The sequence below is a fragment of the Streptomyces vilmorinianum genome, assembly GCF_005517195.1.
Lineage (GTDB): Bacteria > Actinomycetota > Actinomycetes > Streptomycetales > Streptomycetaceae > Streptomyces > Streptomyces vilmorinianum.
This window is the reverse complement of record NZ_CP040244.1, coordinates 4,231,924-4,686,485: the sequence shown is the minus strand read 5'-3', so window position 1 is coordinate 4,686,485 and position 454,562 is coordinate 4,231,924. Positions and strand designations below refer to the sequence as shown.

Annotated in this window: 412 protein-coding genes, 2 tRNA genes and 16 pseudogenes (2 of these 430 only partly in view); 226 read left to right on the top strand and 204 right to left on the bottom strand. The window is 72.0% G+C overall.

What is annotated here, in order from left to right:
• The 3 genes and pseudogenes from FDM97_RS21940 to FDM97_RS21935 all read left to right on the top strand — a co-directional run.
• Positions 1-455, top strand: the final stretch of a protein-coding gene (locus FDM97_RS21940) for an RNA-guided endonuclease InsQ/TnpB family protein (protein WP_137992209.1). The gene continues 739 nt to the left of window position 1, outside the view; only the last 455 of its 1,194 coding nucleotides appear in the window; its start codon lies off the left edge, out of view; it ends in the stop codon at positions 453-455.
• Between the two features lie 115 nt (positions 456-570).
• Positions 571-705, top strand: a pseudogene (locus FDM97_RS35950) (DUF6745 domain-containing protein); the annotation flags it as partial.
• Positions 706-806: 101 nt separating this feature from the next.
• Positions 807-1,631 (top strand): SIMPL domain-containing protein, encoded by an 825-nt coding sequence (locus tag FDM97_RS21935; RefSeq protein WP_254705716.1) that lies wholly within the window; start codon positions 807-809, stop codon positions 1,629-1,631.
• On the opposite strand, the gene FDM97_RS21930 is transcribed toward FDM97_RS21935, so the two are convergent.
• Complete coding sequence (locus tag FDM97_RS21930) at positions 1,616-2,302, bottom strand: TetR/AcrR family transcriptional regulator (RefSeq protein WP_137992207.1); 687 nt, start codon at positions 2,300-2,302, stop codon at positions 1,616-1,618. The genes FDM97_RS21935 and FDM97_RS21930 overlap by 16 nt on opposite strands.
• 78 nt (positions 2,303-2,380) lie before the next feature.
• Entirely contained in the window at positions 2,381-3,574 is a 1,194-nt protein-coding gene (locus FDM97_RS21925) for a Glu/Leu/Phe/Val dehydrogenase dimerization domain-containing protein (RefSeq protein WP_137992206.1), read from the bottom strand.
• Between the two features lie 119 nt (positions 3,575-3,693).
• On the opposite strand from FDM97_RS21925, the gene FDM97_RS21920 reads away from it, so the two are divergent.
• From FDM97_RS21920 to FDM97_RS21910, 3 genes are all read left to right on the top strand, one after another.
• Positions 3,694-4,893, top strand: a complete 1,200-nt coding sequence (locus FDM97_RS21920; protein ID WP_254705715.1) for an MBL fold metallo-hydrolase — start codon at positions 3,694-3,696, stop codon at positions 4,891-4,893.
• A 405-nt stretch (positions 4,894-5,298) separates the two neighbouring features.
• Positions 5,299-6,390: a class I SAM-dependent methyltransferase gene (locus tag FDM97_RS21915; protein WP_175439201.1), complete on the top strand. Its 1,092-nt coding sequence runs from the start codon at positions 5,299-5,301 to the stop codon at positions 6,388-6,390.
• A gap of 30 nt (positions 6,391-6,420) precedes the next feature.
• Entirely contained in the window at positions 6,421-7,938 is a 1,518-nt protein-coding gene (locus tag FDM97_RS21910; protein WP_137992203.1) for an MFS transporter, read from the top strand.
• A gap of 60 nt (positions 7,939-7,998) precedes the next feature.
• On the opposite strand, the gene FDM97_RS21905 is transcribed toward FDM97_RS21910, so the two are convergent.
• From FDM97_RS21905 to FDM97_RS21900, 3 genes and pseudogenes are all read right to left on the bottom strand, one after another.
• The gene (locus FDM97_RS21905) at positions 7,999-8,691 is read right to left on the bottom strand and encodes a YoaK family protein (protein ID WP_137992202.1); all 693 of its coding nucleotides are present in this window, start codon (positions 8,689-8,691) and stop codon (positions 7,999-8,001) included.
• Between the two features lie 387 nt (positions 8,692-9,078).
• Positions 9,079-9,714, bottom strand: coding sequence for a lysozyme family protein (locus tag FDM97_RS35945; protein ID WP_175438981.1), 636 nt, complete (start codon positions 9,712-9,714; stop codon positions 9,079-9,081).
• 219 nt (positions 9,715-9,933) lie between these two features.
• Positions 9,934-10,113 (bottom strand): annotated as a pseudogene (locus FDM97_RS21900) (helix-turn-helix domain-containing protein); the annotation flags it as partial.
• Positions 10,114-10,741: 628 nt separating this feature from the next.
• Here FDM97_RS21900 and FDM97_RS21890 point away from each other — a divergent pair.
• The gene (locus FDM97_RS21890) at positions 10,742-12,268 is read left to right on the top strand and encodes an RICIN domain-containing protein (protein WP_175439200.1); all 1,527 of its coding nucleotides are present in this window, start codon (positions 10,742-10,744) and stop codon (positions 12,266-12,268) included.
• A gap of 328 nt (positions 12,269-12,596) precedes the next feature.
• Positions 12,597-12,812: pseudogene (locus tag FDM97_RS36565) on the top strand (MBL fold metallo-hydrolase); the annotation flags it as partial.
• A gap of 54 nt (positions 12,813-12,866) precedes the next feature.
• Here FDM97_RS36565 and FDM97_RS21880 read toward each other — a convergent pair.
• Positions 12,867-14,027, bottom strand: a complete 1,161-nt coding sequence (locus FDM97_RS21880) for a phospholipase D-like domain-containing protein (protein WP_137992200.1) — start codon at positions 14,025-14,027, stop codon at positions 12,867-12,869.
• A gap of 116 nt (positions 14,028-14,143) precedes the next feature.
• Entirely contained in the window at positions 14,144-14,770 is a 627-nt protein-coding gene (locus FDM97_RS21875; protein WP_254705714.1) for a TetR/AcrR family transcriptional regulator, read from the bottom strand.
• 69 nt (positions 14,771-14,839) lie between these two features.
• Here FDM97_RS21875 and FDM97_RS21870 point away from each other — a divergent pair, with 69 nt between their 5' ends.
• The 7 genes from FDM97_RS21870 to FDM97_RS21840 all read left to right on the top strand — a co-directional run bounded on the left by FDM97_RS21870 (position 14,840) and on the right by FDM97_RS21840 (position 21,317).
• Positions 14,840-15,883, top strand: coding sequence for a saccharopine dehydrogenase NADP-binding domain-containing protein (locus FDM97_RS21870; protein ID WP_254705713.1), 1,044 nt, complete (start codon positions 14,840-14,842; stop codon positions 15,881-15,883).
• Positions 15,880-17,016 carry a class I SAM-dependent methyltransferase gene (locus FDM97_RS21865; protein WP_137992199.1) on the top strand — a complete coding sequence of 379 codons (1,137 nt, stop codon included), beginning with the start codon at positions 15,880-15,882 and terminating at the stop codon, positions 17,014-17,016. Before FDM97_RS21870 ends, FDM97_RS21865 begins: the two co-directional genes overlap by 4 nt.
• Before the next feature lie 449 nt (positions 17,017-17,465).
• Positions 17,466-19,334, top strand: coding sequence for a sensor histidine kinase (locus FDM97_RS21860; protein WP_137992198.1), 1,869 nt, complete (start codon positions 17,466-17,468; stop codon positions 19,332-19,334).
• Between the two features lie 7 nt (positions 19,335-19,341).
• Positions 19,342-19,776: a roadblock/LC7 domain-containing protein gene (locus FDM97_RS21855; RefSeq protein ID WP_137992197.1), complete on the top strand. Its 435-nt coding sequence runs from the start codon at positions 19,342-19,344 to the stop codon at positions 19,774-19,776.
• On the top strand, positions 19,773-20,150 hold the full coding sequence (locus tag FDM97_RS21850; protein WP_432816234.1) for a DUF742 domain-containing protein: 378 nt from the start codon (positions 19,773-19,775) through the stop codon (positions 20,148-20,150). Before FDM97_RS21855 ends, FDM97_RS21850 begins: the two co-directional genes overlap by 4 nt.
• On the top strand, positions 20,128-20,751 hold the full coding sequence (locus FDM97_RS21845; protein ID WP_137992193.1) for a GTP-binding protein: 624 nt from the start codon (positions 20,128-20,130) through the stop codon (positions 20,749-20,751). Before FDM97_RS21850 ends, FDM97_RS21845 begins: the two co-directional genes overlap by 23 nt.
• A complete protein-coding gene (locus FDM97_RS21840) occupies positions 20,748-21,317 on the top strand; it encodes a GAF domain-containing protein (protein ID WP_137992192.1) in 570 nt (189 codons plus the stop codon). The genes FDM97_RS21845 and FDM97_RS21840 overlap by 4 nt, the downstream gene beginning before the upstream one ends.
• A gap of 155 nt (positions 21,318-21,472) precedes the next feature.
• On the opposite strand, the gene FDM97_RS21835 is transcribed toward FDM97_RS21840, so the two are convergent.
• Positions 21,473-22,672: an acyl-CoA dehydrogenase family protein gene (locus FDM97_RS21835; protein ID WP_137992190.1), complete on the bottom strand. Its 1,200-nt coding sequence runs from the start codon at positions 22,670-22,672 to the stop codon at positions 21,473-21,475.
• 553 nt (positions 22,673-23,225) lie between these two features.
• Here FDM97_RS21835 and FDM97_RS21830 point away from each other — a divergent pair.
• On the top strand, positions 23,226-23,597 hold the full coding sequence (locus tag FDM97_RS21830; RefSeq protein ID WP_137992188.1) for an MmcQ/YjbR family DNA-binding protein: 372 nt from the start codon (positions 23,226-23,228) through the stop codon (positions 23,595-23,597).
• 36 nt (positions 23,598-23,633) lie between these two features.
• Here the strand turns inward: FDM97_RS21830 and FDM97_RS21825 are convergent, their stop codons facing one another.
• Both FDM97_RS21825 and FDM97_RS21820 read right to left on the bottom strand, forming a co-directional pair.
• Positions 23,634-24,533: a transketolase family protein gene (locus FDM97_RS21825; RefSeq protein WP_137992186.1), complete on the bottom strand. Its 900-nt coding sequence runs from the start codon at positions 24,531-24,533 to the stop codon at positions 23,634-23,636.
• 62 nt (positions 24,534-24,595) lie between these two features.
• Positions 24,596-25,327: a thiamine pyrophosphate-dependent enzyme gene (locus tag FDM97_RS21820; protein WP_137992184.1), complete on the bottom strand. Its 732-nt coding sequence runs from the start codon at positions 25,325-25,327 to the stop codon at positions 24,596-24,598.
• 127 nt (positions 25,328-25,454) lie between these two features.
• Here FDM97_RS21820 and FDM97_RS21815 point away from each other — a divergent pair.
• From FDM97_RS21815 to FDM97_RS21780, 8 genes are all read left to right on the top strand, one after another.
• A tRNA-Pro gene (locus FDM97_RS21815) sits at positions 25,455-25,528 on the top strand.
• 320 nt (positions 25,529-25,848) lie between these two features.
• Positions 25,849-27,357: a DUF4246 domain-containing protein gene (locus tag FDM97_RS21810; RefSeq protein ID WP_137992182.1), complete on the top strand. Its 1,509-nt coding sequence runs from the start codon at positions 25,849-25,851 to the stop codon at positions 27,355-27,357.
• 378 nt (positions 27,358-27,735) lie between these two features.
• Positions 27,736-29,265 carry a Re/Si-specific NAD(P)(+) transhydrogenase subunit alpha gene (locus tag FDM97_RS21805; RefSeq protein ID WP_137992180.1) on the top strand — a complete coding sequence of 510 codons (1,530 nt, stop codon included), beginning with the start codon at positions 27,736-27,738 and terminating at the stop codon, positions 29,263-29,265.
• 1 nt (position 29,266) lies between these two features.
• Entirely contained in the window at positions 29,267-30,685 is a 1,419-nt protein-coding gene (pntB, locus tag FDM97_RS21800; protein ID WP_137992179.1) for a Re/Si-specific NAD(P)(+) transhydrogenase subunit beta, read from the top strand.
• Positions 30,686-30,856: 171 nt separating this feature from the next.
• Complete coding sequence (locus FDM97_RS21795; RefSeq protein ID WP_137992177.1) at positions 30,857-31,423, top strand: HutD/Ves family protein; 567 nt, start codon at positions 30,857-30,859, stop codon at positions 31,421-31,423.
• A gap of 157 nt (positions 31,424-31,580) precedes the next feature.
• Positions 31,581-32,678, top strand: coding sequence for a tetratricopeptide repeat protein (locus FDM97_RS21790; protein WP_254705712.1), 1,098 nt, complete (start codon positions 31,581-31,583; stop codon positions 32,676-32,678).
• Between the two features lie 167 nt (positions 32,679-32,845).
• Entirely contained in the window at positions 32,846-34,165 is a 1,320-nt protein-coding gene (locus FDM97_RS21785) for a cytochrome P450 (RefSeq protein ID WP_137992173.1), read from the top strand.
• Between the two features lie 88 nt (positions 34,166-34,253).
• Positions 34,254-36,098 (top strand): ABC transporter ATP-binding protein, encoded by a 1,845-nt coding sequence (locus FDM97_RS21780; protein WP_137992171.1) that lies wholly within the window; start codon positions 34,254-34,256, stop codon positions 36,096-36,098.
• Positions 36,099-37,749: 1,651 nt separating this feature from the next.
• Here FDM97_RS21780 and FDM97_RS21770 read toward each other — a convergent pair.
• From FDM97_RS21770 to FDM97_RS21760, 3 genes are all read right to left on the bottom strand, one after another.
• Complete coding sequence (locus tag FDM97_RS21770) at positions 37,750-38,136, bottom strand: nuclear transport factor 2 family protein (RefSeq protein WP_137992169.1); 387 nt, start codon at positions 38,134-38,136, stop codon at positions 37,750-37,752.
• A gap of 261 nt (positions 38,137-38,397) precedes the next feature.
• Complete coding sequence (locus tag FDM97_RS21765; protein WP_137992167.1) at positions 38,398-39,093, bottom strand: type 1 glutamine amidotransferase domain-containing protein; 696 nt, start codon at positions 39,091-39,093, stop codon at positions 38,398-38,400.
• Positions 39,094-39,232: 139 nt separating this feature from the next.
• Positions 39,233-40,228: a GlxA family transcriptional regulator gene (locus FDM97_RS21760; RefSeq protein ID WP_254705711.1), complete on the bottom strand. Its 996-nt coding sequence runs from the start codon at positions 40,226-40,228 to the stop codon at positions 39,233-39,235.
• A gap of 70 nt (positions 40,229-40,298) precedes the next feature.
• Between FDM97_RS21760 and FDM97_RS21755 the strand changes: the two genes are divergently transcribed.
• Positions 40,299-41,285: an NADP-dependent oxidoreductase gene (locus FDM97_RS21755; protein WP_254705710.1), complete on the top strand. Its 987-nt coding sequence runs from the start codon at positions 40,299-40,301 to the stop codon at positions 41,283-41,285.
• Positions 41,286-41,304: 19 nt separating this feature from the next.
• Here FDM97_RS21755 and FDM97_RS21750 read toward each other — a convergent pair whose 3' ends face one another.
• The 3 genes from FDM97_RS21750 to FDM97_RS21740 all read right to left on the bottom strand — a co-directional run bounded on the left by FDM97_RS21750 (position 41,305) and on the right by FDM97_RS21740 (position 48,686).
• The gene (locus tag FDM97_RS21750; RefSeq protein WP_137992165.1) at positions 41,305-42,366 is read right to left on the bottom strand and encodes a trypsin-like serine peptidase; all 1,062 of its coding nucleotides are present in this window, start codon (positions 42,364-42,366) and stop codon (positions 41,305-41,307) included.
• A gap of 25 nt (positions 42,367-42,391) precedes the next feature.
• On the bottom strand, positions 42,392-47,653 hold the full coding sequence (locus FDM97_RS21745) for a trypsin-like peptidase domain-containing protein (protein WP_137992163.1): 5,262 nt from the start codon (positions 47,651-47,653) through the stop codon (positions 42,392-42,394).
• 136 nt (positions 47,654-47,789) lie between these two features.
• On the bottom strand, positions 47,790-48,686 hold the full coding sequence (locus FDM97_RS21740; protein WP_137992160.1) for a DNA/RNA non-specific endonuclease: 897 nt from the start codon (positions 48,684-48,686) through the stop codon (positions 47,790-47,792).
• Positions 48,687-48,794: 108 nt separating this feature from the next.
• Between FDM97_RS21740 and FDM97_RS21735 the strand changes: the two genes are divergently transcribed.
• On the top strand, positions 48,795-49,610 hold the full coding sequence (locus tag FDM97_RS21735) for a caspase family protein (RefSeq protein ID WP_137992158.1): 816 nt from the start codon (positions 48,795-48,797) through the stop codon (positions 49,608-49,610).
• Between the two features lie 7 nt (positions 49,611-49,617).
• Here FDM97_RS21735 and FDM97_RS21730 read toward each other — a convergent pair whose 3' ends face one another.
• From FDM97_RS21730 to FDM97_RS21695, 7 genes are all read right to left on the bottom strand, one after another.
• Positions 49,618-52,575 carry a helix-turn-helix transcriptional regulator gene (locus tag FDM97_RS21730; protein ID WP_175439198.1) on the bottom strand — a complete coding sequence of 986 codons (2,958 nt, stop codon included), beginning with the start codon at positions 52,573-52,575 and terminating at the stop codon, positions 49,618-49,620.
• A 204-nt stretch (positions 52,576-52,779) separates the two neighbouring features.
• Positions 52,780-54,480 (bottom strand): S8 family peptidase, encoded by a 1,701-nt coding sequence (locus FDM97_RS21725; RefSeq protein WP_137992154.1) that lies wholly within the window; start codon positions 54,478-54,480, stop codon positions 52,780-52,782.
• An 807-nt stretch (positions 54,481-55,287) separates the two neighbouring features.
• Positions 55,288-56,181: a hypothetical protein gene (locus FDM97_RS21715; RefSeq protein WP_137992152.1), complete on the bottom strand. Its 894-nt coding sequence runs from the start codon at positions 56,179-56,181 to the stop codon at positions 55,288-55,290.
• Positions 56,178-57,185 carry an SPFH domain-containing protein gene (locus tag FDM97_RS21710; protein WP_137992150.1) on the bottom strand — a complete coding sequence of 336 codons (1,008 nt, stop codon included), beginning with the start codon at positions 57,183-57,185 and terminating at the stop codon, positions 56,178-56,180. Before FDM97_RS21710 ends, FDM97_RS21715 begins: the two co-directional genes overlap by 4 nt.
• 51 nt (positions 57,186-57,236) lie before the next feature.
• Positions 57,237-57,887 (bottom strand): MerR family transcriptional regulator, encoded by a 651-nt coding sequence (locus FDM97_RS21705; RefSeq protein WP_254705709.1) that lies wholly within the window; start codon positions 57,885-57,887, stop codon positions 57,237-57,239.
• Positions 57,888-58,024: 137 nt separating this feature from the next.
• Complete coding sequence (locus FDM97_RS21700; RefSeq protein ID WP_175439196.1) at positions 58,025-59,002, bottom strand: DMT family transporter; 978 nt, start codon at positions 59,000-59,002, stop codon at positions 58,025-58,027.
• Positions 58,999-59,853, bottom strand: a complete 855-nt coding sequence (locus FDM97_RS21695) for a phosphatase PAP2 family protein (RefSeq protein WP_137992147.1) — start codon at positions 59,851-59,853, stop codon at positions 58,999-59,001. Before FDM97_RS21695 ends, FDM97_RS21700 begins: the two co-directional genes overlap by 4 nt.
• Before the next feature lie 156 nt (positions 59,854-60,009).
• On the opposite strand from FDM97_RS21695, the gene FDM97_RS21690 reads away from it, so the two are divergent.
• The 3 genes from FDM97_RS21690 to FDM97_RS21680 all read left to right on the top strand — a co-directional run bounded on the left by FDM97_RS21690 (position 60,010) and on the right by FDM97_RS21680 (position 62,349).
• Entirely contained in the window at positions 60,010-60,612 is a 603-nt protein-coding gene (locus FDM97_RS21690; protein WP_137992145.1) for a TetR/AcrR family transcriptional regulator, read from the top strand.
• A gap of 29 nt (positions 60,613-60,641) precedes the next feature.
• Positions 60,642-61,016, top strand: coding sequence for a DUF488 domain-containing protein (locus FDM97_RS21685; RefSeq protein ID WP_137992143.1), 375 nt, complete (start codon positions 60,642-60,644; stop codon positions 61,014-61,016).
• A gap of 91 nt (positions 61,017-61,107) precedes the next feature.
• Complete coding sequence (locus FDM97_RS21680) at positions 61,108-62,349, top strand: cytochrome P450 (RefSeq protein ID WP_137992141.1); 1,242 nt, start codon at positions 61,108-61,110, stop codon at positions 62,347-62,349.
• A 15-nt stretch (positions 62,350-62,364) separates the two neighbouring features.
• On the opposite strand, the gene FDM97_RS21675 is transcribed toward FDM97_RS21680, so the two are convergent.
• The gene (locus FDM97_RS21675) at positions 62,365-62,835 is read right to left on the bottom strand and encodes a DUF309 domain-containing protein (protein WP_137992139.1); all 471 of its coding nucleotides are present in this window, start codon (positions 62,833-62,835) and stop codon (positions 62,365-62,367) included.
• A gap of 160 nt (positions 62,836-62,995) precedes the next feature.
• Between FDM97_RS21675 and FDM97_RS21670 the strand changes: the two genes are divergently transcribed.
• Positions 62,996-63,069, top strand: a tRNA-Pro gene (locus FDM97_RS21670).
• 106 nt (positions 63,070-63,175) lie between these two features.
• Here the strand turns inward: FDM97_RS21670 and FDM97_RS21665 are convergent.
• The 3 genes from FDM97_RS21665 to FDM97_RS21655 all read right to left on the bottom strand — a co-directional run bounded on the left by FDM97_RS21665 (position 63,176) and on the right by FDM97_RS21655 (position 67,666).
• A complete protein-coding gene (locus tag FDM97_RS21665; RefSeq protein WP_254705708.1) occupies positions 63,176-65,764 on the bottom strand; it encodes a SpoIIE family protein phosphatase in 2,589 nt (862 codons plus the stop codon).
• Between the two features lie 142 nt (positions 65,765-65,906).
• Positions 65,907-66,770, bottom strand: a complete 864-nt coding sequence (locus FDM97_RS21660) for a haloalkane dehalogenase (RefSeq protein WP_137992135.1) — start codon at positions 66,768-66,770, stop codon at positions 65,907-65,909.
• An 80-nt stretch (positions 66,771-66,850) separates the two neighbouring features.
• On the bottom strand, positions 66,851-67,666 hold the full coding sequence (locus FDM97_RS21655) for an SDR family oxidoreductase (protein ID WP_137992133.1): 816 nt from the start codon (positions 67,664-67,666) through the stop codon (positions 66,851-66,853).
• A gap of 81 nt (positions 67,667-67,747) precedes the next feature.
• Here FDM97_RS21655 and FDM97_RS21650 point away from each other — a divergent pair, with 81 nt between their 5' ends.
• On the top strand, positions 67,748-68,326 hold the full coding sequence (locus FDM97_RS21650) for a TetR/AcrR family transcriptional regulator (protein WP_217510260.1): 579 nt from the start codon (positions 67,748-67,750) through the stop codon (positions 68,324-68,326).
• Between the two features lie 183 nt (positions 68,327-68,509).
• Complete coding sequence (locus FDM97_RS21645; RefSeq protein ID WP_137992131.1) at positions 68,510-69,964, top strand: glycosyltransferase family 39 protein; 1,455 nt, start codon at positions 68,510-68,512, stop codon at positions 69,962-69,964.
• Here the strand turns inward: FDM97_RS21645 and FDM97_RS21640 are convergent.
• Both FDM97_RS21640 and FDM97_RS36560 read right to left on the bottom strand, forming a co-directional pair.
• Positions 69,891-70,397, bottom strand: a complete 507-nt coding sequence (locus FDM97_RS21640) for a methyltransferase family protein (RefSeq protein WP_137992129.1) — start codon at positions 70,395-70,397, stop codon at positions 69,891-69,893. The genes FDM97_RS21645 and FDM97_RS21640 overlap by 74 nt on opposite strands.
• Before the next feature lie 150 nt (positions 70,398-70,547).
• A pseudogene (locus tag FDM97_RS36560) lies at positions 70,548-70,745 on the bottom strand (S8 family peptidase); the annotation flags it as partial.
• Between the two features lie 448 nt (positions 70,746-71,193).
• On the opposite strand from FDM97_RS36560, the gene FDM97_RS21630 reads away from it, so the two are divergent.
• The gene (locus FDM97_RS21630; protein WP_137992127.1) at positions 71,194-73,656 is read left to right on the top strand and encodes a polysaccharide lyase 8 family protein; all 2,463 of its coding nucleotides are present in this window, start codon (positions 71,194-71,196) and stop codon (positions 73,654-73,656) included.
• A gap of 57 nt (positions 73,657-73,713) precedes the next feature.
• On the opposite strand, the gene FDM97_RS21625 is transcribed toward FDM97_RS21630, so the two are convergent.
• Positions 73,714-74,517, bottom strand: a complete 804-nt coding sequence (locus tag FDM97_RS21625) for an endonuclease I family protein (RefSeq protein ID WP_137992125.1) — start codon at positions 74,515-74,517, stop codon at positions 73,714-73,716.
• 260 nt (positions 74,518-74,777) lie between these two features.
• On the opposite strand from FDM97_RS21625, the gene FDM97_RS21620 reads away from it, so the two are divergent.
• The 3 genes from FDM97_RS21620 (at position 74,778) to FDM97_RS21610 (ending at position 76,285) form a co-directional block, all read left to right on the top strand.
• Entirely contained in the window at positions 74,778-75,395 is a 618-nt protein-coding gene (locus tag FDM97_RS21620; RefSeq protein WP_137992123.1) for an MBL fold metallo-hydrolase, read from the top strand.
• 82 nt (positions 75,396-75,477) lie between these two features.
• The gene (locus FDM97_RS21615; protein ID WP_137992121.1) at positions 75,478-76,008 is read left to right on the top strand and encodes a universal stress protein; all 531 of its coding nucleotides are present in this window, start codon (positions 75,478-75,480) and stop codon (positions 76,006-76,008) included.
• 25 nt (positions 76,009-76,033) lie between these two features.
• Positions 76,034-76,285, top strand: coding sequence for a DUF6213 family protein (locus FDM97_RS21610; protein WP_137992119.1), 252 nt, complete (start codon positions 76,034-76,036; stop codon positions 76,283-76,285).
• A gap of 22 nt (positions 76,286-76,307) precedes the next feature.
• Here the strand turns inward: FDM97_RS21610 and FDM97_RS21605 are convergent, their stop codons facing one another.
• The 3 genes from FDM97_RS21605 to FDM97_RS21595 form a co-directional block, all read right to left on the bottom strand.
• Positions 76,308-77,129 carry a VOC family protein gene (locus FDM97_RS21605; RefSeq protein ID WP_137992117.1) on the bottom strand — a complete coding sequence of 274 codons (822 nt, stop codon included), beginning with the start codon at positions 77,127-77,129 and terminating at the stop codon, positions 76,308-76,310.
• A gap of 12 nt (positions 77,130-77,141) precedes the next feature.
• Positions 77,142-77,417, bottom strand: coding sequence for an isoamylase early set domain-containing protein (locus FDM97_RS21600; RefSeq protein ID WP_137992115.1), 276 nt, complete (start codon positions 77,415-77,417; stop codon positions 77,142-77,144).
• A gap of 168 nt (positions 77,418-77,585) precedes the next feature.
• Positions 77,586-78,707 carry an amidinotransferase gene (locus FDM97_RS21595; RefSeq protein ID WP_137992113.1) on the bottom strand — a complete coding sequence of 374 codons (1,122 nt, stop codon included), beginning with the start codon at positions 78,705-78,707 and terminating at the stop codon, positions 77,586-77,588.
• A 63-nt stretch (positions 78,708-78,770) separates the two neighbouring features.
• On the opposite strand from FDM97_RS21595, the gene FDM97_RS36880 reads away from it, so the two are divergent.
• Positions 78,771-78,905 carry a hypothetical protein gene (locus FDM97_RS36880; RefSeq protein WP_284440298.1) on the top strand — a complete coding sequence of 45 codons (135 nt, stop codon included), beginning with the start codon at positions 78,771-78,773 and terminating at the stop codon, positions 78,903-78,905.
• A 58-nt stretch (positions 78,906-78,963) separates the two neighbouring features.
• Positions 78,964-79,461 (top strand): annotated as a pseudogene (locus tag FDM97_RS21590) (alpha/beta hydrolase fold domain-containing protein); the annotation flags it as partial.
• A gap of 60 nt (positions 79,462-79,521) precedes the next feature.
• Here the strand turns inward: FDM97_RS21590 and FDM97_RS21585 are convergent.
• Positions 79,522-80,454, bottom strand: coding sequence for a ketopantoate reductase family protein (locus tag FDM97_RS21585; protein WP_137992111.1), 933 nt, complete (start codon positions 80,452-80,454; stop codon positions 79,522-79,524).
• Positions 80,451-81,014 (bottom strand): winged helix-turn-helix transcriptional regulator, encoded by a 564-nt coding sequence (locus FDM97_RS21580; RefSeq protein WP_137992109.1) that lies wholly within the window; start codon positions 81,012-81,014, stop codon positions 80,451-80,453. The genes FDM97_RS21585 and FDM97_RS21580 overlap by 4 nt, the downstream gene beginning before the upstream one ends.
• A 103-nt stretch (positions 81,015-81,117) precedes the next feature.
• Here FDM97_RS21580 and FDM97_RS21575 point away from each other — a divergent pair, with 103 nt between their 5' ends.
• Positions 81,118-82,359 carry an ROK family protein gene (locus tag FDM97_RS21575; protein ID WP_137992107.1) on the top strand — a complete coding sequence of 414 codons (1,242 nt, stop codon included), beginning with the start codon at positions 81,118-81,120 and terminating at the stop codon, positions 82,357-82,359.
• A 398-nt stretch (positions 82,360-82,757) separates the two neighbouring features.
• Here the strand turns inward: FDM97_RS21575 and FDM97_RS35940 are convergent, their stop codons facing one another.
• Positions 82,758-82,919 carry a hypothetical protein gene (locus tag FDM97_RS35940; RefSeq protein WP_175439195.1) on the bottom strand — a complete coding sequence of 54 codons (162 nt, stop codon included), beginning with the start codon at positions 82,917-82,919 and terminating at the stop codon, positions 82,758-82,760.
• A 93-nt stretch (positions 82,920-83,012) separates the two neighbouring features.
• Here FDM97_RS35940 and FDM97_RS21570 point away from each other — a divergent pair, with 93 nt between their 5' ends.
• From FDM97_RS21570 to FDM97_RS21555, 4 genes are all read left to right on the top strand, one after another.
• Positions 83,013-84,503, top strand: a complete 1,491-nt coding sequence (locus FDM97_RS21570) for an ABC transporter permease (RefSeq protein ID WP_137992105.1) — start codon at positions 83,013-83,015, stop codon at positions 84,501-84,503.
• Between the two features lie 37 nt (positions 84,504-84,540).
• Positions 84,541-85,239, top strand: a complete 699-nt coding sequence (locus tag FDM97_RS21565) for an ABC transporter ATP-binding protein (protein ID WP_137992104.1) — start codon at positions 84,541-84,543, stop codon at positions 85,237-85,239.
• Positions 85,240-85,311: 72 nt separating this feature from the next.
• The gene (locus FDM97_RS21560; RefSeq protein WP_254705707.1) at positions 85,312-86,256 is read left to right on the top strand and encodes an alpha/beta hydrolase; all 945 of its coding nucleotides are present in this window, start codon (positions 85,312-85,314) and stop codon (positions 86,254-86,256) included.
• Positions 86,257-86,340: 84 nt separating this feature from the next.
• Positions 86,341-87,063: a CDP-alcohol phosphatidyltransferase family protein gene (locus FDM97_RS21555; RefSeq protein WP_137992103.1), complete on the top strand. Its 723-nt coding sequence runs from the start codon at positions 86,341-86,343 to the stop codon at positions 87,061-87,063.
• On the opposite strand, the gene FDM97_RS21550 is transcribed toward FDM97_RS21555, so the two are convergent.
• Positions 87,044-87,517: an FAD synthase family protein gene (locus tag FDM97_RS21550; RefSeq protein WP_137992101.1), complete on the bottom strand. Its 474-nt coding sequence runs from the start codon at positions 87,515-87,517 to the stop codon at positions 87,044-87,046. The two genes, FDM97_RS21555 and FDM97_RS21550, sit on opposite strands and share 20 nt — an antisense overlap.
• Before the next feature lie 197 nt (positions 87,518-87,714).
• Between FDM97_RS21550 and FDM97_RS21545 the strand changes: the two genes are divergently transcribed.
• The 3 genes from FDM97_RS21545 to FDM97_RS21535 are packed head-to-tail and all read left to right on the top strand — an operon-like array spanning position 87,715 to position 91,909.
• A complete protein-coding gene (locus tag FDM97_RS21545) occupies positions 87,715-88,920 on the top strand; it encodes a glycosyltransferase family 4 protein (RefSeq protein WP_137994951.1) in 1,206 nt (401 codons plus the stop codon).
• Positions 88,917-90,668, top strand: coding sequence for a tyrosine-protein kinase domain-containing protein (locus FDM97_RS21540; RefSeq protein ID WP_137992099.1), 1,752 nt, complete (start codon positions 88,917-88,919; stop codon positions 90,666-90,668). The genes FDM97_RS21545 and FDM97_RS21540 overlap by 4 nt, the downstream gene beginning before the upstream one ends.
• Complete coding sequence (locus FDM97_RS21535; RefSeq protein ID WP_137992098.1) at positions 90,665-91,909, top strand: MATE family efflux transporter; 1,245 nt, start codon at positions 90,665-90,667, stop codon at positions 91,907-91,909. Before FDM97_RS21540 ends, FDM97_RS21535 begins: the two co-directional genes overlap by 4 nt.
• On the opposite strand, the gene FDM97_RS21530 is transcribed toward FDM97_RS21535, so the two are convergent.
• Positions 91,882-93,387 (bottom strand): hypothetical protein, encoded by a 1,506-nt coding sequence (locus tag FDM97_RS21530; RefSeq protein ID WP_254705706.1) that lies wholly within the window; start codon positions 93,385-93,387, stop codon positions 91,882-91,884. The two genes, FDM97_RS21535 and FDM97_RS21530, sit on opposite strands and share 28 nt — an antisense overlap.
• Before the next feature lie 160 nt (positions 93,388-93,547).
• On the opposite strand from FDM97_RS21530, the gene FDM97_RS21525 reads away from it, so the two are divergent.
• Complete coding sequence (locus FDM97_RS21525; RefSeq protein ID WP_137992096.1) at positions 93,548-94,084, top strand: WcaF family extracellular polysaccharide biosynthesis acetyltransferase; 537 nt, start codon at positions 93,548-93,550, stop codon at positions 94,082-94,084.
• Positions 94,081-95,208, top strand: coding sequence for a glycosyltransferase (locus FDM97_RS21520; RefSeq protein ID WP_137992095.1), 1,128 nt, complete (start codon positions 94,081-94,083; stop codon positions 95,206-95,208). The genes FDM97_RS21525 and FDM97_RS21520 overlap by 4 nt, the downstream gene beginning before the upstream one ends.
• 68 nt (positions 95,209-95,276) lie before the next feature.
• On the opposite strand, the gene FDM97_RS21515 is transcribed toward FDM97_RS21520, so the two are convergent.
• From FDM97_RS21515 to gmd, 3 genes are all read right to left on the bottom strand, one after another.
• Entirely contained in the window at positions 95,277-95,954 is a 678-nt protein-coding gene (locus FDM97_RS21515) for a hypothetical protein (RefSeq protein WP_137992093.1), read from the bottom strand.
• A gap of 79 nt (positions 95,955-96,033) precedes the next feature.
• Complete coding sequence (locus tag FDM97_RS21510) at positions 96,034-98,757, bottom strand: CBM96 family carbohydrate-binding protein (protein WP_137992092.1); 2,724 nt, start codon at positions 98,755-98,757, stop codon at positions 96,034-96,036.
• Positions 98,758-98,955: 198 nt separating this feature from the next.
• Complete coding sequence (gmd, locus tag FDM97_RS21505; RefSeq protein ID WP_137992090.1) at positions 98,956-99,969, bottom strand: GDP-mannose 4,6-dehydratase; 1,014 nt, start codon at positions 99,967-99,969, stop codon at positions 98,956-98,958.
• Between the two features lie 131 nt (positions 99,970-100,100).
• Here gmd and FDM97_RS21500 point away from each other — a divergent pair, with 131 nt between their 5' ends.
• A complete protein-coding gene (locus FDM97_RS21500; RefSeq protein ID WP_137992089.1) occupies positions 100,101-101,066 on the top strand; it encodes a GDP-L-fucose synthase family protein in 966 nt (321 codons plus the stop codon).
• Between the two features lie 19 nt (positions 101,067-101,085).
• Here the strand turns inward: FDM97_RS21500 and FDM97_RS21495 are convergent, their stop codons facing one another.
• Positions 101,086-102,561: a sugar transferase gene (locus FDM97_RS21495; protein WP_137992088.1), complete on the bottom strand. Its 1,476-nt coding sequence runs from the start codon at positions 102,559-102,561 to the stop codon at positions 101,086-101,088.
• Between the two features lie 327 nt (positions 102,562-102,888).
• Here FDM97_RS21495 and FDM97_RS21490 point away from each other — a divergent pair, with 327 nt between their 5' ends.
• From FDM97_RS21490 to FDM97_RS21480, 3 genes are all read left to right on the top strand, one after another.
• Positions 102,889-103,866, top strand: a complete 978-nt coding sequence (locus FDM97_RS21490; protein ID WP_254705704.1) for an LCP family protein — start codon at positions 102,889-102,891, stop codon at positions 103,864-103,866.
• Between the two features lie 116 nt (positions 103,867-103,982).
• Positions 103,983-105,551, top strand: coding sequence for a glycoside hydrolase family 71 protein (locus FDM97_RS21485; RefSeq protein ID WP_254705703.1), 1,569 nt, complete (start codon positions 103,983-103,985; stop codon positions 105,549-105,551).
• 63 nt (positions 105,552-105,614) lie between these two features.
• Entirely contained in the window at positions 105,615-106,100 is a 486-nt protein-coding gene (locus tag FDM97_RS21480; RefSeq protein ID WP_137992087.1) for a hypothetical protein, read from the top strand.
• 60 nt (positions 106,101-106,160) lie between these two features.
• On the opposite strand, the gene FDM97_RS21475 is transcribed toward FDM97_RS21480, so the two are convergent.
• From FDM97_RS21475 to FDM97_RS21465, 3 genes and pseudogenes are all read right to left on the bottom strand, one after another.
• A complete protein-coding gene (locus FDM97_RS21475) occupies positions 106,161-106,583 on the bottom strand; it encodes a DUF350 domain-containing protein (RefSeq protein ID WP_137992086.1) in 423 nt (140 codons plus the stop codon).
• A 114-nt stretch (positions 106,584-106,697) separates the two neighbouring features.
• Positions 106,698-107,303: an HdeD family acid-resistance protein gene (locus FDM97_RS21470; protein WP_137992084.1), complete on the bottom strand. Its 606-nt coding sequence runs from the start codon at positions 107,301-107,303 to the stop codon at positions 106,698-106,700.
• A gap of 17 nt (positions 107,304-107,320) precedes the next feature.
• Positions 107,321-108,690: pseudogene (locus FDM97_RS21465) on the bottom strand (M20/M25/M40 family metallo-hydrolase).
• A gap of 139 nt (positions 108,691-108,829) precedes the next feature.
• On the opposite strand from FDM97_RS21465, the gene FDM97_RS21460 reads away from it, so the two are divergent.
• On the top strand, positions 108,830-109,366 hold the full coding sequence (locus FDM97_RS21460) for a DoxX family membrane protein (protein WP_137992083.1): 537 nt from the start codon (positions 108,830-108,832) through the stop codon (positions 109,364-109,366).
• Positions 109,367-109,418: 52 nt separating this feature from the next.
• Here the strand turns inward: FDM97_RS21460 and FDM97_RS36555 are convergent, their stop codons facing one another.
• Entirely contained in the window at positions 109,419-110,189 is a 771-nt protein-coding gene (locus FDM97_RS36555; RefSeq protein ID WP_137992081.1) for a class I SAM-dependent methyltransferase, read from the bottom strand.
• 43 nt (positions 110,190-110,232) lie between these two features.
• The gene (locus FDM97_RS21450) at positions 110,233-111,420 is read right to left on the bottom strand and encodes a cytochrome P450 family protein (RefSeq protein WP_254705702.1); all 1,188 of its coding nucleotides are present in this window, start codon (positions 111,418-111,420) and stop codon (positions 110,233-110,235) included.
• Positions 111,421-111,671: 251 nt separating this feature from the next.
• Here FDM97_RS21450 and FDM97_RS21445 point away from each other — a divergent pair, with 251 nt between their 5' ends.
• From FDM97_RS21445 to FDM97_RS21415, 7 genes are all read left to right on the top strand, one after another.
• Positions 111,672-112,850: a cytochrome P450 gene (locus FDM97_RS21445; RefSeq protein WP_175439194.1), complete on the top strand. Its 1,179-nt coding sequence runs from the start codon at positions 111,672-111,674 to the stop codon at positions 112,848-112,850.
• 252 nt (positions 112,851-113,102) lie between these two features.
• A complete protein-coding gene (locus FDM97_RS21440) occupies positions 113,103-114,005 on the top strand; it encodes a universal stress protein (RefSeq protein ID WP_137992077.1) in 903 nt (300 codons plus the stop codon).
• Between the two features lie 207 nt (positions 114,006-114,212).
• Positions 114,213-115,106: a universal stress protein gene (locus FDM97_RS21435; RefSeq protein WP_137992075.1), complete on the top strand. Its 894-nt coding sequence runs from the start codon at positions 114,213-114,215 to the stop codon at positions 115,104-115,106.
• Positions 115,107-115,376: 270 nt separating this feature from the next.
• A complete protein-coding gene (locus FDM97_RS21430) occupies positions 115,377-116,600 on the top strand; it encodes an arginine deiminase (RefSeq protein ID WP_137992074.1) in 1,224 nt (407 codons plus the stop codon).
• 74 nt (positions 116,601-116,674) lie between these two features.
• On the top strand, positions 116,675-117,676 hold the full coding sequence (gene argF / locus FDM97_RS21425) for an ornithine carbamoyltransferase (RefSeq protein ID WP_137992073.1): 1,002 nt from the start codon (positions 116,675-116,677) through the stop codon (positions 117,674-117,676).
• A gap of 34 nt (positions 117,677-117,710) precedes the next feature.
• Positions 117,711-118,664, top strand: coding sequence for a carbamate kinase (locus FDM97_RS21420; protein WP_137992071.1), 954 nt, complete (start codon positions 117,711-117,713; stop codon positions 118,662-118,664).
• Positions 118,661-120,208, top strand: coding sequence for a YfcC family protein (locus FDM97_RS21415; protein WP_137992069.1), 1,548 nt, complete (start codon positions 118,661-118,663; stop codon positions 120,206-120,208). Before FDM97_RS21420 ends, FDM97_RS21415 begins: the two co-directional genes overlap by 4 nt.
• A 112-nt stretch (positions 120,209-120,320) precedes the next feature.
• On the opposite strand, the gene FDM97_RS21410 is transcribed toward FDM97_RS21415, so the two are convergent.
• The gene (locus tag FDM97_RS21410; protein WP_254705701.1) at positions 120,321-120,983 is read right to left on the bottom strand and encodes a CBS domain-containing protein; all 663 of its coding nucleotides are present in this window, start codon (positions 120,981-120,983) and stop codon (positions 120,321-120,323) included.
• Positions 120,984-121,263: 280 nt separating this feature from the next.
• Between FDM97_RS21410 and FDM97_RS21405 the strand changes: the two genes are divergently transcribed.
• Positions 121,264-122,949, top strand: coding sequence for a sensor histidine kinase (locus FDM97_RS21405; protein WP_137992067.1), 1,686 nt, complete (start codon positions 121,264-121,266; stop codon positions 122,947-122,949).
• A 22-nt stretch (positions 122,950-122,971) separates the two neighbouring features.
• Here the strand turns inward: FDM97_RS21405 and FDM97_RS35930 are convergent, their stop codons facing one another.
• On the bottom strand, positions 122,972-123,292 hold the full coding sequence (locus FDM97_RS35930) for an STAS domain-containing protein (protein WP_175439193.1): 321 nt from the start codon (positions 123,290-123,292) through the stop codon (positions 122,972-122,974).
• 274 nt (positions 123,293-123,566) lie between these two features.
• On the opposite strand from FDM97_RS35930, the gene FDM97_RS21395 reads away from it, so the two are divergent.
• Positions 123,567-124,334 (top strand): response regulator, encoded by a 768-nt coding sequence (locus FDM97_RS21395; RefSeq protein ID WP_254705700.1) that lies wholly within the window; start codon positions 123,567-123,569, stop codon positions 124,332-124,334.
• 14 nt (positions 124,335-124,348) lie between these two features.
• Here the strand turns inward: FDM97_RS21395 and FDM97_RS21390 are convergent, their stop codons facing one another.
• Positions 124,349-125,689, bottom strand: coding sequence for a radical SAM protein (locus FDM97_RS21390; protein ID WP_137992063.1), 1,341 nt, complete (start codon positions 125,687-125,689; stop codon positions 124,349-124,351).
• 283 nt (positions 125,690-125,972) lie between these two features.
• On the opposite strand from FDM97_RS21390, the gene polX reads away from it, so the two are divergent.
• The 3 genes from polX to FDM97_RS21370 all read left to right on the top strand — a co-directional run bounded on the left by polX (position 125,973) and on the right by FDM97_RS21370 (position 129,910).
• Positions 125,973-127,700: a DNA polymerase/3'-5' exonuclease PolX gene (gene polX, locus FDM97_RS21385; protein WP_137992061.1), complete on the top strand. Its 1,728-nt coding sequence runs from the start codon at positions 125,973-125,975 to the stop codon at positions 127,698-127,700.
• A gap of 327 nt (positions 127,701-128,027) precedes the next feature.
• The gene (locus FDM97_RS21375; RefSeq protein ID WP_137992057.1) at positions 128,028-128,672 is read left to right on the top strand and encodes a dihydrofolate reductase family protein; all 645 of its coding nucleotides are present in this window, start codon (positions 128,028-128,030) and stop codon (positions 128,670-128,672) included.
• 200 nt (positions 128,673-128,872) lie between these two features.
• Positions 128,873-129,910 (top strand): PP2C family protein-serine/threonine phosphatase, encoded by a 1,038-nt coding sequence (locus FDM97_RS21370; RefSeq protein WP_254705699.1) that lies wholly within the window; start codon positions 128,873-128,875, stop codon positions 129,908-129,910.
• Positions 129,911-130,255: 345 nt separating this feature from the next.
• On the opposite strand, the gene FDM97_RS21360 is transcribed toward FDM97_RS21370, so the two are convergent.
• On the bottom strand, positions 130,256-131,959 hold the full coding sequence (locus FDM97_RS21360; RefSeq protein WP_254705698.1) for a serine/threonine-protein kinase: 1,704 nt from the start codon (positions 131,957-131,959) through the stop codon (positions 130,256-130,258).
• A 417-nt stretch (positions 131,960-132,376) separates the two neighbouring features.
• On the opposite strand from FDM97_RS21360, the gene FDM97_RS21355 reads away from it, so the two are divergent.
• The 4 genes from FDM97_RS21355 (at position 132,377) to FDM97_RS21340 (ending at position 135,254) form a co-directional block, all read left to right on the top strand.
• A complete protein-coding gene (locus tag FDM97_RS21355) occupies positions 132,377-132,715 on the top strand; it encodes a hypothetical protein (RefSeq protein WP_254705697.1) in 339 nt (112 codons plus the stop codon).
• A gap of 11 nt (positions 132,716-132,726) precedes the next feature.
• Complete coding sequence (locus tag FDM97_RS21350) at positions 132,727-134,310, top strand: peptidoglycan-binding protein (RefSeq protein ID WP_137992052.1); 1,584 nt, start codon at positions 132,727-132,729, stop codon at positions 134,308-134,310.
• A gap of 121 nt (positions 134,311-134,431) precedes the next feature.
• A complete protein-coding gene (locus FDM97_RS21345; RefSeq protein WP_254705696.1) occupies positions 134,432-134,812 on the top strand; it encodes a protease inhibitor I42 family protein in 381 nt (126 codons plus the stop codon).
• Positions 134,813-134,840: 28 nt separating this feature from the next.
• Positions 134,841-135,254, top strand: coding sequence for a hypothetical protein (locus tag FDM97_RS21340; RefSeq protein ID WP_137992049.1), 414 nt, complete (start codon positions 134,841-134,843; stop codon positions 135,252-135,254).
• A gap of 233 nt (positions 135,255-135,487) precedes the next feature.
• Here FDM97_RS21340 and FDM97_RS36550 read toward each other — a convergent pair whose 3' ends face one another.
• The 3 genes from FDM97_RS36550 to FDM97_RS21330 form a co-directional block, all read right to left on the bottom strand.
• Positions 135,488-135,652 carry a hypothetical protein gene (locus FDM97_RS36550; RefSeq protein ID WP_254706009.1) on the bottom strand — a complete coding sequence of 55 codons (165 nt, stop codon included), beginning with the start codon at positions 135,650-135,652 and terminating at the stop codon, positions 135,488-135,490.
• A gap of 44 nt (positions 135,653-135,696) precedes the next feature.
• Positions 135,697-136,155 (bottom strand): HAD family hydrolase, encoded by a 459-nt coding sequence (locus FDM97_RS21335; protein WP_254705695.1) that lies wholly within the window; start codon positions 136,153-136,155, stop codon positions 135,697-135,699.
• Between the two features lie 63 nt (positions 136,156-136,218).
• A complete protein-coding gene (locus FDM97_RS21330) occupies positions 136,219-136,635 on the bottom strand; it encodes an ATP-binding protein (protein WP_137992047.1) in 417 nt (138 codons plus the stop codon).
• Positions 136,636-136,867: 232 nt separating this feature from the next.
• On the opposite strand from FDM97_RS21330, the pseudogene FDM97_RS21325 reads away from it, so the two are divergent.
• A pseudogene (locus FDM97_RS21325) lies at positions 136,868-137,383 on the top strand (STAS domain-containing protein); the annotation flags it as partial.
• Between the two features lie 54 nt (positions 137,384-137,437).
• On the opposite strand, the gene ehuA reads toward FDM97_RS21325, so the two are convergent.
• The 9 genes from ehuA to FDM97_RS21280 form a co-directional block, all read right to left on the bottom strand.
• Complete coding sequence (gene ehuA / locus FDM97_RS21320) at positions 137,438-138,199, bottom strand: ectoine/hydroxyectoine ABC transporter ATP-binding protein EhuA (protein WP_137994945.1); 762 nt, start codon at positions 138,197-138,199, stop codon at positions 137,438-137,440.
• A gap of 37 nt (positions 138,200-138,236) precedes the next feature.
• Positions 138,237-138,872: an ectoine/hydroxyectoine ABC transporter permease subunit EhuD gene (gene ehuD / locus FDM97_RS21315; RefSeq protein WP_137994944.1), complete on the bottom strand. Its 636-nt coding sequence runs from the start codon at positions 138,870-138,872 to the stop codon at positions 138,237-138,239.
• A complete protein-coding gene (ehuC, locus tag FDM97_RS21310) occupies positions 138,872-139,546 on the bottom strand; it encodes an ectoine/hydroxyectoine ABC transporter permease subunit EhuC (protein WP_137992045.1) in 675 nt (224 codons plus the stop codon). The genes ehuD and ehuC overlap by 1 nt, the downstream gene beginning before the upstream one ends.
• A 12-nt stretch (positions 139,547-139,558) precedes the next feature.
• Positions 139,559-140,473 (bottom strand): ectoine/hydroxyectoine ABC transporter substrate-binding protein EhuB, encoded by a 915-nt coding sequence (gene ehuB / locus FDM97_RS21305; RefSeq protein ID WP_137992043.1) that lies wholly within the window; start codon positions 140,471-140,473, stop codon positions 139,559-139,561.
• Positions 140,474-140,508: 35 nt separating this feature from the next.
• Positions 140,509-141,408, bottom strand: a complete 900-nt coding sequence (gene thpD / locus FDM97_RS21300) for an ectoine hydroxylase (RefSeq protein ID WP_137992042.1) — start codon at positions 141,406-141,408, stop codon at positions 140,509-140,511.
• A 53-nt stretch (positions 141,409-141,461) separates the two neighbouring features.
• Positions 141,462-141,866, bottom strand: coding sequence for an ectoine synthase (locus FDM97_RS21295; protein ID WP_137992040.1), 405 nt, complete (start codon positions 141,864-141,866; stop codon positions 141,462-141,464).
• Positions 141,867-141,894: 28 nt separating this feature from the next.
• A complete protein-coding gene (gene ectB, locus FDM97_RS21290; protein ID WP_137992038.1) occupies positions 141,895-143,163 on the bottom strand; it encodes a diaminobutyrate--2-oxoglutarate transaminase in 1,269 nt (422 codons plus the stop codon).
• A gap of 72 nt (positions 143,164-143,235) precedes the next feature.
• Positions 143,236-143,784: a diaminobutyrate acetyltransferase gene (gene ectA, locus FDM97_RS21285; RefSeq protein ID WP_137992036.1), complete on the bottom strand. Its 549-nt coding sequence runs from the start codon at positions 143,782-143,784 to the stop codon at positions 143,236-143,238.
• A 319-nt stretch (positions 143,785-144,103) separates the two neighbouring features.
• Positions 144,104-144,583: a nitroreductase family deazaflavin-dependent oxidoreductase gene (locus FDM97_RS21280; protein ID WP_137992034.1), complete on the bottom strand. Its 480-nt coding sequence runs from the start codon at positions 144,581-144,583 to the stop codon at positions 144,104-144,106.
• Positions 144,584-144,709: 126 nt separating this feature from the next.
• On the opposite strand from FDM97_RS21280, the gene FDM97_RS21275 reads away from it, so the two are divergent.
• Positions 144,710-145,345, top strand: a complete 636-nt coding sequence (locus tag FDM97_RS21275; protein WP_137992033.1) for a hypothetical protein — start codon at positions 144,710-144,712, stop codon at positions 145,343-145,345.
• On the opposite strand, the gene FDM97_RS21270 is transcribed toward FDM97_RS21275, so the two are convergent.
• Positions 145,303-145,830: a MarR family winged helix-turn-helix transcriptional regulator gene (locus FDM97_RS21270; protein WP_137992031.1), complete on the bottom strand. Its 528-nt coding sequence runs from the start codon at positions 145,828-145,830 to the stop codon at positions 145,303-145,305. The genes FDM97_RS21275 and FDM97_RS21270 overlap by 43 nt on opposite strands.
• A gap of 43 nt (positions 145,831-145,873) precedes the next feature.
• Positions 145,874-146,887 carry a PP2C family protein-serine/threonine phosphatase gene (locus FDM97_RS21265; protein WP_137994943.1) on the bottom strand — a complete coding sequence of 338 codons (1,014 nt, stop codon included), beginning with the start codon at positions 146,885-146,887 and terminating at the stop codon, positions 145,874-145,876.
• 305 nt (positions 146,888-147,192) lie between these two features.
• Here FDM97_RS21265 and FDM97_RS21260 point away from each other — a divergent pair, with 305 nt between their 5' ends.
• Positions 147,193-147,846, top strand: coding sequence for a uracil-DNA glycosylase (locus FDM97_RS21260; protein WP_254705694.1), 654 nt, complete (start codon positions 147,193-147,195; stop codon positions 147,844-147,846).
• Positions 147,847-147,959: 113 nt separating this feature from the next.
• Positions 147,960-148,223 (top strand): hypothetical protein, encoded by a 264-nt coding sequence (locus FDM97_RS21255; protein ID WP_137992028.1) that lies wholly within the window; start codon positions 147,960-147,962, stop codon positions 148,221-148,223.
• Between the two features lie 237 nt (positions 148,224-148,460).
• Here the strand turns inward: FDM97_RS21255 and FDM97_RS36205 are convergent, their stop codons facing one another.
• Positions 148,461-150,602, bottom strand: a complete 2,142-nt coding sequence (locus tag FDM97_RS36205) for an FAD-binding protein (protein ID WP_217510259.1) — start codon at positions 150,600-150,602, stop codon at positions 148,461-148,463.
• 167 nt (positions 150,603-150,769) lie between these two features.
• Here FDM97_RS36205 and FDM97_RS21245 point away from each other — a divergent pair, with 167 nt between their 5' ends.
• Entirely contained in the window at positions 150,770-151,591 is an 822-nt protein-coding gene (locus FDM97_RS21245) for a class I SAM-dependent methyltransferase (RefSeq protein WP_175439192.1), read from the top strand.
• Between the two features lie 166 nt (positions 151,592-151,757).
• On the opposite strand, the gene FDM97_RS21240 is transcribed toward FDM97_RS21245, so the two are convergent.
• Entirely contained in the window at positions 151,758-152,057 is a 300-nt protein-coding gene (locus FDM97_RS21240; RefSeq protein WP_137992022.1) for a hypothetical protein, read from the bottom strand.
• On the opposite strand from FDM97_RS21240, the gene FDM97_RS21235 reads away from it, so the two are divergent.
• Complete coding sequence (locus FDM97_RS21235) at positions 152,056-152,475, top strand: hypothetical protein (RefSeq protein WP_137992020.1); 420 nt, start codon at positions 152,056-152,058, stop codon at positions 152,473-152,475. The genes FDM97_RS21240 and FDM97_RS21235 overlap by 2 nt on opposite strands.
• 12 nt (positions 152,476-152,487) lie before the next feature.
• Here the strand turns inward: FDM97_RS21235 and FDM97_RS21230 are convergent, their stop codons facing one another.
• The 11 genes from FDM97_RS21230 to FDM97_RS21185 all read right to left on the bottom strand — a co-directional run bounded on the left by FDM97_RS21230 (position 152,488) and on the right by FDM97_RS21185 (position 159,270).
• Positions 152,488-152,979: a beta-class carbonic anhydrase gene (locus FDM97_RS21230; protein WP_137992018.1), complete on the bottom strand. Its 492-nt coding sequence runs from the start codon at positions 152,977-152,979 to the stop codon at positions 152,488-152,490.
• Between the two features lie 83 nt (positions 152,980-153,062).
• Positions 153,063-153,332 (bottom strand): SPFH domain-containing protein, encoded by a 270-nt coding sequence (locus tag FDM97_RS21225; protein WP_254705693.1) that lies wholly within the window; start codon positions 153,330-153,332, stop codon positions 153,063-153,065.
• The gene (locus tag FDM97_RS21220) at positions 153,329-154,039 is read right to left on the bottom strand and encodes an NfeD family protein (protein ID WP_137992016.1); all 711 of its coding nucleotides are present in this window, start codon (positions 154,037-154,039) and stop codon (positions 153,329-153,331) included. Before FDM97_RS21220 ends, FDM97_RS21225 begins: the two co-directional genes overlap by 4 nt.
• Positions 154,036-154,653: a Clp protease/crotonase-like domain-containing protein gene (locus FDM97_RS21215; RefSeq protein WP_137992015.1), complete on the bottom strand. Its 618-nt coding sequence runs from the start codon at positions 154,651-154,653 to the stop codon at positions 154,036-154,038. The genes FDM97_RS21220 and FDM97_RS21215 overlap by 4 nt, the downstream gene beginning before the upstream one ends.
• A 45-nt stretch (positions 154,654-154,698) precedes the next feature.
• Positions 154,699-154,908: a DUF2180 family protein gene (locus FDM97_RS21210; protein WP_137994942.1), complete on the bottom strand. Its 210-nt coding sequence runs from the start codon at positions 154,906-154,908 to the stop codon at positions 154,699-154,701.
• A 95-nt stretch (positions 154,909-155,003) separates the two neighbouring features.
• Complete coding sequence (locus tag FDM97_RS21205; protein ID WP_175439191.1) at positions 155,004-156,347, bottom strand: SGNH/GDSL hydrolase family protein; 1,344 nt, start codon at positions 156,345-156,347, stop codon at positions 155,004-155,006.
• 76 nt (positions 156,348-156,423) lie between these two features.
• Complete coding sequence (locus FDM97_RS21200) at positions 156,424-156,879, bottom strand: PRC-barrel domain-containing protein (protein WP_137992011.1); 456 nt, start codon at positions 156,877-156,879, stop codon at positions 156,424-156,426.
• On the bottom strand, positions 156,866-157,438 hold the full coding sequence (locus tag FDM97_RS21195; protein WP_137992009.1) for a PRC-barrel domain-containing protein: 573 nt from the start codon (positions 157,436-157,438) through the stop codon (positions 156,866-156,868). The genes FDM97_RS21200 and FDM97_RS21195 overlap by 14 nt, the downstream gene beginning before the upstream one ends.
• Positions 157,435-157,578 (bottom strand): hypothetical protein, encoded by a 144-nt coding sequence (locus FDM97_RS35915; protein WP_175439189.1) that lies wholly within the window; start codon positions 157,576-157,578, stop codon positions 157,435-157,437. Before FDM97_RS35915 ends, FDM97_RS21195 begins: the two co-directional genes overlap by 4 nt.
• A gap of 367 nt (positions 157,579-157,945) precedes the next feature.
• Complete coding sequence (locus FDM97_RS21190) at positions 157,946-158,644, bottom strand: YhjD/YihY/BrkB family envelope integrity protein (RefSeq protein ID WP_254705692.1); 699 nt, start codon at positions 158,642-158,644, stop codon at positions 157,946-157,948.
• Between the two features lie 158 nt (positions 158,645-158,802).
• Entirely contained in the window at positions 158,803-159,270 is a 468-nt protein-coding gene (locus FDM97_RS21185) for a universal stress protein (RefSeq protein ID WP_137992007.1), read from the bottom strand.
• A gap of 913 nt (positions 159,271-160,183) precedes the next feature.
• Between FDM97_RS21185 and FDM97_RS21175 the strand changes: the two genes are divergently transcribed.
• On the top strand, positions 160,184-160,426 hold the full coding sequence (locus FDM97_RS21175; protein WP_137992005.1) for a hypothetical protein: 243 nt from the start codon (positions 160,184-160,186) through the stop codon (positions 160,424-160,426).
• Between the two features lie 111 nt (positions 160,427-160,537).
• On the opposite strand, the gene FDM97_RS21170 is transcribed toward FDM97_RS21175, so the two are convergent.
• Positions 160,538-160,849, bottom strand: a complete 312-nt coding sequence (locus FDM97_RS21170; RefSeq protein ID WP_137992003.1) for a DUF3040 domain-containing protein — start codon at positions 160,847-160,849, stop codon at positions 160,538-160,540.
• Positions 160,850-161,076: 227 nt separating this feature from the next.
• Between FDM97_RS21170 and FDM97_RS36540 the strand changes: the two are divergent.
• Positions 161,077-161,369, top strand: a pseudogene (locus tag FDM97_RS36540) (universal stress protein); the annotation flags it as partial.
• Positions 161,370-161,646: 277 nt separating this feature from the next.
• On the opposite strand, the gene FDM97_RS21160 reads toward FDM97_RS36540, so the two are convergent.
• The 4 genes from FDM97_RS21160 to FDM97_RS21145 form a co-directional block, all read right to left on the bottom strand.
• Positions 161,647-163,191, bottom strand: a complete 1,545-nt coding sequence (locus FDM97_RS21160) for a helix-turn-helix transcriptional regulator (RefSeq protein ID WP_217510258.1) — start codon at positions 163,189-163,191, stop codon at positions 161,647-161,649.
• 520 nt (positions 163,192-163,711) lie between these two features.
• The gene (locus FDM97_RS21155) at positions 163,712-163,966 is read right to left on the bottom strand and encodes a hypothetical protein (RefSeq protein WP_137992000.1); all 255 of its coding nucleotides are present in this window, start codon (positions 163,964-163,966) and stop codon (positions 163,712-163,714) included.
• A 36-nt stretch (positions 163,967-164,002) separates the two neighbouring features.
• Positions 164,003-164,413 (bottom strand): hypothetical protein, encoded by a 411-nt coding sequence (locus FDM97_RS21150; protein ID WP_137991998.1) that lies wholly within the window; start codon positions 164,411-164,413, stop codon positions 164,003-164,005.
• A 12-nt stretch (positions 164,414-164,425) separates the two neighbouring features.
• Positions 164,426-165,529, bottom strand: coding sequence for a flavin-containing monooxygenase (locus FDM97_RS21145; protein ID WP_137991997.1), 1,104 nt, complete (start codon positions 165,527-165,529; stop codon positions 164,426-164,428).
• A gap of 845 nt (positions 165,530-166,374) precedes the next feature.
• Here FDM97_RS21145 and FDM97_RS21135 point away from each other — a divergent pair.
• Positions 166,375-167,511 carry a hypothetical protein gene (locus tag FDM97_RS21135; protein WP_137991996.1) on the top strand — a complete coding sequence of 379 codons (1,137 nt, stop codon included), beginning with the start codon at positions 166,375-166,377 and terminating at the stop codon, positions 167,509-167,511.
• A 199-nt stretch (positions 167,512-167,710) separates the two neighbouring features.
• Here the strand turns inward: FDM97_RS21135 and FDM97_RS21130 are convergent, their stop codons facing one another.
• Positions 167,711-167,920 carry a YbdD/YjiX family protein gene (locus tag FDM97_RS21130; protein ID WP_137991995.1) on the bottom strand — a complete coding sequence of 70 codons (210 nt, stop codon included), beginning with the start codon at positions 167,918-167,920 and terminating at the stop codon, positions 167,711-167,713.
• A pseudogene (locus FDM97_RS21125) lies at positions 167,917-168,405 on the bottom strand (carbon starvation CstA family protein); the annotation flags it as partial. The pseudogene FDM97_RS21125 and the gene FDM97_RS21130, both read right to left, overlap by 4 nt.
• A 555-nt stretch (positions 168,406-168,960) precedes the next feature.
• Between FDM97_RS21125 and panD the strand changes: the two are divergent.
• From panD to FDM97_RS21105, 4 genes are all read left to right on the top strand, one after another.
• A complete protein-coding gene (panD, locus tag FDM97_RS21120; RefSeq protein ID WP_137991994.1) occupies positions 168,961-169,386 on the top strand; it encodes an aspartate 1-decarboxylase in 426 nt (141 codons plus the stop codon).
• A 25-nt stretch (positions 169,387-169,411) separates the two neighbouring features.
• Positions 169,412-169,756, top strand: a complete 345-nt coding sequence (locus FDM97_RS21115) for a GNAT family N-acetyltransferase (protein ID WP_137991992.1) — start codon at positions 169,412-169,414, stop codon at positions 169,754-169,756.
• Positions 169,753-170,394 carry an arylsulfatase gene (locus FDM97_RS21110; protein ID WP_137991990.1) on the top strand — a complete coding sequence of 214 codons (642 nt, stop codon included), beginning with the start codon at positions 169,753-169,755 and terminating at the stop codon, positions 170,392-170,394. The genes FDM97_RS21115 and FDM97_RS21110 overlap by 4 nt, the downstream gene beginning before the upstream one ends.
• A gap of 376 nt (positions 170,395-170,770) precedes the next feature.
• On the top strand, positions 170,771-171,985 hold the full coding sequence (locus FDM97_RS21105; RefSeq protein ID WP_137991988.1) for a transglycosylase family protein: 1,215 nt from the start codon (positions 170,771-170,773) through the stop codon (positions 171,983-171,985).
• Here FDM97_RS21105 and FDM97_RS21100 read toward each other — a convergent pair.
• Together FDM97_RS21100 and FDM97_RS21095 are read right to left on the bottom strand one after the other, a co-directional pair.
• The gene (locus FDM97_RS21100; protein WP_137991986.1) at positions 171,866-172,861 is read right to left on the bottom strand and encodes a DMT family transporter; all 996 of its coding nucleotides are present in this window, start codon (positions 172,859-172,861) and stop codon (positions 171,866-171,868) included. The genes FDM97_RS21105 and FDM97_RS21100 overlap by 120 nt on opposite strands.
• 117 nt (positions 172,862-172,978) lie before the next feature.
• Entirely contained in the window at positions 172,979-173,641 is a 663-nt protein-coding gene (locus FDM97_RS21095) for a carbonic anhydrase (protein ID WP_137991984.1), read from the bottom strand.
• A gap of 183 nt (positions 173,642-173,824) precedes the next feature.
• Between FDM97_RS21095 and FDM97_RS21090 the strand changes: the two genes are divergently transcribed.
• The 3 genes from FDM97_RS21090 (at position 173,825) to FDM97_RS35910 (ending at position 176,486) form a co-directional block, all read left to right on the top strand.
• A complete protein-coding gene (locus FDM97_RS21090; protein ID WP_137991982.1) occupies positions 173,825-174,541 on the top strand; it encodes a (2Fe-2S)-binding protein in 717 nt (238 codons plus the stop codon).
• A gap of 60 nt (positions 174,542-174,601) precedes the next feature.
• Positions 174,602-176,077: an SDR family NAD(P)-dependent oxidoreductase gene (locus FDM97_RS21085; protein ID WP_137991980.1), complete on the top strand. Its 1,476-nt coding sequence runs from the start codon at positions 174,602-174,604 to the stop codon at positions 176,075-176,077.
• Between the two features lie 235 nt (positions 176,078-176,312).
• Positions 176,313-176,486, top strand: a complete 174-nt coding sequence (locus FDM97_RS35910; RefSeq protein WP_175439186.1) for a hypothetical protein — start codon at positions 176,313-176,315, stop codon at positions 176,484-176,486.
• A 66-nt stretch (positions 176,487-176,552) separates the two neighbouring features.
• On the opposite strand, the gene FDM97_RS21080 is transcribed toward FDM97_RS35910, so the two are convergent.
• The 4 genes from FDM97_RS21080 to FDM97_RS21070 form a co-directional block, all read right to left on the bottom strand.
• The gene (locus FDM97_RS21080; protein ID WP_137991978.1) at positions 176,553-177,977 is read right to left on the bottom strand and encodes a lipase maturation factor family protein; all 1,425 of its coding nucleotides are present in this window, start codon (positions 177,975-177,977) and stop codon (positions 176,553-176,555) included.
• A gap of 43 nt (positions 177,978-178,020) precedes the next feature.
• Positions 178,021-178,185 (bottom strand): hypothetical protein, encoded by a 165-nt coding sequence (locus FDM97_RS35905; protein ID WP_175439185.1) that lies wholly within the window; start codon positions 178,183-178,185, stop codon positions 178,021-178,023.
• Between the two features lie 72 nt (positions 178,186-178,257).
• Positions 178,258-178,812, bottom strand: coding sequence for a DUF1990 family protein (locus tag FDM97_RS21075; protein ID WP_137991977.1), 555 nt, complete (start codon positions 178,810-178,812; stop codon positions 178,258-178,260).
• Entirely contained in the window at positions 178,800-179,705 is a 906-nt protein-coding gene (locus tag FDM97_RS21070; RefSeq protein ID WP_137991975.1) for a YndJ family protein, read from the bottom strand. The genes FDM97_RS21075 and FDM97_RS21070 overlap by 13 nt, the downstream gene beginning before the upstream one ends.
• A 169-nt stretch (positions 179,706-179,874) precedes the next feature.
• On the opposite strand from FDM97_RS21070, the gene FDM97_RS21065 reads away from it, so the two are divergent.
• The 8 genes from FDM97_RS21065 (at position 179,875) to FDM97_RS21030 (ending at position 190,061) form a co-directional block, all read left to right on the top strand.
• On the top strand, positions 179,875-181,119 hold the full coding sequence (locus FDM97_RS21065) for a DUF6777 domain-containing protein (protein ID WP_137991973.1): 1,245 nt from the start codon (positions 179,875-179,877) through the stop codon (positions 181,117-181,119).
• A 51-nt stretch (positions 181,120-181,170) separates the two neighbouring features.
• On the top strand, positions 181,171-183,276 hold the full coding sequence (locus FDM97_RS21060) for a SpoIIE family protein phosphatase (RefSeq protein WP_137991971.1): 2,106 nt from the start codon (positions 181,171-181,173) through the stop codon (positions 183,274-183,276).
• Between the two features lie 90 nt (positions 183,277-183,366).
• A complete protein-coding gene (locus FDM97_RS21055) occupies positions 183,367-184,716 on the top strand; it encodes a wax ester/triacylglycerol synthase family O-acyltransferase (protein WP_137991969.1) in 1,350 nt (449 codons plus the stop codon).
• A gap of 37 nt (positions 184,717-184,753) precedes the next feature.
• The gene (locus FDM97_RS21050) at positions 184,754-185,623 is read left to right on the top strand and encodes an Fpg/Nei family DNA glycosylase (RefSeq protein WP_137991968.1); all 870 of its coding nucleotides are present in this window, start codon (positions 184,754-184,756) and stop codon (positions 185,621-185,623) included.
• 30 nt (positions 185,624-185,653) lie between these two features.
• Positions 185,654-186,391, top strand: coding sequence for a LytR/AlgR family response regulator transcription factor (locus tag FDM97_RS21045; protein ID WP_137991966.1), 738 nt, complete (start codon positions 185,654-185,656; stop codon positions 186,389-186,391).
• A 104-nt stretch (positions 186,392-186,495) separates the two neighbouring features.
• On the top strand, positions 186,496-186,915 hold the full coding sequence (locus tag FDM97_RS21040) for a hypothetical protein (RefSeq protein ID WP_254705691.1): 420 nt from the start codon (positions 186,496-186,498) through the stop codon (positions 186,913-186,915).
• Between the two features lie 15 nt (positions 186,916-186,930).
• Positions 186,931-188,841, top strand: a complete 1,911-nt coding sequence (locus FDM97_RS21035; protein WP_254705690.1) for a sodium/solute symporter — start codon at positions 186,931-186,933, stop codon at positions 188,839-188,841.
• The gene (locus FDM97_RS21030; RefSeq protein ID WP_137991965.1) at positions 188,838-190,061 is read left to right on the top strand and encodes a sensor histidine kinase; all 1,224 of its coding nucleotides are present in this window, start codon (positions 188,838-188,840) and stop codon (positions 190,059-190,061) included. The genes FDM97_RS21035 and FDM97_RS21030 overlap by 4 nt, the downstream gene beginning before the upstream one ends.
• Here FDM97_RS21030 and FDM97_RS21025 read toward each other — a convergent pair.
• The 3 genes from FDM97_RS21025 to FDM97_RS21015 form a co-directional block, all read right to left on the bottom strand.
• On the bottom strand, positions 190,055-190,549 hold the full coding sequence (locus FDM97_RS21025; protein WP_137991963.1) for a hypothetical protein: 495 nt from the start codon (positions 190,547-190,549) through the stop codon (positions 190,055-190,057). The genes FDM97_RS21030 and FDM97_RS21025 overlap by 7 nt on opposite strands.
• A gap of 193 nt (positions 190,550-190,742) precedes the next feature.
• Entirely contained in the window at positions 190,743-191,156 is a 414-nt protein-coding gene (locus FDM97_RS21020; protein WP_137991961.1) for a PaaI family thioesterase, read from the bottom strand.
• Between the two features lie 4 nt (positions 191,157-191,160).
• A complete protein-coding gene (locus FDM97_RS21015) occupies positions 191,161-191,730 on the bottom strand; it encodes a sigma-70 family RNA polymerase sigma factor (RefSeq protein WP_137991959.1) in 570 nt (189 codons plus the stop codon).
• Positions 191,731-191,993: 263 nt separating this feature from the next.
• On the opposite strand from FDM97_RS21015, the gene FDM97_RS21010 reads away from it, so the two are divergent.
• On the top strand, positions 191,994-193,187 hold the full coding sequence (locus FDM97_RS21010) for a CapA family protein (protein ID WP_137991957.1): 1,194 nt from the start codon (positions 191,994-191,996) through the stop codon (positions 193,185-193,187).
• Between the two features lie 89 nt (positions 193,188-193,276).
• On the top strand, positions 193,277-194,155 hold the full coding sequence (locus FDM97_RS21005) for a polysaccharide deacetylase family protein (protein ID WP_137991955.1): 879 nt from the start codon (positions 193,277-193,279) through the stop codon (positions 194,153-194,155).
• Positions 194,156-194,221: 66 nt separating this feature from the next.
• Here FDM97_RS21005 and FDM97_RS21000 read toward each other — a convergent pair whose 3' ends face one another.
• Positions 194,222-194,881, bottom strand: coding sequence for a class F sortase (locus tag FDM97_RS21000; protein WP_137991954.1), 660 nt, complete (start codon positions 194,879-194,881; stop codon positions 194,222-194,224).
• 366 nt (positions 194,882-195,247) lie between these two features.
• Between FDM97_RS21000 and FDM97_RS20995 the strand changes: the two genes are divergently transcribed.
• Complete coding sequence (locus FDM97_RS20995; RefSeq protein ID WP_137991952.1) at positions 195,248-195,733, top strand: hypothetical protein; 486 nt, start codon at positions 195,248-195,250, stop codon at positions 195,731-195,733.
• A 154-nt stretch (positions 195,734-195,887) separates the two neighbouring features.
• On the opposite strand, the gene FDM97_RS20990 is transcribed toward FDM97_RS20995, so the two are convergent.
• From FDM97_RS20990 to FDM97_RS35900, 3 genes are all read right to left on the bottom strand, one after another.
• Complete coding sequence (locus FDM97_RS20990) at positions 195,888-196,448, bottom strand: hypothetical protein (RefSeq protein ID WP_137991951.1); 561 nt, start codon at positions 196,446-196,448, stop codon at positions 195,888-195,890.
• A 168-nt stretch (positions 196,449-196,616) separates the two neighbouring features.
• Positions 196,617-197,381: a bestrophin-like domain gene (locus tag FDM97_RS20985; RefSeq protein WP_137991949.1), complete on the bottom strand. Its 765-nt coding sequence runs from the start codon at positions 197,379-197,381 to the stop codon at positions 196,617-196,619.
• A gap of 15 nt (positions 197,382-197,396) precedes the next feature.
• The gene (locus FDM97_RS35900; RefSeq protein ID WP_175438980.1) at positions 197,397-197,948 is read right to left on the bottom strand and encodes a hypothetical protein; all 552 of its coding nucleotides are present in this window, start codon (positions 197,946-197,948) and stop codon (positions 197,397-197,399) included.
• A gap of 206 nt (positions 197,949-198,154) precedes the next feature.
• Here FDM97_RS35900 and FDM97_RS20970 point away from each other — a divergent pair, with 206 nt between their 5' ends.
• The 3 genes from FDM97_RS20970 to FDM97_RS20960 all read left to right on the top strand — a co-directional run bounded on the left by FDM97_RS20970 (position 198,155) and on the right by FDM97_RS20960 (position 202,374).
• Complete coding sequence (locus FDM97_RS20970) at positions 198,155-199,135, top strand: SCO0930 family lipoprotein (protein WP_137991944.1); 981 nt, start codon at positions 198,155-198,157, stop codon at positions 199,133-199,135.
• Between the two features lie 267 nt (positions 199,136-199,402).
• Positions 199,403-200,215 (top strand): SAM-dependent methyltransferase, encoded by an 813-nt coding sequence (locus FDM97_RS20965; RefSeq protein WP_137991943.1) that lies wholly within the window; start codon positions 199,403-199,405, stop codon positions 200,213-200,215.
• Positions 200,212-202,374 carry a putative bifunctional diguanylate cyclase/phosphodiesterase gene (locus FDM97_RS20960; RefSeq protein WP_137991941.1) on the top strand — a complete coding sequence of 721 codons (2,163 nt, stop codon included), beginning with the start codon at positions 200,212-200,214 and terminating at the stop codon, positions 202,372-202,374. The genes FDM97_RS20965 and FDM97_RS20960 overlap by 4 nt, the downstream gene beginning before the upstream one ends.
• A gap of 428 nt (positions 202,375-202,802) precedes the next feature.
• Here the strand turns inward: FDM97_RS20960 and FDM97_RS20955 are convergent, their stop codons facing one another.
• Entirely contained in the window at positions 202,803-203,708 is a 906-nt protein-coding gene (locus FDM97_RS20955) for a LysR family transcriptional regulator (protein ID WP_137991940.1), read from the bottom strand.
• 72 nt (positions 203,709-203,780) lie between these two features.
• Between FDM97_RS20955 and FDM97_RS20950 the strand changes: the two genes are divergently transcribed.
• The 4 genes from FDM97_RS20950 to FDM97_RS20935 all read left to right on the top strand — a co-directional run bounded on the left by FDM97_RS20950 (position 203,781) and on the right by FDM97_RS20935 (position 209,006).
• Complete coding sequence (locus FDM97_RS20950) at positions 203,781-204,497, top strand: succinate dehydrogenase (RefSeq protein ID WP_137991938.1); 717 nt, start codon at positions 203,781-203,783, stop codon at positions 204,495-204,497.
• Position 204,498: 1 nt separating this feature from the next.
• Complete coding sequence (locus FDM97_RS20945; RefSeq protein ID WP_137991937.1) at positions 204,499-206,442, top strand: fumarate reductase/succinate dehydrogenase flavoprotein subunit; 1,944 nt, start codon at positions 204,499-204,501, stop codon at positions 206,440-206,442.
• A complete protein-coding gene (locus FDM97_RS20940; protein ID WP_137991936.1) occupies positions 206,439-207,188 on the top strand; it encodes a succinate dehydrogenase/fumarate reductase iron-sulfur subunit in 750 nt (249 codons plus the stop codon). The genes FDM97_RS20945 and FDM97_RS20940 overlap by 4 nt, the downstream gene beginning before the upstream one ends.
• A 63-nt stretch (positions 207,189-207,251) precedes the next feature.
• The gene (locus tag FDM97_RS20935; RefSeq protein WP_137991934.1) at positions 207,252-209,006 is read left to right on the top strand and encodes a serine/threonine-protein kinase; all 1,755 of its coding nucleotides are present in this window, start codon (positions 207,252-207,254) and stop codon (positions 209,004-209,006) included.
• Positions 209,007-209,114: 108 nt separating this feature from the next.
• On the opposite strand, the gene FDM97_RS20930 is transcribed toward FDM97_RS20935, so the two are convergent.
• A complete protein-coding gene (locus FDM97_RS20930) occupies positions 209,115-211,457 on the bottom strand; it encodes an ATP-binding cassette domain-containing protein (RefSeq protein ID WP_137991933.1) in 2,343 nt (780 codons plus the stop codon).
• A gap of 9 nt (positions 211,458-211,466) precedes the next feature.
• Positions 211,467-212,486 carry an MsnO8 family LLM class oxidoreductase gene (locus tag FDM97_RS20925; protein ID WP_137991931.1) on the bottom strand — a complete coding sequence of 340 codons (1,020 nt, stop codon included), beginning with the start codon at positions 212,484-212,486 and terminating at the stop codon, positions 211,467-211,469.
• A gap of 47 nt (positions 212,487-212,533) precedes the next feature.
• Between FDM97_RS20925 and FDM97_RS20920 the strand changes: the two genes are divergently transcribed.
• Entirely contained in the window at positions 212,534-213,022 is a 489-nt protein-coding gene (locus FDM97_RS20920; protein ID WP_137991930.1) for a phosphatase domain-containing protein, read from the top strand.
• A gap of 45 nt (positions 213,023-213,067) precedes the next feature.
• Here FDM97_RS20920 and FDM97_RS20915 read toward each other — a convergent pair whose 3' ends face one another.
• Genes FDM97_RS20915 through FDM97_RS20905 form a run of 3 tightly spaced genes read right to left on the bottom strand, consistent with a single transcriptional unit; the run spans position 213,068 to position 214,880 of the window.
• Entirely contained in the window at positions 213,068-213,283 is a 216-nt protein-coding gene (locus FDM97_RS20915; RefSeq protein ID WP_137991929.1) for a dodecin, read from the bottom strand.
• A gap of 33 nt (positions 213,284-213,316) precedes the next feature.
• Entirely contained in the window at positions 213,317-214,081 is a 765-nt protein-coding gene (locus tag FDM97_RS20910; RefSeq protein ID WP_137991927.1) for a GntR family transcriptional regulator, read from the bottom strand.
• A 31-nt stretch (positions 214,082-214,112) separates the two neighbouring features.
• On the bottom strand, positions 214,113-214,880 hold the full coding sequence (locus FDM97_RS20905) for a GntR family transcriptional regulator (protein WP_137991926.1): 768 nt from the start codon (positions 214,878-214,880) through the stop codon (positions 214,113-214,115).
• A gap of 184 nt (positions 214,881-215,064) precedes the next feature.
• On the opposite strand from FDM97_RS20905, the gene FDM97_RS20900 reads away from it, so the two are divergent.
• From FDM97_RS20900 to FDM97_RS20865, 8 genes are all read left to right on the top strand, one after another.
• Positions 215,065-216,330: an extracellular solute-binding protein gene (locus FDM97_RS20900; protein WP_137991924.1), complete on the top strand. Its 1,266-nt coding sequence runs from the start codon at positions 215,065-215,067 to the stop codon at positions 216,328-216,330.
• The gene (locus FDM97_RS20895) at positions 216,327-217,229 is read left to right on the top strand and encodes a carbohydrate ABC transporter permease (RefSeq protein WP_137991923.1); all 903 of its coding nucleotides are present in this window, start codon (positions 216,327-216,329) and stop codon (positions 217,227-217,229) included. The genes FDM97_RS20900 and FDM97_RS20895 overlap by 4 nt, the downstream gene beginning before the upstream one ends.
• Complete coding sequence (locus FDM97_RS20890; protein WP_175439184.1) at positions 217,226-218,071, top strand: carbohydrate ABC transporter permease; 846 nt, start codon at positions 217,226-217,228, stop codon at positions 218,069-218,071. Before FDM97_RS20895 ends, FDM97_RS20890 begins: the two co-directional genes overlap by 4 nt.
• 9 nt (positions 218,072-218,080) lie before the next feature.
• The gene (locus FDM97_RS20885; RefSeq protein ID WP_137991921.1) at positions 218,081-219,586 is read left to right on the top strand and encodes a beta-N-acetylhexosaminidase; all 1,506 of its coding nucleotides are present in this window, start codon (positions 218,081-218,083) and stop codon (positions 219,584-219,586) included.
• Positions 219,583-221,103 (top strand): cellulose binding domain-containing protein, encoded by a 1,521-nt coding sequence (locus FDM97_RS20880; RefSeq protein ID WP_254705689.1) that lies wholly within the window; start codon positions 219,583-219,585, stop codon positions 221,101-221,103. Before FDM97_RS20885 ends, FDM97_RS20880 begins: the two co-directional genes overlap by 4 nt.
• Positions 221,104-221,307: 204 nt before the next feature.
• Positions 221,308-222,558 (top strand): extracellular solute-binding protein, encoded by a 1,251-nt coding sequence (locus FDM97_RS20875; RefSeq protein ID WP_175439415.1) that lies wholly within the window; start codon positions 221,308-221,310, stop codon positions 222,556-222,558.
• Positions 222,559-222,696: 138 nt separating this feature from the next.
• On the top strand, positions 222,697-223,599 hold the full coding sequence (locus FDM97_RS20870) for a GNAT family N-acetyltransferase (protein WP_137991919.1): 903 nt from the start codon (positions 222,697-222,699) through the stop codon (positions 223,597-223,599).
• A complete protein-coding gene (locus tag FDM97_RS20865) occupies positions 223,596-224,474 on the top strand; it encodes a lysophospholipid acyltransferase family protein (RefSeq protein ID WP_137991917.1) in 879 nt (292 codons plus the stop codon). Before FDM97_RS20870 ends, FDM97_RS20865 begins: the two co-directional genes overlap by 4 nt.
• Here the strand turns inward: FDM97_RS20865 and egtD are convergent.
• The 4 genes from egtD to egtA are packed head-to-tail and all read right to left on the bottom strand — an operon-like array spanning position 224,369 to position 228,664.
• Positions 224,369-225,334 (bottom strand): L-histidine N(alpha)-methyltransferase, encoded by a 966-nt coding sequence (egtD, locus tag FDM97_RS20860; protein WP_137991915.1) that lies wholly within the window; start codon positions 225,332-225,334, stop codon positions 224,369-224,371. The genes FDM97_RS20865 and egtD overlap by 106 nt on opposite strands.
• Positions 225,331-226,083, bottom strand: a complete 753-nt coding sequence (gene egtC / locus FDM97_RS20855) for an ergothioneine biosynthesis protein EgtC (RefSeq protein WP_137991913.1) — start codon at positions 226,081-226,083, stop codon at positions 225,331-225,333. Before egtC ends, egtD begins: the two co-directional genes overlap by 4 nt.
• Positions 226,083-227,378: an ergothioneine biosynthesis protein EgtB gene (gene egtB / locus FDM97_RS20850; protein WP_137994938.1), complete on the bottom strand. Its 1,296-nt coding sequence runs from the start codon at positions 227,376-227,378 to the stop codon at positions 226,083-226,085. The genes egtC and egtB overlap by 1 nt, the downstream gene beginning before the upstream one ends.
• Before the next feature lie 14 nt (positions 227,379-227,392).
• Positions 227,393-228,664 carry an ergothioneine biosynthesis glutamate--cysteine ligase EgtA gene (egtA, locus tag FDM97_RS20845; RefSeq protein WP_137991912.1) on the bottom strand — a complete coding sequence of 424 codons (1,272 nt, stop codon included), beginning with the start codon at positions 228,662-228,664 and terminating at the stop codon, positions 227,393-227,395.
• A 133-nt stretch (positions 228,665-228,797) separates the two neighbouring features.
• On the opposite strand from egtA, the pseudogene FDM97_RS20840 reads away from it, so the two are divergent.
• Positions 228,798-229,679, top strand: a pseudogene (locus FDM97_RS20840) (TIGR02452 family protein).
• 112 nt (positions 229,680-229,791) lie between these two features.
• Positions 229,792-229,956, top strand: coding sequence for a hypothetical protein (locus tag FDM97_RS35895; protein ID WP_175439183.1), 165 nt, complete (start codon positions 229,792-229,794; stop codon positions 229,954-229,956).
• A 67-nt stretch (positions 229,957-230,023) separates the two neighbouring features.
• Here FDM97_RS35895 and FDM97_RS20835 read toward each other — a convergent pair.
• The 3 genes and pseudogenes from FDM97_RS20835 to FDM97_RS20825 all read right to left on the bottom strand — a co-directional run.
• A pseudogene (locus tag FDM97_RS20835) lies at positions 230,024-230,683 on the bottom strand (SPFH domain-containing protein); the annotation flags it as partial.
• A gap of 1 nt (position 230,684) precedes the next feature.
• Positions 230,685-231,392 (bottom strand): alpha/beta fold hydrolase, encoded by a 708-nt coding sequence (locus tag FDM97_RS20830; protein WP_137991910.1) that lies wholly within the window; start codon positions 231,390-231,392, stop codon positions 230,685-230,687.
• Positions 231,393-231,409: 17 nt separating this feature from the next.
• Positions 231,410-232,675, bottom strand: a complete 1,266-nt coding sequence (locus FDM97_RS20825) for an MFS transporter (protein ID WP_137991908.1) — start codon at positions 232,673-232,675, stop codon at positions 231,410-231,412.
• 156 nt (positions 232,676-232,831) lie between these two features.
• Between FDM97_RS20825 and FDM97_RS20820 the strand changes: the two genes are divergently transcribed.
• The 3 genes from FDM97_RS20820 (at position 232,832) to FDM97_RS20810 (ending at position 235,558) form a co-directional block, all read left to right on the top strand.
• Positions 232,832-233,854, top strand: coding sequence for a LacI family DNA-binding transcriptional regulator (locus tag FDM97_RS20820; protein ID WP_137991906.1), 1,023 nt, complete (start codon positions 232,832-232,834; stop codon positions 233,852-233,854).
• Positions 233,855-233,887: 33 nt separating this feature from the next.
• Positions 233,888-234,157, top strand: coding sequence for a hypothetical protein (locus tag FDM97_RS20815; protein ID WP_137991905.1), 270 nt, complete (start codon positions 233,888-233,890; stop codon positions 234,155-234,157).
• Between the two features lie 213 nt (positions 234,158-234,370).
• Entirely contained in the window at positions 234,371-235,558 is a 1,188-nt protein-coding gene (locus tag FDM97_RS20810) for a thiolase family protein (RefSeq protein WP_137991903.1), read from the top strand.
• 119 nt (positions 235,559-235,677) lie between these two features.
• Here FDM97_RS20810 and trxA read toward each other — a convergent pair whose 3' ends face one another.
• Positions 235,678-236,043: a thioredoxin gene (gene trxA, locus FDM97_RS20805; protein ID WP_137991901.1), complete on the bottom strand. Its 366-nt coding sequence runs from the start codon at positions 236,041-236,043 to the stop codon at positions 235,678-235,680.
• A gap of 159 nt (positions 236,044-236,202) precedes the next feature.
• Here trxA and FDM97_RS20800 point away from each other — a divergent pair, with 159 nt between their 5' ends.
• The 3 genes from FDM97_RS20800 to FDM97_RS35890 are packed head-to-tail and all read left to right on the top strand — an operon-like array spanning position 236,203 to position 238,513.
• Positions 236,203-237,654: a dihydrolipoyl dehydrogenase family protein gene (locus FDM97_RS20800; protein WP_137991899.1), complete on the top strand. Its 1,452-nt coding sequence runs from the start codon at positions 236,203-236,205 to the stop codon at positions 237,652-237,654.
• Complete coding sequence (locus FDM97_RS20795; RefSeq protein ID WP_137991897.1) at positions 237,651-238,352, top strand: 3'-5' exonuclease family protein; 702 nt, start codon at positions 237,651-237,653, stop codon at positions 238,350-238,352. The genes FDM97_RS20800 and FDM97_RS20795 overlap by 4 nt, the downstream gene beginning before the upstream one ends.
• Positions 238,349-238,513: a hypothetical protein gene (locus FDM97_RS35890; RefSeq protein ID WP_175439182.1), complete on the top strand. Its 165-nt coding sequence runs from the start codon at positions 238,349-238,351 to the stop codon at positions 238,511-238,513. The genes FDM97_RS20795 and FDM97_RS35890 overlap by 4 nt, the downstream gene beginning before the upstream one ends.
• A 166-nt stretch (positions 238,514-238,679) precedes the next feature.
• Here FDM97_RS35890 and FDM97_RS20790 read toward each other — a convergent pair whose 3' ends face one another.
• On the bottom strand, positions 238,680-239,294 hold the full coding sequence (locus tag FDM97_RS20790; protein WP_137991895.1) for a TetR/AcrR family transcriptional regulator: 615 nt from the start codon (positions 239,292-239,294) through the stop codon (positions 238,680-238,682).
• A gap of 156 nt (positions 239,295-239,450) precedes the next feature.
• On the opposite strand from FDM97_RS20790, the gene FDM97_RS20785 reads away from it, so the two are divergent.
• On the top strand, positions 239,451-240,854 hold the full coding sequence (locus FDM97_RS20785; protein WP_137991894.1) for a purine-cytosine permease family protein: 1,404 nt from the start codon (positions 239,451-239,453) through the stop codon (positions 240,852-240,854).
• Between the two features lie 30 nt (positions 240,855-240,884).
• A complete protein-coding gene (locus FDM97_RS20780; protein ID WP_137991892.1) occupies positions 240,885-242,546 on the top strand; it encodes an amidohydrolase in 1,662 nt (553 codons plus the stop codon).
• Between the two features lie 49 nt (positions 242,547-242,595).
• Here FDM97_RS20780 and FDM97_RS20775 read toward each other — a convergent pair whose 3' ends face one another.
• The 3 genes from FDM97_RS20775 to FDM97_RS20765 all read right to left on the bottom strand — a co-directional run bounded on the left by FDM97_RS20775 (position 242,596) and on the right by FDM97_RS20765 (position 244,153).
• Positions 242,596-243,210, bottom strand: coding sequence for a DUF305 domain-containing protein (locus FDM97_RS20775; RefSeq protein WP_137991890.1), 615 nt, complete (start codon positions 243,208-243,210; stop codon positions 242,596-242,598).
• A 98-nt stretch (positions 243,211-243,308) separates the two neighbouring features.
• Positions 243,309-243,701 carry a DUF6153 family protein gene (locus FDM97_RS20770; RefSeq protein ID WP_137991889.1) on the bottom strand — a complete coding sequence of 131 codons (393 nt, stop codon included), beginning with the start codon at positions 243,699-243,701 and terminating at the stop codon, positions 243,309-243,311.
• Between the two features lie 107 nt (positions 243,702-243,808).
• Positions 243,809-244,153, bottom strand: coding sequence for a tetratricopeptide repeat protein (locus tag FDM97_RS20765; protein ID WP_137991887.1), 345 nt, complete (start codon positions 244,151-244,153; stop codon positions 243,809-243,811).
• A gap of 143 nt (positions 244,154-244,296) precedes the next feature.
• Here FDM97_RS20765 and FDM97_RS20760 point away from each other — a divergent pair, with 143 nt between their 5' ends.
• Positions 244,297-245,262 (top strand): pirin family protein, encoded by a 966-nt coding sequence (locus FDM97_RS20760; RefSeq protein ID WP_137991885.1) that lies wholly within the window; start codon positions 244,297-244,299, stop codon positions 245,260-245,262.
• A gap of 472 nt (positions 245,263-245,734) precedes the next feature.
• Here FDM97_RS20760 and FDM97_RS20755 read toward each other — a convergent pair whose 3' ends face one another.
• On the bottom strand, positions 245,735-246,205 hold the full coding sequence (locus FDM97_RS20755; RefSeq protein WP_137991883.1) for a MarR family winged helix-turn-helix transcriptional regulator: 471 nt from the start codon (positions 246,203-246,205) through the stop codon (positions 245,735-245,737).
• 55 nt (positions 246,206-246,260) lie between these two features.
• Between FDM97_RS20755 and FDM97_RS20750 the strand changes: the two genes are divergently transcribed.
• Entirely contained in the window at positions 246,261-246,950 is a 690-nt protein-coding gene (locus FDM97_RS20750; protein ID WP_137991881.1) for a class I SAM-dependent methyltransferase, read from the top strand.
• Entirely contained in the window at positions 246,947-247,369 is a 423-nt protein-coding gene (locus tag FDM97_RS20745) for a spore germination protein GerW family protein (protein WP_137991880.1), read from the top strand. Before FDM97_RS20750 ends, FDM97_RS20745 begins: the two co-directional genes overlap by 4 nt.
• A gap of 144 nt (positions 247,370-247,513) precedes the next feature.
• On the opposite strand, the gene FDM97_RS20740 is transcribed toward FDM97_RS20745, so the two are convergent.
• The 5 genes from FDM97_RS20740 to FDM97_RS20720 all read right to left on the bottom strand — a co-directional run bounded on the left by FDM97_RS20740 (position 247,514) and on the right by FDM97_RS20720 (position 252,805).
• Positions 247,514-249,175, bottom strand: a complete 1,662-nt coding sequence (locus FDM97_RS20740) for a sodium/solute symporter (RefSeq protein WP_137991879.1) — start codon at positions 249,173-249,175, stop codon at positions 247,514-247,516.
• Positions 249,175-249,459 carry a hypothetical protein gene (locus tag FDM97_RS20735; protein ID WP_137991877.1) on the bottom strand — a complete coding sequence of 95 codons (285 nt, stop codon included), beginning with the start codon at positions 249,457-249,459 and terminating at the stop codon, positions 249,175-249,177. Before FDM97_RS20735 ends, FDM97_RS20740 begins: the two co-directional genes overlap by 1 nt.
• Positions 249,460-249,629: 170 nt before the next feature.
• The gene (locus FDM97_RS20730; RefSeq protein WP_137991875.1) at positions 249,630-250,883 is read right to left on the bottom strand and encodes a PucR family transcriptional regulator; all 1,254 of its coding nucleotides are present in this window, start codon (positions 250,881-250,883) and stop codon (positions 249,630-249,632) included.
• Positions 250,884-251,596: 713 nt separating this feature from the next.
• A complete protein-coding gene (locus tag FDM97_RS20725; RefSeq protein ID WP_137991874.1) occupies positions 251,597-252,232 on the bottom strand; it encodes a LysE family translocator in 636 nt (211 codons plus the stop codon).
• A 99-nt stretch (positions 252,233-252,331) separates the two neighbouring features.
• On the bottom strand, positions 252,332-252,805 hold the full coding sequence (locus FDM97_RS20720; RefSeq protein ID WP_175439181.1) for an aminoacyl-tRNA deacylase: 474 nt from the start codon (positions 252,803-252,805) through the stop codon (positions 252,332-252,334).
• Positions 252,806-252,924: 119 nt separating this feature from the next.
• On the opposite strand from FDM97_RS20720, the gene FDM97_RS20715 reads away from it, so the two are divergent.
• A complete protein-coding gene (locus tag FDM97_RS20715; RefSeq protein WP_254705946.1) occupies positions 252,925-254,013 on the top strand; it encodes an ArsR/SmtB family transcription factor in 1,089 nt (362 codons plus the stop codon).
• Positions 254,014-254,106: 93 nt separating this feature from the next.
• Here the strand turns inward: FDM97_RS20715 and FDM97_RS20710 are convergent, their stop codons facing one another.
• The 3 genes from FDM97_RS20710 to FDM97_RS37125 all read right to left on the bottom strand — a co-directional run bounded on the left by FDM97_RS20710 (position 254,107) and on the right by FDM97_RS37125 (position 256,712).
• A complete protein-coding gene (locus FDM97_RS20710) occupies positions 254,107-254,379 on the bottom strand; it encodes a DUF4259 domain-containing protein (protein WP_349775389.1) in 273 nt (90 codons plus the stop codon).
• A 369-nt stretch (positions 254,380-254,748) separates the two neighbouring features.
• A complete protein-coding gene (locus FDM97_RS20705) occupies positions 254,749-255,516 on the bottom strand; it encodes a dienelactone hydrolase family protein (protein ID WP_137991871.1) in 768 nt (255 codons plus the stop codon).
• Between the two features lie 152 nt (positions 255,517-255,668).
• Positions 255,669-256,712, bottom strand: coding sequence for a transposase (locus FDM97_RS37125; protein WP_432816286.1), 1,044 nt, complete (start codon positions 256,710-256,712; stop codon positions 255,669-255,671).
• A 554-nt stretch (positions 256,713-257,266) separates the two neighbouring features.
• On the opposite strand from FDM97_RS37125, the gene FDM97_RS20695 reads away from it, so the two are divergent.
• Together FDM97_RS20695 and FDM97_RS20690 are read left to right on the top strand one after the other, a co-directional pair.
• Entirely contained in the window at positions 257,267-258,475 is a 1,209-nt protein-coding gene (locus tag FDM97_RS20695; protein ID WP_137991869.1) for an NAD(P)/FAD-dependent oxidoreductase, read from the top strand.
• Positions 258,476-258,485: 10 nt separating this feature from the next.
• Positions 258,486-259,439, top strand: coding sequence for a sigma-70 family RNA polymerase sigma factor (locus FDM97_RS20690; RefSeq protein WP_137991867.1), 954 nt, complete (start codon positions 258,486-258,488; stop codon positions 259,437-259,439).
• Between the two features lie 354 nt (positions 259,440-259,793).
• On the opposite strand, the gene FDM97_RS20685 is transcribed toward FDM97_RS20690, so the two are convergent.
• From FDM97_RS20685 to FDM97_RS20655, 7 genes are all read right to left on the bottom strand, one after another.
• Complete coding sequence (locus FDM97_RS20685; RefSeq protein WP_137991866.1) at positions 259,794-260,795, bottom strand: zinc-dependent alcohol dehydrogenase; 1,002 nt, start codon at positions 260,793-260,795, stop codon at positions 259,794-259,796.
• A gap of 1 nt (position 260,796) precedes the next feature.
• Positions 260,797-261,225: a tautomerase family protein gene (locus tag FDM97_RS20680; protein WP_137991865.1), complete on the bottom strand. Its 429-nt coding sequence runs from the start codon at positions 261,223-261,225 to the stop codon at positions 260,797-260,799.
• A 68-nt stretch (positions 261,226-261,293) separates the two neighbouring features.
• Positions 261,294-261,815, bottom strand: coding sequence for an SRPBCC family protein (locus FDM97_RS20675; protein ID WP_137991863.1), 522 nt, complete (start codon positions 261,813-261,815; stop codon positions 261,294-261,296).
• Positions 261,812-262,489 (bottom strand): ABC transporter permease, encoded by a 678-nt coding sequence (locus FDM97_RS20670; protein WP_254705687.1) that lies wholly within the window; start codon positions 262,487-262,489, stop codon positions 261,812-261,814. The genes FDM97_RS20675 and FDM97_RS20670 overlap by 4 nt, the downstream gene beginning before the upstream one ends.
• A gap of 119 nt (positions 262,490-262,608) precedes the next feature.
• A complete protein-coding gene (locus FDM97_RS20665) occupies positions 262,609-263,244 on the bottom strand; it encodes an ABC transporter ATP-binding protein (RefSeq protein WP_175439414.1) in 636 nt (211 codons plus the stop codon).
• Positions 263,245-263,309: 65 nt separating this feature from the next.
• On the bottom strand, positions 263,310-264,320 hold the full coding sequence (locus FDM97_RS20660; protein WP_254705686.1) for a polyprenyl synthetase family protein: 1,011 nt from the start codon (positions 264,318-264,320) through the stop codon (positions 263,310-263,312).
• A 360-nt stretch (positions 264,321-264,680) separates the two neighbouring features.
• Complete coding sequence (locus FDM97_RS20655; protein ID WP_137994937.1) at positions 264,681-265,325, bottom strand: DNA alkylation repair protein; 645 nt, start codon at positions 265,323-265,325, stop codon at positions 264,681-264,683.
• A 519-nt stretch (positions 265,326-265,844) separates the two neighbouring features.
• On the opposite strand from FDM97_RS20655, the gene FDM97_RS20645 reads away from it, so the two are divergent.
• Positions 265,845-266,348: a hypothetical protein gene (locus FDM97_RS20645; RefSeq protein WP_137991857.1), complete on the top strand. Its 504-nt coding sequence runs from the start codon at positions 265,845-265,847 to the stop codon at positions 266,346-266,348.
• A 342-nt stretch (positions 266,349-266,690) separates the two neighbouring features.
• Here the strand turns inward: FDM97_RS20645 and FDM97_RS20635 are convergent, their stop codons facing one another.
• The 9 genes from FDM97_RS20635 to FDM97_RS20595 form a co-directional block, all read right to left on the bottom strand.
• Complete coding sequence (locus FDM97_RS20635; protein WP_137991856.1) at positions 266,691-267,692, bottom strand: Gmad2 immunoglobulin-like domain-containing protein; 1,002 nt, start codon at positions 267,690-267,692, stop codon at positions 266,691-266,693.
• A gap of 106 nt (positions 267,693-267,798) precedes the next feature.
• Positions 267,799-269,142, bottom strand: coding sequence for a vWA domain-containing protein (locus tag FDM97_RS20630; RefSeq protein WP_137991855.1), 1,344 nt, complete (start codon positions 269,140-269,142; stop codon positions 267,799-267,801).
• Positions 269,139-270,413: an AAA family ATPase gene (locus FDM97_RS20625; protein ID WP_137991854.1), complete on the bottom strand. Its 1,275-nt coding sequence runs from the start codon at positions 270,411-270,413 to the stop codon at positions 269,139-269,141. The genes FDM97_RS20630 and FDM97_RS20625 overlap by 4 nt, the downstream gene beginning before the upstream one ends.
• Before the next feature lie 63 nt (positions 270,414-270,476).
• Entirely contained in the window at positions 270,477-271,922 is a 1,446-nt protein-coding gene (locus FDM97_RS20620) for a hypothetical protein (protein ID WP_137991853.1), read from the bottom strand.
• 244 nt (positions 271,923-272,166) lie between these two features.
• Positions 272,167-273,207, bottom strand: a complete 1,041-nt coding sequence (locus FDM97_RS20615) for a S66 family peptidase (RefSeq protein ID WP_137991852.1) — start codon at positions 273,205-273,207, stop codon at positions 272,167-272,169.
• A 59-nt stretch (positions 273,208-273,266) separates the two neighbouring features.
• A complete protein-coding gene (locus FDM97_RS20610) occupies positions 273,267-274,016 on the bottom strand; it encodes an SDR family oxidoreductase (RefSeq protein ID WP_137991851.1) in 750 nt (249 codons plus the stop codon).
• Between the two features lie 118 nt (positions 274,017-274,134).
• The gene (locus tag FDM97_RS20605; RefSeq protein WP_175439180.1) at positions 274,135-275,034 is read right to left on the bottom strand and encodes an RNA polymerase sigma-70 factor; all 900 of its coding nucleotides are present in this window, start codon (positions 275,032-275,034) and stop codon (positions 274,135-274,137) included.
• A gap of 37 nt (positions 275,035-275,071) precedes the next feature.
• Positions 275,072-275,746, bottom strand: a complete 675-nt coding sequence (locus FDM97_RS20600) for a response regulator (protein ID WP_137991850.1) — start codon at positions 275,744-275,746, stop codon at positions 275,072-275,074.
• Positions 275,743-276,864 carry a sensor histidine kinase gene (locus FDM97_RS20595; RefSeq protein ID WP_137991849.1) on the bottom strand — a complete coding sequence of 374 codons (1,122 nt, stop codon included), beginning with the start codon at positions 276,862-276,864 and terminating at the stop codon, positions 275,743-275,745. Before FDM97_RS20595 ends, FDM97_RS20600 begins: the two co-directional genes overlap by 4 nt.
• A 217-nt stretch (positions 276,865-277,081) precedes the next feature.
• Here FDM97_RS20595 and FDM97_RS20590 point away from each other — a divergent pair, with 217 nt between their 5' ends.
• The 4 genes from FDM97_RS20590 (at position 277,082) to FDM97_RS20575 (ending at position 280,924) form a co-directional block, all read left to right on the top strand.
• Positions 277,082-277,522 carry a DUF6223 family protein gene (locus FDM97_RS20590; RefSeq protein WP_137991848.1) on the top strand — a complete coding sequence of 147 codons (441 nt, stop codon included), beginning with the start codon at positions 277,082-277,084 and terminating at the stop codon, positions 277,520-277,522.
• Positions 277,523-277,691: 169 nt separating this feature from the next.
• On the top strand, positions 277,692-278,786 hold the full coding sequence (locus FDM97_RS20585) for a sugar ABC transporter substrate-binding protein (RefSeq protein ID WP_137991847.1): 1,095 nt from the start codon (positions 277,692-277,694) through the stop codon (positions 278,784-278,786).
• Positions 278,787-278,873: 87 nt separating this feature from the next.
• A complete protein-coding gene (locus tag FDM97_RS20580) occupies positions 278,874-279,650 on the top strand; it encodes an ATP-binding cassette domain-containing protein (protein ID WP_137991846.1) in 777 nt (258 codons plus the stop codon).
• Positions 279,650-280,924, top strand: coding sequence for a sugar ABC transporter permease (locus FDM97_RS20575; RefSeq protein WP_137991845.1), 1,275 nt, complete (start codon positions 279,650-279,652; stop codon positions 280,922-280,924). The genes FDM97_RS20580 and FDM97_RS20575 overlap by 1 nt, the downstream gene beginning before the upstream one ends.
• Before the next feature lie 37 nt (positions 280,925-280,961).
• Here the strand turns inward: FDM97_RS20575 and FDM97_RS20570 are convergent, their stop codons facing one another.
• Positions 280,962-281,732 (bottom strand): hypothetical protein, encoded by a 771-nt coding sequence (locus FDM97_RS20570; protein ID WP_137991844.1) that lies wholly within the window; start codon positions 281,730-281,732, stop codon positions 280,962-280,964.
• Positions 281,733-282,383 carry a helix-turn-helix transcriptional regulator gene (locus tag FDM97_RS20565; RefSeq protein WP_137991843.1) on the bottom strand — a complete coding sequence of 217 codons (651 nt, stop codon included), beginning with the start codon at positions 282,381-282,383 and terminating at the stop codon, positions 281,733-281,735. It lies immediately after the preceding gene.
• Positions 282,384-282,458: 75 nt separating this feature from the next.
• Between FDM97_RS20565 and FDM97_RS20560 the strand changes: the two genes are divergently transcribed.
• The gene (locus FDM97_RS20560) at positions 282,459-283,286 is read left to right on the top strand and encodes an alpha/beta fold hydrolase (RefSeq protein ID WP_137991842.1); all 828 of its coding nucleotides are present in this window, start codon (positions 282,459-282,461) and stop codon (positions 283,284-283,286) included.
• Between the two features lie 124 nt (positions 283,287-283,410).
• Entirely contained in the window at positions 283,411-284,334 is a 924-nt protein-coding gene (gene opcA / locus FDM97_RS20555; RefSeq protein ID WP_137991841.1) for a glucose-6-phosphate dehydrogenase assembly protein OpcA, read from the top strand.
• A 42-nt stretch (positions 284,335-284,376) separates the two neighbouring features.
• On the opposite strand, the gene FDM97_RS20550 is transcribed toward opcA, so the two are convergent.
• A complete protein-coding gene (locus FDM97_RS20550; protein WP_432816233.1) occupies positions 284,377-284,856 on the bottom strand; it encodes a protein-tyrosine phosphatase family protein in 480 nt (159 codons plus the stop codon).
• The gene (locus tag FDM97_RS20545; protein WP_137991839.1) at positions 284,853-286,043 is read right to left on the bottom strand and encodes a 4-hydroxybenzoate 3-monooxygenase; all 1,191 of its coding nucleotides are present in this window, start codon (positions 286,041-286,043) and stop codon (positions 284,853-284,855) included. The genes FDM97_RS20550 and FDM97_RS20545 overlap by 4 nt, the downstream gene beginning before the upstream one ends.
• 152 nt (positions 286,044-286,195) lie before the next feature.
• On the opposite strand from FDM97_RS20545, the gene FDM97_RS20540 reads away from it, so the two are divergent.
• The gene (locus FDM97_RS20540; RefSeq protein ID WP_254705685.1) at positions 286,196-288,013 is read left to right on the top strand and encodes an IclR family transcriptional regulator domain-containing protein; all 1,818 of its coding nucleotides are present in this window, start codon (positions 286,196-286,198) and stop codon (positions 288,011-288,013) included.
• Between the two features lie 15 nt (positions 288,014-288,028).
• Here FDM97_RS20540 and FDM97_RS20535 read toward each other — a convergent pair whose 3' ends face one another.
• Positions 288,029-288,490, bottom strand: coding sequence for a MarR family winged helix-turn-helix transcriptional regulator (locus FDM97_RS20535; RefSeq protein WP_137991838.1), 462 nt, complete (start codon positions 288,488-288,490; stop codon positions 288,029-288,031).
• A 158-nt stretch (positions 288,491-288,648) separates the two neighbouring features.
• Here FDM97_RS20535 and FDM97_RS20530 point away from each other — a divergent pair, with 158 nt between their 5' ends.
• Genes FDM97_RS20530 through pcaDC form a run of 6 tightly spaced genes read left to right on the top strand, consistent with a single transcriptional unit; the run spans position 288,649 to position 293,959 of the window.
• Positions 288,649-289,428: a CoA transferase subunit A gene (locus tag FDM97_RS20530; RefSeq protein ID WP_137991837.1), complete on the top strand. Its 780-nt coding sequence runs from the start codon at positions 288,649-288,651 to the stop codon at positions 289,426-289,428.
• A complete protein-coding gene (locus FDM97_RS20525) occupies positions 289,425-290,075 on the top strand; it encodes a CoA transferase subunit B (RefSeq protein WP_137991836.1) in 651 nt (216 codons plus the stop codon). The genes FDM97_RS20530 and FDM97_RS20525 overlap by 4 nt, the downstream gene beginning before the upstream one ends.
• A 25-nt stretch (positions 290,076-290,100) precedes the next feature.
• A complete protein-coding gene (pcaH, locus tag FDM97_RS20520) occupies positions 290,101-290,871 on the top strand; it encodes a protocatechuate 3,4-dioxygenase subunit beta (protein ID WP_137991835.1) in 771 nt (256 codons plus the stop codon).
• Between the two features lie 6 nt (positions 290,872-290,877).
• A complete protein-coding gene (gene pcaG / locus FDM97_RS20515) occupies positions 290,878-291,450 on the top strand; it encodes a protocatechuate 3,4-dioxygenase subunit alpha (RefSeq protein ID WP_137991834.1) in 573 nt (190 codons plus the stop codon).
• Complete coding sequence (gene pcaB / locus FDM97_RS20510) at positions 291,447-292,811, top strand: 3-carboxy-cis,cis-muconate cycloisomerase (protein ID WP_137991833.1); 1,365 nt, start codon at positions 291,447-291,449, stop codon at positions 292,809-292,811. The genes pcaG and pcaB overlap by 4 nt, the downstream gene beginning before the upstream one ends.
• A complete protein-coding gene (gene pcaDC / locus FDM97_RS20505) occupies positions 292,808-293,959 on the top strand; it encodes a bifunctional 3-oxoadipate enol-lactonase/4-carboxymuconolactone decarboxylase PcaDC (RefSeq protein WP_137991832.1) in 1,152 nt (383 codons plus the stop codon). The genes pcaB and pcaDC overlap by 4 nt, the downstream gene beginning before the upstream one ends.
• A gap of 346 nt (positions 293,960-294,305) precedes the next feature.
• On the opposite strand, the gene FDM97_RS20500 is transcribed toward pcaDC, so the two are convergent.
• From FDM97_RS20500 to FDM97_RS20480, 5 genes are read right to left on the bottom strand one after another with little or no spacing between them, the layout of a single operon-like run.
• Positions 294,306-295,640: an MFS transporter gene (locus FDM97_RS20500; RefSeq protein ID WP_137994934.1), complete on the bottom strand. Its 1,335-nt coding sequence runs from the start codon at positions 295,638-295,640 to the stop codon at positions 294,306-294,308.
• Positions 295,553-296,227 carry an ATP-binding cassette domain-containing protein gene (locus FDM97_RS20495; RefSeq protein ID WP_137991831.1) on the bottom strand — a complete coding sequence of 225 codons (675 nt, stop codon included), beginning with the start codon at positions 296,225-296,227 and terminating at the stop codon, positions 295,553-295,555. The genes FDM97_RS20500 and FDM97_RS20495 overlap by 88 nt, the downstream gene beginning before the upstream one ends.
• The gene (locus tag FDM97_RS20490) at positions 296,224-297,165 is read right to left on the bottom strand and encodes an ABC transporter ATP-binding protein (RefSeq protein WP_217510254.1); all 942 of its coding nucleotides are present in this window, start codon (positions 297,163-297,165) and stop codon (positions 296,224-296,226) included. Before FDM97_RS20490 ends, FDM97_RS20495 begins: the two co-directional genes overlap by 4 nt.
• Positions 297,152-298,894, bottom strand: coding sequence for an ABC transporter permease subunit (locus FDM97_RS36185; protein WP_137991829.1), 1,743 nt, complete (start codon positions 298,892-298,894; stop codon positions 297,152-297,154). The genes FDM97_RS20490 and FDM97_RS36185 overlap by 14 nt, the downstream gene beginning before the upstream one ends.
• Complete coding sequence (locus FDM97_RS20480; RefSeq protein ID WP_175439179.1) at positions 298,891-300,396, bottom strand: ABC transporter substrate-binding protein; 1,506 nt, start codon at positions 300,394-300,396, stop codon at positions 298,891-298,893. Before FDM97_RS20480 ends, FDM97_RS36185 begins: the two co-directional genes overlap by 4 nt.
• Before the next feature lie 187 nt (positions 300,397-300,583).
• On the opposite strand from FDM97_RS20480, the gene FDM97_RS20475 reads away from it, so the two are divergent.
• From FDM97_RS20475 to FDM97_RS20450, 6 genes are all read left to right on the top strand, one after another.
• Entirely contained in the window at positions 300,584-301,324 is a 741-nt protein-coding gene (locus FDM97_RS20475; protein ID WP_137991827.1) for an amino acid ABC transporter ATP-binding protein, read from the top strand.
• Positions 301,325-301,368: 44 nt separating this feature from the next.
• A complete protein-coding gene (locus tag FDM97_RS20470) occupies positions 301,369-302,205 on the top strand; it encodes a glutamate ABC transporter substrate-binding protein (protein ID WP_137991826.1) in 837 nt (278 codons plus the stop codon).
• A gap of 11 nt (positions 302,206-302,216) precedes the next feature.
• Positions 302,217-302,882 (top strand): amino acid ABC transporter permease, encoded by a 666-nt coding sequence (locus FDM97_RS20465; RefSeq protein ID WP_137991825.1) that lies wholly within the window; start codon positions 302,217-302,219, stop codon positions 302,880-302,882.
• Positions 302,879-303,793, top strand: coding sequence for an amino acid ABC transporter permease (locus tag FDM97_RS20460; protein WP_137991824.1), 915 nt, complete (start codon positions 302,879-302,881; stop codon positions 303,791-303,793). The genes FDM97_RS20465 and FDM97_RS20460 overlap by 4 nt, the downstream gene beginning before the upstream one ends.
• A 62-nt stretch (positions 303,794-303,855) precedes the next feature.
• Positions 303,856-305,442, top strand: a complete 1,587-nt coding sequence (locus tag FDM97_RS20455) for a molybdopterin-dependent oxidoreductase (protein ID WP_137991823.1) — start codon at positions 303,856-303,858, stop codon at positions 305,440-305,442.
• 100 nt (positions 305,443-305,542) lie between these two features.
• Entirely contained in the window at positions 305,543-305,944 is a 402-nt protein-coding gene (locus FDM97_RS20450; RefSeq protein ID WP_175439178.1) for an STAS domain-containing protein, read from the top strand.
• A 60-nt stretch (positions 305,945-306,004) separates the two neighbouring features.
• Here the strand turns inward: FDM97_RS20450 and FDM97_RS20445 are convergent, their stop codons facing one another.
• The gene (locus FDM97_RS20445) at positions 306,005-308,986 is read right to left on the bottom strand and encodes a carbohydrate binding domain-containing protein (protein WP_137991821.1); all 2,982 of its coding nucleotides are present in this window, start codon (positions 308,984-308,986) and stop codon (positions 306,005-306,007) included.
• Between the two features lie 353 nt (positions 308,987-309,339).
• On the opposite strand from FDM97_RS20445, the gene nadE reads away from it, so the two are divergent.
• From nadE to FDM97_RS20405, 8 genes and pseudogenes are all read left to right on the top strand, one after another.
• The gene (gene nadE, locus FDM97_RS20440; RefSeq protein WP_137991820.1) at positions 309,340-310,170 is read left to right on the top strand and encodes an ammonia-dependent NAD(+) synthetase; all 831 of its coding nucleotides are present in this window, start codon (positions 309,340-309,342) and stop codon (positions 310,168-310,170) included.
• A 113-nt stretch (positions 310,171-310,283) separates the two neighbouring features.
• Complete coding sequence (locus FDM97_RS20435) at positions 310,284-310,670, top strand: VOC family protein (protein WP_137991819.1); 387 nt, start codon at positions 310,284-310,286, stop codon at positions 310,668-310,670.
• A gap of 157 nt (positions 310,671-310,827) precedes the next feature.
• Positions 310,828-311,103: a DUF6381 family protein gene (locus FDM97_RS20430; RefSeq protein ID WP_137991818.1), complete on the top strand. Its 276-nt coding sequence runs from the start codon at positions 310,828-310,830 to the stop codon at positions 311,101-311,103.
• Positions 311,100-312,353, top strand: a complete 1,254-nt coding sequence (locus tag FDM97_RS20425; protein WP_137991817.1) for a cytochrome P450 — start codon at positions 311,100-311,102, stop codon at positions 312,351-312,353. Before FDM97_RS20430 ends, FDM97_RS20425 begins: the two co-directional genes overlap by 4 nt.
• Before the next feature lie 139 nt (positions 312,354-312,492).
• Positions 312,493-313,118, top strand: a pseudogene (locus FDM97_RS20420) (ABC transporter permease).
• A pseudogene (locus tag FDM97_RS20415) lies at positions 313,118-313,369 on the top strand (glycine betaine ABC transporter substrate-binding protein); the annotation flags it as partial. The pseudogenes FDM97_RS20420 and FDM97_RS20415, both read left to right, overlap by 1 nt.
• A 106-nt stretch (positions 313,370-313,475) precedes the next feature.
• Positions 313,476-315,176, top strand: coding sequence for a right-handed parallel beta-helix repeat-containing protein (locus FDM97_RS20410; RefSeq protein ID WP_137991816.1), 1,701 nt, complete (start codon positions 313,476-313,478; stop codon positions 315,174-315,176).
• The gene (locus tag FDM97_RS20405; protein ID WP_137991815.1) at positions 315,173-315,577 is read left to right on the top strand and encodes a hypothetical protein; all 405 of its coding nucleotides are present in this window, start codon (positions 315,173-315,175) and stop codon (positions 315,575-315,577) included. Before FDM97_RS20410 ends, FDM97_RS20405 begins: the two co-directional genes overlap by 4 nt.
• A gap of 31 nt (positions 315,578-315,608) precedes the next feature.
• On the opposite strand, the gene FDM97_RS20400 is transcribed toward FDM97_RS20405, so the two are convergent.
• Positions 315,609-316,598, bottom strand: a complete 990-nt coding sequence (locus tag FDM97_RS20400; RefSeq protein ID WP_137991814.1) for an acetylxylan esterase — start codon at positions 316,596-316,598, stop codon at positions 315,609-315,611.
• A gap of 125 nt (positions 316,599-316,723) precedes the next feature.
• Positions 316,724-317,483: pseudogene (locus FDM97_RS20395) on the bottom strand (ATP-binding cassette domain-containing protein); the annotation flags it as partial.
• Between FDM97_RS20395 and FDM97_RS20390 the strand changes: the two are divergent.
• The 4 genes from FDM97_RS20390 (at position 317,482) to FDM97_RS20375 (ending at position 322,730) form a co-directional block, all read left to right on the top strand.
• The gene (locus FDM97_RS20390; RefSeq protein ID WP_432816232.1) at positions 317,482-319,083 is read left to right on the top strand and encodes a cellulase family glycosylhydrolase; all 1,602 of its coding nucleotides are present in this window, start codon (positions 317,482-317,484) and stop codon (positions 319,081-319,083) included. The pseudogene FDM97_RS20395 and the gene FDM97_RS20390 overlap by 2 nt on opposite strands.
• A 127-nt stretch (positions 319,084-319,210) precedes the next feature.
• Complete coding sequence (locus FDM97_RS20385; RefSeq protein WP_137991812.1) at positions 319,211-320,521, top strand: alpha/beta fold hydrolase; 1,311 nt, start codon at positions 319,211-319,213, stop codon at positions 320,519-320,521.
• 65 nt (positions 320,522-320,586) lie between these two features.
• Positions 320,587-321,759, top strand: a complete 1,173-nt coding sequence (locus FDM97_RS20380) for a GntR family transcriptional regulator (RefSeq protein ID WP_254705683.1) — start codon at positions 320,587-320,589, stop codon at positions 321,757-321,759.
• Between the two features lie 71 nt (positions 321,760-321,830).
• On the top strand, positions 321,831-322,730 hold the full coding sequence (locus FDM97_RS20375; RefSeq protein ID WP_137991811.1) for an SIS domain-containing protein: 900 nt from the start codon (positions 321,831-321,833) through the stop codon (positions 322,728-322,730).
• 32 nt (positions 322,731-322,762) lie between these two features.
• Here FDM97_RS20375 and FDM97_RS20370 read toward each other — a convergent pair whose 3' ends face one another.
• Complete coding sequence (locus FDM97_RS20370; RefSeq protein ID WP_137991810.1) at positions 322,763-325,018, bottom strand: helix-turn-helix transcriptional regulator; 2,256 nt, start codon at positions 325,016-325,018, stop codon at positions 322,763-322,765.
• A gap of 120 nt (positions 325,019-325,138) precedes the next feature.
• Here FDM97_RS20370 and FDM97_RS20365 point away from each other — a divergent pair, with 120 nt between their 5' ends.
• Both FDM97_RS20365 and FDM97_RS20360 read left to right on the top strand, forming a co-directional pair.
• Positions 325,139-325,819, top strand: a complete 681-nt coding sequence (locus tag FDM97_RS20365) for an esterase/lipase family protein (protein ID WP_137991809.1) — start codon at positions 325,139-325,141, stop codon at positions 325,817-325,819.
• A 122-nt stretch (positions 325,820-325,941) separates the two neighbouring features.
• Entirely contained in the window at positions 325,942-326,694 is a 753-nt protein-coding gene (locus FDM97_RS20360) for a PIG-L deacetylase family protein (protein WP_137991808.1), read from the top strand.
• 69 nt (positions 326,695-326,763) lie between these two features.
• On the opposite strand, the gene FDM97_RS20355 is transcribed toward FDM97_RS20360, so the two are convergent.
• Entirely contained in the window at positions 326,764-327,543 is a 780-nt protein-coding gene (locus FDM97_RS20355) for a VOC family protein (RefSeq protein ID WP_137991807.1), read from the bottom strand.
• Positions 327,544-327,718: 175 nt separating this feature from the next.
• On the opposite strand from FDM97_RS20355, the gene FDM97_RS20350 reads away from it, so the two are divergent.
• The 11 genes from FDM97_RS20350 (at position 327,719) to FDM97_RS20300 (ending at position 338,898) form a co-directional block, all read left to right on the top strand.
• Entirely contained in the window at positions 327,719-328,303 is a 585-nt protein-coding gene (locus tag FDM97_RS20350; protein ID WP_137991806.1) for a helix-turn-helix domain-containing protein, read from the top strand.
• A gap of 115 nt (positions 328,304-328,418) precedes the next feature.
• Positions 328,419-329,387, top strand: coding sequence for an NADPH:quinone oxidoreductase family protein (locus FDM97_RS20345; RefSeq protein WP_137991805.1), 969 nt, complete (start codon positions 328,419-328,421; stop codon positions 329,385-329,387).
• A complete protein-coding gene (locus FDM97_RS20340) occupies positions 329,384-330,565 on the top strand; it encodes an acyl-CoA dehydrogenase family protein (protein ID WP_137991804.1) in 1,182 nt (393 codons plus the stop codon). The genes FDM97_RS20345 and FDM97_RS20340 overlap by 4 nt, the downstream gene beginning before the upstream one ends.
• Positions 330,562-331,641: an acyl-CoA dehydrogenase family protein gene (locus FDM97_RS20335; RefSeq protein WP_137991803.1), complete on the top strand. Its 1,080-nt coding sequence runs from the start codon at positions 330,562-330,564 to the stop codon at positions 331,639-331,641. Before FDM97_RS20340 ends, FDM97_RS20335 begins: the two co-directional genes overlap by 4 nt.
• Positions 331,642-331,741: 100 nt before the next feature.
• The gene (locus tag FDM97_RS20330) at positions 331,742-333,340 is read left to right on the top strand and encodes an ABC transporter substrate-binding protein (protein ID WP_137991802.1); all 1,599 of its coding nucleotides are present in this window, start codon (positions 331,742-331,744) and stop codon (positions 333,338-333,340) included.
• On the top strand, positions 333,337-334,329 hold the full coding sequence (locus FDM97_RS20325) for an ABC transporter permease (RefSeq protein WP_137991801.1): 993 nt from the start codon (positions 333,337-333,339) through the stop codon (positions 334,327-334,329). Before FDM97_RS20330 ends, FDM97_RS20325 begins: the two co-directional genes overlap by 4 nt.
• The gene (locus FDM97_RS20320; RefSeq protein WP_137991800.1) at positions 334,322-335,143 is read left to right on the top strand and encodes an ABC transporter permease; all 822 of its coding nucleotides are present in this window, start codon (positions 334,322-334,324) and stop codon (positions 335,141-335,143) included. Before FDM97_RS20325 ends, FDM97_RS20320 begins: the two co-directional genes overlap by 8 nt.
• Before the next feature lie 101 nt (positions 335,144-335,244).
• Positions 335,245-336,150, top strand: a complete 906-nt coding sequence (locus tag FDM97_RS20315; RefSeq protein WP_137994932.1) for an ABC transporter ATP-binding protein — start codon at positions 335,245-335,247, stop codon at positions 336,148-336,150.
• Positions 336,143-336,811 carry an ABC transporter ATP-binding protein gene (locus FDM97_RS20310; RefSeq protein WP_137991799.1) on the top strand — a complete coding sequence of 223 codons (669 nt, stop codon included), beginning with the start codon at positions 336,143-336,145 and terminating at the stop codon, positions 336,809-336,811. Before FDM97_RS20315 ends, FDM97_RS20310 begins: the two co-directional genes overlap by 8 nt.
• A 144-nt stretch (positions 336,812-336,955) precedes the next feature.
• The gene (locus FDM97_RS20305; protein ID WP_137991798.1) at positions 336,956-337,150 is read left to right on the top strand and encodes a hypothetical protein; all 195 of its coding nucleotides are present in this window, start codon (positions 336,956-336,958) and stop codon (positions 337,148-337,150) included.
• Between the two features lie 128 nt (positions 337,151-337,278).
• Positions 337,279-338,898 (top strand): hypothetical protein, encoded by a 1,620-nt coding sequence (locus FDM97_RS20300; protein WP_137991797.1) that lies wholly within the window; start codon positions 337,279-337,281, stop codon positions 338,896-338,898.
• A gap of 86 nt (positions 338,899-338,984) precedes the next feature.
• Here the strand turns inward: FDM97_RS20300 and FDM97_RS20295 are convergent, their stop codons facing one another.
• Entirely contained in the window at positions 338,985-339,785 is an 801-nt protein-coding gene (locus FDM97_RS20295; RefSeq protein WP_137991796.1) for a VOC family protein, read from the bottom strand.
• Positions 339,786-339,926: 141 nt separating this feature from the next.
• A complete protein-coding gene (locus FDM97_RS20290; RefSeq protein ID WP_137991795.1) occupies positions 339,927-340,286 on the bottom strand; it encodes a DUF779 domain-containing protein in 360 nt (119 codons plus the stop codon).
• Between the two features lie 139 nt (positions 340,287-340,425).
• On the opposite strand from FDM97_RS20290, the gene FDM97_RS20285 reads away from it, so the two are divergent.
• Complete coding sequence (locus tag FDM97_RS20285; RefSeq protein WP_137991794.1) at positions 340,426-341,505, top strand: NAD(P)H-dependent amine dehydrogenase family protein; 1,080 nt, start codon at positions 340,426-340,428, stop codon at positions 341,503-341,505.
• Positions 341,502-341,981 carry a carboxymuconolactone decarboxylase family protein gene (locus FDM97_RS20280; protein ID WP_137991793.1) on the top strand — a complete coding sequence of 160 codons (480 nt, stop codon included), beginning with the start codon at positions 341,502-341,504 and terminating at the stop codon, positions 341,979-341,981. Before FDM97_RS20285 ends, FDM97_RS20280 begins: the two co-directional genes overlap by 4 nt.
• A gap of 1 nt (position 341,982) precedes the next feature.
• On the opposite strand, the gene FDM97_RS20275 is transcribed toward FDM97_RS20280, so the two are convergent.
• Positions 341,983-343,560 carry a GMC oxidoreductase gene (locus FDM97_RS20275; protein WP_137991792.1) on the bottom strand — a complete coding sequence of 526 codons (1,578 nt, stop codon included), beginning with the start codon at positions 343,558-343,560 and terminating at the stop codon, positions 341,983-341,985.
• A 171-nt stretch (positions 343,561-343,731) separates the two neighbouring features.
• Between FDM97_RS20275 and FDM97_RS20270 the strand changes: the two genes are divergently transcribed.
• Positions 343,732-344,331: a DUF6197 family protein gene (locus FDM97_RS20270; RefSeq protein WP_175439177.1), complete on the top strand. Its 600-nt coding sequence runs from the start codon at positions 343,732-343,734 to the stop codon at positions 344,329-344,331.
• Between the two features lie 30 nt (positions 344,332-344,361).
• Here FDM97_RS20270 and FDM97_RS20265 read toward each other — a convergent pair whose 3' ends face one another.
• Entirely contained in the window at positions 344,362-345,099 is a 738-nt protein-coding gene (locus FDM97_RS20265) for a VOC family protein (RefSeq protein WP_137991791.1), read from the bottom strand.
• Between the two features lie 250 nt (positions 345,100-345,349).
• On the opposite strand from FDM97_RS20265, the gene FDM97_RS20260 reads away from it, so the two are divergent.
• On the top strand, positions 345,350-346,561 hold the full coding sequence (locus tag FDM97_RS20260) for an aromatic acid exporter family protein (protein ID WP_137991790.1): 1,212 nt from the start codon (positions 345,350-345,352) through the stop codon (positions 346,559-346,561).
• A 33-nt stretch (positions 346,562-346,594) separates the two neighbouring features.
• On the opposite strand, the gene FDM97_RS20255 is transcribed toward FDM97_RS20260, so the two are convergent.
• Positions 346,595-346,786 carry a hypothetical protein gene (locus FDM97_RS20255; protein WP_137991789.1) on the bottom strand — a complete coding sequence of 64 codons (192 nt, stop codon included), beginning with the start codon at positions 346,784-346,786 and terminating at the stop codon, positions 346,595-346,597.
• A 179-nt stretch (positions 346,787-346,965) separates the two neighbouring features.
• Between FDM97_RS20255 and FDM97_RS20250 the strand changes: the two genes are divergently transcribed.
• Positions 346,966-347,244, top strand: coding sequence for a hypothetical protein (locus tag FDM97_RS20250; RefSeq protein ID WP_137991788.1), 279 nt, complete (start codon positions 346,966-346,968; stop codon positions 347,242-347,244).
• Positions 347,245-347,328: 84 nt separating this feature from the next.
• Here FDM97_RS20250 and FDM97_RS20245 read toward each other — a convergent pair whose 3' ends face one another.
• The 3 genes from FDM97_RS20245 to FDM97_RS20235 form a co-directional block, all read right to left on the bottom strand.
• On the bottom strand, positions 347,329-348,996 hold the full coding sequence (locus FDM97_RS20245) for an alpha/beta hydrolase (RefSeq protein WP_137991787.1): 1,668 nt from the start codon (positions 348,994-348,996) through the stop codon (positions 347,329-347,331).
• A gap of 77 nt (positions 348,997-349,073) precedes the next feature.
• Entirely contained in the window at positions 349,074-350,366 is a 1,293-nt protein-coding gene (locus FDM97_RS20240) for a sensor histidine kinase (RefSeq protein WP_254705682.1), read from the bottom strand.
• Positions 350,363-351,028 (bottom strand): response regulator transcription factor, encoded by a 666-nt coding sequence (locus tag FDM97_RS20235; RefSeq protein ID WP_137994929.1) that lies wholly within the window; start codon positions 351,026-351,028, stop codon positions 350,363-350,365. Before FDM97_RS20235 ends, FDM97_RS20240 begins: the two co-directional genes overlap by 4 nt.
• Before the next feature lie 252 nt (positions 351,029-351,280).
• Between FDM97_RS20235 and FDM97_RS20230 the strand changes: the two genes are divergently transcribed.
• Complete coding sequence (locus FDM97_RS20230; protein WP_175439176.1) at positions 351,281-353,101, top strand: S8 family serine peptidase; 1,821 nt, start codon at positions 351,281-351,283, stop codon at positions 353,099-353,101.
• An 87-nt stretch (positions 353,102-353,188) separates the two neighbouring features.
• Here FDM97_RS20230 and FDM97_RS20225 read toward each other — a convergent pair whose 3' ends face one another.
• Positions 353,189-353,419, bottom strand: coding sequence for a hypothetical protein (locus tag FDM97_RS20225; RefSeq protein WP_137991786.1), 231 nt, complete (start codon positions 353,417-353,419; stop codon positions 353,189-353,191).
• 123 nt (positions 353,420-353,542) lie between these two features.
• Here FDM97_RS20225 and FDM97_RS36875 point away from each other — a divergent pair, with 123 nt between their 5' ends.
• On the top strand, positions 353,543-354,586 hold the full coding sequence (locus tag FDM97_RS36875) for a M28 family peptidase (RefSeq protein WP_284440297.1): 1,044 nt from the start codon (positions 353,543-353,545) through the stop codon (positions 354,584-354,586).
• Between the two features lie 106 nt (positions 354,587-354,692).
• A complete protein-coding gene (locus tag FDM97_RS20215; protein ID WP_137991785.1) occupies positions 354,693-354,989 on the top strand; it encodes an antibiotic biosynthesis monooxygenase in 297 nt (98 codons plus the stop codon).
• 18 nt (positions 354,990-355,007) lie between these two features.
• On the opposite strand, the gene FDM97_RS20210 is transcribed toward FDM97_RS20215, so the two are convergent.
• Positions 355,008-355,469, bottom strand: coding sequence for an RrF2 family transcriptional regulator (locus tag FDM97_RS20210; RefSeq protein WP_137991784.1), 462 nt, complete (start codon positions 355,467-355,469; stop codon positions 355,008-355,010).
• 143 nt (positions 355,470-355,612) lie between these two features.
• Between FDM97_RS20210 and FDM97_RS20205 the strand changes: the two genes are divergently transcribed.
• Positions 355,613-358,315 (top strand): FAD/NAD(P)-binding protein, encoded by a 2,703-nt coding sequence (locus FDM97_RS20205; RefSeq protein ID WP_254705944.1) that lies wholly within the window; start codon positions 355,613-355,615, stop codon positions 358,313-358,315.
• A gap of 26 nt (positions 358,316-358,341) precedes the next feature.
• Here FDM97_RS20205 and FDM97_RS36510 read toward each other — a convergent pair.
• Both FDM97_RS36510 and FDM97_RS20195 read right to left on the bottom strand, forming a co-directional pair.
• A pseudogene (locus FDM97_RS36510) lies at positions 358,342-358,620 on the bottom strand (hypothetical protein); the annotation flags it as partial.
• 139 nt (positions 358,621-358,759) lie between these two features.
• Positions 358,760-360,001: a Tm-1-like ATP-binding domain-containing protein gene (locus tag FDM97_RS20195; protein ID WP_137991783.1), complete on the bottom strand. Its 1,242-nt coding sequence runs from the start codon at positions 359,999-360,001 to the stop codon at positions 358,760-358,762.
• Positions 360,002-360,158: 157 nt separating this feature from the next.
• Here FDM97_RS20195 and FDM97_RS20190 point away from each other — a divergent pair, with 157 nt between their 5' ends.
• The 3 genes from FDM97_RS20190 (at position 360,159) to FDM97_RS20180 (ending at position 362,096) form a co-directional block, all read left to right on the top strand.
• A complete protein-coding gene (locus FDM97_RS20190) occupies positions 360,159-360,737 on the top strand; it encodes a Type-2Aa cytolytic delta-endotoxin (protein ID WP_137991782.1) in 579 nt (192 codons plus the stop codon).
• Positions 360,738-360,824: 87 nt separating this feature from the next.
• Positions 360,825-361,445, top strand: a complete 621-nt coding sequence (locus FDM97_RS20185) for an L-threonylcarbamoyladenylate synthase (protein ID WP_137991781.1) — start codon at positions 360,825-360,827, stop codon at positions 361,443-361,445.
• A gap of 6 nt (positions 361,446-361,451) precedes the next feature.
• Positions 361,452-362,096: a DUF4232 domain-containing protein gene (locus tag FDM97_RS20180; RefSeq protein ID WP_137991780.1), complete on the top strand. Its 645-nt coding sequence runs from the start codon at positions 361,452-361,454 to the stop codon at positions 362,094-362,096.
• Positions 362,097-362,183: 87 nt separating this feature from the next.
• Here the strand turns inward: FDM97_RS20180 and FDM97_RS20175 are convergent, their stop codons facing one another.
• Together FDM97_RS20175 and FDM97_RS20170 are read right to left on the bottom strand one after the other, a co-directional pair.
• Complete coding sequence (locus FDM97_RS20175) at positions 362,184-363,842, bottom strand: FAD-dependent oxidoreductase (RefSeq protein ID WP_137991779.1); 1,659 nt, start codon at positions 363,840-363,842, stop codon at positions 362,184-362,186.
• 63 nt (positions 363,843-363,905) lie between these two features.
• Positions 363,906-364,820: an AurF N-oxygenase family protein gene (locus FDM97_RS20170; RefSeq protein ID WP_137991778.1), complete on the bottom strand. Its 915-nt coding sequence runs from the start codon at positions 364,818-364,820 to the stop codon at positions 363,906-363,908.
• 264 nt (positions 364,821-365,084) lie between these two features.
• Here FDM97_RS20170 and FDM97_RS20165 point away from each other — a divergent pair, with 264 nt between their 5' ends.
• The gene (locus FDM97_RS20165; protein ID WP_175439175.1) at positions 365,085-367,865 is read left to right on the top strand and encodes a hypothetical protein; all 2,781 of its coding nucleotides are present in this window, start codon (positions 365,085-365,087) and stop codon (positions 367,863-367,865) included.
• Positions 367,866-367,970: 105 nt separating this feature from the next.
• Here the strand turns inward: FDM97_RS20165 and FDM97_RS20160 are convergent, their stop codons facing one another.
• Positions 367,971-368,327: a zinc ribbon domain-containing protein YjdM gene (locus FDM97_RS20160; RefSeq protein WP_137991776.1), complete on the bottom strand. Its 357-nt coding sequence runs from the start codon at positions 368,325-368,327 to the stop codon at positions 367,971-367,973.
• Between the two features lie 93 nt (positions 368,328-368,420).
• On the opposite strand from FDM97_RS20160, the gene FDM97_RS20155 reads away from it, so the two are divergent.
• Together FDM97_RS20155 and FDM97_RS20150 are read left to right on the top strand one after the other, a co-directional pair.
• Positions 368,421-369,251 (top strand): N-formylglutamate amidohydrolase, encoded by an 831-nt coding sequence (locus FDM97_RS20155; RefSeq protein ID WP_137991775.1) that lies wholly within the window; start codon positions 368,421-368,423, stop codon positions 369,249-369,251.
• Between the two features lie 45 nt (positions 369,252-369,296).
• The gene (locus tag FDM97_RS20150; RefSeq protein WP_137991774.1) at positions 369,297-370,742 is read left to right on the top strand and encodes a glyceraldehyde-3-phosphate dehydrogenase; all 1,446 of its coding nucleotides are present in this window, start codon (positions 369,297-369,299) and stop codon (positions 370,740-370,742) included.
• Positions 370,743-370,826: 84 nt separating this feature from the next.
• Here FDM97_RS20150 and FDM97_RS20145 read toward each other — a convergent pair whose 3' ends face one another.
• The 7 genes from FDM97_RS20145 to FDM97_RS20115 form a co-directional block, all read right to left on the bottom strand.
• Positions 370,827-372,575, bottom strand: coding sequence for a serine/threonine-protein kinase (locus tag FDM97_RS20145; RefSeq protein WP_137991773.1), 1,749 nt, complete (start codon positions 372,573-372,575; stop codon positions 370,827-370,829).
• Positions 372,576-372,659: 84 nt separating this feature from the next.
• The gene (gene mmsB / locus FDM97_RS20140) at positions 372,660-373,901 is read right to left on the bottom strand and encodes a multiple monosaccharide ABC transporter permease (RefSeq protein WP_137991772.1); all 1,242 of its coding nucleotides are present in this window, start codon (positions 373,899-373,901) and stop codon (positions 372,660-372,662) included.
• A 5-nt stretch (positions 373,902-373,906) separates the two neighbouring features.
• Positions 373,907-375,481 carry a multiple monosaccharide ABC transporter ATP-binding protein gene (gene mmsA, locus FDM97_RS20135; protein WP_137994925.1) on the bottom strand — a complete coding sequence of 525 codons (1,575 nt, stop codon included), beginning with the start codon at positions 375,479-375,481 and terminating at the stop codon, positions 373,907-373,909.
• 19 nt (positions 375,482-375,500) lie between these two features.
• Positions 375,501-376,619, bottom strand: a complete 1,119-nt coding sequence (chvE, locus tag FDM97_RS20130) for a multiple monosaccharide ABC transporter substrate-binding protein (protein ID WP_137991771.1) — start codon at positions 376,617-376,619, stop codon at positions 375,501-375,503.
• Positions 376,620-376,624: 5 nt separating this feature from the next.
• Complete coding sequence (locus tag FDM97_RS20125; RefSeq protein WP_137991770.1) at positions 376,625-377,611, bottom strand: hypothetical protein; 987 nt, start codon at positions 377,609-377,611, stop codon at positions 376,625-376,627.
• A 96-nt stretch (positions 377,612-377,707) separates the two neighbouring features.
• Positions 377,708-378,745 carry a zinc-dependent alcohol dehydrogenase gene (locus tag FDM97_RS20120; RefSeq protein ID WP_137991769.1) on the bottom strand — a complete coding sequence of 346 codons (1,038 nt, stop codon included), beginning with the start codon at positions 378,743-378,745 and terminating at the stop codon, positions 377,708-377,710.
• The gene (locus FDM97_RS20115; protein ID WP_137991768.1) at positions 378,742-379,905 is read right to left on the bottom strand and encodes a mandelate racemase/muconate lactonizing enzyme family protein; all 1,164 of its coding nucleotides are present in this window, start codon (positions 379,903-379,905) and stop codon (positions 378,742-378,744) included. The genes FDM97_RS20120 and FDM97_RS20115 overlap by 4 nt, the downstream gene beginning before the upstream one ends.
• 198 nt (positions 379,906-380,103) lie before the next feature.
• Between FDM97_RS20115 and FDM97_RS20110 the strand changes: the two genes are divergently transcribed.
• The 9 genes from FDM97_RS20110 to FDM97_RS20070 all read left to right on the top strand — a co-directional run bounded on the left by FDM97_RS20110 (position 380,104) and on the right by FDM97_RS20070 (position 391,283).
• Positions 380,104-380,874: an IclR family transcriptional regulator gene (locus tag FDM97_RS20110; protein ID WP_137991767.1), complete on the top strand. Its 771-nt coding sequence runs from the start codon at positions 380,104-380,106 to the stop codon at positions 380,872-380,874.
• Positions 380,871-381,713 (top strand): SMP-30/gluconolactonase/LRE family protein, encoded by an 843-nt coding sequence (locus tag FDM97_RS20105; RefSeq protein WP_137991766.1) that lies wholly within the window; start codon positions 380,871-380,873, stop codon positions 381,711-381,713. Before FDM97_RS20110 ends, FDM97_RS20105 begins: the two co-directional genes overlap by 4 nt.
• A 118-nt stretch (positions 381,714-381,831) precedes the next feature.
• Entirely contained in the window at positions 381,832-383,346 is a 1,515-nt protein-coding gene (arfA, locus tag FDM97_RS20100; protein WP_137991765.1) for an arabinosylfuranosidase ArfA, read from the top strand.
• A 176-nt stretch (positions 383,347-383,522) separates the two neighbouring features.
• The gene (locus tag FDM97_RS20095; protein WP_137994924.1) at positions 383,523-384,749 is read left to right on the top strand and encodes an ABC transporter substrate-binding protein; all 1,227 of its coding nucleotides are present in this window, start codon (positions 383,523-383,525) and stop codon (positions 384,747-384,749) included.
• Entirely contained in the window at positions 384,749-385,765 is a 1,017-nt protein-coding gene (locus tag FDM97_RS20090) for a carbohydrate ABC transporter permease (RefSeq protein WP_137991764.1), read from the top strand. Before FDM97_RS20095 ends, FDM97_RS20090 begins: the two co-directional genes overlap by 1 nt.
• Positions 385,762-386,655 (top strand): carbohydrate ABC transporter permease, encoded by an 894-nt coding sequence (locus tag FDM97_RS20085; RefSeq protein WP_137991763.1) that lies wholly within the window; start codon positions 385,762-385,764, stop codon positions 386,653-386,655. Before FDM97_RS20090 ends, FDM97_RS20085 begins: the two co-directional genes overlap by 4 nt.
• 9 nt (positions 386,656-386,664) lie before the next feature.
• Positions 386,665-387,228: a hypothetical protein gene (locus FDM97_RS20080; RefSeq protein ID WP_137991762.1), complete on the top strand. Its 564-nt coding sequence runs from the start codon at positions 386,665-386,667 to the stop codon at positions 387,226-387,228.
• A 255-nt stretch (positions 387,229-387,483) separates the two neighbouring features.
• A complete protein-coding gene (locus FDM97_RS20075) occupies positions 387,484-390,216 on the top strand; it encodes an exo-rhamnogalacturonan lyase family protein (protein WP_137991761.1) in 2,733 nt (910 codons plus the stop codon).
• Between the two features lie 17 nt (positions 390,217-390,233).
• A complete protein-coding gene (locus FDM97_RS20070; RefSeq protein WP_137991760.1) occupies positions 390,234-391,283 on the top strand; it encodes a rhamnogalacturonan acetylesterase in 1,050 nt (349 codons plus the stop codon).
• Positions 391,284-391,329: 46 nt separating this feature from the next.
• Here the strand turns inward: FDM97_RS20070 and FDM97_RS20065 are convergent.
• A pseudogene (locus FDM97_RS20065) lies at positions 391,330-392,448 on the bottom strand (MFS transporter).
• A gap of 11 nt (positions 392,449-392,459) precedes the next feature.
• Positions 392,460-395,486, bottom strand: a complete 3,027-nt coding sequence (locus tag FDM97_RS20060) for a glycoside hydrolase family 2 TIM barrel-domain containing protein (protein ID WP_137991759.1) — start codon at positions 395,484-395,486, stop codon at positions 392,460-392,462.
• Positions 395,487-395,696: 210 nt separating this feature from the next.
• Here FDM97_RS20060 and FDM97_RS37010 point away from each other — a divergent pair, with 210 nt between their 5' ends.
• The 3 genes from FDM97_RS37010 (at position 395,697) to FDM97_RS35880 (ending at position 398,175) form a co-directional block, all read left to right on the top strand.
• Complete coding sequence (locus FDM97_RS37010; protein ID WP_137991758.1) at positions 395,697-396,119, top strand: RNA polymerase sigma factor; 423 nt, start codon at positions 395,697-395,699, stop codon at positions 396,117-396,119.
• An 89-nt stretch (positions 396,120-396,208) separates the two neighbouring features.
• Positions 396,209-397,270 carry an SMP-30/gluconolactonase/LRE family protein gene (locus FDM97_RS20050; protein WP_137991757.1) on the top strand — a complete coding sequence of 354 codons (1,062 nt, stop codon included), beginning with the start codon at positions 396,209-396,211 and terminating at the stop codon, positions 397,268-397,270.
• A gap of 170 nt (positions 397,271-397,440) precedes the next feature.
• Complete coding sequence (locus tag FDM97_RS35880) at positions 397,441-398,175, top strand: translation initiation factor IF-2 (RefSeq protein WP_175439174.1); 735 nt, start codon at positions 397,441-397,443, stop codon at positions 398,173-398,175.
• A gap of 96 nt (positions 398,176-398,271) precedes the next feature.
• On the opposite strand, the gene FDM97_RS20040 is transcribed toward FDM97_RS35880, so the two are convergent.
• Entirely contained in the window at positions 398,272-398,925 is a 654-nt protein-coding gene (locus FDM97_RS20040; protein ID WP_137991756.1) for a DUF1326 domain-containing protein, read from the bottom strand.
• A 333-nt stretch (positions 398,926-399,258) separates the two neighbouring features.
• Here FDM97_RS20040 and FDM97_RS20035 point away from each other — a divergent pair, with 333 nt between their 5' ends.
• On the top strand, positions 399,259-399,879 hold the full coding sequence (locus tag FDM97_RS20035) for a DUF1326 domain-containing protein (RefSeq protein ID WP_137991755.1): 621 nt from the start codon (positions 399,259-399,261) through the stop codon (positions 399,877-399,879).
• Between the two features lie 315 nt (positions 399,880-400,194).
• On the opposite strand, the gene FDM97_RS20030 is transcribed toward FDM97_RS20035, so the two are convergent.
• Positions 400,195-401,052 (bottom strand): DUF2182 domain-containing protein, encoded by an 858-nt coding sequence (locus FDM97_RS20030; protein ID WP_137991754.1) that lies wholly within the window; start codon positions 401,050-401,052, stop codon positions 400,195-400,197.
• A 211-nt stretch (positions 401,053-401,263) separates the two neighbouring features.
• Between FDM97_RS20030 and FDM97_RS20025 the strand changes: the two genes are divergently transcribed.
• Positions 401,264-402,307 carry a M4 family metallopeptidase gene (locus FDM97_RS20025; RefSeq protein WP_137991753.1) on the top strand — a complete coding sequence of 348 codons (1,044 nt, stop codon included), beginning with the start codon at positions 401,264-401,266 and terminating at the stop codon, positions 402,305-402,307.
• A gap of 18 nt (positions 402,308-402,325) precedes the next feature.
• Here the strand turns inward: FDM97_RS20025 and FDM97_RS20020 are convergent, their stop codons facing one another.
• The 4 genes from FDM97_RS20020 to FDM97_RS20005 all read right to left on the bottom strand — a co-directional run bounded on the left by FDM97_RS20020 (position 402,326) and on the right by FDM97_RS20005 (position 408,695).
• The gene (locus FDM97_RS20020) at positions 402,326-405,304 is read right to left on the bottom strand and encodes an NHLP bacteriocin export ABC transporter permease/ATPase subunit (RefSeq protein WP_137991752.1); all 2,979 of its coding nucleotides are present in this window, start codon (positions 405,302-405,304) and stop codon (positions 402,326-402,328) included.
• Position 405,305: 1 nt separating this feature from the next.
• A complete protein-coding gene (locus FDM97_RS20015; RefSeq protein WP_137991751.1) occupies positions 405,306-407,555 on the bottom strand; it encodes an NHLP family bacteriocin export ABC transporter peptidase/permease/ATPase subunit in 2,250 nt (749 codons plus the stop codon).
• Entirely contained in the window at positions 407,540-408,346 is an 807-nt protein-coding gene (locus tag FDM97_RS20010) for an HlyD family efflux transporter periplasmic adaptor subunit (protein ID WP_137991750.1), read from the bottom strand. The genes FDM97_RS20015 and FDM97_RS20010 overlap by 16 nt, the downstream gene beginning before the upstream one ends.
• Before the next feature lie 97 nt (positions 408,347-408,443).
• Positions 408,444-408,695: a hypothetical protein gene (locus FDM97_RS20005; protein ID WP_137991749.1), complete on the bottom strand. Its 252-nt coding sequence runs from the start codon at positions 408,693-408,695 to the stop codon at positions 408,444-408,446.
• Positions 408,696-409,276: 581 nt separating this feature from the next.
• On the opposite strand from FDM97_RS20005, the gene FDM97_RS20000 reads away from it, so the two are divergent.
• Genes FDM97_RS20000 through FDM97_RS19990 form a run of 3 tightly spaced genes read left to right on the top strand, consistent with a single transcriptional unit; the run spans position 409,277 to position 411,887 of the window.
• Positions 409,277-409,558, top strand: coding sequence for a polyprenyl synthetase (locus FDM97_RS20000; protein ID WP_137991748.1), 282 nt, complete (start codon positions 409,277-409,279; stop codon positions 409,556-409,558).
• Positions 409,551-410,663 carry a polyprenyl synthetase family protein gene (locus FDM97_RS19995; RefSeq protein ID WP_137991747.1) on the top strand — a complete coding sequence of 371 codons (1,113 nt, stop codon included), beginning with the start codon at positions 409,551-409,553 and terminating at the stop codon, positions 410,661-410,663. The genes FDM97_RS20000 and FDM97_RS19995 overlap by 8 nt, the downstream gene beginning before the upstream one ends.
• 54 nt (positions 410,664-410,717) lie before the next feature.
• Positions 410,718-411,887, top strand: a complete 1,170-nt coding sequence (locus FDM97_RS19990) for an oxygenase MpaB family protein (RefSeq protein ID WP_137991746.1) — start codon at positions 410,718-410,720, stop codon at positions 411,885-411,887.
• 1 nt (position 411,888) lies between these two features.
• Here the strand turns inward: FDM97_RS19990 and FDM97_RS36500 are convergent, their stop codons facing one another.
• A complete protein-coding gene (locus FDM97_RS36500) occupies positions 411,889-413,793 on the bottom strand; it encodes a glycosyl hydrolase family 8 (RefSeq protein ID WP_254705681.1) in 1,905 nt (634 codons plus the stop codon).
• Positions 413,794-413,928: 135 nt separating this feature from the next.
• A complete protein-coding gene (locus tag FDM97_RS19975; protein WP_137991745.1) occupies positions 413,929-414,768 on the bottom strand; it encodes a dienelactone hydrolase family protein in 840 nt (279 codons plus the stop codon).
• A 373-nt stretch (positions 414,769-415,141) separates the two neighbouring features.
• Between FDM97_RS19975 and FDM97_RS19970 the strand changes: the two genes are divergently transcribed.
• From FDM97_RS19970 to FDM97_RS19955, 4 genes are all read left to right on the top strand, one after another.
• A complete protein-coding gene (locus FDM97_RS19970) occupies positions 415,142-415,345 on the top strand; it encodes a cold-shock protein (protein ID WP_030224351.1) in 204 nt (67 codons plus the stop codon).
• Positions 415,346-415,525: 180 nt separating this feature from the next.
• Positions 415,526-417,004 (top strand): DEAD/DEAH box helicase, encoded by a 1,479-nt coding sequence (locus FDM97_RS19965; protein ID WP_137991744.1) that lies wholly within the window; start codon positions 415,526-415,528, stop codon positions 417,002-417,004.
• 82 nt (positions 417,005-417,086) lie between these two features.
• A complete protein-coding gene (locus FDM97_RS19960; RefSeq protein ID WP_137991743.1) occupies positions 417,087-417,473 on the top strand; it encodes a CBS domain-containing protein in 387 nt (128 codons plus the stop codon).
• 55 nt (positions 417,474-417,528) lie between these two features.
• Positions 417,529-417,855 (top strand): SCO5918 family protein, encoded by a 327-nt coding sequence (locus FDM97_RS19955; protein ID WP_137991742.1) that lies wholly within the window; start codon positions 417,529-417,531, stop codon positions 417,853-417,855.
• A gap of 74 nt (positions 417,856-417,929) precedes the next feature.
• Here the strand turns inward: FDM97_RS19955 and FDM97_RS19950 are convergent, their stop codons facing one another.
• Complete coding sequence (locus FDM97_RS19950) at positions 417,930-418,301, bottom strand: hypothetical protein (protein ID WP_137991741.1); 372 nt, start codon at positions 418,299-418,301, stop codon at positions 417,930-417,932.
• Positions 418,302-418,469: 168 nt separating this feature from the next.
• Between FDM97_RS19950 and FDM97_RS19945 the strand changes: the two genes are divergently transcribed.
• Together FDM97_RS19945 and FDM97_RS19940 are read left to right on the top strand one after the other, a co-directional pair.
• A complete protein-coding gene (locus FDM97_RS19945; protein ID WP_137991740.1) occupies positions 418,470-418,820 on the top strand; it encodes a helix-turn-helix domain-containing protein in 351 nt (116 codons plus the stop codon).
• Positions 418,821-418,988: 168 nt separating this feature from the next.
• Positions 418,989-420,731, top strand: coding sequence for a sigma-70 family RNA polymerase sigma factor (locus FDM97_RS19940; protein ID WP_137991739.1), 1,743 nt, complete (start codon positions 418,989-418,991; stop codon positions 420,729-420,731).
• A 46-nt stretch (positions 420,732-420,777) separates the two neighbouring features.
• On the opposite strand, the gene FDM97_RS19935 is transcribed toward FDM97_RS19940, so the two are convergent.
• The 4 genes from FDM97_RS19935 to FDM97_RS19920 form a co-directional block, all read right to left on the bottom strand.
• Positions 420,778-421,449, bottom strand: coding sequence for a LamG domain-containing protein (locus FDM97_RS19935; RefSeq protein WP_137994923.1), 672 nt, complete (start codon positions 421,447-421,449; stop codon positions 420,778-420,780).
• Positions 421,450-421,629: 180 nt separating this feature from the next.
• The gene (locus FDM97_RS19930) at positions 421,630-423,642 is read right to left on the bottom strand and encodes a helix-turn-helix domain-containing protein (RefSeq protein WP_175439173.1); all 2,013 of its coding nucleotides are present in this window, start codon (positions 423,640-423,642) and stop codon (positions 421,630-421,632) included.
• A gap of 1,568 nt (positions 423,643-425,210) precedes the next feature.
• Complete coding sequence (locus FDM97_RS19925) at positions 425,211-426,131, bottom strand: S1 family peptidase (RefSeq protein WP_137991737.1); 921 nt, start codon at positions 426,129-426,131, stop codon at positions 425,211-425,213.
• A 663-nt stretch (positions 426,132-426,794) separates the two neighbouring features.
• The gene (locus FDM97_RS19920; protein ID WP_137991736.1) at positions 426,795-427,979 is read right to left on the bottom strand and encodes a serine hydrolase domain-containing protein; all 1,185 of its coding nucleotides are present in this window, start codon (positions 427,977-427,979) and stop codon (positions 426,795-426,797) included.
• 197 nt (positions 427,980-428,176) lie between these two features.
• Here FDM97_RS19920 and FDM97_RS19915 point away from each other — a divergent pair, with 197 nt between their 5' ends.
• Together FDM97_RS19915 and FDM97_RS19910 are read left to right on the top strand one after the other, a co-directional pair.
• Entirely contained in the window at positions 428,177-430,042 is a 1,866-nt protein-coding gene (locus FDM97_RS19915) for an HSP90 family protein (protein WP_137991735.1), read from the top strand.
• Complete coding sequence (locus FDM97_RS19910) at positions 430,039-433,029, top strand: tetratricopeptide repeat protein (RefSeq protein WP_137991734.1); 2,991 nt, start codon at positions 430,039-430,041, stop codon at positions 433,027-433,029. The genes FDM97_RS19915 and FDM97_RS19910 overlap by 4 nt, the downstream gene beginning before the upstream one ends.
• A 93-nt stretch (positions 433,030-433,122) precedes the next feature.
• Here the strand turns inward: FDM97_RS19910 and FDM97_RS19905 are convergent, their stop codons facing one another.
• The 5 genes from FDM97_RS19905 to FDM97_RS19885 all read right to left on the bottom strand — a co-directional run bounded on the left by FDM97_RS19905 (position 433,123) and on the right by FDM97_RS19885 (position 436,605).
• Positions 433,123-433,443 (bottom strand): cupin domain-containing protein, encoded by a 321-nt coding sequence (locus tag FDM97_RS19905; protein ID WP_137991733.1) that lies wholly within the window; start codon positions 433,441-433,443, stop codon positions 433,123-433,125.
• Positions 433,444-433,500: 57 nt separating this feature from the next.
• Positions 433,501-434,364: a bis(hydroxyethyl) terephthalate hydrolase gene (gene bdeA / locus FDM97_RS19900; protein WP_137991732.1), complete on the bottom strand. Its 864-nt coding sequence runs from the start codon at positions 434,362-434,364 to the stop codon at positions 433,501-433,503.
• Between the two features lie 141 nt (positions 434,365-434,505).
• Positions 434,506-435,243, bottom strand: a complete 738-nt coding sequence (locus FDM97_RS19895) for a hypothetical protein (RefSeq protein ID WP_137991731.1) — start codon at positions 435,241-435,243, stop codon at positions 434,506-434,508.
• Between the two features lie 133 nt (positions 435,244-435,376).
• Positions 435,377-435,982, bottom strand: coding sequence for a hypothetical protein (locus FDM97_RS19890; RefSeq protein ID WP_137991730.1), 606 nt, complete (start codon positions 435,980-435,982; stop codon positions 435,377-435,379).
• A gap of 212 nt (positions 435,983-436,194) precedes the next feature.
• Positions 436,195-436,605 carry a four-helix bundle copper-binding protein gene (locus FDM97_RS19885; RefSeq protein WP_137991729.1) on the bottom strand — a complete coding sequence of 137 codons (411 nt, stop codon included), beginning with the start codon at positions 436,603-436,605 and terminating at the stop codon, positions 436,195-436,197.
• A gap of 240 nt (positions 436,606-436,845) precedes the next feature.
• On the opposite strand from FDM97_RS19885, the gene FDM97_RS19880 reads away from it, so the two are divergent.
• A complete protein-coding gene (locus tag FDM97_RS19880) occupies positions 436,846-437,523 on the top strand; it encodes a phosphoribosyltransferase (RefSeq protein ID WP_137991728.1) in 678 nt (225 codons plus the stop codon).
• 88 nt (positions 437,524-437,611) lie between these two features.
• On the opposite strand, the gene FDM97_RS19875 is transcribed toward FDM97_RS19880, so the two are convergent.
• Positions 437,612-438,403 (bottom strand): TioE family transcriptional regulator, encoded by a 792-nt coding sequence (locus FDM97_RS19875; protein WP_137991727.1) that lies wholly within the window; start codon positions 438,401-438,403, stop codon positions 437,612-437,614.
• Positions 438,404-438,461: 58 nt separating this feature from the next.
• Between FDM97_RS19875 and FDM97_RS19870 the strand changes: the two genes are divergently transcribed.
• Positions 438,462-439,664 (top strand): erythromycin esterase family protein, encoded by a 1,203-nt coding sequence (locus FDM97_RS19870; RefSeq protein ID WP_137991726.1) that lies wholly within the window; start codon positions 438,462-438,464, stop codon positions 439,662-439,664.
• A gap of 113 nt (positions 439,665-439,777) precedes the next feature.
• Entirely contained in the window at positions 439,778-440,110 is a 333-nt protein-coding gene (locus FDM97_RS19865) for a DUF3140 domain-containing protein (RefSeq protein WP_137991725.1), read from the top strand.
• Positions 440,111-440,167: 57 nt separating this feature from the next.
• On the opposite strand, the gene FDM97_RS19860 is transcribed toward FDM97_RS19865, so the two are convergent.
• The 4 genes from FDM97_RS19860 to FDM97_RS19845 form a co-directional block, all read right to left on the bottom strand.
• The gene (locus FDM97_RS19860; protein ID WP_137991724.1) at positions 440,168-440,635 is read right to left on the bottom strand and encodes a DUF5709 domain-containing protein; all 468 of its coding nucleotides are present in this window, start codon (positions 440,633-440,635) and stop codon (positions 440,168-440,170) included.
• Positions 440,636-440,962: 327 nt separating this feature from the next.
• Complete coding sequence (locus tag FDM97_RS19855; protein ID WP_137991723.1) at positions 440,963-442,603, bottom strand: IclR family transcriptional regulator domain-containing protein; 1,641 nt, start codon at positions 442,601-442,603, stop codon at positions 440,963-440,965.
• Between the two features lie 49 nt (positions 442,604-442,652).
• Positions 442,653-443,273 carry an RNA polymerase sigma factor gene (locus tag FDM97_RS19850; protein ID WP_137991722.1) on the bottom strand — a complete coding sequence of 207 codons (621 nt, stop codon included), beginning with the start codon at positions 443,271-443,273 and terminating at the stop codon, positions 442,653-442,655.
• A complete protein-coding gene (locus tag FDM97_RS19845; protein WP_137991721.1) occupies positions 443,270-443,566 on the bottom strand; it encodes a hypothetical protein in 297 nt (98 codons plus the stop codon). Before FDM97_RS19845 ends, FDM97_RS19850 begins: the two co-directional genes overlap by 4 nt.
• Positions 443,567-443,994: 428 nt before the next feature.
• Between FDM97_RS19845 and FDM97_RS19840 the strand changes: the two genes are divergently transcribed.
• From FDM97_RS19840 to FDM97_RS19830, 3 genes are all read left to right on the top strand, one after another.
• A complete protein-coding gene (locus tag FDM97_RS19840; protein WP_137991720.1) occupies positions 443,995-445,896 on the top strand; it encodes an FHA domain-containing protein in 1,902 nt (633 codons plus the stop codon).
• Between the two features lie 131 nt (positions 445,897-446,027).
• A complete protein-coding gene (locus FDM97_RS19835) occupies positions 446,028-446,396 on the top strand; it encodes a dihydrofolate reductase family protein (protein ID WP_137991719.1) in 369 nt (122 codons plus the stop codon).
• Positions 446,397-446,532: 136 nt separating this feature from the next.
• The gene (locus tag FDM97_RS19830) at positions 446,533-447,006 is read left to right on the top strand and encodes a hypothetical protein (protein WP_175439172.1); all 474 of its coding nucleotides are present in this window, start codon (positions 446,533-446,535) and stop codon (positions 447,004-447,006) included.
• 133 nt (positions 447,007-447,139) lie between these two features.
• On the opposite strand, the gene FDM97_RS19825 is transcribed toward FDM97_RS19830, so the two are convergent.
• Positions 447,140-447,808, bottom strand: a complete 669-nt coding sequence (locus FDM97_RS19825; RefSeq protein WP_137991718.1) for a DUF4097 family beta strand repeat-containing protein — start codon at positions 447,806-447,808, stop codon at positions 447,140-447,142.
• Positions 447,809-448,204: 396 nt separating this feature from the next.
• Here FDM97_RS19825 and FDM97_RS19815 point away from each other — a divergent pair, with 396 nt between their 5' ends.
• From FDM97_RS19815 to FDM97_RS19785, 7 genes are all read left to right on the top strand, one after another.
• On the top strand, positions 448,205-449,008 hold the full coding sequence (locus FDM97_RS19815) for a hypothetical protein (RefSeq protein ID WP_254706008.1): 804 nt from the start codon (positions 448,205-448,207) through the stop codon (positions 449,006-449,008).
• Between the two features lie 720 nt (positions 449,009-449,728).
• The gene (locus FDM97_RS19810) at positions 449,729-450,907 is read left to right on the top strand and encodes an ATP-binding protein (protein WP_137991717.1); all 1,179 of its coding nucleotides are present in this window, start codon (positions 449,729-449,731) and stop codon (positions 450,905-450,907) included.
• Positions 450,904-451,305: a roadblock/LC7 domain-containing protein gene (locus FDM97_RS19805; protein WP_137991716.1), complete on the top strand. Its 402-nt coding sequence runs from the start codon at positions 450,904-450,906 to the stop codon at positions 451,303-451,305. Before FDM97_RS19810 ends, FDM97_RS19805 begins: the two co-directional genes overlap by 4 nt.
• Entirely contained in the window at positions 451,302-451,679 is a 378-nt protein-coding gene (locus tag FDM97_RS19800; protein WP_137991715.1) for a DUF742 domain-containing protein, read from the top strand. The genes FDM97_RS19805 and FDM97_RS19800 overlap by 4 nt, the downstream gene beginning before the upstream one ends.
• Positions 451,654-452,247: a GTP-binding protein gene (locus tag FDM97_RS19795; protein ID WP_137991714.1), complete on the top strand. Its 594-nt coding sequence runs from the start codon at positions 451,654-451,656 to the stop codon at positions 452,245-452,247. Before FDM97_RS19800 ends, FDM97_RS19795 begins: the two co-directional genes overlap by 26 nt.
• Before the next feature lie 8 nt (positions 452,248-452,255).
• On the top strand, positions 452,256-453,608 hold the full coding sequence (locus FDM97_RS19790) for a cytochrome P450 (protein ID WP_137991713.1): 1,353 nt from the start codon (positions 452,256-452,258) through the stop codon (positions 453,606-453,608).
• A 272-nt stretch (positions 453,609-453,880) separates the two neighbouring features.
• Positions 453,881-454,562 carry the 5' portion of a tryptophan dimethylallyltransferase family protein gene (locus tag FDM97_RS19785; RefSeq protein ID WP_254705680.1) on the top strand. Its footprint extends 380 nt past the window's final position, so the window shows 682 of its 1,062 coding nt (coding positions 1-682); its start codon is at positions 453,881-453,883; its stop codon lies beyond the right edge, outside the window.

Genomic DNA, 454,562 nt, shown 5'->3' with positions numbered 1-454,562 from the left:
AAGCGAAGAAGTGGCGGGCGAAGAGCTACGCGAAGATCGCGCGCCAGCGCCAGGACACCGGGCGCAAGTGGGCCAAGAACGTCGTGACCGACCACGACGTCATCGCCGTCGAGGACTTCAGGCCGAAGTTCCTTGCCAGGACGTCGATGGCCCGCAAGGCAGCCGACGCCGCGATCGGCGCCACCAAGAAGGCCCTGACTGAGATGGGCCGCAAGCACGGGCGGGATGTGCGTCTGGTGCATCCCGCGCACACCACTATGGACTGCGCAGCCTGTGGAGCGAGAACCAAGCACGCGCTGCCGCTGTCGGAACGTACCTACACCTGCACCGCGTGCGGAGTCGTCTCCCCAAGAGACAAGAACTCCGCCCGTGTGATGCTCGTCCGGGCAGGTCTCAACCCGGCTGGTGCCGAGGGCGTAGGACCTCCTGGAGCGCTGCTCCAGGAGGCGGCCTGAGCCAGGAATCCCCCTGCTTCCAGCTGGGGGAGGATTCAACCAGAGATAGACCTGGGACCGGGACGGGAGGCCGGTGCGCAGCCGACGGGCGTGCCCCAGGGGGTCCCGGTGGGTGACGACCCCGGAGCCGGACGGCACCTTCCGTACGTACTGGCTGCGCGTGCCACCGGAGATGACGACCGCACGGCAGGGGGTCGCCTGGACCTTCGGGCTCGCGGCGGCGGCGTACGAGCCGCTCGTGCAGACCTGAGCGGGTGACGGGGCAGGAGTGGCGCGCGGGAGCGGGGGCCGGGGGGTGCTGGGATGTGCGCGCCGGGGGCCTCCCGGCAACCATCGTCGAAGGGACCGCCTGTGACGACCAGCCACCTCCCGCCCCACCGCCTCCCGGTCGGACCGTTCCGTGCCGCGGGCGTGCCGTCCGCTGTCCGCCCCCGTCCCGTGCGTCGCGCGGTGACCGCGGGCGCGGTGCTTGCCGCGCTGCTGATCGGTGGCGCGGCGCCGGCGCTGGCCGTGGCCCCCGGCGCGGCGGCGCCCGTGACGGCCGCCCCCGCCACCGATCCGGCGACGATCACCGTGACCGGGAGCGGACGGGCCGCCGGCGCGCCCGACCTCGCGGTGCTCTCGGTGGGTGTGGAGGCGACCCGTAAGACCGCCAAGGAGGCGATGGAGGCCCAGCGCGTCGCCGCCGAAGCGCTGCTCGCAGCGCTGCGGAAGCAGTCCGTCGCGGACCGGGACATCCGTACCGACAGCCTCTCCCTCTCCCCGGTCCACACCTACACCGCCGACGGACAGAGCAAGGTGACGGGCTATCGGGCCGGGCAGAGCTTCTCCGCGAAGATCCGGGACATCGACAAGGCGGGCCAGGTCATCGGGGCCGTGACCGACGCGACCGGGGACGCGGGCCGGATCAACGGCGTCGCCTTCGACATCGCCGACCCGAGCGCGCTGCGGGCCAAGGCCCGCGAGACCGCCCACAAGGACGCACACGACAAGGCCGCCCAGCACGCGCGGCTCAGCGGCCACCGGCTCGGGCGGCTCGTGTCGCTGACCGAGAGCGAGGGCATGCGCCCCGGCCGCCCCGCGCCCGAGATGCCCGCCGACGCTCCGGGGGTTCCCCTGGCCCCCGGCGAGATCGAGGAGCAGGTGACGGTCACGGCCGTCTACGAGCTGCGCTGACCGCTCGCCCGCGGCCGTGCGGCGGACGACGGCCCGGCGGCATCCGGTCCGGTGGCATCCGGTCCGGTGGCGTCCAGGGAGGGCAGGCCGAGCTCGCGGGCCAGTGCGGCGTCGGCCCACTCCAGCATCGCGGCACGCGAGAGCGAGCCGGCGTACGACGTCATCTGCACGGCGAGTCCGTCCAGGAAGGCGGTGAGCCGCCAGGCCGCGGCCGCCGGGTCCGGGCAGGGGAACTCGCCGGCCGCCGCGCCCTCGGCGATCACCTGCGTCAGGGCCGCCTTCCACTGCTGGTCGAGCGCCCCGGCGACCTCACGCAGCGCCGGCTCGCGCAGACAGACCGCCCAGCCCTCGATCCACAGCCGCCAGCCTTTGGCCTGCCCGGTCGGGGCGTACCAGCGGACCGCCGAACGCAGCCGGCGCAGGGCGGTGGTCCGCCGGCCGAGAAGCCGGCGCAGATGCGCGAGGTCGGCCTCGGCGGCGTAGGCGAAGGCCGCCGCGACGAGCTTCTCCTTGGTCGAGAAGTGGTAGAGCACCAACGCGTTGCTGACCCCGAGGGCGGAGGCGACATCGGCGATCCGGACGGCCGACGCTCCCCGTTCCTCGATCTGCTCGACGGCGGCACGCAGCAGTTCCTCCTGCCGCTCCGCCACGCTCAACCGCACTCTCGCCACGTCCGTCACCCTACACAGAACATGACACGGGCATGATCATCTTCTCGGGCGCGACGTCGTGCGACAGCACGTGGCGCATCAGGCCGTGGTGTGTCCGTACCAGCCGTAACGCTCCGCGATCTCCGGCAGCCGCTCCTCCACCAGCGCGTGCGCCGCCGCGCGCGGGGTGGAGCCGTCCTGCTCCGCGCGGTCCAGCATCCGCCCGACCAGCGACCGCATCGCCCGCCGCGTATGGGCGAAGGCCTCGTCCGCGTCCGCCCCGATGTCGCCGAAGAGCGTCCACCACCACCAGGCGTTGGTGCCGGAATTGACGACGACGTCCGGGAGCACCACCACCCCGCGCGCGGCGAGCAGCTCCTCCGCCTCGGGGAGGACCGGCATGTTGGCCGCCTCGACGATCCAGCGCGCCCGGATCAGCCCCTCGGCCCCGGCGTCGATCGCGTACGAGACGGCGGCCGGGACCAGGACCTCCGCGTCGGCCGAGAGCCAGGCCTCGCCGGCCTCCTCCCGGTCCCCGGGCCGCAGCACGGAGCGGTCCACCGTCCCGTACGCGTCACGGGCCGCGAGCAGCGCCTCGACGTCGAGGCCGTCCGGATTGACGATCGTGCCCTTCACGTCGGCGACGGCCACCACGGTGAGCCCGGCCCGGTCCAGGAAGCGCGCGGTGGCGCCGCCCATGGTCCCCAGACCCTGGACCGAGACCCGCGTCCCGGCGTACGGCCGGCCCGCCCGGTCCAGCGCCACGAGGACCGACTCGGCGACCCCGCACCCGCCCACGAGCTCGTCGAGCCCGATGCCGTCCACCTCCACGGCGAAGGCGTCGGCGAGCCGCCGCCGGGCCTCGGTCTCGTCGTCCAGGAGCGGGTAGACGGCCTGGACGGTGGAGACGAGCCCGGCCTCCGAGGCCGCCCGGTCGACCAGGTCCTGCGTCAGCCCGAGATCCTCACCGGTGGTCCAGAAGCGCTCGATGTACGGACGCATCGCCCGCAGGTAGCGGACCAGCACGCCGTACGCCTCGGGGGAGCGCGGGTCGCAGTCGATGCCGCCCTTGGCGCCGCCCAGGGGGACGTACCGACTGCTCGGGTCGTAGTGCAGGGCCTCCTTCATCGTCATGCCCCGCGCGAGCCCGGCGACCTCCTCGGCCGTGCACCCCTCACGCATCCGCAGCCCGCCACTGGCCACCCCGCGCACCAGCCGGTCGACGACCAGATGGCCGCGGCGGCCGGTGACGTGGTCGGTCCAGCCGACGGACAGCAGAGGGGCGGTGCTCATGGGCGTACTCCGGGATGCGGCGGGTGCGTACTGAACGGCGGTTCAGTATCACTCATCGCCCCGGCCGGGAGTGGCGCGGGCCGCTCATAATGGAACGACCCCGACCATCAGGAGGCCCTGTGACCGGCACCGGCTCCGACCATTCACTGCGGGCACGGCTGCGCGCCCTGCGGCCCGAGGCGTTCGGCGCCGACCCGGCGGGGGAGCGCCTGGAGCGCATCCGCCGCTCGCCCCAGTTCGCCGACGGTGTCTTCCAGAACCCCGTGGCGGCCGGGATCAGGCCCTCCGGCTCCGCCACCGAGTTCGCCAAGATCTACTTCCAGAAGGAGGCCCGGGCGCGCAGGGCCCCCACCGGCGCGATCCCGGTCCACCCCACCACCCTGGCCGACCTCGCCAAGCCGCCGGTCTCCGGCCTGCGCCTCACCTGGATGGGGCACTCCAGCGTTCTCGCCGAGATCGACGGCCACCGGGTGCTCTTCGACCCCGTCTGGGGCGACCGCTGCTCGCCCTTCGCCTTCGTCGGGCCGAAGCGGCTGCACCCCGTGCCGCTGCCGCTCGCCGCGCTCGGCCCGGTCGACGTGGTCGTGATCTCCCACGACCACTACGACCACCTCGACCTGCCCACGATCAAGGCGCTGGCCTCCACCGACACCGTCTTCGCGGTGCCGCTCGGTGTCGGCGCCCATCTGGAGCGCTGGGGCGTGCCCGCCAAGCGCCTGCGCGAGCTGGACTGGAACGAGTCCACCGAGATCGGCGAGCTGCGGCTCACCGCGACCCCCGCCCGCCACTTCTGCGGCCGCGGTTTGCGCAACACCCAGCACACCCTCTGGGCGTCCTGGGCCGTCGCCGGCCCCGAGCACCGGATCTACCACAGCGGCGACACCGGATACTTCCCCGGCTTCGAGGACATCGGCGCCGCGCACGGCCCCTTCGACGCGACCATGATCCAGATCGGGGCGTACAGCGAATTCTGGCCCGACATCCACATGACGCCGGCCGAGGGCATGCGGGCCCACCTCGACCTCCAGGGCGGCCGTCCGCACGGCGTCCTGCTGCCGATCCACTGGGGCACGTTCAACCTGGCCCCGCACGCGTGGGCGGAGCCGGGGGAGTGGACGAAGTACGAGGCTGAGGAGGCCGGCCAGGCGGTGGCGCTTCCTCGTCCCGGTGAGCCGTTCGAGCCTGCGGGGAAGCTGCCGTCCCACGCCTGGTGGCGCGGGGTGTCCCATCCGATCGCTCGCCCGTGGCGCCGGTCCCAACCGGCGCAGGCTCCTGCCGAGGCACCCAGGCATGATCTCGACCTCGCGGGTGAGAGGTGACGGTGAGCCGGTCGTCGTTTCGACCACGCATCGTGGATTCCTGTGTAGCCCCCAGTGAGCCGGACGGCGGGGATCGCGCGGGCGCGGGGCCCGAGGCCATGTAACTGGTGATGACCGTCCCGAGTCCCGCGATCTCGACTTCGCGGGCGAGTGGTGACGTCGATCGGGGCGGCTTTGTGCGGATGGGTTGCGGGGGGTCGGTGAGGAGATGCGTACGACGGTTGTCCGCCACTGGAGGCCGATACGGCTTCCGGAACCCCGGCTCTGGGAGATGGACGGCAGGCACGCGTACGGCCAGGGCGAGGGCTTCGCGCAGGTGGTGAGAACCTGCCGTGCGGGTCGCAGGACTGGGGTGGCGGCCTCCCGGGCCCCGGCTATGGTGGTCGGAGGGGGCCGCGACTGCTGGTGAGCGAGGTCTCGATGAGCGGATCGGCCACTCCTCGCAGCGCCGAGGGCGTCATGGGGCAGGGCTACACGCGGCATTCGCGGGTCCAGCGCCGCGCCGGGGACTACGGGATGCCCCTGCTGCACCGGGCTCTGGACGTGGTCGCCCTGCCGGAGGACGGCGCGCCCTTTCAGGTGGCGGACCTCGGTGTGGCAGCCGGGACCAACTCCCTGGACCCCATGCGTGCCGTGGTGGAGGGGATCCGCAGGCGTACCGGCGAGGACACCCCGGTGACGGTCGTCCACACCGACATTCCCGCGAACGACTTCAACACCATGTTCGCGACGATCATGGATTCGCCCGGCTCCTACGCCCACCAGCCGCAGGTCTTCGTCCACGCCGAGGCGCGTTCCTTCTACGAGCCCCTCTTCCCGCCCGCGGAGCTGCACCTGGTCTGGAGCGCGATCGCGGTGCACTGGCTCTCCCGCGTTCCCGACCCCATCCCCGACCACATCTTCTCCTCACGGGCCACCGGTGGCGTACGCCGGGCTCTGAAGGAGCAGTCCCGGTCCGACTGGGAGGCGTTCCTCACCCACCGGGCCCGGGAGCTGCGCTCCGGTGGGCAGCTCGTCGTCCTGGGCGGGGCGGCTGCCGACGATGGTTCCAGCGGGGCCGACGGTCTGATGGACACCGCCGAGGCCGTACTGGCCGACCTGACCCGCGAGGGCCTGATCACGTCGGCCGAGTACGCGAGCATGACGATTCCGACCTGGAACCGGACCAGGGAGGAGTTCCTCGCTCCGCTCCGGGCGGGGCCACTCGCAGAGGTCCTGCGGGTAGAGGAGTACGCCCTCGTGGTGCTGCCCGACATCCTCCTCGGACACCTCCGGGAGACAGGGGACGTCCAGGGCTACGCCGACCAGGTGACGGCGTTCTTCCAGGCGGCGTTCCAGCCCTCCTTGTTCAGCGCGCTGGAACCCGGCCGTGGCGGCAGCGACATCGACGCCCTCGCGGACGCGTTCGCCGCCGGGATGCGGGCCCGCGTCGCCGCCGACCCGGACGCGGTCGAAACCCACTGGCATGTCGTACCCCTGCGCATCGCACGCGTGTGACCGGCCCTGACGCGACAGGTGAGGCGTGACATGACGGAAGCCGCGGCCCGGCCGCCCGGCCCGCGGCGGCGCGGGGCGCTGGCCGTCCTGCTCCTGGCGGCGTTCATGGGCATCCTCGACGTGCTGATCGTCAACGTCGCCGCCCCGTCCATCCAGCGTGACCTGCACGCGAGTTTCGACGACATCCAGGTGGTGATCAGCGGATACGTCCTGGCGTACGCCGTGACGCTGACCACCGGGGCTCGGCTGGGCGACTCGTACGGCCAGAAGCGTGTCTTCCTCCTGGGCGTGCTGGGGTTCACGGCGTTCTCCGCCGGGTGCGCGGCGGCACCATCGGCCGGGGTGCTCATCGCCCTGCGCCTCGGCCAGGGGCTGGCGGCGGCCCTCATGCTGCCGCAGGTGCTGGCGCTGATCCAGGTGATCTTCCCGGAGCGGGAGCGGGCCCGGCCGCTCGCGCTGTACGGGGCGACGCTGGGGCTGGGGGCGGTCCTGGGGCAGATCATCGGCGGAGCCCTGATCCGCCTGGACGTCCTCGCTCTGGGGTGGAGGTCGGTGTTCCTGGTCAACGTGCCGGTCGGGCTCGCCGTGGCGGCATGCGTACCGGCCACGCTCCCGAAGCACAGGCTCGCCGGGCCCCGAGCCCTGGACATCCCGGGCCTGCTGCTGACCGCGGCCGCCATGACGCTGCTGATCTTCCCGCTCATCCGGGGCAGCGCCGACGGCTGGCCCGTCTGGGTCTGGCCGGCCTTCGCGGGGTCGGCCCTGGCCCTGGTCGCGCTGTGGCATGTCGAGCGGCGGCGGGAGAGCGCGGGCGGGGCGCCGCTCGTCCCGCCGTCGCTCTTCCGCAGACCCAGGTTCCGGATCGGGCTGACCATCGCGCTGGTCTTCTACAGCGGCAACTACGGGCTGTTCCTGCTGCTGGCCTACGTGTTCCAGGACGGCCTGCACCTGTCGCCGCTCGCCTCCGGCATCGGGTTCCTGCCACTGGGCGTCGGGTTCGCGGGAGCGTCACTGGCCAGCCGCCGGCTTACCGCGCGGTACGGCAGCCGGGTCCTCCTCGTCGGCGCGGGGACCATGGTGGCCGGATACGTCGCGCTCATCGCGACGCTGCTGCCCGGCCCGGCCTCCTCCGGAGCTCTCGCGGTGCTCACCATGGCGCCCGCGCTGATGGTGTCCGGGGTCGGGCAGGGGATCGTCTCGGCGCCGCTCATCGGGGTCGTCCTGGCCACCGTGCGCCGCAAGGACGCCGGGGCGGGGTCCGGGATGGTCCTGACCACGAACCAGCTCGCCAGTTCCCTCGGGGTCGCCGTGCTCGGCGCGCTCTTCGTCGCCCTGCTCGGCGCAGATCCGCAGGACACGGGGGGACGGCTGGACGAGCGGGACTTCACCGCGGCTCTCATGGGCTGTTCCTGGCTGCTGCTCGCCCTGGCGGTGGCCGTCGGCCTTCTGGCCTGGCGCCTCCCCCGTGGGGACCAGGCCCGCCACCCCACGTCGAGCGGCGCGGAAGGGCCGTCCTACCACCCGTCCCGCCGCCCGGACCGCCGGTGAGCCGCGGGTGAACCGGGGTGGGTCCGGGACGGCAACGGCCGTCGCGGGGGAACGTGCGCTTCACGCGTTCGGTGGCCATCGGGATGCCGGACGGGCCGCGTATCCCCCCATGCCTCCCAGGACACCCGCCGCCGCGACCAGCAGAGCCGTGGTGATGCTCACCCGCAACAGCAGCGTGCCGATGGCCGCGCCGGTCAGCACCGCCACCAGGCCCGCGGCCCGATAGCGCTGGGACGGGTCACCCGCCCCGCCGCCCAGAGCCGAGTGCCGGATCCAGGTGACGAGGGTTCCGGTGACGAGGGTGGTGTTGAGGACGGTCCCGAGCCGCCACATGGTTGCGCTGCGCACCCCCATGGCCAGCGCGGTCGAGGCGATCACCGCGTAGTGCCGCGGAGAAGGCTCTCTCGTGACGGACGGCAGGCCGAGCGCGGCCAGCGCCCCCACCACGAGCAGGGCCGCCGCGATGACGGCCGAGGTGAAGATCCACCGCCGGCGCCTGGCCTGCAACGCCACTCCCAGACGGTTTCCCGCGGCGGCGCCGACCACGAACGCGGCGAGCGCCGTCAACGACCCGAGGGGCGTCAGGTCCTCGCCCCCGGCGAGTGCGAAGCCGAGGAAGAGGATGTTGCCGGTCATGAAGGCCGTGAAGATCTGTCCGAGGCCGAGGAAGGCGACCGCGTCGACGACGCCCGTGACCGCGGTCAGCACGACGAGCACCTTGGGCAGCGGATCGGGATGAGCGGGTACGGACATGGGCACGCCTTCCTGTCCCCGAGGAGAGGGCGGGCGGGCCGGTCCGGGCAGCAACCGGCGACCGTCCCCGCTCCGCCGCCAAACGGGTCCCGCCGCCCATTACAGCCCCAGCCCGGTCACACGGCACGCCGGGGCCGGGAGTGAGCCGGGCTGGGGCTGGGTCGGGCTGGGCTGGGTCGGCCTGGCAGGGACGCAACGCGTCCCTCCGCTCACCGGTCCGCGGCGACGTCGTCACGGGTCGCGCCGTCGATGCCGATCAGTCCGTGCTCGGCGGCCGTGCGGCGGCAGGCGGCGAGCATCTGCTCGCTCGGACCCGCGGCGACCATGTCGAAGCCGCGGGCGGCGGTAGGCGAGATCCTGCGGACGCCGGTTCGCTCCCCTGCGCGCCTACGAAGGGGGCGAAGGCGGGTGGTAGCGCTCCAGGTTGGTGCGGACCCGGTCGAGGTACGGCTGGATGCGCTGGAGCTCGGTGCCCTGTCGTTGCACTCGCCAGGTCGAGATGCGGTAGCCCGCGGCGAGGTTGAGGGCCGGGTCGCCTGGGACGCCTTCGAGTTCGGGGGCTATGGCGCAGAGCATCCTGCCCACGGCGGGGATGGAGTCCTCGGGGCTGAAGGGCGGCGTGGGGATGGTCTTCTGCTGGGTGGGCGGCAGGTAGTAGCGAAGAACGCGTGGTGTCCAGCGGGCGATGCCGTACTCGTCCTTGGCCGGGTCGCTCAGCACGGGGTCGAACCCGCTCTCCGCCTCGAGCATGGCGGCCACCAGGGCGGGCGTGACCTGAGGGATGTCACACATGGTCCCGGCCTCAATGATCAGGTGCCGGTAGCGCTGCGGGATGTCCGTGTCGGTCCGCAACCACCGTCCGTCGTCCTGCAGCCGGACGCCCACCACGGGGTCGGGCACGTCACGCGTCTGGTCTGCTGCCGAGGCGCCCCCGGGTGATACGGAGTCGCCGGACACGAGCGCGCCGAGCGTCATGACGGCCGTCACGAAGGCCGCGGCGAGGCCCTTGAGCCGGCGCGGCACCCACCACTGCGACGCCCTCGAACCGCGTGCCGGGGCCTTGGTGCCGGGCGCCGAATCGGCCGGAGAAGTCGGAGCGGCTGAAGGGGCCGGAGAAGCCGGAGGGGCTGTAGGGGTCGGAGAAGCCGGAGGGGCTGTAGGGGCCGGAGGGGCCTCCATCAGTGGCGGCGGAGGACTCGTAGACAGGTCGTGCGCGTGGATCCGACGCTGCTCCCACTGCGCCGGATCGCCGCCGCAAGCGCTCACGAAAGCCGCCAGTACAGCGGCGCTGGGCAGGCGTTGGCCGGCGGCCGCGGCGGCCAAGGTGGAGGCCGAGTAGTGGGTCCGGGCGGCGAGTCGCCGATAGGGCGGGCTGCCCGCCCGGCGTCTCAGATCGCGTAACTCGTAGGCGAATCGGGCCACGGGGCCCTGCTGCGGGTCCAGCGGCTGTTCCTGGCGTCCCACTTCTGGTTCCTTCCTGTCCTTGGAGTGTCCCGTTCACCGGCGTACGGCGGTCCGCCGATGTGGGAAGTGCCATTGTCCGGGGATTGTCCGGGGTCTGTCCGACGAGGTCACAGGGCCAGGACATGGGGCGTGATCGCGCGTTTGAATGTGCGCGGCGCACGGCGGAAACGGTCCACGGCCACACCCCACCCCGCACCCCCTGAGTCGGCGAAGGAAGGGAGCCACGTGAGCAGACGACCGGGTGCCGGTGTCGATACCCGCCTGCTCCGGGCACGGGCCACCGCCCATGCGAGGGCGAGCCGGAGCATGACCAAGGGCTTCGGCCGCGACACACGTCACCGGGAGTTCCGCGGCCTGCCGCCGCGGCAGGCCGCTGTCACGAGTGGTACGAGGAGCCCGGCGGCCACGAGTTCCGTGTGCCGCGGTTCCGCCGTGACCTCGACGGCATCATCAGCCGGCTCCGCAACGCGTCAAGCCTCGGGCGCGAACAGCACGAGGACTCACAGATCATCCACAGGAAGGCGTCATGCGTCCACACCTCATACGTGCCCTGCGTCTCTTAGCGGCACCGCTCATCGCCCTGCTCATGCTCGCCGCCGGAGCCGTCGTCCCGGCGCAGGCAGCCGAGACGACCGACGGTGACACCTGGACGTTCACCACGGCCAACGGGCGACGTCTCGACGTGCAGAACGGCAACACTCATGCCGGTGTGTTCATCGTCGCCAACAACACCCCCGGCTATCACCAGGAGTGGAAGCTGATCCCGCTCGGCCGCGGCGAGTTCCGGATCGCCAACGCCTTCACCGGCAAGTGCGTGCAGCAGACCTGGCCCCTGTCGCAGCAGGACTGCGGCAAGGCCGAGCAGGAATGGCACTTCCGTCCGGTCACCGGCAAACCGAACACGTTCTCGCTGGTTCGCAGCAACAACGCCGCCTGCCTCGACATCGCTCAGGGCGCCACGTACCCGGACGCCTGGACCCAGGTCTGGAACTGCAACAACAGCACGGCGCAGCAGTGGACCGTCCCGGCGTCGAAGCAGCCGGAGGCGCTCAAACTCGCCACGGAGTTCTACTCACACCTGTGCTCGACCAACACCTCCACCTGTTCCTGGAAGCAGACCTCCGAGGGGGAGCCCAAGGCCCTGCCGCTCGAAAAGGCGTCCTCGGTCTGGTACAACGACACCTCCGAGAAGGTCACCCAGGTCTTCACGACGATCTACCGCAGCGGTTGGTCGCAGAGCTTCTCCGCAGGCGTCTCGACCTCCCTGGGCGTCTCCGTCCCCTTGCAGACCATGATCAGCTCTCAGCTGACGTCGACCACCACCTACCAGGTGGACGAGGCCGAGATCAACGGCGTGCTCGTCACCGTCCCGCCGAAGAACTACGGCTGGGTCGACTTCGCGGCCATCGCCAAGGAAGTCACCGGCGCCTGGACCTTCGACAAGGGCGGCTTCCCCTGGACGACCGAGGGCACCGTCACGGTCCCGGTCGTCAACTCCCCTGCCGGATCGACCATGTACATCGCCCACACCGGAACAACCCCGCCCGGCAGTGACCCGGCCGACACGGAGGCCCAGCCCCAGACGTACGAGAAGGCGGCCACCACGACCCTGAGGATTCCCGACGGCTACCGCGCCGCCGCCGAGAACGACAAGCTCCTGGTGGTCGACGCCGACGGCGTCACCCACGCCACGATCATGCCCGGGATCATGCAGGACGCCACCGGTAAGACCCAGCCGGTCCACCTCCGTGTCGAGGGCACCACGCTGACCCAGACCATCGGCGACGGCAACGGCACGATCACGGGCACCATGACCGCGCCCAGCTTCTCCGTCGGCAAGAAGACCTCATCCACTGCGGCGATGTCCCTCGCCGGCGTCGAGGAGGCGTCCTTCGCCCCGGCCGACCTCGGACGTACCGCCGAAGGGCCGGAACACAAAGCGTGGCACGACTGCATGCGCAAGGAGATGAGCAAGGCGGTTGTCGGCGGGGCTGTCGGCGGTGTCTTCGCCGGTGGTCCGGCCGGTGCCGCTGCCGGACTGCTCGGAGGCGCGTTCAGCGGCTACTTCATCGGCAAGATCCAGTGCGGTCCTGAGCCCGACGTCAGCTCGTAAGCCGCTGGTGTTCCCCGCCTGATACGCCCGTCCACGCGGGCGGTGGGCCCTCGCCGGGCTCCAAGCCCTTCCTGGCGGAAGGGGCCGGCGGGGGCCTCCGTCCCTTCCGGAACATGTCTCCGGATCTTCTTGCCGGTTCTTGACCCTGACGCCCCCGGGAGCCCTGTCTGCCTCGTGGGCTCGCCTTCGGCGACATAGGTGCTCACCGACGTCCGTAACCGGCGGCGACGCCCCCTGCGTGAACCACGGCCCGCGGTCAAGGCCGTGAGGCCTGGTAGAGCGTCATGTCGCCCAAGAACCACACGACTTTACGCCGCTGCCTGGGGCCTGGCCCGACATCCACATGACGCCGGCCGAGGGCATGCGGGCCCACCTCGACCTCCAGGGCGGCCGTCCGCACGGCGTCCTGCTGCCGATCCACCGGGGCACGTTCAACCTGGCCCCGCACGCGTGGGCGGAGCCGGGGGAGTGGACGAAGGACGCCGCGGCGGAGGCCCCAAGGGGTCGGCCGCGACCCCGACGGCTCCCGCGCCCCCCGCGGCCCGCGACGATCTCGACCTCGCCGGCGAGCGGTGACAGAGGGGCGGGGGTCCCGGCGTCAGACCACCGGGGTCGCGTAGCCGAGCAGGCCGGTGAAGTTCTGCGCGTACGCGTCGTGCGGCGCGTTGCCCTCCAGGCGCAGCAGCGCCTCGTCGTTGTCGCGCAGCGACGAGTAGTCCAGGTTGTGGGAGCCGGTGAAGGTCCACTTGGTGTCGGGGTGGCCGGCGTAGTTGCCCTCGACCAGGAGGTACTTCGAGTGGAGGAGGTAGCCGTCGGCGTTGAGCTTCTTCAGCGTGATGTTCGGGTGCCCCTTGAGGGTCACCTCGTCGTTGCTGTTGGCGTACACGATCTGGACCGAGCAGCCCTGGTTCGCCAGGGAGACGAGGGCGGCGGCCACCTCGTCGCGGTGCAGTGCGAAGGCGGCCACGCGCACGACGGACTCGTGCGTGGACGTGCCCACCGTCGTGTTCCCCGTGCACGAGACGTTCCGGAGGATGTCGACGACCACATCGCCGGTCTTCTGGGGGAAGAAGTAGTACTTCTCGGTACCGACCTTGGCGGACGTGAAGTAGTCGGCGGTCTTCTGCTCCGCGACCAGCGCGTTGAAGTACGTCGTGTAGGCCGTGTACAGCTCGGTGTTGCCGACCACGGTGTAGGCGTTGTTCCAGTACTTCGCGACATTGACCGGGGTCTGGTTGGCGGAGGTCTGGATGACCACGTCCTCGGCCACGCCCACGGCTCCGACGCGGGAGAACGTGAAGAACTTGTTGTGGTTGATCGCGTTGGTGCCGCCGGTCGCGATGCAGGCCCCGCCCGTGGCGCAGACATGGACCCATGAGCGCGCTGACTTGTCGGTCCCCAGCGTGCTGATCAGGCTCTGCGCCGCCGTCGAGCCGCTGTACGCCGCGTCGAGGACCACCCGGACGTTCACGTTCCGCTGGTGGGCGGCCACCAGGGCGTTCGTGTAGTCCTGGTCCGTGAGGGCGTACAGCGCCGCGCGGATCAGGCGGCCGCTCTCGGTCCTGCCGATCGCGCCGGTGATGTGGTTCTTGACCGCGTTCTGCTCCTCCACGGTCCCCTTCGGGTTGTTGAACACCGCGCCCGTGGTGAGAGGGGTGGTGTCCTCCGCGACCGCGGTGCCGGCGCCCGGCAGGGCCAGGGCCAGCGCCAGGAGGACGGAAGAGACTATGCGCCAGTGAACTCTGATGATCGGAATCACTCCTCTGATGAACCTCGCCTGAGGGCCGGCTGCGAAGATCAACTGGCCGTCGTGCGCGACAGCGTAGGACAGGTCGGTGAGGCCGTTCAGGGCGGGTGGGCGCAGGGCCGGTCAGATCAGGGCAGGAGCTGTCGTACGAGGTTGTCCGCCGCCCATGTCTCCCAGCGCGAGGGCGTCCAGCCGCGGTCGGTGACCAGGATCCCGTAGGTCTCCGGGCCGAGCACGGTCAGCGCGATGTCGGCGGCCGACGCGGCGTCGTGGCCGTCGCGCAGCGCGCCGCCCGCCTTCGTCACGAGGGCCTCGGCGAAGCGGAGTTGCACGGTGAGCCGCTGGTGCCGGTTGGTCCGCCAGAGCTCGGCCAGCTCGGGGTCGGCGGCGGCCGCCGCGCGGACGACCTCCAGGACGGGGGCGGCGCGCTCGAGGATGCGGCGGGCGCCGGCGGCCTGGCGGGCCAACTGGAGGGCGGGGTCGGGCTCGTCGAGGACCTCCTGCGCCCAGGGGCGGTCGAGGGTGGCGACCGGGTCGGCGTCTCCCGCGACCGTGGTGTCGAGGAGTTCCTTGAGTACGGCGCGCTTGGTGCCGAAGGTGAAGTACACGGTCTGCACGCCCACTTCGGCGGCGCGGGCGATCGACTCGACGGTGGTGCCCGTCCAGCCGTGCTCGGCGAAGAGCCGGGCGGCGGCGTCGAGCATCCGCTGCCGGGTCCGGCGGGTCTTCTCGGCGCGGGTCAGGGGCGCGGCCACGGAGCACACCTCGTTCACTTGCTCATCCAATTTTGACTGTAGTGAGACTACAGTGTTATTCACTGGAGTATGACTACAGTGAAATGGCGGGTGCTGGTCGTCGGCGGATACGGAGCCGTGGGCGGCACCGTGACAGCCACGCTCGGCGCGTGGTTCCCCGGACGGGTGGTCCCCGCGGGGCGGGACGAGGCGCGGGCGCGGCGGCACGGCGGCGTCCGGGTCGACGTCACCGACCCGGACGGGTTCGGACGGGTCCTCGACGGGCTCGGGGACGTGGCCGCGGTGGTGCTGTGCGTCGAGCCACCGGACACCGGCGTCGCACGGGTCTGTCTGGAGCGGGGCGTCCACCTCGTCGACATCGGCGCGACCCGGCGCCTCCTCGACGGTGTGTCGGACCTGGACGCCACAGCCGTCGCCGGCGGCGCCACAGCCGTGCTCAGCGTCGGCGTGGCCCCCGGACTGACGAATCTCCTGGCCCGCCGTGCCCACGAGGCCGTCGGCGGCGCCGAGCGGATCGACCTCACGGTGCTGCTCGGGTCCGGCGAGCGGCACGGCGGCGACGCCGTGCGCTGGACCGTCGAGAACCTGGCCGAACCCGTCACCGGCCGCCCCCTGCGGACCGTGCTCCCCGGGTACGGAACCAGGACCGCCCACCCGTTCCCGTTCTCCGACCAGCACAGCCTGAGCCGCACGCTCGCCGTGCCCGAGGTGACCACCCGGCTCTGCCTGGACTCCCGGCCGCTGACCGCCCTGCTCTTCGCGCTGCGCCGCACCGGACTGCTGCGGACCACGCGCCGGCAGGGGGTACGGCGGCTGGTCACCGGGGCCTTCCGCCGCGTGCACCTGGGCGGCGACGGCTTCGCTGTTCGGGCCGACGCGCGGAGCGGCGACGGCCGCGGCGCGGCGTACGCGATGACCGGGCGCGCGCAGAGCAGGGTCACCGGCCTGGTGGCGGCGTACGTCACCCGGGAACTGCTCACCGGCGATCTGCCCGCCGGGGTCCACCACATCGACCGACTGCCGGCCCTGGCCGGCCTGCCGGAGTTGCTCGTGGCCGAGCACGGCCTCACCCTGACACGCCTCGACGGCCCGACCGGGACGTCCTCGCCGTGACCGGCCGATGGGAGGGCGGCGACTACACGGCCGCGGGCGACGCCTGGGCCCACGCCGCGGACCACGTGACCGCTGCGGCACTGGCCGAACTGGCCGAACTGGGCGAACTGGCCGAACTGGGCGGGCGGGGCGAGCTGGGACGGCCGGCGGTGCCGGGCGGGCTGGGCGGGCTGGGACGGCCGTGTGGGCCAGGCGAGGAGCCGGCGCTGAGCAAGCCGGCGGAACCGAGAACGGCGGTGGAGCCGAGCAATTGGGCAGAGCGAGGCCAGCCGGCGGTGCTGGACACGCCGACGGTGCTCAGCCGGCCAGCAGTGCCGGGCGAGCCGCCGGAGCCGAGAGAGCCGACAGCGCCGGCCGAGCCGGCAGAGCTGACCGAGGCCGCGCCCCGCGGCCTCCCGGCGCGCCACCTCGCCCACGGCCCTCGTGTGCTCGACGTGGCCACCGGATCCGGCCCCGCCGCGTCGGCCGCCGCCCGTGCCGGGTGCCGGGTGGTCGGCCTGGACCTGGAGCCGGGGCTCCTGCGGATCGCCGCCGAGCGGGCGCGGCGCGCGCGGCCGTCGGGGACGGCGGAGTTCGTGGTGGGCGACGCGCTCGCCCTCCCGTTCCCGCGCGGGGCCTTCGACCTGGTGCTGTCCACCTTCGGCGTGATGTTCGCCCCCGACGCTCCCCGGGCCGCCGCCGAACTGGCCCGGGTCTGCCGCCCCGGCGGGCTCGTGGCCGTCGCCTCCTGGACGCCCGCGGGAGCCATGGGCCGGATCGCGCCGACCGTCACCCGGTACCTGCCCCGCCCGCCGGACGGGCCGCCGCCCACCCGCTGGGGTGATCCCGCGCATCTCGGGGCCTGGTTCGAGCCGCTCTCCGTGGACCTGCGAACCGAGGAGCGACGGGTTCGCGTCACCTACCCCTCGGTGGCGCACGCTGTCGCCGTCTTCGAGAACAAGCCGGGCCCGCTGCGCGCCCACCGCGCGGCGCTGGAGGCGGCCGGCTCCTGGGGCCGGGCCCGTACCGCACTGAACGCGCTGTTCACGGCGCACAACCTGGCCGCCGACGGACGCCTCGTCATGGACGTCCCCTACCTGCTGGCCCTCGGGCGCGTGCGCCCGCGCCCCGGGCACGTACCCGCTGGTGGATGACACGGTTCCGGCCATACGGACAGTCACGGCGTCCCCGGCCCACCGACCCGACACGATCGCGAATCCGCCACCCGTGACGCGGCCGACAAGGGCGCGCGGACACACGTCGAGGCGCGCCCGCACACATGCGCACCCCCGGGTGCCGGGCCGCGCCGACGGATTCCGGTCAGAGCCGATTTCCACCGAGGGTGGAGGCGTGCACACGCCTCCACCCTCTTCCGTTCCCGCGCGCCCCAGGGCTCTGTCGAGTTTCGGCCGAGCGTTCTCGGCCTGTCGTGCGAAGGGTGATACCAGACTCGGGCGCTGTACGGGTAAGTTTGCCAACTGCGCACCGCTCATGAACGGTTGACGACTACAGTGTGTGGTTGGTGATCATCGGTAGGCTCATCAGACCCACGTAGTACACCCCCCGTAGTACGCCGATTCCTGGGCACGTACCAAGGACACTCATGTCTCAACTTCGCGCACCCGCCGCGCGGTCCGACCGCCGTGAGGGCGGGCGGCACGGCCGGTCAGGCGCCCGTTCCGCTCCCGGTGCGGGGGCTCCTCCCAACCCCGCGCAGCAGCCCGCGCCGCTCCCGACGGAAGCCCGTATACGCCCCCAACTCCTGCGTACCTCCGTGCTTCCCGCCGTTGCGGTAGCACTCGGCGGCGCCGCCGCCGTCCTCTTCACCATCCGCTCCACCGGCGCCACTCCGACCCCCGGCCTCTGGGCCGCGCTGACGGGCGCGGCGGCCCTCACGGTCGCCTCCGTGACCGCGGCCGCGCTCGGCGCCGACCGGGCGGCCAAGTCCGTACTCGACCGATGCAACGCCCTGCGCCGCTCCAGCGCCCGCGGCCAGAGCGAACTGCGCACGGTCGTCGAGCAGCTGCGCCGCGGCGACGGACCCCCGGCCCGCCCGGTCACCCCGCCCGGCGCCGCCTCCGGCGACGAATTCGACCTGCTGGCCCAAGAGCTGACCCGGTCTCACGAGGCCGCGGTCGCCGCGGTCGTGCAGGCCTCCCGGCTCTCCAGCAGCGTCGGCAACGAGCAGAAGGTCGAGGTCTTCGTCAACCTCGCCCGCCGTCTGCAGTCCCTCGTGCACCGCGAGATCCAGCTCCTGGACGAGCTGGAGAACGAGGTCGAGGACCCCGAGCTGCTCAAGGGGCTTTTCCACGTCGACCACCTGGCGACCCGCATCCGCCGCCACGCGGAGAACCTCGCCGTGCTCGGTGGCGCCATCTCCCGCCGCCAGTGGTCGAATCCGGTCACCATGACCGAGGTTCTGCGCTCCTCCATCGCGGAGGTCGAGCAGTACCCGCGCGTGAAGCTCGTCCCGCCGATCGACGGGACGCTGCGGGGCCATGCCGTGGCCGACGTCATCCACCTGCTGGCCGAACTGGTCGAGAACGCGACGCTGTTCTCCGCCCCGCACACCACGGTGCTCCTGCGCGCCCAGTACGTCACCGCCGGCCTCGCCATCGAGGTCGAGGACCGCGGCCTGGGCATGCCGGCCGCCGAGCAGAACAAGATGAACGCCCTGCTCGCCGACCCCGACCAGGTCAACGTGGCCCACCTGCTCCAGGACGGACGCATCGGACTCTTCGTGGTCTCGGCGCTCGCCCGGCGCCACGGCATCGCCGTACGACTCCAGTCGAACATCTACGGTGGTGTCCAGGCGGTTCTCGTGCTGCCGCAGGGGCTTCTCGGCGCCGACCCCGAGGGCCTCGCGCGCAGCGAGAGCCAGGCGGGGGCCGTGGCCGGCGGCCACGCCGCCCAGATGGCCCAGGGGGCCCAGCCGGTGCCCGCACCCGCGGTCCACGCCGCCCCCGCCGCGCCCCTCTCGACCGGGACGCCGACACCCCCGCCCGTACAGATGCCGGCGCCCCCGCCCGTACAGCCGATGCCCGCACGGACCTCGGACCGAGCGCCGGAGCCCGCGGCCGAACCCCCGCACCGGCCACTGACGTACACCACCTCCGCACCCGCCATGCCGCTCCAGCAGGAGCACCCGGGCGCGCCCTCCCCGGCCGCGCCCGCACCGCGCCGCGACGCCCCCCTCCCCGTACGGGGAGAGAACACCGAGCGTTCCTACCCCGGCAGCGCCGCCCCCCAGGTCCCTCGGGCGGAAGCGCCGAGCCGCCCACTCCTCCCCAAGCGGCGTGCCCAGGAGCACATCGTCCCGCAGCTGCGCGACGAGCCCGTGGCCCGCAGGCCCGAGGAGCACGCTCTCCACGACCCGGGCCTGATGGCCGCGTTCCAGCGCGGCATCGGACTCGCCGAATCCCAGCCGTCCCCCCAAGAACCGCTGCGTCCCAGTGACGCGCACAAGGAGTAGATACACCATGGCGAGCAATGTGCCGATCGGCCATTCCTCGGATCTCGACTGGCTGCTGAGCGGTCTGGTCCAGCGGGTCCCGTACACCCGCAACGCCGTTCTGCTCTCCTCCGACGGCCTGGTCAAATCCGTCCACGGCCTCGACACCGACGCCGCCGACCACATGGCCGCGCTGGCCTCGGGCCTGTACTCGCTCGGCCGCAGCGCGGGCGCGCGGTTCGGCGACGGCGGCGAGGTCCGGCAGGTGGTCGTCGAGCTCGACTCCACCCTGCTGTTCGTCTCCACGGCCGGCTCCGGCACGTGCCTGGCGGTCCTCGCCGGGCGCGAGGCGGACGCCGCCGTCCTCGGATACGAGATGGCGATGCTGGTCAAGAGCGTGCGGCCCTATCTGGTCACCCCTGCCAGGCAGGCCGCGGGCGCCGCGGGCGGCACGGGGCAGTGAACGTGACGTCCTCCCAGGAGGGGCCCTGGCTCGATGACGCGGCAGGCCGGCTGATCCGCCCGTACACCGTGAGCGGCGGCCGGACCCAGCCCACCACCGCGCTGGACCTCCTCTCCATGGTGATGGCGACGGGCACCTCACCGCAGCCGCACATGGGTCCCGAGCACAGCCTCGCCCTCGGGCTGTGCGACGGACCCACCTCGGTGGCGGAGATCGCGGCGCACTTACGGCTCCCGGCCGTCGTCACCAAGGTCCTGCTCTCCGATCTCGTGGACTGCGGGGCGCTCACCGCCCGGGCGCCCCGCTTCCATGCCAACCCAACCGACCGTTCCTTGCTGGAGGCAGTGCTCCATGGCCTACGACAACGGCTCTGAGCGCCACGAGAGTTTCGCGGCCGACCCGTTCCCCACCGCGCTCAAGATCCTCGTGGCGGGCGGCTTCGGCGTGGGCAAGACCACCTTCGTGGGCGCGGTCAGCGAGATCGAGCCGCTGAGCACCGAAGAGCTGCTGACACAGGTCAGCGCGGCCACCGACAGCCTGGAGGGCGTGGAGTCCAAGACCACGACCACGGTCGCGATGGACTTCGGACGCATCACCCTCGACGACCGCAACGTGCTGTATCTGTTCGGCACTCCGGGCCAGGAGCGCTTCTGGTTCATGTGGGACGAGCTCTCCGAGGGCGCCCTCGGAGCGGTCGTCCTCGCCGACACCCGCCGCCTGCAGGACTGCTTCTCCGCGGTCGACTTCTTCGAGCGACGGGGCATCGGATTCGTCGTGGCGGTCAACGAGTTCGACGGCGCGTACCGCTACGAGCCCGACGAGGTGCGGGCCGCGCTCGACCTCAAGCCCGAGGTGCCCGTCGTGCTCTGCGACGCCCGGATCTCCAGCGCCGGCATCCGGACGCTCCTCACCCTCGTCAAGCATCTGCTCACCACCATCCCGGCCGCCGTGCCGAGCTACGGAGCACCGACATGACCTACGACCCGACCGGTCATCTGCTGCTGACCCCCGTCGACCGGGAGGCGCCCGCCCGTGTGCGGCGGCTGCGTGAACTGGGCCTCGGGGAGCGGCCGGAGCCGGCCTTCGACGAGTTCGCCCACCGGCTGGCGGAGGTGACCGGCGCCCCGTACTCGATGGTCAACTTCATCGACGAGAACCGGCAGTTCTTCGCCGGGCTGCACACCCCGGCCGGCACCCACTCGGGCAGCGACCTCGGCGCGGCGGCGGCCGGCGGCAACGTGGGCCGGTTCATGGCCCGTGACCACGGCTACTGCCCGCACGTGGTGGTGCGACGCAAGGCGCTCGTCCTGGAGGACGTCTGCGACTACCCGCGGTTCGCGGGGAACCCGGTCGTGGACGAGATCGGCATCCGCTCCTACATGGGCGCGCCGCTGATCGACCGTACGGGCACGGCGCTGGGCACGATCTGCGTGGTCGACACGGATGTACGGCCGTGGGGCCGGGCCGGTCTGGAGACCATCAAGACGCTCGCGGCGGAGCTGGTGGAGCAGATCCACCGCCGCGAGGAGGGGCTGATCTGACGGATCCGAGCGACCCGTGCTCACGCGGGTGGCGCCCCGGGACGGCTCGACGGCCGGGCCGGGGCGCTTTCTCGTGTCCGCGCTCCGTGCGGGTGACGCGTTCGGTACGGGTGACGCGTACGGTACCGGTGACGCGTATGGTGCGCTTCGTGCGGTCAGGCGTGTACGGGCTCCAGCTTGACCAGGTCCGACAGCCTCTCGGACCAACTGCCCTTGTCCTGGCCGAGCGCGACCTCGGCCAGGCGCAGCAGCTGGATGTCGGACGTACCGGCCGGCGCGAAGATGTGGTGCGCGTCGCGTAAGTAGCGCTCGATGGGGCGGTCCGTGAAGAGGCCGGCGGCCGCGTGGATCTCCATGGCGTTGCGGCCGGAGTCGATCGCGGACTCCACGTTGACCAGCTTCGCGTTCATCAACTCGCTGTCGCAGGACATGCCCTGGTCGAGCAGATGCACCGCGTGGTACGCGGCGAGCCGGGCCGTCATCAGCCTCGACTGCATCTGACCCAGCTTCAGTTTGACGGTGGGCAGGTCGTGCAGCGGCTTGCCGTAACGGATGCGCTCGGAGGTGAACCGGGTCGTCTCGTCCAGGATCGCCTGGTGGATGCCGAGCGAGACGGCGGTGAGGTTGGCCCGCCCGTACAGCACGCTGGAGGAGTACGCGACGGACAGGCCGTCACCCTCGTCGCCGAGCCGGTTGGACGCCGGGACCCGGCAGTTCTCGAAGATGAGCTCGCCGAAGCTGAAACCGTGCAGACCCATGGCCGGCTGCTGGGGACCGGTCCTGAACCCCGGGCGGTCGGATTCGACGAGGAACGCCGTGAGGCCCCGGGATCCGGGGCCGGTCCTGACCACGACGCCGTGCAGATCGCCCACGTGGCTGTTGCCGACGAACACCTTGCTGCCGTTGAGGATGTAGTCGTCCCCGTCGCGGACCGCGCAGGCGGTCATGCCGAGGACATGTCCGCCCGACTCGGGCTCGGTGACCGCGATGGTCGGCAGGCACTCGCCCGCGGCGATGGCAGGGAGCCACGTCTTGCGCTGCTCGTCGCTGCCGAAGTGGACGATCTTGGCCGTGCCGAGCTGGGAGGCCTGGACCATGGCGCCCATCGCACCGCTGACGCGGGAGAGCTCCTCGATGATGATCGTCTTGGCGAGATGTCCCGCGCCCATGCCGCCGTACTCCTGGCTGATAGTCGCGCCCAGCCAGCCCTGTTCGGCGATGAGCCGGGACAGTTCGTGGTGGACCGACCGGGACGCCTCCATCTCGGCTATGCGTGGCCGGACCTCACTCTCCGCGAACTCCCGGACCGTCTCCCTGAGCTGATGATGAAGTCGACTGCTGAAGTAGCCGTCCATACGAGTCCCTCCTCTGCGAACGCCTGCTCGTTCGGTTGTTCGAGCAGATGGTGCATCGGCAGTGGTCCCGTCCCGAAAAGGCCGACACTTCATGGTGTTGATCTTTCCGGGGCGGATCAATATCGCCACGGAGTTTGTCTGAAACCGGAGTGGTTGACGTTTGTAACTGGCCGTGTTTCGTGTGGAGTTGGCCTGTTCGGGCGGGCCACCAGGGCATTCCCCGTGGGCATCTTTCTGCCACATGCCAAGGGCAAACAGCGCGGCGGCATATGGCGGCGAGCAGTGCCAGGTCGTCTCATGCGCCCCCTTCCTGCCGAAGAGACGGCCTGCCGGACGGGTCCCGTGACCGGGGAGGGGGGCGGAGCGGTGGGTCCGGGTGCGCTCGAATCCTGCGGTCGGTGATCCGCGTCCGGCGCGCGGGTGCGCCCGGCGGCACCCGGGCGCGTGACAAAGAGTGACCGGCGTGCGCTCCGGCGCATGCGTCGACGAGGGGCGCCGGAGGCTCCCGTCCCGCCTCGATGTCGCTGTCAGTGGGAGGCCGTACGGTCGGCATATGGCCACTGCCGACGATGTACGCAGAATCGCGCTCTCGCTGCCCGGGGCGGTCGAGAAGCTCGCCTGGGGCATGCCCACCTTCCGGGCGGGCCCCGGCGGGAAGATCTTCGCCTCCCTGGACGACGACGACCAGGCGATGGGGGTGAAATGCCCCAAGGAGGAGCGGGAGGAACTCATCGCGTCCGAGCCCGCCAAGTTCTTCACGCGGGAGGGCCACGACGACGGCTATGCCTGGGTACGCGTCCGGATCGGCGCCCTTGACGACGAGGACGAGCTCCGCGCGATCCTCGCCGACTCGTGGCGCCAGGCGGCTCCCCGCAGACTCCTGGAGCAGTACCCGGAGGTGGGTGCCCCGCCGGAGGAGTCCTGAGGCGGTTCCTGCTCAGCGGTTCAGCGGGTCAGCGCTTCAGCGGTCCAGGAAGGACGTGACGCGCAGCCGGAGGCCGGCCGGGTCGAGGCCGTGGCCGACCAGGTGCTCGTCGATGCTTCCGTACTTGCGCAGCTCGCGGCGGGAGACGCCGAGCCCCAGGACGCGGTGGGGGAGCGTGGCGAGGGCGTCGTTGGCGGCGGCCGTCGAGGTGCCGGCGAGGTAGGGCTCGACGAGGACGACGTCCGGGCGCGCCGCGGAGGCCGCCCGGCGCAGGGTCTCGGCGTCGAAGGGTCGGACCGTGGTGGCGTAGAGCACCGTCACATCGAGTCCCTCGGTGGCGGCGAGGACGTTGTCCAGCATCGGGCCGACCGCGACGACGACCCCCTCGCGGCCTTCACGGAGCGTGGTGAAACCGTTGGGGGCGGCGACGGGGCGCGGTGCGGCGTTGGACTGCAGCGAGAGCCGGACGTAGACGAGATCGTCGCCCGCGACGGCCTGCCGCAGCAGGGCCTCCGCCTCGTCCGGATGGCCGGGGACATGGACCGTCCAGCCGTCGAGGGTGTCGAGCAGGGCCACGTCGCCGGGCGACATATGGGTGAATCCGCCGGCCGGCCAGTCGTACGACGCACCGGCGCTCACCAGGACGCCACCCACCCCCTGATGGCCGAAGTCCAGCTTGAGCTGCTCGAAGGGGCGCTCGACCAGGAAGCTCGCGAAGGTGTGCATGACCGGCCGCATCCCGGTCAGCGCGAGCCCGCCACCCGCGCCGATCAGGAGCTGTTCCCGGATGCCGACATTGATCACGCGGTCCGGATGGCGTCGCTGGGCCTGCTGGAACCCGTCCTTGCTGATCTCGGCGAGGACGAGCGCGAGGCGGGGGTCCTCGTCGAGCAGGCGGCTGGTGGTCGAGATGAAGCGGTCACGCATCGTGTCCATGGCGGGGCTCTCTTCTCTGCGGCTGTCGGGGCTGGCGGGGCTGTCGGGGCTGGCGGGGGTTCTCAGGCGTTCTTGGGCTCGACGCGGGCGACGACTGCGCGCGGGCGGCCGGGGTGCGGGGCGGTGAAGGCGGCGTACAGGGCCTCGTGATCACGCCCGTCGACGGTCTCGGCGGACCAGCCGGCGGCCTCGAACCGCGAGGCGATCCCACCGGGCCATCCGTAGGTGGCGGAGCTGTTGTCGATCACCAGCGTGTGCAGCTGCTCCAGGCCGGCGGGCCCGGCGTAGCCGATGGCCTCGTGATTGCTGCCCTCGTCCAGCTCGGCGTCCCCGATGAGCACCCACACTCGCGGCTCGGTGAGCCCCTGGGCCCGCAACCCGAGCACACTCCCCACGGCGAGCGGCAGCCCGTGCCCCAGCGACCCACTCCCGATCTCGGCCCCCGGCACGAGCGTCCGGTCAGGGTGATGCCCGAGCGGCGAGTCGTACGAGCCGAACCCGGTGAGCAGCTCCTCGGGGAGGAACCCCTTGGCGGCGAGCACGGCGTAGTACGCCATCGGCCCGTGCCCCTTCGACAGCAGGAACCGGTCCCGCCCGACGTCCCCGACGGTCTCGGGCGACACGCGCAGCACCCGGTCGTACAGCACCCACAGGGCATCGAGCGTGGACGTCGCGGCGGGCGAGTGCTTCTCGGCACCGGTCATGAGCCCCATGAGCCGCGAGAGCCGCTCGACACCGGGCCGGGCGTGGGGGTGGTGGTGGATCGGGATGAGGGCGTCCGTCGTGTTCGTCATGCCACACACCGTGCAACCTCAAGCTAGCTTGAGGTCAAGCGCGCCAAAGGGTTCGTGACCACCCGGGGAAGTGCGGTATTGTTCTCATGCGCGTTCGGCCAGGGGAAACCCCAGGTCAGACGGGCACCGGGACGTGGCGCAGCTTGGTAGCGCACTTGACTGGGGGTCAAGGGGTCGCAGGTTCAAATCCTGTCGTCCCGACTGTGCGGAAACGCAGGTCGGAGGCCGTTCTCTCATCCATGAGAGGGCGGCCTTTCGTGTGTCCGGGGGCGTGGTGGTCGCAGGCCCGGGCCGGGACCGGTTCGCCACGTCGGTCCTGGAGACGGCCGTCCTCGCGCTCGCACCTTGGCGCGGCCGGCGACCGCGTCCCCTGCGGCGTCTCTGTCGGGATCATGGACTCCATGCCGGCGCTCCTGGAGCCGTGGACGCATTCTCGCTCGCGGACGGGGACCACCGCTGCGGTGTCAGTCTGCTGGGCTATCCTTCCCGCCACCGCACACCGACTCTAGGGATCACGAGAATTGACCGGCCTGTCTGCTTTCCCGCTGCCCTTTCATGCCTCCCGTTCCATATCGTTCGCAACACCCCGAACGCTGCGGGAACTTCAGATGATGCAGTGCAGCGCGCACATTCGGGCGAAGCCGGGGTGGTTCGACAAGATGAACGATGCCGACATCGTCGCCAGGTGGACGCAGGAAGCGGTCGCCCAGGGCCTCACCGAAGCGCAGGTTCGTTACGTGCTCGCCGAACTCGCGCACTACGCCGCGTTGCGGGACGGAGGAACCGGCATCGAGGTGTCCGCCGTCGACGGGGTGTGGCAGTCGGACACGCTCGTCGACGACAAGCTCAATTCCCGGCTGCGTGAGGCGGTTCGGGTTCTGGAACAGGTCCCCGAAGCAGAACAGGACTGGCATCCCGGATCCGACGGGCAGGTACTGGATCTGGTTCATCCCTCACTGTTCTGCCTGGTGAGAGAGGCGAGCGGCGCGCCCGAGCGGGCTTGGAAGAACCCGACGGACCGCTACTCGACGTACGAGTTCTCGGAGCGGTTCCAGTGGCTGCCCACGGACGTCGACGTCAGTGACGACGGCGATGTCGCCTTCCGTTCGTACGTCAACAACGTCCACCCCGAGACCCATCACGAACTGGCCTCCGTCCTGCCGGACCTGTTCGCGCGCATGCGCCCGCTGCTGGAGAACGTGCTCACCGATCTGCGCCATCCGCGGCCCCCGCGGATCGAGGCCGATCCTTACGGGTGGTACGACTCGGAACCGGAGTATCCGAACAAGTCCTCCTACAGTGATGCCGCGGCCCACGCGGACGCCCTCGAAGCATGGACAGAGGCCCACGAGGACTGGTGGGAGAACCGCCGCCCGGTCATCCCGGACGCCCCCGCCTTCACCCCGCCCGAGTTGCCCGACGCATCCGCCCGAGTCGACGTGCGTGGCCGACGTCTTCAGGTCATCGTCAAGCTCGCCACCGTTCATCTCACCCTGGACAAGCCCGAGTACCCAGGCGGTTCCTGGCATGTCGAGGGGATGTTGAACGAGCGGATCGTCTCGACCGGCATCTACTACTGGGACAGCGAGAACATCACCGAGAGCCGGCTGAGTTTCCGGGCGGCCCTCGATGACCCGCACTACGAACAGAACGACGACAACGGTCTGCGTGAGGTCTACGGCCTGGAGGACGAAGACGCGCTGAACCAGATGCTGGGATCGGCATCGACGCCGGCGGGTCGCTGCCTGGCGTTCCCGAACATCCTGCAACACCGCGTCGGCTCGTTCCGACTCAAGGACCCCACTCGCCCGGGACACCGCAAGATTCTCGCGTTCTTCCTGGTCGACCCGTCGGAAAAGATCGTCTCGACATCCGATGTGCCACCGCAGCAGCCGTGGTCCGACACCTCGACCATGACGCTTGAAGAGGCCAAGAACTACCGCGAACAACTCATGCAGGAACGTAAGTTCTTCGTCGACGAACACAACGAGCAGCTCTACGAACGAGAATTCTCCCTCTGCGAGCACTGAACCTGGGTCGCCTGCGGATCCAGCGGAGCCGGTGCGGCGCCGTCGAGGCCGGCGTACACGGTGCCCATGCCGCCCGAGCCGGGGCGCCCGGGGGACCACACGGTGTGCGCGAGGGCGCACGGCCGCTGAGACGCGAGGTGGCAAGGGCAAGCCACCGTTCGCGGTCGCCCGGCGGGCTTCGGCTTCAAGACGCACGGCGTTATGTGAGGCATGGGAGTCGTGTCCCGCCGAGTGTTGCGTGTACCTCACCGGCGGGTGCTGTTCAAGGAGAGCTCTCGACGGCCAAGCTGAGCGTCGTGCTCCGGATCATTGCGGGTGCACTTCTGATCGTGTGGACAACACGCCGGTGACGGCCAGAGCAGCGAACGGAGAACACCCGTGATTGTCGGAGTCCTCAAGGAAGCGCGGGCAGGTGAGAGTCGCGTCGCGGCCACGCCGGCCACGATCGAACAGATCCGCACACTGGGGTACGACGTGGTCGTCGCCTCGGGTGCGGGGGGCGCGGCCGGGTTCACCGACAGTGCCTACGAGGCCGCCGGCGCGACCGTCGGCGACGCGGCTGCCGCGGACGTGGTGCTGGGGGTCAACGCCCCGACCCCGTCGCAGCTGGACCGGGTGGGCCCGGAGGCGACGGTGATCGCCCTGTTCGCGCCGGCCTTCGACCCGGCGATGGTCGAGGATCTGGGCCGCCGGCCGTTCACGGCGCTGTCGATGGACGCCGTGCCGCGCATCAGCCGGGCGCAGTCGATGGACGTGCTGTCGTCCATGGCGAACATCGCCGGCTACCGGGCCGTCATCGAGGCCGCCCACGAGTTCGGGCGCTTCTTCACCGGCCAGGTGACCGCGGCGGGCAAGGTTCCGCCGGCGAAGGTGCTCGTCGCGGGTGCCGGCGTCGCCGGTCTGGCGGCGATCGGTGCGTCCGGCTCGCTCGGCGCGATCGTACGGGCGACCGACCCGCGACCGGAGGTGGCCGATCAGGTCCGCTCGCTGGGCGGCGAGTACCTGTCGATCGAGTCCCCGGAGGTGGAGGTCTCGAAGACCGGCTACGCCAAGGAGATGGGCGACGACTACAAGGCGCGCGAGGTCGAGCTCTACGCCGCGCAGTGCCGCGAGGTCGACATCGTCATCACCACCGCGCTGATCCCGGGCCGTCCCGCGCCGACGCTGATCACCGCGGAGATGGTGGCGAGCATGAAGCCGGGGTCGGTGATCGTCGACATGGCGGCCGCCAACGGCGGCAACGTCGAGGGCACTGTGAAGGGCGAGATGATCGTCACGGAGAACGGCGTGACGATCATCGGATACACCGATCTGGCGGGCCGGCTGCCGGCCCAGGCCTCGCAGCTGTACGGCACGAACCTGGTGAACCTGCTGAAGCTGATGACGCCGGGCAAGGACGGGTCGCTGATCCTTGACTGGGACGACCCGGTGCAGCGCTCGATCACCGTCGTACGCAAGGGTGAGTCGGCGTGGCCGCCCCCGCCGGTCCAGGTCTCCGCGGCCCCGGCCCCCGCGCCCGCGGCGGCCGCGACGGAGCCGGCGAAGCCGAAGAAGGCGCCGATGACGGCGAAGCGGAAGTTCGGCGGCGTGGCACTCGGCGCGCTGGCGCTGTTCCTCACCGCCGCGTTCGCCCCCGCGGCGCTGCTGCCCCATGTGACGGTCTTCGTGCTCGCGATCGTGATCGGCTACTACGTGATCGGGCACGTGCACCACGCGCTGCACACGCCGCTGATGTCGGTGACGAACGCGATCTCCGGGATCATCGTCGTCGGCGCGCTTCTGCAGATCGGCCACACGAGCACGGCGGTCACGGTGCTCTCGTCCGTCGCGATCCTTCTGGCCAGTATCAACGTCTTCGGCGGCTTCGCGGTGACGCGTCGCATGCTCGCCATGTTCAACCGGAGCTGACATGTCTGCGACCCTCGCCGCACAGGCGGCCTACCTTGTTGCCGCGCTCTTGTTCATCCTTGCGCTGGCAGGACTCTCCAAGCACGAGTCGGCACGACTCGGCAACGCGTTCGGCATGCTCGGCATGGGCGTCGCGCTCGTCGCGACGGTCGTGCTCGCGTTGGACGGCGACGTCAGCGGCGCCGGCCTCGGCCTGATGGCCGTCGCGATGCTGATCGGCGCGCTGATCGGCCTGCAGCGAGCCCGCGGCGTCGAGATGACCGGAATGCCCGAGCTGATCGCGCTGCTGCACTCCTTCGTCGGTCTGGCCGCCGTGCTGGTCAGCTGGAACGGCTTCCTGAACGTCGAGCACGACCCGAACGGCCACGAGGCCAAGGCGCTGGACGCGCTCGGCACGCTGGGCATTCACCACGCCGAGGTGTTCATCGGCCTGTTCATCGGCGCGGTGACCTTCACCGGCTCCGTCGTGGCCTACCTGAAGCTGGCCGCGAAGATCGACTCCAAGCCGTTGGTGCTGCCGGGCAAGAACGCCCTGAACCTCGGCTCGCTGGTCCTGTTCCTCGCCCTGACGGTGTGGTTCGTGATCACGCCGGAGCTGTGGCTGCTGATCACCGTGACGGTCCTGGCGCTGGCCCTCGGCTGGCACCTGGTGGCCTCGATCGGCGGCGGCGACATGCCGGTCGTCGTCTCGATGCTCAACAGCTACTCCGGCTGGGCGGCCGCGGCCTCCGGCTTCCTGCTCGGCAACGATCTGCTGATCATCACCGGTGCGCTCGTCGGCTCCTCGGGTGCCTACCTGTCCTACATCATGTGCAAGGCGATGAACCGCTCGTTCCTCTCCGTGATCGCCGGCGGCTTCGGTATCGAGGCGCCGTCGGGCTCGGACGTCGACTACGGCGAGCACCAGGAGACAACCGCCCAGGGCGCCGCCGAACTCCTGGGCTCGGCCCGGTCCGTGGTCATCACACCCGGGTACGGCATGGCCGTCGCCCAGGCGCAGTACCCGGTCGCGGAGCTCACCTCGAAACTGCGCGCGAAGGGCGTCGACGTACGGTTCGGCATCCACCCCGTCGCGGGCCGCCTGCCCGGCCACATGAACGTGCTCCTCGCCGAGGCCAAGGTGCCGTACGACATCGTGCTCGAAATGGACGAGATCAACGACGACTTCGCCAAGACCGACGTCGTCCTCGTGATCGGCGCCAACGACACGGTCAACCCGGCCGGAGCGGAGGACCCCGGCAGCCCGCTCGCCGGTATGCCGGTGCTCACCGTCTGGGAGGCCGGCAAGGTCATCGTGTTCAAGCGCTCGATGGCCTCCGGATACGCAGGCGTGCAGAACCCGCTGTTCTTCCGGGAGAACACCGCGATGCTCTTCGGCGACGCGAAGACCCGGGTCGAGGACATCGTCGGCGCCCTCTGAGAAGCGCGACGGGTGAGGACCTCCCGGCTCGGCGTGGACGGAGACGACGTCCACGCCGATGCCGGAAGGCCTTCCGAGAGCCGTCCGCGATCGGGGTCATCAGGAAACCGCCCCCTATCGTTGTCCGCGCGGGTGATCCGCACCCGTACCGCACGCAGCTCAGGAGCCCGCATGCACCACTTCGATGTCGAGACCCTGACGGCGGGCCGGTGGCGCAACGGTGGGGGCGCCACGCGGGAGATCGTCTCGTGGCCGGTGGGCGCCGAGGAGTTCCAGTGGCGCGCGAGCGTCGCCGACATCGACCGGGACGGGCCGTTCTCGGCCTTCCCCGGTGTCGACCGGACGTTCACCCTCCTGACGGGCGACGGCGTGCGGCTGACGGCCCCCGGGGCATTCGATCGGACGGCGCGCGCGGGGGAGCCTCTCGGGTTCCCCGGTGACCTGGAGTTGACCGCCGAACTGCGGGGCGGGGCCTGCCGGGTGCTCAACATCATGGTGCGGCGCGACCGCTGGTCGGCCCGGGTGGACCGGACCACCGGACCTGTCGTGCTGCCCAGCGGCCACGCCGGGGTGTTCCACGTGCTGCGCGGCGACTGGCGGACGGGTGCCGAGGAGCGCCCTCTGGCTGAGGGGCAGGGCATGTGGTGGGACGAGAACGACGTTGCGCCGGGCCGAGCGGTCGCACCGCTCTCGCCCGGCGCCGTCGCCCTGTGGGCGGACGTCGCGCCTGTGAGGTGAGTACGGTGGCCGGCAACGGGATCCGCACGGCGATGCCCCCTGCTGCCCACCGGTCCTCGTCAAATCCGGCCGCTGTCCAGGGCAAGGGGCGTAACCAGTCGCCCTAGCGGCTGCCGCCGCTGTAACGGGCCTCGCACATGCGCACCTCATGATCGGAATGCCAACTCGTCCGGCGGCGTCCCACGCGGCTGATCAGCGGGTGTTGCGCGGCGTGCGGTGCCTGCGGACTCACGGGGTCCTGCTCGACAGCGTCGCGCGCGGCACACCCGCGGACGAGCACGAACCGCTCGCCGCCACGGCCGCCGGGCTCCTGGCCGCCGCCCTCCCCGCGGTCCCGGAGCGCGGAGCCATGGACGCCGGGCTCAGCCTCCTCGGACCCCACGTCCTCGCGCTCCTTCGACGCGTACGCGACTGGCCAGGCGTTCTCCAGCAGACCGCGGAGGCCGCGGTGGAGTGTGCGCTTCTCCTGACGACAGCCCAGCACCGGGCGGGCGACTACGCCTCCGCGCTCGCTCTGGGGGTGAAGGCGAGGGAACTGGGCGAACAGCGCCTGGGGAAGGACCACCCCTTGATCCTCAGCCTCAGACAGCGCGTCGGCAAAGCCGTCTACCGGCTCGGGCGCTTCGAGGAGGCGGAAGCGATCGACCGTGAGGCGCTCGCCGACTGCGAGCGTGCGCTCGGGCCCACCGCCCTGGTGACGCTGAATGCGTGCATCGCCCTCTCGCGTCCTCTCTACCAGCTCGGACGGACAGCGGAAGCCGTGTCCCTGATGAGGCGGGCCGTCGTCGGCCGGGCCGCATCGCTGGGCCCGTTCCACCCCTTGACGCTGCTGGCCCGGTCCCACCTCATCGAAGTACTTCCGGGGCCCGAGTCGGACGCCGAGGCCCCGGCCGGACCCGAGCTCGTCACGGACTGCCGCCGAGAACTCGGCCCGCACCATCAGATCACCTTGGCCGTCGAGCTCGATTGCGCCTACGCCCTGTTCTACACAGGCCATCCAGTCGATGCCTTGCCCCGCGCCCGCGAGACGCTCACCCATCACGAGCAGCTCTACGGGGTCGAGTATCCGATCACGTTGGCCGCGCGGCATCTGCTCGCCAGCGTCCTGGCCGCTGTCGGGGAGCAAGCGGAGGCGGTCGCGCAGATGGAGAAGGTGGTGGCGGGGAGGCGGCGGGTGCTCGGCCCCGACCATCGTTGGACCCTGTCGGCCCAGGAGCAGCTCGCAGAGTATCGAGCGGAGGGAACGTCGTTCTGAGGGGGGGAGTAGAGGCGCGGTGAGGGGTTCTCCGAGGTGCGGATCGCCCCTCCGCCTCGCGGTCTTCGGCGCGAAGGCCGCTGTCGCGCACCGCGTCCACTCCCCTACAGTGCGTGATGCCCGCACCGGCCCGTGACGACGTACAGCCGCCGAACAGGAGTGCACCCGTGGCCACTGACGCCCGCCCCGGCTCCCTTCCGAGTCCGTCCCCGGCAGGTCGCCGGGTGCCCGAGCTGGATCCCGCGCTCGTCGGGGAGTGGCAGGCCGGGGGAGGGGAGCTCATCGATCTCTTCGCCGAGGCGCGTGAACGGCTCGGTGGGGTCGCCGCGATTCGGCTCGGTCCGGGGCCGACCGTCCTCGTCACCGATCCCCAGGCCGTGCAGCACGTGCTCGCGCTCCATCCCGACCGGTACGTGAAGCGTTCGCACCGCGCCCGCCTGCTCATCGGTGACGGCGTCCTCGCCGCGACGGGCGAGGCGTGGCAGCGGCAACGGCGGCTTCTGCAGGCCCAGTTCACCGGCCGTGGCATGCGCCGCTACGAGCAGCGGATCGCCGAGGCCGCCCGGACCGCCGCGGCGCGCTGGGACGCGTACGCCCGTACCGGGCAGGTCTTCGACGTCGGCGACGAGATGCGCCGCTTCGCCCTGGACACCATCTGGCGATCCCTGACCGGACACCCTCTCGACCCCGGCACGGAGCGTGAACTGGCCGCCGTGCCCGCCGTGGTGGCCGCGCTGCCCAGCCTCCCCGCCGACGGCGCCGCCCAGGGGGCCGTCGCCGCCGAGTTGGCCGGAATCGACGCCGTGGCGAGCCGCGCCATCACCGCCGCCCGGGAGCTCGGGGCAGGACCCGACGGCCCGGGCCTGCTGCACGTCCTGCTGGAGGCGGCGGGTACGCGCCCCGAGTACACCGACCGGCTGATCCGCGACGAGCTCGTCACCCTGCTCGTCGCCGGTCACGAGACCACCGCCACCACCCTGACCTGGCTCCACCTGCTGTTGGATCGCAACCCGGAGGCGCGGGAGCACGCCCTCGCCGCGGGCGCCGAGGGCTCACCCGAACGGCGGCAGGCCGTCCAGGCGCTCGTCCACGAAACGCTGCGCCTCTACCCGTCCGCCTGGATACTGCCGCGCTGCGCGGCGGAGGACGACGACCTCGCTGGATACGGGATCGACGCCGGGACCGACGTACTGGTCTGCCCCTACCTCACGCACCGGGACCCCGGGCTCTGGGGCGACCCCGAGCGGTTCGACCCGGGGCGCTTCACGACCCCCGGACGACGCCCCAACCACCCCGGGAGCTACCTTCCGTTCGGCATCGGACCCCGGGCCTGCCTCGGCCTGCAGTTCGCCCTCAGGGAGTCGACCGTCCTCCTCGAACACCTGCTGCCCGCCCACACCCCGCGCTTCCGCTCCACCCCGGCCAAGGCCGCGTACAGCATCACCGTCCGCCCCGACGGCCCCACACCCGCGGTGCTGGGCGGCTAGCGAAAACGCTTGGACTGCGCGGGCGCCCTCGCGGGACACTGCCAACCCTGTCCGACTGGTCCGACTGGTCTGACAAGGAAGGGTTGGTATGGGATCGCCTGAATCGCACGAAAGTTCGCCGGGCAGGGGTCCGGTGCTCCTCGCGCTTCGTTACTACGGAAGGGAGTTGGCCCGTCTCCGGTGGCTGACGGCGCCCGCGCTGCTGCTCCCGGCGCTGGGCAACATCGGCATCAACTACATCGCGCCGCTGGTCGTCGCGAAGCTCGTCGGCCGGATCGCGGGGGACGACGGCACCGACACCGGCACCGACACCGGCACTGGCACCGACATCGGCTGGGCGTTGCCGTACGTCCTCGGCTTCGCCGGCGTCCTGCTGCTCGCCGAGGCGTTATGGCGCGTCGGACTGCACTGCCTGAACCGCCTTGACGCCCGCGGCATCGAGCACCTGTACGTGATCGGCATGGACGAACTCTTCGCCAAGGACGCCGCGTTCTTCCACGACAACTTCGCCGGGTCGCTGACCAAGCGGATCCTGAGCTTCGCCTCCCGCTTCGAGGAGTTCGTCGACACGCTGACGTTCTCGGTCATGGGCAACTTCGTTCCGCTGGTGTTCGCTTCGGTGGTGCTGTGGCAGTACGACCCGCTGCTGGTGGTCGGCCTCCTGGTGATGATCGCGATCACCGCGGGGTGCGTGACACCCCTGATCCGCCGCCGTCAGGCGCTCGTCGCCCAGCGCGAGCAGGCCATCGCCCGGGTGTCGGGCCACGTCGCCGACAGCCTGACGAACATGGACACCGTCCGGTCCTTCGCCGCCGAGGAACGCGAGGCCGCCGAACACCGGTCCCGCGTCGCGGAGTCGCGGCGGCTCACGCTGCGCTCGTGGGACTACGGCAATCTGCGCATCGACACGCTCGTCGCTCCGATGTCCGTGCTCACCAACGTCCTGGGCCTGCTGGTCGCCCTCGCGCTCGGCGGGGGAGAGCACGGTGTGGAGGCGGTGGTCGTCGCCTTCACGTACTACGCCAACGCGACGCGGATCATGTTCGAGTTCAACCAGATCTACCGCCGCCTGGAGAGCTCCATGACGGAGGCCGCGCAGTTCACCGAACTGCTTCTCGAGCCGCCGACCGTGCTCGACCCGGCGTCCCCGGAACCGCTGCTGTCCCGAGCGGCCGACGTGCGCTTCGAGCAGGTGACGTTCGCCCACGCGGGCGCGGAGCCGCTCTTCGAGGGACTCGACCTGGCCGTGCCCAGCGGGGCGAAGATCGGTCTCGTCGGCCGGTCAGGCGGGGGCAAGACCACGCTCAGCCGGCTGTTGCTGCGGATGACGGACATCGACGGCGGCCGGATCCTGATCGGGGGGCAGGACATCAGCAGACTGCGCCAGGCCGAACTGCGCAGCCTGATCGCCTACGTGCCGCAGGACCCGGCGATGTTCCACCGCACGCTGCGCGACAACATCGCGTTCGCCCGGCCGGACGCCACAGACGCCGAGATCCGCCGCGCGGCGGAGGCGGCGCACGTCACGGAGTTCGCCGACGCGCTTCCCGACGGCTTCGACACCATGGTGGGCGAGCGCGGGGTGAAGCTGTCCGGCGGCCAGCGCCAGCGGGTCGCTCTCGCCAGGGCCATCCTGCGCGACGCGCCGATCCTGCTGCTCGACGAGGCGACCAGCGCGCTGGACTCCGAGAGCGAGATCCTGGTCCAGGACGCGCTGTGGCGGCTCATGGACGGGCGGACGGCGCTCGTGGTGGCACACCGGCTGAGCACGGTCGCCACCATGGACCAACTCGTCGTCCTCGACCGCGGACGGATCGTCGAGCAGGGCACGCACAAGGAACTGCTTGCCGCGGAAGGCGCCTACGCGCGGCTGTGGCAGCACCAGTCGGGAGGGTTCCTCGACGACACCCCCGCCCGGGCCGACCTGCACTGAACGAGCGACCTCTTCGTCCCGCCCGGTGTCCCCTTCGGAGGTCCCCCCTTCGGAGGTCCGTACGCCCGAGACGTAGGCGCGCAGGCCTGTCCGGTTGCCCAGGTCGGGAAGCGGGTGGGCGGGCCACGCACCGGCGTACGGCGGGGGCTTGGCACCGTGCGCCACCACGATCGCGACCGGGCGGTGGCGGGCCATGGCGGCGAGTTGCGCGGGCGTGATGCTTCCGTCGTGGCCGCCGGGCTGGCGGGAGGCGCAGCCGGCGCGGAACGCGACGCGGATCGCCTCCTCGCCGCTGACCACGCAGGGCGGTCGCACACCCAGGGCGCGCAGCTCCGCGGCGACGCGCCCCAGGTCGGCCGTGTCGCGGCGTACCCGGTCCGCCGTGCTGTCGGCCATCCGGTACTGGATCGCCAGATGCGCGACCAGGGTCACGACGACGAGCCCGACCACGATCCGGCGCCCGCGCGGCCGTGGCCGGCACGCCCGGACCAGGCCGTACGCGACGGGCAGCGCGAGGAGCGCGTAGGCGGGCAGCAGGAAACGCGGGGCCGCGTACCCGACGGTGAACAGATACGGCACGGCCAGTGCCGCACCGGTCACGGTCGCCGTCACCAGCTCCGCGCGGTGGCGCCGGGCGAGGACGGCGGCCCGCACGCCCGCCGCCACGAGCAGCGGCAGCGCGAAGAACCACAGGGCCGCGACGGGGTACCGCCAGGGCACGTCACAGGGGCGGCACAGCAACCGCCCGCCGAGGGCGCGCACATGGTCGTCGACGGAGACGTACCAGCCGATCCGGCCCTGGATCTCGCCGGCCCGCTCCAGCCGGGCGGCGAGACCGCCGTACGACACGTACGCCTCGACGATCCATTCGGCGCACCCGACGGCCAGGCCCGCGGCGAGTGCTATCGGCAACCGCGTCCGGGACCTCGTCACCACGGCCGCGACCACGAGCGGCAGGACGAGCCACACCGCGTCCGTGGGCCGCATCAGCGCGACGAACGCCACCGCGACCGCCATGCCGGCCGGCGCCCAGCGGGCCTCCGGGTCCCGTACGGCCGTGAGGAAGCAGCCGACGGCGGCGAGCGCCCCGTAGGCGACCCAGAGGTTGGGCATCGCCTGCGAGGCGTAGAACATCGTGATCCAAAGGCTCGCGAACAGCCCGCCCGCGACACCGAGAACGGGCGCGGGCAGCAGCCGGCGCCAGGCCCACAGGGCGAGGAACAGTCCGCAGCCGGCCAGCGCGGCCATGTGGACGCGGAGCGCCATGACGGACGTGGTCAGCTCCGTGACGGGGGCGACGAGGTAGGTGATGCCCCGGGCGCGCGGCGCGCTGAAGAACGCCGCCGGTGCCTGTCGGCTCACCTGGCTGACGTACACCGTCTCGTCCCAGCCGAGCCCGAGTCCCGGTGCGATCAGCGCGAGATGGACGAGTGCGAAGCCGGCGGAGACGGCCGCGAGCAACGGCAGCGGGCTGCTCCCGGCGGCCGCCCCGGCCGTCCGGCTCTGCCGGGCCCGGCCCGACGCGCCGGCTCGCGCCTCGCTGACCACGCCTTCGTTCCGCATGGCAGCCAGGCTGCCGGTGGCCGCCGCCGGTCGCCCGCCCCGGCGCGGCACTCGGCCCAACGCGCGCTCCCCACGGGTGAGCGCGCACTCAGAACATGGTGTTGTCGTTCTTCGACGTGGGCGGGACGACCTGGAGGACGTCCCAGTGCTCGACGATCCTGCCGGCGTCGTCGAAACGGAAGATGTCGATCCCGGCGTACTCCTCGGCGGGCCAGAACTGGTGGCAGTGCAGGATCACGTGGTCGCCCTCGGCGAAGGCGCGCTCGACCTCCACCCGCTTGCCCGGGTACTCGGCGGCCATCCGCTCGAAGTAGTCGATGAACGCCTGCTTGCCGTCGCCGACGTGCGGATTGTGCTGGATGTAGGTGTCGCCGACGTACGCCTCCACGGCCTCGGCCGGGCGGCACCGGTTGAACATCAGGTCGTAGAAGGCGGTGGCGGTCGCCTTGTTGCGTTCGAGTGCGGACTCGGTCATGGGGGCACCGTACGGCGTGGCACCGACTCGAGCGCGGCGGCCGGCCGGCGGACGGCCATCCGCTCGGACGGTCGGCCCACCGGCTTCGACGGCCCCCATCAGCCCCATCAGCCCATCAGCCCATCAGTCGACGAAGGAGGCGAGCGCGATTCCCAGCAGCATGGTGGCGACCGGTACGTGCCGCCCAGCCAGTCCTGGGGGTTGACCGGCTCCAGGCCGATCGTGATGCCGGCGGCCTCGCCGAAGTCGATCCCGCACGGGTCAGGCCAGCCTCTTCAGCAGCTCGGCGGCGAGCGGTGCGGAGGAGGAGGGGTTCTGGCCGGAGACGACGTTGCGGTCGACGACCACGTGCGGCGCCCACGGCTCAGCGACCTGGACGTCCACGCCCGCCTCGGCCAGGCGCGTCTCCAGGAGCCACTTCGCCTTGTCGGCGAGGCCGCCCTGGGTCTCCTCGGCGTTGGTGAACGCGGCGACCTTGTAGCCGGCGAAGGCGTTGGCGCCGTCGGACTTCTCGGCGGCGAGCAGCGCTGCCGGGCCGTGGCAGACCACGGCCAGCGGCTTGCCCGACTCCAGGGTGTCGATCAGGATCCGGCCGGAGGCGGCGTCGACCGCCAGGTCCTCCATCGGGCCGTGCCCGCCGGGGTAGAAGACGGCCGCGTAGTCGTCCAGGCGGACGTCCTCAAGGGCGATGGGCCGCTCGAGCTCGCTCATCGAGGCGAGCGCGGCGGCGACCTTGTCGGCGCCCTCCTGACCGCCGTTGAACTCGGGCGCCAGGCTGCCCCGGTCCACGGTCGGGACGACGCCGCCGGGGGTGGCGACGACGATCTCGTGACCGGCGGCCTTGAACGCCTCGTACGGCGCGACGGCCTCCTCGGCCCAGAAGCCGGTGGGGTGCTTGGTGCCGTCGGCCAGCGTCCAGTGGTCGGCACCGGTCATCACGAAAAGGATCTTCGACATGGTCAGTCACTCCAGGGAAGGGAGGGGGTGAGCGCTTGCGGCGATGTCCTCGAAGCTATGCCCGCCGTCGAAAGGTTTCCAATGAGGAAGCCAATGTCCGGCATCGGAATTCCGATGGGACCGGGGGAATAACCGCGGCTCAGTGGTGCGGCGCCGGCTCGCCCCGGAACGTACGCCGGTAGGTGAGCGGCGATACGCCGATCGCGGCATGCAGGTGCTGGCGCAGCGAGGTCCCGGTGGCGAAGCCGACCTGGCCCGCGATGTCGTCCACCGCCAGGTCCGTGGATTCCAGGAGGTGCCGCGCCCGCGACACCCGCTGCTGGATCAGCCAGCGCCCCGGGCTCAGGCCGACCTCCTCGTTGAAGCGCCGGGCGAAGGTGCGCAGGCTCATCCGGGCGTGCGCGGCGAGATCCGTCAGGGTCAGCGGTTCGTGCAGGTTCTCCAGGGCCCACTGGCGGGTGGCCGACGTCCCGTTCGCCGCAGGATCCGGTACGGGCTGCTCGATGTACTGGGCCTGTCCGCCGTCCCGCCACGGCGGTACGACACAGGCCCGCGCCACCCGGTTGGCGACGTCGGTGCCGTGGTCCCTGCGCACCACGTGCAGGCACACGTCCACCCCGGAGGCGGCGCCTGCCGAGGTCAGCACGTCCCCGTCGTCGACGAAGAGGACGTCCGGGTCCAGCGCCACCTGGGGAAACCACGCGCGGAAGACCTGCGCGAGCGCCCAGTGCGTGGTGGCCGGCCGCCCGTCGAGGAGCCCGGCGGCCGCGAGCACGAAGGCCCCGGTGCAGATCGACACGACCCGCGTCCCGGCACGCAGGGACGCGAGCGCCTCGCCGACGCCCGCCGGCACCTCACGGCTGATGCGAGAAATGTCGAACGGCGGCAGGACGACCGTGTCCGCCGTGGTCAGCGCCTCCGGGCCGTTCTCCACGGTGACCGAGAAATCGGAGTTGGTACGCACAGGGCGGCCGTCGACGGAGCAGGTCAGGACCTCGTAGCGGCCGTCCGCAGCCCCGAAGACACGGCTCGGGATGCCGAGTTCGAAGGGGTACACCCCGTCCAGAGCGAGAACGACGACCCGGTGGGCCAACCCGGCACCCGAGGCGTCGGCATCCATGGTGTTGGCGCGCATGGCACGATCCTATCGAAAGATGGCAATCATGCCATGGTACGGAGCCGGGTCCGGCCGCGAACCTGGACGCATGACGAACAACGCCACCATGCGCGCCATCAGCCAGGACACCCACGGAGCCCCCGAGGTGCTCAAGGAGGTGCTGCTCCCCAGGCCCGTCCCGGGACCGAGCCAGATCCTGGTCGCCGTCCGCGCCGCCGGAGTCAACCCGACCGACTGGAAGCACCGCTCCCAGGGCCTCTTCCTCGACCGCCTGCCGCTCGTCCTCGGCTGGGACGTCTCCGGTGTCGTCGAGGCCGTCGGCTTCGGCGTGACCCTCTTCAAGCCCGGCGACGAGGTCTTCGGCATGCTCCCCTACCCGTACGGGGTCGGTTCGCACGCCGAGTACGTGACCGCCCCCGCCCGGGCCTTCGCCCACAAGCCCGCCGGCATCGACCACGTCCAGGCCGGCGCCCTCCCGCTCGCCGCCCTCACCGCGTACCAGGCCCTCGTCGACACCGCCGGGGTCCGCTCCGGGCAGCGGGTCCTCGTCCACGCGGCCGCCGGCGGCGTCGGCCACCTCGCCGTCCAGATCGCCAAGTCCCGCGGCGCGTACGTCATCGGCACCGCGAGCGCGCCCAAGCACGACTTCGTCCGCTCCCTCGGCGCGGACGAGGTCATCGACTACCGCACCACCGACTTCCGCGACGCCGCCCAGGACATCGACATCGTCCTCGACCCGCTCTCCGGCGACACCCGCGCCCACTCCCTCGACGTCCTGCGCCCCGGCGGCACGCTCGTCTCGCTCCTGCCGCCCACCGACCCGGACGAGCCGAAGAAGGCCGCGGAGCGGGGCGTCCGGGTGGAGACCCTTCTCGTCGAGGCCGACCACACGGGTATGAACGCCGTCGCCGAGCTTGCGCGGGCGGGCACCCTGCGGGCCCACATCGAGGCCACGTTCCCCCTGGCCGAGGCCGCCAAGGCCCACGCCCTGGGAGAGACCGAACGCACCACCGGCAAGATCGTCCTGGTCGTCGGGGAGCCCGCGGCGGCCACGACCTCCCGGCACGTCGGCTGATCCGGCAGGAGCCGCTGATTCAGACCCAGTTGACCTCCGCACGGGCCAGCAGCGGGTCGTCGACCAGCTCCCACAGCGGTACCGCGAAGTTGCCCAGACGGTAGCGGCCGCCGAAGTGCAGGCCCAGTACCCGGTGGTCCGTGAGGTCGAAGACCGGGGAGCCGCTGTTGCCGCCGAGGGTGGAGCAGTCGTGCTTCATCACCAGGCCGCCGGGGGCGAACTCCGTCGCCGTGCCCGGCTGGAGACGCTTCACGTTGTAGATGTCCATGAAGATCCGCCGCATCGACTCGGGCTCGTTGCGGCGGCCGTCCCAGGCCGGGTAGCCGATCACGTACACCGGCCGGCCGGGCACGCTCGCGGGCGCGTCGGCCGCCACCGCGAGCGGGGCGGGGAGCGCGCCGCCGTCCGGCGGGGCGACCCGCAGGAGAGCCATGTCGACGTCCGGATGGATGCCGATCACCTCGGTGATCTCGTACGGGGGCGGGGCGGCGGCCGGGGCCGGGGAGACGGGCAGCTCCTCGCCCGGGTCCACGCGCGCGGACATGCCCTGCTGGAAGGACCAGCCTGCGCCCTCGGCGCGGCTGAACTCCACGGCCACGTGCCGGTTGGTCATCACCGTCCGTGGACCCACCAGGAAGGCGGTGCCCACCCAGTCCAGACTCGGGTGCCCGGTCACCTCCACGCGGCCCACGCGCGCGATGGACTCGCGGATCGCCGCCCGGCCGCCGTCCAGGACGGACCAGTCGCCCTCCTGCACGGCGAAGTCCTGCCCCTGCACCAGGATCGCGGGCCTGCCCTCGAGGAGGACGATCGCCTCCACCCCGAAGTACTCGTCCTCGTCGATCTCGTCGGCGCGGTGGGCGGCCAGCTTCTCCAGCCCGGCGACCCCGGCCTCCAGGACCCGGGCCCGTTCCTCCTGCGCGAAGCGGGCGATCTGGCCCGCCGGCGCCGCGTCCGTCGGCAGCTCCTCCACCGACTCGGAGATCTCCGCCTCCAGATGCCCGCGCACCCGTGCGGCGACCTCCCGCAGGTCGTCGAAGACCCGCTCGGGATCGGTCGCGACCGGTGATCCGTACCGCATCTCCCGCCTCCTCCAGCTCAGTTGCTCATGCGGCCCACACATGGTCCTCCGGGACCGGCGTCGCCGACTGCGCCCGCATGATCTCCTCGTACAACTCCGCCCTGTGCTCCCGGAGATGGGCGAGGATCCGGCTCATCTGCGTACCGATGTTCACGAACGCCGTCGTCCTTCCCTGGTAGTTGACCTCCTCGACCCGGCGGGTGCCGCGATGGAGCGCCACCACCGTCCAGTCGTCGGTGAAGACCGGCGAACCGGAGGACCCGCTGCGGGTGTCGGTGAAGTAGCGGACATCGCGCTCGTCCGCCTCGAAGACGAGGTTGTTGCGCAGCGCCACGCGCTTGGGCTGCCCGCCGGGGTGCTGGATGATGTTCACGGCGACCGGTTCGCGACCGGTCAGGAGCAGGGGCGCGGACGCGACCCGGAGCACCGGCCGGGGCGGCAGCCCGGCCGCGAGCCGCATGATCGCGTAGTCGAGCGCCTCGTCCCAGGCGACCAGCGCGTCCGCCGTCACCTCCTCCGTCTCCGCCTCGTCGGCGCCGTAGTCGAAGCGCGAACGGGAGTTGCGCACCTGGAGCTGGAGGTCGTCCTCGGCCACGCTGAGCCGGACCCCGGGCGAGCGCGTACGGGCGTTCACCACATGGTGGTTGGTGATCAGCAGCCCGGGGGCGATGAGCCAGCCGGTGCCCGCGTGCGGATAGGCGGGCTGCAGCGGCCGGCCCGCGTCGTAGGGCGGGACCTTCAGACGGGCCACCGACGCACCGGCCAGGAAGCCGCCGTGCAGGAACTCGAAGGGCACGGTGTCGTCCCGGAAGATGATCTCCTCCTTGGTCTCGGCGGGCATCATCTCGGGCGGGAGGTCCGGTTCCCCGGCGGCGTCGCGCGCCACATCGTCCAGGGCGCGCTGCAGCACGCTGAGCGGGCCCGTCTCCACGGTCTGGGCGATCGCGTTGCGCAGCCAGACCTCCAGCGGCACGGTCCCGTCGATCAGCCGCTCGACCTGGTTCATCGTGGCCAGGTCGGAGTGCATCTGCCGCAGCGGACTGTCCATCGTCGGAAGGCTCGCCCGGAAGCGGGGCGTGGTGCCCGCGAGGAGCAGCGGCCGGACGCTGCTCTCGGCGAGCCCCGCGTCCAGGGCGGCGTCGCGCACCCGTACGAGATCCTCGGGGGTGAGATACGGAACCGTGCGCACCGCCCCCTCGGCCGCATCGGGCGGCCTGTGCGACCACAGCGGCGCACCGTCCCCGCCTTCCCCGCCGGCGCCTTCCCCGCCCGCGGCGATGCGGGCCGCAGGCCCGGGCCCGCGTGCCGGGACGCCCACACCCATCGCGGCGGCCACGCCCTCGACCAGGTCACCGCTGCCGTCGTGGAGCGTGAGGGCATGCCAGGCGAGGCTGTCCAGCGTGCCGCGCCTGCGGGCCTCCCGCAGGGCCTGCTCCACGTCGGCGCGCGCCATCCCGGCGCCGGGAGCGGGCTCCTGCGGCCGTGCTCCGGCCGCCGACTCCAGGATCCGCGTCAGGGGTTCCCGCAGCTGCGGTTCGTCGGCCATGGCCGCGTCGATCCAGCGGGCGAGGGCGTCGATCACCGGCTCGTCGTCGGCCGGGAGCCCCACGAGCCGCAGGGTGTGCTCCAGGAGCTGGGGATCGACCCGGGAGGCCGTGGCCGCCGCGGCGCGTGCCAGGGCGGGCTGCCGGGCCAGCTCCTCGTCCGGCATGCCGCGCAGGGTGCTGGCGAGACGGGCGTCCATCTCGGCGGAGCCCTCGTCCGAGAGCGCCGCGAGGCGCGACCTGGCCACCAGGACGCCCATCGACTCGAGGCCGAGGCCGAGACCGGACGCGACGTCCTCCGCCTCCTGCAGGTCGTGGTCGGCGTCCGCGAGGTCGCCCTCGTCCTGGGCGAGACGGGCGGAGAGCTGGAGCAGTTCGAGCCGGGTCTCGGCGCAGCCCGCCTCCTCTGCCCGGTCCACGGCCTGCTCGGCGCTCGCGCGCGCCTCGGCGACCCGCCCGGACCTGGCCAGCGTCTCCACGAGGAGCCCGTGCAGCCGGCTGCACGGCGTCCACGGCCGGCGCTCGGACAGCCGGTCCGTGGCCGCCTCCACGTACCCCTGGGTGAGCAGGTCCTCGACCTCGCGGGCGGCGATCCGCTCCCAGTCCTCCTGGTCGGCCTCCGCCATGATCCGGTCCGGTACGTGCCCGCCGGTCCTCCCAAGGAGGAAGGCCGCCGAGCGGGCCGGCATGTCCCGGTCGGACCCGGTCAGGTACCCGCCGACGCCGGGCTCCCAACGCTCCTCCACCGTACGGGGGTTCTCGCCGAGCCGCAGTCGGTGGTAGATCTCCTCGGCGCGTGCCCGGGGGCCCTCGCGGGCCGCGTAGTGCTCCACCGCCCGATGGTCGACGGCGCGCATCAGGTCGGTGCGCGCGGTGTCCGACAGGCGCAGCATGATCGAGCGCAGATCCGCCCGGTGCCGTACGGCCTGGGGACCGGCCGACTCCATCAGATCGAGCCGCGAGACCAGCCGGCCGAAGAGCGAACGGGCCTGCTCGGGCGAGTCGACGGACAGCCCGGCCGGTCCGGCGAGGACGTCCTGGATCAGCTCCGGGGTGATGGCCCGCAGGGCCAGGCCCGCCTGCACCAGCGCGCGGACGTCGTCGTCGGCGATGTGCTTGAGGATGCGGTCGTACAGCGTGCCCTGGATGAGCATCTGGTCGACCTGGTGGTGGAAGTAGCGCCGGCGCGACGGCAGGCTGTCCAGCACCTCGCCGAGCGGCTTGGATCCGGCGCCCAGGAGCACGGTGGTGCGTGCCGCCAGCTTCAGGCTGAGCGGATGGCCGCCGACCCGGTCGACGAGGTCCCGGGCGACGGCCTCGTCGTCGACCCCGCAGGACATCAGGAGGTCCACGGCGGCCTGTTCGTCGAGATCGCCGAGTTCCATGGAGCGGGGCGCGAGCACCTTGGCGGGGTGGTCGATGGGAGCCCGTCCGGAGACGACGTAGCGCAGCCGGGGATAGGCGGCGCGCAGCGCCGTCCAGATCGCCCACATCCGGGCGATGGCCGGCGAACCGCGGTACTGGGCCTTCTCGAAGGAGTCCAGGGCGATCACCAGCGGCGGGTCCATCTCCCCGGCAGGGGTGCGCACGGCCTCGGCGACCAGGCCGGCGGCCTTCTGCGCGAGCTCCTGCTCGCGGGCGCTGGCCCGGGCGTGGAACCCGGCGGAGTAGTCGCGGCCGAGCGTCGCGCGGGTGGCGGAGAGCGCGTACAGCTCGTCGAGCCGGTCGCGTTCGCCCCGCTGGGACGCGGCGGTCTCCTCGCACTCGTCGGCGAGGGCGTCGAACGCGGCGCGCCGGTCCGGGTACTGGATGCCGAGCTGCCGGGCGGCCTCGGCGATCACGGTGGCCGGTTCGTGGATGGAGAGCGTCGGCCGTTCGAAGTCGATGTAGGCGAAGGGGAATCCGGTGGGGGAGTCCTGGAGGCTCTCGACGAGGAACGCGGCGAGCAGGGTGCTCTTGCCGACGCCGCCCACTCCGTGGATGAGGACGGGCGGTTCGGCCGGCTCGGCGGGTAGGTCGATGTAGGCGCGCAGGGAGTCGAGTTCGCGCTGCCGCCCGTGGACGGTCCCCTGGATCAGCCGTTCCATCGGCTGGAGCAGCCGGGCCCGCTCCAGACGGTGCTGGATGCCGTCGATGTCGGGCAGTCCCGAGACGCCGGGGACGCGGCTCAGCCACAGCACGGCCTGGAGGGTGTCCGAGAGCCCCTGGACGTCCTGCGGCCGGGTGTCGGGAGGGACACCGGACAGCAGGGCGAGGGCGGTGCGCTCGGTGCCGGGCCCCTCGGGGACGAGGTCGATGTTGGCTTCCAGGGCGCTCCGGGCCGCCTCGGGTCCGGCGAGCGAGGCCAGTGTCCGCTCACGGACCTCCGGCGTGAGGGCCCAGGTCCTGGCGGGGTGCGCGGCCGGCGCCGTACAGTCGTCGACGAGTGCCAGGGCGGCCTGGCCGGTGGGGTGCTCCTCGCCGGGCAGCCGCAGCCGGGCGGGATCGAACTCGTCGAGGAGGCAGGCCGCTTCGCGGTAGGCGCGGCGCAGCTCGGGGAGTGCGGGCGGCGCCGTACCGGCCGTCGCCCGCCCGGTCAGGTGCAGGACCTCCGTGAGGTCGCCGCCGGGGGCGAGGGAGCGGTACAGCCGTACCGTCTCCTCCACGGCGGTGCACACCCGGCGCATGTGACTGTCCGTCGAACCGGGGGTGTCGACCGCGCGCACGACCTCGGCGACGGCCACGTCCACCAGCTCGGCGATCCTCGCCTCGTCCGGTGCGGAGCACTCCTGGGTGAAGAACTCCCGGAAGAACTCCCGCAGATCGTTCTCGCTCGCTGCTCGTGCGGTGTCGCGGCACTCGTTCTTGCGGATGTCGTACGGGAGTTGGCGCATCGTGGGGGAGTAGCCGAGCAGGACGAGCCGGGGCACGGCGTCCTTGCGTACCGGCGTGTGCTCGTAGACGGCGAGCGCGAGCTTGCCGATGCAGTCCCAGACGTCCGTGTTCGGATCGAGCTTGTCGCACTCGTCGAGCACCAGCCAGAAGCGTTCCTCGGCGGCGGTCGCCCGGCTGACGATCCGGTGCACGGCGTCGTCGATCGACGGCAGTGGATCGTTCAACTGTGTGGGATTCAACGGCAACCGGTCGGCACCCGGACCGCCCACGAAATCGGCGAGACGCTCCACCAGGCGCGCGGCGGTGGTGGTGCGCGAGAGCGTCACCCGTACCGGACGGAAACCGCAGTGCTGCCCGAGATGGCGGATGAGGCGGTACGAGTACGAGCGCCCGCTGTCGGGCTCGCCGTCCACCACCAGCACCGTCTGCTCCGGATCGGCGACGAAGCCGCGGAGCTTCTCGCGCAGCCCGGCCCGGTCGATGAACGCCTCGGTGCCGTTCGTGAGAAGCAGCGTGCGGAACGGGTCCTGGGAGGAGCGCAGCACCTCCTCGTCCTCCCGCAGCCGCGTCAGCAGGATCCTCGCCTGGGCGGTCCGCTCGAACGAGGAGGTGGGCGCCTCGTCCGCGCCCATGAGCACCTCGGGTCCGGCCAGGACGTCGAGCAGTCTGCGCTGGTGGGCGATGTCCCTGCGGGCCGCCCGCACCACGAGCCGCGCGTTCTCGTCGCGGTCCGGAGTGAGGACGAGGTCCTCCACGAAGTCCGGGGAGAACCCGGTGTCCCGCAGGCGCGTGTGGGGATCGGGGGTGTCGAGAAGGTAGTCCCGCACCCAGCCGGTGACGAGTCCCCATTCCGTTTCGGTGAGCGGCATACCGCACCTGCCCGAGCGGTTATCGCGCAGCGTCAGACGTGCTGACTGATACCTGTCATGGTTTCACCGGCCGGGGGTGGTGGCAAACGGGCACACGGCCGGACCGCCGGCCGCCGGGGCCGGGCTCGCGGCCGGTTCAGGTGTACATGGCGATGTCGTCGTACGACTCCAGGCGCCGCCAGCGGTCCTCCGGGGCCCGCGTCGGCGGCATCAGGTCGACGTCGGGCAGCGGACCGAACTCCAGCTCGGTCAGCTCCGCCACGTCCGAGACTGGCACCTGGTACGTCCGGAACGGGCCGAGCGGCGGCGGCGCGCCCGCCTTCGCCCCGGCGAGCGCCCGCTCGGCGTCCCGCGTCAGGTCGGGGCTCTGATCGAGGACGTACGCGGTCGAGGCCAGCGCCCCGTCCTGCATGAACGCCGCCACCTTCCAGAACCGCAGCGGCACCTGGACACCCCGGTAGGGCGGGTCCGAGTCGTGCAGGACCGGCCCTGTGAGCACGGTCAGCTTCCGGTCGAACTCGGCCGCGTGGTCCAGGAGATAGTTCTCCAGGCCCTGCCAGAGCTGCTTGCCCTGGTTGAACACGTCCGCCTGCGGGGCGGCGTTCGTGTAGTGGAACGTGTCCGTGTTGGCCAGGGCCGCCACGGCCGGGGCGCCCCACACCGGATCGAGCCGGCGCACCAGATGGCCCCGATCCAGGCTGTTGTTCCGGTAGATGTCGTTGCCGGCCTGCTGATCCGCGGGCAGCCGCGGGTCGAACTCCCAGACGTCGTCCCGGGGGACGTCCTCGGCCAGCTGCTCCCCCTCGATGCAGACCGCGGTCGCGGCGGCGAGCCGCCGGTCCGGCCGGAAGACCACGGTGAAGTGGGTGTAGGGCAGGATCACCGTCGCCACCGAGGTGCGGACGGGCAGCGGCAGCGGCACGAGAGGCCCCAGGAAGGCCTCGTCGTAGCCGGTGCGGTCGGCGAGAGAGTCACGGCGGGGTCCGCCGGCGCGCGGGTGCGGCGGAGAAGACGGGGGATCGGTGTGTTCCATACGATGTAAGTACCGCGCATGAAGGGCCGCGCTCGGCACCGGGCCGCAGGCCACTCGAACAGCCGCTCCCCGGAGCCTCCCTCCCCTCTCTGTCCAAGGAGGCACCCCATGCCCGCCGGACTCTCCCTCCACCTCGGACTCAACAAAGTCGACCCCGACCGCTACGAGGGCTGGGACGGCGCCCTCGTGGCCTGCGAGAACGATGCCCACGACATGGCCCGGCTCGCCCGCGCCAAGGGCTTCTCCGACACCGTCCTGCTGACCCCCGACTGCACCGTCGACAACGTCACCGCGGCGCTGCGCCAGGCGGCCGGCAAACTGGAACCCGGCGACATCCTGCTCTTCACCTACTCGGGTCACGGCGGACAGGTCCCCGACGTCACCGGGCCCGACGACGAGCCGGACGAACTCGACGAGACTCTCGTGCTGTACGACCGCCAGTTCCTCGACGACGAGCTGTACCAGGAGTTCCGGGGCTTCGCCGACGGCGTCCGGATCTTCGCCCTGCTCGACTGCTGCCACAGCGGCAGCGGCATCGAGCTCCCGGGGGCACCCCTGCCCGAGACCGGGATACGGCTCATGCCCGTACCGAAACAGCAGCAGATCTACGAGCGGGACCAGGGCTTCTTCGAGGAGCTGCAGCGCTCCCTCAAGAAGGCGGCCCCTCCCGACGGCGAGGTGCGGGGGCCCGCGGCGATCCTCATCTCGGCCTGCCAGGACAACCAGGTCGCCAACGACGGCCCGGTCAACGGAGCCTTCACCGGGGCGCTGCTCGAGGTCTGGGAGGAAGGCGCCTTCCGCGGCGGCTACCGGACCTTCCACCGCGCGATCCAGAGCCGGCTGCCCGCCACGCAGAGCCCGAATCTCTACACGACCGGAAGTCCGGCTCCCGCGTTCCTGCGCCAGAAGCCCTTCACCGTATGACCCGCGCTCAGCCTCGCAGAGCGGTGGCCAGCTGCGCCCGCGAGCGGACGTCCAGCTTCTGGTAGATCCGGGTGAGACGCGCCTCGACCGTCTTCACGCTCAGATAGAGCTTGGCCGCGGCCTCCTGATTGCTGGCGCCCTGCCCCACCAGATGGGCCAGACGAAGCTCCGCGTCCGTGAGCGAGGAGAGCGCGGGCAGGGAGTCCTCCCCGGCCGGGGTCTCGCTCGTCAGGGCCAGCCACGGGGCCGCGCCCGCCCGCTCGAACACCGCTGCCGCCGCCTGCAGAGCGCTCTGCGCCGCCGACCGGCGACGGCGCCGCCGCTCCACCCGGGCCAGCGAGATGAGCGCCCGGCCGTGCTCCAGCGGCAGTCCGGCCTCGTCGAACCGCTCGGCGGTCCGGGTGAGCAGCTCCGCCGCCTCGTCCGTCTTCCCACCCGCGGCCAGACACAGGGCGTACGCCCGGTCGCAGCCGAGGAGCACGGTCGCCCGGCCCAGCCGTTCCGCGACCGGACGCACCTCGGCGAGCAGATCGGCCGCCTCCCGCGCCGCGTCGTTGGCGAGCAGGGCCTCGGCAAGCTCCTCGTGCCAGCGCAGCATCGAGGGGTCGACGGTGGACTGGGCGCGCTCGTTGACCTGCACCCGGCGCAGGGTCTCCAGGGCCGAGGCGACGTCCCCGTTGATCAGCTGGACGCGGCCCAGGGCGTAGAGGCTGCGGGAGAGGAAGACCCGGTCGCCCTCCTCCTCCGACGCCTGGACGCTGCGCCGGGCGTAGCTCGCCGCGCGCCCGAAGCCGCCGCCGGCCGTCTCCGCGAGCGCCAGCGTGTACCAGGCGGGACCGGGGGAGAGCCCCGCCTCCAGGGTCAGCGCGAGCGACTGCCCCGCGTGCACGAGGGCCGCCGGGCAGGCGCCGATCCGGGACTCGATCGCCGCGAGCGTCGAGAACAGCTCGATGGTGTCCTCGACAGAGCCCCGCCGCTGCACCAGCGGCAGCAGGGCGTTCAGCTGGTCGCGGGCGTCGGCGAGACGGTCGTCGAAGAGCGCGTGACGGATCGTCAGGATCTGCGCCGCGTTGCGGATCCCGAGCGGACGCTCGGCCATCTCCAGGCCGCGCGCCTGGGCCAGGACCGACTCCGCGTCCGGGTCCCCCAGGGCCCGGTCCATCCGCGCCTGTACGGTCAGGGCCTGGGCCGCCGTCCGGGGATCGCCCATCGAGGCGGCCAGCGCGGCGGATTCGACGGCCGCGGCCCGCGAGCGCAGCGGATCGCCGTCCGCGAGCACGTACTTGACGGCCAGTCGGAGCAGCACGCCCGACCGCAGCGCGGTGTCGCCCTCGGAGTCCTCCATGGCGTGTACGTACATCTCGTCGAGCCCGGTCAGTCCCTGGCCCGCGGTGTCGAGGACCGCGAGCCGGGCCCGCACCCGGTCGGACGGAGCCGCGTCCCGGGCCAGCAGATCGGTGGCCGCCCGCATCGCGAGGTCGGCGCGGGCGGCGCGGGCGGCCTCCTCGGCCGCGTCCACGAGCCGCACGATCCGGTGCGTGGCGTGCTGCACGGGCGTCGACTCGGCGGCGAGCAGCGCCAGTTCGGCGGCGAGCGCGCTGTTGCCGCGGCGCCGCGCCAGATCGGCGGCCTCGGCGACCTCGGCGGCGAGGGCCTCGTCGGGGATGTCGGTGGCCAGCGCCCGGTGCCGTACCGCCTCGACGGAGTCGTCCACGACCCCGGCGAGCGCGGCGTGCCCCGCGCTGCGCTCGGCCCAGCAGGCGTCGTGGACCAGGGTGGAGGGGAGCAGCCCCGCGGTGAAGGCGACCGTGCCGTCCTCGGCGAGCGAGACCAGGCCGGCGCGCTCGGCCGCCGCCAGGTCCGCCTCCGCGTTGGGCCGCCCCGCCCGGCGGACCAGCGCCGCCGTGGGGCGCAGGGCGAGGGCGGCGAGGAGCAGCGTCTCGCGGACGTCGGGTGGCGCCGCGCAGAGGAGCTGGCGGGCCAGGTCGCGGGCGCGCCCGGACAGGGTGAGCGCCTCTGCGTGGTGGACGGGGGTGCGCGCGTCGGCCAGCGAGCGGCCGACCGCGAGCGCGAGCCGGGGGTTGCCGCCGCTCGCCTTGTGGATACGGCCGGCCATCCGGGACGGCAGCCGGTGGTGGATGAGGAGTTCGGCGATCTCGTCGGCCTGCAGCGGAGGGACGAGCAGGATGTCGGCCTCCGACGGCACCCACAGGCGCGTGTCGTGGCCGTCCTCGGCGCCGTACGCCTCGGGGGTCTCGACCGCGACGACCCGCAGCGCCGGCGGGGCGAGGTGCAGGGCGAAGCGCAGCAGGTCGGCGCTGTCCGCGTCGATGTGCTGCATCCCGTCGACGACGAGCAGCGCGGGGCCGCGCGCGGTGAGGGCGCGCAGGATCTGGGCGAGGCCGAGGCGCAGGGCGATCGGGTCCCAGCCGCCGTCGTGCAGGGGCGCCTCGCGGCAGAGCATGGCGACGGCGGTCCGCTGGGGTCCGGGCAGCCCGTCGAAGACCCCGGACGCGGTGACCGAGCCGACCACCGTACGGAAGCCGCCGGGATCCCCGGCATGACCCGCGGGGTCGCCGTCCGAGGAGAGTTCGGCGCGGGGCGTGGGGATGCTCTGCGGTGCGGGACCGCCTCGGTGGCCGGGCGTCTCGGGCTCGGCCGGGCCGGGCGGGAGGAGGGTGCCCGGGGCGTTCGCGCCGGGCCAGGTCACCGTGGCCGCCACGGAGGCGACGAGCGCGGCCGCCGCCGCGCCCGGTATGTCCCGGTCGGCCGGCAGCGTCGCGAGCCACAGGACGGTCTCGCCGCGGGACTCCGCCCGGGCCGCCTCCGCCAGGGCCACTTCGGTCTTGCCGACGCCCGCCGGACCGGTGAGCAGGGCACGTCCACGGGTGTGCAGCACGCGCTCCAGACGGGCGAGCAGTTCCTCCCGGCCCACCGGCGCAAGGTGGTGAGGCGCTGTCGTCACGTATCCACCACCCTCCGGCACTCGGGCCCTGCCCGTGAGCCCCGTGGGGCAGAGAATACGGAGCGTACCGGCGCAGTCCAGGCCTCTTGTCCGGCATACGGACAACACGATTCGGTCACCACGCCAGGACGCGCTCGTGGTGTAGACCACGAGCGCGCCGCTGACCAGCAATGATGCTGTTGTGGGGGGTGGTTCAGGTGGGGCTCAGAAGGTCAGGCTCCACGAGTCGATGTAGCCGGTGTCACCCGAGTACACATCGCGGACCTGGAGCTTCCAGGTGCCGTTGGCCGCCTCGCTCGACGCGTCGACCGTGTACGTGGTCAGGACGTTGTCGGCGCTGTCGGAGGAGTTGGAGGCCTTCAGGTTGCGCACCGTGCCGTCGGGGGCGATCAGGTCGATGACCAGGTCCCCGCGCCAGGTGTGCTTGATGTCCACGCCGACCTTGAGGGCGGCGGGGGCGTTGCCGGCGAGGCCGGTGACGGCGATCGAGGACGACACGGTGGTGTGGTCGGAGATCGTCACGTTCGTCGCGTTGGTGAAGACCGTGCCGGTCGGCGGCGTGGTGGTGCCGGTGACGGCGTCCACGGTCTTCGCGGTGTCGGCGATGCCGGCGCCGCAGCCGCCGGTGCAGGTGCCGGGCAGCGGGCGGGCGTTGGCCTTGATCGCGGACTCGATCTCGGCCGGCGTGAGGGTGCTCTTGGCCGACTTCAGCAGGGCGGCCAGGCCGGCGATGTGCGGCGCGGCCATCGAGGTGCCCTGGTAGGGCTCGTAGTTCTCGGTCGACTGGGTCGTCGCGCCCGAGTTCAGCGTGGAGTAGATGCCGTTCTCGGGGGTGGTCACCGTGCCGGGCGTGTCGGTGCCGCGGCGGGTCTCGCCGCCCGGAGCCGCCACGTCCACGAGGGAGCCGTAGTTCGAGTAGAACGACCGGTTGCCCTCGCGGCTGGTCGACGCCACGGTGATGACGTTCGAGCAGTTCGCGGGCGTGAAGCCGGACGTGTTGGCGTTGCTGTTGCCCGCGGCGACGACGACGGTGGTACCGCGCGAGACGGCGCCGTTGATCGCGTTCTGGTAGACGCTCGGGCAGGTGGAGCTGGCGCCGCCCAGGCTCAGGTTGATGACCTTGGCCGGGGTCGGGTTGGCCGGGACGCCCGGCACGTTGCCGCCGGAGGCCCAGGTGATGGCGTCGGCGATGTCCGAGGAGGAACCGCCGCACTTGCCGAGGACACGCACGGGCTGGATCTTCGCGTTGTACGCGATGCCCGCGATGCCCTTGGTGTTGTTGGTGACCGCGCCGATGGTGCCGGCCACGTGGGTGCCGTGCCAGGAGGAGTCGGACGCGCGGGAGCCGGTGCCGCACTCACCGTCGGTGGCGTTCCAGTCGCCCTCGTCCTTGGCGTCCGCGTCACGGCCGTTGCCGTCGCGGGCGTCGGCGGAGGAGGAGATGAAGTCGTAGCCGGAGACGACGTTGGACGCCAGATCCGAGTGGGCCGCGTAGCCGGTGTCGATCACGGCGACGGTGACACCGGAGCCGGTCGTCTTGTCCCAGGCGGGCGGAACGTTCATGCCGCCGGTGGCCTCGAAGAGGTCCCACTGCTTGGCGTAGTCCGTGTCGTTCGGGGTGACCGCCATCGCGTACGCGCGGATGTCGGGCTCCACGGAGGCGACCGAGGGGTCGGCGCGGAAGGCGTCCATGACCTCGGTGACGTCCTGCTTCGTGGCGCTGTCGCCCAGGTCGACCAGCGCGGCACCGCTCGCGAGGCGACGCTCGAAGGAGAGGCTCTCGCCGGTCTCGGCGCCCTTGGCGGCCGCGTCGCTCTTCGCGGCGGCGTTGGAACCGGCCTCGGCGGCCTGGGACTTGTAGGTGACGATGACCTTCTCGACCGGGGCGCTGGGCAGCGCGGTCATCGCCTGGGAAGCCGGAGCCGGCTTCGGGGTGGCAGCGGCCGGGGCGGCGGCGAACGCCCCGGAGGTGGTGGCAGCGGCGCCGATGATCGCGGCGCTCGCAACCACGACGGATATGACTCTCCGCCTGGAACTGTTCAAGGTGTTCCCTTTCAAGCACGACGTAGGTGCGGAGCAGTGGCGGCGGCGCGGGAGCCTCGGGGCGAAGTGGGGTCGCGGTCCGTTGCTCCCTGGGCTTGGGGGGCCCGTGCGCCGCCACCGGCGCGACGGCCCGGGTCAAGGCCGTCCCCGGCGGACACCACCCACCTCTCCTCATGCACCTGACAGGGCCTGAGCTCCTGTGGGGGGCGTGGATCGGGGGATGGGATCTGCCGGTGCGGCAGACAGTAGGGAACCAGCAGGTGAACCCGATACGGGGAAAACCCTTGTCGCCCCCCGAGGGCGGCGAGGGAGGGGTGGGGGGAGGGGCCCCGGCCACCCCGCTGCCGCGACTCAGGTACAGACCATAACCCGGCCCTTCGCGCCGCCGTCGCCGGGGTCCGCACCATCGCCCGGCCGTGCGGCGTGGGCGGGCCCGGGCGCTTCGGCGCCCCCTTCCGGCGTGCCCGGACCGCCGCCCCGGCCGCCGCCCCGACAGCCCCCGACCGCCGCCCCGACCGCCGCACCGACAGCCCCCGGCCGCCGCCCCGACCGCCGCACCGACAGCCCCCGGCCGCCGCCCCGGCCGCCGCGCCGACAGCCCCCGGCCGCCCCGCCGGCAGCCGTGCCGAGACAGCCCCGCCGGCCGCCCCCGCCGTCCCCCCGGCGGCCTCACCCCACCAGGCGGAGCGCCGTCGCCGAGACCCCCACCCGTACCGTCTGGCCCCACGTCAGTTCCAGCGCGTCCGACTCCATCCCGTCGCCGAAGGCGACCAGGCGGTCCGACTCGACCGTGAGGCGCAGGGACTCCCCGGGGCCCAGGACGCCCTCCACGCGCGTGGTCCCCGTGGTCGGCGACGGCCAGGCCTCGCGGACGAACCAGGCGAGGCGGGGGTCCGTCGGGGCGGGCAGCCGCAGGGCGCTGGACCGCTGCTGCCAGAGCGAGCGGAGCCAGCCCGTCGCGCCCGTACCGGTGCCGACCAGGACGCCGGAGGAGGCCTGCGCTTCGGACGCCGCCTGCGCGCCCGGGAGCCCGAGGGTGTAGCGCGCGGTCTGGTGTCCGGGTGGGCCCAGGTAGATCTCGTTGAGGGCGAGAAGCCGCTGCGCGTCGTCGGTGACCGCCTCCACCATCGTGAGCTCGTCCGCCCCGGTCCGCTCCGCCGACGCCAGCAACGCCCGCGCGTCCGCCACCCGGTGCCGTACGAGCACCCCCGGGTTCCGCCCGGGATCGGTGTCGATACCGACGACGGGCTGCCCTGCGAGGTACTTCGCCGCGTTGGCCACCAGACCGTCCTGCCCGACCACCACGACCACGTCCTCGGGGCCGAACAGGAAGCGGTCCAGATCGGCGCGCTCCACCCTCGCCTGCCGCCACTGCAGGGGCACCGCGGCCGCCACCTCCGCCAGCGCCTGCCGGCCGCGCTCGTGCCGGAGCCGTACCTCCTCGATGCTCCGGCCCCTGCTGGACAGGAAGAACGCGGCCTGGCCGTGCGTCCCGTGGCGGGCGAGCAACTCCTCGTACTCCGTGGTGCGGTGGACGAGCACCGCCCGGGGCGCCAGGCTCATGACGCCGTCCCGCCGCCGCCCAGCTTCGCGAGGAGACCGGTCAGGACGTCGGGGGAGATCGTGAGGCTCTCGATCCGCGGCAGGTTCTCCGCCGCCCGGGTCGCCGCCAGTGCGTGCAGCGTCGCCGGGTCGACCTCCCCGTGCACCCGCAGCCAGGCCGCCTGCGCCGCCGCCCTCGCCTCGCCGACCTCGCGCGCCGCCTCCGCCTCGGCCCGGGCGAGCCGGACCGTGCGCAGCGCCTCGGCCTCCGCCCGTACGGAGTCGGCCGCGGCGCTCTCCTCCGCCTCGCGCCGCGCGTTGGTGCCGCGCTGGTCGACGAGCCGCTCCTCCTGCCGGGCCAGCTCGATCTTGCTGGCGAGCTCGTTCTCGGCGATGGCCCGCTCGCGTTCGACGGCCACGGCCCGCCGCTCGTACGTGGCCCGGTCCGCCTCCTGCTGGATCTGCTCTCGGGCCGGGGTGCGCAGCGCCCGCTCGACCTCCGGCTCCGGACGGATCGCCACCACGCGGACCGCCACCACCTCGATACCGGTGGCCGGCAGCCGGGGCTCGGCCCCGAGTCCCTCCGCGATCCGGTCCCGTACGGCGGCCACGCCGTCGACGAGGGCCTCGGCGAGAGGGGTGCGCGCCAGGACGTCGAGCGCGTGCTGCTGCGCGGTCTCGGTCAGGAGCGTGGCGATCTGCTCCAGCGGCGCACCCCGCCACGCGCCCGTGTCCGGGTCGATCGAGAAGTCGAGCCGGGTGGCCGCGGCCTCCGGCTCGCCGATCCGGTACGTGACGGTGGACTGCACGCTCACGTCCTGGAAGTCGGCGGTCCTGGCGTGGAACGCCATCGCCAGTTCCCGGTCGTTCACCGGCACTTCGGAGAGCGCGGCGGACAGCGAGCGGAACCAGAAACTGAGCCCCGTCCCGTCGTGGACGAGGCGTCCGCGACGGTGGTGGCGGATGTGCGCGGTGGGCGCGGACCGCAGATGGCGCCAGCCGGCGCGGCGGGTGATGTCGGCCATGGGAACTCCCCCTTGTCGTCATGTTGACGATAGGGTGCGTTCCGCTTTTCGTCAAGATGACGAAATCGGGCGTCCGGTCGGCGGGTGCAGGCGCGCCGAGACGTCCTCGTGCGCCAGGCGCCGCAGCGCCAGCAGGATCGGCTCGTAGAGCATCGTGTACGCGACGGTCGCCTCGATCGCCTCCTCCAGGACCGGATGATCCTCGATCACCGCGTACTCCTCCGCCGCGATCGGACGCATCGCGAGGGCGTACCGCCGGATGTGGTCGACGCCGCCGTGGTATCCCAGCGACCGCAGGGTCACGACGGCTCTGGTCAGCGCGGCGAGCGCGGGTGCCTCGTCGCACACCTGCCAGCCGAGCTCGGACAGCAGGCCGCGCAGCTCCGTGAAGACCTCGTCCCACAGCGGCCGCGCCGGATCGGCGTCCTGTGGCGGGGTGATCCGCGGCCCCAGCATGTACTGGGCGATGCCCAGGCGTTCGTGGCGGCCGAAGGCGGGGTCGTCGGCCACCGCGAGGACGTCCCGGGCCTGCTGGACCGTCATCCCGCCGACCGTCAGCAGCGCCCGGATCAGCCGCAGTCTGCGCAGATGGTCCTCGCCGTACTCGGACTGCCGGGCGGTGACGGGGGTTCCGGGCGCCAGGAGCCCCTCGCGCAGGTAGTACTTCACCGTGGCCACGGACACGCCGCTGCGGTCGCTCAACTCGGAGAGGCGCAAAGGTGTTTCACCGTTCCCATCATCTCGACACGGTTATCGAGGAGTTCTACTCCGCGGCACCCGAGGATAGTTCGGCTATCCAGTGACGCGGGACCGCCCGCCGTCGGGGGAGTGAGGCGCCGTCATCCGGCGAGCGGCGCGGGGGCGGGCGCGGGGGACGCCTCGGCGTCGGTACGGGGCTGGGGCAGCGGCCCCCCGGAGGCGGCGACCGGGGACGGGGCCAGGGCGGCCGTCCCGCTGCCCCTCGACAGCAGCACGACACCGCGCGCCGCCACCACCGAGGCGGCGGCCGCGATCAGCCAGCCCCACACCCCCGCGCGGAAGGTCTCCCCGAGCAGCGCCACGCCGATCACCGCGGCGGCGGCCGGGTTGGAGAGGTTCACCACGGCCAGCGGCGCCGCCAGCCCGCTCCGGTAGGCGGCCTGCGACAGAAGGAGGCCGCCCACGGCGAAGGCGGAGATCAGCACCGCGATCAGGGCCGTCTGCCACCAGGCCGGCGTCCCGCCCGGCAGTTCGCGCGCGAGCGCGGCGGTCAGCGTCTGGGTCAGCGCGGAGGCGACACCCGAGGCGACCCCGGAGGCCGTCGCGTGCCCGAGCCCCCGGGCCCGCCCAGGGGCCCGCCCGGGGGCCCTGTGGCGCCGGCCCGAGGCGAGGGCCGCGATGAGCAGCGCCGTCGCCGCCGCGACGATCAGGGCCTCGCGCAGGCTGAGCGCGTCGCCGGGTGCCGCGGGGCCGGTGACCGAGACGAGCCCGACGAGGCCCGCCAGCGTCCACAGCGCGCCGCGCCACTCCGCCCCGGTCACCCGGCGCCGTGCGGAGAACGCCCCGAGCGGCAGCGCGGCCACCAAGGTGAGCGCGCCCAGCGGCTGAACGAGCGTCAGCGGGCCGTAGTGCAGTGCGGCCACATGGGCGAGTGCGCCGGCGGCGTTCAGCCCGACCGCCCACCACCACTGGCCGCGGGCGAGCAGCGCCCGCAGCGCGCCGCGTCCCCCGTCGGACGCGGAGGCGAGCCTGGACTGGGCGACCGCGGCCAGGGCGTACCCGGCGGCCGAGACCAGGGAGAGGAGCACGGCGAGCACGGTGCCGTCGAGGTCGGTCATCGCGGGGCTCCCGCCGGGCGGGGAGAGGCGGCGCGCGGGCGGGGCCCGGGGGCGGCGGGTCCGGTGCCCGGAGCTCGTACGGCCGCGAGCGCGAGAGCGAGCAGAGCCGCCGCGGCCAGGGCGTCGAACCAGTAGTGGTTGGCCGTGCCGACGATCACCAGAAGGGTCAGCGCGGGGTGGAGCAGCCACAGCCATCGCAGGCGGCCGCGGGTGGCGGCGATCAGGCCGATCGCGACCATCAGCGCCCAGCCGAAGTGCAGGGACGGCATCGCGGCGAACTGGTTCGCCATCGAGTCCGTCTCGGGGCTCGCGCCGTACACGGACGGTCCGTAGATCCGTGCGGTGTCGACGAGTCCGGTCGCGGCGAGCATCCGGGGCGGGGCCAGCGGCATCAGCAGATGCAGGGCGAGCGCGGCGGCGGTGAGAAGCGCGAGAACCCGGCGCGACCAGAGGTAGTGGGCCGGGCGGCGCCGGTAGAGCCAGGCGAGGAAGGCGAGCGTGGCCGGGAAGTGCACGGCCGCGTAGTAGGTGTTGGCGGCCCGGACGAGCGGCTCGCCGTGCAGCAGGAGCGCCTGGATCGAGCCCTCGCCGGGCAGACGCACGGCCCGTTCCGCCTCCCATATCCGGTCGGCGTTGTGGAAGGCTCGCAGTTCATGGCCGTTCGCGAGGAGCCGGCCGAGCTTGTAGACGAGGAACAGCGCGGTGACGAGCAGCAGCTCGCGCACCAGGGACGGTCTCGGGGTGCCGGTCGGCTCCGCGGTGCCGGCCGGCACCGCGGTCTGCCCGGGGGTAGCCGTCGGCCCCGGTCCTGCGGGACGTGTCCCCCGTATCCCGCGTATCCCGGCAGCCATGGCGCGGCCCCTTTTTTCCGTCAAATCGGCAGCAAACGGGGGAAGCCTAGATCCGAATTCATCGAGACGCAAGCGTCTCGATACGTTTGCGTCTCGATTGCGCGGCCCCTACTCTCGTAGGTGCAGAGAGCTGTCCGGGAAGACCGGGAGGAATCGATGTCCACGCAGGCGGCGACCGCCGCGGCCCGCCGCGGCAAGATCACCCCCGAGCGGGAGGCCGAGCTGTACGAGGCCGTCATCTGCCTGCTCCGGGAAGGCGGCTACGACGCGGTCACCATGGAGGGCGTCGCGGCCCGCACCAAGTGCGGCAAGGCCACCCTCTACCGGCAGTGGGGGACGAAACCGCGGCTCGTCACCGCCGCCCTCGCCAAGCAGCGCTGCCCGTTCTTCACCGGCATCGACACCGGCTCGCTCGCCGGCGACCTCCGCGAGGCCGCCCACCGGGCCGCGACCCGCCGCGACCGGGACGCCGAGCTGATGGAGGCCGTCAGCCAGGCGTACGTCCAGCACCCCGACCTGCGCGCGGCGCTGCGCGAGACCGTCATCAGCCCCGAGGCCGCCGCGATCGACGACATGCTGCGGCGGGCGGTCGAGCGCGGCGAGATCGACGCGGACAACCCGGCGATCGGCTTCGTCGCCCCCTGCTTCCTCGGCATGCTCCGCATCGAGCGGCTCTTCGAGGAGCGGTTCGCGGACGCGTCGACGATGCGCGTCTTCGTCGACGCCGTACTCCTGCCGGCGCTGCGCGTCGAGGTGTGACCGCCCGGTCCCTCCGGCACCCTGGAGACATGCCCGCCACCACCCCCGACGTGCGCGTCCGCCGGATCTACGAAGCCCCGGAACCCGACGACGGCGTACGTGTCCTCGTCGACCGCCTCTGGCCGCGCGGCCTCGCCAAGACCGACGCCCGCATCGACGAATGGCCCAAGGCGCTCACGCCCTCCACCGAACTGCGGCGCTGGTACCACGGCCCGGAGGGCGAGTACGAGGAGTTCTGCCGGCGGTACGAGGACGAGCTCGCCGAACCGGCCGCCGCCGAGGCCCTCGACCGGCTGCGGGCCCTCGCCGCGCAGGGCACCGTCACCCTCCTCACGGCCGCCAAGGACCCGTCCGTCAGCCACACCTCGGTCCTCGTCCGCGCGCTGAACGCCTCCCGGGCATAGCCAGTACCACGTCGCGCCGGTCACCATGGCCGGACCGCACCGAGCTCCGCACCTGCCCGAGTTCCGCACCTTCCCGCCACGGAGGCGCCGCGTGGACCCGAAGACGCACGAGCTTCTCGAAGCGCTGCAACAAGACCCGTACCCCCTCTACGCACGTGCGCGACAGACAGCGGGACTGACCTTCGTCCCCGAACTCGACGCCTGGCTGATCGCCCGGGACGCCGACGTCCGCGAGGTGCTGCTGCGGCCCGCGGACTTCTCCTCCGCCCAGGCTCTGCGGCCCGATGTCGTCCCCCCGGCAGCCGTCTTCGGCGTCCTCGCGCGCGGCTTCGGCAACCGGCCCACCGTCGTCTCCACCGACGGCGGCGCCCACCGCCGCCACCGCGCCCCGATCAACAGCGGCCTCTCCGCCGCGCGCGTCGCCGCCCTCACCCCGTACGCCGCCGAGGTCGCCACCGCCCTCGTCGACGGCTTCGCGGCCGACGGCCACACCGAGCTGATGTCCTCCTACGCCGGCAGGCTGCCCGGCGCCGTCATCGGCCGGCTCATCGGACTGGCGCCCGAGGACGTGCCCGCCGCGGTGCACGGAGGACACCGCGCCGAGCAACTCCTCTTCCGCCCGATGCCGCAGGACGAACAGATCGCGGCCGCCGAGGACGTGGTCGCCCTCCAGCACCTCCTCGACCGGTACGCCCGGGACCGGCGCGCCCACCCGCGCGACGACCTCTGCTCGGCGATGGTCGCCGCCCTGGCCCCGGACACCGGCCTCGGCCCCGGCACCCGCGAGCTCACCTCGGACCAGCGCCACGAACTCGTCTCCAGCCTGCAGAACTTCCTCATCGCCGGACACCTCACCACCACCGCGCTGATCGGCACCGCGCTGCTCCACCTGCTGCGCCACCGCGACCAGTGGGAACTGCTCTGCGCCCGCCCCGACCTCATACCCGGGGCGGTGGAGGAAGCCGCCCGCTACGACACGGCCGTCCAGGGATTCCGCCGTACGACCACCCGGCCCGTCGTCCTGGCCGGCACCGAACTGCCCGCCGGTGCCACCGTCTTCGTCGCGTACGGCTCCGCCAACCGTGACGAGGCACGCCACCAGGACGCCGACGTCTTCGACATCACCCGGCCCCCGACCCCCACCCGCCACGTCAGCTTCGGCCACGGCGCGCACGGCTGCCCGGGCTCCCAGCTGGCCCGCACCCAACTCCGGCTCACCCTGGAGCTGTTCACACGACGCTTCCCCGACCTGCGGCTGGCGAAGGACCGGGAGGTGGTGATGCGGCCGACCCTGATCCACCGCTCGCCCCTGGAGCTCCCCCTCACCTGGTGACCGGCCGGCGCCGCGTCACTCCCGGAGCAGACGCGGCGCCTCGGCCGACGCGTCCGTCACACCGTCCGCGCGGGCCGCCAACGCCCGGGCCCACCGGACGAGTCCGCCGACATCGATGCCGTACGAATCGGGCTGCCCCGAGATCCGCGCGGCGCCGCGCAGCAACAGCCGCGCCCCACCGGCCGCGTTGCCCCGGGCGGCATGCGTCAGCCCCACCGCCAGCTGGGCGAGCCCCTGCCACAGATCCCGCTCCCCGGCCGGGCCGGTCTTCCACGCGTCCTCGAAGACCTCGTGCGCATGGAACGGCATCCCCGCGTCCAGCAGCCGCTGCGCCTCACGGAGCGTCTGCGCGGGTGTCCGCACCACCCCTTCGGGCTGCCGCGGCACCCCCTCGGCCCCGTGCGGCAGCGGCCGCCCGAGCCCGTCCCGGGGCCGCGCGCTGCGCGCCCGCCCCTCCTCGTCCCGGTCCCTCGGCGCCCTGTCCACGCCTCCATTCTCCCCGCCCCGGGGAGACACCCCCGGATCCCCACGCCCGACCAGGCGATCGGCGGACGCGACGGCGGGCCCCGTGCGTCCGTGCGCCTCCCGGAGTGAGGTAATGTTCTCCTGCACGCCGACACCGGGGAAACACCGGTGAGACGGGCACCGGGACGTGGCGCAGCTTGGTAGCGCACTTGACTGGGGGTCAAGGGGTCGCAGGTTCAAATCCTGTCGTCCCGACTTTTCGAAGTCGCAGGTCAGGGGCCGTTTCAGAGAAATCTGAAACGGCCCCTTGATCGTTTTCGGGGATCGGCGGGGGACCAACTCCGAGGTGAAGAACTGTGGGCTAGGAGAGGGCACTGTCGGCGGCGGGAAGGACCTGTTCGGCCCAGATGACCTTGCCTTCCGGTGTGTACCGGGTTCCCCAGTGCTCGCTGAGCTGCGCCACCAGGAACAGTCCGCGGCCTCCCTCGTCCATGGTGGCGGCGTACCGAAGGTGCGGGGCGGTACTGCTGCCGTCCCACACCTCGCAGGTCAGAGTGCGATCGCGCAACAGACGAACCCGAACCGGCGCGGCGCCGTACCGTATGGCGTTGGTGATGAGCTCGCTGAGGATCAGTTCCGTGGTGAAGGCGAGTTCCTGCAGGCCCCACTCCTCGAGTTGCTCGGCCGCGAGGCTGCGCATGGCGCCGACCTCGCTCGGGTCGAACGGTACGTCCCACTGTGCGACCCGGCCGGGGCCCAGCGTCCGTGTCCGGGCGATGAGCAGCGCGATGTCGTCGGCCGGCCGGCTGGGGAGCAGGGCGTCGAGTACGGCCCGGCGGCTGGCGTGCGGATCCCGGTCGGGGTGGCTCAGCGCCGTGCGCAGCTTTTCCACGCCCACCGCGATGTCCCGGCTCCGCTCCTCGACCAGTCCGTCGGTGTACAGGACGAGCTGACTGCCTTCCGCCAGGTGCAGTTCCATGGCCTCGAACGGCATGCCTCCCAGCCCCAGCGGGGGGCCGGCCGGCAGTTCCGAGATCGTCGTCGCGCCGTCCGGGGCGACCACAAGCGGTGGCATGTGTCCTGCCCGCGCCATGGTGCAGTTCTGGGAGACCGGGTCGTAGATGGCGTACAGGCAGGTCGCGCCCAGGACGCCTTCGTTCGGGGCAGCGCTGTCACCTTCCTGGTCCATGCGCTGGACGAGGTTGTCGAGCCGGGCGAGGAGTTCGTCGGGCGGCAGGTCCAGGGAGGAGAAGTTGTGCACGGCCGTGCGCAGCCGCCCCATGGTGGCCGCGGCGTGCAGGCCGTGCCCGACGACGTCTCCGACGACGAGCCCGACGCGGCTGCCCGGCAGCGGGATCACGTCGAACCAGTCCCCGCCCACTCCGGACTGGGCGGGCTGGTAGAAGTGCGCGACGTCCACGGCGCTCTGCTCGGGCAGATCCTGCGGCAGCAGGCTGCGCTGGAGCGTCACGGCGAGATTGTGCTCGCGGGTGTAGCGGCGGGCGTTGTCCATGGTGACCGCGGCGCGGCTGACAAGCTCCTCGGCCATGGACAGGTCGTCCTCGTCGAACGGTTCGGGCTTCTGCGACCGCCAGAAGTTGACCACCCCGAGCACGACGCCCCTGGCCTTGAGCGGAGCCGCGATGAGCGAGTGGATCCCGTAGCCGACGATCGCCGATGTCCGCGGCGCGTCCTGGGCGTGCCAGCCCGGCGCGTCATGGAGATCGGGCACGAGTTCGGCTGTTCCCGTGCCGTATCCGCGGGCCTGCGGCGTGGACGGCAGGAACTCGATCAGTGTGCCGAGCGGGTACAGCGGGTGATCGGTGCGGATGCCGCTGACCGCCGTGCGCCGCATGTCGGCGCCCGGGCCGGGCTCGTCGCCCTTCAGTACCGCGTCGGCCAAGTCGACCGTGACGAAGTCCGCGAACTGGGGAACGGCGACGTCGGCCAGTTCCTCCGCGGTGCGCACCACGTCGAGGGTGGTGCCGATGTCACCCCCGGCGTCGTAGAGCAGCTTGAGCCGCCTGCGGGCCGTCTCCGCCCGGCTGCTCAGGAGCTGCAGCTCGGTGGAGTCGCGGATGGTGACCGCCGAGCCCTGCGGGCCTCCCTGGGGGCGCAGGGGCCGCTGATTGACCACGAGCAGCCGGTTCCCGGCCTCCAGCACCTCGTCGGTGGCCACCCGGCCGGACAGCAGCAGTTCCGCCATGCGGCGATCCATACCGACTTTGTCGACGGGGCGTCCGTCGGCGTCGTCCGGCAGGCTGAGCAGCCGTTTGGCCTCGTCGTTCGCCAGGAGCAGCCGTCCGTCGCCGTCGGTGATCAGCACCCCTTCGCGGACGGCGTGGAGCACCGCGTCGTGGTGCTCGTACATGCGGGTCATCTCCTGCGTGCCGAGCCCGTGGGTCTGGCGGCGCAGTCTTCGGCTGATCAGCGCCGTGCCGACAGTGGCAAGAGCCAGACCGACGGCGATGGCCCAGAGGATGACCGGAAGCTGGCGGTCGGCGATGCCGGTCACGCTCTCCACCGTCAGACCTGCCGAGACCAGGGCGACGACCTCGCCCTCGGGCGAGGTGACCGGCACGACCGCCTGGATCTCCTTGCCGAGCGGCCCCTGCACACTCTCGGTGTGCACCCGGCCGGCGAGCGAGGGCTCGATCGTGCCGACGAACCGCTCGCCGATGCGGTCGGGCTGGGGGTGGCTGTAGCGGATGCCTCGGGTGTCCATCACCACGATGAAGTCCACCCCCGCGGCCTTGCGCGTCTTCTCGGCGAGGGGTTGCAGGACCGCGGACGGGTCCGGCGACCTCAGTGCTTCCCGCAGGCCCAGGGAGTTCGCGAAGGTCTCCGCCACGGAAACCGACCGGTTGCGCGCTTCACGGTCGATGTCGTACCGCGACTGCAGCACCAGGGCCAGCAGAGCCCCGGCGGCGAGCAGCACCACGATCGCCACCTGAAGGACGAAGACCTGTCCGGCGACGCTTCCGAATCTTCTGCCTAGGTTCGACCGCACCGGTACGCCGGGCACGAGAATCGGGACGGGGTCACAATGCCAGTTGTAGCACTTCCTCGCGGCCAGGGCCCCCGGCGGGGTGTCAGCGGAGTTCGTGCCGGTCCGCCCAGTCGGCGATGGCCCTGGCGAGTGCGAGGGGCTGGTCCTCCGGGGTGTGATGCCCGGCGACCACGTCGTTGTGTTCGATCTCGAGGCCGGCGATGTTCTCCGCGCACCAGTCGATGATCGCCTGACCCATCATGACACCGGGGCCGGGCGCGAAGGTGACGAGCAGTTTGGGCACGTCGTCGCTGGCCGACAGCCACCTGTCGTAGGCGTGGATCCTGGCCACGACATCGGTGGGTTCGCCTCCCAACGGCATCGATCGCGGCCACTGCAGCAGAGGGCGGCGGCTTTCCCTGGTGAGGTAGGGGCGCCGGTAGACATCCAGGTCGGCCGGGTCGAGCGGGGTGGCGACGGTGCCGGGCAGCGCCTGCTCGATGAAGGCGTTGTCGTCCAGGAGCATGGCCTCGCCGACCTGGGGTGTCCTGATCGCCCGGAACAGCGTGCGGCCGCCCTCGGGGAACTCCTCCCAGGTCATCGGTTTGACGATGGTCTCGGTGAACGCGATGCCGCGCACGCGTCCGGGATGCCGGGCGGCCCAGTCGAAGGCGAGGGCGCCACCCCAGTCGTGTCCGACCAGCACCACGTCTTCGAGGCCGAGCACGTCGAACCAGGCGTCCAGATAGCGGGCGTGGTCGGCGAACGTGTAGGCGATGTCGGGTTTACCCGACTCGCCCATGCCGATCAGGTCCGGGGCCAGGAGCCGGCCCGGTTCGCCGACGGCAGGGAGGACGTTCCGCCACAGGTGGGAGGAGGTGGGGTTGCCGTGCAGGAAGACCATCGGCGCACCGGCGCCGCGCTCCTGGTGGAACATGGTGGAGTCGAGTACAGGCCGAACGGGCACGGCAACTGCTCCTGTCGGGTGTTGAGGTTCATCAGGCGGCCCACCGGGCGGGACGGTGGCGTGGTCAGGCGAGGCGGAGTTCACCGGAAGGCGGGGGCGGTGCGTGCGGCCCAGTCCGCGAAGGTGCGCGGCGTCCGGCCCAGGACGCGCTCGACGGCGGGGCTGGTCTCCTGTTCGGCCGGAAGCGGCCGGCCGAGGATGGCGAGGGTGCCCTCCACCACCGGTTCGGGCATGAACGCCAGCATCTGCGCGCGCGCCTCGGCGCGGGTCTGCTCGATGAAGCGCACGGGCGTCCCCAGGGCGTCGCCGATCGCCTCGGCCCGCTCGCGCGGGGTGACCGGAGCGGGGCCGGTGAGGTCGTACGTGCTGCCCGCGTGGCCGCCCTCGCGCAGGACCATGGCCGCGACCTCGGCGACGTCCGCCGGGTCGACCGTGGGAAGCCCGACGTCGCCGAACGGCGCGGCGGCCGTTCGGTGCGCACGGATCGACTCGGCCCACGCGAAGGCGTTCGAGTTCAGCCCCCCGGAGCGCAGGATCGTCCAGTCGAGGCCCGAGCGGCGCACGGCGTCCTCGAACGCCGCGGGATGGCGGTAGACCTCCGGCCGCGTTCCGGCGCCCTGGGAGGAGAGCAGGACGACGCGCCGTACTCCACCCGCCCTGGCCTCGTCGAGGATGCCCTGCGGGTCCTCGCCGGCCACGAGCAGGAACAGCGCATCGGCCCCGTCGAGAGCGGTGCGCAGACTCCCCGGATCGGCGAGGTCGGCCCGCACGTGCCGTACAGCGTCGGGCCATTGCGCCGGGCGCCGGGAGACGGCGGTCACCTGTTCACCGGCCCCGACGAGAATCCGCACCAGCTCCTGGCCGACGTTCCCCGTCGCACCCGTCACGACAATCATGTGGACCCCCACGAGTTAGTTAGTTGACTGACTGAGAAGGGAGCCTAGTCGACGACCTGCCGCGCGTCTACAGTCAGTCAGGTGACTCACTCAAAAACGTCCCGGCGATCATCGGGCAAGCGGGAACGGCTGGCGGCCGCCGCGGCCAAGGTGCTGCACGAGCAGGGCGTCGAACAGACCACGCTCGCCGACATCGCCCGAGCGGCCGACGTCCCGGTCGGCAACGTCTACTACTACTTCAAGACCAAGAACGAGCTGGTCGAAGCGGCGATCGACGCGCACGCGCAGAGCCTGCGGGGCATGCTCGGCGCTCTCGACGCGCTCCCCACCCCCCAGGACAGGCTGAAGGCGCTCCTGAACGGCTGGGTCGAGCAGCGCGAGCTGACCGCCCGGTACGGCTGCCCGACCGGAAGCCTCGCCTCGGAGCTCGACAAGCGGGCCGACGGCCTCGACGAGGCCGTCGCCAAGGTCATCCAGGACCTCATCGACTGGGCCACGGCGCAGTTCCGGGCGATGGGACGCGAGGACTGCCGCGAACTCGCGGTCGCCCTGATCGCCGCGTACCAAGGGATCTCGCTGCTCACCAACACCTTCCGCGAACCCGAGCTCATGACCGCCGAAGGGCGCCGCCTGGAACGCTGGATCGACTCGCTCGCCTGACGTACCGGCGGCTGGTTCGGCGTGTTCTCGGTCGGTCACGATCCACGATTCCCGAGGTAGGCCCTTGACGCGTGGGCGGCAAACCCGAGGTTTGACTTGGGTGTTGGGGAGCTTGATGATCACTGCTGGGTCGACCCGCCCCTACGCACAGACCACCACCATCCGAGGGCCGGAACAGCGTTCATGACATCCCCGACAGCAGCCCCCCGCCGCCGCGTTCCCGTGGGGCTGATTCCTCTGGTGTGGACTCTCGTCCTCGGCTCGTGGGGGTTGTCCCGGCAGGACAGTGTGTGGCGGGACGAGGCAGCGACCTGGCAGGTGGCCCGACGGTCCACCGCCGACATCATGTGCATGCTGGAGCAGGTCGATGTCGTGCACGGGCTCTACTACCTGCTGATGCATGGGCTGTTCGAATGCTTCGGGCCCAGTACCACGGTCTTGCGGCTGCCCTCCGTGCTGGCCATGGCGGTGGCGGCGGCCTGTGTGGCGGTCATCGGTCAGCGGCTGGCCGGAACCTGGGTGGGCCTGGGGGGAGGGCTGGCGTTCGGGCTGCTTCCCGCCGTGCAGTTCTACCTCCAGGAGGGACGCCCGTACGCACTGGTCGCGGCCGGGGCCGCGATCTCGACACTGCTGCTCGTGACCGTCCTCCAGGGGCGCGGCCGGGCGATGTGCTGGGTGGCGTACAGCGGCACCGTCCTCGTGTGCGGGCTGCTGAACTGGCTCTCGCTGATGATTCTGCCGGCGCACATGGCGACCCTGGTGTGGGCGCGGGCCGGGCGCGGGGTGTGGGTACGCTGGGCGGCGGCCTCGGCAGCCGCCACGGTGTGTGTGCTGCCGTTGATCCTGTTCAGCCGGAGCCAGTCCGACCAGGTGTCCTGGATACCGCCGCTGACCTGGCACATGATGATCGGCCCCGCGATCCTGCTCGCGATCGGCGGGCTCGGAGCCCTGCTGGACCGGCCCCGGGTGGGCCGACTGTCGGTGGCGGCCGTCGGGCTGCCGCTTCTGGCGGTGCCGCAGATCGGACTGATCGGCCTCTCCCTGATCCAGCCGCTGTTCCTGGACCGGTACATACTGTTCAGCCTGCTGGGTCTGGCGCTGCTGGTCGGTGCGATCCTCGGCGCGGCGGTACAGGCGGCCGCGCCGCGGTTCCCGAGGGCGTCGATGTGGATTCTCCCCGTGGTGGTCGCCGTGGCGGTGGTGGCACTCCTGCCGCAGTCGCTGGCCAAGAGGTCCCCGGTGAGCCGGGTGGACGACGTCCTGGCGATAGCGGCGGAGGTGCGGCAGGTGGCGCAGGACGGGGACGCGGTGATCTACATACCGGCGGCGCGGCGGGACACCGGTTTGGTGTCACCCGACGCCTTCGCCGGTCTGCACGACATCGCGCTGGCACAGAGCCCTGAGGAGTCCGGAACGCTCAAGGGCGTGGAGGCGAGCCCTGATCGGATCCGGGCCGCGATGCTGAGCCGGCGGCGGATCCTCCTGGTGACGGACGCACGGCAGGTGGCGAAGCCGGTGGCGGCGGAGCGGGACAAGGTGAAGACCTCTGTCCTGAAGGAGTACTTCACTCCGGTGTCGGACGAGCAGGTCCGTGGTCGGAGGGTGACGGTGTACGAGCGTCTCGCGCCGGCTCGGTGACGGGCGCACGCGCGAGCCGCGGCAGATAGCGCGGCACCCTCTCCCGGTAACGCCGGAACTCCTCGCCGAAGGCGCCCGTCAGCACGCGTTCCTCGCGCAGCACCTCCCCGTGCATCCATGACCCGACCGGAACGAGCGCCGCGACGGCCCAGCCGGAACCGCCGGCGAGTGCCGCGCCGAGGTGGAGCAGGGCCCAGCCCGCGTACATGGGGTTCCGGCTGACGGCGTACGGCCCGAGGACCACCAGCTGCGCGGGGCGGGCGAGGTCGACCTGCCGCGCGGCACGCACCGACCGGGCGATGAGGTGACCGCCCGCTCCGATCAGAGGCATGCCCAGAAGGACGTGCGCGGATCGCGGTCCCGGCAGGACCCACGGGTGTCGCCGGTGCAGCAGCACGGCGACGGCCAGGCCCAGGAGATGTGCCTCGGGCACCGGCACATTACTCATCCGCCACGACGGCCCCCGGGCCCCTGCGGCGTTCTCGGCGGCCATGACCCGTCCCTCCTGACCGGCCCCTCCTGAGCCGTCCCTCCTGCCCGTCCTGTTCCCATCGTGTCGCTCCGACCGCGCTGCTCGCACGTCGGAGGTGCCCGAGATGGTGCTGGTGGCCGTGTCGCTGGTGTTCCAGCCCGCGGTGATCGACACGCCGGGGGAAGAGGTCGAGCACGGAGCCGTAGTTCGACCAGCTCGCCTCGGCGTCCGTGCTGCTCGTGGCGCCGACCCGCGGGCAGCGGCGGCGGTGATCGCGGCGGCCACCCTCGCGGGCGACGAGGAGGAGGCGCCGCCGCCTCCTCATGTAGGCGGCGCGCCTTGGGTGGGGCGGCGCGCGGCTGTGGGGGGTGCGTGTGGTGGCCACACACACGGCCGGGAACGGTGTGTTCCGCTCCCGGCAGATTCAGAACACTGGCAGCTCTACGGGCGTAGATCAAGGGAGTTGAGGCGCTGTCATGTATCCGTCATAGAGCGGCAATCGAACTCCTGTCGAACCCACAGGAAGTGACGGGAAACGGGTGGTCGGGTGGCCGGGAAGCAGCCCCCGGCGCGGGTTCGCGATGCATGCCACCGCGTCGACCCGGCGCGGACGAGGTCGCGGAGGGACTCGCTCCGATGTCGGCCGCACGGGCCGGAACTCCCGGTTCCCAGGGGGTAGTAATCGCTTTCTGTCCCCGGCATGCTGTCGGCCACCGCGCCGACCCCCGGGCGCTCATCCTCCGGAGGTTCCTCCCCCATGCACTCCTCCGTTCCCGTCCCCGTTCCCGTCCCCGCCTCCCTGCTGTCCCGCCGAGGTCTGCTGCGCGCGGCCCTGGGCGTCGCGGCTGTCGCGCCGCTCGCGCCACCGGTCGCCGCGGCACCCGCGTACGCGGCCGTGGCCGCCGACGCGTACGACACGCTGCGCCTGACGTGGCGGGACCTCCTCCTCGGCACGAACGTCGTCCCGACCGCCGAGCCCTTCGCCTCGAAGCTCGCCGCGCTCGGCGCCGCCGCCCGCGATCTGCGCGCCGCCATGGCTCCCGCGACCGGCTCCCTCTGGCCGGACCTGCCCTACGCGGACCCCGAGCCGGACACGGACGCCGAGTCGTACACGTACTCCGGCAACCTCAACACCAGTTACCACCGCCTGCGCACCCTCGCCGAGGCGTACTCCCAGCCCGGCACGGGCCTCACCGGCGACGCGGCCCTGCGCGCCGAGATCCTCGCCGGCCTCGACCACCTCCACGACCAGGCGTACAACGCGAGCCAGGCCCGCTACGGCAACTGGTACAGCTGGCAGATCGGCATCCCGCAGGCGCTGCTCGACATCGACGTCCTCCTCTACGACTTCCTCGGCGCCGCCCGGATCGCCGAACACTGCGCCGCCGTCGACCACTTCGTCCCCGACAGCGCCGTCGCGAACTACACCGGCACCTCCACCGGGGCCAACCGGGTCGACCTGTGCCGGGTCCTCGCCCTGCGCGGTGTCATCGGCAGGTCCTCCCCGAAACTCTCTCTCGCACGGGACGCGCTCTCACCGGTCTTCCCGTACGTCACCACCGGCGACGGGCTCCACGCCGACGGGAGCTTCATCCAGCACACGTACGTCCCCTACGCGGGGTCGTACGGCGCCGTCATGCTCGGCGGTCTCTCGATGCTGTTCGCCCTGCTCAAGGGCTCTGCGTGGGAGGTCACCGACAGCGGCCGGCAGGTCGTGTTCGACTCCGTCGAGAAGGCGTACGCGCCCTTCCTCTTCAACGGCCTGGCCATGGACGCCGTCTCGGGGCGGGCGATCAGCCGCGGCGTGCAGAGGACGGACACCAGGGGCGTCCGCCAGGACGACCATCTGCGGGGCCACGCGATCATCGCGTGCGTCGCGCTGCTCGCGCGGAGCGCGTCGAGCGCGGAGAAGGCCCGCTGGGACGGGATGGTCAAGGGCTGGATCGCCCGCGACTACTACAGCCCGCTGCTCACGAGCCCCGCGCTCGGCGTCTCCGCGCTCGCGCGCCTCAAGACCGTCGCCGACGGGACGGCGGCGGCGAGCCCCGAGCCGACCGGACACCGGCTCTTCCCCGGCATGGACCGGTCCGTGCACCGCCGCGCCGGCTGGGCGGCCGCGCTCTCCATGGCGTCGAACCGGATCACGTACTACGAGAACGGCAACGGCGAGAACCTGCGCGCCTGGCACAGCGGCTCCGGCATGCTCTACTGGTGGGGGGACGACTTCGCCAACGGCCAGTACAGCGACCACTTCTGGCCGACCGTCGACCCCTACCGACTGCCCGGCACCACCGCCTCCCGCAAGCCGCTCGCCGACGGCGAAGGCGGCGTCTGGGGCGCGGCCCGGCCCGACGTGCGCTGGGTCGGCGGGACCACCGACGGGACGTACGCGGCCGTGGGGCAGTACCTCAAGGGCCTGTCGTCCACGCTCCTGGCGAAGAAGTCCTGGTTCTTCCTGGACGACGCGGTCGTCTGCCTGGGCGCCGGGATCCACGGCCGCGACGGCGCCGGCGTCGAGTCGGTCGTGGAGAACCGCAACCTCGGCCAGTCCGGCGTGCACGCCTTCACCGTCGACGGCGCGGCCCAGCCGACCGCACTCGGCTGGAGCGCCACCCTCACCGGCGCCCGTTGGGCGCATCTCGCCGGACACGCCGGCTACGTCTTCCCCGGCGGCGCCTCGTCCCTGAAGGCCCTGCGGCAGGCCCGCACGGGCGCCTGGTCGGACATCAACAAGGGCGCCGTGACCGATCCGGTGACGCGCCGGTACCTCACGCTCTGGTTCGACCACGGCACGGATCCGACCTGGGCGGCGTACTCCTACATCCTGATGCCGGGGGCCGACCAGGCGCAGACGGCGGCCCGCGCCGCCGACACGGGCTGGCTCACCGTCCTCGCCAACACCAACGAACAACAAGGCGTACGGGTCCCGGCGCTGGGCTTCACCGGGATCAACTTCTGGTTCGGCGGCACGGTCGGCGACGTCACGGCCGGGGCCCCCGCGTCCGTGCTGATCCGGGAGTCCGGCACCACCGCCACGGTCTGCGTCTCCGGCCCCCTGCGCGACGGGGCGACGATCGACCTCACGTGGCACCGGCCCGTCTCGGCCGTGCTGTCCAAGGACGCGACGGTCCAGGTGCTGGCCACCGGCTCCACGCTCCAGCTGCGGATCGCTCCGGGGACACTCGCCGGCACGCACAAGGCGGTGGTCGGGCTCGCCTGACCTGCGGGGCCGAACTCCCCGCACCCGGCGGGGAGTTCGGCGCACGTCACAGCCGGTCTACCAGATCGCCTCGATCCACTCCGGGTGGTCGATGAACGGATTGCGGTTGCCCTGGTACGTGTTGTAGATGACGTCGTTGCGTCGTTCCTCGAAGGCGCTCGGCGGGTCCTGCTCGTTCCACTGCTTCAGGACCGAGAGACGGCCGTGGTAGGGGACGCTGCCGTTGGAGACCGAGTCGTTGGGCTCAAGGTCGGCCCAGGCGTCGTCGCCCTCGTAGCGGACGGCCATGTAGAGGATCATGCGGGCCACGTCGCCCTTGTCCGCGTCGCGCGGCTCGAAGGAGTTGGTGTCCGTGTAGCTGCCGGGCGCGCCGCTGACCGCGCTGCCGCCGTTGTCGAAGTCCTTGTTGCCGCGGATGCTGTTGACCTGGACGTCCGCGGGGCGCAGATGGTGCAGATCGGTGCCGGGTCCGGCCGAGGTGCCGAAGCTGCCGTGGGACTGGGCCCAGACGTGCTCGCGGTTCCAGTCGCCCACGTCGCCGCCGCTGAGTGCCTTGCTGCGCGAGGTGCCGCTGTACAGCAGGATCACGTTGCCGCTGTTGTTCGGGTCCTGGTCGGTGACCTTCAGCGCGTTCCAGACCGCGTCGTACGAGATCTTGCTCTGGCCGCTGATGATGGTGTGGAGCGAGGACTTGAGGCTCGTGCCGGTCTTGCCGATCGCGTTCTTGTAGTACGTGCTGTCGTAGGCCGTGGTCGTCGCGCTCGCCGGAGTCGCGGCGACCGTCGGAAGGGTGAGGCCGATGAGGACGGCGGATATGGCTGCCGCCAGCGCCTTCCATCTGCCTGTCTGCACAGCGGACATGGGGGGTGCCCTTTCCCGGGGACGGACGCGCCGGAACGCGGCATCCGGCTCAAGGACGCCGCGTTCTACGCGTGTTGAGTTCTCGCAAGCGGGAGAGTGGCATGGGGAAGGGGCCCGCTGTGTAACCGGGAGAAGGCTTTTCTGTGACGTTCTCGCATACGACGTAACCCCACTCCGTCGCGCGGGTGGCCGGCCCCCGCGGCGCCGCGTAGGGCCGCGTCCGCCGGGCACCCGCGGGGTGGTGAACGGAGGTGAGCCCGATGGCGTGGCGGCTGCGGCTGACGCTGCTCGGGGTGGGGGCGATGAACTCGCCCCGCTTCGCACCGGCGGGCCTGCTGGTCGCCCACCGCGGCCGGCGGGTGGCGCTCGACGCCGGCCCCGGAGCGGATCCGCCGCGGCGGCTGGACGCCTGGCTGGTCACCGACGAGCACGCCGAGCTCCGTTCGGCCCTGCGGCGGATGGCCGCGGAGCGGGACGTCGAGCCCCGGATGGGTGAGGTGAGGCTGGGCGACCTGCGCATCGGCGCCTTCGAGGTGGTGCACACCTCTCATCCGACCTGCGGGTACCGGATCGAAGCCGGCGGGAGGGTGGCGGTGTGGGCCCCGGAGTTCTGGGAGTTCCCGTCGTGGGCGGGCGGCGCCGACGTGATGTTCGCGGAGGCGGCGGGCTGGGACCGGCGGATCAGGTTCCGGGGCGGGGTCGGCGGCCACGCGTACGTCCTGGAGGTCGGGCGCGAGGCGCTCCTGCACCGGGTACGGCGTCTGGTGTACGCGCACATCGGCCGCCCGTGCCTGCGGGCGATGGACGCGGGGCTGCGGCCCGAGTGGGGTGAGTGGGGCCGCGAGGGCCGGACGTACACGCTGAGCTGCACCGAGTGACGGCGGGGCTCGGCGCATAGTGCCGGCGGGCAGGGGTAGCCGGGCATTGAAGAACGCTCCCACAGCGGGAGGAGCTCCGGTCATGAACGTCAACGACGAGACTCCCCGCGTGGTCGTGGGCGTCGACGGCTCCCCGGACTCGTACGACGCCTTGCGGTGGGCGGTGCGGCACGCGCGGCTCATCGGCGGGACGGTGGACGTCGTGGCCGCCTACGACGTGCCGGGAGCGGTGGGACGATCCGCTCCGCCGGTGTCCGCCGCCTTCGACGAGGAGCAGGCCCGGCAGGCCCTGTCGGACGAGATCCGGACCGTGCTCGTGCGGGCCGGTGAGGTTCCGCTGGTGGAACACGTGGTGCGGGGCAACCCGGCCAAGGTGCTGATCGGAGCGTCGGCGGGGGCCGAGATGCTGGTCGTGGGCAGCCGGGGCCGGGGCGGCTTCGCCAGCCTGCTCCTGGGCTCCGTCAGCCAGCAGTGCGCCCTGCACGCGTCCTGCCCCGTCGTCATCGTCCGTCCGGACGTCATGGAAGCGATGGAGGCCACGGAGGCCACGGAGGCCACGGAGGCCACAAGGGCCACGGAAGCCACGAAAACCACGGAGCACGGCCCGTCGTAGTCCGTTCCGCGGAGGTCGGTTCACGATGAACGCGTCGATACCCCTCGTCTCCCTCGCGGGCGGTCCCCTGCTCATCCCGGCCGACCGGGTCACGGGTCTTCTGCGGCGACTCGCCGCCGGATGGCTGGCGTCGACGGACGCGGGCGAGACGGACCTCGACCCCGGGACCGTGCTGGCCCTGGCCGGAGTGCTGAGCGATGTGGCCGATCAGATCGACGCCGAGTGCATCGCCTTCCTCCCCGTACGGGGTGAGGGAGGCGGCACGTCGCCCCCCTGAGGCCGCAGGCCGCGCTGAGGCGTCAGGGGACGACCGGCCACCCGACGGCCGGCAACTCGTCGAGGGCGAACAGACCGCCCTCCGGATCCCGCGCCACCACCTGGACGTCGTCCGTGACGATGCCGCCGCCGTGCTCGACGACCGCGGCCCTGGCGGCCTCCAGGTCGGGGACCTTGAAGTGGACCAGCCAGCGGGGCCGTGACTGCGGGGCGGGGGACCCGCTGTCGACCGGGCCGCTGTTCAGCCGTGCCACCGCCTGGCCCTCGTGCCGCAGAACGACCTGATCCTCCTCGTACGAGACCTCGCAGCAGCCGGGGCTCCCGTCGTCAGCCCACTTGAGCACCTTGCCGTAGAAGAACGCGGCGTCGAACGCGTTCCTGGTCTGCAGCTCGAGCCACGCGGGCGCCTCACCCTCACCGATGTGCCAGGTGGACAGGACGCGACCCTCCCAGACCCCGAAAGCGGCGCCCTCGAGGTCGGTGGCGAGCGCCGCGCGGCCGGTGGGCGGATACGCGACAGGGCCGACGCCCACGGTGCCGCCGTGGGCGCGAATGCGCGCCACGGCGGCGTCCGCGTCGTCGACGGCGAAGTACACCGTCCACGCCACGGGTACGGCGAACTCGCCGGCCACGGCGTCGATCCCCGCGACGGGCACGCCGTCCAGCTCGGCGACGGAGAACCCCCGCCCGAGGCTGCTGGTCGTGAAGGTCCAGCCGAGCACAGCGCGGTAGAACTCCTGTGCGGCGTGGAGGTCACGCGCCATCAGACTCAGCCAGCACGGCGCGCCGAAGACCTCCGCGGCCATCCGGACCACGTCAGGGCCCTCCCTTTCGCTGCGTGCCATGGCGTCGGGGTCTCAGGTGTTCACCCTGCTGTTGGGGCCGTCCTGGCCGTCGGCGGACTCGTCGTTGAACCAGTAGTCGCCGGCCGCCAGATAGCGGAAGGAGTGGCTGCTCTTGCGGGGCAGCGTGACGGTGACGGCCCGCATGGCGTCCTGCCGGGCGCGGAGGGGGTGGGCGTAGGGGTCCCAGCCGTTGAAGTCACCCACGACACTGACCGGCCCGGGAGGGGTGTCGGCGGGGAGCACGAAGGTGATCTCGGTCCGGGTCTTGCGCTGCTTGCGTTCGAGCACGGGAGTGTCTCCTGTCGGAGCCGGAAGAGTGGGGAGCCGCGCACCATCCTGCTCCCGCGCCCTCCCTGCCCGCACGTCAACACGGCCGTTCGGTCACACGGCCGGACACCACCGGGTCGACGTGCTGCGGCAGATGGCTGAACCTCCGCCTCACGCTCAGGGGGCCGATCAGTCGACATACGATTCCAGCGTGCCCCGACGCCGGATGTCGAGGGTCGCGCAGTGGAACGAGCCGCCGAACGGCGCGTAGTGCAGAAGGTCGCAGGGGATCGGCTCGAATCCCCAGCGTTCGAGCGCGCGCAGGGTGTCGGTGTGGTGCCGCTCGGCGATGACCCGGGTCTCGTCGACCATGAGGACGTTCATGTTGAGCCATTTGCCGCACATCGAGGTGATCCTGAGCAGGTGCTCGTCGATCGGGTTGGGCTCGGGGGCGATCAGGATGTCCCACGAGCTCAGGACGTCGGGCAGGCGGTCGACGTCGATGTATTCCGGGTTGACCAGTGCCTTGCCGGGCGCGAGCACGAGGAACGTCGTATCGATGTGCATGGGCGTACGGCAGCGGCTCTCGATCTCGTGGATGCGATAGCCCGGTCCGAGATGGCGGCGCAGCCACGCGATGCCCATGCGGTTGGTGACATTTCCCCGCGTGACGAAAAGGTCGCGTCCCGCGCGCATGAAATCCGCCGCGTCGAACACCGGCTCGAACTCGGTGAGGATGTACCGCATGGGCTCGCCGACTTCGGGTATCCGGAAATCCGCGTCGAAAAGCGCGTCGGTGAGCTGCGGCTTCGGCGCCGATGTCCAGCGCGCGCCCCGTAGGAAATAGTCCTTCAGGATCTCGCGATAGGAATGGGTCTCGAAATATCGGCACGGCCACGCCATCGGTGTCTCGATGATCTCGTCGCCGACCACGAGCATGCTGTCGCGTGGGCAGGCGTTGCAGAAACCGCGCGACGACCAGTGCGGGGTGGCGAAACGACGCCTGTGGTCGACCGCGTCGGGACGCCTGACCGTGATGTCCAGGGACTCCAGCAGAGCGATGAACTGATCGAGCTCCTCCTGCGCGCGCTCGACCAGCCTGCGCGGATATCTGAATCCGCCGGCAACCCCCTGCATCCGGGCGGCCCAGGGCGGCATGTTGCAGGCCACGACCGGATGATCGCCGGGGATCGTCGCACCTTCGAGGCGCCCGACGATGATCTCCTCCAGCGGGTCCCAGTCATTGTGTGAATTCACCGGCGACAGGGGAGGTTCGGCGGCGTTCGCGGGGGTGTCCGACGGCACCGCCATACGCGTGGTCCACCCTTCGATCCCAGACGTCAGTCACTCGTCATCATGACCATATTACTGAAAGTGATCGCACAAGGGGCGGTGGAGTCCCTCGGGCATTCGATCGGTCACCGGGCCGTACCGCTGAAGCTGAGCGGTGAGCCCGTGACGTTCACGCCCTGGCTCTGCAAACCGTCGATGGATCTGGTCGCATGGTGAACACCGGCGGTGAGGCCGTCTCGCTGCCCGGGGCACGTACGAGGAGAGGCGGTCCGTGATGTCGGACGACCAGAGCAGGAACCGGCCCGTGCTGGAGCCGGCCGCGGCGGAGCTCGCCGCGGCGACGGCCGGGCCGCCGTTCCTGTACGAGATGCCGGTGAACGACGGCCGCAAGGCCGTGGACGAGCTCCAGTCCGGCGCGGTCGCGAAGCCGGAGGTCGACGAGGAGTGGGTGACCGTCGAGGGCGGCCCGACCGGCAGCGTCCGGGCGCGGATCGTCCGCCCGGCGGGACACGAGGGCGGCCCCCTGCCCGTCCTCGTCTACCTCCACGGCGCCGGCTGGGTGTTCGGCAACGCCCACACCCACGACCGTCTGGTGCGCGAGCTGGCCGTCGGTGCCCGCGCGGCCGTCGTCTTCCCCGAGTACGACCTGTCGCCCGAGGCCCGCTACCCGGTGGCGATCGAGCAGAACTACCTGGTGGCCCAGTGGATCGGGCGCGAGGGCGCCGCGCACGGCCTCGACCCGGCCCGTGTCGCCGTGGGCGTGGACGCACTCCGCAAGGCCCTCCACGGCGTCTGACGCGGCGTCATCCGCACCCCGACGGCCGCGGCGGCGCTAACCGCGGGCGGCGGCCAGGACCCGCTCCTGGTGCACGCGCAGGTGGAGGGTCGCCAGATCGAGGAGGGGGGTCGGCACCTCCAGGGCGCGGGCCCGGGCCACCAGATCGCCGAAGAGGTGCTCGACCTCGGTCGGGCGTCCGGCCACCAGGTCCCGGTACAGGGACGGGACCATCGAAGAACCGGTGGCGGTCACGATGTCCAGCGTCGTCGTCCGCTCGGACTCCGGTACGGGACGGCCCGCCGCGGCCGACACCGCCGCCGCCTCCGCCAGAACGGCAGGGCCCAGGTCCGCGCCGCCCGGTACGGCGTTGACCTCTCCGACCGTCCCGCGCATCAGGCTGGTCACCGCGCCGAAGGTGGTGATGAAGACCCACTTGTGCCACATCGAGGTCAGCACGTCCTCGGGCACCAGGGCGTCGATGCCGGCCTCGCTCAACACCGCCCGGATCTTCTCCACTCGGGGCGAGCGCGACCCGTCCTGCTCGCCGATCGTGAGGTGGGCGATCGGCGCGAGGCGGACGATGTCCCCTTCGTCGCCGAGGGTGGTGACCACCTTGGCGACTCCGCCGAGGACGGACCCGGAGCCGAAGCGGGCGTTGAGGGCGTCCATGTGGGCGAGCCCGTTGAGCAGCGGCACGATCGCCGTGTCCGGCCCGACGGCCGGGCCTATGTCCTCGATCGCCTGCTCGAGCGCGGTGGCCTTCACCGAGAGGAGGACGAGGTCGTACGGAGTGGTCAGCGCGTCGGCCGTGAGCAGCCGGGGCTCCAGGGACCACTCCTCGCCCCGGCCGGTGACGCGCAGACCGCGCTCGCGCAGCACCTCGGCGCGCCGCGGACGGACCAGGAAGGTGACGTCCTGTCCGGAACGGGCCAGGAGGGCTCCGAAATAGCCTCCTGTGGCTCCGGCGCCGACGACCAGGATCTTCATGAGTGTGGACCTCTCGTGGAGCGTGCTGTACGCGATGGGGTGAGCAAGGGCTGGAGCAGGCGGTGCGGGCGGGCGAGGGCCGCCGTCACCGGGTCGGCGTCCTCGGCCACGGGAGCGAGCCCGGGGCCGGGGGTCACCAGGATGTCGCCGACCGGGACCGGGGCGCCGCAGCCGGTGCAGCGGCCGTCCCCGGCGATCGGGGCGTCGTCCGTGGCGTGGCGGAACACACGGCGTGGGCCGCCGCCCGCCGCGTAGAACTCCTCGCCCCAGGAGGTGAGCGCCCGGACGGCGGGCCAGAGGGCGACGCCCTTGGGGGTCAGCCCGTAGACCTCGCGGCGTCCGGTGTCGGGGAGGCGTTCGAGGACACCGGCCTGGGTGAGGGTGCTGAGCCGGTCGGTGAGGACGGCCCGGGGGAGGCCCAGATGGACGGCGAACTCGCCGAAGCGGCGCACCCCGTAGAAAGCGTCGCGCACGATCAGCAGGGTCCAGCGCTCGCCGATGATCTCCATCGAGCGGGCGAGGGCGCAGGTCTGACCGCTGTAGTCGCGCGGAAGGGGCATGGCGCAGAGAGTAGCGGAAAGAGTTCGGTGGTTGAACTGTTTTCGTGATGGGGGGCGCAGCCGAGGGGAGCGGGCAGATCAGGGGGATTAGGCTCGGCCCACGATGACGAAGACTCCGCGGACCGGGGGTGCGCACCCGGTGGAACCCAAGGCCGACAAGGCGAGCGTGCGGCGGCACAACCTCAGCCTCGTCCTGCGGACCGTCCACGAGGCCGGCGAGACGACCCGGGCGTCGGTCGCCGCGCACGTCGGACTGACCCGCGCCGCCGTCTCCTCGCTGGTCGAACAGCTCCTGGACCAGGGCTTCCTGGTCGAGTCGGGCAAGACCTTCAGCGGGCAGGCGGGACGGCCCGGAACGGTCCTGAAGGCCGCCGACACCGGCCCGGCCGGGATCGGCGTCGAGATCAACGTCGACTACGTGTCCGTGTGCGTCGTGGACCTCGCGGGAACCGACCGCGTCCGGGTCACCGAGCCCCTCGACAACCGCGCGGCCGCCGCCGAGGTCCTGGGGCGCGCGGCCCGGATCGCGGCGAGCGTGCTCGGACGCGCGGCGGAACGGGACCTGCGCGCGGCGGGCGTACGGCTCGCCCTGCCCGGTCTGGTCTCGGCCGGGACCGTCCACCAGGCCCCGAACCTCGGCTGGAACCGGGTCGAGGCCGACCGGCTCTTCGCCGCCGCGCTCACCGCGCTGCGCCCCGGCCGGTCCGAGCTGCCGGTCGCCTCGGACAACGAGGCGAACGTCGCGGCGCTGGCGGAGCTGTGGTTCGGCGCCCTGGGCGACGTACGCAGCTTCCTCCACCTCACGGGCGAGATCGGCGTCGGTGGCGCGATCGTGGTCAACGGTGAACTGCTGCGCGGCGCGCACGGCTTCGCCGGCGAGATCGGCCACATGGCCGTGGACGCGAACGGGCCGCTGTGCCGCTGCGGCTCGCGCGGCTGCCTGGAGCAGTACGCGGGCCAGTCGGCGCTGCTGCGCGCGGCGGGCCTGGAGGAGGGGGTGACGGGCCCGGGCGGCGTCGAGGAGCTGGCCCGCCGCGTGGAGGCGGGTGAGCCGCGGGCGGTGGCCGCCGTCGAGGAGGCCGGGCGGATGCTCGGGTACGCGCTCTCCGGCGCGGTGAACCTGCTCGATCCCGAGGTGGTCGTCCTCGGCGGGATCTACCCCCGTCTGATGCCCCGGCTGGGCCCGGCCGTCGACGCCGAACTCGCCCGCCGCGTGGTCTCCGGCCTCTGGACCCTCTCCGCCAACCGCCTGCGCGCGGCCTCCACCTCGACGGACGCGGCCCGCGGCGCGGCAGCCGTCGTCATCCGCCAGGTCCTGACGGACCCCCTCGCGTACGCCTCCTGAGCCCCCACCGGCAGGCGCCCGAGCCACCGCCCCCGACTTGCGGCCACCGACCGGCCGCGCCGAGCGACCGGCTGCCGAGCCGGCCGCGCTTGGCCCCACTGAGTCAGCAGTGCCGACCGGCTGTGCCCTGCCACCTCGCCGAGCGACCGGCTGCCGCTTGCAGTCGCCGAGCCGGCTGAGCCTGGCCGCTGCCGAGTCAGCAGCGCCGAGTCAGCAGTGCCGACCGGCTGTGCCCTGCCACCCCGCCGAGCGACCGGCTGCCGCTTGCAGCCGCCGAGCGGCTGCGCCTGGCCCGAGTCAGCAGCGCCGCGCCGGCCCCGCCCTGCCGGCGCCGCCGAGCGTCGGCGACCGACCCGCGGTGCGGTTGCCGAGCAGGCCGTTGCCTTGGCGCCGTCAAGTCAGCCGCCGAGTCGCCACCGCTTGGAGCCGCCGCGCCTGGCCGTCGTCCGCGTCAGCAGCCCCCAGCGCGGCCGCGCCTGGCCGCCGTCGCGAGCCGCGGCCATCGAGCCCGCGCCCGCGGTGCCGTCGCCGAGCCAGGAACACCGCCTCTGCGCCCCCACCCCAGACGCTCCGTCACCCGGCCTCCCGGACTCTCATCCCACTCTCACGTGGGCCTTATCCGGCCATCACCACGCGCGCCTAACTTCGCGCCCATGTTCTTCACCTACCTCCGGCGCGAGCTGCGCCGTCGCAGAAAGGCGGCGCTCGTCGTCGCCTCCGGGCTCGCGCTCGGGATCGCGCTGGTCATCGTCGTCAACTCCGTGGCCTCCGGCATGAAGCAGGCACAGACGCAGGTCCTCGAGTCCCTCTACGGCCTCGGCACCGATCTCACCGTCACCAAGGCCCGTGAGGAACCCAAGGCGGGCGAGCAGGCACAGCGGCCCCGGTTCGAGTTCGACGCCAAGGGGGACGGTGAGGAGCAGAGCAGCGACCGACTGATGGTCCAGGGCTTCCAGACCCTGCCCGCGTCCACCGTCACCACCGTCGCCGAGCAGGACGGCGTCGCCCAGGCCGTCGGCGGCCTCAGCCTCACCAACCTCAAGATCGACGGCGAGTTCAAGCGCGGCGAGATCCAGCGCGGCCAGGCCGCGCCCGCCCAGCCCGGTGGCCCGGGTGGCGGCTCCGGTTCCGGTTCCGGCTCCGGCAAGAGTGACACCGTCACCGGCGGTGGCGCCGCGTTCGACGTCAACTCCTTCACGCTCTACGGCACCGACGTCACCGCCCCCGACCTCGGCCCCCTCACGACCTCGGCCATCACCCAGGGCCGCACCTTCACGACCTCCGAGACCGACGCCAAGGTCGTCGTCGTGGACAGCGCCTACGCCAAGCAGGAGGGCCTCGCCGTCGGCAAGACCCTCACGGTCAAGGGCGTGACGTTCGAGATCATCGGCATCGCCACCGCCGACAGCGGGCAGCCCGCCGCGCAGGTCTATCTCCCGCTGAAGCAGGCGCAGACCCTGTCCGACTCCAAGGACAAGATCACCACCGTCTATGTGAAGGCCGCCGACTCGACCAGGATCGAGAGCGTCAAGAGCGCCATCCAGAAGAACGTCGCCGGCACCACGGTCACCACCTCCGCCGATCTCGCCGAGACCGTCTCCGGCTCGCTCGACACGGCCGCCAACCTCGCCACCAACGTGGGCAAGTGGCTCTCGTACGCCGTCCTCGTCGCGGCCGTCCTCGTCGCCGGGCTGCTCACCTCCTCCGCGGTCAGCCGCCGCGTGCGCGAGTTCGGCACGCTCAAGGCGCTGGGCTGGAAGAGCGGCCGGGTCACCCGGCAGGTCATGGGCGAGGCACTCGTCAACGGCGTGATCGGCGGCGCGCTCGGCATCGCCGTGGGCCTCGGCGGCGCCTACCTCGTGACCGCCATCAGCCCCACCCTCACCGCCGAACTCGGCGCCGGCGCCCTGACGGGCGGCGGCCCCGGCGGCGGCCGGATGCTCGGGGGACCCGGCCTGGCCTCCGTCCGCACGGGCGGCGCCGGCGGCAACTCCCTGGACATCGCCCTGACCGCGCCCGTGAGCGTGACCACCGTCGGCCTCGCCGTGGTCCTCGCCCTCGGCGGCGGGCTCGTCGCCGGTGGCTTCGGCGCCTGGCGCGCCTCGCGCCTGCGCCCGGCGGACGCGCTGCGCCGCGTCGAGTAACCCGAACCCCTTCCCGTACCACAGGAGTTGCACCCCCATGTACGAACTCACCGGCGTCACCAAGCAGTACCGCAGGGGCCAGGAGAGAGTCGACGCGCTCGCCGGGATCGACCTCACCCTCAGCCAGGGCGACCGTCTGGTCATCCAAGGCCCCACCGGCGGCGGCAAGTCCACGCTGCTGCAGATGCTCGGCGGCCTGGACCGGCCCACCTCGGGCAGCGTCATGCTCGACGGCGTCGACCTGGCGAAACTCTCGGAGAGCAGGCTGACGACCGTACGCAGCCAGAACATCGGCTTCGTCTTCCAGAGCTTCAACCTCATCCCCACGCTCACCGCCCAGGAGAACGTGGAGACCGCGCTCGTGCCGCTCGGCGTGAAGGCCGCCGAGCGCCGTTCGCGCGCCGCCGAGGCGCTGGAGTCCGTCGGCCTCGGCGAGCGGCGCGGGCACCTGCCCTCGGAGCTCTCCGGCGGCCAGCAGCAGCGCGTCGCGATCGCGCGCGCCCTGGTGAAGCGGCCCAAGGTACTCCTCGCCGACGAGCCGACCGGCAACCTCGACGAGTCGATGCGCGACGAGATCGTGGAGTTGCTCGAAGGCCTGTGGAAGGAGCATGGGCTGACCTTCGTGATGGTCACCCACGACAGCGCCATCGCCCGCCGCGCCCCGCGCCTGGCGACCATCCGCAAGGGCCGGATCACCCTCAAGGAGAACCGTCACGCCGACCCGGTGGACGCGTAGACCCCCCGGGGGCGGCCCCGCCATGGCCGCCCCCGGTGAGACCCGGATCACCACCCCCTCCGCTGTTCGGCAATGCCGACCGTCGTTACGGTGGCGGCCGATGCCCTCGGGTCGGGACCGCGGGCCCGGCCGCAGGAGTCGACGATGTTCACCTTCACCTCGCAGGACGGTGTCGAGATCCACGTCCACGAGTGGCTTCCCGCGGGGCAGCCCCGCGGTGTCGTCCAGATCTCCCACGGCATGGGGGAGCACGCCGCCCGCTACGCCCCGCTCGCCGAACACCTCGCCGGACTCGGTTTCGCCGTGTACGCGGGCGACCACCGGGGTCACGGCCTGTCCATGCACGCGGGCCCCGGTCACCTCGGCGACAACGGCTGGAACCTGCTCGTCGAGGACCTCGCCACGCTCACCCGGACCGCTCGCGAACGCCACCCCGGCGCGCCGGTGATCCTGTTCGGGCACAGCATGGGCTCGTTCGCCGCCCAGCAGTTCCTCCTCGACCACGCCGAACTCGTCGACGGCGTCGCCCTCTCCGGCACCACCGCCGTCGACCAGCTGGTCGTCGCACTTCTGGAGGCCGCCCAGCGGGCCCAGGAGTCGGGCATCGAGGACGCGGGTGTCTTCGACGCCTTCAACGCCGCCTTCGAGCCGGTCCGCACCGAGGCCGACTGGCTCAGCCGCGACGAGAAGCAGGTCGACGCCTATCTCGCCGACCCGCTCTGCGGATTCGCCGCCGACGACCGGGGGATGACGGACATGGGCGCCGCGGCCGCGAGGCTCGCCGCCCCCGAGGGCATCCCGGCGACGCTCCCGCTCTACGTCCTCGTCGGCGACCGCGACCCGCTCAACGCCGGACTCACCCTCTCCGACCTGCTGGTCTCCCGCTACCGCGCGGCCGGCCTCACCGACGTCACATACCGCACCTACGACGGCGCCCGGCACGAGGTGCTCAACGAGACGAACAGGGACGAGGTCGTGGCCGAACTCACCGCCTGGATCGAGCGCGTGGCCGGCTGAGTCACCCCAGACCCCCCGCTACTGCCATGATGTGCGCATCACGTACAGATGTACGGCGTCCGGCATCATGACCCGGGGGGGTTCGTGGGAACGATCGCGACCGCGCTGAACGAGCTGAGGTCCGCCCAGAAGTCCGCGAAGGGAGTCTCGCTCTACTCCCGCTTCGTCAACCGCCCCGTGGGGCGCTACCTCGCGGCCGGCTCGTACGCCGCCGGGCTGACACCCAATCAAGTAACAGTGATCAGCGCGGCGTTCAGCTTCGCCGCCGTCGCGGGGGCGGCCCTCGGAACGCCGTCCTGGACGCTCGGTCTGCTGATCTGGCTCGGACTCGCCGTCGGCTTCGCCTTCGACTCCGCCGACGGTCAGCTCGCCCGCCTGCGCGGCGGCGGCAGCCCGGCGGGGGAGTGGCTCGACCACGTCGTGGACTGCGCGAAGATCACCGCCCTGCACATCGCCGTCCTGATCGCCTTCTACCGGCACCCGGGGCACTTCGGCACGGCCACGGACGGCTGGCTCCTCGTCCCCCTCGGATTCCAGCTCGCCGCCGTCGTCACCTTCTTCGGCGGGCTCCTCACCGAGAAGCTCAAGCCCCGACCGGCCCCTGGCACCCCGGCCCCCACGCCCTCCACCCTGCGCGCGGTGGCCCTGCTCCCCGTCGACCACGGTGTCTTCTGCCTGGTCTTCCTGCTGTACGGCGGCGGCTCCGCGTTCCGCTGGGCCTACAGCGCGCTCGGCGCCGCGAGCGCGCTGTTCCTCCTGGCCTTCCTCACCAAGTGGTTCCGCGAACTCAGCGCAGTCCGTCGCTGACCCCGGACCTCGGCTCGGCCTCCTGTGTCAGGAGGTCGAGCGCACGCCGGAGTTGGGTACTGGAGGTGTGCACGGTGTACGGGAAGTAGACGATCTCGACCCCTACCCCCGCGAAGTCCCGCTCCAGCCGGTCCCCCTTGGGCGTCCCCCGCCAGTCGTCCCCCTTGAACAGCACGTCGAACCGGACCTGCTTCCAGGTCTCCAGCTTGTCCGGCACGGTCTCCACGAAGGCCGCGTCGACGTACTTCACGTTGCGCACGATCTCCAGCCGCTCGACCAGCGGAATCACCGGGAGGCGGCCCTTGGCGAGCTCCGCCATCTCGTCGGAGACCACACCCGCCACCAGGTAGTCGCACTGACTGCGGGCGTGCCGAAGGATGTTGAGATGCCCGATGTGAAAGAGGTCGTAGGCTCCCGGCGCATAGCCGACCCGGTACGGCCTTCCTGCGGTCATGAGTTGAAACCCCCCAGGTGCGTTCGCGCTCCCCAGCGCGAAGGAGTTTCCGACGATAGCGTGCACGTTCCGTTGAGAAGGGGTGAACGACTAGGGTGAGGGCGGGGTCACGTACGGGGGAGAGGGACGGTCGCGTGGGAGAAGTGGCGGCAGGGGACGGCGGCAACGGTACGGCGGTCATACGGCGGCGCCTGCTGATGGTGTCCACCAACTACGCGCCGGAACACGCCGGAATAGGCCCCTACGCGACCCAGATCGCCGAACACTGGGCGGCGCGCGGCCACGAGACCCATGTCCTCGCCGGCATGCCGCACTACCCCTCCTGGTCCCTCGACCCGGCCTACGCGAAGGTCTGGCGCCGCACCGAGGAGCGCGCCGGAGTCGTCGTGCACCGCAGACGCCACACCGTGCCGCCCCGCCAAACCGCCCTCAAGCGCGCCGCGTTCGAGGCGAGCGTGCTCGCCCACGGCCTCGTCGCACCGCCCTCCATGGCCCGGCCCCACGCCGTCCTCGCCCAGATGCCCAGCCTCGCCGGCGGCATCATCGGCGCCCGCCTCGCCGCCCGTTGGAGCGTTCCCTACGTCCCCGTCGTCCAGGACCTGATGGGCGCCGCGGCCGCGCAGAGCGGCATCCGCGGCGGGGACCGCGCCGCCGCGCTCGCCGCCCGCGCAGAGACGTACGCCCTGCGCAGAGCCGCGCTCGTCGGCGTCATCCACGAGACCTTCGTCGACAAGGTCGCCGCCATGGGCGTCGACCGCGGCCGCATCCGGCTCGTCCCCAACTGGTCCCACGTACCGAGCCCTTCGGCGCCCCGCGCCGAGACCCGCGCGCGGCTCGGCTGGGGCGAGGGCGAGACCGTCGTCCTGCACTCGGGGAACATGGGACTCAAGCAGGGACTCGAGGTCCTGGTCGAGGCGGCCCGGCGCGACCCCAAGATCCGGATCGTGCTCCTCGGCGACGGCAACCAGCGCGCACATCTACGGGAGTTGGGGACGGGTATCCCCAACCTGGACTTCATGGAGCCCGTCGGCGACGACGAGTTCCCCGACACCCTCGCCGCGGCGGACGTCCTCGCCGTCACCCAGCGGGCCTCGGTCCTCGACATGAGCGTGCCGTCCAAGCTGACCTCGTACTTCGCCGCCGGCCGCCCGGTCGTCGCCTCCGTCGCCGCCGAGGGCGGCACCGCCCTCGAAGTGCGGCGCTCGGGCGCCGGCGTCCTCGTACCGCCGGAAGACCCCGACGCGCTGCTCACCGAGATCCGTAGACTCGGCGACGATCCGGCGGCCGCCGACGCGCTCGGCGCCCAGGGGCCCCGGCACGTCGAGGCCCATCTGACCCGGGCGGCCGGACTCGCCCGGATCGACGCACTGATCGACGAGGCTCTGGGGGGTCCGAGCACGTGACACACACGCACGTCTCCGCGGTGGAGGACGACGAACCGGAGCTGCTGCGCGACCAGTTCCGCCAGCTCCTGCGCTACCGCGTGATCATCGGCGCCGGCATCGGGATCGGCCTGCTCGGCGGCGTCTGGTTCGGGATGTCCAACGCGGACACGTACGTCGCCACCAGCCAGGTCGTCCTGCGCGCCCCCGTCAACGACCCCTTCAACCCCAGCATTTCGCAGGACAAGACGCTCAACATGGGCTCCGAGCGGCAGACCGCGCTCAGCACCAGCGTCGCCGAGCAGGCCGCCAGGAAGCTCGGCTGGACCGGCACCGTCGGCAAGCTCCAGAAGGACCTCCAGGTCACCAACCCGCCCCAGAGCCAGGTCCTCCAGTTCACCTACACCGCCGACTCGCCCCAGGCCGCCGCCGACCGGGCCAACGCGGTCACCCAGGCCTACCTCGACCTGCGCAGGAAGCAGTGGACCGACGTACGGGCCACCATGCTGGAAGGCCAGCAGAAGCAGCTCGACGAGGTCGCGAGGAAGCACGACCAGAAGACCAAGGAAGTCGACCGGATGCCCGACGGGGCGGCCCGCGACGCCGAGTACGGCGTCAAGACCAACCTGCTCAACCGCATCAACGAACTCGACGCCCGGATCAGCCAGCTCAAGTCCCTCGACATGTCGGCCGGCACCGTCATCCGCACCGCCACCGCCCCCGGCTACTCCGACGGCCCCGGGCTCCCCATGAGCCTCGGCCTCGGCGCCCTCGTCGGCGTGGCCCTCGGCCTGCTCGCCGCCTGGGTCCGGCTCGTCTTCGACCCCGCGCCGCGCTCCTCCGGCGACGTCGCCCGCGCCGTGCGCGCCCCCGTCCTCGGCACCCTGCCGCGCGGCGCCACCGACGTCCTGCTCGCCGACGACCACACCGACGCCCGCGTCGCCGAGGAGTACCGCTCGGTCGCCTTCCGGCTCGCCTACGACCAGCGGTTCGCCGACCGCAGGCGGCTTCTCGTCGTCGCCCCGCGCGGCTCCAACGAGGCGGCCGTGGCCGTCGCCTCCCACCTGGCCGCCTCCTTCGCCGAGACCGGCAAGGACGTGCTGCTCATCGAGGCGGACCTGCGCACCCCCACGCTCGCCGGGCGGCTGCGCGCCCACGCGGCGGCCGCGCCCCGGTGGAGCAGCCCGGTGGAGGCGGACGAGAACGGCTGGCCCAGCAGGCGCCAACTCTCCGTCGACGCGGGTGAGTCGGGATCCTTCGGCCTGGTGCCGGGCGAGCGGGTGCGCAACGTCGCACGCGCCCTGACCGCGCCCAGGGTCTCCCGCCTCATCGCCGAGGCCGACTCGCCCAACGCCACCGTCGTCGTCCTCGCCCCGCCCGTCCTCAACTACGCGGACGCGCTCGCCCTCGTCGACCGCGTCGACGGCGTCCTCGTGGTCTGCGACCCGCGCAGCGTCCACCGTACGGACCTCCAGCGCATCCGCGAACTCATCGCGGGCGCGGGCGGAACGGTCCTCGGTGCCGTCGTGCACACCCCGGGCCGGCGCCGCCGCGCCGTCAAGCAGCCGGGAGGCCGCCGAGGGTCCGGCGGCCGGGGTCGCCACGAGCCGCCCGGGCCCCCCGCGTCGCCCGCCGCGCCCTCCGGGAGCGAGGAGTTCGCCGCCGAGCCCGAGGAGATCACCCTCGGCGACGGCTCCGACACCGTCGCCCTGCGCTCGCTGCGCGCCGAGGACCTGCGGACCGGCGACATCCGCGCGGGCGACCGTTGAGACGTGCCGCCGCGGTCGCCGCCTCGGTCCTGGACCAGGCGGCGTCCAGCCTCACCAACATCGCCGTCCTGGTGATCGCCGCGAGGACGTCCAGCGCGGACGGCTTCGCCGCCTTCTCCATGGTGTACATCGTCTTCACCGTGCTCCTCGGCCTGAGCGCCGCGTACGTCGGGCAGAGCGTCGTCCTGGAGAAGGGCGAGGAGCACGAGGTCGGCGCGGCCGCCCGGTCCGCCGTCACCTTCACCGCCGCCGCCTCGGCGGCCGCCGGGGTGCTGCTGCTCGCCGCCGGCGCCGTCATCGGCGGTGCCGCCGGACTCGCGGTGCTCGCCCTCGGCGCCGTCCTCCCGGTCGTCCTCGTCCAGGACGGCCTGCGCTACGCCTTCTCCGCGCTGCGGCAGCCCCACCGGGCGCTCGCCGCCGACCTGCTCCGGCTCGCCGGCGCCGTGCCGGCGCTGCTGCTCCAGCCGCACGGCAGCTCACCGGCCCGGCTCGTCCTCGTGTGGGGCCTGTCGGCGCTGCCCGCCGCCCTCCTCGGGCTCGCCCTGCTGTACCCGTTCGTGCGCAACCGGCCGGGCACCCCTCGCCGCTATCTGCGCAAGGGCCACCTCGGCCGGCGCTTCGCCGTCGAGTTCGCCGTCGGCAACGCCTCCAGCCAGCTCGCCGTCCTCGCGCTCGGCCTCCTCGCGAGCCCCCTCGTCGTCGGCGCGCTGCGCGGCGCGACCACCCTCTTCGGCCCGCTCAACACACTCCTCACCTCGGTCAACGCGTTCGGCCCGCCGCTGCTCGGCAGGGCCGGCTCCCGCCGCGCCACCGTACGGGCCGCCGCCCTGCTCGCCGCCGTCCTCGCCCTCGTCGCGCTCGGCTGGGCCGCTGTCCTGTACGCCCTGCCGGACCACGTGGGCCGCCAACTCCTGGGCGCCACCTGGCAGTCCGCCGCCGAGCTGCTGCCCGCCACCGGCAGCCAGTACGCGGTGATGGCGGCGGGCACCTGCGCCCTGGTCACCCTGCGCGTCCTCAGGCCGCGCGCCACGCTCTCCGTGCAGGTGGTCTTCTCGCTGCTCTCGGTCGCCCTCATGCTCGGTGGCGGTTATCTCCTCGGTGGCGCCGTCGGCGTCGCCTGGGGCCTGGCCGCCGGCTCCGCGCTGAAGGCCGTCGCCGCCTGGACCCGTGTGGCCCGCACCCGCCCCCAGCCCACCACGCCGAGGCAGGACGGTCAGCGCAGCACCGCGCCCTCGTCCTGACGCCAGGTGGTGACCAGGGCGATGCAGATCAGCGCGATCGCGACCCGGCCCGAGGCCTGGAGCAGCGGGCCGCGCAGCAGGATGAAGGAGTAGCCCGCCACCAGCGGCACCACCAGCGAGATCAGACTGCCCGGCGGCGCCCTGCGGGTGCCCCGGCGGGCGAATCTGCCGTCGACCCGCGCGGCCGCGTAGCCCATCCCCATCATTCCGGCGCCCATGCCCACGGCCCCGAAGTCGATCCAGAGCTCGGCCCAGACCGGCGAGGAGAGGTTGGTGTTCACCGTCCCCATCCACTGGCCGACCATCACCCCCGTGTCGCGCGGCTTGCCCGGCCACACCGAACGGGGCACCGCGAAGAGCACGGACCCGGCCAGCTGACGGCCGTAGCGGTGCCGGCTGCCCGAGTTCACGAGCGTGATGGTGTTGGCGAACATGCCGACCTGGTCGTAGTCCTTGAGCGCCAGCGGCTCCAGGACCGACGTCGTCTCGACCGGGCGGTAGTTCTTCTCGTCGTACCGGAAGCGGTCGGAGAACGGGAAGACGATCAACGCCATCACCACCCCCAGACTCAGCGCCGACCGGTACATCGCGGCGCTCACCGGGAACACCGTGAACAGCAGCGAGAACATCACCGTGAGGAACCAGTACCGGGGGTTCGATATCGGGTTGTTCACCACGCAGTTGAGCAGCACGAGCCCCAGGAAGACGGCGATCACGATGGGGCGGCGCCGGGCCCGTCGCGAGGTCACCAGCCAGCGGCTGTACACCAGCAGCGCGAAGAGCGCCGGGACCGTGCCGAAGCCGCGCAGGAACGCCTGCCCGGCCTGCGAGTCGGCCTGCGAGACGCCCGCCTCCTCGATCCCGGCGATGATCTCCTGACGGCTGGAGAAGAACACCGCGGGACCGCCGAGCTTGACCACGAACAGACCGCTGCACGCGAAGGCGAGCAGCACCAGCAGGTACAGCCTCCGCCGGTGCACCAGCGCCGGGCGCTCCTCGCCTCGCCCGGAGCCCCCCGGACGGCCGCGGGCCAGCAGCGACCCCAGGTCGAACGCGGCGCAGCCGACCAGGACCAGGGCCACCGCCGTCGTCAGATCGGAGCGCGGCCCCACGACCGGCGTCGGCACCCGGCCGAGGACGGCCTGGGCGAGCGGCGCCACCCCCATCGCCATGTAGACGAAGAGCCAGAACGAGCCCTGGAGCAGCTTGCGCCGGCTGGTCAGGATCATGGCCGAAAGCCGCGCCCCGGCGTACATGGTCAGCGCGATCTGGAGGTAGTACGCGGCGTCGTGCACGCCCGCGCCCGGCTGGATCGCCACGAGCAGCGGCAGGAACACCGTGAAGCCGAGCACCAGCGGGATCGACAGGGCCCGCGAGAGCAGGGTGCGCGGGGACACCGCGGGCGCGAGGAGCAGCGGTGCGGGCGCGGTGGGATCCGGGCGCGGTGGCGCCGCCGTATCCCGTACATCGGTCGTCATCGCGCCCCCTGGAAGACTGGAGTCCCGGGCGTCCCCAGCCGTCGAAGTCCCCACCCCGGAACATCACTTCGCGGCAGTCTACCGACGCCCCCCTGTCACCTCGTGTCAACCGTTAGTCTGAACGCCAGGCGCCTGGGGAGGCGCCGGTGGGGGTGAACTCATGCGGAATCTCCCGGCCTTCACGCTGGCCGGTTACGACAAGGGCCGCGGCAGGCTCGTGCAGGCGCTCTGGTTCGCGGTGATGAACACGCTCTTCATGGCGTGGTTCTGCCCGGCCCGGCTGCGGGTCGCCCTGCTGCGGGCCTTCGGCGCGACCATAGGCGAGGGCGTGCTCATACGGCACCGGGTCAGGATCCTGTGGCCGTGGAAGCTGACCGTCGGCGACCACACCTGGATCGGCGAGGGCGCCTGGCTGCTCAATCTGGAGCCCGTCACCCTCGGCGCCCATGTCTGCGTCTCCCAGGAGGCGCTGCTGTGCACCGGCGGTCACGACCACCGGGCCGCCGACTTCCGCTACCGCAACGCCCCGATCACCGTCGAGGACGGCGCCTGGGTCGCGGCCCGCGCCACCGTCCTCGCCGGTGTCACCGTCGGCCGCCACGCGGTCGTCGCCGCCGGTACGACGCTCCACAAGGACCTGCCCGAGCTCACCCTGCACACGGCCGAGGGCCGCCGGCCCGTCCCGGTGCCGGCATGAGCGGCCTCAGGATCCTGCACGCGGTGACGCTGCACAGCCCCACGCACGCCTTCGGCGGACCGGTCAGGGTGGCCGTCAACCTCTCCCGCGGACTGGCCGGGCGAGGCCATCAGGTGCGGCTGACCGCCCTCGGCGACGGCTTCGAGGGCGGCTCCCTGCCCACCGAGGTGGACGGCGTGCCCGCCCGGCTCTATCGGGCCCGTTCGATCCTCCCGCTCGGCTTCAGCGGCATCACCTCGCCCGCGCTGCTCGCGGGCGCGTCCGCGCTGGTCAGGGACGCCGACATCGTCCATGTCCATCTCGCCCGCGACCTGGTGACCCTGCCCGTCGCCCTGGCCGCCCTGCGCGCCGGCCGCCCGCTCGTGCTCCAGACGCACGGCATGGTCGACCCGAGCGAGAAGCTGCTGGCCAAGGTCCTGGACGCGGTCGCGGTCCGGCGCGTGCTGCGGGGCGCCTCCGCCGTGCTGTATCTGACGGGGCGCGAGCGCAAGGACCTGGACGCGGTCGTCGGCGGTCCGCTCACCCAGGCCGTACGGCTGGTCAACGGCGTACCCGCGCAGGAGCCGCGCCCGGCCCCGGCCGGCCCGCCCCGGATCCTGTACGCGGCGCGGCTGCAGGCCCGTAAGCGTCCCACGGACTTCGTCGCGGCCGTCCCGGAGATCCTGCGCCACCATCCCGACGCCACGTTCGTGCTGGCCGGGCCCGACGAGGGAGAGCGGGCCGCGGTCGACGCGCTCGTCGCCGAGCTGGGGGTCGGCGACAGGGTGAGCCGCCCGGGGCCGCTGTCGTCCGAGCGGATGCTCCAGGAGCTGCGCCGGGCGCATGTCTACGTCCTGCCGTCGGTCGACGAACCGTTCCCCATGTCCGTCCTGGAGTCGCTCTCGGTCGGCACCCCGGCCGTCGTCACCACCTCCAACGGCCTCGCCCACGACATCGAGGAGGCCGGCGCGGGACGGGTGATCACGGAAGCCGCGGGGATCGCCCCGGCCGTGCGCGCGCTCCTGGAGCCGGGCGCGAACGACACCGCGTCGGTGGCGGCCCGGAAGCTCGCGGCGGAGGCCTTCTCGATGGAGACGGTCCTGGACACCCTGCTCGGGGTCTACGAGCGGGCGGCGGGGGTCTGACCGGTCCGACACGACGGAGCCCGGCGCGGTCGGACGACCGCACCGGGCTCCGTCGTGTCGCGCGGGTGCTACGCGGGCAGCCAGGCGTAGCAGGCGCTGGAGGTGAACTCCCGTGCTCCCGCCGGGATCTTCGCCACGACGGGCCCTTCGGACCCGGTCGCGGGTCCGGACGCGAGGATCTTGCCGTCCTCGCCGACGGCCCGCCAGGCGCAGGCGGGGTTCGTGGTCAGCGCGCGGTAGCTCCCGGCCTTCGGCTCCTTGACCGTGCCGTCGGGGAACCCCGTGCTCGCCGTCACGAGCAGCGGCTTCTGCGCCGGGCAGAGATGGGTCACGACCGCCTCGGCGTCCGCGATGTCTCCGGCGACGATCGCCCCGACGGCCGCGTCCCTGTCCCGCTTGGCGGTGCGCTCCAGCCGCTGGCAGGACTCCTGGCCGGTCTGGAGCACGGCCGCCGGGTCCGTGTTCTGCGGCACCCGGCCGCTCAGATACTCCTTCTCCTTCTGCGTGAACGAGCCGGTGACAGGCTGGAGTTCGGAGTCCGGCACGACCGGCCCCCGGGATGCGGAGGGGGTGGGGCCGGCCGGCTCCGCCTCGGCCTGCCGGTCGGGCACGGCCGCCGACCGCGTGGGTGTGGCGGCCTTCGGCGGCGCGTCGGCGCCGTCCGAGGAGCATGCGGAGAGGGTGAGCAGCAGCGCGGCGAGCGCGGCCGCCGCCGCTGCGGGGCGCCGGTGAAGAGGACGACGCATGAGGGAACTCCCGTGGTACGTCGGATGCGGGGCCCGGCAGGCCGGGCCCCGCATCCGGTGATGGAAGGCTCGGCGACCGTTACGGGGCGCCGAAGGTGAGCACCAGCTGCGGAGTACCCTCCGCGGCCGTCGCCTCGGACGACCAGAGCCACAGCGGGTCGGTCCCGGTGCTGGTCAGCGCCAGGCTGTACGAGCCGCCGAGCGCCGCCGAGATCGCCGGGGTGTCCAGCGCCGCCGAGTAGACGGCAGAGCCGTCCGTGGCGCCGCTCAGCGTCCCGATCGGTTCGGAGCCGAGCGCCGGACGGTTGGTGTACGTCAGCCCGTCCTCGGTCCACGCGCCGGTGACCGGGACGATCGACTGGGAGTCGACCGAGCCCGCGCCGGTCATGGTGCTCGTCTTCACCGCGAGCCGGGCGCTCTTGAGGACCGTGCCGGCCGGGGCGGCCGGCAGCGTGAACCGCAGGTACGACTCGTACGCGGACGTGCCGCGGACGGCCAGCGAGCTGGACGCGCCGTAATTGGTGCCCGGCGCACCCGCGTTGGCGTACGTGTCCTCCGTCGCGGTGACGGTGGTGACCGAGTCGGCCGGTGCGGAGGCCAGGCTGTAGTGCTGGGCGACCTGCGTGCCGGTGAGCGCCGACGGGTAGACGGCGGCCTCGTCCAGCTGACCGGCGAAGAAGTTACTCGTCGGACGCAGCGGCCAGCCGGAGAGGTTGTCCGCTCCGACATGCCAGAAGCCGGCGTACTGCTGGTTGGTGGTGACGGAGTTGGAGCCGACCAGCTTGCCGTCGACGTACAGCCGCATGCCCTCCGGGCCCTGGGTGCCGACCGCGTGGTGCCAGGCGCCGTTGTTGTACGAGCCGAGCGAGGTCAGCGTCCGGGTGGAGCCGGTGTACACGCCGAACACCACGTTGCCGGTGTTCGTCATGTACAGGTGCTTGTCGTAGTTGCCGCTGTTGCGGGTCGTGTTGCTTCCGAAGCCGATCAGCTTGCCGCCGCGGGTCGTGGTCGTCTTGAACCACGTCTCGATGGTGAAGGCGCCGGTGACGGTCTGACGGCGGTCGCTGTGGATCTGCTCGTTCGTGCCGTTGAGCGCGACGGCCGTGGACGAGCCGCTGACCGCGCCCGGGGTCTGGCGCAGCGTGGGCGCGTTGATGTACAGACCGCTGTTGTCGCCGCCGTCGGAGGAGTCGGCCGCGTACGGCGTGGTCGACTCGTCGAAGCGCCAGTACAGCCCGGCGCCGTCGGCGATCACCCGGGAGGCGTACGGCTCGGGCGAGGTCGGCACGGTCACCGTCGAGGTCGCGGACAGAGCGCTGGTGTTGCCGTCCGCGTCACTCGCCGTCACCCGGTAGCTGTAGGTCTGGCCCGGGGTCACGTTGGTGTCCTTGAAGGAGACCTGGGGGCGCGACCAGTGCAGCGAGTCGCCCTGGACGGTCGCGACCGGAGTGGCGGCGCCGTTGCGGTAGACCTTGTACGTCAGCTTCGAGTCGTCCAGGTCGAGGCTGGAACGCCAGCGGACCTGCACCGCGTCCGGGCCGACGGCAGCGGCGCTCGCCACGGGCACGGTCGGCGCGCCGGTGTCGGGGCCGGAGGCGAAGCGCGTCAGTCCCTGGGCCGGGGCCCCGTTGGTGGTGGTGAACTCGCCGCCCACCCACAGGTACTTGGTCGTCCCCGTGCCCGAGATGGCGAAGGCGCGCGGTCCGATGCCCTCGCCGATACCGTCGTTGGTGTCCGGGAACCAGCCGAGCTTGCCGACGGACGTCGTCGGCTGGGCGAGCAGGTGGTAGCGGCGCCCGTCGGGGAACTCGCCGACGCTGGAGCAGTCGTGGGCGTGCGAGGCGCTGTAGAGCACGCCCTCGTAGGAACGCACGGCCTGGGTGGCGCCCAGGCAGGTGTCCCGCCAGCGCTGCTCGAAGTCGGAGAGGTTCAGGGCGATGCGGCCGTCGAAGACGCCGCCGCCCGTGCCCTCGTTGCCGGTGTAGAAGCCCGTGGCGTCCGTCTCGATGTCCTTGACGACGGAGTTCTGCGGGATCCAGCCGTTGGGGTACGCCTTGGTCACGGCGCCGGTCGTGGCGTTGACCACGGCGAGCGCGTGCGAGTTGGCCCCGTTGACGGTGAAGAAGTCGCCGCCGAGCAGGACGTGCTGTCCGTCCGGGGTGACCTCGATGGCCCGGCCCGGCTCGTCCGCGTTGGCGGTGAACGGCAGCAGGGCGCCGGCGGTGGTGACGGCGGCGAACCGCTGACGGGTCTGCCCCTCGACGGTCCCGAAGTCGCCGGCCGCGTAGATGGTGGTGTCGGTGACGGCGAGCGCCCGCACGGTGGCGGGGAAGCTCGGGGTGAAGCCCGCCTTCGGCGTGCAGGTGGCGATGTCGATGGCGGCGAGGCTGGAGACCGGGGTGCCGTTGACGGCACCGAAGTAACCTCCCGCGTACAGCGTCTTCTTGTCCGGCGAGACCACGAGGGCTCGCACGGTCGCGGTGCCGCTGCCGACGGTGAAGGAGAGGGTGCAGCTGGTGGGCGCGCCGGTGGCCGCGTCCATCGCCGCGAAGTTGACGGCGGCCTTCGCCAGTCCGGCGCCGCCCTCCGGCGGCCGGAGCTCGGAGAAGGTGCCGCCCACGAACACGGTGTCGTTCGCCTCGGCCAGAGCCCAGACGACACCGTTGGTCTGCCAGGTCGGCAGATCGTCCGCGGTGAAGGCCACCGGCGGCGTCAGCGCCGCGGCCGACGGGGCCAGAGAGCCTCCCGCTCCGGCCGCGACGGTCAGGACGAGGGCAGCGGTCAGCCCCCAGGATCTACGCATGTTCCCCCCAGGCGTAATAGCCCAGTCAATGTGGCGTGAAGTGGTGCAACTGCCATGTGATGAATGCGAACTGTACGACGAAGTGACAAGCGGAGAAGCTCACTTGACCAATCCGGTATCTTCCGCGACCCCGGCGGCTCCCGGGGCTCGGCCGTCCCGGTGGCTCTCCGGGACGGCCTGGTCGTGAGAAGGCGCAGCTCAGCGGTCGATGCGGACCGTCGCCCCCGCCAACTGCTCCTCGACGAGCCGGACATCGGCGTCGACCATGATCCGCGCCAGCTCGTCCACCTGAACCGAGGGCTTCCAGCCAAGCAGCTCCTGGGCCTTGCTCGCGTCGCCGATGAGGGCGTCGACCTCGCTTGGGCGCTCGTACTTGGGGTCGTAGCGCACGTGCTCCGCCCAGTCGAGCCCCGCGTGGGCGAAGGAGGTCTCCACGAACTGCCGTACCGTCGCCGGGACTCCGGTCGCCACCACGTAGTCGGTCGGCTCGTCCTGCTGGAGCATCCGCCACATCGCGTCGACGTACTCGGGGGCGTATCCCCAGTCCCGTACGGCGTCGAGGTTGCCCAGGTACAGCCGGTCCTGCAGCCCGGCCTTGATGCGGGCGACGGCCCGGGTCACCTTGCGCGTCACGAAGGTCTCTCCACGGCGCGGCGACTCGTGGTTGAACAGGATCCCGTTGACGGCGAACATCCCGTACGCCTCACGGTAGTTGACCGTGGTCCAGTAGGCGAAGACCTTGGCGGCGCCGTACGGGCTGCGCGGGTGGAACGGGGTCCGCTCGTTCTGCGGCGGCGGGGTCGCGCCGAACATCTCGGAGGACGAGGCCTGGTAGATCCGGGTGTCGATGCCGCTGGCCCGGATCGCCTCCAGGAGCCGCAGCGCGCCGAGGCCCGTCACGTCGCCGGTGTACAGCGGGGCGTCGAAGGAGACCCGCACATGGGACTGCGCGCCGAGGTTGTACACCTCGTCGGGGCGGATGTCGCGGAGCAGGTTCACCAGCGCCACCCCGTCCGAGAGGTCCGCGTGGTGCAGCACGAACGAGCGGTTCGCCTGCTGCGGATCCTGGTAGATGTGGTCGATCCGCTCCGTGTTGAAGCTGGACGAGCGGCGGACGAGCCCATGGACCGTGTAGCCCTTGGACATCAGCAGTTCGGCCAGGTACGAGCCGTCCTGCCCGGTGACGCCGGTGATGAGTGCGGTCTTGCTCATGCGTGGTGCCCCTCCCCGACGGACCGGCCCCCAGCCGACCCGTATCGTGCGGATATTCCGTAACCTGCTTGTTCGCGCCGATCCAGGAGAGAAATCCGGATCTGGCGTGCTGTGCGCACCGATGGCCTGGCATGATCCGGGCCATGACTCCATCGACGATCGAACCGTCGTATCTGCCCGAGCGGGCCCGGATATTCGTCGCGGGCCACCGCGGCCTCGTCGGCTCCGCGATCGCCCGCCGGCTGACCGCGGACGGGCACGAAGTGATCACCCGGACCCGCGCGGAGCTCGATCTGCGCGACGCGGCACGGACCGCCGCGTTCCTCGCCGAGACGCGCCCGGACGCCGTGGTGCTCGCCGCCGCCAAGGTCGGCGGGATCATGGCGAACAGCACCTACCCCGTGCAGTTCCTGGAGGAGAACCTCCGGATCCAGCTCTCCGTCGTCGCCGGCGCGCACGCCGCCGGGGTCGAGCGGCTGCTCTTTCTCGGATCGTCCTGCATCTACCCGCGGCTCGCCCCCCAGCCCATCACCGAGGACGCGCTCCTCACGGGCCCCCTGGAGCCCACCAACGAGGCCTACGCGCTCGCCAAGATCGCCGGAATCGTCCAGGTCCAGGCGTACCGGAAGCAGTACGGCGCCGCGTACATCTCCGCGATGCCGACCAATCTCTACGGCCCCGGCGACAACTTCGACCTGGAGACCTCGCACGTCCTGCCGGCGCTGATCCGCCGCTTCCACGAGGCCCGCGAGGAAGGGCGGGAGGAGATCGTGCTCTGGGGCTCCGGCAGCCCGCGCCGGGAGTTCCTGCACGTCGACGACCTGGCCGCCGCCTGCGCCGTACTGCTGCGCGGCTACGACGGCGACGAGCCCGTCAACATCGGCTGCGGCGAGGACCTCACCATCCGCGAACTCGCCGAGACCATCGCGCAGGTGACGGGCTTTCAGGGCAGGATCGCCTGGGACACCGGCAAGCCCGACGGCACCCCGCGCAAGCTGCTCGACGTGTCCCGGCTCACCGGCCTCGGCTGGAAGCCCGCCGTCGCGCTGCCGGACGGCATCGCCGCCACCTACGCCTGGTGGCGGGAACAGAACTGACCTCATACGCCCCGGCCCGTCAGTACGCTCCGCGACCGTCGACGACGGCGCGGAACGTACGGGCCATGACATCGACATCGCTGGTGAACGACCAGTTGTCGACATAGTGCAGATCGAGCTCCACCGTCTCGTCCCACGACAGGTCCGAGCGCCCGCTGATCTGCCACAGACCCGTCATCCCGGGCCGTACGGAGAGCCTGCGCAGCTCCACGTCCCCGTACCGTGCCACCTCCTCCGGCAGCGGCGGGCGGGGCCCGACCAGGGACATCGACCCGAGCAGCACGTTGATCAGCTGAGGCAGCTCGTCCAGTGAGGTGCGGCGCAGCAGCCGCCCCACCCGGGTCACCCGCGGATCGCGGCGCATCTTGAACATCAGCCCGTCGTGCTCGTTGGCCTGCGCCAGCTCCGCCTTGCGGGCGTCGGCGTCCAGGAACATCGTGCGGAACTTCCACATCACGAACGGGACCCGGCCCTGGCCGACGCGGACCTGCCGGTAGAACACGGGCCCCGGAGAGGTGAGCCGTACCGCCGCGCCGATCGCGAGGAACAGCGGCGAGAGGGCGAGCAGGCCGAGCGCCGCCCCCGCCCGGTCCATCAGGGACTTCAGGCCTTGCTGGACCCCGCTGCGCACCGGCGGCGCGACCCGGAGCAGGGCCATACCGGCCGCCGACGTCGTCTCCAGACGCTTGACGGAGAACTCCACCAGGCCTGGGGCCAGGGCGAGTTCGGTACCCGCGTCGTGCAGCCCCCAGGAGAGCCGGCGCAGCCGCTCGCCCGCCATGCGGGGGCACGCCGCGACGAGGACGACATCCGCCTCCAGCTCGCGGGCGGCGGCGAGGACGAGCACGGCGTCCCCGTCCGCGGCCTCGGGCATCGGCGTCCCGAGCCGCGCGGCCACCGGTGCGCCGGTGCGGACCGGACCGTCGCCGATCGCCACGACGCCGACCACCACGTACGGATGCTCGGTGCGTCCGGCGAGATGCTCGGCGACGTCGCCGGCGGCCACCGGCTCGCCCAGGACGAGGACCCGGGTGACCACCTGGGCCTCCTTGCGCGCCGCCACGAGGTGATGCCACGTCAGTTTCGAGCAGGACAGGGTGAGTACGGGCGCCGGTGCGAGCGCGGCGAGACAGAGCAGCGCGGGGTGGTGCAGATCGGCGGCGGCGCGCAGCACGGCGAGCAGACCGAGAAGGATCAGCCAGTCGTGCAGCACGGGCAGACTGCCCCGCGACTCGCCGAGTTGGCGCCGCGCGTACCGCCGCCGCAGCGCCCGTACGCCCGCCCAGGACAGGGCGGCGACGACGGCGCCGGCGTAGGCGTACGGCTGCCGCTCGACGCGGAGGATCAGCGCCGTGGGCAACCCGGCACCGAGGACGTCGACGGTCAGCGCGACGGCCAGGTACCAGCGTGCCTTGGCACGAGGATGCGGAAGTACGGTCGGTGAACCGGTCTGTCCACCGGCGGAGTTGGTCTCAGTTGTGCGGGCATGCCACATGAACCCCCCAGGCACGTGTCGACGTTCGCCACCACGTTCGTCGATCCCCCTGATCGACGAACAAGCGTCGCAACGCCGGAACAGTACGACAAACACCCGCACGCCCGCTGCAGTTCACGCGAACGACCTCAGAAGGTGATGGCGTATTCATCTCGTGACATCGGGGCCGGTGTGGACACGGCCGATCGCATGATACGTCTGTTCAAAGGGAGTTCACGCACGTGAGGGCATCGTGGAAGGGGTGTGAGCGTGTCGGAGGGGGATGTGACGACGGTGGAGGAGGAAGCTCCCGCTGTGGCGCAAAGCACAGCGCCGCGCAGACGTCGAGTGAGCGCGAAACGGGTCCTGTTGGGGGCGCTCGCGCTGCTCGGCATCGGGATCCTGATGGCCGGCGGCGCCGGCTGGTGGGCGGTCGAGCACTACACCGGCAACGTGGAGCGCATCCCGGGCGCCTTCCCCACCAACGTCCCGCCCGAGCAGCAACCCGCGCCGTCCAAGGGCGGCCGGACCTTCCTCCTCGTCGGTGTCGACAGCCGCTCCGACCTGCCCACCACCGGCCGTGACGCCAAGGCGCCGTCATGGACGTACGGAGCCCAGCGCAGCGACACGATGATGCTGGTCCACCTGCCGGCCGACCACTCCAACGCCTATGTCGTCTCGCTGCCCCGCGACTCCTGGGTCGACGTCCCCGGGCACGGCAGGGCCAAGCTCAACGCCGCCTTCTCCTGGGGCGGTCCGCCGCTGCTCATCGACACCGTCCAGCGGCTGACCGACGTCCGCGTGGACCATCTCGCCGTCATCGACTGGGAGGGGTTCAAGAAGCTCACCGACGCCGTCGGCGGAGTCGACCTCCGGGTCGACGGCACGGTCCGGCACATGAACGGCACGCAGGCGCTCGTCTACGTCCGCGAGAGGAAGAACCTGGCCCGCGGCGACTTCGACCGCACCCACCGCCAGCAGAACTTCCTGCGCGCCGTCCTGACCAAGACGATGACCACCCGCAACCTCACCAACCCGCTCCGGGCAACCGAACTGCTCGACACGCTCACCGCCAGCGTCAGCGTCGACGACCGGCTCAGCGACTCCGACCTGCGCGAACTCCTCTGGGACAACAGGTCGGTACGCCCCGGGCAGATGGTGTTCATGAACGCGCCCGTCGCCCGGACCGACATGATCAAGGGCCAGTCCGTCGTCCTCCTCGACCAGAAGGAATCCGACGGGCTGTGGGCCGCGATGCGGAACGACACCCTGGCCGACTACGTCGCAAGTCACCGCACCGACCGCCTCGGAAGCGGTACCCGCTAGGCCCCCGCCACCCGTCCGCCACGCGGCCGACGGTGGTTGTTCCACCGTCCCCGATCGGTTGTACTACTGCCAGCCCGCGACCCCGCGGCAGCCCCGACCGATCGTAAGGACGCCCCATGGCGGACATGCCCTCAGCGCGGTCCCGCCCGCCGCACCGCCGGACGGCCCGGCCCCGGCCCCACCGGGCGCCGGGGCGCCGCCGGATGGTCCCGGGACTCGCGCTGGGGGTACTGCTGCTGGTGGCCCTGGCCGGCATCGGCTCGGCGGGCGTGCTCCGCGCGGACGCCCCCGCAGAGCCGGCCGGGGAGCGGCCCAAGGCGTACAGCACCGCGCTCCCCTTCGACCTGCCGCCGACCGCTGAACTGCGGCGCTCCGGCAAGCTGGTCTTCGCCCACTACTTCACCCCGTACCCGCTCTCCCTGGACAACGAGCCCGCCGAGCGGGACTACTACACCCGCAACTACCTCACCCCGCACGGCGAGAAGGGCAAGCACCGCGCCTACGGAGGCCTGCTGCGCGACCGCCCGCTGCCCGTCGCGCCCGAGGCCGGGAACTGGCAACTGGCCCATCTGCGCCAGGAGATCCGCACCGCACGCGACGCCGGACTCGACGGCTTCACCCTCGACCTGCTGTCCGCCGGCGGACGCAACTGGGACCGCGCCGAACTGCTCCTGCGGGCCGCCCACGAGGAGGACCCCGGCTTCCGGATCCAGCTCATGCCCGACATGACCGCGCTGACCGCCACCACCCCGGCCGAACTCGCCGACTCGCTCGCGCGACTGGCCCGTCACCCCGCGGCCCACCGGCTGCCCGACGGCCGGCTCGTCGTCTCCCCGTTCAAGGCCGAGGAGAAGGAGCCCGACTGGTGGCGGGAGATGATGCGGGACCTGGAGACCCGGCACGGCATCCGTACCGCCCTTGTCCCTCTCTTCCTCGACTTCACGGCGGAGCGGGAGCGGTACGCGGCGATCAGCCACGGCTTCTCCGAGTGGGGCGCGCGCAGCCCCGGACGCCAGGACGGAGCCGCGGCCGACGCCCAGCGGGCCCACCGCCTCGGCAAGATCTGGATGCAGCCGGTCTCCGTCCAGGACGCCCGCCCCAACCAGGGCGTGTACGACGAGGCCGGCAACACCGAGACCCTGCGGGCGAGCTGGGGAGCCGCCCTCGAATCCGGCGCGGACTGGGTCCAGCTCACCACCTGGAACGACTACTCCGAAGGCACCCACTTCGCGCCCTCGCTGCACAACGGCTACGCCTACCTGGACCTCACCTCGTACTACCTGACCCGGTTCAAGACCGGCGACTGGCCCAGGATCGTGCGGGACACGGTCTATCTGACCTCGCGCGTCCAGTTCGTCGACGACACCCCATCGGCCCGGCTCCAGCCGCAGCTGATAGAGCCCCGCAGCGGCACCGCCACACCCCGGGACACCGTGGAGGTGCTCTCCTTCCTCACCGCCCCCGCGCAGGTACGCACCGACACCGGAGGCACCGCGGGCGGCCATCGCGCGCCGACCGGCGTGCACGCCGAACTCCTCCCGCTGCGCCCCGGACACAGCTCGGCGACCGTCGTGCGGGACGGGAAGACCACGACGACTGTCACCAGCCGGTATCCGGTACGCCGCGCGGTCGACAAGCAGGACCTGCAGTACTACGCGGTGACGAGCGGCCGCGGCCAGCGCTGAGAGGACACCGGGGCGTCCGCGCACGAGGGGCGGTTGTCAGTGGCCGGTCCTACGGTGTGGGGCATGACGACGAGCGGCGGGACCTTCGAGGCGGCGACGGGGGACGGGCCGCCCCTGCCGGCGGGGGACGCGGAGCAGCGGTCCCGGGAGGTACGGGCCGCCTTCGAAGGGCTGCTCCAGATCCGGCGGCTGACCAACAGCCAGGGCGGCGGTCCGCGGGGCGCGCCCGCGGAGTGGGAGCGAAGACAGCCGGTCCGGGCGGTGGCCCTGGCCCTGGAGGCGGCCGGGAGGGCCCCCTCGGCGGTGGACGTCTCGGGGGCCCGTACGGCGACCGGCTACCGGGTCACGGCCGGCGAGCGACCGGGCACCGCCGTCGTGGAGTGGGTGGGGCCGCCCGGCGGCGGAGCGGCCCAGGAGGAGGAGTCCGCCCTCGGCGCGTGCGTCCCGGTCCTGGAGCGGCTCGGCTGGGAGGCGCTGCTGTACCGGGGGCCGCGCCGCAGGCGGTTCCTGGAGGTCGAGCCGATCGGCGTCGGGCCGACCGGCCGTTGACCGGGCGGCTCAGGAGAGGGAGGTGCTCAGGAGAGGGAGCGGCTCGGGAGAGGGAGCGGCTCAGGCGATGGAGGCGGCGACGATCGCGGAGACCGCGATGTTGCAGGAGGCCGTCACCCAGACCGCGGGGTGCGGCTCGGGGTCGACCAGTATGGAGCCCAGCTTGCCCGGCGTGACCAGGTCGACCACGAGGAACGCCACGGCCATCATCACCAGGCCGAGCAGACCGAACGTGGCCGTGGACGCGAGGCCCTTGCCGAAGTCGTCGTACGTCGTCCAGATCGAGGTGAAGACGATTCCGCCGATGCCGAGCAGGGCGGAGCTGACCAGGAGCGCGGCGTTGCGGTTGCGCTGCTCCCAGATCAGCCGGCCCAGCTTCCCCGGTGTCAGCACGTCGACCAGGACGATGCCGAGGATCAGCAGGACCACGCCGAGGGCGCCGTAGGCGGAGGCCCGGCCGAGGCCGTTGACGATGTCGCTCATGGGGTGCCGGCTCCGAGGAGGAAGTGATCGTGAATGATCGCGGTCAAGGACCGGCAAAATGTAGCGCATCGGCCGAGGGCCCCGGCCAGGCCGGGGCCCTCGAAGCGGGCTCGCTCAGGCGCCCGGCGGCAGGTTCTTCGCCCGCGCGCGCACCCGGATCGCGGTCACGATCTCGACGACGCCCACGACCAGCAGCCAGATGCCGCCGAGCACGGTGAGAACCGCAGCCGATTCGAGCGGCGACACGATCAGGACCACACCCGCGAGCGCGCTGACGATCCCGAGGAAGATCTGCCAGCCGCGGGCCGGCGTCTCCGGGTCGGAGACCGCCGCCACGCTCTGCGTGATCCCGCGGAAGAGCCAGCCGATACCGATCCACAGCGCCAGCAGCAGAATCGACTGCGTCTCGCCCCGGAAGCAGAACAGACCCAGCAGGATCGACACGGCGCCGCTGATGAACGCCATCACCCGCAGCGAGGTCGTGGCATGCGTACCGAAGGCGGCCACCAGCTGCATCACACCGCTGAACAGCAGATACAGACCGAACAGCACACCGGCGACGAACAAGGAGGCGCCGGGCCAGACAAGCACCAGGACACCCAGGACCAGGGAGGCGAGGCCGGCGACCAGCAACGCCTGCCAGGCGCTGCTCGCCAGCAGGCCGAGAGGCCCGGGAGGGACATCCCGGTCGCCGGACGGCCGTTCATGCGTCTGCGTCATGGAAAACTCCAGTCGAATCAGAGCGAGGTGGCGTACGTACGGAGGAAGAGCGCTTCCGCCAGCGCCATGTGCTCGATCTCGGACGGATCCACGCTCTCGTCGGGGGCGTGGATGAGACAGCCCGGCTCCTCCACGCCGATCAGGGCGATCTCCGCCTCCGGGAACTGACCCGCCAGCACACTGCAGAGCGGGATCGAACCGCCCTGTCCCGACTGGACCATGTCCTTCCCGTACGCCTGGCGCATCGCCGCGCCCAGCGCCCGGTATGCCGGTCCGTCGGTACGGGCCCGGAACGGCCGGCCGACGCTCTCGGCCTCCACCTCGACCCGGGCGCCCCAGGGCGCTGCCGATTCCAGATGGTCCGTGAGCGCGCGCAGCGCTTCGTCGGCGTCCACGCCCGGCGGGACGCGCAGGCTGACCCGGGCACGCACCGTGGCCTGGACGGCCGCGGACGAACCCACCACGGGCGGGCAGTCGATGCCGAGCACCGTGACGGCCGGCCGGGCCCACAGCTCGTCCGCCACCGAGCCCGTACCCAGGAGCGAGACCCCGTCGAGGGCGCCGGCGTCGGCGCGGAACCGCTCGACCGGGTAGGCCACCCCGTCCCAGATCCCGTCGCCCGCCAGGCCCTTGATCGTCGTGTGCCCTGCTCGTCGCGGAGGCTGTCGAGGATCCGTACGAGCGCGGCCAGCGCGTCGGGGGCGGGACCGCCGAACATGCCGGAGTGCACCTCGCCCTTGAGCGTGGAGACGGTGACGACGACGTCGGTCAGTCCACGCAGCGAGGTCGTCGCGGTGGGCAGGCCCAGCGTGAAGTTGCCGGTGTCGCAGATCAACAGGCAGTCGGCGGCGAAGAGTTCGGGACGCCGGGGCACCAACTGCTCGAGACCGCCGGTGCCCTGCTCCTCCGAGCCCTCGGCGACGAACTTCAGGGAGACCGGGAAACCGCGCCCGTCGGCGCCGCCGCCCAGGGCGCGCAGCGCGGTGAGATGCATGGCGATGTTGCCCTTGCAGTCCGCGGTGCCCCGCCCGTACCAGCGCCCGTCGCGCTCGGTCAGTTCGAAGGGCGGGGTCGTCCAGGCGGCGTCGTCGAGCGGGGGCTGGACGTCGTAGTGGCAGTAGAGCAGCACGGTGGGGGAGCCCTCGGGGCCGGGTGCGTGGCCGACGACCGCGTCGGTGCCGTCCGGGGTGGTCACGCGCCGCATGTCCTTCAGGCCCGCCTCCGTGAAGGCGCGGACCAGGAAGTCGGCGGCCTTGCCGCACTCCTCGGGCGGGAACTGACGGGGGTCGGCGACCGAGCGCATCGCCACGAGCTCGGTCAGATCCTCCTTGGCCCGCGGCATCAGGGCCCGGACCTTCTCCCGGAGCGCGGCGGTCTCGGCGGACATGCGTACCTACCTCCTTGCGGCCAACCCCCGAGCGGCGAAGCCCTCCCACTCAAGCAGCACCGGACAAACGCCGCAAAACATGACCCGTACGGAGTATCAACGCGCGGGCCCCGGCCCGTACGGCGGCGACAGTGGACGCATGACCACTCTGAACCGACGCGACCTCGGGCTCCTCGTCCTCCGGGTCGGCACCGGCGCCGTCCTCGCCGCACACGGCACGCAGAAGCTCTTCGGCTGGTTCGGGGGCGGCGGCCTGGAGGGCACCACGCACGCCATGGAGGCGATGGGCTTCTCGCCGCCCCGCGAGAGCGCGATCGCCGCGGGGCTCGGCGAGGCCGGCGGCGGTGCCCTGCTCGCCCTGGGCCTGGCCACCCCGGCGGCCGGCGCCGCCGCGGCCGGAGCCATGGCGGGCGCGGTCGCGGTCCACCTGCCGGCCGGCTTCTTCGCCCAGTCCGGCGGCTACGAGTACCCGGCCTTCCTCGGCTTCACGGCGGCGGCCATCGGCGTCGCGGGCGCAGGCCGCTACTCCCTCGACCACGCCTCCGGCCACGTGCTCGACCGGCCCTGGGTCGTCGCCACCGCCTTCATCGGGAGCGCCCTCGCCGCGGCGGCCGTGGTCGGCCGCCGAGCCCAGGCCCAGGACGGCGAGCCCGAGCCGATCGAGAGCGAGGACTAGCGGCCCGCCGACCGCTGCTCGCCACGTGTCGCCCGGCGCCTGTGACGCCCGGTCAGCCGGTACGGGTGAAGATCATCACGAAGTCGGCCATGGTCCGCACCCGCGGGACCTCGGGATCGGGCAGAGCCCGCAGGCGCTCGCAGGCCCGCTCCAGCAGAGGGGCGTCCTCCGCGCCGACCGGCCAGGCGCCCGTGAACAGGCCGCCGGAGGACAGCGAGCGCGCCATGTCCCGAGGCGACACCTCGAAGGTCGTGGGGCGCTCGCTCGCGGTGCCCTCGTAGACCAGCCCCCGCTCCGCGGCGACCGGCGCCAGCGTCTCCGGGCCGTCCTGCCGGGTCCCCTCGGGATCCAGCTGGTCCTCCAGCTCGTTGACGATGCGCCCGATGTCGTCCGTGGGGCGCCCGCCCCGGGCCGGAATCACCAGGTAGCGGCCACCGGGGCGCAGGACCCGGGCGGCCTCGCCGAAGACGGCCCGGCGGTCGGGCCCGGCGTGCAGCAGCCAGGTGGACACCGCCTGCGTCACCGACGCGGTGCGCACCGGGAGTCGGCCGGCGTCCCCCACCGCGACCCGGTTCCCCAGCCGTGCCCTGGCCCGGGCGAGCATCCCGGGCGAGAGATCGATGCCGACCACCCGATGGCCCCGTGCCGTGAGCTCGGCGGCCACGATGCCGGTGCCGACACCGATGTCGAGGACGGGCCGCGCGGGGTCGAGCAGCGGCGCCAGCTGTTCGGCGAACCCGGCCGCGCGGGCCGTGCCGCCGCGCGACTCGTCGTACACGGGGGCGATCTCGTCGAACTGCGCGGTGCTGAAGGGCGATGCCATGGTCAGGTCCTCTCCGTCGCTTCCGGTCGCCGCATCGCCGCCGCTACTCCTGCGGCGCGAACGTCACCGGCAGGGTGGCCATTCCGCGCAGGATGCCCTCCCGCCGGGTCAGGACCTCGTCAGGGGCGGCGAGCCGCAGGTCGGGGAAACGGCGCAGGAGGGTGCCGATGGCCGTCCGGGCCTCGGCGCGGGCCAGCGGGGCGCCCAGGCAGAAGTGCACGCCGTGGCCGAAAGCGAGCTGCTGGGGCATCTCGCGACGGGCGACGTCGAGGATGTCGGGCCGGTCGTAGCGCGCCGGATCGCGGTTCGCGGCCGCCAGTCCGATGATGATCATCTCGCCCGCCGGGATGGTGACCCCGGCGATCTCGAAGTCCTCGACGGTGAAGCGGGCGACGCCGCGGCTGACCGGCCCCTCGTACCGCAGCAGCTCCTCGATCGCGCCGGGGAGCAGCGAGGGGTCGGCCCGCAGGGCGGCGAACTGGTCGGGATGGCGCAGCAGGGCGTGGACACCGTTGGCGATGAGGCTTGCGGTCGTCTCGTGCCCGGCGAGCGTGAGCAGGATCGCCATGGCGGTCAGCTCGCGGTCGCTGACGCGCTCCTCGGCCTGCGCCGCGCACAGCGCGCTGAGCAGGTCGCCTTGCGGCTCCGCCCTCCGAGCGGCGATCAACGACTCGAAGAACTCGGTGAGTTCGGCGCGCGCCCGGGCGCCCTTCGCGAGCCGTTCCGGGGTGTTGGGCGGCATGATGAGCCCGACCGCCAGCCGGGCGAAGTCCGGCTGCCCCTCGGCCGGGATCCCGATGAGCTCGCTGAGTACGGCCATGGGCAGCGGCAGGGCGAACTCCGCGACCAGGTCGGCCGATCCGCGCGGGGCGATCGCGTCGAGGAAGGCGTCGGTGTGCGCCTGGATACGGGGCGCCAGCTCGTCCACGCGGCGGGCGGTGAAGGCCTTGGACACCAGGTTGCGCAACCGGGTGTGGTCCTCGCCGTCGGCCACGAGCATGCTGGCCATCAGGACGTTCGTGCGCTCCTGGTGCGCCATCTCCTCGGCGAGCCCGTTGACCCGGACGGGACTGGAGCTGAGCCTCGGGTCGGTGAGCGCGGACACCGCCTCGTCGTAGCCGGTGACCATCCAGACTTCAAGGGTGGGATTCAGTCGTACCCGCTGGACGACTCCGTGTTCCCGAATGCGCTCGAAAAGCGGGTAGGGATCGGGCTGTTGAGCGACATTCACCGGAACATCGTGAACGACTGTCTGACCTTGATCGGACATCCGCAACTCCCCGAAGCAAGAGGAAAGATCTCGGGCAAGTAGTCATACCAGCCACCCAAGTTGCGTGGTAGCGTCTCCGGCGATCAGTTCGGAGATGTACCCGTGAAACGCCTCGCCCACAGGCGATTCGGCGCTCTCACACCGCTCTACCGGAAGCATTTGCGGCCTCAACCAGGCCTTTCTGCGCAAGGGGAGACGTTTTCGTGGATCACGTGGACCATGCGGATCAAGCGGTCGCCACCGACCCGATCCTGGATCTGGCAGGGCCGTCGATCCTGCCGAATCCGTATCCCGCGTATGCCCGGATGCGTGAGAACACCCCCGTCTTCTGGCACGAGATCCTCGGCTCCTGGGTTCTGACCCGTCACGCCGACTGCCTCGCCGTCCTCACCGACAGCGCGCGCTTCGCCTCGGACTGGCGCCGCGCGGGTGAGGACATCCCGGCCCCGCTGCTCAGCGTCCAGACGCTCGACCCGCCCGAACACACCGCCATCCGCCACCTGTTGCTCGACGGCTTCCGGGCCCAGGACCGGCAGGCGCTGTACGACGGGATGGAGCACCAGGCCCGGCAGCTGCTCGACGAGCTGGCCCGACGTCCGTCCTTCGACCTCGTCGGCGAACTGGCCGAACCCCTCGCGCTCCGGTTCATCACCGCGTTCCTCGGCGTCCCGGCCCCCGACCAGGCCTGGTTCGCGCCGGTGTCCCGCACCGTCGTCGACGGCATGGACGCCGGTCTGTGGCCGGAGAAGCACGAGCCGGCCGTCACCGCACGGGCCGAACTCGCCGCGTACGCGGGCGGCTGGCTCGCGGACCCGCCGAAGGAAGGCCTCATCGCCTACGTCGCCGAACACGCGGAGGCGAGCGGCGTGGATCCGACGGTCCTGCGCAACAGCCTGCGTACCGTTCTCCACGCGGGCTACGAATCCGCCTCCCGCCTCCTCGGCAACGCGGCCGCGGCGCTGCTGACCTCCCCCGGAGGCCTGACCGCCTTCCGCGCCGCGCCCGTGTCGCCCGCCGTCGACGAACTGATCCGGTACGACGCACCCGTGCAGGCCGACGCCCGGGTCTGCGTCACCGACACCGAACTGGCGGGCGTCACCATCCGGGCGGGCGACCCGGTCACGCTGCTCCTCGGCGCGGCCAACCACGACCCGCTCCGCTTCGCCCACCCCACCGAGCTGCGACTGGACCGCGCCCCGAACCCCCACCTGGGCTTCGGCCGCGGTGCCCACGCCTGCCTGGGCGCGTCCATGGCGATCCGGCTGACCGGATCGGTCCTCGGACTCCTGGCCACGGACCACCCCGGCACCCGGGCGGTCGCGGAACCGGAACACCGGCGCAATCTCACCTTGCGCGGTCTCGACCGCTTCGAGGTGATGCTGCGCCCATGACAGCGGGGGAGGAGGAACCGTCATGAAGTACTGGCACTGAACCTGAGAGAGCGCGGTGCCCCGCCCACCGGCGGGGGCACCGCGCTCACCTTTTCCGGGAGTCGGTGAAAGATGAGCCCATGTGCCGATGAGCCGATGCGCGGACGGGGCAAGGACGTTCGGCCCTCCGTGGTGACCCGCTGGACCCGGGACGCGGCTCCGCCGGCGGCGGGAGGGTGGCAGCACGCACCGGATCCCTCGGAGGAGACACCCATGTCACGCACCGTCGTCGTCGGATTGGACGGCTCCGCGGAGTCGCTGGCCGCCACCGAGTGGGCCGCCCGTGAGGCACGGCTGCGCGGGCTGCCGCTGAAGCTCGTGCACGCGCTGGAGGACTGGTCGCCCGCATACGCCTACGTCCCGCCGGTGGGAGGGGTCGTCGCGCCGACGGCGTACGCCCCCAGGTACTGGGCCGAGCGCATTCCCCGCGAGGTGTCCGAGCGACTCTGCGACCGCCACCCCGACCTGGAGATCCGTACCGAGGAGGTGAACGGCCGGCCCATCGAGGTCCTGGAGGCCGCCGCGAAGGACGCCGAGGTGCTGGTCCTCGGCTCCCAGGGCCTGAGCGTTCTGGCCGGTTTCGTCATCGGGTCGGTGTCGATGTCCGTGCTCGCCCACGCGGAGCGGCCGGTCGTCCTCGTACGGGCGGGGGAGCAGGCCGGCGACGAGTACGTGCGACCGGGGGTGTATCGCGATGTGGTGCTCGGCCTGGACCTCGCCCGGCCGTGCGACGAGGTGATCGAGTACGCCTTCGATGCCGCGCAGGCGCGCGGGGCCGGCCTGCGCGTCGTCCACGGCTGGAGCCTGCCGCCCGTCCTCGGCTACGACCCGGCCGCGATCGACCCGGGCCACGCCGCCGAGCTGGAGACGCGGGAATCGGCCGCGCTCAGCGCGGCCCTGCGACCCTGGCGGGACAGGTTCCCCGGCGTCCGCGTCGAGGAGCAGTGCGTCGTGGGCAGGGCGGCCGACCATCTCGCCGAAGCCTCGGCCGACGCGTCCCTGCTGGTCATCGGACGCCGGATCCGCCGCGCCGCGTTCGGCGCCCACATCGGGCCCGTCGCCCACGCCGTGCTGCACCACACCACGGCGCCTGTGGCGGTCGTACCGCACCCCTGACCCGTCGACGATCGACGCCGCGTCCAAGGCCGCCCCCGCCGGGGGCGGCTTTCGCGTGTACGCGGGCATCGGCAGTGGCGTCACCCGTTCTCGCGGCGACACGTGGGCCCGTCGGGCCGCCCGCGAGGACCTGTGGCCCCTCTCGATTCCGGGCGGCGCCCGCCACGGTGAAGGCACCACGTTGTCACCGGACCAGGAGGTCAGCAGATGTCCCGCCCCGTCACCGTCGGTCTCGACGGATCCCGAGAGAGCATCGCAGCCGTCGACTGGGCGGCCCGCGAGGCGATCGCACGCGGCCTGCCCCTGCGACTGGTCCATGTGTGGGACCTGAACCCGGACGTCCACGCACCGCTCATCGGCCCTGACACACGGCGCCATTGGGCCGAGCGCACTCCGCGCAAGGCCGCCGAACACGTGCACGGGAACCACCCAGGTCTCCTGGTGGAGACGGTCCAGAAGTGCGGGGATCCCGCCACGGTTCTCTGCGAGGCGGCCGAGGAGTCCGAGCTGCTGGTTCTCGGGTCCCGGGGACTGAGCGGTGTCGCCGGTTTCGTCGTCGGGTCCGTGTCCCTGGCCGTCGTCGCGCGTACGCCTCACCCGGTCGTCCTCGTCCGCGCCCAGGAGCGGCCGGTCCGGGCCGGTGGGGGCCCCGCCGGGTCCGGAGACGTCGTGCTCGGAGACGTCGTGCTCGGGGTCGACATCTCCCGCCCGTGCGATGAGCTCCTGGAATTCGCCTTCGCTCATGCCGACCGGCACCGAGCCACCCTGCGCGTGGTGCACAGCTGGCACTTCCCGGCGGCCTTCGGCCACGACGCCGCCGCGGCGGCTGTCGCGCTCCGGGGCGAGCTGGCGGCCGTGAAGGAGAGCATGCTGACGGACGTCCTCGCGCCGTGGCGGCGGAAGTTCCCCGACGTGCGGGTCGCCGTGGACTGCCGCCTCGGCCGTCCGGCCTCCGACGTGCTGGAGGCGGCGCGCGGCGCCCGACTCGTCGTGGTCGGCCGCCGTCGTCGTACGTCCTCGATCGGGGTGCACACCGGCCCGGTGACGCATTCCGTCCTCCACCACAGCGCCGCCCCCGTCGCCGTCGTACCGCACGACTGAGCAACCCGCCTGCCCCGTACAGCGGTTGCCGAAGCTCGAAGCTCGAAGCTCGAAGCTCGAAGGCCGAAGCTCGAAGGCCGAAGTCGAAGGTCCAAGGCCGAAGGTCCCGGTCGGTCCCGCCGACCGGGCCACGGAGGCCGGGCCCGTACCGCCTCTCCTCGGGGACCGTTGCCGTCCGATTCCCCAGGCGCCGGGTGACAGGCTCGATTCATCGCCGAGGCGTACGAGCCCGGCGGCCCTCCCCCTCTTCTCCTGATGCCGAGGACAACCATGCCCTTCCACGTCGACTCCGAGACCGGCCGGCTCAAGCAGGTCATCCTGCACCGCCCCGATCTGGAGCTGAAGCGCCTGACGCCCACGAACAAGGACGAGTTGCTCTTCGACGACGTGCTCTGGGTCAAACGGGCCCGGGAGGAGCACGACGCCTTCGCCGACACCCTGCGCGACCGCGGCGTCCGTGTGCACCTCTTCTCCGACCTGCTCACCGAGACCCTGGAGCGGCCCGCCGCCCGGACGCTCGTCCAGGACCGGGTCTTCGACGACCGGGAGTACGGCCCGCTCGCGACCGACCGGATGCGCGCGCTCTTCGACTCGCTCGCACCGGCCGAGCTCGCAGGCTGCCTCATCGGCGGTGTCACGAAAGGGGAGTTGAGCGCACGCATGGGCCCGGTGTCGAGCGTCCGGCTGCACGCCATGGCGCCCGACGACTTCGTCCTGGCCCCGCTGCCCAACCACCTGTTCACCCGTGACACCTCGTGCTGGGTGTACGACGGCGTGAGCGTCAACCCGATGAAGAAGCGGGCACGGCGCCGCGAGACGGTCCACTTCGAGGTGATCTACCGGCACCATCCCCTCTTCGAGAAGGGGGAGTTCCAGCGGTGGACGGACGGCGAGGCCGCCTATCCGTCGACCATCGAGGGCGGCGACGTGCTCGTCATCGGCAACGGCGCGGTGCTGATCGGGATGAGCGAGCGCACCACCCCGCAGGCCGTGGAGAGCCTGGCCCTGCGCATGTTCGCCGCCGGCTCCGCGCGACGCGTCGTGGCGCTCGACATGCCCAAGAGCCGTAGCTTCATGCACCTGGACACCGTCATGACGATGCTCAGCGGCGACACCTTCACCCGGTACGCCGGGCTGGGCATGCTGCCGTCCTCCACCATCGAACCCGGGCCCGGCGGCCACGGCCTGAAGATCACCGATCACGCGCCCGAGTTCATGGACCAGGCCATCGCCGACGCCCTCGGCCTCGATTCCATCCGTGTCCTCACGCCCACCCAGGACGTCCGCTCCGCGGAACGCGAGCAGTGGGACGACGGCTGCAACGTCCTGGCCGTGGAGCCCGGCGTCGTCGTGGCGTACGAGCGCAACGTCACCACCAACACGCATCTGCGCAGGAGCGGTGTCGAGGTCATCACGATCCGCGGCAGCGAACTCGGCCGTGGCCGCGGCGGTCCGCGGTGCATGACCTGCCCGATCGAGCGCGAAGCGGCCTGACACACCGTCGACCACGCCCCACCCCCCCATATCCGTACCCATGCGTCCGCAGAGAGCCAAGGAGTCGAGCCGACATGGCCGTCGACCTGCGTCACCGTTCGTTCCTCAAGGAAGTCGACCTCACCCCGGACGAGTTCCGTCACCTTCTCGAACTCTCCGCGCGGCTGAAGAGCGCCCGATACGCGGGCACCGAGGAACCGCGCCTGCGCGGCAAGAACATCGCCGTCGTCTTCGAGAAGACGTCCACCCGCACGCGCTGCGCCTTCGAGGTGGCCGCCCACCAGGAGGGCGCGCACGTGACCTACCTGGAACCCTCCAGCTCCCAGCTCGGCCACAAGGAGTCCGTCAAGGACACGGCCAGGGTCCTGGGGCGCTACTACGACGGCATCGAGTACCGCGGCAGCGATCAGCGCCTGGTGGAGCAACTCGCCCGGTACGCGGGCGTGCCCGTGTGGAACGGGCTGACCGACCAGTGGCACCCCACCCAGTCGCTCGCGGACATGCTCACCATGGCGGAGCACACCGACAAACCACTCGCCCAGGTGTCGTTCGCCTACCTCGGAGACGCCCGCAACAACGTCGCCCACTCCCTCCTCGTCAGCGCCGCGATGCTCGGCATGGACGTGCGCATGGTCGGCCCCCGCGCCCTGCACAGCGCCCCCGAGGTCGTCGCCGCGGCCCGTACCGCGGCCGAGTCCCGCGGGGCACGGATCACCCTCACCGAGGACATCGCCGAGGGCGTGGCGGGCGTCGACTTCGTCTACACCGACGTATGGCTGTCCATGGGCGAGCCCCCGGAGCTGTGGGACGAGCGCATCGCCCTGCTGAAGCCGTACCAGGTGACCACGGACGTCCTCAGGGCGACCGGGAACCCGCGGGTGAAGTTCCTGCACTGCCTGCCGGCCTTCCACGACAGCGACACCACCGTCGGCGCGCAGATCGCCGCCCGGACCGGCATGACCGCGATGGAGGTCACGGACGAGGTCTTCGAATCGGCCCACTCCGTCGTCTTCGACCAGGCGGAGAACCGGCTGCACACCATCAAGGCCGTCCTGGTCGCCACCCTCGCCGACTGACACCGTCTCCGAACCTCCGAAGAAGGGCACCCCCATGCGTGTCGTCGTCGCACTGGGCGGCAACGCTCTCCTCCGCCGCGAGGAACGGCCGGACGCCGCCGTACAACTGGCCAACGTCCAGGCGGCGGTGGCGGCCCTGGCCCCCCTCGCCCGCCACCACGAGCTGGTGATCACCCACGGCAACGGCCCCCAGGTCGGCGTCCTCGCCCTGCAGAGCGCCGCCGACCACTCCCTGAGCCGCCCGTACCCCTTCGACGTCCTCGGCGCGGAGACCCAGGGAATGATCGGCTACTGGCTGCTGCAATCCCTGCAGAACGCGCTGCCGGACCGCCAGGTCTGCGCCCTGCTCAACCAGACGCTCGTCTCCGCCGCCGACCCCGCCTTCGCCGACCCCGAGAAGTTCGTCGGCCCCGTCTACGAACGGGCCGAGGCCGAACGGCTGGCCGCCGCACGAGGCTGGACCGTCAAGCAGGACGGCGCGCACTGGCGGCGCGTCGTTCCCTCTCCCCGCCCCGAACGCGTCGTGGAGACCCGCCTGATCCGCCTCCTGCTCGACTCCGGCGCCGTGGCCGTCTGCGCGGGCGGGGGAGGCGTACCCGTCGTCCGCGATGAGCGGGGACGGCTCACCGGCGTCGAGGCCGTGGTCGACAAGGACCTCACGGCCGCCCTGCTGGCCGGGGCCCTCGACGCCGACGCGCTCCTGCTGCTCACCGACGTACGCCACGTCGAACTGGGCCACGGCACGCCCGACGCACAGCCCGTCGGCCGGACGAGCCCGGCCCGGCTGCGGGCGTACGACTTCCCCGCCGGATCGATGGGCCCGAAGGTCGACGCCGTCTGCCGCTTCGTCGAACTGACCGGTGGCATGGCGGCCATCGGCGCCCTCGACGACGCACCCGCGATTCTCGACGGCGCCGCCGGCACCGTCGTCACACCCGACGGCCGCTTCCGTGACGGCGGCCCCGACACACCCCGGGACCCGAGATGACCACCCACAGCGCCGACAGACTCTCCCCGGCGTCGCCGGGACCGGAGGGGCGGGACGGTAACGGCCCGCACCGCGCCCCCTCCGCGAAGCGCCGCTTCACCTTCCCCTCGGCCTTCTCCGTACTGATAGCGGTCACCGTCGCGGTGTGGGCCCTGACCTTCGTCATCCCCGCCGGACGGTACGACACCGAGAACGGCAGCCCGGTTCCCGGCACCTACCACCCGGTGGAGGTGACGACCGGCTTCTGGGAGCGGCTGAAGGACCTGTTCCTCGCGCCGGTCAACGGCCTGTACGGAGTCACCGACCCCGAGAGCGCCCTCACCGCACCCGGTGGCAGCGGTGAATTCGCCGGAGCCGCCGGGGTGTTCCTCTTCATCCTGGCCGTCGGCGCCTTCATCACCGTCACCCTGCGCACGGGTGCCCTGACCCTCGGCGTGGCCCGCCTGGCCCACCGCCTGCAGGGCCACAGGACGCTGCTCCTTGTCGTGCTCGTGACGCTGTTCTCCGTCGGCGGCACCACCTACGGCATGGCGGAGGAGACCCTCGGCTTCTACGGGCTGATGATCCCGCTCATGCTCAAGCTGGGGTACGACCGTATGGTCGCCGCGACCGTGATCCTGGTCGGCGCCGGTGTCGGCACGCTCGCGTCCACGGTCAACCCCTTCGCGACCGGCGTCGCCTCGGACAGCGCGGGCATCGGCACCGGCGACGGCATCGGTCTCCGCCTGGCCATGTGGGTCTGCCTGACGGCCCTGGCGGCGGCCTATGTGGTGCGCTACGCCCGGCGGATCCACGCGGACCCCACCCGGTCACTGGCTCCGGTGGCCGAGGAGGACGCGCTGCGGGTGAGCGAGGACGAGGAGCCGGCCGGACTCACCGGCCGTCAGCGCTTCGTGCTCTGGACCTTCGCGGGCACGTTCCTCTTCATGATCTTCGCCGTCGTGCCGTGGACCGACCTGGGGATCTCCTTCCTGCCCACGCTGGGCTGGTACTTCCCCGAACTCGCCGCCCTGTTCATCGTCGCGGCGATCGCCGTCGGACTGATCAGCGGGCTGGGGGAGAAGGGGACGGCGGCCGCGATCACCAGCGGGGCGGGGGACTTCATCGGCGCCGCGATGATCGTCATGCTGGCCCGGGGAGTCACCGTCATCATGAACAACGCCGCCGTGACCGACACCATCCTCTCCAGCCTGCACAGCGTGGTCTCCGGCGCCTCCTCCGGCGTCTTCGCCGGCCTGGTGTTCCTGGTCAACATCCCGCTCGCCTTCTTCGTACCGTCCTCCTCGGGACACGCGGCCCTGGCCATGCCCATCCTGGCGCCGCTCGCGGACTTCGCCGGAGTCGGCCGGGCCCTCGTGGTCACCGCCTACCAGTCGGCCTCGGGCTGGGTGAACCTGATCACCCCGACCTCCGCCGTCGTCATGGGCGGCCTGGCACTGGCGAAGGTCCCCTACGACCGGTACCTGAGGTTCATGGCTCCGCTGATGGGGGCACTGCTGGTGATCATCGTCGGCTTCGTGGCCCTGGGGGCGGCCCTGTACTGACATACGCCGGTGGCCGGTGACCGACACCTCGGTCACCGGCCACCGGCGCGTTCACCTCCCGCGCGTCTGCTTCCCGCGCGTTCACCTCCCGCGCGTTCACCTCCCCGCGCGTTCACGGCAGGCGGTTCACCACGCCCACCACTCCGTCCACCCGCCAGGCGGCCCTGATCAGCGTGGTCGCGTCCACGTCGGGCCCGGGGGACCCCTCCAGGGAGACGACCCCTTCCCGTACGCGGACCTGGACGCCCGGGCCGGCGGACGGCGTCGGCAGGGCCGAGGCCACGGCGAGCACGTCCGCCCGGATCTCGTCGTCCGTCCGCAGGAAGACGCGCAGCAGGTCGCGACGGGTGACGATGCCGATGAGACGGTCCTCCTCGTCGACCACCGGCAGCCGGTCGATGTGGCGGCGCTCCATGATGCGGGCGGCGTCCACGACACGCTGCTCCGGGTGCACGGTCACCGCCGGCGTGGACATCAGCCCGGCCGCCGTCGTCACGGAGGCTCCGGCGGCCGGACGGGCGCGCACGCGAACCCTCCGCCGCAGCGCCTCCAGCAGCCCGGCCGCCCCGCCATGTGTCCGCCGGCCCAGCGCCGCCTGCCGGCGGGTGAGGTCGGTCTGGGAGACCACGCCCATCACCTTGTCGTCGTCGTCCACCACCGGCAGGCCGCTGATCCGGTGGGACGCGAGCAGCCGGGTCACCTCCTTGAAGGAGGTACGCGGGCCGGTCCGGACGACCTCGGCCGTCATCACCTCACCCACGGTGCGAGTCCTCACCACGGTTCTCATCTCCAGCCGGTCGTGCGGTGTCGTGCGGTGTCGTGCGGTGTCGTGCAGTGTCGTGCGGGAAGTCAGGCGGCGGGCATCGCCGGTCCATGCACCCCAGCGTGCCGTCGGCGGCGACGATGCGGCAGATCCGTTCAGGGTCCATGTCACGGGCTGTTCGACCCTGCCGTACGGCCCCCCGCCCGGCCGGTAGTCTGTGGCCCCGTACAACGGACGGGTGACCAGAGAAGGGCCGGTGGGCGTGGAAGAGCCGTTGCCGCGGATGCCTCACATGCGGCTCGACGAGCTTCTGGACGAGCTGCAGGCCCGTATCGACGCGGCCCGTGGCACGCGGGACCGGGTGCACAGCCTCCTCGAGGCCGTGATGTCGGTGGGCAGCGAACTGGACCTCGCGCAGGTCCTGCGGCGCATCATGGAGGCCGCGGCCCTGCTGGTCGACGCCGAGTACGCCGCGCTGGGCGTCATCGGACCGGACGGACGGACGCTGTCGCAGTTCCTCACCGTCGGGCTGACGGAGAAGGAGATCGCCGAGATCGGGCCTCTGCCGGCCGGGCACGGACTGCTGGGCCAGCTGATCCGCGATCCCGAACCGCTGCGCCTCTCCGATCTGGGCGCCCATCCGTCGTCGTACGGCTTCCCCGCACATCATCCGCCGATGCGCACCTTCCTCGGCGTGCCGATCCGGGTGCGCGACGAGGTCTTCGGCAACCTCTACCTCACCGACAAGCGGGGTGGCCACGACTTCGACGCCGAGGACGAGTCGGTGATCTCCACCCTCTCCGTCGCCGCGGGCGTGGCCATCGACAACGCCCGGCTGTACGAGGCGTCGCGCCGCCAGCAGCGGTGGCTGCAGGCGAACACGGAGATCACCAACGGCCTGCTCTCCGGCACACCCCGGCTGGAGGTCCTTGAGCTGATCGCCCGCCGCGCCCGGGAGATATCCGACGCGCGGCTCGCGGACGTGTCCGTGCCCGTCGACGGCGGCGCGAGCCTGGTCATCGAGCTGACCATCGGTGCGGACGACCCGCGCCCCGGCCTGGTGCTGCCGGCCGACGGCACGCTGTCGGGTGCCGCCTACCGGGCCGGCGAGCCGGTGAGCACGACGGATCTGGCCGAGGACGACCGCTACCGGGCGGGGCCGCCGCGCTTCGAGGGCCTGGGCCCGGCCGTCGCCGTACCGCTCGGCACCGCGGCCGAGGACACCCGAGGCGTCCTGTTGCTGGCCCGCGAGGCGGGAGCGCCGGTCTTCACCGACGAGGAACTGCAGCCGCTGCTCGCCTTCGCCGGACAGGCGGCGCTCGCCCTGGAACTGGCCGAGCGGCGCAGCGACGCCGAGCAGCTCGCCCTCCTTGAGGACCGCGACCGCATCGCCCGCGACCTGCACGACCTGGCCATCCAGCGACTGTTCGCCACCGGCATGACCCTGCAGAGCGCCGCCCGCCTCGTCGAGCACGCAGGCGCCGCGGAACGCGTCCAGCGCGCCGTGGGCGACCTGGACGAGACCATCAAGATCATCCGCTCCACGATCTTCGGACTGCGGGCCCGGGAGGACGAGACCGGGCCGAGCCTGCGGGCACGCGTCGCCCGCGCCGTCGGCGAGGCCGGTACGACGCTGGGCTTCCCGCCACGCCTGAGCATGGAAGGCCTGCTGGACACGGACGTACCCGAGGCGGTGGCCGACCATGTCATGGCGGTCCTCGCCGAGACGCTGAGCAACGCCGCCCGGCACTCCCACGCCACGCGGGTGGAGGTGACCCTCCAGGCCACGGCCGACGAGGCGATCCTCACCGTCGCGGACAACGGCAGGGGCATCCCGTCCGGCGGCAGGCGCAGCGGGCTGCGCAACCTCGCCGAACGCGCGGTCAGCGTGGGAGGCGAGCTGGACATCCACACGCCCGCCGAGGGCGGCAGCCGGCTCGTCTGGCGGGCGCCGCTGAACCCCGGCTCGCGAGCGTGACCACGGGGCGTCCGCCCGTCGGTCAGGCGAAGGAGCAGGGGATCGTGTCGTCCACGCGGAGAACACGGAGCATCTTGGCGCAGAGCCGCGGGACAAGGCACAGCCGCAGCCGCCCGCCCTTCGCCGCGCAGCGCTGATGGACGCGCAGGAACAGGGCGACCCCGGAGCTGTCGCAGAACGTGACGCCCGACAGGTCGAGGCGCACCTCGGGCGCCCTGCCCGTGGCCAGGCGGGACAGCACCGGCTCGATCCGTCCGACGGTGGCGATGTCGAGCTCACCGGACAGGGCGATGGTGATGCTGCTGTCGTCCAGCGCTGTCGCGGTCAGAGCGATCGGACTCATGAACGGGGGCACCTCTCCCTCGGGCCGGCCGGGCCGGGCCGGGCCAGGTCGGTCGGGCCGGGCTCGGCTTCTGCCGGAGAGTCCATCAAGCGACCGGCGGCGGACGACAGGTCCACCCAGGCCCCGCGGCCGGGACCGATGGTCCCTCCGCCGCCCGGTCCCGAGGCACCAGGGACGATGAGGGCCGTTCGGCCCTGGCCGTTCGACCCGCGCGACGACATCATGCAGAGGATCCGCGCCGGCGGACGGACCCTCAGCGGACACGGAGTGTGTGATGACGTACAGCAGTGGCGCCTCCCAGGAGAAGACCCCCATCAGGGTGTTCCTCCTCGACGACCACGAGGTGGTGCGCCGTGGCGTGCACGACCTGCTGGATGCCGAGCCCGACCTGACGGTGGTCGGCGACGCGGCCACCGCCGAGCAGGCCTTGGTACGGGCGCCGGCACTGCGCCCTGACGTCGCGGTCCTGGACGTACGTCTGCCGGACGGGGACGGCGTGAGCGTCTGCCGCGAGCTGCGCTCCCGGATGCCCGATCTGGCCTGCCTGATGCTCACCTCCTTCGACGACGAGGAGGCGCTGCTGGACGCGATCATGGCCGGGGCCTCCGGCTATGTCCTCAAGCAGATCACCGGCACCGACCTCGTCCACGCCGTACGGACCGTGGCGTCCGGCCAGTCCATGCTCGACCCCGGCGCCACGGCCCGTGTCATGGCGCGCCTGCGCGGCGGAGCCCCGCAGGACGAACAGCCGGACGGGCTGCCCGCGCTCACCGACCGGGAACGGGAGATCCTGGCGCTCGTGGGGGAGGGGCTGACCAACCGGGAGATCGGCAGGCGGCTCTACCTCGCGGAGAAGACGGTCAAGAACAACATCTCCCGGCTGCTCGCCAAGCTCGGTGTGGAACGGCGGGTGCAGGCCGCCGTCATCGCCACCCAGGCACTGGCACCCCGAGGCGGCCAGTCGGGCCCGTCTGGCCAGTCGGGCCCGACGGGCCAGGCCGTCCCGGGCTCGTCGCCGTACGAGGCCCGCTCGCGTCGCTAGGCGGGCTCGGGTCGCTAGGCGGGCTCGCCCTGCTCTTCGAGTCCTTCCAGGCTGTCCATGAAGGAGCTGACGGAGAACACGGCCCGGCCCGGACCGGCCGGGCCGTAGCCGGGCGGGGAGCTCAGCCCGTACTCCTCGAGCGTCGCGCGGTACGTCTCCAGCAGACGGATGTGGTACTCGAGCGGTGCGCCCAGGGGGTTGGCCTTGCCGAGGGGCGTCGTCGGCTCCGGGCACCAGGTGGTGAACCGGGGGACGACGCCGTTCGACATGAAGAACCGCAGGCCCTCGGCGGTCGACTCGATCGCCTCGCTCACCTTGGTGAAGCCGAACGGCTCGGCCATCTCGATGCCCGCCACGAAGTTGGGGATCACGTTCCGGGGCCCGAACACCTCGGCGGAGTCCAGGATCCTGCGGTGCCATTCGTCGCGGCCGACGTAGCGTTCCTTGCCGGGGCAGTGGAGCTGGAACAGCCTGCGGTCCCACACCTCGAAGTTGGGGTGGTAGATCCGGATGCCGTAGTCGTGGAAGCGCTGCACGGCGTCACGGGGCAGCGCCTGGGCGACGACCTTTCCGGTCCAGCGGCCCGGGAAGCGCTCCTCGATGGCCTTCGCGTAGTGGCCGTAGAAGTCGGCCTCGTCGCGACCGGCGACCTGCGAGGTGATCGAGCCGCCGGTGAGGGTGTAGGCCCGGGAGGTCCCCGCCGTGTCGTAGCGGTCGATGATCTCCAGGGCCTCCAGCACCTCCTCGACCGGCTTCACCCCGGTGTACGGACGGCCCGCCGCCTTGTGCTGGCGCCAGTTGTGGTTGATGTCGCAGAACTGGCACTCCTCCTTGGCGCCGAAGTACTGGCACACCCGAAAGACCGTCAGATAGATGAGATAGCCCCACTGGATGGTCGGTGCCACCTCCATCACCGACTTGCCGTTCGACAGCGTGTGCCGGTAGTACTCCGGCATCGGAGGCAGGCCGACGTCCGCGATCCGCACGCCGTCCAGATACAGCCCGAGCGCGCCGTCCTCGCCGGCCCGCACCGTGTACGGGGAGTCGGGGTTGACCCGTACTGACACGACGGTGCGCCGCAGTTCGTAGGGGCCACCGGTCAGCACGATCTCCTCCGGCGGCCGGTTGAGCGCGGCGGCGCCGAGTTCCGGCAGCGTGCGATGGTCGAAGGAGAAGATGAAGTACGACTTCGGCTTGACGTCGCCGGAGGCCCCGTCGGCGGTGCCGCTGAGCGCGGACTCGTCGAAGGCGATGCCGCCCCGCAGCAGGTCTTCCTTGATCACGGCTTCCCGGGGCACGTGCGGAAAGCGCCCCATCAGGTCCTCGATCAGCGCGGTACGGCTCTGGCTCTCCATGTGATCTCCTCTTCGGATGGGTGGACGTCGGCCCGGGCGGTGTCGAGTTCGGCGCCGGGCGCGGACACGTGCCGGTGACGGAGGCGATCACCCCCCGCCCGTCGCATGCTCCAACGCCGCCTGCTCCCTGGGTACGTCCATGAAGGACACGCTATCTGCTTGATCAAGCAGAAACGTCCCCGGGAGGGAGCACGGGCGGCAGGGGGTCCCAGCCGGTGGTGCCGGGCCCGCGACCAAGGCGCCCGGCGTGCCTGTCCGGGGCTCGCGGGGGCACCCTGGAGGCATGGCCCGAGCCAACGACGAGGTCGAGGCGCTCCTCCAGGAGTACGCCGACATCATCGCGATCCGGGGCGGGGAGGCCTTCAAGGCGCGTGCCTACGAGAAGGCCGCACGCGCCGTCGCGGGCTACCCGCAGGACGTCTCGACACTGGACGCGAAGGGGCTGATCGAGATTCCGAACGTCGGCAGGTCCGTCGCCGACAAGATCTCGGAGTACCTGCGGACCGGCCGCATGTCCGTCGTCGACGAGGCCCGGACGTCCGTGCCGGCCGGAGTGCGCGAGCTGATCGCGATTCCGGGGCTCGGGCCCCGCAAGGCCATGGTCGTCTACGAGGAGCTCGGCATCACCACCGTCGACCAGCTGATCGACGCCATCCACCAGGAACGTCTGCGCGACCTGAAGGGCTTCGGGGAGCGGACCGAGGAGAACATCCTGCACGGCATCTCCGTCCTGCAGAAGGCCGGCGAGGGCCGGATCCTCGTCAGCGCCGCCATGGACATCGCCGAGCAGCTCGTCGCGGAGCTGTCGGACATCCGCGGCTGCGTCCGGTGCACGTACGCGGGGTCCCTGCGCCGCATGAAGGAGACCATCGGCGACATCGACATCCTGGTGGCGGCGCGCCGGTCGGCCCCGTTCATGGACGCCCTCGCCGCCCTCCCGCACACGGCCGAGGTCATCGCGCACGGGGAGAAGAAGACCTCCGTACGGACCGTCACGGGCCTCCAGGTGGACCTCCGGGTCCTGCCCCCGGCCTCCTGGGGCGCGGGACTGCAGTACTTCACCGGCTCCAAGGCGCACAACATCCGCACGCGCGAACTCGCGGTGCGCCAAGGCCTCAAGCTGTCCGAGTACGGGCTCTTCGACGCCGAGAGCGGCGAGAGCATCACGTCCGAGACGGAGGAAGCGATCTACGAGAGGCTCGGACTGCCCTGGATCCCGCCGACCCTGCGCGAGGACCGGGGCGAGATCGCGGCCGGGCTGCGCGGCGAACTCCCCGAGCTCCTGACGGAGAAGGACATCCGCGGCGATCTGCACACCCACACCGACCTCACCGACGGGCTGGCCCCGCTGGAGGACATGATCGCCACCGCTGCCGCCCGCGGATACGCCTATTACGCCGTGACCGACCACGCCCCGAACCTGTACATGCAGCGCATGACCGATGAGAAGATCCTCGCCCAGCGCGAGCGGGTACGCGCACTCGACGGCGCGCACCACAGGATGCGGCTGCTGCACGGCACGGAACTCAACATCGGCCCGGACGGCTCCCTGGACTGGCCCGACGAGTTCCTCGCGGACTTCGACATCTGCGTGGCCTCGGTCCACTCCCACTTCAACCAGAGCAGGCGGGAACTCACCCGCCGTCTCATCCGCGCCTGCGAGAACCCGTACGTCGCCGTCATCGGCCATCCCACGACCCGCCGGATCGGCAAACGCCCGGGCATCGACGCCGACTTCGACGCGGTCTTCGAGGCCTGCGCGCGGGCGGGCACCGCGCTGGAGATCAACGCGCATCCCGAGCGGCTCGACCTGCGCGACGAGGACATCCTGCGCGCGAAACGGCACGGCGTGAAGTTCGCCGTGAACTCCGACGCACACGCCACCACGCATCTGCCGTACATGCGCTACGGGGTGGCCACGGCTCAGCGCGGCTGGCTGACCGACGACGACGTCATCAACACGTGGCCGCTGACGAAACTGCGCCGCTTCCTGGCCAAGAGGGGCGCCTGACGGAGCCGGAGGAAGGGGTTCGAGGCGCCGGAACACGGCCCGCAGGTCAAGGGCCGTGCCCGCCCGACGGCTCGCCCGAGGCATGGGCTCGTTCGTCAAGCGCTGCGCCTGCGCCCAGCCGACTCGTTGCCCACACGCGTACGCCTGGCCGACGGGCCGGGACGGGCAGCCAACCCAACCGTTCTCGTGGGGCCCGCAGGGTAGTGGGACGGCGGCGGTGCGTGACGGATGTCCCGGAAGGAAGCCGGTTCCGGCGCGGCGATGAGTCTGCGGGCACCCGCAGGTCTATCTCTTGACGGAGACAAACCGACTCATCGGGAGTGAGCCATGGGCCTCATCCACATCGAGCTGTTCGCGACCCTCGACCTCGTCGGGCAGGCGCCCGGCGGCCCCGACGAGGACCCGGTGGGGTTCCCGTTCGGCGGCTGGCAGGCGCCCCTGCTTGACGAGGTCGCCGGGGCGCAGATCGGTGCCGCGTACGAGGGCACGGACGCCCTCCTGCTCGGCCGGCGGACGTACGACATCTTCGCCGCCTACTGGCCTCACCAGGAGGGTGGCGAGGACAACGAGATCGCCACGCTCTTCAACAGCGTCCCGAAGTACGTGGCCTCTCGCGGCACGCCCGACCTCTCGTGGGCCGGGTCCACGCAGCTCGGCCCGGACCTCGCCGACGCGGTGCGTGAGATCCGTGAGCGGCACGAGAACGTGAAGGTCGTCGGGAGCCTGAACCTCGTGCAGACCCTCCTGCGCGAGAAGCTCTTCGACCGTCTCGATCTCTGGGTGCACCCGATCGTGCTCGGCGTCGGGAAGAAAGTGTTCGACGATGGCGCGGTGCCCACCAACGTCACGCTCCTCGCACCCCCGGCAGCCAGCCCGAAGGGCACCGTGTACCTGCGCTACGGGCTCGCCGGCGGCACTCCCGCGACGGGCGACATGAGCAAACCCGATCGCGGTGTCGGAAGCGACGACTGAGCCCCCCGTGCCTTGTGGGTGCGTGCCGCTGGGGAACGGGCACCGCGATACCAGCCGCTTCTGCTGCCTGCCCTGGTGGGAGGGGCGGGCAGCCGACTCTGTTCGTCAGCGCGCTATGCCCGCATTGCGCAGATATTGTGGGACGTGTGATCGAGTCTGGACGGCCGCGGCTTCGTAGGCGCCCCGGCCCGGGAAGACTTGTGCGGCTGTCGCCGGTCATCCTGACCGTCGTCATCGCCAGCCTGGCATACAGCACTCCGCCGGAAATGGCCTTCAGCCGCCTCCTGCCCGCGGCGCCGGCCCTGGCCGCCGCCATGTGGCCGGTCCTCCCCACCGTCCTGCTCGGGACAGTCTGCCTCTTTCTGATGATCGGCCTCAGCCTCGTCTTCCCCGATCTGGGAACGTGGTGGACGGCCGCGGGGATCATCGCGGTCACCGTGGCCGCCGCGTACGGAAGCCATCTCCGGCTCCAGCGGGAGCGCACCCTCTTTCAGGTACGCCTCGTCGCCGACGCGGCGCAACAGGTGGTGCTGAGCCCCATGCCACGCCGCATCGGCAGCATCGAGATCGAGTCGCTCTATCTCGCGGCCGCGGCGGAGGCCCGCATCGGCGGGGACTTCTACGAGGTGGTCGACACGCCATACGGGGTCAGGCTGCTCATCGGAGACGTGCGGGGCAAGGGCCTGCCGGCAGTGGGGGCGGCCGCGGCGATCGTCAACGCGTTCCGGGAGGCGGCCTACGGCGAGCCCGACATGGTCGACGTCGCACGCAGGCTGGACGCCAGCAGCGCCCGTTACAACGCCGCCTTTCCCCCCGAGGGGCCGATGGAGCGCTTCGCCACCGCCCTTCTCGCCGAGATCCCGCCCGAGGGCAGACGTATCGACATCCTCAACTGCGGACACCCCCCGCCGCTGCTCCTGAACGGCGGGAAACTCCGTGTCCTCGAGACGGCCACGCCATCGCCACTGCTCAGCCTCGCGGAGCTGATCGGCGAGCAGTACAACGTCGACACCTTCGACTTCGCCCCCGGCGACCTGCTGCTCCTCTATACCGACGGAATCGCCGAGGCCCGCGCCCGCGACGGCGAGTTCTTCCCGCTGGCAGCCTGGATGCGTCGACAGCCCCCGACACCGCCCCGCGAACTGCTCACGGCCCTTCACCGCGATCTCCTCCGCTACAGCAGAGGACGCCTTGACGACGACATCGCCGCCCTCGCCGTACGCCTGTGCGAGCCCTGAGGCACGGAGCCCCGGTGAGCGGCCCGCCTTGGGCTGCGCCCGGAGGGAACGGTTGATCATCAGCGGCAGCCTCCGCAGCACCATCTTGTCCGACTGCCGCGCGGACGATGCTCCTGTGAGCGCCGGACCAACCCGCTCACCTGTCGGTTCCCGCGTTCGGCGACCCGGTCCGCCGAGAGTCGGCTCGCGGCAGAGGGGAACCCTCACCGGAACGCAGCCAAGCGGCCGTATCCAGCACATCGCGGCGGAACTGGGGGACGAAAGCCACGTTGTCGTCGCAGGTCAGCCACTCCCCAGCGGCCCACAGGTCCACTCGGCGCAGCTGGTCCAGCTCGCCGCCGTGCTCTACTTGGAGATCTTCCAGAGGGTCAGCGTGGTGACGTAGTCGGGCATGTCACTGGACAGACCCTCCTTCGTGTCCGGCAGGACATCGGTGATCCGCAGCATCGCCAGGTTGTTGTCGCTGGTGACGGTGCACAGCACCATGCCCTTGGCCAGGGTTTGTCCCTGGTTCAGGTCGTCGGCGGGGATCGAGGCCGGCAGCGTGTCGGTGTCCACGCCTGTTCTGCATTCCTCGGGCGTGGTGCCGGTGCCCCTGCCCAGAGGGGTGAGGAAGCGCAGGTCGGCGTCGCCCCAGTCCTGGTAGGTGAGTTCCATGCCGTCGTTCTGGCCGATTTCTCCGTCGGGGAACATTTTCGGCGCGTCCAGGTCCACGTGTGTGCCGGTGTTGAAGGCCGGTGCGCGCAGGGTCAGGGGCTTGTCCTTGAAGACGAGCGTGTACGCGGTCTGCTGCGGAGTGGGAGAGGGAGAGGGCGAGGAGGCCGGGGCGGAGGTCGCGGTGTGCTTGTCGTCCGCCCGGGTGTCGCCCGCGCGGCCCTTTTCGCCGTCAGGGCTCACGATCACCCAAGTCACGACTGCAGCGAGCGTCACGGCGACCGCACCGGCAGCGGCGAGCAGCGCGGGGCGGGTGCGCTTGGCGGGCGCGGGAGAGGGGGTGGCCGTCGGGGACGGCGTATGAGCCGGGCCGGGCCGCGGCGGGGCCGACACGGTGGGCTGTCCGGCCAGGTGCGCACTGGCGTCCGGCTGGGTGGGCGTGGCCGTAGGAGTCGGCTGGGGCGCCGGTTCCGGGGGACGCGCCGCAGTCGCCTCCCTGCGCGCGATCCGCTCCATGAGCGGCGCCGGCAGCCAGCCGTCGAACGCGCGCAGCGGCCGCCCCGCCGCCCGCTCGCACAGCTCCGCGAGCTCGTCCGTCGTGATGCGGGCCGCCGGATCGGCTGTGAGGCAGCGTTCAAGGAGCGTCCGCAGTGGCGCCGGGTAGCCGCTCAGATCCGGCGGCATCCGCTCCGTGTTGGCGATGCGGACGCCGAGGGCGGTCGCGCCGCCCTCGCCGTACGGATGCCGTCCGGTCGCCGCGACCGCCGCGATCAGGCCGAGCGAGAACACATCGGTGGCCGCGGTGACGGGCTCGCCCAGCGCATGTTCGGGCGACATGTACTGCGGTGTGCCGATGACTCCACCGCTGCGGGTGAGCTGCGTGGCGTCGGCCGCCTGTGCGATGCCGAAGTCGATGACGTACGGCCCGGTCGAACCGAGCAGGATGTTGGCGGGCTTCAGGTCGCGGTGGACCACGTCCGCCGCGTGGATGGAGCCGAGAGCCCGGGCCGTGCAGCCGGCCAGCTGGAAGACGGCGGGCAGGGGCAGCGGCCCGTACGTGGTGAGTGCGTCGGCGAGCGAGAGGCCGGGCACGAACGCCGAGGCGATCCAGGGAAGCGCGCCGGCGGTGTCGTGGTCGACGACCGGTACGAGGTGGTAGCCCTGCACCCGGCGGGCGGCCCGCACCTCCTGCTCGAAGCGGCGCCGGAAGTCCGGGTCCTGGCCGTACTCGCGGCGGACCACCTTGAACGCGACGGGCTGCCCGCCTCGCGTGTGCGAGAGGTACACGGTGCCCATTCCGCCCTCGCCTAGCCGGGCGAGTAGCCGGTAGCCGGCTGTCTCGCGCGGATCGAGGGGGTCGAGCGGGGCCAGTATGTCGTCGATGCCGTTCGTCACGGCAGCCCAGCCTACGTCACGTGACGAAGTGTCAAAGCGGCGCTATTTCCGAGGTTCGGGCAGGTCGAGCACCCGGCGACGCTCCCGAGCAGGCCGGTGATCGTTACGGGTGGTTCGTGATTGTGCCGACCTGAGCTGTGGTGTCGCCGATGGCGAGGCCGAGTGCGACGGGCTCCGGCGTCAGCCCGTACGCGCCGCACGCCTACGGCGAGTTGCAGGCGATCGCCGGGGTCCGGGAATGCGCGCCCAGGCGTGCGCGCCCAGACGTGCCGTGGGGGTGTGATGTGGAGGAGGTGTGTGGCTCGGACGGCGGCTGATCGTCCGTATGTACGCTGCGTGTTAGCCTGCCCGCGGTCAAGATCGAATGCGCACGGGGGAGTCACGGTGGGGCCGGATGGCTACCAGATCAAGTCAGGTTTGACCGGCCAGGCTCGGCAACTCGACGACGCCGGCACGGACATGGACGGCGTCAGCTCGGCCGTCAAGGCTCGCACGAGTTACTCGTACCGCGATGTCGGCGGCGATGACGCCGCGTCGGCGCTGAACGCGTTCGTCAAGGCCTGGGAGGCGGAGGCCAAGACACTGGCGTCGGCGTTGCACGAGCTCGGTGGCAAGGTGCAGTTGGCCAAGAAGACCTACCGCGGCACCGACGGCCTGGTGCGGACGTCCATGGACAGCGTCCCCGCCGGCGGCACGAGCGGCCTGACCGACACATCGACGCAGGGCGGACGCACCTCGGCCCTGGCGAGCTACTGAGGAGTGGGCCGATGTCGTTCTTCTCCTCTCCCCTCGACTCCCCTTCCTTCCGTCTCGACTGGCTCGCCGCGCTGTCCAAGAAGATGCTCGGTGCCGGGAGCAAGAACGAGCTCCTCGACCTGATCGACAACGCCCTCTCGGTGCCCGAACCGGGCGGCGACCAGGGCATGCTGCAGAGCCTGGCAAGGCTCTACCGCGGCCAGGTCGACCCGGTCGGCGGCGTCTTCGACCAGGTCGACCGGGTGGGCCGCAAGGGTCTTCCGGAGGTGTGGGTCGGCGACACGAGCGTCCGCGCCTCCGACGCGGTGAACGCCGCCGGGCGGTCCGCGAACCAGATGAGGGAGGCGTTCCAGGAATGCGCGTCGGTGCTCCTGACGCTGTCCGACGCGATCGGCGCAGCGCAGCGCAAGGACGAGCAGGGCCGCGGACAGTTGCTGGAGCAGAAGAAGATGCTCGGCGGCAAGGACGGCTTCTTCGACGACCTGCACGAGAACGACGAGGAGGAGTGGGACCGTAAGAACGCCGCCCACTTCGGTTCCTACGCGGTCGACCTGATGCACGACGCCGTCTCGGACGCGCAGGAGGCCACTCGCGTCGCGGCCCGCGACCTGAACAAGTGGGCCGCCGAGGCGCGGGCCGGGAAGATGGAGACGAGCGAACTCACCGCCGTCGACAAGCTGATGCTCGCCGACACCGGCGTCGCGGGCGCCGACGCCGAACTGAACGAGATCCTCACCGCCGGCGACCTGGCGCGCGCGTCGACGCGTATGGACATGCTGAGCCTCGACGACGAGACGGCCATGGAGCGGATGCTGGCGAGGTCGGACAACCCGCAGGAGCGGGCCTACCTGATGAAGGCCCTGGCCGCCGGCCACAGCGTCGCCGAGATCGAGAAGTTCCAGGACAAGATCCACGGCAAGGATCCCGACTGGCTGCGGCGGCACCTCAGTCCGGTGGTCACCGCCGCGGACAGCATGAACGACGAGGGCCTGGCGCCGGACGGCTCGAACAACAACACGGACTACATGACGTTCAACGGCCAGCGGTGGGTCCAGGGCGGCGACGGCTCCGAGGGCACCTGTGTGGCCTCGTCCACCGTCACGTCCCGCGCCATGGTCGATCCCCTGTACGCGCTCGAACTCACCGGCGGCCCCGACGGGCAGCAGGACGACCCCAACGCCTTCAAGCAGCGCCTGGTGGCCGAACAGCACCGGCTGCACACCGAAGGCGAAGGCGGCAAGAACTGGACGGGCATGGGGCCCGAGGGGCAGGAGCGGATCAACGACACGGCCGTCGGCACGGCCACCGGCACGGACTACCAGCGTCAGGACCTGAACAGCGCCGCCGACCGCAGGGCGGTCCTCACCGAAGTCGAGAGGTCGGTGGCGCAGGGGCGGCCGGTGCCGGTCGACGTCTCGGGCAAGGAGGGCGCCCACGCCATGACCATCATCGCCCAGGAGGGGGACATGCTTCAGGTGTACAACCCCTGGGGATCGACCACCTGGGTCAGCGAGGACGACTTCATCAACGGCCGCATGGGCAAGGCTTCCAACAATGATCTCCCCAACGCGTACAGCGTCTATCTTCCGCGGTAGCAGGGGCGGTGCCGCGATCGCGGCGGCCGCCCTCCTCGCTCTCGCCACCGGCTGCGGCTCGGGCACCGAGGAACCGGGCGGTGGCTCCCCGAGCACCGCGAGCCGTACGAAGAGCCACCCGGTGAGTGACACCAGCATCACTGCCGAGCCGGGCGAGCGCTTCACGCTCACCGTCGACCAGAACGTCTCCACCCGCGAGTACTGGTACCTGGTCGACCCCGAGCCCGACAGCTCCGTGCTGGTCAGCCGCGGCCGGGACTACGCATCGGACTCCGGCGACGAGCCGGTGGACGGTGCCGGTGGCCGGCTCACCTTCACCTTCGAGGCCATGGGCAAGGGGACCACGCGGTTCACGCTGCTGCACTGCACTTTCGCCACCTGCCAGGGCAACAACTCCACCCTGCCCCCCACGACGACCGGGCCCTCCGTCACCCCGACCACAGGGGCGGCCACCCCCTCCCAGGCCCCCGAGCGCATCACCTACACCGTCACCGTCAACTGAGCTGAGACGAGATATCCGAGGCCCCACCATGAACGACGACTCCCCCTATCCGCCGGACCGCACGGACGACGAGCTGGCCGAGCTCGACATCACCGTCCTTCTGCGTTATGGCCTCGCCGCCGAGCCCGGCAGCCGGCGCACCGCCCTGTTCGGCGACGGCGCCGCGGCAGCGGCCGTCATCCTCGACCGCCTCGGCACCGAGCCGCGCTCCGTCGCCTTCCTCGCCGACACCGTGCGCGCCGGCGGACTCGCCCGAGCCGCGGAGCTGCCCGAGCCCCTGCCCCGCCGGGAGGCGGCCGTCCTCGTACGGGAGTGGCTGCGGGCCGGCACCGAACTCGCGGGCGGGACCGCCGCCGACGACACCGCGGCCACGTGGCTGCGCGCCGTCGCGACCATCATCGAACTGAAGCAGCTGACTCGGGCGCGGAGCCGGAGTACGTGATCTGAGCAGCCGATCCGAGCACGTGAGATAGGCCCCGTACCACTGGAGTCCGTCCATGACATGCTCGACCAGGGCTTCGTGCTCCTGCGTGTCCACGGGCAGAGTCTCGAGCTCGCTCGTGGTGATCCGGTCGGATGCCAGAGTCGCGAACGAGCCTTTACCGACCAGTGCCCACGCGGGCTGTCCGTCGATGTCGGCCCGCGCCAGACCGTGGACGTGGCGAGAGGGCGTGGTCACAACAGACTCCCTTCGAGGAAGGGGCCCAGGGACAGGAGCCTCAGCAGGTTCTTCGGGGACTCGGCGATCACAGGGGAGGGGGAACCCGGGCAGCCGTAGCCCCAGCCCGCATGGACGTACGGAACTCCGGCGCGGCGGGCGGCTTCCTGGTCGACCGCCATGTCGCCCACGTACACGGCGTCAGCGGGGTCGACACACAGGTCGATCAGGGAGAGGAGAATCGGGTCCGGCGAGGGCTTGCCACGCCCACCACCGCTCGGCGTACGCACCGTGGAGAACGGGCATCCGAGGCGGGCCAAGAGGGGGCGGCCCGGTCAAGGGGCTTGGACGTGACGATGCCGAGGAGCCAGCCGGCGGTAACGAAGGCGTGAAGGACCTCCTCGATGCCGTCGAACTCGCGCGCACGGTGGGCCGCTGCGATCGACGCCTCGTCGTACGTACGGTGAAGCCGCTCGGACTCGGCGAACCCGAGCCGTTCCATGATGTCGGCGAACGGCCGGCCGAGGTGGCGCTCGTACTCCTCGAACGGTACGTCGAGACCGTGCTCGTTCAGGACTTGCTGCCATGCGCGCTCCATGACCGGGCGGGTGTCGAGGAGTACGCCGTCGAGGTCGAGCAGCAGCGCCTTCAGGGGTAAGGGCGAGGGCGGGAGCAGGGTGGGCATGAGGTATTTCCGGTGGAGTGGATCAGGGGGCGATGGAGCTCTCGGGGCGCTTCACGAAGGCGATCACCCGCTTGCCGCTACCGTCCCGCTTGGGACAGGCGGTCCAGGCGTCAGCCACGGCGGATACGAGGAACAGGCCGCGTCCGCCAGTCGAGAAGGGGGAGGCGACCCGCGGGACGGGGGCTCGGGGGAGTTGTCCTCCACTTCGATCCCCACGATGTCCGCCTGGAAGGCGAGCGTCAGCGTGATCTCGTCAACGTTCCTGTCCGCCGCACTCGGCCAGTCGTCCGGTTCGGCAGGCCGGCGACCGTGCTGCTCGGCGTTCGTCGTGAGCTCGCTGACGATCAGCACGGTTTCGTCCAGGAGGTCTTCGACTCCCCAGGCGATCAAGGCCGCGCGGGTGAACGAGCGGGCGCGACTCGGCGCCAGCTCGTCGGCGGGCAGTGTGAGACTCGTCCGATGCTCGGGGGCGTCGATCACGCTGCCCAGGTTTCCGATTCGTTCCATGATCGCCTTCTCGCAGGTCGTACCTCAGCCCCTGAGGGAAGCGTCCGGTTGTTGCGTCGCAGCGCGCGAACCGGCCGCCCGCTTCTCCGCAATGAGCGAATGAGGGCCTCGGCATGCGTCGTTCGGATACGGTGTGATCAGCTCGTACCGACGATGAAAACGGCCAGGCGGCCTCGCCGGGAGACTTCGCATGGGGCCCGGTGCGCTGGCCGCCCTGGTGGCCGTCATGATCATGGTGTCGTTCGCGACCTTCGACTGGCACTCCATCGCTCCCAAGACAATCAAGCGCATGCCGGCCGGCGAGATCGCCGTCATGGTCATCACCGTCGCGGCCGTCGTGGCGACCCACAACCTGGCCATCGGCGCCGTCGTCGGCTCGATCACCGCCATGATCATCTTTGCCAAGCGGGTCGCCCACCTCGCCGAGGTCACCGCGGTCGTCGACCCAGACGGCACCACGGTCGTCTACCGGGTCACCGGCGAGCTGTTCTTCGCCTCCTCCAACGACCTCGTCGGCCAGTTCGACTACGCAGGTGACCCGAAGAACGTCGTCATCGACCTCAGCGCCGCCCACATCTGGGACGCCTCATCCGTCGCCTCCCTCGACGCCATCGAGAACAAGTACGCCCAGCGCGGCAAGACCGTCGAGATCACCGGCCTCAACACCCCCAGCGCCCGGCTCCACGGCAAGCTCAGCGGCGAACTGACAGCCGGACACTGACGACGGAGCCACACCGGCCCGCCTCGTCGACAAGCCAGACCTTCGCCGAATCCGTCAGCGGACCGTCCGCAGGAACGCCTGCGTGCGCTCGTGCTCGGGTTCGTCGAGGAGCTGCTCCGGACGGCCGGACTCCAGGACGCGCCCGTGGTCGAACATCATGATCCGGTCGGAGACGTCCCGCGCGAAGCCCATCTCGTGGGTCACGCACAGCATGGTGATGTCGGTGGTGCGGGCCACCTCGCGCAGGACGTCGAGCACTTCTGCCACGAGCTCCGGGTCGAGCGCGGACGTCACCTCGTCCAGGAGCAGGATCTCCGGGCGCATCGCGAGCGCGCGGGCGATGGCGACGCGCTGTTGCTGGCCGCCGGAGAGCCGCGTGGGGTGGGCGTCATGCTTGTCGGCGAGGCCTACGAGATCCAGCAGCTCTCGGGCGCGGCGAGCGGCCACGTCCTTGTCCAGGCCGAGGACGTGGACCGGCGCCTCCGTCACATTGGCCAGGACGGTCAAGTGGGGGAACAGGTTGAACTGCTGGAACACCATGCCGATGCGTCTGCGACGCGGGGCGAGGTAGCGCTCGCTCGCCGGGACCAGCTGCCCGCCGGGACCGGCCGGCATGTGGGAGAACGGCTTTCCGTCCACGTGGATGACGCCGTCGGTGACGCGCTCCAGGGTCATGAGCAGGCGGAGGATCGTGGTCTTTCCCGAGCCGCTCGGACCGATCAGCGTCACACGCTCACCGGGGGCGACGGTCAGATCGAGGCCGTCGAGGACGGTGTGATCGCCGAAGCGCTTCGTCACCTGGTCGAAGCGGATCATCTCGGGTGCATTGCTGGGGTCGGCGACCGGCCGGCTGTCAGTGGGCAAGGCGTGCCTCCAGGCGTCGTACCAGAGCGGATGTCGGCCAGCTCGCGATCAGGAAGACGGCGGCGGCGAGGGTGAAGGACTCCAGATAGGCGAAGTGGGTGCTGCCGAAGGTGCTCGCCTCGTGGACCATCTCGTGCACGGTGATGACCGACAGGAACGGGGTCTCCTTGAACATGGAGATCGCGTAGTTCCCCAGTGCGGGCAGGACGTTGCGTACCGCCTGAGGAAGGACCACCGCCCGCCAGACCCGGCGGTGGGGAAGAGAAAGGGCCGTGCACGCCTCCCACTGGCCCTTCGGCACGGCGTCGATGCCCGCGCGGTAGACCTCCGAGAGATACGTCGCGTAGTGCAGACCAAGGACCGCTATGCCGAGCGGCAGCGCGTCCAGACCGGAGATCAGAACCCATGCGGCGAAGAGCTGCACCATGACCGGGGTGGAGCGCACGAAGTGCGCCAGGAAGCTCACCGGGAGGGCGATCCACCGGGTGCCCGCGCGCTGGAGCAGCGCGATGACGAGCCCCGCCAGCACCGCGACGGCGAAGCCGAGGAGCGTGGCGAGGAGTGTGACGCCGAAGCCCTTGAGGACGACAGGCAGGGCGGCGCGAGCCGCTTCCATGTCCCACATCACGCATCGCCCCCCTGGCCGAGCCGTTCCTTCGCGGTGCGCTCCAGGGCGTTCATCCCGGCGCCCAGGAGGGCGGCCACGCCGAAGTAGAGCAGGAGCAGCAGCAGATAGGCGGCGGCCGTGCCACCGGTCGCCGACCGCAGCTGGTCGATCTGGAAGGTGAGATCGGCGACGGTCACCAGGGAGAGCAGCGGGGTGGCCTTGAGCAGCTGGATGAGCAGGTTCTTGAAGGGCGGGATCATCAGGACGTACGCCTGCGGCAGCACGACCCGCCGCAGGCGCAGCCCCGGCCCCATGCCGAGCGCGATCGCCGCCTCGCTCTGGGCACGGGGCACCGCGTTCACCGCGCCCCGCACGACCTCCGCTCCGTACGCGCCGTAGTTGAGCCCGAAGGCGAGCACCCCGCACGCCATCGGTTCCAGGCGGAAGCCGAGCATCGGCAGCGCGAAGAAGAGCCAGAAGAGCTGTACGTAAAGCGAGGTCCCGCGCAGGAACTCGACCGTGACTCGCGTGGCGCCCCGGACCGGCAGCCGCGACGACCGGGAAGCCAGGCCCAGAGCGAAGGCGAGGACGAGAGCGAGGGCGGCGCCCAGCACGGTGGCCTCCAGGGTGACAAGGAGGCCTTCGCCGACGTCGGGCAGCGCCCGGCCGAGTTCGGGGAGGAAGTCAGCCATGCCCGGGTCCCGTCACGCCGTGCACAGGTCGGCCGTGCGCAGGGTGCGTGGCGGCACCTCGCGTGCGGTGAAGCCGTACTTCCCGACGAGCCGCACATAGCGGGCCGGATCGGCGGTGATCTTGGCCAGCTCCTGGTTGAAGGCGTCTCGGAGGCTGGTGGCTCCCGGCCGGAAGACGGCGCCTCCGGGGCTGTGCTGTTCGACTCCGTTCACGACGGGCACGAACGGTTCGAGTACCTCAACGGCCGCGCCCTTGTTGGTTCGGGCGAGCCAGCGCAGGGAGATGCCGGTGAGGGCGAAGGCGTCGACGCGGCCGGCGAGCAGGGCGTCCAGTCCGTCCTGTTGCTTCGCCAGCGCTTTCACCGAACCGTCCGGTACACCGGCCGCCTTGGCGTACGACGTCTCCACGGCGGCGGTGAGCACGCCGACGGTGGCGCCCTTGGCCGCGCAGGACTTCAGGTCGGTCAGCCCGTTCGGATTTCCCTTCGGCACCATGAGAGCGGTGGGGGAGACGAACTCGGGCTCGGAGAAGATCACCTTGGCGCAGCGCTCGGGGGTGATCGCCATACCGGCGCTGACCACGTCGAACCGTCCGGCGAGCAGCCCCGGGATCAGAGCGCCGAACTCGGTCAGTGTGGGCCGCAGTTCGGGGATGCCGAGCGCGGTGAGGATCTCGCGGTGGAGAGTCGGGGCCTCGCCGGTGAGTTCGCCGCCGTCCTGGAAGCCGTACGGTGCCTCGCCGGCGAAGCCGACCCGGACGTGGCCCTGCTCGCGCAGCTTCGCCAGCAGGTCGGCGTCGCCGGTCGGGGCGCCGCTGCCGGCCTCCGTACGGCTGCACGCGGTGAGGAGCCCCGGAGCGGCGATTCCCGCGCCCAGGAGCGCGCCGCCGGTGAGGAAGAGGCGTCTCCGGGTGAGTGAGGGGGTCATGTCGTCCCTTCTCCAGCGCGGGCGGGGGTGAGATGTCAGCCGATCGGGGTGATGTCGCGTGCTGCGATGAAGGACGGGCGTCGGACGGGCGCCGCGAAGGGCAGCTCGGGCGCGTTCGCGACGCTGTTGAAGACGAGGAAGACGTTGCTGCGTGGGTACGGGGTGATGTTGTCGCCCGATCCGTGCAGGGCGTTGCAGTCGAACCAGACCGCGGACCCGGCCTCGCCGGTGAAGTGCTCGATGCCGCAGGCCTCCGCGAAGGCGGTGAGCGCCTTGTGCGAGGGGGTACCGGCGTCCTGCATCTGGAGCGATTTCTTGTAGTTGTCCTTGGGGGTCGCGCCGGCGCAGCCGAGGAAGGTGCGGTGCGAGCCCGGCATGATCATGAGGCTGCCGTTGGTGGTGTAGTTCGGGGTCAGCGCGATCGACACGGACACGGTGCGCATCTGCGGCAGGCCGTCCTCGGCGTGCCAGGTCTCGAAGTCGGAGTGCCAGTAGAAGCCGCTGGCGCCGAAACCGGGCTTGACGTTGATCCGGGACTGGTGGATGTAGACGTCGGAGCCGAGGATCTGCCGGGCGCGGTCCACGAGGCGGGGGTCGGCGGCGAGCCGCGCGAACACCTCACTGACCTTGTGGACCTCGAAGACGGAGCGGATCTCCCGGGAGCGCGGCTCCACGATCGCCCGCTCGTCTTCGCGCAGTGCCGGATCGGTGACGAGCCGGTCCAGCTCGGCCCGGAGTTCGGTCACCTCGTCGGGGGTGACGAGTGCGTCGACCGCGAGGAAGCCCTTGCGCTCGTAGTCCTCCAGTTCTCGGGGCCAGAACGGGCCCGGCGTGCCGGGTACCGACCAGACGACGGGGTCTTTGCGGTCGACGAGGGCTTCCTCGACGCCGCGCGTGGGGTAGCTGTCGAGGGGGCGGGCGGGTGCGGAGGCCATGGAACTCTGCCTTTCCTGCTTTACCTGTGCGTACGGCGGGCTGTCGTCGGGTCTCAGGCGGGGTCCGGCTCGGTGAGCAGGGGGTAGACGCCGTTCTCGTCGTGGTCCTCGCGGCCGGTGACGGGCGGGTTGAAGACGCACAGGCAGCGGAACTCCTGCTTGACCTGGAGCGTGTGGCGCTCGTTCCCGTCGAGGAGATACATCGTTCCGGGTGTGATGGTGTAGGTCGCGCCGGTCTCGTTGTCGGTGAGCTCGGCCTCGCCGGTGGTGCAGACGACGGCCTCGACGTGGTTCGAGTACCACATCGCCGTCTCGGTCCCGGCGTAGAGGACGGTCTCGTGGAGCGAGAAGCCGACGCGCTCGCGGGCGAGGACGATGCGCCTGCTCTCCCAGGTGCCGGAGGCGGCCTTCACGTGCCGCTCGGTGTTCTCCAGCTCGGCGAAGCTGCGGACGATCACGAGTTGACGGCCCTTCCGTTGAGGGTCTTCAGGCGGTGTGGCGGATGGCGCGGCCGAGGATGCCGAGTCCCTCGTCCAGTTCGTCGTCGGTGACGGTCAGCGGCGGCAGGAGTTTGACCACCTCGCTCCGGGGTCCCGAGGTCTCGACGAGGAGGCCGAGCTCGAACGCCCGCCGGCACACGGCCTCGGCCCGGCCGTCCTGCGCGAACTCAAGACCCCACACGAGGCCCCGCCCGCGGAAGGACATGCCCAGCCGCTCGTGGCCGGAGGCCAGTTCGCGCAGGGCCGCCTCGACGCGCTCCGCGCGCTGGAGGGTCCGGTCGCGCAGGGTGGAGTCGCGCCAGTACGTGTCGAGGGCGGCGGTCGCGGTGACGAAGGCGGGGTTGTTGCCGCGGAAGGTGCCGTTGTGCTCGCCGGGTTCCCACAGGTCCAGCTCCGGGCGGAACAGGGTGAGGGCCATGGGCAGGCCGTAGCCGCTGATGGACTTCGACAGGGTGACGATGTCCGGGGTGATGCCCGCCTCCTCGAAGGAGAAGAAGTCGCCGGTCCGCCCGCAGCCCATCTGGATGTCGTCGACGATCAGGAGCATGTCCCGGCGGCGGCACAGGTCGGCGAGGCCGCACAGCCATTCGGCGCGGGCGACGTTCACGCCGCCCTCGCCCTGGACCGTCTCCACGATGACAGCGGCCGGGTGGTCGAGGCCTGAACCGGAGTCCTCCAGAAGGCGCTCGAACCAGAGGAAGTCGGGTACCCGCCCGCCGAGATAGTGGTCGTAGGGCATCTGGGTGGTGTGCGTCAACGGAACACCGGCCCCGGCGCGCTTGACGGCGTTGCCGGTCAGGGCGAGGGAGCCCAGAGACATGCCGTGGAACGCGTTGGTGAAGGAGACCACCGTCTTGCGGCCGGTCACCTTGCGGGCGAGCTTCAGGGCCGCCTCGACGGCGTTGGTGCCCGTCGGGCCCGGGAACATCACCTTGTAGGGGAGGGCTCGGGGTTCGAGGACGGTCGAGCGGAACGTCTCCAGGAAGTCCCGCTTCGCGGTGGTCGACATGTCGAGCCCGTGGGTGACGCCGTCGGCTCCGAGGTAGTCGAGGAGCGGGCGTTTGAGGACCGGGTTGTTGTGGCCGTAGTTGAGCGACCCGGCGCCGGCGAAGAAGTCGAGGAAGGGGCGGCCGTGCTCGTCGTACAGCCGGCTGCCGGTGGCCCGTGCGAAGACGGTGGGCCAGGCGCGGCAGTAACTCCGGACTTCGGACTCGACGGTCTCGAAGACGGTGGGAACGGTGCCGATGATGGTCACGTCGTACTCCGGTGAGGGGTGCGGGTGCAGGCGCCGACGGCGGTGGTCGGACCGGTCGGCGGCGGCCTTGGATCAGGCGGCCAGAGGACCGATGCGGTACAGCACTTCGGCCTGATGTCCCGGCGGGGGAAAGTCGGCAGGGGCGAAGAGGACCTCGCGCGCCAGGGCGGCTCCGTGCCGAGCCGCGTAGGAGCGGAAGAGCCGCTCGGAAGGTTCGTTGTCCGGAGTGATCGTCGTCTCGATCCGGTCGAGTCCGCTCGTCTCGGCGACCCTGGCCGAGAGAGCGTCGAGAAGGGCGGCTCCGAGGCCGAGTCCGCGGTGGGCGGCGTCGACGGCGACCTGCCAGACGAAGAGAGTGCCGGGCTCGTCGGGGCGCAGATAGCCCGTGACGAACGCGACGGGCCGCCCCTCGGAATCCCGGGCCACCACGGAGGTGTCGGCGAAGTCCCGGCACCACAGCAGATAGCTGTAGGGCGAGTTGAGGTCCAGCGCGCCGGAGTCCCGCGCGATACGCCAGAGGTGTGGCCCGTCCGCCGCGGTGGGGCGGTCGATGCGGCACCCCGCGACGTGCGAGTGTGCCGTGGCCGGTGCTCGGCCCGGCTCCGTATGAGCGATGGTCATGGGCGCCGAAGCTACCGAGCGCGGGGGCGAACTTCCTGGCCTCGCGGACTTCCGGAAGGCAAGGTCACGTGTTATGGGAACGAGCTCGATGGGCGTGACGAGGCCTGCGCAGCCCTGTGAATGGGCAGGGCTAATCGGGAGATCAGGGGATGAATGCATCGTTCATAACGACGCTGTAACACCATTGCCCTGTGCCAAGGTCGCGTCATGAGCGTTATTGGATCGTCGGTCTTGTGGAGGTTTGAGGTGGGCGAGGTGGGCAAGGAGTAGAGCCCTCGGCCGATTCTTCACCGCAGGAGCCCCCGCGGGGTGAGGTGCGTCAGTGGTCGGTGGCTTCCAGTCGGACGAAGGGGATGTGCTCGCCCGCGGCGCGGAAGGCGGAGGCGGAGCCGTCGACCGCGAAGCCCATGAAGCGGCACAACGCCCGTGCGGCGCGGGGGTGTCGACGGGCGTAGTCGACCATGAGCCGGCCGCCCTCCGCCGGTGTGAGGAATCGTGCGGTGACCGCGTGGTACCGGCGGCCGGCCTGGACTGTCGCCGCGGGAGTGCTGTGGAGGTTCCGGTACCACTGGGCATCCGGGCCGAAGCCGCTCGCGACGATCCAGCCGTCGCGATCGCGGGCGACCACTTCCAGCACCACCTCGCGTGGCCGTCCGGAGGCCCGGCCCGTGTGGATGAGCAGAAGAAGCCGCCCTCCGAAGAGAGGTCCCCAACCTCCTCGGAAGAGGTGGATCGGAAGTCGGGCGAGGTGGCGTCGCCAGCCCGATGGAGGGCGTGGGCGTCGGATCGCGGGCGGCATGGGGTCACTCCTGGCGCAATGGCGGGCGTACCTGGCGGCCTCGGTTCGATAACGGATGGTGACGGCGGGTTACGTGCCGAGGGTGAACCATTGCATAGTCTAAATGTGAGGGTGAGGCAACGCCTGGTGGACAGGCTCCTGGGAGCCGCGTCCTACCAGGGCAGCCCGCCGCTCTGGCTGGTCAGCGAGGGACTCGTGGTCGCCGTCGTGGGAACGGCGCTGGTCGTGGGGGCCGGTGGCTTGGTCGTCCTCGGGGGCCTGTCGCCCATTCGCTCCACGGCTCTGATCGCGGTCGCCGTGGCCGCTGTCGTGCTCTACCTCCTGATCACCCGTGCGGGCCACGCACTGGTCGCGGGGATCGCGATCCTCGGAGCGGTGCTGGCGCCGGCGGTCTCGCGACTGGCGGCGGAGCTGGTGCTCTGCGGAGCGGGACGCACACAGGACGTGGTCGTCACGGCGGTGGCGTACGAGCCCGCGGTGAATCCGGCGTACGCGTGCACCGTCCGGCTGCAGGACGGTGCTCCCGTGCAGCCGAGACTACGGAGAGGATGCGGCCCCTCGGTCGTCCCAGGCGACCTGATCGCCATGGTGTACGACCCGGCCGGCCGGGTCGCTCCACGTGGTCTCGCCGGGCCCGGCACGCTGGTGCGAGCGGCCGCCGAGGCCGTGTTCCTGGTCCTGGTCTTCGCGACGGTCTGCTTCCTCGCCGTTGTACGGTCCTACCGCGTACCCTCCACGGGATCGGCCCAGCCCAGGGGATGAGGGCCGAGGGCGCTCGCGTCGAGGGCCGGCTCGCTGCCGGCGGCGGTGAAGGCGTCGAGCGCCTCCACGAGGGCCTGCCGCTGGGCGGGTTCGAGGCGCCGCAGGACAGCCGTCACCTCCTGCCGACGGCGGGACGTCACGTCCTCGACCACGCGCTCACCCTCACTGGTGAGGCTCAGCGAGGTCTCCCGGCGGTTGTCGGGGTTGATGCGCCGGTTCACCAGGCCGGAGGCGATCAGGCGGTCCACCATCCGCATGGCGGTCGACGGTTGCACGCCGAGCTGGTCCGCCAGCGCCACCAGCTTCGACGGGCCACGCGTGGACAGCACGACCAGCATCCGGAACTGGGGCAGGGTGATGGTGTCCTCGACCGTCGCGAGCGACCGGGCCGAGATCGCGACAAGTAGCCGCGACGCCGTCAGTACGGCGCGTGTGACGGCCTCGATGTCGTCCGTGTCCGGTTCCGCTTCCTCGTGCTCTCGCATACGAACCTTTGTACCGCCTACCGGATCCACCGGTGGCACCGGCTCAGCTCGGCTCCGCGTGCGCGTGGTAGCGCAGCAGCAGCATGGCGGCGTCGTCTCCGAGCGGTCCACCGGCGTGGGCGATGATGTCGCCGTGGAGGGCGTCGAGAGCGCCTTCGGGGCTGTCCGCCTTCAGCAGGTGCAGCCGGGAGGAGAGGGGATAAAACACGCCCCGGCGGTCCCGGGCTTCGGTCACACCGTCCGTGTACAGCAGGAGCTGGTCGCCCGGGCGGAACTCCGCGTCGAGGATCTCGGGGCTTCCGGTCCCGTGGAGGCCCAGACCGAGCGGCAGCGCCCGCTTCTCGGGCGCCAGGAACCGAGCGGTTCCATCGGCCTGGACGAGCAAGGGCGAGGGGTGACCGTAGTTCAGGAGCGCCACCGTGCGGTCCTGCCGTATCTCGGCGATCACCGCGGTGACGAACCGCTCACCGCCCAGCGTCCGGTTCATGGCCCGCTCCAGTCGGGCACTCACGCCCGTGAGTTCGGGCTCGTCATGGGCGGCCTCCCGGAAGGCACCGAGCACGTCGGCCGCCGTCTCCACCGCGTCGAGGCCCTTGCCCTGGACGTCGCCGACGATCACACGCACCCCGCCCGGCGAGGTGACGACCTCGTAGAGGTCCCCGCCGATACGCGCCTCGGCGACCGCGGCCGTGTACGAGACGGCGGCGCTGAGTTCTCCGGCGGTCCGCGGTACGGGGCGCAGCAGAACGCGCTGCGCCACCTCGGCGATCGAGCGGACGCTCGCCAGCTCCGCCTCCCTGCGTCGACGCATCACGGCGGCGACGAGACCGGCCGCGGTGACCCCTGCGACCGAGACCAGCGCCGTCGTCCCCCGCCTTCCCGGAAACAGGCCGTCGTACCAGCCCAGCGCCAGACAGAGTGTGAGGGCCACCGCCCCGATCGCGGCGGTGCGGTGCGGCCCGCCCGTGAGGCCTGCGAACGCCGGCCCGAGCGCCACCAGCGGCAGCAGACCCACGGTGGGGCCGGCCGTTATGTCGGCGACAGCGGTGACCATCATCACGGCATAGGGGAGGAGCGACAGGGCGCGCGCTTCTGTCGGCTGTTCGTTGGACAAGGTTCTCCCCGGTGGGTCCGGAAGCGGTGATGCGCTGCCCGTCACCGACCGTGCGGCGGGCTGTCGACGCACCCGACGACCTTTAGTCTATGCAACGATCCTGTGGGGGCGGGCCGATCCCGAAGCAGACGTCGGCCGGGACGCCTCAGGAGGAGGACGGCCGGCGCCGTGGTGGCGTCGGTTCCGGCCCTTGGACAGCAGGGCCAGGCGGGGCGCCAGTCGATGTGGGAGGAAACATGGCGAGACGAATGCGCGAAGAGGCCTTTCGGGCAGAGCAGGAACAGGGGCGCTATGCCCCCCATGTCCGACCGATCAACGAGATGGTCGACGCGTTGCGCGATCAGGACGGGCGTGGCTGGATGCCGCATGTCGCGCCCTGGCACGGGGGAGCGGAGGCTCGTGTCCTGTCCATCCTGCGAGACCCGGGCCCCAAGACGCAGGAGGGAGCCGGCTCCGGATTCCTGTGCGTCGAGAACGACGACCCGACAGCGGAACTGCAGGCCGAGCTGTTCGAAGAGGCGGGGATAGCGCCGCGCGACGTCACTCCATGGAATGCCTATCCCTGGTACATCAACCGCTCCCCGAAGGCTGCTGAGCTTCAGTTGGGCGCCACGGTCCTGAAGCAGCTGCTGGGGTTGATGCCCAAGGCAGATGTCGTGCTCCTCCAGGGCAACGAGGCCCAGGACGTGTGGCGCCGCCTGCTCAAGGCGCACCCCGAAGCTGTCCGTGGGCGGACCCTGGAGGTGGTCAGTACCTACCACCCGGGGCGCCAGGCTCTCTTCGTCCGAGACCCGGAGGAACGCGCCCGCCGCGCCCAGCACAGAATCGACTCCTGGCGGAAGGTCGGCTCTGTTCTCCACGGGGCGGAAGGGCGGCTGCGGACCTCGTCGGTGCCGAAGTAGCCCGACTGCCCCCAAGGTCCTGGATCATCCAGGACCTTGGGGTCCGCCCGTCCGCGGGCGTGCGCGACGCCGGACGCCTACCGCCGGCCGTACAGGTGTCTACGATGTGTCCGGTGAAACACTCCCGTCCCGCCCGAATACTGCTGGCCTGTTGCGTCGTCGCCCTTGCCTCGTTCGGCTGGTACGGCACCCAGACCGTTCGTCCTCCCGACTGTAAGGTCGCCGTTTCCGCATTTACTGACGCCGACGGTCGGCCCCTTCCCGTGAACGGGGAGGAAGTGACCTGGGACGAATTGAGCGAGCGCGCCTATCGGGACATGGTGGCCTCGGGGCGCTGCGAGCCGCCAACCACCCGCTGGCACCACTGGCTCGGTTGACGGACCAAGGCGTCCTGGGGGCGTGAATGGCGCGTTCGGACCGGCTCACATCTGGCGCTCCGTCGGGCGGGTGAACAGGGCGCGCGACGGCTTCCGTGGCTCCCCGGCCCGTACGGCCCTGCGGATATGTACTGGTCCGAGTGGCCGGAGCGAGAGGGGACGCCCAGGCCTCGCCCGTCGAATGCCGAGGATCCCACACCCCCGAGGCTCCGGCTCGCTCGGTGCGAGCAGATGGGATCAGTCCGGCCGGAACACTCGGTCCGGGTCGTGCCGGTGCCGCACCCGTTCGAGGCGGGCGGTGGTCTCCGCGTCGAACGCCTCGGCTCGTCGGTGGTGGTCGTCGTGGTCGAGGAAGTTCACATAGACGCCGTCCCGGTAGGGATCGAGGGCGGCCACGAAGTCCCTGGCCCAGGCACACTCGGCCGGGCCGATGGGCTGGTGGGGCAGCCAGACCGCGTTGACGTTGAGTTCGTGGGGCACGTCGCGCCGGGAGAAGGCGGCGGCGGTGGGGTCCTGGTCGGCGATCGCGCCGCCGAGGTGGAACAGGAGCGCGTAGCTGCGAGGCGACTGAGCCCAGGCGGCCCGCTCGACCAGCGTGTCGATCACGGGGTCGCTGAGCTCGCGCAGGCCGGTCGACTTCCAGTAGTAGTGCCAGCCTGCCGGCACGCCGGTGTCGAACATGGTCTGCAGGCCGGTGTAGGGGCGCCACTTGACGAGGTCCAGGAGCGGAATGCCCATCGTGCGGAGCGGGGCCAGGAGCCGTTCCGCGGCTGTGGGCCCGGCGAGGGCCAGCATGGCGATCATGCAGACCGGGCGCCCGTGGGTCTCGACGGGCAGGAACGGAGCGGCGGGGGCTCGGCGCAGCACTACGAGGGTGGCCAGCTCCGGCGGCGCTGTGGCGATGAGATCGCGGTAGCTGCGCAGGACGGCGGTGGCCTGGTCGAGGGGCCACAGGACCGGCCCGGCGAGGATTTCGGGGCCCACCGGGTGGAGTCGGTAGGTGAAGGACGTAGCCACCCCCAGGCCGCCTCCGCCTCCCCTGAGGGCCCACAGAAGCTCCGGGTTCTCGTCGGAGGCGGGGCCGACGGTCAGCTGTCCGCCGTCCGCCGTGACGAGGTGGGCGCCGGTGAGCTGGTCGGCGGTCAGGCCGTGGCGGCGCATGAGCCAGCCCAGGCCGCCGCCGAGGGTGAGTCCGGCGATTCCGGTGTGGGAGACGAGTCCACCGGTCGTGGCGAGACCGAACGCCTGGGTGGCGGCGTCGAGTTCACCCCACACCGTGCCGGCACCGACGGTGGCGGTGCGCTGCGCCGGGTCGATGGTCAGGGCCTTCATGGGGCCGACGTCGATGACCAGGCCGTCGTCGCACATGGACGTGCCCGCCACGCTGTGGCCGCCGCTCCGTACGGCCAGGGTCAGGCCGCGCTCGCGCGCGTACCGGATCGCGGCGGCGACGTCCCGTGGTGACAGGCAGCGGGCGATGTAGCGGGGCTTGCGGTCGACCGCTGCGTTCCACACCGCCCGTACGTCGTCGTAGTCGGCGTCCCTCGGTGTGACGAGCCTGCCGGCGAATCCGGGGATTCCCGACCGTCCGGGGCGTGTCCGGCCCGTACGCCAGGGAGCGGCGCGGTACGAGGGCTCGGCGGGCCGTACGGCCTCCGGTGGCAGTGGGGCCGTACCGCCGGGGGCTCTGTCGTGCTCGGTGCGGCGGCGGGCCTGTGTCTCGGGGTACGAGTTCCAGGTCGGCAGGGCCCGGCACAGGGCGCGGGGGCCTTCGACGCGTACGGCACCCGACTTCAGGGCCGTCCGCCATTCCACGAGTCCGAGGTGCCAGCGGGCGAAGACCAGCGGGTCGTCGACCGTCACCACGACGTCGTCGCCGAAGCCGGGGTCGGACCCGCACAGCTCACCCTGGCCGTGTTCCAGCAGGAGCCAGATCCGGGCCTGTCGGGCGTGGGAGCCGAACTCGAAGCGCACAACGACCCGGTTCGGGGGCAGGAGGTCGCGGCGTAGAGACGTCTGGCACCAGGACCACACCACGAGGTCCGGATCGGCGTCCTCGGCCGTGACGTCCATCCAGCGCTGGGCCCAGTCGCCCAGGGCCTGGAGCACCGGCCACAGCTCGCGGCCAGCGGGTGTAGGCAGGTAGAACGAGCCGTGGCCGTCCGGCTTCGGCCGCACCGCGACGACCCCGGCGTGTTCGAGTTCGCGCAGCCGTCGGGTCAGCAGGGCGCGGGAGAGCCCCGGGGCGCCCGTTGCGATCTCGTTGAAGGTGCGGCATCCCAGCAGGACATTGCGCAGGATGATCGGCGTCCACCGCTCGGCGATGATCCCGGAGCCTCGGGCGATGGGACAGTACTGGCCGTAGTTCCGCACAGTCACGAGTCTCCGCCCGCCCGCTCCGGTCGGCCAGTGCAGTTTGTGAACCGCCCCCGGCCGGCGGGAGACGATCGGGTTCAGAAGGCGTCCTGGCGTGGGCTCTCCGCCGGGCCGACGCTCGGAGCATGTCCTTCCGGACAGGTCGTGCACTCGTGAGAGGAGTGAGGGACATGACCACCACCGAGACACGGGCCGCGTGGGCGAAGGCGGCCACGGCGGAGAACTACGAGACGCTGCTCGTCCCCTTGCTGTTCGAACCCTGGGCTGAGGGCCTGGTCGACCTGGTCGACCCGCGGCCGGGTGAGCGGGTGCTCGACCTGGCCTGCGGCACCGGCGTCGTGGCCAAGAAGGCCGCGGCCCGGGTCGGCCCGGACGGCACGGTCACCGGCGTCGACATCAACGCGGACATGCTCGCCATCGCCCGGAGCGGCGCACCCGCGGACGCGGCACCGGTGATCACCTGGAAGCAGGCGGACGCCCTGGACACGGGCCTGGCCGACAGCGCCTTCGACATCGCGTTCTGTCAGCAGGGACTGCAGTTCTTCGGTGACCGGCTCACCGCGCTGCGAGAGCTCCACCGCGTCCTCGTCCCCGACGGACGCGTCGCGCTCAGCGTCTGGTGCGACCGCCGGTCCCCCGGCTTCCACCCGTTCGAGTCCGCCTTCCGTAACGTCCTCCCCGCTCCGGGTGAGGCCGTGCGGTTCCTTCAGGCGATCTTCGACCTGGCCGACGCGGACGAGCTCGACCACCTGCTCACCACGGCGGGATTCCAGGACGTCACCGTCACACGCACCACCCGCACGGTCCGCTGCGCCTCGGCACGAGCTTGGGTGGAGACGTTCCTCGGCGCCGCGCCCCTCCCGGAGATCGCGCCGGCCGACCGGGACCGGATCGCTTCGGAGGTCTCCCAGGAACTGTCCCCCTGCGTCGCCAACGGACTCGCCTTCTCCGTGTCCGCGAACGTCGCGTTCGCCCGACGGCCGGCCGAGTAGGCCGGGGCCTCGCCTGCCGCCACGGTGGAGCCGGTCGCGACACGCCTGGGGTGCGCGGTCGCGACCGGCTGCCGACCGTCCGCAAAGCGTTACGTCCCCTCGGCTTCCCCGTGTCCTCCCGTCGCTACGTTTGGCCGGCGAACGCATCGACCATCACCAGGGGGCATCACATGCGCGGTACCCGCGCAGTCATCGTCGGCACGGTGGGCGCCGCGCTCCTGGCGGCGGCCGGCACCGGCTGTGGGCCCGGATCCGGTACGCCCGGCAAGCCGACGACCTCCAGGACCTCGGCCCCGATGCCTGTCTCCGCCGCTCCGGCCGCCACCGACCGGCCCTCGGCGAGCCCTCCGCCCACCCCCACATCCACGCCCACACCCAGGGTGAGCGTCACCACCCGACCCGCATCGCGCACCGCGCCGCCGTCGAAGACCGCGAGCAGGCCGCCGGCGCCGACGTACCTTGCCATGCACGTGGCCGCGCCGGGCGGTCGGCTCACCCTGAAGGCCGGTGGCGCCGCACAGGAATTCACCGTCACCCTCCGCAACGGCAACACCAGCGCCTATCGGCACCTGCTGCTCGCCTTCCAGATGGAGGCCATGCCAGGCGGCACGGCCGACCCCGCGTACGTCCTGGAGCGCTGGGACGGCTCGACCGGGACATGGCGCGCCGCGACGCTCCGCATCGCCAACGACGCGTACCCACACACGCTTTACACGGGCGGCACCCCGCTCCCCAAGAACGGGGTTTCCACCCACCGCTACCGCGTCCGCGCCCCTACCGGCGCCCCGCCCGGCCCCAATCCGATCCTGATCAGCCTCATCGACACGGACACGGACACCCGCGTCCGCCACACCTCGCTGCCCCAGACCACTCTTTCCCAGTAGGCGCCGCGGCCGTTACCTGACTTCGCGCAACCTGCCCGTGTGGACGTCATAGACAAAGCCGCGGACGGCGTCCTTGTGGACGAGGAGCGGGCTCTCCCGTACGCGGGCCATGGAGCGTCGCACCTGTTCTTCCAGGTCGCTGAAAGCATGGAACGCGAACGGCACCTCAACCCCCGTCTCGCTCTCCACCTGCCGCTTCAGCTCGTCATCCTGGAACGTGAGCATTCCGCACTCGGTGTTGTGGACAAGCATGACCTCTCGCGTTCCCCCGATGCGCTGGGAGATGACGAGCGACCGGATCGTGTCCTCCGTGACCACCCCACCTGCGTTGCGAATGACGTGTGCGTCCCCCTCGTCGAGGCCGAGCATCTTGTAGATGTCAAGCCGAGAATCCATGCAGGCGATGACGGCCAGGCGCCTTTTCGGTGGCCGCGGAGGGTGGCGGTCCGTGTACGCCGCCGCGAAGGCGGCGTTCATTTCGAGCACGTCGTCGATGGCGCTCATCGGTCCTCCTCCAGATCTCGTCACGAGCTTGGCCGACTGTGCGGCCGTGGAGTCGGCGATCGGCCTCCAGCGGGTCCGGCCGGTCAGCGGCCGACAGCTACTCGTACGCGTCGTTGTCTTTGGTGATGACGTCCTGGGGAGGGGATGTCCATCGTGACCGTGCGGAGCGACACCCGGAAGATCCGGTCCACGATCGGGATGATGAGAAAGAGGCCCGGACCTTTCGCTCCGATGAGCCGGCCCAGACGGAAGATCACCCCGCGCTCGTACTGGGGCACGATCTTGATGGCCGCCATCGCCAGCAGGACGACGACGACCGCCGCGGCGATGAGTCCGATGGTTCCGGCGTTCATGACTCCTCCTCCGGGAGAGGCTCGACGATGAGGACCAGTCCGTCCTGTCCCGTGACCCGGACCCGCCCGCCTTCGGCGAGGGGGCTGCCGGAGGCGGACCGCACCGACCACCAGGCGCCGTCGAGGAAGACCTGACCGGTATCGGCGGACGCACGGCGCACCCTGGTCTCGGCGTCCACAAGCGTCTGCAGCCCGGTCGCGACCGGTGCCCTGCGCGCCCGCCAGGCGAGCCGTCCGGCCAGCACGGTGGCGCCGCCGACGACCAGCGCCGTCGGCCACAGGGCGAGGGGGTCCACGGCCAGCTCGCCGCGGAACAGGAGCACGCCGGCCATGACCAGGGCGGCCGTACCGCCGGCGGCGAACACACGGACGCCCGGAGTGAACAGCTCGGCGAGGAAGAGGACGGCGGCCAGCAGGAGCAGCAGCAGCCCGCCGGCCTGGAACGGCAGCACGCTCAGCGCGACGAACCCCAGAACGAGCAGGATGACCCCGGCGGTGCCGGCCAGCCCCATGCCCGGCGTCGCGAACTCGTAGACCACCGCGAGCGTGCCCAGGGACAGGAACAGGAACGCCAGCTCTGGGCTGGCCAGGGTCTGGCGGAGCTCGCCGAATGCCGAGCTCGTGGGAGACGGTCTCGGCCCCGGCCGTTCGCAGGACGACCTGTCGGTCGCCGTCCAGGGTGACGGTGCGGCCGTCGATCGCGTCAAAGAGCGCCCCCCCGGTCCGGCGCGACCACGTCCACCACGCCGATGCGCAGGGCCTCACGGTCGGTGATCGAGATGCCGTCGCGGACCATGCGCTCGGCGAATCCGGTGTCGCGACCGCGTTGCTCCGCGATGGACACGGCGAACGCCGCGGCGTCGTTGACGGCCTTGTCACCGGCCTCCTCGCCCTCCGCGTTCACTGGAGTGCCGGCACCGATGTGCGTTCCGGGAGCCATGGCGGCGACATGTGCGGCCATCGTGATGTACGCCCCCGCGGAGGCCGCGCGAGCGCCGGCGGGCGTGACGTAGACGACGACGGGCACGTCGGCGCCGAGGAAGTCGCGGACGATGTGCCGCGTGGACTCCAGGAGCCCGCCTGGGGTATCCAGCTCCACGAGGAAAGCCGCCCTGCCGTCGCCTTCCGCCTCTCGGAGCCCGTCCGCGAGGTGTTCGGCGATCACCGGTGTGATCGCCCCGTCTACCCGTGCCACGAGCACCGAAGGCCGCTCGGCCCCGACCGCGGCACCTGATCCCCATCCGGGCAGCAGCGCCAGCGCGGCCATCAGGACCAGGAGCGCTATCCGTGCGAGAAGTCCTCCGAAAAGTCCGCAGCGCACCCGTCTCCTCTCTCCGCCAGCGGTCCGACCCTGCTGGCCGTCGGGTCACGTACTGTGCTCCGCCCGGTCGCACACCGGGCACAGAGCGGTTCGGGCCGGCACGCGTCCGGTGGTCGTGCCGAGGCCGGACTCGTGGTGCACTTCGCGTGGTGCGAACCTCACGTGGTCCACGCACAGGCCCGCGCCGCAGTCACAGCACACCGCCACGGCGGGCATGGCCTTGCCGTTCCCCGCCCGGCACTCGAAGCACTCCATCAGTGCCTCCACGCGGTTTCACTCCGGCGCCTCCGCTCGGCTTCCGCGTCTATCCGGCGCGTACCCACGACGGTGAGGGCTATCCGCTCAGGGGGTTACCGCGTGCTGGCCAGGGCGGGCGGCGGCTCAAGGAGGGCGCGCTGCACGGCGAGGGCGATCGCCAGCTGTCCGGTCGCCGTGGGGTGGAGCGGGGCCTGCTCTGCGGGTCCCCGCACGTACGGGTGGCTGGTACACAGACCGTGCCCGGCGAAGTCGGGCCGGGCCGTGGGGAAGCCGGCGGCTTCAGCGCCTTCCCGCAGGACGGCGTTCAGATCCGCGAGGTACGAGCGGAGCACGCGCGCCTTGTCCGGAGTGATGCCTTCCTTGCTGAGGCAGTCCGCCTGCTCGCCGAAGGGGTCGTAGTACTCGGTGACGACGACGCGCGGGGGACCGGGGAGGGCGGCGAGGTGGCGCAGCAGCTCTCGGTAGTCCAGGGAGAAGCGGGCGAGCTGTGCGTCGAAGAACGTGTCCGTGGCGCGGTCCCCGCACCGTGGCTGTGTCGTGCACAGCCGCGTGAGTGCGGCCCATCGGACGTCGTTGGCGCCGATGCTGACGGTGATCGCCGATGCTTCGGGGGCTCGCCGCAGCTCGGACAGCTGCGGCGGGACCGTCATTCCGCCGACGGTACGGGTTCCCAGGAGACCGTCCTTGATCGTCGCTCCGGCACAGGCGAGGCTGAGCACCCGGCGGCCGTGCAGTCGCTCCAGGTACTCGGAGAACGCGTCCGAGCTGCGTCGGCAGGCGCGGTCCTCGGCCGTGGCGTCGTCCAGGGGCCGGTTCCCGGCCCCGGCGGCCGTCGAGTCGCCGAGGACGACGAGGCGGACGTCCTGGGCGACCGGCCCTTCGGGTGGCGGCAGACGGGCCGGGGGAGCGCGGCCGACCAGGTCCTCCAGCGAGTCGACCGAGCGCAGCACCTTCGGCGTGTCGTTGGCGAGCACCAGGTAGCCGGTCGCGCTGAGACCGCTCACCAGGACCAGCCCCGTACAGGCGAGTGCGACGGCCGACCTGACAGGCAGGCGCTTGAGCACGGCGACGGCCACCAGGATCACGAGCGCGACGCCGGCGGCGATGACCGACTGCCACAGGGCGTACCGGAACCAGCCCTCCGCGAGCCGGCGCCCCACCTCGGCGAGGGAGCCGTCCGGTTCCCGCACGAGCTCGTCCAGCTCGCGTCCGAACCTGATCTCGGTCAGCGCCAGACGGGGCCGCAGCGGACCGTGGAAGGTCACGGCGGTGGGAATGTCCCGGCCGAACAGGGCGAGCGTCCCCGGCCCGGTCCAGTCGGCCCACGGCCCCGTGACCGAGAGCCGGACACTCTGCCCACCGACGGAGACCTGTTGCGGTGGGGTGAGGCGTACCGCGAGCCACACGGAGAAGACCGACACCACGATCAGAGCCACGGCACGAGCCGAGACCGACCTCCACCGGGCGCGGCGCTCCGGCTCCCGCCCAAGTCCGGTTGCCGCGGGCGCGGGGTCAGCCCGCCGGGTTCGCGTCGTCCACCGCATCGCCGGTGATCACGGCCGCGAAGTCCCCCACCCCGACCAGCCGTGCCCCGTCGAACACGTCACCGGCTGTCAGCAGCGTGAGAAGACTCCCGTTCGCGGGATCGAACTCGACGTCACGCACCTCCCCGAGCCGGTCGCCCCGGTCCGTCATCAGGGACTTCCCCCGCGCGTCGCCCGGAGCCGCCTCCGCGTCACCGCCGGAGACGCGCTCGTCGGCGTCGGGTGTACGGCGGACCATCACCGCGTCGGGTCCGCACGCCTGCACGGCGCCCCACGGCACAGTGGTCAGATGGGCACCCGTGCGGATCCGGAGCGCCTGCACGCGGGCGGGCGACGGACTCAGCAGGAGCCCGGTCACCTTCCCCAGCGTCTCACCGGTGCTCACGAGGACGACCTGACGACCGGCCAGGTCACTGCTCAGCATCGCCCGTACCCTCCTCCGGCCGAACCCCCGTGGCCTTCCGAAACTCCGCCAGATCAGCGGCCGGGGAACGCAGAGCGGCCGTGGGCACCAGCACGTTCTCTGCCGAGACCACGACCGGGGCGGAGACCGGCACAAGGACGGTGCCCTTCTCACCGTGGCGGTCGAGCTTCACCTCGTATCCGACCAGCCTCGCGTCGTCGGCCGTCACGTCGAGCACGACATCGGTCACCTTGCCCACGTCCTCGCCTTCCTGCGTGAGGACGCGTGTTCCCAGCATGTTTGGGCCGCCCCTGGTGCCGGACGCCATGTCGGCCCCTTCGCGCAGCGCGTTCCGATCGGCGACCATCACGGCGTCCCGGCCGAGGGCGTGGACGGCGCTCCACGGAATCGCCTCCTTCAGGGGCCCGGACAGCACGCCCCGCCCGCTGAGCGTGAAGGCCCGGACCCGGCCGGTTCCCGGGTCGACGACCACGTCCTTGACCTGGGCGATCGCATCCCCGTGCAGCGTCAGGACCGGACGGCCCACGACATCTCCCGCTCGGATGAGAAAGGCGTTCATCGTTCATCGCCGTCCCGGGGCAGGTGATGTTCATCGGCGATCACCCCACCGCGCCGGCGCCTGGCCTGGGTCACAAGTGCCGACACGCCGATCACGATCAGTATGACGACGGCCATCACCAGCCACGTCCACCACTCCATCGGACACCCCTTCCCTGTCCGCCGACGGATCCCTTTACACCGGCGGCCGCGCTGCTCGCTACGCGGAACCGACCACAGCGCCCAACGCCGCAGATCGCGCCGGTGACGCGGGACCGCAGGACGGCGAACTGCCTGACTCCCCAACCGTGAGCGAAGTCGTCCGCTGGGTACACGGCGACTACCCCTTCCTTCGGCGGTGACACAGTGGGCTCAATGTCGAGCCGGTCCGCGCCGGAAGCGACTCGCCCGGCGGGGCCGGGAGCCTGACCACTCATGGACGACCCTTCCCGTGAAGGCGCCGCCGTAAAGAACGAGGCCCACGCCGACGAGCCAGGACTGGACGATCATCACCGTGCCGATGGAGCCGTTACGCGGTGGCCTGGGAGACGATCAGGGGCGAGAAGACCAGCTGGGCGAAGAGGCGCAGGCCCACAGGACCCAACGTGGTCGCGACCGCGCCCGGCAGAAGCGCTCTCCACCGAAGCCTGCGGCCGAGGAGGATCTTCTGCGATGTCCAGGTGAACAGGAAGGTGACGAGAAGCGCGGCCGACGTGCCGAGTGGTGAGGCAGCCGTGTCCGCGCGGCGCAGAGGAGTGTTGGTGAGCAGGAGGAGATAGCCGATCAGCAGGGCGAGCCACAGGGTGTAGCGCGCGAGATCCCTCAGCCGCCCGCGCCAAGAACCCCTGCTGCGGCCCCGCCTCACCGCCCACATGGCCTCGTATCTCTGCCGGACGTGCGCTGCGAACGTCAGGCCGAAGACGCAGAGAGCAGCCAGACCGAAGGCCGTGACGTCTCGAAGTACGCGACGGGGCCGGGCGAACAGCTCCAGAATCTCCCGCTCGGCCGGTTCCGAGGCGCTCAGGGCTCTCGCGAGCCACCGCCCGAACTCGGCTGCCCGAGCCGGGTCGGCCGCGGCGATGACCATCATCAGTGGTACGAAAGCGAGGAAGCCCAGGGCGGCGAAGACCATGGAGCGACTCGTCAGCTCCAGGCCGCCGCTCATCCCGGCCGCACGCGAGAGGGATTCCAGGAGCCGACGTCCCAGACGCAGGACCGGCGATGCCACTGCTTGATCTCCGTTGGAGCGCATGGCACTCGACTACCACGCCCTGGTCTTCGGTTGTCGTTCCGACGCCCCTGGTCAGGCCCTGCTCCGATCCTCCACGCGTCCAGAGGCCGATCGGCGTGGCACGACGCTCATCGTGTGCAGCCCGGCCCACACCGCTACGTGGCCGCCGCTTCGGTGGTGTCTTCCGGCGCACGCAGGATGACGACGGGGCAGGAAGCGTGCAGAGCGCATTGCTGACTCACCGACCCCAGCAGTAGCCGGGCGAAGCCACCCCGGCCTCGGTTCCCCACCACCAACAGCTCGGCGCCCTCCGACGCGGCGATCAGCGCCTGAGCGGCGTTTCCCCGGACCAGGTGTTCCTCCACCGGTACGTCCTGAGGCATGCCGAGGGCCGTAATGATCTCCCTGTTCAGGGTGCGCCGTGCCTGTTCGGCGTCAAGGGTGGCGTCCACAGCGGGGGCCGACCACCCGGTCGCCCCTGCGACGTCGTAGGCCGCGACCGCCTCGACCTGCGCTCCGGCCATGCGCGCGTAGTCCACCGACCACCGCAGCGCCGCATAGGACGCGGGGGATCCGTCGATGCCCACGACGACCCTCTTACGAGGCGCCGCTTCGGCCTGCATATCAGGTCACCTCTTCACAAGGACCGGCGACGCCGGCCGAGGAGTCGATTCGCCTGAGCGCCTACCCATGATGCCGCGCTGTATCCGGGCGAGACGTGCTGCCTGGTGCCTGGACGACGATCCGGCGAGTTCGCGGCGGGCATGCGGTGCGGTGGTGTCCCGCATGGCGATGCACACGCGCAGCCGAACAGCGGCACGGGGTGAGTCAAGACGCCTCACAGGCGAAGACCCGGCGGCCGGGCTGACCCCCACTCCCTGGACGCCCGTGCGGCGTGCATCGATGCCTGCCTCGCCTGTGCGCAGGCGTGCACGACGTGCGCGGACGCGTGCCTCGCCGAAGAGGCGGTGAAGGACCTCGTCGACTGTGTGCTCAGGTAGCTCGACTGTGCCGATATCTGCGCGGCCCACCGCCGCCGTGCTCTCGCGCCGGGCGGGGAGCGGTGATGGGGTCGTGCGAGACGCGCTGCGAGTATGCGCCGACAGCTGTGCTGCATGCGCCGACATGTGCGCCATCCATGCACGCGATTACGGTCACTGCCTCGTCTGCGCCGAAGTGTGCCGGGAGTGCCAGAACGCCCGCAGAGACCTGCTGGAGGAGGCGGTCTGACCCCGAGGGAGAGTGGGCGGCGACCCCGCCCGGCGTGGCAGTTCTTCCCGTGAACGATTGCTCTGTGCAAAGATTGCGGGGACGTCGCGCGGTGACCGGGCTGGCCAGGTCGTGCGCCGATGCGATCCTGCGGCCCCCGCCCCGGGCACGCGCAAGGACGGGGCGGCTTCGCGCGACGTCGCCCCGATCAATGTGTGCCGCCCGCTGCTGCGGCCGGAGTGGGCTGGACCTTCCAGCCGCAGGCGATCGGCTTGAAGTGCCGAGGATGCCCCCTGCCCTGGAGTGCTCGTCACGGCGTTCCCTTTGATGCTCGTCGCCCTCTTCGGGCTCGCCTTCCTGTTGTTCGAGGTCTCACTGTGCGTACGGGTGCGGCGTCTCGCTCATCTGCCCGTGTGGCGGCGGGCGCTGCCCACATCGATCCTGTGCTTCGCGCTCGCGGCGAGCGCGGGGCGTGCCTGGGATGTCACCGCTCCCGCCGAGGCCCTCGCCTATCCGCTGAACGTGGCTACCGCTCTGCTCGGCCTGTTCGAGCTGGATCGCCACCGGTAGCGTGCCCGTTCGAGCGAGACGGAGCCGTCGACGCGAGCGACCGGGAGAGCGTGATCTCACCCGGTCGGTCGCACTCGTGATGCTGTTCATCGTCCCCCGGACGGCCCTCGATTACGGCGTTCGGTACAGGGTGGCGGCCACCGAGAGCGCCGCTGGATGGACGCCGGGCTCCTCGTCTCGCGGGGAGGACGAGGTGTTGAGGAGGCCGGTGATCAGCAGTGCCAGGAGCGCGATGACGCCCAGCACGAAGGCCATCACCACGCGTCGGTCACGGCGTTCCGTCGGCTTGCTCGGGCGCCTGGCCGGCTGCTCGGGAAACTGCTGGTTGAGCGTGGCCATCGTGGCGGCGAGCGCGGGATCGTCCCGGGTCAGGGCACGCTCGATCGCCGCCAGGTCGCTCCGGTCGTCCGAAGGGTGGCTCATGGTGACCCTCCACTGCTGCGGCGGGCTTCCTGTAAGGAATGTGCCCGCCGCAGCCCGTCGGCATGTCGGCAACAGACGCTCAGCTCAACAGTCCGTGGAGCGCGGCCTACGAGCCCTGCGAGACGTCCACTTCGGCATCCCCGCCCTCGGACTGGACCTCTCCATGGGGCGCTGGACCGCAGACGGTCTTCTCGCGGTCTTCCTTGTTGCCTGCATCATCGCTGTCGGGGCCGGGGGACGGCTCCACGCTGGGCCGAGGACTGGTGGCCGAGGCGGTGGCACGAGCCAGGGCGACGGCACCGGACGTGGAGGTCACCCAAGCTGTCGTGACCGGCCGGCCGCTGACGGTGCTGGAGAAGGAGTCGCGCGGAGCGGACCTCTTGGTGATCGGGGCGCGTGGCATGGGCGGGATCGTCGGACTCCTGGTGGGCTCCACGGCGGTTCACCTCGCGGCGCAATGGCAGATGCCCGGTGCTGGTCGTACGGGAAGGGGCTGACGCTGTTCGTGCCGACCCGCCGGCAGGGCTACCTGGACGAGGCGCTGCAGCCAAGGGGTATTCGACCGCGTCCGGCACCACTGGGAGCTGTGCACGCTGCTCGCGCAGCGCGACGGCCTGCGCAGCGGGGATGTACCCGTACCGGGCTCGCGCTGTTACGACACTCCGGCCTCCTACCTGTTCATGACTGTCCAGTGGGAGACGCACCGTGCGGAGTTCTGCCGCCTGGTCGGCAGGAGTCCCGACTCCTCCGAGGTCCCGCTGGGGATGGACGAACTACCGCTCAGAACGAAGGGCGGCTCAGACCAGGTGATGCTCGTAGGCGAATGCCGCGGCCGCGGTTCGGGAGCCGACATCGAGCTTGGCGAAGATGTTGGACAGGTGCCGGGCCACGGTTTTCTCCGAGAGCACCAGGGCCTCGGCGATCTCCGGGTTGCTTTTGCCTGCCGCCACCAGCCGTAGCACCTCGACCTCCCGGGGGCTCAGCCCGCCGGGAGCCTTCTCCTCGCCCAACAGCGCCGCGACCTCCTGCTCCGCCGGCTTCGCACCCATCTCCGCGAACGCCCTCCGGGCCGCGCTCAGGTCGGCCACGGCCGACTCCTCGTCACCCAGCAGCCGAAGCGCCCGCCCGACGAGAACCCGGGAGCGGGCCACCTCGTACACCGCGGAGAGCTGCGCCCAGGTTTCGGCCGCCTGCCGCGCGCAGACGAGCCCGCGGTCCGCCTCGGACCGGGCCAGGGCGACGGTCGCAGCGGCGTACTGCCCCGATGCCCGCAGCGCCGAGCACCCGAACGAGCTCCCGATCTGCCCCAGCTCCTCGGCAAGGGGTGCTGCCGTGTCTACCTCGCCGGTGGCCACCAGCACCTCGACCGCCGCCGGGAGCATCTGCGACCGGTGGACGGGATCGTGTACCTCGGCCACCATGCGGTGGATCGCGGCCGACGCCGCATCCTGTCGGCCGTGCTCCAGCCACAGCAGTGCCCGGCCGGGCTGGGCCGAATGGCCGAACTCGGCGGCCTCCGCGAAGGCGGCCTCCGCAGCGTCGTGGTCGCCGCGAAGCCGGAGGGTCTCGCCCCGCTCGTAGTGGGCTTGACCGACCGCCAGGTCCCCGCCGGCCGCGGCGTACCGCCCGACCGCGCGCTCGAGTTCCCTGACGGCGTCGCGGTAGGCGCCGTGCAGTCGCATCAGCTGGCCGCGGTGGACCGCACACTGACCGGTGAACGCGACCAGGCCGGGCTGGCCGTCGCACCAGGTGGTCAGCGCGTGAGTCCACTCGCTCATCCGGCCGAAGTCGGAGATCTGCTGGCAGGCTTCGACCGACGAGCAGTAGATCACCCCGGAGAAGATGGGTGAGACCTCCCCGGCCAGGACCGAGACCATCGCCTCGTCGAGGAGGCTCAGCCCGTCGGCGACCTGGCCCGCGAAGATCTTCATCCGACCCTCCATGTGGAGGCCGATAGCTGTCAGATCGGGGTCGTCGAACCGTCGGCCGCACTCGGTGATCTTTGGCACGGCAACGAAGGCTTCGGCGAACTCTCCCTTGATGATGTGCCTCATGGTTGCCCGCTCGAGCAGATAGCCTCGCTCCACCACATCCCCGCCGTGGTCGTCGAGCAGCCGCTCGGCGCGGGCCAGCCAGCCACTGCCTACGGCGACCTCGCCGCCCTGCCACAGGACTACGGTCAGCCAGTACGCCGCGCGCACCGCGCCGAGGGTATCGTCCGTGTCACGGTAGGCCTGGAACGCCCGTTGCAGTGCCTGGACGCAGTCGTTGCGGTGGCCCAGGAGGTGCGCGGTGACCGCCAGCGCCATGAAGTCGTCGGCCCGAAGCTCGGTCTTGTCCAAGTCGGAGAGAGCGCGGTACGCCGCCACCCACTCCTTGCGCTCGTACTCCTCGCGGGCTCGGCGTAGATCGTCGACCATGCTCATCGCGCACCACCTCGATTCGAGGCTAGTGGTCGATGCTCATGATCCGCAGCATTTCCTCGCCCGGGCGCCATGATGCTTCCGAAGCAGAGGACGACGACGGCCAGCGTGTACGCCGAGAGCGATCTCACAGCCGACGGCCACCGGCAAAGCCGGTCCCAGCCACCCGAGCCGCGCGGGTGCGATACCACGGTGCCGTCCGCAGGCGAGTAGCAGCACGCAGAACCCGAAGCCGCGAAGTAGAGGCTCTGGATCCAGCCGAGACTGCCGGCGCCCAAGGCACTGACGGGTGCGTGAAGCCAGTCGTCGTCGGAGCCCAGGATGTTCTGTCCGACGGATCTGGCGGTGAAGACGAGCGGACCGGCGATTCTGCCGATCCGCTTGATTCCTCCGGCCCCTCGCACAGCGGTGCGCGTCCATGGCGCTCACGAGACGTGTGTCAACGGATTGGGGCGCCCGGCCGCCCAACCCCGATCGCGACCGCCAACGGCAGCAGAGCCAGCAGTGCCGCGGCCGACTGTACGTAGAACTGCACCACACCGACCGGCACCAGCCGGCCGAGCCCGAACACGACCAGCGCGCCGCCGATCACGGCGGTGGCCACCAGGCCGAACGTCGCGGTCCGGGTGGACGCGGCCGCGAACAGAACCGTGCCCACCGTGAACAGCGGCGAGCCGACCAGGCGGACCGGCACGGCCCACGCACCAGGGCGTCCTGGGCCGCCACCAGATCAGCCGGTCTCGTGTGCCGCAATGACGGAGAACTCCATCCCGGGCAGCGTCGCGTACATGGTGCTGCCGATCACCACGAACCCGAGCCCGACCGCGCTGAGCCACCCATCACCCCGCTCGCGGAGGAATCCGCGCACGGCGACAAACGCGAGCGCGACCGCGGCGGACGCGACGACCGCGGCAAGGTGGGAGAGCCCCCACCGGGTGATGTCGGCCGCCGCCGCTTCGGCCGCGCCGGCCCTGTCGGGCAGTCTCCTCGGAGCAGCGGATGCCACAGCAGCATGCCCAGCAGCACCGGTGCGGCAGCGACGACGAGCGCGCGGGCTGTCTACGCCGGACCCGACGTGGCGGCGCCGGTCACCACCGAGGGGTTCCCGAATCTCGTCGACATCGCAGAGCTCCTTGATCATCGTGGTTGCGGCTCAAGCCGCGACCGCGGGTTGCCTCGCCCGGGTGTGGGCGGCGATCTTGTCGGCGACGTATGCCGCGTCCCGGCCGACGCCATTGATCTCACCCGAGGCGAACGCGTACTGGAACGCCAGGCCGCAGAAGTAGAGGCCCGGCACGGACTCGACCACGCCGCGGTACTCCACAGGCCATCCGTCCTCGATCGGCAGCGGGAGATCGATCCAGTCGTAGACCTGCCGGAACCCGGTGGCCCAGACGATGCTCGCGACGTCGAAGGTGCGGCCGTCCTCGAGGCGCGGTAGCCCGTCGGCGACGCCCACGACGTGCTCGGTGATCCATTCCACGTCGCGCACGTCCAGATGGTGGCGCTTGATCCGCAGCTGCGGGGCGCCGTGGTGGCGAAGCTTCTGCATCACCTTGCGTCCCATCGGTGTGCGCCGGGTGAGCACGTGATTGAAGGCGAACTCGATGAACGGGAATGCCGCGTGGAACCGCCGCGAGCCCCATTCGAGAGGGACGTTCCCGCGGTCGGGTCCGACGAGCGTGGTGGGATGGGCAGCAGCCAGGTCGTAGGCGATGTCCAACCCACTGTGCGAGGCACCGACGACCAGCGCCGGTCCGTCGGGCAGCTGGGAGGGCCGCCGGTACTCGCTGGAGTGGAGCTGCTGGATCCGGGGGGTGATGTCGGCGGCGAAGGCCGGGATGTGCGGCATACGGCCGAAGGTGCCGGTCGCCAGTACGACGTTGTCGCAGGTGACGTTGTCGGCTCCGAGGATCGCGGTGAATCCTCCGCCATCGAGGGCCGCGAGCCGATCGACCCGGGTCTGCATCCGTACCGGCAGGCCGTTGGTGACGGCGTACAGCTCGAGGTACTCGGCGAACTCGTCCTTGGTCGCAAACTCCCACGGGTCGCCGGGGAACGGCATCCCGTCCAAGCCGTTGGCCCGGGAGGGCGTGAAGAGCCTGAGGCTGTCGTAGTGGCAGCGCCAGTTGTCACCAATCCGCTCGCGCTCGTCGACGATCAGGAACTCCCGACCGAGCTGCTGGAGGTGGTAGCCGACCGACAAGCCAGCCTGGCCGGCGCCGATGATCAGGGTTTCGATGTGTTGGGCGGTCATGGCTCGTTCTCCTTGGTTCCAGGAACTCACGAGTGATCCCGGCGACCAGGTCGGCGTGGCGGCGCCCCGGCGCGTGTCCGCTCGGCACCGGGTGAAAGTCCGGGTCGGGATCGGCATCGCGGCGCACCGGCCGGAGTCGGGGCTTCTCATGACGCCTACGCTAGAAACCTGACGGCCCAGTGCGCGTCGGCCGCGATACCCATTCCCTCCTCGGCCCGATGGGTTAATCGACGCACGACCCGCCACCGGTCACGGACGCAGGACCCGCCCGACGGCGGCGCGGCCGCCGCCCGCAACTCCGAGGCGCACGAAGCTGGGGGTCTGCGGCCCGGACGGCATGGCGGGCCGGCTCGGCCTGGACCGCTCTACCGGTGCGGCGTTGTTTTCTCGGCGAGAGCTACTGGAACCCCGGCTACGGGCGACCGCCGTGGCGACGGGTGCCGGTCGGGCGCTCGACTGGGCTCAGGTCGACGTCGGCCGCCCGGCTCGCTCGCTGAAGCGGGGCTGGGGGATACCGGTGCCGGCCGCCCGGGTGAGGAGCGGCCCGGCGATGGCGAGGAGGAAGACGTACGCGGTGACCAGCGGACCGAGCCTGTCGTGTGTGGTGCCGACCAGGCCGACGAAGACGAGGGAGAATTCGCCGCGTGCTACGTGTGCTTCGCCGGGCGGAGAGGTCTTTGGCGGTGCGCCAGAGGGACACGGTTCCGTCCTGCGATGGCTGCTGCGCCACGGGCCCTGGACGACCGGGGCCGCTTGGCGCCCCGACCTTTCGTAACACCGCCAAGGATGTCAGCGGGTCCGCGTACGGTTTGGCGCACGCGGCCCCGCAGCATGAGGAGAACTACGTGACCGCCCCCACCATTACCGAGCCCGGGACGGACAACAGCCCTGCCTCCGGGCCCACTCCGGACACGGCCTTACCGACCTCGCTGCGGTCACGCCTCGCCCGCCCCTGGAGGTGGTGGCGCCGATGTCTGCAAGTGTCGGATGACAAGGTGATAGCCGAACTGCGCTCAGCCTTGGAGGACCTCGGCATCGACCGTCCCATCTCCGCCGGCGTCGAGAGCGCACTCCGCCGCTACAACCGGCACACCGGGTTCTGGTTCACGATGCGCGGCGTCGTGGCGATCGTCTGGGTGTGGTTCTGGGCTTCATGGATCCTCGGGATGGCGACAGTCGCCATACAGGGAATGATCACCAAGGGGCCGGACAAGGCGGACATCGTGATCGCCAAGCTCACCGACTTCTACGGGCACACGGAGCCGGTCGTGTTCTGGCTGTACATCACCGGTGGGGTGACGGTCTTCGGCATCGTGAGCACGGCGTTGGCCGTGATCCCGGCGATGATCGGTGCCTCGAAGCTGTTCACTGGCAGCCCGCTGGCCCACCGTCACATCGCGCCCAGTGGAGACCGGGCACCTGTTCAGGTGTACACGCCGGTCTACCAGATCGCCGAGCTCATCAAACGCTGCGCCGAAGCGGCCACAGCCACCGGAGAGCAGAAGATCTACAAGACAGGCGACATCCCCGCCCAGGCGAACCCGGCCCTCAAAAGCATCCGCCGGGCCTACTACATGCGCGGCACAGTGCCACTTCTGACCATGCGCTGGGGTCACCTACAGAAGCACGCCCGCAAGGTCGTAGCGAGAATCCACGAACTGGAACACGGCCTCTACAGCAACCCCGATGCCACACTCCGGGAGTTGGCAGGTAAGTGGCTGACGATCGCCGAGCGATACGCCGAGGGGCGAGTCGGCGCGCTGCTCGACGACGACCTGTCCGAGGTCGAGCCGGCCTGGTCATTGGTTCGCGATCGGCTCCGGGATGTCCTGGCGGTGGTGCTGACCGTCGGCGCCGTGTTCTTCACGGCGTCGCTCGACTTGCCGCAGGCGATCGAGGGCTACGTCATCTCGGCCACGGCGGTGGGCGTGCTGCTCCTGGTGTATGGCTCCGGAGCCATCGTGGACCTGCGGCGTCGATAGCAGAGGAGTGCGGTCACCGTTCGCGCAATCATGTAGCCCCGGCCCCGTTGGGGGCCGGGGCTACGCCGGCTCCTGCATCTTCACCAGGGCTTCTCGACCATGATCCGCGCGCTGCGTGCCCCGGCTGCTGGATTCATGCGTGGCTTTCCGCTCACGTCGGCATGTCCCAAGCGAGGCGCACCGGCGGCCTCGATGCTCGTCAGCAGCAGCGGCTCTGTGGGTGCTCCTCGCGGTGGGCCGACCGGTGTCGTTCGTACGCGCGCCGGGTCGGGACCGGTTCGCCGGGATGCTCGTCCGCGTACCGCCGGCAGTAGCGCTCGTAGTCTGCGGTGCCCGAGATCTCGCTCAGGTACCAGCGGATGCCGCGCAGCAGCCGGTCACAGGCCCCTGAGATACCTCCCGGCTTCATCCGCGACCGGTCGGCCCGATGCCCGCGCCGACCAGGGCCTCTGAACGGTCCGCCGGGACGAGGATGGTGGACTCGACGTGCGGAGTCTCGGTCGTCGGGAGCGGGCCCCGGGACCGTACGGCCCGGACGCAGATCACGGCGGCGTGGCCGATCACGAGCGTGACCAGGATCAGGAAGACGACCATGATCACGCCGTCCACGGTCGAGTTGAGCACGACCGTCTCCATGTCGTCGAGCGACTTGGCGGGGGCGAGGACCTTCCCGGCGTTGAGCGCGTCGGCGTACAGCTCGCGCTGTGCGGAGAAGCCGATCTTCGGGTTGCTGTCGAAGATCTTCTGCCAGCCGGCGGTGAAGGTGACGGCCACGTCCCAGACGAGCGGGATGCCCGTGACCCATGCCCAGCGCAGCTTGCCGACCTTGATGAGCAGCGTGGTGGCCACGGTGAGGGCGATGGCAGCGAGGAGCTGGTCGGCGATGCCGAACAGCTCCCACCGCTTCTGGTTGAGTACGGCGCTTCCGCAGGTCGTCATCATCGAGTGCCAGTCCTCGGCCGGCGGCCTGTCACTTGGCGTGATGCCGTGGAACGTGGAGCAGGTGCAGGGACTCTTGCATCGCCACCGAGCCCGGTAGCTCGCCCCTGGTCGTACGGGAAACGGTCGGCCGTCGCGACCGATGCGACTCGGTGATCATTTGCGGGACAGCCCTTAGGTGGCCGCGCCGCTTCGCGGGTTCCCGTGATGGCGGGGGCCCTCACGGATGTATGGATGGGGGGGCGTCGCCGATCCATCGGGGTGACGGTGATCACGGAGGCTCGTGGGCGGGAGCTGCGTAGGCTTGTGAAGTCGTCGTGGTCGGTCCTGAGGGGCGGGTGAAGCCCTCCGGCACTGTCTGACGATGCATCAGGAAAGTCGGCAAGTGGTCAGCATGAGTCCTGAAAAACCCGGGGAATGCTGCCCGAACATGCGACTCGTTGTAGGGTGGCGAAACAGCCCTTGACCTGCAAAAACGCAGGCAGGGAGCCTATGTCCAGGAGTACCTCGATGATACGTACAATGTTCAAGTCCAAGATCCACCGTGCCACCGTGACCCAGGCCGACCTGCACTACGTCGGCTCCGTCACCGTCGACGCCGAGCTCATGGAGGCGGCCGATCTGCTGCCCGGGGAGCTCGTGCACATCGTCGACATCGACAACGGGGCCCGGCTCGAGACCTACGTCATCGAGGGTGAGCGCGGGTCCGGGGTGATCGGGATCAACGGGGCCGCCGCGCATCTGGTGCACCCCGGTGACCTGGTGATTCTCATCAGTTACGCCCAGGTCGAGGACGCCGAGGCGCGCGCGCTCGTGCCGCGTGTGGTGCATGTGGACGCGGACAACCGGATCGTCGAGCTCGGGGCCGACGCCTCCGCGCCGGTGCCCGGGAGTGACACCCTGCGCAGCCCGCACGCCGTAGCCGCACACGCCTGATCCGACCGAGGGAGACGCACCGCGCATGGCCGATCTGGAGATCCGTGACGACCGGGACAAGGGGCGCCTCGAGGCGTTGGAGGACGGCGTCCATGTCGGGGTGATCGTCTACTTCGTCCTCGATGCCGAGCCCCACGCCCTGGTCGCGGTGCACACCGTCGTCGAGGAGGGCAACGAGGGCAAGGGCATCGCCGGATCGCTCGTGCGCGAGTTCTACACCATCGCCGCCCGCGAAGGCGTGCCCGTCGTGCCGCTCTGCCCGTACGCTGCCAAGTGGGCCGAGAAGCACCCCGACGAGGCCCCCGTGCCCCCGGACGACGTGGTCCGGGCCGCCAAGCGCCAGCTGAAGGCGACCCCGGAACTCAGGTGAGCCTCGCGCTGCTGCACACCTCCGCGGTCCATGTGCCCGTCTTCGACGGGCTGCGCGACCGGGACCACCCCGGGCTCGCCCTGCGGCACCTCGTCGCCGAGGACCTGCTCGTACGCGCCCGGGCCGAGGGGCCGGAGGCTGTGGCCGGTGCCGTACGTGACGCCCTCGCCGAGGCCGTCGCGGGCGGCGCCGGTGTCGTGCTCTGCACCTGCTCGACCCTCGGCGGCGTCGCCGAGCGGAGCGCCGCGGCGGTGGGCGTGCGCGTGCTGCGGGTGGACCGGCCGATGGCCGCCGAGGCGGTCCGTGCCGAGCGGATCGTGGTGGTCGCGGCGGTCGAGTCCACCCTGGAGCCCACGCTCGACCTGCTCCGGGAGGAGTCGGGCGACCGGACCCCGGCACTCACGACCCTGCTGGTGGACGGCGCCTGGGACCGCTTCCTGGCAGGCGACCGGGACGGTTATCTGGACGCGGTGGCGGCGGCCCTGGACGGTGTCGACCCGACCGGCGGGGGAGTGATCGTCCTGGCCCAGGCGTCCATGGCGGACGCCGCCGAGCGGACCACCACCCCGCTGCCCGTCCTCTCCAGCCCCCGCCTCGGCCTCGCCGCCGCTGCCGCCGCGGTGCGCCGACACGAATGAATGGCCCCGGCGGGCGCGGGCACACGCTCCGGGAGAGCCTGGAGCCGTACGGCCCCGTCGACCGAGAGGTCCGTCATGACGCACCCGCCCCCCTACCCGGTGCCGCCCTCGCCGACCCCGCCGCCGGTCCCGCCGCCGAGCCCGGTGCCCGAGCCCGAGCCGCCTCCCGTCCCGCCGCCGAACCCGGTTCCGGAGCCGCCCGGACCCGTCCCCGTACCGGAACCCGAGCCTCAGCCGCAGCCAGGGCCCGCGGGGCGCTGAATCGTAGGTGACACAAGGGACTTGGGCTTTCGCCCGAGCCCTTGTCACGGCCTGTGACCTTCCCTTACCTTGGGCGACTGCTGATGCGTTCAGCAGACGCGTTCAAGGGGGGGCCATGGCCTTACGCGGTCGACACCGCCGTTACCAGCCGAGCCGGATCAACCGTGCCTCGCTGACCGTCACGGCGAGCGGCGCCGGAATGGCGCTGCCGCTGATCGGCGCCGGGACGGCCCACGCGGCCTCCCTCGACGTCTGGGAGAAGGTCGCCGCCTGCGAGTCCTCCTCCAACTGGCGCATCAACACCGGCAACGGCTACTTCGGCGGTCTGCAGTTCAGCCAGTCGACCTGGGAGCAGTACGGCGGCACGCACTACGCGCCGCGCGCCGACCTCGCCTCCAAGGACCAGCAGATAGCGATCGCGGAGAAGGTCCTCAAGGGACAGGGGCCGGAAGCCTGGCCGACCTGCTCGACGCGGGCGGGACTCGGCCAGGAGAAGACGGCCGTCACGCCCGCCTCCGTACCCCGGCAGCGGCCCCCGTCGGCCACTCCGCCCGCGGCGAAGCCCCCGGCCGTGACGCCGACCACCGTGCCGACGGTCCGCGAGATGTACACGGTTTCCCCGGGAGACTCGCTCTCCCGCATCGCCCGCGAGGAACGGGTGAAGGGAGGCTGGCAGCGGCTGTACGAGGCGAATCGCGCCGTCGTCGGCAGCGACCCCGACCTGATCCATCCGGGCCAGAAGCTGACCCTCCGCATCGCCGCCCCCGCCAAACCGCCGGCGACCAAGCCCCCGGCTACGAAGGCGCCGGCTACGAAGCCCCCGGCTACGAAGGCGCCGGCCACGAAGGCGCCCGCCACCAAAGCCCCGGCCACCAAAGCCCCCGCCACCAAAGCCCCCGCCACCAAAGCCCCGGCCCCCCGGGCCGATGGCTTCAGCGCCCCCGTCTCCGCCTCCATCGGTACCCGCTACCGCGTGTCCGGCTCCTCCTGGGCCAGCGGCTACCACACCGGCGTCGACTTCCCCGTCCCCACCGGGACTTCCGTGAAGGCCGTGGCCACCGGCCGCGTCGTCTCCGCCGGCTGGGGCGGCGCGTACGGCTACGAGGTCGTCATCCGTCACGACGACGGCCGCTACAGCCAGTACGCGCACCTCTCCGCGCTGCACGTCCGCGAGGGCCAGCGGGTCAACAGCGGGCAGCGCATCGCCCGTTCAGGATCGACCGGCAACAGCTCGGGACCGCATCTCCACTTCGAGGTGCGGACGGGTCCCGGGTACGGCTCCGACATCGATCCCCTCGCCTACCTGCGCTCGGGCGGCGTCTCTCTGTGAGGCCGGGGCCGGTGCCGGCCGGCCCTCTGACACCGACACCGAGTCCGCCGGGGTCGACAGGCGGTCCGTCGTGAGCTGGATCAGCCCGCCCGCCGCCACCGCGCCGCAGATCAGCGCGGCGACGGTGCCGGCCGCGCCGTAGCGGAAGGTCTCCCCGAACAGCGTCAGACCCACCGCCGCGGCGACCACCGGGTTGACGACCGTGACCGTGGCCAGCGGGGCCGCGAGGCCCGCGCCCCGGTAGGAGGCCTGGGAGAGCAGCAGCCCGGTCACCGCGAGCGCCGAGAGGATCAGCAGGCTGGTCCACTGGGCGAGCGGGGCGCTCGGCGCCCACTCCACCGCCACGGTCTTGGTGAAGACCGAGGCGATACCGAACGACACACCCGCCGCGGCCGCCAGGGCGATGCTGCGCAGCACCGGCCGGCCCACCAGCTGCGCGACGGTGAAAAGCCCGCCCACCAGGGCAAACGTCCCGGCGGCGAGCAGCCAGCGCTCGGTCCCCGCCAGGGACTGGGCCTCGGCGCCGCCCGTGAGGCTGAGCAACCCGGCGAGACCGACCGTGGCCATGACCGCGCCCCGCCAGGCCGTGTGTCCGGCCTTGCGGCCGACGAAGAGCGCCGCCATGGGCAGGGCGAAGACGATCGTCAGGGCGCCGAGCGGCTGGACCACACTCAGCGGACCGTAGGCGAGCGCGGCGACGTGGAGTGCCGCACCGAGACCGTTGAGCAGGACGGACCCCCACCAGGCCGGGCTGCGCAACGGTGCGTAGGTGGCGCCGCGGAACGTGGCGGCGACCCGCTCCTGCACGATCGCCGCGGACGCGTAGGCGACCGCCGAGACCAGTGACAGGAGCACGGACAGCAGGAGGGGGCTCATACATACAACGATCTCTCTTCCGAGCGTTCACGTCGTCGTACCTGGGAACGCATTCGGACGTACTGCCGTCGCAGTACGGGACCGTGCCGTACGCCTGGAGATGTACACCCGCGCAGGTCAGGAGGGGTGGAAAGCGACCTTTCCGGTATCCAGGTCGAAGCGGGCACCGACGATCCGGGCCCGGTCGAACGCCTCATCCTGAGCCAGTCGCCGCCGGATCCGGGCCACATTGGCCCGCACGGTGTTCTCCACCCAGTCGCCGGGCAGGTCGCGGGTCGCGCGCGCGGCCGGGGCGATCTCCTCCACGACCCGGGCGAGATGTCCCTCGACCGGCTTGCCCGTCCGTACGTACTCCACGGCGGCCGTCGCCGCCCCGCACCGCTCGTGCCCGAGGACGAGGACCAGCGGGACGCCCAGCTCCTCGACGCCGAACTGGATCGAGCCGAGCACCGCCTCGTCGAGGGCCTGCCCGGCCGACCTTATGGCCAGCAGATCGCCGAGCCCCTGGTCGAAGACGAGCTCCGGCGGCACCCGTGAGTCGACGCAGCCGAGGACCAGCGCGAAGGGGTGCTGGGAGACGGCGACGGCCGCGCGCCGGGCGGCGTCCTCGTGCGGATGGCGCTGCCGCAGGGCCGCGAACCGGGCGTTTCCGGAGCGGAGTTCGGCCAGCGCCCGTTCGGCGGTCGGCGGTCGGTCCGTGCGGACACGTCCGGTGGGAGCCGCCGCCCGCGCCGAGGGCACGCCCGCCGTCAGAGCCGCCGCGGCGCTCAGGGCAAGCATCGTGCGCCGCCCGGGAGTTGCGGCCGAGGGGAAGGGTGAGGAAAGGGGCATGCGTCCGAGCGTTACGGTGATCCGGGGTCACCGGCCATGACTTGGTGCGGTCATGACTCGATCATGACCGGGGATGACCCGAACTTTCCGACGCCCATACCGGGCGAGCGACCGTGCCAGGAGGCAGTGGCGGTGGATCTGGACGAGTGCCGGTCCGTGGGCGGGTTCTTCGCGCTGCGGACGAGCGCACCGGAGGCGGCCGGCGGCGCGCATCGGGAGCTCGCGCGCCTGTACGCGGGGGAGACGGGCCCCCTGACCGCCCGCGTCGACCGGGTCGGAGCCCGCCTCCGCGCCCCCGAGCGGCGGGTCGCCGCCTCGATCGCCCACCTCGGGCTCGCCGCCCGGCTCTGGTCGACCGCCCTCGGCCCGGCCGCCCTGTACGGCCGGTTCCCGGACCTCGACCCGGCGGACCTGTACTGGGACGGCGCCCTGACCTCGCCCGACGACCTGTGGTGGGCCGGCACGGCCACCCGCCCCGCCACCGTGTCCGCGCTCGACGAAGCCGTCCGGGCCGCCCACCTCGTCCCGCTGCACGAGGCCTTCCGCCGCGACGGACGGATCTCCCCCCGGCTGCTGTGGGGGAACGCCGGTTCGGCCCTCGCCGGGGCGCTGCGGGAGCTCACCCGCTGGGCCCGCGCGCAGGACCGCCCCGAGGTCGCGGAACGCGCCGCCGAGCTCGTCTCCGGGCTCTTCGCCCACCCCGACCTGGCCCGCACCGTCCAGGGCCCCGCCCTGCGGCGCACCAGCTGCTGCCTGTACTACCGCTGTCCCGGCGGCGGCCTGTGCGGCGACTGTGTGTTCGACCACGCACCCGCCACGGGTTTGGAGACACGGCCCCCAGCTCCGTAAAGTTGCGGTTTTGGAACACGGGCGCGCGAGCGTATGAGCGATCGAGGAACGGCAGAGGCCATGACGGTGACCGAAGAATTCCAGGAGTACGGGCCGGGTATCGACCCCGAGCGCCTGGCCGTCTGCCTGAGCGTGCTCGACGAACTCGACAAGCTGGAGGTCGACCACCCGGACGCGATCGCCGTCCGGCGCGCCACCGCCGGGATCTACCGCACGGTGAAGCAGCGCCGCCGCCAGGAGCGCCGGGCCGCGAAGACCGCGCACGACAAGGCGGTCACCGAGGCCACCGCCACCGGCTCCGCGCAGCGGATCGACGACGAGACCGAGGGCATCCTGCCCTCCTCCGCCACCGAGGCCGGCCGGATCGCCGGGATACTCCAGCGCCCGCGCTCCTGCTACACGTGCAAGACGCGGTACATCGAGGTCGACTACTTCTACCACCAGCTCTGCCAGGAGTGCGCGGCCCTGAACCGGGCCAAGCGCGACGCCCGCACGGACCTCACCGGCAAGCGCGCGCTGCTCACCGGCGGCCGGGCCAAGATCGGCATGTACATCGCGCTGCGGCTGCTGCGCGACGGCGCCCACACCACGATCACGACCCGCTTCCCCAAGGACGCCATCCGCCGCTTCAAGGCGATGGAGGACTCGGCGGACTGGATGCACCGCCTCGAGGTCGTCGGCATCGACCTGCGCGACCCGGCCCAGGCCGTGGCCCTCGCCGAACAGATCGGCGAGGCCGGACCGCTGGACATCCTCATCAACAACGCGACGCAGACCGTGCGCCGCCTGCCCTCCGCCTACGCCGCGCTGGTCGAGGGCGAGAGCGCCCCGCTGCCGGCCGGGGAGCTGCCCGCCCATCACGTCATCGGCGCCTTCAACTCCGGCGCGGTCGACGGACTCGCCGCGCTGCCCGTCGGCGTGAGCGGGCTCGACGCGCAGAAGGTCGCCGACCTTGCCCTCGTCGCGGGCAACGCCAGCATCGCCCGGCACCTGGACGGCACCGCCATCGACGCGGGCGGCCTCGTGCCGGACGTCGTCGAGACCAACACGTGGGTGCAGACCATCGAGCAGATCTCCCCCGTGGAGCTGCTCGAGACCCAGCTGTGCAACTACACGGCGCCGTTCATCCTGATCAGCGCCCTGCGGCCGGTGATGGCCGAGGCCGCCAAGAAGGCGTCCAGCGGTCGCTCGTACATCGTCAACGTCTCGGCGATGGAGGGTGTCTTCGGCCGCGGCTACAAGGGCGCGGGGCACCCGAACACCAACGCCGCGAAGGCCGCGATGAACATGGTGACGCGGACCAGCGCCCAGGAGATGTTCCAGACCGACGGCATCCTCATGACCTCGGTCGACACCGGCTGGATCACCGACGAGCGTCCGCACTTCGACAAGCTGCGTCTCGCCGAGGAGGGCTTCCACGCCCCGCTGGACCTGGTCGACGGCGCGGCCCGCGTCTACGACCCGGTCGTGCGTGGCGAGGCTGGCGAGGACCTGTACGGCTGCTTCCTCAAGGACTACGCGCCGGGCAACTGGTAGATCGCACATTCGGACGACTTTCACCCGATCGCGTCACACTTCTGAGCCCCATAGAGCGCTGGGGCGCTCATTTGGTTAGTCTGATGTCCACGGTCGGCCACCGGGGTTTCACCAAACCCTCACGGCCGGCCCGGGGACTGGCCTGCCACCAAGGCCGCGGTCCCGCCCGAAGAACGGCGCCACCGCGACCGAACGGCCATGTCCTCATAGGTACGCGACCCAAAGGGAGTGCGCGGTGACACCAGAACTGACGAAGCAGGAACAGCGATCGGCGGCCGAACAACCGGAGCGGCCCCACCGCTCCGGTGAGCTGGGCAGCCTCGAGGTGTGGGCCCGCTCGGCCCCCATCCGGCTGGCAGGCTACGAGGACGACCTCGCGGAGCCGCACATCCTTCCCGGTATCGACTGACCGAGTCACGACTGTCGCTTCGCCCTGTGCCCCCGGACGCACCGCGTCCGGGGGCACAGGGCTGTCTCAGCGCCGCCGCACCGACGGACCGAGCCCGACCGGCGGCAGGTACTCCCGGACCAGCGCGCGGTGCCACCACGCCCCGGTCTCGCGCAGCTCGCGCCAGCTCGTGTACCGGTAGCGGTAGAGGCGGGCCCGGACGAGGGCCGGCGGCGCGTCGGGGAAGGGGTTGTGGCGCAGCAGCCGCAGGGTGTCCCGGTCGCCTTCGAGCAGCCGCTCGACGAACTGCCCGAACCAGTCGTGGGCGTAGGCGGGGGAGAGCGCCGCGAACCACATCAGCCAGTCGAGCCGCAGATGGTACGGGGCGAACTGGCGGGGCAGCCGGCGCGGATCGCCGGGTTTGCCCTTGAAGCCGTACTCCTTCCACACGCTGCCCGCGTGCGGCACCGGGTCGTCGGTGCCCTCGATGACGATCTCGTCCCTGATCCGGCCCACCGAGCCGAAGGCGCCGTACGTGTTGACCAGGTGCAACGGATCGTACGAACGGTTCATCGCCTGCCGCCGGGAAAGCAGATTGCGCGCGGGGCGGTAGCTGAGGGCCAGGACCAGCGCGGTGACGGCGACGACCACGACCACGTACCAGAGCGGCGGATCCGGCTGCGGGTGCTCGCCCACGAGCAGCGAGCCGTCCATGGCGGAGAGCGCGAGGACGATGGTCAGCCAGTTCAGCCAGGCGAAGTTCCCGGAGAGCACCAGCCACAGCTGGGTCGCCACCATCAGACAGGCGGCCACCGTCGCCACCGGCTGCGGGGTGAAGAGCAGCACCGGGACCAGCAGCTGGACGACATGGTTGGCGCCCACCTCGACCCGGTGCAGCGGGCGCGGCAGATGGTGGAAGAACCAGCTGAGCGGGCCGGGCATCGGCTGGGTCTCGTGGTGGTAGTACAGGCAGGTCAGATCCCGCCAGCAGCGGTCACCGCGGATCTTGATGAGCCCCGCGCCGAACTCGACCCGGAAGAGCAGCCAGCGCAGCAGCCACAGGACGAGGACGGGTGGCGCCGTGTCGTCGTTGCCGAGGAAGACCGCGAGGAAGCCGGTCTCCAGGAGCAGTGACTCCCAGCCGAAGGAGTACCAGGTCTGGCCGACGTTGACGATGGAGAGGTACAGCGCCCAGAGCACCGCCCACAGCAGCATCGAGACGGGGAGCGGCACCGCGTCGCCCGCGCCCGCGACCAGGGCCGCCGCCAGGGCCGCGCCGCTCCAGGCGACCGTGGCGAAGAGGCGGTCCGAGTAGCGCCAGTGGAAGAGGCTGGGGGTCTGACGCGGCTCCACCCGGCGCAGATACTCCGGTACGGGGAGCATGCCGCGTTCGCCGATGAGGGCCCGGAACTGGAGAGCGGCCGAGAGGAACGCCACGAGATAGAGCCCCGCGAGCCCCCGCTGGAAGACGATCCGGCTCAGCCAGTAGTCGGGTGCGGTGAACCACTCCATCTCTTCCAGTATCGGCCCGGGAGGTCAGGCTCGGCTCGGTGGCTCAGCGCTTCTCCTCCTCGTCGGCGACGCGCTGACCCTCGGCCTGGGACGGTGTGGTGCGCGTGGTCGGGGGGTGCCGGTGGTCCCGCTGCAGCGCGTCCATGTCCTCTTCGAGCCGTTCTCCCTCGGCCTGCGAGGGAGTGCTGTATTCGTCGTACTGGCTCACGGCCGCCTCCTGGGTCGGTGCATACGCCCTGTAGTCGGTGCGTATGCCTACAAAAGGAGCGTACGCCGGGTGTCACCCGGCCACGACGCGTTGGAGCGTCCGGCCGAGCCGTCGTGCGTAGGCGTGCTGGAGGACGGGGACGAGCGGTCCCGCGAGGCGGGTGTACCAGGCGGCGGGGCGGCTGAAGGCGGTGACCGTGAACCAGACCGAGCCGTCGGGGTGCAGGTCGACGACGAAGGACTCCTCGCCGCACTCGGGGTGTCCGGTGCGGGTGCCGTACGCGAATCCGGTGCGGTCCTTCTCGTACGCCGTCCAGATCACCTCGCAGGGCGCGGTGAACCGGACCGGACCGACGCCCAGCGAGACCTCGACGTAAGCCCCTGGCTCGGCGCGGGTGGCCTCGCCGCGGACCCGGGCGCCCGAGGAGCGGTGCATCCGCCAGGTGGTGACGGCGGCCCCCGCGGTCTCGAAGGCGTCCCGGCCGTGCCCGATGCGGACCGTGTGGTGGAGGTGGTGGTAGCCGGCCGGGAGACGGTCCTGCCCGGTGGCGCCGACCTCCCGATAGTTCAGGGGCGCGGGGGCGGCGGGGTTCGCGGGGGTGGCGAGGTCGCGGATCAGACGGGCCATGATGCGGTCTCCTTGAGCGGGGCGGTGGAAGGGGCGGTCGCCCGAAGGCGGCGCCAGGCGAGCAGCGAGCAGAGGGCGAAACCGAGGGCGTTGCCGAGGCCGTGGGTCGCGGCCATCCAGGCGAGGTCGGGGTGGGGCAGGCCGGTGGCCTCGCCGAGCGCCCAGCTCAGGGCGAGCAGCATGGTCGCCACGAGCACCACGGACGAGACGGCGAGGAGGCCGCGGGTGACCGGGTCGGGGGCGCCCGTCCTCAGCTCCCGCCAGGTCGGCAGGGCGACGGCCCACATCCCGGCGGTGAGGACGAGTGCCCCGGCGAGCTCGGCCCAGTCGTCGACGAAGTAGCCGATCAGGACGAGCAGGGTGCCGAGCGGGACGCTGAGCGCGGCGAAACGCGTGGCGGCTCCCTCGGTCGTACGGCTGACCAGCCCCGCCACCAGCGCGGCGGCGAAGCCGGCGAAGTGGAAGTGGGGCACGGTCAGGGCCAGGATGTCGAGGTCGAAGCCGAGGAGTTCGTGTCCGGCGCGTTCGGCGACCAGCGCCAGGCCCGCCACGGAGGGGGTCGCGAGCGCGGTGAGCACGGCGACCTCCGGCGGCGCGAGCGAGCGAAGCGAGATGGGGGCACCCCCGGCCGAAGGTTGGGGGAGGGTCGCGGCGAGCCGGGCCGGGGCGCAGAGCGCGAGCGCGAAGGTGGCCAGCGCGTAGACGGCGGCGAGCGTGGCGGCGAGGGCGGAGCGCGGGAGCCAGAGCGCGACGGCGCCGGGCAGGGCGAGCAGCGGCCATGCGCGGCGCAGGAGCCGGAGGGCGGGCTGCGGGGGGCCGTCGATCAGTCCCAGGCCCATCGGGACGACGACGAACATGCCGAGCATCACGATGAGACCGACCAGTACAGACATGCCACCCACCCCTGATTGAACGTGTTCAACTCGCAGGAGTGAGCGTAGAGCCTTCCTTGAACGTGTTCAAGTCCGTCGTCCGGTCGGCCGTACTCCGCTTGCGCGCGGCCCCGCGGTGCGACAGACATGGAAGGAATGTCTCGGGGTGGAAAGAGGCGGGAGATCCCACGTGCGCGCATCCATACGCCGGTCATCACGGCCCCACGTCACGGCGCTCGCCGCGCTGGCCGCGGCGCTGTTCCTCGCGGGCTGCTCCTCCGACGGCGAGGTGAGCGGCGGCGGCCGGACGACCGCCGCCGGCCAGGAGGTCTTCCTCCAGCCGATCGCCGCCCAGGGCCCCGACCCCTTCACCGCCTCCACGGCCAGGGCCACCACCCCGCCCGCACCGAGCACCGCCCCGCCGGCCACCCCGACACCCAGCGCCACGGCGCAGACCATCCGCGAGGTCACCGGCTCCACCCCCGGCCTCTACGGCGGCACCCACTCCGTCGCCAGCTGCGACGTCGAGCAGCAGGTCGCCTTCCTCGCCGGGGACCAGGCCAAGGCCCGCGCCTTCGCGGAGGCCGCCGGCATCCCCGAGTCCAACATCGCGGGCTGGCTGCACGGCCTCACCCCGGTCGTCCTGCGCACCGACACCCGCGTCACCAACCACGGCTACCGCGACGGAAGCGCCACCGCGTTCCAGTCCGTCCTCCAGGCCGGTACGGCGGTGCTCGTCGACCAGTACGGCGCGCCCCGCGTCCGCTGCGCCTGCGGAAACCCGCTGCGCTCGCCCGTCGAGGTCCAGGGGGCCGTGCACACGGGGCGGCCCTGGAGCGGCTACCACCCCGACCGCGTCGTGATCATCAGACCGACCACGACGGTCGTCACCAGCCTGGTCATCGTGAACATCGTCAACAACACCTGGATCGAGCGGCAGACCGGCACCGACGGCGAACGCGACACCCGCCCGGTCGTGATCCCGCCCTGCGACCCCGCAGCGTGCGACCTGACCGGCTCGCCGACCCCCGTGCCGTCCCCCTCCGTCACCGACGGCTCGCCCCGGCCCGACCGCGGCGACTCCGTGAGCCCCGACGGCTCCACCACGCCCGGCGACACCACCTCTCCGGACGGCTCCACCTCGCCCGGTGACGGCACCTCGCCCGAGTTCGGCTCTCCGCCGCCGTCCACGACCGACTGCCCCTCGCTGCCGCCGACGCCCCCGTCGTCGCCGCCCGAGAGCCTGACCGGCACCCCCGACCCGACGTCCCCGAGCCCGTCGGTCCCGCCCGGCTGCCCGACCCCGACCTGGACCGATCCGGTCGCTCCGCCGACCCCGGAGCCGCCGGTCGAGCCCGCGCCGGAACCGCCCTCCTTCGAGGACCTGTTCCCCAGTGACACCGGAGCTGAGCAGCCGGAGACCTTCGAGGGCTGACGCGTGATCTCCGCCGTGCGCGCGGCCTGGCCTGCGCCTAGCGTGGGCCCCATGAACGCGGGCAGAGGGGGTGCCGAGGCGGCGGAGCCCTGCCGCTGCGGATCAGGGACCGGGGGTGTGGCGTGCTGCTTCCTCCGGGACTACGGCCCCGCGTTTCGGATGGGCAGCTTCGACTGGGACCTGATCACCGGCTCGATGACCATGGACGAGGGCGCCCTGCAGGTCTTCGACATGAGCCCCGACGAGTACGACGGCAACCCGAGCACCCTCTCCTCCCGCGTGATGCCCGACGAGGGCCGGCGTCTCGACACGATGGTCACCCACGCGCTCAAGGACGGCAGCGATCACTACGGGGCGTACTTCCGCGTCCGGCTGCGCCACGGCGCCCCGCGCTGGACGCACACCGAGGGCCTCATCCAGCGCGACGAGACCGGCCGCCCCCGCCGTATCGTCGGCATCGTCCGGGACGCCTCGGAGGAGGTGACCGAGCACGCGGCCCGGCTCGGCCTGGACGAGGGGCGGCGCAAACGCACCAGCGTCGTCGAGGGAACCACCGCCGCCCTGGCCCACGCCCGGACCGTGCAGGACGTCATCGAGCTGCTCAACGACTCGCACGGCCTCGAGTACTTCGGCGCCACCAGCCTGGTCGTGGGGCTCCTGGAGTCCGGCCGGATCCATCTCGTCGCGGAGGGGCCCGAGGGCGCCTTCGTGCCCGGCACGCGCTTCACCCGGGTGGACGAGCCGTACCCGATGAGCGAGGTGATCCGGACCCTGCGCCCCCGGTTCATCGACTCGCCGCAGGACTTCGCCGACTCGTACCCGATCCTGTGGCCCCACATCAGCGGACTCGGCATCACCTCCGCCGCCTATCTGCCGCTCATCGCCCAGGCCCGGCCGATCGGAGCGCTCGGCCTGCTCTACAGCGACAAGACCGGCTTCAGCGCCGACGAGCGCAATCTGCTCGTGGCGCTCGGCAGCAGCATCGCGCAGAGCCTCCAGCGCGCCATGCTCTACGAGCAGGAGCACGACCTGGCCGAGGGGCTCCAGCAGGCGATGCTGCCGCGCCGCATCCCCGACGTGTCCGGCGCCCAGATAGCGGTCCGCTACCGCTCGGCCCGCCTCGGCCGGGACATCGGCGGCGACTGGTACGACATCATCCCGCTGCCCGGCGGCCGGGTCGGCGCCGTCATCGGGGACGTACAGGGGCACGACACCCACGCGGCGGCCGTCATGGGACAGCTGCGCATCGTGCTGCGGGCCTACGCGGCCGAGGGGCACACCCCGGCGACCGTGATGGCCCGGGCCTCCGTCTTCCTCCATGAACTGGACACCGACCGCTTCGCCACCTGCACCTACGTCGAGGCGGACCTCGCGACCGGCGTCGTGCAGGTGGTGCGCGCCGGACACGTCGACCCGCTGCTCCAGGACACCGACGGGAGCTGCCGCCGGCTGCCGGTGGAGGGCGGGCTGCCGCTCGGCCTCTCGGCCGAGTTCGGCCGCCTCGACTATCCCGCGACCACGCTGGAGCTGTCCCCCGGCCAGACCCTGCTCCTGTACACCGACGGCCTGGTGGAGACGCCCGGCTCGGACCTCGACGAGGGGCTGCGCTGGCTCTCCTCGCTGGTACGCCGCGGGCCGCGCGACCTCCAGCAGCTCGCCGACCACCTCTGCGAGGTCGTGGACGAGCGGGGCGGCGACGACGACGTGGCGATCCTGCTGCTGCGCCGGCAGGGTGCGTACTTCCCGCAGTCCGGCGGCCGGCTCCAGCAGCACGTGGCGCAGAGCGACCCGGAGGCGCTCAGCTCGGCCCGTCACATGATCCGGGCCGCGGTCCGGGCCTGGGGCGCCGGGGAGCGCTCGGACGAGATCGAGCTCGTCGCCGACGAACTGATCACCAACGCGCTGATGCACACCGACGGCGGGGCGATCGTGACGCTGCGGATGCTGGCGGGACCGGAGCGGCGGCTGCGGGTGGAGGTGGAGGACCGCTCCAGCGCGCTGCCGCGACGCAGGGAGGCGGGGGAGTCCGGCGTCTCGGGCCGGGGCCTGCTGCTCGTGGACCGGCTCTCGGACGTGTGGGGCGTCGAGTCGCGCGGCAGCGGCAAGTGCGTCTGGTGCGAATTTATTGTTAACCCTGCGTACATCGATCGTACTTGACCGTAACCGACCGTACGCGGTTGACTTCGATGCCTGTCCCCCCACTTTCGGCCGTCCGCGTCCCGCCACCCTCCAGAACATGGGGATCTCTTGAGCAGTGAGCTTCTGGCACCTCTCGATCTGGCCTTCTGGCACCTCGAATCCACCGCCCACCCCCTGCACCTGGGCGCACTCGCCCACTTCGGCCCCCTCCCCGCCGACGGCGATCCGTCCGCCGTCCTCGACCTGCTCGCGAGCCGTGCCGCCGCGATCCCCCGGCTGCGCATGCGGGTCCGTGACGTCCTGCTCCCCGTCGGGGGCGCCGCCTGGTCCACGGACAAGCACTTCGACGTACGACGGCACGTACGGGAGATCGCCCTGCCGGGCGCCGACTTCGCCGCCGAGACCGCCCTGCTCGCCGGCGAGCTGATGGAGCGCCCCGTCGAACGCGGTCTGCCGCCCTGGGAGATGTACCTGCTCACCGGCGCCCCCGACGGCTCCTTCGCCGTCCTCGTCAAACTCCACCACGCCCTCGCCGACGGCATGCGGGCCGTCGCCATCGGCGCCGGGATCTTCGACGAGATCGCCGCCGCCACCCGCAGGACCGGCCGGGGCAGGACCCGCCCCGTACCCCCGCGCTCCTGGCTCCCCGGACCGGGCCGCCTCTTCGGCGCCGCCCGGGACCGCATCGGGGACCTCGGCCGGGCCGTCGAGGTCGGCGCCTCCGTCGTCCGCGCCAGCCGGCTCGACGGGCGCGCCACGGCCGCCCTCGCCGCCGACTCCAGCGGGACGCGCCGCGTCGCCACCGCCGTCCTGGACATCGAACGCGTCCACCGGGTGCGGCGCGCCTCGGGCGGCACCGCCAACGACGTCCTGCTCGCCGTGGTCGCCGGAGCGCTGCGCCGCTGGCTCGCCGAACGCGGCGAACCGCTCCCCGGCGCCGACCCGCGCGCCCTGGTGCCCGTCTCGAGGCGGCGGCCCGGCTCCCCGGCCGGCTCCGGCAACAGCCTCTCCGCCTACCTCCTCGCCCTCCCCGTCACCGAGCCCGACCCCGCCACCCGGCTCGCCTCCGTACGACGGGCCATGGACCGCAACAAGGCCGACGGGCCGCTGCGGGGCGCCGGAGCCGTCGCCGTCCTCGCCGACCAACTGCCGCCGCTCGCCCACCGCTTCGGCGCCCCGCTGGCCTCCGGGGCCGCTCGGCTGCTCTTCGACGTGCTGGTCACCAACGTGCCGCTGCCGCGCTCGGCCCTCTCCCTCGGCGGGGCCCCGCTGCGCGCGCTCTTCCCGATGGCCCCGCTCGCCCGCGGCCAGTCGCTCGCCGTCGCCATGTCGCCGTACGGCGGACAGGTCCACATCGGCCTGGTCGCCGACGGCAAGGCGGTCCCCGACCTCGACGCGCTGGCCGCCGCGCTCGCCGACGAACTCGACCTGCTCGACCACCTCGACGGCGGCCGCTGAGCGCGCGGCGCGCGGGCCGTTGCGGCAGGGTGGAGCCATGCCCGAACTGCCCGAGGTGGAAGCGCTGCGAGAGTTCCTCGACGAGCATCTGGTGGGCAAGGAGATCGCCCGCGTGCTGCCCGTCGCGATCAGCGTGCTCAAGACGTACGACCCGCCCCTGAGCGCCGTCGAGGGCGCCACCGTCACCGCGGTCGCCCGGCACGGCAAGTTCCTGGACCTCACCACCGAGGGCGAGGCGGGCGAGCTCCACCTCCTCGTCCACCTGGCACGCGCGGGCTGGCTCCAGTGGAAGGACCCCCTCCCCTCGGGGCCGCCGCGCCCCGGTAAGGGGCCGCTCGCCCTGCGGACCGCGCTCACCGGCGGCGACGGCTTCGACCTCACCGAGGCCGGCACCACCAAACGCCTCGCCGTCCACCTCGTCCGCGACCCGCGGGACGTGCCCGGCGTCGCCCGCCTCGGCCCCGACCCGCTCGCGGACGACTTCGACCTCGCCGCCTTCACCGCGCTGCTCACCGGCGAACGGCGCCAGATCAAGGGCGCCCTGCGGGACCAGAGCCTGATCGCGGGCATCGGCAACGCGTACAGCGACGAGATCCTGCACGCGGCGAGGATGTCCCCCTTCAAACCGACCCAGAACCTGACCGAGGAGGAGACCACAGGCCTCTACGAGGCGATGCGCACCACCCTGAGCGAGGCCGTCGAGCGCTCCCACGGAGTGGCCGCCGGCAGACTCAAGGCCGAGAAGAAGAGCGGCCTGCGCGTCCACGGCCGGACCGGCGAGCCCTGTCCCGTCTGCGCAGACACCATCCGGGAGGTCTCCTTCAGTGACTCCTCCCTCCAGTACTGCCCCACCTGCCAGACCGGCAAGCCGCTCGCCGACCGCCGCCTGTCGAAGCTCCTGAAATAGCGCCACCACGCCTCTCGTAGACTCCGCCGCATGCTGCGCGTACTGGCCGTCGACGACGAAGAGCCGGCCCTCGGGGAACTGCTCTACCTCCTGCGCGCCGATCCACGGGTCCGCAGCGCCGAGGGCGCCACGGACGCGACCGGGGCACTGCGCAGGATCGGCCGCGCCCTGGAGGCGGGCCCCGACGGGGACGAGACCATCGACGTCGTCTTCCTCGACATCCACATGGCCGGACTCACCGGCCTCGACCTCGCCCGGCTGCTCGCCGGCTTCGCCCGCCCGCCGCTGATCGTCTTCGTCACCGCCCACGAGGGCTTCGCCGTGCAGGCCTTCGACCTCAAGGCCGTGGACTACGTCCTGAAGCCGGTACGCCGTGAACGGCTCGCCGAGGCGGTCCGCCGCGTCCGCGAGCTGGTGCACGCCCCGGTCCCGGAGCCCGAACACATACCGGTCGAACTCGGCGGGGTGACCCGGTTCGTGGCCGTCGACGACATCGCCTACGTCGAGGCCCAGGGCGACTACGCGCGCCTGCACACCGACGAGGGCAGCCACCTCGTCCGTATCCCCCTGTCCACGCTGGAGGAGCGGTGGGCCGCCCGCGGCTTCGTCCGGATCCACCGCAGCCACCTCGTGGCGCTCGGCCGCATCGACGAACTCCGGCTCGACGGGGGCGCCACCTCCGTCCGCGTCGGCAGCACCGAGCTGGCCGTCAGCCGCCGCCACGCCCGCCAGCTGAGGGACCTGCTCATGCGCCGCGCGGGCGGCTGACCGTCCGGTCCGGAAGGCGGGCGGATCCTGGGCCGGCGCCTCTACCCCACGTCAGTGCCGCTGCGTAGACTCCGTTGCCTCCCCAGCCCCTGCGAGGTCGACAGATGACGGAGCGGACACCGCCGTCCGAGCAGCCACCGCCGCGCCGGCCCCGGCGCGAGACCGTCACGCACGCCTCCGCCCTCCGCGCCGGCGCCGCGGGCGTGCCCGCGCAGCCCTCGCGCGGCCGTCCTCCCGGCCATCCGCCAGCCCGCTCCGAGATCAGCGAGCAGACCACCCTCGGCCACACCTACGTCCGCTCCCTGATGCGGAGCCAGCTGCGCGCCGCCCTCACCGCCCTCGGCGCACTCGCCCTCCTCGTCGGCCCGCTGCCCCTGCTGCTCGCGCTCCCCGCACCCGAGGCCGTCGTCTGGGCCGCGCTCGGCGTCGGCGTGTACCCGGTCATCTGGGCCGTCGCCCACTGGTACGTACGCCGCGCCGAGCGCAACGAACGCGACTTCACCGGCCTCGTCGAGGGCCGCTGACCGCGGGCGCCGGACATGAACCACACCTACGCGGTGGCCGCCGTCACCGCCGTCGTCCTCGCGACCGTCCTCATCGGCGCCCTCGGCCTGCGGATATCCCGTACGACCTCCGACTTCTACGTCGCCTCCCGCACCGTCCGGCCCGGACTCAACGCCGCCGCCATCAGCGGCGAGTACCTCTCCGCCGCCTCCTTCCTCGGCATCGCGGGACTCGTCCTCGTCCAGGGCCCGGACATGCTCTGGTACCCCGTCGGCTACACCGCCGGCTATCTGGTCCTGCTGGTCCTGGTCGCCGCCCCGCTGCGCCGCTCGGGGGCGTACACCCTCTCCGACTTCGCCGAGGCCCGGCTCGAATCGCCGCCCGCCCGCCGGCTCGCCAGCCTCTTCGTCGTCGGCATCGGCTGGCTCTACCTGCTCCCGCAGCTCCAGGGCGCCGGGCTCACCCTGGAGATCCTCACCGGCGCGCCGGACTGGGTCGGCGGACTGCTCGTCGCCCTGGTCGTCACCGGCATCGTCGCCGCGGGTGGCATGCGCAGCATCACCTTCGTGCAGGCCTTCCAGTACTGGCTCAAGCTCACGGCCCTGCTCGTCCCCGCCCTGTTCCTGACCGCGGCCTGGTTCGGCGACGACGCGCCCCGTGTCCGCTTCGACGCCCCCGCGGTCTTCCGCGAGCACACCACCGTCCGGGTCGCCGACACCGTACGGATCGAGCTCGACGCCCCGCTCACGCTCACCGTCACCGGCCGCGTCGACGACGCCGCGCACGAGCGGGGGACCGTCACCCTCGACGCCGGCGCCCACGGCGTCGAGGCCGGCACCGAACTCGCCTTCCCCGAGGGCGCGCCCGTCCCCGCGCGGGCCTCCACCGGAGCCGACCCCCTCGGCTGGTCCCAGCCGCTGGCCGGCGGGCGCGACGGCCACCAGCTGTACGCCACGTACGGGCTGATCCTCGCCACCTTCCTCGGGACCATGGGGCTGCCCCACGTCGCCGTCCGCTTCTACACGAGCCCCCACGGCCGCGCGGCGCGCCGCACGACCCTCGTCGTCCTCGGGCTCATCGGTGCCTTCTACCTGCTGCCGCCGCTGTACGGGGCGCTCGGCCGGATCTACGCCCCCGAACTGGCGCTCACCGGAGCCGCCGACGCCGCCGTGCTCGTCCTGCCGGAACGGATGCTCGGCGGCGTGCTCGGCGATCTGCTGGGCGCGCTGCTGGCCGGCGGGGCGTTCGCCGCCTTCCTCTCGACCGCCTCGGGGCTGACGATGGCGGTCGCCGGCGTCCTCACCCAGGACGTCCTGCCGTCCCGCGGCGTACGGCACTTCCGGCTCGCGACCCTGCTGGCCACCGCCGTCCCGCTGACCGCGGGGATCTTCGCCTCGAAGGTGCCCGTCGCGGACGCCGTCGGCCTCGCCTTCGCGGTCTCGGCCTCCTCCTTCTGCCCGCTGCTCGTCCTCGGCATCTGGTGGCGGCGGCTCACCCCGCCCGGCGCCATGGCCGGACTGCTCCTCGGCGGCGGCTGCGCGCTCACGGCGGTCATGGCGACCCGGGCCGGACTGCCCGAGGCGGGCTGGCCGCACACGCTCATGGCCTGGCCGGCGGTCTGGTCGGTGCCGCTGGGCTTCCTGACGATGATCCTGGTCTCCCTGGCGACCCCGCGCCGCATCCCCGCCGGGACCCCGGCGCTGCTCGCCCGGCTGCACCTCCCGGAGGAGTTCACCGGCCGCCCGGACCCGTCGGCGGGACCCCGGCGCGACACGGGGACGGAACACGGTCCCGAGGGCGCACGCCACGTCGAGACCGGACAGGCGCCCGGGGCCGGACATGCGTCCGGGGCCGGAGGGGGCGGGCCGGAGCCAGGGGCCGGGCAGCGTGCCGCGACCGAACGTCGGCCCCGGGCCGGGCATCCCCGCAAGGAGGCGGAACGATGACTGCCATGGCCTTCGCCGCGGCGGCGGCCGCCGGGGTCGTGCTGCTCGCCGTCGGCTTCGTCCTGGGCCGGATCGCCGCCCGCCGCGGGCCCCGGGCCGCCGATCTCGACCTCGGCACCCCCGTCGAGCGGGCCACCTTCCTCACCCTGCACACCGCCTCGCTCGCCGCGCCCCCGCTCCGCGCGGGCCTCACCGAGGACACCGCCCGCAAGGCCGCCCGGCGACTGCGCCCGCTGCTCGGGACCGAGGCGCTCTGCCTCACCGACCGCTCCGCCGTCCTCGCCTGGGACGGTCCGGGCGAGGGCCACCACCGCGAGCACGTCATGGAGCAGGTCGCCGGCATCCTCGACTCGGGGCGCAGCCTCTCGGCGCACACCGGCTGCGCGGATGTCGCCTGCCCGCTGCGCTGGACCGTGATCGCCCCGCTCACCGGCGAGGACGGTGTGCTCGGTGCGCTCGTCGCCTACGGCTCGCGGGAGTCGGCGGTCCTGGTGCGGGCCGCGACCGAGGTCGCCCGCTGGGTCTCCGTCCAGCTCGAACTGGCCGAGTTGGACCGCTCGCGGACCAAGGTCGTGGAGGCGGAGATCCGCGCCCTGCGCGCCCAGATCTCCCCGCACTTCATCTTCAACTCCCTCGCCGCCATCGCCTCGTTCGTCCGCACCGACCCCGAACGGGCGCGGGAGCTGCTGCTCGAGTTCGCCGACTTCACCCGCTACTCCTTCCGCCGCCACGGGGAGTTCGCCCAGCTCGCCGACGAACTGCGCTCCATCGAGCAGTATCTGGCCCTCGCCGGGGCCCGGTTCGGCGACCGTCTCAAGGTCACCCTCCAGATCGCGCCCGAGGTGCTGCCGGTGACCCTTCCCTTCCTCTGTCTCCAGCCGCTGGTGGAGAACGCCGTGAAGCACGGTCTCGAGGACAGCGTGAACGTCTGCCGGGTCACGATCGCGGCCCGTGACGCGGGCGCGGAGGCCGTGGTCGTGATCGAGGACGACGGGGTGGGCATGGACCCGGCGGTCCTGCGCGCGATCCTGCTCGGGGAGCGGCCCACCGGCTCCGGGATCGGCCTGTCCAACGTCGACGAGCGGCTGCGCCAGGTGTACGGGCCGGAGCACGGCCTCGTCATCGAGACCGGGGTCGGTGCGGGGATGAAGGTCACGCTACGGATCCCCAAGTACCGCCCCGGGGTGCACCGTACGGTCCTGCGGCCTCCCGATCAGTAGAGGTGCAGGGCCAGATGGCCCAGGGGCAGCCCCAACTTCCACGCGGGCAGCCACACTTGCTCCGACTCGTCGACATGGGGTCCGATCCCGGCCGAGGGCAGCCCGCCCAGATCCGCCGCACGCACCTGCGTCGCCTCCAGGAGACGCCAGGTCTCGCGGGCCATCGCGAGGTCGGGGCTCTCCCCGTCCGAGCGGCTCCGCGCGTCGAGCCGCTCGCGGACCCACCGAGGCCAGGGCTGGTCGTAGGCGGTACGGGACAGCCACTCGTCGAGACGGCCCGCGGTCCGCGCCCCCGAGGAGGCGTCCGCGCCCTCGCACAGATGGATGGTGAGCGCGAGCGTCTGCCGGCCGGCCCGGTACTCCAGGGTGCCGGGCGCGACCAGGCAGCCCGCGCGCAGCAGATCGTCGGCTATGAACTCGGCACACAGCCACGCCATCGGGACGGCGAGCCCGCCCCCGCTGGTGCCGTTCGTACTCTCGGGCAGCAACGCTCCCACCTTCTCCCGGACATGTCGGTCGGCGATCCCGACCACGAGCCTCCACCGAGGAAGACGCGCGTGGGTCGCACTTTGCTCAACTCGCCCGTGTGGTTTCGGATACGTTTCTCCGCCGGATCGGTGCCGGTGGGAGAGGTGAGGACACGGGAGACGTCCGGGACGGGTGTGGTGGAGAGGGAGCTCCTCAGCCGAGCAGCGCGTAGACCGCCGTCGCGTGGGCGGCCGTCTCCTCGGTGCCCTCGGCCGTCATCGTGATGTCCGCGAACGCCATCCGCTTGCCCGCCTTCGTGAGCCGCGCCCGCACCAGGACGTCCGTACCGAGCACCGCCCGCTGGAAGCTGATGGACTGCTGCACCGTCGTCATCGGCACGAAGCCGCCGCGGGCCGCCGCGACGGCGATCACGCTCGCCGTGTCGGCGGCGGCCATCAGGGCCTGACCCGAGAGCCCGCCGCCCTCGCGGGCGAGCCGTTCGGACCAGGGGAGGCGCAGGACCGCCTCCTGCCCGTCGAGCGAGACCACCGAGAGCCCCAGATCCAGCACCCAGGGGGCGAAGTTGTCGGCGAGTACCTTTTCCGCGGCGGCGAGAGTCAGCGTCACGCGGTCATTGTGCGGCCGCGGCCCGGGAGCGGGCAACGCCGCGTCGCCCGGGCCGGTAGCCCGGCAGGCGGTGCCCGAGCTGCCGCAGCGCGTAGTGCGAGCGGGACTTGACGGTCCCGGCCGGGATGCCGAGGTCGGCGGCGGCCTCGTTGACGGTCAGGCCGTGGAAGTAGAGCCGGACCAGGACCGCGCGGTGCTCCGGGCTCAGGCCCCGGACGGCCGCCCGCACATCGAGCGCGGCGACCGCGGTCTCCGTGGTGTCGGCCGGGTCCGGGGTGGCGGCGAGCATCCCGTCGCCGATCTCGGTGGGCCGGGCGAGCCGGGAGCGCCGGGCGTCGATGGCCAGGCGCCGGGCCACCGTGAACAGCCAGGGGCGCATCGACTCGTAGGGGCCGTCGAACGCCTCCGGGTGGAGCCAGGCCCGTACCAGCGTCTCCTGCGCCAGGTCCTCCGCGCGCTGCCGGTCGCCGGAGGTCAGTCCGAGCAGAAAGCCGAGGAGGGCCTTGCCGTGGTCGCGCTGCAGCTCCGCGAGGGCCCGCTCGTCCGTCGTCGCCGTCGTCGTCGCCGTTGTCATGCTCCACACCTCTCCGGTCGGCTCGTCGTTCCGTGGCGTATACGAACGCATGCGGGCGACGAGGGACAGGGAACGAACACCTGTCTGCGACGAGCGGTCGCACCGAGCGGCGAGTGGTGCGGTGAGCGGTCAGACGGAGGCTCTTCGTCCGTTTAGGCAGGGTTTATGGATCTGCGCGGCTTTGACCCTTGACTGCGGCTTATATGCCCTGTGAATTCATCGGGACAGATGTTCATCCCATGAATCACACGCGGAGCCGGCAGATGACCTCACGTACGCGACAGGGGGCGGTGGCCCTCGCCGCCGCCCTGCTCACGGCGGCGACCGGCTGTGCCGGCGGCGCCGGTGCCCCCGAAACGCCACCCGCACGACAGGACCCGGGGAGCCCCGCGGCCCCCACGGCCGCCGGCGGAGCCTCCGCCCGGACCGGCTTCACCCTGGTCGCCTCCGGCGACGTCCTGCCGCACGCCTCGATCATCCGCCAGGCCTCCGCGGACGCGGGCGGCCAGGGCCACGACTTCCGGCCGATGCTCGCCGGAGTCAAGAACGTCGTCTCCGGAGCCGATCTGGCGATCTGCCACATGGAGACCGTCTACGGACGTGACGGCGGGCCCTACACCGGCTACCCCACCTTCAAGTCCCCGCCCGAGGTCGCCATCGCCCTCAAGGAGACCGGTTACGACTCCTGCTCCACCGCCTCCAACCACACCCTGGACGACGGCGCCGCCGGCCTCGGCCGCACCCTCGACGCCCTCGACAAGGCGGGCGTCCGGCACGCCGGCTCGGCCCGCACCGCCGAGGAGGCCGCCCGCCCCACACTCCTGAAGGCGGGCGACGCGACCGTCGCCCAGCTCGCGTACACCTACGACACCAACGGCATCCCGCTGCCCGAGGGGCAGCCGTGGGCGGTCGACCTGATCGACGAGCGGAAGATCATCGCCGACGCGCGGGCCGCCCGGAAGGCCGGCGCCGACGTGGTCGTGGTCAGCGTCCACTGGGGAACCGAGTGGCAGACCGCCCCCGACAACCGCCAGCTCACGCTCGGCCGATCGCTCACCGCCTCGCAGACCGACGGCCGGCCCGACATCGACCTGATCCTCGGCACCCACGCCCATGTCCCGCAGGCGTACGAGAAGGTCAACGGCACCTGGATCATCTACGGCATGGGCGACCAGATCGCCGGCGACATGATCAACCACGCGGGCTCCTTCGACCCCCGCGGCAACCAGGGCACCCTCGGGCGCTTCACCTTCGCCCCGCCCACGGCGCCCGGTGCGCGCTGGGAGGTCACCAAGGCCGAGTTCGTCCCGCAGTGGTTTGACACCGGCCGGGGCCGGGTGGTCAACCTCAACGCGGCCGCCAAGGAGGGCGGCGGCAACACCGCCGTACGCGACACCATCCGCCAGGTCGTCCTCGAACGGGGCGCGGCAAAGGACGGTCTCGTGATGGGGGAGTAGCACGCGGCCTGTCGGCTCAACGGGTGTTTTCGGGCGGGCGGCCGGTGTCGGTGAACGGCGCCGGCCTTCCGCCATGCGAGCCATTGGTCATGAAAACGGATCAGATGCCCAACGGGCGGCGAGCGGTGCTGCGGCTCGCCGCCGCCCTGGGGGCCACCGCCACCGTCGGGGTCTTCGCCTCGGACCGCCTCGGCACACCCCAGGGCGCCGCACCCGCGCCCCCGCCCACGCCCGCCCCCACGCCCGCCGCCGGCACCGGCAGCGGGCCGGCGGCGGGCCCCCATGCGAGCGCCCGGCTCAAGCCCTCCTCGTACCGCCTCCAGCCGATGACGGCCTACGCGCCCCCCGCCTTCCGCCGGGCGGTCCCACCGGTCCGGCAGCGGCCGTTCCTGAAGATGTCCGGCGTCGGCCGCTCGATGGTGCTCACCTTCGACGACGGGCCCGACCCCCGCTACACGCCGGAGATCCTCGCCACCCTGCGCCGCTACGGCTGCCGGGCGATGTTCTTCGTCTGCGGCGAGATGGCGGCCGAGCACCAGGACCTGGTACGGGAGATGGCCGCGGACGGACATGTCGTCGGCAACCACTCCTGGTCCCATCCGCTCATCCCCAAGCTGCGGCCTTCCCGCATCCGGGACGAGCTGGGCTCCACCAGCGATCTCGTCGAGGGGATCCTCGGCTCGGCCCCTCTCTGGTACCGCGCCCCCTTCGGGGCCTGGAACCGGCACTCCTTCGAGATCGGCGCCGAGCTGGGGATGGAGCCGCTCGCCTGGACCGTCGACACCCTCGACTGGAAGGAACCGGGTACCGGGAGCATCGTGCGCCGGGTCCTGGACGGGGCGGCGCCCGGCGTCGTCGTGCTCTCGCACGACGCGGGCGGCAACCGCTCCCAGAGCGTGGCCGCGCTGCGGCGCTATCTGCCCGAACTCCTCGACGCCGGCTACAGCATCACCGTCCCGCGCCGCTGAGCGGGTGGACGACGAAGGCCCCCCGCGCCAAGAGGCGCGGGGGGCCTGGTCCGCGGTGCGTACCGGTCAGCGCGAGCCGACCAGACGGGCGTAGACGACGACGTTGCCGTCGTAGCCGGTCCCCCGTGAGTAGCCGCCACCGCAGGTGATGACCCGGAGTTCGGGCATCCCGGTGTCGGAGTAGACCTGCACCCCGGGGAAGTCGTTCTTCGAGTACACCTCGACGCCGTAGATCTCGAAGACGGCCACCCGGCCGTCGTACCTCTCCACCTCGATGTGCTGGCCCTTCTCCAGCGAGCCGAGGCCGTAGAAGACCGCCGGACCCGTCGCGTTGTCGACATGGCCGACGATGACGGACGTGCCGCGCTGCCCGGGCGCGATGCCGTTCTGGTACCAGCCGGCCAGGTTGGAGTCCTGCGGCGGCGGCGCCGCGATCCAGCCGTCCTGGTCCAGGCCGACGTCCATGATGGGGGCCGCGACCCTGATGGCCGGGATCTTCACCCGGGAGGCCGGGGCGTACGGCAGAGGCTCCAGGCCTTCGGTGGCGGTGGGCGGGGCCGCGATCGGGCGGGTGTCGGGAGCCGCGGCGGCCGCGGGTTGCGGCGGGCCGAGCTCGACGTCGACCCCGTTGCGCATCATCGCCAGGCCGGACAGCATGACGAGAGCGAGCACGCCCCACGGTTGGCGTCTCCTCGGCTCAAGGACGCTGAAGTCCTTGGGGCTCATGGTTCTCCCTTCGTGGCGTCGTCAGAACGGTAAGGGGGACAGGGCGAACCGGCGATCAGGGCAGGGCGAACGGGTGGCCCGGTACCGGACGGGCACGAGTGAAGTGCTCGGCACTGTGGTACCCGACGGGCGGGCGGGTGACGGGGACGATGACCCATCCGAGTATTCGTCCGACAATCGTCCTGACGGTCTGTGACCTGCGGATCCGTCAGATCTGCGGGTTTTCCCCCGGCGTGTCGCCTCACCGAGGTGGACCAGTGCCGACATGCGCGGTTCCTCGCTGTTTGTGAGGGTTCGTCATGGAAGGCGTACTCGTCGAACTTCCCGGAGCACCGCTTTGGGGCGTCTTCCTCTGGAGGTTCAACCATGCGTGCTGCACGCACTCTGGCGGTGACCGCCACCGCGCTCGCGGCGGTCGGGCTCGCGGCCCCCCTCGCCGCCGCCACCAACGGGCCCAGCGATGTCACGATCAACCCCTCGGCCGTCCACCAGGGATCGACCATCACCATCACCGTCAGGGGCTGCGGCCACGGCGGCAAGGTGACGTCCAACGCCTTCCCGACGACCAACCTCTCGGTGAACTCCAACGGGATCTCCAGCGCGATCGGCCGGGTCTACAACCACGCCACGCCCGGGACCTACAACCTCGCCGTCAAGTGCAGCGACAACGCGAACGTGGCGACCCGCCAGTTCACCGTCCTCGAGGCGAAGGGTGCCATGGGCGGTATCGGCGGCTCGCTCGCCCCCAGCTCCACGGAGATGGCCCTCGGCGGTTCGCTCGTCGCCGCGGCCGCGCTCGGCGGCGGTCTGTTCATCGCCCGCCGGCGCCGTCTGGGCAGCGGAAGCGTCTGACCGGTCGAACCTCCCGGTCGGCCGTACACGCCCGTCGCCCCCGAATCCTGTTGCTCAGGACTCGGGGGCGACGGGCGTGTACGGCGTGGGGCCGGCGGGGCGCCGGGCTTCGTGGCCGGGTGGCGGGCCTCCGGGGGAGACACCGTCCCCGCCGTCAGTGGCGACGGCCGCGGTCGAGGTTCGACCGGCGCCGCACGAAGAAGAAGGTTCCGGCGGCCGCGGCGACGACCAGGCCGGCACCGGCCGCGAGCGTCCCCGTCTCGATCCCGTCGACGGAGCCGCCGACACCGCCCTGCACACCGCGCGGGGTGGTGAGGACGGTGGAGCTGATGGTCGGGGTCGGGGTGGTACCGCTGATGGTCAGGTTGACGGTGTCCGTGATCCCGCCGGTGCAGTTGAACGTGACCGTGTAGACGGCACCTCGCTTGGCGTCCCAGTCCACCGTGGCGGTGGCCGAGGACCCGGGGGCGATGGTCACCGTGTCGAAGATGCCGGCCGACGCGGTCGCCGTGCTGCTGCAGCCGGGGGCGCTGAGTGTCACCCGTCCGCCCGGTGCGACGAGGGACGGCGAGACGACGAAGTCGCCCGGCGCCTTCGCTCCGGCCGCCTTCGGGTTCGGTGCGGGTGCGCCGTCCGCCGCGGCGGCGACGGGGGCGGCCAGGGCGAGGGCGGCCGCCCCCACCAGGACAGTGGACGCGGCACGTATCGCGCGCATGGTGAATCCTCCGGGTCCCCGAGGGGCAGCTGCGGAAGCGGTTTCCGCGGAGGGCAGGGCATACCCCTCGATGCCCGAAACGCTAGGAGCCCTCTATCACAGCCGCGATCCCAGTCGGGCGAATGGGGCACGCATGTCCCCCGAGCGGCCTACACCACGGCCCCTCGCTCACTCGGTGAGCTGCGGGAACAGATCGGTGAACGGCGTGGCCGTCGCCGACATCCCTCGCCCGAACGGCGCGTCGAAGTCCCAGATCAGGAAGAGCAGGAAGGCGATGAGCGCGCTGAACAGACCGGCGAGCAGCAGTTCACGGCCCGTGCGCCGGATCTGCAGGGTGAAGATCAGGCCGACGGTCACCAGCGCTCCGGTGATCAGACCGAACCACACCACCCCGGGCATGGTCTCCCCGGCGTTCTGGCCGCGGGCGCCCCGGGCGTCGTCGACCAGCGCCACCTGGTCCACCAGCGGCTGATACGCCTGCCCCTCGTGGTCGGTGGCCGGCTGGTAGTCGGTCACACTCCGGCGCAGCTGCTCCAGGAGCCGGGTGCCCTCCTCGCTGAGCTCGCCCTGCTCGGCCATGTGACGCCACTCCTCGTCGACGACGTACGAGACGTACGCCTCCACGTCGGAGCGGATCCGGGTACGGACGTCGGCCGGGTAGACCTCCACCCGGGCCGAGATCTCGTGCAGCGCCTGGGCCTCCTGGCGCACGGTCTCCTGGGCCGCGCCACGGGCCTCCCAGACACCGGCGATGGCCAGACCGAGGACGATCGCGTAGATCACGCCGATCATCATCGTCATGTACTCCATGACGTCGGGTGTCTCGGTGGGGTCGTCGTCATCCGGGATCCTCCGGTGGTTGATGACGACGATGGTGAGGACGACGGCGCAGGCCGCGGCCATCGCGAGGGTGAGTACAAGCCATTCGGACATGGATTCCTCCGGGGCTCAGCGGGAACGGGGACGCAGGATCGCGGTCGCCAGCACCGCGGGAGCGACGATCAGCAGGGTCATGGACACGAGCGAGGAGGCGCCCTCGGGCTCGGGCCGCGAGGCGCGGCGGTAGGCGGGCAGGGCGACGGGCGGCGCGGCCGGCGGCCGGGCGCGCAGCGACGGCGTGGCGGGCGCGGGGGGCGTGGGGGACGGCGGTGGGGGAGAGGGCACCTCGGGCGCCGGGGTGGGCGCGGGCGCGGGCGCGGCCGGCGGTGCCGGCTTCGGTGGGTCCGCCTTCGGCGGGGGTGGCGGGTCCGCGCGCTCGGGAGGGGGAGACGGTGGCGGCGTCGGCGTCGGCGTGGGCGTGGGCGACGGCCGCGGCGGGGGAGGAGTCGGCGTGGGCGAGCACGCGCCCGGCCCGATGACCGCGACCGAGGTGTGCGAGCCGCCGGGCCCGGTCGTGGCGTAGGCGCAGGCATCGGCGGCGGCGGGCGCCGGAGCGGCCAACAGCCACAGCAGCGCCGCGGCCGTCAGAGGCCGCGCGAGGAACGATCCGTACAGAGACACGCCGAAGATCATGATCACAGTCCCCGCCCGGCAGGCCCGGAATGGCGCGGATTCCCCGGATGGAGGGGATCTGCAAGGGCGTGGCTTGACGTTTCTCCGGAAATTTCTTCGCCGCCCTTTGAGCGCGGCGCGCCACCGCTCCGTATCCAATGCCGGGAACGGCGTCCAAAGCCACTCCAACAAGCGATGAAGCAACGGGAGTTGACATGAAGACCTGGGGGAACGCGGCACGCGCGCTCACCGCGGCGGCCGTCCTGGCGCTGACGACGGCGTGCGGTCAGGAGCAGGGGGAGTCGACGCTGGGCGGTCAGCCCGCCGGAGCGGTGAACCCGGCCGGCGCACCCGCCGACAGCGGCTACGGCTCCAGTGGATACGCCTCCGGGGGCTACGGGTCCGGCAGCGGTGAAGAGGCCGAACCCGCAGGACAGTTGGCGGTGTCGGACACCAAGCAGCTCGGCAAGGTGGTCACCGACAGCGAGGGTTTCACGCTCTACCGCTTCGACAAGGACTCGTCCTCCCCGCCCCGGGCCACCTGCGAGGGCGACTGCGCCAAGGCGTGGCCCGTGGTGAGCGCCGACGGCGCCAAGGCCCCGGCCGGCGTGGACGCCTCACTGCTCGGCGAGGTCACCCGTGCCGACGGCAGCAAGCAGCTGACCCTCGGCGGCTGGCCGATGTACCGGTATGCCAAGGACACCAAGCCGGGCGACCTCAACGGCCAGGGAGTGGGCGGCACCTGGTTCGCCGCCGCTCCGGACGGAAAGAAGGCGGCACCGGGTGCCGGTGAGGAGGAGAGCGAAAACGGCGGAGAGGATTCCGGTACGGACGCCGCCGGGCTCTCGGTCCGCAAGGACCCCAAGCTCGGTGAGATCGTGGTGGATTCGCGAGGAATGACGGTTTACCGCTTCAAGAAGGATTCCGCCTGGCCCATGAAGACCGCCTGTACCGGGGCCTGTCTGGAGAAGTGGCCGGTTGTCGCCCCTGTCGACAAGAATGACACCGACGGCATCAACCTGAAGGGCTTCGTCACCTTCAACCGGCCCGACGGCATCAAGCAGCAGACGATGGACTGCTGGCCCCTCTACACCTTCGCGGGCGACAGCGAGCCCGGAGACACCAACGGCCAAGGTGTGGGCGGTACCTGGTACGCCGTGTCCCCCGAAGGAAAGCTGGTCGGAGCGCCCAAGTAGGTCCCCCGCGCCGCGCTTCCGGCCGGCCGGCCCGCCGTCGCACCTCGCGTGACGGCGGGCCGGCGCACGTCCGGATGCACGTGAATGTGCACGGGCCGAAGGCGTGAACTCTGCGCTCGTACTGCACGTGCCAATGGCGTGTGACCAAGAACGGACCGCGAATTTCCGTTTCTGCTCGCTCTCCCGGCGGGCGATCAGTAGCCTCGGCTCGAACAGCGGCCGCGAACGCATGGCCGTATCCCCCGTGGCGACTTGTTGGAGACTTTGATGGAGCGTCCCGCCTGGGCTCCGCCCGGTATCGATATCTCGGTCCCGAGCGTGTCCCGTATGTACGACTTCTATCTGGGCGGCTCGCACAATTTCGAGGTGGACCGGGAAGCGGCCCGGAAGGCCATGGAGTTCATGCCGGGACTCCCCAAGATCATGCAGGCGAACCGCGCCTTCATGCGCCGCGCCGTACGTTTCGCCGTGGACAACGGCGTCACGCAGTTCCTCGACATCGGCTCCGGCATACCGACGTTCGGCAATGTCCACGAGGTCGCCCAGGCCGCCTCCCCGGAAGCGCGCGTGGTGTACGTCGACCACGACCCGGTCGCCGTCGCGCACAGCCGCGCCGTCCTGGAGGGCAACGACCGCGTCGCCGTCGTCGCGGCCGACCTGCGCAAGCCGCAGGAGATCCTCGGCAGCCCCGAGGTCGGCCAACTCCTCGACCTGGACAAGCCGGTGGCGCTGCTGCTGGTCGCCGTCCTGCACTTCCTGGAGGACGAGGACGAACCGCGGCGGGCCGTCGCCGACCTCCTCGACGCCCTCGCGCCCGGCAGTCTCGTCGTACTGACCCACGCCTCCTACGAAGGCATCCCGCTGACGCAGGAACAGGCCGCGGGCACCGTCGGGGTCTACCGGAACATCCGCAACCCTCTCGTCATGCGCTCGCACGCCGAGATCGCCCGCTTCTTCGAGGGGTGCGCACTGATCGAGCCCGGGCTGGTGTCCATGCCCGACTGGCGGCCCGACAGTCCCGCCGAGGAGGAGGATCCATTCGCCTTCTCGGGCTTCGCAGGGGTGGGGCGCAAGGCGTGAACGTGCCGTCGCAGCCGTCCGGTTCCGGCGCGGAACCGGACGGCCTCGAGGACAGACTCAGGCGGTTCGTGACCATCTGGAGCCGGGCCATCTTCCCGGTCACGGCCACCTCGCTGACCCGCGCCGAGTTCGAGCAGCACCTGCTGCCGCTCGCCCGCGAGCTGCGTACCGCGCTGCACGACCGGCCCTTCGACACGGCCCCCGCGTTTCGCACCGGAGTCGCGCTCGTGGGCGTCCACTGCACGGACCCGGACGCGCTCAGCCGCACCCTCGGGGTCATCGACTCGTACCTGGTGCTCTACTGCGGCGAGGAGGACGGCAACTCCACCGAGGAGCTGCGGGCCCGCTGCGCCCGGCTCCAGCACGCCATGGCCGCCGGCTTCGCCCAGGCCCTGCGCGAGCGGACCCTCGCCGAGCAGGAGGCCATCGCCCGTTCCGCGCTCAGCGCCCGCAGCGCCGCCGAAGTCGCCCTGCACGCCACCGAGAGCCGCTTCCGGGCGGTCTTCGACGGAGCGGCGATCGGGATCGGCATCGCCGACCTCGAAGGGAACGTCCTGGAGGTCAACGAGACCCTCACCCGGATGTTCGGCGGCCTGGAGCACCAGGTCCTCAGCCGCAACGTCAGCGAATGGGCCCACCCCGAGGACGGCCCGCACGTCTGGAAGCTCTACGAGGAACTCGTCCGCGGCGAGCGCGAGCACTACCGCGTCGAGAAGCCGTACTTCCGCGGCGACGGCACGGTCCTGTGGACGAACCTCACCGTCTCGCTGCTGCGCGACGCCGAGGGCTTCCCCCAGTACCAGCTGGCACTGATGGAGGACACCACCGAGCGGCGCCTGCTCAACCTGCGGCTGCGGTACGAGGCGACCCATGACGCGCTCACCGGCCTGCCCAACCGCACCCTCTTCTTCGAGCGCCTGGAGAAGGCGCTCGCCCCGGCCGACAGCCGCTTCGGGCTCTGCTACCTCGACCTCGACGGCTTCAAGGCCATCAACGACAGCCTCGGCCACTCGGCCGGCGACCGGCTGCTCGTCGAGGTCGCCGACCGGCTCCAGTCCTGCGCCACCGCCCCGGGCGAGATGGTGGCCCGGCTCGGCGGCGACGAGTTCGTCGCCCTGACCACCGGCCCGCACACCGAGCGGGACGTCGCCGAGCTGGCGAACCGCATCCTCGCCGCTCTCGCCGCCCCCATCCGGCTCGACGGCCGTGAACTGACCGTGCGGGGCAGCGTCGGCGTCGTCGAGGGACCGGCGGGGGAGCGCACCCCGGCCGAGGTGCTGCGCAGCGCCGACATCACCATGTACCGGGCCAAGGCCGCGGGCGGCAACCGCTTCGAGTTCGCCGACGCGGAGGCCGACGCCCGCGCGATCACCCGCCACGGGCTGACCACGGCGCTGCCGGCGGCCCTGGAACGCGGCGAGTTCTTCATCGAGTACCAGCCGCTGGTGCATCTGGGCGACGGCAGCGTGCACGGCGCCGAGGCGCTCGTACGGTGGTGCCATCCGCAGCACGGAGTGCTCGGGCCCGACCGCTTCATCCCGCTCGCCGAGAACACCGGCCTGATCGTGCCGCTCGGCCGCTGGGTCCTCCAGGAGGCCGTACGCCAGGCCCGCTTCTGGCAGACCCGGCACTCCGACGGCGGCCCGCTGCGCATCAACGTCAACCTCTCGCCGACGCAGCTGCACCACCCGCGCCTGGTCGCGGACACCGTCGACGTCCTGGAGCGCTCGGGCCTCGAACCGGGCGCGCTGTGCCTGGAGGTCACCGAGTCCGCGCTGATAGGCGCGGACGACGACCTGCTGAAGCCGCTGCGGCAACTGGCCGAGATGGGCGTGGACATCGCGCTGGACGACTTCGGCACGGGCTACTCGAACCTGGCCAACCTGCGCCGGCTGCCGGTGAGCGTCCTCAAGCTGGACCGTTCCTTCACCCAGGGCATGCAGCAGCACCCGGCGGACCCGGTCGACCTCAAGATCGTGGAGGGGATCGTCTCGCTGGCGCACAGCCTGTCGCTGGCGGTGACGGTCGAGGGGGTGGAGACGGGGGCGCAGGCGCAGCAGCTCCGGGACCTGGGCTGCGACACGGCCCAGGGCTGGTACTACGCCCGCCCGGGCGCCCCGGACCGCATCCACTCCTTGCTCCTCGCGGACGCGGTGTAACGACGCGGGGGCGGCACCGATCGCGGACCTCGGCCCCACCGGGCCGGCGCCCACCCGCGCCCCCACGCCGTTGTGACCTTCCTTCCGCTGGGCCGGTGCCGCCCCTACGCCCGCCACCTCCGTTGTGGGCATTCGTTCCGCTGGGGCGGTGCCCGCCCCTACGCCCGCCACCTCCGTTGTGGGCATTCGTTCCGCTGCGGCGGTGCCCGCCCCTACCCGGCCACCCACGCCCGTTGTGGGCAATTGTTCCTCCCCCAGACTCCGTCCGGGGGGACCCCCAGGCGGAACGGGTGGGCACAACGGACGGCGCCCTTGCCGGGCCCAGGCTCCCCGTGCCTGGGGTGCCCACGGGTGCGGCGCCGTCGTGGGTTGTGCCCACCCGTTCCGCCCTGCGGAACGCCTGCCCACAACCGGCGGACGACGCCCTGTCAGGGCTCGGCGTGGGGTCCCGGGCGGGAGGACATCAGGAGGCGTTGGAGTTCGCGGGCCGCCCGGGGCGGAGCCACGTCGCTGCGGTGCGCCAGCGCGATCGTGCGCCGCAGGCCCGGGCGCGCGAGGGCCGTCACCCGCAGGTCGCGACCCGCCCGGGCCGCCACCATGGCCGGGACCACGGCCACCCCCAGACCCGCCCGTACGAAACCGAGGACCGCGTCCATCTCGCCGCCCTCCACCGTGAACTGCGGCTCGAAGCCCTCCGTCCGGCACGCCGCCACGGTCAGCTCCCGCAGGTCGTAGCCGTGCCGGAACATCACCAGCGGCTGCTCGCGCAGATCCGCGATCCGCACCGGCCGCCCGGGCGCCGGCGCCGACGCCGCCGCACTCGACACCACCACCAGGTCCTCGCGCAGCAGCTCCACCGTCGTCAGCGCCGGTGACGGCGTCGGCAGCGGCAGCACCACCAGCGCCAGATCGAGCGCGCCGCGCGCCAGCTCCCGTACGAGATCGTGCGAGCCGCCCTCCTCGATGAGCAGCCGGATCCCCGGGTGCAGATCGTGGAAGGCGCGCAGCACGTCCGGCAGGAGCCCCGTGCACAGGCTCGGTGTCGCGCCCAGCCGCACCCGCCCGCGCCGCAGCTGCACCAGCTCCTGCACCTCCTGCCGGGCGGTGTCCGTGTCGGCGAGGATCCGCCGGGCCAGCGGCAGCAGCGTCTCGCCCGCGTCGGTCAGCGCGATGTTCCCCCGAGCCCGGCTGAACAGCTCCGCCCCCAGCTCCGTCTCCAGGGCCTTGATCTGCTGCGAGAGCGAGGGCTGCGACACGTGCACCCGCTCCGCGGCGCGCGTGAAGTGCCGGGTCTCGGCCACGGCCACGAAGTACAGAAGCTGCTGGAACTGCATAGGCTCAGCCTATCGACATGAGCCGGACCATGTCTTGGACCTCTCGGGCCCTTCGCCCCTAGCGTCGACGGCATGGCTCTGGCAACGACGAAGACGGACCGACAACCGTCCCCGACCCGATCACCCGGCTTCTGGTCATCGACCATCGGCAAGAAGACCGTCATGGCCGTCAGCGGCCTGATCATGCTCGGCTATCTGCTCGCCCACGTCATGGGCAACCTGAAGGTCTTCCTCGGCCCCGAGGAGTTCAACGCCTACGGCCACTGGCTGCGCACCATGGGCGCCCCCGTCCTGCACCACTCCTGGGCCCTCTGGCTCGTCCGGATCGTGCTGCTCGCCGCCGTGGTCGCCCACGCCGTCTCCGCGTACCAGCTCAGCCGGCGCGACCTCAAGGCGCGCCCCACCGCGTACGTCCACCGCCGCAAGCGGTCCTCCTACGCCACCCGCACCATGCGCTGGGGCGGCGTCATCCTCGCCCTCTTCATCGTCTGGCACGTCCTCGACCTGACCACCGGCACCGTCCACCCCGGCGGCTTCCAGGAGGGCCACCCGTACCAGAACGTCGTGGACACCTTCTCCACCTGGTACGGCAACGTCATCTACATCGTCGCCATGCTCGCCGTCGGGCTGCACGTCCGCCACGGCTTCTGGAGCGCCGCCCAGACCCTCGGCGTCGGCAACGCCCGCCGCGAGCGGCTCCTCAAGACCCTCGCGAACGGCATCGCGCTCGCCCTGACCGTGGGCTTCGTCTCCGTACCCGTCGCCGTCATGACCGGAGTGGTGAGCTGACATGAGCTTCCTCGACTACACGACCGGCGCGCCGATCGCCGATGCCAAAGCCCCCGCCGGCCCCGTCGCCGAACGCTGGGACACCCGCCGCTTCCAGGCCAAGCTGGTCAACCCCGCCAACCGGCGCAAGCACACGGTCATCGTCGTCGGCACCGGACTCGCCGGCGGCTCCGCCGGCGCGACCCTCGCCGAACAGGGCTACCACGTCGTCCAGTTCTGCTACCAGGACTCCCCGCGCCGCGCCCACTCCATCGCCGCACAGGGCGGCATCAACGCCGCCAAGAACTACCGCAACGACGGCGACTCCATCCACCGCCTCTTCTACGACACCGTCAAGGGCGGCGACTTCCGGGCCCGCGAGTCCAACGTCCACCGCCTGGCCCAGATCTCGGTCGAGATCATCGACCAGTGCGTCGCCCAGGGCGTGCCCTTCGCCCGCGAGTACGGCGGCCTGCTCGACACCCGCTCCTTCGGCGGCGTCCAGGTCTCCCGTACCTTCTACGCCCGTGGCCAGACGGGCCAGCAGCTCCTCCTCGGGGCGTACCAGGCGCTGTCCCGCCAGATCGCGGCCGGCAACGTCGAACTGCACGCCCGGACCGAGATGCTGGACCTGATCGTCGTCGACGGGCGGGCGCGCGGCATCGTCGCCCGCGATCTGGTCACCGGCGCGATCTCCACCCACTACGCGGACGCGGTGGTCCTGGCCAGCGGCGGCTACGGCAACGTCTTCTACCTGTCGACGAACGCCATGAACTCCAACGCCACCGCCGTGTGGCGCGCCCACCGGCGCGGCGCGTACTTCGCCAACCCCTGCTTCACCCAGATCCACCCCACCTGCATCCCGCGCACCGGCGACCACCAGTCCAAGCTCACGCTGATGAGCGAGTCGCTGCGCAACGACGGCCGCATCTGGGTCCCCAAGGCGAAGGGCGACACCCGCCCCGCCGCCGAGATCCCCGAGGACGAGCGCGACTACTACCTGGAGCGGATCTACCCCTCCTTCGGCAACCTCGTCCCGCGCGACATCGCCTCCCGCGCCGCCAAGAACGTGTGCGACGAGGGCCGGGGTGTCGGACCCGGCGGCCAGGGCGTCTACCTCGACTTCGCCGACGCCATCCGGCGCATGGGCCGCGGGGCCGTCGAGGAGAAGTACGGCAACCTCTTCGACATGTACGAGCGGATCACCGCCGAGAACCCGTACGAGGTGCCGATGCGGATCTACCCCGCCGTGCACTACACGATGGGCGGACTCTGGGTCGACTACGACCTCCAGACCACCGTCCCCGGTCTCTTCGCCATCGGCGAGTCCAACTTCTCCGACCACGGCGCCAACCGCCTCGGCGCCTCCGCGCTGATGCAGGGCCTCGCCGACGGCTACTTCGTCCTGCCCTCCACGATCAACGACTACCTCGCCCGCAACCCGCTCGCGCAGGCGGTCACCGACGACCACCCGGCGGTACGGGAGGTCCTCGCCGAGACCGAGGACCGGCTCAACCTCCTGCTCTCGGTGGACGGCGACCGGACACCCGACTCCTTCCACCGCGAACTGGGCGAACTGATGTGGGAGTTCTGCGGCATGGCCCGCACGGACGAGGGCCTGCGCAAGGCGCTGAGGCGCATCCCCCGGATCCGCGAGGAGTTCTGGCGCCGCATCAAGGTGCCGGGGACGGGAGAGGAGTTCAACCAGTCCCTGGAGAAGGCCAACCGGATCGTCGACTACCTGGAGCTCGCCGAGCTGATGTGCCTCGACGCGCTGCACCGGGCCGAGTCCTGCGGCGGCCACTTCCGCGAGGAGTCCCAGACACCGGACGGCGAGGCCGCGCGGCGCGACGAGGAGTTCTCGTACGCCGCGGCCTGGGAGTTCCATGCGGGCGACGCGCCCGTCCTGCACAAGGAAGACCTCGTCTTCGAGTACGTCCACCCCACCCAGCGGAGCTACGCATGAAGCTCACCCTGCGCGTCTGGCGCCAGAAGAACGCCGACGCCCCCGGAGCCATGTCCACCTACGACGTGGACGGCATCTCCTCGGACATGTCCTTCCTGGAGATGCTCGACACGCTCAACGAGGAGCTCATCCTGCGCGGTGAGGACCCCGTCGCCTTCGACCACGACTGCCGCGAGGGCATCTGCGGCGCGTGCAGCCTGGTCATCAACGGCGACGCCCACGGCCCGGAGCGCACCACCACGTGCCAGCTCCACATGCGGTCCTTCCGCGACGGCGACACCATCGACATCGAGCCCTGGCGCGCCGCCGCCTTCCCCGTCGTCAAGGACCTGGTCGTCGACCGCTCCGCCTTCGACCGCATCATCCAGGCCGGCGGCTACATCAGCGCACCCACGGGAGCGGCCCCCGAGGCCCACGCGACCTCCGTTCCCAAGGCCGACGCCGACTTCGCCTTCGAGCACGCCGAATGCATCGGCTGCGGCGCGTGCGTGGCGGCCTGCCCGAACGGCTCGGCGATGCTCTTCACCTCGGCGAAGATCAACCACCTGAACGTCCTGCCGCAGGGCGCTCCGGAGCGCGAGACCCGTGTCCTGGACATGGTCGGCCGGATGGACGCGGAGGGATTCGGCGGCTGCACCCTCACCGGGGAGTGCGCGACGGCCTGCCCGAAGGGCATTGCGCTGCCGTCGATCGCGGCGATGAACAAGGAGTGGCTGCGGGCGACGCGGAAGGCGTCGCGCCGCTAGGCCCCCCCTCTATACTCCCTTGTGCTCCACCGGCAGGCCGCACAGGGGAGACACGGGGGAACGATGGCCGAGGCATACTCGACGACGGCGTTGGCTCTGGACGTCCTTGCGGTGGTGGGATCGGCGCTGGCGCTGCGCGCGGCGACACTGCCCTTGCTGACACGGGCTCAGCGGGCCGTACGGCGACAGGCGTTGGCGGACCCGGCCACGCCGCCCCGGACCGTTCCGGGTGCGGTCGTGGGGGAGCTGACCCTGGGAGTGGCCGGCGGCATCGTCCTGTGGGTTCTGATGCGCGCCGATGTCATCCACGGGTTCCACTTGCGGCGCCCGGTCGTTCTCGTGACCGGGCGATGGCTGTCGGACGACTACGGGTACGCCCTCGGCGTGGCGTGGTTCCTGTACGTCGTCATCGTCGTCCTGGTGTCCGTGGTCTGGCCGGTCCTGTGGGCCCGGACCCAGCGCACCCTGCTGACCACCGGTGTGCCCGGGGACTCGTGGACCTCGTCCCCCGCGGGGCGCCGGCGACTGGGGGGCCTTGTGGCCCTCCGCATCGCGCTGGGACTCCTTCTCCCGGTGGGTCTGGCCCTGGCGGCCGTCGCGTGCCAGGCCGTCGCGTACGGGGTGAGCCGGAGGTACCGGTACGGGGCCGGGGTCTCCGACTCCGGCGTCCCGAACTCCGGCGTCCCGGACTCCGGTGTCCCGGCCACCGGTATCCCGGACACGGGCGTTCCGGGCAGCGGCGTTCGGGCCCCCGTCGGGCAGACTCCCGTCGGGCAGGCCCTCGCCGACGCGCCCACGGCGGGGCCGGGGCCCGCCGGGCCCGCCGGGCCCGCCGGGCCCGCGCGGCCCGTCGCGTACGTACCGACGCAGTCCGACGCGAGCGCGAGCGCCGGCGCCCTGCCGCACATCGCCCACCAGCGACTCCGCCCGGGCGAGCCGCCGAGGATCGGCGACTACCGGCTGCTCGGCCGCATCGGAGCCGGAGGGATGGGCACGGTCTACCTCGCGCGGCGCGAGGGGGCGGCGACCCAGGTCGCGCTGAAGACCATCAACCCCGAACTCCTCGACAACGACGAACTGTTGCGCCGCTTCCAGCGCGAGGCCGAGGTGCTGTCCATGGTGTCCGGCGCCTACACGGCCCGCGTCCTCGACTCCGGTGTCGACGCCGGACGGCCGTACCTGGCCATGGAGTTGCTCGACGGCCGTCCCCTCGACGTCCATCTGCGGGAGCAGGGGCCGATCCGCACCCCCGAGGCGCTGCGGGCGCTGGCACTCGCGCTGGCCGTGGCACTGTCCGGGGTGCACCGGCTCGGCCTGGTCCACCGCGACCTCAAGCCCGCCAACATCATGCTGACCACGGCCGGGCCGCGCCTGCTCGACTTCGGCATCGCGGACCTCGTCGACGGCACCCGGCTCACCCGCACCGGCGCCGGGCCCGGAACCCTGACGTACATGGCGCCGGAGCAGTTCGGCGAGGAACGTGTCGGCCCGGCCGCCGACGTGTGGGCGTGGGCCTGCTGCGTGGTCTGCGCGGCACACGGCACCAGCCCTTTCGCGGCGACCAGTACGGGCGCGGTGATCCGCCGGATCGTGGACGGCGGTCCCGACCCCGCCGCGCTGGCGGCGGTGCACACCCTGGACCCGGAGCTCTCGGCCGCCGTCGCCCGGGCACTGACCGCCGACCCGGCCGCCCGCCCGGCGGACGGCGCGGCCCTGGTGGACGTGCTGACGACACACGGGAGTGCGCACCACGAGCCGACGCCGATGGACGCCGTCCGCGAGGAGATCACCCTGGGCTGGCGCACCCTGGCCCTCTGAGAACGACCGCCGACCGCGCCCACCGGTTCGAGTGCTTCGTACGACAGGCGCTGCTCTCCCGCCTCGGGGTGCACCGGGCGTTCCATGAGCAGCTGTGGACAGGGGTGTTCACGCGTCGAGCCGGGCCGCGAGATACGGCGCGGTCCGGCTCGACGCGGCCCGCGCCACCTCGGCCGGTGGGCCCTCGGCCACGATCCGGCCGCCCTCGTCGCCACCGCCCGGGCCGAGGTCGAGCACCCAGTCCGCCGTGGCGACCACGTCCATGTCGTGCTCGACGACGATCACCGAGTGGCCGGCCTCGACCAGGCCGTGGAGCTGGCGCATCAGGACCTCCACGTCGGCCGGATGCAGGCCGGTCGTCGGCTCGTCCAGGACGTAGAGCGTGTGCCCGCGGCGCAGCCGCTGGAGCTCGGAGGCGAGCTTGATGCGCTGGGCCTCGCCGCCGGAGAGTTCGGTCGCGGGCTGGCCGAGCCGGAGATAGCCGAGACCGACATCGAGCAGGGCGCGCAGGCTGCGCGCGGCGGCCGGGGTGTCGGCGAAGAACGCGGCGGCCGACTCCACCGTCAGGTCGAGCACCTCCGCGATGGTGAGCCCGCGCAGCCGTACCTCCAGGGTCCGCGGGTTGTAGCGGGCGCCGTGGCAGTCCGGGCAGGGCGCGTACGTGCTCGGCAGGAAGAGCAGCTCGACCGAGACGAAACCCTCGCCCTGGCAGGTCTCGCACCGGCCGCCGGGCACGTTGAACGAGAACCGCCCGGCCTTGTACCCGCGCGCCCGGGCCTCCTCGGTGGCTGTGAAGAGCTTGCGTACCACGTCGAACAGTCCCGTGTACGTGGCGAGGTTGGAGCGGGGAGTCCGGCCGATCGGCTTCTGATCGACCGTCACCAGGCGTTCCACGCCCGCCAGTTCCTCGGACAGTTCGCCCACCAGTGTCGACTTGCCCGAACCCGAGACCCCGGTGACCGCCGTCAGGACGCCGATCGGGAAGGCGGCTTCGAGATCCTTGAGGTTGTGCCGGGTGATCGGCCCCGTCCGCAGCCAGCCCGCGGGCTCGCGCACCGCCCGCGCGGGCTCCGGGGCACGGTCGAAGAGGAAGCGGCGCGTCGCCGACTCCTCCACCCCCGCCAGCTCATGGGGAGGCCCGCTGTACAGAACCCGGCCGCCGTGCACACCGGCCCGGGGGCCGACGTCGACGATCCAGTCGGCGCGGCGCACCACGTCGAGGTGGTGCTCGACCACGAACACCGAGTTCCCGGCCGCCTTGAGCCGCTCCAGGACCACCAGGAGCGCCTCGGTGTCGGCCGGGTGCAGACCCGCGGACGGCTCGTCGAGGACGTACACGACACCGAAGAGACCGGAGCGCAACTGGGTCGCGAGACGCAGCCGTTGCAGCTCGCCGTTGGACAGGGACGGTGTGGTGCGGTCCAGGCTCAGATAGCCCAGTCCCAGCTCGGTCACCGTCGCGATCCGGACGAGCAGGTCCTCGGTCAGGACCCGCGCCGTCTGCGAACCGTCGTGCGCCGCGAGGAGCCCCGCCAGTGCCGTCAGCGGCAGACCGGCCAGCTCGGCGATCGTCCGGCCCGCGAACGTCACCGCGAGCGCCTCGGGGCGCAGCCTGCTGCCCCCGCACACCGGGCACGGAGCGCTGGTCAGGAAGCGCTCCGCCTTCGCCCGCAGCGTCGCGCTCTTGGAGTCGGAGAACGTGTGCATCACATAGCGCCGTGCGCTCATGTACGTGCCCTGGTACGGGCGTTGGATGCGCCCCGCCTCCCGTACCGGATGGACCGTGACGACCGGCTGCTCGTCCGTGAAGAGAATCCACTCCCGGTCCTTCGCGTCCAGCTCCCGCCACGGCCGGTCGACGTCGTAGCCGAGCGTGTCGAGCACATCGCGGAGGTTCTTGCCCTGCCAGGCACCCGGCCAGGCGGCGATCGCCCCGTCCCGGATCGACAACTCCGGGTCGGGGACCAGCAGTTCCTCACCGGTCTCGTGGACCATGCCCAGACCGTGGCACGCGGGACAGGCCCCGGCGGCGGTGTTCGGCGAGAACGCGTCGGAATCCAGCCGCTCGGCCCCCGCCGGATAGGTGCCGGCACGCGAGAACAGCATGCGCAGCGAGTTGGACAGGGTCGTCACCGTACCGACCGAGGAGCGGGCGTTCGGCGACGAGCGACGCTGTTCCAGGGAGACGGCCGGCGGCAGACCCGTGATCTCGCCGACCTTCGGCGCGCCCACCTGGTGGATCAGCCGTCGTGCGTACGGCGCGACCGACTCGAAGTAGCGGCGCTGGGCCTCCGCGTAGATCGTCCCGAAGGCGAGCGAGGACTTCCCGGAGCCGGACACCCCGGTGAAGACGGCGATCGCGTCGCGCGGGATGTCGACGTCGACGCCGGCGAGGTTGTGCTCGCGGGCGCCGCGGACGCGGACGTACGGATCGTGTGGCGTGTCGGGCATTCCTCGATTCTAGGTGTTTGCCCTGGTCAGGCCCGCGACACGGGCAAGCCTGCGGTACGAGTCGAGCAGCGCCCCGCGCTCGTACGTACTGGTCGTCACCAGCACCTCCTGCGCCCCGCTCTCCTTGACCACCCGCTCCAGCGCGTCACCGACCTGCTCCTCCGTGCCGTACACGTGCCCCTTCAGCCCCGACTCGAAGAAGTCGCGCTGCTTCGGCGTCATCGCGAGCTCCTCGATCCGCTCGGCGGGCATCAGCGGCGGGAAGACGCCCTGGGTACGCGAGTACGCGAGCGACCACGCCTCCGGAACCAGCAGCCGCCGCGCCTCCTCCTCGGTCCCGGCGACCGCGACCGCGCCCGCGATCACGACGTACGGCTCCCCGGACCACGGGGAGGGACGGAAGGCGGACCGGTAGGCGTCGATCGCGCGCAGTATCCGCTCCCGCCCGCGCAGATCACCGATGACGAGCGGCAGCCCGGCCTCGGCGGCGATCGACGCGCCCTCACCGGTGGCGAGGACGTACGGAGGGACCCGCAGGCCCTCGGCGGGGCGGGCGTGCACCTGGGGGTGGGCGGTCTGCGTGCCCGTGAACCAGCCGAGCAGCTCGGCGAGCTCCTCGGCGAACCTGTCGGCGTCGTCCTTGTCCCGCCCGAGCGCCCGGCGTATGCCGTCCGTGAAGCCGACCGAGCGGCCGAGACCCATGTCGATCCGGCCGGGGAACAGCGACTCCAGGACACCGAACTGTTCGGCGACGACCATCGGCTGGTGGTTGGGGAGCATCACGCCACCGGTGCCGACCCGGATGGCGGAGGTGGCACCGGCGACGGCGGCGGCCAGCACCGCCGGCGCGGAGCCGGCCACGCCGGGCACGCTGTGGTGCTCCGAGACCCAGAACCGGTGATAGCCGAGCGCCTCCACCTCCCGCGCGAGCGCCACGGTGTCGCGCAGCGCCACGGAGCCGTCCTCGCCCTCCCGGGTCCGGGAGCGGTCGAGGACGGAGAAGCGGATGCCGTCGAGAGAAGAGGTCACGCAGGGTTCAACGCCCGGGCGCGGCGAGGATTCCCTACGCTGTCCGGGTGACGCGAAACAGCAGGCCCGTGGCCGTCTTCGACCTCGACAACACCCTCTCCGGCACCGACCACCGTCAGCACTTCCTCCAGCGCCGTCCGCGGGACTGGGACGCCTTCTTCGCCGCCGCGCCCCACGACCCGCCGCTCGCCCGGGGCGTCGCCCTGTGCCAGGAGGCCGCAGAGGAGTGCGAGGTCGTCTACCTCACCGGGCGCCCCGAACGCTGCCGCAGGGACACCGTCGCGTGGCTCGCCGCGCAGGGGCTGCCGGAAGGCCGGATCCACATGCGGCGGGGCAGCGACTTTCGTCCCGCGCGTCACACCAAGCTGGAGGTCCTGCGCCGGCTCGGCCGCGACCGCGAGATCCGGATGCTGGTCGACGACGACGAGCTGGTCTGCGACGCGGCCGAGGCGGCCGGCTTCGCGGTCGTACGGGCCCGGTGGGCGGCCGCGTCCGAGGAACTGCGCGACGCCCAGGGGAAGGGGGGCCGGACCTGACCTGTCGGCCCCGGACCTGACCTGTCAGTGCCGGGCCGACGCGTGTCAGGCGCCGTCCTCCAGGCGGAAGCCGACCTTCAGGCCGACCTGGAAGTGGCCGATCCCCCCGTCGACGAGGTGGCCGCGCACCTGCGTCACCTCGAACCAGTCGAGGCCGCGGAGCTTCTGCGAGGCCCGTTCGATGCCGTTGCGAATGGCCTGGTCCACGCTCTCCGTGGAGGTGCCGACGATCTCGGTGACGCGGTAGGTGTGGTTCGACATGAGGGCCGAACTCCTCTCGGTGGGGGTGAGGGCCTACTCCACCGTGCCCCACCACGCCCCCGTCCGCGACACGTCGGGCGCCGGGTGGTCGGCGGCGCCGTCGGCGAGGGCGAGCCGCGAGACGATCCGGTAGCGGTCGCCGCGGTACAGCGACCGGACGTACTCCACCGGCCGCCCTCCCGTGTCCGACGTGACCCGGTCGAAGAGCAGGGCGGGGGAGAGCACGGGGACGTCGAGCAGCGCGGCCTCCTCCTCGCTCAGGACCGTCGGCTCGATCGACTGGACCGCGTGGGCCGTCCTGATGCGACACTTCTCGCGCAGATGGGCGTAGAAGCCGCCCTCCATGTCGGCGGGGGTCAGGCCGGGGACCAGTTCGGCGGGGACGTGCAGATGCTCCAGGGCGATCGGAGCCCCGTCGACCTGCCGCAGCCGCGCCACGTACACCAGCTCCGCCGCGGGTGAGACCCTCAGCTTCCGGCCGATCCGGGCGCCCGCCCGTACGGTACGGAACTCCAGCACCGTGCTCGTCCAGCTGCCGTGGCTCCGGGGCGCGCCCGCCGCGTGGTCCTCGGCGACGAGCTCCTGGGTGATCTTGGCCGGTGCGACGAACATGCCGCGTCCGTGTTCCCGTACCAGGACGCCCGTCGCGACGAGTTCGTCGACGGCGGCGCGCAGGGTGGGGCGGGAGACGCCGAGCGTGGCGCACAGGGTGCGCTCGGAGGGGATGGCGTCCCCGGGGCGGCGCCCGTCGACCACGGCCAGCAGATGCTCCCGTACCCGCTCGCGCTTGAGCTCCATCGCGTGCCCTCCCCGGCCTGTCGTCCGGCGGTCAGTATGCATCCCCGGCCGTCGAGGAGGTCACGACGCCGTCGCGGGTGAAGTCGAGCCGGGAGACGATCCGGTAGCGGTCGCCCCGGTACACGGAGTGGACGTACTCCACCGGCCGGCCCGAGGTGTCCAGGGTGAGGCGTTCGATCAGCAGGGCGGGGGACAGGACCGGGACGTCCAGGAGGGCGGCCTCCGCCTCGCTCACGACGGTGGGCTCGATCGACTGCGTCGCCTCCCGGACGTGGATGCGGTGGTGGTCCCTGAGATGGTCGTAGAGGTCGCCGGCTTCCAGCTCCTGCGCGGTGAGCGCGGCGGGGACCAGGTCCGCCGGGATGTGCAGGTGCTCGATCGCCATGGGGGAGCCGTCGACCAGGCGGAGGCGGGCGATGTAGAGGAGCTCGGCGGCGGGGGAGAGGCGGAGCTTGCGGCCGATGCGCGCACCGGCCCGGAGCGTGGCGGACTCCAGGACCGTGCCGGACCAGCTGCCGGAGGCGCGCGGAACGGTGAACGCCCCGTTGTCCGGGGCGAGTTGCTGGGTGATCTTGGCCGGTGCGACGAACATGCCGCGTCCGTGTTCCCGTACCAGGGCGCCCGTCGCGACGAGTTCGTCGACGGCGGCGCGCAGGGTGGGGCGGGAGACGCCGAGCGTGGCGCACAGGGTGCGCTCGGAGGGGATGGCGTCCCCGGGGCGGCCCGCGTCGATCAGGCCCAGCAGATGTTCCCGTACGCGCTCTCTCTTCAGCACCCCGCCCGAGGGGCCGTCCTTCATGCGTTCTCCCTGACTGGTCAACTGGTAAGGCTCATCCTAACCAGACTTCCTGACCGTCGCATGGCCGCCGAGTGAGTGAACAGCGCATATTTTTCAAGGGGTTGACGGCCTCATTGGTCCATGCCACCTTCTGGTCACGCATCTGACCACTTGACCAATTGGTCAACTATTCTTCGAGGTGCCCGTGAACATCCGCTCCCTCGCCGGCCCTGTCGCCCTCGTGGCGACGCTGGCCCTCTGCGCCACCGCCACCGCCTGCGGCGCGACCGACGACCCCGCGACCGCCGGAGGAACAGGGAAGGTCACCGTCTGGATCATGAAGGACAGCGTCACCGACGCGTTCCTCACCCGCTTCCGCACCGACTTCGAGGCCACCCACCAGGGCATCACCCTCGACATCCAGATCCAGGAGTGGGACGGCATCGGCGAGAAGATCACCGCGGCCCTGGCCGGCAACGACGCCCCCGATGTCATCGAGGTCGGCAACACCCAGGTCGCGCAGTACGCGGCGAGCGGCGGCGTCCGCGACCTCAGCGCCAAGGTCGCCGAGCTGAACGGGGCCGACTGGCTGCCCGGACTCGCCGAGCCGGGGAAGGTCGACGGCAAGCAGTACGGCATCCCCTGGTACGCCGCCAACCGTGTCGTCATCTACCACAAGGACCTCTTCGCCCAGGCCGGCATCAGCGCCCCGCCCAAGACCGGCGCCGAGTGGCTCACCGTCACCGCCAAGCTCAACAAGGGCAAGACGCAGGGCATTTACCTCCCCGGGCAGAACTGGTACACGCTCTCGGGCTTCGTCTGGGAGGAAGGCGGCGACCTCGCCGTACGGGACGCCAAGGCGTGGAAGGGCGCGCTCGACACCCCGCAGGCCCTCGCGGGCATGGACTTCTACCGGCAGCTCCAGGCCCTCGGCAGGGGCCCCAAGGACTCCGACGAGGCCAAGCCGCCACAGGCCGACGTCTTCGCCAAGGGCGACGTCGCCCAGATCATCGCCGTACCCGGCGGCGCGAAGATCGTCGAACAGGCCAATCCGGCGCTCAAGGGCAAGCTCGGCTTCTTCCCGATCCCCGGCAGGACGGCGGACAAGCCCGGCGCGGTCTTCACCGGCGGCTCCGACCTCATCGTCCCCGAAGCCTCCGCCCACCCCGACGCCGCCTACGAGGTCGTCAAGGCGCTCGCCGGCGAGAAGTGGCAGACGGAGATGGCCAGGACCATGAGCTACGTCCCCAACCGCACCTCGCTCGCCCATGTGATCCGGGACGACGAGGGCACGGCGGCCATGGCCGCCGGCGCCGCACAGGGCCGCGCGACGCCCAACTCCCCCCAGTGGGCGGCCGTGGAGGCCACCAACCCGATCAAGCAGTACATGACCGCAGTGCTCACCGGCACCGACCCGGCGCAGGCGGCCAAGGCCGCGTCGGAGAGCATCACCAAGACCCTCGGCTCGTGAGCGGGCCGCGTCGCGGGGCCACCCTCAGGCCCTACCTCCTCGTCGCCCCGACCGTCCTCGGCGGCGCCCTGCTCCTCGGGTACCCCCTCGTCCGCAACCTGCTGATCTCCTTCCAGCACTACGGAATGGCCGAACTCATCCGGGGCGGAGCCTCCTTCGTCGGACTCCGGAACTACCGAACGGTCCTGACCGACCCGGAGTTCTGGGAGGTCGTCCGGCGCACCTTCTGGTGGACCCTCGTCAACGTCGTCCTGATCATGGTGATCGGCACGCTCGTCGCGCTGATGATGCGACGGCTCGGCCGGGGGATGCGGATCCTCGTGACGAGCGGGCTCGTCCTCGCCTGGGCGAGCCCCGTCATCGCCACCACCACCGTCTTCCAGTGGCTCTTCGCCTCCCGCCTCGGCATCGTCAACTGGGTCCTCGTACGCCTCGGGTTCACGTCCTTCGAGGGGTACTCCTGGCTCGCCGACGGCACGGCCGCCTTCACCGTCCTCGTCCTGCTCGTGGTGTGGCAGTCGGTCCCCTTCGCCGCCATCACCCTGCACTCCGCCCTGCTGACCGTCCCCGAGGAGCTGTACGAGTCGGCCCGCCTGGACGGAGCCGGGGCCTGGCGGATCTTCCAGTCGATCACCCTGCCGCTGGTGCGGCCGATCTTCGGTCTGGTTCTGTGCCTCGAAGTCATCTGGGTCTTCCGCTGCTTCGCCCAGATCTGGGCCGTCACCCGCGGCGGCCCCGGCGAGGCGACGACCACCCTGCCGGTCTACGCGTACCGGGTCGCCCAGTCGCTGCACCGCTACGACCTCGGCTCGGCCGTCTCGACGCTGACCGTCCTCATCCTCGTCGCCGTGCTGATCGCCTACTTCCGCCAGATGTTCCGGCAGGAGGCCGACCGGTGAATCCCCGCGCCCTGCGCCGGCTCAGAGTCCGACTCCCCTTGAACGCCGCCGCCCTGACGGTCTTCGTCCTCTGCGTCTTCCCGGTGTACTGGATGGTCTCCACGGCCTTCAAGCCCACCCCCGACATCCAGTCCGAGACCCCCGTCCTGCTGCCGACCTCCCTCACCCTGGAGCACTTCGCGCATGCCGTCGAGGCGGACGGATTCTGGCTCTTCTGGCGCAACAGCCTGATCGTCACGGCCGGTTGCGTCCTGCTCGCCCTCGTCGTGGCACTCGGCGCCGCCTTCGCCGTCGCCCGGATGCGCTGGCGCGGCCGGCGTGCCTTCGTCCTCATGGTGTTCATCGCACAAGTGGCGCCGTGGGAGGCGCTGTTGATCCCGATGTACGTCATCGCCCGGGACGCCGGCCTGCTCGACCGGCTGGTCACCCTGACCCTGATCTACTTCATGATCACCCTGCCGTTCACCATCGTCACCCTGCGCTCCTTCCTCGCCGCCGTCCCCGCCGAGCTCGAAGAGGCCGCCCAGGTCGACGGCTGCACCCGCGTCGAGGCCTTCCGCCGGGTGACCCTTCCGCTGCTCGCCCCCGGGCTGCTGGCCACCTCGCTCTTCGGCTTCATCACCGCCTGGAACGAGTACGCCTTCGCCAACATGCTCATCATCAAGAACCAGGACGACCGGACCCTGCCCGTCTGGCTCTCCTCCTTCTCCAACGTCTTCGGCACCGACTGGGGCGCCACCATGGCCGCGTCCACGCTCTTCGCCCTGCCCGTCCTCGCCCTCTTCCTGGTCCTGCAGGGCCGGGTCGCCGCCGGAATGACCGGCGGAGCCGTGAAGGGATAGCGCCCCGCCATGCCCGTGCCGCCCCAGCTCGTCCCGCACCCCACCCAACTCACGCTCCTTCCGGGAAGGTTCACCTTCGACGCCGCCACCGCACTCACGATCGCCCCCGGCGCCGAAGGCGCCGCGGAACTGCTGCGCACCCTGCTACGGCCCGCCACCGGCCTCCGGCTGCCCTCCCGCTCCGACGGCCCCGTCGTCCTCGCCCTCGACCCCGCCCTCACCGGTCTCGGCGACGAGGGGTACGGCCTCACCGTCGGCCCCGAGGGGGTCCTGCTGCGCGCCGCCCGGCCCCGGGGTCTGCTCGCCGGAGTCCAGACGCTCCGTCAACTCCTGCCCGTGCAGGCACTTCACGACGAGCCCGTCCGCGGCGTCGAGTGGTCCGTGCCCTGCGTACAGATCACCGACGTGCCCCGGTTCTCCTGGCGCGGAGCCATGCTCGACGTCGCCCGGCACTTCCGGCCCGTCTCCTTCCTCCGGAGGTACGTCGACCTCCTCGCCCTCCACAAACTCAACGTCCTCCATCTCCACCTCACCGACGACCAGGGCTGGCGCATGCCGGTCGCCGCCCGTCCCCGCCTCACCGAGATCGGCGGCCTCCCGCACGGCGGCGCCTACACCCGCTCCGAACTCGCCGGTCTGGTACGGCACGCGGCCGAGCGGGGGATCACCGTCGTGCCCGAGATCGAGATGCCCGGCCACGCCAGGGCAGTCCTGGCCGCCTACCCCGAACTCGGCAACCGGCCGGACCGCGCCCTGGGCGTCTGGGACCGCTGGGGCGTGTGCGACACCGTCCTCGGCGTCCACGACGAGGTCCTCGACTTCTGCCGCGAGGTCCTCGACGAGGTCCTCGACGTCTTCCCCTCGCCCCACGTCCACATCGGCGGCGAGGAGTGCCCGACCGCCGAGTGGCACGCCTCGCCCGTCGCCCGCCGCCGCGTCGCGGAGCAGGGACTCGACGGCCCGGACGCCCTGCACGGCTGGTTCATGGAACAGGTCGGGCGCCACCTCCTCGACGCCGGCCGCCGGCCGCTCGGCTGGACCGAGACCGGCGCCGACCTCCCCCCGTACTTCACGGTCATGCCCTGGCGGGACACCGCCCACGGGCGCACCGCCGCCCGCCGCGGCCACCAGGTCGTCATGGCCCCCCACCGCTCCACCTATCTCGACTACCCCCAGTCGGCGAGCCCCCACGAGCCGCCCGGCCAGCCGGGCGCCGTCGTCGACCTGCGAGCCGTCCACGGCACCGACCCCGCGCCGGCCCACTGGAGCCCGGCGGAGACCGCGCGGGTCCTCGGCACCCAGGCCCAACTGTGGACCGAGTACGTCCCCACCGCCGCGCACGCCGAGTACCTGGCCTTCCCCCGGCTCTGCGCCCTGGCCGAGACCGCCTGGACCGGGCGCAGGGACTGGGCCGGCTTCCAGGCCCGGCTGCGCCACCACCGGACCCGGCTCGACACCCTCCGGGTGCCGCGCCGCCTTTCCCCCACCTCCGTCCAAGGAGAGGAATCCCCATGAGTGACCGACCGACGCGTGTCCAGCCGACGAGCGCCCGACCGGCGGGTGCCCGACCGGCGGGTACCCGACCGGCGAGCGCCCGACCGGCGAGTGCCCGACCGATCGGCGCCGGCCTGCGGATACGCGCCGCGCTCGCCGTCGCCGCCGTGACCGGCCTCGGCGCCACCGCGCTGACCGCCCTCCCGGCCGCCGCGGCCGGCGAGGCCGTCACCGTCCAGTACCGGCAGAGCGCCACCGGGAGCGACCAGGTGGAGCCCTGGTTCAAGGTGGTCAACACCGGTGCGTCGAGCGTCCCGTTGAGCCAGGTGAAGCTGCGGTACTACTTCAAGGCCGACGCGGGAGCCTCGTACACCTACGCCTGTTCCTGGGCCGTGAAGGGCTGCGCCAACCTCACCGGCACCTTCGGTACGCTCGCCACCCCCACCGCGACCGCCGACCGCTATCTGGAGGTCGGCTTCACCGCCGGCGCGGGCAGTCTGGCGCCCGGCGCCGACACGGGCGACATGCAGCTGCGCTTCCACCGCTCGAACTGGCAGCCCCTGAACCAGAACGACGACTACTCCTTCGGGCCGACCCAGACGGCGTACGCGAACTGGAGCAAGGTCACCGCCACCGTCGGCGGCGTCCAGGTCTGGGGCACGGCGCCCGCAGGCAACGAGCCCACCCCCACCCCGACCCCCACGGACCCGACGACGCCGCCGCCTTCGGGGGCCGCGCTCTTCGACGACTTCGACTACACCGGCCACACCGACCCGGCGATCGCCGCCCACGGCTGGAGCGTGCGCTCCAACTCCGGCGGACCGGGCGTGCCCGGCGCCGTCTGGGCGCCCGAGAACGTCACCTTCGCCAAGGAGGGATCCAATTCGATCATGAACCTCAGGACCTCGACCGCCGGCACCGCCGAGTCCACCCGGCAGACCGAGATCCTCACCCGCTCCACGAAGTTCAGGAACGGCACCTACGCGGCCCGGGTCCACTTCTCCGACGCGCCGCTCTCCGGACCGGACGGCGACCACCTCGTCCAGACGTTCTTCACCATCAACGACCTCAAGGCGCCGATGGCGGACGACTACGCCGAGTACGACTTCGAGTACCTGCCCAACGGCGGCTGGGGCGAGCCCGCCAACATCCTCTACACCACCTCGTGGGAGACCTACCGGCCCGATCCCTGGGAGGCCGTCAACCAGCACTCCGAGGTCCGGGCGAGCTACGCGGGCTGGCACGACCTCGTCCTGACCATCGACGACAGCACGATCGTCTACTACGTCGACGGCCAGGAGTTCGGCCGGCACGACGCCCGCTATCTCCCCGAGCGCCCGATGTCCATCAACTTCAACCAGTGGCTGATCGACCTCGCCGGCCAGAGCTCCACCACCGCGCGCGCCTACGACCAGAAGGTCGACTACGTCCTGCACGTGAAGGACCAGGTGCTGACCCCGGCCCAGGTGGCCGCCAAGATCGCGACGTACCGCACGGCGGGCACGGCCTTCGAGGACTCCGTACCGGCCGTCCCGTAGCACCGGCCCCCGCCCCTACCGGGAGTAACGGGCGGGCGTGCACGGCACGCCTGCCCGGAACCGGATCGGCCGGGGCTTGACCAAGCGATTGGTCCAGACCAGAATCCAGGCCACATGTCCCGCGCGAACACGCCGTTCGGTCCCCCCACGACGGGTCAGCTCCCCATGCCGCACTCCATTCATGGAACGCAGAAGGTGACCTACGTGAAGAACCGCCATCTCGTCTGCCCCCTGGCCGCCGCAACCGCCCTCGCGCTCGCCGGCTGCGGCCTTCTCCCCGGCGGTGCCGACCGGCATCGCACGGTCGACATCTGGCTGATGCGCGACAGTGTCAGCGAGGACTTCCTCCAGCGTTTCACCACCGCGTACGAGGCCAAGCACCAGGGCATCGAACTGGAGTTCACCTTCCAGGAGTGGACCGGGATCGGCAAGAAGGTCACCGAGGCGATCCAGGGGGAGGGCGGCCCCGATGTCATCGAGGTCGGCAACACCCAGGTCGCCCAGTACGCGGACACCGACAAGCTCTACGACCTGACCCTGGAGTCCGTGCGCGACCTCGGCAGTGAGGACTGGCTGCCCGGCCTCGCCGAGCCCGGCCGCATCGGGGGATCCCAGTACGGCATCCCCTGGTACGCCGCCAACCGCATCGTGATCTACCACAAGGACCTCTTCGAGCAGGCCGGCCTCACCAAGCCGCCCGCCACCCGGGCCCAGTGGCTCGACGACACCGAGAAGCTCAACCGCAGCGGCTCCCAGGGCATCTACCTCGCGGGACAGGACTGGTACACCCTCGCGGGATTCATCTGGGACGAGGGCGGCGAGCTCGCCGAGGAGAGGGGCGGCGAGTGGACCGGCGCCCTGGACAGCCCCGCCGCCCTGCGCGGCATGGACTTCTACAAGGACCTGCAGTCCCTCGGCTCCGGCCCGAAGGACGCCGACGAGCAGACCCCGCCCCAGGCCGAGGTCTTCGCCGAGGGGGACGTCGCCCAGATCATCGCCGCCCCCAGCGCCGTCGCCGCCATCACCAAGGCCAACCCGGGGCTGAAGGACAAGCTCGGCTTCTTCCCCATACCCGGCAAGAAGGCCGGACAGCCCTGCGCCGTCTTCACCGGCGGCTCCGACCTGATCGTCCCGGAGAACGCCCCCGAGCGGTCGGCGGCCATCGACGTCGTCAAGGCCCTGGCCGGCGAGGAGTGGCAGACGGAACTCGCCCGCGCCATGAACTACGTCCCCAACAAGAGCTCCCTCGCCTCCGTCGTCGAGGGGCAGGAGGCGACCGCCGTCATGGCCGTCGGCGCGGCGCGCGGCAAGGCGACCCCCAACTCGCCGCAGTGGGCCGACGTCGAGGCGGCCAATCCGATCAAGCCGTACATGACCGCCGTCCTCCAGGGCGAGGACCCGAAGACGGCCGCCGAGGCCGCATCGGGACAGATCACCCAAGCCCTCGCCGAATAGCATTCAGCGTCCGCACACCCGCGATCCCCCGAACAGTCATGTCGAATCCAGCCGGTCACGGAAGAAGTAAGGAGCCGGACCACCGCACACGCGGCCCGGCCCTCACCGTCCCCCTTCCGTACGCCGGAGGAGCCCGACATGCCCGCACCGTCGCCCGCGGCCGCCGTCGCACCCGCGCTCGCACCCGCCGTCCCCGTCCCCGCCGGTGTGTCCCTCGCGGCCGCCCCGCTCACCGGAGTTCCGGCCCAGCCGCAGCCGCGGCCGGAGCCGGAGCCGGGGCCCCGGACCGCAGGACCGTCCACCGAGGAGGAACCCCGCTACGTCGTCTGTCTCGCCCGCACCCAGGAGGACGTCCGCGCCGCGCAGCGGCTGCGTCACCAGGTCTTCGCGGGCGAGATGGGGGCCCGGCTCGACGGACCCGAGCCGGGCCTCGACACCGACGCCTTCGACGCGTACTGCGACCACCTGCTGGTACGCGAGGAGGCCACCGGCGAGGTCGTCGGCACCTACCGCGTGCTGCCGCCCGACCGTGCCCGGATCGCCGGACGCCTCTACTCCGAGAGCGAGTTCGACCTCGGCCGGCTCGCACCCATCCGTGACGACCTCGTCGAGGTCGGCCGCTCCTGCGTCCATCCCGCCCACCGCAACGGCGCCGTCATCGCCCTGATCTGGGCCGGGCTCGCCCGCTACATGACCCGCACCGGCCACAACTGGCTCGCCGGCTGCTGCTCGATCCCGCTCGCCGACGGGGGCACGCTCGCCGCCGCCACCTGGGACACCGTCAAGGCCAAGAACCTCGCCCCCGAGGAGTACTGGGTCACCCCGCACAAGCTCTGGACCCCCGACGGCATCACCCGTCCCGAGGGCCGCGTCGAACTCCCGCCGCTGCTCCGCGGCTATCTGCGGCTCGGCGCCTGGGTCTGCGGAGCGCCCGCCCACGACGTGGACTTCGGGGTCGCCGACCTCTACGTCCTGCTGTCGCTGCGCAACACCAACCCCCGCTATCTGCGCCACTTCCTCGCCCTCGCCCCGGCACAGTGACCGCCGCCGGCCCCGCCTCGCCCTGGCTGCCCACCTCGCCGTGCGCTCCCGATCCCTGCGCGCGGCACACCGGTCCGGCCGCCGGGCCCGTCCTGGCCGCGGCCCGGCTGGCCGCGGGCCTCGCCGCCGTCCTCACCGGGGTGCTGCTCGCGCCCCTGACGGCGGCGCTGCCGGGCACCGCACGGCGGGCCCTCGTCCGCGGCTGGTGCCGGACGGTCCTCCGGGCCTTCGGTGTCCGCATCACAGTGACGGGAGCCTCCGCCCCCGCCGAGGGGCCCCTGCTGGTCGTCGCCAACCACATCTCCTGGCTGGACATCCCGCTCATCGCCGCCGTCCTGCCCGGCCGGATGCTCGCCAAGCGAGAGGTCCGGGCCTGGCCGGTGCTCGGACCCCTCGCGGCGCGGGGCGGCACCCTCTTCATCGACCGCGACCGGCTGCGGGCCCTGCCCGACACCGTCCGGGCGATGGCCCGGGCCCTCGCGGGCGGCGGCCGGGTGATCGTCTTCCCGGAGGGCTCCACCTGGTGCGGCCGCCGCGGGGGCGCCTTCCGGCCCGCCGCCTTCCAGGCCGCGCTCGACGCCTCAGCCGCCGTCCAGCCGGTACGGCTGGTGTACCGGCCCGCCGGGCCCGCGGCCTTCGTGGGCGATGATCCGCTCGCCGCCTCGCTCTGGCGGATCGTGACGGCCCGCGAGATCACCGCGGAGATCCGGATACTGGATCCGATATCCATCGTCCAGTATCCGGACCGCCGCGCCCTTGCCCTGGCGGCTCAGCGCGCCGTCGCCAGCGACAGCGCGAACCGCCCCTCCGTATCCGTCCACCAGCGGGTCAGCTCAAGACCGGCCTCCGCCAGCTCCTTGCGCACACCCGCCTGACGGAACTTCGCCGACACCTCCGTCCGTACCTCCTCGCCCGCCTCGAAGGGCACCACGAGATCCAGCTCGGGGATCTTCACCGTGAGCGCCTGACGCGCCCGCAGCCGCATCTCGATCCACTCCCGCTCCCGGTCCCAGATCGCCACATGGTCGAAGTCGTCCGGCTGCACGTCCGCGTCCAGCTCACGCGCGATCACGGCCAGCACGTTCTTGTTGAACGCGGCCGTCACCCCGGCCGCGTCGTCATAGGCGGCGACCAGCGTCGCCTCGTCCTTCACCAGGTCCGTGCCGAGCAGCAGCGCGTCGCCCGGCGCCAGCATCGCCCGCACCGAACGCAGGAACACCCCGCGCTCGGCGGGCAGCAGGTTGCCGATGGTGCCCCCGAGGAACGCCACCAGGCGCGGCCCCGGCGTACCGGGCAGCGCGAGGCCCCGGGTGAAGTCGGCGACCAGGGCGTGGATGTGGAGCCCGGGCCGCTCCGCGAGCAGCGTCTCGGCCGCACCCCTCAGCGCCGACTCGCTCACGTCCACCGGCACATAGCTGTCCAGGCCGGGCAGCAGCGCGTCGATCAGGAACCGGGTCTTCTCCGAGGAGCCGGAGCCCAGCTCGACCAGCGTGCGCGCCCCCGTCGCCGCCGCGATGTCGGGCGCCCGGGCGATCAGGATCTCCCGCTCGGCGCGGGTCGGGTAGTACTCGGGGAGCCGGGTGATCTCCTCGAACAGTTCGCTGCCGCGCGCGTCGTAGAACCACTTCGGCGGCAGCTCCTTGGGCATGCGGGTCAGACCGTGGAGCACATCGGCGCGCAGATCGGCGCCGGTGGCGTCCTCGGGAAGGGTGCGGGTCAGCTGGAACGGACTCACGGGGAGGGCTCCTTGAGCGGGGTGAGGGTGACATCGGTGCGGGTGGCGGACAGCAGGGTGCGGTCCGGCACCTCGCGCCAGAGTGGATCGTCGTCGTACGGTTCCGAGGCCACGACCGTGCGGTCGGGACGCCCGAGGTACCAGAGGGAGTTCCCCCAGCTCGTGGCGGTGATCTCCGTCCCGTCGGTGAGCAGCAGGTTGAGCCGGGAGTCCGGGTCGGCCTCGGCGACCTCCCGTACGGTGTCGGCGAGCGCCGGCCCCGGCGCGTCACCGGCCCGCAGCCGGTGCAGCACGAGGCCCCACACCAGCGCCGAGTCCGTGCGGGCCTGCAGGGAGACCAGCTCGGCGGCGGACAGCGACCCGGCCAGGCCGGTCAGCGAGTCGGGATAGCCCGCGACCGCCCCGTTGTGGCTGAACAGCCACGGCCCGGCCGCGAACGGGGCCGCCGCGGCCTCCCCGTCCGCGCCCGGCCGGGTGGCGCCACGGACCGCCGCGAGGAGAGCCCCGGTGCGCACGACCCGGGCGAGGTCGGCCAGGGTGAGGTCGCCCCAGATGGGCGCGGCCCGGCGGTAGCGCGCCGGCACCGGATCGCCGTCCGCGTACCAGCCGACGCCGAAGCCGTCCGCGTTCACCACCCCGCTGACCTGGCTGCGCGGCTGCCACGCCTGCCGCTCCAGCGAGTGCGGCGGCCGCAGCAGCAGCTCCCCGAGCGTCACCGGCTCACCGACGAAGGCGAGATGGCGGCACATCAGGAGAGCTCCGCGTCCCGTGCGGTCCGGAAACCGGAGAAGATCTGCCGGCGCACCGGCAGGTCCCAGTTGCGGAACGTGCCCCGGCAGGCCACCGCGTCGACCGCGAAGGACCCGCCGCGCAGCACCTTGTGCGCGGGCCCGAAGAACACCTCCGAGTACTCCTTGTACGGGAAGGCCGTGAACCCCGGATACGGCAGGAAGTCGCTGGACGTCCACTCCCACACATCCCCGATCAACTGCCGTACCCCGAGCGGCGAAGCGCCCTCCGGGTAGCTTCCGGCCGGGGCCGGCCGCAGATGTCGCTGGCCGAGATTGGCGTGCACGGGCGCGGGGTCGGCGTCACCCCAGGGGTAGCGGCGCGAACGTCCGGTCGCCGGATCGTGCCGGGCCGCCTTCTCCCACTCCGTCTCCGTGGGGAGCCTGCGCCCGGCCCAGCGGGCGTAGGCGTCCGCCTCGTACCAGCTGACGTGCACCACCGGCTCGTCCTCGGGCACCGGCTCCGTGACGCCGAAGCGGCGACGCAGCCACTGGCCGCCCGAGCGGCGCCAGAACAGCGGCGCGCCGATGTCGTGCTGCCGGATCCGCGCCCAGCCCTCCGCCTGCCACCAGCGTTCGTCCGTGTAGCCGCCGTCCGCGACGAACGCCATGTACGCGCCGTTGGTGACGGGGACGGTGTCGATGAAGAACGCCGGCACGACCCGGGTGTGCGCCGGACGCTCGTTGTCCAGCGCCCACGCCTCGTCGGACGTTCCCATGGTGAACGGGCCACCAGGGACCAGGACTTCGGTCGGAAGGCGGCCGGTCTCCGTCGCCGGCGGCGGGGGAGCGCTCAGCGCGGCCGGCCCCTTGCGCAGCTGATGGGTGATCAGCATGGTCTCGTCGTGCTGCTGTTCGTGCTGGGCGATCATCCCGAAGGCGAACGCGGCCTCGACCAGCGGGCGGCCCTCCAGCGGCGTCCGCTCCAGGACGTCCAGGACCCGGCCGCGTACGTCGGACGCGTAGGCGCGGGCCTCGGCCGGCGGCAGCAGGGGCAGGGCGGGGCGGGTGGCGCGGGGGTGCTCGAAGGCGTCGTAGATCGAGTCGATCTCCGGGCGCAGGGCGTCCCGTCCGGCGACGGCCCGCCACAGCCACTGCTCCTCCTGGTTGCCGATGTGCGCCAGGTCCCACACCAGCGGGGACATCAAGGGAGAGTGCTGAGCGGTGAGTTCGTCGTCCTCGACGCAGGAGGTGAGCAGCGCGGTGCGCTCGCGCGCGGTGGTGAGCGCGTCGAGCGCCCGCCGGCGCAGAGCCATGGGATCGGTCACCGTCACGACGCCACCTCCTGGAATTCGTCGGCGAGTTCGTCGGCGGGACAGCGGCCGGGCACGACATGGCGTTCGTGGAAGGCGGCCACCGCCTGCCGGACCGCGGGGCTCGCCCCGATCCGGGGGAGCGCCTCGAGGGCGGCCGGGAACGCCACCAGGGCGGCGGCGTGCAGATCGGGGTCCGTGAGCCCGTCCCTGGCCGCGGCCAGCCAGAGCGGATTGCGCGGCGGCGCCTGGAAACCGGCCCGCTCGCCCAGCGGTTTCACGGCCCGGTAGACCGTCTCGGCGGCCTCCGGATCCTCGAAGAGCGCCGTGGTCACGGCCACCGGCACGATCCAGCCGTCCGGGCCGGACTGAGCGTCGATCATCCGCAGCTCCAGATGCCCGCGCGGCCGCACCGGCGGGAAGAGTGTGGTCAGGTGGTAGTGCAGATCGTCCTCGCGGGCCGGGCGGGGGTGCCCGGTGCGCAGCCACTCCCGGAAGGTCAGCCCCTCCGGCACGGCCCACGGCGTCTCCTCGCCGCGTACGCACATCACCGGTGTGTCAAGGACGTGCGCGGCCCAGGCCGCACGGGGCTCGCCGTCCGGCGCGGGGGCGAGCGCCCGTGCCGGGTCGAGATCGGTCCACAGCGCCTGCCGGGTCGAGCGCCAGCCGGTCAGACGGCCGCCGTGGACGGGGGAGTTGGCGAAGGCCGCCACCAGTACGGCGCCCAGCAGATGGGCCAGTTGCCAGCGGCGGTGGTAGCCGAGCGGCCCCGGCTCCTCGTGACCGGCGTCGAGGCAGATCTGCACGGATGCCGAGTCGCACATCATGGCTCGGCCGGCGGGGCCCGAACGGTCGAGAACGGTCTCCATCGCGTCGTACCGGGGCTCGTGCAGAAGCCGGTCGCGCGGCGCGTTCCAGGGGTCGACCCCGTAGCCGCTGAGGGAGAGTCCGAGAGGGGCGAGCGCCTCGCGCACCGCGCGGAGATCGGCCGCGAGGGTGTCGACGCAGCTCATGAGCGAGAGGGCGGGCGGCGAGCTGAGCTCCAGCTGTCCGCCGGGTTCGAAGGTCAGTGCCGAGGCCAGCGGCAGCGACCGTACGGTGTCGACGGCCGAGGCCAGGCGGTCGGCCGGGACGGGAAGCCGCGGGTCACGCAGCTCGTGGACGAGCCATTCCACCTCCGCCCCGACCGTGCGGGGCGGGCCCGTCTTGAAGCAGATACATCGCAGCAGGTCCTCGGCTTCGTCCTCGGTGAGGGCCGGACCGCTCCGCGATATGCCGCTCGACGACATGTCGGATCCTCCTGTCCTGGAAGGCGCTGATTCCACCTAAAGCCACCTCCGACGGGCGTGCAAGAGCGCCCCTCCGGCCCCACGGTGAATATCCCGTTGCCCCGGGGGATCGGATTCGATCAAGCTTGCGGGCATGAGTGCACGACTGCGGGGGATCGCGAAGCAGACCGAGGAGATCGTCGAAGCGGGCCGTTACCGGGCCCCCGACGGCCGGACGGTCTCCATCGAGGCGGAGCTCACCGCCGCGGTGGCCGGAACCCGGCTCTACGGCCCCGAACCCGTCCCCGTCACGCCGGACACCGGCCGCACCACCACCATCGAGGTCACCGACGAGAGCAGCCTCGTCGCCGCCCGCCGGCTGACCAGGTCCGACCCGGCCCCCGTGGCCGTCCTCAACTTCGCGTCCGCCCGCAACCCCGGCGGTGGCTACCTGAACGGCGCGCAGGCCCAGGAAGAGGCCGTCTGCCGGGCCTCCGCCCTGTACACCGCGCTGCTGCGCGCCCCCGAGTACTACGCGCACCACCGGGCTGGGGGCACCTCCCAGGCGAAGCCCTGGGGGAGAGACGCCTTCTACTCGGACCGGGTGATTCTCTCTCCCCCATAGCCTTCGGCATGGGAGGTACCCCCAGGCGTCCCGGTCTTCCGTGACGACCGGGGCGGGCTCCTCGGCGAGCCGTTCACGGTCGGCTTCCTCACCTCGCCCGCCCCGAACGCGGGCGTGATCCGCCGGCGGACCCCGCATCTCGCCGACCGGATCCCCGCCGTCCTCGCCGGGCGCGCCGAGCGGGTCCTGGAGACGGCCGTGGCGGGCGGCTACCGCCGGCTCGTCCTCGGCGCCTGGGGCTGCGGCGTCTTCCAGAACGACCCGGCCGAGGTCGCGGGCGCCTTCCGGGCGCTGCTCACCGGCGAGGGTCGGTTCGCCGGCCACTTCGACGAGATCGTCTTCGCCATCCTCGACCGTACGGCGGGGGCCACGACCCTGCGTGCCTTCCAGCGGGTCCTCGCGGGCGCCTGACACGCGCCTGACGGCCCCAGGGCACGGCCACTCCCTGACATGCGGTGTTCGTACCCGCGTGCGAGGCTGAAAACGGCCCAGTGTCCGAGTTCCGGCGGCAGGAGGCACGATCGTGGGCAAGAAACAGACCCGGGTGAACCGTGGTGCCCGTACGGGCGGTCATGAACACAGGACCGAGGCGACGGCCAAGGAACAGACGCCGGCCGTGCGCGAGACCCCGCGGCCGATCATCGAGCAGGTCTCCCACAAGAAGGAGCGGAAGTTCGGCCACAACTGACCTTCCGCACACGCCACGACCGGGGCCCGACGCCATCACGGCGCCGGGCCCGGCCTGTCGCGGTACGGGGAGCGGGCGCCACTGCGCCGTTCACCCCGAGCGGCGCGCCGGCCGGCGCGCCCGGATGCATCGTCGCGAGCATCTGACGGGCCAGGCCGAGACCCGTCCCGCCCATGGTCAGCGCTTTGGCGAACCTCTCCGCCATGCCGTCGGCGCCGTTCAGCAGGACCATCTGGTCCACGTTGCCGAAGGCCGACGCACCCGCCTGGACGATCTCCGGCCACTTCTCGGCCGGCTGCTGAGCGACCACGGCCTCCTGGTTCCCGGCGAGCGCCGCCGCCCGGGCCTTGATCGACTCGGCCTCGGCAAGGCCCTTGGCCCGGGTCGCCTCGGCGACGGCGAGCCCCCGCGCCTGCCGGGCCGCCGCCTCCGCCTCACCGGTCGACCGGGTCGCCGTCGCCTGCGCGGCGCTCGCCGGCTCGGTCTCCTTGACCTCCGCCTGCGCGATCCGCGCGTCGCGCTGGCCGGCCGCCGCATGCGGCGCGGCCAGATGCTTGATGTACCCGGTCGGGTCCTCGATCTCATGGATCTGCAGCGAGTCGACGATCAGACCGAGCTTCTCCATCTCGGTGCCACAGGCCGAACGGGCCTGCCCGGTCAGCTTCTCCCGGTCCCGGATCACGTCGTCGACCGTCAACCCGCCCACGATGGCGCGCAGATGACCGGCGTCAGATCCAGCCCTGCAGGGCGGTCATGAACCCGTCGAAGTCGTCCCGGTGGATCGTGTGCCCCGCGCCGGCGACCGTACGGAGTTCGAAGCCGCGTTCCTCGAGCATCCGCGCCCGCTCCGGAGCCACCAGCATGCTCGGGTCGGCGAGCATCAGCAGCGAGGGCACCACCGCGCGGGCCGGCCACAGGTCCTTGCCCGTGAACGGCAGCAGGCCGTGTGCCGACCGCTCGTCCCACCGGCGTACGGAGTCGACCTCGATGTCCAGGTCCTCGTCCTCCCATCGCGGGTTGAACTGCCGTATGTGGTCCCGGGTCAGCGACTTGGCCTGGGTGAACAGCTCCGGCTGGTAGCCGCCCGGGCCCGAGGGCAGATGCCAGGCCGGGTCCACGTACACGGCCCGGCGCGGGGCGAGCCGCTCCACCGCGGTGGCCAGGGTCAGTCCGCCGAGAGAGTGGCCGATCGCCAACTCGGCCCCGGCGGGCAGGGTTTCGACCAGATCGTCGGCGTAGTCCTGAGGCGTGTACCCCGAAGGGGCCGCGGCCCGGCCGCTGGCGCCGTGGCCGCGCAGATCCACGGCCACCACCCGGTAGCCGCGCTCCGCGAGCACCGGTCCGACCCGCCGCCAGGTGCGGTGGTCGGCCATGATGCCGTGGATCAGGAGTGCGACTCGCTCGCCTTCTCCCCAGGTGGTGGTGTGCAGCTGCACGACAGTGCCTCTCTACGTCAGCGAACGGTACGGATCGGGCGCACCGCGACGGCCCCGAGGACCGACAGTACGGCCGCGACCAGGAACAGGGCCGTGTATCCGCCACTCAGCGAGACGATGAGCGAGGCGACGAACGGGGCGACGATCTGCGGTCCCGCGTTGGCGATGTTGAGCACACCCATGTCGCGCGCCGCGTCCTCGGCCTTCGGCAGCACCATGGTGACCAGCGCCGTGTCCACGGCCATGTAGCAGCCGAAACCCAGGCCGTTGACGACCGAGAAGGCGAGCATTGCGGCCCAGCTCGTCGAGACGGCCGGGATGACGAGCGCGACGGCGGCGAGCGCGGCGGAGGCGCCGACGAAGAGCTTGCGACGGTCGTAGCGGTCGGAGAGCCAGCCGCCCAGCACGGTGGAGACCATCATGGCGACCGCGTTGAGGGGCATCAGGAGCGCCACCGCCTCCTCGGCGGTGAGCCCGGCCGGCAGGTCGGTGTGGTCCTTGAGGATGTACAGCTGGAAGCCGGCGACGGCGAAGTAGCCGAGGATCAGCAGCGCGCGGCCGATGAACGCCCAGCGGAAGTCGTGGTCGTTCAGGGCGCTGCCGAAGGCGGCGATCTGCCGCTTGACCGGCAGCGGCGCCTTGGCGGGCATCCGCTGCTCGCGGGCGCAGGCGGTGAACAGGACGGCGGCGGCCGCCACGATCACGCCGAAGACCAGGTAGCCGGTGCGGTAGTCCTCCGCGAACGCCGCGCCGATCAGCGCGCCAATGGTGGAGCCGATGGGCAGGCCGAGCCCGACGGCGGCCGAGGCCTTGCCGCGCGAGGCCAGGGGCACCCGGTCGGGCACGACCGAGGTGAGGGCGGCCTGGTAGACGTTCATGACGGCCTGGCCCAGACACCAGGCGATCATCACCAGCAGGATCGTGTGCACGCTGCCGAGCAGGAACATCACGGGTATCGCGAGCAGACCGCCCGCCAGGATCCAGGGGTTGCGGCGCCCCGAACGGTCCGAGAGGGCCCCGGCGACGGGGTTGAAGACGGTGGCGAAGATGGCGGATACACCGGAAACCAGCCCGAAGTTGGCCACCTTGTTCGCGGGGTCGATGGACTCGATCTGCAGGGCGAGGAGCATGCCGGGGACGCCGACGTACAGCGCGTACATCGCCGTGTTCCCGGTGAGGAGCAGGGGCAGCAGCCCGCGCGTGGGCCGGGGAGCCGAGGGGGAGACGGCGTCGGTCGTGCCGGTGCCGGTGCTAGTGCCGGAGCCGGGGGAGGAAAGGGCCACGTTGCCCTCCTGGTGAGAGCGCCCGAAACGGGGGCGAGGGGCGGAAGCGAGCGGTATGGTTACTCGTGTCAGTGACACGCGTCAGCACTGTGTAGCACCCCATTCCGGCCATCCGCCAGACCCAGGGCCGGATCGGTCTGGAAAGATGCCGGAGCGATGAGCCAGTCACCCAAGCAGCCAGCCGAACGTCCCGTCCCGACCAGTGCCGACGTCGCGCGGCTCGCGGGCGTGTCCAGGGCCACCGTCTCGTACGTGCTGAACAACACGGCAGCTGTACGGATCAGTGAGCCGACCCGTCAGCGGGTGCGGGAGGCGGCCGAGGAGCTGGGGTACGTACCGCACGCCGCGGCCCGCAGTCTGCGCGCCGGCCACAGCCGCATGGTTCTGCTGCCCACCGCGCACGTGCCGATCGGACCCCTCTACAGCCGGTTCTTCAACGAGCTGCAGTGGGCCCTGCGCCGCCTCGACTACACCGTGGTGCAGTACGGCAGCCTCGGCCTGGACGGGGACGAGGCCGCGCGCGCCTGGGCCGAGCTCCGCCCGGTCGCGGTGGTCTCCCTCGGCGAGGTGCGGCTGACGCCGAACGGCGTGGAGATCCTCAAGCGCTCCGGGGCGAAGGCCGTCATCACCGTCGGTCCGCAGCGGGTCGCCGGGACGCACGCCCTGGTCATGGACCAGGGGCGGGTGGGCCGCGTCGCCGCCGAGCACCTGGTCGAGCGGGGCCGGCGCAGGATCGGCGTCGTGGTCCCCGAGGAGCCGGGCCTGGAGATGTTCTCCGGTCCCCGGCTCGCGGGCGCCCGGCAGGCGGTGGCGGGGACCGGCGCCACGGTCGTACCCCTGCCGCTGCGGTACGAGGAGGAGTCGGCGAACGAACTCGCCGGACGCTGGCGCGAGCTGGGCCTCGACGCGGTCTTCGCCTACAACGACGAGTACGCCATGCTGCTGATGCGCGCCCTCCAGGACGCCGGGATCTCGGTGCCCGCGGAGACGGCGATCGTCGGTGCGGACGATCTGCTTCTCGGGCGGCTGCTGCGTCCGCGGCTGACCACGGTCCAGATCGACATGGTGATCGGCAGGCATCTGGCGGAGCTGGTCGACAGCGCGGTACGGGACCCCGAGGGCACCCCGGAGGCGAAGGAGCTGATGGCGTCCCGCGTCGTCCCGCGCGAGTCCAGCTGAGCGCCCGGCGGCGATGCGGCTTAGCGTCGAGGCATGGGCACAGTTCCGAAGCGTTTCGAGATCCTGCTCGTACCCGAGCACGTGGAGGACCGGGGCGATGCCTCCGTGGAGGACAGCGCGGTCCGGTCGGCGGTGGTCGAGGCCACCGGCCGGCAGGGCTCCTCGGGCTATCCGCGCTACGAGGGGCACGGCATGGCCGCCGACATCGACCCCGAGACCCGCACGGTCGAGGCGCTGCTCGTCGACGGCCGTGAGCTCGACTACGGGCTGACGGCACTGATCCGGCACCCGAAAGGTTCCTGACAGGCGTCCACGGGGTCCACCGGCGTCCCCGAGGCCGACCGGCGCCCCTGAGGCCTACCGGCGTCCCCCGAGGCCTACCGGTTGCATCCACCACGCACCATGCTCGCGGGCCGTTGACAGGAGGCCCCGGCGGGCGGAGACTCGGCGCGCACATCAATGAAGGAAAATTCACCAGGCGAACAGTCGTATCGCAGGTCACGTGGGAGAGAACCGATGAGCATCCGCGACGTCTACATCGTCGACGCCGTCCGCACGCCGATCGGCAAGTTCGGGGGCGCCCTCTCCTCCGTACGGCCCGACGACCTCGCCGCCCACGTGGTCAAGGCCCTCGTCGACCGCGCGCCCGCGCTCGACCCCGCCCGGATCGACGACGTCTACTTCGGCGACGCCAACGGCGCGGGCGAGGACAACCGCGACGTGGCCCGCATGGCCGTCCTGCTCGCGGGCCTCCCCACCTCCGTCCCCGGTGTCACGGTCAACCGTCTGTGCGGCTCCGGTCTGGAGGCGGTCATCCAGGCCGCCCGCGCCATCGCGCTCGGCGACGCCTCCGTGGCGATCGCGGGCGGTGTCGAATCCATGTCCCGCGCCCCCTGGGTCCTGCAGAAGCCCGAACGCGCCTTCCCCGCCGGCCATCAGCAGCTGCACTCCACGACGCTGGGGTGGCGCATGACCAACCCGAGGATGCCCGCCGAGTGGACGGTCTCGCTCGGCGAGGGCGCGGAGCTCATCGCCGACAAGCACGCCCTCACCCGCGAGCAGCAGGACGCCTTCGCCCTGGCCAGCCACCAGAAGGCGGCGGAGGCATGGGCCAAGGGGCTGTACGACGGGGAGGTCGTGCCCTACGGGGGCGTGGACCTCGCCCGTGACGAGTGCATCCGGGACGCCACCTCGATGGAGGCCCTCGGGCGGCTGAAGCCTTCCTTCCGGCCCGACGGCGGTACGGTCACCGCCGGCAACGCCTCGCCGCTGAACGACGGGGCCGCGGCCCTGCTCCTGGTCGACGAGGAGGGCCTGCGGGAGACCGGCCGCGAGCCGCTGGCCCGTATCCGCGCCTCCGCCGTCAGCGGCATCGAGCCGCAGCTCTTCGGGCTCGGCCCGGTCGAGGCTGTCCGGCGCGCGCTGGAGAAGGCGGGACGCTCCTTCGCCGACCTGACGACGTTCGAGCTGAACGAGGCCTTCGCCGCCCAGTCGCTCGGCTGCCTCGCCGAGTGGCCGGAACTCGACCCCGAGATCGTCAATCCGCGGGGCGGCGCCATCGCCATGGGTCACCCGCTGGGCGCCTCCGGCGCGCGGCTCGCCGGCTCGGTGGCCCACCAGCTCGCCGCGGCGGGCTCGGGCACGGGTCTCGCGGCCCTGTGCATCGGCGTCGGCCAAGGCCTGGCGCTCGTCCTGGAGCGCTGAGTTCGGGGGGCAACTCCGGGGCTTCGACCTGTGAAGGGGCGGTACGGGATCTCCCGTACCGCCCCTTGCCTCACCACTCACCGCTCACCACTCACCGCTCACCGCTCACCGCTCACGCGTCACTGCTGCTTCGCGGCCTCGATGGACTTGCGCACCTCGTCCATGTCGAGCTTGCGCGCCTGTCCGATCACGTCCTCCAGAGCGGCCTCCGGAAGCGCCCCGGGCTGGGCGAACACGGCCACGTTGTCGCGCACGATCATCAGCGTCGGGATCGAGCGGATCTCGAACGCGGCGGCCAGTTCCTGCTGCGCCTCGGTGTCGACCTTGGCGAAGACCAGGTCCTCGTGACGCTCGGAGGCCGCCTCGAAGACGGGCGCGAACTGACGGCACGGGCCGCACCAGGAAGCCCAGAAGTCGATCAGAACGAAGTCGTTGTCACTCACGATCTGGTCGAAGTTGTCCTTGGTGAGCTCGACAGTGCTCATGCTTCCTACCTCTCCGGGCCCCGGGTCTCCTGGGCTTCGTCCTCACGGTCCCCTGGGGACTCGCCCCGCACAACGGCGTATCGAGCCGCGCTATTCCGAGCGTGCACACCTGTCGCGGTCCTGTGGCCCGGCGGCGCACCTGCCACCAGACTGGGGCCCATGACGCGAGCGGTGGAGCACGAGTACGACGTGGTGGTCCTGGGAGCGGGACCGGTCGGCGAGAACGTGGTGGACCGGGCCCGGGCGGCCGGACTGAGCGTGGCGGCGGTGGAGAGCGAACTGGTCGGCGGCGAGTGCTCGTACTGGGCCTGCATGCCCAGCAAGGCGCTGCTGCGCCCGGCCATCGCCCGCTCCGACGCCCGCAAGGTGCCGGGTCTGCGCCACCTCGTCCAAGGGCCGCTGGACGCGTCGGCGGTCCTCGCCCACCGCGACTACAACGTCTCCGACTGGAAGGACGACGGCGCCGTCGACTGGCTCGCCTCCACCGGCGCCCGCCTCTACCGGGGCCACGGCCGACTGAGCGGCCCCCGCAAGGTCGCCGTCGAGAGTCCCGAGGGCGAACACCACCTCCTCACCGCCCGCCACGCCGTCGCCGTCTGCACCGGAAGCCGCGCGGCGCTGCCCGACCTGCCCGGCCTGACCGGGGCCAGGCCGTGGACCAGCCGCGAGGCCACCAGCTCCCACCACGTCCCGGACCGGCTGATCGTGGTCGGCGGGGGAGTGGTGGCCGCGGAGATGGCGACCGCCTGGCAGGCGCTCGGCTCGCGCGTGACGGTCCTGGTACGGGGCAAGGGGCTGCTGCCCCGCATGGAGCCGTTCGTCGGCGAACACGTCGCCGTCGCGCTCTCCGAGGGCGGCGCGGACGTCCGTACCGGCGTGACCGTCGCAGCGGTGGTACGCGACGGGGGGACGGGACCTGTCACCGTGGTCCTGGAGGGCGGCGACCGGGTGGAGGGCGACGAGGTCCTCTTCGCGACCGGCCGCACCCCGCGCACCGAGGACATCGGCCTGGAGACCGTCGGTCTCGACCCCGGCTCGTGGCTGCCCGTGGACGACAGCCTCCGGGTCACCGGCAGCGACTGGCTGTACGCCGTCGGGGACGTCAACCACCGCGCCTTGATGACCCATCAGGGCAAGTACCAGGCCCGGATCGCCGGGGCGGCGATCGCCGCCCGTGCGGCCGGTGTCGCCCTCCTGGAGACGGACCGCTGGGGCGCGCACGCGGCCACCGCCGACCATGCCGCCGTGACCCAGGTCGTGTTCACCGACCCCGAGGCGGCGTCGGTCGGTCTCTCGCTCGCCGAGGCCGAGCGGGCCGGGCACCGCGTCCGTGCCGTCGATCTGGACCTCACCTCCGTGGCCGGTGCCGGGCTGTACGCCGACGGCTACCGCGGCCACGCGCGCATGGTCGTCGACCTGGACCGCGAGATCGTCCTGGGCGTCACCTTCGTCGGCCCGGGCATCGGCGAACTGCTCCACTCCGCGACCATCGCCGTCGCGGGAGAGGTCCCCGTCGAACGGCTCTGGCACGCCGTCCCGGCGTATCCGACGCTGAGCGAGGCCTGGTTGAGGCTCCTGGAGGCGTACCGGGACGGTGCGGAGAGGTCATGACCCCCGGGGCCCCCGACCTCACCAACGAGTACGACGGTCCCTGCGCCGTGTGCGGGGCCGTCGTACCGGCCGGGACGGGGGCGCTCCGGCACGGTCCGACCGGCGGCTGGGAGGTCTTCCACCGGGACCACGTGCGGGAGCCCGCGCCGCCGGCCCGCCAGGACCTGCCGGGCTGGCACCGGCGCCGCCTCATGGCGCTGGACATCGCGACCACCGGGAACCGGGCGGCCGTGGATCGTATCCTCGCCGCCGCGGTGCGGGTCAGTGACGGCACGACGTACGACTGGATCATGGATCCTGGATCCAATCTCCTTTCGCTGGCACCGGGCAAGAGTCACGGCGTCACGATCGCGCGTGCCCGCGCCGAGGGCGCCCCCGCTCCCCGGGCCCTCGACGAGCTGGCGACCGTCGTCGCCGACCACCTGGCGTCCCGCGAGGTCCTGGTCGTCTGGTTCGCCCCGCACGTCCTGGCCACGCTCCACGCCGAACTCCTGCGCCACGGCGTGCCTCCGCTGACCGGCCGCCTGCCTCATGGCGTGGCGCGGTCTGCGACCCGCTCGTCCTGGACCGCCACGCCGACCGCTACCGCCCGGGCCGCCGCTCCCTCGAAGCGGTCACCGCGTGGTACGGCGTCCCGCACGCGCGGCCGGGTGACGCGGCGTCCGACGCCGAGGCCACGCTCGCCCTGGCCCAGGTGATCGCCGCCTCGTACCCACCGATCGCCCGCCTCTCCCGCCCGGCGCTCCACACCGAGCAGATCCGCTGGAACGCCGACCAGTCCCGGCGCCGTGGCGATGCCCTGGACTGGCCGTTCACCGTGGTCGAACCACGGCCGTGGGAGGCCCCGCGGGCCGGCTGACGCGCCGGGCGGGTGACCGCCGGCGGCCTGACCTGCCCACCGGCGGCCTGACCTGCCCACCGGCGGCGGACCTGCCGGCCCGCTGCCCCGCCGGCGTATTGACCGGCCGGCCTGCTGACCCGTCGCGTCCCACCCTGGCTTCACGCCCGGCCTTCACGCCCGGACCTCACGCCCTCGGGACGAGCCGCTCCGCCGCCGCGCGCGCCGCGTCGAGCGCCGGGCGGGGGTCGCGTCCCTGCTCCTGGCCGAGGACGACCCGGGTGCTCAACCCGTCGAGCAGCGCGAGGAGTTCGGAGGCCCGCGCGGTCACCTCCGCGGCGACCATCGGCGCGAAGCGAGCCTGGGCGACCCCCTTGGTGAGCAGCGCCTCCAGGTCCTCCTGCCAGCCGCGGTCCAGCTCCCGCTGCGCCTCGCGCAGGGCGTCGTTCGCCGGGGTGCGGGCCCACAGTTCGATCCAGAGCATCCAGCGCGGGTCACGCGGCCCGCGCGGCAGGTAGAGCCGCAGGAACAGGTCCAGCTTGCGTTCCGCGGTCAGTCGCCGGGCGAGCAGCGCCCGGCGTTCCTCGGCGAGCGCCGCCTCGCTCCAGCGCAGCGCGGCGAGCAGCAGCAGATCCTTGCTGCCGAAGTAGTACAGGATGTGGCCGCCGCTCGTGCCCAGACGCTCGGCCAGCGCCGACATGGTCAGCGCGGCGAGGCCGTCCTCGGCGATGGCCGCCATCGCCTCCTCGAGCATCCGCTCCTGGGCGATGTGCCCGTCGCGCCGCCGTGCTGCCCCTGCCACCCGCTCCGCCTCCGTCTGCCGGCGTCCGTCTGCCCCGACCCGATGGTCACGACTTTAACCGCAGGTCTCCGGGGGTCTTGACGCGCCGGTCCCCCGTCCCACATCTTGAATGCCGTTCTAAGTTCTAGAACGACATTCAAAGTCTGGGGAGCGCGCATGCTGCAAGAGGAGAGAGCGGCGGACGTCGGCCGCGACGAGGTCTTCCAGGTCGAGGGACACGGCATCGACCCCATCCCGGACGCCGAACGGCACGGCAGCGCCAAGGACTTGTTCTGGCTCTGGTTCGGCTCCAACCTCACCTTCACCTACGTGATCAACGGCACCCTCGCCGTCGCCTTCGGCCTCTCCTTCTGGCAGGCCACCGCCGTCGTCGTCATCGGCGGCCTCGCCTTCTTCGTCATCAGCGCCGCCGGACTCAGCGGCGTCCGCACCGGCACCGCCACCCTCGTCATCTCCCGCGCCGCCTTCGGCGTGCGCGGCAACTGGCCCGCCGGACTGCTCAACTGGGTCGTCAGCATCGGCTACACCATCGTCAACACGGTCGTCGGCACCCTCGCCCTCGAAGCCTTCTTCGCCGACCTCGGCTGGGACGGCGGCCACACCACGCGCGCACTCGCCCTGCTCGTCACCCTCGCGATGACCTTCGCCGTCGCGCTGTGGGGCCACGCCACCGTCCAGTTCGCCGAACGCTGGATGGCCTACGCCCTGGCCCTCGGCTTCGCCGCGCTGCTCGTCTTCGTACTCCCCGGTGCCGACACGTCCGCCCCGGCCGCAGGGCCCGGCGCCTCCGGCTGGAGCCTCGCCTTCGTCGTCATGCTCGCGGGCCCCTTCTCGTACGTTCCGATGCCCGCCGACTACACCCGATACCTGCCGCGCACGACCTCCTTCAAGGCCCTCACCTGGAGCGGCGCGCTCGGCGGCTTCCTCTCCTCCGTCGCCCTCGGCGTCGCGGGCGTCGCCGCCGCGACCCAGGCCGACATGACGGACGCGGTCGCGGGCACCGAAGGACTGCTCCCCGGCTGGTTCCAGCCGCTCTTCCTCGCCCTCGTCCTCGGCGGCTCGGTCACCAACTCGATCATCACGCTCTACTCCTCCAGCCTGAACCTCCAGGTCCTCGGCATCCCCTGGAGCCGCGCCCGCGCCATCGTGATCAGCGCCGCCGTCACCGCCCTCGGTTCCCTCGGCGCCCTCTTCCTCACCGACTTCACCACCTCGCTGCTCTCCTTCCTCTCCCTCCTGATCATCGTCTTCGCGCCCTGGGGCGGCGTCTTCCTCGCCGACATGGTGCTGCGCCGCTGCACCTACGACTCCGAAGCGCTGCACGCGGGGCAGCGCGGCGCCTACTGGTACCGCTCCGGCGCGCACCCCGCCGGCGTCACCGCCCTGCTCGCCGGCATGCTCTTCGCCGCCCTGACCTGCGACTCCGAACTCTGGACCGGCCCGCTCGTCGCCCCGCTCGGCGGCGCCGACCTCACCCTCCTCGGCTCCGTCGTCTCGGCACTCGTCTACGTCCTCCTCGCCCGCCGCAGCGTCACGCCCGTGGGTCCGTCACACCCGTAGCGCCCCTGTCAGAACCTGGAGTTCGCCCGCATGAACAGCACCACCCCCGCCGATCTGGTCCTCACCCGGGCCCGTATCCACACCGTCGATCCCGACCTGCCCGAGGCCGAGGCGCTCGCCGTACGCGACGGGCGGATCGTCTGGCTCGGCGCGGCCGCCGACGCGGCCGCCTGGGTCGGACCCGGTACGACGGTCCTCGACGCGGGGGGCCGACTCGCCCTGCCAGGATTCATCGACGCCCACAACCACGTACGCCTCGGTTCGGACGAGGCCTGCGTCCAACTCGCCGGCGCCCGCTCGCTCGACGCGATCCACGAGCGGATCCGCGGCTGGCACGCCGCACACCCGGACGCCGAGTGGATCGAGGCCGAGGCCTTCGACTACTCGGCGATCCCCGGCGGTCGCATGCCCACGGCCGCCGACCTCGACCCGGCCACCGGCGACACGCCCGCCCTCGTCCTCAGCTACGACGTGCACACCGCCTGGCTCAACACCGCCGCCCTGCGTAGGCTCGGCGTCCACCGCGGCCGCACCGACCTCCCGTTCGGCACGGCCGTCACCGACCCCGCCACCGGCGAACCCACCGGATTCGTCAAGGACTTCGCCGTCAAGGGCCTCTCCCGCGCGGGGCATCGCGCGCTGCGGGAGCTCGGCGTGCCGTGGGCCTCGCCGGACCGCCAGTACGGCAGGCTCACCAAGAGCCTCGACGACGCCATCGGCTACGGCATCACCACGGTCGTCGAACCCCAGAACTCCCTCGACGACCTCGCGCTCTTCGAGCGCGCCCGCGCCGAGGGCCGCCTCCGCTCGCGGATCGTCGCCGCACTCTTCCACCCGCGCGGCACCACGGACGTCGAGCTCGACGCATTCTCCGCCGCGGGCCGGAGGTTCGCCGACGACCGGCTGCGCGTCGGCCCCCTCAAGCTGTACATCGACGATGTCGTCGAGCCGCGCACCGCCGCGCTCCTCGAGCCGTACGCCGGCTGCGGCCGTCACCGCGGCGACACGTTCTACCCGCCCGAGGAGTTCGCCGGGCTGCTCACCGCGCTCGACGCGCGCGGCTTCCAGTGCTTCGTCCACGCCACCGGCGACCGGGGCATCCGTACGGTCCTCGACGCGGTCGCCCGCGCCCGCGCCGCCAACGGGCCGCGCGACGCCCGCCATCAGATCGTCCACGTCGAGTGCCTGGACCCGGCCGACACGCCGCGCTTCGCCGAACTCGGCGTCGTCGCCTGCATGCAGCCGCGCCACGCCGCACCCGACATCGCGGGCCCCGGCCAGGACTGGGCCGAGAACATCGGCCCCGAACGCTGGCACAAGGCCTGGCCCCTGCGCAGTCTGCACGCCGCCGGAGCCGTCCTCGCCCTCTCCAGCGACTGGAACGTGGCCGAGATGGACCCCATGGCCGGGATCTACACCGCCGTCACCCGCCGCCCGCTGAACGGCGGCGGCGATCCCTGGACGCCCGAGGAGACGATCGATGTCGCCACCGCCGTCGAGGGCTACACCATGGGTTCGGCGTACGCCAACTTCCTCGAGAAGGACCGGGGTTCGCTGACCGTCGGCAAGCTCGCCGACTTCGTCGTCCTCTCCCGGGACATCCTCCGCGTCGATCCGGAGGAGATCGTGGGCACGGTGGCCGAGACCGTCGTCGTGGGCGGCGAGGTGGTCCGTACCCGATCGCGCGCCTGAGGCGGGCGGCGGCCCTCCCGGGTGAGGGAGGGCCGCCCCTCGGCATCGGTCAGAGCCGGTCGAGGATCTTCCGCAGCTGGTCGATCTCGGCGGTCTGCGTCCGCACCACGTCGTCGGCGAGCTGCTTGGCCGCCTCGTTGCGGCCGTCCTTCTGCTCGGCCTGGGCCATCTGGACCGCGCCGTCGTGGTGGGCGATCATCAGCTCCGCGAACTTCTTGTCGAAGGCCTTGCCCTTGGCGGCCGCCAGGTCCTTCATGTCCTGCTCGGACATCATCCCGGCCATGTCGTGACCGCCGTGACCGGCGGACTCGGGCTTGCCCCAGCCCGAGAGCCAGGACTTCATCTTCTGGATCTCGGGGTCCTGGGCCTTCTCGATGTCCACGACGATCTTCTTGATGTCGGCGTCCTCGGCCCGCCCGTCGGCGAGCTTCGCCATCTCCAGGGCCTGCTGGTGGTGGGGGATCATCGCCTGGGCGAAGGCCACGTCCGCGTCGTTGAACGCGCCGGCGGAGGGAGCGGCGGAGGCGGTGGACTGCCCGGGCTTCGTCCCGCCCGCGGCGTCGGCGTCGGTGTCGGAGCCGCAGGCGGAGAGCAGGAGAGCCGCGGCGGCGATGACGCCGGCCAGGGCGAGCTTGCGGGGGGTGGGGTTCGTGAAGGCACGCATGTGTGTCACACCTCGTGTGCTGTCGGTACCGTCGATACGGAATGGGCTGAACGGTCGCTTCTGCGGGCAGCGCAAGGCGCCCGCGGTGGCGATTCGGCCTAGATCCGCAGGACGGACAGCTGAGCGAGGTCGGGAGGTCTGCGCGGCGGGGCGTTCGGGCCGAGCGCGGGTGTGAGCCGGCCGAGGAGCCGGACCAGCCAGTCGGGGCGGCTGCCGAACGCCGCGAGGGCGAGCCGGGCGAGCACCCAGACGCCGAGGACGGCCACGCAGAGCGTGGTCATGTCCATACCCGTGCCCGAGTCGTGCGAGGACGAGACGGGCGCCTCGTGCTCGGCGTGGTGCGCGGGGGCGGCGGCAGCGGAGGCATGCGTCATGCCGTCCGCCGTGGCGCCGGACGAGCTCTCCGGGTGGCCCACCGCGTGCATCACGAAGACGCCGAGCGCGAGCACCACGACGAGCAGCAGGTGCGCGAGGGCACCTCCCGCTCTCATGCTGCTGCGTTCCACTCGTCCCGTACGCACGGCTCGATCCTCCCGCGACGACCTTACCGAACGACTCCGGGCGGAGGTGTCCCGACCCGTCGTGGATCTTCCGGGGCCTATGCCGGGGTGTCGCCGCTCATCGCGGCGGCGAGCCGCAGATGCGGGGCGGCCTCGGCGGCCCGGCCCTGCCGCTCCAGGGTGCGTCCCAGCATCAGCTGGGCGTAGTGCTCCACCGGGTCTCGTTCGAGGACGGCGCGCAGCTCGGTCTCGGCGCGGGAGAGCTGGGCGGAGTGGTAGTAGGCGCGGGCGAGCAGCAGGCGCTGGGCGGTCTGCTCGGGGTGCTCGGCGACCAGGCCGCGCAGGATGCGGGCGGCCGTCAGGTACTCCTTCGCCTCGAAGAACAGCTGGGCGCGGTCCCAGCGCTCGCCGGCCGTTCCGAACTCGTAGTACGTGTCGTTCACTTGGTCTCCCTCGCCGCGTCCTTACGCTGCCGCCCATGGAGGGCGGCACCTCCGTCAACACCGCAGTATGGTTGAACATTCCACTAATGTTTCCGCGTGGACACACCCCCACCCCGCCCATCGACAGGAATAGGTTGAGCGGCATGAGCAATCTTGATCGTCGGGCCTCCCTCACCGTCTGTGGCGGCCGCGGCTTCGTCGTCGCCGAGCCGGTGCGGGAGCTCCTCAGCCCCCGCCACGTCCAGCTCGGCGAGTCGACCGAGGTCCGCCGCCTGCTCCCGAACCTCGGTCGACGCATGGTGGGCGCGCGGGCCTTCGTCGATCACTACGGCCCCGACGACATCGCGGACGAGCCCGGCATGCAGGTCCCACCCCACCCGCACATGGGGCTGCAGACGGTCAGCTGGCTCCACGAGGGCGAGGTCCTGCACCGCGACAGCACGGGCAGCCTCGAGACGATCCGCCCCCGCGAGCTGGGCCTGATGACCTCGGGGCGGGCGATCTCCCACTCCGAGGAGAGCCCCAAATCCCACGCCCGCTTCCTCCACGGCGCGCAGCTCTGGGTGGCGCTCCCGGACGCCCACCGCCACGTCGAACCGCACTTCCAGCACCACGCGACCCTCCCGCAGGTCACCGCCCCCGGACTCACGGCCACGGTGATCCTCGGCGAACTCGACGGCGCGGTCTCCCCCGGCACCACCTACAGCCCCCTGATCGGCGCCGACCTGGCCCTCACGGCCGGCACGGAGACGAACCTCCCCCTGGAGCCGGACTTCGAGTACGCGGTCCTGTCGATGTCGGGCGAGGCCCACGTCGACGGCGTCCCCGTCCTCCCGGGCTCGATGCTCTACCTCGGCTGCGGCCGCACGGAACTTCCCCTGCGCGCGATCTCGGACGCGGGCCTGATGCTCCTGGGTGGCGAGCCGTTCGAGGAGGAGATCGTCATGTTCTGGAACTGGATCGGACGGTCCCAGCAGGACATCGAGGAAGCGCGCGAGGCATGGATGACCGGCACCAGGTTCGGCGAGGTCAAGGGCTACGACGGCGCTCCGCTTCCGGCCCCGCAGCTGCCCGCGACTCCGCTGAAGCCGCGCGGGAGGGTGCGCTGACTGTTCCGGCTGCCGTCAGAGCGAGGCGTGACTCCGGGTGGCCGCTCGCAGTCGCGTCGACGCGGGCGGCGACTCTCGGGTTCGACCATCTGTGATCAGCTCCAGCGGGACGGATGCTGACTCGATGCCGACTTTGGTGACGGTTCGTCAGTTCTTCTCGGCGTGCCCCGAGGCCATGGGTGTGCCCGCCGGTCAGCGCCTCGAACGGCACGCAGCTCAGCGCGTACAGGTCGTTGGTCGGCCCGGTCGGGTGCCCGAGAGCATGCCCGGGGCTGTGTAGGTCGGTGGACCCGTGGCCGGCGACGGTGGCGATGCCGAAGCCCGCCACCTTCAGTCGCCCGTCCTTGAGGTCCCTGCGCACGACTCCGGCGGCGGGTATGGCGGCCAACGCAAAGGCCGCCTGCCGGAACGGCCGGCCGTCATCGGCCTGTCCGGACTCGGGGTGATCATGACGACGGCCTCGATGACGCTCCTATCGTGCGGTGGGGGCGATTCGTGCGGTGGGGGCGATGGCGTGCAGCCTCTCGATCACCGTCTCCATCCGTGCCGTGAAAGCGCGCAGCTGCTCCTCGGGGACGTCGCCGAACAGGTCGGCTGCCAGTTCGTCGCGCCCGCCGCGCAAGGCCGCCGTGACCGTACGCCCCTGCTCGGTGAGCGACACCAGCGTCGCGCGCCGGTCCGTGGGGTGGGCCTCGCGGAGCACCAGGCCGTCCGCCTGCAGGGCGTCGAGGAGGCCGGTGACATTGCGGGGCGTCACGCCCAACCGCCCGGCCAGCGCACGCTGCGTCATCGGCCCGCCGTGGAACAGGGCCCACAGCAGACCCGCGCGCGCCGTGGTCAGTCCGCGCTCGGTGACCCCGCGCTGCATCATCGCGCCGAGCACCTCGGCCAGCTCGAAGAGCCGGTCCAGCGAGACACTGGCGGAAGCGGACTGCTCCGGCATATCGTGAAGTGACTTCACTATGTAGCACCTCCGCAAACCATGGTAGTGCCCTGTGATGCTGCCACCGAGGGAGACGGTCGCCGTGACCCAGCGGATCAAGCAACGCCCGGTCTTCGCCCGCTTCTACGCGAACCTCGCCGGTCCAGCCCTCCAGAAGGCGGGCATAACCGAGCATCGCAAGCGCCTGCTCGCCGGCCTGTCCGGCGAGATCCTCGAGATCGGGGCGGGCAACGGACTGAACTTCCCGCACTATCCGGCCGAGGTGAAGCGCCTGGTGGCCGTCGAGCCGGAACCGCGGCTGCGTGCCCTGGCACAGGAGCATGCCCGCGTCGCCCGAGTCCCCGTGGAGATGGTGGCCGGCCGCGCCGAGGATCTTGCCTTCCCCGACGGCTCGTTCGACGGGGCCGTGGCGTGCCTGACGCTGTGCTCGGTGGGCGACCCCCACGCGGCCCTGGCCGAGCTCCACCGGGTCCTGAGACCGGGCGGCGAACTGCGGTTCTTCGAGCACGTCCAGGCCGTGACGCCCGCGATGCGCCGAGTCCAGCGCGTCATGGATGCCACCTTCTGGCCGCCGCTGATGGGCGGATGCCACACCGGACGCGACACTCAGGCGGCCCTCACCGACGCCGGATTCACCCTGACAACTGTGAACCGGTTCGACTTCCCCGAAACCCGTATCCCCTTGCCGGCATCCACCCACATCCTCGGCACAGCCGTCCGCCCGAGAACCGGAGGGACCCCATGACCGACAGCCAGAACGAGACCCGGCCCACCGAGCTCGAAGACCTGACCCCGGCCCACGCATCCGTCACCCTGCTCGAACGCCTGGCTGACAAGCTCGGCGGCCGCGCCTCGGTGAGCGCCGTCTACGGCGAACCCATCACCGCGAACGGCGTCACCGTCATCCCGGTCGCCCGCATCGGCTTCGGTTTCGGCGGCGGCGCCGGCCGTGAAGCCGCCACCTCGAAAACCGGAGAGGGCGGCGGAGGTGGAGGAGGAGCCGGAGCCCAGCCCCTCGGCTTCATCGAGATCAGGAACGGCACCGCCACGTACAAGCCCATCCGAGACCCATGGGTGGACGTCGTCCTCCCGCTCACCGTGCTCCTCGCAGGCATCGCCGCCCCTCGGCTCGCACGACGCCTGGCCAAGCGCCGCGCTCAGTGACCGCGCTCACGTGAACCGGTGACAGTGCGGCGTGCGCGGCACAGGCCCACACAGCGGTGACCGCCGCCTGGAGAGCCGCGACCGACCGTCTCGGGTGATCTCCTCGCTCGGGCGGGGGCCGCGGAGAGGGCCGGTTTCCTTCCGCTAGAACGCCTCCTCCTGCGTACGTTCACCAGGACCAGGACCAGGACCAGGACCAGACCCCGGACCCGGGCGCTCACTCGGGGGAGTGGCGCGTCGCCATGCGCCGGTACTGCCCAGTCGGCCCAGGAGGAAGGAGACAGGTATCGACACGAGGACGACCGTCTGGAGCGGGAACCAGTCGACGTGCCAATCGGGGAAGAGCGCCAAGGGGTTACCGGAGAAGACCGGGCCGGACATCTGCAGCCCGACGGCGCAGCCCAGACCTCCGTACAACGTCCAGAGCAGGCCGGTCCGGGTGTAGCCCTTCCAGAAGAGGGAGTACACCAGCGCCGGAAGGAGGGAGGAGGCGGCCACCGCCAGGGAGAGCGCCGTCAGGAACTGGACGTTCCACCCCTGGACCCAGACCGCCAGGGCGATGCTCAGTACGCCCACACCGACGGACGCCAGGCGGGCGGCGGCCACTTCCCGGCCCTCGGTGGTGCGCCCGCGGCGCAGTACGTGGGTGTACAGGTCGTGGGCGATCGTCCCCGCTGCCGCCAGGGTGACGCTCGCGACGACGGCCAGCGTGGTGAGAAAGACGCCGGAGGCGACCAGGACGACGAGCAGCGCCCCACCGGCATCGGCGTCCGAACCCCCCGCCAGTTCGGCGGCGAGCATCACCAGCGCGCTGTTTCCGCCCGGATCGGCGGCCAGGATCGCCGGTGCGCCGATCAACGCGGAGGCCGCGAAGCCCATGAGAGCCGTGGTGAAGCAGAACGCGCCGACGATCGTGATGGTGTGGCGCACGGTACGGCGGGCGGTGGCGGCGTCGGGAGCCGTGCCGAGTTGCAGGGCGACGTGGGGCAGGCAGGCCACGCCGAGGACGATGGTGATCATGAGACCGATGAAGTCCAGGGTGCCCGCCGGCTCGGCGCCTCCGCCGAAGCGGAGGCCGGGGCGCAGGTAGTCGGCGGGACGACCGCTTCCCTGTTCGGCCGCGGTGATCAGGGAGTCGGTGCTCCAGTGGAAACGGTGCAGCAGCACAGCGGACACGCCCAGGGCCACACAGAGCAGCACCACCGTCTTGATCACCTGGATCACGACCGTACCGCGCATGCCGCCGAACGCCGTGGTGCAGACGACGAGACCGCCGATCATCACGACGGCCGTCTTCTCGATGCCCGGACCGGAGAGCCCCAACAGCGCCGCGGTGGTCACTCCCGCACCGGAGAGCTGCACGACCAGATAGGGGACGCAGACGCAGAGGGTGACGACGGCGACCGCGATCCTCACCGCGCGCCCCGGGGTCCGCAGGCCGAACGTGTCGCCCAGGGTGTAGCCGGCGCGCTCGCGCAGGGGGACGGCGAGCAGAAGCAGTACACCGAGGGAGAGCACGGTACAGAGCGCGATGAACAGGCCGTCGTACCCGAAGACGGCGACACTTCCCGTGGTGCCGAGCACCGTGGCCGAGGAGAGGTAGACGCCGGAGAGGACGAGGGCCCCTCGCAGGGGCCGCAGTGCGCGGCCCGCCGTGTAGAAGTCGTTGACGCGGTCCCTCGGTGGGCCGCTGAGGACGCACAGGAACAGGACGGGGACGATGAACGCCACGAAGCAGGCGAGGATCAGTGCCTGGGTGTCCGGGGCCAGGGTGCCGGGCGCGGCGAGCGGGATCTCGGGTCTCATCAGTACGCCCCGTCCTCGTGCGCGGTGTGGCGGCCGCCGGTCCGGGACTCGTCCGCGTGGCGGTCGTAGCGCGCCGCAGTCCACACCAGCAGCACGGCCTGGAGGAGGAGTGCCGGCAGGCCGATGCCGGTTTCGCCCAGGACAGGGGCGGCCATGAAGTCGGCGGCGGAGCAGACGAGCAGCAGATGCACGGCGAAGGCCGCTCCGTTGACCACGGCGAAGGACAGGCCTGGACGACGAGGCCGGGAGTGATGAGGGGAGCGAGGGACGTGCGGGTAGGTCATAGCGGTCTCTCCTGGCGGGCCTGGGTGCGGGTGGATCGCCTCTGAACGAGGCTCACCTGAGCACCCGGCCCCGCGGCTCGTCCATGCGCTTCGCCCGCACCGGTGCTTGTTCCCAATGCACGACAGGTGTGACTGTGCCGAGGCCCAGGGGAGAGGAGGGCGAAGGAGGGTCAGGCCGGTGGGCGACGGCGCGGTTCGTCGTCGGCGGGGCTTGCTGCCGCGGCCGGCCCCAGCAGGCGGTGGGCGTCGAGCGCGAGAGTGAGGTGCACGAGGTCGCGGGGGCGGGAGAGCGCGAGGCCGGTGATCTGCTCGACGCGGCGCAGGCGGTTCAGCACGGTGTTGCGATGGCAGAACATGTGCCGAGCCGCCTGGACGGTGGAGCCACCGCATTCGATCCAGACGCCGATGGTGTCGAACAGCAGGTCGCGGTCGGCGGGTTCCAGGTCGTACAAGGGCTGCAGCACCTGGCGGACGAGTTCGTTGGACAGGTCGGGCCGCGAGACCAGGAGTCCGTCGGGCAGGCGGGAGTCGAGCCGGGCGACCTCCCCGTCGCCGCGGCAGGTACGAAGAGCGAGTCCGGCCATGTCGCGCGCGCGGGCCAGACTCTCCAGTCCGGGGACCACCGGGCTGATCCCGATGCGGAGCCCCGGGCCGGCGACGAGGCCGGAGGCGAACGCGTCCAGCGGGCGGTCGCCCAAGTGGGCGACGAACACGGCCCGTTGACCCCAGGCATGCCGCAGGAGGCGTATGCCCCTCAGCTCCGGAGCGGCCCGGGGCACGCGGCCGTACGGTGGTGTCGCCTCCGCGACCGCCACCGCGTACCGTCCGCCGAGCGGCAGTTCGAGGATGTCGGCCGCGCTCCGCGTGAACTCGGGTTCGTGACGCGTCTCCAGCAGGGCGGCGAGGACCAGACGGACGCGTTCGGCGTGCCGGCCGGCCACCCCCTCGATGACCTGCCGGTAGGCGTCGGCGACCAGGACGGCGTCGCGGTCGTTGCTCTTCCACACCAGCTCGGCGACGTGTACCAGCCGGTGCATGTCGCCCAGGCCCTCCCGCTCCACCACGCCGACCATCCCGCTCCAGACTTCGGATCCGGCGACACGGAAGGCGTGCAGGACCTCGTCGAGGGGGCGGCCCTGTTCCGCGCGCCGCATGCCCAGCTCTCTGGTGAACCGCTCGACGTCCACGATCCTGCTCGGATCCACCCCGGTCTCCAATGCGTGGCGGATGCCGGTTCCCACGGTCTCGCGCACGTCGGGCGGCGCGAGCACCGGGTCGGCGTAGTACGGCACCTCGACGCGGATCGTCTCCAGGACGGCGTCCGTGAAAGCCGTGCCGTACCCGAGAAGCCGCCGGCAGGCGCGGTCGAAGAGCTCGACGGAGGACGGGTCCGTGACGCTGCCGAGGGCGGAACTACGGTGCATGGACGCTCCTGATGGACGGGGTGCGAGAACACCACGCGAGGTGCCGAAGCGAGGCGCCGGCGTGCGGTGCCGGCGCGCGGTGCCGACGTGCGGTGCCGACGCGAGGCGCCGACGTGAGCTGCGCGGAGCGCGGGGAGTCCTTCACCGGGCCGGTCGCCGTGGGCGAAAGCCGGCAGCGTCCTTCCCGGCGAGCATCATGCTAAGCGGTCGGTCAGGAAGTGGTGAGGTCTCAGCCGGATCGTGATGTTTCCGTATGCGCGGACCCGCGGTGGCGGTACGGAGCCGCCGGCGACGCTCATCCTGAGCGCGGGCCGGCGCTTCCTGCGGGTGCCGGAAGGCCCAACGCCTACCAGCCGCCTGCAGCAGATCAGTGCACGTCCGAGCCTGAGGAACGCTTGGGTGACGTCGTTGCGGTTACGGCCGGTCACGGCGGCAGCGAGCGGGATACCGGCTGCGTCGGTGATCAGATGGTGCTTGCTGCCCGTTCCGCCCCGGTCGACAGGGCGTCGTCCCGTCCTGAGTCCCCCTTGAACGCCCGGACATGGGAGCAGTCCACCGCGGTACGGGAGAAGTCGAGTGCGGCAGCCGGGGCCGTACTCCGTCCTCGGTCCACTCGGCAAGGCGCCGCCGGGCCATCCTGCGGTGATGGCTGGAATCGAACAGAGCGCGATGACAGACAGCACCCTGCGGCGGTGCAGCGTCGCTGGAGGAGGTCAGTGGCGGGTGGTGGCGACGGTGATGCCGAGGCCGATGAGTGCGACTCCGCCCGCGCCGCCGATCATCGAGAGGCGGCGGTCCGAGCCGGCGAGCCAGGTGCGGGCGGCGGAGGCGCCCAGGCCCCACAGGGTGTCGCAGAGTAGGCCGATCACGGCCGGGACGAGGCCGAGGACCATCATCTGAAGTGGGATGTGGCCGGCGTCGTGGTTCACGAACTGGGGCAGGACCGCGGCGAAGAAGACGAGGCCCTTCGGGTTGGTGACGCCGACGAGGAGTCCGTCCAGGATCGTGCGCAGGTCGCCGCGCTTTCCGTCCGCCGTGATCGTCATGTCCGCGCGCAGGCGGTCGCGGTGGCGAAACGCGCGTACGCCGAGGTGGATCAGGTAGGCGGCTCCGGCCAGTTTCACCGCTGTGAGGGCCGTGGCCGAGTCCTGAACCAGAGCGCCCAGGCCCAGGGCTACGGCCAGCACGAGGGCGTAGCAGCCCAGAAGGTTGCCCAGGACGGTGGCGAGGGCTGTGCGGCGGCCGTGGGCGAGAGCGCGGCCGACCACGAACAGGACGCTGGGGCCGGGGATGGCGATCACGACGAGTGACATCGCCGCGAAGGCCAGAAGGTTCGGGGTGGACACCATGTGCCGGTTGCTTCCTTGGTCGTGCGAGGTGCCGGTTCGGCACGGTGCTTGTGCTCGTGCTCGTGTTGGTGCTGAGTCGGGCCGTACTGCTGTCCGGGGCTATCGGTGCAGGAGCGTGACGTGGGCGCGGGGGAGTCGGGCCAGGACCTCAGGGTGTACCTGGAGGGTGCGGTCGGCGGATCCGGCGCCGCAGTAGACAGGCTGGTCGGATTCGACCACCGCCGTGTCGATCAGGGACGGCACTCCGGGGCGGTGGCTGATCGGCGGGATGCCTCCGGGGGCCAGGCCCTCCTGACCGAGAATGTCGGGGCCGGCGACGCGCAGCCGGGAACGGCTGGTGCCGGCGGCAATGGCGAGGCGCGTGTAGTCGACGCGATCGTTCGCGCGCAGGGCCACCAGCAGGAGCGGGATCTCGGGGGTGGTGAAGGCGAGCGTTTTCACCGCCTGCTCCCAGGGGAAGGGCAGGGCCTGGCGTTCGGCGACGGTGTGCGCGGGGGCGTGCTCGTGGATGGTGTACGCGCTGCCGTCCGCGTCGAGCGCTGCCTGCCACGGAGGCGCCTCGCGGCCGCTCACGCGGGGGATTCGCGACGTGTGGTCGGTGTCCATAGGGGCCTCCAGGGGTGCTCCCAGGAGCCTGATCGACCCGGCATGATCCGATCAACTGATTGTGAAATCCTGCAATCGTGATCACGATGCGCTTCACCGAGACGGCTGCCGAGGACCTCGCGTTCTCCGTCTCCCCGCTGCTCGAAGCGGTCCACTCCTGGCACGCCTTGACCGACCCGGGACACCATGCCCTGCACGTGCCCTGGGTACGGCGCTGCCGCCGGCTCCCCACGGGCCTGCGCCGGCAGATGCGGGAGCTCGGCTTCGTGGTGGCCGACTACATCCCGGCCTTCTTCGAACGCCGGGCGGACGATCACGACGCGGACTTCGGCGACCAGCTGTCGGCGGTACGCGCGCTCCCGGCGGAGCAGCTGGCCGCCGAGCTCGCCCAGACCCTCGTCGACACCACCCGCTACGACGGTCACAACCTGGTCGAGGACGCCACCGTCCGAGATGCCGCCCTCGCCGAGCTACGGCGGTCCGATCTCGGCCGAGCCGCACGACTGGCCGACGTCCTCACCGACCCCCTGCCGGTCGTGGAGGGCGCGCTCACCGCGCTGGAGGACTACTGGAGCGCCGCATTCGCCGAGGAATGGGAACGCGTCGAACCCACCCTCTACGAGGCGATCGCCGGTGCGGGACAGCGCATCACCCACCAGGGCGTCCTTCCCATGCTTCGCACCCTGGTACCGCAGATCCGCATCGACCCGGCACGGCGGACCCTGCGCCTGGACCGCCCGCACGACCACGACATCGCCGTCACCCCCACCCGCCCGCTCACGTTCACCGCCAGCCACTACGTGTGGCCCCACGTTCGCGTCACCTGCGACGCCCCCTGGCCCCTGCGGATCACCTATCCGGCACTGCCGCTCGCCCCCGCCTCCGCCCCACGTCCCGCGAGCCAGGAGGAACTCCTGGCCGCACTACGGGCCTTGGCGGCCACACCACGCCTGCAGATCGTCGCCTGCCTCGCCCGCCAGCGCCGCAGCACCCAGGAACTCGCCACGCTCCTCGGGCTGTCGCAATCCGTGATCTCCCGCCACCTCCAGCAGATGACCCAGGCGGGACTGACAACCACACGACGCGACGGCTACTACGTTCTCTACTCCCTCGCCCCGACCCGCCTCGACCAGATCGCCGCAGCCATCACCGACCTCGCCACACCTCACGACTGACGCTGCCATGACGCGCCTCCCGAAGTCGAAGTCATGAACGGGCGCTGTCCGATCTGTGGTTCTGGCTCAGCTTTCGCGCCGAGTGACGCTCCGTTATGGCTGGACATCGAAGAGAGCGATGGAGGGTGGGGACGGGGCAAGCACGGCGCGAAGGCGGGTGAGTATGGACCGCCACTGCTTCCAGTCCTCCGGGTCGACCCAGTCTGAGGCCGGCCCGTTCTCGTCGCTGGCGATGCGGGCGAGGGCTTCGTCGGCGAGTGCCCGAAGGTCGGAAGGGAACACGGGCATAGGTTTTTCCGGACCGTAGGACATGTCGACGGGTTCGCCTCCCGGACATTGCGCCGCGAGGAGTGCAGCGGCGGCCACCGCCTCTTCCAGTGTCGTTGTCGAAGGGACCGGTATCCCAGGTGCCCATGCTGATCTCCCCTGCGTAAGGTCGCCCGGATCCTCGCATCAGGGACTCACAACATGACTAGGGGTCCAGCCGAGACACGCGCCAGAGGGGCAATGAGTTGATCTTGATGTGACTTCGCGCGTGGTCAGCACAATGAAGCCGCAGTAAATGCGTGTACCTCGCCCTGGCGGCCGGAAGGGACCACCGCAGGTCGCGACGATCACGGCAGGGGCTCTGCCGCGGTAAATCCGGCATTTACTGCGGTAGTTGTGAATACGTCTCCGCGATCGAGCATCCGCCCGAATGCGTTTCTGCTGTGCGGACTTGAGGGGAGTGGACTGTCAGTGCCCGGCGCCGGCATGCTTACCTGGGTCACGCCCCAGATCCTCCGTCATGGGCAGGCACTCGGCGAGCAGGTCGACGACGTCGCGCCAGGCTCGCTGCGCGTGCTGTGGGTGGTAGCCGACACCGGGGACCACGGGGTGGCCGACCGGCGGGTGGTGGAAGGCGTGCAAGGCGCCGCCATAGACCGCGAGGCGCCAGTCGACGCCCGCGGCCTGCATTTCAGCGGTGAACGCGTCCCGTTGCGCGGGCGGCATGATCGGGTCTTCCGACCCGACCCCGGCCCACACCGGGCAGCGAATGCGCGCTGCCTCGCCCGGTCGGCCCGTGGTAGTTGCGTTGACTGTCCCGATCGCGCGCAGGTTGACGCCGCCGCGCCCGAGTTCCAGCGCGATGGCGCCCCCGGTGCCGTAGCCGATGGCGGCGATCCGGTCGGGGTCGGTCCGCGGTTCGGTGCGCACCACATCGAGCGCCGCATGGCCGATGCCCCGCATCCGGTCGGGATCAGCGAGCAGCGGCAGGCAACGGGCCAGCATCTCCTCGGGGTCGCCCAAATAGCGCCCGCCATGAAGGTCGAAGGCCAGCGCTACATATCCCAGTTCGGCGAGAGCATCGGCCCTGCGGCGCTCGACGTCGCTGAGCCCCATGCCCTCTGGTCCGAGCAGCACCGCGGGCCGGCGGTCGACACCGGCCGGGAGCGCGAGGTGCCCGGTCATCGTCAAACCGTCGGCCGGATACTCGACCGTGCGCGTCGTAATCGTCGTCATGAGACTGGACTGTAGTGACCATCGAGCCCGGTCCGGCCGGTGTTCTGCCGCTGGCAGAACAGTGCGGGTATGCCTCTGAAATACGGGGGCCGGGCTCAGGGCTTCAAGATCATCCCGTTGCCCCTCTGGTGCGTATCTCGGTCACACCCCGACTACGGGGCGAGCAGGACCCGTTTGCGCAGGAGGTCGAAGCCTGCGCGGCCGAACATCTGGCGCTTGAGCATCTTGATCCGGTTGCCGTGGCCTTCGACGACGCCGGAGCTCCAGGGCAGGGTGAGTCCGGCGATGACCGCGTCGCGGTCTCGGTCGATGCCGGCCGCGAGAGTGTGGAGGCTGGGCAGGTCGTCCTGGCGGACGGCGTCGAGCCACTGCGGCAGCCGTTCGCCCTGGCGCTCGGTGAGCATGTGGGCGAAGGACCGGACATGACCGGTCAGGGCATCGAGTTCGGGACAGTTGGCAAGGACGGCCTTGAGCCGGAGCTGTTCGATCTCGGTCAGCGTCTCGGGTCGGCTGAGGATCCATCTCGTCACCACGCGGGGTGCCGGCGGTTGCGCGGCGACCGGCCGTGGCGAGGTGCGCTTTTCTCGCAGGCAGGCGCTGACCCGGCCGTAGCTGCCTCGATAGCCCAGGGGAACGATCTCTTCCCAGAGCTTCCAGGCGTTGGTGCACCCCTCGTCCCAGAGTTCGTCCAGGTAGGGCTTGTACTCGTCGAGGACGGAGGTCCGGTTGTGCTGCCACTGACCGCGAAAGAGGTCTTCCGGCTTCGCAGCGTCGGCGAGACTCTTGACGGTGCGGTGGGTCATCCGGAGCTGACGCCCGACGGAGCGGCGGCTATGGCCGGCTTCCGGCAGCGCGTGGACCGTGGCGTGCCGGGCTCGGACGCGATTGGCGAACCGCTCGCTCCGCCATGGCGAGCCCGCCTTCTCCTCGGGCGGCGCCGGTGGTTCGGCCTTCGCCTCGCGATCGGTGGACCAGGACGCGAAGGCACTGGCGGTGGCGGGCGACAGCCCGCTCAGCGGCTCCCCCGAGGTTGTGCCACAAGTGCCAGCGGTCGGCGACCTGCGTCGCCTGGGGTGCCCCGGCAGTGGCGCCTTCCGCGAAGAACGGCGCGCGGTCCCGGCAGACGACCTCGATCTCTGGCCGCTGGGCGAGCCAGGCGGCCAGGCTCGATGCTTCTCGATCAGGCAGGAGATCAATCGGCCGGCGGGTCTCGACGTCCACCAGGACAGTGCGTTGCGGCGGCCCTTGCGGGTGGCGTACTCATCGACGCCAACCACCCGAGGCGTCGGCACCTCCGGCTCGGGCCGCGCCTCGACCAGGCGCAAGACCGTACTCCGGCTGATGGACATGCCGAGCACGGCAGCCAGGCGGGCGCCGGCTCGACCAGCCAGCGCGAGGCCGACTGCGCTCAGGATGGAACGCAGTCGCTCGGTGCGTTGGCCATGCCTGCGGGTAAGGCCGGATATCTGCTCCACGAACGTCTGACATGGGCACTTGGTGTTCCCGCACCGGAACCGTCCGGACCGGCAGCTGGAGTACGACGCTTCGTCCGGCGCTCGGGACATCAGCGAGAAACCACAGCTAGGAGCCGTGAACCCGGGTCGAGAAGACTCCGCATCCCGGGCAGGCGGCGCCGGCCGTGGTGCACTGCGCGTCAGCCTGTGACCCATGTCACATCCAGTTCCTGTCAGCAATCGGGGCGCTGTCTCGCTCAACCCACCGGGAGCAAGCGAACCGACAGGAGGAACACATGAAGCACCGCATCGTCGTCCTCGGCGCCGGCTACGCCGGGGCCTACGTGGCCGGGAACCTGGCCCGCCGGCTGTCCCCGGCGGACACCGAGATCACCGTGGTCAACGCTGAGCCGGACTTCGTCGAGCGGCTGCGGCTGCACCAGCTCGCGGCCGGCCATGAGGTCGAGGCTCTGAAGCTCGCCGACGTCTTCGCGGGCACGGGGATACGGCTGCGCCTGGCCCGTGTCACCGCCGTCGACCCCGAGCACCAGGTCGTCGCCGTGGCCGACGCCGACGGCGGCGGCGAGCTCGGCTACGACACGCTTCTCTACGCGCTCGGCAGCCACGTCGCCGACCGTGGCGTCCCCGGCGTGGCCGAGCACGCCTTCGACGTCACCGGCCGCCCCTCGGCGCTGCGCCTGCGCGAGCGCCTGGACAGCCTGGGCAGGCGGGACGAAGGCGGGAGTGTGCTCGTCGTCGGCGACGGGTTGACCGGCATCGAGACCGCCACCGAGATCGCCGAAACCCGGCCCGGCCTGTCGGTGACGCTGGTCGCCCGCGGCGAGCTGGGCGACCGGCTCTCGGCCGGAGCCCGCAGCCACCTGCGCGAGGCCTGCGACCGGCTGGGCATCACCGTCCTGGAGCACACCAGCGTCGAAGCCGTCGAAGCGACGCGGGTGCTGTGCGCCGACGGCACCGCCCTGGCGTCCGACGCAACCGTGTGGACAGCCGGGTTCGCGGTCAACCCCATCGCCGCCGCCAGCGGTCTTGAGGTCACCCAGAACGGTCAGATCGTCGTCGATCGCACCATGCGGTCGGTCTCGCACCCGAACGTCTACGCCGCCGGCGACAGCGCCCACGCCATCGGCGACAACGGCCGACCGCTGCCGATGTCCTGCGCTTCGGCCGGCTACACCGGCCGGCAGGCCATGGAGGCGATCGTGGGACGCCTGACCGGCCGCAAGATTGCGAACATCAAGCTGGTCTACCCGGGCAACCACATCAGCCTCGGGCGGCGGGACGGGATCCTGCAGATGGTCGACGACGAAGCGCAGGCAAAGCCGAAGTATGTGGGCGGCCGGAAGGCCGCGCGGATCAAGGCGGGCATCGTCAGGATCTCGCTGTGGGCCACCTCGCACCCGACCTTCGGCATGCCCAAGCGCAAGCGCCGCCTCGCCGCGCCGGATGCGTCCGCCGAGAAGGCGGCGCGCGTAGTCGCCTACTAGGGTAATCCGCGTGGACAGCACCGCCGTTGATCGCTTCGACACCAGTCGGTTCGAGGCCAGCCGGAACCGGCTGGCCTCGCTGGCGTACCGACTCCTTGGCTCCGCCGCCGACGCCGAAGACGCCGTGCAGGATGCGTTCCTGCACTGGCAGGCCGCCGACCGGCAGCGGATCAAGGTGCCGGAAGCATGGCTGACCAAGGTCGTCACCAACCTGTGCCTCGACCGGCTCCGCTCGGCGCACGCCCGCCGCGAACGTACCGCCGGCGCCTGGCTACCCGAACCGCTCCTCGACGGCGACCCGATGCTCGGCCCGGCCGACACCTTCGAGCAGCGCGAGTCGGTCTCGCTGGCCGTGCTGACTCTCATGGAGCGCCTGTCACCCCTCGAGCGGGCCGTCTACGTCCTGCGCGAGGCGTTCTCCTACGGCCACGCCGAGATCGCCGAGATCCTCGACATCACCGAGTCCGCAAGCCAGCAGCACCTCCACCGGGCCCGGCGCCGCGTCACCGCCGCGCGCCGCGGCGGCGGCGAAGTCGACGCGGCATCCGCCCGCAGGATCGTCGAGGAATTCCTCGCCGCCGCCTCCTCGGGCCGCACCGAACGGCTGGTGGCGCTGCTCACCGACGACGCGATCGCGATCTCCGACGGCGCCGGCCTGACCAAGGCGCTGCTGCGGTACGACACTCCGCAGCGCATCGCCGCCATCGCACGGGCCGGCTTCAAGCCCACACCCGCGAAACGGCGACTCGCCGGCGGCACGCCCGCCGTCCACTACGCGCTCGTCAATGGGGCCCCCGCCATTCTCTTCGTACCCGGCGACCAGGTCGTCGGCGCGGTCACGTTCGACATCACCAACGGCAAGATCACAACCGTGCGCGGCATCGCCGCCCCGACCCGCCTCGTCCGCCTCGCCGAAGCCTGGCGGCAGCACGAACCGGGCACGCCGCTCATCGCCGAGTGGTGACCCGACGCCGACCGCGGCCAGGCGCGGCGCCCGCGCTGCGAGACCCGCTCCCGGGCTTCGGACGCCACCAGCCGCATGCGGACGGCGCGCAGCGGCTCGCTGCCGCCACGCGCTGAGAGCCCCCTGCCGGTCACGCGGCTTCTTGACGCCGCGCCCTGGAAAAACACCGATGTCGTCGACCGGCTCACGCAGCGCGACGACATGACCGTGACCGTGACCCTGTTCAACCCGGCCTGTGCCTCCACCAGTTGGTGGGCGGAATGGATGCCGTACAGCGTGAGCGCGCGCAGGCGGATCACGTCGGCGAGTCCTTCCGGGTCGCGACGAGGATCGGTCGGATCTGCGTTCATCGGCTCAGTCGAGGGTGCGTACGAAGACGGGCTTGAGGTGGTTCTCCGGGAGTGCGTCGGGCAGTTGTTCCCAGTCGAGGACGTGGGAAACGACGCGTTCGGGCGCGACCTTTCCCGTGAGGGCGAGGTCGAGGGCGTCGGGGATGTGTGCGCGGACGTTGTCGCGGGCGATGCGCAGGGTGACGCCGGTGAGGTACATGTCGAGCAGCGGCAGCTCGCCGGGCCGGAAGTGGTTGCCCGCTGATTCGCAGATGCCCTCGGGGGCGAGGGAGCGTACGGCGAGGGCGAGCTGGTCGACGCGGCCGGTGGCCTCGACGGCGAGATCGAAGCCGTGCCGTATCGGTTCGAGGGTCTCGGCGGTGCGGGCGCCGTAGCTTTCGGCGAGGGCCCGGTGCTCGGGATCGGGATCGACGTACAGGACATCCGAGGCGCCCAGCGCGCGGGCGATGTCGCACACGTACAGGCCGATGCTGCCGCGGGCGACGACCAGCACCCGTGCTCCGGGGCGGGTCTTGAGGTGCGGGGCTACCAGGCGCCAGGACAGGGACCAGTTGTCGCTCGCCGAGGCCATCGCGACGCGGTCGAGGCCGGCGGGCAGCGGCACCAGCATGGCGTCCGCGTACGGGACGCGGACGAGGTCGGAGAAGAGTCCGCCCCAGTTGCCGCCGATCGGTGCGCCGTACATGGCCATGTGCGGCACGGAGCCGCAGCGGGCGGTCAGCCCGGCGCGGCAATGGTCGCAGGCGCCGCAGTTGATCGACCAGGGGACGACGGCCAGGTCGCCGGGGGATACGGCTGTCACCGCGTCGCCGGCGTCGACGACCCGGGCCACGCACTCGTGGCCGAGGGCGAACGGGGGGTCGATGAAGCCGTGTCCGGCCAGGATCATGGAGTCCACGTCGCAGGAGGTGGCCGCGATGGGTGCCACGATCGCCTCGCCGGCCGACCGGACTCCGGGGTCGGGCGCCTCGCGCCACTCGACGGTGCGTCTCGCGACATAGGTCAGCTCACGCGTCGGCCTGTCCCTTCGCGAGGGCCACCAGGTTGGCGTGGCGGATCAGGGAGCCGCCGGCGCCCCAGGTGTCATCGGGCTGCTCGTGGACCAGCACCCACACACGCGGCGCCTCGGTCGGGGACAGCCCGGCGGCCGCGAGCACGGTCTTGGTGGCGTCCTCGACAAGGCCGGTCCTGCGGCGCTCGGACAGCGCACCATTGGGAACGGTCACCTCCACGAGAAAGCGGGGCGCGTCGTCCTCCGCGGTCACCTGGGCGCCCTCGGGTAGCTCGGTCAGGTAACTCCACGCCTGGGCGCGAAAGAAGGCGGTGTCCGGCGCGCCCTCCCAGCGCAGCAGCACCCGGGCAAGGTCACGCTGAACGGTCGCGCGTCGCTCATCGGTGAGGACACCGGCCTGGACGGTCAGCCTGATCATCGGCATGGCAACTCCTCCATCTCGCGACACCGCCGCGTTATGACAGTCGTTATGGCCGCGCGTCCCGCAGGGCGCTACCGCTCGGGCCGCCTTCTACTGGTCGGTGACGCCGCGCGAATCCACATCCACATCCACATCCCCGTCGGACCCACGTGCCTGGCACCGGCCACCACACCGTGCTGTCCCGATCGCATGGCCATGGCGTGGTTGAGGTGGAAGAACGGGCGCGCCAGTGGCATCCAGCGTCGCAACGCGGCCTTCCTGACGCTGACATGCTCGGTGAAGGAGGCCACGCAGCCGTGCCCACCGTCGTCTCCCACGCGCCATCGCACGTTGCCCGCGATGTCCCCTTCGAGTTCCGCCTCCAGGACACGCTCGACCGGATTCTGGACGAGCGGTCTCAGTCGTACCGTCAGCTCGTAGGGCAGCATCGACCTGATGACGATCTCGCACTCCTGCCCGCCGGTCGCCTTCACGGAACGGAAGGCCGGCCACCATGCGGGATAGTGCTCGATGTCGGCAAGCTTCGCGTACATCGTGTCGGGCGGGAGCGGTGCCCTCCAGAGTCCGGCGAAGCGCATCTCGTGGCGGCTCACGTCAGCCTCCTTGCCGGCTGTGTACTCCGGGGCAGTCGGAGGTGGTTGCGGGTGCGAGCGAAGAAGGCGGCGGTTCCGAGTCCCCACATGAGGAGGAACCAGAGTGGGCCGAGCAGGAGGTGTCCGTACGGGGTGTCCGCGGAGGTGAATCCTGCGGCAACGCTGACCTGTGTCGGACCGTAGCCGGGGAGCAGTTGGAGACCGTCCTTGTCGGCTCCCGTGTTGCTCATGGGGTTCTGCAGCATGGTGTCGAGCAGGCTGGCCATGATGATGACGAACAGCCCCGCCAACTCGTTGCGCAGAAAGGCACCGAGGAGGACGCCGATACCGCCATAAGCGACCGCGGCGGTGAACAGCCCGAGTGCGAGGAGTCCTGGCCGGACGGGATCCCAGTACCAGCACATGACGGCCGTGGCGTAACCCGCGATGAGGGCGGAGGCGACCGTCATGGCGATGACTTTGCTCAGGAGCAGAAAGGTGCGGGGATAGCCGGCGAGCGCGAGCCTGCGGTCGAAGGCGAGGGACTTGAAGGTCGTGATGAACATCATGAAGCCGACGATGAGCGTCACTGTGTTGACGGCCCCGGACACCATCGTCAGATGGTTTCCGTTGACGATGACGGTGTGTCCCGTCGCGCGCAGCAGGAACCGCGCCGGCGCCGGGGTGACGAACAAGTGCTCAAGCGTCAGCCAGAGAGGGATGTACACGACGATCAGCACTAGGGCGAGACGGTTGCGAGCGTGCTCCAGGAGAGCGAACGAGGCGCCTGTGCGGAGCCCTCTCGGAGTCCGGCTCAACGGTTCGTTCCTCGCGTCGTCAGCGCGTACTTCACGTCGGGCTCCGAAGGCGCTGCCACACCGTGGCGCAAACGGTGGACGACGTCGAGCCGCTGCGTGTCCCAGGCCAGGTGCGACACGACGAGGACGCAGCGTCCCCGGTCGCGGAGCCGGGCCGCGACGTCCCAGAAGCGGAGGTACGTCTCCCAGTCGAAACCCTGGTACGGCTCGTCCAGCAACAGCACGTCCGGGTCGTGCATGAGCGACAGAGTGAGATTGAGCTTCTGCCGTGTGCCGCCGCTGAGGGCGTCCACGCGAGTGTGCCGGTACTCGGCGAAGCCGAGTTCTTCCAGCAGTTCCTCGGCTCGGTCGGGCCCCTCCAGGTCGTAGGCGGTCTGGAACCAGCTCAGATGCTGGTCGACGGTGAGAGAGTCGTTGAGGACGGTTTCCTGCGGGCAGTACCCCAGGGAGCCGCCGTGCTCGACATGGCCGGAGTCGGCGGCGATCTGGCCACACAGGATGCGCAGCAGCGTGCTCTTGCCGGAGCCGTTCTCGCCCACGACGCCTGCCAGTGTGCCCGGCTCCAGGCTGAAGGAGACGCCTTGGAGTACGCGACGTGACCGGTAGGACTTGTGGAGGTCGTGCACGCGCAGAGCGTGCGGAGTTCGGGGCACGGCGAGTGTTTCCTCCTGCGTGACGATCGGCGGCGAGGCGGCTGTCAGCTGCGGCGGCGGGACAGGTCGGTGATGAAGTGCCGCCACTGTTCCCGTACGTCGGCAGGGATGGGCGCTTCGGCGAGGGCCGCCAGTGCCGACGCCACGTGGCGGACTGCCGCCTCCTCGGAACGCCGCCTGCTGTCTGTCTCCTCCAGCAGCCGCATGGCTTCGGGGACGTCCCCCGGAGCCAGGGGACCGGAGCCCAGGAGGGTCTCGAGCCGCTGGCCGGCGGCGGTGCCCGAGCCGACCGCGAGCAGGAGGGGCAGGGTCTTCTTGCCACGCATCAGGTCCGCTCCGACGGGCTTCCCGGTGACCGTGCTCTCGCCCCACAGGCCGAGGATGTCGTCGAGGATCTGGAAGGCCACCCCCAATTCGCTCCCCGCGGAGTGGAGTGCCCGCACCACGGGGGCCGGCGCGCCGGCCAGCACGGCGCCCAGAGCCGCCGCACAGCCGAACAGAGCGCCGGTCTTGCCGCGCGCCATGTGTACGAACCGGTTCGGCGAGACCTGGCTCACGGACTGCCCTTCGAGCGAAAGGTCCTCCGCCTGTCCCTCCACCATCTTCTCCACGGCCACGATGAGAGCGCTGGTGGCCGCGGCGGCCCCGGGCGCCTGCGCGTGGTGGATCCCGGCGACCGCATGCACCACGAGGGCGTCACCGGCGAGCACCGCCGGGCCCGTACCGAACGCGGCCCAGGCGGCAGGCCGACCGCGACGCTCGGCGTCACCGTCCATGACGTCGTCGTGCAGCAGGGAGAGCTGGTGCACGAGCTCGACGGCCGTTCCGGCAATGGTGGCGTACCGCTCCGGCGCTCCGACGGAACGGACCGAGAGCACCGCCAGCGCCGCGCGTACGCGCTTGCCGGCTCGCTGCAAGGGAACTGCGGAGTCGTCTACGTCCCAACCCATGTGGTGGCGACACACCTGGGCCACGGACGGATGAAGCCGTGCCACGATCCGGCGCAGCTCGGGCTCGACGAGCGCCATCCCCCGCTGGAGGATGTCCTGACTCACCGGAGGCCGCCCAGGCAGGTCATGCGAGATGCTGCTGTGCAGCAGAACGTGTGTCATCACTACCTCGTCCCGCGCCTTGGACCGCAGCTCGAATGGGTTGTTTTCGGTCTGTGCCCATCGCATAACGACACCGCTGATCGTGAGTTACGGCAGCGGGTCCGAGCGGATTCGGCGGCCGGCGTTCTCGGTGACGTGGAGCTTCCGAAGGATCAGGTCCTTGACGCGTGCCGCGTCGGCTTGGCCGCGGGTCGCCCTGGAACGCTCCGTTCTTCCAGGTCTTGTTGGGACCGGCTCCGTCGCTCGAGGTCTGCTCGTCCTGGTTCTGAGGGAGTAGCGGCGCGAGCGTGGGCGGGAGCCTTCCTACGTGTCGTGCTGTCGGCGCACCATCTCGGTGATCCAGATGGGCGCGAACGGAGACGTGCAGCCCGGGGAGGTCGGGTAGTCCTTGAGTACCTGAAGGCGCTCACCGATGTCGATTGCGCGGGTGCGGTACTCGGCGTGCTCGATCCCGATCTGAGCCAGGCAGTGGTTCATCGCCCACTGCAGGCGATCCGGGGCGTCCTTCATCTCCGCCTCGATGACGTCGAGCAGCCCTGCGAGGTCGAGGCCCTCGGGCTTCTTCTTCACGCGCTCGGTGGTGAGCGCCCAGCCTGCACTTGCGACGACTGGATCCGGATCGGCGAACCAGGCCAGGCGCAGCTCGTCGGAGTGCGGGTTCTTCTTCACCACGTAGTTCACGAGCCAGTCGTGCACCTTGGGTGTGCGGGTCTCGCGCACCATGACGTCCAGCTCGTCACGCTCGAACGCCTTCGGGCGGCAGATCAGGATCGCCAGCAGTCTTGCCGCGGTGTCATCCGTCTCCCAGAGCCGGGTGGCGAGTTCCTGCTGCGTCTTCAGCCGCTTCGCGAGCGCGCGCAGCTTGCCGAGGTTCACACCGTGATCGTCACCGTGTTTCTCGTTCACCTCGCGTGCCTTCGGATCCTCCAGCTCGGCCAGCTCGGCCATCACCTCGGCCAACGCCGTCTCGGCCACCTCAGTCTCCTGTCCGTCACGTGCGAGATTCAGCCTACGACGGGCGGCGTCCTTCCATGAGATCTCGTGATTCATCTGGCCAGTGAGGGCCGCCGGCGTCCACTGGCCGTTCTGAATGGCCCCAGGACAGTGGGGTGACGCTCCGCAGTTGATCACCGTCTTGGACCGCATCCGAGTTCCGCGTCCAGCCGGTGACCGTCAGCGGACGAGCCCGGACCATGTGTGGGGCGGCACGGCATCACCTCATCGGGACGCCCGGCGCGGGTCCTTCCACGCGACCGGGACGGTGGAAGAGCTCGCCGAGCGGTGCGCGCCGGAGGGAGCAATCCGCGCGTTCGCCACGACCGCTGCGTCCTGGTCCGCGGCGCCACGGAACGGGGGAAGGCCCCCACATGCCGCCGGGCAGCACCCGGCCGAGCAGCACCGCCACAGTGGGCTGACACCCCTGAAACCTCTGGACTGCTGGTCAGAGCACCTGTCAGGCTCCGCCTCGTGGAGATACTCGATGTCCTGACCGACGTGGCGAAGACGGGCCGACTAGGTCCGGTGTTCAGTGGAGCCGACTGGAGCGATGTGACCGCAGCCCTCGGCGAACCGTGGGACATCGGAACGATGAGCCGGAAAGGGACGTGGCCTCGGCTCTTCGCCTACGGAGACCTTGAGCTGAGTGTCTGCCGCTGTCGCAAGGTCTCTCTCATCTGCATACAGACCTGGCGCGACATCGTGGAACTCCCTCAGCCGGTCGTCGGGGGGACGGGCATCTTCCCCTCAAGGCTCACGTACGCGGACGTGGTTTCCGCCCTGGACAAGGCCGGCTGTCCCTGGCAGCCGTACCCTCCGCTGACCTTCGGCGACCAGTGCTCGCTCGTGGCGACCCCGTCGGGAGCCAACTTCACCTTCGAGATCCCGCAGGGCGGAGAACCCGTGCTGAACGTCGCGGGCCTGCCAGGCGACGGGCACGACTGCTCGGCACAGACCGCAGGTCGAGATCACTGAGGAAGGCAGCGGAGATGTACTGCCCCAGCTGGGCCGGACCCTGGGACTGCGGCAGCGACACCCGCGAAGGTCTCCGTGGTCGTCCGCGCTTGGGAACGCCGGTTCGGTGCTCGTGTCGTCGCGGTTGAAGGAGGAAGACGCACTCCTGCTCGCGGCCGAGCGCTTCGCCTTCTGCCCGGACGACGTCTGGCAAAGGAGTTGACCGTACACAGTGGCCGCGCGTACGCCGGACGGATTCCTGGTGCTCACCACTGGCACTTCTGGTGGGACGGATCCATCCCCGCCTCGGACGACCTTCAGACCCTTCTCGCGCCCGAGTCGGGGATGCTTGCGTCGCAGCCGTCAGCGGTTCACGGTCAGCGGGATGGTGTCGGAGATCACGGGGCGGCCATCTTTCGGGGAGTCCCAGTACGCCGTCAGCAGGCCGGGGCCCGAGCGGGTGGCGGTGTACGGGATCGTCACGTCGAACGTGCCGCGGGTGCCGGAGCCGGAGGTGGCCGTGGCGTGGATGTTGGCCACCGTCGTGCCGGACGTGTCGGTGATCTTCAGGCGGAGGGTGGCCTCGAAGGTGTTCGCGCTGCCCCACACCCGGACCGGGGTGGGGATGGTGTCGCCGATCAGGGGCGACTCCACCAGGACGTCCGGGGCCAGATCCTCGAAGTCCGCCCGGCCGACGGGCTTGTTGAGGGCGATGCCCTCGCCGCCGAGGCTGGTCACCGGTTTGCCGTCGAGGGCGAACCGCACCTTGTCGATGGACGGGGACCGCGTGGCGGTGAAGACGACCTGCGCGATCCTGGCCCGCATGGACAGGGTGCCGCCGCCGTCGTCGTACCGGCCGGAGAGGTCGACGGTCGCGATGCCGTCGCGGACGGCGACGGAGTTGAGCGTCGTGCCGACGGGGATCGCCGTCGTACGACCATGGCCGCGTTCGTACGCGCTGGGGCCGGCGAGCAGGGCGCGCAGGGCTCCGGCGGCGGTCGCGGGCGCGGTCACGGTACGGGGTGCGGGGGAGACCTGTTCGCCGTGGAGGAAGTAGACGGCGGTCCGCACCTGCTTCGGCGAGGGCCGGGGCGGAGGAGTGGGTGTCGGCTGGGGTGTCGAAGGCGTCGAAGGCGTCGAAGGCGTCGTCGGTGCCGGGACCGGCGGCTTCGTGGGCTCGGTCGTGCCGGGGGTGGGGGCGGGGGTGGTCGGGGAGGGCGTCGGTGTGCCGTCCGTAGCCCTGCCTCCGCCCCCGTCGCCGTTTCCGCACGCGGTCAGCGTGAGCGGGAGGATCAGCACGGCGGCGAGCGTGGTGGAACGTATCCACCGGAATCCTGTGCGGGTCGTGCGGCGCGCTTCGCTCATGGCAACCTCGCACGGTCACAGAGTTAAAGATGCCTTCTAGAAACATATTCTGGACCTGGCCAGGGTGAAAGGCACGCCGAGACGACCTCTCACCGGCGAAGGGACGTCATCGCACAGCGGCGGCGGATCCGATGGCCACCACGCGTGCCCACTCGGGCGGTGCGTCGGGGACGTACTCGGGATCGTGCTCCCGCCACGACCGGCCCACGTGCGGGCGGGGGAACAGACCCACCACTGTCCGGCACGGCGGTGGTGTGTCCGGCCAGGGCGTCTGGCCGTCGGTCAGGACCACGACGACATCCGGGCGGGGCCGGGTGCGCAGCGCCGTGGCGAAGCCCGTACGCAGGTCCGTACCGCCGCCGCCCACCAGCGGAATGCCCTCCGCGCGGCACAGCGGGTGCACGACCTCGGCGGAGGCGTCGCACGGCAGCACGGTGATCAGGTCGCGACGGCCGCCCACGGCGCGGGAGATCGCGGCAACCTCCAGGAGCGCGCTGCCCAGTTCGGTGTCACTGACCGAGCCGGACGTGTCGATGACCACGGAGACCCGGGGCGGCCTGCGCCGCAGGCTCGGCAGAACGGCACCGGGCACCCCGGCCGAGCGCCGCGACGGGCGGCCGTACGTGTAGTCCTCGCCCGCGCCGGAGCCGGTGGTCGCCGAGCGGACCGCCGCTCCCAGCAACTCCCGCCACGGCTGGGGCGGGTGGAACGCCTCCCGCGCCCACCGCTGCCAGCCCTTCGGGGCGGTCCCCGGGCGGCCGGTGATGCCCTGCGCCACCCGGAACCGCACCGCGTCCCGTTCCTGTGCGCTCAGCCCGTGCGCGCCGTCCGGCCCCAGGTCCCACTCCCGTTCCAGCCCGTCGGCGCCGCTGCCGCAGTCCAGCCAGGCAACGCTCTGCGTGCGCGGCCCGAGCCGGAACTGGCGCAGGTAGTCCTCCATGAGCTCCCCTTCGGGGAGCCCCAGAGACTCCGGATCGACGGCACCGTCGGGACGGACCAGCCCGTCACCGAACACGTCGTCGTTGATCTCGCAGTCCGCGGCGATGTTGATCCGCAGCCGCTCCCCGGCGCCGGTCAGCCCGCGCTCCCGCGCGACCCGGTCGCCGCGCCCGTGATGGTCGCGCAGCAGGTGCGACACCTCGTGCACCCACACCCCGGCCAGTTCCTCCACCGGCGTCCGGTCCACGAACGCCGGCGAGACGTAGCACCGCCAGTGCCGGTCGACGGCCATGGTCGGGACCCGCCGTGACTCCACGGTGTGCAGGGCGAACAGAGCCGTCGCCAGATAGGGCCGGGCCCGGGCGGCCTGCAGCCGGGCGGCGAAGAGCTTGTCGCGGTCCAGGCCCAGGCCCAGGCCCAGGCCCAGGCCCAGGGGTGGTGGGGTCTTCGCGGGTTGTGGTGCGCCCGCGGTCCGCAGTGTGGTTCCGGCCTGCCGTGTGTCCGCTGTCATCGGGCCGCCTTCGCCGCGCCCGCGCCCGCGCCCGCGCCCGCGCCCGCGCCCGCGCCCGCGTCCGCGACAGCGGCCGCACGGGCCGCCGCGTGGTCCGCTCGCCGGGACAGCTTCACCGCTCCGGCGAGCCGTTCGATCGACGCCGGTACGTCCCAGTCCTCCTGGCGGAGCGAGGCAAGGGTGGTCGCGGGGACGACCACCAGGTCCGGCGCACCGGTCTCCAGCGCGTGGACCAGGAGCTTCCACGCCGCGTCCCAGCGGGACTTCTCCGGGCGGTTGCGGACCGCCGCCACCACGCCGTCGAGCACGGCCTGGCGCAGATCCCCCCGCTCGGGCAGGACGGCACCCGCCGGGTCGGCGAGCAGCATCTCGGGATCCGGGAGGTCCATCCGGTCGAGGCTTGCCAGCAGCTCCAGTCCCGGACCGTCGCCCACCGTGCCCCTGACGAGCGCGGACAGCACCTCGCGGGAGGAGCCCGCGGCGGTGGCGAAGGCGATCAGGTGCAGCGTCATCTCCCAGCTCCGCGGTGAGGGCCAGGGGCCGCCTCGGCGTGTCTCGCTGCCGGGCATCCGGTGTACGAGCCCGGGGCGGGCGGAGAGGAGCCCGCACACCGCACGGCGGGCGAAGTCCACGGCCTCCGGCAGCCGCTCCGGAGCGAGCCTCGGCAGAGTCGCCCGGGGCCACGTCCCGCCGAGGCCGCGGACCACGACCTCGTGGTCGTGGGTCCACTGAAGATGAACGAACCGGTTGGCCAGGGGCGGACTCAGCTCCCAGCCGTCCGCCGCCGAGGACCGTGGATTGGCCGCCGCCACGATCCGTACCTCGGGCGGGAGTCGAAGGGCGCCGATCCGTCGCTCGAGGACGAGCCGGAGCAGGGCGGCCTGAACCGCCGGCGGGGCCGTAGACAGTTCGTCCAGGAACAGCAGCCCTCGGCCGGCCCGTACGAGTCGCACCGCCCAGTCCGGCGGTGCCATCGGGACACCGTGCTCGGCGGGGTCGTCTCCGACGATCGGCAGACCCGAGAAGTCGGACGGCTCGTGGACGCTCGCGATGACGGTGGTCAGGGGAAGGTCCAGGGCCTCGGCGAGCTGCGTGAGGGCCGCGGTCTTGCCGATCCCCGGCTCACCCCAGAGGAGTACGGGAAGGTCGGCGGCCACGGCCAGTGTCAGGGCCTCCAATTGGGTGTCGGGGCGGGGTTCGGTGGTGGTGTCGCGCAGCAGGGCGAGAAGCTCGCCGGCGACGTCGAGCTGGGCATCGGGGTATGCGGGCATGGTGATCACCTGTGTGTTCGTGGTCGAGCGGAGTGGGCCGGGGGGGTGGGGGGAGGGCGCGGGTCAGTCGTCCCTCGCGTGGCGCGGGTGCGAGCGGTGGGCGCGGGGACGGGGCCCGCCCGGGTGGATGCGGTCGGGGCCCGGGCCGACGAGGCCCGCCCTGAACAGTCCGTACGTGATCCGGCGCTGCGCGGCCGCCCGCAGTGCGTCCCGTAGAGCACCGCCGCGCATGGTCGCGTCGGGGCCCAGCAGGTCCTCGACGACGGCCAGCGCGCCGGCGGTGTCGCCATGGTGGAGGCGTTCACGGACGCCGGTGAGACAGTCCGGTTGACGGTGTGCCATGTCGATGGCCCGCAGGCAGGGGAGTGGGGTCCCGGTCAGGGCGGCCAGCAGCTCCTCGCGGTGGATCTCGGCCGGATCGTGGTCCAGGGCGGCCAGCACCCCGTCGACGAAGCCGATCCTGTGGAGGTCTCCCCGGCATTCGACGAGGCGTGTTCCCCCTGCCCGGTCCGGAGCATGGTCGGGAGCCCCGTCCCGCGTCCCGTCCACCGCCCGGTCGGGACCGGCCGGTGCGTGATCCGATACGAGCGCCGAGGCGACCAGCGGGTGCAGTCGGTCGACCTCGATCGAGCCGGTGCGGAGCAGCTCCAGGTCGGGCAGCACCCACGTCGCCGCGTCGGGCAGGACGGGTAGCGCGGAGTCGCTGCCGTCCGTGGGCGTCGCGGCGATCCGCAGGACGGGCGGCAGGCCGAGGCCGTCGCTGTCCGCGACCAGGTCCAGGAGCAGCCGCTGCCGCGCCCCGAGTCGTACGGCGAAGGTTCGGGCGGGCCTCCCCTCGGCGTGGAGCAGGATCTCCGCCTCGGCCGCCCACCGGTCGACGTCGCAGTGACGGTCCCGCGGCACCATCGCCGGCGGTTCCGGGTCCGACCCAGGCCGGTCGTCGCCGGTCGGCGGCCGGTCGGCCCCGGAGCGTATCCGCAACTCGTCGGTCCTGCGTGCGTCCCACAGGTGGCGGTGCAGGTCGAGCCGGAACCGCCGGTTAGGGCGGGGGTGCGGATGGCGTCGGGCGTCGGCCCCGGAGCGGGATCCGTCCCACAGCGCGAGGCTGATCCGCTGGCCGGCGTCCGCCCACGCCGGCGCGGTCCGGGCCACGAGGTGCAGCGGGTGTGGGGCGTGGTGCCCCTCGACCTCGTATCGCGCCAGAGGGATCGTCAGGCCCGGGCGCAGCAGGCCATGAGGAGCGATCCTCGGCATGTGCCAGCGCAGCAGGTCAGGAGCCAGATGGCGGAGGTCGGCCCGGATGCGGGCCGCGAGTTCGCGGCCGTGGGTGCGCGCCACCGGCCGGAGACGGAGATCGACATCCACGCCTGCGGCGGCGCACGCCCCTGCCCAGTCCCCGGCACGCCGGCGGACGGTCGCAGTCTCGATCATGGAGGCCGGCACGGCGAACTCTCGCACGCGCAGCCAGAAGGAAAGGCGGGAATCCTCGTTCGCGGTCCAAGGGAGCATCAGCACTCACCTTGCGCGGACGGGACCCCCAATCTGATAGCTGAGTGAATCGTCATCGAGGGGAGCGTATCGACGTTGGCCTCGACCTGCCACGGGTTTTCGACCCGCCACGGTTTTCGGCGGGAGCGCCACGGCCATCCGCTCGACCGCCCGGGCCTTCCCGACCCGTTCTCCGCCGTCCTGATCCGGCTCCCTCGCGCGGAGGCCCCCCGCTCGTGAGCGTCCGCAGATGCGCGGTGTGCGGTCAGTCCAGTGTCTGGACCAGCTCGTTGCGGGTCGAGGAGCGGACGACGCGGCCCCGGGCCCCGTTGACGAGGGGGAGATACGGCGGGACATGGCCGCACTCCATGTCGGCGATGATCGGTACGCCGAGGCTTCCCAGCGCGTCGAGGACCGCCTCGTGCTGGGTGAGCGAGTCCCTGTCGGGCGCCGAAGTGCGACCGACGAGGATCGCGTTGGCGTGGTCGAAGAACCCCGCCAGCCTCATGCCGTGCAGGGTGCGGCAGATGGTGAAGGCGTCGTGCTCCGCCGCCTCGACGTACACGAGCAGCCCCTCGGGAGCGTGCGCCCGGGCGAACGCCGAGACGTCGCCGTAGGGCGTTCCCGCCGCGTTGGACAGCGTCTCGATGCAGCCGCCGATGAGCCGCCCCTCGACCTCCACGTCTCCGTCACCGTCTCCGTCGCCGTCGAGCCGGGTCCATGAGCCGGTGGCGTTGAGCGTGTACTCCCGCACCTCCGGGAACGTGCGGTAGTCGTCCCAGCCGTCGGAGCGGTGACGGCCCGGCGGGGTCTGGACGAACCGGCTCCCTTCGGGCAGGGCGGCGATGTCCAGCCACGACAGCAGCCCCTCGGGGACCCGATAGGGGGTGTCCATCATGTTGGAGCCGTGCAGTGTCGCCATACCGGTCAGGAGTGTCAGCGGGGTGAGGACGGTCGACATGTCCGAGTACCCCACCAGCCAGGTGGGTTCGGCCTGACGGATCCGCTCCCAGTCGAGCAGGGGCAGCAGGTCGATGGCCGTCTCCCCACCCCACGGCGGCACGACCGCCCTGATGGAGGGGTCGGTCAGCATCTCCGTCAACTCGCTCGCGCGCTCCGCGGCGGGGGCACTGACGTGTCCGGTGCCGTCCATGCAACGACCGACGACGACCTCGTAACCGCGTTCCTCCACCGAGCGGATCGCGACGTCCAGGCGTGCGCGCAGCTCCTTTCCGATACCACTGGAAGGAGAGGTGACGGCTATGCGGTCACCAGGAAGCAGAGGGCGGGGGTAGCGAATCGGCATGCCGGGATTCTGCCGGTAGTCGTCCCCGGCCCGCGCCCCCGGCAGGCCAGGGGCGGGCGTCAGTCGCGCGCGGGGAACCGCTTCGCCAGGAACTGTTCGAACGTGCCCTTGCCCACGGCCCGTTCCGGCGGCGTCAGATGCCCACCGGCCCGGAACGCGCGGTACGTCCTGCCCGCCAGGCGCACGTTCAGGAGGGGGCGGTGTCGTCCGACCGCGCGGAGATAGGCCCGGGCCAGTTCCGGGAACGTACGGACCTCGGGGCCGCCCATGTCCGGCACCCGCCCCGCGGGCGCCCCCGCGGCGAGCTCGGCCAGTCGGGCGGCGACCTCCGTCACCTCGATCGGCTGGTCGGCGACTCCCGCGGGAAGCAGCATGACGGGCAACTTCGCCGAGCCCTCCAGGACCTGCAGCACCAGGTCGTGGAACTGCGTCGTGCGCAGCACGGTCCAGCCGAGACCCGACTCCCGGATCATCCCCTCCACGGCGAGCTTGGTCCGGTAGTACCCGAGCGGCACCCGGTCGACGCCGACGATCGAGACGTACACCAGATGCCGCACCCCGGCCCGGCGAGCGGCCTCGATCAGATGCCGTGCCGCCTGCTCGTCGCCGCCGCGTGGCGAGCTCGCGCAGTGCACGACCGTGTCCACGCCCGCGACGGCGGCGGCCAGCCCCGTGCCCTCGCGCAGGTCCACGGCGTAGGGCCGGGAGTGCCGGCTCAGCACGCGTACCTCGTGCCCGTCCGCGCGCAGCCGCTCGGCGACGGGCCGGCCGAGCGTTCCGGTGCCGCCGGTCACCAGGATCGTGGTCATGGCAGATGTCGTCCCTTCGATGGGAGGACGCTCCCCGCTGGAGCGCCCGTCAACCATGAAGAACCGACGAGCGCCCGCGGATGTGACAGCCCGCCCGCGAGCCCCGGTCGCCCCTGGGTCATACCCCTGGGGTCATGGCGGCGAACTGCCGGCTCGCGAAGCGGAGCTTGTCCGGGTTCATCACCGCCCGTGCCTGGGAGATGAGGCCACCCTGGAACTCGAAGGTGGCGACGCTGGTGATCTGCTCCGCCGTGTGCGCGATCAGCGCCGGCGCCCCGTTGACCTCCGCGAGCGTGAGGGTCCATGCGCCCGGGGACCGCTGCGCGCTGCCCACCAGGAAGCGCATGACCTTCTCCCGGCCGATGATGGGGCGCCGCGCCGCCGTGACCCTGCCGCCGCCGTCGCTCCACCACGTGATGTCCTGGGCGAGCAGCTTCTCCAGCCCGGCCAGGTCGCCCTCGCGCGCCGCCGTGACGAAGGACTCGACGAGTTCGTGCCGGCGCTCGACCGTCGGCGCGAAGCGGGCCTCGGGCGTCGCCACCCGCTGGACGGCCCTGCGGTACAGCTGGCGGCAGTTGGCCTCGCTGAGTTCGACGACCCCGGCGATGTCGCGATGGCTGTAGCCGAACGCCTCGCGCAGCACGTACACCGCACGCTCCGTCGGTGTGAGCCGCTCCAGCAGCACCAGCAGCGCCGTCGACACGGCGTCGCACTGCTCGGCGGACTCCATGGGGCCGAGCGAACCGTCGTGCGTGAAGACCGGTTCCGGCAGCCACGGCCCGGCGTACCGCTCGCGCTGCGCACGGGCCGAGGTGAGCCGGTTGACGCAGAGGTTGGTGACGACCTTGGCGAGCCAGGCCCACGGGTGCTCGATCGCCGCACGGTCGGCGCCGCTCCAGCGCAGATAGGCGTCCTGCACCGCGTCCTCCGCCTCCTCCGCGGAACCGAGCAACCGGTAGGCCAGGCGGAACATCCTGGGGCGGTGGGCCGTGAACTCCTCGGCGGTCCCTGACATCATGCGCCCAGCCTGCCAGAGGCGCGCGGGTGCGCGGACGTCAGGACCCGCGCGGGACGACCAGGCCGGACTCGTAGGCGAGCACGACGAGTTGGGCGCGGTCGCGGGCGTGGAGCTTGGTCATGGCCCGGTTGATGTGGGTCTTCGCGGTCATCGGGCTGATCACCATGCGGTCGGCGATCTCGTCGTTGGACAGGCCCTGCGCGACCAGGGCCACGGCCTCGCGTTCGCGGGCGGTCAGTTCTTCCAGCCCCGTGCCGGTGCGGGTGCCGGTGCCGGTGTCGAGCGGCTGGGTGACGTACCGGTCGATCAGCTTGCGGGTGATCGACGGTGCGAGCAGGGCGTCTCCGCGCGCGGCGACGCGCACGGAGTGGAGGAAGTCCTCCGGCTGGATGTCCTTGACGAGGAATCCGGCCGCGCCGGCGCGCAGCGCGTTGAAGACGTATTCGTCGAGGCCGTAGTTGGTCAGGATGACGACGTGCACCCCGGCCAGGGCCGGGTCCGCGGCGATGCGCCGGGTCGCCTCGATGCCGTCGACGACCGGCATCTGGATGTCGATGAGCGCGATGTCGGGCAGGTGTTCCCTGGCCAGGAGCAGGCCCTCAAGTCCGTCGCCGGCCTCGGCCACCACCTCGATGTCGTCCTCGATGTCGAGGAGCGCGCGGAATCCGCTGCGCAGGAGCGGCTGGTCGTCGACCAGCAGGACGCGGATCATGACGTCGTCCGGTCGACGGGAAGTTCGGCCTGTACGGAGAAGCCGCCCTCGCCGCGCGGTGCGGCCCGCAGGCGACCGCCGAGCGCGGTGACCCGTTCGCGCATCCCCAGCAGTCCGACGCCGGGCGCCGGCACGGTCTCCGGTGTGGCCGTGCCGTCGTCGTCGACCCGGATGACCAGGGCGTCGGGACGGTAGTCGATCCGTACCGACGCCGTCGCGGCGGCGGCGTGCCGGGCGACGTTGGTCAGCGACTCCTGGACGATCCGGTAGGCGGTCCGCTCCACCGCGGCCGGCACGTCATGGGGGTCGCCCTCGATCGTCAGCTTCGCGTCCAGGCCCGTCGTCCGCGCCCGTTCCACCAGGTCCGGGACGTGGCCGAGCCCGTGCGGCGGGTTCTTGTCGTCGTCGCGCAGCGCCTCCAGGGTCGCCCGCAGTTCCCGGGCCGCCTCACGGCCGGCCTCCCTGATCGCCAGCAGGGACTCCGGCACCTGTTCCCCTCGCTTGTGGGCCAGGTGGACGGCGACCTCGGCCTGCACCTTGATGACGGAGATCTGGTGGGTGAGCGAATCGTGCAGCTCCCGCGCGATGTGCAGCCGCTCCTCGTCGGCCCGGCGTCGCGCGGTCTCCTCGCGGGTGCGCTCGGCCTCGTCCGCCCGGCGCTCGGCCTGGCGCAGCGCTTCACCCGCCGCACCGGCGGCGATCAGCCAGGCCAGCTGGAGGACGTCCCGGGTGTGCGTGAACGCCTCACCCACGGACAGGTCCTGGGGAGAGACCAGGAGCGCGAGCGGAAGCGCGACCAGCATGATCACCGAAGCGACCACCGTGACGGCGCGGTGCCCCGCCCGTACCGAGGCGTACACCGCGAACAGGTACGCGACGGCCGGCACGTCGATCCCGAGGGCTTGGTAACCCAGTGCGCACAGCCCGGTCACGGCCAGCACGACGAGCGGCGCCCGGCGGCGCGCGGCCAGCGCGAGACCCCCGGCTGTCAGCAACACGTAGCCCAGCGGGTCGAGATGCGTGGGGGAGTGGTCGCCGGACAGCCCGGTGACCAACAGGAACGCCGCCACTCCGGCGGCGATCAGCCAGTTCCCGGCATCGAATCGTCCCCTGTTCATGCGTGCACCCTAGCCGGACGCCGGCGCCGGGTAGTCCTGTGTACGGATGCCCTGCCGCCTACCGCGGACGCGGTACCTGCGCGGCTTCTGCCGCGTCGGCGGCAGCGCGAAGTGTCCGCGCTCGGGGGACGACCGGCGGTGGGGCCGCGGGACATGCTCGAACAGCGCCCGGTCGTAGAGGGAGGGCGTCCCGCCGTAGGAAGAGAAGGAGCACCTCATGTCCGTCCGTCGCCTGCTCGCCGCCGCCACAGCCGCTCTGCTCGGAGGCTTCCTGCTTGCCGCACCGGCGGCCGCGCACGTCGCGGTCCAGCCGGTCGCCGCCAGTGTCACCACCATGAGCGCCGGGCGGCTCGGGGCCAGCACAGCCGCGCTGGTGGGCCTGGTCGGCCTGGTCATCGGTGGACTGGCCCTGGCCCGGCCCGCCGGTCGTTTCGGCACCGACACCGGAGGACTCGGGGTCGCCGTCGCCCTGGGGGCGGGGCTGATCAGCATGGCCCTCGGCGCAGTGGTCGTGGCCACCTCCGACGGTGGCCTCGGCACCGGCAACGGGCTGGGCGGGGCGGTCGTGGCCCTGGTGGTGGGCCTGGCCGCCGTGGTCCTCGGCGGCCTGGCCCGCAACCGCTCCCGCAACCGCTCCCGCTCCCGCCGCGCCGGCTGAGCCGAGCCGCGTGAACGTCACCGCGTGAACGTCGACGGCGCGGGTGGGCGTGGTCCATCCGCTTGCCGGTCCACGGGTTGCCGCTAATGTCGTATTAGGGCCATATGTGCACCCTCGTCTCCCGCGCTCTCCCGGTGAAGGGGAGGGGGGCGTACGAAAGGAGCCTCCCATGACCCGCACATGGCGTGGCGCGGTAGCGCTGGCCGGAGCCGCGGCTCTGTCCCTCGGGGCGCTGGCGACCGGCTGTACGGACGACGACTCGGGGACGGGTACCACGGGGCAGGGCGATGTGAAGATCGGTCTGCTGCTGCCCGAGAGCAAGACCACGCGGTACGAGAAGTTCGACCGGCCGTACATCGAGCAGAAGATCAAGGAGCTGGCACCCGACGCGCAGATCGACTACTACAACGCGGCCGAGAGTGCCACCACCCAGCAACAGCAGGTCAACACCGCCCTCGCCAAGGGCGATCGGGTCCTCATCCTGGACGCCGTGGACGCCAAGTCCATCCAGTCCTCCGTGCAGAAGGCCAACGCCGCGGGCGTCAAGGTCGTGGCGTACGACCGCCTCGCGCAGGGCCCCGTCGACGCGTACGTCTCGTACGACAACCGCAAGGTCGGCGAGTTGCAGGGCGAGGCCCTCCTCGCGGCGCTCGGCGACAAGGCCGGGACGGGCCAGATCGTGATGCACAACGGCTCGCCGACCGACCCGAACGCGGCCGAGTTCAAGGCCGGAGCCCACTCCGTCCTCGACGGCAAGGTGAAGATCGGCAAGGAGTACGACACCCCGAACTGGGACCCGAACAACGCCAACCAGCAGATGGCGGGCGCGATCAGCGCTCTGGGCGCGAACAACATCGTCGGTGTCTACTCGGCCAACGACGGCCTGGCCGCCGGCATCGCCACCGCCCTCAAGGCGGCCGGTATCAACGTGCCGTTGACGGGCCAGGACGCACAGCTCGACGCGATCCAGCGGATCCTCCTCGGCACCCAGACCATCACGGTCGAGAAGCCGTACAAGCCGGAGGCCGACGCCGCCGCCACGATGGCCGTGAACCTGGCCCAGGGCAAGGAGATCCCCGAGTCCCTGACGCCCACCACCGTCACCAGCGGCAGCGGCGAGAAGGTGCCGGCGAGCCTGCTGACCCCGGTCGTGGTGCACAAGGACAACATCAAGGACACGGTCGTCAAGGACGGTCTGTACACCGTCCAGGAGATCTGCACGCCCACGTATGCCGCGGCCTGCGAGGAGGCCGGTCTCGAGTAGCCGCGAGCGTTTCATGCCGGTGGGGGTGAAGCGGCCCGTACGGCGGGAGCGGCCCGTACGGCGGGCGAGCGGAGGAGGCGGTTGAAGTTGCCGGAAGCACCTGTGCTCACACTGCGGGGAGTCTCCAAACGGTTCGGCGCCGTCCAGGCGCTGTCGGACTTCGATCTGGAGGTCCATGCCGGCGAGGTCGTCGCGCTCGTCGGTGACAACGGCGCCGGAAAGTCCACCGCCGTCAAGGCGATCGCCGGGGTGAACCCGCCCGACGAGGGCGTCATCGCGTGGGAGGGCCGCCCGGTCACCATCAACCGGCCCCACGACGCGCAGAACCTCGGCATCGCCACCGTCTACCAGGACCTGGCGCTCTGCGACAACCTCGACGTCGTCGGCAACCTCTTCCTCGGCCGCGAGCTGCGCCGGTTCGGCGTGCTCGACGAGGTCCGCATGGAGCAGCGCTCACGCGAACTGCTCAACACCCTGTCCATCCGCATCCCCACCGTCCGCATCCCCGTCGCCTCCCTCTCCGGCGGCCAGCGCCAGACGGTGGCGATCGCCCGTTCCCTGATCGGCGAACCGAAGGTCGTCATCCTGGACGAGCCGACCGCCGCCCTGGGCGTGGAGCAGACCGCCGAGGTCCTCGACCTGGTGGAGCGGCTCCGCGACCACGGCCTCGGGACCATCCTGATCAGCCACAACATGGTGGACGTGATGGCGGTCGCGGACCGGATCGCGGTGCTGCGCCTGGGCCGTAACAACGGCTTCTTCGAAAAGCGCTCCACCACCACCGAGGAGATCATCTCCGCCATCACAGGCGCGACCGAGAGCGCCGTCACGCGCCGCGAGGCCCGTAAGCGGGAGGAGGGGTGATGAACCGCGACAAAGGCCCCGACGACTCCACCCAGGAACCGGCACCCGATGCCGTACCCGCCGTCGACACCCGTCTGCTCGTCCGCGAGGAGGGCCTGAAGGGGTACCTCGGAGAGTTCCGGCGCAAGCTGCGCAGCGGTGAGCTGGGATCGCTTCCCGTCGTCATCGCCGTGATCATCATCTGGACGGTGTTCGGCAGCCTGGACAGCGCGTTCCTCTCCGCCCAGAACCTCTCCGACCTGAGCCAGCAGATCGTCGGCACCGGCATGATCGCCGTCGGTATCGTCTTCGTCCTGCTGCTCGGCGAGATCGACCTCTCCGTCGGTTCCGTCAGCGGCCTGTGCGCCGCCATCTTCGCCGTACTCAACGTCCTGAACGGCATGAACGAGTGGCTGGCGCTGCTGATCGCCATCGCGGGCGGAGCCGCCGTCGGCCTCATCCAGGGCTTCTTCTTCGCGAAAGTCGGCGTGCCGGCGTTCGTCGTCACCCTGGCCGGCAATCTGGCCTGGAACGGCCTGATGCTGCAGGTGCTCGGCACCAGCGGCACGGTCAACATCCCCAGCGAGAGCATCGTCTCCGAGCTCTACTCGACCATCTTCCACAGCTCCGCCGCCGCCTACGTGACCGCGGCCGTCGGGGTCGGGCTCTTCCTGGCGGCCTCGCTCCTGGACGCCAGGCGCCGCCAGGCGGCCAGGGTGCCGTTCCGCCCGGTCGCCGAGATCGTGCTCCGTACGGTCGTCATCGCCGCGATCGCCTTCGCGGCCGCGTACATCCTCAACCAGTACCAGGGTCTTCCGCTGGCGCTGCTGATCTTCCTGATCGTGCTGGTGCTCCTGGACTTCGTGCTGCGCCGCACCTCCTACGGGCGGCAGATCTTCGCCGTCGGCGGCAACATCGAGGGCGCGCGCCGGGCGGGCATCAGCGTGCCGTTCGTCCGGATGAGCGTCTTCTCGATCGCCGGGACCATGGCCGCGGTCGGCGGTATCTTCCTGGCCGGTCAGATCCAGTCCGCGAGCCAGACCTCGGGCGGCGGCAACCTCCTGATGAACGTCATCGCCGCGGCCGTCATCGGTGGCACGAGCCTGTTCGGCGGGCGCGGCTCGGTCTGGTCCGCCCTGCTCGGCGCCCTGGTGATCGGGTCGATCCAGTCCGGGATGAACATCATGGGCGTCAGCAACGCCGTCCAGTTCATGATCACCGGAGCGGTCCTGCTCGCCGCCGTGGTCATCGACTCGCTGTCCCGCAGGAGCCAGAAGGCCGCGGGACGCGCCTGAGCTTCGGTTGCCGTGCGGGCGGGCCGGGCGGCCCGCCTCAGGCCCGGGAGATCTCCGGTTCCAGGGACACCGCCACGAGCCGGTCGCTGGGGGTGGCCGGGTTCCGTCCCGTCACCGCGGCGCGGTGGGCGCGGATCGCGGGGTCGGAGAGCGTGAGGGTGACCACCGGGCAGTTCGCGGCGTCGTTGGTGTCCGCGGGGAAGCACCGGCCCACGTCGAACAGGGCGTAGCCGGGGCAGAGGGCGTCGGCCGGGAGTTCCACCTCCAGGCGGAGTTCCTCGCCGGGATCGACACGGAAGCTCCCGGACGCCGGGGTCTTCACCGGCTCCGCCGGATGGCCGTCGTGCACGACCGTCGCCGTGAGCCCGCGGGCGGAGGCCCGGCGACCCTCGCCGTGCGGGCCGTGGATGTCGAGGGTGACCCGGCCCTGGGCGACCGGCGCGTCGAGCAGCAGCGCCCGGTCCTCGGCGCCGACCGTCGCGTGGACGGTGAAGCGGGGCCGGCCGGGCGCCTTCGATCCCGGGTCGTAGGCGCCCCAGCCACGGAGCACCAGCCGTGGGTCCAGGCCCCGTTCGCCCTCTCCCAGGGCCGCCGGCCGGGGCCCGTCGTCCACCCCGCACTTCGAGAGCCGGGCCGTGCCGCCGCCGGGGAGGGGGGCGTCGGGCAACGGGGTGGCGGGGCGCGGGGGAGGGGCGAAGGCGCTGTCACCGGAGGGGGCGGCGGGGAACGACAGCAGCGCCACCAGGGCCAGGAAGGCGACGACGGTTACGGCGAGGATCAGCCAGGAGCGCGGCGACAGCCGGAACATTCAGGCCTCGCCCCGCAGCCGGTCGCACTGGAGCCGGTGGGCGAGGGCGCGGCGCACCGAGGCCGAGCCGGAGCCCTGGGGCGAGCCCTCGGCCGGCGCCGGTCCGGTGACCTTCGGAGGGTCGTCGAGGCCACGGCTGATCTCGTCGTACGCGGCCCGATAGGCGGCGGGCAGCTGTGCCTGGTGGTGCGTCAGGTCCTCCTCGACGAGCCGCCGGAGCTCGTCGACGGTCCGCGGCGTGAAGCGCTTCCTCCCCCGGGCGGCGGCGTTGACGAAGCGGGTGCAGCGGGCGGTCTCGTAGCAGGACTCCGCGATCTCCTCGGCGAGGCCCCAGAGGCGACCCTCGAGCCATGGGGTGTCGTACTGAGCGAGGGCGAGCCGCATCGGAGGTTCCGGATCGTCCGTCCCGCGCTCCGTCCGGTACTTCGTCACCTGCTTGGACACGGCGGGCTGACTCATGTCGGTGAGCCGGGCGATCTTCTCCTGCGTCCAGCCGTAGCCCGCGAACACCTTGATCATCTCGGCGCGCAGCTTCCGCATCTCCTCGCCCGCGCGGATGACGTCGTTCATGGTGGCGAGCATCCGCCGCGCCTGGTCCTCGGTGAGCCTCTCGGGTGTCCGATGCCGATGCATGTTCTCCTCGCCTGCCATGACTCGGTTATACACCCGAGCGGCGTCGTCATAACCTGGTTGTAAAACCTGGTTATGGCTGGCAGGATCCCTCCCATGCCCTACTTCTCCGCCTACGACGGAACCCGGCTCGCCTACCGCACGGACGGAGACGGCGACCCCCTCGTCTGCCTCCCGGGAGGTCCCGCCGACTCGCGCTATCTCGGCGACCTCGGCGGGCTCTCCGCCCATCGCCGCCTCATCGTTACGGACCTGCGCGGGACCGGTCGGTCCGCGATTCCCGAGGACGTCACCTCCTACCGCTGCGACCGCCTCGTCGACGACGTCGAGGCTCTGCGCGCCCACCTCGGGCTGACCCGCATGGACCTGCTCGGCCACTCCGGCGGCGCGAACATCGCGGTGCGGTACGCGGCCCGGTACCCAGGAAACGTCGGCAGGCTCGCTCTGATCACCCCCGGTCCCGCGGCCGTCGGCATCACGGTCGCCGCGCGGATGCGGCGCGAGGCGGCGCGGCTGCGGAGCGACGAGCCCTGGTTCCCGGCGGCGTTCGACGCCCTGTCGGCGATCACCGAGGGCACCGGCAGCGACTGGGAGGCCATCGCCCCCTTCCTCTGGGGCCGGTGGGACGCCGCCGCCCGGCGGCACCACGCGGAGAGCCGGCCCGGCAACGCCGAGGCCGTCGCCGGCTTCGGCGCCGAGGGGGCCTTCGACCCGGAGGCCACCCGCGCGGCCCTCGCCGCCTTCGGCGCCCCCGTCCTGCTCCTCGCCGGCGAGTTCGACCTCAACACCCCGCCGGAGGCGGCGGCCGAGTTCGCCGGGCTCTTCCCCGACGCCTCCTTCGTCGTGCAGCCGGGCGCCGGCCACTACCCGTGGGTCGACGACCCCGACGGGTTCGTGGCGACGGCGGCCGCCTTCCTGCGCTGAGCGCGTAAGGTACGCCCTCGGCGCGTCGTTCGCCGGGCCGAGCGCCTCGTGGTGGAAGATCCTCGACGCATCGAGCGCTTACCGGTGCAGCGATCGCACGCGACGGAAGGAACGGGCGCCGGCCATGAAGATCGATCTCACGGACACCACCTCCAGCAAGATCAACAAGGCGATCGTCGGGGGCCGCCGCGCCATCGGCACACCCGCCGTCGGCATGGTGCTCACCCTCGTCGTCGTCACCGACGAGGAGAACGCCTACGACGCGCTCAAGGCGGCCAACGACGCGTCCCGCGAACACCCTTCCCGCACGCTCGCCGTCATCAAGCGCCACGCCCGCTCACCCCGCGAGCGCCACGAAGCCCGCCTCGACGCCGAGATCCGCATGGGCGGCGACGCCGGCGCGGGCGAGACCATCCTGCTGAGGCTGCACGGAGAGCTCGGCGCCCGCGCCGACTCCGTCGTCCTGCCGCTGCTGCTCCCGGACGCACCCGTCGTCGTCTGGTGGCCGGTCGACGCCCCCGACGTGCCGTCCACGGACCCGCTCGGCGCGCTCGCCCAGCGCCGGATCACCGACATGTACGCCGTCGAGGAGCCCCTCGCCGCGCTCGCCGCCCGCGCCGCCTCGTACGCCCCCGGTGACACGGACCTGGCCTGGACCCGGCTCACGCCCTGGCGCTCGATGCTCGCCGCGGCGCTGGACCAGGCCCGTACGACGGTCGTCTCGGCCGCGGTGGAGAGCGAGCCCGACAACCCCAGCGCCGAACTGCTCGCCCGCTGGTTCGAGGACCGGCTGCGGGTCCCGGTCGAGCGGGTCGTCAGCGACGGGCCGGTCGTCACGGCCGTGCGCCTGGGCACCCCGGACGGCGAGATCCGCATCGACCGGCCCGAGGGACCCGTCGGCATGCTGTCGATCCCCGGCCAGCCCAGCCGGGTCATCGCGCTGAAGGTCCGCACGACCGCCGAGCTCATCGCCGAGGAACTGCGCAGGCTCGACCCCGACGAGGTGTACGCCTCCGCCCTGCGGACCCAGGCACCGGCGGCTCCGTGACGGCCGGAACGCCGGCGTGCCGCGCCGCGTGCCCCGCGCCGGTCAGGCGGTGAACCGCCGCACGTACCGCTTCTGCCAGGGCGTTTCGACGGCGCGAGGGTGATAGTTCCGGCGGACGAACTCCACGGCCCGGTCGGCCGGCACGCCGTCCAGGACGGCGAGACAGGCCAGGGCCGTACCGGTCCGGCCGACACCGCCGCCACAGGCGATCTCGACCCGCCCGTCGGCGGCGCGGGCCCAGGCCTCACCGAGCAGGGACCGGGCCTGCGCCGGGCTGCTCGGCAGCCGGAAGTCGGGCCAGCGCAGCCACCGCGCATCCCAGGGCACCTCGGGCGGCCGCGCGCCCAGCAGGTACAGGGCGTAGTGGGGCGTCGGTCCCGGGGGCAGGGGGCGGCGCAGTCCGCGCCCGCGGACCAGGCGCCCGGACGGCAGGCACAGGACCCCGGGGTCGGTCGCCTTCCAGAGATCGCTCACGGATCCACCGTAACGGGCCCCGTTCGTTCCCCCTCCCCGTTCGTTCATCCTCGCGGTTCGAGCGGCAACCCGACGTAGTTCTGCGCCAGTTCGGCCGCGGCGTGCGGCGAGGTGGCGATCCGGTCGAGCTGGGAGAGCTGGAGTCGGGTGTCGAACGGCGACTGCCCGGGGTCGCTGTGCAGCGTCGTCGTCATGGCGTACGAGAAGTGCTCGGCGCGCCAGACCCGGCGCAGGCAGGTGTCGGAGTAGGCGTCGAGCAGCTCCGTGGAGCCCGTGGCGGACCGGTGGGCGAGCGCGCGCGCCAGGACGATCACATCGGCGGCGGCGAGGTTGAGGCCCTTGGCGCCGGTCGGAGGGACGATGTGCGCCGCGTCCCCGGCCAGCATGAGCCGCCCGTACCGCATCGGCTCGGTCACCGAACTGCGCATCGGCAGCACCGACTTCTGTGTGATCGGGCCACGCTCGAGCCGCCATCGCGGCTCGGCGCCGAGCGCGAGGCGGGCGTCGAGCTCGTCCCAGATCCGGGCGTCGGACCAGTCGGCCGGATCGGTGCCGTTCGGGACCTGCAGGTAGAGCCGGCTCACGGCCGGCGAGCGCATGCTGGCCAGCGCGAAGCCGCGCTCGGAGTGGGCGTAGATCAACTCCTCGTACACGGGCGGGGCTTCGGCGAGGATGCCGAGCCAGGAGTACGGATACGTGCGCTCGTACGTCGTCCGCTCGCCCTCCGGGACGGCGGTGCGCGCCACTCCGTGGAATCCGTCGCAGCCGACCACGTAATCACAGGTCAGGGTCTGCTCGCGGCCCTCGTGGGCGTAGCGGATCACCGGGCGGTCGGTGTCGACGCCCTCCACCGCACGCACCTCGGCGCCGAACAACAGCGGTCCGCCGTCCGCGAGCTGAAGGGCGATCAGGTCCTTGACCACCTCGGTCTGCGCGTAGACCCAGACCCGGCGGCCGTCGGTCAGCGAGGGGAAGTCGACCCGGTGGGCACGCCCGTCGAAGCGCAGCTCGATGCCGTCGTGGGGGAGCCCCTCGGTCTCCAGACGGGCCCCGGCTCCGGCGGCGCGCAAGGCGTCGACGGTGGCCTGTTCGAGGATTCCGGCGCGCTGGCGCTGTTCGACATAGGCGCGGTCACGGGACTCCAGGACCACGCTATCGACGCCGGCGTTGTGCAGCAGGCGGGCGAGCAGCAGGCCGGAGGGGCCGCCGCCGATGATCCCGACGGTGGTGTGCATGAGTCTCCTGTTCGTATAGTGAAGAAAACTTCACCGAAGAGTGGGCAGAGTCTGCGCCCGCGACCGTCGGCTGTCAACGCCCCGCCCGGACGCACCCGCCCCCTCCCTCGTCCTTCCTCTACGGTGTCCCCAAGATCCGCCAGGGAGAGTCCATGCCACCGACCGAAACCGCGACGGCGCGGGGCACCGGCGCGCCGCGCGAGGTGCCACAGGAAGCCGTCGCCCCGCTGATGCGCGGCCTCCTGGTGCTGCGCAGGCTGACCGACGCCGACGGAGCCCTCAGCCTCAGCGAGCTGGAGCGCACCACCGGTCTGGCCCGCTCCACCGTCGACCGGGTGACCGGCACGCTCGCGCGCATGGGATACGTACGCCTCGACGGCCGTGACGTCTTCCTCGCCCCCCGTCTGATGGAACTGGGCAACGCCTATCTGGCCGCGCTCCGGCTCCCCGGCCTGCTCGGCCGCCAGGCCGACGCGCTCGCCGACGCCCTCGACGAGTCGGTCTCCCTCGCCGTCGCCGACGGCGGCGGCATCCGCTTCGTCCATCAGGCCACCCGCCGGCGTGCCATGTCCCTCAGCTTCCGCATCGGTGACCTGCTGCCCGCCGAACGTACCGCGCCGGGCGCGCTGTTCGCCGCCGACTGGACCGGCGCGGAGTGGGAACGCTGGCGCGCCCGCCGGGCCGCCGACCCGCGGAGCGCCGGCTTCCCCGCCGTACCACCCGGCCTCGGCCCGGACGACGAGGAGTTCGCCGCCCGCGCCGCACAGGCGGGCGAGCGCGGCTGGGCGCTGGACGACCAGCTCATCGAGCCCGGCCTGGTCGCCCTCGCCCTTCCCGTACGGAACGCCGAAGGCGCCGTGGCCTGCGTGGCGAGCGTGGTGAGCCACACCAGCCGCCACACGGCCGACTCCCTGCGCGAGGCGATGCTGCCGCGGCTGGGAGCCGCCGTGGAGGCCTGGGAGGAGCTGCTGAGGCAGGACACCATGGAGACGGCGGCAGCGACGACGGCGAAGGCGACGGCGAAGGTGACGTCGACGGCGACGGCGACGGTATCGGACGACACGCGGCGCGAGCAGCGGACCGAGGCCGAGGCCGAAACCGAGGGCGAGACCGGGAGCGAGAGCGGGAGCGGGAGCGAGCCGAGCCCGGGCCTCGCCGACTGGACCCATGCCTCGAAGCAGGAACTCGGCCGTGGTTTCGTCGAGTCCCTCGCCCGTGGACTCACGGTCCTCACCGCCTTCGGCGAGAACCGGGCCGCGCTTCCCCTGTCGGCGGTCGCCGATGCCACCGGACTCGCGCGGGCCACCGCCCGACGCGCGCTGATCACCCTGGAACACCTCGGCTACGTCGGCGCCGAGGGCAGGCTCTTCCGGCTCACCCCCAAGGTCCTCGCGCTCGGCTTCCCCCACCTCTCCCGGATGTCGCTGCCGCAGATCGCGGCGCCGCACCTGGCCGAACTGTCGCGGAGCGTGCACGACTCGGCCTCCCTCGCGGTGCTCGCCGGCGAGGACATCCGCTACACGGCGCGCGTCGCCACCCGCCGGATCATGAGCGTCCACATCACCGTCGGGACCCGCTTCCCCGCCCACGCGACCTCCATGGGCCGGGTGATGCTCGCCGGCCTTCCCCCCGAGGCGCGCGCCGCGTGGCTTGCGGGCATCGAGCCGCAGGCCCTCACCCCGCACACCGTCACCTCGCGCGCGGAGCTCGCCGCACTCCTGGAACAGGTGCGCGAGCAGGGGTACGCGCTCGTCGACGAGGAGCTGGAGCAGGGACTGCGGTCGATCGCCGTGCCGGTACGCGACCGGGCGGGCGCGGTCGTGGCGGCCGTCAACGTGGCCATGCACAGCAGCCGCCGCAGCGTCGAGGAGTGCGTCGGCGAGGTCCTGCCGGAGCTGCGCGCCACCGTCTCGCGGATCGAGGAGGACCTGCGCACGGCCGGCCGGTTCGCCCGCGTACCCGAGGTCTGAGGCCCGGGTCCGGTCTCAGGCGGAGGCGAGGGGCTCCGCCGGGGTGCGGAGCTGCTCCGCCGCGTCCGACACCCGCAGCAGCAGGCTCATGAACTGTGCCTGCTCCTCTGCGGAGAGCGGGGCGAGGAAGACCTGGTTCATCCGCGCCGTCCGTACGGTCAGCTTGCGGTGCGTCCGTTCCCCCTCCCCGGTCAGCCGCAGCAGGAAGCGGCGGCCGTCCTTCGGGTCGCGCACCTTGTCGAGCAGGCCGCGCCGGGTGAGCCGGCTGACGACCTCGGCGATGGTGGAGCGGTCGAGACCCACGCGCTCGCCCACGGTCCGCTGGTCGAGGCCGGGCTCGGCCATGAGCGCGTTGAGGACGCCGAACTGCGGGGACGTGATCTCCTCCGAGACCATCGTGGTCCACAACAGGTGGTGCGCCTGCTGGAGCCGCCGGGCCAGGTGCCCGGGATGGGTGGTCAGATCCACCGCGGCCATCGTGTGCCTCCCGTGTCCCGCAGATTTCGTCGGTGTACGGAACGATACGCGCCCGCGCTGCGTCGCCCCGGACGGGTATTGACGGTGACTGTGGCGGGTGCCAGCATGACGACGTTGCCAGGATGCTCAGTGCACTGACTAAATCGGAGGCTTCTCGTATGGACAAGGTGGTCGCCACCGCCGCCGAGGCGGTGGCCGACGTCGGGGACGGGGCCTCGCTCGCCGTCGGTGGCTTCGGTCTCAGCGGTGTGCCGAACGTGCTGATCGGCGCGGTGTACGGGCGTGGTGTCGGCGGCCTGAGCGTCGTGTCGAACAACTGCGGCGCGATGGACTCCGGTCTCGCGACACTCCTGTCGGCGGGGCGGATCGCCCGGGTCACCGGCTCGTACATCGGCGCGAACAAGGAGTTCGCGCGGCAGTACCTGGCCGGCGAGCTGGAGGTCGAGCTGATCCCGCAGGGCACGCTCGCCGAGCGGCTGCGGGCCGGCGGCTGCGGCATCCCCGCCTTCTACACCCCGGCCGGCGTCGGCACCCAGGTCGCCGACGGCGGACTGCCCTGGCGCTACGACGGCGAGGGCGGCATCGCACTCGCCTCGCCGCCGAAGGAGGTACGGGAGTTCGGCGGCGTCGACCACGTCCTGGAGCACGGCATCCGCACCGACTTCGCCCTCGTCCGCGCCGCCCGGGGCGACCGCCACGGAAACCTGGTCTTCAACAAGGCGGCCCGGAACTTCAACCCCCTCGCCGCGATGGCGGGGAAGGTGACGATCGCCGAGGTCGAGGAACTGGTCGAACCGGGCGAGCTCGACCCCGACGCGGTCCATCTGCCCGGGATCTTCGTCCAGCGCGTCGTGGCCCTCACCCCCGAGCAGGCCGCGGACAAGGGAATCGAACGGCGCACGATTTCCGCGCCTCCGGCACGAGGGACCACACGATGAGCTGGACCCGTGAGCAGATGGCCGCCCGCGCCGCGCGCGAGCTGAAGGACGGTCAGTACGTCAACCTGGGCATCGGCCTGCCGACCCTCATCCCCAACCACCTCCCCGAGGGCGTCGAGGTGATCCTGGAGTCGGAGAACGGCATCCTCGGCACCGGCCCGTACCCGACCGAGGACGAGGTCGACGCCGACCTCGTCAACGCGGGCAAGGAGACCGTCACGGTCCTGCCCGGCGCCTCCTTCTTCGACTCCGCGCTCTCCTTCGGCATGATCCGGGGCGGCCACATCGACGTCGCCGTGCTCGGCGCCATGCAGGTCTCGGCCCGCGGCGACCTCGCCAACTGGGCCGTACCGGGCAAGCTGATCACCGGCATCGGCGGCGCGATGGACCTCGTCCACGGCGCCCGCAGCGTCATCGTCGTGATGACCCACACCGCCAAGGACGGCACCCCGAAGATCGTCGAGGAGTGCACGCTCCCGCTGACCGGCCGGGGCTGCGTCGACCGCGTCATCACCGACCTCGGCGTCCTCGACGTCACCGACGACGGACTCGTCCTCACCGAGACCGCACCCGGCGTCGACGCCGCGGACGTCCTCGCCAGGACGGCCGCGAAGGTCCGCCTCCCTCTCGACCTCCCCGCCCGCTGACCCGACCCAGACCCCGGGAACCCTCATGGCCCTCACCCAGTCGGACATCGACACCGAGATCGACGACCTCCAGACCGCGTACGACAAGGAGCTGGCCGCCGGCGCGTCGGCCCGCAGCCACCCGGCCCGGGACTACGCCCCGTACCGCAGCTCCCTGCTCCGCCACCCCCACCAGCCGCTCGTCGCCGTGAACGGCGGCGACCCCGAGACGGTGGAGCTCTCCGGCCCCGTCTTCGGACCCACGGACATCACCGACATCGACAACGACCTCACCCGGCAGCACCCGGGCGAGCCCCTCGGCGAGCGGATCACCGTCTCCGGGCGGCTGCTCGACCGGGCGGGCCGGCCCGTGCGCGGCCAGCTCGTCGAGCTGTGGCAGGCCAACGCGTCGGGCCGGTACGCCCATCTGCGCGATCAGCACCCGGCCCCGCTCGACCCGAACTTCACCGGCGTCGGCCGCACCCTCACCGACGACGAGGGCCGCTACACCTTCACCACCATCAAGCCGGGCGCCTATCCGTGGCGCAACCACACCAACGCCTGGCGCCCCGCCCACCTCCACTTCTCCCTCTTCGGCACGGCGTTCGCCCAACGCCTTGTGACGCAGATGTACTTCCCGAACGACCCGCTGTTCGCCTACGACCCGATCCTGCGCTCGGTCACCGACAGGGCCGCCCGCGAACGGCTCGTCGCCACCTACCGCCACGAGCTGTCGCAGCCCGAGTTCTCCCTCGGCTACGAGTGGGACATCGTCCTCGACGGTCCCTCCGCCACCTGGATCGAAGAAGGACGCTGACCCGAGATGAGCCAGACGCCTCTCCCCACCCCGTCCCACACCGTCGGCCCGTTCTACGGCTACGCCCTGCCCTTCCCCGAAGGGGAGCGGATAGCCCCGAAGGGGCATCCCGGGCAGATCGTCCTGCACGGGCGCGTGTACGACGGCGAGGGCGCCCCCGTCCCCGACGCGATCCTCGAGTTCTGGCAGGCGGCCCCCGACGGCTCCCTCACGGGCGCGCCCGGGTCGATGCGCCGGGACCCCGTGACGGGCGGCCATCTCGGCCGCAACGGCACCGATTTCACCGGGTTCGGCCGGGTCGCCACGGACGCCGACGGCCACTACGCCCTCCACACGCTGCCGCCGGGCAACGCGGGGCTGCCGTACATCAGTGTCTGCGTCTTCGCCCGCGGCCTGCTGCACCACCTCTTCACCCGGGCGTATCTGCGCGACGGCTCCGACGCGCTGCTCGACTCGCTCCCGGCCGCGCGCCGGGCCACGCTGGTGGCCCGGCCCGACGAGAACGCCGCGCCCCGCACGTACCGCTTCGACATCCGCCTTCAGGGCGAGGACGAGACGGTCTTCCTGGAGTTCACGTGACACCGCACGAGTCGCCCCGCCCCACCGACGCCGGCCTGCTCGCCCCCGGGCCGGCCGGCTCCCCGGCCGAGGCTGCGACCGGGGACACCGCGTTCCTGCGGGCGCTGCTCGACGCGGAGGCGGCGCTCACCCGCGCCCAGGCGGCCGTCGGCCAGGCGCCGGCGGAGGCGGCCGAAGCCGTCACGGCCGCCGCCGACGCCGCCCGCTTCGACGTGCGCGATCTGGCCCTGCGCGCCCGCGCCGGCGGCAACCCCGTCATCCCGCTGGTCGCCGACCTCACGGCCGCCGTGCCGGGGGAGTGGCGGGCGTACGTCCACCGCGGCGCGACCAGCCAGGACATCATGGACACCGCGGCGATGCTGGTCGCCCGCCGCACGCTGGACCTCGTCCTGGGCGACCTCGACCGTACGGAAAGGGCGCTCGCCGCGCTGGCCGCCGCCCACCGGGACACGGCCATGCCCGGCCGGACCCTCACCCAGCACGCCGTCCCCACCACCTTCGGCCTCAAGGTGGCGGGCTGGCGCTCGCTGGTCCTCGACGCCCGGGACCGGATCCTGGCCGTACGGGACTCCCTGCCCGCCCAACTCGGCGGCGCGGCGGGGACCTTGGCCGCCTTCGAGGCGTACGGGAACGGTGCCGGCGCCGGATCCGGGGGCGCTGCCGAGCGGCTCGTCCCGGCGTACGCGCGGGAGACCGGACTCGCGGTACCGCTCCTGCCCTGGCACACCTTGCGCACCCCGATCGCCGACCTCGCGGGCGCCCTCGCCTTCACCGCCGGAGCCCTCGGCAAGACCGCCGTCGACGTCCTCACCCTCTCCCGTACCGAGATCGCGGAGGTGGCGGAGGGAACGGGCGGCGGCTCCTCGGCCATGCCGCACAAGGCGAACCCCGTGCGTGCCACGCTCGTCGCCGCGGCCGCCCGCCGGGCCCCGCACCTCGCGGCCACCCTGTACGCCGCGATGGCCGCAGAGGACGAGCGCCCGGCCGGCGCCTGGCACGCCGAGTGGGAGCCGCTGCGCGACCTGCTCCGCCTGGTCGGCGGCGCCGCGCGTGACACCGCCGAACTGGCCGGAGGACTGCGCGTCCACGCGGACGTCATGCGCGCACACCTCGACCTCACCGGCGGCTCGATCGTCTCCGAGCGGCTCGCCGCCGGCCTCTCCCCCCTGGTGGGGCGGGCCCGCGCCAGGGAGCTCCTCACGGAACTCGCCGGGCGCGCCCGCACCGAGGGCGTCGCGCTGGCCGAACTGCTCGGCGAGATACCCGAGTCCAAGGGCCTCGACCTCGCCGAGCTCACCGACCCCACCCGCTGCACCGGCTCCGCCGGAGCCCTGACCGACCGTGCCCTGGAGCGACCGTGACGACCGCCACCCCACAGCAGCCGTACGCAGGACTGCACCATCGCGCCGAGGGGCCGGCCACCGCGCCCGTCCTGCTCCTCGGCCCCTCGCTGGGCACGTCCACCGCCCTGTGGGACGCGATCGCACCCGAACTGTCGGCCACCCATCGGGTCGTCCGCTGGGACCTGCCCGGCCACGGCGGCTCCCCGGCCTCGCTCATCGGCCCCGGAGCGAGCGTGGGCGACCTGGCCGGTCTCGTACTCGACCTCGCCGACGCGCTCGGCGCCGACCGCTTCTCGTACGCGGGGGTCTCCCTCGGCGGCGCGGTCGGTCTCCACCTCGCCGCCCATCACCCCGACCGGGTGGAGCGGCTCGCGGTCCTCTGCTCCTCCGCCCACTTCGGTGGCTCCGCGTCGTGGGAGGAGCGCGCCGAGACCGTCCGGCGCGAAGGTCTCGCCGCGCTGGCGGAGACCGCCGACTCCCGCTGGTTCACGCCCGGCTTCACCGTCCAGGGGCTGATCGACGACCACCGCGAGGCCGACCCGGAGGCGTACGCCGCGTGCTGCGACGCGCTCGCCGCCTTCGATCTGCGGGACCGGCTCCCGTCGATCACCGCACCCACGCTCCTCGTCGCGGGCCGCGAGGACCCGGCGACCCCGCCCGCCCATCTGCGGGAGATCGCGGACGCGGTGCCCGGCGCCGCGCTCACCGAGATCCCCGGGGCCTCCCATCTGGCGCCGGCCGAACAGCCCGAGGCCGTGCTGGCCGCGCTGCGCGGCCACTTCACGGACGGCGGCGCGAAGCGGGGCATGGAGGTGCGCCGCCAGGTGCTCGGCGACGCGCACGTGGACCGGGCGCAGGCGCGCCAGAGCGAGTTCACCGCCCGGTTCCAGGATTTCATCACCCGCTACGCCTGGGGCGAGATCTGGACCGACCCCACCCTGTCGCGGCGCGAGCGGAGCCTGGTGACCCTCACGGCCCTGGTGGCCCGCGGCCACCTCGACGAGCTGGCGATGCATGTGCGCGCCGCACGGCGGGGCGGTCTCGGCCCGGAGGAGATCGGTGCCGTCCTGCTGCAGGCGGCGGTCTACTGCGGTGTCCCGGCCGCCAACGCGGCCTTCGCCGTGGCCCAGCGCACCCTCGCGGAGGAAGACGCGCCGGGGAGCTGAACAGGCGCGCCCGGGGTCTCCTGGGCGCCCTGCCGTCTTTCAGCGCGCGAGGCGCCGGTCCACCGCCTCGCGCGCCTCGGCGCGCCAGCCCTCCGAGACCCGGTCGGCCTCGTCGGCGCCGGCCACGCCGAGCGCCCCGTCGCCGGACAGTCCGCACCGAGGAGCCGCATGGCCGCCGCCGTCCCCCCGTCCACCCGTCCACCCAGCCCGTCAAACGCACCCGGGACGCGGCCCGGACGAGGGCCGAGATCCTCGACGTGGAGCATCTGGACCCGGTGTCCGCGATCCGCCGGCCGGCCGAGCTCACCTTCGACCACCACGAGGCGTACCCCGACTTCATCCGTGGTCATCGCCTATCTGACCTCGACGGACTGACGGACTGACGGACTGACGGACCGCCGGACCGGAGACCACCGCGCGGGACGAGCAGCAGACCCAGGAGCGGCACCGCGCCCAGGACCAGCCAGGGAACCGGGCCCTCGTACTCCAGCAGGGCCCCGGCGGGCGCGGCGGCCGCGAGGACGACCAGGCCGGACAGCGAGGAGAGCGCGCCCGTGAACAGGCCGAGCCGCTCGGCGTCGACGAGATCCGGGAGGAACGCCCGGGCAGCCGGGACCACCAGCATCTGGCCGAGGGTGAGCAGCACCGTGAAGCAGAGCGCCGGCCACAGACCGCCCAGCGGGAGCAGGGCGCCGGTCGCCGCGAACGCGCCGGCGATCAGGACGAGGCCGCCGCGGACCATGCCGGGCATGCTCAGGCGCGCCGCCGCCCAGCGCTCCAGCGGCACCTGGCCGGCGACGACCAGCGCGGAGGAGAGCGCGAAGAGCCAGCCGAGCGCCCGCTGGGAGCCGGTCGCGCGCTCCAGCTCGGCCGGCAGCGCGAGATAGAGCTGGTTGTACGCGAGCAGGTAGGTCGAGTACGCGAGCGCCAGGCCGAGGAAGGGGCGGCTGCGCAGCAGAGGGCGCCACGCGGTCGCCGTCCGGGGGCGTCGCGCGGCGGGCTCCGCCGGCGCCGGTGGCGGCATGAGGCGCCAGTGGCCGGCGAGGACGACGGCGAAGACCGCGGCCCCCGCCAGGCATGCCGCGCGGAAGTGCCCTCCGGAGGCGCCGTCCCCCGTGCCGTACAGCAGCAGAGCGCCCAGGACCGGTCCGAGCAGCGCGCCCGCCTGCCCGCCCGCCGAGAACAGGGCGAGCGTCCGCGTGCGGGCCGGGCCCCCGGCGCTCTCGATGAGTACGGCCTCGCGCGCCATCTCGGTCTCCACGGCGGGCGAGAACAGGGCCGCCGCGAAGCCGACCAGGACCACCGCCCCGATCACCGACCAGGTGGACGTGGCGAACGCGAGCCAGACGAATCCCGTCACGCGCAGCGCGCAACCGGCGAGCACGACCGGCCGGGCACCGTGACGGTCCGTCAGGGCGCCGCCGACGACGAACATGCCCTGCTGGCTGAAGGTGCGCAGCCCCAGGATCAGCCCGACCAGCCAGCCGCCCAGACCGAGGGCGCCGCCCAGATGGTCCGCGAGGTAGGGAAGTACGGCGAAGAAGCCGATGTTGAAGGCGAACTGACTGACGATCAGCAGCCGGGCGAGCGGGGTCACGTGGTGATCTTTCCATCGCGCATGGTGAGGACCCGGTCGCTCAGGTGCCGGACCGCCGCCATGTCGTGGGAGATGAACAGGCAGCCGAGGCCGAGCCGGTCCTGGAGGTCGAGGAGCAGGTTGAGGATCCCGGCCCGCAGCGACGGGTCCAGGGCCGAGACCGGTTCGTCGAGCACGAGCAGTTCGGGGTCGCTCGCCAGCGCGCGGGCGATCCCCGCGCGCTGGCACTGTCCGCCGGACAGTTCGTGGGGGAGCCGCTCCCCGAGGGCCGCGTCCAGGCCGACCAGGTCCAGGAGTTCGGCGACGCGCTCGGGACCGGCGGGCCGCGACCAGCGTCCCTGGACGCGGAGCGGCTCGGCGATCTGATCGCGGATCCGCCTGCGCGGGCTGAGAGAGCCGTACGGGTCCTGGAACACGGGCTGCAGGCGCGGCCGGATCGCGCGCAGCCGCCGCTCGCTCAGCGCGGTCAGGTCGAGGCCGTCGAACCGGACCACACCGCTGTGCGGCCGGCGCAGCTGCAGCACGGCGCCGGCGGTGGACGACTTCCCGCAGCCGGACGGTCCGACCAGACCGACCGTCTCACCGGCGTCCACGTGGAAGGAGGCGCCGTCGACGGCGATGGCCGCGCCGTACCGCACGACCAGGTCGCGGACTTCGAGCAGCGGGCTCATACGAACTCCAGGGCGGCGTGGTGGCACGCGACCGCACGCCCGTCGAGGGGCCGCGGCTCGGGCCGTTCGGTGTGGCAGGGGTCGGTGGCCCGCGCGCAGCGGGGTGCGAAGGCGCAGCCCGCCGGCAGCTCGCCGGGCGCCGGCGGCCGGCCGGGAAGCGCGGGCAGCCGGGTCCGCGGGACGCCGTCGGCGGTGGGGAGGGAGGCCAGCAGGCCCGCGGTGTACGGAGCCAGCGGCCGGTCGAGGACCCGGTCCACCGGCCCGTACTCGGCGAGGCTCCCCGCGTACATGACGGCCATGCGGTCGGCGTGTGCCCGTACGACGTCGAGCGCGTGGGTGACCAGGACGAGCGAGGCGCCCCGCGCCGAGCACCGCTCGCGCAGCAGGCCCAGGATCCTCTCCTGCGTCCCGGGGTCCAGGGCGGTGGTCGGCTCGTCGGCGACGACCAGCTCCGGCCCGTTGACCAACGCCATCGCGAGCACGGCGCGTTGCCGCATGCCGCCCGAGAACTCATGGGGGAACGCACGGGACTTGGCCGAGGGTATGCCGACCTCCTCCAGGGCCGCCGCGGCCCGCTGTCGCGCGTCCCTCCTGCTCAGTCTCCGTACCGAGCGGAGGGCGAGGGCGAGTTGATCGCCCACGGGATGGACGGGGGAGAGCGCGGACAGCGCGTCCTGGGGAACGAGCGCGATACGGCGGCCCCAGTCGGCGGGCGTGACCGGGGAGCCCCCCAGGAGCACGCTGCCCGAGACCGTCGCGCCGCGCGGCACCATGCCGAGCAGAGCGCGGGCGGTCAGGGACTTGCCCGCCCCCGACTCGCCCACCAGGGCCAGGACTTCACCGGTGCGGACCTCGAAGGAGAGGCCGTGGACCACCTCCACGCCGGCGAAGGCGACGCGGAGCCCGCGGACCGAGAGCAGGGGATCAGACTGCGGCACGGGTCGCCTTCCTTCGTCGATGGCCCGGCAGGGATACGGAACGGATGGTGCGGCGCGTCGTCGCCGAGGAGAGGGAGACCGCGAGCGCGGCGAGCAGCGCCAGCGCGACCGCCGGGGCGAGGGCGGCCACCGGTGCCCGCTCGACGTAGTCGGCGGACTCGTCGAGCAGCAGGCCCCACTCGGGGGACGGCGGCTGGGCGCCGAGACCGAGAAAGCCGAGCGAGGCGAGGGCGAGCGCGACGCCGGGCAGCCGCAGGACGGCGTGCCGGGCGACCGGCGCCGCCACCGACGGCAGGACGTGCCGGCCGAGGATCCACAGCGGGCTCGCGCCCATCGCCCGCTGGGCCATGAGGAAGCCGGAGGCCCGTATCTCCTGGGTGAGCGCGGCGGCATGGGCGGCGAGCGGCGGCCAGGAGACCAGCGTGACGGCGAGAGCCGCGGCGCCGGTGCCGGGACCCGTCGCGGCGGCGACGAGGATGCCGGCGACGACGGGCGGTACGGCGTTCGCGATGTCGGCGAGCCCGGCGGCCAGGTTCGGCAGGAAACCGAGCGCGAGGGCGAGCAGGTACCCGAGCAGGCAGACCGCCGCGGCCGTGCCGACCGTCGAGGCCGCGCCGTGCCCGAGCCGCGCGAGCACGTCCCGGCCGAGCGCGTCGGTGCCGAGCGGATGCGCCGCCGAGGGCGCGGCGAGACGGGCGGCGGTGTCGATCACGTACGGCTCGCGCAGCAGCCCCCACCCGATCACGGCGACGAGCACCGCGCCGAGCACGGCCGGAACGGCCGGGGGGACCCGGACGGGACGGGCGGCGGGCAGCGTGAGCCCCGCGTCGCGCAGCGCGGGGCCGAGGAGCCGACGGCGTACGGCGGCCGCGACCGCGCCCGTCAGGAGCCCGAGCGCGAGCAGGGCGAGGACCGTCCCCTGGAGCAGCGGCAGATCCTGGGACTTGGCCGCGCCCAGGGCCGTCCGGCCGAGTCCGGGGATCGCGAAGACCGTCTCGACGGCGACCGCGCCACCGGTCAGACCGACCGCCACCATCCCGAACTGCGGTACCAGGGGCGGGAGGACGCGGCGTACGGCGGCCGCGGCGAGCGGCGCCCTGGCGACGCCCGCCCCGCGCCACAGCTCCACCCAGCGCTCGTCGAGCACGGACGGGAGGGCGTCGGCGACCAGCCGGCCGAGCAGCGCGCCCGCCGGGATGCCGAGGGCGAGGGCGGGGAGGACGAGGTGTTCGGGTCCGGCCCAGCCGGAGGTGGGGAACCAGCCGAGCCACACGCCGGCCACGATCAGCAGACCCAGCGAGAGCAGGAACTCCGGCACGGCGGCGAGGACCGCGGCCAGGGCTCCCGAGCCGCCCCGTCCCCGCACGAGGACGGGTGCGGCGAGCGCGGCGCCGACGAGGAGCGCCACGCTCAGCGCGGCGCCCATCAGCGCCAGCGAGACCTGGAGGCCGGCCGTCACCGACGGCAGCACCTCCGTGCCGGACACCCAGGAGACGCCGAGCTCGCCGCGGAGCAGGCCGCCCGCCCACCGGCCGAGCAGACTCAGCGGGCCCGCGTCGAGGCCGAGGTCCGCCCGGATGGCGGCCAGGGCCTCGGGCGTCGGCTCCTGTTCGGCCGACCGCGCCCGCAGGAGACTGAGCGCGGGGTCCTTCCCCGACATCCACGGCAGCAGCCCGGCCACGGTCAGGACGGCGACCAGGCCGGCCGCCCGTGCGAGGGTCGCCCTCACGTGACGTGGGTGTCGAGGGTGACGAGCTCACGCTCCCGGGGATCGTGGGCGGCGCCGCGCACGTTCGCCGCGTCGCCCTGGATCACGCGCTCGTGCAGCATGGGCACGGCGGCGTCGGTGGCGAGCACCGCGGCCTCCGCGTTCATGACGGCCCGGCGCCGGGCGTCGCCCGTCCCGGTCCGCGACGCGGCGGTCAGCGCCCGGTCGACGGCGGGGTCGGCGAGCTGGGAGATGTTGAAGGAGCCCTCGCCCGCGAAGTCGCTGTACAGGTACGCGGCCGGGTCCCCGGAGTCGAGGACGGTGGCCCGGGACAGGATGAAGGCGTCGAACTTCCCGGCCAGGGCGTCCGCTTCGATGTTGGCGTACTCGCGGACGTCGAGGGTGACGGTGAAGCCGGCCGCCCGGAGCTGCTGCTGGAGGACCTGCGCGACCTCCGGCAGCTCGGCCCGGTCCGTGAAGGTGCCGATGGTGATCCGGGCGCCCTTGGGGGCACCGGCCGCGGCGTGCGGGACGGTCCCGCGCATCGTGGCGGCCCAGGGCAGCGCGGGGCCGAGCAGGCCACGGGCGACGTCGGCCCTGCCCTCGTACACGCCCTTGACGATCTGCCCGGCGTCGATCGCCTCGCGTGCCGCCGCGCGCAGCACCGGGTCCTTGAACGGCCCGGACCCGGTGTTGAGGTACAGCGTGTTGGTGCGCGGCATCGGCACCTCGGTGATCAGCTTCGGGTCCAGCAGCGCCGCCTGGGAGACCGGCACCGCCTCGACGATGTCCGCCTCGCCGCTGCGCAGGGCTGCCGCCCGGGCGGTGCCGTCGGGCACGAACTTCACGTCGATCCCGGAGGCCTTGGCCCTGCCGCCCCAGTAGCCGTCGTAGCGGTTCAGGGTGGCGGAGGCGGTGCCGTTCACCGTGACGAGCTCGAAGGGGCCGGTGCCGGCGCCGACCGGGCTGACGGTCTTCCCGCGATACGCCTTGGCGGCCAGGATCGACAGCTGCGGCGAGCTGAGGCGCTGCGGTACGAGGGGGTCGACCGCGGCCGTGGTGACGGTGACCGTGCGCGGGCCGGCGGCCCGGACGGTGAGGTCGACGCCGTCGAGGATGCGCGGCTTGGGGGAGGCGCCGGCGGCGACGGTCAGCGACTTCACGACGGAGTCCGCGGTCAGGGCCGTGCCGTCGTGGAAGGTGACGCCCTCGCGGAGCGTGAACGTCCAGGTCCGGTCGGACTGCTTCCACGCGGTGGCCAGGGCGGGAGTGGCGTTGCCGTCCCGGTCGAGCCGGACGAGCGTCTCGGCGGTGGACCAGCGCGAGAGCTTGAAGGCGTCGTCCGACAGCGGAGAGAGTCCGGAGCGCGGCGGCTGCATCATCGCGAGCCGCAGCCGGCCGTCGCCGGAGGCGTCCGCCGAGGTGCCGGAGTCGGCGAAGCAGCCGGTGAGCAGGGATGCGGCGGTGGTGACGGCGAGGCCGGTCAGCAGGGCGCGGCGGGGTATGAGGGGGATTTCGGGCATGCGCAAGGGAGGGGCCCCAACGGGAAGGTTGAAGGATGGACGAGGCACCGACCCTAGCATTATGACAATCGTTTTCATTCACACCCCTCGTGTACCCCGCGTGCACGCTCCGGCGTGCGGCGGATCGGCCGAGGGCGGAGCATGAACGTGGGGAGGATGACCGCGCGGCGATCCAGGAGGCGCTGACATGCCCGACGAGCTCGTCGTACTCAAGAACGTCGACAAACACTTCGGTGCGCTCCATGTGCTCCAGGCCATCAACCTGACGGTCGACCGGGGCGAGGTCGTCGTGGTCATCGGCCCGTCCGGCGGCGGTAAGTCCACGCTCTGCCGGGCCATCAACCGGCTGGAGACCATCGACTCCGGCGAGATCTTCATCGACGGCAAGCCGCTGCCCGCCGAGGGCCGCGAGCTCGCCGCGCTGCGCGCCGACGTCGGCATGGTCTTCCAGTCCTTCAACCTCTTCGCGCACAAGACCGTGCTCGAGAACGTCACCCTCGGCCAGATCAAGGTCCGCAAGAAGGACAAGAAGGCCGCCGAGCAGCGGGCCCGCCAACTGCTCGACCGCGTGGGGGTGGCGAACCAGGCGGACAAGTACCCCGCCCAGCTCTCCGGCGGCCAGCAGCAGCGCGTCGCGATCGCCCGGGCGCTGGCCATGGAGCCGAAGGTGATGCTCTTCGACGAGCCGACCTCCGCGCTCGACCCCGAGATGATCAATGAGGTCCTGGAGGTGATGCAGCAGCTCGCCCGGGACGGAATGACCATGGTCGTCGTCACCCACGAGATGGGCTTCGCCCGTTCGGCCGCCAACCGTGTGGTGTTCATGGCGGACGGCAGGATCGTGGAAGAGACGACACCCGACCAGTTCTTCAGCAACCCGCGCACCGACCGCGCAAAGGACTTCCTGTCGAAGATCCTGCACCACTGACCCGCGGCCGAGCCGCGCCCAGCAGCCCCCAGGGGTGACATCACATGAACCCGCGCAAGCTCACCAAGGCCGGGGTGGCCGCGGCCGCCGCGCTGGCACTCTCCTTCTCCGTGGCCGGCTGCGGCGACGACAACGGAGGTGGCGGCGGCGACCAGAAGATCACCGTCGGCATCAAGTACGACCAGCCCGGCCTCGGGCTGCAGACCCCGGACGGCACGTACACCGGCTTCGACGTCGACGTGGCGACCTACGTGGCCAAGCAGCTCGGTTACGATCCCGGCGACATCGAATGGAAGGAGGCCAAGAGCGCCGACCGCGAGACGCTGCTGCAGCGCGGTGACGTCGACTTCATCGCGGCGACGTACTCGATCAACGACCAGCGCGCGGAGAAGGTCGACTTCGCCGGTCCGTACCTCCTGGCCCACCAGGACGTGCTGATCCGCGCGGACGACAACAGCATCACCAAGCCCGAGGACCTCAACAACAAGAAGCTCTGCTCGGTCACCGGCTCGACGTCCGCGCAGAACGTCAAGGCGCGCATCGCCCCCGATGCCCAACTCCAGGAGTACGGCGGTTACTCGGAGTGCCTGACGGGCCTGGAGAACGGGGTCATCGACGCCGTCACCACCGATGACTCGATCCTCGCGGGCTACGCCTCGCAGCCCGAGTTCGAGGGCAAGTTCAAGCTCGGTGGTTTCGAGATGAGCAACGAGAACTACGGCATCGGCGTCCAGAAGGGCAGCGAACTCAAGGAGCAGATCAACGACGCCCTGGAGAAGATGGTCGCCGAAGGCGCCTGGGACGAGGCGGTGAAGAAGAACTTCGGGCCCGCCGAGTACCAGAACGAGCCCGCCCCGGAGATCGGTGTCATCGTCAAGTAGGGCAGGCCTAGGTGTTCGACTTCCTCGAAGGGTACGACATCCTGGGGGCCTTCTGGGTGACGGTGCAGCTCACCGTCTACTCGGCGATCGGCTCCCTGATCTGGGGGACGCTGCTGGCGGCCATGCGCGTCAGCCCCGTCCCCCTGATGCGGGGCTTCGGCACCGCCTACGTCAACATCGTCCGCAACATCCCCCTGACCGTCATCATCGTCTTCACCTCGCTCGGTCTGTTCCAGACCCTCGGGGTGAACATGGGCGCCGATGACTTCACCACCATCAACTTCCGGCTCGCCGTCCTCGGCCTGATCGCCTACACGTCCGCCTTCGTCTGCGAGGCGGTGCGGTCGGGCATCAACACCGTGCCCCTCGGGCAGGTGGAGGCGGCCCGCGCCATCGGGCTCAGCTTCCCGCAGGTGCTGCGCCTGATCGTGCTGCCGCAGGCATTCCGCTCGGTCGTGGGACCGCTGGCCAACGTGCTGATCGCGCTGACCAAGAACACCACCGTGGCCGCCGCGATCGGCGTCGCCGAAGCCGCCCTGCTGATGCGGGAGATGATCGAGAACGAGGCCCAGCTCATCCTCATCTCGGCGATCTTCGCGTTCGGTTTCATCTGCCTCACCCTTCCCACCGGGCTCTTCCTCGGCTGGCTGAGCAAGAAGGTGGCGGTGCGTCGATGAAGGCCCAACCCACCGTCCTCTACGACGTCCCGGGCCGGCGCGCCCGGCGGCGCAACGTCCTCTACACCGTCCTCTTCCTCGTCGCTCTGGCCCTGCTCATCTGGTGGGTCCTGCAGAGCCTCGCGGACAAGAACCAGCTCGAGGCGGACAAGTGGGAACCGTTCTTCACGGACTCCCGCAGCTGGTCCACGTACCTTCTCCCCGGCCTGAAGAACACGGTGATCGCCGCGGCGCTCGCCATGGTCATCGCGCTGCCCCTCGGCGCGCTCTTCGGCATCGCCCGGCTCTCCGACCACACGTGGGTGCGCGGCGCGGCCGGCACGGTCGTGGAGTTCTTCCGCGCCATCCCCGTCCTGATCCTGATGCTCTTCGCCAACGCCGCCTACGCCGAGTTCACCGACATCAGCCCGGCGAGCCGCCCCATGTACGCGGTCGTCACCGGCCTCGTCCTCTACAACGCCTCGGTCCTCGCCGAGGTCGTCCGGGCCGGCATCCTCTCCCTGCCCAGCGGCCAGACCGACGCGGCCAAGGCGATCGGCATGCGCAAGGGCCAGACGATGAGTTACGTCCTGCTGCCCCAGTCGGTCACCGCGATGCTCCCGGCGCTCGTCAGCCAGCTCGTCGTCATCGTCAAGGACACCGCGCTCGGCGGCGCGATGCTCGGCTTCTCCGAACTCCTCGCGTCCGTCCGCCCGATGAGCGCGAACTACGGCGCGAACACCATCGCCAGCTTCACCATCGTCGCCGTCATCTTCGTCATCCTGAACTTCGCCCTCACCACGTTCGCCGGCTGGCTGGAACGCCGGCTGCGGCGCGCCAAGAAGTCGACCGGCGCGGTCGTCGGTGCCGACGCGGTCGAGGAGCTGGCGAGGCCTGGCGAGCACATGGAGCCGGGCGAGGGCGAGAAATGACGGTTGTCTTACAGGGCGGTGTGTCCCGGTCCTTTCCCCCCGGCCCGCGGGCACGATGAGGCATGGCCACCTCCCAGCCCCCGCGTGAGCCCACGCGTACAGACCGCCTCCTGGCCGCGCTCGGCGGAATCCTCGCCGGGTACGTCTCCCTCGCCGTCGCCGAGCTCGTCGCGGCGCTGGTCCGCCCCGAGGCGCGTCCCGTCACGGCGGTCGGGGGCGCCCTCGTCGACCGGACCCCGGCCGCCGTCGAACAGTGGGCGATCCGGACGTTCGGGGAGAGCGACAAGGCCGTCCTCCAGCTGGGCATCCTCGTCGTGCTCGGCGTCCTGGCCGGACTCGTCGGCCTGCTGGCGCTCCGCCACCGTACGGCCGGGGTGTCTGCGGTGCTGCTCTTCGGTGTCGTCGGCGCGCTGGCCGCCGTGAGCCGGCCGGACTCCGAGTCCCTCGCCGACGCCCTGCCCTCGCTGATCGGCGCGGTGGCGGGTGCGGTACTCCTGTACGTACTCATCGGCCGGCTGCTCGCCCCGCGCCCGCTCGCCGGGGAACAGGCGGCCGCCGCCGCGGGCCGCCGCGGCTTCCTCCTGGTCGCCGCCTCCTCCGTCGTCGCCGCGACGGGCGCGGCGGCCCTCGGCAGGGCCACCGGCGGCACCCGCCAGGAGGGCGCCGTGGCCTCGCGGCGCGCGCTGCGGCTGCCCCGCCCCGCCTCGCCGGCGCCGGCCGTCCCGCCCGGTGCCCAGCTGCCCGTGCCCGGCATCAGCCCCTTCCTCACCCCGAACCGGGACTTCTACCGGGTCGACACCGCGCTCGTCGTTCCCCGGGTCGACGCCGACCGCTGGCACCTGCGCGTCCACGGCCTAGGCGTGACCCGGGAACTCCGCCTCGACCTCGCGGACCTGACGGGCCGTGAAGCGGTCGAGCGGGACATCACCCTGGCCTGCGTCTCCAACGAGGTCGGCGGGCCGTACGTCGGCAACGCGCGCTGGCTCGGGGTCCGGCTGGCGGACGTTCTGCGGGAGGCGGGTGTACGACCGCCGTCCGAGGGCGGCCCGGCCGACCAGATCGTGGCCCGCTCCGTCGACGGGATGACGATCGGCACCCCCGTCGAGGACGTGATGGACGGCCGTGACGCGCTCCTCGCGTTCGGCATGAACGGCGAGCCGCTCCCCTTCGACCACGGCTTCCCCGTCCGGATGATCGTGCCGGGGCTGTACGGCTACGTCTCCGCCTGCAAGTGGATCGAGGAGATCGAACTCACCACCTTCGACGCCTACGACGCCTACTGGGTGCCGCGCGGCTGGGCCCGCGAGGCACCCGTCAAGACCCAGTCCCGCATCGACACCCCGCGCTCCTCCGTCCGCCCGCAGGACGGCACCGTCATGGTCGCCGGCGTCGCCTGGGCCCAGCACCGGGGCATCGCGGGCGTCCAGGTGCGGGTCGACGACGGTCCCTGGCGGGACGCGCGGCTCGGGGCCGAGGACACCCGGGACACCTGGCGCCAGTGGGTGTACGCCTGGGAGGCCGCTCCGGGCCGCCACACCCTCACCGTCCGGGCCACGGACGGCGCGGGGGAGACCCAGACCGAGCGCCGCACCGACACCATGCCCGACGGGGCGAGCGGGTGGCACTCGGTCGTCGTGACCGTCGAGTGACGCCTCCGGTGTCCCCCGGAAGTGGATCACTGCTGCCCGGTGGGGTGACCGGGCGGCGTGCCGCGTTCACCGGAGCGGCCCGGAGGGCCTTGATGGGTGCGTGAGTACCGCGAGCACCGCACCGATACTGGCCGAGCTGCCCCAGCCCCATCCCCTCGTGCGTGACCAGGGCGCGGACGGCGCGCCCTGCTCCATAGTCGTCCACTCCTGCACGCACATCGGCGCCACGACCCTCCTCGTCCGGCTGACGGGGGAGGTCGACCACTACAGCGCCGCGCCGCTGCGGGCCATACTCGCCTCCGCCGCCGCGGACGGCTGCACCGACCTCGTCCTTGACGCCTCCCGCGTCACGTTCTGCGACTCCGGCCTGCTCGCCGTCCTGGACCAGTGGTCCCGGCTCGGCCGCCGCTACCGCATCGACGCCCCCACGGAGGTCGTCCTGAGGCTGCTGCGGGTCGCCGCGGGCACCCTGCGGACACCTCTCCGGGGCAGAAGGGCCTAGCGAGGCGGGCCGCGGCGCCGATCGCCGCGGCCCGCCCGTCCCCCGACGCGCCGGGGTCCGCTACTTCAGGTACGGCCCCGGGACGCCGATCCGGCCGGGCCCGTTCAGGACGTACACCCGCAGGTTGCCCTTGCCGGGAGCCGCGACGTTCAGCGTGCCGTCGGTGACGACCCGCTGCTCGCCGGTGACGGCGTCGGTGTAGGTGCCGTTCGGGATGCCGGTGAAGCCGGCCCCGTGGGTGACGGTGACCAGCGCGAAGCTGTCCGTCGTGCCGCTCGTCCAGCGGCGCTTGTACGCCATCGCCCCGCTGATGCCCTCGGTGGAGTACTGGCCCGTCTGCAGGGCCGGGATCGCCCGGCGGATCTGGTTGAGCCGCTGGACGTGCCGGGCCAGCGGCTGGGCGAGGGTCTGGGCGACGGCACCGGTCGCCGACTCGACCATGGAGAAGCCGGAGGCCTTCACGTCCCCGGCGAGATGGTCGCCGAAGTAGGCGCGGCCGGTGGTCGACAGCGGGCAGCTGGGCCCGCAGTCGATCTTCCTGCCCTTCTGGAACTCGATCTCGGAGCCGTAGTACAGCGTCGGGATGCCGCGGAAGGTCCACATCAGCGACATGTTCTCGGCCCAGGCGTCCGTGCCGCCGGCGTAGCGTTCGCTGCTCTTGTTGGGCCCGTAGTCGTGACTGTCGACGTAGACGACGTTGTAGGTGGCGTCGTTGTAACTGTCGTCGGAGTCCCTGCCGTTGCCGAAGGCGTTGAGCGCGTCACCGAAGTTCATGTGCATGCGCATGTCGATGACGTGCATCCCGGAGAACCTGCTGTGGTCCGGCGTGTGGTAGCTGTTTCCGTTCAGGAAGGCGTTGTTCGACGTCGGCTGGCCGGACGGGCCGAGCTGCTGCTCGTAGTCGTACATCTCCAGCGCGGCCGTGGCGTCGTCGAGCGCGTACTCCTTGCGCTCCTTCCATGTGTAGAACTGGGCGGAGTGGTTGACCGAGCCGCGGTTCCACTTGTCGTTGACGAAGGCGGCGACCTCGCCGAAGACGAAGAAGTTCTTCGCGGCCTCGGCCCCGAACCTCTGGGTGACGCGCTCCTGGATGGCGGGCAGGAAGCGCCGGTTCCAGGTGGTGCGCGGGATGTGGACGGCGGTGTCGACGCGGAAGCCGTCGACGCCCATGTCGATGTACTTGTCGTAGGCGCCGATCAGATGGTTCTGCACGGCCGCGGACTCGGTGTCGAAGTCGGCGAGGTCCTCGTGCAGCCAGCAGGAACGGGAGTCCTCGCCCTCCCAGTTGCCGATCCAGCACTGGTGGTAGAGCGACTTCGGGAACATGCCGGACGTCGGGTTCGGCCACTGGCAGTTGTAGATCCGGTAGCCCTCAGGGGAGGTGTACTGCGTCGGGGTGCCCCAGTTGACGCAGGTGTTGCCGGTCGGCTCGGCCGTCGACCACAGGTCGCCGTTGTAGTACGACTTCCCGGACTTCGGCTCGACGGTCAGTCCGTCGTACTCGAAGGAGGAGTTCGGCTCGTCGTAGTACCAGCTCCACTGGCTGTCGCGGACGCCGAACACCTTCGGGGTGAACAGGCCCTTGGCGCCCCAGCGGGAGGAGTGGTTGTAGACGACGTCCTGGTAGATCTTCATGCCCTTGGCGTGGGCCGCGTTGATCAGGTCCTGGTACGAGGCGCCCGCGGACTCCAGACGGGCGTCCACCTTGTAGAAGTCGTAGCCGTGGTACCCGTGGTAGTCGTAGTCGGACCGGTTGAGCACCACCGGGGTGATCCACACGGCGGAGAAGCCGAGGCCCTTGATGTAGTCGAGCTTGTTCACCAGGCCCTTGAAGTCACCCCGGAACATGGGGTCGCCGGCGGCCGCGTTCCCGGACTTCGTGTGCTGGCTGCCACCGCGGTTGTTGGCCGTGTCGCCGTCGTGGAAGCGCGCGGTCAGGACGAAGTAGATCGGGTCCTCGCGCGGGTCGGTGCCGAGCGGGCGGCCCGGGTCGGGGGCGGGCGGCGCGGTGCCGGTGGTGGCCTGCGCGGCGGCGGAGGCAGCCGAGGTGTTGCCGGCCGCGTCGACGGCCTTGACCGTGTAGCTGTAGGCGGTCCGCTCCGCCAGGCCGGTGTCGGAGAAGACGGTGGAGGCGACGTCGACGACGACGGTGCCGGCGGTGCCTCCGGTACGGGTCACCTGATACCGCGTCACCCCCTTGTCGTCGGTGGACGGTTCCCAGGTCAGCACGATCGAGGTGCCGTCCGCGCTCGCGGTGACCCCGGTGGGCACGCTGGGTGCCTGGGTGTCGGGGACCTCGGCGGCACAGGGGTTCGCGGCGTTGCCCGTGACGACCTTGTCCTTGACCGTGGTCGTGCCGGCGGGCAGCGCGTAGTTCGCGCCGTTGTTGTTGTCCCAGACGCCGTTGCCGTTGTTGAAGACGGCGCTCATGGTGGTGGCGGCGCCCAGGTCGACCGTCCGCTTCCACCAGCCGGTGCAGGCCGCCTCCATGCCGACGCCCGGGACGGTGGTCCAGGCTCCGCCGGCCGGCGCGTAGTGCAGGTTGGCGGTGGTCCAGCCGAGGGCGGCGGTGGAGTAGTAGACGGTGGCCTGGTTGCCGGGCTCGGTGGGCGTGGCGACGCAGGGGTCGGAATGGGCGACCACACCGTCCTTGACGGTGATGGTGCCGGTGCCCAGGGCGTAGTTCCCGCCGCCGTTGTTGTCCCAGGTGCCCGTGCCGTTGTTGAACGTGGCCTGGAGTCCCTCGGCGGAGCCAAGGACGACGGTCTTCTTCACCCAGTCCGTACAGGCCGCCTCCATCGCCACACCGGGGACGGTGGTCCAGGCTCCGCCGTCGGGCGCGTAGTGGAGGTTGTAGGCCGACCAGTTCTTCGTCTTCGTGTAGTAGAAGACGGTCGCGGTGTTCTCGGCGGCCGCGACGGGCGCCGTGTTCTCGGCGGCCGGCTCGGCCGGTGGTGCGGCGGAGAGCAGCCCGAGCAGGCAGGCGGCGGCCGCGACCGTCGCCGGGGCGCGTCCGAACCGCCGGAAGGGAGTGCGTCGCATGCGTCTCTTCTCCGGAGCAGGGCCGCGGCGGGGAGGCCGCGGCGGTCGATGAACCCGCTCGCCCCGAAGCGCCTCGGACCGGGAACGGGAGAGCTGCCACACGGTGCTGAAAGATCGGTCGGCAACTTGCTGCAAGCACTTGCGGGCCGAAAGTTACCCGTGCATGACAGAGACGTAAAGAGTTCGGACGCGATCCGCTCCGAGCGCGTGAGCCCGCCCGCCCGCGAGGGCCTGTGCGCCACCGCGGGCGCGAGCCGCATAGAGTCGACCCCGGCTCGGGGCCCCGCCCCTCCCCGGCGTACCGGGACCCGCGCCCGCATCCGTACCGCCGAATCACCCCCGAGGAGCACTCCGTGACCGACCCGGCGTCCACCGCCCTGCAGCAGCAGATCGCCCGGGAACTCGAGGTTTCCCCGACGTTCGACCCGCTCGTCGAGATCGAGCGCCGGGTGGCCTTCCTCACCGAGCGCCTCACCTCGACCGGGCTGCGCGGCCTGGTCCTCGGGATCAGCGGCGGTGTGGACTCCACGACCACGGGCCGGCTCTGCCAGCTCGCCGTGGAGCGGGCCCGGGCCGCGGGGCACGACGCCACCTTCTACGCCATGCGGCTGCCGTACGGCGTCCAGGCCGACGAGAAGGACGCCCAGCTCGCTCTCGGATTCATCGCCGCCGACCGGGTCCTGACGGTGGACGTCAGGCCGGCGAGCGACGCCGCCCTGGAGGCCTGCCAGACCGGTGGAACGGCCTTCAGGGACGCCCACCACCAGGACTTCGTGCACGGCAACATCAAGGCCCGGCAGCGGATGATCGCGCAGTACGCCGTCGCGGGCGCCCACGACGGCCTCGTCGTCGGCACCGACCACGCGGCGGAGGCGGTCTCCGGCTTCTTCACCAAGCACGGCGACGGCGCGGCCGACGTCGTCCCCCTCACGGGTCTGACCAAGCGCCGGGTACGGGCCGTCGCCGAGGCCCTCGGGGCCCCCGCCGAGCTGGTCTGGAAGACCCCGACGGCCGACCTGGAGACCCTCGACCCGGGCAAGCCCGACGAGGACGCGCTCGGCGTGACGTACGACGACATCGACGACTTCCTGGAGGGCAAGCCGGTCGGCGAGCCCGCCTTCGCCTCGATCGTCCGCCGCTACGAGCTCACCGAGCACAAGCGCAAGCTGCCGATCGCGCCCTGAGGGTGACGTGCGGCGACCATCCGGACGCGAGCCCGTGTGGCCCGCGTCCGGACGGTGGTGCGCTGGGTGTGCCCTCGGAAATCCCGAACGGCACACGTGAAGGAGACAACGGCATGTTCGGACAGTCGAAGGCGTTCAGCGGCTTCTCGGTCGACGACCTCGACAAGGCCCGCCGGTTCTACGGCGAGACCCTCGGCCTCCAGGTGGAGGAGAGCGGGGAGGGCGACATGAGGATGCTCACCCTCAAGCTGGGCACCGGTGCCGGCGTCTTCGTCTACCCCAAGGACAACCACACGCCCGCGAGCTTCACGATCCTGAACTTCCCCGTGGACGACATCGACGCGGCCGTCGACGAGCTGGCGAAGCGCGGCGTGAGCCTGGAGCGCTATCCGGAGTTCGAGGCCGACGCCAAGGGTGTCGTCCGCGGCACCGAGGGTCCGACGGCGATCGCCTGGTTCACGGACCCGGCGGGCAACGTCCTGTCCGTCCTCCAGGACTGAGCGGTACGCCGGGAGGCCCGGCCCCCCTCGGGGGACCGGGCCTCCCGGCCCCGCCGGCACGCGGTCGCGCGGTGGCGTCCGGCTTCCGCGGTCCCGGCGTCGGGGGGCGGGTTTTCCCGCGTGCGGCGGGGGAAGCCGCTGGCCGAGGAGGTGCGTCGTGACCGGAAGCCGGGACAGCGGACGCCAGGACGGCGGACCGGAGAGCAGGGGGCGCGAGAGCGAGGGCGCCCACGCCCACGCCCAGTACCAGCGGGACAAGGCGGAACATCTTCTGCAGCGGGCGCGGCAGAGCACCGACCCCGACGAGGCGGCGCGCCTGCGGGAGCAGGGGGAACAGCTCAAGGAGCGCAGCGAGCGGGCCCTGCGCGAGGAACACGAGCCACGGCCCGACGACCTCCACGAGCGCTACCCCGGCCCGGAGGCAGCACCATGACGCCCGACCACACCGCCGCCCTGCTCCTCAAGGGCTACGCCTGGCTCCCCGACCTGCGCCGCCGCAGCGACGGCGCGCTCGTGCGGACCCGCGTCCTGGGCCGCCCGGCGTTCGTCCTGCGCGGCCCCGGAGCCGTCGCCTTCTTCTACGACGAACGGCACGTGCGGCGCCACGGAGCCCTGCCCGGCCCCGTCCTCGACACCCTCTTCGGCCGCGGCGCCGTCCACACCCTCGACGGCGCGCCGCACCGGGCGCGCAAGGCGCTGTTCGTGGCCGAGCTGAAAGCGCCCGCCGCCGTCGCCGACCTGGTCGACCGGGTCAGGGCCGAGTGGCGGCGCGCCTTCGCCCCGCCGCACGGCCGCGAGGTGGTCCTCTTCGACGAGGCCGCGCTCGTCCTGGCGCGGGCGGTCTGCGCCTGGAGCGGCCTCGCACTGACGCAGAAGCAGACCGTGCGCATGGCCCACGACTGTGTCGCGATGGTCGACGGCTTCGCCACCCCCGGCCCCCGCCATCTGCGCGCCCGGCGCGCCCGCGCCCGCCAGGAGAAGGTGCTCGCCCGGCTCGTCGAGGAGGCCCGCGCCGGAGCGGCCCACGCCCCCGGCACCCCGTTCGACGCGGTCGTGCGCCACCACGACGCCGACGGCGAGACGCTGGACGCTCGCACGGCCGCCGTGGAGCTCCTCAACATCGTGCGGCCCACCGTCGCCATCGCCTGGTACGTGGTCTTCGCCGCCCACGCCATGGACCGCTGGCCCGGGCAGCGGCAGCTGCTGCGCGAGGACGTCGGCACGTACCTGGAGCCGTACTCGGAGACGTACGCCGGGAGCTACGCCGAGCCCTTCGCGCACGAGGTCCGCCGCTTCTACCCCTTCGTGCCGTTCATCGGGGGCCTCGCCGCCGCGGACCTGAGGCGGGACGGCCGGGACATCCCCGCCGGCACCCTCCTGCTGCTCGACGTCTACGGCCAGAACCACGACCCCGAGCTGTGGCACGACCCCTACCGCTTCGACCCGGAGCGGTTCCTGCGCCGCCCGCCACTGCCCGACGAGCTGATCCCGCAGGGCGGCGGCGACGCCAAGAACGGCCACCGCTGCCCCGGCGAAGACATCACCGTCGCGGTCCTCGCCGCCCTGGCCACCGAACTGGCCCGGCTGGAGTACACGGTTCCGGCGCAGGACCTGAAGATCTCCCTCCGCCGCATCCCGACCCGTCCCCGCAGCGGCTTCCGCTTCGTCCCCCACCCGGAGTGAGACGCCCCGGCGACCGCACGGCGATGGCCCCGGCGACCGCACGGCGACCGCCCCGGCGACCGCACGGCGATCGCCCGGGCGGCGGCCCGATCGGCCCGGCCCGGCGTGCGCGGGGCCGGCCCGCCGCCTGAAATGGGGGATGACCGCGCCTCCCGACGACTGCCTCGCGCGTAACGAGTGGATCTGCGGCGCCTGTCTGTCCTCCCGGAGCGAGATCCTCGGCGACGCCGTCCTGCAGCACGTGCAGCTGACCGCCGTCTCCGTCGCCTCGGGCTGCTGCTCGCCGTCCCCCTCGCCGTCAACCTCGCCAACATCGGCCGCGCCGTGCCCACCTTCGCCGTCCTCGTCCTGTTGCTGCTCAGCCCCGTCGGAGCGTACGGACAGTGGCCGACGATCATCGCGCTCGTCCTGTTCGCCGTACCGCCGCTGCTCACCAACGCCTACGTCGGCATGCGCGGCGTCGACGCGGATGTGGTGCGGGCGGCGCGGGGGATGGGGATGACCGGCCGGCAGATGCTGGCCCGGGTCGAGGTGCCGCTCGCGCTGCCGCTGATCCTCACGGGCGTGCGGATCGCCGCCGTGCAGCTCGTCGCGACCGCGACGGTCGCCGCGCTCGCCGGCGGGGGAGGACTCGGCCGGATCATCACCGCCGGGTTCAACCTCGCCTCCACCCCGCAGGTCGTCGCGGGAGCCGTCCTGGTCGCCCTGCTCGCGCTCGTCGTCGAGGGCGTCTTCGAGGGGGCGCAGCGTCTCGCGCCGGCCTGACCGACGCGACGCTCGACGACTTCGGCCTCGTCCTGCTCGCCGACGACAAGCACCTCCAGAACGCCGACTTCATCGTCCCGGTCGTCAACCGCTCGCGGGCCGGGAGCGAGGGTGTGACGATCGCCCTCGGCCGTCTCAACACGGTCCTGACCACGGCCGATCTGGCGACCATGAACGAGCAGGTGGACAGCTGGCGCCGCCTCCCGGAGGACGTCGCGAGGAACTACCTCCGGGCCAGGAAGCTGATCCCGGCGTACTGGAACCGGCCGCCGACGGGTTGTCCCCGTGATCGACCGTCCTCCAACTGCCTTGGGTACTATCGGTTGTTCCTGGTGGTCGGCGTGAGGGAAGGCGGGCATGGTCGCGAGGTATCTCGTCTCGCCGCACGGCCGTCGCCGCGCCTACCCCGACATCTCGTCCGCGCTGCGCGCGGCGGCCGGCCGGGGCCGGGCGGCCTTGATCGAGATCGCGCCCGGCCGCTACGAGGAGGAGCTCACCGTCCACGGCGAGGTCCAGCTGGCCGCGGTCGACGGCCCGGGCTCCGTGGTCGTCAGCCGGCCGCGCGGAGCCGTCCTGGACGCCTCCGGCGCGGTGAGCGTCCACGGCCTCGTGCTGATCGGCCGTGACGCCGACATCGTCGGCTGCCACGCGGGAACCCTCACGCTGGAGCAGGTGGAGATCCGGGCGGACAACGGCGTCAGCGTGCACGCGCGGCCGAACACGTCCGTGACGTTACGGGACAGCGTGATCGTGCACGGCCGGACGCTGTTCGCCGGGGCGGCGGGGCTCGTCGAACGGTGCCGGTTCGCCGACGCCGCCGACAACGCGGTCGCCGTGATCGAGGGGGCCCGCGTCTCGGTCCGCGACAGCTGGATCGGCGGCAGCCGGATCCACGGCGTGCGCGTCAGCAACGCGTGGGCCCAGGTGACCGGGTGCGAGCTGACCGGCACCGGACAGGCGGCCGTCATGGCGGACGCACAGGCGGAACTCACGGTCGCCGGCTGCGTGATCACCGCCGTGCACGGAGAGGGGATCGCGTACATCGAGCAGTCCCGGGGCTCCGTGGACGACACGCGTGTCACCGACGCGCAGCACGGGATCGCCGTGACGAGCGGCGCCGATCCGGTGGTGCGTGACTCCGTGTTCAGCGAGTGCCGCGACACGGGCCTCATCATCCGGACGTCGGGCCGTGGCAGGTTCGAGAACTGCGAGATCCCCGGCGCGGGCAACGTCGCGGTGGTCTCCACCGAAGGCGGCGTTCCTGAGGTCGACGGCTGCCGCATCTCGGGAGGCAACGTCGGCATCGCCGTCACCGAAGGTGCCCGAGGCCGCTTCACCCGGATCCGGATCGAGGATCTGACCAGCACCGCGCTGCGGGTCTGGGACGGATCCAGAGCCGCGTTCGAGCACGTCCGCGTGGACCGCTGCCCGTCCGGCCTGGAGACGCGCGGCAACGGCGGCACCACGGCCGACCTCGCCGACACGGCGTTCCACGACCTCTCCATGGCTGCGGTGACCGCCCTGGGCGAGTCCAGGGTGACGCTCACCGGCGTGACGGCGGAGCGCGCGGTGATGGGCTTCTGCGCCGGCGACGACGCCCAACTCTTCGTGCGCGGCTGTGACGTCAGCACGATGAGCACGGGCGGGGCCATCGGATTCGGCAGGGCGAGGGTCGTCGCGAGGGACCTCACCGTGACCGGTTCGGACGGCATCGGACTGTGCGGCAAGGACACCGCCTACCTGGACGTCGCGAACAGCACGTTCGCCGACTGCGCGCTCGCGGGTGCGGTCTTCCAGGAGGAGTGCGGCGGCCGCCTGGTGGACTGTTCCGTGAGCGGAACGCAGGGTCAGGCTGTTCAGCACAACGGCCGCGTCGACCTGGTCGCGCTGCGCACCACGCTGGCGGTCGTCCGGACAGCCGATCACCCGGCCGAGCCCGCGCCGACGATCATCCACACCGGCCCGGTCATCCACGGCGACGTCCACAACTCCCAGATCGCCTGGGGCAACGAGAACGTCACCCAGCAGCAGACCAACGAGGACGGTTCCCACACATGAACGACCCGCAGAACGTCCACCACCACGACGGGCCGGTGTTCAACGGCGACGTCCACAACTCCCAGATCGCCTGGGGCAACGAGCAGGTCACCCAGAACCAGCAGAACACCAGCGCCGTCGCCCCCGGCCACCAGGCGCTCGCCGAGCTGGTCACCGACCTGCTCCGGCAGCTGCCCCAGGCGGGCCTCGCCGACCGGGAGCGCGAGGACGCCGAGTCCGCCGCCAGGGAGGTCCTGACGGAGATCACCCGGCCGGAACCCGAGGAGGGCAGGCTCCGCCGCGCTCTCGGCATGCTCAAGGGAGCGCTGGCCCCGGTCGCCACCGGTGTCGCGGCCGGTACGGCGGTGGGGGCGCAGGAGTGGGCCCGGACGGCGATCGAGGGACTGACCCGCCTCGTCTGACGGCGGGCCGCCTCCACGTCCTGCGGCGAGATCAACCGCGGCCGGTTGTTCCGTCCCGCAACTTCCCCGGAATCCACCGTAGTTGGGCGGCCTGCTGGAACGCGGCGCCGCCCTCGTGGTCGTTGAAGTCGTAGACCTCGATGCCCTTCTCCTCGTGGGCGTACGCGTTGAAGGCCGCGAACACCGTCGACGGCGGGCACGTCAGGTCCTCCAGGCCGGTCGAGAAGAGCGCCGGGGCCGTGGCGCGGGCCGCGAAATGGACGCCGTCGAAGTAGGCGAGGGTCCGCCGCACCTGCTCGGTCCGGCCCCGGTGGGTCTTCAGATAGCTCCCGATCTCCCGGTACGGCTGCCGGTCCGTGATCGTCGTCGCGCGCGGGAAGTCGCACAGGAACGGCACGTCCGGTGCCACGGCCACCAGTCCCCGTACGAGCCCCGCGACCGCCAGCGTGATGCCGCCGCCCTGGCTCACCCCGGTCACCGCCGTGCGCGCCGCGTCCACCAGCGGATGCGAGCGGGCCGCCTCCACGGCGCGTACCGCGTCGGTGAACAGACGGCGGTAGTAGTACGCGTACGGGTCCTCGACGCCCCGGGTCATGAAGCCCGGGTACGAGGGAGCGCTGCCCACGGGGTCGGGGGTGTCGCCGGTCGCCCAGCCGCTGCCCTGGCCCCGGGTGTCCATCACGAAGTGCGCGAACCCGGCCGAGGCCCAGAGCAGATGGGAGTGGGGCAGGCCGCGCCCGCCTCCGTACCCGAGGAACTCCACGACCACCGGCAGCGGTTCGCGCGTCCCGGCCGGAAGGACGAACCAGCCCTTGACGGGGTGGCCGCCGAATCCGGCGAAGGTCACGTCGTACACCTCGACCGTCGCGAGTCCGGTCTCCACCGGGTCGAAGCGCGCGCCGAGTTCATGGTCCCGTGCCTCGTCGAGGGTCTTGGTCCAGAACGCGTCGAAGTCCTCCGGCTCCTCGGACACGCTGCGGTACGTGCGGAGTTGGTCGAGCGGAAGATCGAACCGGGACATGAACACCGCCTTTCCGTGAGAGGCCGCGTCCGGCCTCCTCGGCCGGTCGCTCCGGCCAAGATCACGGTACGGGGCAACGTGCCCTGTTCATAGGCGTGAACGAGAATCAGCGTGGCGGATTCTCGCGCGTCCGCGATCGAGTCGAACTCGACCTCGTCCCGCGCCACCCCCCCCGCGCGTCCGCGTCGACCGAGCGGCGCAGCGCCTCATGCGGCTTCGCCGGGGTGAGGACGCCGAGGAACCGGCTTCCGTCCAGGGCGGCCACCCAGCCGTGCAGATCCCCGTCACCGCCGAGCACCACGGCCCAGCGGCCCCCGTCGGCACGCAGCCGGGCGGCGGCAGCGGCGGCCGGCTCGTCCAGGCGGGCGACCGGCGGCTGTTCCAGGTCGTCCGGTTCGATCGTGGTGACCGAGAGGCGCTTGAGACCCCGGTCGGCGCCGACGAACTGGGCGACGTGCGGCGTGGCGGGTGTGCCGAGCACGGGGGCCGGCATGTCGAACTGCTCGATGCGGCCCTGGCCGTAGACGCCGATCTGGTCGCCCATCCGGACCGCCTCCTCGATGTCATGGGTCACCAGGAGGACCGTCTTGCGGACCTGCGACTGGAGCTTGAGGAACTCGTTCGCAGGTGCTCGCGGACGACCGGGTCGACGGCGCCGAAGGGTTCGTCCAGGAGCAGTACGGGCGGATCGGCGGCCAGGGCGCGGGCGACGCCGACGCGCTGGCGCTGGCCGCCGGAGAGCTGTGCGGGGTAGCGGTCGCCGTAGACGGCCGGGTCGAGGTCGACCAAGGTGACCAGTTCGCCCTCGGGGACGTCGAAGGAGAGGCCGTCGACGGCCGTGGTGCCGTCCGCGTACACCTTGCCGACCTGCTCGAACCGGATCATGGATCCACGCGGGGAGCCGCCTCGGCACCCCGCACGGGGGCCGGGACCGTACGGGGCGCCTTGTCATGACCCTTGCGAGCCGCTCCACCGTGCTGCTATCTATCCGTTAGGAAACTTTCCTTCCAATCCATCGTTCCGGGAGACCCCCATGACATCGGCACGATCGGTACGACTCTGGCTGCGCTCCCTCGGCGGCGCGGGCACCGCCACGGCAGCCCTGCTCCTCGGCCTCACCGCCGCCCCACCGGCCGCGGTCGCCGCCCCCGTCACCCACGAGGCGGAGACGGCCACCGTCTCCCAGGGCGCCGTCGAGTCCAACCACACCGGCTTCACCGGCTCCGGGTTCGTCAACTACGCCAACGTCAGCGGCAGTTACGTCCAGTGGAACGTCAACGCCGCCCAGGCAGGCACCGCCACCCTCACCCTGCGCTACGCCAACGGCACCACCACCAACCGCCCCATGAACATCACCGTCAACGGGGCCGTGGCCGCCTCCGGCAAGGCCTTCCCCGGCACCGGCGCCTGGACCAGCTGGGCCACCACCACCCTCACCGCCCCGCTCAAGGCGGGCGCCAACACCATCCGCGCCACCGCCACCACCGTGAACGGCGGCCCGAACGTCGACCACCTCAAGGTCGACACCGCCGCCGTCGTCGTCGACACCCCTGCCGCGATCAACGGACAGCTGAAGGTCTGCGGCACCAAGCTCTGCAACCGGTACGGCAAGCCCGTCCAGCTGCGCGGCATGTCCAGCCACGGCACCCAGTGGTACAGCCAGTGCCTCACCGGCGGTTCCCTCGACGCCCTCGCCAAGGACTGGAACGCCGACGTCCTGCGCGTCTCCACGTACGTCCAGGAGGGCGGGTACGAGACCGACCCGCGCAAGTACACCGACCTGGCCCACTCGCTCATCGACCAGGCCACCGCGCGCGGCATGTACGTGATCGTCGACTGGCACATGCTCGACCCGGGCGACCCGCACGCCAACCTCACCCGCGCCAAGACCTTCTTCACCGAGATCGCCCAGCGCCACGGTGCGAAGACCAACCTGCTCTACGAGATCGCCAACGAGCCCAGCGGCGTCTCCTGGTCCCGGATCAAGAGCTACGCCGAGGAGCTCATCCCCGTCATCCGCGCCAAGGACGCCGAGACCCCGATCCTCGTCGGCACGCGCGCGTGGTCCTCGCTCGGCGTCTCCGAAGGGGCCGACGAGTCCGAGGTCGTCGCCAACCCGGTGAACGCCGCCAACATCATGTACACCTTCCACTTCTACGCGTACTCGCACCGCGACGCATACCTGAACACCCTGTCCCGCGCCGCTGACAAGCTGCCCGTCTTCGTCACCGAGTTCGGCACCCAGAACTACGCCGGCGAGGGCGCCAACGACTTCGCGATGACCCAGCGCTTCCTCGACCTGATGGCCGCCAAGAAGATCAGCTGGGTCAACTGGAACTTCTCCGACGACAACCGCAGCGGCGCCGTCTTCACCGTCGGCACCTGCGGCAACAACGGACCGTGGGCCGGGACGAGCTCGCTGAAGCCCGCCGGCGTCTGGATCCGCGACCGGATCAGGACGGCCGACGACTTCCCGACGTCCTGACCCGACGTCCTGACCGGGCCTACTGACCGGGCCTCCTGACCAGGCCTCCTGAACCCACCTCGATGCGCCCCCGCCCCGCGCCCTGTGATCCACTGGTCGGGCGGGGGCACATCGAACAGGAGCAGCATTGACCAGCTACCGCCAGCCCGGCCTCGTCCTCACCGACCGCCGCTTCACCGTCCCGCTCGACCACGCTGCCCCCGAAGGCGAACGGATCGAGGTCTACGGCCGCGAGGTCGTCGCGAGCGACAAGGCCGGAGCGGACCTGCCGTGGCTGGTGTACCTGGAGGGCGGGCCCGGCTTCGGGGCCCGCCGCTTCATCGGCCGGCAGGCCTGGCTCGGCCGGGCCGTCCAGGAGTACCGCGTCCTCCTCCTCGACCAGCGCGGCACGGGCCACTCCACCCCCGCCAACCGCCAGACCCTGCCCCTGCGCGGCACCCCACGGCAGCAGGCCGACTACCTCGCCCACTTCCGCGCCGACTCGATCGTCAAGGACTGCGAGCTGATCCGGAAGCGCCTCACCGGAGGCGCCCCCTGGACCGTCCTCGGCCAGAGCTTCGGCGGCTTCTGCGCCACCCACTACCTCTCCACCGCCCCCGAGGGCCTGAGGGCCGTCCTGATCACCGGCGGGCTGCCCTCCCTGCACGCCACCGCCGACGAGGTCTACCGGGCCGCCTACCCCCGCATCCGGCGCAAGGTCGAGGCCCACTACGCCCGTTACCCGCAGGACGTCGAACGCGCCCGCCGGATCGCCGCCCACCTCGCCGAACGACCGGCCACCCTGCCGTCCGGCGCGCTGCTCACGCCGCAGGCCTTCCAGTCCCTCGGCATCCTGCTCGGCGGCGGCGAGGGGACCCACCAGCTCCACCTCCTCCTGGAGGAAGCCTTCGTCCTCACGCCCGCCGGGCCCGCACTCTCGGACGCCTTCCTGGAGAACGTCCAGGCCGTCCTCTCGTACGCCGGACACCCGCTGTACGCCGTGCTCCACGAGGCGATCTACGCGCAGGGGCAGGCGCAAGGGCACGGGCCCACCGCCTGGGCCGCCGAACGCGTCCGCGCCGAGTTCCCCCGCTTCGACGCCGACAAGACCCTGGCCGGCGACGAACCGCTCCTGTTCACCGGCGAGACCGTCCACCCCTGGCACTTCGAGACCGACCCGGCCCTGCGCCCGCTGCGCGAGACCGCCCAGCTGCTCGCCGAGCGGACCGACTGGGCCCCGCTGTACGACGCCGGGCGCCTCGCCGCCAACGCCGTACCGGTCGCCGCCGCCGTCTACCACGACGACATGTACGTGGACACGGCCCACTCGCTGGAGACGGCCCGTGCGATCCGGGGCCTGCGGACCTGGGTGACCGACGAGTTCGAGCACGACGGCGTACGGGCGAGCGGCCCGCGCGTCCTGGACCGGCTGCTCGCCCTCGCCCGGGGTGAGATCTGATCGTCCGACGATAGGATTCGCGGCGCGATCGGCCGGCGATCGGATGAGTCCGCAGGGGGGCCTGGGTGGCGCAGAGCGAGGTTCCGGCGTCCGGACGCGAGCTGAAGTTCCGTACCCTCATGGCCGAACTGCGGCGCGGCATCCTCGACGGCACCTGGCCGCCCGGCTCCAAGCTCCCCACCGAGCGGGCCCTGGCCACCGAGACCGGACTCTCGGTGACCACGGTCCGCCGGGCGTACGAGGACCTCGTCGCCCTCGGCCTCGTCGAACGCCGGCAGGGTGCGGGCACCTTCGCCGCACACCGCCCCGCCGACGACGGGCCCGCCGGCGCCGACCGCCGGGTCGTCGGCGTCCTCGTCCCCGACACCGCCTTCTACTACCCCCGTGTTCTCCAGGGCATCGAGCGGGAGCTCGCCGCGGCCGGCGCACGGCTCGTCCTCGCCTGCTCGCACTACGACCCCGAGGAGGAGGACGCCGCCGTCCGGCGGCTGCTCTCCTCCGGCGTCCACGGGCTGCTGCTCGTCCCCACCCTGCACACCGCCACCGATCCGGGCCGGCGCGCCGACGAACTCCTGGCGCTGCCGGTCCCCGCCGTCCTCGTCGAGCGCCGGCTCGCCGCGCACGGCCCCGGCGACCCCACCGAACACGTCTGCACCGACCACGAGGGCGGCGCCTACGACGCCGTACGCCATCTGCGGGACCTGGGGCACGAGCGGCTCGGCCTCCTCGTCCGCGCCGACGCGCCCACCACCGCGCCCATCGAGTCCGGCTTCGCCCGGGCCGTCGCCGACCTCGGCCTGCGCGAGCCGCTCCGCGTACGGGACGGGCGGCGGGGCTGGAACCCCGAGCGGGCCGACCGCGCCGTCGCCGACCTGCGCGCGGCCGGGGTCACCGCCGTTCTCTGCTTCGGCGACCGCGAGGCGGCGCTCGTCCTCGCCGCCGCCCGCCGCGCCGGGCTGCGCGTACCGGAGGATCTCGCGCTGATCAGCTACGACAACGAGTTCGCGGACGTCGCCGAGATCCCGCTGACCGCGGTCTCGCCGCCCAAGTTCCAGGTCGGCAGGCTCGCCGCGCAGATCCTGCTGCGCCGGCTCACCGACGGCGACGCCTCCCCGCTGCACCAGGTGCAGCTGCGGCCGCGGCTGGTCGTCCGGGCCTCGTGCGGCGCGGCGCCGGCGCGGACCGCGCGGGGGACCGCACGGGGGACCGCGCGCAAAAGTCCAAGCAGTGCGTCCTGATTGCGTATGGTGCGCTGCCGACCCAGGGGATAGAACTCGGTCCGGACCACCCATGAGGAGAGGACCCGGACATGACCACCCACGTCAGCGCCGAGATCGCCGGCCAGCCGGACTGCTGGCGGCGGGCCGCCGAGGCAGCCTCCGACCACGCCGACCTGTTGCCCCGGCGCGGTGAGCGGATCGCGGTCGTCGGCTGCGGCACGTCGTACTTCATCGCCCGTGCCTACGCCGCCCTGCGCGAGTCCCTCGGCGAGGGGGAGACCGACGCCTTCCCCGCCTCCGACGAGACGCCGCTCGGCCGCGGCTACGACCGGATCGTCGCCCTCACCCGCTCCGGTGCGACGACGGAGGTGGCCACCCTGCTCGCCCGCGCCGCCGGCCGCATCCCGACGCTCGTCCTGACCGGGGCCCCGGACAGCCGCGCCGCGCGGCACGCGGACCGGGTGATCGGCCTCGGCTTCGCCGACGAACGCTCCGTGGTCCAGACCCGGTTCGCCACGACGGCCCTCCAACTGCTGCGCGCGGGGCTCGGGGTGGACCTGACCCCCTCGATCGTCGACGCCGAACTGGCCCTGTACGAACCGCTGCCGGCGGCCTGGGAGCAGCGCACCCAGTTCACCTTCCTGGGCACCGGCTGGACCGTCGGACTCGCCGACGAGGCCGCGCACAAGCTCCGCGGTGTGGCCCGCGCCTGGGCGGAGTCGTACGCGGCGATGGAGTACCGCCACGGTCCGATCATCATCAGCGACCCCTCCAGTCTCGTGTGCTGCCTGGGACCGGCGCCGGCCGGACTCCGGGACGAAGTGGAGGCCACCGGGGCGCTGTTCGACGCCGACGCCATCGATCCGCTGGCCGCCCTGGTGCGCGCCCAGCGACTCGCGGTCACGCTCGCGGCCCGCCGCGGATTCAACCCGGACCGCCCCCGCCACGCGTCGCGCTCGGTGATCCTCTCCGGAGCGGTCCCGGTCTAGCCGCGGAAGCGTGTCAGACGTCGACCAGCGTGTCAGACGTCGACCAGGCGGGCCAGCTCCACCCGGGAGCAGATGCCGAGACGCGCGTAGATACCGCGCAGATGGTGGTCCACCGTACGAGGGCTGAGCACCAGGCGGGCGGCGATCTCGCGGTTGGTGGCGCCGTCGGCGACCATCTTGGCGATCAGTGCTTGCTGGGCGGTGAGATTCTGGATCCCCGGAACGCCGGCCGGGGTCTCCCCGGAGGTGTCCGCCGGCCCGGCGACGGGGCAGCCCATCGCCCGTAGCTCGGCGGCCGCCTGACGGGCGCTCGGCTGCGCGCCGAACTGTTCGAACGCCTGGTGGGCGGCGCGCAAGCGGTCGCGCGCCTCCGGGCGACGGCGCATCCTGCGCAGCGCGATGCCGTACAGCAGCTCCGTGCGGCCGCGTTCGAGGTGACGGCCGTCCGCGTCATGCAGGTCCAGGGCCTCGCGATAGTGGTCGAGGGCCTGTTCGCCCGAGCAGAGCAGCGCGCGGCACCGGGCGGCGAGGGCGAGATGCCCGGGGCTCGCGACCGTCGCCGCCCACTGCTCGTACCCGGAGAGGGCCGCGGCGGCCGCGGCCTTGTCCCCGGTACGGACGGCGGCCTCCACGTAGTGCGGCGTGGTGATGCGCCGGATGGCGGGGTGGCCGTGGCCCGGCCCCAGGCGAGCGAGCGCGCGCAGTCGGGAGACCGCCTCCGCGGGCCGGCCCATGGTGAGGTCGAGATAGGCCAGCGCCCACAGGCTCAGGGCGGTGGCCAGACCGATCCCGTGCTCCGCCGCATGGCTCTGCGCGCTCCGGGCATGGGCCAGGCAGGCGCCGGTATCGCCCCGGACCGCGGCCAACAGGGCCATGCCCGCCCGCACATGGCAGGCGATGTTGTCCTGCCCCGTCTCCTGGGCGAGACGCAGCGCGTGGACCGCGGTGGTGGTCGCGGCGTCGAGCCGCCCGGACCAGGCCTCGGCGTAGGCGCGGAACTCCAGGGCCTGCGGCAGCGCGGACAGCGCCCCCTGGGCCCGGGCGGCCGCCTCGGCCTGGTGGGACGCGGCGAGGGCGTGATCGTCGTCGCCGAGGTAGAGGGCCGCCATGGTGGCGTGCACCAGCGCCGTGGGGTCGTCGCTCTGCCGGGCCAGCATCACGGCCTCGCGCAGCCGGACCACGGCCTCGGCGTATCCGCCGCGGGCGGACGCGGCGACCCCGGCCAGGCCGGCCAGGAGCGCCCGGTCGGCCGGCGCGGACGGTGGCGGGTGCCGGCCGGAGAGAGCCGCCGCGAGGCGGGCCGCCTGCTGGCAGCGTCGCAGATCGCCCGTGTAGTGCCCGACTTCGGCGGCATGCGCGAGCGCGTACGTGGCGAACGCCGGGGCGAGTGGGGCGGCGGCATAGGAGGTGGCGGCACCAGAGGCGGCGGCACCAGAGGCGGCGGCGCCAGGGACGGCCACGGCTGAGGCGGCCGCGTCCGCCAGGTCGTCGTACGCGGCGGGAGCGTGCCCGCACCGCAGAGCGACGATTCCACGGAGCAGCGATATCCGCGGGTCGCGGCCCGCGGCGGCCGGTGCGATGCTCTGCGCGGCGGCCAGGAGCCTGCGGGCATGGTCGGACCGGCCGCCGCGCCAGGCGTGCAGGGCGGCGGAGGCAAGGTCGGCCAGGCGCCCCGCGGAGTCGGGGGAGAGCAGCGCGGCACGCTCGGCCCGATGGGCCGCGAGGCGGTGATCGGCGACGGGCGTCGCGGCGAGATCCCTCGCGAGCCGCCGGCTCGGGCCCAGCGAGGCGCACGCGCGGTGCCAGTTCCAGGGGAGCCGCTCGGTCCTCGCGTCCAGAACGCGCGCCAGCAACTGGTGGGAGGCACGGCGCTCTTCGGGCCGTGCACTGTCGTACACGACCGCCCGCAGCAGGGGATCGCAGAACTCGATTCCCGCGGCGGTGGACCACAGGAGGCCGGCGTCCTGGGCCGGCGTCAGGTCCGCCGTGTCGTATCCGGCTGCCGCGACGGCGCGCAGAAAGGCCCTGCTCTCCACCGGGTGCTGATCCGCGGCGGCGAGCAGCAGCAGGCGGCGGCCGGCCGCGGACAGCGGGGCCAGGCACGCACGGTAGGCCTCGACCGACGGCAGCCGGCGGCAGAGGGGATCCGGGAGCGGGTCGACACCGGCGCGTTCGCGGGGAGTGAGGGCGGCGGTGAGTTCCGCCGCGGCACGGGCGTGGCCGTGGACGGCCAGCATCGCGCGGACGGCGACGCCTTCGACCGGTGGTACGGGAGCTTCGCCACCCATCAGCATGTCTGTCTACGCTAATTGGAAGTTACTGGAGTGTAAAGACTGGCGATTCCGCCGATGGCGGGGAGGTTGCGCCGACCTCACGCTCGGACCCCCCTACAAGAGTGAGGAACTCCGATGCGTCGACTCGCCCGTGCTCTGTCCGCGGCCGCGACCGCCTGTGCCGCGGTGGCCGCTGTGCTGCTGCCGTCGGCTCCGGCCCAGGCCGTGGTGCCCGATCCGGTGCTCTTCGTCCACGGCTACAAGGGCGGTGCGTGGAACTTCGATCTCATGGTCTCCGACTTCAAGGACTCGGGCTGGCCCGCCGACCGGCTGTACGCGATGTCCTACAACCCGCTCCAGTCGAACCAGACGATGGCGGCGCAGATCCGCGACCAGGTCAACGCCCTTCGCGCGCGCACCGGCGCCGCCAAGGTCGACGTGGTGACGCATTCGATGGGCGGCCTGGGCTCGCGTTGGTACCTGAAGTTCCTCGGCGGTACCTCCTCCGTGGACGACTGGGTGTCCCTGGGCGGCCCCAACCACGGCACCAACGCGGCCCAGGTCTGCGACTGGGCGGTGGCGTCGTGCAAGGAGATGGCCGTGGGCAGTTCCTTCCTGACCCAGCTGAACGCGGGTGACGAGACGCCGGGCGCGGTGAACTACGGAACGTTCTGGTCGTCGTGCGACGAGCTGATCAACCCCGATACCAGCACGGTGCTCTCGGGTGCGACGAACACCAACGTGGGCTGTGTGGAGCACGCCTGGCTGCTGGTCAGCGAGAACGTCTCCCAGCTGACGCGGAACTTCGTGAGATGAGGCCGCGGGAGGCGGCGGCCGCGTGGGCCTGCCGCCTCCCGCGTACGCCGGTGACCCACGCCGATCCACCGCAGAGCCGCCGCAGAGCCGCCGGAGAGCCGACCGGACCGTATTCTGCGCCCATGATCGATACGAGCATCACACCACTCGAAGAGATGCCCGGTGACTGGCAGCGCGCGCTCGCGATCGTCGCCCACCCCGACGACCTCGAGTACGGCTGTGCCGCCGCCATCGCCGGCTGGACGGACGCGGGCAAGGAGGTCGTCTACGCCCTCGCCACCCGTGGCGAGGCGGGCATCGACTCCCTCGACCCGGACACCTGCGCCGCCGTGCGCGAGCGGGAGCAGCGGGCGAGCGCGGAGGTCGTGGGGGTGTCGACGGTGGAGTTCATGGACCACCGGGACGGCGTGATCGAGTACGGACTCGGTCTGCGCCGCGACATCGCGGCGGCCGTCCGCCGCCACCGCCCCGAACTGCTCATCACCCTCAACCACCGGGACACCTGGGGCCCGGCGGTCGGCGGGTTCTGGAACACCCCGGACCATCGCGCGGTCGGCCGCGCCACCCTCGACGCGGCGGGCGACGCGGGCAACCGCTGGATCTTCCCCGAGCTGACCGAGCAGGGCCTCGAGCCCTGGAACGGTGTCCGCTGGGTCGCGGTCGCCGGATCGTCCACCCCGACGCACGCGGTGGACGCCACCCCCGGCGTCGAACGCTCGGTGCGGTCCCTCCTCGCCCACAGGGCCTACATCGAGGCCCTCACGGACGAGGATCCGGAGGAGTACGTCCGTACCTTCCTCGCCGGGAACAACCAGCGCTTCGCCGAGCGCTTCGGCGGCCGTCCGACCGTCGCCTTCGAGCTGTTCCCGCGCTGAGCCGCCACGGTCGTGACCGGCCGGGGCGGCCGACCGGCCACCCCAGTCGGTGACGACCGTGGCCGGGCCCTACTCCTGCGGGGCGGGCTTGAGCACGGCGAACGGGGCCCCGAAGGGGTCCGTGAGCCAGGCGATCCGGCCCACGTCGGGGATGTCCGCCGCCGGCATGAGCACCGAACCGCCGTTCCCCTGCGCCCTGGCCACGAGGTCGTCCGCGTCCGCGACGGCGAAGTACGGAATCCAGCGCGCGTGGTCCCCACCTTCCTGGAGCTCGGCGATCCCGCCGAAGGAGGCGTCCTCCTGGTCGCCCTCGGCGGTGGACAGCACCCGGTAGGTCATGCCCGGCGCCTCCATCTCCTGCGAGCGCCAGCCGAACAGCTTCCCGTAGAAGTCGAGGGCGGCCTGCGGGTCGGGGACATGCAGCTCGGCCCAGACGAGGGCGTTGTTCTCGGAGGCCTTCTCCACGCCCTTCATCGAGCCGGGCTGCCATACGGCGAACTCGGCGCCCGCCGGGTCGGTGAGCTGGGCCAGCCGCCCGGCGTCCATGGCGTCGAAGGGCTCGGCGCGGACCGTCCCGCCGTTCTGCTCGGTGGCCTTCGCCGTCGCATCGGCGTCGGGGGTCTGGAAGTACACCATCCAGGCGGAGCTCGCCCCCTCCTCGGTCAGCGGTCCGAGGCCGGCGACCCTCTTGCCGTCCAGCGTGAAAAAGCCGAAGCCGCCCGCGTCAGGGCCCGCCGACCGGAAGTCCCAGCCGAAGACGGCGGTGTAGAACGCGGCGGCCGCCGCCGTGTCGGGGCTGCCCAGGTCGAGCCAGTTGGGGGAGCCCTTGGAGAAGTCCGTACCGAGCATGTGGTGAGCCCTGCCTTTCCGCTTCTGGAGGTCGTCCGGCCACCCTCGCCGATCCTCGCCGTTCGGCCCCGCCCTCGCAGCCGCAGACGCCCGGGTTCATCCGCGTGGACCACCGGAAGGCTCGCGCCGCGCATGCGGGCTTGACAAATATTCTTGCTGTTTCTGCAATGGGTACATGACCGAGGACGAACGCATCGACGCCGTGCTGGACGAAGTCGGCCCGAGGCTGCGCCGCATCCGGCGCGAGCGCGGGGCCACCCTGGGCGATCTCTCCGCCTCCACCGGCATCTCCGTGAGCACGCTCTCCCGCCTGGAGTCCGGGCAGCGCCGGCCCAGCCTGGAGCTGCTGCTTCCCATCGCCCGCGCCCACCAGGTCCCGCTCGACGAGCTCGTCGGCGCGCCGCCGGTCGGCGACCCGCGCGTCCGCGCCAAGCCGATCGTGCGCCACGGCCGCACGATGTTCCCGCTGACCCGCCAGCCGGGCGGCCTCCAGGCGTACAAGGTGGTGCAGGAGAAGCCGCACGAGCATCCGGATCCGCGGGTGCACGAGGGGTACGAATGGCTCTACGTCCTGTCCGGGAAGCTGCGGCTCGTCCTCGGGGAGCACGATGTCGTCCTCGGGGCGGGGGAGGCGGCCGAGTTCGACACGCGCGTCCCGCACTGGTTCGGGCCGACCCCCGACGGGCCGGTGGAGTTCCTGAGCCTCTTCGGGCCGCAGGGTGAGCGGATGCATGTACGGGCCCGCCCGAAGAAGTCCTGAGCGGGAAGAAGTCCTGAGCGGAAGAAGTCCTGAGCGTATGGTTCCACCCGGCACAAGCGACCGCTTAGTATGCGACGGACCGCGCAGTACGGACGACGGCTGGTGGAGGACCGCGATGCAGGCATGGCGAGTGCACGAGAACGGCGAGCCGGGCGAGGTGATGCAGCGCGACGAGGTGGACACGCCCACGCCCGGTGAGGGGCAGCTCCTCCTCAAGGTGCGCGCCGCCGACATCAACTTCCCCGACGCCCTGCTCTGCCGGGGGCAGTACCAGGTGCGGCCCCCGCTGCCCTTCACCCCCGGCGTGGAGATCTGCGGCGAGACCGAGGACGGGCGCCGGGTCATCGCCACCCCCACCCTCCCGTACGGCGGTCTCGCCGAGTACGCGGTGGCGGACGGGGCGGCGGTGCTCCCCGCGCCCGAGGCCCTGGACGACGCCGAGGCCGCGGCGCTCCACATCGGCTACCAGACCGGATACTTCGGCCTGCACCGCCGAGCCGCCCTGAAGGAGGGCGAGACCCTGCTCGTCCACGCCGCCGCGGGCGGCGTCGGCTCCGCCGCCGTCCAGCTCGGCAAGGCGGCCGGCGCCACCGTCATCGGTGTCGTCGGCGGCGCGGAGAAGGCGGCGGTCGCCCGCGCGCTCGGCTGCGACGTCGTCGTCGACCGGCGCTCCGAGGACGTCATCGCCGCCGTCAAGGAGGCCACCGGCGGCCGTGGTGCCGACGTGATCTACGACCCCGTCGGGGGCGAGGCCTACGCCCAGTCCGCCAAGGTCGTGGCCTTCGAGGGCCGGATCGTGATCGTCGGCTTCGCGAGCGGGGCCATCCCCTCGCCCGCCCTCAACCACGCCCTCGTCAAGAACTACTCGATCGTCGGACTGCATTGGGGCCTCTACAACCTCAAGGACCCGGCCGCGATCCTGCGCTGCCACGAGACGCTCACCGAGTACGCCGCCAAGGGGCTCATCAAGCCGCTGGTCAGCGAGCGGGTGCCGTTCGCCGGCGCGGCGGACGCCGTGCAGCGCGTCTCCGAGGGCGTCACCACCGGCCGTCTCGTCGTCCTCCCGGAAGGAGCCCGCGCATGACGGACGCCGCCGAACTGCGCACCCGTACACAGCGGTTGCTCGCCGAGCACCCGCCCGCCACCACCGCGCGCGAGGACTTCCTCCGGGCCCGCTTCGACGCCGGGCTCGCCTGGGTCCACTACCCCGTCGGCCTCGGCGGACTCGACGCCCCGCGCTCCCTCCAAGCCGTCGTCGACACCGAACTGACGGCCGCCGGCGCCCCCGACAACGACCCGCGCCGGATCGGCATCGGCCTCGGCATGGCCGCGCCGACCCTGCTCGCGTACGGCTCCGAGGAGGTGAAGCAGCGCTTCCTCAAGCCGCTCTGGGTGGGCGAGGAGGTGTGGTGCCAGCTCTTCAGCGAGCCCGGGGCCGGCTCCGACCTCGCCGCACTCGGCACCCGCGCCGTACGCGAGGGCGACACGTGGGTGGTGAACGGCCAGAAGGTGTGGACCTCCAGCGCGCACGTCGCCCGCTGGGCCATCCTCATCGCCCGCACCGACCCCGATCTGCCCAAGCACCGCGGCATCACCTACTTCATCTGCGACATGACCGACCCGGGCGTCGAGGTACGGCCGCTGCGCCAGATCACCGGCGAGGCCGAGTTCAACGAGGTCTTCCTGACCGACGTCCGTATCCCCGACGCCCACCGGCTCGGCGAGATCGGCGACGGCTGGCGGGTCGCCCAGACCACCCTCATGAACGAGCGGGTCTCCATCGGCGGCGCCCGCATCCCCCGCGAGGGCGGCATGATCGGCCGGGTCGCGACCACCTGGCGCGAGCGCCCCGAGCTGCGCACCCACGACCTGCACAGGCGGCTGCTCGACCTGTGGGTGGATGCCGAGGTGGCCCGGCTCACGGGCGAGCGGCTGCGCCAGCAGCTCGTCGCCGGACAGCCCGGCCCCGAAGGCAGCGCCATGAAGCTGGGCTTCGCCCGCCTCAACCAGGCCATCAGCGGACTGGAGGTCGAACTCCTCGGTGAGGAAGGTCTGTTGTACGGGGACTGGACGATGCGCCGCCCCGAGCTCGTCGACTTCACCGGCCGCGACGCCGGGTACCGCTATCTGCGCTCCAAGGGCAACTCGATCGAGGGCGGTACGACCGAGGTCCTGCTCAACATCGTCGCCGAGCGCGTCCTCGGCCTGCCCGCCGAGCCCCGCAACGACAAGGACGTCGCCTGGAAGGACCTCGCGCGATGACGGATCTGCTCTACTCCGAGACCGAGGACGACCTGCGGGCGGCGGTCCGCTCCCTGCTCGCCGACCGGGCCGACCCGCAGACCCTGCTCGGCCGGATCGAGACCCCCGCCCCGTACGTCCCCGGCCTCTGGAAGGCGCTCGGCGGCGAGATCGGCGCGGCCGGACTGCTCGTACCCGAGAAGCTCGGCGGCCAGGGCGCGAGCCACCGCGAGGCGGCCGTGGTCCTGGAGGAGCTGGGTCGCGCGGTGACCCCGGCGCCCTACCTCACCAGCGCGGTGATCGCGACCGAGACGCTGCTCGCGCTCGACACGGAGAGCGGGCCCGTCGCCGAACTGCTCGCCGGTCTCGCGGCCGGCCGCACGGTGGCGGTGCTCGCCCTGCCCCTGTCCGCGGACCCCGACGCCGAGTCGCCCGCCACCGGCACCGTGACCGGTGTCGCCGACGCCGTCGCCGCCGACGTCTTCCTCGTGCCGCGCGCCGACGGCCTCTACGCGGTCCCGGCCGCCGAAGCCACGGTCGCGCCGCAGACCCCGCTCGATCTGACCCGGCCGCTCGCGGCGGTGACCACGGACGGTACGGGCGGCACCCGCCTCGCGGACTCCGCGGCCGCCGCCCGCACGGCGATCGGGCGCGGACTCCTCGCGGGAGCCGGGTTGCTCGCCTCCGAACAGCTCGGGCTCGCCGAGTGGTGCCTGGAGGAGACGGTCCGTCACACGCGTAGCCGGTATCAGTTCAACCGGCCCGTCGGCTCCTTCCAGGCGCTCAAGCACCGGATGGCGCAGCTCTGGCTGGAGGTCGTGAACGCCCGCGCGGCGGCCCGTGCCGCCGCCGACGCGCTGGCCACCGGGGACCCCGAGGCCCGGCTGACCGTGGCCGTGGCCCAGGCGTACTGCTCGAAGGTCGCCGTCCACGCGGCCGAGGAGTGCGTCCAGCTGCACGGCGGCATCGGCATGACCTGGGAGCACCCCGCGCATCTGGCACTGAAGCGGGCCAAGTCCGACCAGATCGCCCTGGGTTCGGCGGGGCGGCACCAGGACGCGATCGCCGCTCTGGTCGGCCTCTCGGCGCCCGCCTGACGTCAGGCGTAAGGGGCCCAGGTGCCCACACCTCCGTACATGCTGTTTAATTGCGAGCTGTTCGCAATAGCAGTTGATCTTCAAGAGGGGTGTGGGCACGATGACCGCCCGATCCATACGCGGCGCGGCCGCCGCGACGCTGGCCGGGGCCCTGGCCCTCACCGCGGCGGCCTGCTCGAACCCGGGCGGGACCGCCGCGGGCGCCGGCGAACGCAAGGATTCCGCGGTCGTCGGCATCGCCTACGAGCCCGAGACCCTCAGCCCCCTCCTCGGCTACGGCAAGGACGGCAACTCCAAGATCTTCGACGGACTGCTCGCCTTCGACGCCGGCATGAAGCTGCGCCCCGCCCTCGCCGTCGAGCTGCCGCGCGTGAGCCCCGACGGGCTGACCTACACGTACAGGCTCCGCAAGGGCGTGACGTTCAGCGACGGACATCCCTTCACGGCCAAGGACGTCGTCTTCACGTACCAGACGGTGCTCGACCCGAAGACCAACAACCCTTCCCGCACCGAACTCGACGCCCTCAAGAGCGTCGAGGCGGTCGGCGACGACACCGTCGTCTTCCGCCTCAAGTACCCCTACGCGCCCTTCGCCGAGCGCACCGTCCTCGCCATCGCCCCCCAACACATCGCGGCGAAGCAGGACGTCAACAGTGGCCCCTTCACCAGCAAGCCCATCGGCACCGGCCCGTACGTCCTCACCTCCTGGTCCAAGGGCGAGAAGCTCAGCTTCGAGGCCAACCCCCGCTACTGGGACGGGGCCCCGCAGGTGAAGAAGCTCACCATGGCGATCATCAAGGACGACGACGTCCGCGCCACCCGGCTGCGCGCCGGCGACCTCGACGGCGCGATCCTGCCGCCCGACCTCGCCGCCGGTTTCGCGAAGGACACCGCGAGGAAGACGTACGCGGCGAAGACGTACGACTACCGGACCGTCACCCTCCCCACCCACCACCCGGTCACCGGGGACATCGCCGTCCGCCGCGCGCTCGACGTCGCCGTCGACCGGCAGGCCATGGTCGACAAGCTCCTCGAAGGCGCCGGAAAGCCCGCCTACGGCCCCGTCCCCACCGACAGCGAGTGGTTCGCCAAGGGCACCGAGCGCCGCCACGACCTCGACGCCGCCCAGCAGATCCTCGACGAGGCCGGCTGGAAGCCCGGTCCCGACGGTGTCCGGGTGAGGAACGGCGTACGCGCCGCGTTCCCGCTCTGGTACCTCTCCGGCGACAAGCTCCGCCAGGACCACGCCCTCGCCTACGCCTCCGACGCCAAGAAGGCCGGCATCGAGATCACGACCCAGAGCGGCACCTGGGAGATCATCGAGCCCCGGATGAAGACCGACGCCGTCCTCGCCGGTGGCGGAACGCCCGGCGACCCCGACTTCGACCAGTACCTCCTCCTGAAGTCCACCCTCGGCGGCGACGGCTTCAACAACATGGCCTGGTACGACAACAAGACCGTCGACAAGGCCCTGGAGGACGGCCGCCGGACCGACGACACCGTCAGGCGCCGGGCCGCCTACGACATCGTCCAGCGCGAGCTGGTGAAGAACCCCGGCTACACCTTCCTCACCCACATCGACCACCTGTACGTGGTGAACGACCGCTGGGAAGGCCTGTCCACCCAGACCGAGCCGCACGACCACGGCCTGGCCTCCGGCCCCTGGTGGAACGTCGAGACCTGGAAGCCCAAGCGGTGAGCCGGCGCCTCCCCTGGGGGGCCATGGCACGGATGACGGGACGGCGGGCCCTGTTCGCCGTCCCCGTCCTCCTCGCCGTCACCGTCGCGGTCTTCGCCGTCGCCGCGGCCTCCCCCTTCGACCCCGTCACGGCGTACGCCGGCACCGCCGGCCTCACCGCCTCGCAGGAGAACCTCGACCAGCTCCGCGACAACCTCGGCGTCGACCGCCCCCTCGTCACCCGCTGGTGGGAGTGGCTCACCTCCGCCCTCCACGGCGAGCTCGGCGACTCCAGCGTCATGCGCCGGCCGGTCGCCGACGTCATCGCCGAGCGGATCGGCTGGTCCGCGCTCCTCGCAGGCGCCGCGTTCCTCCTCGCCGTCGCGCTCGGCACGGGCCTCGGCGTCCTCGCCGGACGCCGCCGCGGCGGCCTCCTCGACCGGGCCGTCAGCTCCGCCGCGTACACCCTGGAAGCCGCCCCCGCCTTCTGGCTCGGACTGCTCGCCATCTGGTTCTTCGCCCTGAAGCTCGGCGCGCTGCCCGCCGGCGGACTCACCGACACCGCCGACGACACCGTCACGGCCGACCAGGTCGCCGGCCACCTCGTGCTGCCCGCCCTGGTCCTCGGCCTCTCGCAACTGCCCTGGTTCCTCCTGTACGTCAGACAGGGCGTCGGCGACGCCCTGGAGGAGGACCCCGTGCGCGGGGCACGCGCGCGTGGCCTGCGCGAGAGGACCGTGCTGCTCGGCCACGCCCTGCGCTCGGGAATGCTCCCCATGCTCACCCTCGTCGGCTCCCGCGTCCCCGAACTCATCACCGGGGCCCTGCTCGTGGAGACCGTGTTCAGCTGGCCCGGCATCGCCGCCGCGACCGTCCAGGCCGCCACCTCCGTGGACTTCCCGCTGCTCGCCGCGCTCACCGTGCTCGCCACCGCCGCCGTACTCCTCGGCAACCTCCTCTCCGACTTGCTGTACGGGCTGGCCGAGCCCCGGGTGGGCTTCGATGGCTGAGCTCCGCCTCCGGGTCTCCGCGGTGATCGTCGGCGCGGTCGTCCTCGCCGTCCTGCTCGTACCCCCGCTCGTCCCGCTCGACGAACAGGCCGTCGACCTGTCGCTGAAACTCCTCCCGCCGTCCTGGGACCACCCCTTCGGGACCGACGACGTCGGCCGCGACCTGCTCCTGCGCTGCGTGTACGGGCTGCGGATCTCACTCCTCGTCGGTCTGGTCGCGGCGCTCGTCGCCACCGTCATCGGCACCGCCGTGGGCGCCGCGGCCGCCTCCCTGGGCGGCTGGACCGACCGGCTCGTGATGCGGATCGTCGACGCCATCGCCTCCGTACCGCACCTGCTGCTCGGCATCTTCATCGTGGCCATGTTCCGGCCCGGGGTATGGCCGGTCATCGTGTCCGTCGCGCTCACCCACTGGCTCTCCACCGCCCGGATCGTCCGCTCCGAGGTGCTCTCGCTGCGCTCACGCCCCTTCGTCGACGCCGCGATCTCCGGCGGCGCCTCGCGGTGGCGGGTGACCGTACGCCATCTGCTGCCCGCCGTCCTGCCGCAGGCCGGACTCGCCGCCGTCCTGATGGTGCCGCACGCCGTGTGGCACGAGTCCGCGCTCTCCTTCCTCGGCCTCGGCCTGCCCGGCCATCAGGCCAGTCTCGGCAACCTCGTCCAGTCCGCGCGCTCCTCGCTGCTCGCCGGCCACTGGTGGCCGACCCTCTTCCCCGGCCTGCTCCTCATCGTGCCCCCGCTGGCGATCGCCGGTCTCGCCGGCGTCTGGCGCGACCGGCTCAACCCGCGCCGCCGATCGGAGCTGATGCTGTGAACACCCCGGACTCCCGCGTCGCACGCGCCCTGAAGGCCGTCACCGCCGAACGCGCCGGCGAGGCCGTCCTCAGCGTGCGCGGACTCACCGTCCGCTTCCGGATGCGCGGCGGACGGCAGGTCGCCGCCGTGAGCGACGCCGATCTCGACCTGTCGGCGGGGGAGTGCCTCGCCCTCGTCGGGGAGAGCGGCTGCGGCAAGTCCGTCCTCGCCTCCGCGCTCCTCGGACTCCTGCCGGGCAACGCCGAGGCCACCGGCACGGCGCTGCTCGGGGGCGCCCGCGGCATCGACCTGCTCGCCGCCGACGAGCGGACCCTGGCCCGTACGGTACGGGGGCGGCGCGCCGGCCTCGTACCGCAGAGCCCGGCCGCCCACCTCAGCCCGGTCCGCACCGTCCGCGCCCAGCTGGAGGAGACGGTCCGCGAACTGACGGGCGTGCCCCGGCGGGAGCGGCGCGCGGCGGCCGAAGCGGCCGCCGCGCGGGCCGCGTTCCCCGCCGGCCACCTCGACCGCCATCCGCACGAACTCTCCGGCGGCCTCGCCCAGCGCGCGGCGACCGCCCTCGCCCTCGTCGGCGACGCCCCGCTCCTCCTCGCGGACGAACCGACCACGGGCCTCGACCGCGACCTGGTCGAGCGGACCGTCGACGAACTGCGCCGCCACACCGACGAGGGCCGGGCCCTGCTCCTGATCACCCACGACCTGGCCGCGGCGGAACGCATCGCCGACCGGGTGGCGGTGATGTACGCGGGCCGGATCGTCGAGACCAGCGCGGCCCAGCGCTTCTTCGGCGAGCCGGGTCCCCGCCACCCGTACGCCCGCGGCCTGTTGAACGCCCTACCCGACCGCGCGTTCACCCCCATCCCCGGCATGCCTCCCGAGCTGACCGCCCTGCCGCCCGGCTGCGCCTTCGCACCCCGCTGCGCACGGGCGACGGAGGCCTGCGGCGCGCTTCCCGAGCCGCTCGCCGGGGTCGCCTGCCACCACCCGGAGGGCCCGCGTGCTTGACCTTGACGCCGTCACCGCCGGCTACGACCGCCGAGCCCCCGTCTTCAGCGGCGCCTCGCTCACGGTCGCGCCCGGCGAATCGGTCGGCCTCCTCGGGCCCAGCGGCTGCGGCAAGTCCACGCTCGCCCGGGTCGCCGCCCTGCTCCACCGGCCCGACGCGGGGCGCGTCACGATCGACGGGGAGGAGGTACGGGGCTGGCGCCACCGCGCGCCGCGCACGCTGCGGACCACCGTCGGCGTGGTGTTCCAGCAGCCCCGGATGTCGGCCGACCCGAGGCTGCGCCTGCGCGATCTGATCGCCGAACCGCTGCGCGCCACCGGCCGCCGCACGGAGGTCCCCGAACGGCTCGCCGCCCTCGCCCCGACCGTCGGACTCACCGACGACCTGCTCGCGCGCCGCCCCCACGAGGTCAGCGACGGCCAGCTCCAACGCGCCTGCCTGGCACGGGCCTTGGTGCTGCGCCCCCGCTGGCTGGTCTGCGACGAGATGACGGCCATGCTCGACGCCTCGACCACCGCCGCGCTGGTCGCTGCCGTGGAGCGCCACCGCGCGGAGACGGGGGCGGGCCTGCTCGCCGTCGGCCACGACCGCGTGCTCCTGGAGCGCTGGTGCGACCGCACGGTCGACTGGTCGGACTGCGTGGCCCAGGCCGGCTCCTAGGGGCGCTCCCGAGACCCGGGGGCGGGTCCGCCGGCGAATGTCACCCGTTCGGCAGGCATGCCGTACGGCCGGACGGCGCCGCCACTGCGCCACACTGGCCGCCGAACGCCGCGATTCCGGCGCGGCGCAAGGAGGGTGTGGGCGATGGCCGTGTCCGTTTCTGTCGTACTGCTGCTGCTCGTCCTGGCGGTGATCTTCCTCCGCAGTGGAGGCCTGAAGTTCTCCCACGCACTGGTCTGCGCTCTGCTCGGCTTCTTCCTCGCGGGCACGAGCATGGCGCCGACCATCCAGAACGGGGTCGCCGCCACCGCCAACGTGGTCAGCAGCCTCAAGCCCTGACGCCGTCGGGCGTCACGTTTCAGGATCACGAACTGCCCATGAATCAAGGGCAGTTGCATGTACATCTCACGGACTCGGGCTTAACGTCAGCCGCCGGCGCGACCGCCGTACGCACCCGAGGAGCCGCGATGACCACCCCCCGAGGCACCCCCCGAGGCACCCTCCGAGGCACCCCCCGAGGACGGGTCCGCGTGCTCGCCCCGATCGCCGCGGTGAGCGCGACCGCCCTGGCGTTCGCCACACCCTTCGCCCTCGCCGACGAGATACCCCTGGCCCCCGGCCACCGGCTCGTCGACCACTACGACGGCGCTCCCGCCACCGCCCGGCCCGTACCGGGCCAGGGGCCCGCCCAGCACCCGTACCTCGCCCCCAACGGGCGCAGCGGGATGCACGCCGACGGCGCGGGTAGCGGAACCCACCCCTTCCCCGGGCCGCTCGGGCGCGATCCGCGGGTCTCCAGCGAGAAGACGGCCGCTCTCGGCGGCGAGTGCGCCACCGTCACCTTCGACGCGGCGGGCCGGATCCTCACCGTGTGCGGGACGCTCGAAGGGTTCCTGCTCAAGCTGATGGACCCCCGTACCCTGGACACGCTCGCCGAGCGCCGGCTGCCGCAGCGCTCCTCGACCGTCGAGGCGATCACCCGGCTCGACTTCGAGAAGATCTTCAAGGACACCTCCGGCGGCGCCTACTTCTACCTGGACCACCGGGACCGGGTCGTACTCGCCGACTCCCGCCAGCACATCCTCCGTATCGCACACCGTCAGAAGACGGACGGCGACTGGGAGTTCGTCGTCGAGGACGACTGGGACCTGACCTCGCTCGTGCCGCACGACTGCGTCGGCTGGACCAACCTCTTCCCGAGCGGCGTCTGCGATCCCGTCACCTCCGTGATGCCCGACTGGGACGGTCGCATCTGGTGGGTCACCCGGCTCGGCCGGGTCGGCACGCTCGACCCCAAGACGGGCGCGCCGCGCTCGGTCCGGCTGGACGGCGAGGAGATCCAGAACTCCTTCTCGGTCGCCGAGGACGGCGTCTCCATCGTCTCCGACCACGCGCTCTACAGCTTCCGCGCTGACGCCGACGGCACCCCGAGGATCGTGTGGCGCCAGACCTACGACCGGGGGAGCGGCACCAAACCCGGCTCGGTGAACCAGGGTTCGGGCACCACCCCCGACCTCTTCGGCGCCGGTGCGACGTACGTGGCCATCACCGACAACGCCGACGACCGGATGAACGTCCTCGTGTACCGGCGCGGTGACGGCGTCCCCGACGCCGAACGCCTCGTCTGCAAGGTCCCGGTCTTCGGGTCCGGGGCCTCCACCACCGACAACTCCCTGATCAGCTGGGGCGACAGCCTCGTCGTGGAGAACAACTACGGCTACGAGAACCCGACCTCGCTGACCTTCGGACGCAGCGTGGTCGGCGGCGTGACGCGGATCGACGTCCGCCCCGACGGCAGCGGCTGCGACACCGTCTGGGAGAGCGACGTCCGCTCGCCCTCCACCGTCCCCAAGCTCTCCACCGCCAACGGCCTGCTCTACTTCTACGAGAAGGAGCCCCACCGCCTCGGCATCGACGCCTGGTACCTCACGGCGGTCGACTTCCGCACCGGGCGGCGCGCGTGGAAGCGGTTCACCGGCACCGGCCCGGCCTACGACAACAACTGGGCCCCGATCACCCTCGGCCCCGACGGCACCGCGTACGTCGGCGTGTTCAACGGGATCGTCGCCGTCCGCGACGGCGGCTGAGAACGCGACGGCGGCTGAACGCGACGGCGGCTGAACGCGACGGCGCCCGGGGCCGCGCGGGCCCCGGGCGCCGGTGTGTGTCAGGCTCAGATCATCTCGGGCACTTCGCCCTCGGTGGTCTTGAGGTCGATCACGGCGAAGGCCGCGCCCTGCGGGTCGACGATCGCCGCGAACCGCCCGAAGGGGCTGCCCATCGGCCCGAAGACCTTCTGTCCGCCGAGCTTCTCCGCCTTCTCGACGGCCTGGTCGCAGTTGTCGACGGCGAAGTAGATCTGGATGTACGACGGGATCTCGGCCGGGAAGTCCTCCGGCGTCATCGTCATCCGGCCGAGGACCGGCATCTCGCCACCCAGGTCGAAGACCTTGTAGTCGATGTGCTCGTCCTTCATCTTCTTGGAGTTGTAGCCGAAGACCGAGGCGAAGAAGTCGTCCGACTTCCCCGGCTCCCGGGTGAAGACCTCGGCCCACGCGAAGCTGCCGGTCTCGCCCTCCAGCTCGAAGCCCTCGTGGGCGCCCGGCTGCCAGACGCCGAAGAGGACGCCCGTCGGGTCCTGCGCCAGGCACATGGAGCCGAAGTCGCCGACGGCCATCGGCTCCATGATCAGGGTGCCGCCGCTGTTCTTGATCTTCTCGGCCGTGGCGGCGACGTCCGGCGACGAGAAGTACAGACACCAGGCCGACTGCGGTGGTGCGTCCTGCCCCGGCATGGGCGGGACGACGGCCGCGACCGCCTTGCCGTCGCGGTAGGCCTGGGTGTAGTTGCCGAATTCCGAGGAGGCTTCGCCGAAGGTCCAGCCCAGCACCTCGCCGTAGAAGCTCTTGGCGCCCTCGACGTCGGTGAACATCGCGTCGGTCCAGACCGGTGTGCCTTCAGGTCGTGCGGCCATGACGGTGACTCTCTTCCGATCGATGGTGGTTCTCGATGGTGGGTTGCCGAGACCCACGCTAGCCAGCACGGGCGCGCCGCGCTCGGTGACGGAGCGTGTTCACCCGGATCGCCGCACGGTGGCGGCGGGGCGGGCGAACGGCTAGGAGCCGACCAGGCGGGAACGGATGAGGAAGCGGACCCCCTCCGGGGCCTCCAGCGAGAAGCCGCTGCCGCGCCCCGGCACCACGTCCACGATGAGCCGGGTGTGGCTCCACACCTCGAACTGGGACGCCGACATCCAGAACGGGACCGGCTCCGCGACGCCGGCGACCTCCAGGGACGCGAGCAGTACGTCCGATCCGCCGGTGCGGAACTCCCCGTCCGGGTAGCACATGGGCGCGCTGCCGTCGCAGCAGCCGCCCGACTGGTGGAACATCAGCGGCCCGTGCAGCTCCCGCAGCCGCCGCACCAGCTCGGCGGCGGCGGGGGTCAGCTCCACGCGCGCCTCGGCTCGGTCCATCGGTCCGCCCCTTTCCTCGCGGTCGGCGTACCCAGCCAACTCCGTGCGAGGTTGCGAGAGGGTTGCGGCCGCCATGTCGCGGTCATCCGGTCCGTGCACGACCCTGGAAACTGACGGATCGTCAGGTTAGTCTCCGCGCATGATTCCGACCGTCGTCTGGGGAACGGGAAATGTCGGCCGCGCGGCCGTGCGGGCCGTCGACGCCCATCCGGCCCTCGCACTCGCCGCCGTGCTCGTCCACGACCCCGGCAAGGTGGGCCGCGACGCGGGTGAGCTCGCGGGACTCGGCCGGGCGCTGGGGGTCGCGGCGACCGACGACGTCGACGCCGTGCTCGCCGCCCGTCCCCGCGCCGTCGTGTACGCGGCGTCCGGCGACATCCGGCCCGACGAGGCGCTCGCCGACGTCGTCAGGGCGGTCCGCGGCGGTGCGGTCGTCGTGACCCCCGCGCTGTATCCGCTCTACGACCAGCGGAACGCCCCGCCGGAGTTCCGGGACCCGGTGCTCGCCGCCGTCGAGGAGGGCGGCGGATCGCTCTTCGTCTCCGGCGTGGACCCCGGGTGGGGCAACGATGTGCTGCCGCTGCTGATCAGCGGCCTGGGCACCACCGTCGACGCGATCCGCTGCCAGGAGATCTTCGACTACTCGACGTACGAGCAGGAGGACTCGGTCCGCCATCTCGTCGGCATGGGGCACCCGATGGAGTACGAGCCGCTGATGCTCGCCCCGTCGGTGCCGACCATGGTGTGGGGCGGTCAGATACGGCTCATGGCCAGGGCCCTCGGCGTCGAGCTCGACGAGATCCGCGAGACCTTGGAACGGCGCGCGCTCGACGCCACCGTGACCACCCGGACCATGGGCGTGTTCGAGGCCGGCACCCAGGGCGCCGTGCGCTTCGAGGTGCAGGGCATCGTCGGGGGCGAACCCCGGATCGTCGTCGAGCACGTCACCCGTATCCACCCCTCCTGCGCCCCCGACTGGCCGACACCGCCCGACGGCGCGGGCGCGCACCGGGTGATCGTCGAGGGCCGCCCGCACATCGAGGTCACGGTCGAGGCGACCGACGAGGGCGAGAACCGCTCCGCGGGCGGGAACGCCACGGCCGTCGGCCGGCTCGTCAACGCCGTCGACTGGCTCGTGGACGCCGCGCCGGGCCTCTACGACGCCCTCGACATCCCCCTGCGCCCGGCAGTCGGCAAACTGGGAAGGAAGCAGCCATGAGGATCGACGTCCCCGAGGGCAGGCACCCGATCGAGTACGTATGGGGCGAGATCGTCCCCGAGATCGGGACGGCCGCCTCGAACTTCTCCCTCTCCGTCTACGCCCACACCACCCTGGGGCTGCGCGAGTTCGAGGCCGCGCGGCTGCGCATCGCCCGGATCAACGGCTGCACGTTCTGTCTGGACTGGCGCACCGAGCGCGACGGCGTGACGGTCGAGGAGGGCTTCGCGGACGCGGTGACCCAGTGGCGCACCACCGATGCCTTCGACGACCGTACGCGGCTGGCCGCGGAGTACGCCGAGCGGTACGCCCTGGATCATCACGGTCTCGACGAGGAGTTCTGGTCTCGTATGACCGCGCACTACAGCCAGCCCGAGATCGTGGAGCTCAGCATGTCCATCGGCTCCTGGCTGGCCTTCGGCCGGCTCAATCATGTGCTCGGCCTCGACAGCGTGTGTGTGCTGCCCACGGGGTGACTCAGAGGTCGGTGGCGATGATCTTCTCGATGTTGCGTTCGGCGAGGGCGGTGATGGTGACGAACGGGTTGACGCTGGTGTTGCCGGGGATCAGGGCGCCGTCGATGACGTAGAGGCCGGGGTGGCCGTGGAGGCGGCCGTAGTTGTCGGTGGCCCGGCCCAGGACCGCGCCGCCGAGCGGGTGGTACGTGAGGTGGTCGCCCCAGATCTTGTACGCGCCGAAGAGGTCCGTGCGGTAGATCGTCCCCTCCTTCGCGTTGATCCTGTCGAAGATCGTCTTGGCGGCGTCGATGGACGGCTGCTTCCAGGCGGTCTGCCAGTTCAGCTCGACCCGGCCCGCCGCCGGGTTCCAGGAGAACTCGGCACGGTGCGGGTTCTTGGTGATCGACAGATAGAACGAGGCGTACGTCTCGATCCCGGTCGGCAGCGGCGCCACCTCGGCGAACGCGCCGCCCGCGGCCCAGTTGTCGATGCCGGCCGTGGGCATCGAGGCCTGGAGCTTTCCGGTCGCGTCCCACATGTGGTTCGCGCGGCCGCACATGACGTTGCCGTTGTCCCCCCAGCCCTTGCCGATCTCGCCGTTGAGGCCGGGCAGCGCGCCGGTGGCCTTCAGCATGGTGAGCAGCTTGCTCGTGCCGACGCTGCCGGCCGCGAAGAACACCCGGTCCGCGAGGAGGGTCTTGGTGGCCGTGGTGTTCCCGGCGGTGTCGAGCTGGTCGACGAGGACCGTGTAGCCGCCGCCGGCGGCGGGGGAGACCGAGGTGACCTTGTGCAGCGGGGAGACGGTGACCCGGCCGGTCGCGCGCGCCTGCGCGAGATAGGTCTTCTGCAGCGTCTTCTTGCCGTGGTTGTTGCCGTAGAGGACCTCGCCGGCCAGCGCCGACGTGGGGACGGCGCCGGCCGCCTCCTGCTTCATGTACTCCCAGTCGTACACGTTGGGCACGAAGACGAACGGGAAGCCGGAGCGCTCGGCGTGCTTACGGCCGACCCGGGCGTACTGGTAGCAGGCGGCGCTCTCCCACCAGGCGGGGTCGACGTGGTTCACGCCGAGCTCGGCGTTGGCGCGGGGGTAGTAGACCCCGTACATCTCGTCGGCGTCCACGGACGGCAGGATCGCGCCGAAGTTCTCCCGGCGTGGGGTGACCGCCATGCCGCCGTTGACCAGCGAGCCGCCTCCGACGCCCCGGCCCTGGTAGACGGTGATGCCGCCGAACTCCTCGGCGTCCAGGATCCCGGTGTGGCGGGGGACGTCCTTGTCGAGCGGGAAGCCGAGGAACTGGCTCAGCGGCTGCTTGGTTCGGGTGCGCAGCCAGAAGGAGCGGTAGTCGGGGCTGGTCGTGTTGGCGAAGATCTTTCCGTCGGCGCCGGGGGTGTCCCAGGCCATGCCCATCTCGACCATGTGGACGTCGACGCCCGCCAAGGCGAGCCGCAGCGCGGCGACGGAGCCGCCGTAACCGGTGCCGATGACCAAGGCGGGGATGCGGGTCTGAGCGGTCGAGGCGAACGCGTCGCCGGGGAGAGCGAGAGCGCCGAGAAGAGAACCTGTTCCCGTGATGAATCCACGGCGTGAGACAGCCATGTGAGTCCCTCACTGTCGGTGGAATGGGAACGAGTTCTACTGCCGCCCGCATGGGAAGTCACGGCATACCGATTGGTAACTTTTGACTGGATCGCGCACGAATGACTCAAGGATGAATGCCGCAAAGCCGACATTCTGATGAGTGAGAGATCCGCCGAGCCCGGAGCGCGCATGCCCCTGCCGACCACCGCCCCCGACGAGCTCGACCGCGCCGCGGCCCAGCTCTACGACACCGCCGCATGGCAGGAGATCGTCCGCCACTGGGACGCGCCCTCGGAGCGGCCCGCGCCCGCCCCCGATGACTGGCGCCGACTGCTCTCCGTCCCCGTCGACCAGCTCGTCGCCACCGCCCTCGCCGGCCTCACCGCGCCCTCGCCCGCCGAGCGCCCGCTCCCCGGCCGGCTCGGCGCGATCCTGCCCGACCGGCTGCACACCTGGCGCCGCATCGGCCAGGCCGACGTGCGCCCCTCCACCCACCTCGCCCACGCCCGCCATGTCCTCGTCGAGTGGGGCTGGCAGAACCGGGCGTACCGCCTCCGCGACGCCCGGGGCGCCCGCTGCCTGTGCGGCGCCCTGCTCACCGCGCACCGCCTCGGCTACGGCAGCGCCGACACCATGAACCGCTCCGCCGCCTGGATCGTCACCGAACTGCGCGCCCAGGGCTGGACCGGCCTGATCGGCCCCTGGAACCGCGCGCCGGGACGTACCGCGGAGCAGGCCCTGGGGCTCATCGACGCGACGATCCGCCGCGCCGCGCACGCGGGAGAGTGAACGCGCCCTCCCGGGCGCTCCCGCGCGGCGTCACTCCGTGTCCTCCACGCTGTCCGACACCGTGAAGAGCCCGCCGTCCGGATCGCGCAGCGTGACACAGCGTCCGTTGCCCGAGGGGCGGACCGGCGAGGTGGTCGTACCGCCCAGCCGGGTGGCCATCTCGATCGCGTCGTCGACATCGGGGACACGGAAGTGCACATGCCAGCGCGGCCGGATCTGGGGGTCGGGGGCCGCCTCCACGGCGCCCCCGAAGAGCCGCGCGACCGTGACGCCGGCGTGGCTCAGCACGACACGATCGTCCTCGTAGGCGACCTGGCAGCAGTCGGGCCGCTCGCCGGCCCAGTCCAGGACCTCGGCGTAGAAGATCGCCGCGTCGAAGGCGTCACGGGTCCGCAGCTCCAGCCAGGCCGGGGCGCCGCCCTTGCCGACGCTCCAGTCGGGGATGACCTCGCCCTCCCAGATGCCGAACACGGCACCGTCGCGGTCGGAGCAGAGCGCGGCCCGGCCCGTCCCGAACCGCAGCGGCCCCACGGCCACCGTGGCGCTGCGCTCACGGATGCGCGCCGCCGCCAGATCCGCGTCGTCGACGGCGAAGTACGGAGTCCAGGCGACGGCCACCGAGAGACGGGGCGCGAGCGCACCGATACCGGCGACCGGGGCCCCCTCGCTCAGAGCGACGGAGAACTCCTCACCGAGCCGGGTGGAGCGGAACTCCCAGCCGAAGACACCACCGTAGAAGGTCTCGGCGGCGCGCAGATCGCGGGCCATGAGACTGACCCAACACGGGGCGCCGTACACCGCATGGCTCGAGGTCGACACAGCCTTCATCCATCCGTCGTGGACGTGATCGTTCTCCATCCCACCGTACCCCCGGGGAGATCGCCATTCCGGCGGGCCGTCCCGGTACAGCGTGCGAAGAGACCACCCGTGCGAAAACCTGGGAGAGGGACCGGGGGAGAAGGGCAGGTGGCGAGGGCGGGGAGGTCGTGGCGACGCGAGCGGAAGGACCGTGGAATCCATGGTGACGGGCGTGCGCGGTGCGCTACGACGACCGGTGGCCGAGCTGCTCGAACGGCGCCGGGACCCGGCCGTCGTCCACACCCTGCGGTCCACCGCCGCGGCGGTGATCTCCTACGTCGTCGCGCTCCAGCTGAGCAACGAACCGGCCCCCCTGACGGCCCCGCTCACGGCGCTTCTCGTCGTCCAGGTCACCCTCTACTCCACGCTCACCACCGGAATCCGCCGGGTCAACTCCGTGGTCGTCGGCGTCGTCATCGCGATCGCGTTCAGCGCGCTGGTCGGCCTGTCCTGGTGGAGCCTCGGCCTGGTCATCCTGGCGTCGCTGGTGGTGGGCCGGTTCGCGCGCGTCGAGGAGTTCGTGCCCGAGGTCGCGATCAGCGCGATGCTCGTCCTCGGCGTCACCCAGGTCACCGACACCGCCTGGGACCGGGTCGTGGAGACCCTGATCGGGGCGACCGTGGGCCTGCTGTTCAACGTGCTGCTCGTCCCGCCGGTCTGGGTGGGATCGGCCGGGGAGTCCATCGAGGACCTGTCACGGCGCATGCGGCAGCTCTTCCTGCGCCTCGGCGAGGAACTCACCAGCCCCATCCCCGTCGAACACGCCGCCGCGCGCCTGCACGAGGCGCGCCGGCTCGACAACGACGTGGCCGACGTCGACGCGGCGCTGCGCCAGGCCGAGGACAGCCTGCGCCTCAACCCGCGGGTCAAGGAAGGGCTCCTGCACCGCATCGTGCTCCGCACCGGCCTGGACACACTGGAGATCTGCGCCGTCGTGCTGCGCGTCCTCGCCCGCACGCTCACCGACCTCGCCAAGGAACGGGAGGAGGAGGAACTCTTCCCGAAGGACGTGGCGATCGCGCTCGAGGATCTCCTGGCGCGCGTCGCCGACACGCTCGTGAGCTTCGCGATCCTCGTCACCGCCCGCATCAGCGCGGACGCCGACCGCGCGGAGGAACGCCTCGCCGGCGAACTCCTCGCGGCCCGCGCCGTCCGTGACCACGTGGCCGACCTGCTGCTCCTGATGGTGCGGCGCGATCCCCGGCAGTGGCAGCTGTACGGGGCGCTGCTCGCGGAGATCGACCGGATCCTCGACGAGCTGGATCTCGACCACCGCGGCCGTCGCCTGATGGAGGAACTCGACCGCCACTCGCGTGAACGGACCGAGCGGCGGCCGAGGTTGACGGCGATGCGAGACCGGCTGGGCGTGTGACGGGACGGAGGGGGGCGGGCTGGGGTCCTGCTGTCATCGCCGGTCGTTCATCAGCTCCTGGAACGAACTCATACAAGGCGTGCAGTGACGGTCGGTCCTCTCACGCTCTTCGAGGTGCTCCTCGTGGAGGGACTGCCCACAGAGGGCGGTCGCGGTACCCATGGCGGCAACGTGCCAGACGAAGACCCCGTCGCGGGGTGCTATGCCGACGTGCATTTCGTACATGGTCGTCTCCATGCTCGGCGGACGCTTGCCTCTCCAGTGCACCGGACGCGGGGGTGGTTGTACGCCGGAGGGCGGCTGTTCGGGTGACGCGGCCCGCGCCGCCGACCAGGCTGCCCCGGTGCCGGATGGCTACGCTGTACGTGGGGGCGTGGACGGCGACACCGGTCGGAGGCGACCCCATGAGACGACGCCACCATTTCCACATCGACCACGCGGGGCACTCCGTCAGCGCCACCGTCCAGACCGGCCGCACCGTGGTGGTGGAGGTCCTCGTCGACGGCAAGGAGACGGGCCACGCCACGACCGGCGCCGACCGCCCGGTGACCGTGCACACCGAGCTGCCGACCGATCCCCCCACGGAGGCGACGGTCCGGGTGGCGCCCGGCCCCGGAATCCCCCGCTGCGTTCTCGAAGTGCCGGGCGCCGAGCCGCAGGTCATGTCCCCCCGGCTCTACTGACGTACGGCGACGGGTGACGTGCGGCGACGGTGATGTGCGGCGACGGGTGACGGCTGACGGGCGGCGGCGGGCGGACCCGGCGGGTCAGCAGGTGGCGCCGGGGCGGACCGGCTTCAGGGCGACGAGGTAGTCGTCGACGGCGTTCGTCACGCAGGCGTTGGCGCGGCCGTACGCGGTGTGGCCCACGCCCTCGTACGTCAGCAGCATGCCGCCGGGGAACTGCGCCGCGAGGCTCTCCGCCTCCTCGTACGGGGTGGAGGGGTCGCCGGTCGTGCCCACCACCAGGACCGGCGGGACGCCCTCGGCCCGGACGCGGTGCGGCCGCTGCGTACCGGCCGGCCAGTCCTTGCAGGCCAGCGCGTCGATGACACTCGCGGCGCCGTACACGCCCGCGGCCTTCTCGGCGGGGGCGAGCGCGTCCCAGTACGGCTCGGCGCTCCGGGGGTGCGGGGTGTCCAGGCAGGTGACGGCGAGGAGAGCCGCGTCCTCGTTGTCCGCCGGGACCTCCCCACCCGCCGGGCCCTCCCCGCCCGGCGCGTCGGTCGGGGCTTCGGCCGGGGCGTCGCCGTTCTCACCTTCCCCGCCCTTCTCGCCGTCGTCCTCGCCGTCGTCGGAGGACCCGCCCCCGTCCGCCAGCGCGGCGAGCTTCGTACCGTCGCCGCCGTCCGCCGCGGCCAGCGCCTCCGAGAGGCCCTTCCACTGGTCCTCGGGCGTGTACATCGCCATGGACACCACGTCGAGGAGCACCCGCGCGTCGACCCCGATCTCCGACCCGTCGACCGGGAGCGGGGCGCGCGACGTCCGCGCGTACAGCCCGTCGATCAGCGCGCGTATCTCCTCCGGGGTCGTACCGGGGCATCCGCCGGCGCCCACGATCTCGGCGCAGTGCGTGGCGTAGTCGTCGACGGCCCGGCGGAAGCCCACGGCCTGGCTCTCGGCGCGCCCGCGCCAGTCCAGGGCCGGGTCCATCGCACCGTCGAGGACGAGCGCGCGGACCCGCCGCGGGAACTGCTCGGCGTACGACGTGCCCAGACTCGTCCCGTACGACCAGCCCAGGTAGGTGAGCCGGGACTCGCCGAGCGCGGCCCGGAGGACGTCCAGGTCACGGGCCGCGTTCTCGGTCCCGACGTGCCGCAGGATGTCTCCGCTGCGCTCCACGCACTCGGCCGCGGCGGACCGGGCGTCGGCGAGGGCGTCGGCCCGCTCGGCCTCGGTACGGGGGCGCAGCGGACGCTCGGCCGCCGCGGCGGCCTCCTGCTCCCCGTCCGGGGCTTCCTCCTCCTCGCCGCAGGTCAGGGCCGGAGTGCTCTCTCCGACGCCCCGCGGGTCGAAGGAGACGATGTCGAACCGCTCGCGGACCGGGGCGCCGAAGGAGTCCGCGGCGCCCTCCTTGAGGAACGCCACGCCGGCCGCGCCCGGACCGCCGGGGTTGTAGACGAGCGAGCCGATACGCCGGGCCGGATCGGCGGTCACCGCCTTCGCCACCGGCAGGACGAACGTCCGACCGTTCTCCGGGTGGGCGTAGTCCATGGGGACCGTCAGGCGCGCGCACCGGAACTCGCCGCACGCGGTCCACGCGAGCTTCTGCGTGTAGAACGACCGCAGATCGGGGCGCGTGGCGGGGTCGACGGGGGCGGCGGCCCGGCCGGGGTTCTTCGCCGCCGGCTCCGCCGTGCAGGCGGACAGGCTCGCGGCGCCGAGCACGGCGAGGGTCAGGGCGAGGGCGGGGTGACGACGGACAGCGCGCTTCAACGGAATGCTCCTGGGAGGCCTGGGTGCGGTGCGCCCCAGCATCGCCTGGCGATGCTGAGGTTTTCCTGAAGGAGCGTTCAGGCCTCGGTGGGCAGGCGCAGGACGAAGCGCGCGCCCCCGCGTTCACCCGGCCCCGCCGAGAGGCTCCCGCCGTGCGCGTGGGCGACCCAGGAGGCGATGGACAGGCCGAGACCGGTCGACCCCGACCCGCTGCGGAACCGCTCGAACAAGGAATCCGCCACCCCCGGAGGCAGCCCCGGACCGGCGTCCTCGACCGTCACCGTGCCCCCGCGCCCGACCTCGATCCGGACATCGGCCGGCACATCGGGGGCGTGGCCGTGGACGAGCGCGTTGCCCAGGAGGTTCGCCACGGCGCGCCGCACGAGATCGGGATCGGCCACGACGACCGTCTCCTCGGCCCGTACCGTCACCCGGTGCCCCTCCGCCGGGGTGTCCTCGACCACCGCCTCCACCAGCTGGTCCAGCCGCAGCGGCTCCCGCGCGAGCGTCTGCACCCCGGTCATCAGCCGGGCCCGGGTCAGCAGCCCGTCGACGAGGCCGCCCATGCCGTCCGCGAGCCGCATCGTCCGGCGCAGCACCTCGCCGCTGTCGGTGTCGCCGCGCAGAGCGGTCTCGGCGAGCATGCGCAGCGAGGCGACCGGGGTGCGCAGATCGTGGGCGGCGTCGGCGAGGAACGCCTCCTGCTGACCAAGCGCCGTCAGCGCCGGGCGGATCGCCCGCCCGGACAGCACATGGCCGACCGCCGCCGACAGCAGCACCAGGACCGCGCAGCCCGCCGTGAGCAGCCAGGTCGTACGACGGTGATCGGCAACGGCGGCGGAGGTCTCGTACAGGGTGACGACGGCACCGTCCCGGCCCTCGTCGCCCTCCGCGTCGGGCGCGAAGAACGGCTCGGCGAAGAGCCGGACGGGCCGGCCGTCCGCCGCGTGCCGGTCGACCGCGACGACGTCCTCCGTGCGTACGGCCGTCTCGGCCGCCGCCCGTACGTCGGCGGGTCGGGCCGCCAGACAGGGCCGGCCCGGGGCGTAGTCGACGGCCGGCCCCGTGGACCGGTCCCGCGGCACGGAGAGGACGGTCAGCTGAGGGCAGCCGGTGTCCATGGTCGCGACGAGGTCGGTGGTGTCGAGCCGGTCGTTCTCGTCGTACGTGAGCAGGCTGATCGCCTGCGTGGTGTCCAGGTTCATGGCCTGGTCGAGCTGCTCACGCCACCGCGCGTCGTCGCTGCGCACGGCGAGGACGGCCATCGAGACGAGCCCCACGGCACTGGTCAGGGCGAACAGCGCGGTGATCCGTCTGCGCAGCCGCCGGACCCGCCCGGTGGGCGTCAGCGCCTGAGCGCGCCTTCTCACTCCGAGTCCCCGGGAACGAGGCGGTAGCCGACCCCGCGCACCGTACGGATGAGCGGCGGATCGCCGAGCTTGCGGCGGAGCTGGGAGACCAGTACCTCAAGGACGTTGGACTGCGGCTCCGCCATCTCGTCCCAGCAGCTCTCGACCAGCTCGGCCCGCGACACGGCCCGGTCGCCGCGCGCCGCCAGGACCTCCAGGACGGCGAACTCCCGCCGGGTGAGCGTGAGAAGGACGCCCGCGCGACGGACCTGGCGCCGGGCGGTGTCGATCTCCAGGTCGGCGACCCGGTGGACGGGCGGCCGGACGACGGCGGCGCGGCGGCACAGACTCCCCACGCGGGCGACCAGCTCCGGCACGGCGAACGGCTTGACCAGGTAGTCGTCGCCGCCGCTGGCGAAGCCCCCGACCCGGTCGGCGACCGTGTCCCGGGCGGTGAGGAAGAGGACCGGCACGGCCCCGCCCCCGCGCCGCAACTCCGCGACGTACGCGGCGGCGTCACCGGAAGGGAGCATCCGGTCGAAGACCACGCAGTCGTAGGCCGTGACGAAGAGCGCCTCGTCCGCCTGCGGGAGATCCGCGACCTCGTCGACCGCGAACCCGGCGGCCCGCAACGCGGCGGCCACCCCGAAACGCAGATCCCCGTCGTCCTCGACCAGCAGCACCCGCACGGCGCTCACGATATCCGCCCGGCCCGCGCTCCCCGACGACGGCCGGCCGTCGTCGGAACGAAACGGTCCATCCCGGCGGAAGACGGCACCGATCGCCGGCCCGTCAGGTCAACACTCTGTAACGTCAACGGGCTTGTCGGACAGAACACTTCCTTCCGCACCACATCGTCTGGGATCTTGCGTCCACCCCACACATCACACGGCCCGGCGGGCGCCACCCGCGCCACCGGGCCATCGGAGGACGCATTGTTTTCCCACATATCCAGCCGTCTGAGACTCTCGGCCGTCGCTGCCGCAACCCTCGGATCGGCCCTCGCGCTCGCCGCGCCCGTCGGAGCCGCCCACGCCGCGCCGACGACCATCCCCGAGCCCTCCTCCGCCTCGGCGGCCACGACGGCGACGACCACGGCCTCCGCTCCGGCCCCGGCGGCATGGGCCGCGGGCACCCGGGCGTATCTGGTGATCACCGCTCCCGGTGACACGACGGCCGTGCGCACCGCCGTCGCCAACAACGGCGGTTCGGTCTTCGCCTCCTACGACGCCATCGGCGTGATCGTGGCCCACTCGACGTCGGCGAACTTCGCCTCGACGATGCGCGCGGTCAGCGGAGTCCAGCAGGTCGGCGCCACGCGCACCTCCGACATCCCCGCGGACGCCTACAACCCGGCGCTCCCCGCGAACCCCGCGCAGTCGGCGACGACGCTGAACGAGTCCAACCGCTGGGACATGACCCAGATCAAGGCCGACAAGGCCTGGGCCGTCACCACCGGTTCCGCCACGGTCAAGGTCGGCATCCTGGACACGGGCGTCGACGACCAGCACCAGGACATCGCGCCCAACTTCAACGCGGCCGACTCGGTCTCCTGCGCGTACGGCAAGGCGGACACCCGCGCCGGCGCCTGGCGTGACGTCGGCACCCACGGCACGCACGTGGCCGGCACCGTCGCCGCGGCCAAGAACGGCAAGGGCGTCATCGGCGTCGCGCCGGGCGTGAAGATCTCCTCGGTCCGCATCGCCGAACCGACCAGCAGCCTCTTCTTCGCCGAGAACACCATCTGCGGCTTCATGTGGGCCGGCGACCACGGCTTCAAGGTCACCAACAACAGCTATTACACGGACCCGTGGCAGTTCAACTGCCCGGACAACGTGGACCAGGCCGCCATCATCGAGGGCGTCAACCGCGCCCAGGCGTACGCCGAGGGCAAGGGCTCGCTCCAGATCGCCGCGGCCGGCAACTCCAACTACGACCTTGCGAACAAGACGACCGACAGCGAGAGCCCCAACGACTCCACGCCGGTCACCCGCACCATCACCAACGCCTGCATCGACATCCCGACCGAGCTCCCGGGCGTCGTGACGGTCGCCGCCATGGGCAACGGCAACGTCAAGGCCTCGTACTCCAACTTCGGCAACGGCGTCATCGACATCGCGGCCCCGGGCGGTGACGGCACCTCCGGCGTGTACTCGACGCTGCCCGGCGGCAAGTACGGCAGCAAGAGCGGTACGTCGATGGCCTCCCCGCACGTCGCGGGCGTCGCCGCGCTCCTCGCGAGCGTCAACCCGACGTACACCCCGGCCGACATCCGCGCCGCCCTGGCGAGCCAGGCGAACGACACGGCCTGCCCCTCCGACAGCCGCTGCACGGGCACCACGGTCAAGAACGGCTTCTTCGGCGAGGGCCAGACCGACGCGCTGAAGGCGGTCGGCGGCTCGACCCCGCCGCCCGGCGCGTACTTCGAGAACCTCACCGACGTCGCGATCTCCGACAACACCACGGTCGAGAGCCCCATCACGGTCAGCGGCGTGAGCGGCAACGCGCCGGCCACCCTCAAGGTGGGTGTCGACATCAAGCACACCTACATCGGTGACCTGAAGGTCGACCTGGTGGCCCCGGACGGCACCGTCTACACCCTGCACAACCGCAGCGGCGGCAGCGCGGACAACATCCTCCAGACCTACACCGTCAACGCCTCCTCCGAGGTCGCGAACGGCACCTGGAAGCTCCGCGTGAACGACAACGCGAACGCCGACACCGGCCGGATCGACGCCTGGAACCTGACCTTCTAGGTCCCTGGCACGACCGCGGGGCGGGGCCGGAGCATCCATCGCTCCGGCCCCGTTCCCGTTCTCCTTCCCGCTCCCGTTCCCGGGGGCTCAGCCGCGAGGGCGGCCCTTGCCCGTGCGCCGGGGCCGGCCCGGCTCCGGCGCGCTCGTCTCCGTACCGGGGTAGAGGTGATCGACCTCGGGCCGCAGGTCGAGTATGTCGAGGAACTCCGCGAGCTCGGCCCGGTCGGTCGTCCGGCTCGCGAGGGTCCGCCGGGCGGCACGACGGCGATCATCCGGACCCGCCTCCTGCGAACCGTCGTTCTCCTCTGTGAGGTCCATGACGCCGATCCGACCACACCCCGGCGCACCCCGCATCACCCGCGCCGCGCGACGGGAACAGGCGGACGCCGCCGCCCTGCGGCACCATCGAAGACGGACGCCCGTCTGCGAGAGGACCCCGCCGTGGACCCCGCCATGGGCCTCGGCCCCGACGTGCCCGCGCTCGCCCGGGAACTGACCCGGCGGGCCGATCCGCTGCGCCTGCGGCGCGACGTGGAGTTCCTCGCCGACCGCCCCCGCACCAGGAGAGGCGCGCCCGAGGCCATGCTGCGGGCCGAGACCCATGTGACGCGGGAGCTCGCCGCCGCGGGCTGGTGGACCGAGCGGCAGCCCTTCGAGGTGCGATGGCGCCCCGGCTGCACCGACCGCCCCGGCGTCCCCCTGTCGCCCCTCAGGGTCCGCCTGCACCGGCGGCTCGCCGGAACGAACCTGCTGGCAGGGCTGCCCGGAGCGGACGGTCGCCCCACCGTCCTCGTCGGGGCCCACCTGGACACCGTCGAAGGAAGCCCCGGCGCCGACGACAACGCCTCCGGGATCGCCGCCCTGCTGGAGATCGCGCGGCTTCTCGGCGGGCTGCCACGGCCGCCCGCGGTCGCCCTCATGTGCTTCGACATGGAGGAACTGGGCTTCATCGGCGCCCGGGTCGCCGCCCGCGCACTGCGCCGCGAGCGCAGGGTCACCGGCATGATCTGTTTGGAGTCGGTCGGCTGCTTCACGACCGAGCCGGGGACCCAGCTGCTGCCCCCGGGGTTCGGCGCGGTCTTCCCCGGCGTGGCCGCCGCGGTGCGCGCCGACGGGCTGCGCGGCGACTTCACCCTCGTGGTCCACCGGCGCTCGTCGGACGCCGCCGCCCTCCTCTGGGGGCGGGCGGCCGGGGCGGCCGAGCCTCCGATGCCCGCCGTCACCCTGTGCGACCCGCGCCCGGACGGCCCGCTGGGGGCCCTCGCCGGCCTCGCCGTACCGCCGGTCAACCACCTCGGCCGCAGCGACCACGCCGCCTTCTGGAACGCCGGGATCCCGGCCGTCATGCTCACCGCTACGGCGAACTTCCGGAACCCGCGCTACCACCGGCCGACCGACATCCCGGACACCCTCGACTACCGGCGCCTGACGGCCGTCGCCGTCGCCACCGCCGTCACCGCCGCGCTCTGGCGGCCCGCCTCGTGACCTCTCGTGACCCCCCGTGGCGGCCTCGGAGGCGGAAACGGCACCACGGACCTACCGTGGTCGAAGAGCGCGATCACAACCGATCCCCGTCTTCGAGGAGGCTGCGATGGAACAGCGCTTTGTGTGGGTGACCACGCGCCGCATCAAGCCGGGCTCCCTGGAGGAGTTCGAGAGGGCATGGCGCCCCGGGTTCGCTCCGGACGGACTGCTTCAGGCGTTCGCCTACTGGTCCGAGGACGGACAGGAGATCACCGGAGTCTCGCTCTGGAACTCGCAGGAGGCGTGCGACGCCTGGCGGTCCTCCGACGCGGAGCGAGAGCGGCGCGAGGTCATGGCCCCGTACGTCGTGGAGGAGAGCGAAGGCTTCTACCGGGGCGGCGAACTCACGCTTCCCGCACGCTGACCGCGTGGCGCCGCGGCGCTACGGATAGGTTCGTGCGTCGTCCGTGTACTCCCGCGCCCGGTCCCGTACGAGCGCGGGCAGGTTCCCCGACGCCAGGTCCGCGAGGGTCGTGCCCTCCAGGACCTGGCGCAGGCTCGCCCGCACGGCCCGCCACACATCCGGCATGGGCGCGGCCGCGCCCTGGTACTCCAGACCCGTCAGCTTCAGGTCACGCACGCTGACGAGCGGCCCGTCCATCGCCCGGATCACATCGGCGAGGGTGATGTCCGCGGGCGGCCGGGTGAGGATGTAGCCACCCTCCGGGCCCCGCACGCTCCGCACCAGCCGCGCCTGACGCAACTCGCTGAGGACGACGAAGAGGAAGCGGACGGGGATGTCCTGGCGGCCGGCGATGTCCTCCGCCTTCAAGGGCCCGTCGGGGGAGCAGGCCAGCTCCGCCATGGCCCGGACCGCGTAGTCCGTTCTTGCTGAGATCCTCACCGCCTCAATGTCTCACGGCTGGCGCGAAACCGACCCGACCCCCGCGACCGGGACAGGGCGGCCTTGTCATTCCACATTGTTCATCGACATAGTGAACAACGTTGTGCAGCGCCCGCCTTGGCCCGGAGGTGTCCGTGGTGTCCGTGGTACCCGCCCAGTCCGCTCGTCCCCGACCGACCGTGGCGATCGTCGGAGCGGGCGCCGCCGGAGCGCTCGTCGCCGTCCAGCTGTGCGAGACGGCCGCGCGGCGGCGCACCCCCCTCGACCTGGTCCTGATCGACCCCGCGGCGGAGGCCGGGCGCGGTACGGCGTACGCCACCGAGGTCCCCGAGCACCGGCTCAACGTGCCGGTCGGCGGGATGAGCTGCTACCCGGACGACGCCGGTCACTTCCAGCGCTGGCTCTGCCGCCACGGCGAACCCACCGTCACCGCGGCGGACTTCGCCTCCCGCCACCGCTTCGGCTCGTACCTCGCCGACACCCTCGGCCGCGCCATCATCACGGCACACGGCACGGTCGCCGTACGCCGCCTGCGCACGAGGGCGACCGGCTGTACGGAGACGGCCGACGCACGGCTCGAACTCCGGCTCGCCGACGGCGGAACCGTGACGGCCGACAGCGTCGTCCTGGCCACCGGACCCGCCGCAGGCACCGCCGGCTGGGCCACGGCGGAGCTGCGCGGCTCCGACCGGTTCATCGGCCGGCCCTGGGCGCCCGGCGCGCTCGACGCGGTGGGGGAGAGCGACGACGTCCTGCTCGTCGGCACCGGGCTCACCGCCATCGACCTCGCGCTCGTCCTCGACCGGCCCGGCCGCACGGTGCACGCCCTCTCGCGCAGCGGCCTGTTGCCCCAGCCCCACGCCGTCGCCCCGCTGCCTCCCGTACCCCCGCCGCCGGGGCTCACGGCCCTGCCCCTGCACCGGCTCCGTACGGCACTGCGACGGCACCTCACCGCCTCGCTGCGCGACCACGGCGACTGGCGGCCCGCCCTCGACGGGCTGCGGCCCGCGATCGTGGCGCTCTGGCAGGGCCTCACCGACGAGGAACGGGCCGAGTTCCTCGACCGCGACGCCACCCGCTGGAACGTCCACCGGCACCGGATGGCACCGGCCACCGCCGAGAGCATCGCCCGCGCCCGCGCCGCCCGCCGGCTGCGGATCCAGGCCGGCCGGATCGCCTCCGCCGCGCCACTGGACGACGGCCGGCTCGCCGTATCGCTCGGCGACGGCCGGGAACTGACGGTGGGCTGGGTCGTGGACTGCACCGGCCCCGGGCTCCGCATGGGCGCCGACGACCCCCTGTGGGCCGGGCTGCTCGCCGACGGCCTCGCGGCGCCCGGACCGCTGGGGATCGGCGTCGCCACAGACGAGGGCCGGCTGCGCGACGCCCGGGGAGGCAACCACCGGCCGCTGTTCACGCTCGGCGCGCCCCGGCGCGGCGAGCTGTGGGAGACCACCGCGATCCCCGAGATCAGGGCGCAGGCCAGGGACATCGCCGAGGCCGTGCTCGCCCCGCTCACCCCCGCCCCCCGGGCCACGCGCCGCCGGCCCACCGACCAGTTCGGGCTGCCGCTTTCGACCCACGCCGCCGCGGCGGCCTCCTTCCGCACCGGACTCGCCCGGGTCGTCACCGTACGGGCGAAGGCCGCAGAGTCCTTCGCGCGGGCCACCGAACTCGACCCCGGCTTCGCCCTCGGGCACGCCGCGCTCGCCCTGCTCGGGCACGAGGCGGGCGCGGACGTCGACGTGAACCGCGCACTCGCCGACGCCCGGCGCAGCGCGGCGGAACGCGGCGACGAGCGGGAACGCTCGTTCGTCGACGTCGTCGACCGCCGGATCCAGGCACACGACGGCGCCGGGGGAGAGGACGGCGACCGGGCGCTCGTCGACCACCTCGACCGCTTCCCCGCCGATGCCTTCGCCCTCAGCATCGCGGTGCCCACGATCGCGTTCTCCGGCGTCGGCGACCTCGACGGCACGCTCGCGCAGCGGCTGGTGGAGCGCACGGCGCCCGCCTACGAGGGACACTGGTTCCACACCTCGCTCCTCGCCTTCCTCCGCCAGGAGCAGGGCCGCATCGACGAGGCGGGCGCCCTCGCCCGGGTGGCCCTGGCCGCCGAACCCGCCTCCGGGCACGCCGTGCACGCCCTCGCCCACGTCCACTACGAGTCCGGCGACCACCGGGCGGGCCGCGACTGGCTCGACGGCTGGATCGGGGGTCAGGGCCGGGGCGCCGTCCACCGCGCGCACTTCTCCTGGCACGTGGCGCTGCACGAACTCGCCCTCGACGACTCCGACGCGGTACGCCGCCGCTGGTTCGCCCAGCTCGCCCCGAGCCAGGTCAACGGCGTACGGGCGCTCGTCGACTCCGGATCGCTCCTGTGGCGGGCCCGGATGTCGCGGAACTGGACGGGCCGCGTCCCCGCCGACGGCGTCCTCGACGCGGTCGCCGGCGATCTGGTCGAGCGCCCCGCGACCGCGTTCACCGCCCTGCACAGCGCCGTCGCCCTCACCGCCGCGGGCGATCTGCCCGCACTCCGCCGGCTGCGCACCCACGCCAGCGGCGCCGACGCCGTACAGCGGGAGGTCATCGTCCCGCTCTGCCGCGCCCTTGAGGCCGTCCTGGAGGAGCAGTGGACCACCGCGGTGGACGGACTGCGCGGCCTGCTGCCGACCCTGCGCCGCGTGGGCGGCAGCGCCGCGCAGCGCGAAGTCGTCGAGGAGACACTGCTGTACGCCCTGCTGGAGGCGGGCCACAGCGACGCGGCCCGCCACCTTCTGGAAGAGCGCCTGGACCGCCGCGCCTCCCCGCTCGACCGCCGCCGCCTGGCCGACCTGCGCGGGTGAGCACCGGGCTGGGCCGTGCTTGAGAGGTCGGTGACCTGGCTGGTCGGCCGTCCGGGGAAGGCGCGGGCGGCCATCCAGATGGTGAGGTCACGGGCGATGTCGCTGACGCTGGTCGCCGTGGTGACCTCGTGCTCGTTGCGGGTGGTGTGGCGTCGGACGACCTCGTAGCCGCCCTCGTCCAGGACGGCCACCGAGGCGAACCAGAGGGGGTCGTCCTCGTCGGGCTGAATGACGACGAAGGTGTTGTCGGAGTCGTTGAGTTCGCTGATCAGCATGAACAGCGCGTCCTCGGACGGGTCGTCCACGCGGTCGCCGTTCTCGCTGTCGGCGCCGTGGCGCGGCGGTGTCATCGAGGGCACCAACCAGGCGACCCTCCTCCAGGAGGTCGACTGATCCGACCGAGGCCGGCCCCGGCCCGGCCATGATCCGCCGGACAGGCCCTGGCTAGGCGCCCCCTCCCTCGATCAGGCGGTGCAGCAGATCCGCGGCCGCGCGGCCGAACGACGGGTCGTTGAGGTGCGTGTCGATCTCGACGACCTCGACGGCGCTGCCCCTCAGCCCGTCCCGGACCGCGCTGAACAGAGCCTCGTCCACGGCCGGATCGTGGTACGGGCCGCCCGGCGCCCCCAGGGTGGAGAGCCCGCGCAGCGGCAGGCACACCGCCGCCGGGCCGGTGGCGGTCCGCAGTTTCGCCGCGACCCGCGTCCCGAGTTCGGCGCACTCCCCGGCCGTCGTCCGCACGACCGTGATGGACGGGTTGTGCACCCGTACGTCGCGCGTCCGCATGTGCGCCGGGACCGTGTCGGGCGGGCCGAACTTCACCAGGTCCAGCGCGCCCGGGCTCACCACCTGCGGAACCCCCGCGCGCCCGGCGGCGAGCAGTCGGTCGGGACCCGCCGTCAGGATGCCGCCGCAGAGATCGTCGGCGAGCTCACAGAGCGTCAGGTCCAGGACGCCCGCGAACGTCCGCTGCTCCGCCAGCGATTCGAGGGTCCGGCCCCCGGACCCGCTCGCGTGGAAGACCAGCACCTCGTAGTCGTGCTCGGTCAGCCGCTCGCGGGCCGCGTCGACGCCGGGGGTCGTCACGCCCGCCATGCTCGCCGCGATCATCGGCCTGTCGCCCCCGAGGTGGCCGGCCGGCCGCGCCGCCGCGGCGGCGAAACCCCGCGCCATACCGGCGACGGCGGCGACGGCGTTCGCCAGGATCGGGGCCGACAGCCGGTTGACCCCGGCGATGTCGACCACGCTGTACATCATCGTGATGTCCGAGGAGCCGACGTAGCGCGCGACATCGCCCGAGGCCATCGAGGACACCATCACCTTCGGCACCCCGAGCGGCAGCGCCCGCATCGCGCGGGTCGCGATCGACGTACCGCCGCTGCCGCCGAGGGCGAGCACCCCGTGGAGCCTGCCCTCCGCGTGCAGCCGCCGCACGATCTCGGCCGCGCCGCGCGCCATGGCCGTGACGGCGGCGCCGCGGTCCGACTCGTCCCGTAACCGCGTCAGTTCCGTCCCGGCCGCCCGGGCCACCGCGTCGCGCGGGACGTCGGCGGGTATCCGCGCGGTACCGATCACCCCCGTGTCGACCACGAGGACCTCGACCCCGTGGCGCAGCAGCCGCTCGCGCAGCCATCCGTACTCGAGCCCCTTGGTGTCCAGCGTGCCCACCAGCACAACGATCGCCATCCCCGTACTGTCAGCGAAAGTCGGCAGAGCGACAAGACCGTGGCTGCCGGCCGCCAGACGACGCCGCCGCCGTCCGTACGGCGGGACGCCGTCGCCGCGCGCGGGCCGGCTCGGCATACTGACCCCTCTTGATCACCCTGACACCGCAGGAGGAGTCATGACCGCCAGTTTCAAGACCGTCATCGAGGTGGGCCCGGACCATCTCGACCAGGCCCGGGCCGTGGACCGGCTGTTCCAGGAGGCGATCGCCCCGGCGACCGTCAACTTCGACTTCGACAACATCCGGCAGGCCGCCGCCGCCATCCCCGACAGCGACATCGTGAAGATGGTCCGCGGCTGGGGCCTCCAGGAGCACGCCCCCGTCATGGTCATGGTGCTCTCCCTCAAGGAGGCCGTCCGCCAGGCCCTTCCGGGCGAGCTCGCCGACGCCTCCTTCTGGGACACCATCGAGCAGGAGCTCGCCCGCGCGTTCACGGGCCTCGCCGCACAGGAGGGCGAGCCCGGGCTCTCGTACCACGAGGAGGCCACCGACCGCACGAGCTACTACCGCGACCTGTTCTTCGCCCTGCAGGACGAGGAGACCGGCGGGTACCTGTACGCGATCGCCTTCTGTATCGATGTGACGGTCGGTCTGGAGAAGGAGAAGGTGGGCGCCCTGGAGCTCTCGGACGTCGCCCCGTACACGATCCGGCTCAACGCGATCGTCGTGCGCCAGGAGCTCGGCCTCGCCGCCTGAGGCCCCCGCGCCCCCGCCCGAACGTGCGGTGACCCCGCACCGGCCCGCCGTCCCGGGCCGGACCCGCCGGGAACCTAGACTGCCCGCATGGCGAAGTACTTCGACGTACACCCCGAGAACCCCCAGCGGCGCACCATCAGCAGTGTGGCCGACAGCATCCGCTCCGGCGCGCTCGTCGCGTACCCCACGGATTCCTGCTACGCGCTGGGCTGCCGGCTCGGCAGCCGTGACGGCATCGGCCGGATCCGCTCCATCCGCGACCTGGACGACCGCCACCACTTCACCCTGGTGTGCCAGAACTTCGCGCAGCTCGGTCAGTTCGTGCACGTCGACAACGACGTGTTCCGCGCGATCAAGGCGGCGACGCCCGGCAGTTACACCTTCATCCTGCCCGCGACGAAGGAGGTGCCGCGTCAGCTGCTGCACCCGAAGAAGAAGACGGTCGGCGTCCGGATCCCCGACCACGTCGTCGCCCAGGCCCTCGTCGAGGAACTCGGCGAGCCCCTCCTGTCCAGCACGCTGCTCCTGCCCGGCGAGGACGAGCCGATGACCCAGGGCTGGGAGATCAAGGAGCGCCTCGACCACGCGGTGGACGCCGTGGTCGACTCGGGCGACTGCGGTACGGAGCCGACGACGGTCATCGACTTCTCGAGCGGCGAGCCGGAGGTCGTACGCCGCGGGGCGGGCGACACCACACGGTTCGAGTGACCGCGCATGACGGCCATACCCACGAGACTCGCCCTGAGCTTGGCGGCGGCCGCCGTTCTCACCACCGGGTGCGGCCTCGGCGCCGAACTCGACCGAGAGGCCGATCCGGCCCGGACCGGAGCGGGCGCGCGGCCGAAGCCGTCGGTGACCGCTGCCCCGGCCGAGCCGCCCATCACCGGTCCGCGTCCCGGCGCGTCGCCCGCCCCCACGGGCCCGCAGGGCTGCCCGTCCACGGGCGTCCGGGTGACGACCGGCATGGTGAACGCCGCCATGGGGCTGCGTTCCATGCCCGTGACCCTCACCAACTGCGGTGTCCGCGAGCAGCGGTTGAACGGCTACCCCGATGTGCGGGTACGCGACGTGAACCGCGCGCGCATGGACGTCACCGTGCTCAAGGGGCCGGAGCCGATCACCCGGCTCGACGACCCGGGACCGCACCCCGTGACGCTGAAGCCCGGGGAGTCCGCGCGCAGTGTGTTCGTCTGGCGCTACTCCGCCGTCGACGCCGCGAGCCTGCGGGGGAGTGGCGTGTACGTGGAGATCGGCCCGGCCGCCGGGGCGGAGCGCCAGACGGTGGAGCCGGAGGGCGGCCTGGACATCGGTGAGACCGGGCTGCTCGGCACCACGGCGTGGCAGAAGGTCGTCGACTGAGCCGAGCGCCGCCCGGTTCGGCGTGTCCGGCTCGGCGCGTCCTGCTCACTTCCTCCTGCTCACTTCCTCCTGCTCACCTCGTCCTGCTCACCTCGTCCGTCGCAGGCGACCGCCCTTCGCCGCCGCGACCAGTTCGGGCACGGTGCCGAGCTTGACCCGTGGCCGGCCCGCCGCGCGCCCGCGCGCCACCTCGGCCCGGTCGATGGCGGCCAGTCCCCGGGCGTCGACGACCTGCCCGCCGCGCCTGCGCGTCAGGCGCCGAAAGGCCTGGAGGGTGCGGGTCGGCGCGGGCAGGGCGCCGGCGACGGCGTCGGCCAGGAGCGTGCCGATCGTCTCGGCGGCGCAGGTCCGGTTGGCCCCGATGCCGCCCGAGGGGCCGCGCTTGATCCAGCCGACCACGTACGTTCCCGGCATCCCGGCGACGCGGCCGCGCTCGTGCGGCACGGTGCCGGTCGTCGGGTCGAAGGGCAGCCCGGGCACCGGCACACCGCGGTAGCCGATCGCCCGCACGATCAGGCCGGCCGGCACCTCCGACTCCCGTTGACCGTCCGTCACGCGCGCGCCCCGCACACGGCCGTCGTCCCCGAGCAGCGCCACGGGCGCGGAGTGGAACCGGAGCACGATGCGACGAGCGGACGAAGCCGTCGGCGTACGCGACCAGTCCACGGTCTCGCGCGTCACTCCCCGCAGTAGCGCCGCCTTGTCGCAGGGCTCCGCGGCGTCGATCGCCGCGCCGGTCCGCGGATCGTGGTCGTCGACGACCAGCTCCACGCCGGGCAGGTGGGTGAGCGCGAGCAGTTCGGACGCGGTGTACGCGGCGTGCTCGGGGCCGCGCCGCCCGAGCACGACCACCTCGCGCACCCGCGAGGCGCGCAGCGCCGCGAGCGCGTGGTCGGCGATGTCGGTGCCGGCGAGCGTCCGCGGATCCATCACGAGGATGCGGGCGACATCGAGGGCGACGTTGCCGTTGCCGACCACGACGACACGCTCGGCGGACAGGTCGACCGTGTCCGGCGCGACCTCGGGGTGGGCGTTGTACCAGGACACGAACGCGGTCGCCGGGACACAGCCCGCCAGGTCCTCGCCCGGGATCCCGAGCCGGCGGTCGGCGGAGGCCCCCACGGCGTAGACGACCGCGTCGTGGTGCGCGGCGAGCTCCTCCGCGGTGACGTCCTTGCCGATCTCGACGCCCAGGTGCATCCGTACCCGCGGATGGCGGTGGAAGCGGGAGAAGGTGTCGCCCACCTTCTTCGTCGCCGGGTGGTCGGGCGCCACGCCGTAGCGGACCAGACCGCCGGCCACGGGCAGCCGGTCCACCAGGGTGACCTCGGCGTCGGTGTGCAGGAGCAGATCCTCGGCCGCGTACATCCCGGCCGGGCCGGTGCCGACGACCGCGACCCGGAGCGGCGCGAAGTCGGACGGCAGGCTGCGCTCGAAGGCCGGCGCGCCCCAGGCGTGGAAGTTCGGTCCGGGGGTTACGGGTTCGGGCTCCCGGTCCGCGAAGTACGCCGCGTTGATGTCCGCGTACGGCCGCTGCTCCGTGGAGAGGCTGTCCACCGGGAAGATCGCGTCGACCGGGCAGGCGTCGGCGCAGGCGCCGCAGTCGATGCAGGCCTTCGGGTCGATGTGGAGCATCTCCGTGCTGCCGAAGGCACGCTCCTGCGGCGTCGGATGGATGCAGTTGACGGGGCACACGGCGACGCAGGTGGCGTCGCTGCAGCACGTCTGGGTGATGGCGTAGGTCATGTCGTCGGCTCAGCTCGGCTCGATGGGTCGGCTCGGTGGGTCGGCTCGGTCGGTCGGCTCGGGTCAGATCAGGTGGGCGCGCTTGTAGAAGAAGAGCGCGGGCCTGGTGAGGAGCCCGGCCGAGGCCAGGAACTCCATGAGGCCCGAGCAGCTCGAGCGCATCAGCGAGCGATGGTGCTCGTTGGCCTTCGCCTCGGTGACCGCGCGCCGCGTGTCGAGGCCGGCGTACGCGTAGACGTTCCGGTTCACCATGCTGGTGACGATGACGTACGAGGCGACCGCGATCACGAACGCGTTGAGGTGCCGGCGCAGCGGGCCCGCGTGCCGCAGCCGCTTGCGGGTCTCGTCGCGGGCGAACTTCATGTGCCGCGACTCCTCCACGACATGGATGTTGTTGATGGTCCGGACGAAGGGCGCCACCTGCTCGTCGCGCATCCAGTCCCGCTGCATGACGTCGAGGACCTCCTCGGCGACCAGGATCGCGGCGTAGGCGGCCTCGCCGAAGGCGAGGGTCTTGAAGACCCGGCCGAGCTCCATCACCGCCCGGCGCGGCCGGTAGGCCGGGGCGCCCAGCTTCGCCGCGCCGCGCGCGAACATGACGGAGTGCCGGCACTCGTCGGCGATCTCGGTGAGCGCCCACTGGAAGCGCGGGTCGGTGGGGTCCTTGGTGTACATGTCGCGCAGCACCATCTGCTGCAGGATCATCTCGAACCAGATGCCCGTACTGGCCACCGAGGCGGCCTCCTGCCGCGTCAGCTCCTTCTGCTGCGCGTCGTTCAACTCGCGCCAGTACGCCGTGCCGTAGAGCGTGCTCCACTCGGGGCTCGCGCCGTGGAAGTCCTTGTCCAGAGGGGTGTCCCAGTCCACCTCGGCGACCGGGTCGTACGACAGCTGCGCGGCCGAGTCGAGCAGTCGCCGGGCGACCTCCTGCTCGGCGTGCCGGTCCTGGGTCTCCGGCCGGACGGTGCTGCGTGCCATGGTGCGGCTCCTTGAATCGAGACGTCGAGTGCCACCCACGCTTGTTAGACGCGGCGTCTAGCAAGCTGTTAGACGGAACGTATAACAAGAGGGCTGTGGCGGCCTAGACCCGTGGCCGAAATCCACCCCGTCTCTCCACACCCGCCCCCTCTCCCTCCGCCCCATGAGGCAACCCCTGACGCCGAGTTGCCCTCTCCGAGCAGTGAGAGAGGCACCAGGGACACCCGAGGTGCCGCGACGACACCGAGGATGAGGAAGACCGTTTTGATACGTGTCACACGCGTGGTGACCACGGCCGCGGCGTTACTCGCGCTGGCCACGGCGGCGCCGGGACCGGCGTACGCGCAGCCGGACCCCGGCCCCCTGGCGGAGGCGCCGCGGACCGCGGACGCCGAACGCCTCCCGGAGGGCTGGCGGTTCACCGGCTCGGGCTCCGGCAGGGAGCTGGTCTGGACGTCCCCCGCCCCCCTGCCCATGGGAGACGCCCGCGTCGAGTTCTACGCCGGGAACCGGCTGCTCGGACGCCCGACCGCCGCCCCCGACGGGCAGGCGTACCGGCTGAAGGCCGACGGCGTACGGATCGGTTCGCCGGAGCGGCTGCGGGTGATGGTCGGCGGTCGCCGGCTGGACGCGGGCGCGCCGGACCCGGCCCCCGGGGCCCGGCTCCTCGCCCCGTCGGCGCCACGGGAAGCCCCGCTCCCCGTCAACCCGGTCGATCCCGGAGTGCCCGGCGGGTACCGCACCGTCAGCGGCGAATACGACCTGAAATCGGTGAAGTTGCCCGGATATCCGGCCCCGGTGGAGATGCGCGCCACGGTCGTGGGACCTGCCGACGCCCCGGGCAGACGGCCGCTCGCGCTGTTCCTGCACGGCCGTCACGGCACGTGCTACGGCTCAGGGGAGGAGGTGACCGGCGCCTGGCCCTGCGAGGCCGGTACGCGGCCGATCCCGAGCCACCAGGGCTATCTGCGCGCCCAGCGGCTCCTGGCCTCCCAGGGGTACGTGACGGTCTCCGTCTCCGCCAACGGCATCAACGGGCAGGACCACCTCGCGGAGGACGGCGGCGCGCAGGCCCGCTCGTCCCTGGTACGGCACCACCTCGCCCGCTGGGCGGACTGGGCCAAGAACCGCTCCGGCGCACCGGCCGCCGTCCGCGCCACGGCGCCCGCCGACCTGTCGCGCGTGCTCCTCGTCGGCCACTCCCGGGGCGGCGAAGGCGTCAACCGGGCGGCGCTCGACAGCCTCTACCGGCCACCCGCCGACCAGGACGGACACCGGGGCCCGGTCCGCTGGAACATTCGCGGCAACGTCCTGATCGGCCCCACCGTCTTCGGCCAGAACCCGGTCCCGGACGTGCCCTCGATGACGCTCCTGCCCGGCTGCGACGGCGACGTGTCCGACCTGCAGGGCCAGATCTACGTCGACGGCACGCGCGGTGTCAGCCGCGGCTCCGCGCTGCACAGCGCGGTGTACATGGTCGGCGCCAACCACAACTTCTTCAACAGCGAGTGGACTCCGGGGCAGGCGCAGGCGCCGGCCTTCGACGACTTCTCGTCCGAGGACGGTACGGACCCGGTGTGCTCGCCCGGCACCGCGACCCGGCTCACCGCCCCGCAGCAGCAGACCGCGGGCGCCTCGTACATCGCCGCCGCGGCCCGGCTGTTCGTCGCCGGGGACGACCGGGTACGCCCGCTCCTGGACGGCACCGGCCGTCGCGCGCCCTCGGCCGGACCCGCGCGCGTGCTCACCCACGCCGTCGGCGCCCACCGGACCTCGGCCTTCCTGCCGGATTCCTCGGTCACGGTGACCGGCGGCCGCCTGTGCGCCCAGGTCGACCCCGACCCCGCCCGTGCCTGTCTGCCGCCCGACACGAGCGGCCGGTCGCCGCACTTCGCCTCCTGGGAGGCCTCGCCCGAGCCGGGCCGCGACGCGGTCGCGCTGACGTGGGCGCGCCCGGGTGGGACGGTGGCCGTACGTCCCGCGCGTCCCGTCTCCCTGGCGGGCGACGAGGCCCTCGCGCTGCGGGTGATCGTCCCGCCGAACAGCACCGGCACGCAGCTGGACGTCGCTCTCGTCGACACCGCGGGCCGGCGCGCGCACCTCGGCCGGACGCGCGTCGAGGGGGTGCCCGGCAGCGAACGGACCGCCGCACACTGGGGCCGGGAGATCCGCGTACCTCTGTCCGCCGCCCGGTCCGGCTTCGACCTGAAAAGGGTCGCGACCCTCGAGCTGACCCCGCGCAGCGGCTCGGGGCAGGCATGGCTGATGGACGGCTGGGGCTGGCGCCCCGGCACACCGGCCGTGCGCCCGGCCGCGCTGCCCCGCGTCGACATCGGCCGGCTGACCGTCGAGGAGGGAGACGCCGGGGCCCGCACCTACCGTGTGCCCGTCCGCGTCTCCGGCCAGGGCAGCGGCCAGGTCCGGGTGTTCGTCGCCGATCCGGGCACGGACGAGATCACGTACCGGACCGTCACGGTCCGTCCGGGCAGCCGGGACATCGACGTGCCGGTCGTGGTGCGCGGCAACACCCGCTACGGCTACGACGTCTCGCACGAGGTGTTCGTCAAGGCGGTCCGCGGCGCGGTCGTCGGCTCCCACCACGGCGGGGTGACCGCGCGGAACGACGACGCGATGCCCACGGTCACGGTGACCCCGGTCGCCGACGACGTCACCGAGGGCAAGGCGCTGACCTGGCGGGTGACGCTGTCGACGGCCGCCGACGCCGAGATCGGCGGCGCGCTCGCCCTCCTGCCGGTCACCGGCGGCGCCGAGCTGTCCACGGCGGACGTCGAGCGGAGCTGGCTGGAGGAGAACTTCGGCCACGCCCCCGATCCGGCCCTGCCGCTGTCCCGGATCTCGGAAGAGCCGTCTCTCTGGGTGCACGTGCCCGCCGGAGAGACGGGCATCGAGGTGACCGTGCCCACCGTCACGGACACGCTGCGCGAACCGGCGGAGTCCCTGCGCGCCCGCTTGATCACCTACGACGAGGCCTGGGAGCCACGACCGGGCCCGGAGTTCACGGGAACGGTGCGGGACGCCGCGTAGCGAGTGAGCCGCGTCACGCGGAAAGGCCGTCGCCCCCTCGCGCGCGAGCAGTGCTGTGCGCGAGGGGGCGACGGCCTTCGGGTGTCTACCGCCGGGGTGGGCCGGTCAGGCCTTCTTGACCACGCTGGACTTCAGCTGCATCGGACCGAATCCCTCGATCCTGCAGTCGATGTCGTGGCCGTCCACGCCGTCCACCAGGCGAATGTTGCGCACCTTGGTGCCCGCCTTGATCCCGCTCGGGCTGCCCTTGACCTTGAGGGTCTTGACGACCGTGACCGTGTCGCCGTCGGCGAGCACGTTGCCGACCGAGTCCTTGATCACCTTCTCGCCGGTGCCGCCCGCGGCGGCGTCGGCGGCGCCGGGGGACCACTCGTGGCCGCATTCGGGGCAGACGAGGAGCGCACCCATCTCATAGGTGTACGCGCTGGAGCACTGGGGGCACGGAGGCAGGTTCTCGGTCACACGGCCATTCTATTTCAGCCGGTGTCCACCCCGCCCCACCTGGGTTGATCGCGAGCGAGGACGCCGGGGCGGCCGCTGCGCGAGGATGGGCCGATGATCGACGCATCGCTCTCCTTCGAGCTCCTCGCCGGGGACCCGGACTCCCCGGTCCTCCTTCACGTACCGCACTCCTCGCGCACGCTGCCCGCGGCGGTGCGCGAGGGCATCGTGCTCGGGGACGAGGAGCTCGCACGTGAGCTGGACCACATCACCGACTCGCACACGGCGGAGATCGCCGACGCGGCGGCGCGGATCGCCGGCGCGCGGCCGTGGAGGTTCGTCAACCGGCTCTCCCGGCTGGTCGTCGACCCCGAGCGCTTCCCCGACGAACGGGAGGAGATGCGCGCGGTCGGGATGGGCGCGGTGTACACGCGGACGACGCACCGCGCCGAGCTGCGGCCGGCGGGATGCGACGACCGGCCCCTCCTGGACCGGTACTTCACGCCCTACGCCCGGGCCATGACCACCGCCGTCGCCGACCGCCTGGCGGCGGTGGGCCGCGCCGTGGTCATCGACGTGCACTCGTACCCGACCGCGCCCCTGCCCTACGAACTCCACGGCGAAGGACCGCGCCCGCCGATCTGTCTGGGGACGGACGCGTTCCACACGCCGCCCGCCCTGCTGGAGGCGGCGCGGGAGGCGTTCTCCGGGTTCGGCGGGGTCGGGACGGACAGCCCCTTCGCCGGTACGTACGTGCCGCTGGACCACTACGGCCGGGACCGGCGCGTCAGCGCGCTGATGGTCGAGATCCGCCGTGACCTCTACATGCGGGAGCCCGGCGGCCCCGCCGGACCCGGCCTCGAAGCCCTCGCCGAGGCCTTGGCGCGGCTGGTCGACGCGGTCCGTGACCGCACTCACGTGGCACCCCTTGATGGAGCGAACTGAGGTGGGGTTAGCATATGAGCGCCGCCTAGCTCGAAAGATAATCCTGTGACTGTCAATGACGACTCGTTCACCAACTGGAAGAACCGCGAAGAGATCGCGGAGTCGATGATCCCGATCATCGGGAAGCTGCACCGGGAGCAGGACGTGACCGTCCTCCTCCACAGCCGTTCCTTGGTGAACAAGTCGGTGGTCAGCATTCTGAAGACTCACCGATTCGCCCGGCAGATCGCGGGTGAGGAGCTCTCGGTCACCGAGACGATGCCGTTCCTGCAGGCCCTCACCACGCTCGATCTCGGCCCTTCGCAGATCGACATCGGCATGCTCGCCGCGACGTACAGGACCGACGACCGCGGTCTGTCGGTCGAGGCGTTCACCGCCGAGGCCGTCGCCGGCGCCACGGGCGCCAACAAGATCGAGCGCCGTGACGGCCGCGACGTCGTCCTCTACGGCTTCGGTCGCATCGGCCGGCTCGTCGCCCGCCTGCTCATCGAGAAGGCCGGCTCCGGCAACGGTCTGCGGCTGCGCGCCATCGTCGTCCGCCAGGGCGGGGACCAGGACATCGTGAAGCGCGCCTCGCTGCTGCGCCGCGACTCCATCCACGGGCAGTTCCAGGGCACGATCACCGTCGACGAGACGACCAACACGATCATCGCCAACGGCAACGCGATCAAGGTGATCTACGCCAACGACCCGTCCGAGGTCGACTACACGGCGTACGGCATCAAGGACGCCATCCTGATCGACAACACCGGCAAGTGGCGTGACCGCGAGGGCCTGTCGAAGCACCTGCGCCCCGGCATCGACAAGGTCGTCCTGACCGCCCCCGGCAAGGGCGACGTGCCCAACATCGTGCACGGCGTCAACCACGACACGATCAAGCCGGACGAGCAGGTCCTGTCCTGCGCCTCCTGCACCACCAACGCGATCGTCCCGCCGCTGAAGGCCATGGACGACGAGTTCGGTGTCCTGCGCGGTCACGTGGAGACCGTCCACTCGTTCACCAACGACCAGAACCTGCTGGACAACTACCACAAGGCCGACCGCCGCGGCCGCTCCGCGCCGCTCAACATGGTCATCACCGAGACCGGTGCCGCGTCCGCCGTCGCCAAGGCGCTGCCCGACCTCAAGGCCCCGATCACCGGCAGCTCGATCCGCGTGCCGGTGCCGGACGTCTCGATCGCGATCCTGAGCCTGCGCCTGGGCCGCGAGACCACCCGCGAGGAGGTCCTCGAGTACCTCCGCGACGTCTCGCTGCACTCGCCGCTGAAGCGCCAGATCGACTTCACCACGGCCCCCGACGCCGTCTCCATGGACTTCGTCGGCTCGCGCCACGCCTCGATCGTCGACGCCGGCGCGACCAAGGTCGACGGCGACAACGCGATCCTGTACCTGTGGTACGACAACGAGTTCGGCTACTCGTGCCAGGTCATCCGCGTGGTCCAGCACGTCTCCGGGGTGGAGTACCCGACCTACCCGGCCCCGCTGGTCTGATCCCGGCTGATCCCGGCCGAAAGTCCGCTCCGGCGCCCCTCCACAGAGGGCACCGGAGCGGACTTTCGCGCGTTTCGGGGTGGCTCAGCCGTTCGAGGAGGAGCCGGCGGCGTCACGCCAGACGGTCAGGTCCAGCGTCAGGTAGGTGCTGGGGGAGTCCTCGGCGGAGAAGCCCCGGACGGTGACCAGCCCGATGTGCCCCGTGCCCGTGGTGACACAGACCTGACGGCCCTTCGACAGCTTGTCCACATAGACCTCCTGGGTGTAGCGGGTGTCCGCCCGGCAGGCGGCGAGCGACCCCTCCTGTCCCGCGTCGAGCAGGACGAGGCTCCCGCCGCTGCTCTCCGCGTCGAGATAGCCGCCGGTGTCGTACGAGAGCTCGTACCCGCCGTCCTCGCCGTCCTGGGGCCGGACGTCGTCGTCCCCGAGCGTCAGGTGGTACCCGGCGGTGAGGTCGATCCCCTTGTACGCGGCCGGCTTCGGCTGGGGCCTGGCGCTCGGCGTCGCGCTGGGCCGCGCGGACCCGGTGCCCTTCTGGTCGCCCTGCGGCGCGCCGCCGCCCTGCGTCTGCCGCCCCTGGTCCTTGTCCTTGTCCTTGAGCAGGACGTACGCCGTCGCACCCCCGGCGACACCGAAGACGAGCGCGGCGGCGAGGGCGATGAGCACACCGCGCTTGCCCGCGCTCGCCGACGGCCGGGGCGCGGGCCCCGGGGGCACGGGCGCGCCATAGGGGTACGGCCGCGCGTGGACCGGGGTCGCGGGCGCGGTGGGGAAGAGGCCGGGTGCCGGCACCGGCACCGGCACCGGCACCGGCGTCGGGGTGGCCGGTGCCGTCGGGGAGTACGCCGCGGAGGGGATGGCCGGCGCCGTGGGGGAGTACCCCGGGGGCGGCGGGGTCCGGTCGGGGGCCGGGGCTGCCGTACGTACGGTGATGTCGGCGGCCACCGTGCTCGGCAGCCAGTCCTCGGGGCGGCGCAGCACCGTCTCCGCGTTCGCGGACTGGCACAGGGCGATGACCTCGGCGACCGACGGCCTGGCCTCGGGGTCCTTCGCGAGCGTGCGGGTGACCAGCTCCGCCAGCCGCTCGGGGACCCGGCTGAGATCCGGCTCCTCATGGACGATCCGGTAGAGCACGCCGTGCGAGGTCCCCTCGCCGAACGCCGGCGTGCCCGTCGCCGCGTACGCGGCCACCTGCCCCAGGGCGAAGATGTCGGTGGCCGGGGTCACCCGGCGCCCCGCGGCCTGCTCGGGGGCCATGAACGACGGCGTACCGATGGCGACGCCGCTGCCCGTGAGGGAGGTCGCGTCGGCGGCGTAGGCGATGCCGAAGTCGATGACGCGGGGCCCGTCGGCGGCGAGCAGGACGTTGGACGGCTTGAGGTCACGGTGCACGATGCCCGCGCCATGGATGACCTGCAGGGCCTCGGCCATGCCGGCGATCAGCAGCAGGACCGTCTCGACCGGCAGCGCGCCATGGGCCACGACGGCGTCGGCGAGCGAGGGCCCGGGCACGTACGCCGTCGCCAGCCAGGGCCGCGGGCCGTCGGTGTCCGCGTCGATGACCGGCGCCGTGAACAGCCCCTGCACGCGCTGCGCCGACTGCACCTCCTGCGCGAACCGGCGCCGGAACTCCGGGTCGTCGCCGAACTCGGGGCGGATCACCTTGATGGCGACGGCCCGCCCACCGGGCGTGTACGACAGATACACCTTGCCCATGCCGCCCGCGCCGAGCTTCGCGGCCAGCCGGTAGCCGGCGACGGTGGTCGGATCGTCCCCGGCCAGTGGCTGGAAGATCTGCGAGGCCCCGCCCCGGTCCGGCTGCTGACCACTCATCAACTCATGTCTCCCACGCGCAGAACGCCGATGTCGACCGGCACCCTATCGAGCCGGGACGCCGCCGGTCCCGGCCGTCGCGGGCTACGAACCGACCTTGCGCTTGTTCCACACGTCGAAGCCGACCGCCGCGAGCAGCACCATGCCCTTGATGACCTGCTGCCAGTCGGTGCCGATCCCGACGAGGTTCATGCCGTTGTTGAGCACACCGAGCACCAGACCGCCGATGATGGCGCCCAGGACCGTGCCGACGCCGCCGCTCATCGACGCTCCGCCGATGAACGAGGCGGCGATCGCCTCCAGTTCGAAGTTGATGCCGGCCTTGGGCGAGGCCGCGTTGAACCGGGCGGCGAAGACCAGTCCGGCCAGCGCGGCGAGCATGCCCATGTTGAGGAAGACCAGGAAGGTGACCTTCTTGTCCTTCACGCCGGACAGCTTGGCCGCGGGCAGGTTCCCCCCGATCGCGTACACATGACGTCCCACGATCGCGTTGCGCATGACGTAGCCGAAGCCGACGAGCAGCGCGGCGAGGATCAGCAGCACCACCGGCGCGCCCTTGTAGCTGGCCAGCAGCAGGGTGAAGACCAGGACCGTGGCGATCAGCGCGCCCAGCTTGAGCGCGAAGAGCCCGGCCGGCGGCACCTCGAGAGCGAACTCCCGCTGGCGCCGGCGGTCGCGCACCTCCTGCCACACGACGAAGACCATCAGCGCCAGGCCCAGGAGGAGCGTCAGATTGTGGTAGTTGGTCCGCGGCCCGACCTCCGGGAGGAAGCCGTTGGAGACCGTCTGCAGCCCGTCGGGGAACGGCCCGATCGTCTGGCCCTTGAGGAAGATCTCGGTGAGACCGCGGAAGAGGAGCATGCCCGCGAGGGTCACGATGAACGACGGTATGCCGAGATACGCGATGAAGAAGCCCTGCATCGCGCCCGCCGCCGCGCCCAGCAGGAGGACGAGGACCACGGCCAGCGGCCACGCCATCCGGTGTTCGACCATCAGCACCGCCGCCAGCGCGCCGATGAACGCGGTGAGCGAGCCGACCGACAGGTCGATGTGGCCCGAGATGATGACGATCATCATGCCGATGGCCAGGATCAGGATGTAGCTGTTCTGCAGGACCAGGTTGGAGACATTGCGCGGCAGCAGCAGATCGCCGCCCGTCCATACCGCGAACAGGGCCACGATCAGGCCGAGCGCGATCAGCATGCCGTACTGCCGCATGTTGCCGCGCAGTCCGTCGAGGATCAGCCGGCCGACGCCGGGGCCGGAGCCCGCGGGGTCACCGGGCGAGGGGTCGGCCTTCGGCCCGGCCGTGAGATCGGTGCTCATGGGTGCTACCTCTTGTTCCTGTCCTTCGGGGACACCGGGGAGACGGTGTCCTTGGTCATGTGCCGCATCAGCAGCTCCTGCGTCGCCTCGGCGCGGGGCACTTCACCGGTGAGCCGGCCCGCGGCCATGGTGTAGATGCGGTCGCACATGCCGAGCAGCTCGGGGAGTTCCGAGGAGATGAAGAGGACCGCCTTGCCCTCGGCGGCCAGCCGGTCGACGACCGTGTAGATCTCGTACTTGGCACCCACGTCGATCCCGCGGGTCGGCTCGTCCAGGATGAGGACATCGGGACCCGCGAAGATCCACTTGCTGAGCACGACCTTCTGCTGGTTGCCGCCCGAGAGCTTGCCCACCGGCTCGAAGACGGTCGGCGCCTTGATGTTCATGGTCCGGCGGAAGCCCTCCGAGACCCGGCGCTCCTCGTGCTCGTCGACGATGCCGCGCCGGGCGACCTTGGGCAGGGCGCTCAGCGAGACATTGCGGTTGATGGTGTCGATCAGATGGAGCCCGTAGTGCTTGCGGTCCTCGGTGACGTACGCGATGCCGTGCCCGACCGCCTCGGGGACCGTACGCGTACGGATCTCCACGCCGTCCTTGAGGACCGTGCCGCCCCCGTACCGGCCGTAGCTGCGCCCGAAGACGCTCATGGCCAGCTCGGTGCGGCCCGCGCCCATCAGGCCCGCGATGCCGACGATCTCCCCGCGCCGCACGGACAACGACACGCCGTCGACGACCTTGCGGTGCTGGTCGATCGGGTGGTGCACGGTCCAGTCCCGGATCTCCAGGGCCGGTGCCGCGCCCCTCTCCGGTGTGTGCGGGGTGCGCTCGGGGAAGCGGTGGTCGAGATCGCGGCCCACCATGCCGCGGATGATCCGATCCTCGGTGGTCTCCGGGGCCTTCACATCGAGGGTCTCGATGGACCGGCCGTCCCGGATGATCGTCACCGAGTCCGCGATCCGCGCGATCTCGTTGAGCTTGTGCGAGATGATGATCGAGGTGATGCCCTGATCCCTCAACTCCTCGATCAGGCCCAGGAGTTTGCCACTGTCCTCGTCGTTGAGCGCGGCCGTCGGCTCGTCGAGGATCAGCAGCTTCACCTCCTTGGCGAGCGCCTTGGCGATCTCCACCAGCTGCTGCTTGCCGACGCCGATGTCGGCGACCCGGGTCTGCGGATGCTCGTTCAGGCCCACCCGTCGCAGCAGCGCCGCCGCGTGCTCCAGTGTCCTGTCCCAGCTGATCATTCCCCGGGTGGCGTGCTCGTTGCCGAGGAAGATGTTCTCCGCGATGGAGAGGTAGGGCACCAGGGCGAGCTCCTGGTGGATGATCACGATGCCGCGCTTCTCGCTCGCCCCGATGTCCTTGAACCGGCACGGCTCGCCCTGGAAGAGGATCTCGCCCTCGTAACTGCCGTGCGGATGAACGCCACTGAGGACCTTCATCAGCGTCGACTTGCCGGCGCCGTTCTCCCCGCAGATGGCGTGGACCTCGCCCGCACGGACGGTGAGGGAGACGTCCGACAGCGCCTTGACGCCGGGAAAGGTCTTGATGATCGAACGCATTTCCAGGACGGGTCCCGCCATGGTCGTGCCTGCCAATCTGCTAGTTGAGGTCGCTGGCCTTGATGTAGCCGGAATCCACCAGCACGCTCTGGTAGTTGCTCTTGTCGACGCTCACCGGGTCCAGGAGATAGGCCGGCACGACCTTCTTCTCGTTGTCGTACGTCTCGGTGTCGTTGACCTCGGGCTTCTTGCCGTCGAGCAGCGCGTTGACCATCTGCGCGGCGACCTTGGCCAGTTCGCGGGTGTCCTTGTAGACGGTCTGGGTCTGCTCGCCCGCGATGATCGACTTGACCGAGGCGACCTCGGCGTCCTGCCCCGTGACCAGGGGGAGCGGCTTGCTCGCGCTGCCGTAGTCGTCGGACTTCAGCGCCGACAGGATGCCGATGGAGATGCCGTCGTACGGCGAGAGGACGGCGTCCACGCGGTCCTTGGCGTACGACGAGGTGAGCAGGTCGTCCATGCGCTTCTGGGCGGTGCCGCCGTCCCAGCGCAGGGTGGTGACCTGGTTGAGCGCGGTCTGGCCGGACTTCACGACCAGCTGCTTCTTGTCGATGTACGGCTGCAGGACGTTCATGGCGCCCTGGAAGAAGTAGCGGGTGTTGTTGTCGTCGTTCGAGCCGGCGAACAGCTCGATGTTGAACGGCCCCTTCTTGCTGCCGTCCTTCAGACCCAGCTTCTCGACGAGGTAGCCGCCCTGGAGCTCGCCGACCTTCTCGTTGTCGAAGGAGGCGTAGTAGTCGACGTGGGGCGAGCCGAGGATCAGCCGGTCGTAGGAAATCACGGGGATCTTGGCGTCCGCCGCCTGCTTCAGCACATTGGCGAGCGCCCGGCCGTCGATGGCCGCGACCACCAGCGCGTCCACCCCCTGGGTGATCATGTTCTCGATCTGCGAGACCTGCTGGTCCGGGTCGTCCTCGCCGTACTGCAGCGAGGTCTTGTAGCCGTACTTCTCCAGGCTGGCGACCATGTTCTTGCCGTCGGCGATCCAGCGTTCGGAGGACTTGGTGGGCATGGCGATGCCCACCGTCAGGTCCCCGGCGTTCTTCTCCTCCTTGCCGCCGCCCGCGCCGCTCTGGCCGCAGGCGGTGAGGGCGAGGGCGAGGAAGGTCGCGAGCGCGGTGGTGGTGGCGGTCGTGGTGGCGGCTCTGCGGATGCGCATGGTGATCAGTCCTTGTCGGTGGGGTGGATGCGGTCCGGGAAGCGGTTCAGGGGGCCGGGCAGCCGGGAGCCGAGCGGCGACATGCCGCCGTCCGCGCCGTGCCGGGCCAGCAGGTCCAGGGCGAGCCGGCCGCGGCGCACCCGCTCGCGCGCGGTCGCCAGGACGGTCTCGCGCAGATGCAGGCCGGAGGGGTAGATCGACGGCGCCTTCGCCAGGCCGAACTTCAGATACAGCGGGGCGCCGCGACGGATCAGCTCGGCGACCTCGTACATCCGGACGTAGCCGCCGAGGTCGTCGGGTGCCTCGATGTACATGTCCATCGGCGCGGCGCTGACCCGGCGGATCTCGGTGAGATGGGCGAGCGTCAGATCGCTCGGCACGTTCACCGAGTCGGCGCCGAGGCGTTCATGGACGGCGTACGCGGCCGGGTTGACCGGACCGATCAGCGCCGAGACCTTGAGGGTGGTGTCCGCCGGGAGGATGCCCTGGCAGCGCGCCCGGTGGAGCGTCCACAGCACGCCCTCGTCCGCGACCAGCAGGCAGCGCACGCCCAGTTCCGTGGCGCGTACGGCGTCCTCGACGCAGCCGGCGACCGCGTCGTGGCCGCGGGCGCGCAGACCTCCGCCGCGCGAGTCGGTGCGGACCGAGCCGCCGATGTCCCAGGTGCCGCGCGGGCCGGTGAACAGACAGACCTCGATGGAGCGTTCGGCCGCCGCCTCCACCATCTCGGTGATCTCGGCGTCCGTCAGCATCCAGACACCGCTGCCCTGGCTGATCCGGTGGACGGGCACGTCGAGCCGGACGGACTCCTTCAGGACGGCGTGGAGCGCCTCCGGGCCCTCCACGGAAGGGACCTCGGTACGCCAGGTGCCGCCGTCCGGGAAGGAGTGCGGCGAGGTGTCGGCGGAGGAGGGCGCGGGGGTGCCGAGGCCGAGGGCGGCGAGCGCCTGTTCCCCGGGGCGTCGGGGAGGGGGAGAGGGAGCGTCGGTCACGGGCAGTCCTTCGTGTTCGATATTTCGGACAAGGTTCGAGTCGTGGAGTGCGCGCCGGTACGGGGCCGGTCAGGCGGCTCCGTACCGGCGCGCGGATCAGGGCCGCAGCAGCACCTTGCCGACCTTCGGGTCACCGGATCCCACCAGCTCGATCGCCCGGGGGAACTCGGTGAGCGCCAGCTCGTGGGTGACCAGCGGCGCGAGGTCGAGCAGGCCCGCGGCGAAGGCCCGTACGGCATGGGACCAGGCGGCGGGCGGCGCGCCGAAGACGGTGTGCAGGGTCAGGCGATCGGTGACGAGGGACGCCGGATCCAGGCCGAGCGCCCCGGGGGCGGGGATCCCGGTCAGCACGACCCTGCCGCCGCGCCGGGCGAAGCTCGTGGCGGCGCGGGCGGAGCCGGCCGCCCCCGCGGCCTCGAGGACCAGATCGCACCCCTGGGCGCAGCCGGAGCCGGCGAGATCCTCCGGACCGGTCACCGCGGTCGCCCCGAACTCCCGTGCCAGCGCGGCCCGTTCCGGGCGGGGCTCGACCACGTAGAGCTCGGCGGGCGACGAGGCGGCCAGCAGCTGGACGGCGATCAGACCCAGCGTCCCGGCGCCGATCACGGCGACACGCTCACCCGGCCGCGGCGCCCCCACGAGCGTCGCGGCCGCCACGCAGGCGGCCGGCTCGAGGAGAGCCGCGGCCGTCAGATCGACGTCGTCCGGCAGCGGGTGCAGCAGCCGGGCCGGCAGGGTCAGGGTCGGAGCCATCGCGCCCGGCAGCGTGAACCCGGTCTCGTCGTACCCCGCCGTGCACAGCGTGGTCTCCCCGGCGTGGCACCGGTCGCACACCTGGCAGTTGCGGAACCCCTCGCCGACCACCTTCCTGCCCACGAGCTCCGGCGGCACCCCGGTGCCGACCGCGGCGACGGTCCCCGACCACTCGTGGCCGGGGGTGAGGGGATAGCGCACGTACCCCTCGGGCCGGTTGCCCTGGTACACCTCGCGGTCGCTGCCGCAGATGCCGCTCGCGTGGACGCGGACCAGGGCCTCACCGGGACCGGGTGGGGCCGGCTCGTGGGGGGCGAGCCGGTGCCGCCCGGGAGCGTCGAGGACGACCGCGTACCCCGTACCGTCCGGCGCGCCGCTCACCTGTCGCCGCCCTTCGCCGGGGCACGCTGCTCCCAGCCGTCCGCCCACAGGTCGAAATGGGCCTGCTGCTGCGGGAACTCGGCCGCCGCCTCCGCGTCGAACTCGACGCCCAGACCCGGCGCGTGCGAGAGGTGGAAGAAGCCGTCCACCACCTGGGGGGCGCCCTTCACCACCTGCTTGATGTCGGCGTCCGCGAAGTCGTTGAAGTGCTCCAGGATCTTGAAGTTCGGGGCGGTGAAGCCCACTTGGAGCGAGGCGGCGGTGAGCACCGGGCCGCCCACGTTGTGCGGGGCGACCAGCATGTAGTGGGTCTCCGCGGTCGCCGCCAGCTTGCGCGTCTCCCAGATGCCGCCGAGATGACCCACGTCCGGCTGGATGATGTCGGCGGCCTGGCTCTCGAACAGCTCGCGGAACTCGATCCGGTCATGGATCCGTTCACCCGTCGCGACCGGGATGTCCACCTTCGCGGCGACCTTCTCCAGCGCCTTCAGGTTCTCCGGCGGGACCGGCTCCTCCAGCCAGGCGGGCCGGAACGGCGCGAGCTCCCTGGCCAGCCGGATCGCCGTGGCCGGCGAGAACCGGCCGTGCATCTCCAGCATCAGCTCGGCCTCCGGCCCGATGGCGTCCCGTACCGCCTCGATCAGCGAGACCGCGTACAGGGTGTCCTGGTGCGACAGCTCGAACTGTCCGGTGCCGAACGGGTCGATCTTCAGCGCCTGATAGCCGCGCTCCATCACCGCGCGGGCGGCCTCGTGGTACGCCTCCGGGGTCCGCTCGGTGGTGTACCAGCCGTTGGCGTACGCCTTGACCTTGTCGGTCACCTTGCCGCCGAGCAGCTGCCAGACCGGCACCCCGAGCGCCTTGCCCTTGATGTCCCAGCAGGCCATCTCCACCACCGCGATGCCCGACATCACGATCTCGCCGGCCCGCCCGTAGTCGCCGTACTTCATGCGGCGGACGAGATCCTCCACCGCGAACGGGTCCGATCCGGCGATGTGGTTGACCTCGGCCTCGCGGAGATAGCCGAGCAGCGCGTCGGTGTGGCCGAGCATGCGGGTCTCGCCGACACCGGTCAGTCCCTCGTCGGTGTGGACGAGCACATAGGTGAGATTGCGCCAGGGAGTTCCGACGACATGAGTGCTGATTCCCGTGATGCGCACGGCGCTTGCCCCTCGATCTCGTTCGATATTTCGTCACACGTTCGAAATGTAGGCGTGACCGTAAGGGCTGCTCGGGAGCGTGTCAACGGATCGCGCGACCATTGCCGTGCGGAACGGCGTGCGGTTAGCCTGTGTTCGCCATGCCGGTCGCCGGCCGGAATCTCGAACACGCTGAGACAAGAGGGTGGGTGAACGGCGATGGGACGCCTCGTTCCCGCGGTGACCAGGGCCATGGACATACTGGAGCTGTTCCTGTCGGGCGAGGAGGCGCTCTCCGCGCCGGACGTCGTCCGCAGGCTCCGGCTTCCGCGCACCACCGTCCACGAGCTGCTCACCACACTGGCCGCCCGCAACTACCTCGTGGCGATCCCCGAACAGCCCGGCCGCTACCGCCTGGGCGTCCGCACGTACCAGCTCGGCAGCCGGTACGCGGAACAGCTCGACCTCGCCGCCGAGGGCCGCGAGGTGGCCCGCGAGGTCGCCGAGACCTGCGACGAGACCGTCCATGTCGCCCTCCTCGAGGACACCGACGTCATCTACGTCGCCAAGGTGGACTCCACGCACGCCGTCCGCATGGTCTCGGCCGCCGGCCGCCGGCTCCCCGCGCACTGCACCGCCGTCGGCAAGATGCTGCTCGCCTCGCTGCCGCCCGGCGAGCTCGACAGCCGTATCGACGGGTGCGAACTCGTCGCGATGACCCCCAACAGCATCACCGATCCCGACGCGCTGCGCGAGGCCCTCGCCGCGATCCGCGAGCGGGGGATCGCGACCGAACACCAGGAGTCCAACCCGGACGTGAGCTGCGTCGCCGCACCCGTGTACGGCAGTGCCGGACGCGTCGTCGCCGCCCTGTCCGTCTCCGTCCCCGTGATCCGGTGGAGCGAGGAGCGGGAGAGCGAGCTCACCGAGCTGGCCGCGAAGGGCGCCGCCGACCTCTCCGTACGGCTCGGCCACCGAGGCACCCGATGAGGATCGAGGTCGCCGTCCGCGAACAGGCCGACCTGGGCGAGGGACCCACCTGGGACCCGGCCGCCGGGCGGCTGATCTGGGTGGACATCCTCGGCTCGCGCGTGCACACCTACAGCCCGTCGAGCGGGCGGCGCACCGTCATGGCCACCGAACAGCACGTCGGCGCGGCGAAGCCGCGGGCGGGCGGCGGTCTCGTGGTCAACCTCAGGGACGGCATCGGCCGGTACGCCGAGGACGGGACGTTCTCCTGGCTGCTGCGCGACCCCGTGCCGGGCCGCCGGGGCAACGACGCGGCCGTCGCCCCCGACGGGGCGCTGTGGGCGGGCACCATGCGCTACGACGAGGCGCCCGGCGGCGGGAACCTCGTCCGCCTCGCCCCCGACGGGACCGCCGTCGAGGTCCTCCCCGAGGTGACGGTCAGCAACGGCATCGGCTGGAGCCCGGACGGCTCCCTGCTCTACTACATCGACAGCCCCACCCGCCGCATCGACGTCTGCCCCGCCGACGCCGAACTCTCCACCCACCGGCGCCCCTTCGTCACCCTCGAGCCGGCCGCCGGCTTCCCCGACGGGCTCACGGTCGACGCCGACGGCTGCGTCTGGGTCGCCCTCTGGGACGGCGCCCAGATCCGCCGCTACACCCCGCGCGGCGAACTGGACCGCACCCTCACCCTCCCCGTACGGCGCCCCACCGCCTGCGCCTTCGGCGGCCCCGGCCTCCGCGACCTCTACATCACCACGGCCCGCACCGGCCTGACGCGCCCCCACCCGCTCTCCGGCTCCCTGCTGGTGCTGCCGGACGCGGGCCAGGGCCTGCCGGGCACCCCCTTCGGAGGCTAGGGGGCGTCCGCCGGGCTCCGCCGGTGAGAAGGCCCGGCGGGGCGTGCGCGCCCGCCGGAAGGGACGCGGTGCCTCGGGCCCCGATCGCCCCACGCCCCACTCCACCGAGAGGAACACCATGCCCCGTTCCGCCCGTTCCGCCCGCTTCACCCTTCATCCCGACTTCTCCGTCGGCCCGGTCGACCCCCGTCTGTTCGGGTCCTTCGTCGAGCACCTCGGCCGGTGCGTCTACACCGGGATCCACGAGCCCGGCCACCCCGCCGCCGACGAGGACGGGCTGCGCACCGACGTCCTGGAGCTCGTCCGTGAGCTGGGCGTCACCGCCGTGCGCTACCCCGGCGGCAACTACGTCTCCGGCCACCGCTGGGAGGACGGCGTCGGCCCCGTCGACGAGCGGCCCCGCCGTCTCGACCTCGCCTGGCGGTCCACCGAGACCAACCGCTTCGGGCTCTCCGAGTTCATGGCCTTCCTGAGGAAGCTCGGCCCGCAGGCGCAGCCGATGATGGCACTCAACCTCGGCACCCGCGGGGTGGCCGAGGCGATGGAACTCCTGGAGTACGCCAACCATCCCGCCGGCACCGAACTCGCCGAGCGCCGGATCGCCCACGGGGACAAGGACCCTTTCGGCATCGGCCTGTGGTGCCTCGGCAACGAGATGGACGGCACCTGGCAGATCGGCCACAAGACGGCCGAGGAGTACGGCCGCCTGGCCGGCGAGACCGCCCGCGCCATGCGGCTGATCGACCCCGGCCTGGAACTCGTCGTCTGCGGCAGCTCGAACCGGGCGATGGAGACCTTCGCCGCGTGGGAGGCCACGGTCCTCGCGGAGACGTACGACGCCGTCGACCACATCTCCCTGCACGCCTACTACGAGGAGACCGACGACGACCGGGACTCCTTCCTCGCCTCGGCCGTCGACATGGAGGCGTTCATCGAGGCCGTCGTGGCCACCTGCGACCATGTCGGCGCCCGGCTGAAGACCAGCAAGAAGATCACCCTCTCCTTCGACGAGTGGAACGTCTGGTACCAGCGCCGACCCCACCCGCACCCGGTCGAGGACTGGCAGGAGGCCCCACGGCTCCTGGAGGACGTCTACACCGTCACCGACGCCGTCGTGTTCGGCTCGCTCCTCATCGCCCTGCTGCGCCACGCCGACCGGGTCAAGGTGGCCTGCCTGGCCCAGCTCGTCAACGTCATCGCCCCGATCATGACCGAACCCGGCGGCCCGGCCTGGCGGCAGACGACCTTCTTCCCGTTCGCCCAGGCCTCCCGGTACGGACGCGGCGAGGTCCTGGACGTGCGGGTGGACGCGCCGGCGTACGAGACGCGCAGGTTCGGGGAGGTGCCCCTGCTGCACGCGACGGCCGTACGGGGCGAGGACGGCGCGGTGACCGTGTTCGCCGTGAACCGCGGTCGGAGCGAGGCCCTGCCGCTCGACGTGACCCTGCACGGCCTCGGCCTGAGCCGGGTCGTCGAGCACAGCGCGCTCGCCGACGCGGACCCCGAGGCCCGCAACACTCTCGCGGAACCCGAGCGGGTCACCCCGCACGCCGTGGACGGCACCACGCTCAGGGACGGCTCCCTGCACGCCGTCCTGGAGCCGCTGTCCTGGAACGTCATCCGTCTCGCCTGACCCGCCAGTTGAAACGCTTCGAAAGATCTGTCTGAAGCGTTGACTCGCTGTACCAGGGTCCTTACCTTGTCTCAGCAAGCGCTTTCCTAAAACGTTTCAATCGCGCGGGAGGACGAACTGTGCGTACTCAAGGCACCGTCGACCGACGAGGGCTGCTGAAGTTCGCGGGCGGCTCGATGGCGGCTCTCGGTCTGACCGCGGCGGGATGTGGCGGCGGGGGCGGTTCCGGCGACGGGACCGTCACCATCCGATACGCCTGGTGGGGGTCCGACGACCGCGCCAAGCGGATCAACCAAACGATCGCGCTCTTCGAGAAGAAGTACCCGAAGATCAAGGTCAAGACGGACTTCCAGCCGTACCCGGACTTCTGGAAGAAGTTCAACACCCAGGCCTCGGGCGGCAATCCGCCGGACGTCTTCCAGAACGCGATCGGCTTCCTGCGCAAGTACGACGCCAAGAACGTGCTCCTCGACCTCAGCGAGCAGGTCAAGGCGGGCCACCTCAGCACCGCGAACTTCCGCGCGGGCCTGGAGAAGTTCGGCGAGGTCGACGGCAAGCTGCTCGGCATACCCGTGGGCAGCAACTCCATGGCCCTGGTCATCGACAAGAACGTCTTCACCCGGGCGGGCGTCAAGCCCGAACAGGGCTGGACCTGGGACGACTTCGACGCGGCGATGAAGAAGATCCGCGACAAGGCGGGCCGGGCCGGCGACAGCGGCATGTACGGCGTGATGTACCTCTACGACCTGTACCTGCGCCAGCACGGCAAGGCCTTCTTCACCGAGAAGGGTCTGGGCTTCACAGAGGCCGACCTGACCGAGTGGTGGACCAAGGCGAAGCGGGGCAGCGAGTCCGGCGTCGTCGCCGACACCAAGAAGGTCGTCCAGGCCAAGCCCAAGTCCGCGGTCACCGCCGAGCTCGCGGCCGGCGAGTTCACCTGGGACAACTTCACCAACCGCTACACCGCCGAGGGCAAGAGCGAGTACGGTCTCGCGCCGATCCCCACCACCGACGGCAAGAGGACCGGCCAGTACCTCGGCTCCCTGATGCTCAGCGCCTCCAGGCGCACCAAGCACCCCAAGGAGGTCGCCCAGTTCATCGACTTCATGGTCCACGACCCCGAGGTCGCCAGGATCATGGGCTTCGACCGGGGCGTCCCCGCGACCGTCGAGCAGTACGAGGCGTTCGTGCCCTCCGACCCGGTCGCCAAGGAGATCGCGGCGTACGAGCAGTCGCTCGTCGACACGGGCGTCCTCGAACCCATCACCCCGCACCCGGCGGGCGCCGACATCTGCGAGTCGGCCTTCCTGCGCCTCGCCGAGGAACTGGGCCTGGGCACACGGTCGGTGGACGACGCGGTCAAGCAGTTCTTCACCGAGTCGAAGACGGCTCTCGGCAGCTGATGGGAACGACCGTGACCCACGCGCCCGCCACGGGAGTGAGCGGCCCCGTCGCCCAGGGCTCCGGGCCGCCACCGCCCGCACCGGCCCCCTCTCCGCGTCCCGCCGCCGGCAGGCGGCGGGACCGCCGGGAGAACCTGGCCGGCTATCTCTTCATGTCGCCCTGGATCACGGGGTTCCTGCTGCTGACCGCGGGCCCGATGACCGCCTCCCTGTACTTCGCGTTCACCGACTACAACCTCTTCGACGCCCCGAAGTGGATCGGCTTCGGGAACTTCACGGAGATGTTCGGCGACCCCCGCTGGCGCCACTCCGTCTCCGTGACCCTGTGGTACGTCGCCATCGGTACGCCGCTCAAGCTGGCCCTCGCCCTCGGCGTGGCGCTGCTGCTCGCCCAGAGCAGGCGCGGGCAGGGCTTCTACCGGGCCGCGTTCTACGCTCCCTCGCTGATCGGCGCGAGCGTGTCCGTGGCCATCGTCTGGAAGGCGATCTTCTCCGACGGAGCGGTCGTGGACCGGGCCCAGAGCACGCTGTTCGGCCTGGACGTCGGTGGCTGGATCGGCGATCCCCAGTGGATCCTGTACGCCCTGGTGGCGCTGACCGTCTGGCAGTTCGGCGCCCCCATGGTGATCTTCCTGGCCGGCCTCAAGCAGGTTCCGCAGGAGCTGTACGAGGCGGCGGAGGTCGACGGGGCCGGGCCGTGGCGGCGGTTCCGGAGCATCACGCTCCCGATGATCTCGCCGGTGCTCTTCTTCAACGTCCTGCTCGAGACCATCCACTCCTTCCAGATCTTCGCGTCGGCGTACATCGTCGGCGGGGGAGCGGGCGGCAACGCCTGCGGCCCGGCGGACGGTTCGCTCGTCTACACCTGTTATCTCTACGTCCAGGGCTTCGAGAACAGCCGGATGGGCCTGGCCTCGGCCATGGCGTGGATGCTCCTCCTCGCCGTCGCGCTGGTCACGGCGGCGCTGTTCTGGTCCCAGAAGCGCTGGGTGCACTATGAGGAGGCGGCCCGATGAAGACGCTGAGCACAGTGCCCACGGTGCCCACCCGGGCGGCGGTGTCCGGCGCCCGGCGTCGCGGCGCGGGTTCGCTCGCCTGGCACCTCGGCTCCCTCGCCGTCCTCGCGGTGGTGCTCTATCCCGTGGTGTGGCTGCTCGGGGCCTCGTTCAAGGAGGGCGACGAGATCGTCGGCAGCCTGGAGCTGCTGCCCACCGATCCCATCGCCAGGAACTACACCGGCCTTGCCGACGGCATCGCCGACATCCCGATCTCCACCTTCTTCCTCAACTCCACCTTCCTCGCGGTCGGTTCGGTGGTCGGCGTGCTGCTGTCCTCCTCGTTGACGGCGTACGCCTTCGCGCGCATCCGGTTCGCGGGACGCAATGTGCTGTTCGCGCTGATGATCGGCACGCTGCTCCTGCCGTACCACGTGCTGCTGATCCCGCAGTACGTGCTGTTCCAGAAGATGGAGCTCATCGACACCTACACGCCGCTGCTCCTGGGCAAGTACCTGGCCGTCGACGCCTTCTTCGTCTTCCTGATGGTCCAGTTCATGCGGAACCTGCCCAGGGAGCTGGACGAGGCGGCCCGGCTGGACGGCTGCGGTCACCTGCGGATCTACTGGTCGATCATGCTGCCGCTGTGCCGGCCGGCCCTCATCACCAGTGCGATCTTCACGTTCATCAACACCTGGAACGACTTCATGGGCCCGCTGATCTACATCAACACGCCCGAGAAGTACACGGTGGCCCTGGGACTGAAGATGTTCGTCGACCAGGAGGGGCTGGCCGACTACGGCGGCATGATCGCGATGTCGCTGGTCGCGCTGCTGCCGGTGCTCGTCTTCTTCCTCGCCTTCCAGCGGTATCTGATCGACGGCATGGCCACGTCCGGCCTGAAGGGCTGAGGAGGCGCGATGAAGCCGCACGTCCGTGCGCGGTTCGGGGTGTTCGCCGAGTGCCTGCTGGTCGGGGTGTGGATCGCCGTCGCCTCCGTGCCGGTGGTCACCCTGCCCGCGGCGCTGGCCGCGGGGGCGGCGCATCTGCGTCGCTGGACCGGAGAAGTGGAGGGCGGGTGGCGGGAGTTCGCCGCCGATCTCCGCTCGGCCGCCCGTCGGGGCTGGCTGGTGGGGCTCGCGGGCCTGGCGGCCCTCGCCCTGCTGTGGACCGATCTCGCGATCGTACGGGCGGGGCTGCCGGGCGGCCGGTTCGCCGGCACGGTCGGGGTCCTCGCGGCGCTCGCCCTGACCGTGACCGTCCTGCGCGCGTGTACGGCCTGGTGCCCGGGCGCCTCCTGGCGCGTGCTCCTGAAGGCCGCCGCCCGCCGCACCCTCGGCGACCCCGCGGGCTCCCTCCTCGTCGTCTGCGGCCTCGCCGTGATCGCCGTCTCCGCCTGGTTCGCCGCACCCCTGGCCGCCCCGGCCCTGGGCATGCTCGTGGCGGCCACCCTGGCGGCCGAGCGCCGCGTCCTGACCCGCTGACCCCGAGGCCCCCTGGCCCCCTGACCCCCCGGCCCCCTGACCCCCCCCGGCCCTCCGCCCCCTGACCCCCCCGGCCCTCCGCCCCCTGATCCCCGCTCCCTCGCCCCGTCCGTCGCGCCTGGGGCGAGGGGGCGGGCCCACCCCGGTCGCGCGCGGGAGGGGAGCGCGCGCCGGGGCCGGGGTCCTGCCCCCGCCGCGCCGTCCTGCCGGACGGCCCGACCGCACTCTGTCATGAGCATGAAAGGTATATGCGCCATGTCCTCGATCCCCCGAAGGTCCCTGCTCAAGGCCGCCGCCGTCGCGGGCGCGGCCGCCCAGTTCAGCTGGGCGCTCGGGCGCGGTGACGCCCGCGCGGCGGCCCCCGCCGAGACCCCCGACGCCGACCGCCCGGCGACCGTCACCTGGCTGGAGCCCGGCGGCCTCGGAGCCGCGCCCGGCTCCACGTTCGGCGTGCCCTGGCCCAAGGGGGTCCACCCCGCCGACCGTACCTTCGCGCTCACCGCCGCCGACGGCACCGGCATCCCCGTCCAGACCTGGACCACCGCCCGCTGGCCCGACGGCTCGCTCAAGTGGACCGCGCACGCGGTCGGCCCCGAGGCCGCCGGCGCCGAGCGCTTCACCCTCGCCCCCGGCACCCCCGCCATCGCCGGGCCGCGGATCACCGTGACCGAGACCGACCGCCGGATCACCGTCGACACCGGCACCATCAGGGCCGTCCTCTCCAAGGACGGCGAGAAGCTCGTCGAGTCCGTCACCCGTGGCACGACGACGATCGCCACCGACGGACGCCTCGTCCTGCTGCGCCAGAGCGACCTCGACGACAGCGACCAGGGCAACGCCAAGTGGGAGCGGTTCGACGGCGAGATCTCCGGCGCCACGGTCGAACAGCGCGGGCCCGTGCGCGCCGTGGTCCGGATCGACGGCAAGCACCGCAAGGCGAGCCGCAGTTGGCTGCCGTTCTCGGTACGGCTCTACTTCTACGCGGGCTCCGAATCCTTCCGGATGGTGCACACCATCACGTACGACGGAGACCAGGCCTCGGACTTCATCCGCGGTCTCGGGGTCCGCTTCACCGTCCCGATGCGCGACGCCGCCTACGACCGCCACATCCGCATCGCGGGCGAGGGCGAGGGCTTCCTCACCGAGGCCGTGAAGGGCATCACCGGACTGCGCCGCGACCCCGGCGCCGCCGTCCGCGCCGCACAGGTCAAGGGCGGGAAACTGCCCGACCCCGCCACCTGGGACCAGCGGGTCACCACCCGTTTGCAGTACATCCCCACCTGGAATGACTACACCCTCTCCCAGCTCTCCGCCGACGGCTTCACCCTGCGCAAGCGCACCCAGGCCGGCCACGGCTGGATCCCGGCCGGCGGCGGAGGCCGCGCGAACGGCTTCGGATACGTCGGCGGAACCACCGGCGGCCTCTCCTTCGGGCTCCGCGACTTCTGGCAGAAGCACCCCGCCCAGCTCGACATCCGCGGCGCCGCCACCGACGCCGCCGAGGTCACGCTCTGGCTCTGGTCCCCCGAGGCCCAGCCCATGGACCTGCGCTTTTACCACGACGGCATGGGCCAGGACACCTTCCCCGAACAGCTCGAAGGCCTCAACATCACCTACGAGGACTACGAGCCCGGCTTCGGCACCCCGTACGGCATCGCCCGCACCAGCGAGCTGATGTTCTGGGCCAACGCGGCCACCCCCACCGCCGACACGCTCGTCGCCCAGGCCGACGCCGTCCGCACCCCGCCCCAGCTCGCCGCGAGCCCCGAGGACCTCACCCGCGCCAAGGTCTTCGGCGGCCTCTTCGCCCCCGTCGACCGCTCCACCCCCGCGAAGGCACGGATCGAGGACCACCTCGACTATCTCTTCACGTACTACAAGGATCAGGTCGAACAGCGCCGATGGTACGGATTCTGGGACTATGGCGACATCATGCACACCTACGACGAGGACCGGCACCAGTGGCGGTACGACGTCGGTGGCTACGCCTGGGACAACTCCGAGCTGTCTCCCGACCTCTGGCTCTGGTACGCGTACCTGCGCTCCGGCCGCTCCGACGTCTTCCGCTTCGCCGAGGCGATGACCCGCCACACCGGCGAGGTCGACGTGTACCACCTCGGCCGGTGGGCCGGCCTCGGGACCCGCCACGGCGTCCAGCACTTCGCGTGCAGCGCCAAGCAGCAGCGGATATCCACCGCCGTCTACCGCCGCCCCTACTACTTCCTCACCGCCGACGAACGCGTCGGCGACCTCATGCACGACCTCGTCGACTCCGACGAGACCTTCCTCGTCCTCGACCCCATCCGCAAGATCCGCACCGAGCCGTACACACCCGACCGCCACGCCTTGTCCATCGGCTTCGGCACCGACTGGAGCGGCCTTGCCGCCGCCTGGCTCACCGAGTGGGAGCGCGGCGGACCCAAGGCGGCGAAGGCGGAGGCGCGGCTGCGCTCGACCATGGAGACCATCGCCGCCCAGCCCAACGGATTCGTCCAGGGCACCGGCCTGTACGACCTCGACACCGGCCGCTTCGCGGTGGCGACCGAGCCCGTCGTCGGCGTCTCCCACCTCTCCGCGATGTTCGGCCTGGTCGAGATGTGCGCCGAACTCATCGATCTCATCGACATGCCGGCGTTCAAGCACGCCTGGCTCGACTACTGCCGCTACTTCAACGCCACCAAGGCCGAACAGGCCGCCCGCTACGGCAAGAACTTCGGCACCCTGCTCCTCTTCCAGGGACACTCACGCCAGGACGCCTACGCCGCCGCCCAGTTGAACGACCCGAAGCTCGCCGCGCGGGCCTGGCAGAAGTTCCACAACAGCGACGGCTACACCTCCGCCATGGTCTGGGACAAGACGCCCGTCCAGGGCCCCGCCGCGCTCGAACCCGGCTACGAACACCTGTGGATCAGCACGAACACCACGGCCCTGTTCGGCCTCGCCGCCATCCAGAACCTCGCCCTCGTCGGCGACAGCCTCCCCGCGTGAGCCAAGGAGAATCACCGATGAGACGCACCGCGCTCCTGACGGCCGCCGTGACGGTCGCCGCCGCACTCACCGCCGCCCCGGCCCATGCCGACGGCCCCTACGGCCAGGGCGGCCTGGAGCACTGCACCGTCACGGCCGGCGGACCGCTCGTGTGCCATGTCGACGTCGCCCCCGGCACGTACGACGTCGCCGTCACCCTCGGCGGGGACACCGAGGGCTCCACGTCCGTCACCGGCGAGACCCGGCGTGCCCTGCTCGCCGAGACGGCCACCGCCGCGGGGGAGAGCGTCCGGCGCTCCTTCACCGTGGACGTCCGCACCCCGGAGGGGGAGCCGACCGGGCCCGCGGGAAGTCCCGGTCTCGACCTGACCTTCGGCGGGGCCGCGCCCCGCGTGACCGGCCTGCGGGTCACCCCGGCCCCGGCCGCCCCACGCCTCTTCCTCATCGGCGACTCCACCGTGTGCGACCAGCCGGGCGAGCCGTACACCGGCTGGGGCCAGCAGCTGCCCGCACTCCTCGACCGGGGCATCGCCGTCGCCAACCACGCCGACTCCGGGGAGAGCACGGTCAGTTACCTGGAGAACCCGGCCCTCTTCGCCACCGTCCAGCCGCTGATCCGGCCCGGAGACCCGGTCCTCGTCCAGCTCGCGCACAACGACAAGCAGACCGACGCGGCGACCTACCGCGCCAACCTCACCACCCTGGTGGAAGGGATACGGGACCGGGGCGGACGTCCCGTCCTCGTCACCCCGATCGTCCGCCGCTGGTTCAACGCCGACGGCACCCTGAACAACGGGGTCGCCCTGCTCGTCAACGGCCTCGGCGTGGACCACCCGGCCGAGATCCGCGCCCTCGCCGCCCAGCTCGACACCCCGCTGATCGACCTCACCGCCCTGACGAAGGCGCGCGTCGAGCAGCTCGGCCCGGAGGCGTCCAAGGCCCTCTACCTGACGACCGAGAAGCGGGACAACACCCACACCTCGGTCCGGGGGGCCACCGAGTACGCGACCCTCGTCCTCGGCGAACTGCGCGCCCAGGGGATCGTCCCCGAGCGGCTGATCCGCTGAGCACACCGGCCGGACCGGCCGGACCGGCGGGGCGCGCGCCCCGCGCTCACCCCAGGGCGCCGGACCGCGCGCCCCGCCGGGCCAGCCACACCGTCACCACCAGACTCGCGGCGGACAGTGCCGCGAGGAGCACCGGGACGGCCCGGATCCCGGCGGCTTCGATCCCCGCACCGAGCAGCGGCGGGGCCGCCACCCCGGCGGCCATCGACGCCGCGATCACCAGGGCACCGCCGCGCCGGGCGTCCGGCAGTGCCCGGTGCAGCCAGGGCAGCCCCGTCGGGAACACCGGGGCGATGAACAGACCCACCCCGGCGTAGGCCACGGGCGCGGCCCCGGGGACCAGCGCGAGCAGCAGACACACCGTCATCCCGGCCGCGCACACCGTCAGGATGCGTTCCGGCGACTGCCGCAGGGCGAGCGGAACGACCAGGAACCGGCCGGCCGTCATCATCAGCCAGTACACCGAGGTCGCCGACGCGGCCACGGCCGTCGTGTACCCGACGGTCTCCAGATGCGTGGGCTCCCAGCCGCCCACACCGGCCTCGACGCCCACGTTGAGCACGTACAGGAGCACGGAGCCGAGCAGCACGGGCGAGAGCCGGGTGAGGGCGGACGCGGGCCGTGTGCGTGGGCCGGGCTGGGGGCCGTCCCGGGGGCCGGGCGCCTCGTCCCGTACCCCTCGCGTGCCCGCGATCAGCAACACCGACGCCGGCGCACAGCCGAGGAAGGCGTACGGATAGCGCTCCGGGCCCAGCGCGGCGAGGAGGGCGGGGCGAGGACCGCCCCGATGCCGAAGTGCGCGTTGAGGATGTTGAGCATCGCCGGGGACCGCGTGCCGAAGCCGCCGGCGAACAGCTGGTTGAGCCCGTAGTCGAACCGCCGAAGCCGAGGCCGCCGAGGAACGCGGCGACCAGCGCGAGCGGCCATCCGGGGGCGAGCGCGAAACCGGCGGCCCCCGCCGCCGTCACCGGGTAACTCACCGTCAGCAGACGGCGGTTGCTCAACCGGGTGTGGACCGCGTCGAAGGCCACGACACCCGTGACCCCGCCGGCGACGTGCAGGCTCAGGGCCCGTACAGCGCCTGGAGCGCGCCGATCAGGACGAAGGCAACGCAGGAGGCGGCCGCGGCCGGCCGGCTGAAGAGCCGGCCGGTCACGGGCCGCATGGCCGTGTCGGTCACGCCGTGTCCTCGGTGAGCGCCGTGAAGGTGAAGGAGAAGGTGGCCGGGGCGGCGTCCAGGCGGTAGGCGGGCAGCACGCCCGGGCCGCAGGACTGGGAACCGATGCCCTGCTGGGCGTGGTCCAGGTTCAGCCAGACCGTGTCGCCGGGGACGAGATCGCTCCGGTGGCCGGCCGCGTCGAGCTGCTCGCTCGTCCAGCGCCGGGCGGTGAACGAGAACGCCGGGTCGCCGTCCACCCGCAGACCGCCGGTGGCGCCTGTGCCGCCCGTGCCGCCTGTGCCGCCCGTGGCACCCGTGGCGCCTGTGCCGCCCGTGGCACCCGTGGCGCCTGTGCCGCCCGTGGCGCCTGTGCCGCCCGTGCCGCCCGTGCCGCCCGTGGCGCCTGTGGCGCCCGTCAGCCGGAGCCACCGGGTGCCGATCCGGGCCCCGTTCTCCTGGGGGCGGACGTACGGGGTCTGCAGCCCGTCCACCGTCGACTCCCAGCGACCGAGCCGGGCCGCCTCCCGGGTGTCCGGATACGCCTCTCCGGGCCCGCCGCCGAACCAGACGGCCCGGTCCAGCGCCGCCGGAAGGCCGAGCCGCACGCCGAGGCGAGGGAGCGGCAGCCGCCAGTCGCCCTCGGGGACGACGGAGACGTTCAGCCGCAGTCGGGTGCCGTCCGAGGTCCAGCGGTACGCGGTGCGCAGCCCGAGGTCGTGCGCGGCGGGCGCCACCCGGGTCCGTACCGTCAACGCGCCCCCGTCCCGGTCGATCTCGACCGCGTCGGTGCGGTGCCGCATCCGGTGCAGCCCCAGCTCGCGCCAGAGCAGCCCGTACCGCTCGTCCGGCTGCCAGGCCGCGCCGTTGTCGTTGTCGGTCGGCGCCCGCCAGACGTCGAGCCGGAGCCCGGACACCGGGAGGCCGCCGATCGCCCGCGGCTCGCCGGTCCGCGCGTCGAAGACGCCGGGGCCGAGCGTGATCCGCCCGGCGTCCTCGGCCGGCCGTACGCCGGCCGCCACGGTCGGCGCGACGCTGCCCGGGACGGCGAGCTGCCCCCAGGCGACCTCGTGGCCCGCCGCCGCCCACGCGGTGTCCCGCGCGAGCACCGCGCGGACCGTCCAGAACGTCTCCCCGGCCGCCACATCGGCGGGCGGCGGGGGCAGTTCGACCTCGGCGCTCTCGCCGGGCCCCAGCGCCGGAACGGACAGCGGGCCGCCCGCGACGGTCTCGCCGTCGACCGCGTACGCCCACACGAAGGCGAGGTGGGCGAGGTCGGCCACGTCGTGCCCGTTGCGGATTCGGACCGTCCCGGGAGCTCCGCCCTCGATACGGACCGGTTCGATCACCTTCTTGTACTCGACCAGGCCGGGCGAGGGGGTCCGGTCGGGGAACAGCAGGCCGTCGCAGACGAAGTTCCCGTCGTGCAGCTCCTCGCCGAAGTCGCCGCCGTAGCCGTACCCGTACTCCGGGTGGACGATTCCGTGGTCGATCCATTCCCAGACGAACCCGCCCTGGCAGCGTTCGTACGTCTCGAAGAGCCGCTGGTAGTCGGCGAGTCCACCGGGGCCGTTGCCCATGGCGTGCCCGTACTCGCAGAGGATGAAGGGGAGCGCGCGCCGCGCCGCGGGCCCCTCGTCCTCGCGGCGGCCGATCCGCTCGACCTCCGCGTGCGGGGCGTACATCCGTGAGTAGACGTCCGTGTCCCTGCAGGACGGATCGCCCTCGTAGTGGACGAGCCGGGAGGAGTCGCGTGCGCGGATCCACCGGGCCATCGCGGAGAGGCCTTCGCCCGTGCCGCACTCGTTGCCGAGGGACCAGACGATCACCGAGGGGTGGTTCTTGTCGCGCTCGACCATCCGCGCGGCGCGGTCGAGCAGCGCCGGGGTCCAGCGGTCGTCGTCCACCGGGTTGGCCCGCCAGCCGAGATCCTGGAAGCCGTGCGTCTCCAGATCGCACTCGTCGATCACCCACAGGCCGTACGTGTCGCACAGGTCGAGGAAGGCGGGGTGCGGGGGGTAGTGGGAGGTGCGGACCGCGTTGACGTTGTGCCGCTTCATCAGCTCCAGATCGCGGCGCATGGTCGCCAGGTCCAGGGTGCGACCCGTCTGCGGGTGGAACTCGTGCCGGTTCACGCCGCGGAAGAGCACGCGGGCACCGTTCACCCTGATCACGCCGTCCTCGACGACGACCGTGCGGAAACCGACGCGCAGCCCGATCCGCTCGCCCCCGGCGACGAGTTCGCCCTCGTACAGCCGGGGGATCTCGGCGCTCCACGGCTCGACCGGCACCGCCGTCTCCTCGCCCGCCGCGATGTCGACGCCGAGCTCCGGGACGGCGACGCGGCCCGGCACATCACACTCCACCCGCAGGGTGCCGGTGCCGGTGGTGTGGTCGTACGCGGCGTGGACGAAGAAGTCGCGGGCCGCGCCCTCGGGACGGTGCAGCAGGGTGACGTCACGGAAGATGCCGGGCAGCCACCACTGGTCCTGGTCCTCCAGGTACGAGCCGGACGACCACTGGTGGACGCGGACGGCGAGGACGTTGCCGCGCTCCTCGAGGAGGTCCCCGACCGCGAACTCGTGCGGCAGCCGGGAGCCCTTGAACGTGCCAAGTTCCCGCCCGTTGAGCCAGACCCGGGCCGCGGACTCCACCCCGCCGAAGCGCAGCACGGCGTCCCCCGTCCGCGGCCAGCCGTCGGGCAGGTCGAAGTGGCGCAGATGGTCTCCGGTGGGGTTCTCGTCGGGCACGCGCGGCGGGTCGACCGGGAACGGGTAGACGACGTTGGTGTACGCGGGGGCGTCGCGGTCCTTGCCCTGGAGCACCCAGTGACCCGGCACCGCGACCTCGCCCCAGGGCTCGGCGTCGTATCCCTGGTATCCCTCGGCGGCGAAGGACTCGTCCTCGGTGTCCGCGGCGGGCGAGAGACGGAACCTCCACGCCCCGTTCAGGGAGAGCGAGGCGGCGTCCGAGCGGGCGTACCAGGTACGGGGCGGCAGGCCACCGGAACCGGGGGAGACGTCTTCGTACCAGGGGAGGGCGGACATGGGACTCCTGTCGGAAGGAAGGCGCGGGGAGGTCCGGCGGTCCGGGGAGGTCAGCAGAGTAGAAATCGCTTTCCCGGTGCTTCCATCCCATCGCGGCGTCACTCCCGCGCACAACCCCGGAGGACGACCGGACAGTTGGACATTTCGCGCGCCGGTTGGACCGAGATTTCTGTTATCCGGAGGAGCTCCGGGCAGGGGTACGGGCAGCACATGCACGAGAGCCTGATACGCGACCGGGCGGAGGCCCACCGGCCGGGGACCCGGCGGGCGGTGGACGAACTCCTCACCGCGCACCTGCCGTTGGTGTACAACGTGGTCGGTCGGGCGCTCGACGGGCACCCGGACGTCGACGACGTCGTGCAGGAGACGATGGAACGGGCCGTCGCCGGGGTCGCGGAGCTGCGCGATCCCGGAAGCTTCCGCCCGTGGCTGATCGCCATCGCCATGCGCCGGATCAAGGAGCGCGGCCGTTCCCCTGCGACCCGACGCGTGACGGCCGTCCCCGCCGACCGGGACCGGATCACCGAGGACGTGCGGCAGCCGCCGGACCCCGCGCGTGACATCGTCCGCTACGGATACGTCCGCGACACGGGAACTGATGCCGCACCCGTACCGCGGGACATCGTCTCCTGAGCCCCCGCCGGGGGAGGTCTGCCTGGTGGTGCCACCACCACGACAGACAGACACTCCCTCCCTCCGCCCGGGCCTTCGACACTGCTGTCATGAACAAGATCTCGCTGACCGCGCTGGTCGCCTCCGCGGCACTGACCGCGACCGTCCCGGCCCTCACCCTCACCCTCACCCTCGCGCCCGCGCCTGCCGCCTCCGCCGCCCCGCGCGCACCCCTTGCCGGGCCCACCGTCGCCGCACCCGAGCAGATCACCGGCCACGCCCCGTCCCTCCACCCCGAGGGCATCGCCTGGGACCCCACCCGGCGCGCCTTCCTGGTCTCCTCCGTGCGGCACGGCACCGTCTCCGTGGTCCGCCCGGACGGCAGCACCCGCACCCTGGTCAGCGACTCGCGGATCATCTCCACGTACGGAGTGCACGTGGACCGCGCCCGTGGCCGCCTCCTCGTCGCGTACGCCGATCTGGGCGTCGCCGAGAAGTCGACGGAGCGGACCGCGCACCGCACCGGCGGGCTCGGCGTCTTCGACCTGGCCACCGGCCGGGCGCTGCACGTCGTCGACCTGACGCACCTGTCCCCGCGTCAGGGCGCCTACGCCGTCAACGACGTGGCGATCGGACCCGACGGCACCGCCTATGTCAGCGATGTCAGCGGAGACGCGATCTACCGCGTGGACCGGCACGGTCGGGCCTCCGTACTGATCCGGGACGCCCGGCTGACCGACGGCCACGGCGTCGGCGTCAACGGCCTGGTCCTGCACCCCGCGGGCCATCTGCTCGCCGTGAACTACGGCGACGGGCGGCTCCTGCGGATCCCGCTGCGCCACCCGGAGCGCCTGACCGAGGTGGCCCTCGACGCGCCCCTGCACGGCGGCGACGGCCTCGCCCTGCGCCCCGACGGAGCGCTGGTGGCCGTCACCAACAACCTGGCGAACCCGCGCGGCACCGACGCCGTCCACGTCCTGCGCTCGACGGACGGCTGGCGCACGGCACGAGTGGCGGCCTCGCGGACACCGTGGCCGGTACGGGGGCCGTCGACCGTCGCCCCGACGCCGTACGGGGACTACGTCGTCAGCGGCCGCCTCGAGGTGGTCTTCGCCCCGGGCACTCCCACGACGGACGACTTCGTGATCCACCGGACCACGACCGCCGGGTGAACTCGGCTGTCCCGCGATCGAAGCCGGTGCGTGCCGGCCCAGAGGTTGGATGCGTCGGGAGGCCTGGCGGCGTTCAGGCGTCAGTCGCCGCACCGGCTGAGTACGATCACCTGTGCCGGTTGAGTACGCGAGCGGTTGCCCGCCGCGCACGGCGCCGGAAGGGTGGACACATGCGCCGACTGCTGCTGCTCGCCCCGCTGTTGTTGTTCACCGCCGGCTGCGGGGTGGTGCAGTCCTCCGAGGACGAGGCGACGGACGCCGCACGGGAGGCGGCCAGGAAGGCGGGCGAGCGGCTCTACGGCCAGCGCCCGCGCACGGCGGAGGAGGTCGGGCGCTCCGCCTCCGGCATCGACGGGGTGGAGGTACTGCGGGTGACGGGTACCTCGACACACGACGAGGGCGGCATCGACGTGGTCGTCCGCACGTCCGGCTCGGCGTACGACGGATGGCTCGACCCAGAGGAGGTCGACGTACGGCGCTGTTTCGCGGTACGGGTGTCGCCCACGTCGGAGTGGCGTGAGGATCCCCGTGACGTGGACTGCCCGGACGGCCCTCCGCTGACCTTCCCCCCGCCACCCGAACCGCCCCGGCTGCCGCACGAGGAGCTCCGCGCGAAACTTCCCCGGGTGCCGAAGGGCGGCCGTGCGGACGAGGCCGAGGTGCGCCGTACGCTCGCCGCCCTGGACCTGGATCCGGCGATCCGTACCGAGGTGAAGGCGGACGGCGGCCGGGTCGGCGTCCTCCTGTCGGTACAGGGCAACGGCTTCGACGCGCAGGACTGCCTTCTCGCTCGCGTGGGCCCCGGCGCCACCGAGGTGTGGGTGCCGTCCCGGATCCAGCGGATGCCCGGAGAGGGCGGCTGCACCGTCGGCAACGCCCTGGACCCGCAACCGCTACCGCACTGAACGGGGTGCCTGGCACCTCGGGCCACAGGCCCGCGTGCCGTACTCACGCGGCGCTCGGCGGCGATCTCGAAGGCCGGAGCGTACGCGGGCGAGGCCCTAGTCCGGTCCCGCCCAGTCGAAGGTGATGTGCTTGCTCGACTGCCCTTCGCGGCTCCAGTTGAAGCCGAACGCGTCGGCCCGGTCGGCCGTCGCCCGGCCCCACGTCGCGGTCTGGCCGGGGCCCGTCTCCGAGCCCGGCAGGTTGGTGGACTGGACCCGTGCGCCCGCCGGTGTCGTCGGGCCGTCGAGGGCCACGGCGCCGGCCTCGACCCGGCCGGGAATCGCCGCGCGCCAGCTGGCGAGGTCCTCGTCGACCTCCACCGCGATCGGGGCGAAGTCCATCCCGCGCATCTCGGGGCCGAACATGCTGATCATCTCGGCCGGCCAGCTGCCGGCCTGGCCGCTGAAGATCGTCTGCAGGGCCGCGCGCTGCGCGTCGTCGGCGCGCTCGTCGAAGAAGACCGCCGCGTAGGCGTCGGAGTGCTCGGCCCACACATTGCCCACGAAGGAGGAGACCATCAGCACATTGAGGCCGTCCAGCGAAACGTCACCGTATCGGCCCTCGCGGACGTGCCAGACCAGGATCCCCTCGCAGTCCCCGTACGTCGGAGGCTGCGCGAACGAGCACGGGCACGGCACATTGCATTTACAGGTATCGAACCAATCGCCGGATACATGCCACTTAGGAACAGTCTCTGCCGGCGCCGACATGTCACCGCCTCCTCATGAACCCGCCCGCTGAACCCGCCCCGCGAACGGCTGCGCGGCTCCCTTCTCCCATTGTCCTCCTGCCGCGCCGCAGGGGCACGCCCCCGCCACGCCCCCGCCCGCGCCGCCTGTACACCCCTCGCGCGCGGGCCTAGCCTTGAAGGAGAAAGGGTCGTCACGGGGCCGAAACACGTGCCCGCGCGGTGAGCCGATCATGGAAGCACTTCCTGTCCACGGCGGCGTCCCGTCCGCTCGCTCGCCACCCGGTCGCCGATCCCACCGCGACGCCGTCCGCGCCGGCGGACGGTGACATGGGTCGAGCGACAGGGAGCAGTCATGACGTGGACCATCTCAGGGAACTACCTGGCGGGTTGCTCATGCGCGATGGTGTGCGGATGCGCCGTCGACGCCAACCCGCGCGATCCGCATGGGCGTGAGGAATGCCTCGGGTGCAATGTCTTCCACGTGGCCGAGGGCCGCCTGGACGATGTGGACCTGTCCGGCGTGGACTTCGCCCTCTACAACCACTTCCCGTCCCATCTGACCGCCGGGGACTGGAAGATCGGTGTCGTCGTCGACGAAAAGGCCAGCGACGCCCAGGCGGACGCCCTGGAGCGCATCCTGTCCGGGCGTGAGGGCGGCGCGTTCGGCGAACTGTCGCAGTTCTACGGCGAGTACCTGGGTCTGGAGCGCGCGCCCGTCTCGCTGACCGACGGAGAGAAGGCCCGGGTCAGCGTCGAAGGGAAGAGTGAGCTCACATTCGAACCCCTCCGTGGTCCCGACGGTGGCCCCACGACGATGAAGAACGCGATGTTCGGATTCGCCCCGGAGTTCACGCTCGGCCGCACCACCGGGCGTTCGAGTGCGTTCGGCCTGTCCTTCGAACCGTCCTACGGGGAGCAGGGCGACTTCACCTTCTCGAGCGAAGCGCCCGAGGGAGCGCCGATCGGCCGGTAGTCCATCGCCGGCCCGGCTCCGCCGAGTCCCGCCATGACCACGGGAGGAGGTACGACGTGTCTCCTCCCGCGGAGGGGCGGCCACGCCTTCTGGCCACGGTGTTCTCGCGCGCCTCGCTCTCCCGCTGCGTGCCGATCGCGATCGTGGTCGGGGTCCTGCTGTCCTCGGTGAACCAGGGATCGGTCATCGCGTCGGGCGAGGCCGGCGCGGCGACGGCGGTGCGCGTCGCCGTCAACTTCGTCGTGCCGTTCTGCGTGTCGAGCCTCGGCTTCCTCAGCTGCCGTCGGGCCGCCTGGCGGGCGCGCGGCACGCCGCTCACGGAAGCGGAAGCGGGAGCGGGAGCGGGAGCCCCCGCATCTCCATCTCGCCCATCCCCGGATCCGACGTCTCCAGGCCCGGCAGCAGCCAGTCCTGGAACGGGGCGAGGACGGCCAGGACGAGGAACGCGATCCCGACGGCCCAGGTGAGCCAGGGCCCTTGCCGCCACAGCTTCTCCAGGAAGATCACCGCCGCGAGGCCCGCCATCGCGGCCACGTTCATGACGCCCAGCGGGATCAGGACGATCATCAGGCCCCAGCAGCAGCCGACGCAGTACAGCCCGTGGTGCGCCCCCACCCGGAGGTCCTTCGCCCAGGGCCGGAATCGCGCGTATCTGACCAGCTGGAACATGGGACTGCGGCAGTGCCGCAGGCAGACGCGCTTCAGCGGCCCCAACTGCTGCAGCCCCGCGAGGAGGAAGGCCGCGGCGCCGATCCAGCGCCCCGCCTCCGGCCGCTCGTCCACCAACTGCCCCGTCAGGGCCAGGGCGACGTAGATCAGGACGCCGAACGCGGTCCAGGTGAGGAGATAGCCGCCGATGAACTCGGCGGTCCGCCCGGCCCGTACCCACCCCGTCGACGTCCTGCGGATCCCCTGCACCCACGTGAGCGCCACGGGCGCCACCGAAGGCAGCATCATCGCCGCCATCATGACCACCCACAGGCCGAGGAAGAGCGGCAGAGCCAGTCCCATGGTGCCCGGCTCCATCCCCATGTCACGGGACTGGCCGACCGTGAGGATCCAGGCCAGAACGGCCAGCAGCACGAGCAGAAGCCAGGCGACCACCAGATCCCGGGCCGGCAGAAGGACCCCGGGCCGTGTGGGCGCCGGCGGGGCAAGGCGAGGGTGCGCCATGGTGCCCTCCCAGAGGGGCGGCAGCCGCCGCGAGCGATCCGGCGTCACCTCCAGCACAGCACACAACCCCGCCACGGAAAACTCGGGGAACCACCGCCGTTGAAACGATCACTGTGGCGCAAGGCCTGGCCAAAGGCGGGCCGCGTGCGCGAGGATCACGCCCGCACCAACGCCATCCCCGCGCACCACGTCCCACAACTGGAGGATGTTCATGGCCCGCCGCACACCCCGCGGCCTGATCGCCGCGGCCACCGCCACCGCGGCTCTGCTCGTCCCGACCGGAGCGGCCTCGGCCTCGGGGGCCGCCCCCGCCCCGGCCGGACCCCAGGCCCGCATCTTCATGGTCAACCCCGTCCAGTCCTCGGGCGACCAGTCCCTCACCGACGCCAAGGACTCCGTCGGCGCCGTCCCCGCCTCGGCCTACGCCTCCGCCGCCTTGCGCAACCTCGACGGCAGCGGCGGGCTCTCCGGCCGCTGGGCCTACGTCAGGTCGGACACCGGCGCCTCGGCGAAGACCGCCGACGCCGGCGGCTACAGCCGCGACGCCGACCAGTTCGAGCAGGTCATGGCCTACTTCTGGGTCAACGAGGCCCAGGAGTACCTGCAGAGCCTCGGCTTCGGCAGCGAACTGCCCGGCGCCAACGACCGCGTGCAGCCCGTCCGTATCAACCAATGGGGCGCGGACAACTCCTACTTCACCGACAAGAAGGCCGAGATCCGCTTCGGCAAGGGCGGCGTGGACGACGCCGAGGACGCCGAGGTGATCGTCCACGAGTACGGCCACGCGGTGCACCACGCCCAGGTGCCCGGCTTCGGCACCTCCGTGGAGGCCGGGTCGATCGGCGAGGCCTTCGGCGACTACCTCGCGGTCGAGGTCGGCGTCCACGCGGCCGCCCGCTACGGCTGGCCCCTGAAGGCGGATCCGGCGTGTGTCGCCGACTGGGACGCCGTCAGCTACAGCGCCGCCCCGCACTGCCTGCGCCGCATCGACGAGAACAAGGTGTACGGGGACCGGGTGGGCGAGGTCCACGCGGACGGCGAGATCTGGTCCCGCGCGCTCCTCGACATCCGTGGCGCGCTCGGCGCCCGGGTGGCCGACCGCATCATCGTCAACGCCCAGTTCGGCTTCGCGCCCGACACCAGCTTCCAGGACGCGGCCCTGACGACGATCGCGACGGCGCAGCGCATGTACGGCCCGAGCGCGGCGGACGCGGTCCGTGCCGCCTTCAAGGCCCGGGAGATCCCCGGCGTCTAGGGGCTCGCGCGCCCCGGGTCAGCGCAGTTGGCGGCGGACCAGTTCGTGGAACAGGCCGTTCGTGTCGGCGAGGAGTTCGGCGGGCGTGCCCTGTTGGACGACGCGTCCGTCCGCCATGGCGATCACCCGGTCGGCGTCCATGATCGTGGACAGTCGGTGGGCGATCACGATGCGGGTGGTCCGCAGGGCGCGGGTGGATTCGATGACCACGCGCTGGGCCTCGTTGTCCAGCGCGCTGGTGGCCTCGTCGAAGAACAGGACGCGCGGCCTGCGGATCAGGGCCTGGGCGATCATCAGCCGCTGGCGCTGGCCGCCCGAGATGGTGCCCCCGCCGTCGGACAGCATGGTGTGCATGCCCATGGGCATGGCCTTGATGTCCTCGGCCAGGCCCGCCATCGTGGCGGCCGCCCACGCGTCCTCGAGCGGGAACGTCTCGGCGCCGCAGATGCAGTCGAGGATCGAGCCGGAGAAGGGCTGGCCGTTCTGCAGGACCACGCCGCACTGGCGGCGCACGGCCGCCTGGTCGAGCGCCGCCAGGTCCTGGCCGTCGTACAGCACGCTGCCGGAAGCCGGCTTGTCGAAGCCGATGAGCAGCCTCAGAAGCGTCGACTTTCCGCAGCCGCTGGCCCCGACGATCGCGACGAACTCGCCCTGCCGCACCCGGAAGCTGACGTCGTCGAGGACCAGAGGTCCGTCCTCCGCGTACCGGTAGGACAGGTTCTGGGCCTCGACGGCGCCGCTCAGCTCGCCCGGCTGGGTGCTGGAGCCACGTACCTCCAGGACCTCCCGGAACACCGGCTTGACCTGCTCGAACATCGGCTGCACCGCGGCGGCCGAGAGCAGCGCGCCGGTCAGCTGCGTGACCGAGGACAGCATCATCGTCACGGCGGTGCTGAAGGTGAGGAACTCACTGGCGGACATGGAGCCGCGGGCCGGTCCTGCCAGCAGCATGAACATCACGAGCGTGCACAGCGGCAGACAGACCGCGTTGAGCACGGTGACGACGTTCTTGAGCCGGCCGATCCGCTGCTGCAGCTCACGGGTGCGGGCGAACTCGCCGGCCCAGGCGGCGTAGGCGAAGCTCTCCGCCGCGGCGACGCGCAGCTTGGGCAGCCCGCGCAGGGTCTGGAACGCCTGGTTGTTGAGCTTGTTGCCGAGCTTGATCAGCTGCCGCTGGTAGCGCAGCTGCCACAGCCCCAGGCCCAGGAAGACCGCCGCGATGACGAGCAGCATGGCGACGGCGACCATCGCCAACGGCACGCTGTACACCAGCAGCAGCACCAGGTTCATCGTGCCGACCGTGCTCGCCTGGACGACCACCGGGCCGATGCCGGACAGCACCCGGCGGATGGCGCTGATGCCCATCGCCGCACTGGCCAGCTCCCCGGTGGAGCGGCCCGCGAAGAACTTCGTCGGCAGCCGCAGCAGCCGGTCCCACACCGCGGGCTGCAGCGTGGCCTCGATCCGCCCCTCCACGCGGAGGATGGAGATGTTCTGCAGCAGCATGAAGGCGGCCGAGACGACGCTGGTCGCGAAGATCGCCAGGGCGGTCTGCACGATGAGGCCGTTCTCGGCGTTGGGCACGTACTCGCCGAGGACCTTGCCGGTGGCGATCGGCACCAGCGCGCCCAGGCCGACCGCGACCAGCCCGCCGAGCAGGAGGCTGCGCAGTTCCGTGCGGGTGCCCTGCACACTGAAACGCAGCAGCGGCAGCAGGCCCAGCGGCCGGTCGGGGAGCGGGCGGTAGAACATCACGGCGCGCGGCTCGAAGGACGCCTCGTTGGCCTTGCCGACGCGCTCGCGCTCGCCGGTGGCGGGGTCGACGGCCTCGTACCGCCCGCGCCGCCACAGCAGCGCGACCGGGGACGCGTCCTGCTCGCGGTGGCCCACCAGGGGCCCGCTGTACTCCTGCCACCAGCGGCCGCTCAGCCTGACGACGCGTGTGCGGATCCGGGAGGCGAGCGCGATGCGTTCGACGGGGTCCAGCCGCGCGGAGACGGCGCCCGCGTCGGCCGGTTCGGACAGGGTGATGCGGGCCTCGTCGGCGACCAGGCGGCACACGGCGTACGTCGCGTCGTCGCTCGCGCGGCCGCGGGAGCCCTTCCCCGCGCGGCCGATGGAGTTCACGAGCACCTGGTCGGCCCGGGTACGGGCGGCCTCGCCCGCCTCGATCCCGGCGGCCGTACGGTCCTCGTGGGCGCGCTCCAGCTGCTCGATCCAGCCGTCCAGGGCGTACAGCAGCCGGTACTGCTGGTCGACCATGCCCTGCCACATCGCAGGGTCGACGAGGAGGGTGCCGGCCGGGTCCGCCGCGTCCTCTCCGTATCCCTCGTACGCGGCCCCGTACTGCACGCTGCCGGGAGCGATCTGCATCCACAGGATGTCGTCGTCGGCACCGCTCTGGCCGGTGGAGGCGGGGCCGCCCAGCGGTGCCTGGTACAGCACGCGCAGGCCGCGGCCGATCCCGAGCGCGAAGGCGTTCTCGAGGGGGCTCAGCTGGGGCTCGGCGGTGCCGTACTGCCCCTGGTCCGCGTACCAGTGCCCGGCGTACCCCTGATTGCCGTACCCCTGGTCGCCGTATCCCTGGCCGGCGTACCACTGGTCGCCGTATCCCTGGTCGCCGTATCCCTGGTCGGCGTACTGCCCGGCCGGGAACGACAGCTCGCGCAGCTCGACGCGGCGCAGCATGCAGCCCTGCAGCGGGCGGCCGATCAGCGTGTGCTCGGGGCCCTCGACCGGGCCGAGGAGCAGCGTGCCCGCCTCCAGGCGGCCCAGGAAGTGCCAGTGGCCGAGCTGGGCGGCGTCGACGGCGAACAGGTCCATGGCGCCGTCGACGACGAGCCACAGCACGAGCGGGCCTTCGAGGGGGACGCTGCGCAGGCCGGTGCAGTCGACCGCCGTGCCCAGTGCGCCCAGCGCCGCGACGACCGGGTCGTGGACCTCGCCGCCGTACTGCTGCCCGCCCGTGACGACGGTGGGCTGGTGAGGGAACGTCACCTCAGTGCTCCTTGACCAGTTCGGCGTACGGGCCCTGCGCGGCGACCAGGTACTCGTGCCGTCCGCGCTCCACGACCGTGCCCCGGTCGAGCACGACGATCTCGTCGCTGTCGCGCACCGTGCTCAGCCGGTGGGCGATGACCACGCAGGCGCAGCCGCGGCGCCGCAGGTTGTCGATGATGACCTGCTCGGTCGCCGCGTCCAGGGCACTGGTCACTTCGTCGAGGACCATGACGCTGGGCCGTCGCACCAGCGCCCGCGCGATCTCCAGGCGCTGGCGCTGGCCGCCGGAGAAGTTGCGGCCGTCCTGCTCGACGCGGCTGTTGATGCCGCCCGGGCGCCGGGCGACCACGTCGTACACGGCGGCGTCCTCGAGCGCGGCGACGACGGCCTCGTCCGGGATGGAGGGGTCCCACAGGGCGACGTTGTCGCGGACGCTCCCCTCGAAGAGGAAGACGTCCTGGTCGACGAAGGAGACGGAGGCGGCCAGCGCGCTGCGCGGGATGTCCTCCAGACGCATCCCGTCGATGCGGATGGCGCCCTCCCAGGGGGCGTAGAGGCCGGAGATCAGCCGGGAGACCGTGGACTTGCCGCTGCCGGAGCCACCGACCAGCGCGACCTGCTGCCCCGGGCCGACCGAGAGCGAGAAGCCGTTCAACAGGGGCGCGTCCAGGGGGCTGTACCCGAAGGTGATGCCGTCCAGCTCCACATGGCCCTTGAGACGGCGCGTTCTGGCCGGGGGCTCGCGGCGGGTGTAGAGCGAGTCGACGGGAAAGTTCTCGACGTCCTTGAGACGGGCGACGTCGGCCGCGAAGTCCTGGATCCGTCCGGCCACCCCGTTGAGGCGGGTGATCGGCGCGGTGAAGCTGGTCACCAGGGCCTGGAAGGCGACGAGCAGACCGACGGACAGATGCCCCTCCACCGCCCGCAGACCGCCGATCATCAGGATCAGCGCGCTGTTGAGCGCGGCCAGCGTGGGCGCGACGACCGCCAGCCACGCGCTGGGCACACCGAGCCGCTGCTGTACGTCGAGCGTCGTCGCGTGCTGTCCCGCCCAGCGGCGGAAGAAGCCGTTCTCGCCACCGGTGGCCTTCATCGTCTCGATGAGCGTCAGACCGCTGTACGAGGTGTTGGTCAGCCGGGCGCTCTCGGCGCGCAGCTTCTGGGTGCCGGTGGCGCGCACGTGGATCACGATCCGCATGGCCACCACGTTGAGCAGCGCGATCAGCACGCCGACGACCGTGAGTTGCGGGTCGTACGTCCACAGCAGCACCGCGTACAGCACGACCACGACGGCGTCCACACCCGCGGCGGCCAGGTCGCGGGCGAGGGTCTCGGCGACCGCGTCGTTGGACTGCAGACGCTGGACCAGATCGGCCGGGTTGCGCTGGGCGTAGAACGTGACGGGAAGCCGGAGGAGGTGCCGCAGGAAACGGGCACTGCCCAGGGTGGAGGAGATGATGCGTCCGCGCAGCAGGTTCGCCTGCTGCACCGCGGTGAGCCCCGCGGTGAGGACGAGCGTGGTCGCCATGGCCGCGAAGAGCACGCCGAGCAGGGACGTCTGGTTCCCGATGAGGAACATGTCGATGTACGTACGGCTCAGCGCGGGCACCCACGCGCCGACGGCCACCAGCAGCAGGCTGGAGATCACGGCGGCGGCCATGGTGCCCGACGTACCGCGCAGGCGAGCCGGCATGGCGCTCAGCACGCCCGGCTTGCGGCCGCCGCGGCGGAAGCCCGCGCCGGGCTCGAAGGTGAGCACGATGCCGGTGAAACTGGTGTCGAACTCGTCCATGGGCACGAACCGGCGGCCCTTGCCGGGGTCGTTGACGTACACGCCCTTGCGGCCGAAGCGGCGCCCCATGCCGTCGTAGACGACGTAGTGGTTGAACTCCCAGAACAGGATGGCCGGGGCGCTGACCTCGGCGAGCGCGGCCAGGTCCATCTGCATGCCCTTGGCCTGGAGCCCGTAACCGCGCGCCGCCTTCAGGAGGTTGCTCGCCCGGGAGCCGTCGCGGGAGACGCCGCAGGCGATCCGCAGCTCTTCCAGGGGGACGAAGCGGGAGTAGTGGCCGAGCACCATGGCCAGGGCGGCGGCCCCGCACTCCACCGCCTCCATCTGCAGCACGGTGGGGGTGCGGACTGTCCGGGGCCTTCTGCCGCTGGGGACGGGGCGGCGACGGCGGGCCGACGACCTGGACCGTGCGCGGGTACGGGCGGACTCCTGGGGCGCGCTCACGGGAGCAGCCAGTCGACGGGGCGCTGAGCGGAGAGGTGGACGGCGCCGGTGACCGGCGTGCCGGAATCGACGGTGCTCGGCGGACCGTCCGTGGAGGACCAGGTGTAGCCGGACGCGGTGGCGGAGGAGCGCTCCAGGCTCACGAGCACCGCGACCGGGTTGCCCTGCCGGGAGAACTGCTCGGCGAGCCCGCTGTCGCCGAGGAAGTTGCCGATCTGCGCCTGGGTCTGCGGCGCGCGGCTCACGGCCTTCACCCGGCCCCGCAGCACACCGAAGCGGTCCCGGGGCGCGGACTGGACGCTCAGGTCGACGGAGGCGCCCACCCGGATCGTCGACGCGCTGCCGCCCGGTACGTACAGCATGGCCACGAGCGGGTCGTCCGGGTCCGTCACGCGCTCCACGGTCGCCACGTCCGCTCCGGTCGTGACGACGGAACCCATCCTGGCGAAGAGCGTGGTCACCCGACCGCCGGCCACCGCGCGCACGGGCCGGTCGCCCTGATCCGTACGGACGACGAGGAGCGGCGCACCGGGCGACACCGCCCGGCCCTCCTCGACGAGGACATCGGTCACCTGTCCGGCGACCGGACTCTGCAGAAGGTAACTGCCCTCGGCATGGGTGAGGATGCCGGGCGCGTTCAGCTTGGACGACACCGTGCCGGTGACGGCCCAGAAACCCGCGGCGGCCATCACGACGACCGTCACGGCCAGCACGAGGCGCCCCTGCGGGCGCGCGAAGCGTACGGGCACATCGAGTTCTTCGGGCGATTGCAGCTTGGAAAGTGCCTTTTGGCGGAACTGCACGGACTATTCCTTCAACTGCATTCGTTACGGCGGGCCACAGGTGCGGCCATGAACCCCGGAACCGGGAAGGCTCCGGGGTTCATGGGAGATATTCCGCTCAGAGACCGGCGAGACCGGTGACAGCGGTGGCGTTGACCGAAACGCCGGTGATGCCCGAGGCGAGACCCGGGACACCGGTGGCGAGGCCCTCGACGCCCTGGACGGTCTGGAGGGAGGTGACGGCACCCAGGAGGTTGGTGACATCGCTGGTCGCGGCGCCGGCGAGGCCACCGGAGACGGTGACGAGGCCGCCGGAAACGGCGTCCAGCTCGGTGTCGGCGATCTCGCGGGTCTCCAGGTCGTGACGCATGTATGCGCACCTTTCACTTGGTGGGGGGGAATCCATTTCTGCGACGGTCTGACGGACCGAATCCCGGCCACGTCGCTACCGACTGCCGCAGCGGGCCAGATCAAAGCACGCGAACGGGCTACCCGGCCACTTCAGTTGACGGTTCCTCGTATGTGGTTGTGTGCCTCGGACAGCAGCCGTGCAGCTAATTTCACGGAAAGGTGACACCTTCTCCGCAGGATCGAGTAACAGATACGGGCACGCCGTCACGCGCGGGGGATCTAACGGACGGAACCGCAGCAGACGGACGGGGTCCGCCTCCGAGAGATCGAGGAAAGGTGAAGGAGAGGGCCCCTGTCGCCCGCACGATGTGCAGGTTTTCGACAGGTGCCATGACGTGGCGTGCGCCGGTCGCGGGCCCCACCGGCGGGCCGTGTGCTCGCTCTGTACCCGCCGCGTGCGCCGCCCGCGTGGGTTTCCCGTGTCTGTCCCTCTTTCGTGAGTTCTCGCCGTGTCCCGGCCGGGCGCGCTGCCACGCTGCTGCGGGGGTGGGCGGCGCCGGGTGCCGCCCGGTCGGTCGATCAGGGGGAGGGGCGGTCACGTTGACGCGAGGGGAAGAGCGCCCGGGCGCGCTCGGGGAGCACGCGGTGCTGGCGGCGGCGGGGCTCGCCGATCTGGCGGTGAGCGGGCTCGGCTCGGCCTTCGGCGCTGTGAAGGGGTTGTTGCGACGCTCGGACGCGGCGGAGCTGGCCGCCGACGCGGAGCAGGATCTTCTCGCCCGCGGACGCCTGGTCCTGGACCGGTACGCGAGCGTGCCGCCCGCGCATCTGGAGGTCCTCGCCCGGCATGCGGTGGCGCGACGGGCCGCCGGCGACGATGCCTGACGGGTCCGCGCCGGACGGTCTTCGCGACCGTGTCGACGGCGAACTGCGGCGGTTCGTGTCCGCGGAGGCGGAGCGGCTGCTGGACATCGACGCGGAGCTCGCCCCGGTGGCCGGACAGCTGGAGGCCTCGGTCGCCCATGGCAAGCGGCTGCGGGCCATGTTCTGCTACTGGGGGTGGCGGGCCGCCGGCCAGCCCGACAGCGACGCGCTCGTCCGGGCCGCGGCGTCCATGGAGCTCGTCCACGCCGCCGCGATCGTGCACGACGACCTCATCGACGACAGCCCGCTCCGGCACGGCCTGCCCACGGCGCACATCGCGTTGCGCGGCAGCGGCGGTCGTGGCGGTCGTGGCGGTCGTGGCGGTCGCGGTGGCGGCGGCATCGGCGCGCAGGGGGGCTCTGCTCCACGCTCCCCGGCGGCCGCCAGGGCCCTGGCCATGCTGGTCGGCGACCTGCTGATGTCGCTGGCCGGGCAGCTGTTCGTCACCAGCGGCCTGCCCGCGGCCTACCTGTCACGCGCGCGGCCGCTCTGGGCGGACCTGGCGCGGGAGCTGATCGCCGGGGAGTGCCTGGAGATCCTGCGGACCGGTGGCGTCCCCGACACGGAGTCCTCGCTGCAGGTCGTCCGGTACAAGACCGCCAAGTACACCGTCGAGCAGCCGCTCCTCATCGGGGGCGCCCTGGCGGGCGCCGGGCAGCGGCTGCGTGAGGGACTCTCCTCGTACGGACTGCCGCTGGGGGAGGCGTTCCAGCTGCGCGACGACCTGCTGGGGCTCTTCGGCGATCCGGTCCGTACGGGAAAGGCCAGCGTGGACGACCTGCGCATGCGGCGGCCCACCGCCCTGCTCGCCGAGACCTGGCGGGCCGCGAACCCGGCCGAGCGCGAGCGGCTGCGCCACACGCTGGGCAGGGGCGACCTCGGCGCCGACGAGCTGGACGCGGTACGGGCGTTGATGAGCCGCCTGGGAGCGCCCGCCCGGATCGAGAAGATGATCGACGCCCGGGTCGAGGAGGCCACCCGGGCCCTGGACGAGATCGACCTGCCCGCCCACGCCGAGCGGGCCCTGGCCGGCCTGGCCCGCACGGTGACCGTCCGCCACCACTGATCCGCCGCGCACGCCCCTGTCCCTCCCTCACGTCACCCGAGAAGGAGTCCGCTGATGACCTACACCGAGGCGTCGATGAACACGCTGCGGCAGGCCGGCGACGAACTCGCCGATGCGACCGTCGCCACGCTCTTCGAGCGTGGCGAGGTGGGGAAGCTCAACACCCTCCTGCGCCATGTCTCCGTCGCCGGTGCGCCGTTGCCCGACGGGCTGCCGGACGTCGCCCGCGAGTACCTGGCCCGGACCAGCGTGCCCCCGGCCTGGGTGGACTGGGACGAGATGGAGAAGGCGAGGCTGTTCTTCATCGACAACAACGTGCACATCTCCACCGCGCTCTCCTTCGCCTCCATGCCGGCCTGCTACGTGATTCCGCACGTGGCACGCCTGCTGTCGGCCACGCACTCGCTCAAGTACCCCTCCAAACGGATGGCCGAGACCGGGCAGTTCACCGTCTACCTGATGCAGCCCGGCGCCTTCGAGGCGGGCAGCCGCTTCATCCCCGCCGCGCAGAAGGTCCGCCTGCTGCACGCCTCCGTCCGCCATCACCTGAAACGGGAAGGCCGCTGGGACACCGCCTCTCTGGGCACGCCGATCTGCCAGGAGGACATGATCGGCGGCCAGATGCTGTTCTCCCTGCTCGTCCTGGACTCGCTGCACCGCCTGAACATCCACATGAGCGTCGACGGCGCCGAGGCGTACTTCTACGCCTGGCGCGTCGTCGGCGCGATGCTGGGAGTGGACCAGGACCACGTGCCCAAGGACCTGGAGTCCGCGCGTCAGTTCTTCGACCTCTACATGACCCGGCACATGGGGCCGTCGGAGGAGGGGGTCCAGCTCACCCGCCAGCTCATCGACCTGTACGAGGAGGTCGTCCCCGGCACCTTCTTCGACCCCGTCGTCGCCGCCCTGATCCGCTACCTGGTGGGGGACACCTGCGCGGACTGGCTCGACGTACCGCGCACCTCCTGGGACACCGCCGTCAAGGCCGTGCCCGGGCTGCTCGGGGTCCTGGAGAGCATCGAGGACCATTCGCCCTTCGCCGCCTGGGCGCTGGACCGCGTGGGACACCTGACCACGCTCTTCGAACTGTCCTCCCTCACCCGTGGCCGCGTCATGCACTACGCCATCCCCGAACAGCTCAAGAAGGACTTCGGCGTCTCCTCCGCCGTCCCCCGTACCCGCCGCTGGACCCCGCCCGCCCCGACTCTCGGCACGGAGCGGTGAGCTACGGGACCCAGTGGTTCCCGGACGTTGTGATCATCACCTGGAGCTGGATGCTCGCCGAGAAGTAGCTGCTGGTGTCGACGGGCGTGGCCAGCATCTTGGTCCAGAGCGCGTCGAGCCACGCCTGGCTGCCCGGATCGGTCATCGCCGCCAGCGCGAACGGGGCGAAGAACGCCGCCTCGCTGCCCGCCGAGATCTGGGTGCCGTCGAGCCGGTAGCCGATGGCGATCTTGTTCGGGTCGCCGCCGGTCTTCGCCTTGATCCAGCTGTTGAGCTTGCGCGCCGCCGCGAGGGACGCGGCGTCGCCGCTGGTGACCGCGTCATCGGCGATGCGCCACGGAGTGCGGCAGGCGTTCCACCAGTAGGCGCCGTCGTTGGGGTCTTCCAGGACCTGCCCGGGGGCGGGCTTCGGTGTGGTGTCGGTGCTCACCACGAAGTCGGGCAGCAGGCCGGTGCCGGGCGCGTACGTGGACTGCAGGCGGGCGATCTGGTTCTGGTGCGCGGTACGGACGGTGTCCCAGGCGGCGTCACCGGTCGCCGTACGGAACGCCCGGAAGTGGTCCACCATCCAGTCCGAGGTCCGGGTGATGTAGTAGTACTGATCGCCCGAGCTGCTCCAGTCGCCGAGCTTCAGCAGGTTCGTCGTCGGGTTGACCTCGTCCTTCTTGATCGCGTTGATGTGCTTGATCGCGAGGTCCTTGTAGTTGTACGTACCCGCGCTGCCCCACTGCTTGTCGGCGAGCAGCAGCCCGTAGGCGACGTCCATGTCGCCGTCGGTCGCGCCGTCCCCGCCGTTGACGCTCCTGCAGTTCACGTCCTGTTCGGCCGCGAGCAGGTTCGGGTTGATGGCGGAGGGGTGGTCGATCTTCCACTTCACCAGACCGTCGAAGATCTTCTTGGCGTCGGGGTCGGCGCCGGCCATGGTCGCGGCGATGACCATCCCGTAGCCCTGTGCCTCGGCCACGTAGGGGTGGTCGGCGTCCGGCGAGATGACCTGGTACCAGCCGTTGCCGCAGTTCTGGCGGACGAAGGCCGACTTCCAGGCCCGGTAGTGGTCGACGACCTTCTGGTCGATCGTCGCCTGCGTGCCGGACGGCTTCAGGACGCCCGGGACGTACGGCTTGAGGTGGCTGCCGAAGGGGACGGCCGGCCCCGACCCGGTGGCCTGGGTCGTGACCCCGAGGGTGTTGCTCGCGGCCGAGCGGTTCCCCGCCGCGTCGCGCGCCTTCACGGTGTAGCTGTACGAGGTCGAGGCGGTGAGCCCGGTGTCGGTGTACGACGTACCGGTCGTGGAGCCGACGAGGTTCCCGCCGCGGTAGAGGTCGTAGCCCGTCACGCCCACGTTGTCGGTGGCCGCGTTCCAGGCGAGCGAGACACTCGTGGCCGTCGAACCGGTCGAGCGGAGGCTGCCCGGGGTGCTCGGTGGGGTGATGTCGGCGCCGCCGGCCGGTGAGCCGTAGACCTCGAACTCCCAGAGGGAGTAGCCGTACGGGGTGCCGCGCCCCGTCCCGTACATCCGGACGTAGCGTCCGCTGCCGGAGACGGTCAGATCGTCGATCGCCCCGTCGCCGGCGCTGGTGGAGTGGACATCGGTCCAGGTCGAACCGTCGGCGGAGGTCTGGATCCTGTACGTCCTGGCGTACGCGGCCTCCCAGTTGAGCTTGACCCGGGAGATCGTGTGGCTGGAACCCAGGTCGATCCGCATCCACTGCGGATCGACTCCCTCGGCGCTCGCCCACCGGGTGGAGGTGTTCGCGTCGACCGCGCGACCCGGTTCGAACCCGCTCCCTTCGATCGAGGACGACGCCGTCGGCTTGCCGACCGACACCAGCGTGTCGGCGGCGGCCGCCTCGGGCAGCCCGATCAGCGGCAGGGTCAGCAGTCCCGACGCGATGAGAAGAGACATGCCTCTTCGGCTCATGGCAGTGGTCGTTCCTTTCGTGACGTCTTCCGCAGGGAAGCCAATGGTTAGGAAATATTCCTAACCATTGGCCCGGAGGGTAGAGAGAGGCGCGTGGTACGCGCAAGACCCCTGCGGGAGTTACGCGTTGGCCTCGGGCCGCTCCCCGAGCAGCCGGGTGCGGAACAGATCCAGGACCGTGTCCAGCGCCTGCCGTGTGGGCTGGCCGGGCTCGTCCCTGAGGTGCTCCGTCAGCACGGAGTGCGGCGGGCGAGCGCCCTCGGGGTTCGCGGCGCTGTCGTCCAGCTCGACGGCGACGAAGGCGTCGCCGAGCTCGCGCCGGAGGTACGCGAACCGGTCCCCGGGCGCCAGTCGGTCGCCCCGGAACCGCAGCCCCAGGACCTGGAGCCCCTCGCGCTCACAGCGCCGGCGGACCACCGCGAGCTCCTCGGGGCTGATGTCGATGGCTCCCGCGCGGCCCGGGGTGCAGGGCAGCGGGAGCGACGGCTGGGAGAGCACCGGGGCGACGAGCCGCTCGTCCGTGGCCATGGCCAGGGCGAAACCGCCGGTCAGGCACATGCCGACGGCCCCGACCCCGGGGCCGCCGCAGCGCTCGTGCTCGGCGGCCGCCAAGGCGCGCAGCCACCCCACGACACGCGAGCTGCGCCCCGTGGCCAGCAGCGTGAACTCCCGGCTCACGCACACCCGCCACAGCGACGACGCCATGTAACGGCCCGTGCTCGGCCAGCCGCGGGCGGCGGGGCTCGCGTCGCGGCCGGGCGTACCGAAGAGCACCGGGAGCACGGCCGTGCAGCCCGCGGCCGCCACCCGTTCGGCGAATTCCAGGACCTTGGGGGTGATGCCCGGGATCTCCGCCATGATGATCACGGCGGGGCCCGTGCCCAGGCGCAGGACCCGGCGGGTGGCGCCGTCGTGCGTGAACGTGCCCTCGGTGAATCCCTTGAGGTCGTGGTCTGCCACGGGCCTGCTCCATCCGCCGAACTCTCCTGTGTCACCGGCAAGTTACCGCGAAGTAGGGGTGAGTGGTCAACGCCCGGGGTTCGGGCGGGGGGAGGATATCTGTGCTCGCGAAGTGAGAAATCGAAGCGACGCGCCACAAGAATTTCCGGTGTGAAAGTCGGAGTCGAATCATGCCCGACGCACCGAAATGCGTTCCGTGCTACTGTTGATTTCAGTTGCAGTTGTGGTTCCCAAACTTCAAGTGCTCTCATCGGTTTTATTCACCGATGGGCGCGCTTTTGTATTTCCGGTCACATTCCGGACGGGGCAATCATCGCGGCGACACGGAGCGCGCACAGTGCGGGCTCCGACGCACCCCCGAAGGAGATATGACATGGCTACTGGCACCGTGAAGTGGTTCAACGCGGAAAAGGGCTTCGGCTTCATCGAGCAGGACGGCGGCGGCGCCGACGTGTTCGCCCACTACTCGAACATCGCCGCCCAGGGCTTCCGTGAGCTGCAGGAAGGCCAGAAGGTCAGCTTCGACATCGCGCAGGGCCAGAAGGGCCCGACGGCCGAGAACATCGTTCCCGCCTGACGCTGAAGCGTACCGACGCAGCTGGGGCCCGCACCTTGGGGTGCGGGCCCCGGCTCGTTTCGTTTCGCGGATCTTTTCGCGGAACGGGCACATGTATTTCGCCGGCTCGTTCTTGCAGTTCTCCACGCCGCTCGATGCCGGAGAATTCCTTGATGCGTGCCGTATCAAGGAAGGTTCTGCATGAACCGAGCACGTACGAACGACCGATCCACCCGCACCACCTCCCGTAGCCGCGCCGGCAGTCACTCCGGTGCGCCGAAGCGTCCGATCGCCCGCAATCGCCGGCCCGCCGTGGCGCAGGGGGAGTTCGCCCTGCCGGTGACGACCACCCCGGCGCTCCCCGCCGTCGAGGCCTTCGGTGATCTCGGCCTTCCGCCCCAGTTGCTGGCGGCGCTCGTCGCCGAAGGCGTGACCGTACCGTTCCCGATCCAGGCCGCCACGCTGCCGAACTCGCTCGCGGGGCGCGACGTCCTCGGGCGCGGGCGCACCGGATCCGGAAAGACGCTCGCCTTCGGCCTCGCCCTGCTCGCCCGCACCGCCGGCCGGCGTGCCGAGCCCCGGCAGCCGCTCGCCCTGGTCCTCGTCCCCACCCGCGAGCTGGCCCAGCAGGTCACCGACGCGCTCACGCCGTACGCCCGCTCGCTGAGGCTGCGCGTGGCCACCGTGGTCGGAGGCATGTCCATCGGCCGGCAGTCCGCCGCGTTGCGCTCCGGGACCGAGGTCGTCGTGGCGACGCCGGGCCGGCTCAAGGACCTGATCGAGCGCGGCGACTGCCGCCTGGACCAGGTCGCCATCACCGTCCTCGACGAGGCCGACCAGATGACCGACCTCGGGTTCATGCCGCAGGTCACCGAGTTGCTCGGCCAGGTCAGCCCCGGCGGCCAGCGGATGCTGTTCTCCGCCACGCTGGACCGCAACGTCGACCTGCTCGTACGCCGCTACCTGAGCGACCCGGTGGTCCACTCCGTCGACCCGTCCGCGGGAGCCGTCACCACCATGGAGCACCACGTGCTGCATGTGCGCGCGACGGACAAGGACCGGACCACGACCGAGATCGCGGCGCGCGAGGGCCGGGTGATCATGTTCCTGGACACCAAGCACGCCGTCGACCGGCTCGCCACCCACCTGCTGCAGAGCGGAGTCCGTGCCGCCGCCCTCCATGGGGGCAAGTCACAGCCTCAGCGCACCAGGACCCTGGCCTACTTCAAGAGCGGGCACGTCACCGTGCTCGTGGCCACCAATGTCGCGGCGCGCGGGATCCACGTCGACGACCTCGACCTCGTGGTCAACGTGGATCCGCCGAGCGACCACAAGGACTACCTGCACCGCGGCGGCCGCACCGCCCGCGCCGGCCGGTCCGGTCGCGTGGTCACCCTGATCCTGCCCAACCAGCGCCGCGGCATGGCCCGCCTGATGGCGGACGCCGGCATCAGCCCGCAGGCCGCCGAGGTCCGCTCGGGCGAGGAGCAGCTCAGCCGTATCACCGGTGCGCGGACTCCGTCGGGCGTACCGGTCGTCATCACGGCCCCGGCGGCCGACCGACCCCGGTCCGGCGCCTCCGCCTCCCGCGGCAGGCGCACCTCCGGCTCGCGCGGCCGCCGCGCAGGTCAGGCGGCACGGGGCAGGGAACAGCGCCAGAGCCCGCACCGTACGGCATGAACGGCACGAGACCCGCGTGACCAGGACACCCACCCTCGCTCCGGAAGGCACCTTTTTGCCCCTCTCCTCGCCCCTCTCCCCGATGCACTCCCGCACAGCGGAACTCCGCACGGTCCTGACCGTCTCCGACACGATGGACACCTCCGCCCCGCGGGTCTGCGACGACATGACCGTGGAAGTGGCCCTGTCCGTCATGGCCAGTGCCCGAGCCGGGCATCTCCTCGTCTCGGACGGCGACGGCCGGTGTACGGGCCTGATCACCCAGGCGCAGCTCACCCGGGTACGCGACGGCTCCGCGTACACCGATCGGGTGCGCCTGCGCGAGATCGCCGGCCCGGACGGGCCGTTCACCTCGCCCGTCACCGCGGCAGGAGAGGCGGAGCACCTGATGCGGGGTCGGCAGGTGCGGGCCCTGCCCGTCGTCGACGAGGACGGCCGTGCCGTGGGCGTCTTCGCCCTCTCGTGCTGATCAGCCGCTCCGCGACCCGATCCTTCCCCACCGCCGGCTCCACCTGTGAGGCAACATGCGCTGTGTCATCGCCCGCTTTCCGTTCGAACTGACGAAGAGCGGGGTGCTGGAAACGATGAAGGGCGTCAAGCCCGGAATGGTCACGGGCCCCTCCGTGACCATCGGCCGTCGCCGCTACCCCGTCAAGCAGGTGGGCGAGGTCATCACCCGGCAGGACCCCCGCGACTTCACCGCGGGTGAGGTCACCAGGGCCATGGCCCTCCTCGGCTTCACCTGTCACGATCTGCCCCCGGCGACGCCCGGGCGGGGCCTCAGCCCCCTGCAGGCGGCCTCGGCGCAACTCGGTACGCCCGTGACCGAAGGGGCCGTGGAGGCCGCGTAACGCGCGCGGAGAACGCTCGCAGGAGCTGGGGCAGCGCTCGGTCAGGGCGTGGTCAGGGCTCGGTCAGCGCTTGGTCATCGGTCGGAGTAACTGAAGTCGCCGACGGTCCAGGCGCTGACATCCGTGAGGGCGACGCGATACATCCCGCCCGTCTCCGGGATCCCCATGCTGCCCTGCAGGATCCGGGCCACGTGGAAGTGCAGATGCGTGGGCGGCTCGGCACGGCCGGGCCGGTCCGCGGCCCCGGCGGCGAAGACCGGTGAGAAGGGGCCGAGGCTGTCGGAGTCGTCCAGGACCTCCGAGACCCGCTGCCTCCAGACGGCTTCGGGGGCCAGCCGCCCGGTGATGACGGTCCCGCCCGTGACCACGGTCAGGGACATCTGATTGCTCTGCTCCGACTCCACCGTGGCGGCGATGGCGACGAGCAATTCGTCAGGCTTCGACATGAGCGCCGATTGTATCGGCGGCCGGCCGCCGATACCGGTCCCGCCGGGCGGGAGCGGTGGAGGACGCCGGCGCGGCGCAGGGGCCGGAAGATGGTGTTCAATTCCCCTCGGGGCCTTCGGTGCCATAGGGCATCAGGGCCCCTTGCCGCATTGGGCTACGAGGTGAGAATGCCAGCAGACACTCCGCTCAGCGATCGCCTGGACGACGACGACTACCCCGCGTACACCATGGGCCGGGCCGCCGAGATGCTCGGTACGACCCCCGGATTCCTCCGGGCCATCGGTGAGGCCCGTCTGATCACCCCGCTCCGTTCGGAGGGCGGGCACCGGCGCTACTCGCGCTACCAGCTGCGGATCGCCGCACGCGCGCGTGAGCTGGTCGACCAGGGCACGCCCGTCGAGGCCGCCTGCCGGATCATCATCCTGGAGGACCAGCTCGAGGAGGCCCAGCGCATCAACGCCGAGTACCGCAGGGCCGCGGGCGAGTCGGAGCAGTCGCGGCAGCAGAAGCCCCAGTAGGCGCGCCGCGCCACACGAGGTAGTCTCGGCCGCCCGATCCGGAACCTTCGGACCCGCACCGAAGATGTGCGCGGATTTCTCTGCGTTTCCTGTTATCGGGTGGAGGCCCTGCGGTCTCCCACGTGTTGGGCATCGACAACAGGCGGGACAAGCAGGGTGAATCAGGGCATGGGCGTACAGAACGGTACGGAACTGGTCAGGGCGGCGCAGAGCGGAGACCTGTGGGCGCAGGACCAGCTCATCGCCGCCTATCTGCCCCTCGTCTACAACATCGTGGGCCGGGCGATGAACGGCCACCACGACGTCGACGACGTCGTGCAGGACACGATGCTGCGGGCGCTCGACGGGCTCGGCGGCCTGCGCTCCCCGGACAGCTTCCGGTCGTGGCTGGTGGCCATCGCCATGAACCGCATCCGCAGCCACTGGCAGACGCAGCAGTCCGACTTCCGCACCGGCGGCCTCGACGAGGCCCGCGACCTGGCCCAACCGGGCGCCGACTTCGTGGACCTCACCGTCGTCCGGCTGAACCTCTCCGGTCAGCGGCGCGAGACCGCCGAGGCGACCCGCTGGATGGAGCCGGACGACAGCGCCCTGTTGTCCCTGTGGTGGCTGGAGTGCGCGGGCGAGCTGACCCGGTACGAGGTGGCGGACGCCCTCGGGCTCTCCACCCAGCACACCGCGGTCCGGGTGCAGCGGATGAAGGCACAGCTGGAGGCCGCCCGGGTCGTCGTACGGGCCCTGTCGGAGAACCCGCTCTGCCCCACCCTGCGGTCCGAGATCGCGGCATGGGACGGTCACCCCTCCGCGCTGTGGCGCAAGCGAATAGCCCGGCATGCCCGCGCCTGCGCGCACTGCGCGGGTCTGTGGAGCGGCCTCGTCCCGGCCGAGGGGCTGCTCGCCGGACTGCTGCTCGTGCCCCCGACGGCGCTGCTGCTCGCGAGCGTCAGGGAGAGCGCCGGCTTCGGTCTCGCCGCCGCGTCCGTCGCCCACCCCGCGCCCCAGGACGGGCTCGGCGGACCGTACGAGCCGAGCGGCCCGTACGAGCCGAGCGGCCCGTACGAGCAGAGTGGACCGTACGAGCAGAGTGGACCGCGCGAGCCCACCGCGTCGTACGGAGCCCAGAGCTCCGGCGGGCCCGCGGTCCGAGGCTCCCGCAGCGCCCGCAACGCTCGCCGCCGCCAGCGGCAGCGCAGGCGCGGACGCCGCCGCGCCGTCGTCGCCGCGGGCATAGCCGTGGTGGCGGTCACCGGTGGGTCCTTCTACCTGATCACCGGCCCCGAGACGGACGTCGAGGCCCTGGACGCGACACGCGCCGCGGCTCCCGGTGCCGCCCTGCCCACCACCGAGCCCCCCACCACCGTCCCGGCCACCTCGGCCACCCCCTCGCCGTCCGCGTCACCGAAGCCCAGCAAGAGCCCCTCCGCCACCGCGAGCCGCACCCCCAAACCCTCGCCCACCAAGACGGCCGCCCCCCGCACCTCGTCGCCGGCGCCCCGGCCGAAGCCCACGGCCACGACCGCCGGTTCCGGTGCGGACTCCACCGCCCAGCAGGTGATCGATCTGGTCAACTCCGAGCGGGCCAAGGAGGGGTGCGGGGCGCTGAGCGAGAACTCCCTGCTGACCAAGGCCGCTCAGGGGCACTCCGACGACATGGCGGCGCGGAACTTCTTCGACCACACCAACCCCGACGGCGACGGCCCGGGCGAGCGCGTCACCGCGGTCGGATACCGCTGGTCGACCTACGGCGAGAACATCGCGAAGGGCCAGAGCACCGCGGAGCAGGTGATGGACTCCTGGATGAACAGCCCGGGCCACCGCGCGAACATCCTGAACTGCTCCTTCAAGGAGATCGGGATCGGCATCCACACCGCCGGCGGCCCCTACTGGACCCAGGTCTTCGGCGCGCAGTGAGCACGCCCGCGCTGCCACCACCGGGTCGCGCCCGCGTGCCCCGACCTCATCCCCGGTACACCCGCAGCTCCGTCACCTCGTACGACATCTCCGTCGCCGCCGGATCGGGCGCGGGGTGGTATCTCCCGGCACAGACGGACAGGTTCACGATCAGGTGCGCCCGCCAGGTGCGGCCCACGCCCCGGCGGTCGGCGAAGGCCTGCTCGCCGTTGACCCACCACACCACCGACCTCGCGCCCAACTCGACTCGGAGGTCCACCCACGCCCCCGGCCGGATCGACGGGTGCCGGTAGTAGAGATGGCCTCCCCTGACGCGATTGGAGAGTTCCAGCAGATCGGGATTGTCGGGGTGGTACTCGAAGACGTCGATCTCCTGCCCGCCGTCCAGCCACGTCCAGATCGCCGGCCACGCGCCGTTCTCCACCGGCAGGCGTACGCGGGCTTCGAGCGTGTCACCGGCGCGGACCAGGAAGCCTTCCGCGCTGCCCTCCGTCGTCAGCAGCCCGGCGTTCCACCGGCCGTCGGGCCGGCGCGTCGCGCGGAAGACCCCCGTGCGGCTGTACGAGGGGTCCTCCACGAGGTGGTCGAGCTTGTTGTCGTCCGGGTTGATCGGCCCGCCGTTCGGATACGCCCAGGATCTGCCCGCGACCCACTGCTCGGTCGAGGCGAAGTCGGCGGTGAAGACCGGGGTCCCGAAGCGCCTCGCCTGCGCGGGCAGGCCGGGGCCGGTCCCCGGGCGGCCGGTCCGTCCGCCCGCGCCCCCGCGTCGTAGCAGCCGGTCGAGAAGTTCGGACAGCACCGCTCACCCCTTTCCGTACGGGCGCGTCAGGGCCCGCTGCGGTTCTGCCCAGGCGAGGCCCCCATCATGCGGAATCGGTGACTCATTGTCGTGAAGTCGTCACTCGCCGAAATGATGGGACGTGAGGGGTGGTGCGGTCCGCGCCAGTACGCCCGACAGTTCGACCCGGGACCGGACACCCAGCCGGGCGAAGACGTTCCGCAGATGGTGGTCGACCGTGCGCGGGCTGAGGGACAGCCGGTCAGCGATCTCGTGGTTCGTCGAGCCCTCCGCGACCATCGCGGCGATGCGCTGCTGCTGCGGTGTCAGTCCCCAAGGATCCGCAGAGGAGCCCGCACCGGCCGCCGTTCCTCCGGTGGCCCGCAGCTCCGCCCGCGCCCGGCCGGCCCAGCGCTTCGCCGCCGCCCGCTCGAAGGTGACGAGCGCGTCGCTGAGCAGAGCCCGCGCCTGGAGCGGCCGCCGGCGCCGGCGCAGCCAGGTGCCGTAGGCCAGCAGGGTCCGGGCCCGTTCGAAGTCGTTGCCCACCTCCTCGTGGCGCCGCACGGCCTCGCCGTACCAGTGGGCCGATTCGTCCCCGCCCATGGTCAGGGCCCGGCAACGGGCCAGCTGGGCCGGAGCCTGAGGGTCGATGCCCTGGGCCGCCCAGAGCGCGAACTCCTCGGTGGCCGACAGCGCCTCCGCCGTCCGGCCGGACGCACAGGCCGCCTCCACGAAGCAGGGGACGATCAGCATACGAAGAGCGAAGTGACCGCCCCGCGGCCCCTGGTGGACGAGCGGCGCGAGGCGAGCCGCCGCCGGGGCGGCGAGCCCGCGACTCAGTTCGGAGCGGGCCAGCGCCCATTCGGCGAGGGTCGCGGCCTGCGCGAGGCCGTGCGGGCGTGCCGTGGCGAGCGACCGCCCGGCGTGCTCCGTCACCGACTCCGCGTCTCCGGCCACGGAGGCGGCGAGCGCCAGGACCGCGTGCTGATGGGCCGCCACGTTCCGCTGGCCGGTGCGTTCCGCGGCCCGCAGGCCCTCGCGCGCGTGGGCGGCGGCACGCTCGTGGCGTCCGGCTCTGAGCTCGGCGTACGCGAGGTGTTCCAGGATCCGGGGCAGCAGGCTCGTACGCTGCTCCGCGCGGGCCCTGGCCAGGGCCCGCGCGTGGATACGCGCCGCGGAGTCCGTGTCCCCCAGCACCAGCGCGGCCGAACCCGCCCGCATCAGGAGCCGGGGCGTATCCGCTCCGCCGTCCCGGTCCACCACCCGGGCCAGCGGCGCACGGGCCTCGGCCGGCCGGGCCGAGAGCGCCGTCCGCATGCCGAGGACGAAGTCCCGCTCGGAGGCGTCCCCCTGGAGGCCGCCCACCCCCTCCGCGTCCCCGAGGGCGGTCAGACAGGCTGCCGCGTCACCCGCCGACCAGGCGGCCTCCATGGCGAGGAGCCGCGCGTCGGCCGCCTCCTCCGGCGCGCCGTCCCGCAGCAGCCCGGCGGCCAGGAGGAGCACCTGGTGGGCGTCCTCGACGGGCCCGTCGGTCAGGGTGACCAGCCCCTGGGCGAGCGCGGCCCGGCCACGCGCCACGCTCGCCCGGGAAGGCGGCGAGCCCGCGCCGGAGGCGTCGAACAGGTCCGTCCGCGGCGCGGCGGCCAGCAGCGCGCGGCGCAGCAGCGGGTCGCCGAAGCGGAGTGCCTCGCGCGGGCCGCGCAGCAGCCCGTCCACGAGAAGAGCGTCGAGGGTCCCGGGCGGGACCTTGGTGGCGCGGGCAGCGGCCAGGACGGCGTCCGCGCCGACACCGCCCGCCTGCGCCGGCTGCCCCGGGGAGCCGGCCGTCGCCTCGCCGGCGACGGCCACGAGCGTCAGCAGCCGTCCGTACGCCGCGGGCAGGCCCTCCAGCAGGCCCCGATAGACCTCGGCGAGCAGCGGGTCCTGGACCAGGGGGTACGGCAGCGGCGCCGCGCCCGTCAGCTGCGCGGGGGAGAGGCGCCCGGCCAGGGCGGTGAGGACGCCGGGATGTCCGGCTCCCTCCGCGAGCAGCCGCGCCCGGATGGTCGGCGAGACGGTAACCGGACACACGTCGTCGAGGAGGGCCCCCGCGCTCGCGAGGGTCAGCCGGCCCAGACCCAGCGTGCGCCCCACGGTCGCGTCGGGCGGGCGGTGGTACGCGGCGAAGGAGCGGCGCGGAGGCCACCAGGAGCCGGTCGGTGACGGGGTCGTACTCCATGTCCCACGGGCGCTGCCGGCCGCTGGGCAGGAAGGCGAGTTCGCGCACGGCGTCGCCCTGCGCCGGGTCGATCTCGACGATCCGGCCGCTCGGGTAGATCGCCGCGTAGATCTTCCCCCCGCGCTGGACAAGCGCCTTCGGCTCGCCCGGCACCCAGATCGAGCGATGCGTCCGGGCGACGGTGTCGTGCACGGTGACGTTGAAGTGGCCGCCCACCCAGACCGTGCCGTCGGTCGCCCGGAGGATCGACTGCGGCCGCTCGGCACCCTCGCTCAGGCCCGCCTTCAACAGGTCGGTGTACGCCGACTGCTCGGTGTCGACGTCCAGTTGCCACACTCCGCCGCTGCCGGAGAAGCCGGTGAGCGTGGAGCCGTCGAGGAACAGGCCCCGGGTCCCCTCGCCGACCCGCGGGGCCGGGTACCACTTCAGGGGCTCCGCGGTGCGGTAGCGGGCGACCAGGCCGCCCGGACGGATGGAGAGGTACGCGGTGTAGTCAGGGGCGAGGCCGATCGAGTCGATCGACGTACCGGCGGGCAGGGCGACCTTCCGCAGGTCGGTGCCGTCCGTCCGCACGTCGAACAGGGTGCTGCCGCTGCCGGCGCGCAGGCGGGTGCGGCCGACGGAGACGGTGGAGAAGCCGCCGGGGTTGGTGGCCAGGACACGGACCGTCCTGGTGGACCGGTTGATCGCCAGCAGCTTGCCGGAGTCGAGCAGGCCCGCGTAGACGTTCGTGGCGTCGGCGGCGACGGCCCGGACGTAGCGCTCGCCGGTGGAGAGCACCCCGAGGTCCTGGGCGGCCCCGGTGGCGGGGTTGTACTCCCACACCCGGCCGCTCGGATAGGTGCCCGCGTAGAGGACCCCGTCCGGGGCGGCCGCGAGGCTCCATATGAAGCCGCCCTCGCCGCCGAAGGTCTTCAGGTGCGTGACCGTGCCCGTGGCGGGGTCGTAGCGGTACAGGCTGGGATCGACGTACGTACCGATGTAGATCTTGCCGCCCGACAGGGCCATCGCCCATGCGCCCTCGGGCGTGCCGGGGCCGGGGCCGTCGGGAATCGCGGTCTCGCGCACGACGGTGCGCGTGGCGAGGTCGTACTCGGCGAGGACCGGGGGCTTCCGGCCGCGGGTGACGACGTAACCACGCCCCTCGTGCACGACGGCGCCGACGATCGCGCCGGTGGGCGAGGCCGTGCCGAAGCGTTCGACGCCCGGGGCGGTGCAGTCGGCGGCGTCCGCCGCGCTCGCGGGTGCGGCGGGGACAGGACCGCGAGGAGAGCCGCGAGAAGTGGCGGGAGCCGGCGGCGCACCGTAGGGCCTCCAGGGGGCAAGTGAGGGGCAGGGCTCATATGTTCGGTGCACGATACCGACCAGGTCGGACACCGCTTGGATCCCCCGGCCCCGCCGCGAGGGCCGGAAGGCCGGCGGCCCCCGGGAGGGACCGCCGGCCTGTGTGCCCGCGAGGTGGTGCGTACCGGATCCGCCGGAACTAGAAGACGCTCACGCCGTACGCGCTGAGGGCCTCCGTCACCGGCTGGAAGAACGTGGTGCCGCCGCTGGAGCAGTTGCCGCTGCCGCCGGAGGTGAGGCCGAGCGCGGTGCTGCCGGCGAACATCGCGCCGCCGCTGTCACCCGGTTCGGCGCAGACGTTGGTCTGGATCAGGCCGTAGACGATGTCGCCACCGCCGTAGTTGACGGTCGCGTTGAGACCGGTGACCGTGCCGCCGCGCAGTCCGGTGGTGCTGCCGCTGCGCTGGACGGACTGGCCCACGTAGGCGTTGCCCGCGCCGGTGATGTCGCGGTAGCTGCCGTTGTAGAGGTAGACGCGGCCGTCCGCCGCCGAGGCGTTGGAGTGGCGGATGATGCCGTAGTCGTTGGTCGGGAAGCTGGAACCGGCCCGGGTGCCGAGCACCGTCGTGTTCGACGAGTTGGTGTACCAGGTACTGGCGATGTTGGTGCAGTGACCGGCCGTCAGGGCGTAGTACGTCGTGCCGCTGCGGACGTTGAAGCCGAGGGAGCAGCGCCCGCCGCCGCCCGCGTAGATGGCCTGGCCACCCGCGATCAGCTTGTTGAACGCGCCGGGAGTGCGCTTGATCTCCAGGGCGGAGGCGCGGTCGCCGACCGCCTTCTTGATCTTGGCGATCTCGGTGGCGGAGACGGTGGAGTCGGCGGTGACGACGAGCTTCCCGGTCGCCTGGTCGGTGTACCACGCGGTGCCGGGCACGTCGGCTCCGCGTACGGCGTCGTCGGCGACGGCGAGTTGGGCGGCGGTGGCCCGGCCGGCCTCGGCCGTCGCCGCGGACGAGCTGGGCGCGGCAAGCGCTGAGGCGGCCAGGAGCGCGGAGGCCACGGCGATCAGCCGGGCGCCCTTCGCCGCGCCGCCAAGGGGGGACAGACGCTTGAGGTTCACTGCATCCTCCGGTGGGGGATTGGGGGCTCGCTGGGTGGGCGGGCCCTTGAAACGGGGTCGACAGGGCCGGGTCGGAGGGTGCTCCGACATGAACCTGTCAATCTCGATGGGGGGAATCCTCGAATCCGGACGGTGCCCGCGGCAAGAACGCCTTTCGGCCGATCTACGCGCGTCCATGTGGTCCAAAGTCGTGTGGGCGCCGGGGGCGGGTGGAGGTCCCTCCGTGGCCGACGCGAGCGGAGAGTGGAGTGCAAACGCTTACCGGACTTTGCTGACGTACTTTCAGGAGGTGCTGATGGGCCCGGGGTCGGGGGCCGTGGTGTGAGGCGAGAAAGCGGAGGGACTCGTACCGATTCTCCAGTTCAACCCCCGAGGCACCCCGCCCCCGCGCCTCGTGCACGGCCACCACCGGCACCCCGGCGGACAGGGCCCCGGTCGGCGTCGCGAAGGAGTAGCGGGCGCACACTTCCCCGTGCCGCCTCGGCCGGGGCCGTGAGGGTGCCCGGTCCGCGTTGCCTCGGAAGAGGGGGCGTCCAGGGGGCAGTGGTCCGGACGCCGGCACCTCCCAATGCCGCAATCGTGCCCCTTCGCCCCAGCGGGCCGGGTGTCCGGTTCCCGCCGCCTTCCCGTCGCCGTCGGGAGCCCACCCCGTGTGCGCCGACGTCAGAGCGCCGCGTACACCGCCTCGACCAGGGCCATTTTGCGAGGGTCGTCCGCGATGTCGGGCCCCATGCGGTTCATCACGTAGCCCAGCGAGACGCCCGATTCCGGGTCCGCCAGGCCGCAGGAGCCACCGAAACCGTCGTGTCCGAAGGCCCGGGGGTTGGGGCCGTAGGAGGAGTTGGGGCCGCTGAGCCAGAGGCCGAGGGCGCACTCCGTGTCATGGGCGAAGCCCGCGCCCAGCATCAGGTCCCGACAGGCTCCCTGTCCCTCACGCGCGCGTTCCGCGGCCTGCTCGGAGAGGACGCGGTGGTCTCCCGACCGGCCTCGCCCGGCGAAGACCCCGTACAGCGTGGCGACCGCGCGGGCCGTTCCGTGCCCGTTCGCCGCAGGCAGCTCGGCGGCGCGCCACTCGGGGCTGTTGGCCTGCGCGGCACCGACGAGCGGGTTGGCCAGGGCGGCCTGCGCCGCGGGCGCCAACTGGGCGAAGACCGCAGCCTGTTCGCCGGCCGAGGCGGCGCGCGGATGCACCAGCTCCGCCGCCCGGTCCGCCTCCTTCTCGGGCAGCCCGATGGTGAAGTCGACGTCCAGAGGGCCGGTGATCTCGTCGCGGAGGAAGGCGCTGGGCAGCCGGCCGGTGATGCGCCGGATCACCTCGCCGACCAGGAAGCCGTACGTCATCGCGTGGTAGCCGGACCGGGTGCCGGGCTCCCACCACGGCTCCGTCGCGGCCAGCCGGGCGGTCGTCACCTCCCAGTCGTAGAACTCCTCGAGGGTCAGCGGCTCCCGCAGACCCGCCAGACCCGCGCGGTGGGAGAGGAGGTGGCGTACGGGAAGCGCCTCCTTGCCGGCCGCGCCGAACTCGGGCCAGTACGCGGCGACCGGAGCGTCGAGATCGAGCAGCCCGCGGTCCGCCAGCAGGTGGGCGCAGAGCGCGGTCACGCCCTTGGTCGTGGACCAGACGTTGACCAGCGTGTCGCGTTCCCAGCGGCACGTGCGGGCGGCGTCCGCCCAGCCGCCCCACAGGTCCACCACGGTCTCGCCGTGGATCTGGACCGTCACCGCGGCGCCGAGCTCGTCCCGCTCGCGGAAGTTGGACGCGAAGGCGTCCCGTACCGCGCCGAAGCGGGGGTCGCAGTGGCCCTCGATCACGGGGGCGGGCGAAGCGTGATGCTCGGGCTCGTGCATGACGTCCTCCAGGGCGCTCGGGCGACTCCACCGCAACGTACCGACTGGTCGGAACGGAGGGAAGGGCCGTGCGGACCGCGCATATCTCCGAGGCGACTGTCCGTGGCGGCCCTTACTCTGTGTCTCAGTTCGCGATCTATGAGGGGGGGTCCTCGAGGTCGCTTGTTCACCCATGCGCACACACGAGGTGATGCACCATGACTTCCGCCACCCCGGACCACGAGACGGCGCCGGACGTCAACAGCTTCCAGGTCGATCTGCGCGGGCTGGTCGACCTGTTGTCCCACCATCTCTACTCCAGCCCCCGGGTCTACGTCCGCGAGCTGCTGCAGAACGCCGTGGACGCCGTCACCGCCCGGCAGGCCCTCGACCCCGCCGCGCGGATCCGCATCCGGCTCCACGCCGCCGACGGCACGGTCTCCATCGAGGACAGCGGCATCGGTCTGACGTCCGACGAGGTCCACACCCTGCTCGCCACCATCGGCCGCAGCTCCAAGCGCGGTGGCGAGCACGGACTGGAGTCGGCACGCCGCGAGTTCCTCGGCCAGTTCGGCATCGGCCTGCTCGCCTGCTTCGTGGTGGCACGCCGGATCAGGGTGGTCAGCCGGTCCGCACGCACCCCCGGCGCCGCGCCGGTGGAGTGGCTCGCCTCCGACGACGGCTCGTACACGGTCCGGGTGCTGCCCGACGAGGCCCGCCCCGAGCCCGGCACCACCGTGTACCTGGAGGCGCGCCCCGGCGCCGGTGAGTGGATGGAGCCCTCCCGCGTCGAGGAACTGGCCCAGGACTTCGGCTCCCTGCTCCCGTACGACATCACCTTCGCCGGCGCGGACGGCGACGAGCGCCCGGTCACCGACCGCCCCGCCGTCTGGGACCGCGCCTACCCGACCCCGGCCGCCCGCCGCGTGGCGCTCGCCGGGCACTGCGCGCGCGTCTTCGGATTCACCCCGCTCGACACGATCGACCTCGACCTGCCGGTCGCCGGAGTACGCGGAGTGGCGTACGTCCTGCCGGAGCCGACCAGCCCCGCGCACAGGGCCGGGCACCGCGCCTACCTCAAGGGCATGCTGCTCACCGACCACGCGAGCAACCTGCTGCCCGACTGGGCCTTCTTCGTACGGGCCGTGGTGGACACGGACTCGCTGCGGCCCACCGCCTCGCGCGAGAACCTGTACGACGACGAGACGCTCGCCGCCGTTCGCGACGCGCTCGGCGCCCGCGTCCGGCAGTGGCTGGCCGAGCTCGCCGCGGGCGACCCGCAACGGCTCGCGGCCTTCCTGCGCGTCCACCACCTCGGCGTGAAGTCCCTGGCGCGCCACGACGCGGAGCTCTTCGAGCTCATGCTGCCCTGGCTGCCCTTCGAGACCAGCGACGGGCAGCTCAACCTGGAGGAGTTCGCCGCCGCGCACGACGAGATCCACTTCACCCGCACCGTGGAGGAGTTCCGGCAGATCGCCCCGATCGCCGCCGCTCACGGCCTCGGTGTCGTCAACGCCGGCTATACCTACGACGCCGAACTGCTCGCTCTGCTGCCCGCCGTGCGGCCCGGGGTGAAGGTCACCGAACTCGACGCGGGAGCCGTCACCGACCGACTGGACCCGGTCTCCACCACCGCCGAGCTGGCCCTCGCGCGCTTCCTCGCCACCGCCCGCACCCGCCTGGACCCGCACGGCTGCGACGTGGCGCTGCGCGCGTTCCAGCCGGTGAGCGTGCCCGCCCTGTTCCTGGACGACCGCCAGGCGCGGCACGAGCGGGACCGGGCCACCGCCCAGGAGAACGCCGACTCGCTGTGGAGCGACATCCTCGGCTCCCTGCGCGGCTCGGCACCCCGCGCACGGCTCGTCCTGAACCACAACAACCCGCTGATCCGCCGGATCGCCGGGCTGCCCGACGACGAACTCACCGGCACCGCCGTCGAGTCGCTGTACGGCCAGGCCCTGCTGATGTCGCAGCGGCCCCTGCGCCCCGCCGACTCCGCCCTGCTCAACCGGGCCTTCCTCGGTCTCCTGGAATGGGCGACCCACTCCACCGCCGCCGCGAACCCCCAGGAGAACCAGAAGTGACCACCCTGACCCCCGAGGAGATCCACCGCGCGCTCGACGAGAACGCCCGGGCCCCGTACGGGACGGCGCGCAACACCCACGCGGAGGCGCTCGGCGCGGCCGCCGAGGCCACCGGCGACCGCGAGCTGTTCCGCCGAGCGCTCGTCGGCATGATCGAGGCGTACGAGTACAGCGCGGAGCGCACCAAGATGGTGGTCCCCTTCGCCCGGCTGCTCCAGGAGTACGACCGCGACCCGGGCTCCTTCGGCGCCCACGAGGTGCACCGTCTGTTCTGGCGCTTCAAGTGGGTCGCCGGACGGATCGTCGAGTCCCCCGAGATCCCGCTCACCGCGGTGGACGGCTGGCTGACGGACATGGAGCGCCGCTACCGACTGGCCGGCTACAGCGAACGGGCCGTGCGGCAGGCCGAGTTCCATCTGGCCGACGCGACCGGCGACCAGGCCCGGATGGAGCGGGCCATCGCCGGCTGGGCGGCCGCCGAGCGTGACACGATGAGCGACTGCCACGCCTGCGAGACCAACACCCAGGGCTGGTACTGGGCGCGCAAGGGCGACGACGCCAAGGCCATCGAGGTCTGGGAGCCCGTGCTCTCCGGTGGCCGGTCGTGCATGGAGGAGCCCCACCGGGTCCTCGCGCTCTCCCTGCTGCCCCTGGTCCGCCTCGGCCGCGGCGACGAGGCCCGCTCGTACCACCTCCGGGGATACCGCATGGTCCGCGGCAAGGAGAGCCTGCTCCGCTCGGTCGGCGAGCACATCGAGTTCTGCGCCCTGACCGGGAACGAGTCACGCGGCCTCGAGATCCTCGCCGAGCACGCCGCCCACCTCGGCCCGCTCGCGGACGTCGAATCGCAGATGGAGTTCGCCGGGGGCGTGCTCGTCCTGCTGCGCCGGCTCACCGACCTGGGACACGGGGACGGCCCCACCGTCTCCCACCAGGGGACGAACCGCACCGTGAAGGAGCTGTACGAGCTGCTGTACGCCGAGGCCACGGGCATCGCCGCCCGCTTCGACGCACGCAACGGGACGGCGCTCGTCTCCCGGCGTCTGGTCGACCGGATCGGACAGCAGCCACTGGTCGCGGCGCTTCCCCTGGGCGTGCGCAGCGCGGAGCTGCCGTCCGCGAGCGCGGCACGTCCGACCGCCGCCCGCGGCACCGGAGAGGACGGTACGGACGCGGAGTTCACCGCGCTCCTCGACCGCGCCCGCGCGGCCCGGCAGCAGGGGCATCCGTCCACCGAGGCCCTGTGGGCGCGGGTGGCCCGGCTCGCCGAGACCGGCCAGGGGGGCGCGGACGGCGCCGACCTCTCCGACCCGGCACTCGCCGGAGACCTGCTCGCGCACCGGGCCGCGACCGCGGCGCGTACCGGCGACCCGGCGGCCCGCGCCCTGTACGCGGAGGCGGCCGCCTCCTACCGCGCGGCCGGACAGCACAGCCGGGCGGCCCACGCGCAGCTCGGAGTCGCCGGATCCGCCGCCCAGTTCGACGCCGAACCCGACGAGGTACGGGAGCTGCTCGGCGCCGCCGCGCGGGCGGCGCAGGCACTCGACGAGAACGACCCGGAACGCCTGCGGCGCCTCGTCGGGTCCGAACTCACCACCCTGCGGATCGAGTCGTACCTGCGCGAGCGCGCGACGGACGGGCCGGCATCGCCCGTGGACACCCGCCTGGTCGCCGAGCTGGAGGGCCTCGTCGCCGCGTACGGCGACGAGACGGCGGCCCTGACGGCCGGCCCGGGGAGCGCGGCCGACCTGCTCGCCGACGCCGAACTGATGCTGGCCAAGCTGGCTCTCGCGGTGGACGACCTCGACCGGGCGGCGCCGCTGCTCACCTCGGCGGCGCGACGCCTCCTGGCCGCGGAGCAGCCCTGGGACGCGGTGGAACCGCTGTCCCTGCAGGCGAGCGTGCTGGCCGCGCGCGGACAACTGGACGACGCCGAGTCCACCGCCCGTACCGCGCTCGCTCACGCCGCCGAGCTGACCGAAGGGGCCGACCAGGCCGGCGTACGGCTGACCCTCGCGGACATCCTGCTCCGCCGGGGCGACCATGCCGAGGAGGCGGCGCTGCTCGCCCTCGACGCGACGCACTGGCTCGACGAGGCCGGACTCGCGGCGACGGCCGGGGCCCGCGCGAGGCTGCTCCTCGCACGGGCGTACGCGGCGGCCGAGCGCACCGCCGAGGCCACGGAGGTGCTCCAGTCCGCGCTGCCGGACCTGGTGGAGCACGGCGAGGGGGAGGGCGTACAGGCCAGGGAGCTGCTCGGTGGACTGCTGCGGGAGCTGCACGACCCGCGCGCCGCCGCCGAGCAGTATCTGCTGGCCGCGGAGACCGCCAAGAGATGGGACGACCCCCGGTTCGAGGCCGGTCTCGCCCACTCGGCCGCGGAGGCACTCGCCGACGGCGGACTGCACGCGGAGGCCGAAGCCGCCTACGGGCGGTCCCTTGAGCGTTGGCGGCGAGCGGGCGGCAACCCGGTGGCCGAGGCGCGGGTGCTGCGCTCGCTGGCATGGCTGGCGGCGGAGGACGAGGAGTCCGGCGACGGGTTCACCCGCGCGCGTGCCCTGATGGAGGAGGCACTCTCCGTCGTCGACGACTCCGACGAGGCCGGGATGCGGTACGAGCGGGCCCAGACCTGGCAGCAGCTCGCCCGGCTGCTCCAGGACGAGCTTGAGGACGAGGACGAGGACGAAGGTGAGGGTGAGGACGAGGGTGAGGAGGGCCGGCCCTCACCGGAGGGGCGGGCCACCCGCGAGCAGATGGTCCTCCTCCTCGACCAGGCCGCCGCGCTCTACGCGGAGTTCGGAGCGGACGCACTCCACGAGCGCTTCCAGTGCGTGGCCTACGCGGCGTGGACGGAACAGGAGCTGGGCCGTACGGAGAGCGGCATCGCCCGGTTGACCACGCTCGTCACCGAACTCGGCACGCTCGAAGGCCCTGCCGCGGCCGACATCACGACGCGAGCGGAGAGTCTGCTCGAACAACTGAGGTGACGTCCCGCGTCTCCGGGGGGTGCGGACCGCCCCGGAGACGCGAGTTCTCTCCGTATCGGAGGGTTCACCCGGTTCCACCGGTTCACCCCATGGTCAGCCGGCCCCGACGGGCAGCGGCCCGACCCTGGAGGCGAGGCGCACCGGGAGCTCCAGCAGACGGACGCCTTCCTGCTCGTCGGGATCGGTCCGCGCGACCAGACAGACCATGTCCTCGGCCAGATCCTGCCCGTGCCACACCTCCACCTGGTCGGACTGGACGAAGGTGGCCGACTCGTGTCCCTCGTGCAGATGAGGGCGGCCGCGCGTCCCGGCGGGCATCACCAGCCGGTGCAGGCACAACCGCTCCGCCCCCGCCGACTGGGCGCTGATGCCCACGCCGAACGCGCCTTCCTGGCACCGCTTCAGATCTGCCATGTGCGCAGTACAGCAGCACGTCCGAGGCGTTCGAGCAGATCCCGCCACCCCTCTGCGTCACGAGGAGGTGTGGGGGCAGGTGCCGCGGTACTCCTCGATGGTCAGGCTGGGGCGGGGCAGCGGGCAGAGGAACTGTTCGTAGCGGGTGTCGTTGTCGATGAAGCGCTTGAGCGACGAGATGCTGTACTTCGCGATCGTGGTGTTGGACGTGTTGGGCGAGAAGTGGGTCGCGTTGTTGAGCTCCAGGTACGCCTTGTCGAGCGAGCCGGGAAGGCTCTCGTAGAACGGCTCCGAGTGGGTGGCGACCGGGGCGACGGTGTCGCCGTCCGCGCCCACGACCAGCGTCGGCGTCTGGATCTCGGGCCAGGTCTTGTCGGTGTTCCAGGCGGTGAGCGGAATGGCGGCCTGCAGGGAGGGCCGTGTCTTGGCGGCTTCGAGTGCGCCGCCACCGCCCATCGAGTGCCCCATGACGCCGAGACGGCTGCTGTCGACGCGGTCGCGGACGGAGCTGCGCTGGGTGAGGTGGTCGAGTGCGGCGAGGAGTTGACGCCCCCGGCTGTCCGGCTGGTCGAGCGTGGTGAGGGTGTCGATCGTGAAGACGACGAAGCCCTGGGAGGCGAGACGCGGTCCGAGCCACGCGATGGAGGACTGGGTCCCGGTGAACCCGGGGGAGATGACGACCGCGCCGAACGTGCCGTCGGCGGTCGAGGTCGGGTAGTAGATGGTGCCCCCGCCGAAGCCGGTGGCGGCGAGGGAGGAGACGCTGGTGCCGGCGACGGCGTACGGGCCGCGCAGCGCCTCGATACTGGCGTCGGTGGGTGCCGGGCCGCGCTCGTAGGGGTGGTCCGCGGCCTGCGCGCCCGGTGCGGCGAGCAGGGTGAGGGAGCAGAGGGCCGCGGCGGCGGCGAGGTGTCGTTTCACGACGGAGTCGTCCTCTCGTGTCGTGTACGGCTGCCACCGGAGGCTGGGGCAGCCGTGGAATTGACAGGCCCGGTCACTGTCCGGGCCACGAGGGACGAAGGCATCGGCAGAACCACCGGTGGCGGACTCACGTCAACGGCATCACTCCGGCTGAGCGGCGCCCCACGCCTTCGCCAGCCCTTCCAGCCACACGGGAGGCAGCTCGGCGTGCTCCCACTCCGCCCGCAGTGCGGACGGCTCGGTGGTGAGACGTTCGAGCACGGCGACGCTGGTGGGGGAGTGGAGGAGGGAGTAGCGCCCGTGGATCGCGACATCGCTGCCCGGGCCGTACCGGTCGTACAGCAGGGCCAGCTGTGCGTGCCGGCTCTCGGCGAACTCCTCGAGCCGTCCGGCGTATCCGCCGCGTTCCGAGGCGCTCATCGTGCCCAGAACGGCGGACAGGACCTCCTGGGACACCTCGGGGTCGAGCTCGGAGAGGTGCGTGAACGACAGGTAGAGCGGGGTGACCGCCACCTTCGCCCGCTCCACGTCCACCCTTCCGACCGGGGGATGGACGTGCGGGGTGTCCGGCTCTTCCTCCTCTTGGACGGCGCGCCCCAGGGCGCTCTCGGCGGCGCGGTGGAGTGCGTCGCCGACGGCCCGGGCACCGGCGAGCCACCCGGTGGTGTACGGCTCGCCCTTCCCCTCCGGGGCGCTGCCCTCGATCTCGCCGACCTCACGGTGTGCCCCCGCGAGAGCGCCGGCCTCGACGAGCGCGATCAGCTCCTCGGCCTCGTCCCGAAACACACCGGCGCGGCCGAGGAGTTCGAGGAGGGTCGTCTTCGCGTTCATGACGCTGGCCGAGTCCAGCAGGTACCCGCCTTCGTCGGCGGCGTTCATGGCGTCCTCCTCTGCGTGCGGGACATGGAGATTCTTTCAGTGGGCGGTGGCGTGGGGGCGCGGCAGGGGGCCGACTCCGACCGGAGCACACGGTTGGCGGCGGCCCCTCCGCCCTGTCCGGGTCCGCTCCGCGTCAGCTCTGTATGAGAAAGACGGCTTCCGCGCACGGGGTGCAGGTCAGGACGTAGCCGAGACCGCCACCGAGGTTGGCCGCCGTAGCGGAGTCGTTGCCTTCCTCCAGGTGCGCCACGAACTCCATGGCCTGACCGCAGCCCTGACAGTTCGGCCGCTGCTCCTCGTAGTACCAGGACGGCTCACCCCCGAGCGAGCCGAGAACGGCGCGCCCCCGGCCGCAGCGGGTCGCGTACGTCTGTCGGGCGGAGTCGTAGCCGGCCGCCTCGTCGACGGTCTCCGTCCTGATCGCGGAGACCGCCCCGAGCCGGGTCTCGCCCTCGGTGGGAACGGTCGCGGGGACCAGCCCGTCGTGGGGGAACAGGTAGGCGCGGTTGCCGCCGTCGAAGGCCTCCCACTCCTCGCACTGACCGGGATCGTTCGCGCACTTGAACACGGAGACCACTCCGTGGTCCCGCGGCAGGTGCGCAAGGAACTGCATCGCGCCCTCGCACGTGCCGCACTCCGGCCAGGTGAAGCCGACGGGCACGAGCGGGACGCCCCCGGTGCGCGGCCCGGCGGCCGTCTCGCTCGTCGTTCCGTCGTAGATCATGAGTGTCTCGGCCATGAGCGGGAGCTTACGACGGACCTCTGACGATGATCGTGCCGCGTCGGCGAGGGCGCGGATCTGCCGGCCCGTCAGCCGACCCGTCTGCCGGCCCGTCAGCCGGGAAACGGCCCGTCGACGAGGGCCTGTTGCGGCACCGAGCCCGACGCCCGCGCGAGCGGGCCCGCTGCCCCGCTGGGCAGCGAGCCCGTTTCCGTACCCCTTCGCGCGGGTCAGCCGAGGGCGCCGAGCAGCTCGTCGCACGCCTGCTCGCAGGAGCGGCAGGCCTCGGCGCAGAGGCGGCAGTGGTCGTGCATGTCCGCGTGCGAGGCGCATTCGTCGCCGCACGCCCTGCAGGCCACGGCGCACGCCTGAAGCATGGCGCGGGTGATGTTGGCGTCGTACCCGGTGTGCCGGGAGAGGACCGCGGCCGTGGTGGTGCAGATGTCGGCGCAGTCCATGTCGGTGCGGATGCACTTGGTCAGGTCGCCGACCATGCCCTCGGACAGACAGGCGTCCGCACACGCGGTACACGCCTGGGCGCAGGCGACGCATTCCTCGATGCACCGCGTGAGCTTGTCGCGGTCCACGGCGCCGAGATCGGCCGGGTAGGTGGCGAGCATGTCCTTGACGGTGCTGGTCATCGCGATGCCTCCTGATGCCGTGGGGTCGGCGGACCGGTCAGCCGTGTCGTGAGCAAGCCGCGGAAGACCCCGGTACACGTCCAGCTAACCCCTCCCACCGCGGTCATGCCCGGCGGGGAGCACTCCCGGGAGGCGCGATGTGCATACCGAGTGCTGTGAGGGATACCCGCACTCCGAGGGACACGTGAGCCCGAGGCGGCGGCCCACCGGTCCGCAGCCCGTTTCCGAGGAGGACTACCGATGCGTTTCTACGACCATCGTCAGGCGGGCGAGGAACTCGCCGCCCGGCTCGTCGAATGGGCGGCCGACGGCGACCTCACGAACGCCCTCGTCCTGGCACTGCCGCGCGGCGGGGTGCCCGTCGCGGCGGAGGTCGCCCGGGCGCTCAGGGTGCCACTGGACGTCATCGTGGCCCGCAAGATCGGCGCGCCCGGCAGTCCGGAAGTGGGTATCGGCGCGATCGCGGGCGAGGATCCCCCGGTCTACGACACGCAGGCCCTCCACATGCTCGGCCTGACCGAGGACGACCTCGCCGCCGACGTGGCCCGGGAGAGGGCCGAACTGCACCGCCGCGAAGACCTGTACCGCCGTGGACGCCCCGCGCCCGATGTCGAGGGCAGGACCGTGATCCTGATCGACGACGGGCTCGCCACCGGCGTCACCGCGCGTGCCGCGCTGCGCCGTCTGCGTACCGGTCGCCCGGCCCGTCTGGTCCTCGCCGTGCCGGTCTGCGCCCCGGAGGCCGCGGAGACGATCAAGGAGGACGCCGACGACGTCGTATGCCTCCACCGGCCGAGCTCGTTCCGGTCCGTGGGGGAGTGGTACGAGGAGTTCGCGCAGGTCTCCGACGACGAGGTGATCTCCACGCTGCGCAGCCCCGGCCTGGGCCAGGTCCCGAAGTCGAGCTTGTCTCCGTGACGGTATGACGGTGCCGGTGATCGGTACGGGCCCGGGAGGGGACCGCGGGAGGGGGCTGTGGGAGGGGCCGTGGGAGAGGTGGCGACGATCAGAGGGAGCCAGCGGGTGGCTCAACCGGATCCGTGGCCGACGAGCCGGTGATGCCGGCGCTCGGCCCGCCTCTCAGCGCGGCCGGCCGGCAGTCGAGGTAGGCGTCCAGCGCGGCGGCGCCGGTGAGCATGGCGCGGCTTCGGGCCGAGAGGCGGGCGTGCCAGTCGCGCAGCGTCGCCTCGAGCGGCGCGACGCCCCCGGCCGAACGGACCTGGGCGATCAGCGGGGCGACCTGTTCGAGCAGGTAGCCGCCCCGTCTGAGCTGGTGGGCCAGGAGGGCGTCGCGTACGTCGGCCGGGCCGTAGACCCGGTAGCCCGTCCGCGGGTCGCGGCGCGGCTGGACCAGGCCGGCGCGTTCCCATGTGCGCAGAGTGGCCGGGCGGATGCCGAGCCTTCGCGCCAGGGGGCCGACGAACGTGTCGCCGCGTTCCTGCGGTACGGGATCGAGCTCGCGCAACGCGCCTTCGACGGCCTGGAGGGTGCGGCGGTCGTCGAGAAGCTGGACGTGGCTTTCGTCGATGAGCCGAAGCGCGTCCTCGATGGCGTCCCGGTTGACCGCCTGCATGATCGCCGTGGCCGCCTGGTGGCCGTGTCCGGGCACGAGCGCGAGGAACGCGCGCAGGGCTTGCGCGTGCAGCGGTGTGTAGGCGCGGTAGCCATGCGGGCTGCGCTCAGCGGCCGGAAGGATCCCGGCCGCCTCGTAGTTGCGGATCGCCTGCGTGGACAGACCGTGCCGGCGCGCCAGGTCGACCGGCCTGAGTCGGCCACCGCTTTGAAAGTTTTGGCTCACTGTCCTGCCGATATCGACGAAAAGTTTCCACCGTTGGTTCAACGATACCGTTGAAGGTATGACTGCTGATATCACAGACGCCGCCCAAGTCGTCGACCCTGCTGCCGTCATGGGGTTGCTCCCGGCCAGGCCGCGGCTGCTCGCCCTGGGCGAGCCCACCCATGGCGAGGACGTTCTGCTCGACACGCGGAACGAGATCTTCCGGCAACTCGTCGAGCAGGAGGGCTACCGGACGATCGCCATCGAGAGCGACTGCCTGATGGGCCTGGTCGTGGACGACTACGTCACCTCGGGCACGGGCACCCTCGACGAGGTCATGGAGCGCGGCTTCAGCCACGGGTGGGGCGCCTTCGCCGGCAATCGCGAGCTGGTGCGCTGGATGCGCGCGTACAACGACGGCCGACCCGGGCCCGAGCGGCTGCGGTTCGCCGGGTTCGACGGCCCGCTGGAGATCACCGGCGCCGCGAGCCCCCGACAGGCCCTCACCGCGCTCCACGCCTACCTCACCGCCTGGGGTGACGCCGACCTGCTTCCCTGCACCGCGGAAACGCTCGACCGTCTGCTCGGCGCCGACGACCGGTGGACCGATCCCGCCGCGATGAGGGACCCGTCCCAGTCCGTGGGGCAGTCGGCCGAGGCCGGGGAGTTGCGGCTGCTCGCCGATGATCTGGTGGCGCTGCTCGACGCGCAGACGCCGCACCTGGTCGCGGCGACCTCGCGGGACGCCTGGGACCGGGCCCGCCTGTACGGGCGCACCGCCCTCGGCCTGCTGCGCTACCACTTCTCGATGGCCGACACGTCACCCGCCCGCATGGCGCGGCTGCTGGCCCTGCGGGACTCGATGATGGCCGCCAACCTGCTCGCCGTCGCCGAGCGGAGCCCGACGCTGGTGAACGCCCACAACGGCCACCTCCAGCGGAACAAGAGCACGATGCGGATGGGCGGCCTGCCGGTGGAATGGTGGAGCGCCGGCTCGATCGTCAGCGCCCGCATGGGCGAGGGGTACGCCTTCCTCGCCACGGCCCTCGGCACGATCCCCCACCAGGGGGTGGACGCCCCGCCCCCGGACACCGTCGAGGGCCTGCTGTACGCGCTCCCGCGGCAGCGTTACCTCGTCGACGCCCGCCGACTGGCCGCCGCACTCGCCGACGCGACGCCCGCCCCCCGCGTGTCCCCCTGGTACGGCTACTCCCCGCTGGACCCCGCGCACCTGGCCGGCAACGACGGGATCGTGTTCGTCAAGGACGCCCGGCGCGGCTAGGCCCCGACGGCCGACCAGGGCGCACACTCCGCCGGTCCGGCGCCGGCGCCCGTTTGCGGGACTCGGACTCGGGCACGCGCCGCGTGAGCGAATGGGACGGGAGGAGAACGACCATGGCCGGCGACGTTCCCCAGGAGCTGTGGGACGAGTTCCACCGGGTCGTGAACATGACGTCGAGGGAGCTACGGGAGTGGCTTCGCACCTCGTCCGCCACCGAGGCGGCCGAGGTGGTCCCCGACGCGGCCGGCACGGAGACAGGCCGTCGCGTGGCCGACATCCTCGGCAAGCGGCCGGGAGACCTGACCGACGAGGACGTGCGCGTCATGCGTGAGGTCGTGGACACCGTGCGGGGGCAGCGTGTCGCCGGACTCGACACCAAGGCGGGCGACGCCGCGTGGAGACACCGGCTGATGAGCCTGGGCCACGACCCGCTCAAGCCGGTCTGACTGTCGGCTGCACCGGTCTGGTCTGACCGTCGGCTTCACCGGTCCGACCGTTCGTCTTCAGCCGGCGCCGTCGATACCGGTGTCCTCGTGCACGGCGGCTTCCTCGGCCGATGCCACGCCGTCGTCCGGGCCGACATCCCGCGCCACGAGGGTGGCGGGGCCGCCTCCGGTCGGCTGGGTGAGACGGCCCGCTCGGGAAGCGCCCGACTCGGGGTCGACCGGCTCGCCCTCGCCGTTCGCCAGATCACCGATGTCGTCGCCCGGCGGGGGCGTGACATCGGGGAGCTCCTGGGCGAGGCGCGCGTCGAGCGACTCGCCCTCGCGCCCTTCCCGGAGGGTCGTGCCGTGCCGGGTGACGGCCTGCGGCCGGTCTGGCGGCGAGTACCCGGGCTGACTCAGGTCGTCCGTGGGTTCCGTATCGAGCGCGTTGTCCGGGTCGAGCTCGCCACTCGGACGGTTGGCACCGTCCGTGTGCTCGGGCTGGTAGACATCGTCTCCGCGGGAGGCGGGCTGGTTCTCGGACATGAGCGGGCTCCCTTCAGACCTACGGGCGCTTCCCCTGGACCTGGGTGTCAGCTCCGTTCGCCTTCGCCTCCGCTGTCGCCGTAGGGCGGCGGATCGACGGGAGCTCCGGGGGCGTGCCCTTCTCCGCCCGAGTCGGCTGTCCGGAGCTACTGCTTCCGCGATCCTGCGTGGCCATCGGGTCCTCCCTCATTGTCACCCGGCCTGCGCCTACCCACTCGGGCGCAGGGCAGACACCCCGCCTCCCGCGGGAGCGCCTGCCCGTCCGAGCCGCCCCATGAGCCTGACCCGGGCCGTGCCTGGTGGCCCGGGTCGGCGTCGGGGCGAAGGTCAGAAGCCCTGGACGATCACGAGCCGGCCCGGCGGAGCCGGGTCGAGTGAGGGCGGCAGGCACAGCGTCGGTCGCGGAACGTACAGGCTGCTGGTCGAGCGGTCGTGCAACCCCGCCCCGCCTTCGGCGGCGGTGGCCGACGGTGCGACGGCGGGTTGCCGGGGGAGTGTGGCGAGGATGAGGGCCAGAAGCAGCCCGGTGGACCGGTTGCTGAGTATGTCGGCGGCGTCGATGAGACGGTGACGCTGAGCGATGGGCAGGGAGAGCGCGATGCAATGCGGCCGGCCGGGCAGCGGTACGGAGATCGCGGCGCACACTTCGGCGTCGGAGTATTCGAGGAGGTCGAAGTGGGCCCCTTCGGAGCCGTGGCGGTCGAGGGAGTGGAAGAGCGCCTTGTGGTTGGTGATGGTCCTCTCTGTGAGGGGGACGGGTCGCCAGCGCGAGAGGTGGTCCATGCGGGCTTCGTGGGTGAGCTGGGCGAGGAGGCTCTTGCCGACGGCGCTGGCGTGAGCGGCCTCGCGGAACGGCGCGTGCTCGGTGACCTTGGGGATGTCGGGGCCGAAGGCCGAGTAGGGGATGCTGACTTCGCCGTCGGTGTAGGCGCTGACGTACACGGCGGCGCCGGTGTCGTCCCGCAGCCGGTTGAGGACGTGCTGCAGGACGTCCTCCCCGCGGGCGATGGATTCCAGGAGCGGGCCGGTCGTGTGAGTACCGTCGGGCAGGGCGCGGGTGAGGCTGTTGTCCGCGAGCCAGGCCATCAGCTCGGCGGCCTGCGCGGGAGTGCTGCGGGCGGTGCGGGCGACATCGTCCGTGGTCACGGGGGAGCCGGCTTCCCGTACCAGGTAGAGCACGTCCAGGACGCGCAGCGAGGACTCCACCTCGCTTCCCGCCTCCGGCCGGCCGACCGGCCTGCGGCCGGCGCCAGGCTCCCAGACCGACCACGGACGGGACGCGGACCCGGCGCGCGCGGCCGCGGGCTTCAGGCCCTCGTCCGTGTCGGCCGGCGCGGCCGGCGTCGGCACCTCCGCCGCCTCGACGCCGCGGGTGTCCCCAGCCGGCGTCGCCCCACCCGATCCGCCCTGCGCCCTCGCCAGCGGGAGCTTCACGCGCGTGCAGTACGCCAGCAGTTCCTCGTAGAACTCGCCATCCTCCGGCTCGTGTTCTCCGGCCGACGGCGCGGACACGGCCGAGGGCGCGGACACGGCCGCGAGCTCGGTCCGTAGCGCGCCCAGGAGGCCTTCCAGCTCCGGCTCGCGCAGGAACGGTGCGATCAGGAGCGGGGCGTCGCCGTGCCCCCATGCGGCCGCCCGGCACAAGGCCGTCAGGACCGCCGTATGGGCGGGGTACGGGCCACGGGAGGCGCGCAGCGCGAGCACCGCGGCGCGGAACGCCGCCCCGGGGTGCCGCTGGCCACAGGCGACGGCGAACCAGGTCCTCGCGCGCGGGAGGTCTCCTCGCCGCAAGGCACGCGAGCCCATGACGTAGGCGCTGTTGGCGGCCTGACGGTCCTCGGCGAACCGTTCGGCGGTGCGGGTGCCCTGCGGCGGCCGTCCCGGCCAGGCGCCGTCGGGGCGGTCCCAGTGGTCGGCCGGCGCAGCCGGCACGGTGAGGTGCTGGAAGGCCTCGCTGTCGCCGGTCATGACCGCTCCTCCTTGATGACGCGTCCTCCGATTGCCGTGTGGTGGTTCATCACTGCTCACCTTGCTTGGCCGGCGTTGGCGGCTTGTGTGCGGGCCGGATGTAGTCCTTCAGCTCTGTCTCGATCGCGCCGAGCCCACGGCTGCGCTGCTGGTAGACCGTGTTCTTGCTGGTGCCGAGTCCGGTCGCGATGGTGTCGTCGTCCTGGCCCTGGCTCTGGCGTTCCATCACCGCGCGGCACTGCGGGGCGGATATTCGCCGGATCGCGTTGTCGACGATCTCCCAGACCTCGCGGTCCTCGCGCGTCCGGTCCCCGGGCTCCAGGCCGTCGCAGTCCATGCCGTCCTCGCCCGCCAGGTCGCCCCAGGTCTCGACGAAGTCACCGGTCAGGTCTTCCTTGCTGCGCGCGGCCAGGTAGGCGCGTGCCTGCCGGTGAGCGATCTTCTTCACGTACGCGACCGGCTGGTGGGCGGGGTCGAGCCTTCCCGCGCGGTAGGCGGTGAGGATGGCCGCGTCCGTGATCTCGTACCGGTCGGTGTCGCCGAGGTCCCGGAAGGTCCGCAGCGAGTGGAAGACCTTGCCGCGGATCTCCGCGTGCAGGGTGCGTCCGTCCTCGCCGCGGGAACTGAACGGATCCTCGGCCTCCGGGGCGCGGCGGGATGAGCCGTTCACCACAGTCGGTAGCCGTCCCCTGCGCCGTGCGGGGCCGGCCCGGGCTCGATCCACCACACCAACAGGCCTCCTCCGTCGGGAGTCCGGTGGTACGCGGCGATCCCCGGGCGCATCTCCCGAAGGATCACCCTGGCCATGGCGCTCGCCTCCTCGGCGCCCACGGACGGAGCGGGAGCCGCGGTCTTCACCGCCGCGCGCGGCCTCAGGACACGGAGCCGCAGGGTCCCGGGCAAGGCGTTGAACAGATGAAGCCCCACCGCGAGCAGCGGGGGCAGGTAGTCGAGCAGGAACATCTCGTCGGTACCTCAGACTTGGGTGTGGACGATGCTTACACCTCTCATAGGGGCCGGGAGACGGAGTTCTTAACGTCGCCGCGTGACTTTCTTCCGTACCGCCACGTCCGTGCGCGCAACCAGACGCACCCCGGGCGGAGATCGCTGCGGCGGAGACCCACGCGGGCCGCGTCTCACACGAGGCCATTCCCGCCGCATGGTTCACATCCGACTCAGCAGCCCCCCATCGGGCCTCTGCTGTTACATCTTCACGGAATGGCCACCGTGTGATGATCAGTCAGTCCGTATGGCTTCTCATCGGCCTCGTGGCCGGATTAAGATTGCTCTGCGTGCCGGTCGACTCGCGGTGTGTGATGCAGGGTGCTGCTGTCTGGTTACCGGTTTCGCAATTCGTCATCGGATCCGTGACTTATGGAATTGGGTGACCCATGCCTCCTCGGCTCGTTGGCCATCAAGGCTCTCTGGCTGGACAGCAGTTCCCGATCGGCACCACACCGGTAACCCTGGGTCGCAACGGCGACAACAGCATAGTGATAGTCGGCGGGAACGTCTCACGCTTTCACGCCGAAGTGCGCCGCGAGGGCCACGGATTCGTGCTGTACGACAGTGGCAGCAGTAATGGAACGCGGGTCAACGGGGAGCGTGTGACCTCGCACGAGCTGCAGCCCGGAGATCTCATCGAGATCGGAACCGAGACGTTCCGTTTCGAAGCGGCCGACGCGATGGAGACCATCCTCGACCTCTCCGTGCTGCGGCCGCTCGCCCCCTCCTCCCAGGCGACCCTGGCGGCAGGGCCGGTACTGAACGTCACGGTCTCGGGCGGTGGTCCCGTCGGCCTCAGTTTCGCTCTGCTCCTCGAACACCTCATGGGGCATCGCGTCGCCATCACCGTGTACGACGGTCGCTGGGCGCAGGACGGGGCGAAGGTCGTCTGGAAGAGCGAAAGCGAGGGCAACGTACGCCGGCAGCAGGTCGTCACGGTGCAGAGCCGCCAGTACCTGAACCTCCCCGAGGAAGTGCAGGGCCGGTTGTTCCGCGGCGACGCGTACTCCGAGATGTGGCCGGTCGGCCCCGACTCGATCCGTGGCTACAACCCGAGGAACCTCCGCATCGCCTACATCGAGGACACGCTCCTCGAATTGGCCAACGAAAAGCCGGACCGCATCCGGCTGGTCCCCGCCAATTTCGACCCGGCCGAGCACCAGAAAGCCGAGACCAAGGATCACGTACTCGCCATTTGCGAGGGCGGTCGCTCCCGAACGCGAGAGTATTTCGCCGACAAGTTCGGAAACGCCGACAAGTCCATCTACTCGCTGCAAGGCCGGCACATTCAGGACGTCGTCCTGGGCCTGCGCGTCAAGTCGACTCTGACGGACCCCATGACGGTCCTGCTGACCGTGGCCCAGAACCGCTTCCTCCTCAACGCCCTTCGCGGCGAAGGATTCCTGAACATGCGGCTCACCGACGCCGAGGCCGCGGAAGTGGTCGGCATCGATCCGGTCCGGCATGTATTCGAGGAGTGCATCGCCTCACGCCCGTGCGTCATGGGGCGGGACGACCACGGTGACTTCCAGTGCTCGACGCACAGCACGCTCTTCCTGCCCGCGATGGTCAGGGGTTCGGCCCTGTGGAAGCGGGTGCTGGAGGGGCTGGCGCTGTTCGGTGTCGCCGAGAAGGACCTGAGCGCCGTCACCGCCTTCCGGCTCGACATGGTGCAGCGGCCCAGGTTCACCACCCGTCTCCACTCGGCCACGTCGACCTCCCCGGGGACGTACGGCTTCCTGCTCGGCGACGCCGCCAACGCCATCCACTTCTGGCCGGGCCGAGGACTCAACAGCGGCCTGGGCTCCGCCATCTCGCTGGCCCGGTCCCTCAACGGCGCCTGGAACGGCAGGCCGTTCCGCGACGCCGACTTCGCCCGCCACGAAGCGGCGATGTCCATGCTCCAGTACCGGCACAAGAGCCGCGCCTGGAACACGATGATCACCACCGACGAGAACGGCGTCAGCCGCCCGATCAAGGAGAAGATCGCCCAGAGCATCGAGGAGTGGGAAGGGAAGGACCTCGACAGGAACGCGGACATCGACGCCCTCATGGAACGACTGCGGTCGATCCGCGACCGGCTGGCGTCACGCGTCCCCGGCATGCCTGACGACTCGACTCTCCGGGACCACCTGGAGACGCTCAACTCCTCGACCCTGCGCACGCTGTGGGAGAGCGGGGCGTGGGACACCCTGATCGTCGGCGGTGAAGAGGTGGACATCGACATCTTCTACCAGCAGGACTCACCGGCCACGACCGCCACGAGGAAGACCCCCGCGGCGTCGTGATCACGGAAGCGCGGCTGTCCCCTCGCCGTGAGGGGACAGCCGCCGTGCGTCGCGAGCGATTCCGAGACGTGTCGGCGATAGCTTTGTCCCGGGGGTGTGGTCCGCCCTGGACGGCCGAACGCCCGAGACGCATGCCCGAAGAGGTGTCGACGATGCGCAAGCTGATCGTCTCCGACAGCCTCACGCCCGACCCGGCGTCGCCCTGGCAGAACACCCGCATCATCCGCCGAGCCGACGCGCACGAGCAGATCGCCGAACTCAAGCGCGGGCCCGGTCGCGACATCATCGTGTTCGGCAGCCACACCCTGTGGAACGACCTGCTCGCCCACGGCCTCGTCGACGAGCTCCACCTGAAGATCGGCGCCCGCGTGCTGGGCGACGGCACCCCCGCCTTCGAGACCCGCCCACCTGTCTCCTTGCGGCGCCTCGACACGCGCACGTGGGACGGCTCCGGGCTCGTACTCGTCCAGTACGCCGTCGAACCGGACCGAGCAGCATGACGTACGGCAGAAACAGCCGATGACGACCTGGTGGTTCACGGATGGTGCTACGAGCGCAGGGCGAAGCGCTTACTCTCTTTCGCCGGGATCGCGACCACACTCCGGCCCGCACCCGGAAGGGGAGGAACGCGACGTGATGGGATGGATGAGCCACACCCCGCGATGGGCAGTGGCCCTGACCCTGGCGATCGCCGCCGACCTGCTGTTCGTCGGCGCCGTCTCCCACATCGCCGACCTCCTTCGCCACGGCCTGAACCCCTACGACTGGGCACCCAGCTGGCTCAACCTCTACTGGTCCTCACTCGCCCTCTTCGACACGGTCGCAGCCGCGCTTCTCATCGGGGGCAAGCGCCAAGGCATGGACCTCGCCTGCGCCGTCATGGCGACCGACATCGCCGCCAACTGGTACGCGATCTACGGCATCCAGCACAGCAGCCTCCCTGCCCAGCCAGGACTGCAACGGCTCACCGCTTTCGCCCTGCTCGTCCTCAGCACGGCGCCGTTCATCCGACGACGTCTTGTAGACGATCTGGCGCCGATCGTCGACGGCCGGGTGGATCCAGGCGGCGGCGGTGGCCTCGGACGGCGGCCCCGTAGCGGGCGTGGATGACGGCCGCCGCGTCGGCGGCGGCCGTTGGGCAGGCTCGGGGTGCTGCGTGCGCGACATGTGCCGCGTCCGTCTGCACACGGTCGGCTTTCTGGTCCCGCCGCTGCCTTGGAGGCTTCGGGTCAGAGGCTTCGGGTCAGAGGCTGCGGGCGGTGATGTTGCCGTAGGCGGTGGTGGCGTGGATGTGGAGTTCGGCGGTGCCGTCGGTGTTCTTGAGCGTGTTGCTGATGCGGCCGTAGGCGGTGCCGGCGTCCAGGGCCGCGCAGACGCCGCGGGCGGCGCCGACCGTGATCTCGCCGTGCTCGGTGGCCAGCGTGAGGGTGCCGTGCACGGCCTCGGTGATGTGGAGGTCGCCCTTTTGGGTGCTGATCCGGCCCGGGCCGTTCAGGCGGCCGACCGCGATGTCACCGGCCTGGAGGGTGAGGTGGGCGTTCGCGGTCTCGTCGAGCTTGACCGTGGCCTGTGCGCCGTCGAAGGTGACGTCGCCGAGGCGTCCGACGCCGCGCAGTTCGGCGGCGGCGGCCTTGGCCTCGACGTGGGAGCCGGCGGGCAGCTGGACGGTCACCTCGACCGATCCGGGGTGGCCCAGGATCCGGTTCTTCGCCGCCGGGGCCTCGACGCGCAGCACACCGTCGGCGTAGGCGATCTCGATCTGCTCGGCGGCCTTCACATCGCGGCTCTTGGAAGCGTCGGCGGGCAGGACCTCGACGGCGGTGTCGGCCCGGTCGGCGGCGATGAACCGGATGTGCCCGGCGGGGATGTCCAGGACGGCGGTGATCGGGGCGGGGGTGGTGAACTTCTGCATCGCGCTCTCCTTGAGCTCGTCGTTTCCGATGAAGGAAAAGCTACGTTGCGTTCAAGGATCGAGCAACATACTCGTTGCGCATGATTGCCATCATTGCAGGTAGATACGGGGAAATCGTTGCAACGGTTTCGAGGCTAACGCAACAGCACTCACTCGGTTCGTTGCAACAGGTTGGAGGTGAACGCTATGGTGAGGCGCGCTACGCGGACCGCCGGATGCCTCGACCGTCCGAGGTGCGCCATGGCGGCCCCACCGCCTACCACGCCCATCTGGCCCACCGCGCCACCGAACGCCGCGCGCAACGCCGCGCACCAACGCCGGCAGCCTCACCGCCTCGGAACTCGTCCAGCGCTTCCAGGCCGGCCCGGCGTAATCGCCCGCGGCTTCTCTCTGTTGATGGTGAAGGGCGTCAGTCACGAGGAACTGGCCGTCCTCCTGGGTGCGCGGTCAGGCACCGTCACGGACCCGTACACCGCCCACCACATGCTGGAGCTTTCCCGTGGGCCCGGTCCCATGCCCCTGCCCGACTGTGCGATGTTGGGCGAAGCCGGCAACGGCTGGGCGTTCGCGATCGAGTCGCCCGAGGTCCGCGACCGAGACGACCGGCTCGCCACGGGCAGGGACCTCTGGTCCGAGCGCACGGTCGTGAGTGTCCTGGACAACAGCATGGACCCGCCGGTCATCCGCGTCAGCGTGGACGGGCGACACGATGGGATGTTCTGCGAGTACACGACCAACGACACGGATCACCCACTCACTCGCCGCTTGGTCGCCGATGGCGGATTCGTCGAGCTCTCCGACCGCGCGCACAGGGACGACGCCTCCGCCGGTGTGACGATGCCTGACGTGTATCGGCTCATGGGCGAGCACTACGGGCTGACCCTGCCCCGGCGGGCGATCAGCGACCGGCGGCTGCCGCATGCCTTCACGGAACCCAGGGTGCTGGTACGCCCACAGGCGCAGTGCCCGGTCTGCGGCGAGGAGAGGATGCTGCCGTACGGTGGCGGAGCCTGGGGCCGGGCGAGTACCGGCTGGTTTGTGTGTACTGCAAGGTCCGCAACGTTCCTGGCTACCCGTCACACGGATGCTCAGGAGAGATCAGGGGACCCGCGCTGGCCGGGGCAGTGTGCGAAGAGCCGAACCCGAAGTACGACAACGTCCGGATGTCGCGCGTCATGTGAACACCGCCGCATCACCTGATCGCTGCGTTCGGCCGAACTCCCCGCGTGCAAAGAGAAACACAACACTTCCCAGCGCGAGGCCAGGAATTCTCCCCGACTGGCGCCGGAAATAAAGGAGTTCATCCATCGACCGTCCTCGGCGAGCCTTGGTCGCCGTCCATGCTCAATTCCCTGGCCGAGGGGAGTAGCGCCGCCGGCGCCGCCGCCCACGTGATCAAGTCCCGTTTCGGACGCACCCGTTCCAGACCGCGAGGGTCCGCTGGAGCACGTCGCGACGCCGGACTGTGTTCCACGCCACCTGACAGACTTCGCGAACTCCCGCCCCTGCGCAGCCAGCTGCGCCGTCAGGGCGAGTCGACGCCTCCGACGTGCGGCTTGGCGTCGGCGAGGCCGCATCGGTCGGCCGGCATCGCGCCGAGAAAGCCGTACAAGTCCCCGTTTCGGATACCTTGCCGCGCCGGGTGCGAGCCCGGTCGGAGGCGTACCCACCGCTTCGGTCGCCTCCAGTGAAGAGGGGCCGAGTGGGCCAATTTCCACCAGAAATCCCTATATTGACGATCAGTCATGTGTTCGTGCCCCAGTGATACGATCATCGCGCTTACGGAGCGGCGGATGGGTGGAAGACGACATCTCCGACCACGGGGGACATCCGGGCGGTAACCCCGGCACGGACGGTCCGCCGGTCCGCCTGCATTGACGGAATTCGGCAGCTGGCCGTCAGTCGCCTGAAGAGAGTCTTATGACGTATTACATACAGAACCCAGTGACTTGGGCCCTGCTCGTCGCCGTCCTCGGCGCAGTCGCCGTCATCGTCCGCCAGCGCAGGGCGGCACGGACCTTACAGCGGGAGATCGAAGGGCTCAGGGCCCACTACTCCGAGCTGGAGAACAGCTACGCGAAATCCGTCGAGGCGGAGAAGGAACGCGCCCAGGACGCGACGAAGACGGTCCTCAAGTCCGCGATGCGGACACTTCAAGGTCTTGCGGCCGAGCAGCAGTTGGTCATCTCGGGGCTGCAGAACAAGTACGGCGAGTCGGTGATTCTCCAGGACCTCCTGGAGATCGACCACACCAACTCGCAGTTCGGACGGCGCGCCCAGTCCATCGCCGTGCTGTGTGACGGCTGGCTGGGGCGGTCGCGCGAGGTCGCCTCCGTCTATGACGTGGTCCGCAGCGCACAGGGCAGGATCCGTCACTTCCGGCGAGTGGAGATCCTCTCGCAGGTCGACTTCGGTATCACCAACCGGGCCGTGGAACCGGTGGCGCTGGCTCTCGCCGAGCTGCTCGACAATGCCACCAGTTATTCCAGCCCGGACACCGTGGTCGAAATCAATATTCGTACCGTTCCCAAGGGCGTGTGCATCGTCGTCGACGACGCCGGTGTCGGTATGAACGACGAGGAGAGGGCCAAGGCCGCCAAACTCCTCTCCACCGAGCGGGTCACCGGTGTCTCCGGACTCGGCAGCCCGCCGCAGTTCGGCTTCGCGGTGATCGGCGTGCTCTGCGAGCGCTTCGGCTTCGAGGTGTCGGTGGATTCCGACTCGCCGTACGGCGGCGTCCGCGCGGTTCTCCTTCTGCCGCACGAGCTGCTCACCGGCATGCCGGAGCAGAAGGCGCCGACGCCGGCCGTCCCCGCCGCCTCCGCGACGGACCCGAGCGGCGGCCCCGAACCCGCCGTGGCCACGTCCTCGACCGCCGACGGTCTCCCGAGGCGCCGTCGCAAGCGGCCGATGGCCATCGTTCCCGGCGGCACGTCGGCCGCGCGCACGCCCGCTTCCACCCGCTCCGGTGCGGAAACCGCGGCGATCATGGGGGCCTTCCAGCGAGGCACGCAGTCCGGACGGGCCACGCCTTCGGACGCGGCGGATCAGACGAGCAGCACACGTGATGCGAGCAGTGAAGGGCATGAGGTCTCGTGAACGACGATCTGTCATGGATGCTTGACAGCGCCTTGGAGATACCCGGGGCGCTGCACGCGGTCCTGATCTCCGCCGACGGTCTGCTGATGGCCCGGACGAAGGACTTCGACAAGGACAACGCGGACACTGTCGCCGCCGCGATGAGCGGCGTGCAGTCGCTCAGCCGCTCGCTCGGGTTCTTCGTCCAGGGGGGTCACCTGCAGTGGCGGCAGACGCTGGTCGAGTTCGACGGCGGCTGGGTCTTCCTGATCTCCGCGGGGGAGGGCGCGTACCTCGGCGTCTCGGCCTCGCCGGACGTCGACATGCAGGACATCACCTTCCGGATGCAGCAGCTCGTCGGCCAGCTGGGCAAGGTCCTGACGACGCCGCCGCGTGAGAACCTAGGCGCCCGCTCATGAGCGGTTTCGAGGAACTGGAGCCCGAGGCCGCGGAATTAGTGCGTCCGTACGTCATCACCAAGGGGCGCGGCCTGCCCGACGAGGCGCAGCTGTCCCTGATCACCCTGGTCACGGCGGCGGGTGACGACCAGCAGCGTCCGACCAGGCTCTCTCCCGAGGAGCAGAGCCTGCTGGACCTGTGTACGGCCGGCTATCTCTCCGTCGCCGAGATCGCGGGGCACACACGGCTGCCCATGGGTGTGGTGAAGATCCTCCTCTCCGCCCTCACCGAGGGCGGCTACCTCATCACCCGGCCTCCCGTGCAGCGTGCCTCGCTGGCGGACAAACAGATCCTCGAGGAGGTGCTGCATGGACTCCGCACCAAGTTTGGATGAGCAGGCGTACGTCCGTGGCGGGGCGACGCAGACCGCCGTGAAGATCCTCGTCGTCGGTCACTTCGCGGTGGGCAAGACCACCTTCATCGGTGCGATATCGGAGATCCCTCCGCTGTCCACCGAGGAGACGATGACCCGCGCCGGCGAGTCGTTCGACGACCTCAAGGGGGTCCGGGGCAAGACCACCACCACGGTGGCCATGGACTTCGGCCGTCTGACCATCAGCGACCGCGTCGTGCTGTACCTGTTCGGAACCCCCGGTCAGCAGCGCTTCGTGCAGATGTGGGAGGACATGGCGCGCGGCGCGCTCGGCGCGCTGGTGCTGGTCGACCCCGAGCGGCTCGCGGACTCCTTCGGGGTGATCGACCTGATCGAGCAGTACGGGCTCGACTACGCGATCGCCGTCAACCGCTTCGACGGCACGCCCGATCGCGAGCAACGAGCGCTGCGCGAGGCGCTGGACCTGCTCGACGACACCCCGGTCGTCACCTGCGACGCGCGCGACGAGAAGTCGTCTGCCGATGCACTGATCACACTCGTCCGCTACTTGCTGGACCGCGCCCACTAGGAACAGACATGGAAGCTCAACCCACCACCCCCGTGCCCCCGCCCGGGTGCCCCGCCCACAGTGCCGGCGGCCGGGTGCCGCTGTACGGGCCGGAGTTCGCGGCCGATCCGCAGGCGTACTACTCCTATCTGCGCCACTTCGGACCGACCGCACCCGTGGAGCTCGCTCCGGGGGTGGACGCCACCCTTGTGACCGACTACGCGACGGCGCTGCAACTGCTCCAGGACTCCGGCTCGTTCCGCAAGGACGCGCGCCGCTGGCGGGACCTCAACGAGGGCCTGATCAGCCCGGACAACCCCGTCGTGCCCGCGCTCGCGTACCGGCCCAACAGCATGTTCAGCGACGGGGCCGAGCACCTGCGGCTGCGGCAGGCGATCACGGACAGCATGGCCCGCGTCGACGCGCGCAAGCTGACCCGGACCACGGAGCAGGTCTCCGAGTACCTCATCTCCCAGTTCGGCACACGTGGCTCCGCCGATCTGCTCGGTGACTACGCCAGGCAGCTGCCGCTCTTCGTGTTCAACGAACTCTTCGGCTGTCCCGCCGACATCGGTGACCGCGTGCTGTTCGGCATCACCGGCATGTTCGACGGCATCAACGCCGAGCGGGCGGTCGAGGTCCTGTTCGGCGCCGTCGGCGAGCTGGTGGCGCTCAAGCGTGCCAGGCCGGGCGAGGACGTCACCTCCTGGCTGATGCAGCATCAGGCGAGGCTGACCGACGAGGAGATGGTCCATCAGGTCGCCCTGCTCCTGGGCGCGGGCACCGATCCGCTGGGCAACCTCATCGGCAACACCCTGCACCGGCTGCTCACCCACGACCGGTACGCCGACGGGGGCGGCCTGATCGACGAGGCCATCGACGACACCCTGTGGGACAACCCGCCCATGGCCAACTACGCGGCGCACTACCCGGCCGCCGACATGGAGTTCGCCGGGCAGAAGTTCCGGGCGGGCGATCTCATGCTGGTCAGCTTCGCGGCCGCCAACACGGGGCCGAAGCTGTCCGCCGCACGCCAGGCCGGCAGCAACCGGTCCCATCTGGCGTGGAGCGCGGGCCCGCACGCCTGCCCGTCGAAGGAGCCCGCCCGGCAGATCACCGTCACCGCCATCGAGAACCTGCTCAACGAGCTCCCCGATGTCGAACTGTCCGTGCCCGAGGACAGTCTCGTCTGGCGGCCGGGCCCGTTCAACCGGGGCCTTGCCACGCTGCCCGCCCGGTTCACCCCGGCCGAGACCGCGACGCGCAGGACCGACACGCAGGCACGTCCCGAGGAGCCGACGCGACCGCAGGCTTCCGAGGCGGGCCGCAAGCGCGAACGCGGCGGAATGTGGAGCCAGTTCCTCACCTGGCTGGCGAAGTGATGGACGCAACTCCCCTTCGCTTTCTCGCCACCGCATGAATGATCCGCTACGGGGGTAGTGAGCACCGCGTTGTTCTGGCGTGCTTATGAGGCGAAGGAGGTGTCGTGGAGCACATATCCACCGACGCCGGTTTCATGCAAGGTCCCGTCGATCTCGGGCCCCTCGATACCCGCCCATCAGGGCGGGTATCTTCTTGGGCGCTCAGGCGCAGTACGGAGACACTCGGCGGTCACGCGGCGAGACAGGTCCTACGGCTGTGCGAGGCCGTAGGGTTGAGCGGGGCCGACTCCGCGGTGTACGCACAGACGCTGCTCACCGCGCTGGGCCCCGCCGCCGAGCGGTCGCTCGATCTGCCGCCAGAGGAATCCTTTCTCTCCGACGACCACACGCCCGTGGAGTTCTCGCTCGCCTTCGTACCGGACGCAGACCCGACGCTGCGGGTGCTGCTGGAGCCCGGGTACGGCGCCGGCGGCCTGGCGGAGAACGGGCGCGTCGGACTGCGGGTCGTCCGCGAGATGGCGCGGCGATGGGGATTCGACACCAAGCGGCTGGACGAGCTCGAGGACCTGTTCTTCCCTCCCGAGCCCAAGGGCCCGCTGGCGCTCTGGTGCGCGCTGGAGCTGCTCCCCGGCGGGGTCCCCAAGGCCAAGGTGTACCTGAACCCCGCGGCGTCCGGGCAGGAACGTTCCGCCGAGACGGTGCGTGAGGCACTGCGCCGGCTCGGCCACCGCCAGGCGTTCGCGGCGCTGCCCGAGGGCGATCGCCATCTCTTCTTCGCCCTGGATCTGGGTGACTGGGAAGAACCCCGGGTGAAGGTCTACCTCGCGCACCATGACCTGTCGGCGGCGGAGGCGGCCGGCCTGTCCCGCGTGGACGGCGGCCCGGGGCGGAAGGAGATCAAGCGGTTCTTCCGCACGGCGGCCGGACGCGGAGTCGACGCCGACGGCTTCGACC

Bases quoted from the DNA above. Each gene is read 5' to 3' on its own strand.
- FDM97_RS20425 (WP_137991817.1), top strand. From the start codon at position 311,100: ATGACGCCCGACCACACCGCCGCCCTGCTCCTCAAGGGCTACGCCTGG.
- FDM97_RS21595 (WP_137992113.1), bottom strand. From the start codon at position 78,707: ATGGCGGTGCCGTCGGACACCCCCGCGAACGCCGCCGAACCTCCCCTG.
- FDM97_RS19815 (WP_254706008.1), top strand. From the start codon at position 448,205: ATGGTGAAGGGCGTCAGTCACGAGGAACTGGCCGTCCTCCTGGGTGCG.
- FDM97_RS20620 (WP_137991853.1), bottom strand. From the start codon at position 271,922: ATGCTCCCTTGGACCGCGAACGAGGATTCCCGCCTTTCCTTCTGGCTG.
- FDM97_RS21500 (WP_137992089.1), top strand. From the start codon at position 100,101: ATGATCCGGGCCATGACTCCATCGACGATCGAACCGTCGTATCTGCCC.
- FDM97_RS21265 (WP_137994943.1), bottom strand. From the start codon at position 146,887: ATGATGGTCACCGCTGTCGCCGACATAACGGCCGGCCCCACCGTGGGT.
- FDM97_RS20695 (WP_137991869.1), top strand. From the start codon at position 257,267: ATGAAGCACCGCATCGTCGTCCTCGGCGCCGGCTACGCCGGGGCCTAC.
- FDM97_RS21745 (WP_137992163.1), bottom strand. From the start codon at position 47,653: ATGCCGCTCACCGAAACGGAATGGGGACTCGTCACCGGCTGGGTGCGG.
- FDM97_RS20260 (WP_137991790.1), top strand. From the start codon at position 345,350: ATGGTGACGGGCGTGCGCGGTGCGCTACGACGACCGGTGGCCGAGCTG.
- trxA (WP_137991901.1), bottom strand. From the start codon at position 236,043: ATGAGCACTGTCGAGCTCACCAAGGACAACTTCGACCAGATCGTGAGT.
- FDM97_RS21605 (WP_137992117.1), bottom strand. From the start codon at position 77,129: ATGGCACGCAGCGAAAGGGAGGGCCCTGACGTGGTCCGGATGGCCGCG.
- FDM97_RS20275 (WP_137991792.1), bottom strand. From the start codon at position 343,560: ATGGCTGTCTCACGCCGTGGATTCATCACGGGAACAGGTTCTCTTCTC.
- FDM97_RS21845 (WP_137992193.1), top strand. From the start codon at position 20,128: ATGGCCTACGACAACGGCTCTGAGCGCCACGAGAGTTTCGCGGCCGAC.
- FDM97_RS21690 (WP_137992145.1), top strand. From the start codon at position 60,010: ATGTCCACGCAGGCGGCGACCGCCGCGGCCCGCCGCGGCAAGATCACC.
- FDM97_RS21625 (WP_137992125.1), bottom strand. From the start codon at position 74,517: ATGTCCGCTGTGCAGACAGGCAGATGGAAGGCGCTGGCGGCAGCCATA.
- FDM97_RS20460 (WP_137991824.1), top strand. From the start codon at position 302,879: ATGAAGGCCCAACCCACCGTCCTCTACGACGTCCCGGGCCGGCGCGCC.
- FDM97_RS36550 (WP_254706009.1), bottom strand. From the start codon at position 135,652: ATGGCGGTCGACCAGGAAGCCGCCCGCCGCGCCGGAGTTCCGTACGTC.
- FDM97_RS21925 (WP_137992206.1), bottom strand. From the start codon at position 3,574: ATGAGCACCGCCCCTCTGCTGTCCGTCGGCTGGACCGACCACGTCACC.
- arfA (WP_137991765.1), top strand. From the start codon at position 381,832: ATGCCCCGTTCCGCCCGTTCCGCCCGCTTCACCCTTCATCCCGACTTC.
- FDM97_RS21860 (WP_137992198.1), top strand. From the start codon at position 17,466: ATGTCTCAACTTCGCGCACCCGCCGCGCGGTCCGACCGCCGTGAGGGC.
- FDM97_RS21545 (WP_137994951.1), top strand. From the start codon at position 87,715: ATGGTGTCCACCAACTACGCGCCGGAACACGCCGGAATAGGCCCCTAC.
- FDM97_RS20600 (WP_137991850.1), bottom strand. From the start codon at position 275,746: ATGATCCGCGTCCTGCTGGTCGACGACCAGCCGCTCCTGCGCAGCGGA.
- FDM97_RS21030 (WP_137991965.1), top strand. From the start codon at position 188,838: ATGACTGCCATGGCCTTCGCCGCGGCGGCGGCCGCCGGGGTCGTGCTG.
- FDM97_RS21130 (WP_137991995.1), bottom strand. From the start codon at position 167,920: ATGAAGCCGGGAGGTATCTCAGGGGCCTGTGACCGGCTGCTGCGCGGC.
- FDM97_RS19845 (WP_137991721.1), bottom strand. From the start codon at position 443,566: ATGTTCCTGCTCGACTACCTGCCCCCGCTGCTCGCGGTGGGGCTTCAT.
- FDM97_RS21480 (WP_137992087.1), top strand. From the start codon at position 105,615: ATGACGACGAGCGGCGGGACCTTCGAGGCGGCGACGGGGGACGGGCCG.
- FDM97_RS21195 (WP_137992009.1), bottom strand. From the start codon at position 157,438: ATGAACGCCTTTCTCATCCGAGCGGGAGATGTCGTGGGCCGTCCGGTC.
- FDM97_RS21825 (WP_137992186.1), bottom strand. From the start codon at position 24,533: ATGGACACGATGCGTGACCGCTTCATCTCGACCACCAGCCGCCTGCTC.
- FDM97_RS20905 (WP_137991926.1), bottom strand. From the start codon at position 214,880: ATGAAGGACGGCCCCTCGGGCGGGGTGCTGAAGAGAGAGCGCGTACGG.
- FDM97_RS21820 (WP_137992184.1), bottom strand. From the start codon at position 25,327: ATGACGAACACGACGGACGCCCTCATCCCGATCCACCACCACCCCCAC.
- FDM97_RS20215 (WP_137991785.1), top strand. From the start codon at position 354,693: ATGGAACAGCGCTTTGTGTGGGTGACCACGCGCCGCATCAAGCCGGGC.
- FDM97_RS21210 (WP_137994942.1), bottom strand. From the start codon at position 154,908: ATGGAGTGCTTCGAGTGCCGGGCGGGGAACGGCAAGGCCATGCCCGCC.
- FDM97_RS19890 (WP_137991730.1), bottom strand. From the start codon at position 435,982: ATGGCCGAGACACTCATGATCTACGACGGAACGACGAGCGAGACGGCC.
- FDM97_RS21415 (WP_137992069.1), top strand. From the start codon at position 118,661: ATGACCACCCACAGCGCCGACAGACTCTCCCCGGCGTCGCCGGGACCG.
- FDM97_RS20330 (WP_137991802.1), top strand. From the start codon at position 331,742: ATGACCGCCCGATCCATACGCGGCGCGGCCGCCGCGACGCTGGCCGGG.
- FDM97_RS20800 (WP_137991899.1), top strand. From the start codon at position 236,203: ATGACGCGAGCGGTGGAGCACGAGTACGACGTGGTGGTCCTGGGAGCG.
- FDM97_RS21700 (WP_175439196.1), bottom strand. From the start codon at position 59,002: ATGACCGACCTCGACGGCACCGTGCTCGCCGTGCTCCTCTCCCTGGTC.
- FDM97_RS20965 (WP_137991943.1), top strand. From the start codon at position 199,403: ATGGAGCGTCCCGCCTGGGCTCCGCCCGGTATCGATATCTCGGTCCCG.
- FDM97_RS19880 (WP_137991728.1), top strand. From the start codon at position 436,846: ATGCGTTTCTACGACCATCGTCAGGCGGGCGAGGAACTCGCCGCCCGG.
- FDM97_RS21565 (WP_137992104.1), top strand. From the start codon at position 84,541: ATGTACGAACTCACCGGCGTCACCAAGCAGTACCGCAGGGGCCAGGAG.
- FDM97_RS19825 (WP_137991718.1), bottom strand. From the start codon at position 447,808: ATGCAGAAGTTCACCACCCCCGCCCCGATCACCGCCGTCCTGGACATC.
- ehuA (WP_137994945.1), bottom strand. From the start codon at position 138,199: ATGATCCGCTTCGACCAGGTGACGAAGCGCTTCGGCGATCACACCGTC.
- FDM97_RS20110 (WP_137991767.1), top strand. From the start codon at position 380,104: ATGGGACGCCTCGTTCCCGCGGTGACCAGGGCCATGGACATACTGGAG.
- FDM97_RS20910 (WP_137991927.1), bottom strand. From the start codon at position 214,081: ATGGAGCTCAAGCGCGAGCGGGTACGGGAGCATCTGCTGGCCGTGGTC.
- FDM97_RS20990 (WP_137991951.1), bottom strand. From the start codon at position 196,448: ATGCGCGCGATACGTGCCGCGTCCACTGTCCTGGTGGGGGCGGCCGCC.
- FDM97_RS21005 (WP_137991955.1), top strand. From the start codon at position 193,277: ATGAAAACGGATCAGATGCCCAACGGGCGGCGAGCGGTGCTGCGGCTC.
- FDM97_RS20185 (WP_137991781.1), top strand. From the start codon at position 360,825: ATGGCGAAGTACTTCGACGTACACCCCGAGAACCCCCAGCGGCGCACC.
- FDM97_RS21150 (WP_137991998.1), bottom strand. From the start codon at position 164,413: ATGATCAAGGAGCTCTGCGATGTCGACGAGATTCGGGAACCCCTCGGT.
- FDM97_RS21755 (WP_254705710.1), top strand. From the start codon at position 40,299: ATGACGAACAACGCCACCATGCGCGCCATCAGCCAGGACACCCACGGA.
- egtA (WP_137991912.1), bottom strand. From the start codon at position 228,664: ATGTCGTCGAGCGGCATATCGCGGAGCGGTCCGGCCCTCACCGAGGAC.
- FDM97_RS21530 (WP_254705706.1), bottom strand. From the start codon at position 93,387: ATGACGACCGATGTACGGGATACGGCGGCGCCACCGCGCCCGGATCCC.
- FDM97_RS20435 (WP_137991819.1), top strand. From the start codon at position 310,284: ATGTTCGGACAGTCGAAGGCGTTCAGCGGCTTCTCGGTCGACGACCTC.
- FDM97_RS19835 (WP_137991719.1), top strand. From the start codon at position 446,028: ATGCCCGAAGAGGTGTCGACGATGCGCAAGCTGATCGTCTCCGACAGC.
- FDM97_RS20195 (WP_137991783.1), bottom strand. From the start codon at position 360,001: ATGGCGATCGTTGTGCTGGTGGGCACGCTGGACACCAAGGGGCTCGAG.
- FDM97_RS21460 (WP_137992083.1), top strand. From the start codon at position 108,830: ATGACCACTCTGAACCGACGCGACCTCGGGCTCCTCGTCCTCCGGGTC.
- FDM97_RS20775 (WP_137991890.1), bottom strand. From the start codon at position 243,210: ATGCGTGCCTTCACGAACCCCACCCCCCGCAAGCTCGCCCTGGCCGGC.
- FDM97_RS20950 (WP_137991938.1), top strand. From the start codon at position 203,781: ATGGCTCTGGCAACGACGAAGACGGACCGACAACCGTCCCCGACCCGA.
- FDM97_RS21855 (WP_137992197.1), top strand. From the start codon at position 19,342: ATGGCGAGCAATGTGCCGATCGGCCATTCCTCGGATCTCGACTGGCTG.
- FDM97_RS20535 (WP_137991838.1), bottom strand. From the start codon at position 288,490: ATGGCCGCGGTGGATCTGACCACCCATCCCGGGCACCTGGCCCGGCGG.
- FDM97_RS21495 (WP_137992088.1), bottom strand. From the start codon at position 102,561: ATGTGGCATGCCCGCACAACTGAGACCAACTCCGCCGGTGGACAGACC.
- FDM97_RS20565 (WP_137991843.1), bottom strand. From the start codon at position 282,383: ATGGCAGGCGAGGAGAACATGCATCGGCATCGGACACCCGAGAGGCTC.
- FDM97_RS21580 (WP_137992109.1), bottom strand. From the start codon at position 81,014: ATGCCCCTTCCGCGCGACTACAGCGGTCAGACCTGCGCCCTCGCCCGC.
- FDM97_RS21905 (WP_137992202.1), bottom strand. From the start codon at position 8,691: ATGTCCGTACCCGCTCATCCCGATCCGCTGCCCAAGGTGCTCGTCGTG.
- pntB (WP_137992179.1), top strand. From the start codon at position 29,267: ATGTCTGCGACCCTCGCCGCACAGGCGGCCTACCTTGTTGCCGCGCTC.
- FDM97_RS20595 (WP_137991849.1), bottom strand. From the start codon at position 276,864: ATGAACAGGGGACGATTCGATGCCGGGAACTGGCTGATCGCCGCCGGA.
- FDM97_RS20955 (WP_137991940.1), bottom strand. From the start codon at position 203,708: ATGCAGTTCCAGCAGCTTCTGTACTTCGTGGCCGTGGCCGAGACCCGG.
- FDM97_RS21870 (WP_254705713.1), top strand. From the start codon at position 14,840: ATGACTACAGTGAAATGGCGGGTGCTGGTCGTCGGCGGATACGGAGCC.
- FDM97_RS20655 (WP_137994937.1), bottom strand. From the start codon at position 265,325: ATGGCCGAGCTGGCCGAGCTGGAGGATCCGAAGGCACGCGAGGTGAAC.
- FDM97_RS20470 (WP_137991826.1), top strand. From the start codon at position 301,369: ATGAACCCGCGCAAGCTCACCAAGGCCGGGGTGGCCGCGGCCGCCGCG.
- FDM97_RS20630 (WP_137991855.1), bottom strand. From the start codon at position 269,142: ATGACAGCGGACACACGGCAGGCCGGAACCACACTGCGGACCGCGGGC.
- FDM97_RS19945 (WP_137991740.1), top strand. From the start codon at position 418,470: ATGCCAGCAGACACTCCGCTCAGCGATCGCCTGGACGACGACGACTAC.
- FDM97_RS20610 (WP_137991851.1), bottom strand. From the start codon at position 274,016: ATGACCACGATCCTGGTGACCGGCGGCACCGGAACGCTCGGCCGGCCC.
- FDM97_RS21780 (WP_137992171.1), top strand. From the start codon at position 34,254: ATGGGATCGCCTGAATCGCACGAAAGTTCGCCGGGCAGGGGTCCGGTG.
- FDM97_RS20885 (WP_137991921.1), top strand. From the start codon at position 218,081: ATGCCCGTGCCGCCCCAGCTCGTCCCGCACCCCACCCAACTCACGCTC.
- polX (WP_137992061.1), top strand. From the start codon at position 125,973: ATGGCCCGAGCCAACGACGAGGTCGAGGCGCTCCTCCAGGAGTACGCC.
- FDM97_RS19800 (WP_137991715.1), top strand. From the start codon at position 451,302: ATGAGCGGTTTCGAGGAACTGGAGCCCGAGGCCGCGGAATTAGTGCGT.
- FDM97_RS20155 (WP_137991775.1), top strand. From the start codon at position 368,421: ATGATCGACGCATCGCTCTCCTTCGAGCTCCTCGCCGGGGACCCGGAC.
- FDM97_RS21420 (WP_137992071.1), top strand. From the start codon at position 117,711: ATGCGTGTCGTCGTCGCACTGGGCGGCAACGCTCTCCTCCGCCGCGAG.
- mmsB (WP_137991772.1), bottom strand. From the start codon at position 373,901: ATGAGCACCGATCTCACGGCCGGGCCGAAGGCCGACCCCTCGCCCGGT.
- FDM97_RS21010 (WP_137991957.1), top strand. From the start codon at position 191,994: ATGACCTCACGTACGCGACAGGGGGCGGTGGCCCTCGCCGCCGCCCTG.
- FDM97_RS20730 (WP_137991875.1), bottom strand. From the start codon at position 250,883: ATGCACCGTAGTTCCGCCCTCGGCAGCGTCACGGACCCGTCCTCCGTC.
- FDM97_RS19795 (WP_137991714.1), top strand. From the start codon at position 451,654: ATGGACTCCGCACCAAGTTTGGATGAGCAGGCGTACGTCCGTGGCGGG.
- FDM97_RS20970 (WP_137991944.1), top strand. From the start codon at position 198,155: ATGAAGACCTGGGGGAACGCGGCACGCGCGCTCACCGCGGCGGCCGTC.
- FDM97_RS21840 (WP_137992192.1), top strand. From the start codon at position 20,748: ATGACCTACGACCCGACCGGTCATCTGCTGCTGACCCCCGTCGACCGG.
- thpD (WP_137992042.1), bottom strand. From the start codon at position 141,408: ATGGCCTCCGCACCCGCCCGCCCCCTCGACAGCTACCCCACGCGCGGC.
- FDM97_RS19920 (WP_137991736.1), bottom strand. From the start codon at position 427,979: ATGCACGAGCCCGAGCATCACGCTTCGCCCGCCCCCGTGATCGAGGGC.
- FDM97_RS21225 (WP_254705693.1), bottom strand. From the start codon at position 153,332: ATGAACGCCGGAACCATCGGACTCATCGCCGCGGCGGTCGTCGTCGTC.
- FDM97_RS21045 (WP_137991966.1), top strand. From the start codon at position 185,654: ATGCTGCGCGTACTGGCCGTCGACGACGAAGAGCCGGCCCTCGGGGAA.
- FDM97_RS21245 (WP_175439192.1), top strand. From the start codon at position 150,770: ATGACCACCACCGAGACACGGGCCGCGTGGGCGAAGGCGGCCACGGCG.
- FDM97_RS20755 (WP_137991883.1), bottom strand. From the start codon at position 246,205: ATGCCGGAGCAGTCCGCTTCCGCCAGTGTCTCGCTGGACCGGCTCTTC.
- FDM97_RS20945 (WP_137991937.1), top strand. From the start codon at position 204,499: ATGAGCTTCCTCGACTACACGACCGGCGCGCCGATCGCCGATGCCAAA.
- FDM97_RS21115 (WP_137991992.1), top strand. From the start codon at position 169,412: ATGGCCGATCTGGAGATCCGTGACGACCGGGACAAGGGGCGCCTCGAG.
- FDM97_RS20360 (WP_137991808.1), top strand. From the start codon at position 325,942: ATGATCGATACGAGCATCACACCACTCGAAGAGATGCCCGGTGACTGG.
- FDM97_RS20745 (WP_137991880.1), top strand. From the start codon at position 246,947: ATGACCGACAGCCAGAACGAGACCCGGCCCACCGAGCTCGAAGACCTG.
- FDM97_RS20070 (WP_137991760.1), top strand. From the start codon at position 390,234: ATGAGACGCACCGCGCTCCTGACGGCCGCCGTGACGGTCGCCGCCGCA.
- FDM97_RS20475 (WP_137991827.1), top strand. From the start codon at position 300,584: ATGCCCGACGAGCTCGTCGTACTCAAGAACGTCGACAAACACTTCGGT.
- FDM97_RS21200 (WP_137992011.1), bottom strand. From the start codon at position 156,879: ATGCTGAGCAGTGACCTGGCCGGTCGTCAGGTCGTCCTCGTGAGCACC.
- FDM97_RS20525 (WP_137991836.1), top strand. From the start codon at position 289,425: ATGAGCTGGACCCGTGAGCAGATGGCCGCCCGCGCCGCGCGCGAGCTG.
- FDM97_RS20280 (WP_137991793.1), top strand. From the start codon at position 341,502: ATGAGGATCGACGTCCCCGAGGGCAGGCACCCGATCGAGTACGTATGG.
- FDM97_RS21655 (WP_137992133.1), bottom strand. From the start codon at position 67,666: ATGATTGTCGTGACGGGTGCGACGGGGAACGTCGGCCAGGAGCTGGTG.
- FDM97_RS20705 (WP_137991871.1), bottom strand. From the start codon at position 255,516: ATGACGACGATTACGACGCGCACGGTCGAGTATCCGGCCGACGGTTTG.
- FDM97_RS20305 (WP_137991798.1), top strand. From the start codon at position 336,956: ATGGCCGTGTCCGTTTCTGTCGTACTGCTGCTGCTCGTCCTGGCGGTG.
- FDM97_RS20445 (WP_137991821.1), bottom strand. From the start codon at position 308,986: ATGCGACGCACTCCCTTCCGGCGGTTCGGACGCGCCCCGGCGACGGTC.
- FDM97_RS20170 (WP_137991778.1), bottom strand. From the start codon at position 364,820: ATGGCACGCAGCACCGTCCGGCCGGAGACCCAGGACCGGCACGCCGAG.
- FDM97_RS20270 (WP_175439177.1), top strand. From the start codon at position 343,732: ATGCCCCTGCCGACCACCGCCCCCGACGAGCTCGACCGCGCCGCGGCC.
- FDM97_RS21835 (WP_137992190.1), bottom strand. From the start codon at position 22,672: ATGGACGGCTACTTCAGCAGTCGACTTCATCATCAGCTCAGGGAGACG.
- FDM97_RS20750 (WP_137991881.1), top strand. From the start codon at position 246,261: ATGCTGCCACCGAGGGAGACGGTCGCCGTGACCCAGCGGATCAAGCAA.
- FDM97_RS20780 (WP_137991892.1), top strand. From the start codon at position 240,885: ATGAACAGCACCACCCCCGCCGATCTGGTCCTCACCCGGGCCCGTATC.
- FDM97_RS21685 (WP_137992143.1), top strand. From the start codon at position 60,642: ATGCCCGCCACCACCCCCGACGTGCGCGTCCGCCGGATCTACGAAGCC.
- FDM97_RS20590 (WP_137991848.1), top strand. From the start codon at position 277,082: ATGTCCGTCCGTCGCCTGCTCGCCGCCGCCACAGCCGCTCTGCTCGGA.
- FDM97_RS19950 (WP_137991741.1), bottom strand. From the start codon at position 418,301: ATGTCGAAGCCTGACGAATTGCTCGTCGCCATCGCCGCCACGGTGGAG.
- FDM97_RS21040 (WP_254705691.1), top strand. From the start codon at position 186,496: ATGACGGAGCGGACACCGCCGTCCGAGCAGCCACCGCCGCGCCGGCCC.
- FDM97_RS21270 (WP_137992031.1), bottom strand. From the start codon at position 145,830: ATGCGAGAGCACGAGGAAGCGGAACCGGACACGGACGACATCGAGGCC.
- opcA (WP_137991841.1), top strand. From the start codon at position 283,411: ATGAAGATCGATCTCACGGACACCACCTCCAGCAAGATCAACAAGGCG.
- FDM97_RS20785 (WP_137991894.1), top strand. From the start codon at position 239,451: ATGCTGCAAGAGGAGAGAGCGGCGGACGTCGGCCGCGACGAGGTCTTC.
- FDM97_RS21515 (WP_137992093.1), bottom strand. From the start codon at position 95,954: ATGCGTCGTCCTCTTCACCGGCGCCCCGCAGCGGCGGCGGCCGCGCTC.
- FDM97_RS20300 (WP_137991797.1), top strand. From the start codon at position 337,279: ATGACCACCCCCCGAGGCACCCCCCGAGGCACCCTCCGAGGCACCCCC.
- FDM97_RS21475 (WP_137992086.1), bottom strand. From the start codon at position 106,583: ATGAGCGACATCGTCAACGGCCTCGGCCGGGCCTCCGCCTACGGCGCC.
- FDM97_RS20315 (WP_137994932.1), top strand. From the start codon at position 335,245: ATGCGCGGCGGACGGCAGGTCGCCGCCGTGAGCGACGCCGATCTCGAC.
- FDM97_RS21390 (WP_137992063.1), bottom strand. From the start codon at position 125,689: ATGGAGAGCCAGAGCCGTACCGCGCTGATCGAGGACCTGATGGGGCGC.
- FDM97_RS19965 (WP_137991744.1), top strand. From the start codon at position 415,526: ATGAACCGAGCACGTACGAACGACCGATCCACCCGCACCACCTCCCGT.
- FDM97_RS36555 (WP_137992081.1), bottom strand. From the start codon at position 110,189: ATGGCATCGCCCTTCAGCACCGCGCAGTTCGACGAGATCGCCCCCGTG.
- FDM97_RS20060 (WP_137991759.1), bottom strand. From the start codon at position 395,486: ATGTCCGCCCTCCCCTGGTACGAAGACGTCTCCCCCGGTTCCGGTGGC.
- FDM97_RS21375 (WP_137992057.1), top strand. From the start codon at position 128,028: ATGGGCCTCATCCACATCGAGCTGTTCGCGACCCTCGACCTCGTCGGG.
- FDM97_RS20345 (WP_137991805.1), top strand. From the start codon at position 328,419: ATGCAGGCATGGCGAGTGCACGAGAACGGCGAGCCGGGCGAGGTGATG.
- FDM97_RS20585 (WP_137991847.1), top strand. From the start codon at position 277,692: ATGACCCGCACATGGCGTGGCGCGGTAGCGCTGGCCGGAGCCGCGGCT.
- FDM97_RS21105 (WP_137991988.1), top strand. From the start codon at position 170,771: ATGGCCTTACGCGGTCGACACCGCCGTTACCAGCCGAGCCGGATCAAC.
- FDM97_RS20075 (WP_137991761.1), top strand. From the start codon at position 387,484: ATGTCCTCGATCCCCCGAAGGTCCCTGCTCAAGGCCGCCGCCGTCGCG.
- FDM97_RS21280 (WP_137992034.1), bottom strand. From the start codon at position 144,583: ATGCCGCCCGCGATCCGACGCCCACGCCCTCCATCGGGCTGGCGACGC.
- FDM97_RS20105 (WP_137991766.1), top strand. From the start codon at position 380,871: ATGAGGATCGAGGTCGCCGTCCGCGAACAGGCCGACCTGGGCGAGGGA.
- FDM97_RS20085 (WP_137991763.1), top strand. From the start codon at position 385,762: ATGAAGACGCTGAGCACAGTGCCCACGGTGCCCACCCGGGCGGCGGTG.
- FDM97_RS21570 (WP_137992105.1), top strand. From the start codon at position 83,013: ATGTTCTTCACCTACCTCCGGCGCGAGCTGCGCCGTCGCAGAAAGGCG.
- FDM97_RS35930 (WP_175439193.1), bottom strand. From the start codon at position 123,292: ATGAGTCCGATCGCTCTGACCGCGACAGCGCTGGACGACAGCAGCATC.
- FDM97_RS21095 (WP_137991984.1), bottom strand. From the start codon at position 173,641: ATGCTTGCCCTGAGCGCCGCGGCGGCTCTGACGGCGGGCGTGCCCTCG.
- FDM97_RS21725 (WP_137992154.1), bottom strand. From the start codon at position 54,480: ATGACCGCGCTGCCCAGCGCCCCGGTCGAGAAGGTCATCGTCACCTAC.
- FDM97_RS35880 (WP_175439174.1), top strand. From the start codon at position 397,441: ATGCGCCGACTGCTGCTGCTCGCCCCGCTGTTGTTGTTCACCGCCGGC.
- FDM97_RS19995 (WP_137991747.1), top strand. From the start codon at position 409,551: ATGCCTGACGGGTCCGCGCCGGACGGTCTTCGCGACCGTGTCGACGGC.
- FDM97_RS21405 (WP_137992067.1), top strand. From the start codon at position 121,264: ATGCGGCTCGACGAGCTTCTGGACGAGCTGCAGGCCCGTATCGACGCG.
- FDM97_RS21100 (WP_137991986.1), bottom strand. From the start codon at position 172,861: ATGAGCCCCCTCCTGCTGTCCGTGCTCCTGTCACTGGTCTCGGCGGTC.
- FDM97_RS21485 (WP_254705703.1), top strand. From the start codon at position 103,983: ATGGCGGACATGCCCTCAGCGCGGTCCCGCCCGCCGCACCGCCGGACG.
- FDM97_RS20735 (WP_137991877.1), bottom strand. From the start codon at position 249,459: ATGACCTACCCGCACGTCCCTCGCTCCCCTCATCACTCCCGGCCTCGT.
- FDM97_RS20795 (WP_137991897.1), top strand. From the start codon at position 237,651: ATGACCCCCGGGGCCCCCGACCTCACCAACGAGTACGACGGTCCCTGC.
- FDM97_RS20005 (WP_137991749.1), bottom strand. From the start codon at position 408,695: ATGCGTCACGACCTGGAGACCCGCGAGATCGCCGACACCGAGCTGGAC.
- FDM97_RS21790 (WP_254705712.1), top strand. From the start codon at position 31,581: ATGCCAACTCGTCCGGCGGCGTCCCACGCGGCTGATCAGCGGGTGTTG.
- FDM97_RS20725 (WP_137991874.1), bottom strand. From the start codon at position 252,232: ATGGTGTCCACCCCGAACCTTCTGGCCTTCGCGGCGATGTCACTCGTC.
- FDM97_RS20250 (WP_137991788.1), top strand. From the start codon at position 346,966: ATGAGACGACGCCACCATTTCCACATCGACCACGCGGGGCACTCCGTC.
- FDM97_RS20265 (WP_137991791.1), bottom strand. From the start codon at position 345,099: ATGGCCCGCGATCTGCGCGCCGCCGAGACCTTCTACGGTGGTGTCTTC.
- FDM97_RS20080 (WP_137991762.1), top strand. From the start codon at position 386,665: ATGAAGCCGCACGTCCGTGCGCGGTTCGGGGTGTTCGCCGAGTGCCTG.
- FDM97_RS21000 (WP_137991954.1), bottom strand. From the start codon at position 194,881: ATGAGCCCCAAGGACTTCAGCGTCCTTGAGCCGAGGAGACGCCAACCG.
- FDM97_RS20810 (WP_137991903.1), top strand. From the start codon at position 234,371: ATGAGCATCCGCGACGTCTACATCGTCGACGCCGTCCGCACGCCGATC.
- FDM97_RS19940 (WP_137991739.1), top strand. From the start codon at position 418,989: ATGGGCGTACAGAACGGTACGGAACTGGTCAGGGCGGCGCAGAGCGGA.
- FDM97_RS21715 (WP_137992152.1), bottom strand. From the start codon at position 56,181: ATGAGCCTGGCGCCCCGGGCGGTGCTCGTCCACCGCACCACGGAGTAC.
- FDM97_RS20605 (WP_175439180.1), bottom strand. From the start codon at position 275,034: ATGATGTCAGGGACCGCCGAGGAGTTCACGGCCCACCGCCCCAGGATG.
- FDM97_RS21760 (WP_254705711.1), bottom strand. From the start codon at position 40,228: ATGCGCGCCAACACCATGGATGCCGACGCCTCGGGTGCCGGGTTGGCC.
- FDM97_RS21060 (WP_137991971.1), top strand. From the start codon at position 181,171: ATGAACGCGGGCAGAGGGGGTGCCGAGGCGGCGGAGCCCTGCCGCTGC.
- FDM97_RS21350 (WP_137992052.1), top strand. From the start codon at position 132,727: ATGTCGTTCTTCTCCTCTCCCCTCGACTCCCCTTCCTTCCGTCTCGAC.
- FDM97_RS21740 (WP_137992160.1), bottom strand. From the start codon at position 48,686: ATGGAACACACCGATCCCCCGTCTTCTCCGCCGCACCCGCGCGCCGGC.
- FDM97_RS20340 (WP_137991804.1), top strand. From the start codon at position 329,384: ATGACGGACGCCGCCGAACTGCGCACCCGTACACAGCGGTTGCTCGCC.
- FDM97_RS21585 (WP_137992111.1), bottom strand. From the start codon at position 80,454: ATGAAGATCCTGGTCGTCGGCGCCGGAGCCACAGGAGGCTATTTCGGA.
- FDM97_RS19990 (WP_137991746.1), top strand. From the start codon at position 410,718: ATGACCTACACCGAGGCGTCGATGAACACGCTGCGGCAGGCCGGCGAC.
- FDM97_RS21575 (WP_137992107.1), top strand. From the start codon at position 81,118: ATGACGAAGACTCCGCGGACCGGGGGTGCGCACCCGGTGGAACCCAAG.
- gmd (WP_137992090.1), bottom strand. From the start codon at position 99,969: ATGAGCAAGACCGCACTCATCACCGGCGTCACCGGGCAGGACGGCTCG.
- FDM97_RS20040 (WP_137991756.1), bottom strand. From the start codon at position 398,925: ATGTCGGCGCCGGCAGAGACTGTTCCTAAGTGGCATGTATCCGGCGAT.
- FDM97_RS20760 (WP_137991885.1), top strand. From the start codon at position 244,297: ATGAGCAATCTTGATCGTCGGGCCTCCCTCACCGTCTGTGGCGGCCGC.
- FDM97_RS21710 (WP_137992150.1), bottom strand. From the start codon at position 57,185: ATGGCCGACATCACCCGCCGCGCCGGCTGGCGCCATCTGCGGTCCGCG.
- FDM97_RS21430 (WP_137992074.1), top strand. From the start codon at position 115,377: ATGCCCTTCCACGTCGACTCCGAGACCGGCCGGCTCAAGCAGGTCATC.
- FDM97_RS20930 (WP_137991933.1), bottom strand. From the start codon at position 211,457: ATGCCCGACACGCCACACGATCCGTACGTCCGCGTCCGCGGCGCCCGC.
- FDM97_RS21520 (WP_137992095.1), top strand. From the start codon at position 94,081: ATGAGCGGCCTCAGGATCCTGCACGCGGTGACGCTGCACAGCCCCACG.
- FDM97_RS20560 (WP_137991842.1), top strand. From the start codon at position 282,459: ATGCCCTACTTCTCCGCCTACGACGGAACCCGGCTCGCCTACCGCACG.
- FDM97_RS20940 (WP_137991936.1), top strand. From the start codon at position 206,439: ATGAAGCTCACCCTGCGCGTCTGGCGCCAGAAGAACGCCGACGCCCCC.
- FDM97_RS19870 (WP_137991726.1), top strand. From the start codon at position 438,462: ATGACTGCTGATATCACAGACGCCGCCCAAGTCGTCGACCCTGCTGCC.
- FDM97_RS21170 (WP_137992003.1), bottom strand. From the start codon at position 160,849: ATGAGCCACCCTTCGGACGACCGGAGCGACCTGGCGGCGATCGAGCGT.
- FDM97_RS20375 (WP_137991811.1), top strand. From the start codon at position 321,831: ATGACCACCCACGTCAGCGCCGAGATCGCCGGCCAGCCGGACTGCTGG.
- FDM97_RS21695 (WP_137992147.1), bottom strand. From the start codon at position 59,853: ATGGCTGCCGGGATACGCGGGATACGGGGGACACGTCCCGCAGGACCG.
- FDM97_RS21070 (WP_137991975.1), bottom strand. From the start codon at position 179,705: ATGTCTGTACTGGTCGGTCTCATCGTGATGCTCGGCATGTTCGTCGTC.
- ehuC (WP_137992045.1), bottom strand. From the start codon at position 139,546: ATGGCTGACTTCCTCCCCGAACTCGGCCGGGCGCTGCCCGACGTCGGC.
- FDM97_RS21765 (WP_137992167.1), bottom strand. From the start codon at position 39,093: ATGTCGAAGATCCTTTTCGTGATGACCGGTGCCGACCACTGGACGCTG.
- FDM97_RS20880 (WP_254705689.1), top strand. From the start codon at position 219,583: ATGAGTGACCGACCGACGCGTGTCCAGCCGACGAGCGCCCGACCGGCG.
- FDM97_RS21235 (WP_137992020.1), top strand. From the start codon at position 152,056: ATGCACGTGGCCGCGCCGGGCGGTCGGCTCACCCTGAAGGCCGGTGGC.
- FDM97_RS19955 (WP_137991742.1), top strand. From the start codon at position 417,529: ATGCGCTGTGTCATCGCCCGCTTTCCGTTCGAACTGACGAAGAGCGGG.
- FDM97_RS21260 (WP_254705694.1), top strand. From the start codon at position 147,193: ATGCGCGAAGAGGCCTTTCGGGCAGAGCAGGAACAGGGGCGCTATGCC.
- FDM97_RS19960 (WP_137991743.1), top strand. From the start codon at position 417,087: ATGCACTCCCGCACAGCGGAACTCCGCACGGTCCTGACCGTCTCCGAC.
- FDM97_RS21550 (WP_137992101.1), bottom strand. From the start codon at position 87,517: ATGACCGCAGGAAGGCCGTACCGGGTCGGCTATGCGCCGGGAGCCTAC.
- pcaH (WP_137991835.1), top strand. From the start codon at position 290,101: ATGGCCCTCACCCAGTCGGACATCGACACCGAGATCGACGACCTCCAG.
- FDM97_RS21560 (WP_254705707.1), top strand. From the start codon at position 85,312: ATGCCGACCGTCGTTACGGTGGCGGCCGATGCCCTCGGGTCGGGACCG.
- FDM97_RS20410 (WP_137991816.1), top strand. From the start codon at position 313,476: ATGGTCGCGAGGTATCTCGTCTCGCCGCACGGCCGTCGCCGCGCCTAC.
- FDM97_RS19830 (WP_175439172.1), top strand. From the start codon at position 446,533: ATGGGATGGATGAGCCACACCCCGCGATGGGCAGTGGCCCTGACCCTG.
- mmsA (WP_137994925.1), bottom strand. From the start codon at position 375,481: ATGGCGGGACCCGTCCTGGAAATGCGTTCGATCATCAAGACCTTTCCC.
- FDM97_RS21830 (WP_137992188.1), top strand. From the start codon at position 23,226: ATGGCCACTGCCGACGATGTACGCAGAATCGCGCTCTCGCTGCCCGGG.
- FDM97_RS37010 (WP_137991758.1), top strand. From the start codon at position 395,697: ATGCACGAGAGCCTGATACGCGACCGGGCGGAGGCCCACCGGCCGGGG.
- FDM97_RS20400 (WP_137991814.1), bottom strand. From the start codon at position 316,598: ATGTCCCGGTTCGATCTTCCGCTCGACCAACTCCGCACGTACCGCAGC.
- FDM97_RS20870 (WP_137991919.1), top strand. From the start codon at position 222,697: ATGCCCGCACCGTCGCCCGCGGCCGCCGTCGCACCCGCGCTCGCACCC.
- FDM97_RS20355 (WP_137991807.1), bottom strand. From the start codon at position 327,543: ATGCTCGGTACGGACTTCTCCAAGGGCTCCCCCAACTGGCTCGACCTG.
- FDM97_RS19885 (WP_137991729.1), bottom strand. From the start codon at position 436,605: ATGACCAGCACCGTCAAGGACATGCTCGCCACCTACCCGGCCGATCTC.
- FDM97_RS20295 (WP_137991796.1), bottom strand. From the start codon at position 339,785: ATGGCCGCACGACCTGAAGGCACACCGGTCTGGACCGACGCGATGTTC.
- FDM97_RS20365 (WP_137991809.1), top strand. From the start codon at position 325,139: ATGCGTCGACTCGCCCGTGCTCTGTCCGCGGCCGCGACCGCCTGTGCC.
- FDM97_RS20175 (WP_137991779.1), bottom strand. From the start codon at position 363,842: ATGACCTACGCCATCACCCAGACGTGCTGCAGCGACGCCACCTGCGTC.
- FDM97_RS21435 (WP_137992075.1), top strand. From the start codon at position 114,213: ATGTCCCGCCCCGTCACCGTCGGTCTCGACGGATCCCGAGAGAGCATC.
- FDM97_RS19810 (WP_137991717.1), top strand. From the start codon at position 449,729: ATGACGTATTACATACAGAACCCAGTGACTTGGGCCCTGCTCGTCGCC.
- FDM97_RS21175 (WP_137992005.1), top strand. From the start codon at position 160,184: ATGCTCGTCGCCCTCTTCGGGCTCGCCTTCCTGTTGTTCGAGGTCTCA.
- FDM97_RS21085 (WP_137991980.1), top strand. From the start codon at position 174,602: ATGACGGTGACCGAAGAATTCCAGGAGTACGGGCCGGGTATCGACCCC.
- FDM97_RS20350 (WP_137991806.1), top strand. From the start codon at position 327,719: ATGACCGAGGACGAACGCATCGACGCCGTGCTGGACGAAGTCGGCCCG.
- FDM97_RS20390 (WP_432816232.1), top strand. From the start codon at position 317,482: ATGGATCCACGCGGGGAGCCGCCTCGGCACCCCGCACGGGGGCCGGGA.
- FDM97_RS20090 (WP_137991764.1), top strand. From the start codon at position 384,749: ATGGGAACGACCGTGACCCACGCGCCCGCCACGGGAGTGAGCGGCCCC.
- FDM97_RS21770 (WP_137992169.1), bottom strand. From the start codon at position 38,136: ATGACCGAGTCCGCACTCGAACGCAACAAGGCGACCGCCACCGCCTTC.
- FDM97_RS21750 (WP_137992165.1), bottom strand. From the start codon at position 42,366: ATGCGGTACGGATCACCGGTCGCGACCGATCCCGAGCGGGTCTTCGAC.
- FDM97_RS20455 (WP_137991823.1), top strand. From the start codon at position 303,856: ATGGCCACCTCCCAGCCCCCGCGTGAGCCCACGCGTACAGACCGCCTC.
- FDM97_RS20370 (WP_137991810.1), bottom strand. From the start codon at position 325,018: ATGGGTGGCGAAGCTCCCGTACCACCGGTCGAAGGCGTCGCCGTCCGC.
- FDM97_RS21080 (WP_137991978.1), bottom strand. From the start codon at position 177,977: ATGGAGTGGTTCACCGCACCCGACTACTGGCTGAGCCGGATCGTCTTC.
- FDM97_RS19915 (WP_137991735.1), top strand. From the start codon at position 428,177: ATGACTTCCGCCACCCCGGACCACGAGACGGCGCCGGACGTCAACAGC.
- FDM97_RS21615 (WP_137992121.1), top strand. From the start codon at position 75,478: ATGAACGTCAACGACGAGACTCCCCGCGTGGTCGTGGGCGTCGACGGC.
- FDM97_RS21185 (WP_137992007.1), bottom strand. From the start codon at position 159,270: ATGCAGGCCGAAGCGGCGCCTCGTAAGAGGGTCGTCGTGGGCATCGAC.
- FDM97_RS19860 (WP_137991724.1), bottom strand. From the start codon at position 440,635: ATGTCCGAGAACCAGCCCGCCTCCCGCGGAGACGATGTCTACCAGCCC.
- FDM97_RS21795 (WP_137992177.1), top strand. From the start codon at position 30,857: ATGCACCACTTCGATGTCGAGACCCTGACGGCGGGCCGGTGGCGCAAC.
- FDM97_RS20615 (WP_137991852.1), bottom strand. From the start codon at position 273,207: ATGCCGATTCGCTACCCCCGCCCTCTGCTTCCTGGTGACCGCATAGCC.
- egtB (WP_137994938.1), bottom strand. From the start codon at position 227,378: ATGGCTCTGCGCCGGCGGGCGCTCGACGCGCTCACCACCGCGCGCGAG.
- FDM97_RS20935 (WP_137991934.1), top strand. From the start codon at position 207,252: ATGGCCGAGGCATACTCGACGACGGCGTTGGCTCTGGACGTCCTTGCG.
- chvE (WP_137991771.1), bottom strand. From the start codon at position 376,619: ATGCGCATCCGCAGAGCCGCCACCACGACCGCCACCACCACCGCGCTC.
- FDM97_RS21035 (WP_254705690.1), top strand. From the start codon at position 186,931: ATGAACCACACCTACGCGGTGGCCGCCGTCACCGCCGTCGTCCTCGCG.
- FDM97_RS20335 (WP_137991803.1), top strand. From the start codon at position 330,562: ATGACGGATCTGCTCTACTCCGAGACCGAGGACGACCTGCGGGCGGCG.
- panD (WP_137991994.1), top strand. From the start codon at position 168,961: ATGATACGTACAATGTTCAAGTCCAAGATCCACCGTGCCACCGTGACC.
- FDM97_RS20530 (WP_137991837.1), top strand. From the start codon at position 288,649: ATGGACAAGGTGGTCGCCACCGCCGCCGAGGCGGTGGCCGACGTCGGG.
- FDM97_RS19790 (WP_137991713.1), top strand. From the start codon at position 452,256: ATGGAAGCTCAACCCACCACCCCCGTGCCCCCGCCCGGGTGCCCCGCC.
- FDM97_RS20625 (WP_137991854.1), bottom strand. From the start codon at position 270,413: ATGCCCGCATACCCCGATGCCCAGCTCGACGTCGCCGGCGAGCTTCTC.
- FDM97_RS21525 (WP_137992096.1), top strand. From the start codon at position 93,548: ATGCGGAATCTCCCGGCCTTCACGCTGGCCGGTTACGACAAGGGCCGC.
- FDM97_RS20985 (WP_137991949.1), bottom strand. From the start codon at position 197,381: ATGTCCGAATGGCTTGTACTCACCCTCGCGATGGCCGCGGCCTGCGCC.
- FDM97_RS21630 (WP_137992127.1), top strand. From the start codon at position 71,194: ATGCACTCCTCCGTTCCCGTCCCCGTTCCCGTCCCCGCCTCCCTGCTG.
- ehuD (WP_137994944.1), bottom strand. From the start codon at position 138,872: ATGTGGGACATGGAAGCGGCTCGCGCCGCCCTGCCTGTCGTCCTCAAG.
- FDM97_RS20770 (WP_137991889.1), bottom strand. From the start codon at position 243,701: ATGAGAGCGGGAGGTGCCCTCGCGCACCTGCTGCTCGTCGTGGTGCTC.
- FDM97_RS19865 (WP_137991725.1), top strand. From the start codon at position 439,778: ATGGCCGGCGACGTTCCCCAGGAGCTGTGGGACGAGTTCCACCGGGTC.
- FDM97_RS19895 (WP_137991731.1), bottom strand. From the start codon at position 435,243: ATGAACGCCGCCGACGAAGGCGGGTACCTGCTGGACTCGGCCAGCGTC.
- FDM97_RS20225 (WP_137991786.1), bottom strand. From the start codon at position 353,419: ATGGACCTCACAGAGGAGAACGACGGTTCGCAGGAGGCGGGTCCGGAT.
- pcaG (WP_137991834.1), top strand. From the start codon at position 290,878: ATGAGCCAGACGCCTCTCCCCACCCCGTCCCACACCGTCGGCCCGTTC.
- FDM97_RS20285 (WP_137991794.1), top strand. From the start codon at position 340,426: ATGATTCCGACCGTCGTCTGGGGAACGGGAAATGTCGGCCGCGCGGCC.
- FDM97_RS21015 (WP_137991959.1), bottom strand. From the start codon at position 191,730: ATGACAACGGCGACGACGACGGCGACGACGGACGAGCGGGCCCTCGCG.
- FDM97_RS21440 (WP_137992077.1), top strand. From the start codon at position 113,103: ATGTCACGCACCGTCGTCGTCGGATTGGACGGCTCCGCGGAGTCGCTG.
- FDM97_RS20635 (WP_137991856.1), bottom strand. From the start codon at position 267,692: ATGAGCGAAGCGCGCCGCACGACCCGCACAGGATTCCGGTGGATACGT.
- FDM97_RS20320 (WP_137991800.1), top strand. From the start codon at position 334,322: ATGGCTGAGCTCCGCCTCCGGGTCTCCGCGGTGATCGTCGGCGCGGTC.
- FDM97_RS21510 (WP_137992092.1), bottom strand. From the start codon at position 98,757: ATGCGTAGATCCTGGGGGCTGACCGCTGCCCTCGTCCTGACCGTCGCG.
- FDM97_RS19855 (WP_137991723.1), bottom strand. From the start codon at position 442,603: ATGACCGGCGACAGCGAGGCCTTCCAGCACCTCACCGTGCCGGCTGCG.
- FDM97_RS19840 (WP_137991720.1), top strand. From the start codon at position 443,995: ATGCCTCCTCGGCTCGTTGGCCATCAAGGCTCTCTGGCTGGACAGCAG.
- FDM97_RS21395 (WP_254705700.1), top strand. From the start codon at position 123,567: ATGACGTACAGCAGTGGCGCCTCCCAGGAGAAGACCCCCATCAGGGTG.
- FDM97_RS21620 (WP_137992123.1), top strand. From the start codon at position 74,778: ATGGCGTGGCGGCTGCGGCTGACGCTGCTCGGGGTGGGGGCGATGAAC.
- FDM97_RS20680 (WP_137991865.1), bottom strand. From the start codon at position 261,225: ATGCCGATGATCAGGCTGACCGTCCAGGCCGGTGTCCTCACCGATGAG.
- FDM97_RS20405 (WP_137991815.1), top strand. From the start codon at position 315,173: ATGAACGACCCGCAGAACGTCCACCACCACGACGGGCCGGTGTTCAAC.
- FDM97_RS19905 (WP_137991733.1), bottom strand. From the start codon at position 433,443: ATGGCAGATCTGAAGCGGTGCCAGGAAGGCGCGTTCGGCGTGGGCATC.
- FDM97_RS20255 (WP_137991789.1), bottom strand. From the start codon at position 346,786: ATGTACGAAATGCACGTCGGCATAGCACCCCGCGACGGGGTCTTCGTC.
- FDM97_RS35915 (WP_175439189.1), bottom strand. From the start codon at position 157,578: ATGGAGTGGTGGACGTGGCTGGTGATGGCCGTCGTCATACTGATCGTG.
- FDM97_RS21890 (WP_175439200.1), top strand. From the start codon at position 10,742: ATGCTCGCCGCCGGAGCCGTCGTCCCGGCGCAGGCAGCCGAGACGACC.
- FDM97_RS20540 (WP_254705685.1), top strand. From the start codon at position 286,196: ATGCCACCGACCGAAACCGCGACGGCGCGGGGCACCGGCGCGCCGCGC.
- FDM97_RS20570 (WP_137991844.1), bottom strand. From the start codon at position 281,732: ATGTTCCGGCTGTCGCCGCGCTCCTGGCTGATCCTCGCCGTAACCGTC.
- FDM97_RS19970 (WP_030224351.1), top strand. From the start codon at position 415,142: ATGGCTACTGGCACCGTGAAGTGGTTCAACGCGGAAAAGGGCTTCGGC.
- FDM97_RS21645 (WP_137992131.1), top strand. From the start codon at position 68,510: ATGACATCCCCGACAGCAGCCCCCCGCCGCCGCGTTCCCGTGGGGCTG.
- FDM97_RS20995 (WP_137991952.1), top strand. From the start codon at position 195,248: ATGCGTGCTGCACGCACTCTGGCGGTGACCGCCACCGCGCTCGCGGCG.
- FDM97_RS21240 (WP_137992022.1), bottom strand. From the start codon at position 152,057: ATGGCAAGGTACGTCGGCGCCGGCGGCCTGCTCGCGGTCTTCGACGGC.
- FDM97_RS20480 (WP_175439179.1), bottom strand. From the start codon at position 300,396: ATGCCCGAAATCCCCCTCATACCCCGCCGCGCCCTGCTGACCGGCCTC.
- egtC (WP_137991913.1), bottom strand. From the start codon at position 226,083: ATGTGCCGCCATCTCGCCTTCGTCGGTGAGCCGGTGACGCTCGGGGAG.
- FDM97_RS20035 (WP_137991755.1), top strand. From the start codon at position 399,259: ATGACGTGGACCATCTCAGGGAACTACCTGGCGGGTTGCTCATGCGCG.
- ectA (WP_137992036.1), bottom strand. From the start codon at position 143,784: ATGACCATCGCTCATACGGAGCCGGGCCGAGCACCGGCCACGGCACAC.
- FDM97_RS20575 (WP_137991845.1), top strand. From the start codon at position 279,650: ATGAACCGCGACAAAGGCCCCGACGACTCCACCCAGGAACCGGCACCC.
- FDM97_RS20050 (WP_137991757.1), top strand. From the start codon at position 396,209: ATGAACAAGATCTCGCTGACCGCGCTGGTCGCCTCCGCGGCACTGACC.
- FDM97_RS20740 (WP_137991879.1), bottom strand. From the start codon at position 249,175: ATGAGACCCGAGATCCCGCTCGCCGCGCCCGGCACCCTGGCCCCGGAC.
- FDM97_RS21335 (WP_254705695.1), bottom strand. From the start codon at position 136,155: ATGCCCACCCTGCTCCCGCCCTCGCCCTTACCCCTGAAGGCGCTGCTG.
- FDM97_RS21075 (WP_137991977.1), bottom strand. From the start codon at position 178,812: ATGGCCCGTCTGATCCGCGACCTCGCCACCCCCGCGAACCCCGCCGCC.
- FDM97_RS20550 (WP_432816233.1), bottom strand. From the start codon at position 284,856: ATGAACGAACGGGGAGGGGGAACGAACGGGGCCCGTTACGGTGGATCC.
- argF (WP_137992073.1), top strand. From the start codon at position 116,675: ATGGCCGTCGACCTGCGTCACCGTTCGTTCCTCAAGGAAGTCGACCTC.
- FDM97_RS20180 (WP_137991780.1), top strand. From the start codon at position 361,452: ATGACGGCCATACCCACGAGACTCGCCCTGAGCTTGGCGGCGGCCGCC.
- FDM97_RS20025 (WP_137991753.1), top strand. From the start codon at position 401,264: ATGGCCCGCCGCACACCCCGCGGCCTGATCGCCGCGGCCACCGCCACC.
- FDM97_RS20290 (WP_137991795.1), bottom strand. From the start codon at position 340,286: ATGGACCGAGCCGAGGCGCGCGTGGAGCTGACCCCCGCCGCCGCCGAG.
- FDM97_RS20915 (WP_137991929.1), bottom strand. From the start codon at position 213,283: ATGTCGAACCACACCTACCGCGTCACCGAGATCGTCGGCACCTCCACG.
- FDM97_RS20030 (WP_137991754.1), bottom strand. From the start codon at position 401,052: ATGGCGCACCCTCGCCTTGCCCCGCCGGCGCCCACACGGCCCGGGGTC.
- FDM97_RS21610 (WP_137992119.1), top strand. From the start codon at position 76,034: ATGAACGCGTCGATACCCCTCGTCTCCCTCGCGGGCGGTCCCCTGCTC.
- FDM97_RS36500 (WP_254705681.1), bottom strand. From the start codon at position 413,793: ATGTCTCTTCTCATCGCGTCGGGACTGCTGACCCTGCCGCTGATCGGG.
- FDM97_RS20495 (WP_137991831.1), bottom strand. From the start codon at position 296,227: ATGAGCCCGCTGCTCGAAGTCCGCGACCTGGTCGTGCGGTACGGCGCG.
- FDM97_RS21470 (WP_137992084.1), bottom strand. From the start codon at position 107,303: ATGACGCAGACGCATGAACGGCCGTCCGGCGACCGGGATGTCCCTCCC.
- FDM97_RS20190 (WP_137991782.1), top strand. From the start codon at position 360,159: ATGACCGCCAGTTTCAAGACCGTCATCGAGGTGGGCCCGGACCATCTC.
- FDM97_RS20715 (WP_254705946.1), top strand. From the start codon at position 252,925: ATGCGCTTCACCGAGACGGCTGCCGAGGACCTCGCGTTCTCCGTCTCC.
- FDM97_RS21910 (WP_137992203.1), top strand. From the start codon at position 6,421: ATGACGGAAGCCGCGGCCCGGCCGCCCGGCCCGCGGCGGCGCGGGGCG.
- FDM97_RS20820 (WP_137991906.1), top strand. From the start codon at position 232,832: ATGAGCCAGTCACCCAAGCAGCCAGCCGAACGTCCCGTCCCGACCAGT.
- FDM97_RS21340 (WP_137992049.1), top strand. From the start codon at position 134,841: ATGAACGACGACTCCCCCTATCCGCCGGACCGCACGGACGACGAGCTG.
- FDM97_RS20145 (WP_137991773.1), bottom strand. From the start codon at position 372,575: ATGAGTGGTCAGCAGCCGGACCGGGGCGGGGCCTCGCAGATCTTCCAG.
- FDM97_RS20815 (WP_137991905.1), top strand. From the start codon at position 233,888: ATGGGCACAGTTCCGAAGCGTTTCGAGATCCTGCTCGTACCCGAGCAC.
- FDM97_RS21735 (WP_137992158.1), top strand. From the start codon at position 48,795: ATGCCCGCCGGACTCTCCCTCCACCTCGGACTCAACAAAGTCGACCCC.
- FDM97_RS21145 (WP_137991997.1), bottom strand. From the start codon at position 165,529: ATGACCGCCCAACACATCGAAACCCTGATCATCGGCGCCGGCCAGGCT.
- FDM97_RS21230 (WP_137992018.1), bottom strand. From the start codon at position 152,979: ATGAGCGCCATCGACGACGTGCTCGAAATGAACGCCGCCTTCGCGGCG.
- FDM97_RS20545 (WP_137991839.1), bottom strand. From the start codon at position 286,043: ATGCACACCACCGTCGGGATCATCGGCGGCGGCCCCTCCGGCCTGCTG.
- FDM97_RS20095 (WP_137994924.1), top strand. From the start codon at position 383,523: ATGGCGGCTCTCGGTCTGACCGCGGCGGGATGTGGCGGCGGGGGCGGT.
- ehuB (WP_137992043.1), bottom strand. From the start codon at position 140,473: ATGACCCCCTCACTCACCCGGAGACGCCTCTTCCTCACCGGCGGCGCG.
- FDM97_RS21050 (WP_137991968.1), top strand. From the start codon at position 184,754: ATGCCCGAACTGCCCGAGGTGGAAGCGCTGCGAGAGTTCCTCGACGAG.